Here is a 461,373-nt window from a genome sequence, read left to right on the forward strand (position 1 = left end):
CTGTTGACCCACTGACGGGTATTACGAACCGACGTACAATGGATTCAATGCTTGCTGAGTGGTTAGCAAATAAGATACCTCATGCCATTATTTTGCTAGATTTAGATCACTTTAAAAGTGTGAATGATACATATGGACATGCAATAGGCGATAAAGTTCTACAATTTTTAGCTAGACAAATGGAATCAGTAGCTCGTGAAGGCGATGTCTGTTGCCGTTACGGTGGCGAGGAATTTGTCATACTTCTGCCGAACACGACGATAGAGGAAGCCACACTAGTCGCAGAACAATTACGAAAAACTTTGGCCGATACGGTCAGTCCATGTGGTAGACCAATAACATTATCTGCAGGAATAGCTGCCTATCCAGCAATGGCACATACAACTGAAGCGCTAATTGAAGCGGCTGATGACGCACTTTACCTAGCGAAACAAGAAGGGCGCAATCAAGTAAAAGTTGCAGTCTCAAAAAAGGATTAAAAAAAATATAATAAAAGAGCTTACAACGCAAATTTTTGGGGTAATGATTAATGCAAACATCATTTGGGCAAGCTATGTATAAGTCATCCGCCACATGACTTTTAAACCATGTTCAAATGATATGTAACTCGGGCCACATCTCTTGATCGACTTGACAAGACGTAAGGTTATCCCCCTTTCCCTTATGACACCCAAGTACGACTAGATGCATGCCTATATATCGTCAAAAGCCAAGCGAGCACCGATGCTCCTTGGCTTTTTTTGTTGAGTGCTTTAGTGAAGTTCATTTGATATTTGGTGGGGAATACAAATAGGGTGGAATCCTTATGAAATGCTTGGGAATAATTAGGTTGTTCTAATGAGGAGTGTGGGAGTGATCACAAAAGTGAGGAATCCGCTCAAAGAGGGTGGAGAAGTGATCACAAAAGAGTTGCCCCCGCTCATAAGGAGTAAGAAAGTGATCCATAAAGAGTTGCCCCCGCTCATAAGAAGTGTAAAAGTAATCCCTAGAAATCAATCCTACCTGGGTTACTAAGGGGAATTGAAACTATTTTTCGACAAAGAAATTAGCATAGTCTGAAACTATTATAAGTATTAAGAATTTTACCTGACTATTTTAAACTTATCTATGAAGGTTCACTAGCCTTTGGTCGATATAAAGGATATGAGCAAAATGATATTTGTACGTATCAAAATACATAAGCGAAAGGAAGAGTGGAATGGATAAATCTAAAATCCAAAAAGTAAATAAGGCCTTGATTGCAACAGTATTTGCTTCAAGTGGGATTGCTGTAGTAGTACCACCACCAAAAGCAGCAGCGGCTACTTCTCCCTTTACGGATATTAACCAATACTCGGATAATTATAATGAAATATTAAAACTATATTCTCAGGGTGTTATGAGCGGTTTTGCGGATAATACTTTCCGTCCTGATGTCAGTGTAACTCGTGGAGAGGCAGCGAAAATGCTGGCAACAGCGTTAAAACTGGATACAAAAAATATCCAAGATCCTTACTATAAGGATGTTCCAAAGGGCAATCAGTATTATAAATACGTGGCGGCCTTGCAAAATGCAGGCATTATGTCTGGCTATTCAAACGGCACGTTTATGCCAAATGAAGTGCTGACAAGAGGCGAACTAGCCAAAATGGTTGTAGTTGGATTCCATCTAGAGGTCTCCCCTACGTACAATAATATTTTTAAAGATGTGAATAGCAAAACAAATAATGCCATTTATATTCAAACTTTAATCGATTTGAATATTACTAAAGGCACAACACCTGTTACATTTTCTCCATTTGATCCTGTAACTCGTGGACAGTTTGCTTCTTTTGTTGTAGGGTCTCAAGAGAAGAAAAATAATGAAACATCTTACAAAATTACAAGTGTGGATGATGACGCAGTATATATAAATGGTCAGTCTTATACAATTCCAGAGAGTCTTGCTCATATTTTTAACGAATATAATGCTCCGGTGTTAAAAGGTGCATTCATTGAGGGAGATTTATCGAGTAAGGGAATTCGCTCCATTTCAAAATTGACCCTTAATGCAAGTGGGACAAGCACACGTTCTCTAGATTTTGATGGAAATTACGGTTCTTTTGGTGCAACGATTGTAGTAAATGGTAATTATATCGAATTCTCGAATATGAAGCTAACAGGCACAATGTTTGTCAACGAAACCGTTCGCCCACCATTGCATTTAGGTGCAACTTACAATCAACCATTAACTCTTGGTCGTGTGGCAAGTAACAATATTTCATTTATCAATTGGTCGAATCCAGACAACAATAAAGGAGAAGATTCGTCAAATAACAATTCAAACGATCTTCAAAATTGGACAAAACCAAATAATGAAAATGACAAGCCGTTCGTCAACTGGTCTAAAGAAAAAGAGGAAATGAAAAATGTTGAGAAGTATTTAGAATTCTATAACAGCAGTGTTTCTCGACTAGTAGTTTCTCAAACGGGTACAAAAATTGAAACGAATACAAAACTACCGCGTGTAGACATCATTGGAAATGTGCGAGAGTTTGAAATTCAGGGCGATATTGGCACGTTAAATTTAAATACTGAAACAAAGCTGACGATTTATGGTTCAGGAAATATCGATTGGATCAATTACAATAGCTACACAGATCTAGAGCTGTATATTGATGGTCGAATTGGCACATTATTTGTTGATAATGCATATGGCAAGATTGATATTGGAGATTATACGTATATTGATAAAGTTATTTTACCTAAGGACGTGTCACCGAATGATATCTTCGATGACTTCTTAGATGATAAAGATAATGTTGGGGAAATTACTGATCCAGATGGCAAACCAATCGATAAAGACGATAATGAGAACCAAAATCCTGATGATAAAACAAAACCTCTTGTTAGTATTACGGAACTCCAATTACTAAATGGTAGTGAGATACAAGTAGATTTCACTTCAGATGAAGTCGGTACCTACTACTACATTGTGCGTGAAAAGGATGTAGAGGCACCAAATAAAAGTGAAATGGTCAACCGTCTTTCAAACAAGAATGTAGCACATGGAACTGGTGCAGCCATTAAAGGTAAGAATACTATTAAGGTTTCTAATTTAGGTGAGAAAAAAGAATATGTTATCTACATTATGGTAGTAGATGGATCGAAAAATGCATCAGATATTGTATCTCAATCCTTCCAAATGAAAGATGCATCACCACCAGTAGTAAAATCTTTACAAGTTACGCCTTTACATGGTGGAACAAGAGCTGAATTCAAGTTTACTGCAAGTGAACCTGGAGACTATTATTATTATTTACGCCCAAAAACGACAGCACCTGACCCAACAACAGCAGATATTGTTGCCAATCCAACGGGTAAAGGGAAAGCAAAGGCTGGCGCATTAGGCATAACAGAAATTTTAACAGGCTTACAGGCTGAAACAGGCTATCAGCTTTATGTAGTAATGAAAGATGAATCAGGCAACTTTTCAGTAGACCCTGCTGTAGCTAAGGATTTTACAACGAAAGAGCTTGATAATATTCATCCGTTTGTAGACAATGTGAAGCTTGAACCTGCAGGTAAAGTAAACCAATTTTATGTTTATTTTAATGAGGCTTTAGATCCTGAAAGTGCGCGAGATGTAAATAATTATGATTTATCCGGAACAGTTATTGTTAATACAACAGGTCAGAAAAAAATTAAACCTTCTTCTGTGGAATACAAAGACGGTGACAAAAAAGTATTATTTACCATCCCTTCAGGAACCGGATTTGTTTACAAGGATACATTACGCGTAACGATTTTACCTGGTGTCAAGGATTTAGCAGGGAATGATTTTGAGAATTCGAATACAGTACAACCCGGTGGAAATATCCGTAACTTTGCGGAATACGTCCATGAAAAATTTGAAATGCCTGTCATTAACATAGAGAATATTGTAAATAAACCGGATGAATCGGATAATTTCAAACGAGTAGAAGTTGAGTTTAAACCAAGTAAGGCTGGTACGTACTATTATATGATGCTACCTGATACTGTTGTTGATAATGGTGAAACTAAAACATTTAAACAATATTTAACGGACAAAGGAATTACAGAGCGTGATTTTGTAAATGAATTTGCTGCAGATTCATCATCAAAATCCGGATATTTCCAAATAGATGGTAAAGATATTTATGTTGAAATGGGTTCTGGACCAGCTGATTTAGAAGAAAAAACCAAAAAATTCCCAATTACTATTTCGAAAGACAAACTTAACCCATTCTTAAGCTATTCTGTTTATATGGTTTTAAAAGATCGTGGTGGAGAAATATCTAAAATCACATCGAGAGAAATGATTGGAGATTCTAAGGCGCCTTTAATTTCTGATTTAGTGTTAAAATCAGGTACTATAAAAGGACCCGATGATAAACAAGCTACTATTAGCTTTAATACTGATGAGACAACAGAACTTCATTATTGGTTTGTACCAAAGAAAAATGCTGATGGTAGTGAAAATCCAGATGCAAAACTTACAATAAACACAGCTGCAGAAAGAAAACAATTAGAAGATAAACTAAAATCCAGTCCTTCTATTAAAAAGAGTGGTAAAGGTGCCTCAGGTATATTAGATATGAGTGGAATTTCCTTAACCCCTCATACAGAATATGTTGTCTACTTTGGTGCACAAGATACGTACGGTAATTTTACTGTTTACACAGCTGATTCAAGCGGTAATAATCATGATGAAACAGAAAATGGCTGGATGAAACAAAACTTTTATTCAGATGGTACACCACCACGGTTCGAAAAAATTGTCGATGGGAAAAAGAAACAGAACATAGTTTATCGTAATCCTAATGAAACATTTACAATCACTTTTAGTGAAGCTATTATGCGTGATTCGAATGGCAAATCTACTATAAATGATTTAAGCTTGTTAAGTATTGAAAATGAAAATGGTGATGACATAACATCAGAATACCAATTTGTTTCTTACACAAGAGGTACAAAAACCACAGATGAAAGTTATTTAATTATAAAACCATCTTCGTCTGGTACAATGGACAAAACGTTTACAGTGAAAATGAAGGATGATGCAGTAGACTATCAAATTACAGGATTTACTGGTAATAAATTTGATGTCAATGACTTTGGTAAATATGTACATCAAGGTGCAGTTACAAATAGCATTGAGGATGCAGTAGTGACAGGTACAAATATAGGTACAAGCAATGTTCCAGCTTCAAAAACAATGCGCGCTATTGTAAACATTGATGCCGATTTATCATACGAACAAAGATATTATTATGCAGTTACGGGCTCAGCAACTAAAATTGATCCACAGCTAGTAATTGATTTGGTTAAAGACCCTAACACACCTAACAATTCTATACTAGTGTATGGAACTGGTGTATTATCAGCAACAAACCCTGCAGGAAAGCAATTCACATTGGATTTAACTGCTCCTGTATCGACTACTCCTGGATATAACCCTATCTTTAGAAAAGGCAATAATTTCTTTATATTCACTTTAGATAAATTCGGTAATATTGTATTAGCCAAAAATCAAAATAATATGAATAATAGTTACTTTGAAATTGGCTCTGATATTAAACCATAATAGTCACCAACACCCTTCAGCGTATATACTGAGGGGTGTTTTTTTGGTCAATTAAATTTCACAGTGTCAATCGTTGGTCAAATTGTGAACATTCGCAGTCTTTTATTCGAGAATCATTTTCAATTATAGTAGTAATTGCAAGAAGGTAGATAGGAGGAGTTAGGTGCATTATGTGGACTCTTGCTGCTATCAAAGTGCTTTATGTTAGGACAATCAAATTGAGTATATTCAGCAATTTCAAGTCATACATGGTAGCAAAGGAACGCTCTTAGATATTTTTCTAAAAGAGGATGAGCTAGAGTATTATTTGATTTTTATAAAGTGATCTTGCCTGTCCTACACATTAAGAAATAGTAGAACTCATGAAGTAATCCATTTCAGTTGCATTATCGTTTTATATCAAATTACACGAAATTGTGGATCTCCTTACCTGCTGTGAAGGAAAGGGAAGGTTAGACATTAGTTTTTCCTGAAAACAGTAAAGTTACAACAAAGAGGCTGGGGCAAAAGAAGAAATGTTAGACCATTTACAAGTTTGGTCTAACATTTTTTTGCGTTATTAGAATACATATACTTTAATAAACCACAAAACTAACACTTATTTTTTACTTTTTCTCAATAAAATGAATTATATCCACCCTCTTTTCAGCTAGGGAGAAAAACTACTTAATTAAAATTTGCTATATCTTTTTTATGAAAGAATAATATTTATAAATGTTATTATTTTACAATAAATACCTATTTTAATAAAACGTAGTTATAAATCTTTTTTATGGTAAATTAGTAAAATTAATAGATAAGATGCATTACAAGGAGGAAAAGATATGAGTAATATTTTAACATTGTCGAACGTCACAAAGAGTTATCGAAATAATAAAGTAATTAATAATGTTTCCTTCTCAGTTCCGAAAGGTGAAGTAATAGGGTTAGTTGGACCAAATGGTGCAGGAAAGACAACACTTATGCGAATAATTATGGGATTAATAACAAAGTTTGAGGGAGAGGTTCGGTTTGATAATTGCTTGGCATGTCCGATACGTAGCGCCGTTAAATAATCTGTTGCACTTTGATCAAATGCCTTTTTAAATGCCTCTCCAAAGTAGCTGGAACTCAGACCCGAAATGAGTGCTAGATGCTCAATCGTGAGAGGTTGATGATGGTTTTTAGCAATATAATCTCGAATATCCTTTAGTGATATTTGAGTTGTCGTATCTGTTCTACTTTCCGTTTTCATATATGAATGTCACCCCTTATTATAAGTATGAGAATTACCTGGCAGTAACCAATAGCTTTGGCAATGCACCGAGTAACTTCTCTCTTGTAAAGGCATCTCCGTAATTCCACTTTGTTGCATCCACTAAATAAGCATGGTTAGTTTGTACAGCAGGGAGTCCTTTCCAAATATCGCTATTAATCAATTCAATCGTAGCCATTTGCGATTCGGGTTTATCAGATAACAACATAAAGATGCGGTCACCAGCATACTGAGGTAAGTGATCTATTGGTATTTCTCTATACCCCTCGCCTGCTTGAAGTAGTTTTTTGACTTGTGGGTGAGGCTGAAATCCATCTGGATGGAAAAGGGCAGTGGATAGACCTGTACAGCCCATAATAAAAAGGCGTTTGCCATGATCAAAAGTCAAAACTGATGCCGATTCACCAGGCTCTACAACTGTTTGAAGCTGCTGCCACATCGTTTTTTCTTGGGTTTTAAAGTGTTCTAGCCAATCTTCTGCACGCTGTTGTTGGCTAAGCCACTGCCCTAATAAAAGAACGCGTTCCTCCAATGAATCCCAGGAATTTAGGGTAACTGTTGGTGCAATAGAAGATAGTGCTTGATATTGCTGCTCGTCATTATTTGTAAAGATAATTAAATCAGGGTTCAGCTTCGAAGATTTTTCAAGATTGATTGGAAAGGCAACATCTTGAATATAAGGAACATGGTTTTTATAGAAGGATTTACTAATAGAGTTTTTGTCACCACCTATTGGTTGCACATCAAAAATCAACATATCCCCAAACGTTTCTCCATGATAAATAACACGATGTGGTGAGCGAGGAATGGCTACCTCGTGTCCTGTCCAATCTTTTACAACAGTTTTTTGTTTAGATTGTCGTGCAAACTGTTTTGGAGGAATTCCAAATACCTGTCGGAAGCGGCGATTAAAATAATATTCATCATCAAATCCTACTTGCTGCGCAATATCTTTTAATGGCTCATCTGTTTGTAGCAATAATTTCTTGGCATTTGTAAGACGTAAGTCTGTAATATAATCTAGCGGTTTCTTCCCAGTTAAGGTTTGGAAGATCGTACTATATTGCCATTGAGCTATACGAGCGAGTTCCGCTAGCTTTTTCACTGTTAAAGGCTGTCGAAAATAGTTATGTATATAGTCAATGGTTTCTTCAACTGCTTTTGTCATTGTCATCTGGTAGTTCTTATGAAGCTGATGTTCAAATAATAAATTTAATAGTTCATACAAGAGTCCTTGTTGTTTAAGAAAATCCAATTTAGGATTTATATTATACAGATCTTCGGTAAGACGAATTAATCGTGTATAAGGATAAATTGTATATTCCACTTCATCAGAAAAAATAGATCCTAGATGTGGAGAAGGGTGCTTATGTTTTAGCTGAAAGGCTGAAAAGGCAATTTTATAGAAACAGTAACCATTATTTATATCCGATATATCAATCATAGTTTGTGGCTGTACAAGAAAAATCTTTCCTTTCGTCACCAAATAGGGAATATCATCAATCGTCAATGTCCCGCAGCCATTTGTAAAAAGTATCAATGTATGATGAGAAGTCAAGATAAACGGATAGCTCTGCGAAATACAGTCAATATTTTCTAAATGAAATAGTAAATCATTATTAATAGAAGCTGATTTGTTGTCTTCCATCTGTTCACTTCCTTAATAAATGAAAATGATTATCAATTAAATGTATTGTATAAAAAGTAAAGAGACATTTCAACTAAGATGAAATGTCTCTTGTTAGCTATTTTTTTAACATATTAGGTAATTGTGATAACAGCCATTCTCTTGTTGAGGCATCACTATCACTTTTTTCAATATCAATCGTGTAGACATGACCGTTCTTCACTGCCGGTAGGTTCTTCCAAATTGGACTTTCCATCATTTCCTTTGTCGATTGTTTTGCTTCATCATCGGCTGGTGTTAGGATGAAAATTCGATCACCAGCATATTCAGGAAGAAGTTCTGTAGAGATTTCAGCAAAGCCTGTACCATCATCAAGAATTTTTTGTATTTTGTCACCAGGCTTAAGCACATTTGAATCGTATAAAACTTGAGAAAGTCCAGCACGTGCCATGACAAATAATCGATCTCCTGGATAATATGTTAAAACCGATGCCGTTTCATCTGGTTTAATGATGTCATCAGCTACAAGGGACTCCCACATTTTATCCGCTTTTTCTGTATAAGCATCCATCCATTGAGCTGCTTCTTCTTTTTTATTAAGTATATCGCCCAGCTCGGTTAAACGTTGGTTTAATGGCGCAAAAGTATCAAACACGATAGTTGGAGCGATTTTAGAAAGCTGTGAATATGTCTTATCATCAGAAGTACCAATAATAATAAGGTCAGGCTTTAATGACAATGTTTTTTCCACATTAATAGGAAAACCAACGTCCTCCAAATCTTTTACGCGATCTTCCCAAGCGTAATTTGTAATCCAAGAGAAGCCAGCACCTACTGTTTTGATTTTCAATGCAAGTATATCACCGTATCCTTCTCCATGATAAACCACCCTCTCAGGATCTACAGGAATTTCAACCTCATGACCTAAATAATCCTTATAAACACGAGTTGTTGATTCTGATGTTGTTTTCTCTTCTTTTTTTGTCTCTTCATTGGTAGAACTACAAGCAGCTAGTATGATACTAACCAGTAATAATAGGCTACAGATGAGCATATATCGCTTAAATTTTTTCATGTCTTTTCCTCCGCAAATGATAATCATTATCGATATAGGCTAGCATAAATTAGTCCTTGGCCTAGGACAATGGACAAAATGAAAAAGAGCCATTAAGGTTTATCCAAAAATCTAACTGCAACTTTAAAATAAAATTCGTTTTACCGTATAAGTATCCTTCCATTGGTGGAGAATGGACCTTTCATAGGACTAAGATTCGATTAATGAAAGGGGTTTAAAGATGAAAAATTATTGGGTGTTTGTCATAACAGGAATGCTATTAATTGTTACAACTACGGGTTTTGGTCGTATGGCATTATGGCGTTATATTGCCGTTTATGCAGGAGGGATTGAGTCTCACAACCATTCAATCTGGTTACTTAGGAACAATGCTGTTTTTAGGTTATGTACTAACAGTAGGTCTTTCTGGAGCTTTACAACACACATTGGTGCAAAAAATGTTCTGTTAGTAGGGGGAGCCTGTGTCATTTTAGGGTTAATAGGATTGGTGTTTGTTGCAAATTTCTGGTGGGCTGCCATCACACTGTTCCTTGCAGTGTTGGGAGTGCCCCTAAGAAACGAGGTCGGTCATGGGACTGTTAATGAGTGGAGCTGGGATAGGGATGCTTTTTGTTAGTGTTTTGTGCAATAACAACCCAGTTCTATACAGAAGGAAACCATGCATGAAAAAACAACAACATGGCGTAACAAGCAGCTAATATCATAGCAGGTATTTACTTCTTAGTAGGGATTGTCTTAATCTATGCCAAATAAGCTGTATGATAATACTTGAATTATCTAATGGGCTAGCAGGCTCCATATATACTATTGCGAGGTTTATATCTAGTAGAGGTGCACCGTTTTGGGAGATGCTAGCAGAAGATATAATTGGTGTGAATAAGGCATTAACAACAGCCTTACTATTAGCGACTGTTGGCGATATACTGCCAATCATGCAAGAGACCATGAGTGGATATATATTATCTACTATTCTTTGGGGTTCTTCACTCGGTGGTGTTCTAGTATTGACTTTCAAACTCATTCTAAATTGAACGGAGAAAGGGTAGCACTAAAGAAACCAACATCGTTTCTCATTGGTATTTCTTTAGTGCTTTATATTTTAATTGTTTAGGATTTGGAATGTGTCAGATGTAGTTGTTTGGATAATATGACGATTTCCACTGATGATGAAATCGGCAGGTACTCGCTTACCCACATCGTTTGAGCGAACGATGGATGAATTTGCTGATAAACCTTCAATTATGATTTCCATATTGGCATCAAAGGTTACTGGTTTTTTATTCAATGTAGCTTGAAGTGTAATTCGGTTTGCCTTTTTTGTAACTTGAATATCCATTACCCCTTCATCTTCATTGACAAGTGTATAAAGTGGTGGAATGATGATGGTCATTTTGTCTTTTGTTGTTAGAATATAACGTTCCGTGTCAATTTCTGATGTGGCTACATTTATTTTGGCTCTATAAGTATTTTTATTTTTTGTCATTGCAGTTGTTTTCCCAGGAATAGCTGCTGTATCTGATAAATCAGGTTTTTTAGGTATGTTATCTTTTGTAGGAAGTGTGTGTTTTCCTTGTACAAAATCCACTAAAGTCCAAACGTTTGGCACGAGCTGCTGTTGGACAGGTGTTAATGCTTCAAAAGATGTTTTGACTGCCTGCACATCCTGAGCTGTAGACGTTTTTGGTGATAAAGCTGCAATTGCGTTTTCCACTTCTTTAGCTGCCGCTTTATCCTTCACAACAAGCTGTTCAGCATCAAGTAACAACTGTTCAATACCTACAGGTAAAGAAGCATTAGAAAACTTACGCAGTATATTAAGCTCTGCGCGGGCATCGGCTACATCCTTATGGAATGAGAGACGAGATGAGTTAATCAATTGAATTTTATTGACTACCTTTTCAACAGATGTATTTGGTGCAATATAGGAAGTTAATATTTTTTGCGCAGATGCGCTTACAAAGGTTTTTTGTGCTGCATTCAAGGTATTATACCAATCTCTTGTTTCAATAACATTTTGATAATAATTAGCAGATGTAGAATCCACAGAATTTAATTTCTCTTCAATTTGTGCTGCAAGCTTTCGATAAGCAATTCTTGTCTGCTGATGTGATGACAATGTGGAATAGTTCGTGACATACTGTTTTTCTGATCCCGTTAAAGCATTATAAGCCTTTAAAGCGGCCTCTAAATTTGTTTGGAAGGTAGCTGTTGTATTGTTAATATTGTTAATTAGTTGTACAACATTCGCCACATTAGCATTGTAGTTAGCAAGTATGTAGGCTGGCTTTGATATCTCAGTAGCCGATGCTGGCGTGCTGTAAAGAAGGGAGGGAACGGCCACTAAAGACAGTAATACTAATTTTTTTTTGTTTTTCATCTTGGAGAAGCCTCCTATTTTAATAGTTAATGTATATAGAACTGTAACCCAACTAATATTTGGTAGTATATTAATTCTATCATAGCCTAGGATTTTTTTATGCCCTTTTTGGGTGAATAGGTATAGTGGTTATAAAATTTATAGTAGAATGGCATAATTTTAGGAATCATATTGATAAAGATAATAGAATAATAGTGAGAAAACAGGTGATGTGAGGTTAATACATTGCCTGTTTTTTTATATTGTAGAGGTATTTTATCTTGTGTATATGGTTTAACACCTTCTGAAGCAAGGAGTAGGTTAGGGTATAGTTCCTATTCCTTTTGTAGCTTAATTTTAAAATCATGGTTAGTATCAAGTCCTCTTAAATCAATAGTCCCTTGTGTAGCAGCTACTCCTTTTGCAGTATTGGTGAAATCCATCCAAATAAAACGTAGAAGTGTAAGAAAGCAAAAAAACAATCCGGCAACGAGAATTACGGTAATTTTTTTAGAGAAAATTTTCTTTTTTATCATAAACAATAAATTTCGACAAATAGGCTCTATTCTCCTTCAATAGTAACAGTTCCCTATCAATTCTTTCAAAAAATGAACGATAATAATACAAGGAATAGTTTTTAAGGAGGGGAATAGATGAGAATCGTGCTAGTGGATGATGAATATTTACCATTAACGAGACTAAAAACCTTGCTTGAAAAAAGTAATGTCTCGGGGATTGAAATAGTTGGAGAATACACAAATTCTTTCGAATTACTTAAAGATATAGAGATCCTACAACCAAATGTTGTATTTTTAGATATTGTCATGCCTGATATGGACGGTTTAGCATTGGGTGAAAAAATTCAAGAAATAGTACCTAATGTTGAGATTGTGTTTACTACAGGTTTTGATCAGTATGCTATTGATGCATTTAATCTACATGCTATCGACTATCTATTAAAACCTGTACAAATTTCACGTTTAGAAAAAACTTTAGAACGGCTAGACCAAATCAATAACAAAGTAAAAGAAATTAAACCTAGACTAACAGTAATAAAGCTTTTTGGTGGCCTTCATGTTGTTTTACCAGATGGTCGGACACAACCAATTAAATGGCGAACTTCCAAAGCTAAAGAACTATTTGCTTACATGCTAGAGCATAAAAATGAAATGATTTTCCGTGATACGATTCTAGAGTTATTTTGGCCAGAGTCTGATATTGATAAAGCATCAAAACAACTCTATACCGCCATTTATACAATAAGGAAAACATTAAAAAACTATGGGGTGGAGGGCGTGAAAATTTCAAGTCCTTTGCTAAGTTCGGGCTACAAACTAGTAGTTGAAAATATTGTGGTGGATGTAGAACAATGGCTATCTCGCTTAAAATTGCTACCTCCAATACAACAGACAACAGTCGATGAACATGAACAAGTATTCCAGATGTATACAGGTGATTATTTAGGAGATTGTGATTATTTATGGGCGGAAAGTGAAAGAGAACGTTTAAGAAGACTATGGTTGTACCATGCTCAGCAATTAAGCGAATTTTACATAAAAAATGAAAGTTATATTGCCGCCATAAAGGTGCAGGAAAAAGTCCAAGCACTATTCGCTGATGCCGAGGATAACTATTTTACTTTAATGAAACTTTACGATCTGCTTAATAATACAGCCGCAGTTGAGGAGCAATACTGGCTGTTAAAAAAGACGCTTCAAGAGCATTTGGCAGTGGAACCGAGTGAGGAGATTGAGGATTGGTATAGAAGCTGGAAACAGATAAATATCATGTCTTAAATAGATGCCTTTAATTAGTCAAAATTTTAAGGACTCTGCATAAAGCAGAGTCCTTCTTTTAGTGTAATAAACCATCACGTTTAGCAGAGTTGTAATAGCTCAATGCGCTGTTTAAATTATTATAAGCACTTACGACTTCAAGCTGAGTTGCGTAATAATTGTTTACAATAGATTTAGCTTGTTCAATATAGTTATTTAGATAGATCCAATCATTTTGGGAAGTCCATTTTGAGTAATAAGGTACATCACTGCCATCTCCATTGTACGATATTGAAACAAGGTCATTATAGGCTGAAGTGATAAGGGACTCTAAATAAGATTTTTCGACATTATAACCACCATTTGTGCCATACTTATAAGCATTTTTATAAGTTCGTATAGCATTGTTTAAATTATTGATCGCGTTGGCAATATCGGTTTGAGTCGCATAATAATTATTGACAATTAACTGTGCAGACGAAACAGCAGCTTCGATTGCGTTTCTTTCCGTCTGAGTAGTCCAAGGCGAATTATAAGGTACATTTGATCCGTCCCAAGAAACCGTAACATATTGAACAGAATTAATTAAAGACTGTAGTGAAGCTTTATCGCCATAACCATATTTTGTACCACTCTTTTGAGCAGCTTGGTAGACTGCTAGTGCATTTTTGTACTGATTGATGGCATTTTTCACCTGTTCTTGTGAGGCATTTGAATTATTTGCTACAGCCTTCGCACTTGCTACAGCAGAATCAAACACTGTGCGGTCTGCTTGTGTCGTCCATTTGTCCGTATTTAAAATATCATAGCCGTTTACAGATACTTGTACATATGGTGGGGATGCGATAAGTGTATTAAGTTCCTTTTTATCAATAACAGGTAGTGTCACGGAGACATTTTTATTGTCTACTTGTACATTGTTTACCAGATGTCCTGAATCTAAAGCTACTTTAGTACCGCCCTTTACAACGATTTGCTCTATTTTACCCTCACCATAAAGATTGAAATCTTTCGCAACATCAATTGTAAGCTTTTCTATATTAGACATAGCTTCAAAAGATGTAACTTTACCTACTACATCTACTTTGGAAAGAGTTTGGTCAGAAGATATATTGACTTTAGTACGTTCCAAATTGATGTTTGATGATTTCATATCGATTAAAGTAACGTATAGCCAACTTACATTTTTCGTGACAATTGGTTTTAATGTAATTGTTTCATCTACTACTACATCATCAAGTGTAAGGGCTTTTTTTACTCTGTTTGTAATGAAAAGCTGACCATCCACACTAACATCTTGAATCTTTAGATAGTCTGCATTTACAGTAAGATCTCCAGAGATTTGTGCATCACCTCCATCAAAATAGACAGATTTTTTGCTTGTACCTGCTTTGTTTAATATTAATGAGGTAACGTCCGTAATTTGACCATTTTTCACTACAATGGTAGCCCGGGCATTTGTTAATGCAGTTTTATTTGAAGTATCAAATAGGGGCTTTAATGCCGATTGAACTCTAAATGTACCATTAGATGTTATCACAGTATCTTTTGTTATGTTTTTGATCGTTACGGATTCACCAATCACCTTTTTTGCTGCTGCTACCTGTGTCTCATATAAATTTGATTGAATTTGAGATGATGCGGCATTCGCAGTAGACATTGGTAATACTAGTGTCGCTGTAATAGCCGTGGCCATTAATGTTGATAGCGCTTTATTTTTCATGTGAGTCACTCCAATCATTCTATTTAATAGTTAATATATCATATTCTTCTATAATTTAGAATTCGAAGAGAATGTTTTACTATGAATCTCAATTCAAATAAGTCATTAGTCCTTTGTATTGAAAAATGATGATTGGCAATGTATCGGTATTTTTCTCTATAATTTTGTAAGTTTTCTACTTTATTTGCTAAATAATTTATTGTGATACAATCATCCATCCATTATTATTAGTATAAAAGTGGGGGTGTTAGTAATGAAAAAATCAAGAGGAATTGCCTTAAAACTTTCTTCCCTTATAATAGGATTATTTCTCATTTTATTTTTATCCTATACTGTCATAACGGGGATTATTATAAAAAAGCAAAGTGTTGAAGACGCAGAGCATGGAACATTGCAAACAGCTGAATCCTCTGCAGCTATTATGAGTGAACGCTTTAAGAAAGCCAATACGACATTACAAACAACAAAGCGTATCATAGAAAGCATGGAGAAGAATAATTCGTTGTCTACCAAAGGTGTTATAGACATAATGGAAAATAATTTAGCTAACAATAATGACATTCTTGGGGTAGGAGCAATCTTTGAGCAGAATTCTATTATTCTTGAACCAACTGAGGCTGCTTTAATAGATACTAACAAGCGTTTTATACCTTATTTAAGTAAGAACGGAAATGATATCACGACTGCTCAAATCGAAGGTATTGATGATAAGAGTGTTTCTGAGTGGTATTGGGTACCAAAAGAAGACAGACGTGCAGTTTTGACGGAGCCCTATGATTATAATGTAAATGGGCAATCTGTATTAATGACAACGATTTCGGTGCCATTAATCAATGCTTCTGGAGCATTTTTCGGTGTATTGACAGCGGATGTATCAATAGACTTTTTAAATGATTTAACAAAATCGAACGCCCCAGCAGGCGGTTACGCAGCAATTATTACGAATAAAGGTGTGCTAACAGCTAACAGTTTTGGTGAAGAGCTTGTTGGGCGCAATATGCAAGAGGATCCTACTTGGACAAGTATTAGTAAGACAATGGAAAATGGTGAACTAACAAGTATGTACGCTGATTCTAATCAGCTGAAGGAAAAGGCATATAATGTTTTTGCTCCAATGATTTTAGAGGGCATTGACGAAACTTGGACTGTTCAAGTCGTGTTAGCTGAATCAAAGATCCTAGAGACATATAATCATGTATTTGTATTTACGATTATTGCTTCTATTATTATGGTCATTTTGATGACAGTTGCAAGTGTGTTATTCATCTTTAAACAGTTAAAGCCACTTAAATTTTTACGTGCATCGATTGAAACGGCAGCCGAAGGGGATTTAACACAAAAGGTAGAGGAGAAATATATTAAGCCTGATGAAATTGGAGCAGTGGCTGTGGCCTATAATAATATGTTGGATAAAACCAATAGTGCAATTCAAACCGTTCTAAATTCTACGAGGTTATTGAACCAATCTTCTAATCAGGTAAATGAGGCATTTAATGAGGTAGTTGCTTCTAGTCAGGAGGTTTCGGTAGCTATCAACGAAATTGCACAGGGAGCTTCGAAGCAATCAGAGGATACAGAAGAAACAAATTATCGGATGATGGATTTATCTGATCAGATTGATGCCATTACGTCCCTTTCCAATGAAATGGATGAGCTATCTCATAAAACAGGTGTAACAACGGAAAAAGGATTGCATGAGGTTGAAAGTTTAAGAGTGCGTAATATGGAGACAAATGAGATGAATGGGCGTATCCAGCAGCAAATAGAATCATTAGCTTCTAATATTGCCAATATTAATCAGATCATTGCTTCGATCCAAAGCATTACCGAGCAGACTAATCTGCTAGCTTTAAATGCAAGTATTGAGGCAGCACGTGCTGGTGAACATGGTAAAGGATTTGCTGTAGTAGCAGAGGAAGTTAGAAAGCTAGCAGAACAATCTAAGAATGAAACAGAAATTATTAAGAGTACGGTAGAAAGCATTCTTGAAAATTCTCAGCAAACGGTTGCTGTTATTGCATCTAATGCAGATTTAATGCAATCACAAAATGAGTCAGTACAAAGCACGCAACTAGCATTTAAAGATAGCAGTGACTTGTCAGGTTCAATTGCCAATTCTATTAGTGAATTAATGAATAAATTATCTAGTATGTTAGAGCATAAAAATCAGGCAATCATGGCTATCCAAAGCATTTCGGCTATTTCAGAGCAAACAGCAGCCTCTGCGGAACAAGTAAGTGCTTCCGCAATGGATCAACAAGCAGAATTACAAAAAGTAGCAGAGTCTATTCAAAATATGAACGATATTTCAAACGAGCTACAAGAGGTTGTAAATCGATTTAAGCTTGCTTAAAGGGAAAGGCTGCCTTCGTTATAGAGGCAGTCTTCTTTTATTGTGTGCTTTGAAAACCCCCTGCTATGCAGGGGGTTCCGGAAAGCTTTTAGCTATGGACAATAAAAAAACTCCAAACGTACAATAAAGTCAGGTCTAGTCAACCGACTTCGTACGAAAGGAGCCCCCATAAATGGATAATAAAAGTTTAGCACATACAACGTGGAATTGTAAGTATCATATCGTCTTTGCGCCAAAGTATAGAAGGCAGATTATTTATGGTCAAATTAAAGCGGATGTTGGAAGAATATTGCGCCAATTATGTGAAAGAAAAGATGTAGAAATCATAGAGGCAACAGCCTGTCCTGACCATATTCATATGTTGGTAAGTATTCCACCGAAATTGAGTGTATCTGCGTTCATGGGTTATTTAAAAGGGAAGAGTAGTCTAATGATTTTCGACCGACATGCAAATTTAAAGTATAAATACGGTAATCGTCAATTCTGGTGTCGAGGATACTATGTGGACACAGTCGGCCGAAATAAGAAAAAGATACAGGAGTATATAAAAAATCAATTACAAGAAGATATCCTGCAAGATCAAATGACGATGAAAGAATTCATTGACCCATTCACAGGAGAAGAAATCAAGAGAAAGAAAAAATAAGTAAGCCGCTTTAGCGGTTTGTGTGAAAACGGAGTGCGGTTGGCGGACCATTCAGAATGTCTTTAGACATGGGCCAGTACCCCAGCGTTTCACGCGCAGAGCAAACCACCAGTTATACTGGTGGTTCTGATTGTGAAAGTCAGAGAAATTGACCTAGAAGGAATTCGGCACTACTATTAACACTGGAAGGGGGACATTGATATGATGTATCTCGGAATGATTTTCTTTCAAATTGTTGTACCTATTTTAGTGTTACTTGTAATAGGCGCTATACTACAAAAGAAATTTCGCTTTAATTTAAAAGCATTATCTCAGCTTATTACATATTGCTTTATGCCAGCAGCTGTTTTTGTAAATTTATATGAAACGCATGTAGAGTTATCTGTACTGGGAGAGGTCGGATTATTTATTGTACTCTTTATCGGTAGTCAAATGATACTCAGTCATTTTATGGCGAAAGGGCTCGGTTTAGCTAGAACAGAGGCAGCTGTCTTTAAAAATAGTGTGGTGCTTATTAACTCAGGTAATTATGGTATTCCGGTGGCTCAAATGATTTTTGCCACGCAACCTATTGGAGTAGCCATTCAGGTCATGCTCGTAATCTTTCAAAATATGACTACGTATACATATGGTTTATACAATTTAATTTCTTCTACAAAATCGGGTATGACAATCATTAAGGATTTCTTTAAAATGCCCATTATTCATGCGCTGATTATAGGTGTCGCTATGAACTATTTTGATATCGGTATACCACAATTTATCAAAATACCTGTAGAACATGTGGCAGATGGATTTATTGCTGTGGCATTAATTACATTAGGTGCGCAATTATCACAACTAGAGATGAAATCAATGTTTAATAAAACTGTCTTTATCAGTTGTTTTACGCGATTAATTATTGGACCATCAGTTGCATTAGCCATTATTTATGTATTGGGATTAGATGGAGTCGTCGCACAATCACTGTTTATAGCTAGTGCCTTTCCAACATCTCGTAATAGTTCTAGTCTAGCATTAGAATATGATGTAGAATCTGCAACAGCAGCGCAAGCAGTTTTATTTTCAACAATTGTAAGCTGTATAACTGTAACCATTGTGATATATTTTGCGGAAGTATTATTTACCTAGAAAGATAAAAAATAACTTCCATCTCTTAGTATTATCTGCTACACTAGCATCAAACTAAATAGTATTAACTAGGGGAGTCTGATGAGTCAGGCTGAGAGGGAAACGCTACGAAGTTTCTTGACCCTTTGGACCTGATCTGGCTCATACCAGCGTGGGAAAGTTAAGAAGCTATTGCAGAGTATGCAATCAATAGACCTTTACATTCGTGGCCGGATCCAAATAATTATTTTGGATTCGGCCTTTATTTTTTAGATTGTTGGGGTGAGCTAGAATCGGTCCTTATATCAAAATAAATTTAAGGGAGAGAAGTAGCTCATGTCAGCAATTAGTGAAAAGAATATGACCATTATGTCCAGCTTTGAGGGAAGCAAAAAAGTATATGTGGAAGGATCACGCCCAGATATTCTAGTACCTATGCGAGAAATTGCATTAAGTCCGACAACAGGCAGTTTTGGAAATGAAGAAAATCCTCCTATTCGAGTATATGATACGAGTGGACCCTATACAGATCCAGCCTACCAAGTAGATATTACGAAAGGTTTACCTGCCTTACGAAATACATGGATTCAAGAGCGAGGGGATGTAGAAGTATATGAGGGACGCGCCGTTAAACCAGAGGATAATGGCTTTCGTCGTGCAGATGACCCACGTAATCATGAAAATATCTTTCCTGGATTAGCAAGAAAGCCTTTACGTGCTAAAAAGGGTAAAAATGTGACACAGCTTCATTATGCACGAAATGGGATTATAACGCCTGAAATGGAGTTTGTAGCGATTCGCGAAAATGTGGAACCTGAATTTGTCCGTTCAGAAATTGCAGCGGGGCGTGCTATAATGCCTTCTAATATTAATCACCCTGAGGCAGAGCCGATGATTATTGGACGTAATTTCCATGTGAAGATCAATGCTAATATTGGGAATTCTGCTGTAACTTCTTCCATTGCGGAAGAAGTTGAGAAAATGACCTGGGCAACACGATGGGGTGCAGATAATATTATGGATTTATCGACTGGTAAACATATTCATACAACAAGAGAATGGATTATTCGAAATGCTGCGGTGCCAGTGGGAACAGTGCCAATTTATCAGGCTTTAGAAAAGGTAAATGGTGTAGCAGAGGATTTAACGTGGGAGGTTTATCGTGATACCCTCATTGAACAAGCTGAGCAGGGTGTGGATTACTTCACCATTCATGCAGGCGTCCTTTTACGCTATGTACCACTTACAGCAAATCGTGTAACAGGCATTGTATCTCGTGGGGGCTCTATCATGGCACAGTGGTGTTTATATCATCATCAAGAGAATTTCCTGTATACACACTTTGAGGAAATCTGTGAAATTATGAAAGCCTATGATGTTGCTTTTTCCTTAGGTGATGGTTTACGCCCAGGCTCAATTGCAGATGCCAATGATGAGGCACAATTTGCAGAGCTTGAAACATTAGGTGAGCTAACGCAAATTGCTTGGAAGCATGATGTTCAGGTGATGGTTGAAGGGCCGGGTCATGTACCAATGCATCTGATTAAAGAAAATATGGACAAACAATTAGAGGTTTGTAAGGAAGCGCCCTTCTATACATTGGGACCACTCACAACAGATATTGCTCCAGGTTATGACCACATTACCTCAGCCATTGGAGCAGCGATGATCGGATGGTTTGGTACAGCGATGCTTTGTTATGTGACACCGAAAGAGCATCTTGGTTTACCGAATCGTGAGGACGTTCGTGTGGGCGTTATCACTTATAAAATTGCTGCACATGCTGCTGATTTAGCAAAAGGCCATCCAGGTGCACAACAACGAGACGATGCACTGTCTAAAGCGCGCTTTGAGTTCCGTTGGCGTGATCAATTCAATTTGTCACTAGATCCCGAGCGTGCAGTGGAATATCATGATGAGACACTCCCAGCGGAGGGAGCAAAAACAGCACACTTTTGTTCTATGTGTGGGCCTAAATTCTGTAGTATGAGAATTTCACAGGATATTCGTAATTATGCTAAAGATAAGGATTTAAATACGACTGAAGCGATCCATCAAGGTATGAAGGAAAAGGCTGAGGAGTTTAAAAAAGCAGGCAGCCAAATTTACCAATAATGAAAGAAAAGGCTTATGTCAAAATGAACTGAACCCCGAATAGTGGACACTTAAAAAAAGTGGACCTATTCGGGGTTTTTCTATTTTCATCACCGAAAAATCCCGTTATACTGACCATACGATTGAAGAACAGGAGAACATCATGAGTAAAATTATTTTTAATGACCATCAACGTAGACAAATTGAAGAGAATCCAAACGTGGCGTCTGTTTCGGATCGCTCTATTCAATATACAGCGGACTTTAAATTAAAGGCTGTTCAAGAAAATCTAGCTGGAAAAGGTCCTGTCCAAATTTTTCAGGAGGCGGGTTTTGATTTAGAAATGATCGGAATTAAAAAAGCTCAAAGTTCATTGGGGCGTTGGAAGGCTACCTATAAAACACAAGGTGAACAAGGATTTCTAGAAGAGCGTCGAGGGAAAGGCAGCACAGGTCGCCCTCGTGCCGAAAAATTAGCAGCGGACAAAAAATTAGAGAAAGCCGAAGCACGTATTCGACTACTAGAAGCAGAATTAACGCTCCTAAAAAAGCTCGACGAAATGGAAAGGCAGGCGAAGAAGAAACGTTTCTAAAACCTCGAGAAAAATACCAAGCAATCAACGAAACGATTCGTATGTATCAACTCAAAAACATGACACGCTATTTATGTCAAGTAGCGAATGTCAGCCCAAGTGGTTACTATAAATGGCTTCAAAATACGCAAAAGGATGCACTACGTGAAGAATCGGATTATCAAGATTACTTACTATTAAAATCGATTTATGATCAAGCGAAAGGAAAGATTGGCTATCGTGGATTTTATATGGCGTTAGTGGATATATTAGACCAACCAATAAATCACAAAAAGATTCTTCGTCTGATGCGTAAATTCAATTTATACGCTAAAATTCGCCGTGCGAACCCATATCGCCACTTAGAAAAAGCAACAGAGGCACACCGCCGTATTCCGAATCATTTAAACCGTGAGTTCAACCAAGATGAGCCAGGAAAAGTATTCTTAACCGATATTACGTACTTACAATATAGAGGTGGTCAAACGGCCTATTTATCCTGTGTAAAAGATGTCGCGACACGAGAAATCGTTGCCTATGTGTTATCAACAACCCTTAAGATGTCCATTGTTTATGAGACGCTTGAACAATTAAACATTCATTTAGATGGAAACCTCCATCCAGAAGCCATCATTCATTCAGATCAAGGTTTCCATTATACACATCCGGAATTTCAGCAACTTGTGAAAGAAATGGGGCTGAAACAGTCGATGTCACGTCGTGGGAACTGCCTCGATAATGCGCCAATGGAATCGTTCTTTGGGCATTTTAAGGATGAGGTAGATTACAAGGAGGCAGAAAGTTTTGCGGAATTACATACACTTGTCGTAGACTATATGAATCATTACAACCATACAAGAAAGCAATGGACATTAAAAAAGATGACTCCGGCAAATTACCGAAGTCATCTGATCGCAGCTTAAGAACAACTAAATCCCTTTTTATTAAACTGTCTACAAAATAGGGTTCAGTTCAAAATATAGACATAGGCCTTTTCTTTATCAAAAAACTCCATGTGAATAGTGGATTCACATGGAGTATAAGTTGGATTTGGATATCAATAATTAAGTGGATATTAAACGTTTGTTGGTTGTTTTACATATGGGTTTGTAAGGTCCATACCTTCTAATGAAAGACCCATCGCTTTTGCTACACCTTCACCATATGCTGGGTCGGCTAGATAGCAGTGAAGGATGTGACGGCGTTTGATAAATTCTTCAACAGAAGCCATATCATTCGCTGTATTTTCAAATAAGCGTTGTTGCTCTTCCGCAGTCAATAGACGGAATAGTTTACCTGGTTGCTCAAAGTAATTATTATCGTCTTCACGGAAATCATGAATACCTGCATGACCATCAATGCGTAATTCAGGCTCTTTATGATCTAAATTATGCTCCCACTCGCCATAGCTATTTGGTTCATAGCTTAATGTCGAACCAAGATTGCCATCAAAGCGCATTGCTCCATCGCGGTGGAAAGTACGGAATGGACATTTTGGTGCGTTGACAGGAAGCATATAGTGGTTTACACCAAGACGATAGCGTTGTGCATCCGCATATGCAAAGATACGACCTTGTAGCATTTTATCTGGTGAGAAGCTGATGCCAGGAACAATGTTAGATGGTGCAAATGCAGCTTGTTCAACTTCTGCAAAGTAGTTGTCCGGGTTTTTGTTTAACTCGAACTCACCTACAGGAATTAATGGGAAGTCTTTTTTATACCATACCTTTGTTAAATCAAATGGGTTGTATGGTAGCTCACGCGCTTGCTCCTCTGTCATTACCTGAATGTACATTTTCCATTTAGGGAAATCGCCTTTTTCAATGGCTTCATATAAATCACGTTGTGAAGATTCACGGTCTTGACCAATAATCTCATTAGCCTCAGCACCAGTTAGGTTCTTAATGCCTTGCTCTGTACGGAAGTGGAATTTAACCCACACACGCTCATTATTAGCATTGATAAAGCTATACGTATGAGAACCAAATCCGTGCATATTGCGGTAACCAGCTGGAATACCACGGTCAGACATAACAATTGTCACTTGATGAAGTGCTTCAGGTAATGAAGTCCAGAAATCCCAGTTAGAGTTGGCATTTTTCATATTTGTACGTGGGTCACGTTTTACCACGTGGTTTAAATCTGTAAAGTGTAATGGGTCGCGGAAGAAGAATACAGGTGTATTGTTCCCTACTAAATCCCAGTTTCCATCTTCTGTATAGAATTTAAGGGCAAAGCCACGAATATCTCGCTCTGCATCTGCTGCACCACGCTCACCAGCTACTGTAGAGAAACGTGCGAACATTTCAGTTTTCTTGCCGATCTCTGAGAAGATTTTCGCTTTTGTATATTGTGAAATATCATGCGTTACAGTAAAAGTACCAAATGCACCAGAGCCTTTTGCGTGCATACGACGTTCTGGAATTACTTCACGATTGAAATTTGCTAATTTTTCAACTAACCATACATCTTGAAGTAAAAGAGGGCCACGTGGACCTGCTGACATAGAGTCATGGTTACTTACTACTGGAGCACCACCTGCTGTTGTAAATCGACGGCTACGATCATTTGCGTTTGTCATATTAGTTTACCTCCTGAAAAAAATGTGAGTCAAACTCTTCGTCTATAACTATAACAAATATAAAATAGAATTGCTAGTACATTATAATAATTATCGTTAAAGAATTTTTATATTTAAGTACAAACTATAAATATATGCGCTAGACATGCGAATTATACATAGTTTTTAGCTTTAATTTATTTTATTTAATCTCAATTTTATAGATAATTGTCACATTAAGATCAAGATAATGACAGTATGATAAAAATCTTTATTGAAAATAAAATGAACTAATTGAAAATTATTTTAATCAAGCTTTTAATTTTTTCTATATCGGTTAGGCGTAATACCAATTTGTTGCTTAAATAATTTTATGAAATAATTTGGGTCATCAAAACCGTTTAAATGAGCGATTTCACTAATAGCAAAATCTGTTTCTAGCAGCATTTTTGTGGCGTGATGAATTCTTACTTGCTGTAAATAGCGCTTAAATGGCAAGCCTTGTTTTTTTGAGAAAATCGTACTTAAATAATTGGGGCTTATTCCAAGCTTATGAGCGACAAAGGGAAGAGACAGTGCGCTATCTTTAAATTGTTGATCAATTACTTCTATAGCTAGTTCAACATAGTCAGCTCGTTTCTCTATTCTAGCTTCCCTTGCTAACTCAATTAATGTCTGCGTGAAAGAAATAATCCCATTGAGTATCGTATAAAATATAGGATGCTCAATGATTAAGTGAAATAGCTGACGGTAGTTTTGTTCGATAACCGCTTTTTCATGTAATTTATATTTCAGCATAAAGCGTCTAATTTGTGCTAAGACACTCGTCAGATGAATGCGTAAATCATCTTGCTCATAATATATGCCTTCATTAGAAAGCCGATATAAAAATGTTTTAACGGCCTCTAGGTTTCCATCTTCCAAACTACTTATTAGTAATTGTTGTTCTTCTGGTGTTAGTAAGGGGTCAAAGGGCTGAGTTTCATATTGTTTGCTCGCATAAAAAATATGGCCAAAGCCTTCGTAAAAACTTTGATGTAGTGCACGCTTTGTTAATGTATACATATTTTTAATGGTTGTAGGTGTTCCATCATATATCCCAATATTTAAAGAACTATTACTAATCACACGCCATTCCTTCATAAGTGTACGTACATCTTTTTCTACAATCCTTATATCATTTGTTTGAAAAAGACATACGATGCTATTAGATAGAGGATATGTTTTCATATGGAAGTGAATCGGTGTTTGTTGAAGCCAATAGTAAAGCTTATTGAAGGTTTCTGTATGCTCGGGTTCAATCATTGTGAAATGTATCGTTGTCTCAATTGAACTAGATTTATTATCTAAAAATAATTGATTATAAAAGGAATCGTTTGTAGTCTCTTGAGCATCTTCTGTAATCTGTGGTGTGCGAAGAGAAATGGTTGTGAGTTTTTTCTTTAGTAGCTCTAAATCAATAGGCTTCACAAAAAGATGAGCAACTTGTAAATCAATTGCCTTCAAAGCATTTTTAAATAATGGCTCAGTTGTCATTGCTAAAATGGCACCAGAAAGCTTTTGTATATCGCGATAAAGAGCTGCTAAGCGATTATTAGGGAATAATATCGATATTTAACAGTATGGCATCAGGTTCAAATTGTTTAATGCTATGAGACACCTCTGAAATACTTGTGCACATTTCAATAAAAACATCCCCTGGGAAATATGTATGTAAAAACCATTTTATTCCTGCTAGGTCGGTTGGATCGCGATCAATTAATAACAGCTTCATACCATCAGCCTTTCTTAAAATATTCTAGTTTCATATAAAAGTACGATTATATTAATAAAAATAACATAGTAATCTGAAAAAAGTCTTGTTTTCTCTATTAAAATTCTCTATATTCTGAAAAAGGTAGTTAGTACAATGTAAATAGAGTAATTGATCATCAGCAGAAGCCAACTTTTGTTATGAAAACGCTTAATAAGTTTGATACTGATGTTTTTATATTACGAAAATTTGAATGAAGAGAATTTATTTACATAGCCATATAGGGAATAGGGGGATGTCATGTGAAGTCAATCATCGAACTTGATGGCAATACATTAACAAGACAACAAATTGAGGAAATCGTGAAGGGGCAAGCAACAGTTGCACTTGCTACAGAGAGTTTAGAACGTATTCGTTTAAGTAGAGAGCGTATCGAAAAGCGTTTAGCTGAAGGACAAACAATTTATGGTGTGAATACAGGGTTTGGTAAACTCAGCAATATAAAAATTGAAGAAGAAGACATTGAGCTATTGCAGTTAAATTTATTACGGTCAGATGCAACAGGTGTTGGTGAACCATTCCCAACAGATGTTGTACGTGCAATGATGGTGTTACGTGCCAATGCTTTAGCCAGAGGATTTTCTGGCATTCGTGAGGAAACTGTCCAACTACTATTGAATTTTATTAATAAAGGTGTTCACCCAATTGTTCCGTCACAAGGTTCGGTTGGAGCAAGTGGTGATTTAGCGCCTTTATCACATTTGGCATTAGTGTTAGTGGGTGAAGGAAAGGCTGAGTTTAACGGAGAAATCATGAGTGGTAGTGAGGCGCTAAAACAAGCTGGATTAACCCCTGTTAGACTTCAAGCTAAAGAGGGGCTAGCATTAGTTAACGGTACACAAGCTATGACGGGTATAGGTGTATTAACGGTCAATGAAGCTGAACGAATTGGTCTTGCAGCGGATATGGCTGCTAGCTTAACACTGGAAGCTTTAAAGGGTATTACCTCAGCATTTGATCCAGCACTTTTAGCAGTAAGACCACATCCAGAGTTAGAACTTGTGGGAGGGCGTATTCGTAAGTGGCTCGATGGCAGTAAACGTTTGACAAAGCAGGGTGAAATTCGCATGCAGGATGCTTATTCATTACGTTGTATACCGCAAGTACATGGAGCTTCTTGGCAGTCATTTTTCTATGCACAGGATCGTGTTCAAACTGAAATGAATGCAACAACTGATAACCCAATCGTTTTAGAAAGCGGGGAGGTATTATCGGGTGGGCATTTCCATGGACAGCCAATAGCCTTAGCAATGGACTTTTTGAAAATAGGTGTATGTGAATGGGCCAATATTTCAGAACGCCGTACAGAACGTATGGTAAACCCTCAACTTAATGAAGGGCTGCCACCATTCCTAGCAACAAACCCTGGGATTGAATGTGGACTTATGATTGCTCAATATACAGCAGCCTCTATTGTCTCAGAAAATAAAGTTTTAGCACATCCTTCTAGTGTGGATTCTATTCCTACATCAGGAAACCAAGAGGATCATGTAAGTATGGGAACAACTTCGGCACGTCAAGTACGTCAAATTGTTCACAACGCTGCTCGCGTTCTAGCAATCGAATTAATTTGTGCATCACAGGCTATTCATTTAGACAAGGCAGAAGAGCAATTGTCTCCTACTACAAGTAAATTCTTAAAGAAAGTGCGTGAATTTTGTCCACCATTACTAGCCGATCAACCAATTGGCGATGAAATTGAAGCATTGGCGAAATATTTACTATCAAGTAATGATTTAGTAAATGAGTATGTGTAAATTGGTTTAAGTTTTGATATGAAAGAGCAAAGGCGTCGCTCGGTTTATACACCGAGTAGCCTCTGCTTTGAAAATATTTATATGTATTTAAGTCTGAATATTCAGTTATTAATAGCTTTAGACAGCAACATTCACATTTTTTTAATAGGAAAAGGAGCGTGTTTTTAATGGTATTTAAGACAGATATTCGTGCACCACGTGGAAATGAACTAACATGTAAGGGATGGACACAGGAAGCAGCAATGCGTATGTTAATGAACAATCTTGATCCAGAGGTGGCAGAGAATCCAGATGAACTGATTGTTTATGGGGGGATTGGCAAGGCTGCTCGTAACTGGGAAAGCTATGAACAAATCATTGCATCTTTGAAAGAATTAGAGAATGATGAGACTCTTTTAATCCAATCTGGAAAGCCAGTAGCCGTATTCCGTACACATGAGCATTCCCCTCGAGTGCTGATTGCCAATTCAAACCTTGTACCAGCATGGGCAAATTGGGATCACTTTTATGAATTAGAAGAAAGGGATTTAATGATGTATGGTCAAATGACTGCTGGGAGCTGGATTTATATTGGCGCTCAAGGTATTTTACAAGGCACTTATCTGTCCTTTGTAGAAGCAGGCAAAAAGGTATTTGGCACTGCTGATTTACGTGGTAAATTCATTCTTACAGGTGGTATGGGCGGAATGAGTGGTGCACAGCCATTAGCAGGGAAAATGGCAGGTGCTGTAATCTTAGTTGTTGAAGTGGATCGTGCTCGCATTGAACGTAAAATCAAAGAAGGCTACTGTGATTATATTGTAGAAACTGTAGATGAAGCGATTGCATTAGTTAATAAATTACGTGACCAAAATGAGCCAGCATCCATTGGTCTTGTTGGTAACTGTGCTGATGTTAATCGTGAGCTGTTGAATCGTGGAATTATTCCAGATTTTGTGACAGACCAAACATCTGCACATGATCCGATTAATGGCTATGTACCAAATGGCATGACCTTTGAAGAAGCGCTAAAACTTCGCAAAGAGGATGTAAAAACATATGAGCGTAAAGCAAAAGAAACAATGGCAGAGCATGTTCGTACAATGCTAGAGTTCCAAGAGGCAGGCGCAGAAGTATTTGATTATGGGAATAACATTCGCGCCTATGCCAAAGAGATGGGTGTGACAAATGCCTTTGATTTCCCAGGCTTTGTACCAGCGTATATTCGTCCGTTATTCTGTGAAGGAAAGGGCCCATTCCGTTGGGCAGCGCTTTCAGGAAATCCTGAGGACATTTATAAAACAGATGCACTGGCGAAAGAGATGTTCGCTGAAGATGAGGGTCTTGTCAATTGGATTGATATGGCACAAAAAATGGTGAAATGGCAAGGGTTACCTGCACGCATTTGCTGGTTAGGCTATGGTGATCGTCATCGTTTTGCATTAAAGGTAAATGAAATGGTTGCAAGTGGTGAATTATCAGCACCGATTGTCTTTGGTCGTGATCACTTAGATTCAGGTTCTGTAGCATCACCAAATCGTGAAACAGAAGGGATGCTAGATGGTTCAGATGCGGTATCGGATTGGCCGATTTTAAATGCTCTTGTTAATACTGCTAGTGGTGCAAGCTGGGTAAGCGTACACCATGGTGGTGGTGTAGGAATGGGTTATTCACAGCATGCAGGTCAAGTCTTAGTAGCAGATGGATCAGAGCTTGCTGCTGAAAAAATTGCACGTGTATTAGTTTCAGACCCTGGAATGGGTGTTGCTCGTCATGCTGATGCAGGCTACGATATTGCTATCAATACAGCAAAAAACAAAGGTGTCCATATACCAATGTTAAAGGGTGATGCGAAGTGACCATTCTAATAAAAAATGCAAATGAAGTAATTACCTTGAAAAGTAATGCACAAGGACCACGTACAAAAGAACAAATGCAGGAAATTGCAGTAATAGAAAATGGCAGTGTTCTAATTGAGGAAGAGCGTATTGTAGCAGTAGGAGCTTATGAGCAACTAAAAGCCGACTTCCCAGAAATAATAAAGAAAGCAGAAACGATTGATGCTACTGGTAAGATTGTTATGCCTGGCTTAGTGGATTGTCATACACATTTAGTGCATGGTGGAACACGCGAGCATGAGTTTAATATGAGACTAAATGGTTCTACCTATATGGAAATCATGAATGCAGGAGGTGGCATTCATGCTACAACAAAGCGTACACGAGAAACAAGCTTTAACGAATTATATGAAAAGACGATGCAGCATTTAGATGTATTTTTAAAGCATGGTGTAACAACAGTTGAAGCAAAATCAGGCTATGGCTTAGACTGGGAAACGGAAAAGAAACAGCTAGAGGTCGCAAAAGAATTACAAGCTGCACATCATATTGATGTCATCAGCACGTTTATGGGAGCCCATGCAGTTCCTCGTGATTATAAGGGGCGTGAGGATGAATTTGTGGAAGTTGTGGTCCAAGAGATGCTGCCAAAAGTAGCGGAACTAGAGTTGGCTGAATTTAATGATGTATTTTGTGAAAAAGGCGTCTTTACACCCGAACAATCCCGACGCATTTTAGAGGCTGGAAAAGCACTTGGCTTAACACCGAAAATACATGCGGATGAAATCGAGCCGTATCAAGGCGCCGAGCTTGCTGCCGAAGTAGGGGCCATTTCGGCAGAGCATTTGTTAGTTGCTTCTGATGAGGGAATTCGAAAAATGGCTGAAGCGGGTACGATTGCTGTATTGCTGCCAGGTACCGCATTCTTTTTACGTGCACCTTACGCAAGAGGGCGGCTTATGATTGACGAGGGAGTACCTGTAGCGATATCAACAGACTTTAATCCTGGATCATCCCCGACAATGAGTCTACCTTTTATTATGAATTTAGCTTGTATGCATATGGGTATGACATTGGAGGAAGTATTAACGGCAACAACAATTAATGCGGCATATGCACTGAATCGAGGAGAGCAAGTTGGTTCCCTTGAAGCACATAAAAAAGCGGATGTACTGATCCTTGATGTAGAGAACTACAAGCAGCTGCAATACTTCTACGGTATGAACCATACACATACGGTAATCAAAAATGGGCAAGTTGTTGTACAAAACGGAATTTTGCTGAAAGATCAATAATAAGAATGGGCATAAATAAGGCAGAGTTGCTTTATTTATGCTTTTTTTATAAATCAGTTGCAAAAGCTTTGAAGAAAGATTATAATTTTAATAAATAGTAATTAGTGAATTACAAATTACTAGAACCTTGGAATTATAGAAGGGGTTATACAATGACAAAATTCCGTACTGAAGAAGAAGTGCTTGCACATTATGATTCTTCAAAATATCAAACACCTGATGGATATACCGCAGATATTGCCATTTTTACAATTACCTCAGAGAAAACAGAGGATAAGGCACCGCCAAACATGACGCTAAAGATTATGTTGATTAAGCGTGCTATTAAGGATGCTGAAGGTAATCCCAATATTGAAGGAGGGAAATGGGCACTTCCAGGAGGCTTTGTAGATGCCAATCAAAAAGAAACGGCCTTCATGGCAGCAAAGAGAGAATTAAAAGAAGAGACAAATGTAGAAGGTTTACATGTTCAACATTTTGGTGTTTATGATGAGATCGATCGAGATCCACGTGGTTGGATGATTTCGAATGCATTTTATGCCATTGTTCCTGAGACATATATTGAGCAACGTCAAGCGAATGATGATGCAGACGATGTAGAACTGTTTGATATAGAAAGTGTATTTACGCTTCCATTAGCTTTCGATCACCGAAAAATCATTTCCGATGCGTTGCATTTTATTAAAAGGGATATGATACAGACAACTGTTGCTAAAAACTTTTTACCACAAGAGTTTACATTGTCAGAGTTGCAACGAGTACTTCTAACAGTTGGAGAAGATCCACGAATCTCTAATGATTCTGTATTCTTTACAAAAGCACCGAAATTACCCTTTATCGAAAAAGCATTGGATGAAGAAGGTAAACCAAAGAAAACGAAACGAAATTCATTTAGGCCTTCACAACTTTATACATTCAATGATTTTGAAATCGTGGAGTCCATTTATCATTAGGAAAGAGCTTTCTTTCCTGATTATTTTAAAGAATGTAATTTGTAATTTAAAAATTACTAATTAAAAAATAGGAGTGATGAAATGATGAAAAAGCGTGCATTAATTAATATTGATTATACAGTGGATTTTGTTGCGACGGATGGGGCTCTTACTTGTGGAGAACCTGGGCAGCTGCTCGAACATGCAAATGTTGATTTAACAAAGGAGTTTATTAAGAGTGGTGATTTTACTGTATTTGCGGTAGATGTTCATGAAAAGGGAGATGTTTATCATCCAGAAACTAAGCTATTCCCACCTCATAATATTCGTCATACAGAAGGTAGAGAGTTATATGGTGCATTAAACTCATTATATGAAGAAAATAAAGACCAAGATCACGTCTATTACATTGATAAAACGCGTTATTCTTCTTTTGCAGGAACAGATTTAGAATTGAAATTGCGTGAAAGAGGAATTACTGAGCTACATTTAATCGGCGTTTGTACAGATATCTGTGTTCTTCATACAGCAGTAGATGCTTATAATAAAGGGTTCGATATCGTCATTCATAAAAATGCTGTCGCATCCTTTAATCAAGCTGGACATGAGTGGGCATTAAATCATTTCGAGCATACTCTAGGTGCCACTATTATTTGACATGAATGGAGGAGGAAATATGAAATATGTAGATGATAGTTTCATGTTACACACAGACCTATACCAAATTAATATGGTTCAAACGTATTGGCAAGATGGTGTTCATCAACGTAAAGCTGTTTTCGAACTATATTTTAGAAAGCTTCCATTTGGCAATGGCTATGGAGTTTTCGCTGGATTGAAAAAAGTGATTGAGTTTATTAATAACTTTGGTTTCTCTCAAAGTGATATTCAATATTTACGAGAAGAGGGGAAGTATCCTGAGGAATTTCTTGAATACCTAAAAGAACTTAAATTTACAGGGACAATTAAAGGGATGAGAGAGGGAGAACTTGTCTTTGCTAACGAGCCTATCCTGCGAATTGAGGCACCATTAGCCGAAGCCCAATTAATTGAAACGCCGTTGTTAAATATCGTTAATTACCAAACCCTGATTGCGACAAAAGCTTCACGTATCAAGCAAGTGACGGGTGAGGATGTTGTAATGGAATTTGGAACCCGCCGTGCACATGAATTTGATGCTGCTATTTGGGGAACGCGTGCTGCTTATATAGGTGGATTCTCTGCAACAAGCAATGTAAGAGCAGGAAAATTATTCGGTATTCCTGTGTCAGGAACACATGCCCATGCGATGATTCAAACCTATCGAGATGAATATACTGCGTTTAAAAAATACGCAGCAGCACATAAAGACTGTGTTTTTCTAGTAGATACTTATGACACACTACGTTCTGGTGTTCCTAATGCTATCCGCGTAGCGAAGGAGCTAGGGAATCAAATTAATTTTATTGGTATCCGTTTAGACAGTGGAGATTTAGCCTATCTCTCAAAACAAGCAAGGAAAATGCTAGATGAAGCAGGATTTACAGCAGCTAAAATAATGGCTTCGAATGACTTGGATGAATATACAATCATGCATTTAAAGTCGCAAGGAGCGCAAATTGATGCTTGGGGAATCGGAACTAAGCTGATTACAGCCTATGATCAAGCAGCTCTTGGTGGAGTATATAAATTAGTTGCGATAGAAAACGAAAGTGGAGAACTGGTTGATACCATTAAAATTTCAGCAAATCCTGAGAAAGTGACTACACCTGGACGTAAACGCGTTTACCGTATTATTAATGCAGAGAATGGTCATGCTGAAGGAGATTATATTGCGTTAGATAATGAAAACATACAGCAAGAAGAAAGATTGAAAATGTTCCACCCTATTCATACGTATATTAGTAAATTTGTTACAAATTTTACGGCAAAAGAGTTACATGAAAGTATCGTAGAAAACGGAAATATTGTTTATAAGGAGCCAACTATTCAAGAAACACAAAAATATGTAAAGGAAAACTTACATTTATTGTGGTGCGAATATAAGCGAACAATGAATCCTGAAGAATATCCAGTCGATTTAAGTCAAGCATGTTGGGACAATAAAATGGCATGCATACAGGCGATAAAAGAAAAGGTCTCACAACGTATTTAAAAGAAAATTGTAGGAGGTAGAGACGATGGCGAGAATAGGCATTTATGGTTCATCATTTGATCCTATTACCAATGTCCATCTTTGGACAGCAAGCACTGTCGCACATCGGTGTAAGTTAGATAAGGTTATTTTTTTGCCTTGTTCAAATAAACGCAAAGATAAAACCATCAAAACAGCTGATACACATCGTTGGAATATGCTTCAGTTAGCCATAGCTAAGGACGATCGTTTTATTGCAGATTCCTATGAGATGGATCAAGAAGGCTGGAATATTTACACATATGACACCATGAAATACTTTAGAGAGAAGAACCCAGAGGATGAGATACATTTTATTATGGGTGCTGATTTATTAGTGGATATTGGTGCAGGGTTATGGAAAAAGGGTGACGCATTAGTAGCGGAGAATAAATTTATTGTAATGGCACGACATGGCATCGATATGCTATCAACCATTAGTCGTTCCCCCATTTTAAGAAATAATGATGATGGAAGATTTCACCTTATCGATAAAGGGCTAGCGATGGAAATTAGCTCTACCTATATTCGAGAAGAATTTGCAATGGGGGGAGAACCAAGATACCTCTTGCCTACTGCTTGTTACAACTATATTAAAGAACATCATCTTTATCAAAAATAAAATAGTGAAGCTACAATTATAAGTGTGGATGACTACCACACTTATTTTAATTTTGAAAAGATGGTGAATTTTATCATATAGGCCTCAGCGTAAGCTATAATAAAAATAGCAATGGTATACAATTTTTTTGCTGTCAATAATTAAGGTTCTATAATAAATGTTGGGGTTTTTAAACAATTTCTAAAATAAAAATGCACAACATCACCTATTTTACTATACTTGAATTGTTGAGAAACAAGTTAGTAAAGGGGAGTTGTGCTGTATGAATTTTAACATGGAATTACCAGGATTTAAAGGAGTAAAGATTGAGGAAATTATCGAACAAGAGAATCGCATTTTGCTGTATATTTCAATGCCTATAAAGGAACATATTTGTCCCGAATGTGGTAAAAACACAACGAAAATTCATGATTATCGAATGCGTAAGATTGGACATCTTCCAATGTGGGGACGTTTAACGATATTGATGTATAAAGGTCGTCGCTATCGTTGTACTTGCGGAAAGCGTTTTTCCGAAAAAGCTCCATTTATCGAGCGTTATCAACGTTTTTCTAAAGAGGCAAATCAAGCTATGATCCTTCAATCTGTTAAAGCGAAAACATTTAAGGAAGCTGCAATCACACTTGGTACATCTATTTCTACAATACTTCGGAGATTCTACAAACAAACCAAAGTAGCGTTACCTGAAGGTTTTCGTTTACCAAAAGCCATTGCCATTGATGAGTATAAAGCGGATACGGATTCGGGAAAATATCAGCTGATTATAGCGAATGCGGAGACACATGAACCGATTGATATTTTACCGAATCGTCGACTACAAACAATAAAAGCTTACTTACAAAAATACGGTCAAGATGTGGAAGTTGTCGTTATGGATATGAATGGAAGCTTTAAAGCGGCTGTCTATCAAGCTTTAGCGAAACCGATTATTGTAGCAGATCGGTTCCATTATTGTCGGTATATTCACTGGGCTTTGGATGATGTCAGAAGAAAAGTTCAAAAAGAATGGCACGCCTATGATCGCAAAAAGTGTAAGAAAATGCGATTTGTTTTACATAAAAATTCAGCGAAATTAACTGAGGAAGAGCGTTGGTATTTAAATTATTATCTTGGTTTATCACCTGAATTGAAAAAAGCATATGAGTTAAAAGAAGATTATAAACATTGGTTTACACAGGCCAAAGAAGAAAAGGATATTCAAAAGATTAAAAATGGATTAGAAGCATTTTACCGTAAGGTAGAAGAGGCAACTATTCCTGCATTTAGAAAGCGAATACAAACGTTAAAAAACTGGCAGGTAGAAATCTTAAATAGCTTTGTATTCAACTATTCAAATGGTTTTTTAGAAGGTATTAATAATAAATCAAAAGTGCTCAAACGAAATGCTTATGGCTTCCGCAAATATGAGCACTTTAAAGCGAAAATATTATTAGGACACATGTATAGAAAAATAGGATTATATGTTGGGTGAGAAAATGAAACGAGCCGACCTGCCCCATCCATTGCTTCCTCGCTACGCTTCGTAAGCAATGGATGGGGCAGGAAAAGTGATTCTTGTAAACTAAAAAATTTACTTCTCTCGTTTGTCACCCCAACAATTGACAAAGGACCATAATTAATAATGATTAATGTTAGAAAGGAATTCATGAATGTGCAGCTTACATTAACATTTCTTATTTTAGGAGCAACAATTTTCGCATTTGTGACCAATAAAATACGAGCAGATCTTGTAGCAATTGTGTCACTATTAGCATTTGTCATTATGGATATTTTGACGCCCGCGGAGGCATTAGCTGGTTTTTCAAACTCTGTAGTTTTAATGATTGCAGGGTTATTTGTCGTGGGTGCAGGGATTTTACGTACGGGCCTGGCAGGCATGGCGGGGCAACTCTTACTAAAATGGTCAGGCAATAGTGAGCTGAAGTTATTTGTGCTACTGCTTATTATTGTAGGATCGGTTGGTGCATTTATGAGTAATACGGGTACTGTCGCCTTAATGATGCCAATCGTTGTAAGTATAGCAATAAGTATGAAAGTCAGCCCTTCTAAATTTCTACTACCACTCTCCTATGTAGCAAGTCTTTCTGGTCTGATGACACTGATTGCGTCACCAACCAATTTAATTGTCAGTCAGTTATTAGTTGATCGAGGCTATAATAAACTTGGCTTTTTTGAAGTGACTCCTATTGGCATCGTGGGGATGATTGCTGGCATTACTTATTTAGTACTTGTAAGAAATATTTTATTACCAAATGATCAAAACCGCACACAAAGCAATGAAGGCTATAAACTTTCGCCCAAAAAAATTATTAAACAATATGATTTAAATAATCGTCTATTTAAAATCTCTGTTCCTGAGGAGTCGCCTATTATTGAAACATCGTTAGCGGAATTAAAACTACCAGCTAAGTATATGCTCTGTATGATGAAAATTCATCGTAAATCTCAGGAGGGTATTAATTTATTACCGATGACTTATCAAGAAATGGCAGGACCAACTAGTGTCATTCATGCCAAGGATGAGTTATACGTTCAAGGAGAAATAGAAGATATTCATCGTTTTGTTGAGGATTATCATCTTGAGATGCAAGGATTAGTAGAAGGGGAAGCCGATGAGTTAGTATCGAAGCATCTGGGTATTGCTGAGGTATTGCTTACCCCTAATTCGAGCTTTATCAATGAAACGGTTAGCTCCCTCGGTTTCAGAGAAAAATACAATCTAAATATCATTGGTATTAATCGCAAGGGTGGTTATAAACTTCAGGATATGGTATCTCACAAATTAAAATTTGGAGACGCAATATTAGTACAGGGAGCATGGGATGAAATTCTTTTGTTAGCAAGAGAAACACAGGATGTCGTGGTTGTCGGCCAGCCGAAAGAACACGCAAGTGTGGCAGCGGCTACAGGCAAAGCTGGAATTGCGGGGATTATTATGTTATTCATGATTATTTTGATGGCATTTGAAATTTTTCCTGCTGTAATCTCTGTGATGATTGGTGCCGTACTGATGATTTTAACAGGTTGCTTGAGAAACATGGAAGATGCCTATAGCAATATGAATTTTGAAAGTATTGTGTTAGTGGCTGCTATGTTACCAATGGCGACAGCGTTAGAAAAAACAGGAGGCATGACCATTTTATCTGATGGTATTATTAATGCTTTAGGTGGTTTCGGACCATATGGTGTACTCATAGGGATTTACATTTTGACAGCCATTTTTGGTCAATTCATTAGTAATACGGCAACTGCTGTATTGTTTGCCCCCATTGCCATGAGTGCTGCCATTGCCATTGAGGTTAGTCCCACAACATTTATGATTGCAGTCGCAGTCGCAGCAAGTATGGCGTTTGCTACGCCAATTGCTTCCCCCACGAATGCACTGGTAATGACGGCAGGGGGCTATAAATTTATGGATTTTGTAAGAATAGGGATACCGTTACAAATTATTATGTTTATTGTGATGATGATAGCCATCCCGTTCTTTTTCCCATTTTAAAAACTCGGTTTCTCTACCGAGTTTTTTGTTTTTTTTAAAGATCTATTATTTTTTTGTAGGAAATTATGATAAAATTATTTTCTAGTTCATGGTCTAACATTGAACTAGCTTGTGATTAGATTTTATAGTTATTAATATAGGAAGTTTTCCGTTGATAATAAAAAAAATAAAGTTTTTTATTAAAAAGTGTTGACCTTTTAAAAATAAGGGTGTAGTATTATACAAGTCGCCAGGGTGACACGCTAAAACAAAACAAAACATGAACCTTGAAAACTGAACAAGCAAAACGTAATCAATAAAGTTTTAAGTAGCTAGCTTTGCTAGTAAACAAAACACAATTTTGGACATCAAACATGATGCCAGCAAAACAATTTGAGCTAATCAAATTTCTTTTATGGAGAGTTTGATCCTGGCTCAGGACGAACGCTGGCGGCGTGCCTAATACATGCAAGTCGAGCGAACAGAAAAGGAGCTTGCTCCTTTGACGTTAGCGGCGGACGGGTGAGTAACACGTGGGCAACCTACCCTATAGTTTGGGATAACTCCGGGAAACCGGGGCTAATACCGAATAATCTCTTTTGCTTCATGGTGAAAGACTGAAAGACGGTTTCGGCTGTCGCTATAGGATGGGCCCGCGGCGCATTAGCTAGTTGGTGAGGTAACGGCTCACCAAGGCGACGATGCGTAGCCGACCTGAGAGGGTGATCGGCCACACTGGGACTGAGACACGGCCCAGACTCCTACGGGAGGCAGCAGTAGGGAATCTTCCACAATGGGCGAAAGCCTGATGGAGCAACGCCGCGTGAGTGAAGAAGGTTTTCGGATCGTAAAACTCTGTTGTAAGGGAAGAACAAGTACAGTAGTAACTGGCTGTACCTTGACGGTACCTTATTAGAAAGCCACGGCTAACTACGTGCCAGCAGCCGCGGTAATACGTAGGTGGCAAGCGTTGTCCGGAATTATTGGGCGTAAAGCGCGCGCAGGCGGTCCTTTAAGTCTGATGTGAAAGCCCACGGCTCAACCGTGGAGGGTCATTGGAAACTGGGGGACTTGAGTGCAGAAGAGGAAAGTGGAATTCCAAGTGTAGCGGTGAAATGCGTAGAGATTTGGAGGAACACCAGTGGCGAAGGCGACTTTCTGGTCTGTAACTGACGCTGAGGCGCGAAAGCGTGGGGAGCAAACAGGATTAGATACCCTGGTAGTCCACGCCGTAAACGATGAGTGCTAAGTGTTAGGGGGTTTCCGCCCCTTAGTGCTGCAGCTAACGCATTAAGCACTCCGCCTGGGGAGTACGGTCGCAAGACTGAAACTCAAAGGAATTGACGGGGGCCCGCACAAGCGGTGGAGCATGTGGTTTAATTCGAAGCAACGCGAAGAACCTTACCAGGTCTTGACATCCCGTTGACCACTGTAGAGATATAGTTTCCCCTTCGGGGGCAACGGTGACAGGTGGTGCATGGTTGTCGTCAGCTCGTGTCGTGAGATGTTGGGTTAAGTCCCGCAACGAGCGCAACCCTTGATCTTAGTTGCCATCATTTAGTTGGGCACTCTAAGGTGACTGCCGGTGACAAACCGGAGGAAGGTGGGGATGACGTCAAATCATCATGCCCCTTATGACCTGGGCTACACACGTGCTACAATGGACGATACAAACGGTTGCCAACTCGCGAGAGGGAGCTAATCCGATAAAGTCGTTCTCAGTTCGGATTGTAGGCTGCAACTCGCCTACATGAAGCCGGAATCGCTAGTAATCGCGGATCAGCATGCCGCGGTGAATACGTTCCCGGGCCTTGTACACACCGCCCGTCACACCACGAGAGTTTGTAACACCCGAAGTCGGTGAGGTAACCTTTTGGAGCCAGCCGCCGAAGGTGGGATAGATGATTGGGGTGAAGTCGTAACAAGGTAGCCGTATCGGAAGGTGCGGCTGGATCACCTCCTTTCTAAGGATTATTTCGGAATACAAACCTTGGGTTTGTAAGATTACGTTTTGCGTTCAGTTTTGAAGGTTCATTCTTTCTGAATGAAATACTTCAAAACTTGTTCTTTGAAAACTGGATAAAACGACATTGAAATTGTAACAAACACATTTATTTTTTAAGTTTTTTTATAGGCTTAATAACTTGGTTAAGTTATTAAGGGCGCACGGCGAATGCCTTGGCACTAGGAGCCGAAGAAGGACGGCACTAACACCGATATGCTTCGGGGAGCTGTAAGTGAGCTTTGATCCGGAGATTTCCGAATGGGGGAACCCACTACGTTTAATCGCGTAGTATCTTGACGTGAATACATAGCGTCTTGAAGGCAGACCCAGGGAACTGAAACATCTAAGTACCTGGAGGAAGAGAAAGAAAAATCGATTCCCTGAGTAGCGGCGAGCGAAACGGGAAGAGCCCAAACCAAGAGGCTTGCCTCTTGGGGTTGTAGGACACTCTATACGGAGTTACAAAAGAGCGAGTTAGATGAAGCGACTTGGAAAGGTCCGCCAGAGCAGGTAAAAGCCCTGTAGTCGAAAGTTCGTTCTCTCCTGAGTGGATCCTGAGTACGGCGGAACACGTGAAATTCCGTCGGAATCCGGGAGGACCATCTCCCAAGGCTAAATACTACCTAGTGACCGATAGTGAACCAGTACCGTGAGGGAAAGGTGAAAAGCACCCCGGAAGGGGAGTGAAAGAGATCCTGAAACCGTGTGCCTACAAGTAGTTAGAGCCCGTTAATGGGTGATAGCGTGCCTTTTGTAGAATGAACCGGCGAGTTACGATTACGTGCAAGGTTAAGCTTTAGAAGGCGGAGCCGCAGCGAAAGCGAGTCTGAATAGGGCGATGTAGTACGTGGTCGTAGACCCGAAACCAGGTGATCTACCCATGTCCAGGGTGAAGGTGAGGTAACACTTACTGGAGGCCCGAACCCACGCACGTTGAAAAGTGCGGGGATGAGGTGTGGGTAGCGGAGAAATTCCAATCGAACTTGGAGATAGCTGGTTCTCTCCGAAATAGCTTTAGGGCTAGCCTCGTGATGAGAATACTGGAGGTAGAGCACTGTTTGGACTAGGGGGCCATCCCGGTTTACCGAATTCAGACAAACTCCGAATGCCAGATATTTATACACGGGAGTCAGACTGCGAGTGATAAGATCCGTAGTCAAAAGGGAAACAGCCCAGACCACCAGCTAAGGTCCCAAAGTAATCGTTAAGTGGAAAAGGATGTGGCGTTGCACAGACAACCAGGATGTTGGCTTAGAAGCAGCCATCATTTAAAGAGTGCGTAATAGCTCACTGGTCGAGTGACGCTGCGCCGAAAATGTATCGGGGCTAAACGATTCACCGAAGCTGTGGATTGACATCTACGATGTCAGTGGTAGGAGAGCGTTCTAAGTGCGTTGAAGTCAGACCGGAAGGACTGGTGGAGCGCTTAGAAGTGAGAATGCCGGTATGAGTAGCGAAAGACGGGTGAGAATCCCGTCCACCGTATGACTAAGGTTTCCTGAGGAAGGCTCGTCCGCTCAGGGTTAGTCGGGACCTAAGCCGAGGCCGATAGGCGTAGGCGATGGACAACAGGTTGATATTCCTGTACCACCTCCTCACCGTTTGAGAAATGGGGGGACGCAGTAGGATAGGGTAAGCGCGCCGTTGGTTGTGCGCGTCCAAGCAGTAAGGCGTGTGTGTAGGCAAATCCGCACACTGTAACGTTGAGCTGTGATGGCGAGTCCGTATGGACGAAGTTCCTGATTTCACACTGCCAAGAAAAGCCTCTATCGAGGTGAGAGGTGCCCGTACCGCAAACCGACACAGGTAGTCGAGGAGAGAATCCTAAGGTGTGCGAGAGAACTCTCGTTAAGGAACTCGGCAAAATGACCCCGTAACTTCGGGAGAAGGGGTGCTCTTGAGCGTGCAAGCGCATGAGAGCCGCAGTGAATAGGCCCAGGCGACTGTTTAGCAAAAACACAGGTCTCTGCAAAACCGTAAGGTGACGTATAGGGGCTGACGCCTGCCCGGTGCTGGAAGGTTAAGAGGAGTGGTTAGCGCAAGCGAAGCTGCGAATTGAAGCCCCAGTAAACGGCGGCCGTAACTATAACGGTCCTAAGGTAGCGAAATTCCTTGTCGGGTAAGTTCCGACCCGCACGAAAGGCGTAACGATCTGGGCACTGTCTCAACGAGAGACTCGGTGAAATTATAGTACCTGTGAAGATGCAGGTTACCCGCGACAGGACGGAAAGACCCCGTGGAGCTTTACTGTAGCCTGATATTGAATTTTGGTACAACTTGTACAGGATAGGTAGGAGCCAGAGATCTCGGAGCGCCAGCTTCGAAGGAGGCGTCGGTGGGATACTACCCTGGTTGTATTGAAATTCTAACCCATGCCCCTTAGCGGGGCAGGAGACAGTGTCAGGCGGACAGTTTGACTGGGGCGGTCGCCTCCTAAAAGGTAACGGAGGCGCCCAAAGGTTCCCTCAGAATGGTTGGAAATCATTCGTAGAGTGTAAAGGCACAAGGGAGCTTGACTGCGAGACCTACAAGTCGAGCAGGGTCGAAAGACGGGCTTAGTGATCCGGTGGTTCCGCATGGAAGGGCCATCGCTCAACGGATAAAAGCTACCCCGGGGATAACAGGCTTATCTCCCCCAAGAGTCCACATCGACGGGGAGGTTTGGCACCTCGATGTCGGCTCATCGCATCCTGGGGCTGTAGTCGGTCCCAAGGGTTGGGCTGTTCGCCCATTAAAGCGGTACGCGAGCTGGGTTCAGAACGTCGTGAGACAGTTCGGTCCCTATCCGTCGTGGGCGTAGGAAATTTGAGAGGAGCTGTCCTTAGTACGAGAGGACCGGGATGGACACACCGCTGGTGTACCAGTTGTCTTGCCAAAGGCATCGCTGGGTAGCTATGTGTGGACGGGATAAGTGCTGAAAGCATCTAAGCATGAAGCCCCCCTCAAGATGAGATTTCCCATTACGCAAGTAAGTAAGATCCCTCAAAGACGATGAGGTAGATAGGTTCGAGGTGGAAGTGTGGTGACACATGGAGCTGACGAATACTAATCGATCGAGGACTTAACCAATATGTTTGAAGCATTCAATGTATCGTTTATCTAGTTTTGAAAGAATAAGTCTTTCAGCTGAATAAGTGAAGTGATGATGGCAAAGAGGTCACACCCGTTCCCATACCGAACACGGAAGTTAAGCTCTTTAGCGCCGATGGTAGTTGGGGGCTTCCCCCTGTGAGAGTAGGACGTCGCTTCGCTTATTTTTTGTGGAGGATTAGCTCAGCTGGGAGAGCACCTGCCTTACAAGCAGGGGGTCGGCGGTTCGAGCCCGTCATCCTCCACCATTTTGGTCCCGTGGTGTAGCGGTTAACATGCCTGCCTGTCACGCAGGAGATCGCCGGTTCGATCCCGGTCGGGACCGCCATTATTATTGCCGGTGTAGCTCAGTTGGTAGAGCAACTGACTTGTAATCAGTAGGTCGTGGGTTCGACTCCTATCGCCGGCACCATTCCCTTGGAGGGGTAGCGAAGTGGCTAAACGCGGCGGACTGTAAATCCGCTCCTTAGGGTTCGGCGGTTCGAATCCGTCCCCCTCCACCATTTTAGGGGCATAGTTCAACGGTAGAATAGAGGTCTCCAAAACCTTTGGTGTGGGTTCGATTCCTACTGCCCCTGCCAGGTATTGAGGTACTCGTTCATATACAGCTATTATAAATTTATATAGTGGCGATTGTGGCGAAGTGGTTAACGCATCGGATTGTGGTTCCGACATTCGTGGGTTCGATTCCCATCAGTCGCCCCATTTTAACATTGGGGTATAGCCAAGCGGTAAGGCAACGGATTTTGATTCCGTCATGCCTAGGTTCGAATCCTAGTACCCCAGCCATTTTTTCTTTTTTTATGAGCCATTAGCTCAGTTGGTAGAGCATCTGACTTTTAATCAGAGGGTCGAAGGTTCGAGTCCTTCATGGCTCATCATTTTTTAATTAATATGCGCCCGTAGCTCAATTGGATAGAGCGTCTGACTACGGATCAGAAGGTTATGGGTTCGACTCCTGTCGGGCGCGCCAATAAATTCATGTTTACGGAATGTAGCTCAGCTTGGTAGAGCACTTGGTTTGGGACCAAGGGGTCGTAGGTTCGAATCCTGTCATTCCGACCATCTTTCATGATTAATGGGGCCTTAGCTCAGCTGGGAGAGCGCCTGCCTTGCACGCAGGAGGTCAGCGGTTCGATCCCGCTAGGCTCCACCATTTTAATATTTTTGGAGGTATACCCAAGTCTGGCTGAAGGGATCGGTCTTGAAAACCGACAGGCGGGTAACACCGCGCGGGGGTTCGAATCCCTCTACCTCCTCCATTTTCGGGTCAGTAGCTCAGTTGGTAGAGCATTAGATTGAAGCTCTAAGTGTCGGCGGTTCGATTCCGTCCTGACCCACCATTATTGCGGGTGTAGTTTAATGGTAAAACCTCAGCCTTCCAAGCTGATGTCGTGAGTTCGATTCTCATCACCCGCTCCAAAATGGGCCTATAGCTCAGCTGGTTAGAGCGCACGCCTGATAAGCGTGAGGTCGATGGTTCGAGTCCATTTAGGCCCATCATTATTCCGAAGTAGCTCAGTTGGTAGTAGCACCTGACTGTTAATCAGGTTGTCGCAGGTTCGAGTCCTGCCTTCGGAGCCACGGCCCGTTGGTCAAGTGGTTAAGACACCGCCCTTTCACGGCGGTAACACGGGTTCGAATCCCGTACGGGTCATCAAGCATGTAGCACAGATGTGTGTTACATGCTTTTTTCTATTCTCCTTTAATTCTATTCTCCTTTTTCATGTTGTTGAAAAAAGATCACTAGCAGAAAAAGACCTTTTAGCAAGGTAGAGGTAGATTTCCGTTCTGCCAGCTTCCTTTCCAGGCGGCGTCCGATGAGCCGCTTCACTCACTTACGTTCGCTCCAGGGTACATCTGTGACGCTAAATCCCCCTCGGCGTGACGCTGGCTCCTCTCCAATCAACCATTCTGCAAAGTGTCTTTCCTTTTTTCAAAGTAGCATAGCGATCAAAAAGCCCATTATCTGTATTCTCAGAGAGGATAAGCCCTTATCTTCAATGTGGAGAAGGGAATGAGTTACAACAGCCATCCATAAGTGAATACCTACAATTTATTTGTGTGGATAAATGAGGAAGACTACTTATTGCCGGGGTTAGTCAGACAGAGACTAGCCCCAGCGCGAAAGTAAAGCGTCAGCAGCATGTAAGTAGCCTAAAATGGAAAGACTTTTATCTTTCACAAAATTCTATTGATTGCTTTGCTGCAACACTATGAAGATTACATGATTAATGTAGTCTTTTTATAATAATTAGGATCTCTCTTACATTCTCTTACGAAAGTGAGTCTATAGAGTAAATTTGAACAAACTATTTCATATATAAAATATGTATGTTTTTTTAATTACTATTTTCATGGTGCTTGTTGTTTTGTTCCTCTAATATGAGGATAAGTGGAGGAATCGATATGAATATACAGGAGATACAGCAGTTTTTAAGTCTATACCAGACAGAACAAAATGAATCAGAACTTTGGTTAAAGAATAGATTACAGGCAGTTAAGGATGCAGGTGAATATCACCCAACAACAGAAGAGTTAGTTTTTGGTGCACGAGTGGCATGGCGTAATAGCAATAAATGTATCGGACGTCTGTTTTGGCAGTCACTCCACGTGGTAGATGCACGCGATGTTTTAGATGAAAAGGCTATTTTCCGAAAATTACTAGAACATATTGATTATGCGACAAATCATGGGAAAATCCGTCCAACAATAACAGTGTTTGCTTCAGATAGAGTACGGATTTGGAATCATCAACTAATTCGCTATGCAGGCTATGAAACAGAGGCAGGCGTTATTGGAGATTCGCAGTCCATTGAGTTTACAAAAGTATGTGAATCTCTAGGGTGGAAAGGCAAAGGAACAGCTTTTGATGTGCTACCACTCGTTATACAGGTAGATAGCCGGGCTCCCCAAGTGTTTGTAATTCCTGAAGAAAATATAGTAGAGGTTCCAATCCGCCATCCAGAGTCAATCGATGTGGAGAAATTAGGAATGAAGTGGTATGCTGTACCCATTATTTCGAGTATGCGTTTTCAAATGGCAGGAATTGACTTTCAAGCAGCCCCATTTAACGGATGGTATATGGGAACAGAAATCGGTGCACGCAATTTAGCAGATCATGAGCGCTATAACATGCTACCTGCTATTGCAGAAATTTTTAATCTAGATACAACTAAACAAGCATCACTTTGGCGTGATCGTGCATTAGTCGAACTTAATATTGCTGTTCTTCATTCATTTAAAGAAGATGGTGTGAGCATTGTTGATCATCATACAGCGGCTCAGCAGTTTAAATTGTTTGAGGAAGCAGAAAAAACAGCAGGAAGAGAAGTTACAGGCAACTGGACATGGTTAATCCCGCCACTTTCGCCTGCAACGACTCATATATTTCATAAACCCTATGTAAATATATATCATACACCAAATTATTTTTATCAAAAACCATGCTATTAGAGTAAAGGAACTGTTTACTTTCAATAGTTAATTATCCATTCGTTATACTTTCGATGAGAGAGGGCTTACTATGTTAGATCAGCAAATTCCCAATATCCCATGGAGACAATTGACAACACCTTATGGTAGAGGTACAGCTATTCCTCAGCTGATTGAACAGGAGCAATACACACAGCTAGCTGATTTAATTGAACATCAAGGTACATTGTGGCAGGTGACACCATGGGTTTTGCTTATTCTTTTAAAAAAGCTTAAAAGTAAAAAAATAGAGGATGTCTCCTTACAAGAATTACAGTTATATTTAGCTGTGGCACATGCTATTACGAAGGATTATCTAGACCCAACCAATACTGTTGAAAATATGCAGGAGCTATTAAAAGTCAACTATTTATGGAGAGAACATGAGGACAATGATGAGCAGGAGTGGGAGGAAGAAACGCCAAAGGGCTATGAGCAGCAAGCTTTTATAGGCTATTACTATTATAGTTATAAGCTCTTACAAGAAGCTGTTCCTATTTTTTCTGCTATAACAGCTCGTAATAATGAAGAATCAGATTACCTTGCTGAATTGCTAACATTACTCCAGCAACTCGACAATTAAGTAATGTGGAAACACTATATAGAAATAGAGCAGATGGAGGAAGTCGATCCACCTGCTTTATTTAATTTTAATGCACATATTCATCCTTAGAGGCTCTCATTGAGCAAAAGAAGAGTAACATTGCCACAACGACAAAGAGCCATCCCGCAATATTCCAGCCACCAAATAAATCATGCAAGTAGCCAAAAAGAATAGGACCGATTGCGGCAAATAAATAACCCAAAGATTGTGCAAAGCCTGATAAATCTGCTGCTTCAAATGCAGTACGAGTGCGGAGAGTGAAGAACATCATTGCTAGAGCGAATGAAGAACCACCTGCTAACCCTAGAAGAACCATCCATAGTACTCCAAGACTTGTCCATTCCATGACAACCCCAACAAAGCCTACTAAATAGAAGGAAGTAAACATCAATACAAGTGGGCGTTGAGAAGTCATTTTACCTGCAATAATAGGCACTGCCAAGGCCATTGGTACTTGTGAGAATTGCATGATTGAAAACATCCAGCCAGCTTTATCAGGCGCTAAACCTTGAGCAATATAGATTTCAGGTATCCAAGCTGCTGTTGTGTAGAATAATAAAGACTGTAAACCCATTGCCCCTGTGACAGCCCAAGTAACAGGTGATTTCCATAGAGGTGTACTGGTCTTTTTAGATGTAGTAACTGGTTCCGGTTTATTTGACTTTAGTTGAGGTATCCAAATTAAGATTGTAACTAGAACAAGTATGAGTGCAATGGATAGCGCCCCTTGCCAGCCTAACGATGAATTAGCTATAGGATAGCTAATACCAGCACCAAGACCAGCAGTAAAATTCATGGACATGGTGAAAAAGGCCATCAATAAACCAACATGATATGGAAATTTCAATTTTAATAATCCAGGAATTAATACATTTCCAAAAGAAATGGCTACGCCAATTAACACAGTACCCAATAGAAGTAATTCTGTTGTACCAAGTGAACGTAGGACAATCCCTAAGGCCAAGAGTAAAGTGGATAAAAATAATGTTAGCTCAAGCCCTAGTTTGCGTGCTACAACTGGCGCAAATGGAGATATAATAGCAAAAGCCAGCAATGGAATAGTTGTTAGAAAGCCTGCCAATACATTAGATATCCCTAGATCTTCACGGATAAAGGATATAATTGGGCCAACAACAGTTAGTGGCATTCGTAATGTAGAGGCTATAAAGATAACGCCAAAGACTAAAAGTAAGGTTGTTCCTTTCCAGCTAATTTTTTTACTTGGAAAACTAGTGGAATGATCATTTGTAGTCAAAATAAAATCCCCCCTAATAATAACCATTCTAATTGAACTACTATAACACTTTATCACACTATTAAAAATAGTAGAAGATTCATAAAATACAGAACATTTCCCGTTGTATTGAAATGTCTATGGTCTTATGTTAGTATAATAAACATCATAAATTTAATAATTATATGCCTCATGTTTGTATTGAGGTAGAGGTCGCGATATTTATAAGTATGCTAATTGAAATGACAAGCATTGATGAAATTAGCTGAAAGGAAATATTGCCGAAGTGTGAGGGGACTTGAAAACCTCATGCTGGGGCTGTCTCCGAAAGGAACAGAACTGTCACGTTTGCACAACGTGTTGAGCTATCATGTAAGAAAAACTGAGGATTAACGTAGCCATCACAGTGTATATGTGATGGCATTTTTTTGCCTCATAAATAGGAAGGAAGCTATATCGTGAGTGAAATAAAAGTAAATCAGCTCGGACATAAAGCACCGAAGCTGAAAAAAGAATTAAAAAGTCGTCATATCACAATGATTTCTTTAGGCGGTACAATTGGTACGGGGCTATTTTTAGCCAGTGGTGGTGCTATTGCTCAGGCAGGACCTGGAGGAGCATTGCTTGCCTATGCTTTAATCGGTATTATGGTGTATTTTTTAATGACAAGCTTAGGGGAAATGGCTGCTTATATGCCATCATCAGGTTCATTTAGTACGTATGCAACCAAATTTGTAGATCCCGCTTTGGGCTTTGCATTAGGCTGGAACTACTGGTATAACTGGGCAATCACCATTGCTGCAGAAATTGCTGCTGTATCATTAATTATGAAATATTGGTTTCCAGATAGCTCATCAGCACTTTGGACAGTATTATTTATTGCTGTTGTACTGACGTTTAATTTACTATCCGTAAAAAGTTATGGTGAAAGTGAATATTGGTTTGCCATGATTAAAGTAGCAACGGTCATTGTTTTTATTATCATTAGCTTACTAATGATTTTTGGTATTTTAGGAGGGCAGGCTCCTGTAGGTTTCACTAATCTCTTTATTAGTGATGGGCCATTCCATGGTGGCTTCCTTGCCACATTTGGTATTTTCCTAGCAGCTGGATTTTCATTCCAAGGAACAGAATTACTTGGAATTACAGCAGGTGAAACAGATGATCCTGGTAAAAATATTCCAAAGGCTGTTAAATCTGTATTTTGGCGTATTATTTTGTTTTATATTTTAGCGATTGGTGCAATTGGGATGTTGATTCCATTCACAGATGAACGTTTATTATCAGAAGATATCGCAGTCTCACCGTTTACACTAGTGTTTGACCGCCTAGGTATTGCCTTTGCTGCTTCATTAATGAATGCCATTATTTTAACGGCTATGCTGTCAGCAGGAAATTCAGGACTATACGCATCTTCTCGTATGCTATGGCAATTAGCAGTGGATGGACATGCACCTAAATTTTTCTCAAAGCTAAGTCGTCGAGGTATTCCGATTTATGCACTTATGGCAACATTAGCTGTAGGCTGTTTAGCATTTTTGGCATCCTTCTTTGGTGATGGAGTGGTTTATATCTGGCTATTAAATGCTTCTGGAATGTCTGGCTTTATTGCATGGCTAGGTATTGCATTTAGTCATTATCGTTTCCGCCGAGCGTTTGATGCACAGGGCTTAGATCCAAAGTTATTACCTTATAAAGCTAAATTATATCCATTTGGACCATTATTTGCTTTTACTGTTTGTATGATCGTAGTCATTGGACAAAATTACACAGCCTTTACAGGTGAAAAAATAGATTGGTACGGTATCCTTGTTTCGTATATTGGGATTCCACTATTTTTAGCATTATGGTTGGGCTATAAAATAAAGCACAAAACAAAAATGCTTCCACTTAAAGATTGTGATTTAAAAGTTGAAGATTAATTAATAGAGCTGTTCTGTAAACCAAAAAGTGATGGTTTATAGGGCAGCTTTTTTTTAACACTCATGAACAAAATCTCTCCAATTAAACATCATAAATATGGTAATGTAATATACATATGGAAATTGGGTTTTAGTAGGAGAGGTGCATGATAATGCAAAAGCATATTTTACTGGTAGAAGACGATGAAGCCATTCGTGAAATGGTTGAAAATTATTTAACTATGGAAGGTTTCAATGTCACAACCGCGATCAATGGTGAAGAGGCATTACAAAATTGTTTGCAAAATACCTTTGATTTGGTCATCTTAGATATTATGATTCCTAAACTAAATGGATTGGAAGTATTAAAGATTATTCGAGAGCAGGCAGCACTTCCTATCATTATTATGTCTGCCAAAGACAGTGATGTTGATAAAGCACTAGGCTTAGGATTAGGGGCAGATGATTATATTGCTAAACCTTTTTCTATGCTAGAATTTTCAGCCCGTGTAAAGGCTGTTATCAGAAGAGCTACGAAATACTCCAGTCAAGCTGAACAAAAGCAAGAGGTCCTAAAAATCGATAATTTAAAGATAGATATCGTTAATTTCTCAATAGCAAAGAGTGGACAAGAGATAAAGCTAACATCAAAGGAATTTTCCATTTTAAAATTGTTTGTGACAAATCGTCACAGGGTTTTTACCAAAGAGCAAATTTATCAGATGATATGGAAAGATGCCTATTATGGAGATGAAAATATTATAAATGTACATATCAGAAGACTACGTGAAAAAATAGAAGATGATCCATCAAATCCTCAATATATTAAAACTCTATGGGGAATTGGCTATAAGTTTGAGGGATAAAAATATGATGATATTTCTATTATTAATAATTGTATTGCTAATCGGGATTCTCACTTTTCAATGGAAAGTCAAGAAGGAACAAGATCGCGCTATCCAATACATTCATAGTAAACTACACGTAATTGTAAATGAACAGACGTATGAAAAGATTCTAGTTACAACTACAAATTCAGAAATTCAACAGTTACTTGTTACAATGAATGCTTTGCTAGATCAGCATCAAAAAATCCAGGCTACGCATCGTAAAATGGAAAATTCCATGAAAAAGATGTTGGCCAATATTTCGCATGATCTTAAAACACCTTTAACAGTTGTACTTGGCTATATTGAAATGCTTCAACTTCAAAATGCGATGAGTGACGAGGAACGCCAACGATTACTTACAGGTGTACATGCTAAAACATTAGAAGTGTTAAAAATTATCCATACATTTTTTGACTTGGCGAAATTAGAGGCTGGAGATACAGATTACCCAATCACTAAAATCAATGTCAGTGAAATATGCCGTAAAAATATTTTGTCTTTTTACGATCTGGTTACTTCAATGGGATTAGCTATTAATATTGATATTCCTGCAAGCCCCATGTATGCACTTGGTAATGAAGAAGCATTAAATAGGGTGCTAAACAATCTACTGTCTAATGCTATTGCATATGGAGCAGACGGCAATGTAATTGGAATTACCGTAAGAAATGAAGAAGCCAATATTGATATTGATGTGTGGGATTGTGGCAAGGGTATTGATGAATATCATATCGATAGCGTATTTGAAAGGATGTATACACTTGAGGATTCTCGCAATAAATCTTTTCAAGGCAGTGGTTTGGGACTAACGATTACAAAGCGACTAGTAGAAATAATGAATGGCTCCATCCGGTTATCGAGTATTCCTAATGAAAAAACTACTTTTACCATTTCGCTAAAACGAATGATGTATTGAATCCATTGTGCTTGTAGAGCTTTAATGCTTTGCAGGCTTTTTTACTTAAGAAATTTGTAAGAATGCAGTAATAAAATAGAGAGTTTCATTTTTTATAATGAATCTAGTCACAATTGAGGGAGAGAATTACATGACATACATTGTAAAAACAAATCAGCTTACGAAAGTTTACGATGGAAAAGAAGTTGTTTCAGCTGTCAATATGAACGTTAAGAAGGGGGAGATTTATGGATTTTTAGGACCCAATGGTGCAGGTAAAACCACTGTTATGAAGATGCTAACTAATCTAACGAAGCCTACTAGTGGGGATGTAGAAATTTTAGGGGAGAAATTGACAGACAAATCCTATGAATTACTAAAAAGAATGGGGACAATTATTGAATATCCTATTTTCTATGAAAAATTAACGGCTAGTGAGACCCTGGAATTACATTGTGAATACATGGGTTATTATGATAAGAAAGAAATTGCACATGTTCTTAATTTAGTAAAGTTAACGAATACAGAGAATAAGCAGGTTAAAGATTTTTCTCTTGGGATGAAACAGAGATTAGGCATCGCAAGAGCCATCATTACAAAGCCAGAGTTACTTATATTAGATGAACCAATTAATGGATTGGACCCAGTTGGGATAAAGGAGTTAAGAGAGCTTTTCAAGATGCTTTGTAAGGAGTATGGCATAACAATTATTATTTCAAGTCATATTCTGGCTGAAATAGAACAATTAGTCGATACAATAGGAGTTATTAAGAATGGAAGACTTATCACAGAGGTAGCGATGGACACTATAAACCGTGATCAGGTCAATTATACAGAAGTAATCGTAAGTGACGGAAAAAAGGCAGCATTTATTATTGAAAGTGAATTAAAAATTACCAATTTTAAGCTAATGGATGATAACTCTATACGTATATACGACTCAACCGTATCTCAGCAAAATCTATCGAGAGCATTAATTGAACATGACGTTGAGATTGAGGAAATTAGCAAAAAAACAAGTTCATTAGAGGATTATTTCTTAAAGCTAATTAATGGAGGCGTTGTTCATGCTTAATTTAATGCGTTTAGAAATGAAAAAGTTTCATTTAGGATCATATGTTAGAGGAGCTATCATTGCTAATTTAGTCATTCTCGGGTTTCTGTTTATGATTTTATTTATTTCTAAAGTAGAAGGGGATCCAGGGCTAGAAAATTACGAGGTTGCTTTAAGTGTCATTGATTCATTTGTAAGAGCAGTTTTTATTATTTTTGCTTCTACGTTAATAGCTAAGTTAATCATCGGAGAATATAAATTTAAAACCATTACATTAGCCTTTATGTATCCGATAAGTAGAAAGAAATTAATGGTCGCAAAGTTAGCCATTGTCATGCTATTTACTTTCAGTATGATCATTATCTCCAATGCTCTTATTACAACCATTTTTTGTGTCATAAGCGATCAATATGAACTAATTCCAGATGTACTATCAAGTTCTTTAATTATCCAGCATATACCCTCTGTATTGATGAACGCGATAGCTGCCTCAGGCATAGCTTTAATCCCATTGTATTTTGGGATGAGAAAATACTCTATACCGACAACTATCATTTCATCTATTATAATTGTGTCTGTAACTTCGTCCAATTCAGGTAACTTTACTTTAAACGATATTATTATTATTCCAATTACTTTAGCCATCGTGGGTCTGGGTATTGCTTATTTAGCTATACGGAATGTTGAGAAGGTAGATGTTTAAAAAATACCAGGTACTCATGCTTAAGAGTACCTGGCTTTATTATTAGGAAAATATTGTTTCCCACAGTAAGTAGATATTCAATGCCACAACGATGACGACTACAAACCAACCTAAAACCGTTGTAATCCGATGATTGACTAAACTGCCCATGATGTCCCGTTTGCTTGTAAACATGACAAGTGGAACAAGGGCAAATGCAATACCAAAAGATAACACAACCTGACTTAGAACGAGAGCATAGGTTGCGTTTACCCCTGATGCAATAATGACTAGTGGAGGCACCATAGTAATCGCCCTACGTAAATATAGTGGTATTTTTCTTTGAATAAATCCTTGCATGACTACATCACCTGCTAAAGTTCCCACAGAGGAGCTAGCTAGCCCTGCAATGAGTAAACCTAAGCCAAAGGAAATAGCTGCCATTGGGCCAAGTGCCTCTTTTAAGCCATTATAGGCTACATCTAAATCTTCTACTACCAAGCCTTGGGTATGGAATACTGCTGCGGCAATTATAAGCATGCTCATATTGATGGCACCAGCAATAATCATAGCAATGATTATATCGATAAATTCAAAACGGAAAATACGTTTTTTTTCAGCCTCATTACGACCAATAATACGACTTTGTGTTAAAGAAGAATGTAAGTAAATAGCATGAGGCATAACGGTTGCTCCTAAAATACCTGTTGCTAATAATAGTGAATCTACCCCTTCAAAGTGTGGCGTGAACATGCCAATCGCTACATCGCCCCATGCGGGCTGTGCTAAAAATGTTTGGAAGGCAAATGCCAATACAACAATTAAAACCATGCCAGAAATACCAGCTTCAAAGGCTCTAAATCCTCTTCTTTGTAACTCTAAAATAGCGAACGAGCCCACTGCTGTAATTAATGCGGCGGGAAGCATTGGGATATTGAATAGTAAATAAAGCCCTAATGCTGCTCCGATAAATTCCGCCAGATCAGTGGCAATGATGACCAATTCTGCCTGTATCCATAAAAAGATAGATGTTTTTTTAGAAAAATGCTCGCGAGCGACTTCAGGTAAATTTTTTCCTGTTGCAATCCCAAGCTTGGCAGATAGGGATTGAATTAATACGGCCATTAAATTAGAAAAGGCTATAACCCAAAGTAGCAGGTAGCCGTATTGAGAGCCTGCTGTAATATTTGTAGCAAAATTGCCAGGATCGATGTAGGCGACTGCTGCAATGAAAGCAGGTCCTAAAAATGGCAAAAATCTTCGCCAACCTTTTATATCTCCATCTAAAACCGCCTCTGCAGACGATTTTGTGACTCGTTTGTAAACCATATTGTTCCCTCGTTTCAAAAAGTATCATTAATGAAATAAAGTTTCCTATAGGAAAATAAGATATTAGTATTCTAACGCTAGGAATAAAAAAAGTGAAGTGGTTTGCTTTATCTTTCTAAAATAAGTATGCTCTTTTGGATGATGTGAATGAGTAGAAAAATCAAATTGCAGGAAAAATTAAAAATATATAGAACTAATGAATGGAGAAAGGAGACAAGATGATGGACATGGTATGGGTAAAATCAAAAGTAACAATTCCACGTACAGTGCCAGATGCATTAGAGAGGAAGAAATTATTTTCTATTTTATCTAACAATAGAATGAAGAAATTAACCATAATAAAGGCACCAGCAGGATATGGCAAAACGACACTCTTAAGCCTATGGTTGAAGCATATTGATGAATCGGTAGCATGGTTTACAATCGATCAGAATGACAATGATCCTGTGCGGTTTTTAAGGTACTTAATACATACATTATCTTTTAGCATATTGAATGTAGAGCAAAAGTTAAACAATATACTAGATGAAATAACCTCTTTTGACACAATTGTAGATACACTGTTAAACGATTTGGATACATATAAAGGAAATATTCATATTGTTTTTGATAATTTTCAAGAAATCCACACCCCTCAAATTTATCAAATTTTAAACCGACTTATTGAATATTTACCAGCCAATGTACGGATATATATAATAACCCGAACTAATTTAGAACTTCCACTAGCAAAATGGCGTGTTAAAGGTTGGATACTAGAAGTGGGGGTGGGTCAATTATCTTTTGATTTAGAAGAGCTACAATCTTTCTTCTCACCTGTTACAAATGATGAACAGAAGGATGTGCTGAAGCCTTTACTAAAGACAACAGAGGGCTGGATAGCAGGTATCCAACTGATAAAGCTATCAACAGGTGGAATGATAGATAATCTAAGTAGTGAAGAAATTTTAGCCAAAGCTAGTTCATATATTCATGAGTACTTCATGCAAGAAATTCTCTTAATATTACCTCAAGAATTGCAGGATTTTCTACTACGAACTTCCATTTTAAACTACCTAGAGCCGAGTGTTTGTACATCTGTAACAAACGAATTAAATAGTTTAACTATATTCTCAGAGCTGGAGAAAAATTGTTTGTTTATTGAACAAGTACAAGCACATCCGCCTGTTTATCGTTACCATACTTTATTTAGGCATGCCCTACAGGTAGAATTTCACAGGCAACAATCCTATGAAATGATTGCCTCTATATATTACGAGGTAGCCACTAATTTATGCCAAAGAGAAGACTATGTTGCAGCAATTGAGCTTGCCCTAAATGGCGAATTATATGAGCTTGCACATGAATGGATACAAAAATATTTAGTTGAAATATTTGCCGAGGGACATACTCTATTATTTGGGCAGTGGATACAAAAATTAAGGAATGCTCAGTTTCCAGTAGATATTAATTTGCTTGTCTTATATATTACTACACTGTTTTCAACTCATGAAATGGATCAGGCGAAGAAAATTATAGAGGAACTACTTTTTAAACAAAATAAATTGAAATGGATGGATGGTTTTCAATTTATTGCTGTATCAAAAATCTTCGAAATTATGAATGCTTATATAGGTTATATGGAAGATGGAGATCTTGAAAAAGCAAAAGTAGGTTTACAAACACGCGTAAATGTAAGAAAAAATAAGTCATCTTTATATCATATTTCTTTAAAATATAATCAATTTGAGCCTAGAATTTTACGTACCTTTGTGGGAGCGCGAGGAAAATTCTTACCAGTGGGAAAAATGGAAGAACTGATTCACGTGTTGAATGAAAGTGAAATAAAGGAGCGAAATATTACAGGAGTTACCTATGGATTACTAGCTGAAATATTGTATGAGATAAATGATTTAGATAGGGCAGGTAAAGAGTTAGAAATCGGTTTAAAATATGGTTTACGTTTTCAAGATCCAGGATTATTTATACCAATGTACTTGTTAAAGGCTCGTATTTATATGACTAAAAAACAATTTGAAGAAGCACATATGGTATTGATTGAAGCTATGAAGGAAACCGATAAACCTTATTGGGTCGGTATGCTCTATATTATGAAAGCACAATCTTATTTATTGGAAGGTAATATTTCATATGCGCAACAGGAGTTTTTTAGAGTGACAGATTTTATCAATTATAGAATTGCATCAAGAAATCCCTTTTATTTATTAGTTCAAGGTAAAATCCTATATGCCAACAATCAACTAGAGGAAGCATTGCAAATTGCTATTCGTTTAAAAGAAGGGGCAATTCAGGAGAAGCAAATCGTTACGCTTATTGAAGCGGGTCTGCTAGAAGCCATTTGTCATTTTTCACTTGGGAAAGAGGATTTCGCTTTAACAGGATTACACGCTGCCCTTGAACATGGAGTTTTATATGGTTATTACCGTACATTTATAGAAGAGGATTCTATCTGGCCATTACTAAATAAATACTGGCGTATACGTCAGCATAGTAAGGGAGATACATTTAAGTCAGTGCCATTAGCATATGTAAATAAACTATTACAGAATGATAGCTCAGAAGATGAGTTTTTCGCTAACTTTACTGCAAGAGAAAAAGATGTTCTACAATTACTCGCAGAAGGTGCTTCTAATAATGAGATTGCTCATCAATTACAGCTGACAGAGGGAACTATTCGCGTTTATTTGACGGAAATTTACAGTAAAATAGGTGTGAGATCCCGTACAAAGGCCATTTTATGGGCGAAAGAATGGCTAGGCTTTTAAAGTTGTTAAAGAGAAAGGAGGTTTATATGATGCCAAATATTTTATTAGCCTCAAAAACAACCGTACCCCAAACGGGCAAGCAAATTATTGAAAGAGAACGGTTAAATGCCATTCTACATCAGTCAACAGCGAAACTTATAGTAGTGCAAGCGCCAGCAGGGTATGGTAAAACCACTTTGTTAAGTAGTTGGTTTCAGCAACTTGAAACGACAGTTGCATGGTATACAGTGGACCAAACAGATAATGATCCAATTCGTTATTGGAAGTATTTAATTCATGCTATTGGTCACTCCTTGCAGCAAGAAGCTTCCTCACGTATTGATTCTATACTCCATGCTCAACCACAGTTGCCTTTAGAATATTTAGTGGACGCTCTATTAAACGAATTATCGCTATCTACTGAAAAGGTTCATATTATGATTGATGATTATCATCATATTTTTAATGTTACCATCCATCAAACGATGACTCGCCTCATTGATTTCTTACCTGAACACTGCTTTATTTATTTGACTAGTAGATCAACTATTTCATTACCTATTGCAAAGTGGAGATTAAACCATTGCTTGCTTGAAATTGGCATGGAGCATCTACTTTTTACGTATGAAGAGGCGAAAGAATTTTATGAAAATTTAAATAAACAGCTAAAGGCAAAGGAGCTTCAAAAGGTTTTTGAGATAACAGAGGGTTGGGCTACAGGGTTACAATTAACCAATTTAGCAGGTTTCCACAATGTAGATGACAAAGAGTTTGGAGAAAGTAATTCAAATGTGATTCACTATTTAATGAATGAGGTATTTTCAAAACTAGCAACACCTCTCCAAACCTTTCTACTTTATACTTCGCTTTTGGAACAATTAACCGCAGATACATGTAATGTCCTAACAAACCGTACTGATGCTCAACTAGTATTATTAGAGCTTGATCAACAAGGACTATTTATTAGCAGAGTAGAAGCAAAAGAGCAGGTTTTTCGATATCATAATTTATTTAGAGAAGCATTGCGTCAAGAATTGAGCAATCGTTTTACCCAGCATGATATTTTAAATTTATATGAAAAAGCAGCTGTTGCTTTATATAATAATGGGAGTTTTTTATCTGCAATAGAGCTTGCTTTAAGCGGCAACGTGTTTATTTATGCTGAACAATGGATTCAGGAGCATCTTGTAACATTCCTTTCCTGTGGTCATTCCACATCCTATGTAAATTGGATTGATACTTTTTTGACGAATGGTTATGAGGTACACCCAGAATTGATGGTAATGTATGCCTATACACTCGCAGCATTACACAATTTAGAAGATGCTTATCAGACGATACTAGACCTAGAACAAAAGCATAGGTCCAATCAATGGATGAATAAAAGTGAATATGCATCCGCTGTCGATGATTTTCTAGGTGTGAAAGCCTATGTCTTTGTCATGAAAAATGGAGATCTTTCACAAGCTGGGGAATATATTCGACAAAGGCTGGAGAGAAATCCTGTCGGGTCCAAATGGGACGCAATTTTTATACAATATAATCAAACAGAGCCTATGTTGTTTAGAACAAATATTGGCTCTCGAGGAAAATTACTTTCAGATGAACAGGCTATGTCTTTTTTCGCTAAGTTTAGAACAGGGGAATTCAAAAACTTAAGTATGACGGGCTATAGTTATGGCATGCGTGCAGAAAAATTATATGAGTGGAACCAATTTGATGAGCTACCAATAGAATTAGAGGAAGCTTTACGTTCTGGACATCAATTTCAAGATGCAGGATTGTTAGTACCGATGTACATTCTGAAAAGCAAAATAGCTGTGTTAGAAGAGCAGTATATTGTTGCTCAAGGTGTTTTAGATCATGCAATTGAAACGGTCAACGAACGTTATTGGATTGATAGTATAAGAGTAATGAAGGCACTTTTATTTTTACGTGAAGACAATATTGTCCAAGCAAAACAGGAGTTAGCCAAGATCGAAGAAAATGTGTATAAGGATTCTCCATTTTATTTGCTAGTAAAAGCACGCTATTTACTCATGAAAGGGCATCTACTAGAAGCACAGCAATTGATTATACAGGTGCAATTACAGGCACAACAACAAGAACAGCTATCTACTCGTATAGAAGCTACAATTTTATTAGCCATATGTTTGGCGGAGCAAGAACAAGCAGAAGAGGCGTTGAGGACGTTACATCAAGCATTGAAATTAGCTGAACCTTATAACTATATAAGAACCTTTTTAGATGAGAATAAAATTATTCCCCTTATAAGGGACTATATTGATTTTCGCCGGAAGCGTGCTAAAGATGACTGGGATGAGGTAACCCTTGGCTATGCTTATCGATTGCTAGATTATGTTCAAGAACTAACACCAGTATTAGAAGCTCTTTCTGCTCGTGAACAAGAAATATTTTCACTACTTTCAGAAGGCGCTTCTAATAAGGAAATAGCAGAGCAACTATTTTTGTCTGAAGGGACCATACGCGTGTATCTTTCGGGAATTTACAATAAACTAGGAGTAAAAAATCGAGCCCAAGCATTATTATTAAAACAATCTAAATAAAACAAACCGCTATCAATTTTTTGATAGCGGTTTATTTATAGTTAGTGAAAAATTAACATTCCTCAATAGTAGAAGTAAATTGATTTTTTTAAGATAAAGAAGAGTGTTTTTCTTTATAAGGATAAATGTATGGAACTTCTTTATCGAGGATTCATAAAGGAAGGGGGCTATTTGAAGCTGAAAATTTACAAAAGGAGAGAGGATGAATGAAGAAAAACATTACCATTATGCTTATTGTATTACTGCTCTTTTTCCAATGGGGACAATCCCTGACCTATGCGAATGAACAAAATGACATAGAAGAAAAGGCTAAAGAAGCAGGTGGAAATGAAGTAGATAATAAGATTGAGGTTGATGATCATGAGCAAATAGATAATGATCGTAATTTAACCAATTTCAATACAAGCGAATTTGAGATACAACCAAATAGCACTGGTGTAACGATTGCTAAATATTTAGGTGCGGGGGGATCTGTTGTTATTCCTGAAACTATTGAAGGAAAACCCGTAACAATAATAGGAAATCTTGCGTTTTATGAATCTAACCTAACAGAAATAGTGATTCCTGAAAGTGTAATAACGATAGGTGATTGGGCTTTTGCCAAAACTCAACTAAGCACGATTGTGATTCCCGATAGTGTGGCGGATATAGGACGTTGGACATTCCAAAATAGTAAATTAACAAGCGTAACCATTTCAAAAAACCTAACTACCATAGGAGATCAAGCATTTTATGGTAATCAATTAGTACATGTGGACATCCCTGATGGTGTTACGGATATAGGTTATCAGGCTTTCTTTGGAAATCGATTAACAACTGTAAATATTCCTGATAGTGTAACAAAAATAGGAACCCAAGCATTTACAAACAATCGGATAACGAATCTTAAGATTCCAAATAGTGTAACAAGCATAGGAGATGAGGCTTTTGGCTATAATCAGTTAATTAATGTCGAACTTCCAAACAGTATAACAAGTATAGGAAATTATGTATTTGATAGTAATAGGTTAACAACTGTAAATATTCCAAATAGTGTTACCAGTATAGGGAAAGGGGCATTCCAAGCTAATTACTTAACGAATGTAGAACTTCCAACTAGTCTTCTTAGTATAGGGAATCTAGCGTTTTTTGGTAATAAGTTAAAAAGTATAGTCGTTCCTAATAATGTTATAAGTATAGGTGATTGGGGATTTGGTCAAAATCAACTAACATCTATACAACTTCCTAATAGTCTTCTTAGGATAGGAAATCTGGCATTTTATGATAATCAATTATCGACTGTATCGTTCCCAAACAGTTTAACGAGCATTGGGGATAGGGCATTTGAATATAATCGGTTACAATGGGTTCAATTTAATAGCCCATTAATGTTGGGAGTAAATGCATTTAACAGCCAAGGTAGTACTTTTGACGGTTGGTACCAAGATTTATCATGGGTAACAAAATGGGATGGAAATGTAACACAACCCTTGAGAATTTATGCCAAGGGAAATGTCCAACAGTACACAGTTACATTTGAAACAAATAGTGATAGTACTACCATAGAAGAACAGAAAGTATTGTCTGGGGAAAAGGTGGTAGAACCCGATGTTCCAGTGAAAGCAGGTTTTACATTTGGTGGTTGGTATAAGGATGAGGAATTGAATAAACCCTGGAATTTTAATACAGATGTGATAACAGAAAATAAAATCTTGTATGCAAAATGGTTAAAGAATTTGCATACTGTCACATTTCATTTTGATACCTACATTACAACTGTCGAAGTACCGGATGGAGCGCTACTCAACAAACCGAGTATTCCAATAAAAGAAGGACATAAATTTTTTGGTTGGTTTAACAAAGAGCGCACGGCAGAATGGGATTTTGAAAGATCTAGGGTAACATTTGATATAGATTTATATGCTGTGTGGTTGAAAAATGTATACGGTGTCAGATTTGAAGCAGGAAATAGTACTCCCCCTATAATAATTGTCGCAGAATATGGTGATAAGTTGGAAGAGCCAGAACCGCCTATCTTAGCAGGACAAATATTTGCTGGCTGGTATAAAAACCCTGCTTTAACTAAACTATGGAACTTTGCAACGGATGTGGTCACAGAGCACACAACTTTATATGCAAAATGGGATATAGTGCAACAACAGTATGTGGTTCAATTTGAGTCAAATGGTGGAAGTCTGGTCCCAAGCCAAACTATTAATTCTTATATGACGGCTACTAAACCAGAAAACCCAATAAAAGAAGGATATACATTTGCAGGCTGGTATAAGGATAAAAAATTCACAACCCTATGGGAATTTGAGATAGATAAAGTGACAGAAAATATAACCTTATATGCGAAATGGGATTTAGTACAGCAATATGAGCTTAAATTTGAGTCAAATGGTGGAAGTTCAGTTCCAAGTCAAACTTTTACTTCTCCTATGAAGGCTACTAAACCAATTAATCCTACAAAAACAGGGCATCTATTTGTAGATTGGTATAAAGATGCAGAACTCAATAGTTTATGGAATTTTGAGACAGATAGGGTGACGGAGGATACAACCTTATATGCCAAATGGGAAAAGGTAGCCGTACAATATACGCTGGATTTTGAAACAAATGGGGGAAGTGCAGTAGCCTCACAGAAGGTAACTGAAGACAACTTCGCAATAAAGCCAGCAGACCCAACAAAAGCTGGATATGAGTTTGCAGGTTGGTATACAGATGCTGTATTCAGTACACCATGGAATTTTACAACGGATAAGGTAACCGAAAATACAATCTTGTATGCCAAATGGGAAAAGGTAGCCGTACAATATACGCTGGATTTCGAAACAAATGGAGGTAGCGCAGTAGTATCACAGAAGGTAACTGAAGACAACTTCGCAATAAAGCCAGCAGACCCAACAAAAGCTGGATATGAGTTTGCAGGTTGGTATACAGATGCTGTATTCAGTACACCATGGAATTTTACAACGGATAAGGTAACCGAAAATACAATCTTGTATGCCAAATGGGAAAAGGTAGCCGTACAATATACGCTGGATTTTGAAACAAATGGGGGAAGTGCAGTAGCCTCACAGAAGGTAACTGAAGACACCTTCGCAATAAAGCCAGCAGACCCAACAAAAGCTGGATATGAGTTTGTAGGTTGGTATACAGATGCTGTATTCAGTACACCATGGAATTTTACAACGGATAAGGTAACCGAAAATACAATCTTGTATGCCAAATGGGAAAAGGTAGCCGTACAATATACGCTGGATTTCGAAACAAATGGAGGTAGCGCAGTAGTATCACAGAAGGTAACTAAAGATACCTTAGCAATAAAGCCAGCAAACCCAACAAAGGTAGGCTATGAATTTGCAGATTGGTATATGGATCCCGCATTCAGTAAACCATGGAATTTTACAACGGATAAGGTAACTAAAAATACAATCTTGTATGCCAAATGGGAAAAGGTAGTCGCACAGTATACGGTGAATTTTGAAACGAATGGAGGTAGCACAGTAACATCACAGAAGGTAACTAATGATACCTTGGCAACAAGGCCAGTAGATCCAACAAAGGCAGGTTATATATTTACAGGCTGGTATAAGGATATTGCACTGACGATACCATGGGATTTTTCTAAGGATGTAGTGAAGTCCAATATCACCTTATATGCCCATTGGGTAACAGACGGTTCATCGGGTGATGGAGGAAGTATATCTCCGAATCCATCACCAATACCAGAGCCAAACATACCTGAAAAACAAGAGCCTAAACCTGAAGAACCAATTGATCCGCAACCAACAGAGCCAACACCCCAACAAGAGCCAGATATCATCTTTTCAGATATTTCTCAAGGACATTGGGGCTGGGCGATGATTCAGGAGATGGCAAAGCAGGGCATTATTACAGGCTATCAAGATGGCACCTTCAAGCCAAATGCACCAATTCAGCGCCAGCATGCTGCCCTGATATTGACAAGAGCATTAGAGCTAGAACCGAAACAAGATACGCGAGAATTTAACGATATACCTAAAAGCCATCTCTATTTTGGGATAATCGATCAGGTGCAACAAGCAGGTCTGTTTGAAGGCATAGATGGGAACTTCCAGCCAACTACGAATATGACACGCGCTCAAATGGCAAAAGTATTAGTTCTTGCCTTTAATTTAACTTCATCGAATAAAGATACTTTCAAGGATGTGCCAAAAACACACTGGGCACACAACTTTATCGCTATACTCGCAGGAAATGGGATCACAATTGGAGATAATGGCAACTTTAGACCAAATGATCCTGTAACACGTGCGGAGTTTGTAGCATTTTTGTATAGAGCATTGCATCAATAATAAAAAACTCACCAATGGCTATCCATAAAGCTTTTGGTGAGTTTTTTTTGTTCAAATTATTAACATTACTCAATAGTGCGTAAGGATGTAAATTATTATGCTAATAGAAAAGGAAGTGTTTCTATTGAAAATCGTTCGTCTTACCTTCTTCATACTATTCTTAAGTTTAGCTTTTGTATCGATTAAACTTTCAATTAAAACAGATGAAAGGAATTATGATTGGCGTAATAACTCTGATGGTACAGTGACAATTATTCATTACAATGGTCCACATCTGGAGTTTCCCTTTCCAAGCCGTTTAAATGGCAAAAAAGTTGCTAAGGTAAGCTCAGGAATTTTTGAGAAAAGAGATATTTACAGCTTTTTACCGAAAGTTTATTAGTTAAAGAAATACCCTGTGTCAAAAAAGAAATGTATTGTCTTTCTCATCATTTTCTAATTAGACTTTCACCACTTGTATCGTATACGATGAAAAGAAAAGGCGAAGGACGGATTCGACATGACACATCGAATTTTAATTATAGAAGATGAAGAAAATATTGCGAGAGTACTACAACTGGAGCTTCAATTTGAAGGATATGAGGCAACAATGGCTCATACAGGAGCAGAAGGCTTACTACAATACCGTGAGCAGCAATGGGATTTAATTTTACTTGATATCATGCTACCTGAGATGAGCGGTATTGATGTGCTAAAGCGTATTCGTGCAACAGAATCCCAAACGCCTGTTATCATGCTAACTGCCAAAAGTGAGGTAGAGGATAAGGTAAAGGGCTTGGATTTAGGAGCCAATGATTATGTGACAAAGCCTTTTGAAATTGAGGAGCTGCTGGCACGTATACGCAATGCTTTACGATTTTCGCAGAAGGTCAGCCCAAAGCAAGTTGCTCTTACATTTGGCCATTTATCGATAAACGAGCAAACAAGGGAAGTTGTATATTTCGATAAGGAAATTCAGCTGACACCTCGTGAATTCGATTTGTTGTTCTATTTACTGAAGCATCCTAAACAAGTACTGACAAGGGAGCAAATATTAGAGGCTGTGTGGGGCTATGATTATTATGGGGATACAAATGTTGTGGATGTTTATATACGTTATGTACGACAAAAGCTTGAAGCTGCTAATCCAATACCTCTTATCCAAACAGTTCGAGGTGTGGGGTATGTGCTAAAGGAACATAGTTATGAGACTTAAAACAAAAATTCATCTACTAACAACATTGCTTATGCTAGTTATAGTAGTGGCAACAAATAGTGGAATTTATTTGTTGTATGAGAAATTTGCCTATGATACGGAGTATAATCAGCTCCAGTCACGGGCAAATGAGTTAAGCTCCACACTGAGTCAGTTAAATGCACAAACCAACCTACAGCAAGTTTTAAGAGCATATATGCCAACAGATGGTGCTGTTTATATTTATGATGGTGAACGTTTGAAAACGAAGGTTCAGGCTACACTTAAAATGCAAAAGGCGCCTTCCATTACCTACACAATGCCTGCTATTTGGATAGACGGAACGGTAGTGGACATTACATTACAGCAATCTATGGAAGAAGTAGAGCGGACTTTAGATTTGTTAAAGGTCATCTTAGTTGTTGTATCTTTCGTGGCAACGATTCCAATTTTCCTAGCGAGCTTGGTACTTGGGCGACTTATTTTATTACCGCTAGAACGTTTAAATGAGACCATGCGCAAAAGTGCATCTACTGGGAAATATGAAAAAATAGATACCACAGAAAAAGGTGGGGACGAGTTAACAAACATTAACCGCACTTTTAATATGATGATGGAGAAGCTTGAACAGCATTATCAAAAGCAACAAGAATTTGTATCAAATGCCTCCCATGAGTTAAAAACGCCTATAACTGTTATTGAAAGTTATGCAAAACTTCTCCAAAGAAGAGGTTTTGATAATCGGGAGGTTGCTCAGGAATCCTTACAAGCCATTGCCAATGAATCATCTCGTATGCATGAAATGGTGTTGCAATTGCTAGAACTAGCTAAAAACAAAGAGCAATTGGACGTTCATTTCGAACAACTAGAGCTTGTCCCATTCTTAAAAAAAGTAGCTTCACAAATGGAACAGGCTTATCATCGAACATTTAGAATTGATGCGCAGATTCCAAAATTTATTTATAGTGATGAAAAAATATTGAAGCAGCTCCTCTTTATTTTGCTTGATAATGCTAGGAAGTATAGTGAGGATGAAGTCCATATTCTAGCCACAGAAACAACTAATCAAGTACGTATTACCATCCAAGATTTTGGTATGGGTATTCCTGCAGAGCATATTCCTCATTTGTTTGAGCGTTTTTATCGTGTAACAGAGGATCGTAATCGTAAAACAGGTGGTTCAGGCCTTGGGCTAGCAATAGCACATGAGCTGGCACAACAATTAGGTATAACGATAGATGTGAAAAGTAAGCTAGGGGAAGGCTCAAGCTTTACTTTATGTATTCCAAAGGAGGGGCAGCAATGAAAAAGTGGATGTTGATAATTGTTGTTATTATCCTTCTTTGTAGTGGAGTAATTTGGTTTGTTCAAAATCGTTATTTTTACGTTCAACCTCTTAGTGAAGCGGAGGCTATTCGCTATATTGAGACTATCTATAATGGTCATGTTACACATGTGGAAAAACAAGGAGATGCCTTTGAAATGCTTTTTACGCGAGAGGATGTTAAGTATGCAGCTATACTGGATGTTACGACACAACAGGTGACTGATCTAATCATGAAAGAAGGACAAAGTAAATTACTGTTAACCGAAAAGCAGATTAGACAAATGGTTAAAAAGGAATATGGAGATGTAGAAAGCGTTATGCTTACAGACTCCATTTACACTGTCCGTGTTGAAAATGAGAAGATTCAGAAGGATTTAACACTTGATGGTTATACTGGCGAACTACTGGCAGAGAAAAAGGTTGAACCGCAAGAACAACCTATCGAAGAGCCTATTATTACTGGGCAACAGGCCATTCAAATAGCTCTCAAGCAATTAAAGGGTGAAGTGGATTCAGTTGATTTTGAAGAAACCTCAGAGGGTGGTTACTATTTAGTCGAGATTGAAACGCAGGAGGACGAAGCTACATTTCAAATTCATGCTGTTTCAGGAAAAGTACTGTCTGTGACATGGGATGACGATCATTAAATCATTCTCATGAAATTCTAATGTTCCTCTTATAGTTCTATCATCTTCACTTGGTAAGCTAAGTTTAGATAAAACAAAGGAGAGATGAACATGAAAAACATGAAAAAAATGATAATGATTCCAGCACTAGTAATTACTCTTGGAGTGGGAGTAGCGATTGGCTCGACGACTTTATTATCAGGAAATGCCCAAGAAAAAAAGATCTTATCCATGCAGGAAATTGAGAAGAAAGCGCTCGCGGTAGTGGATGGAACAGTTGCAAAGATCGAATTTGATCAAAATCAGTTTAGCTCTATTTATGAAGTAGAGGTGCATACAGATACAGAAGAATATGATTTGAAATTTGATGCTTATAGTGGAAAATTACTCAAGCAGAAAAAGGAACCTCTTGATGGAGATGATTGGGATGATCATATTCCTGCTACAACAAAAATAATTACAAAAGAGCAGGCTATCAAGACAGCCCAAACAAAAGCAAACGGTAAAGTGACAAAAATTAAGCTCGATGATGGTGTATATGAGATTGAATTGAAAGACGGTCAAAATGAATACGAAGTAGACGTGGATGCAGTCTCTGGGAGCATAATAGACTTTGAACAAGGCTACGATGACTAATTTAATGAGCTGTCTTAAAGGTAGAACATCCCTTTAAGGCAGTTTTTATTGTTTGTATTGTGGGTATATACTAGGTATTCAGGAAATTTTATTTAAGAGGTAGTTATTTAAATGTTCAAAAAAGCCTATGTTTTTACTCAAAAAAAAAGAAAAATTTTCTTCTTTACTTTTTCAATTAGCAGGCGTAATATGACATCATTATAAAAGTTTCAAATTTCTAAATCGCTGAAGCAACTAGACGCGGGGGAACCAATTTTGACGGATGGCATAGCCATTCTTGGGGTGAATCTCTTCCTTTCGGAGGAGTAGGGCAACTCAGGCCCGAATCCGACAGCTAACCTCGTAAGCGTTAAGAGCAGAAAAGTGGAGCTTGGCAGACGGATGAGCGTCTACAAGTCTTATTTAGTGATGACTTGTAGACGTTTTTTGATGTTATTTAGAAAGGCGAAACACATTCTATGAAACCAGAAGGTGTTTATCAATGAAATCCTCATTCAAACGTTATGTAATCGGCAAACCATTAAGATCCGATGCGTTAGGGGAACAAAAGCTAAGTAAAACAAAGGCATTGGCCATATTATCGTCCGATGCGTTGTCGTCAGTAGCCTATGGACCAGAACAAATTTTAATTGTCCTGATGACGGTAGGTACAATGGCGTTTTGGTATTCCTTACCTATTGCCACTGGAGTGGTTATTCTACTCGTGGCACTGATTTTATCCTATCGTCAAGTTATCTTCGCCTATCCACATGGGGGAGGCGCCTATGTCGTATCACGAGAAAATTTAGGCGTGAATGCAGGTCTTGTGGCTGGGGGTTCTTTGCTTGTTGATTATATTTTAACGGTAGCAGTAAGTGTGTCAGCTGGGACAGATGCCATTACATCTGCATTTCCAAGTCTTCACCCTTACAATGTACCCATTGCTATTATATTTGTGATTTTCTTAACGATTTTAAACCTGCGAGGTGTAACAGAGTCGGCATCTATCTTGGCGTATCCAGTTTATCTATTTGTAGGCGTTATGCTATTGCTAATCGGGGTTGGGCTCTATAATGTAGCAACTGGACAGGTGCCTGCAGAATTGCATCCAAAGATTGGTACACCAGTGGCAGGGATTAGCCTATTTATTTTATTAAAGGCATTTGCATCAGGAAGCTCAGCGTTAACAGGGGTAGAGGCTATTTCTAACGCCATACCTAATTTTAGAAATCCTGCTCCTAATAATGCTGCTAAAACGCTTTTAGCAATGGGCGGCATTTTAGCCGTTTTATTCATCGGGATTGTTAGTCTAGCTTATTTTTATGGGGTTGCACCAACAGCAGAAGCAACAGTTGTTTCCCAACTTGCAGAAGCTAGTGTTGGTCGGAATTTCCTTTATTATATTGTACAGGGGACTACGGCAATGATTTTAGTACTTGCCGCAAACACAGGATACTCAGCATTTCCATTGCTTGCTGTGAATTTATCGAAGGATGGTTTTATTCCGAGAATCTTCCAAATTCGAGGGGACCGACTTGGCTATTCAAATGGCATTTTAATGCTAGGTGTTGCAGCCATTGTTTTAATTATCTTATTTGACGGGGCCACAGAGCATTTAATTCCGCTCTATGCAGTAGGTGTATTTATTCCCTTTACATTAGCGCAAACAGGAATGATGCGAAAATGGTGGCGCGAAAAACCTAAAGGTTGGGTAGCGAGATTTACGATCAATACAATTGGGGCAGCTATCTCTTTCATCGTAGCAATGATGTTTTTTGTGACAAAAATGCCTCAAGTTTGGCCAGTGTTTATCTTTTTACCAATTATTATTTTTGTATTCCATCGCATTAAGCACCATTATCAAGCTGTTGGAGAACAGTTAAGATTAAATCATGAGGAACTGGCTACTATTGAGGGGAATGTTTTCATTGTGCCAGTAGCTGGTATAACAAAGGTGGTCGAAAACTCCCTACATTATGCTAAATCGCTCAAGGTTGATAAAGTAATCGCCTTTTATGTAGCTTTCGATCAAGCAGAAGCAAAAGCTTTTGAAGAGAAATGGAATTCATGGCAACCTGATGTACGATTAGTTACTTACTATTCACCATATCGAAGCATTACACAGCCATTAATTAAATTTATTGATAAAGTAGAACATCAATGTACAAAGACAGGTCATAAAGTAACGGTTGTTATCCCTCAATTCTTACCGAAAAAAGGGTGGCATCATATGCTACACAACCAATCGAGTCTTCTCATTCGTACATCACTGTTATTTCACAGAAATGTCGTCATTATGACTGTACCGTTCCATTTATCAAAATAATGCTAGCAAGCTAGAAAATAGTCTGTTATAATCAGTACGTTGATTGAAAACACGAACGTTTACAATTAAAAAGTTCTAGAATACCATTAAATTCCGAAAAATCAAACTTTTTTTGGTGAGAGATAGTAGCCCTTACCGAATAAAGTGATAAATTGTTTATTCTGATAGTTTCATACAAATCCACTCATATAATAGCGAGAATAGGGCTCGCAAGTTTCTACCGATTTACCGTAAATGAATCGACTATGGGTAGCAATGCTTTTAGAGAACCTCAATTTTAATGTTGTTTTCTATTCATTTCGACGTTTTTGCGCTGAATGCTTTGCTCCACTCGTAGCAGAATGGAATCAAAGTATTCGGCTTTTTTTATAATTTTTTACGAAAGAAGGATATGAAAGAAATGAAGTTATTACAAGACAAAATCATGCAAGAGGGTAAAGTATTATCTTCATCCGTATTAAAAGTTGATTCATTTTTAAACCATCAAATTGATCCGATGCTAATGAAGGAAATTGGTCATGAATTCGCAAATCGCTTCTCGGATCAAGTGATTACAAAGATTTTAACAATAGAATCTTCAGGTATCGCTCCTTCTGTCATGTTAGGACTAGAAATCGGTGCACCGGTAGTGTTCGCTCGTAAACGTAAATCATTAACACTTTCAGATAACCTTTACACATCAAAAGTACATTCATTTACAAAAAATGAAACAAATGATATTTCTGTATCACGTAATTTTTTAAGTGAAGACGACAATATTTTAATTGTAGATGATTTCTTAGCAAATGGTGAAGCTGTCAAAGGCTTACTTGATATAGCTGCACAAGCGGGTGCGAATGTTGTGGGGGTTGGAATTGTTATTGAAAAGGGCTTCCAAGATGGCGGAAAATTATTACGTGAGCAAGGTGTTCGCGTTGAGTCATTAGCGATTGTAGATTCTCTTGAAGATGGCAAAGTAACATTTGCTACGGAGGCTCGCGCGTAATGAATACCTTTAAATCGACTGCGCTAGCGATTCAACATTTACTTGCAATGTATGCTGGAGCCATCTTAGTGCCACTGATTATTGGTGGGGCAATTGGCTTCGATTCAACACAAATGACGTATTTAGTAGCGATTGATATTATGATGTGCGGGATCGCTACACTTTTACAAGTTTATTCAGGTAAATTCATTGGTATCGGCTTGCCTGTAGTACTTGGCTGTACATTCACAGCGGTAAGTCCAATTATTGCAATTGGTACAAACCCAGAACAGGGTATTACGGACATTTATGGTTCTATTATTGCCTCTGGTGTAATTGTAATGATAATTGCGGGCTTCTTCGGAAAGCTTGTAAAATTCTTCCCACCAGTCGTAACAGGGTCAGTTGTTTCAATTATCGGTATTTCCTTATTACCAGTAGCATTAAACAATATGGCGGGTGGACAAGGTGCTGAGGATTTTGCCTCTGCTTCTAATGTAGCTTTAGCCTTTATTACATTGGTTATCATTTTAGTCGTTTATCGCTTTTCTACAGGCTTTGTTCGTGCTATTTCTATTCTGATTGGATTAGTAGTAGGTACCGTTTTAGGTGCCTTCATGGACAAGGTGGATTTCACGCCAGTAGCAGATGCTAATGTATTTCACATGGTACAACCTTTCTACTTTGGCATGCCAACATTTGATGTAACGGCAATTATTACTATGACACTTGTAGCAATGGTATCTTTAGTAGAATCATCTGGTGTCTATTTTGCGCTAAGTGATATTTGTAATAAAAAATTAGATTCAAAAGATTTAGCTCGTGGCTACCGTTCAGAAGGTCTAGCTTCAGTAATCGGTGGTATTTTCAATGCCTTCCCATACACAACATTCTCACAAAACGTGGGACTAACGCGTATGTCAGGCGTAAAAGACCGAAAAGTCATTTACATCACAGGTGGTCTACTTGTAGCACTTGGCTTCCTGCCAAAAATCGCAGCATTAACAACGATTATTCCAACGTCTGTACTAGGTGCGGCAATGCTAGCGATGTTCGGTATGGTAATTACACAAGGTATGGGGATGCTAGTACCTGTTATGAATGAATCAGCGGAAAACGCCATGATTGCTGCGATTGCAGTAAGTTTAGGTGTCGGTGTATCAGTGGTTCCTGGTATTTTTGATGCTCTGCCAACAAGCGTTTCAATCTTAACGTCAAATGGTATTGTTTGTGGTTCAGTCACAGCGATAATCCTTAATATTTTATTCAACATGATTGGGCCAAAGCATAAAAAAGACCCGATGCATGGGGAGATATAATAAAGTTTCATCATAAAATGCCACCTGCTTCTTACTATTTTATATAGTAGCAGGTGGCATTTTATATTAATTATTCAGAAACGTTACTAGCATCAGTTAAAGATAGTGCCTTAGTTTCTGGAGCCCAAGCAATCGAAACAAGAGTACCAATGACTAAAATACCTGTTAAACAGAGCATCGTGTTTTGTACACCAAGGTTAGCCATACTCATTGGAAGCAGGAATGTACTAGCAGCAGAACCTAACCGGCTAATAGCTGTGGCAAAGCCTACCCCTGAGGAACGAATGTCTGTTGGAAAGCTTTCAGCAGGGAAAACACCTACTAGATTACTTACGGCAGATAAAATTAATGTAAATACAGAGAAAGCAATGATCATAAGCACCGTTAAACTACTTGGTAATATACTTAATAGTCCCAAAGAAATAACCAAAACAATGAAGGACGAAATTAAGAAACCACGTCTAGAATACTTAACTGTAAACCAAATTCCTAATAATGCTCCTATAATTAGAAGACCATTTAGTAAGAAATCTGTAGTATGTCCCGCTCTTAACCCGATTTCATCTAGAATGATTGGTAAAAACGTATAAATAGCGAAATAAGGCATTACTAAACATACAAAGAAAATACAGTTAAAGGCAGTACGCTTAATCATATCCTTATGGAATAAAGAGACAAAGCTACTTTTCTTAGCTTGTGCTACTTCATCATCTAAAATAATATTTGGTCCTATATATTTTTGCACAATTTGAAGAGCTTCTTTATGTCGGCCCTTACTTACTAACCATCTTGGCGATTCGGGTGTACCCATGCGAATAATTAAAATAATAAATGCTGGGATGGCAGAAGAGGCTAGCATCCACTTCCATGCATCAGGAGAAGCACCTGTTGCGAAAATTCCGACAATATTGGCTGCAACATATCCAATTGTCCAAATCACGCTAAAGGAACCAAGTAAAACCCCGCGATGTTTACGAGGTGAGAATTCAGCAAGCATAGTATGCCCAACACTATAATCTCCACCAAGACCAATCCCGATTAATATTCTATAAAAAACTAATTCAGTTGGTGAATCAGCAAAAAATTGAAGAATAGAAGCAAGTGTTATAATCGTAAAACTGAGAACGAATATTTTTTGTCTGCCAATGTAATCAGAAATCCAGCCTAAAATCAAGCTACCTAAAAATAAGCCTATTAAGGCAGAGCTTCCAATCAACCCCACCCAAAATGAAGACAAACCCATTTGTGGAGTAAGTAATGTAAGGGCAAACCCTACAATCCCTAAAATATATCCATCAGTGAAATGTGCTCCAAAAGTTAAACCTGCAATTTTAATATGAAACTTATTAAGTGGTGCATCATCTAGCTTGATCTTTAGTGAGTTATCCATTGTCATTGTGTTACTACTCATATCAAATTCCTCCCATCGCCCTTTAGTAAACATATTCTTGTTTGAAGTAATATGCATAAATCTTTTGTAGAGGAAATTGTTCTTAAAAAAAGTTCGTAATATGAACCGTATGATCGTAATGCGAATATTTTAATTATATGTCTATGGCTAATATGTTGTCAATTTCTTTTTGAAAGCGAATTCAATACGAAATTTTCTCTTATATAGCAATATTCCCTTTAATATTTGAAAATTAAATCAATTGTTCATAAAAAAAACAAAGCCGTAAAATCGACTTTGTCTCTAATTTCTAAATAATTTATTTTAACTGTCTTTCAATATCCTTTGCTGCATTTAATACCGTATCTTTAAGATTCAATAAATCTTCTTTAGAAAGTCTAAAGCTGGGGCCACCTACTGTTATAAATGCAACTAGGTTCCTGTTATCAAATACAGGTACAGAAATAGCATTTTCATTTTCATCAAATTCACCAATTGATAATCCCACCTGATGAGAACGTACCCATTCTAGTTCTTCTTGCAATAGCTTAGGATCTGTAATGGTATATTTCGATGTTGCAATAAGCTCTTTTTCTAAAAACTGTTCGAGTTCTTTTTTAGAAAGTAAGCTTAATAGGACTTTTCCATTAGAGGTACAATGTAATGGTGTAACAGTATTTGTATAATCAACTAATCTTACACTATGGTTCGTATCAATTTGATCAATTGTTAAAATACCGTTATGCTTTGGAACGCTTAATAATACTGTTTCACCTACCTTTTCCCTTAATTCCTCTAATGTATTTCGAGATCTGCGAATTAACGAAGTATATGGATTATTTTGTAAAGCTAATCGATAGAATGTAAATCCTAGCTGATAGCTATTCGTTGCGATGTCTTTTTCAACAAAACCTTCATTTTCTAAACTTCCTATTAACCGCCAAACAGTTGTCCTATTTAAACCACTTTTGAGAGATAAATCTTTTACAGAAATAGGTGAGCTGTTTTCTCCTATAAGCTTTAGTAGGAGTAAAGCTCTATCTACAGCTTGAACTGTAGTGCCGTCTTTACTATTTTTATTTGCTATAAGTTTATTCGTTTCCATATTTTTAATTATACATAGTTAATTTTGAAAATCAAAGCTGTCCGTATTACAGGTAATTTTATTGAATGAAGGTTCATAAATAATCTAAATGAAATCTAAAAATCTACGCTTTTTTTCGTGTTGACTTTCGTAATTTTCAGACATATAATAGCCTAAAGTTCTTAATGCGAATAAAAAGTTCATAATATGAACAATTAATGGTGTAGAGGTCATTAATTGTTGTAGAGGGAGCCATTCAAATTATGCGAATAGAAACTGATTTCTTGGGAACTGTGGAAATTCCTAATGATGCTTTATATGGTATTCAATCTGTTCGAACGAAAGAAAATCTATCTTTTTCGAAAAACATACTAAAAGATTATCCAGATTATATTCAATCATTAGCGATGGTAAAAAAAGCCGCTGCTATGGCAAACTATGAAGCCAAGGTAATTTCATTACCAATTAAAGAAAAGATTATTGTAGCGTGTAATGACTTGATTGATGGTAAGTATACAGAACATTTTATTGTTGATGTATACCACGGTGGGGGCGGTATTGGCATTAATATGAATATGAATGAGGTAGTAGCTAATCTATCTAATGAAATCAAAGGTACTTATGCTCCTGTCCATCCCATCGAACATGTAAACGCTTCACAATCAACAGCAGATGCTTGCCATACTGCTATTCGATTAGCGCTAATGAGTGGTTACAAGCGTTTAGATGTAGAGTTACAATATTTATCGCAAATTTTAAAACGGAAAACAATCCAGTTTATGCCCATTACAACTATTTCACGAACATGCTTGCAGGATGCTTCACGTATTCAGCTCGGGCAAAAGTTTAGTGGCTTTGAGGCAGTTATAAAAAGAAGACATCAAAAATTACAAGCATCCATAAACGATTTAATGATGATCAATCTTGGAGGAACTGTTATAGGTAAAGGTGATGGTGCTAGTGAGGACTATAAACAAACTGTTATTAAAAAATTACAAGAAGTGACACAATTGCCTATAAGACGACGGGAGAATTTATTTGATGCTGCCCAAAATATCGATGATTTAGCTGAGGTGTCCAAGCAGTTGAGTTTGTTTGCTACGGCATTATTAAAAATGGCTAAAGACCTTCGATTGTTATCTTCAGGGCCAGAAGCAGGTTTTGCTGAAATATCATTGCCAGCTATACAGGCGGGGTCATCTTTTTTCCCAGGAAAAATAAATCCCGTAATGCCTGAAACAATAATTCAATGCTGCAGTGAAATTATTGGCATTGAGCGAGTAGTTCAGACGGCATTTGAGCATGGAGAACTGGACTTAAATGTATTTGAAAACTTTGCAGGTGTGCATATATTAGATGGCTTTTATATGCTTACTAATTGCTTAAAAAGCTTCATAAATCTTTGTCTTGTTGACATTCAAGCCAATGAACAAAGATGTCTAGAACTATCTAATACGCGTATACCCAAAATTTGTGATTTAAAAGACAAAGTAGGATACAGCGAGGCTACAAAATTGTTGAAACAGCAATCTTTAGAGAAATAGGAGGACTAAAAATTATGAATCAGAAAATTTTTGATGGTATTGAACAACCAAAACTAGAGTGGGCTCATGATTGGTTATCTTCAACCAAAAAAAGTTATATCAATGGACAGTGGATAAATAGTAGTAGTCCTACAATCGATTCTATTAATCCAGCCAATGGGAAGGTTATTGGCAAATTCCATTGTGCTACTAAAGAGGATGTAGATTCGGCAGTTCAAGCGGCGAGAGAAGGGCTTTATAGTCCTGAATGGAAAAATATGAGCAGAAAACAACGCGGTAGAGTATTACGTGAAATTAGTAAGCTTATTATTGAGCACCACGCAGAGCTAGCAACTTTAGAGGCACTTGATAATGGAAAATTATATACAGAAGCTTACAATGATGATGTGCAAGAGGCACACGATTTATTTGAATATTATGCTGGGTGGACTGACAAATTCTATGGTGAAAATAATCCAGTAGAAGGAGATTTCTTAAGTGTAACGACGCGTGATCCAATCGGGGTTTGTGGTCAAATTGTACCCTTTAATTTTCCGATTCAAATGGCAGTTTTAAAAATGGCTCCAGCTCTAGCAATGGGAAATACCGTTATTTTAAAGCCTGCTGATAAAACTTCTTTCTCCGCTATACGACTGTTTGAAATTATTGATGAAGCTAAGGTATTACCAAAAGGTGTCATTAATTTAATTTTGGGGGATGGTCAAGTAGGGGCTTATATTAGCCAGCATATGGATATAGATAAACTATCATTTACAGGTAGTACTAAAATTGGTAAACAATTATTACGTGATTCCGCTGATAGCAACTTGAAACCAGTTACATTAGAATTGGGCGGTAAATCGCCGAACATCATCTTTGAGGACGTAACAAATTTAGAGGGCGCGATTGAACGATCCTTTTATGGTTTGTTTACACATAAAGGTGAAAAGTGCTCTTCACCAACAAGATTATTTGTTCAGTATGCTATTTATGACACTGTTGTTGAGAAGATTGCTGAATACGCCAAAAATTACCAATGCGGAGACCCATTTGATCCAAACAGCAAGCAAGGTGCTCAAATATCAAAAGAGCATATGGAATCAATTTTAGGTTATATCAAAAGCGGTAAAGAGCAGGGGGCAAGAATTGTCGCTGGTGGAGAGCGTGATCTAACGGGTACAAATGCGGAAGGCTATTTTGTACAACCAACCATTTTTGCAGATGTAGATAACAATATGAAAATCGCGCAAGAAGAAATTTTTGGCCCTGTACTTTGCATTATTCCATTTGATACGGAAGAAAACGTTATTAAAATGGCAAACGACACGATTTATGGCTTAGCTGCCGGTCTATGGACAGGTGACCCATCACGTGCCCACCGCGTAGCCAATCAATTAGATGCGGGTATGGTATTTGTTAACAAATACGGATGTTATGATTTTGCTAGTCCATTTGGAGGGGTTAAGCAAAGTGGATGGGGTAAAGAATATGCCATCCATTCCTTATCTGCTTTCACTAAAACAAGAGCAATTTGGTTTGCATATTAATTTGATATTTTAAGGGGAAATCACTATGAAAATGAAAGCTGCTGTTATGACAGAAATAAATAAACCATTAGCAATTTTAGAAGTAGAGCTTGCAGAACCAAAACATAATGAAGTGTTAGTAAAAATCGCAGCTACAGGCGTTTGCCATAGCGATTTAAATGCATTGGGTGATGGCACAACACCAACTCCAACCATTCTAGGTCATGAGGGTGCAGGAATTGTAGAGGCTGTTGGTTCAAGTGTAACGAATGTTAAAATTGGCGATAAGGTGGCGTTGAGTTGGGTTCCTTACTGCGGTACTTGTGAATTCTGTGTAACAGGAAAGGTCCATCTTTGTGAATCTGCGTTTGGACCAATGTTTGATGGTACATTATTGGATGGCACTACTCGATTAAGCATAAACAATGAGAAAGTGTACCACAATTCATTGCTTTCAACATTTGCTGAATATGCAGTTGTACCAGAGATGTCATGTATTAAAATACCTGATGAAATGCCACTTGCCCAAGCATCACTTATTGGCTGTGGTGTAGCTACTGGCTATGGTGCTGCAGTCAATGCGGCGGGTGTAAAACCAGGCTCCACTGTTGCGATTTTCGGCATTGGTGGTGTTGGTGTTAATGCAATACAAGGAGCTGCCATAGCAGGTGCAGCTAAAATAATTGCCTGTGATGTAAAAGATGCTAATCTTGAAATTGCTAAGGAATTTGGTGCAACACACATTATTAACACAAAAGATCAAGATGTTGAAGCAATTGTCAAAGAAATTACAAACGGTATAGGCGTTCATTATGCAATTGATTGTTCAGGTCATACGATTGCTACTGAAAATGCATGGAAAATAACTCGTAAAGGTGGAACAGTGGTTGTAGTTGGTGCCTTTAATCCAGAGCAAAAAATAAATTTACCTGCAGGTGGATTCCATCGTGTTGGCAAGGTGTTAAAAGGTAGCTTCTATGGAGATACACAGCCATTCCGCGATTTCCCTATGATCGCCCAATTATATTTAGATGGGAAGTTTAAGTTAGACGAGCTAGTTTTAGAGCGCATCAAGCTAGAAGATATTAATAATGCATTTGATTCCTTCCATGATTGTAGCTGTGTCAATGTTGGTCGAGCTGTCATAGAGTTTTAAAGCAATTCATAATAGAAGCAAAGGAATTAAAGGATGCGTATAGAAAAAGATTTCTTAGGTGAAATGCAGATTAGTTCTGATATTTATTATGGTATCCAAACAATGCGCTCCTTAGAGAATTTTCCTATCTCAGGGAGATCCATTGAAAGTTACCCTTACCTCATAGAGTCAATGGCCTATATAAAAAAAGCAGCAGCACTTTCAAATCATAGTGTTGGAGCACTTGATGGCCATATTAAAACAGCCATTGTGAATGCGACAGATGAAATCTTAGCAGGAAAATTTGAAAATCAATTTCCTGTAGATATTTATCAGGGAGGTGGAGGCCTTTCAACAAACATGAATTTTAACGAGGTCATTGCCAATCGAGCAAATGAACTTATTACTGGTGAAAAAGGCTATACATGTGTACATCCAAATGAGCATGTAAATATGTCACAGTCCACAAATGATGTATTGCCAAGTGCAATGAAAATGGCATGTTATCTTTATATTGATGAATTAATGAAACACTTAGAACTATTAGAAAAGACGATGGAAAATAAAGTAAATGAGTTTCGATCAGCCATTAAAATATCTCGAACATGCTTACAGGATGCTCTTCCTATAACTTTTGGTCAACAATTTAATGGATATTTATCATTTATTAAGAGACAAAAGAAGGAGTTATTAAAACTCCAACAAGACTGTTTGATGCTAGTTATCGGTGCTACCGCAGTTGGTACAAGCTTGGGTGTAGCGAAAGGCTATATTAAAGCAATGTATCAATATTTACCAATAGTTTCTGGAATACCAGTAACCAAAGTAGAAGATTTTTTTGATGGTTTACAGCATGCAGATATTTATATAAAAATCTCAGGCTGCTTAAAAGGGGTGTGTAGTGGGTTATCTAAAATGGCAAGCGATATTAGGATACTAGCTTCAGGACCTAAAGCAGGGTTAGCTGAAATCACTATTCCTTCTGTGCAACCAGGTTCATCTATTATGCCCGGGAAAATCAATCCCTGTATTCCAGAAATGATGCTACATGTTTGTTTTGATATTTATGGGATGGATCAGACAATTACAATTGCTGCTGATCGAGGAGAGCTAGAGTTAAATATATGGGAATCGATTATTATGAAAAATTTATTTGATGCATTTTCACTTTTAATATCAAGCATTCCTATCTTTAATCAAAAGTGTGTTGAGGGAATTCAAATAAATAAGGAAACAAATCAGCGGAATTCTGAAAGATCTTATTCAATTTCTATTGTCATTTCTAAATTATTTGGCTATGATATCGCAAACAAAGTAGTTACTGAAGCTGTTGAAACCAATGCTACAGTTAAAGAAATTGTCATTAAGAATGGTTTACTCAGTAAAGAAGAAGCTGATAAATTACTAAATCCCATGAATTTAGTTTATGTAGATGTTTAAAATAAAATAATCAGGGAAACGTTATAAAAACTAGATTTTATAGAATGTGACAACTTTTTAGGACATACAATATAGGGAATATATTCATTACTTTTTGAAAGGATCTAGCACAAATGCAAAGTATCGTTTTAATTTTAATCCTACAATTAGTATATGTACCTTTTTTAACATTACGAACAATATTTTTAGTAAAGAATATCACGTTCCTTGCTGCGATATTTGGGATGCTGGAGATGTTAGTATATGTATTTGGCCTTTCACTTGTTTTCAGCGGGAAGCAAAGTATGTTATCTATGGTTGTCTATGCTGTTGGGTTTGGCTTGGGTATATTTTTAGGAGCAAAAATAGAACGAAAGCTAGCGATAGGCTATGTTTATACAACCATTAATACGCAAAATAAGAATGAGGAGCTTGTGAAATTTCTTCGTAACGAAGGGTTTGCGGTCACGATTTATATCGGAGAAGGGCGAGATAGTAACCGCTATAAATATGAGATCTTAACGAAGAGGAATCGTGAAGGAGAGCTCTTTCAAATAGTAGAGCAATTTGAGCCGAATGCGTTTATTATCTCGTATGAGCCTAAATCATTCAAGGGCGGCTTTTTACTTGCTCGTATGAAGGCTAAGCAGAAATAATATTCAATATGAGAGGACCCTCGCTAAAAGCGAAGGTCCCTTTTTTACATATTACATAAATTTTGTTTCAACCCAGTTTTTGAATAAGGCATAATCTGTATAGACGGTTTCTTTGTAGCTCATTGCTTGTAAAATTGTATGTTCTATAAATACATTCTGTTCTTTACCGATTGCTTTTAAAATCTCCTCCTCGCTGTGATAGGTAAAAACATGAGAATAATCGATGTCAGCTCGTGCATGTATTTTAGCGGCAATTTTCCCCATAAGTGATGTTGTTGTAAAGTAATCCTCTACATCCTTATAGTTTTTAGGCTTAATCTTCTTTTTATAAGGAGAACGTTCTCGAATATAAAATTCCTGACCATTCATTGTAATAAAGGCTAAATGTGGATCCTCTAAGTGGTGCATGGCTTTTTGAGTTCCAACTACTCGTGCTCCTTGGTGCTCATAATGAGCCCAAAATAGATCCTGATAGGGAAGAAAGTAGGCAGGAATGGCTGTGCGTACTTCTTTCATTTCTAACACTAAATTTTCAACCCATGATGCACCCTTTTCATCTTCCACTAAAATATAGTAACGTTTTAAACCGATTGAAGCTGTACCAGATCCATATTTATAAGCTATGTCCCTAATTTTATAAGTGGAAAGTGCGTTTGAAATGGAATTGTATTCTTCAGCAGTGACGGGTTGAATTTCTTCATTCCATAAGAAAGATCGTTCTCCATCTTCATTCAGATACGTAATATCCTGTAAAAAGTAAGATCTTGGGCGTTTCTCAAGCTTTTTTAATAACCTCTTTGCAGGTCCCTTTGTATTATCTTTTGTGAATATGAGTGTTAGAGGATCATCCTGTTTACGCTCAAATCGTTTTAGCTGATCGATATAACTGTTAAGGAAATGTTGAATAGCTGTTTCTTGAGTTGTTTTATGTAAGCCCTGCTCCCCTAAATAAAGTGCAATACTAACACTCATTCGAACAATATCGTATAAATAAGAGCCTACATAGCCCTCATCGAAATCATTGACATCAAAAACAATGGAGCCAGCTTCATTTTGAAAAGCACCGAAGTTATCCATATGCATGTCACCTTGAATCCAAGTCGGTTTTCTATCAGGAGTATGGAAGATTGAGGCGGATTTTGTCATATCAAAATAAAAGAGATAGGCACTTCCACGGAAAAAGCGAAAAGGACTTTCAAGCATTTTACGGTATTTCTCCAAGCGCTGTACCTCTGTTAAGCGCATTCGTTGACCATCAAACTCTTCAAAGATTGTTTCCAATTGTTCTTGTCTTAAAAAAGTTCTAGTATGTTTAACTTGTTCCAATAAAGCATGCTCCATATCATAATCCCCTTTGTTAATTTAAAATTTATCTGTATATACGGAAATAAATTGAATAAGTTTCGAAGAAATTTAGCAAATGCACTCGATAAAAATGGCTAATCATCTAAGGTTATTTCATAACATGTTCAATAACCTATTTTCATACTATAAGACATGCATAGACACGGAGGGGGGGGGGGTTGTATGTATTTCTTTACAAAAAGTCTAGTCATTATAATAGGAAGTATTTCATTGTCGTTAGGAATAAACTTATTTTTAACGCCCTATGAAATTTTAGATGGGGGAGTAGTAGGGTTAGCGCTAATATTACATTATTTATATAAGCTCCAAATTGGTTTAATGATTATTATCATTAGTATTCCAATTTTTATTATTGCGTGGTTTAAATATAAAACCTATTTTTACAATAGTATACATGGCTTACTAACGTCTTCCTTCATTATCGATTTTTTAAAGCCTGTCCGCAATCTTGTGCAAATTGATGCGCTCTATAGTGCCATTCTTGGAGGAATACTTGTAGGCTTTGGTATTGGTCTAATGCTGCGATTTCAGACAAGCACAGGGGGGACTGACTTGATAGCACAATTTATCTGTGATAAAACGGGTATCAATGTTGGGATATTAATATTTTTTATTGATTCCATCGTGATTGTTATAGGTGGCTTTCTCCTATCAACCTCGACCTTGCTATTATCTATAATTACAGTGCTAGTTGTGGGGATTACGACAAGCATTATTACTAGTCGAGTTTAATAAACATAAAAAAAGTTCCAGTATAAACTGAAACTATTTGGGGGTCTGATTATCGAGTGCTTTCATTAGCTTCTTTTTTGGATGTGCGGGTTTCACTTCGGCAATTAGTATAGCTAGTAAAATAAGGACGGCACCAACGACCATACGGCTTGTTAGCATTTCATGCAAGAAGATAACGGATAAAACCATGCCGAAAAAAGATTCCGTTGATAGTATAATCGCAGCCTTTGTGGCAGTTGTATATTGATTGGCCACATTCTGGAAAAGATAAGCTATTGTCGTAGAAAAAATCCCTAAATAAACAAGCGAGTAAATTGCCTCTTTTTCAAGCGACGTAGGAATTTCACCTTGACTAATGACAACGAGAACACCTATAAAGGATGCTGTGAGAAACTGAATAATAGTTAGAGCAATGGCATCTTCTTTTTGAACAAAAAGGTTTGTACAAAAGATATCAAAGGCAAAAGCAACAGCACAAGCTAATGATAGGGCATCACCTATATTCATTGTCAATGAGCCTTGTAATGATAAAAAGCCAATGCCCACAATTGCCATTATCGAACCAATGATTTCGTAGCCATCGATACGCCGTTTATAAACGGCATATGCTATTAAAGGAACAATAATGACATTAACTGCGGTTAAAAAGGCATTTTTAGAGGGTGTTGTATATTGCAGTCCGACTGTTTGAAGGGCAAACGCTATATACAAAATCGTACCTAATAAAGCTCCCTTCCAAATTACTGATCTCGAAGCCTTTTTTAAGCGGGCGCCAAATAAAACGGTTAATATGATTGAAGCTAATAAAAATCTACCAGCCATTACTTGATATGCTGTTAAATATTCTAGAGCAATGGCCGTTACAACAAATCCACTACCCCACACGATTGCAGTAACTAATAACATGCCATCAGCTATGTAAGTTTTCATGTGTTCTTCCTCCTAACTTCAATAGAATAGCATAAGAGAGAAGAAAAGAATTTGATTTTATTTCTAAATATTCAGGCGTTTTTTTGTACTTATTCCAAAGCGATTAGTCACTGGTCATTTTGCTATGTAATAAGTACAATTTAACGGCTGTAGCTAGGCGTTCATAAAAAACATAATCATTATCTATGGGTGCTACTAGCTGACGTATTTTAGCCATACGATAGCGAATTGTATTTGGATGACAGAATTGTGCTACAGCAACTTCCTTAATATTTCCTTTTTTAATGATATAAGTTATGGCGGTCTCCATTAAGTCTGGATCAGCCTTTTTATCAAGTAAAGGGGCTAAAAAAGAGGTAACATAGTCCATTGCGAATACTGAATCTTTACGGTACAACTCGATTAATAAACAATCGGACGCGAGATTCTTATAATGACAGCTAGGGAGCATATCGATTTCAGCGAAAATATTAGCAAAAAAAGCTTCGCGTAATGCAATGGGAAATCCTGTCTGGGTATCATAGCAACTGCTATAGCCGAAAGTGATTGTATCAGTGGGTATGGCATATAATGCTAGCCATTCACGTAACACCCTTTCAAATTGGAACTGCTGAGATGAATGTGTCATGATAATAAATAGACTTTTTTTATAAGAACAAATCAAACCCGATTTTAATAGTGGCTCCAACGAGTGAAAGGACTGCATCCAGCTCTGGTGGATTGGATCACTTGCTCGTAAATTTGCTATAAATACATATTTTTCAAAGGGTTTATTGAGCTGTTGTAAAATGGATTTTATTTGCTCCTGTGTTACATCTTCCTCCATTAACCTTCGTAAAATCGTCTCTAAAAAGTAGGAATAATCCTGTGTCTTAGCATAAGCCATCGTTTCTAAAATGATTTTTTCAAAAAACTCATCTCCACCAAAGCGCAATATAGGGAAATTATGCTGCTCTGCATACGACAAAACTTCTTCAGGTAATTCCTTAAAAATAACAGGCTTATAGGCTAAAGCACTCGCCCCAAGCTCAATTAGATTTTTAACAGCATTGAATAAATACTCAGGCTTTTGCTTTGCAAATAATAAACTACTTAACACAACACTGTTGGGGGTAAAGATAGTATCCCTGACATGGTGGATATCAGGTGAAAATTCAAAGTCTAATATTTCTACATTTTGAACAGCTTTATTTAAGCCCTTGTGACCAGCAATAACAGTGAAGTCTTTTGTAATAGGTAGTTGTAAAAATTTTTCTACATTCATGAATGGATCATTGCCTTTCCTGTAGTAAGCTTCTAGCTTCTATTATAAAATTACTTGTTCATAAAAAACCATTAGTATGAATCCACCAAAAAAATCTGCTCATTCAGCGGTATACCGCGAAGTGAGCAGATTTCCAACACTTATCGTTTAGATATTAGCAAAAATATTTGGCTTTCTAGTTCTCTGCGGATTTGCTTGCTCAACTGCATGGCCAACATTTAAAATGCGTCCTTCTTTAAAGGCTGGACCAATAATTTGTAGACCTATTGGTAAGTTTCCTTTAAAGCCACAAGGAACTGAAAGGGCAGGTAAGCCTGTTAGGTTACTAGGGCCTGTAAAGCGGATAATATTATCGATTAAATCTACTTTTTGACCGTTTAACTCTGCGAAATAATCCCCAATTGTACTAGCTACAACAGGTAGGGTTGGGGTAATGAGCACATCTACCTCATTAAAAATCTCTGTAAACTCCTGCTTGATTTGACGACGTACCTGCTGAGCCTGTAAGTAATCGACTGCAGAAGGCAATTCACCAAGCTCAAATAGCAGACGAATATCGTCACCAAAATCTTGTGGTCTCTTTTGTAAATCTGAATGGTGTATAGCTGCTGCCTCTGAAAGGGATGTCACAAGCTCTGCCCATTCTGCATATTGTAGGGATGGAATACGCACTACTTCTACTTTAGCGCCTTGATCCACTAAGCTTTGAATACTCGCTCTAACAGCCTTCTCTACATCAGCATCAACATTTTTAAAGAAATATTCTTCATTGATACCAATTACTAGATCCTTGATATTGCCAGTAATCTGCTTCTTATAGTTGTCTATTGGAATATCAATGCAAGTAGGGTCTCGATGATCAAAACCAGCAATGATTTCGAGCAAGCCCGCTGCATCCTTAACGGTCTTTGTCATCGGGCCAATATGGTCTAAGCTCCATGCAAGCGGGTAGCAGCCATATTTACTTACACGACCGTGTGTAGGTTTTAAACCAACAATGCCGCAAGCAGAGGATGGGATTCGAATAGAGCCTGCTGTATCTGTACCTAGTGAAGCAACACTTGCTCCAGCTGCAACAGCCGCACCAGAGCCGCCACTTGAACCACCAGGAATTTTATCTAAATCCCATGGGTTACAAACAGGACCGTAATGAGGGTTGTTATTGGTAATTCCCCAAGCATATTCATGCATGCTTAACTTGCCAGTGAAAATAACACCAGCGTCACGAAGCTTTTCAACTACTGTCGCATCATAATCAGAAACGAAGTCCTTATGAATTTTTGAGGACATCGTTGTTATTTTATCTTTAAAATACAAGTTGTCCTTTAAGGCCATAGGTATCCCATGATACATACCCTTGTAATGACCTTGGAGAATCTCCTGTTCAACTTCTTTTGCCCTTGCTAAGGCTTCTTCCCGATAAAAAGCCATATAGGAATTAATTTTAGGCTGACTTTCCTCAGCAAAATCTAAAATAGCTTTCGTTAATTCCACGGGAGATAGCGTCTTTGATGCAAGTAAAGGTGCCAACTCTTCAACAGATTTTAAATGTAAATCAGTTGTCAATGTGATCACCTCCAGGAATACTACGTACTGCGATGTCTGCATCATCAATCGCAATACCTTCTAAATTGCTACGAAGGGACTGCATACCTTCCCAGCGTGTTTTTAATAGTTCAAGGTGTTCAGGTTTCGGTGTAATTCCTTTGTTCTCCAGTAATTGTTGAATAGACAAGCTCATTAACAGGATCCTCCCTTGAATAATTTTTATCTAAATAGGTTTCCCTATTAAGATCGATACAGTAAAAACACAAAAAAATATAATAGGTAATATAAACCTATTATTACAATCATACACTATTATTAGTTTATATCAAATAAATTATTTGAAATAGTTTTAATATTATGAAATATTTACTAGTCAAATGTTTTGTTAAATCGTATGTAGGAACTCGCTCTTTTTACATTCGATTCACAGTCTATTTACAATCAAAGCGTACAATGAACCATAATAACCAAATGAAGAGGTGCAAGAATGGAGTCTGCAGTGGGACAAAGGATAAAAACAAATAATTTATTTTCTTTTTTAAAATATTTATATAGTCAACATCAAAGCAGTTCGTTATATATGAAGCGTTTAAAAGCATTGAAACAAATTATTCAGCATAACGATTTACATACATACTTTCAACCTATTGTAGATTTACAGTCAAAGCAAACAATAGGATTTGAAGCATTAAATCGACCTATACCTTCAACATTATTTAATAGTGTGGATCAGTTTTATGAGTTTGTAGGGCAAACAGATTGCGTTTTTTTATTTGAATGTTTTTGTAGAAATCTTTCCTTGCAACGTTTTAAGGAACGTTTACACAAAGACTTGGCGAATAAAAATTTTTTAGTGTTTCTTAATATACATCCGAATGTTTTATTAGATAAAAAATATCATAGTGGAGAAACACTACAATTACTGAAGGAGCTTGGAATTAAACCTCAGCAAGTCGTTTTTGAACTAACTGAACGGAGTGCTGTAATAGATTTTGTGGAGTTTGAACGAGTATTATCGCATTATCGATCACAGGGCTATCGCATTGCCGTAGATGATGTAGGATCAGGCTATAATAGTTTGAAAACGCTGATCTATTTAAAGCCAGAATTTATTAAACTAGACCGATCATTAATTCAATTCATTGACAAAAATAGTGAACAACAGCAGCTTGTTACATTGTTAATGAAATATGCCGAACAAGCCAATACAAAAATCATCGCTGAAGGGATTGAACGACAAGAGGAGCTTGATTATCTGCATCGTATCGGCATTCATTATGCACAGGGTTATGCCATAGGAAAGCCTGCAAAGGAAATATATATGGGGAAAATAAGGGTGGGTGACCATGAAGATAGGGGAAGTCATTGAGAAAGTTCCGTGTATTGATGAATTTGTGAAAAATAAAGAAGTAGATGTACTTTTTACAAGTAATCCATCGTTGCGTAGCGTTGTTGTTGTGCGTGATGAAAAACCAATTGGACATATTACACGCACACATTTCTATCAAAAAATCGGTACTCGGTATGGCTATCATTTATTAATGGAACGTCAAAATCAGCTGATGATAAAGAAAAATCCTTTAATCGTTGATCGTAATACACCAATCACAGAGGTCAGTACATTAGCTATGGCCAGACCTCCTGAGGATTTATATGATGATGTCATCGTCACGAAAAACAAGCTTTATTATGGCATGGTTAGTATTCGAGAGTTATTGTTAAAGCTTGTTGATACACAAGTAGCCATTGCAAGCTTCCTGAATCCATTAAGTAGTCTTCCTGGCAATAAATTAATCGATGAAAAATTAGAGGAAGCATTACAGCTATCGCAATATAGTTTAATCTATTTTGATTTAGATCACTTTAAATCCTACAATGACACATATGGCTTTAATAAAGGCGATAAAATTTTACGGTATTTAACAGAAATACTAAAAAGACATATCTGCGGCGTAGAGGAATTTTTAGGACATATTGGTGGAGATGATTTTGTAGCTATTCTACCTTATTACGAGGTAGAAAAGATGTGTCAAAAAATTATTGATGACTTTGATGCCAACATACTTAGTTTTTATGAGTTGGGGGATTTAGCATATGTTCAGGTAGCTAATAGATCTGGCGAACTGGAGCCTTTAACATGTACATCCTTATCCATTGCCATAATTACGAATGAATATCAGTATTTTGACTCCGTCGAACAATTATCTAATGCGGTAACACATGTAAAAAAGCAGTGTAAAAAAATAGCTGGTAGTTGTTACCTCATTAATAAACAACACAATTATTTTGTTCATTAGCAAACTATGTTAGAATTGCGGAACTAATATGTAAAATATATGAAAATTTAAATAAAATTGATATATATTTTGGTTACAGGAGGTGTTTAGATGGATTCAAGAAGAATGCACATTTGGCAACCCGTCACTTGCTTAGAAAGAGCCCAAATCGTTAATGCCACATTGAATTATACAGATCGAGGGCTATGCTTAACATTAATAGATCGAAACAATACAGAAGTTGATATTATCTATGATAAGATGTCTCCTATTCAAGATTATGTTTGGTCTTTTCGCTATACTGGAGAAATCCCACGATCTGATTTAGTAGACATGGTCACTGAAGCCATGACCCAAGAACAATCTAAAAATTCTTCAGCAGAATGGTTTTATAAAATGAGCAATTCAGATTATATAGAATGGTTTGATCAACTCCCGTGGATTGGAAGCAAAGAAATTCCTACCGTAGAACATCATATCTACTGCTATAATGACGGTGTGTTTGACATCATTAGTGACTACGAACCAAGATTTGTAATTAGAAATAATGCTTAAAAGGCTGCCCCTGCACTGTTAAAAACTAACAGTATAGGGGCAGTTACTCATTTGTCACCAAATGTAGTGGCATTGATTAAACTAGCTATACATTTACAAACATTTTTTATGAGCTTTTCCATGATTAATCCTTTGCCAGAGGATGATTGTTACGCCATTTTTCGGGGTATAATCCTTAGCAAGAAAGCATTCTGTTATAGGAATTTATTAATCTTAATAAAACATACTTGAATTATAGGGATTATGGGTATATAATTCGATTACATTATTATAAAACATCTTAGGAGGCATTCCATTGTCGAATTTACAAATCATTCTTAACGTAGCAGTGTTGCTTGTGTTCGTTGGAATTTTATATGTTATGAATAAAAAGCACGTTAAGTTTTCTAATCGTGTTTTCGCCGGTTTAGGCTTAGGGATTGTACTTGGTCTTGGACTTCATTTTATTTATGGTCTCGATTCTGAAGTATTAGCCAAAACAACATCTTGGTACAATATTATCGGTACTGGGTATGTGAAACTGCTCCAAATGGTAGCAATGCCTTTGGTATTTATATCCATTTTAATTGCATTTACTAAAATGAAGATTGGAAAAAATTTCGGAAAAATGGCAGCACTTATTTTAGCCATTTTAATCGGTACAACAGCCGTTTCGGCAGCTGTAGGGATTCTTTCTGCAACAGTCTTTGATTTAGATGCAACACAAATTTTACAAGGTGATGCAGAAGCTGCACGTGGTCAATACCTTGAAGAAAAAACAACGGGCTTAGCAGCTCCTGATCTACCAACACAAATTATTGAGTTATTCCCAGCAAATCCATTCCTTGATTTAACGGGTGCTCGTTCTACGTCAACAATTGCGGTTGTAATTTTCTCTGCATTCCTTGGTTTTGCTTATTTACGTGTGGCACGTAAGGATGAGGGAACAGCAGCAACAATTAAAAAAGGCTTAGATGCTATCTATGCTCTTGTAATGGGCGTTGTAACAATTGTATTACGCTTAACGCCATACGGAATTCTAGCGATTATGGCTCGTACTGTCGCAACATCTGATTTTGGAGCGATCTACAATTTAGGTAAATTTGTGATTGCTTCTTATGTAGCATTATTTATTGTTTTAATCGTACATTTATTAATTCTTACATTAAGTGGTTTAAATCCATTTACGTATTTAAAAAAATCAGCAGAAACATTATTATTCGCCTTTACATCACGTTCTAGTGCGGGTACTTTACCGATGAATATTAAAACGCAAACAGGTCGTCTTGGTGTATCTGAGGGGATTGCAAACTTCTCAGGCTCATTTGGATTATCAATCGGTCAAAATGGTTGTGCAGGTGTATATCCAGCAATGTTAGCCATTATGATTGCACCAACAGTCGGCATTAATCCACTTGACCCTGTGTTTATTATTACAGTTATTGCAGTAGTAGCTGTAAGCTCGTTTGGTGTGGCAGGTGTTGGTGGTGGTGCAACATTTGCAGCTATCCTTGTATTATCAGCACTTGATTTACCAATTGCTCTAGCAGGTGTATTAATCTCTGTTGAGCCTTTAATTGATATGGGTCGTACAGCGTTAAATGTAAGTGGATCAATGACAGCAGGTGTTACAACAGCACGTATTACAAAAGAATTAGATACAGAAATGTATAATAATAAAGAATTAGGTGCTCAGGTAGCAGACCTATAAGATCAAAAAAGCCCCTTTAAAGGTAAAACTTTAAAGGGGCTTCTGCTTTATACGATTTTTACATAAAAATCCTTACCGTTGATTAATTCGGATAGCTCAATTTGATAATTTTGTTTATAGTAATCATAAATATTGTAGGCTAAACCGGAGTGTCCATTCAAATAGGTTCCCTTTTTAATCTCTTTACGTGGATTATGGAAATCAAAATATAAGCGTGAATCATGACTCATTGTATTTAAAATAGCAAGAAATTCTTGTTCTTCAATATGAATTCCCCGTGTATACCGACATTCTCTACGATACGTATCATGTGACACATTTACGGGAGAAGCTTCAAGAATCATTTCAATATGTTTATTCAAATGATGACAGCTCCTTTCAAATTATAGGTAAAAACCATAAGAACAATCAGCTTTTATTACTTCTAGTATATAATTGTCAGAAAATTATATCAATATTTTTCTACCAGTTTTGCTGTTGAATTTCTTCAGCTATTAATTGTAAGTCATAGGCAGTTACTGTTAAAAGATTATAATCATGGGACTCCATATATTTTTCTGCAAGCCGTTTGATATATTTGGGTGAACCCTCATTTTCTTCATCATAAATTAATAAAAGTCCATCTGTATTTTGGATAATAAATTTGTCCTTCTCAATAAATTGCCAAGGAGCTTCATAGGGTTTTTTGGTCACGCTTGTGACAAAATCAGCTTGGGCAATTAATGCTTGATACTTTTCTTTTTTATGATCTTGCCAATTTTTCTCTTGCTCTAAAAAAGGTGTGATCACGGCGTATTTTAAAAGTGGGAATTCTTTTTTTAACATTAAAACAACTTCAGCACTCCAAGTTTCTACGCCCTGCTGACCGCTGATAATAACCCATTCGAGTCCTTCATCAAGCAGTGTACGTAGATGAGCTTCCAGTGCTTTCTTTATGATGACAATACCAGGATGTTTGTCATTAAAGATACCAAGCTCATGTGGTTTATAGCCAGTAATCATAATACGATGTAACAACAAAATACCCCCTAGGCTGTATAGTTGTAATACTAGTATACAGCAAGGAGGCAAATGAAATCGATATTGTCTATGAAAAGGCAAATAGTGTTAAAATTACTGCTACAGCTGCACAAATGCCTAAAAACCACCATGAGTCTGTAAAGTCTTCTTTTGTGTCACTATTCATAAAAAATATTCCTTTCTAATTTGCTTGTTTGAGGGGTTTTATTTTACTTGACCAGTCCAAGACCAATTTGTCCATATTCGTAAAATTGTTTCAAATGGACCACGTTTAAATTTCTTTAAATAGGCAAGGCTGAAAACACATTGCAGGCTATAAACAACGATTCCGAAAAGGATTCCGCCAAAGACCCCTAATTTGCCATATAAGCCAAGGCCATAGCCATAAAAAACAGTTGTACAAATGATGGTTTGTAGTAAATAATTGGTTAGTGATAGTTTGCCAACGCTCTCAAATGCAGGAGCCAGTAGTTGAACTGGACGGGTGTTATAAATGTATGCTGCGAGGCAAACATAGCCAATCGCTAATAACTGGGAGCCGCCCATTAATAAAATAGAAGAAAATGCACTTTTACTTTCTATAAAACTTACACTTTTACATACGAGTCCTATAGGTACAAGGAGAGCACCAAGCTTATACCATTTCATTTCCTTATTCATCTCCACGAAGGCTTGCTTCTTAGCAAGTGCCATCCCAAACAGGAATAGTGGTGCGTAGAACATAGGTGCAAAAATTAATATAATGAAAATAAATGAAGAATCATCCATTCCTGGTACTTCGGCATTAGCTCTAAAATCAAAAATTTCTAAGTAGCTGCCGTTAGCGTAAACATCATCCGCTTGCTCGATGTATGTGTCTATCTCTTTTTGTTCTTTTTTAGACGTTTCCATAGAGCCGTATGTTAACGCCGTAGTTAGTACAAATAGGATACCAGCCCAAATAAATAAAGTTTTTGGTTTACGATTAATAAATGGGATTAAAAATAACATCATACAGCCATAAGAAAATAGAATATCGCCTTCCCACAATAAAATAGAATGTAATAAGCCAAGGGCAATTAATCCTGTTGCACGACGTAAAATAGACCAACGGCTTTTATTCTTTTTTCTGCGGATGGATTCAATTAATTTAATAAGTGAGAAGCCGAATAAAATAGTGAAGATGGGCATGAACGAGCCTTCAATCACAACTTTTACAAAATATAAAGCCCCGTTATCTAAGGTAGAAAGATTATTTAATTCATCTTTGCCATACATCCCGAATTGGAAGATTAGCAAATTTGCCATTAAGATGCCAAATAAACTAAATCCACGCATTGTATCAATGAAAGTAACACGATTAGTTGTCATTGCGTTTTATCTCCTTAATTGGTTATCTTATACATATAATAAATAAGGAAGCTTATGGTGAAATAATGACTACCTTAAAGTAATCTTAAAAGTAGGTGAGGAAATGCAGGAAGCATCAATTTTAGTGTTAGAGGATGAACGTGCCATTGCTGAAATGATTGAAATCATTTTAAGAAAAGAAGGAATTACCAATATTACCTTATGTAATACAATTGACGAAGCAAAAGATGAAATGAATACTAAAACATTTGACTTTTATCTATTAGATATCATGCTACCAGATGGAAGTGGGTTGGATATTGCGAATAATATTCGAGAAAAAAGTGACGCCCCTATTTTTTATTTAACCGCAAAAAGTAGTGATGCAGATAAGCTTCGTGGTTTTATGAATGGTGCAGATGATTATATTACAAAACCATTTAACCCCTTAGAGCTTGTAGCACGAGTAAAGGTGCAGCTAGTCCGTTATATGAAGAAAAAAAGTGTACCAGAAAATCACATATTTAGTTGTAGCCGTTTTACATTTGACATTGATGCAGCAGAAATCGAGGTAGACGGTGTAAAGGAAATAATCAGTGGTCGCTTGTTTCATTTATTAAAATATTTATGTGACAATGTAGGGCAAGTGTTATCAAAAGAGCAAATATATGAGCGCGTATGGGGTGATTGCTTATTTGATGATAATACAGTGATGGTACATATAAGAAAGCTGCGAGAAAAAATAGAAAAAAATCCTGGAAAGCCGACATGCATTATCACTGTAAGAGGCATTGGTTATAAGCTTGTTGGGGATATTTCTGCATGAAGCCTGCTGGAAAATTAACTCTTCGTTTTGTTTCGTATTTCATCATATTCTACCTCTTAATTATTTCAGGTTTTATTATAAGCTTGGTGTTTTTTGCTATCTTTATCAACGATCGTGTTGGTGACAATATTCATGTGATGAGCTCCTTTGAAATTGAAGATGATGCAGTTGTAGAGAAAGGGAAGACGGCTAAAATTGCTGATTATTTAGTGGAGAGAGCTGAGGAAAATGTAGGACAGCTCTATTTATTTGATCCATCCATGACGATTGTTGACTATACTGGAGATACATGTGGTCTATGTGGAAAGTCAGATAATGAAATATTGGCATTGCGGCAACCAGGCATGCATACATGGGAACTGCCGAATTACTACTTATTATTTCTTCCGAATACTCCTGTGCAACCACTCTTTGAGGAGGCACTTGAAAACTGGACAGCAACAGGGGACATTTCTGCTGTAACAAAGCAACGTCTAAAAGAAAATAAAGCTAGTGTTGAAATTTATGATGAGCAATGGAATCGGATTGAGGTCATAGGCGAACGCTATGAGAAGCTAAATAAGCCACAATTACTAGAGGAAAAATACGATATTTTCGAGCATGCGGAGCTGAATCAAAGTGCAGCGTTATCCAACGATAAGACATTTGTTGTAAGAATGCCTAACCCATCGTATAAGCCATTTGAAGAGCCTTTTAATAAGGCGATGGTATTGTTTGTTTCTATCTTTTTTGGGGGGCATATTATTTTGCTGTTGGGCGTTCTTTTCTTGTCTATTAGTATTTCACGTCAATTCGTGCGTCCGCTCGTCTATGTTATTTCGCGTATTGAGCGACTTACCCAATTTGATTACAGTGAGATTAGCGACAAAAAAATCCATCATAAAAAGACAGGAAAGCTGAAAAGGAAATTTAAACTGTTCCAACCTGTAGAGGAGTCACTCAACCACTTATCGGAGCGACTTAATTCAAATGAAAGGCAAATCAAGCATGCAGAGCAACTACGTGAGGAGTGGATAACAGGTTTATCGCATGATTTAAAGACCCCGTTAAGCTCAATTTACGGTTATTCAACAATGCTGGCATCGGAGGATTATGAGTGGACAAAGGATGAGATGCGTATTTTTGCACAGACCATGCAGGAAAAGGCAACCTATATGGATGCACTTATTCAGGATTTGACGTATACGTATCAATTAAAAAATAAAGCCATACAGCTCGATAAAGTGGTACTGCCGCTAGCAACATGGCTGCCACAATTTGCAGACGAACAGGTGTGTGTGAAGGTGTATGGTGATGTGTTGTTACAAGCAGATGAGCTTTTACTCAAGCGAATAATGGATAATTTAATTACCAATGCGAAAAAATATACCCCTGAAGGCACGAAGGTAATTGTAGAAGCACAACATACTGGTAAGGAAGTGATGCTTACCATTGCTGATCAAGGACCTGGCATTCCTCAGGAGGTGCTCGATAATCTATTCGAACGCTATTATCGAGGTACGAATACAACAGACGATATAACAGGAACAGGGCTAGGACTAGCCATTACGAAGCAGCTCATTGATTTACACAATGGCACAATTAGTGTTCGTTCAGGTCAAGATGGAACAATCTTTGTGCTAAAATTTCAATGTCATTAGGGTGAATCTCTGTACTTTCTTAAGATTGTACAAAGGTCTGTCATAGAACTTAGTTTCATTCAACATAGTAAAGAGGTATCAAGGTGTTCATTTGATACCTCTTTTTTTTATTTCTTACAGCGTTCAGCGGGCTGTTCAATTTTTACGTAACGCCATAAGTTATTGGCGATGTCACGGGCTTCTGCGATATGTTCTGTGCCGACGAAGGCCTTACGGAAAGGTGTAAGAAGTGATTCGATGATAAAAAGCTTTGGTTTTTCTTTCTGCAATTCTTCTAATAAGAATTGTGCATACTCCAAACCTTCCATTGTTTCGTTATTTGATAATCCCTTTGTAAAGCCTTGAAGTTGTTCAATAACCATTTCTTTAGTAACAGTTTTATAGTTCACGACATTTTGAATGGTATTGATCATTTCAACACTTACGATAATTTCTTTCGACTCAAGCATAGTGGGTATAATTACGCTAATATTGCGCAATGCTACACGTACAATAGCTTCTCGATTGATATATTTATAATCGGCAATAAAGACAGCACGTAGAGTGAGGTTAATCATTCCGAGTGTTTGAACAGCACATTCATAGCTAATAGGGCTAATCTCTTCTCCAAAGACTTGTACTAGACGATTGGCGAGCCATTCTAGTTCTTGTAAATGGTAATTAATAATAATTTTTTTTAGTTCTTTATCTCTTGATTGGAAGATGGATTCGAATATCTGTACTAAATTATGTTCACGATTGACATACATGAGAACAGCGACTTGCTGCGTCAATACCTCTAAATCTGTAGGGTCCTTGCCATAAATGAGCTCATGGCGACGATTACTAGCTTCTTCGCGACCTTCATCTAAGATGGCGATTAAACATTCATTTTTCGAAGTAAAATGATTATAAAATGTACCTTTAGAGATTTTAGCCGCATTGATGATGTCATTAATCGATGTATCTAGAAAGCCTTTTTCAATAAAAAGTTCACGTGCTGCTGTTATAATTTGTCTTTTTCTTTTGTTCATAACCTCACCTTTTTTATAATATTATACTCTTATTCTACACTTGGAATGCTTTTATATCAACGTTTATAAAAAATATAAACTTATTTGTTGAAAAAAGTAGACTACGAGTATAAAATAAGTTTTATCGTAAAACACAAGAAAGAATTGAGGGATATAAATGAATAGTGAGCAAACAATGAAAAAGCCCCCTTATGGCATGATAGCTATTCTATTTGTGGGTGCTTTTGTTGCTTTTCTAAATAACACATTGTTGAATGTGGCATTACCAACAATCATGAAAGATTTTGGGATCACCTATTCAAAAGTACAATGGTTAGCAACTGGGTATATGCTTGTGAGTGGTATTTTAGTGCCTGCTTCAGCATTCTTTGTGACACGCTTTAAAAATAGACATTTATTTATTACAGCGATGTCTATCTTTACAATTGGTACAATTATGGCAGGTTTCGCTCCTAATTTTGGCGTGCTGCTAGCAGGTCGTATGGTGCAAGCAGCCGGAGCTTCTAGTATGTCACCACTTTTAATGAACGTTATGCTAACAAGCTTCCCGAAAGAAAAGCGTGGGGCAGCAATGGGGATCTTTGGTTTAGTTATGATTATGGCGCCAGCAATTGGTCCTACATTATCAGGGTATATTGTGGAACATCATGATTGGCGTATGCTTTTCCAAATGATTATTCCATTTGCTTTAATTAGTTTATTATTTGGTGTTTGGAAATTAAGAAACGTGATGGAGACACGTGAAGTTCACTTAGATTTCCCTTCAGTACTTTTATCAACAGTTGCATTTGGTGGTATTTTATACGGCTTTAGTACAGCAGGAGATAAAGGTTGGTCAAGTCCATGGGTATATGGCACAATTACGATTGGCTTCATCGCTTTAATTATTTTCGTTGTTAAACAGCTGAAAATGGATGAGCCATTACTGGAATTACGTATTTATAAGTATCCAATGTTTGCTTTAGGGTCAGTTATCTCTGTTATTGTCTCTATGGCAATGTTCTCAGGGATGATTTTGACACCAGCATATGTACAGTCTATCCGTGGTATCGAACCATTTGAAGCAGGCTTGATGATGCTTCCAGGTGCACTTGTCATGGGGATTATGTCACCAATCACTGGTAAGCTTTTCGATAAGTTTGGTCCCCGCGTGTTGGCCATTATTGGATTAACGATTACAACTATTGCAACTTTCGGTTTAACAAAGTTAGAAATTGATTCAAGCTACACATATATCGTATCCATGTATACGATTCGTATGTTCGGTATGTCGATGGTCATGATGCCTATTATGACAAATGGTTTAAATCAACTACCGCAAATGATGAATCCACATGGTACAGCGATTAACAATACATTACAGCAGGTATCAGGAGCAATCGGTAGTGCGATCCTTGTAACATTTATGAATAATCGTACAAAAGTTAAAGCGGAAGAATTAATTGCAGAAGCCAAAGCGAATGCTGCACAATCAGGAGCAGCGCCTACAGCAGAGCAAATGCAACAAATGCAAGATCAGATTATGCAAACCGCCTTATTAGATGGTATTACGCATTCCTTCTTAATTGCAGCTGGTATAACAGTGATTGCAGTGGTACTTGCATTCTTCTTGAAACGCGTAAAAGTTGAAAGCGCAGCAGCGTCAATGGATTTAAAAAAACCAACTAAATAATCAAAGTAGCCCTAGCCAGTAAATATTTACTGGCTAGGGCTTTTTTTATTGAGTACACATGAAAAAAAATTTTAGGATTGGTGTTATTTTTCATCATTTTATTTTATATGATAATACTAATTTACAGAAAATTTAGATATTTAATAGTGGGGTGCTTCCTTGGTAGATGCATATATAACTGGCTTAGTGAAAGAACAGAAAATTCCAGGTGCTGTATTAATTGTTCAGCAGCAAGAAAGAAGGCTATTTTCATGCAATTATGGAGCCTATACTGCTGAGGATGGCAGCGAGCAAGCTATTCTAAGTAATACGTTGTTTGATTTAGCCTCCTTAACAAAAGTTGTCGCAACACTCCCAGCTATTTTACTCCTGATGAGTCGAAATCAAGTTTATATAACAGATCCAGTCCAAACCTATTTGCCTGATTTTAATTATCCTCTTATTACAATCCAGCATTTATTGCAGCATTGCTCAGGATTGCCAGCAGATTTAACACCTGTAGTTAAAAGACATCATAAGCGTGACATCCTGCAGGAGGTACTGGCAAGTGATGTAGTATGGCAGCCAAATGAACAAGTGCAATATAGTGATTTAGGTATGATTATTATAGGAAAGGTGATTGAGGAAGTTACTGGCATTTCATTAAAAAGTTTTGTAGAGCAAGAGGTTTTTAAGCCATGGGGCATGCATCATACATGTTTTCAACTGCCTGTGCATACAAGAAGGCTTGCAGCATCTACAGAAATGGTGGCAGGTCAATTTGTACAGGGAATAGTCCATGATGAGAAAGCTTTATTACTAGATGGTATTGCTGGTAGTGCAGGTTTATTTTCATGTGTAGAGGATTTAGCAAAGTATGCGGAAATTTGGTTGGGGATCAAGCAACAAAGTGTAATTCCATATGAATGGTTAGAGCTTGCCTATACGAAAACTTTTAAAACGAGGGGACTTGGATTTGAAGTATGGGGAGGAGATGAAGCATCATTTTGTTTTGGTAGGAGGTGGAGCAAGGGCTCATTTGGTCATACAGGATTTACAGGCACGAGTATTTGGATGGACCCTGTAAAAAAGGCATTTGTCATTTTACTAACGAATGCTGTGCATTATGGGAGAAATACAAACATGGGAAGGATTAGAGAGAAGCTTCATACGATGATTTATGAAAAATTACTGATATGAAGGGTGGATCTGCTGGTATGAGACAAAAGAGTAAATGGTTATTGTTGCTTCTTTTATTACTCGTTGTGGGTTTAGTAGGCTGTAACACGAACGAGAAAATAACGACCTCAACAACACCTGATAATGAAGAGAAATCGAAAACTGAAGAGGTTTCGCTAACAATAGGGAGTTGGCGCACAGAAGATGTTGCCAAGTATGAAAAAGTGATTGCTTTATTTAATGAACAACATCCTGATATACATGTTTCATTTAACCCAACTAAAAATACTGAATATAATACAGTCCTCAATACGGCATTACAGGCTGGAGAGGGTCCAGATATTTTCCATTTGCGTCCTTATGCAGCTGGATTGAAGCTTGCGGAGGCAGGTTATGTTGAGAAAATAAACGGCTTAAATGGATTGAGTGTATTTCCTGAAGAAGCTTTAAAGGCTTCTCGCGATGACCAAGGGAATCAGTACGGTGTACCAATTAACTTAAGCTCTACACAATTTTTCTATAATAAAAAGATCTTTAAAGATAATAATCTTGAAATTCCTACTACATGGGATGAATTCATGGCATTAAATGACCAATTATTAGAAAAGGGCATTACGCCAATTGCAATGGGTACAAAAGAAGGCTGGTTGTTATCGTTGCTACATGGGATTGTCGGTCCTGCTGTTTATGGGGGCAATGATTTTTATCAAGCAGTGCTCGGAGGAGAAAAGGATTTTACAGATGCGAAGTTTATTGAATCAATACAAGTGATGAATGACTTGAAAAAGTATTTTCCAGCCAACTCTGAAGGCTTAGGAATGGATGATATTCGTACTTTGTTTGCGCTAGAAGACGCAGCTATGTTCCCGTTAGGTAGCTGGGAAATTCCTGTTGTATTAGAAATGAATCCAGATATAGATTTAGGTTATTTCCCTATTCCATCTAAAGAGGGGAATAAAACAGTAACGACCTGGGTTGATGGCTCATTTGCGATCAATGCTAATTCGAAAAATAAAGAAGCGGCTAAAGTGTTTTTAGAGTTTTTAACAACAAAGGAGTTTGGTGAGTTGTTTGTGAAGGAGTTTTCCATGATCAGCGCCATTCCTGGTATAACTTCTGACGATGTATTGTTAAATGATATCAGTCATTCGACTGCAAATGAAGCAACGCCATATATGTGGGTAACTAATTTTACTGGTGGGGACCCAACAACAAAGAGCTTGCTTGAAAGTGAGCTACAAGGCATGTATTTAGGTCAAGTAACGCCTGAAGAGGTGGCCGCAAAAATACAGGAAAACGCAAAGACTTGGTTTACGCCATTTCAAAAATAATGAAAGCATCTAATCAGTAGACCCCTGAAGTGCTATACAGGAGTTTAGGGGTCTTGTTGTCTCAGGATTAGTAAAAGGAGGCTGCTGATGATGAGAGAATATACAGCTTCATCAGTAAGAAAACGGAAATCAAGAGCAGGGTGGACTATCCATCTTTTCCCTATCCCTGCACTGATAGTATATGGGTTGTTTGTGCTTTATCCGATAATAGCGGCATTATCCTATAGTTTTTTTGAATGGAAAGGGATGGCTCGTGGCGATTTTATCGGTTTCCAAAATTTTGTGACGCTTTTTACGACAGAACCCTATGGCTCCATGTTTTGGAATGCCTTTAAACATAATGTCCTCTATTTTGTTGTGCAAATGATTGTTATGAATGGATTAGCCTTCTTTCTTGCCTTTATTATTTATCAAAAAGTTAAAGGAGCGGAGTTTTTTAAGGCTGCCTTCTTTTTACCGCGATTATTATCAGTTATTGTTGTAGGATTCTTATGGAAACTCATTCTAAATCCTAATTTTGGTACTTTAAATGTTATTTTGGAGAAATTAGGTCTTGAAACTTTACAAAAGGCTTGGCTTGGTGATCCCAAAACGGCGTTAATTGCCATTATTTTAGTCAATTGTTGGTTTGGATTAGGTTTTGGTGTCTTAATTTTTCTTGCTGGCTTTCAAGGGATTCCAAGTGAGTTAGTCGAAGCTGCAAAGTTAGATGGCGCTAAGGGCTTTACTTTATTGCGTACGATTTACTTGCCTTTAATGGTGCCATCAATTATGATCATGGGCATTTTAACATTTATCCAGTCGTTTGAGGCATTTGAATTAGTATATGCAATGCAGGGTTCTATGGGAGAGCCGTACTATTCTACAGATACGTTAGCCGTATTTTTCTATCGCTTAGCATTTGGTAGCTCTACCGCTTCTGGCACAACAGCTATTGGATTGGGTTCGGCATTGGCTACGGTACTATTCTTATTTATATTAGTTTGTACCACACTATTTTTACGTTTTGCCAATAAAAAGAATGTTCAAATGTAAGAGGTGAGTATAGTGAAGCAAGGCGCTATTTGGGTTCGACCATTTTATTATCTTGTGGTGTTTACGGTGGCGACCATTAGTTTATATCCGGTTTTGTTAATGATTTTATCTTCATTTAAAAAGAGCGTGGACATCTATAAAAATCCATTGGGTTTACCGACTAGCTTTAGCTTAGATACTTACCGTACATTATTATCAAAAATTCCATTTACAACGTACTTTCTAAACAGTCTATTTGTCAGTATTGTATCTGTTGTACTAATAGTGGTTGTTTGTTCACTTGCTTCATTTTATATTGCCCGCTTTAAATTCTCCTGGAATCATGCATTGTTCTTTATTTTTTTATTAGGCATGATGATTCCTATAAAATTGGGGATTGTCCCGCTCTTTATATTAATGCGTGATTTAGGGCTGATAAATTCCTTATGGTCTTTAATTTTGATGAACATGGCGACAGGTATTCCATTATCCATGCTGATCTTAACAGGCTTTTTTAAAACAATGCCTTATGAGCTAGAGGAAGCGGCCCGGATAGATGGGGCGGGGAACTTAAGGGTTCTTTGGCATGTGATGTTACCGTTAATGAGACCTGCACTTGGCACAGTGGTAATTATAAACTTTATTGCTGCATGGAATGATTTCTTCTTCCCACTTATTTTTATTACAGAAAAAATGAAACGGACGATACCTGTTGGAATGATGTCGCTTTTTGGGGAGCATTCGGCAGATTGGGGCTCTCTTTTTGCAGGTTTAACATTAGCTTCATTACCAATGATCCTATTATTCTTGATTGCGTCAAAGCAATTTATGGAGGGGCTGACGGCTGGTGCCATTAAATAGACAATACATTATTGGGGTCGATGGTGGCGGGACGAGAACCCGTGCAGTGATTGGGACCAGAAAAGGTGAGGTGCTGGCTTTTGTTGAAGGAGCTGGAACGAATATAAAATCAATGCCACCAGAAAAGGTAAGGCTTCACATTATCCAGCTCCTTGCCAAGTTACTACAAAAGATAGATGCGACAAAGAATGATATTTCTACAGTGTTCTTCTGCGTGGCAGGAGGCGATCGCCAGGTAGATAAAGAACGCTGGGAGCAATGGATGAGCTTCCTTTTCCCTGATAGCTTCTGTAAGATAACCATCACCAATGATGCAATAGCGGCACTTACTAGCGGTACATTTACACAGCAAGGGCTCGTTGTGATAGCTGGAACGGGTTCTATCGTATATGGTGTTGGAAAAAATCATCAAATTAGTCGTGTGGGAGGATGGGGTTATTTATTAGGAGATGAGGGCAGTGGATACTATATTGGGCAAGAGGCATTGCGTTATATTGCACGACATTATGATGCATTTGGTGTAAATGAGAATCTATTTACTGAGACTATTTTGGAGCATCTGGCCTTAAAAAATCCTACTGAAATTATTACGTATGTTTATGAGCATCCACAGCCCCGAGTAATCATAGCCTCCATAGCTCGAGCGGTGTTACGTTTAGCAGAACAAAATAATGATAGGGCAATGAAAATTATTGAACAGGCTACTCATCATTTAGTTCAATTCATCCAGACAATGTTCAAAAAAGAGCCGCAGCTACAAGTTTATCCTATTGTCCTATGTGGAGGTTTATTCGGAAATTCATATTTTGTTCAATGCTTTCGAGAGAAATTACAGCTTGCTAAAATACCTAATCGACTATTACAGCCAGAAGTGCCTCCTGTTATAGGAGCCTTCGTTAATGGACTTCTCAGTGAAGGAATATCAATGACGGAGGCTTTACAACGAACGATAAAAGAAACTTGGGTGAGCATCCATGAAAAATAGCGTAGGAGGGATTTGATTTCAATGGAACGAATGACAAAACTGACGACTGAAGGCTATCATCCAGATACGACAAATTTAGATTTAATGTCCACTATTGAAATTATAAAGCTGATGAATGAAGAGGATAAAAAAATACCATTAGCCATAGCAAAGGTTTTACCTGAAATCGAACAAGCTATTACAGCTGTTGTACATGCATTAAAGAGTGGCGGTAGATTATTTTATGTAGGCGCAGGAACAAGTGGGCGAATTGGTTTGCTAGATGCAGTAGAATGTCCACCTACATTTAGTACGTCACCAAAGCTTGTGCAGGCAATATTGGCTGGCGGAGCAAATGCAGTAATGATTGCCATAGAAGGTGCAGAAGATGATCTTTCATTAGGAGCGGTTGAACTACAGAAACAACAGCTAACAAACCGTGATGTAGTGATAGGGATTGCAGCAAGTGGTCGAACACCTTTTGTGAAAGGGGCATTAATTTATGCACAACAACTAGGGGCAAAAACAATCAGCCTAGTCAGTAACGCTCATTCTGTTATTAGTGAGCATGCAGATATTGCAATAGAGGTGATTACAGGACCAGAAATTTTAACAGGTTCTACAAGACTAAAGGCTGCAACAGCTCATAAACAAATATTAAATATGATTACAACGACAACCATGATTAAGCTTGGAAAGGTCTATAAAAATTTAATGGTGGACGTTCATGCTAGTAATTTTAAATTGCGAGAGCGAGCCAAACATATCGTCTGTGAGGTAACGGGTGCTTCTTATAGTCAGGCTGAAAGTGTTCTTGAGCAAAACAATTATCAAGTAAAGCTCGCAATTGTGGTGCTACTGACGAATACAACGATTGAAGAGGCGACGGAATTACTTGCTCAATCAGAAGGGCATGTGCGGAGAGCGGTGGCACTAAAGAAATATTGATGAAGGAGGTACATGGATAACTTCCTTTTATCTAGAGATGGAGCTGGAAAAATGGAAAAAATAAATGCGGGTTTAATTATGCTTGCTGAAATGTGCGAAAAGCTTCCACTCTCCGAAAAAAAGGTGGCAAGCTATATATTAGCACACCCAACACAGGCTATAAAAATGACAGCGGTTGAACTAGGAGAGGCAAGTCAAACAAGTAGTGCCGCAGTTATTCGTCTATGTAAATCGTTAAATATTAGTGGTGTTCAAGAGCTGAAATTGCGCATTGCTGGTGATTTACAACATGCTAAAATTGAAGATCGAGATATTGAGGCGAATGAAGCGTTGCCATCGATTGTAGAGAAGGTAACGACGCAAAGTAGTGAAATTTTGACACAAACAGCTAATTTAATAAATATTGCTGAATTAGAGCGTGCCATAACGGCCTTATCACAAGCTGATAAAATTATATTTTTTGGTGTGGGTGCATCAGGTATAGCAGCAATGGATGCAGACCAAAAATTTTTACGAATCAATAAAAATAGTAGGGCATTTGTGGATTTGCATTTAGGCGCTACAGCCGTTGTTAATACACAGAAGGGGGATGTAGTAGTAGGTATCTCCTTCTCCGGAGAAACGCACGAAGTGGCTAAAATCCTTGAAATAGCTAGCCAAACACCAGCCACTACAATCAGTTTAACGCGCTACGGTAGTTCACTAGTGTCTAGCCTAGCAGACATTTGTTTATATGTCTCTCCAAATGTTGAAGCAACTTTTAGAAGTGGTGCCACTTCCTCACGTCTAGCGCAGTTACTTGTCGTTGATATTTTATTTATGGGGGTAGTGACGAGTGCCTATGAGCAGACAGTGGATTATTTAGATGAAACACGTTCTGTTATTCAAGGGTTGCATAAAAAAGTGGCTAAACGAAAAAATAAAATAAAAACATATTAATATTAGTATGTTCAGCCTGTAGACAAAAGCAAACGAGACGTTTTCTCTCGATAGCTTTTGTCATTTTTCTTTTTCTCCCATATTAAAAATCAGTAAATAGGAACGCCTAGTTCATGACTAATTTATTATTAATTTAAATTTCCATTTTCTCTGTTGCAATGAAGGGAAATTATCCGAAATCATCTACTCTTATTTAGTGTCTTAGTAAGGTAAAAATAACGTTACAGGTAATCGTATTTCTAAGATCTTTTTGCATGAGTGATACCCGAAATAAAAATGAATTCTGTTTTAAGGTATATAGTTAAATATTATTATAAATTTCTCTCTTAAAAATTTCTTATAAGCAACAACAATGTATTGATATTTTGGATAGGTGAGTTAGTCCATTTTGGAAAAAATATATTCTTTAACCCAATTTTAACCTTGCTATTGTAATGTGCTAGGTAAAGCAATATTTTGTAAGGAGGTTTTAAGAATGGATCAATATGTCGGAGAAATTCGATTATTTGCTGGTGATTATGCCCCAGATGGCTGGGCTCTTTGTAATGGTCAACTATTATCTATTTCCGAAAATGAAATACTTTTTTCTTTGATTGGCACAACCTATGGGGGAGATGGTCAATCAACCTTTGCATTACCAAATTTTCAAGGCAGGGTTGTAGTACATCAAGGACAAAATCCAATGACTGGCACTACCTTTGTCAATGGTCAAATGGGAGGGGTGGAAACCGTCACTTTAAATTCATCACAGCTTCCTGCACATACACATCAGGTAAGGGCATCTTCTCTTGATGGCACAACACCAAGTCCAGAAAATGCTGTTTGGGCAAAAAATATACAATATTCGACACAACCACCAAATAGCACAATGAATGCCGCCATTGTTTCAAGTGTGGGAGGAAACGCTCCTCATAACAATGTAATGCCGTTCTTAACAATTAGTTACATTATTGCCCTTTACGGTATTTATCCAACAGAATAGGAGGTATGAAGGATGAGTGAACCATATGTAGGTGAAATACGATTATTTGGCTTTGGGACAGTTCCGAGGGGATGGGCACGATGCGATGGGCAAATATTGCAAATTAATACAAACCAAGCGCTGTATTCAATTTTAGGAGCAACTTATGGTGGTAATGGCTCCTCAACGTTTGCATTACCTGATTTAAGGGGAAGAGTTCCAGTTCATGTAAGTAGTAGTATCACACGTGGACAAAAAGCAGGAGAAGAGGTACATGTATTAACAATTAATGAGATGCCGACTCATTCACATATTGTTAATGGTAGTTCAGAAAGTGCTACGTTGAAAGTGGCTTCTGGAAACGTATGGGGTTCTTCTTTTAAAAACATCTATGAAACAGCACAACTTAATACACAAATGAGCATACAAGCTTTATCATCTGCAGGAAACTCACAACCACATCAAAATATGCAACCTTACAGTGTAGCGAATTACTGCATAGCTCTAGTAGGAATTTATCCATCAAGAGACTAGGGAAGGAGGAAGACGAAAGTGTCAGAAGCATATATTGGAGAAATTAGAATATTTGGCGGTAATTTTGCGCCAAAAGACTGGGCTTTATGCGATGGCAAGATAATAAACATTGCCTCGAATAGTGCATTATATGCTATTTTGGGTAACAGATATGGAGGAGATGGAAAAACAACGTTTGCATTACCCAATTTAAATGGTAGAGCAGCTATTCATCAAGGAACAGGTGTAGGATTAACGCCTAGAATTATAGGGAGTAGTGGCGGTGCACCCTCTGTAACGCTGTTGGAAAATGAGATACCTAGCCATAACCATCTAGCAAATTGTAACAATCTTCAAACCACTAATAATGATCCAACGGGTGCAATATGGACAGATCAGCAAGGGAAAGGAACTGTCCCAGTTTATACGCCACAAGTAAATAAACAAATGAATCTAATGACTGTTAATGTTGTTGGAGGAGGTCAACCACATAACAATATGCAGCCATACTTAGGACTGAACTTTATTATTTGTTTATATGGGGAATGGCCTCCTAAGAGTTAACGATTCATTAAATGAAGGGTGTGAAACCAAGAAGGAGAATATAGAATGGGAAAAAAGATATTAACCATAACCTTGTGTTTGCTGTTAGTCGCTTATAGTCAAATGGCAGGAATAGGGTTCGTGTCACCTTTAAAAGTGGAGGCGGCTGCATGCGATTCGCCAGATTTTCCAAGTTGTATACAGGATTTAAGTCAAGCTTCGTGGAAAGATGACACAAATAATGGCTTTGTAGTAAGCGGTATTCCTGGTGATAATGGTATTGATCTATTCACGTATAGCAATGGATCACAATTTCCAGCTGGTTATTATTTCGATGCAGATGAATATTCACCACCAAAATCAATTAGAATTTCTGCTGGGGAAAGCTTTGCAGGCGGGATCTTCGATTTAAAATCAATAAAAATTAATACGACTAATAAACATCTTGAAAACGATGCATTGTCCATAACAATTCAAGGGTATGATGAGACCGGAAACCCGAAAGGAAATCCTGTAACTTTTAAGACAGTTGCAAATCATGAGCCTATTTATGATATTCCTATTAATATAGAAGGAATCAACTCATTTGTCATTACTGCGAGTGTACAATATATACTTACTGTACAGGCGGGACTATGGGATTTAACGTTTACCCAATTTACGATTGATATCCCAAATAATAGTCCACCAACAATTACAAATGGTGCTATAACTTCTTCAAATATTACTACCTCAGGCGTACAGTTGGACTGGGCTAAAGCATCTGATGATATAACAGCTCAAGAGGATTTAGAATATCAAGTCTATCAATCTAGTAGTAACAATATTGATACGGTTAGTACCATAGAATTGAATGGGACACCGTTAGGCGGTTATACCAAAGATAGTAACTCCTTTAATGTTACAGGTCTTGTAGCCAATACTACCTATTATTTTAATATCATTGTCAAAGATACCAATGGCAATAAGAGTGCATATTTAATGCAGGAGGTAACAACCCTTGCCTTAAATAAACCACCGACATCCAGTAATGGAAGCATAGATGTAAACGAGGGTCAAGTGTATACATTTACTAGTACTTCTTTTGCTTTTTCAGATGAAGATGCTGGAGATACTTTGCAACAGATTCAAATCTCTACTATCCCAAATAGCGGACAGCTCTTTCTTGATAGCAACAATAATCAGCAATTTGATGGTGGGGAAGCTATTACAAATGGTATGACAATTAGTAAGGCTAATTTAGATGCAGGTAATTTAAGATATATTACGGAAAATGGCACATCTTCATCTTTTACATTTAAGGTAAGTGATGGTATCGATTTTAGTACTGACTATACAATGGAGCTAGTCGTCAATGCACGTCCAGCAGTGATAATTATACCAAATGATTCTAGTCCAACAAATAGCAATTCAATTCTTATAACTTTGGTATTCAGTGAGTCAGTGACAGGCTTTATGATTGGGGATATCGAAGTTACAAATGGAAATGTGGCAATTCTGTCAGGGAGTGGTACCACATATACAGCTCTTATATCACCTATTGCTGATGGAGCTGTGAAAATCAAAATTCCTGAAAAGGTAGTTGCAAATAGTGGAGGTGCATTGAATAAAGCATCAAATGAATTACAAATATTCTATGATAGTACACCACCTACTGATATTGAGCTCAATAATACTACTGTACAAGAAAAGAAACCCATTGGTACAACAGTTGGAACATTGGCGGCAGTGGATACAGGAAGCTCGCAAACATTCACGTATTCATTACAGTCTGGGGATACAAGCTTCTTTACGATTGATGGAAATGTATTAAAGACAAATATGTCGTTTGAATATGATACGAAAAATAGTTATAAGATTACGATAAGAGTAACAGATGAGGCTGGCAATACGTTTGATAAGGAGTTTACAATCCAGATTACTAAAAATCATGCACCATCAGGTTCTATCCTTGTTAACGGCGGACAAATCTCGACAAGTTCTATAAATGTTACCTTAACTTTGACGGCAACAGATTTAGAAGGAGAAGCGATAGAAATGCGCTTTTCAAATGATGGTATTACTTGGTCCAGTTGGGAGTCAAAAGTATCTACGAAAAGTTGGACTTTGTCCCATGGAGAAGGTAGTAAAACAGTTTATATGCAACTAAGGGATACTGCTGGCAATATATCAAATACATTCTCAGATACAATTGTTCTAGATACAACACCTCCAGTCATAACAGGGGTTACAAAATTTACAACACCAACGTAACCATTAGCTTTAATGAAGGAACGGCAACCTTGAATGAAGCTATTTTCACAAGTGGATCCACTGTGAGTACCTCCGGAAATTATACATTGGTAGTAACGGATAGTGCAGGTAATACGGCAACCATTACATTTGTGATTGATAAAGCTCTGCCAAAAGCTGTAGAGGTGAAGATCAAATCGAATAATCTGGATCCTACAAAGGCTAAGGTAGGAGATACGATTACCTTAACAATGAAAACAGATAAAAATATACAAGCACCTATAATTACCATTTCGGGGAAAGCTGCTATTGTAACAGGAGCATCCACGAACTGGCAGGCAACATATGTTATAGCCAATGATGATTTAGAGGGAACAGCACCTTTTACCATTAACTTTAAAGATCTGCTAGGTAATTCAGCAATAGAGGTAACGGACGTAACTGATGGAAGCTATGTCATTGTCGATAGCGTAAAGCCAACTGTAAAAAGGGTGACAATGGCTTCAAACAATGCTAATCAAACAGTTGCTAAGGTAGACGATGTAATCACAATCGACTTTGAGACAAGTGAGGACATTCAATCACCGAATGTATCTATCCTAGGACAAACAGCAAATGTAAATGATAAAGGTGATGGGGATGCTAAAACATGGCAAGCAAGCTATACGCTGAAGCCCGGAGACACAGAGGGACCAATTAGCTTTACAATTGATTATCAAGATTTAGCAGGGAATAACGGCTTACAGGTAACAGAGATTTCATCAGGAACAATTGTGATGTTTGATAAAAAGGCTCCTGAAATAACAACCTATTTCCCAGCGCATCAGGCAACTAATGTACAGCCTGCAGATAATCTTATATTAACATTTGATGAAAAGGTCTTACCTGTAACTAGTAAAAATATTGTCATAAGAAATGCTACAGATAACCAAATTGTCGAAACAATTGCTGTTACACAAGCAAATGTTTCTATCACTAATGAAACTGTGACAGTAAATCCTACGTTGGATTTAGCCCATAACACCACTTACAGCATTCAAATTGACGCAGGTGCATTTACTGATGTAGCAGGTAATGCGTATAAAGGTATTACTAATAATACATCCTGGAATTTTACGACTAGTGCACTGCAAACATATACGGTTACGTATGACAGTAACGGGGCTGATGGGGGGATAGTACCAACAGATTCAAAGGAGTATAAACATCAGGACCCTATCACAATACTGGGTAATACAGGTAATTTAATAAAAGCAGGCTATACATTTGTCGGATGGAATACGAAGGCTGATGGAAAAGGTGTTACTTATAAAATGGGGCAAACGATTCAAATGGGCAAAGGGAATTTGATCTTGTATGCTTTGTGGTCTAAAAACAATGTACCAGGAGATGGAGGACCATCAACACCTGATCCTGTTGCAACGGTTACGTATGACAGTAACGGGGCTGATGGGGGGATAGTACCAACAGATTCAAAGGAGTATAAACATCAGGACCCTATCACAATACTGGGTAATACAGGTAATTTAATAAAAGCAGGCTATACATTTGTCGGATGGAATACGAAGGCTGATGGAAAAGGTGTTACTTATAAAATGGGGCAAACGATTCAAATGGGGAAAGAGAATTTGATCCTGTATGCTTTGTGGTCTAAAAACAACGTACCAGGAGATGGAGGATCATCAACACCTGATCCTGTTGCAACGGTTACGTATGACAGTAACGGGGCTGATGGAGGGATAGTACCAACAGATTCAAAGCAGTATAAACATCAGGACCCTATCACAATACTGGGCAATACAGGTAATTTAATAAAAGCAGGCTATACATTTGTAGGATGGAATACGAAGGCTGATGGAAAAGGTGTTACTTATAAAATGGGGCAAACGATTCAAATGGGGAAAGAGAATTTGATCTTGTATGCTTTGTGGTCTAAAAACAATGTACCAGAAGATGGAGGATCATCAACGCCGAGTCCTACACCAACACCTGATCCTGCTGCACCAAGTAATCAGCTAAAGATAAATGTTGTAGATCAAAATATGCCAGATGATGTGGTCCTCCAAACCGTGTTAACACGTGTATTTAGTAACGGTAGCTTTCAAGATACAGTAAACTTTACGGTTGCAAATGCAAACGAGTTTCTTCGGATATTAGGAAATAAGGAAGATAAAAGATCTCGACTTGTGATCCCTAATATAGAACCACCAGCAAGTGCAACAAAGGTGATACTTGATAGAGGGGCTGCGAAACGATTAATAGAGGGCAAATCACATTTTAGTATAGCTATGGGAATGGTCGAAATAGATGTTCCTTTTGCTTCAATGAATGATTTTAATGAAGATATTTTCTTCCAAATTGTGCCGATTAAGGATGCATTGCAGCAAAAAGCTATCGAGGATCGGGCTAAAAAAGCTGAAATAGTTTTACAACTGGGTGATGGCGCTAATGTAAAACTCGTTGGTCAGCCAGTATCTATCGACACAAATCTCCAAAATCGCCAAGTAACATTGCTACTACCATTACCAGGGAATCTCACATCAGCTCAACGAGAAAATATGATGGTCTATGTAGAGCATAGTAATGGAACAGCTGAAATAATACATGGGCGTTTTGCAGAATTTACGAGAGGACAAACAAGTATAGCCTTTGATGTAGAGCACTTTTCTACATTTTCTCTACTTTATGTAGAACAAGAGCAGGAAGAAGGGCAACCAGAGAAAGAACCAATAGAGGTAGACAACACATTTGCTTCCTATATTCATGGTTATACAGATGGCACTTTCCGTCCAAATGCAAATGTCACTCGTGCCCAAATGGCAGCGATGTTGGCAAGAAACCTAAGTGACAATCATGTACCAGAAGCCTCTAATCTATTTTATGCGGATACAGCTACTTCATGGGCAAAAAATGATATTGAATATATTCGTACAGAAGGAATTATGCAAGGACGTCATGATCGATCATTCGGACCGAATGATATGATTACTAGAGCCCAAATGGCGGTTATTGCTATGAGATGGATTGATAAGCAATGTGTAGAAGGGTCTACAGATACCTCGTATTGCGAAATAACGACAAGTGGAGAAACATATAGTGATGTGACGTTCACACATTGGGCAGCAAAAGAAATCAATCGCCTAAGTGCGATAGGTATAATGGTTGGCTCAGGCAATGGTGAATTTAGACCTGAAGAAAAACTAACACGTGCACAGGCAGTAAAGGTACTGAATCGAATCTTTAATCGTCCAATACCAACTGAGGACACAGAACAAATCTTCAAGGATATACCAAAAGAGCATTGGGCTTACTTTGAGATTCAAGCCGCTGCAAAAAAAGATCAATAGAATAAGCACGCTAGGTGGATAATGCCTAGCGTGCTTTTAATTCGATATAGTAGTTTGAATAAATTCGATTGCCATCAATGGTATATACAGCTGGCTTTCTCTTCCCGAACTCATGGATTCGAAGCATGCATGCTTTAAAGACGTTCTTCTGTTTGAGGATCAAAGAAATGGATCTTTTCTTCTTTCATAAATAGGAAAACCTTGTCGGATGGATGAAAATTGTTATCAGCCTGTACTCGAGCAATAAAATTCTGATTTACTAAAGAACAATAGAGATAAGTTTCTGCTCCTAGTAATTCTGCAACATCAATCGTTGCAGTGAAAGTGTAAGGGGAAATAACATCTGTCATTTGTAAATCCTCAGGTCGTATACCCATAATAATCTCTTTCCCTAAATAATTTTTTTCCTTTAACAATGGTAAATGCATGGATGGGATAGGGAAGCTTTGCTCGCCTAAAAGGATCTCGGTATCTGTTAGACGACAGTGGAAGAGGTTCATGGATGGTGAACCAATAAAGCCTGCCACAAACATGTTAAGTGGTGTATTATATACTTCTTTAGGTGTCCCAATTTGTTGTATAAGGCCATCCTTCATCACTACCAGACGGGTAGCCATCGTCATAGCCTCTGTTTGGTCATGTGTGACATAGATCGTTGTCGTTTGAATTCGTTGATGGAGCTTCTGGATTTCTGCTCGCATTTGTACACGTAATTTGGCATCCAAATTAGAAAGAGGTTCATCCATTAAAAATACCTTAGCATCTCTGACAATTGCTCTTCCCAGTGCTACACGCTGACGTTGTCCACCAGATAGAGCTTTTGGTTTTCTTTTTAAATAATCCTCTAATCCTAAAATCTTAGCAGCTTCTTTAACACGACGATCTATTTCCTTTTTATCAACCTTTCGTAGCTTTAAGCTAAATGCCATATTATCATAGACTGTCATATGTGGATATAAAGCATAGCTTTGAAATACCATTGCAATGCTACGATCTTTTGATTCCACATCATTCATGAAAACATCGTCAATGTATAGTTCTCCCTTTGATATATCCTCTAAGCCAGCAATCATACGTAAAGTTGTGGTCTTACCACAGCCAGAAGGGCCTACAAACACAATGAATTCTTTATCATGGATATGCAAATTAAAATCAGTTACGGCCTGGATATTTTTATCGTAAATCTTATAGATATGCTCTAACCGTAATTCCGCCATACATACTGCACCCCTTTACTAGTCATATTTTCATTGTAAATGACTTTAGAATAGAGTGATATGGAAAGCTTGCACAGTGTTGAAGGCATAATTTGTGCAGTTGGTCTTAAAGTGATTCTAAGAAAATAATTGCGAGATAAACTTCTAGCCGATGGGAAAATTGCCGAATATCCTTTTGCGTCATTTGTTGAAATTTTTCTAAGCGATTTTGTAAGGTATTGCGGTGCATATACATTTTTTTAGAGGCTAATGTAATGTTTCCATCGCATTCAATCAATTTCTTAATTGTATGGAGTAATTCTGGCTGAGAAGTGGCTCTTTTTAGGATAGAGGAGATAAAACTTTCTTTCGCTTGATAGGCTAGATGCTGCGTTATATAAGGCACTAAAAGCTCTTGCTGTGTGAGTACATGCTTTGGTGTATAAGTCCAAATGGATGGTAGAAGGTGAACATACCAGTTAAATCGTTCCTTGGTTGTGGTGATGTTGTGTATAATATCAGAAACAAAAATTTTAAAATGAGTCTCTAAGTCTGCCATTATGGGATTAGCATAATGAGTCAAATCTAAAAACTCCTCATTGTAGTCGATACATTCGATTATGACAAATAATTGTGGCTGAAGCGATAGCAGTATAATATCCTTCCCAAGTAAAGCTTCGAAGACTGAACGCAATAATGTAGGTGTTGAAAAGTCTTTATCAAAGTGAAGAAATAACAAACGATGCATAGGAAGATTAGTTGGAGCAATATCTGTTTTATCTGTAAAATAATCAAGCCAAATCATATCATAGTTATCGTATAAAACAGTGGGGCCTGAGAATATTCGCAATAGCTCATATTCATTTTGTGTCATTGTGTGTATGGGAATTTCGTAAAGCTGATTGTCAAAATTAAATACATAATTTCCATCAGTTTTACCTGAGAAGGGGCTTAATAATGGGAAACGTTTCTGTAATTTTTGAAGATCCATGCATGCCACTCCTTATTTAAATAGAATGTAATAAGGTCAATTTACTATAATTATATGATGAAATGCTTATAGTATTAATATAAAAAACACGGACATGAGCAAGTATGACAATCATACCTAGCTAATGTCCGTGTTATCTATTTAGGCATCTTTTTTAAATAACTTACCTGGCCAGAAAGCATATTTACCTAGTACTGTTGTGATGGCTGGTACAAGTAATGGTCTTACAATAAATGTATCGAGCAATACACCAATGGCTGTCACAACACCAAATTGAACAAGCACTTGAATCGGTAATGTTGCTAGCACCGCAAATGTACCTGCTAGGATGAGTCCAGCAGATGTAATAACGCTTCCTGTTCGGACAACACCTTCTTCTACAGCTGTTAAATGGTCAGTGGTTTTGCGCTTTTTCCAAATCTCTGAAATCATAAAGATATTATAATCCTCTCCGAGAGCAACTAAGAACACAAAAGCATACAATGGAATAGCTCCAGAAATTGCCTCGGCCCCCATGATATGATGTAAGATTAACCATCCAGCGCCTAATGCCCCAAAATAAGAAATAATAACAGTCGCTAATAGATAAACAGTTGCTGTAATAGAACGTAAATAGACAAATAATAATAATGCGATTAAGGCAATCATGGTTGGCATGATTACTGTTTCATCTCGCTTAGTTATTTGTTGTGTATCATATTGACTAGCTGTTTCTCCACCAAGCCAAACATGTTTATCAGCGTTGTTGAGACCTTGTGCCTCTAGTATTTTAATAACCTCTTTTTGTAGTTCAGGAATATGAGCTAATGACTCCTGTGCATAAGGGTTGGCATCGAAATTGAGTTCATACAAGTGTATATTCTTATTTTTTTCGCCAATTTGTACATCTGCCACACTATCAATATACGAGATAGCTTCAAGTTGTTGCTGGATATTGATATCAGTACCTTCTGTGTCAATTACTAATTGAACAGGTGCTAGTTCTCCAGGCGAAAAATTCTCTTCTATTAATGTAAATCCTTCTCTAGACGGCATATCTTTTGGGAAGGATGAAAGCAAATCAAATGTATATTGAATTCGCGGAACAAATGCCGCCAACCCTCCAAGTAAGATTACAGTTACAGCGATAACGACCCAAGGTTTATGGGTAACAAAATGACCAATTTTATGACTAATCTTATGTGAAGGCTTATGCTGTTTCTTGCCCTTTTTCTTGGCCATTTCCTCCGTTCGAGGAGTGAAGGGGAAGAACGCTACTCTCCCAATAAGGACAAGAATTGCTGGTAGGACAACAAGTGCTGCGACCCCCATGACAAGCACACCAAAACTAAATGGTACAGCAAAGCGTTGAAATGCGCCATAATGGGCAAGACTAAGGGTCGCTAAACCTATAACTACTGTTAGGGCACTCATTAAAATAGCACCACCCGATTCTTTAACAGCTAGCTTCATTGCGACCGTCTTATCCTCAACATCAAAGAGTATTTCTCTATATTTTGAAATTAAAAATAAACAATAGTCAGTACCTGCACCAAATAGTAAAACAGTCATAATGGAGACTGCCTGTGAATCTTTATCTATCCATCCCTGTTCAGCAAAAAAACCAAGTGTCGGGCTAATCACACCATAGGCAAGCCCTACAACAATTAAAGGAATAATAGCTAGCAATGGAGAACGATAAATAATAATAAGTAATACTAAAACGAGTAATACAGTTGCGATCAATAGCTTCACATCTGCTTGTGAAAATAAACTAACAGCATCAGTGGCAATTCCCACTGGTCCAGAATAGCGCACATGGAGTGCATCGCTTGATAATTTATCATCTAATTGGACTTGATAGCCTTCCATTATTTTTGTCAGCTTATCTAAACTATCCTGTAGCATATCTGTTGCGACACCTTTTTCAAAAAACACAGGTGTAACAATTGTTGTACCATTTTCAGAAGCGGAAGCCATTAAAGCCTGAGGTGGCATTTGATCAAATGGTGGAACCATTGTTTGATGGGCTAAGGGCTTTGCTTGCAGCTCGTTGTATACACCTTGTATAGCCGAAAAATCATCAGGTGTTAAGCCATTTTCACGATGCCACACCAACAATAGAGGTGTTCCAGCATCATTAGGAAATTGCTCTGCAATAATGGACGCAGCTTGCTCAGACATTTCGGTATTAGGTAAGTTTTTGCCTGACTCACTTTCTATACTATTGATTTGTGGCCAAGCAAATGAGAATACAACTACTAATAGCACCCAAAAAGCTAGTGCTAATAATCTTCCCTTTTTACTTGCAACCATTGAGCCCCATTGCTCAAGTGGATGTTTTTTCATCAAAAGACCTCCATTTCATGTAAGTGATTTAATTATATATACTAGAAGGTTAATTAATCAATCCATAAATATTAATATGTTATAATATGCGTAAAAAGAATGCTTAATTAAGGAGGCGAACTTGTTGAAACAATCACCGCGTGTTCTCGGGAGACCTCGCCATGATGAAAATGCGAAACCTACAAAAGATATTGTCCTTGAAACGGCCACAAGACTTTTTATTAAAGAGGGCTACAAAAATATTTCAATGGATGATGTAGCAAAGGCTTGTAACGTAACAAAGGCGACTGTCTATTACTACTACCCAACTAAAGGGGATTTATATACATCTGCTTTAATCGCTATGATGGATCGTATCAAGCTATCTATTCTACAAATTTTAGAGCAGCCTAAACCATTTAAAGAACGACTCGAACAGCTCGTTGAGGTTCATTTATCAGCCACTATCGATATTGATATGAAAAATTTTATGAAAGAGGCTACCATTAATTTATCGGAATCGCAGCTGAGACAAGTTCAAGCATCCGAAAATGGTATGTATCAAACAATAGAGCATGCTATGCAAAAAGAGATGGAAAAGGGCACAATTCGAAAAGGAAATGCAAAGTTTTTCGCTCATAACTTTATGGCATTGATGACTGTAGGGTATTTTAAAGATGGGGATGGTAAAACTTTGCTAGGCTCAGTAGATGTGACGGCAAAGGAAGTAACAAATTTCTTCTGGCTTTCTGTTGAAAAACGTTAACACAAAATAGGTTTGTAAAAGGAGTTATCTCATTCATTTGGGATACTTCTTTTTTAGTGATGTAAGTCACAGACAATCAGAGTGATTCTTCATTTTAGTGGGGGTGTGGCCTAAAAAGTAGTGGAACATCGTAAATCAAAAGAACCTATAATAGCATAAAAACAGTGTAATGGAGGAATGACAATGACAATTATACCAATCCAAGCAATGCTAGAAGAAAAGACAAAACATATTGGTAAATTAGGGAGTATCGCTGGTGCAGATATTTTGAACATTCAATTGCGTGCAGGTGAAAAAATCCCTGAGCATCGTGCGGACAATGAAGTGCTAATTATTGTTCAATTTGGTGAAGTTCGCTTTATTGTTGAGGGTGTGGAAGAAATTTTAACACAAGATACAATTTTAACTTTAAAACCATCTGAAAAGCACAGCTTAGAAGCAGTTACAGACGTTCGTGTTATTGTCATTAAATTAAAATAAAAAAAGCTCCTATATTCTACAATCTACTTTGTTAGCCAAGAGGGACACATTTCTATTGCACTAACAAAAAAGATATAGCGTCCTTATTGAATATTACTAGAGAAACCTAAAGCTGTCGTTTATCTGCTTTCCAAAGAGAAGGGGATATAGAGATGACAGGAAAAGGAATTATCAATAAAAATTATGATGCGCTGGAAAATTTATTATAGCAAGACAGTTAATAGTTGATGAAATCAATGAATTTTGAAAAGATTGTCGAAATTGTGATATAGCTCATTGAAATAATGTACAAACAGTCTTATAATGAAGGTTGTAATGTCACCAAGACAAGATAAGGATGGTATTATGATGCGCTTTTTGCGATTTAAAGTAAACATTGTAATAACAAGTCATACGAATCGCTATCCAGCCCTTGTGACTGGTGATTGTGTAAGATATACGCTGTAACGACTGTTAAGTTTTACCTTAATGGTCTTTTTTACATGTAAGCAATAAAAAATAGTACTAGTGATGGCAAAGGAGAGTTCAAAATGTCAGAAACGAATAACCAAACACAGGCTGAACAAGTAACTGTGAGTAAAGAGCAATTAGATGTACTAGATCAATTATTAAAGCCTGAAGTTCAAGAATCACTAACAACTTTAGTTGAGCAATTACCAAAGTTAACTGAAATGATGACATTATTAACGAAATCATATGAGTTTGCTCAAGCTGTTGCAACAGACGAAGTGCTTAAAAACGATACTGTTGGAGCAGTAACAGAAATCGCTGGTCCTGTAGTGGGCTCTGCGAAAAACCTTGCAGCAACTGCAATTGAAGCGAAAGACCGTGCATCTGAAAGCCATGAAGTAATTGGTTTATTCGGTCTTGTGAAAATGTTAAAAGACCCTCAAGTTCAAAATGTTTTCCGTTTTGTTAATGCTTTCTTACAAGTAAGCTCAGAACGCAAAGCCAAATAAGACTCAAGGTAAATTCAATTCGTAAGGACGGAGGATTAATTAATCATGTCAAAAGAAATCGTCATCTTAGGTGCAGGTTACGCTGGCGTTTTAACTGCATTAACAGCACGTAAGTATCTATCAGCTGATGAAGCTAAAATTACTGTAGTAAACCAATTCCCAACACACCAAATTATCACTGAGCTTCACCGTTTAGCTGGTGGTACAATTGCAGAAGGTGCTGTTGCATTACCACTTAAAAAAATCTTTAAAGGTTTAGATATCGACCTACACATTGCGAAAGTATCAAAATTTAATGTAGATACTAAAAAAGTTGATTTAGATAATGGTTATACATTAACTTATGACACACTTGTAGTATCTTTAGGTAGCCAAACTGGATTCTTTGGTATCCCAGGATTAGAAGAAAACTCTATGGTTCTGAAATCAGTAAATGATGCCAATAAAATCAACAAACATATTGAAGACCGCATTAAAGCATATGCACAATCTAAAGATGAAGCAGATGCAACAATCGTTATTGGTGGTGGCGGTTTAACAGGTGTTGAGCTTGTTGGTGAAATCGTGGACAACTTCCCGAAAATCGCTGCAAAACATGGTGTTAATTTTGCTGACCTTAAAATTAAACTTGTTGAAGCTGGTCCGAAAATCTTGCCAGTTCTTCCAGATACACTTATCCAACGCGCTACTGAAAGCTTAACTAAACGTGGCGTAGAATTTATTACAGGTACACCAGTAACAGGTGTTGACGGCAACGTTATTTCTTTAAAAGACCGTGAACCAATTGTTGCAAATACACTTGTTTGGACAGGTGGGGTAGCTCCACTTCCAATCGTAGGCGAATCAGGTCTAGCTGCTGATCGTGGAAAAGCAACTATTAATGAATTCTTACAATCTACGTCACACGAAGATGTCTTTGTTATTGGTGATGCATCTGTTGCACTACCAGCTGATGGAGGTCGTCCACTATACGCTCCAACAGCACAAGTTGCATGGCAAATGGGTGAATGTGCTGGTTATAATGTATTTGCACAATACAAAAACCAAGACATGAAAGCATTCTCAGCTGTAAACTCTGGCACACTTGCAAGCTTAGGTCGTAAAGATGCTGTTGCTACAATTGGTGCGAGCAACACAGAGCTTAAAGGCCTTCCTGCAACATTAATGAAAGAAGCTTCTAATATTCGTTACTTAACACATATTAAAGCTTTATTTGGTTTAGCCTATTAAAAAACAAAACACTCACTACTATCACGCTATGTCGTTGTTAGTAGTGAGTGTTTGTTTTTTTCTAAAGATGTATATTAATTACTTTAAATCCAGTAAAATAAATACATATTCAATATTCTATTTTCTGAGGTGATGGCTGTGTTAACAATGTTCCAAACAAAAAAAGTAGATATAGAGCAATTTAAGGCTAAAATTGATGAACTGAATGCAAAGCTGGATAAGAAAGATCATGAATTTCAAATTTTTTTAAATGAGTTACATAAGGAAATCATTGAAACTATTGAACAACATAACAAGGTAAATGACCAGCATACTATTTTAGGAGAAATGGTCGCAGATATTGTAGGAGAGTTTAATAAAGTTGAGGATAGCACAATTCACTCCAATAAAATTTCTGAAAATGCCCTAGATAAAGGCAATTTATTAATCTCTTCCTCGGATCAAATGATGACATTATCGGTTGAAAGCAAGCAGGCTGTTCAGGAAGTAGAGCATTTGATTGATGCGTTGGGAGAGCAGTCTCAAAAAACGTCTTTAAGCATGAGTAATTTAAGTGAGCGCTCAAAGCAAATAGCTGAAATTGTAAATGTAATTGGAGAAATATCAAATCAAACCAATTTACTAGCTTTGAATGCATCTATTGAGGCAGCAAGAGCAGGGGAGCATGGTAAAGGCTTTTCGGTTGTTGCCGAGGAAGTTCGCAAATTAGCTGAAAATACGAAAACAAGCACAGAAGATATTGCTAATTTAACAAAGAAAATCGAAGAACAAATTGGACTTGCTTACGAGGATAATAAAAATAACATGCAGCTAGTAACGGAAGGCATTGATAAAAGTGCTAAAACATCAGTAAAAATTGATCAATTACTGCACATTATGACAAATGTTCAAACGGGAATAAATGAGCTATTAGCTTCAATTAAAGATCAGAAGCTATCAAACGAAGATGTTATACATAAATTTAATAGGACGACAGCTTTATTTGATGAAACAAATCGCGTTCTAACAAGCCATATTGATGAATCAGAAATTGTAACAAAAAAATTATTAGAGGCAGTTGATCAAGTAAAGCATTTCCCAACTGAAAGATAGAGATTTTAACTTCATTCTATGGAAATTTAAAAAGCAAGAACCCTGCATAGCAGCAACTTTTCAACTTCTTAGTGACTACTACAGGGTTCATTTAATTATTACAAAAAGTCAACTTCAGTCATTTCATTCATCAATTTTCCATCTCTCATACCGCATCTTTCCATGATTTGAACACCTTGAGCGGTCCTCCACTGTGCTAACGCTGACTCGATATAGGCAGCATCAGTCCTATACAAAGATATACTCCACATAACAACATTTTCTATTTGTCATCCCAGATTAATAGGTAACAAATAGGAGGATGAGAAAATCAGTTATAGAATAAAGCTCCTTTTTACTTAAAATAAACTTTTAATCAATGTATCAATCATAACAGGCATCTCTTTAAACGCACTATCCACATGCAATCGTTCTGTTTTTTGGTGGGCATCCTTCCCAAATGGACCGACATTTAAGACAGGACCTTGTAATGCCGTCATTTCTTTGAATGGAATATGATACGTATCGCCCCATACTGGTGTGTTTCGTTCAAATGCTAGCCACTCATTGGATGCATCTGAATAGTTGACATAGCTTAAATCACAAATTCCGTTAAAGTAATGGATCTGCTCCACCTCAATATCAAAGGTTTGAGCTGTTTGCTTCATTAATTCAATCGACTGTTTCACTAATGGATGATTGGATGAATTAATGGCTGGATAGTAAGGTGGTGCATATAACAGGACGGTAGCAGGCGCTAATTCCTGACAGCGAATCATGAGCTGATCCACAATACGAATGGATTTTTCACGATCATCCCATGCACGATGCTGCTGCACCTGCTGCTTAATCGCTTGAACTTCTTCAGCCCCTAGCTTATGGATGGCATGCTCCAATAAGGCCTCGTAACGTAAAACCTTTACCTTGCCCACCCCCTGCACATTTTCTCGTGTACAAATGGCCTGATAGTGTGCATTGCAAGCAGCCATAGCCTGTAACGCAACTTCCTCAAAAATAGCCATCACCTCTGCCGCTGTCCGTTTTAATAAAAAGACATTGTAAAGTGCCGCCGCACGGTATGGTGTTTGTGTAGAATACTCCATTTTTAAATCTTTTAATTGTAGAGAGACAGGTAGTGGTGTGCTTTCACCTAAATCTGTTTCACGGAAAAGGGGGTTCCACTCCATATGCTGTGTCATATAGGAGGCGATAAAGGTAGCCGTCATTCCTTTTAATGGCTCACCAACATGTGTCTCTTTTCCATAGAACAGCGCAGCAGGCATGATTTTACCAATTGTACCTGAATAAATATATTCATTCGTATCTGACGGCCCTTGTGAAAACGATGGCTCACTATTTAAAAATAATTTATAGGATAAACCATACTGCTCACGTAGTCTCACCAGTTCCACAACAGCCGCTCTCATACCAGCAGAGTTGACTTCCTCATCAGGAACCGTCGTTAAAATCAAATTAATCGGCCATTGCTCAAAGCTTGCCTTTTCGATCAGCTGGATGTGTAAGGCAAGGCCCATTTTCATATCCATTGTGCCGCGTCCAAATAAGTAATTCCCTGACTCCAGGTCAATGCGGGCTGCCTCTGGTAAGTCTTTTAGGTATTTAGGTTCTAGGAGCTTTTTCGTTAGTTCTTCTGGAGAAAAGGCTAACGGCTCTAGTTCACCATATTCCTCCGTATGCACCGTATCAAAGTGACTGATTAATACAACGGTTTCTGTTGCCGTTGGATGCTTATAGAAGGCTGTCACCGCATTTCTGCCAAGTCCTGCATCATGTAATTCAATCAACTCCGGGTGTTTTTCAAAATATGGAAGCGTTAACAATTTATCTTTTAACTGATAGGCAAATTTATTTTCGCCCTCCGTTAATGTTCGGCTTTCCCAGCTCACAAGTTCACATAATAGGGCACGTAGTTTTTCAGGTGTATCCCACATAAAAGCATTCATGATTTTTTCTCCTTTTATAGTAATATGTTTTATTTTCATGATGATATAAATAGATAATTAGAAGAGAAATACATATTTTTACTGTCATTTATTTTTCACTATACGAAATTAAATCTATATAGTGGAATATAAATTCATCGTAAATGGAAAACAGCAAATTGTCAATTTTAATTTTTGTGAATACTCGTAATTTTCCGCACTAATTGAGTGGAACTATGTATATATTTCATGTAGCATCTATTTATATGCATAAAAATTAGTTAAAATAAAATGAAACTACATTCAAAAGTAGGGCTACATGTAAAAAATTGAAGGTACATAAAAATTTGATAATTTGCATGAATTTTAATTTCATAATGATCCCAGTTAAAGCTAACTGGATCTATAAAAACCTTAAGATAGTGATCATATGGGGAAATGAAAGGGAGTAATTGTAATGATTCAATCAATCGAAAGAGCTATGTTAGTTATAAATATACTGGCGAAGCATCCGAAGCGTTTTTTTACTGTGCAAGAAATTTTTAATGAAACAGACTTGCCTACTAGCACAATATACAGATTATTATATACATTAGAAAGTTTTGATTTAGTAGAGAGAAATGAGAATAAAAAAGAATTTCGATTAGGGTATACATGGTTGCAACTGGGTATGAAAATGTATCATGAGACGGATATTAGAGAAAAAGCGCATCCTCTATTAGAAAACCTTGCATATAATGTTCGCGAAACAATCTATTTAAGTATTGCTAAACAGTTTGCATCCATTATTATTGATCGAATTGATAGTCCTAAAAATGTCCGTATTATTGATATGATTGGTGAAAAAATCCCATATCCTATAGGGGCTCCAAATAAAGTATTGCTTGCGTTTTCTAAAAGCGATGTACAGCAACAATTTTTCCAACAACTTGAGGAGCCTGAAAAAGAAAAATTGATAGAGAGCCTCAATGATGTAAGAGAAAAAGGCTTTGCCATAAGCGTTGGAGAAAAAACAAAGGGGACAGTATCCATAGCAGCACCTATATTTGATTCAAATAAACAAACAATTGCAGCCATTAGTGCAGAGTGCTTTGAATATGATACAGATGCTGAAAAATTAGAAAGTATAACACAGGAAGTCATTAAAACTGCACAGCAGCTATCCTATGAATTAGGGTATATATAAGATTGCTTATTTCGATAAAAAACCATCTAGTGTCAGTAATTAGTAGACATTAGATGGTTTTTATATGAAAAGTGAGATTATTGTTGCTTGCTACTTATCAACCTTTTATAATAGTGGCTTTTCGAAGGTTTTATATTTAGCCATAGTAGAATGACAGCTACAAATGCCATCATAAAGGATGCACTAATGACAACTGAGCGTATGGTAATCCATTCAGCGAAAATCCCAAAAATAGTAGTAAACATAATAATAAAAAGAGCTTCAAAAAATCCATAAATACTTCCTATACGACCCATGCTCTCAGAGGGAATATTATTTTGATAAAATGTATAAAATCCTGTATTCGCAAAGGCAGTTGCAAAGGATAATACAAAGCAACCTATAGCAGCTATAAGAAAGGAAAAGGATGAGGTAAATATTAAATAGCCCAATGCTGTTACGAGAGACCCCATACCTATTAACCAAGAAGTTGGTATTTTTTCGACAGTAACAGAGTTAGTTAGCGAGCCAATTAAAACACCTACCCCCGCGATACTGACTAAAATACCATATTCCCCTTCAGATAAAGCTAATATTTGTGTTGCAAAGGCAGCCTCCAAAGAATCAGTAGCTGTCATCAAGATGATGATAGCACTAAACAATAAATAGACTACCATCACGTAGGAATTTTTTAAGCTAAAGCGTATGACCATTTGCCAGTCCTGAAGCAATACGCGATAAAGGGATGTTCTTTCTGTATGTCCAACAAATTTTTCAAAGGCTTCAATATTCGGCATTTTGAACGTTATACAGGCTGATAGAAATAACGCAATCGCATTTAAATATATAGCCATATGTGGTGTTCCAACTGTGAACAAGAAACCTGCGATTGCTGGCCCAGTTAGAAATGCACCAGAGTCGAGCAAGCTGCGTAATGAATTAAAGCGTTTCCTTTGTTCGATAGGAATTAACTTAGTGATATAAGTCATAGATGTCGGCTGATACATAGAGCTAGCTACTGTAATGATAAAGACAAAGACATACATCCACACTAGGCTTGAAAAGCAGGGGAGTATGACAATGAGTATAGATTGAATCATATTTAGAATAATCATTAGCTTTTTCTTATTAAAACGATCGATGAGGCTTCCTGACCAAAAATTAGTGAACAAGGAAGAAATCGCTCTTACAATATACAATCCAGAGACAGCCAAAGCAGATTCTGTGAGGTTTAACACAATTAAATTTAAGGCGATAAAATAAATCCATTCGCCAACACTGGAAACACCAATACTACATAATAGGATGGCAGGATAGCGCCAGCTTTCTAAAGCTTTTCTCATATAAATTCCTCCTTAAGCAAAGTGACGATTTGCAAAATAAAAAACCCCACCCCCAAGACGATTAGTCTTAGGGACGAGGTTGTAGAATTTATATACTCACGTGGTGCCACCCTAGTTCACTATTATGTCACCATAATAGCCTTTTCAGTACGGCATAGTGCCTATGCTTATACTGTAACTCTATAACGGGAGTTCCCGTCGCACCATCATTCAAACAAAATCCAATGCGCTACTCCGAGGCTTGTTTCAATAATTCGTTCTTACTCGTTTTCAGCAATCCGAGCTCTCTGGGAAGAACAGCCTTATTTACTCTTCTCTTCAATGTATTTTCGCTAGTGTAACATATGTACATGATTTTGGTAAATAGTCCTATAAAAAGAATACTAATTATTTTGTAGAAAGATTTTTAATTGTGATATCAGCGATTGGCAGTGCTGTATGGATAAATCAACATTCAAGGGAATTTCAAGTGAATGATTAAGGTCCTCCAAAACAGCAAGCTGAAGGGTAGCAAGTTGCGCTAGCTTCTCCTGTGAATAATGAGGGTCCGCTGTACCAATTGCCAAAAATGCATGTTTGTCTAATAGATTTGCCATTGTATGTTGAAGAGAAAGTAATGGGGTGAAAAGTACATAACGAGCAGGGATAGAAGGAGTCTGCTGCATATAATAATCGACAATTGGCATAGTACCTAAAGATTTTCCTAGATAGACGACTTCTCTATAAGGCTTTGATTGCAAGCATTTCTCTACAATAGGATTGGCAACACGATAGACCATTTTTGATATGGCTTGGGAGTCCTGTTCAAAGTGCTGCTGCTCAAATGTATAATTGATTTGGATGACATCATAGCCAAGTTCTAGCAGTAATGCCGTAGAATAATAAAGTATAGGTTTATCATAGGTATAGCCTGTGCCAGAGAGCATAAAACATACCTTATCGCTTTTTCTATCAAAAAAGCTGTAAGATATACCATTGTACATGGCGTGCTTAGGTTTGATTTTCATGAATATTCCTCCATCATTTCTATATATAGTATATAATTTTACTATAGCAAGGAGGGAGAAATTTATGAAGGCTATTATTATCAATGAATTTGGCACATCTGAGGTTTTAACATCTATTGATTGTCCAAAACCGACTATTTGTGAGGGTGAAGTCTTAATACGGACAACCAATACAAAAGTAAATTTTGCAGATATTAAAAATCGCACAGGTAATAAAGCTAAAGCAAATTTTCCGATGGTTCTTGGTTTGGATGTTGCAGGGGTAATTGAAGAAGTTTTTAATGATAGCAGTGGTTTTCAAAAGGGTGACCAAGTTATCGCATTCCCGAAAAACGGCGCTTATGCAGAATTTGTTGTAGCAAAGGAACAACTAGTCTTTAAAATACCTAGTGGTGTACCAATCGAGAAGGTAGCAGCTGTACCGACTGTTTTATTTTTATCATATATGTTAACACATCAAATAGCAGCCATTGGTCAGCAGGATGCCGTCCTAATTCATGCTGCTTCTGGTGGGGTAGGGACAATGCTTGTTCAAATGGCAAAAAGGCTGGGAGCTAAACAGATTATAGGTACAGTGAGTAATTTAGAAAAAGCCCCAATCGTTTATCAGCTTGGTGCGGATCATGTACTAACATATGATCAATTTAGTACAAATGTCAATGAACTTACAAAGGGTCAGGGTGTTGATATTGTGTACGATTCCATTGCAGGAGCTATCACCGAGGAGAGTTTAACTTGCTTAGCGCCTTATGGCACGCTTGTCCAATTTGGGAATAGTGGAGGCAGAGCAGGTAATATTAAAACAGCAGATTTACACAATAGTTGCCGCAATATAAAAGGATTTAGCTTAGGTACGACAAGGGCTTTGAAGCCAGAACTGTTACAACAGGTGGCACAGGATATTTTCTCTTTAGTAAAAGAAGACAGTTTTCAGGTGCCGATTGCTAAAATATTTACCTTAGAGGAAATGAAAAAGGCTCACGAATTTATGGAAAGTCGTCAGCATCAAGGAAAAATACTTATTAAAATATAAAAGCACAAAAAAATGACACTCCAAATATGGGTGTCATATTTTGTCAATCAACCATCTAATTCAGTAAGTTTTTCATAAATACGTCTTTTACGATACAGCATCATACCCGTTTCGGCTACATCCTGAATCATGCCCTTATTGGCATAGGCTCCAAAAACCATCCCTGCAATAGGGATCATTTGAAACAGCTTTTTCCAACCTAGCTGATCACGATATGTGTAAAATACTTCCTGCCATCCTTGAAGCTGAGAAATCATGTTATCGGAAGCCTTTTTTGAGCTATTCATAGCAGAAAGCTCCTGTAAGATTGCTTCTTTACCAACAATATCAGCAGAGGTAAATTGTAGACATTTTACAATAAAAATACGTTCCATTTTATCGTTCGGATCATAGCCATGTATAATTGCTATTTCTTGCAAAGTTTTTAGTGCAGTCCCTAAAATCATTGGAATATCAATAGCTAAAGTAAAGATGCCACCAAAGCCAGTAGAGGCTCCTTGTACAGTAGCAAATTTCACACGTTCATTTTGTAATTTATCACTGAGGGAGATCATGTCCTCTAAAGGAATCTGACCAATATCAGAAATCGTTATAATATGCTGTGTGGAAGAATGGTCACGAATTTTTTGTATCATGGCTTGTTCATTGATTAAATACTTTCCACCTGACTGAATATAATTGCCTAGTTCATCTACCAATAAAGCAATTTTATTTTGGAGAAAGGCAGGTGTCATTTTATCTAATAATTTAAATGGTATTCTCCCTAATTTCTCCCAAAACCATAAATCTTTTTGATCTTTTTCCCACACTTGAATCTCTTGTAAATGCTGCTCTAATAACTCTCGATTCTCCATTATTGTCTTATCCCCTTATGTGTCCATTTAACTTTAAATACGAAAAAAACTATATAAAGTTTCGCTTTATTTAAATGAGATTTCGACAAACTAATGAATCACATACTATTGCCAAACGGACGCAAGGAGTGCAATTCCTTCATCTATTTGCTGAAGTGTCAGTCCACCATACCCTATAATGATCATTGTTTCATTTGCTCCATTTTGATAGGAGGTAGAGCATGGGTAGACTTGAACCCCTACCTCTTGAGCAAGCTGGATTGCTCTACTCTCGGTGAGATGTTGGGGTAGCTTGATGACTATATGAAGTCCAGACTTTTCACCGATTACTTGAAATTCATTTGAAAAATGTGTAGAGATGGCGGTCAATAATGCTTGCTGCTTTTTACGGTAGATTGTTCGCATTTTTGCCAAATGCTTATCAAATAGACCTTGTGCAAGAAAGTCTGCTAAGACAAGCTGGTCTACTTTCGAGACAACCGATTTTTGCTCAAGATGAAAAGTCATAAACGGCACTACTAGAGACTTTGGAAGGATCATATAACTAATGCGTAAGGATGGAAGCAATGTTTTCGAAAATGTTCCGAAATAAATGACACGCTGAAGCTGATCCATTTTTGCTAAAGATGGGATTGGTAGCCCCTTATAACGAAATTCGGAATCATAATCATCTTCAATAATAAGCCCCTTGTTCGAGTTAGCCCATTGTAACAATGCCACTCTTCTTTTTATGGTCATAATCATGCCTAATGGAAATTGATGAGCAGGTGTTGTGTATAACATGTGAATTGGTGTTGCAGGGAGTGTAACCCCTGAATAGTCCACAGGAATCGCCTCTGTGGACAATCCACATTGCTGTAAAACGGCACGCACTCTTTTAAATCCTGGCTCCTCTAACCCAACGCGTATCGCAGACCCAAGAAAATGACAAAGAGCCTGAAGCTGGCTTTGTGTACCACTGTATATAAATACCTGTGAAGCATCACAGCTAACCCCACGAGAACGCTCTACATAGCGGGCAATCTCTGTGCGTAAAGTTGTCTCTCCCTCCCAAGGGCTTGTTGATAAGTTGTTACTATTAAAATGCTTTTTTATAAGCTTGTGCCAAGCAGCATAGGGAAAAGCCTCGTTATCCACATGTCCATTTGTAAAATCAAATTGTATATTGTTAGGGATATTGTTACTTGGAACAGATACATGCCGGGGTACTTGCTGTAGCCAATCAAATTCAAAGGGCGCAATAAAATAACCAGAACGCTCTTTACTATAAATATAGCCTTCTGCAAGTAACTGCTCATAGGCTTCCTTTATGGTGTGTACACTCACATTCAATGTTAGGGCGAGAGCTCGTTTAGAAGGCAGTTGTTCATGAGCAAGTAATTTTTTAGTAATAATCTTATGCTTTATTTCTTCATAGATTTGAATGTATTTCGCTAGATTGCCTGTAAATATAATGGAGAGCTCCAGATAATTTCCTCCTCCTCTGGTATGGTTGATTTTTTAGTAATTGGTTATATATATCATATCAATTTTACCGTTAAATAAGTAAAAAGGAGTGAAGTGTAATGGAATTTATAACATTAGAAAATGAAGTGGTTAAACTAAAGCCTTTAGAATTGAGCGATTTACCAGGAATTTTAGAGACAGGAAGTTATCCAGAAATTTGGTCACATATGTCCACAACCATAGAAAAAAAGGAAGATGTGAATAAATTTGTGGAAAACGCATTAAAGGCAAAAAACGAAAAAACAGAATTTCCATTTGTGATTGTGGATAAACAATCAGGGGACATTATCGGGTCTACACGTTTTATGGATATTGATGACAAGCATCAGCGATTAGAAATTGGCTATACATGGCTAACACCCGCATACTGGCGTACAGCTATTAATACTAATTGTAAGTATTTGCTATTACGATACTCTTTTGAGCATCTTCATTTACAACGTGTACAAATAAAAACGGATCATGAAAATATTCGTTCTCAACAGGCAATTGAGCGAATTGGTGCTACAAAAGAGGGAATATTGCGTAACCATATGATTCGCAAAGATGGGACAACTAGGCATACCGTTATGTATAGCATTACAATAGAAGAATGGCCACAGGTGAAAAAGCATTTAGAAAGTCTACTAGTGCAATTGGGATGTTAATAGGTATAAAAAGGGATTTATATAACCCGTAAAACCCTTTTTTCTTATAAAAAGTGTCAAAAAATAAAGGGGAGGGTAGAGTAGAGTACCGAAAAATTGAAAGAGGGTAATCTACTTGAAACCTAAATACACGTTAAGACAAATTTATGGTGATAATGCTGTGTATACACCAAGAACACCGTATAGCGATAATCCGTGGATGATGGATGATCCTCATAAGCTAGATGCTTTAACCTCAAGAGAAGTTGCTATTGCTGATATCCCCGTGCTAGTACATCGAGCAACACAAACAGAAAAGGCGCAAGAGCTTCATCAATTAGCAGGATTACCATGGGTAGAACAGCCTTATAGCTATGAGACTCAAGAGGAATATCTGGCACAGATCCAAACTTGGTGTAAGGAAGGGAAGACCATTGTATGTCAATATATACACGACCTGGAGCATATGGATCGTCAATGTTATTGGATGGATGCGGAGAAATTTAATGAGTTGAATACAAAAGCTTATATTGATCATTTAATCGATAGTAAATATGTGCCAAGTCGTCTAAATGTGGAGACGTATAGACTTTCAGATGCCATTAAAAATTGGCAGCCCCCTGTAGTATTAAAGCCTGGTGATGATTCGCCAACCTCGGGAGGATATGGCGTTACCATTTGTCATAATAAAGATGAATTGACGGAAGGTTTACGACAATTTCGCATGACAGGAACTGAAAGTATAATTATTGAGGAGCTTTTACAGACAAAGGACAACTATAGCTGTCAATTTGTTTACTCAGAGGAGCTAGGGATTCAATACTTAGGAGCTTCCCAGCAAATTACGGATGATAACGGCATTTACGAAGGGAATATCATTGTAGATAAAGTACCCGAAAAAGTAATTGAAGTAGGAAAGCATATTATGGAACGTGGCGTTGAGGAAGGCTTTGTAGGTGTGGCAGGCTTTGATTTAATTGTCACGGAAGCTGGTGATGTTCAAGCAATAGACTTAAATTTCCGCCAAAATGGTTCAACCTCAATGCTGATGTTTCATGATGCTTTAGGAAAGCCCATCAATAAATTTAGCTCCTATTCAGCACAAAGCCCACAACAGAATGATCATTTCTATCAAACAATTAAGAAATATATAGAAAAGGGTATGTTATTTCCTTTATCTTTCTATGATGGTGATTATTTTGAGGAGTCCGTCCCTTCAAGATTTGTCGGTGTATGGTATGCAGATACGTTAGAGGAAATTGAAAAACGGGAGAAGGAATTATTACCTGAAGAAAAGAATGGTCTTTAATCGACCATTCTTTTTTTATAGATAATTGCTGCGAAAATCCAAGAAAGAAGAGACCATACAATTATCGTAATCATAGGAATAAGAACATCTGCCATCGAATACTTACCTTCTAACGCCTCTGCTAAAAGTAATAACTGTGAGCTTGGTAGCCATTCAGCTAATTTTAAGATTGGGTATGCCGAAGATAGAGCTAAGGCCAGAGGACCAAATGAGAAGATAACCATTACAGGCAACACAATAATAGATGCTTCCATAATAGATTTAGCAAATAAACCACATATTGTACCTAGAGCAATATAAAACACAGCAGAAAGCAATAATGCAATTGCTAAGATAAAAAGGTTTGCAGGTTCGTAGCCAACTAGAAAAATAGCCATTGTTACAGATACAATTGTAACAATTAGAACAAACAGGCTTTTACCAATTAAAATATCTCCAAGTGAGGCAGGGGAGAGCATAAGACTGCGAAGAGTGTTTTTTTCCTTTTCTTCTGCAATTAAACTACATTGTACGTAAGTAGTCACTATGGAAAATGTCATGTTAATTGGTAGAAAATACATGCTAATAGTATTTGCACCTAATTGATTATATAAAAACGCCATTATAAGTGGTAGTAATACCATAGTTGATACGGCATAGTTACGTGAGAATTCCTTATAATCCTTCATCAATATAGCTTGAATACGTGTCATTGAAATATTCATACTAAATCACTCCCTGTTATTTGCATAAAAATGTCACCTAGTGTTGGCTCGTTTGTATAGATACGTGTAACTTGATCGGATTGCATCCATTGAAATAACTTCTCTGCATCTTGAGAACCATTTTCTATAATTTCCTGTTCACCATTTTTAAGCTCTACTGTAATAGTGTCAGAGCCAAATTCTTTTTTTAGATCTTTTGGAGCGCCGATTGCTCGGATTTTCCCTTTATGCAGGAAAGCAACACGATCACAAAGTATTTCTGCTTCGCTCATATCGTGTGTTGTTAAAAAAATTGTTGTACCCATAGCATTTAATTTTCGTAAGCCATTATATATATGTTGTGTATTTACTGGGTCCAAAGCAGAAGTAGGCTCATCTAAAAATAATAATTCGGGCTTGTGCATAATTGCACGAGCAAGTGTAACACGTTGAATCATTCCTTTGGAAAGCTGACTGATCTTTTTCTTACGTTCTGCATATAAATTGACAAAGTCCAAAGCTTCTTTTACAGCGGATTGAGATAGCTGATATAAATTACTATAAAGTATTAAATTTTCTTCAATTGATAGTCTCGTATACAAGCCACTATTATCTGTTAAAATACCAAAACGTTTACGATTTTGACTTTGCTTCATTTCAGATGCATGTTGCCCAAATAATAGAACATTACCTGCCGATTTATCTGTTTGTGCGGTTAATATTTTAATTGTAGTAGTTTTACCAGAACCACTTGGGCCAAGAAAGCCGAATATTTCCCCTTTTTTAATGGTAAAGGAAACATCCTGTAATGCTGTTTCATTATTAAAAATTTTTTTCAAATGTTGCACATCAATCACTGCGTTCATGTGTAACCTCCTGTTTGTTGTTGATGTCTACACTATAAACAACAAGGGTAAGGCTCACAGTAAAAATCATGTGAAAGGCAGAAAAAGAACCTTCAATGGAATTTTATTAAAGGTGACAGGAGTCGATTATTTCCTGGGAAATCTACTAAATTCCGAGTATTTCCTTTAAAGTTGCCAATTTATTTTTCGACAGTGGAACAACTGTCTTTTCTGTACTGTTGAGTGCTAAGCTATAGCTATTGCGTGTCCAAGTAATAATCTCTCGAACCTTTTGTAGGTTCACAATATAAGAACGATGGCTTCTAAAAAAGCCGAATGGTGTCAATTTTTGCTCTAACTCATTTAGCGATAGAGTACATGGATAAGCTTCACCTGCTACATAAATAGATACTTCTCCTTCAACACTTTCAATATAATCAATTTCGGGTGGATTAAATAAAATAATCTTTTCATTTTTCTTTGTTGGGATTTTATCTAGTCGAATTGGTGCATCTTCAAGAGGCTTTGGAGCTTGCTCAAGGCTACCCTCTTTTACGTCTAAAGGATGTAAGTCTGCACCATCTAATCGATGTATAGTTGTACTTGCAACCATTAAGTCTTCTAGATTATTTGATAACAAAATGATAATTTTATGCTCTTTTGCGAGATTTTTTAATAACTGTTGGATAGTTTGCTTTGAAAATTCATCTATATTTTGAAAGGGTTCTTCTAAAATTTGAATAGATGCCGGATGTAGGTACATATTCAATAGTTTTAATCGCTGTTTTTCACTATTAGAAAGCTTACTAATTCTATTGTTTTTTTGTTCAGTAAGTTTAAAAAGCTTCAATATGTTCTCTGTTTCATTAGTTGGGCGGTTAAAAAGCTTTAAAATGAACTGGATATACTCGCGCGCTGTGAGTCGCTCATATAACGAGCTTTCACGAAAAGAAGTATACGTATCATCTCGTTTCATAAACCATTGCATTAATGTATGTATTTTGGAAACATCTGTATAGATGCCTATAATCGTGCCAGGTTGTAGAGAAAGATGGAAGCTTGGATAAATAACATTGCCTGCTTCAATATATGGATCAACCTGAATATCAATATTTTGTTCCACGTTTATTCCTCCTATAGCTTGCTAGCTTGTAAAAAGTATTGAATGTCGTTGAGTGCTTGCGAGTGGCTCAACTGACAGTAGTTTGAGTTAGAGGCATCCATAAAGCCATGTAAGCCTTGAAATTGTTTGATTTGAACATTCGGTATGTTTACAAGAGTATCCTTCAATGATTGAATATCAAAGCTATCTTCATGGCTAGGTAAAACAACCAAAGTTGGACAAGATGGAATGTTATCAAGGTATTGGCGGATCCGTGAGCCATATACACAAATGACACGGTGTAGGGGGAGTGTAGTTAATCTCCAGGCTAAAGTTGCACCTACACTATATCCAATTAATATTACCTCGTTGTAGTTTTCACAAGCCTCCAATATTTTTGGGGAAAGCAACTCAAGAGGAGCATCAAAGCCAACTGTCTGTAAGAAAAAGTCATAGGCTTGTTTTTCCTGGTCATATGGAAAGGAAAGCCCTTCTGGATAAAGTGAAATAAGGGAAACGGCAGTGTCCTCATCGCTGTATATTTGTATTTGTTCTTCAATAAAATGATTAACTCCATAGATTTCATGTAATATAAAGATTTTTCTTTTCATTGTGCCCTCGATCTTTTTTCCAATAGTGTATCAAAAAGTAAGTAAAACGTATAATCTGCTTTTAGAATGAATAGTGCAAAAGCATAATGATGAAAATTTTTAGGGACAAATACATAAATTTATTTTTTTACTAATTACATAAATGAAAATATTAATAAAAGGTGACCACATCTGTTATTAATATCATGATTTGTTATAATTTTATTTGATAATGATTATCATTATCGTATAATGGAGTTAAGGAGGATTTTCCAAAGCAATATTTACATTTAGACATTTACGATTGAGCTGTTATGCAGTACGAGCTAGTCCAATTGTTGAGATAGTAATGACCAAATGAAAGGTGTGTTAGGAATTGTTAGAACAAGAATTGTATGATGTAACCATTATTGGTGGTGGGCCAGCGGGTTTATATTCAAGCTTTTATTGTGGTTTACGTGAAATGAAAACCAAGCTAATTGAATCACAACCACAGCTAGGCGGTAAAATTCATGTTTATCCAGAGAAAATGATTTGGGATGTGGGAGGTGTAACGCCTATATCAGGGGGGCAACTAATTAAACAATTAGTTGAGCAAGCCTTAACCTTTAATCCTTCTATTTATACAAATGAAAAAGTGCTGTCCATTGCTAAAAATGAAGATGGTATATTTGTCATCGCAGCAGAGTCAGGGAATATTCATTATTCCAAAACAGTTATCGTTGCTATTGGTGGTGGCATCCTAAATCCTCAAAAAATTGAAATTGAGGGGGCTGAACGCTTTGAAGTATCTAATTTAAATTACACAATTAAATCCTATGAAAAATTTAAAGATAAGGCAGTTATTATTTCTGGTGGTGGTAACACAGCGGTAGACTGGGCATTAGAATTAACGGAGGTAGCATCCAAGGTCTATTTAACTTATCGAAAAGATACATTGTCTGCACATGAGGCTCAAATTACAGAGCTTGCAAATAGTTCGATCGAATGCCATTTCAATTCTGAAATTACTAAGCTGATTGCAGACGATCAAGCAGGAATGATTAAAGCTATTGCTTTAACAAATCATGAAACTGGGACTGTAACAGAAATTCCTGTTGATGAAGTTGTTATTAGTCATGGGTATGTGCGTGATAAAGAATTGTTAGATAATAGTCCATTAGCCATTGAGCGCAAAAATGATTATTTTATCGCTGGTACGATTAATAGTGAATCATCGATCCCAGGCCTTTATGCTGCGGGTGATATTTTGAGCCATGATGGTAAAATTCATTTAATTGCAGCAGCCTTTCATGATGCACTTCATGCAGTGAATAGTGCGAAGAAGTATATTCAACCTGATGCTTCTGAGGGAGGTATCGTTTCCTCACATAATGATATTTTCAAACAACGTAATCGTAAGCTATTACAGGAAAGTTTAAAATAATCGATTTTAGGAGCACTGAAGTATTCATGGTGTTCCTTTCTTTTATCTTGATGTCTATTTTAGAAGAAACACTTCTGAGGGACTATCAATATAATAAACAAAATATAAAGCTGATTATGGAGTATATAGAAGAAAATTATACAGAGAATATGATTGTCATGGTATCGCGAAATATTTGAGAAAAAAATGGGTGTTAGTCCAAATGCTTATCTCACTGATGTGTGGTATTCAAAAATCTAAAATGTACTTGAGAACATCTCATTTATCCATTAAAGAATTTGCTGAAAAATCGCCTAGCCAATTCCGTAAATATATGAATTAACAAACACCTAATGAAAAAATAACTTTCATTAGGTGTTTTTCCTCTAGAAAGAACATAGCTTTTCCTTTTTTGGACACCCTAAACTAGAAAAAATGACATGGGGTGATGATCATGAAAATAGAAAGGTCGTCCGAGTGGGAAGAAGGCTTTATCGATCGATTAAATCATCTTGAAAAATGGGATAGCTGGACATTGTACAAGATGAACTATGATATTGTGAAAATGAAACTAATTCCTGATTTTACAGGATTGCAGGCTACAAAGTATTTACCTAATCTACAACCTTTGAAACACCAGCTAGAGGCAGCCGAAACAGTTATTGAACGTATGAATGGGAAAGCTATTTTAGCTGATGAGGTGGGGCTAGGGAAAACAATTGAAGCTGGCTTAATCTTAAAGGAATACCTTATTCGAGGTCTTGTGAAAAGAGCATTGATTTTGGCTCCTGCTTCTTTAATTAATCAGTGGATTGAAGAGTTAAATATAAAATTTCATATTCCTGCCGTTGCCTATAAAAAAAATTGCCCAATAGAGCGCTATGATGTCCTTATTATGAGTATGGATACGGCAAAAAAGAGTCCACATAGAGAGCGCATTTATGAGCAGGATTATGACATGATAATTATTGATGAGGCACATAAATTAAAAAATAATAAAACACAAATTTACGAGTTTGTACAAGGCTTAAAGAAAAAATTCTGCCTATTATTAACAGCCACACCTATTCAAAATGATATTTTTGAATTGTATTATTTAATCTCCTTATTAAAGCCTGGACATCTGGGTAACTATGACACGTTCCAATCTGCCTTCTCTGCTAGTAAGCATGATTTAGAACATGATGATTATTTAAAAGAGTTGGTTAATCAGGTAATGGTAAGAAATCGAAGGGAAGATACGGGGATTGATTGGACAAATCGTCGTGTACAAATTGTACCGATTACATTTACGGACGAAGAAAGAGAAGTTTACGAAATGCTTGGCAACCTTCAAAACACAGGGTCATTTTCATTAATAACGTTGCAAAAAGAAATGTGTAGTAGCAAGGAAGCTACAGCATTAACATTAACGAATATGCTGGATGATCATGTACAACCACAAGAAATTGAAGCGATTATAACTAAATTAATGACCTTGGAAGTGAATTCAAAGGCAGAAAAGGCATTGGAAATTGTTAAACAAGCAAATGACAAGGTTATTATTTTTACAGAATATCGTGCTACGCAAATTTATTTACAATGGTACTTACATTCTAATGGCATATCAAGTGTGCTGTTTAATGGTAAGTTTAATAAAAGTAAACGAGATTATATGAAGCACCTATTTAAAGAGCGAGCCCAGGTGCTCATCGCTACTGAGGCAGGAGGAGAGGGGATAAACCTTCAATTTTGTCATCATGTAATCAACTATGATCTACCTTGGAATCCAATGAAGCTAGAGCAACGTATTGGCCGTGTCCATCGTTTGGGACAGGAGCATGATGTTCATATCTATAATCTTGCTATAGAAAATACGATTGAAGAAAAAATTCTGCAATTGCTTCATACGAAGATTGATGTGTTCGAGAAGGTGGTTGGAGATTTAGATGCCATTTTAACAAACTTTAAAGAATCAGTATAAGGTAGGGAGATGCAGCTATGTATCCGCAGCAAGTTCACCACTATTTAAAGGAATTTTTTATGGAGAATGACTGTGCAATTTTAGGAGAAGAGGATCATTATCTAACCGTTCAATTAACAGTAGACATAGATAAAAGAATTATGAATAGGCCATTTTATTGGCAATACGTTGAAGCAACAAATAGTGAGCCAAACCCCGCTCAAGTAACCTTCATTACAAACCAAACAGCAATGGCTGGTAACATTTTTGGGGAAGCTATTCATTACGGCTCTCCACGTTTAAATCAAGTATTTTTAGCTACAAGAGAACTAGGGGCCTATGTTCAATTGTTTGAAAAGGTTGATCGTGATATGGGGCAGGTTATTTTAACGCCCTGGTTAGGTGTTAACTTTAAAGTTTCGTATTGCTGTGATCGTACAAAAGAAATGCTTTACTCATTTGGCATTAATTTATTGACTGGTGTTATTAAGGAGGATTTTCATGAAATGATTTGTTCTTCGGACTTTAACACAAAACCCGAAGAAAATGTATTTCATGTGCAATATATTATTAAGCCTGCCCGAGCACTTGAAAGATTGAAAGCTACAATTGAGTCAATTATTGAGCAGGATGATCATTCTTGGGCAATGGAAGCACAAAAACGATGGCAACGTGATCAACGTGTATTAGATTATTTTTATGAAGATGTAGAGGATAAACCGGAATGCTATGAAATTGAAAGAAAAGCATTAGAGGAGCAATATGAAGCAAAAATTAAGATAGAAGTCATTAATGGGGGATTATTTTATCTCTTTTAAATAAATAAGGAGCTGTCTAAAAATAAACTGTACCCTTTGTAAAGGACATTTTAAAAAAAGCTAGGTAACTTGTTGAAGCTGCTGTCTGTATTTTGCAGGCGGCAGCTTTTTCAAATGCCATTGCCCTCGATAATGGTTGTAATACATCATATAACTCTTAATTTCTCGTTTGACTTCTTCTAATGTTTCACATTTCTCGATAGTTGTTTCATCTTTAAAATGTCCAAAAAATGATTCTTGTGGCGCATTGTCCCAACAGTTTCCACGGCGAGACATGGATTGTCCTAACCCCATTTTCTTCACAAGTTTTTGGAATTGTGGATTGGTATAATGGAATCCTTGATCCGAATGAATAAAGGCATCTTCCGTTAAATGGCGGTGTTTCTTCAATTGATGAAGCGTATTGAGGGCAATATCTATACTTAATGAAGACGACACTTCATACGCTAAAATTTCATTCGTTTCAGCGTCTTTAATCGTTGATAAATAAGCGCGTTTACTGCTTCCATACGTTAAATAGGTGATATCTGTCAGTAACACTTTTCCGGCCATACCCTGTTTAAAGTTGCGTTGTAATTCATTTGGGCACGTACGATGTTCTTTCGTTGCTTTTGCCATACGTCGAGTTGGATTCGCTTTTCGAATCGGGCAGATAATCTGATATTTTTTCATCACACGGCGAATACGTTTCAGATTGTACGTAATTCCATATTGATTTTCTAACGTCATTTTAATTTGACGTGCTCCTTTTTTTCGCCCTCTGAAATGATACGCTTTTAAAATGATTTCCTTTACCACTTCATCTGCTTGTTCTTGCTCCACACGCTTCTGAGCTGATTTTTCTAAAAAATAATTGTAATAGCCAGACCGAGATATACCCATCACATCACATAAATAGCTGACTAAACGCTTTAATTTATACTTTTTCATCGTGTGATGGATGAGTTCAAATTTTAGTGTCGTAGCGATTTTTATTTCTTCTTCAACATCTGCCTTTCGAGTAGATCGAGCTTTTTTAACAATTCATTCTCTGCTTCAAGTAACCGATTTTTCGCCTCTAAACGCTTCAATTTTTCTTCTAATGTCAATTCGCGTTCGGAAGGTCTACCTGAATTTGTTTTACGTGTATCTTGTAAACCTCCGACACCTGCTTTACGATAAGAAGCTCGCCAGCGTTTGCCTGAAGATTCGATTCGTTTTATACCGATTAATTCAACATCTAAACCCGCATTTTCAAAAATTTCTCTTGGGAATTTACCTTTTTCATTTTCCGCAATAAAATGACGTTTAAATTCGTCAGTATATGTGATCGCTTTCTCGCTAACTGCTTGCACATTTGGATTACATTTTAGTTGTTCTTGTTCCATTTTCGTAAAATATCTTTTGGTCATTTCACTCTACCCCAACATCTTTTTTCTCATTATAAACAAAAGTACCCTATAGGATAGACTTTTTTCAAAGTGTCTATCTTATAGGGTACAGTTTAAAAATGGACAGCTCTTTTTTGCTTTTAATGATCCTCCACCATGCTTTGAAGCTGAGCCAATTTATTGTCCCAAAATAAATGGAAGTATTGGAGCCAATCTTCAATCTCCTTTAAGCGCTCACTATGCAACGTATAGATTTTTTCGCGCCCTTTTTTTTGAGCAGAAATTAGCTCCGCCTGTTCCAATATTTTCAAATGCTTCACGACAGCGGTTCGACTAATCGTAAAATGCTCAGTAATATTGGAAATAGGTCTGTCACTTGCTGCAAGGAGCTGTAAAACACTTCTTCTTGTTGGATCAGCGATTGCTTGAAAAACATCATACCTTATGGCTGCTTCAGTCATTAGGATTCAGCAGCCTCTTTTAATTTATGATTAATAATCATTGTCCAGCCACCATCCATATTAGTACGTATGGCTTCAGTGGCAGTGTTCGCTTTAGGAATAATATGTGATGCTTCCTTCCAGCCGCCATGTGTTAAAGTAAATTCAGTTTGCTTGCCTACTTCTTTTAGCTCAAAAGTGACGAACCAACCATCTTGATCCCAAGCAAATCGCAGAAAGTGCGGTGCATCAACACGTTCTACCTTGCAGGGTGAAGGGCCGAACGGTGATTGAATAGTAAATTCGTGACCTTCAATAGGTTGAAAATCATTTGGCATAAACCAGGAAGCAATTTTGTCAGCTGTTGCGACAGTCTCCCAAACTTTTTCGATAGGGGCATTTAATGTAATTGTTTTGACAATATCCTGCAATTTTTCAGTCATGTTCTATTACTCCTTTTGGTTGATGAATGATACCTTGGTGTAATGGCGTACAACGTTATTCGAGTCCACTAAAGCAGAGGAATCTGTATGACATATAACCATAAGGTGTTATGAATATATAACACCTTATGGTTATATGTCAACGAAAACATTTTGTATCTTTCTGTTGCTCTTGGCGTATGTTACAATTATTTTTATAATTTTCTGACAGAAAGGGTGGGCGTAATATGGTCAATATATCTGTGTTCTTAGTTATGTGCATTTTACTTATTATTTTACCTGGCCCTGATACAGCGATTGCAACAAAGAACACACTGACTGTGAGCAGAAAGGGCGGTTTACAAACAATCATAGGTTCTTGTTGCGGTTTATTAATTCATACTTGTGCGGCTGTTATTGGACTTTCAGCGATTATTGTAAAATCTGCCTATATATTCGCTGTTTTAAAATATGTTGGTGCGGTTTATTTATGTTATTTAGGAATCAAGACCTTATGGACACTTCGAACTATTCGCACACAATCCCCGGCTGTACAAGATGAAGCAAGTATTGAGCACAAGTATTCTCAACAATCTTGCTTTAAGCAAGGGTTTCTCACAAATGTGACAAATCCAAAGGTCGCAGTATTTTTCCTAACATTTCTTCCTCAATTCGTAGATGGTAACAGTGGAACATTCCTCCCATTTTTAATAATGGGTCTCATTTATACAGCATTAACAATGCTATGGTTTATCTTCTATGTGTACCTTTTAGATCGAATTAGCGCATTTATGAAAAAGCCATCAACTAAGGCAGTAATTGAAGGACTAACAGGTGCAATATTAATTGCATTTGGGATTAAGTTAGCATTAGAAAAAGCACACTAAGTAGAAAATACACCACTTTTTAAGGTGGTGTATTTTCATGTTGTTGAAAAAAGGCGAGGAGTTGATTTCCGTTCCGTCCTTTCCCAGGTGGCGTCCAATGAGTCTCTTCACTCCCTGCGTTCACTAGTAGTGACGCTAGCTCCAGTTTATAATTGATTGTAGGACATATAACTCTCAAAAACTCTCCATTATTAAAATATAGAAATCTAAAACTTTGATGATCAACTGATTGAAAAGGATTAAAAAGGAAGAGTGGAGAATTTATTACTAAAGGGAATTACTTATAGATACTTTATAAAAAATATGAATAAATGGAGACGATAGTGATGGAATTAAGAGATTTAAAAGCCTTTATGGCTGTTGTTGAACATAGGAGTTTTACAAAGGCTGCAAATGATTCCTTTGTATCTCAGCCTTCATTAAGCAAAAGTATCAAAAAATTAGAAGAATCATTACAAGTTGAATTGTTGAATAGGTCAACGCGTAATGTAGAACTAACAGATGCAGGTAGTATTGTGTATAATCAAGGACAAAAAATAATGCATGCTATCCAAGAACTACATATTTTACTAGATGATCTATTAAATATTAAAACAGGTGCTATCAAGTTAGGGATCCCACCTTTAATTGGAACATTATTTTTCCCTGAAATTGCTAGGGGATTTCATCAGCTATATCCTGAAGTGCATTTAGCGCTTGTCGAACGTGGTGCAAAAATGGTAGAAATGCTAGTAGAAAATGGTGATGTTGATATGGGCATTGTTGTATTACCAGTAGATGAAAGGAAGTTTGCTGTTCAATCCTTTATAGAAGACCAGTTTTATGTTTTTATGAATGAATCTCACCCCTATGCATGCCAGGAATCGATAGCTTTACAAGATTTAAAAAATGAAACATTCATTATCTTTGCGGAGGAGTTCACCCTTCACGACTATATAATTAAATCCTGTGAAAGCGTTGGTTTTACACCTACAATTGGCTATAAAAGTTCACAATGGGACTTGATTGTAGAATTAGTATCCTCTAATTTAGGGATTACATTGTTACCGCATTCCATAGCTGCTAAGCAAACAAATACAAATGTGAAAATAATTCCATTAGATAATTTTGAAATGCCATGGCGTTTAGGGATTATTACGAAAAAGAATGCCTATCAATCTTATGCATTAAAACAGTTACTTGAAATGATCTGTAGGAATAGCGAGAAGAGATTTATTCTAAATAGGAATAAGTAGTATTCTAATTAATTCCTTTACTTGTAAAATAGCAATGATGTAGAATTTTCCTTAACAAACGAGCAATTCAGGGAGGTTTCGAGATGGGGAATGGGAAGGTATGGAATTCATTTGAAGAGGCGATTGCGGATATTAAGGATGGCGACACATTAGCTGTAGGTGGCTTCGGGCTATGCGGTATACCCGAAAAATCTATCGCAGCATTAGTGCAACAGGGAACAAAGGATTTAACGGTTATCAGTAACAACTGTGGTGTAGATGACTGGGGGTTGGGTCTACTATTAGCAAACAAGCAAATTAAAAAAATGGTTGCTTCTTATGTAGGAGAAAATAAGATTTTTGAACAACAATTTTTAAGTGGTGAGCTAGAAGTAGAGTTGACACCGCAAGGAACTCTTGCAGAACGTTTGCGTGCAGGTGGAGCGGGAATTCCTGGGTTTTACACAGCTACAGGGGTTGGAACGCCGATTGCTGAAGGAAAAGAAGTGAAGGTTTTTGATGGCAAAGAATATATTTTGGAGGAAGGCATTGTTGCCGACTTTGCTCTGGTCAAAGCATGGAAAGCAGATAAGCTAGGAAATTTAGTTTACAGAAAAACATCACGCAATTTTAATCCATTAGCTGCTATGTCAGGAAAAATTACAATAGCTGAAGTGGAGGAAATTGTAGAAGTTGGAGAACTAGATCCTGATCATATCCATACACCAGGGGTTTTTGTACAACGTGTATTAGTAGGTGAAAATTATGAGAAGCGTATTGAACGTTTAACGGTGAAAAAGGGGGAAGCATAATGGATACAAGACAAAAAATTGTTAACCGAGCAGTAAAAGAAATAGCCAACGGTATGAATGTCAATTTAGGCATAGGTATTCCAACACTTGTTGCGAATGCAATCCCAGCCGATTATGACGTGCTTTTACAATCCGAAAACGGACTTCTCGGTATTGGTCCTTATCCAGTAGAAGATGCAGTAGATCCTGATCTAATCAATGCAGGTAAAGAAACGGTTACAACAGTTCCAGGGGCATCCTTCTTTGACAGTGCAGAATCATTCGCGATGATTCGAGGCGGACATATAGACCTTGCCATTTTAGGAGGTATGGAGGTATCTGAAACAGGAGATCTTGCTAATTGGATGATTCCAGGGAAAATGGTGAAGGGCATGGGTGGCGCAATGGATCTCGTAGTTGGTGCCAAGAGAGTGATTGTCGTCATGGAGCATGTGAATAAAAATGGTGAATCTAAAATTAAAAAACAATGTGAGCTTCCACTAACAGGTAAAGGTGTCGTACATCGATTAATTACAGATTTGGCTGTATTTGATTTTACGAAAGATGGTATGCAATTGATAGAATTAGCAGAAGGTGTTTCTTTAGAGGAAGTAAAAGAGAAAACAGCCGCTTCATTTACAGTTGCTCTTATACAATAACTTCAGACCTATGACTGTTTCCAGCGCTGTTGTCTCATTTTACAATAGTCTAAAAGGAGATACATAACGATGGAACAACAATGGACAAATGAATTAGCAGTCTCACAGGTAAGAGTGGCAAGACCAACCGCTCAGCTAAAGGAAATAGCACGGTTTTACTGTGAAGGCGTCGGATTAAAGAAAATAGGCTCTTTTGCAGGTCATCGGGGCTATGATGGTCTAATGATTGGTCTTCCAGATGCAAGTTATCATTTAGAATTTACAGAGCATATTGAAGGTAGCCCTTGTCCTGCACCAAGTAAGGACAATCTTCTCGTACTTTATATCCCAAACAGAGATACAATTCGCCATATTGTCGAACGTCTTGCACTTATGGGATATCCCGAAGTAGAGCCTGAAAATCTGTATTGGGCTGAAAAAGGGGTAACCATTGAAGATCCTGATGGCTGGCGTATAGTACTCATGAATACAGAAGGCATTTAAATAGAAAATTTTAAGCACGAGCTATGTCTGTAGTCTCGTGTTTTTCATGCGACCTAAAATACCCTGTGTAGTATATAATTTGTTTAGGAGGTTACTAAATGCAACGAATAACAACATTGAACACGTGGTACGAAGTTTTGGAGCAATCGAAGTTCAAACCTTGTCTTGTATTAAAAATTAGCATGACATGTATAAGTAGTATTTCAGCTTTAAAGGAATATAAAGTATTACAAACGAAATTGCCTAAATATATTGTGATTGTACAAATGGACCGAGTAGTTTCAAATGCTATTGCCTGTGATCTTCAAGTGAAGCACGAATCACCACAGCTAATAATTTTGCAGGGTGGGAAAGGAATTTGGCAAGCAACTCACTACAAAATAAAGCAATCTCTTTTAGTAAACGCTATAGAACAATATGTAAAAAAAGATACTCCACAATAGGGCGTGGGGTATCTGTATGTGCTTAATCTTCCAAGGCCTCATCTTCATGATAATTTGTGGCGCTAGACTCGATATCGACCTGTAGATAATTGGCCCAATCTACTTTGTGAAAATCCTCTTCACTAAAATAAATATTCAAAACCTCTGTCATCGTTTTGTCCCCATCAGGTTCAGTGAGCGGAGCATACCAAGTAATAGCTGGTGTCTTCACATTTTTTAATTTGGACAAATCAGCGAAAATTTTAGTAGAATCTCTTAGCATCTGGTTTTTCGATCCTTCTGTCACATCTGTATCTTGAATGGAAATTGTGACAACACCGTTTTTTGATTCATCCACAGAGAATTCATTTTTCACAATCGCGCCTACAATATCTTCAACATTCGTATTTTGATCGACTGCTACTTCCTTTGGCTCTGCGTTCTTTCCACAAGCTACTAATAGTAGTGAAGTAAAAACCAATAGATAAATTAATTTTTTCATTGTCATAACCTCCCTTGTTACTTCATCTATGTGCAAAATGGGAGGGAATTATACAAAATAAGAGCAAAATAAACAGAATAAAAAGAGGTGAGCCCATTATGTTACCTATTGATATGGAGATTGTAATGATAGTCTCAAATTTACATTTACCTAGTAAACTTAGTGAGCTGTCCAAAGTAGATCCTCATAAAGCAATTGAGTTAATGCAAGCTTGGGGATGGAAAAAAGGTGTTAAGACAATATGGAATGACGCAAACAATCATTTGAGTAAACATGTCTAGCAATAATAGTAAGGAAGAAATTTGTCATGTTTGAAAAGGACTTAGCAAGAATGTATGCGTATCTACCAGTAGTATTGAGTCAACTTGCTAAGGTAAATCCAGATGCAGCGCTTGAGATAATTCAAGATTGGGGAGATGGAAGAAAAGACATCCGAAAGCTATGGGAGACTACGATTAATGCTTTGGAGGATGCTGGTACTTATTCTGATAGAGTGAGCGACTTAGATGTAGGAGTAAGGGGGGGAAGGATGAATAGAGGCATAAACAATAGTAAAGGAGTAGGGCTATGCATAAAAAAGAATTGATTCAAATGTATGCTTTTCTTCCTGTTAAGCTGAGTGAGCTTTCTAAAGTAAATCCAGAAGCCACAATAGAAATATTACAAGATTGGGGCGCAGGGAGAAAGAGTATACGTAAACTATGGGGTGCTACAATCGACGCTTTAGTTGAGTCTGATACAAAATCAAATAGTGATCATGAATAAGGTAGAAATTAAAAGGAAGTATTTTAGCTAATTGAGGAATTAAACTAAAGGATGTGAGGAGTTTGCAATTTAAAGAATTAGTTCGCATATATGCTTACCTTCCTGTAAAGTTGAGTGAGCTTTCAAAAGTAGATCCTGAAGCAGCAATTAAATTTTTACAGGATTGGGGTGAAGGGAAGAAGACCATTCGTAAGCTTTGGAAGGAAACTAATGATGCATTAAAGGAAAATGATAAAGAGAATAGCTAAAAAAATAAAGAACACTGATGACTACTCGGTCAAAGAAACTGTGATGGATTATAGAAAGACATAAATGGGAAGTTGAATAAACATCTTTCAAATAAAGATTAATATGATGGATATAAGCTATAATGGGTTGCTCAACGAGACAACTTTTTTTGCATGGCAATGTTATTTATAGGTGTTCAAATTTTAGGTGCAGTTAATGCTTGAGAAAAAATATATTAATGGTTATATTTACTATTATGAAATATTAAAAATTGGGGATGATTAACATTTATAGAGCCTATCAATACGTTGATGATTTGAAAGCAAGTTTTGGGGATACAATAGATGATTATTTTGCAATTGGAGAGAAGCTTTATAATAATCAGAGGCAACAAATTGAAGATTCGCTAAAGGATTTTTATATGAACGAAAATACGCTTAATGGCAGAGATATAAAGGAAAAGTGGTTTCCAAAGATAGATGCAGATGTGTTTCTCTCACATTCACATAAAGATGAGAAAACAATTATTGCTCTGGCTGGATACTTATATAAAGAATTTCATATAACAAGTTTTATAGATTCTACTGTATGGGGGTATGCAAATGATTTGTTGAAAATGATTGACAATGCCCACTGTAAACTAGAAGGTACAACTAGCTATGATTACGACAAGAGAAATTATTCGACTAGCCATGTACACTTAATGTTAAATACAGCCCTTTTGGAAGTGCTAGATGAAACTGAATGTGTAATATTTGTAGAAACACCAAATTCTATTCAATCCGTAAAGGAAACGGTTAATAAGGGTACTTATTCTCCTTGGATTTATTCAGAACTTAATCTAATTAACTTTTTACGCGTAAGAACACCTAAAAGAGTACTGGAGAATTTCCAAAAGCATGCTAATAGTAAAGAAGAAAGAGAAATATTAGCAGAAGGCTGGCAAATTTGGCATGATGTTTCAACACCGCTAGAAGCTTTAATCCCTTTACATGCCAACCATTTAAATGCACTGGCAGCTTGTCGCATGCACAATAGACAGCGAGAAAAGAAATTGATAGCACAAGAAAACTTAGATCGATTATATAAAATGGTAAAGCGGGAGAAAGAAATTGCAAAATGATACTCAAGAAATAAGTTCAGAAGTAATTCATAAAGAATTAGATTTGATTCAAGCGTGCATTACAAGAATGGCACAAAACTCTTTTATTATAAAAGGTTGGTTTGTTTCACTTGTTGCAGTTTCGATAGCTTTGAAGATTAATAATACGTGGGTTTATGGCGGATTATTATTGGCTTTAGGTTTTTGTTTTTATTTTGTGAATTTACAATTTTATGTTTACGAACGGCAATATAGAGATCTGTATAGTGAAAGAATTAAATTAAGAGTAGAAGATCGGGTATTAACTGATTTATACAAACTCGCTATAGATGGTTTTAAATTAAAAAGTATTCCGATGTATGCTCCTAGAAATAAAATGCTTATGCTATTTTACCTTACAGTACCTTTAATTTTTTCTGTGATTAATTTTTTCATGAACCAAAGTGCAGATGGTGATAAATTGATTATAGAAATTCAAGGTTTAAAAGAGATACTAAAGTAAAAAGATTCCAACCACAAAAGCTACTCAATTTGAGAGCTTTTTTTGTTTATAAATTTTAGTAAAAAAAGAACCGTTATGAATTTCATAACGGCTATCAATGAGAGGGGTGCTAAATAGTGATTTCACTTTGTATCTTAGTATAGATAGGTGTGTATAAGTCGACATCTGCTTCTGTAGATAAAGATACAATTAAACTATACCGCATAGTGTTTTCTACTTTACCTAACCACTTTCTTTCTCTCCACCAACCAATAGCAGGGAATACACCAATTAAGTTGCTTGTAGCTAATTCAGCTGCAGTTCCTTCCCAAGTATCAGAGTGAATAGAACCTACATTTCTTTGTTGGCCTAATAACCAATTGACATTGCTGCTTGTTAATGTTTCTTCTTCATCTTCAGAAATTACAGCTTTATTAATACTTTTTAAAAACTCTTCTCTATTTCTAGAACCATTTAATTCGAAACGTAAGAGGCTAGAAGGATATCTATACTGATTCTTCCAACCCTTTTCACCAGGACCAGGTTCAATGAAATAAGATAAAGTCACCTTAAGCTTAACCTTAGTTTCACCTAAATCTAATAGTTGTTGTTTAGGCCAAGGAAGTTCATGAATATGCATTTCATTTGTTTTGGGTGGTTTACCTTTAACATTTATATAAGGCTGTAATTCAGTTTCAATTACCAAATTCACACTATTATCAACAGAATTTAAAGCCTGGCTTAAATTTGGTACCCCATAACCACAGCTTCTTAAGAGGTTTCCATAGTCTGTTTTATTGCCTGTGGTTAAAAACTGACTCTTCATTGCATCAGTCCACTCGGCAGAATGCACCATCAGAGCTCGTGCGGTTTCTGGCCATAACTGTGGGTATTTATTATAGATTTTAGCTGCCATCCAAGAGGCATGAGCCGTAGCTTCACTAGTTGCGTTTATATAGTGAAATTGTCGAGTAAAAATATCATGGTAAGTTGTTAAGGATGAAAAGTTTTCTTCTTCATAGAACTCTGTAGAATTTGTAATACCATTTCCACCTTCGAAAAGGATTTCAGGTTTGATTGGCCATTTTTTATCCCACATTAAAGATGTTTTAGAAGTAGGGGAAATCCCACCACTAGGTGCAATCGCTCTCATACCAGGTGCGCTTATTAATGATGGATCTGATTTAACGGTGTATGCCCCAATAGTTAGTGCGTTCCATGATTGCCCGGGATTTTCAACTGAAGATATTTTGTTCGAATCAATGTAACCACCCCAATCAGTAGTGGGAATATTTCCGGCCGATATTAACATTAATTTTTTTATACCATCTACAGCTCCAGATGTTATCTCATCTACAGCAGCAGACCAAGAAGATGGGCTGCCGTCATATGTATCTATTTCTGGAGAAGTAACAGCCATACAATTTACTCTAATTCTATTAGGGTGGTTGATAATTTGTTCGCTGATAACTTTACTAGTAATAGCACCATAAAGTTGAGGCTCATTTTCTCCTTCATCCGGAAGTATCTTAGATGATTCTAAAGTATGCGTAACAGAGTGAACATCTGAACTCTCCAATAACATTTTTACATCATCGTATAGCGCTATTCCGGCCATTAGTGTACCATGACCCATTTGATTGTTATCAAACTTGTCCCACTCCGGCTTGTAGGCCACCATGTCTACTTCTTCAATAAAGTCGGAGAGTAGATTATGTGTTCTACGTATTCCGGTATCTAGAATGTTAATTACAACTTGAGAATCAGTATCTTTTTGAATACGCTCTTTAGCATCATTTGTCCAATTAAGTTGATATGTATTTTCTAAATCAAGGAAGAAAGTATTAGCTTCAGCTGCTCTTCTCATTTCAGCTATATAGGGGCTATGATATATCAAATTACTCAGATCGTTTTTATCTGCGTATACTAGTAATATTGTCCGCTCAGGAAAACGTAAAAATTCTGGAGATACTTCAAGGTCTAATAAAGCGGCAGTCTTTCTAAATTGATTTTCGATTTCAACACTGTCGTCGCTAAGCCATATTTCATACCACTTTTTTTCTGATTCGCTTAGCCATTGGACATGGTTTATAGGGAAAAATGACTCTACTAGCGCCAACTGTACATTTTCAATACTATCAATTAAGTTTTGATTTAAAGGATTACTAGTTTTTTCGGATACTTTTTCTAAATAATCGTTAGCTTTTTTTATAAAATAATGCTCTTTACCTTTTGGAACAAAAACAGTGGCATACTCTATTTCTTTTCCATCTATATTTCTATTGCGAACATTTAGTAATTTGATTTTTTGTTGTTTGTTTTCAAGACTTTTGATGGTAAGTGAAAAATTTGGGGTACTTTGAAATTCTAAATAAGTCCCAGTATGTATTGAAAGCGATGCAGCAGCTCTTTTATCTTTTCTTGAACTCTCCACCGCTTTCCAAATTTCATTTAATTTATTTGTAATATATTGACCGTGAGTTTTACGATCCCTAGACGGTAGTTCAGGTTTGCCGCCCCCAGATTTTTTTGAAGTGAAATTTAAGTTACTTTGAGTATTAAATAAAAATAAATTGTCGTGAGTTTGAACCATTCTTATTTCTCCCAAGTATATGTTTTAATTTTCTTCTCTATATTTTTTCTGATGATATCTTCAGTTACTTTGTCTGAATCATTTAAGATTGTTTCTTTAATAGAATCTTTACATACATTTACTAGTTCTGCATGATTTAAACCTTCAGATAGTTTTCCGACTCTAACTAAATCTATTTCTGGATTAAAAAATTGACCAAGCGTATTCTTAATCAGCTTTTTTCGTTGCGTTGCATCAGGTAGTTTATATACAATTACGTCATCAAACCTTCTGAAAATAGCTGAGTCGAGTAGTTGAGGGTTATTTGTCGCCCCGATAATAAATCCATTGTCATTAGATTCAATGTACTGTAAAAAAGAGTTGATGATCCTTCTGATTTCCCCAACGTCATTTTCGAAGTTTCGTTCACTAGCTATTGAATCGAACTCATCGAATAAGTAAACCGCTTCGAAATTAGCCATATAATCAAAAATTTTACTTAATTTCTGACTTGTTTCCCCTAGATACTTTGTCATTATTTTATCTGTGTGAATAATACACAAGGGGAGTTGTAACTCTGTAGCTAAAACTGATGCTGTCAAAGTTTTACCAGTACCAGGTTTCCCTGCTAAAAGAATTTTTCTTCGATTCATTAATCCGAATTGAGCTAATTTTGATCTATTCTCGTATTCCTTGATAACATTTATTAAATTATCCTTAACTTCTTTAGATACAACTAAATCAGCCAACCTATAGGTGCTATTACGGACTGTAATTAATCCCTCAAGTTCAGGATCAATATATTGAATTTTAGAAGAATTTTTCTTCCCTTTATCAATTAGACTTTTTAAATCACGTGCTAATGCTACATGTCCTTTTTGTGCTTCAGAAGCAGCTACTTGGATGAGTAGGGTGTCAAACCTTGCATCATCATTTTCGTAATGTGCCTTTACTAGTAATTTAAGTTGTTCAGCAGTTGCCATGCTTTTCACCTCCTAAACAAAATTTGTTAGTTATATTTTACCTTTTTAATGGGGGATTTACACCATGGAAGAATAAGATTTTTTGTAAAGATACAAGTTCCTTTTATTAACAATATGCTACTCTTATAACAATTGCCACTAGTATGCTACAAAAACATATCTATATACTTAAAGTAGCATCACTATAATAAAAATAAACTTCACAACGTTTAATTTTAAATTTTTGCACACGAGGGGAAACTGCATAAAAAAATCACCCTCCAACAATAGAAGGGTGATACACTTCAAAGCCTTGTGGCTGTAAGATCAAATTAAAAAGCCGCGTATGCCGTAGTTATTATAGAAAGTTTTAAACCACCACTCCTCAAAGTGGGTGTTCGCAGAAGTTTTCCTGCTTATCCTCATGCACCGTAGTGTGAGGCCCGTCATTCCAACTCCAATAATAAAACTCCCTTTTACAGCTTAAAGGTTAAAACTTAATATTATACGAACAATGCAGCCTTTATGGATATAATAAAGCATGAACGATAAACATGCAAGTAAGATGATAATGGCAAATTAGTCAATGGGCAAGTGTTCCAAATAGCGTAATGAGCATCTTGAAATACCTTCAAAAAGGTACGGATGCTTCATATTTTTTTCACAAATGCGAACGGAAAATACGAACAACCTTTGCTAATTAAGGTCGACTATGTAAAGATAGGAGCATAAAGAGGATTTTCCTAGCAAATATGTAAAAGGGGGAAGCGGAAATGGCAGCTTATCCAAATTGTCCAAAATGTCATTCAGAATATACGTATGAGGACGGAGCCAACTATGTATGTCCAGAATGTGCGCATGAATGGAGTATGGAGGCAACTGAACAGGAATCAGATGCACTTATTGTAAAAGATGCAAATGGTAATTTGTTAGCTGACGGTGATTCAGTTACTGTTATTAAGGATTTAAAGGTGAAGGGCAGTTCTTCCACTTTAAAAATTGGTACAAAGGTAAAAAGTATCCGTCTAGTAGAAGGCGATCATAACATCGACTGCAAAATTGATGGCTTTGGTGCCATGAAATTAAAATCAGAATTTGTGAAAAAGGCCTAACAAGCAAAAAAGCACCTCAACTTTGGTAAAAAAGTTCAAGGTGCTTTTTTGTTTAGTGAAAAACCCTACGTAATAGAATGGCAAAAGCTGCGCCAATTAAGGCGAAAATGGTATGTAAAAGTGCAATGTAGCCAGCTCCAATCACAAGCGTTCCTATTTCTGTTAAGGAGAAGGTTGTAATATAGAGCTCATTATTAAGATTATTAATGATAGCCCAAACGAATACAGGCACAGAGCTTATGATAAAGACAATCCAGATGTTTTTATAGAAAAGGTAAGAAAGACAGCCGAAAAGTGCATATGAGATGACAAAGCCCTTTTGATTGCCGAGTAAGGACGAGTTAATGGCAAACATAAAGGATAATACAATAAATATGATATGAAAAAAGGATACTGTTCTTTTCATGGGTAAGTATGCGTTCTGAGTTGATGAATTGGCTACAAGCTTCTGACATTGCTGACAAGTTGTTAGATGCTGTTCAACAAATTCTATTGTTGATGCTTGAAGCATTTGTTTTTCATAAAGAGGTAATAAATCTTCTACAATTGAGCATTCCTGTGACAATACTTTCCCTCCATTCAATCTCTCCTCATTATACGACTTTTTGTGGAAAATAAAAAAAGCCTTCCGTGAATTTTTCAATCGGAAAACTTGTACATGCACCCTATTAGTTTGATGTTAATACTTCATTTGTTAATGCTTGAATATCGATATGTGTTTTTTCCTTTACTGCGTCCTTTAAAATTTCTGTGCGGAAATATTGGACGGTCGCTTCAAGTGGAATCGCCAACAGTTTTGAAAGGGCTGATTGATACATATAGACAAACTCTTTGTCAGTATTGCCGCGCTTTAATTCTGCGAAAGCTTCATAAAATTGATCTAGTTTATCTGCAAATTCAAGTAGCCGCCCCTCTAAAGTCTGATCCTTTCCTTCTTTCATCCGTTCAAAGAAAATAGCCTGAAATTCTTGTGGGATTTCATTGATAATAAATTTTTCCATCATCTTTTCTTCCACGTGTGCTAGCATTTGCTTTAACTCTGGACTAGCATGTTTTACAGGTGTCTTGATGTCGCCAATAAATACTTCAGCAAAGTCATGATTAATCGTTTTTTCATATAAAGATTTCCAATCAACTGTTGCACCGTGCATTTCTTCTAATGTTGCGAAAAACATCGCATATTGGGACACCTTCCAAGAATGGGCTGCCACGTTGTGCTCTTCAAATTTGAAGCGACCTGGGCAACGAATAATACGCTCTAAATCATTAAGGCTTGTAAAAAATTGGTGAATTCCTATAAAAATCACTCCTTTTTGTTCTATAAGTGCATGTTACTATAAACAATACCCTCTTTATACGGTTTTCAAACAATTTAACAATGATTCAGGCTGTGTTTACAAAGGATTCACAATTGCTGATAAAGTAGATTCAGCTTGAATGCTATAATGAAGGGGACTGATGAAAAGGGGAGTACACAGCATGTTTTCCATTTATACACTTCTTCTTTATATACATATTTTAAGTGCTATTCTTTCGATTGGGCCTTTGTTTGTTGTACTAACCATTGTAAAAAAAATGCGCACAGCTTCCACTGATGACATGTCACCATATATAGAAGCATTTAAGGGTGCCATTGCGCTCGTCAAACATTCAGGGCATGTACTAGTAGCATCGGGTATTTTGTTAATGTGGTATGCAGGCTATCATTGGAATACCTCATGGATTGTATTAACATTCCTCGTGATGTTTGCATCGATTGTATTTCTAGCGAGAGCGTTTAAACCGACGTTGCGCACATTTAACACGCCTGCATATAACCATCAACAATTTGTTTCACTGTTACATCGAAAAACATGGATGTATATTTTATTATTGCTTATTATGCTTTGGCTGATGGTAGCAAAGCCCGTTCTTTGGTAAAAAAAATACTGTCATCTGCAGAAAAAGACCTTTTCACAAGGCGAGAGATTGATTTCCGTTCCGCCAGCGTCCTTTCCAGGGGGCGTCCGATGAGCCACTTCACTCACTTACGTTGGCTCCACTCCAATCAACCATTCTGCAGAAGCGTCTTTTCCTTATCAGCAGCATCGATCAGATCAAATAACCCATTATTTGAATTAGGGCTTTTATTTTCAATGTGAGAAGTGATGACACTCCTCACTAAAATGAGTAGTTAACACCTTCAATTTATTTGAAACATTTTCACCTTTCATAAAGATTTTATTTATTGATTTGTTTTTCAACACTTTGAAAAAATCGCACCCCTTAAGGAGTGCGATTTTTTAGCTTACTAAGCGTTTAAAATAACTTTTTCGAATTAATACATAGCTAATGAGGAAAAGCACAAAGAAACAACAAGAGCTAGCTATGGAAACTTGTAAAAATGCTGTAGAAACCATTGTTTGTATAGCCAAAAGTGTAATTAGCAAGAGTGTAATAGCTATGGTGAATGGTACAAAAATAAGAATCGCCAATTCTTTAGTGATAATGGTAGCTAATTCATTTCTAGAAAGTCCTAACTTACGTATACCAATATACTTTTCCTTCTCTTGTTGTAATGTTGTTTGTAAATAGAAGTACAATATACTCATGGCTGCACTTAAGAAAATTAGACTTAACATGGAGCCGATAAAGAACATGACACTTTTAACAAACATCTCTGTGTTATATAAATCAATTTTGGATGTTACATAACGTTCTCCAGGTAAAGAGGGTAAGTCACTGGTAATAATTTTTGCCAAATCTGTGTGGGCTGTCCAATCTTCCAGTTCATAGATATACGTTTTATAAACAGGGTAGTCAATGGTTTTGTAAATGTCATCAGGTACAATGAAATAACTTTGTTGGAAGCCAGTAGATAGCAGATTTTGCTCATGGGTGCTGGCTAGTTTTAAAGATTTTATATACAGATCGCTGGCATTGTTTGTTGTAGGCGCTACATCTCGACTGCCAGCGACGGCAATAAATTCATCTTTACTTAGTTTGTTGTCCTGATGCTGGATCAGGTTATAATCCGATAACGCCATATAGCCAATGCGTTGATCTTCCTTTGATTTAAATTCAATAAAATACTTGTGGGCTTGAACCGTTGATAAAGTATCTTCAAGATAATCAAGATCAGCCTTTACCATGTTGTCATCAGCTTTTGGATCAGCAATATATTGAAAGCTATATGGATAATTTTCTTCACTAGTCTTTTTTACATTGTAATAAGAGCTAAATAAAATACTTGTACATAGAAAGACACCGCTTAATAGGATAGTAATTAGAAACAGCATATTTGCATGTGATTTCATTTTTGCATTTAAATTGGACGCCAAAAGCATATTTGTTTTTTGAAGATAGGCAGGAGACTTTTCATATATTTTTAAAAACAAACGAAATCCTTGTGTGATGACTAAATAAATCGTACTAAGAATGCTAATAAAAAATAACAGATAATAAAGGACACTTAAAGTGTCTACAATGGAATGCTCGATTTTTAGCAAGTAAGCTAAAGTGGCAGACATCAAAATACTTAGTATTAATAACACATAATGAGGCTTAATAGATTTCTCGATAACTGTATCGCTTTTTAAAAGTTGGATAGACGCTTCTTTATTAATGAACCTCGTAACAACTGTCGATATTACAACAAATAAAATCAGAAATAATCCTATGGTTATGCTGATTGCTTGAAGAGGGATGTACATACCAAATGTTTCTGCCTTTAAAATGACTTTTGCACCCATTAAGAAAAGAGGTGTAATAACAAGGCCGAGAACGATAGCCGCCAGAATAGCTAAAATGCCAATCAACAGATTTTCACGGAAGACCAGCTTACGAATCTGCTTCATGGAAGCCCCAGTAATCATAAATATTCCTAAGGTCTTGGTCTTCTTACGTAAAAATGCTGTGATTGAATAGGTAATGTAAATAAAAGAGAATAAATAAACGAGCATACTAGCTAGCATTAAAGAAATTCCAAGTGTAGAGTTTGGATCTAGGCTTTTCAGATTTGGATGAAAGACGATAACAGAAAATAGAAAGAAAATAATAATAGAAAACATACTACTCAAGAAGTAAGAAACATACGTCCATTTGTCACGTAAAATATTTTGAATCACAATATGATTAAAGCTCATGCTGTCCACCACCTAGAAAAGCAAGCGTGTCCATAATTTCCTGATAAAAATGCTTGCGGTTGTTGCCTCGATGTATTTCGTTATATAATTTCCCATCTTTAATAAAAATAATGCGATTGGCAAAGCTTGCTACATAAGGATCATGTGTCACCATGAGAATAGCCGTATCAAGCTCTTGATTAATTGAGGAAAATAAGTTCATGACATCATTGACAGCCTTTGAATCCAAGTTTCCAGTAGGCTCGTCTGCTAACAATAAACTTGGCCCATGTATAACGGCACGAGCGATAGCTACTCGTTGTTTTTGTCCACCTGAAATTTCATAAATACGTTTCGACAATAGTTCCTCGATACCAAGAAATTGAGCGACATCCTTTAAACGTTGAAGCATTTTTGAAGCAGGTATGCTATCTAATGTTAATGGCAATAAAATATTTTCTTTCACTGTTAATGTATGCACAAGATTAAAATCCTGAAATACAAAACCTAGTTCAGAGCGTCTAAATTTGGCGAGCTCCTCATCATTTAATGCGTAAGGATTATGATTGTTTATGAAGATATCGCCAGCGGTAGGACGATCAATAGTGGATACACTATTTAAAAATGTTGTTTTCCCACTACCTGAAGGTCCCATGACAGCTACAAATTCCTGTTGCTGTAGCTGAAAATCGATACCGTTTAACGCTTTATAGGTGATCTCACCGATGTATTCCTTGTGCAAATTGGTTACTTGAAGTATTGTGTTGCCCAAATTAAAACAACTCCTTTATGGTCATTAGATAACTTTAGTATAGAAAAGGAGCGGCATATAACCTATTTCTCTTGATGACATGAAGATGACAAAGTTGTCATCTCAGACTGTAGACAAACTCAATGAATTTTGAGTTTGCCTACAGTCTTTTTTCTTTTACAATAAAATAAAGTAAAGCCGTTGATTTCCACTACGGGCGGACGCTTTCCGCGGGCGGGGTCGAGCTGCTTCCCTCGCTTCGCTCAGTCCAGGATCTCGACTTTCCCGCTTTTCCCGCAGGAGTCGCCACCCTTCGTTCCAATCAACTTCTACATAAAGAATTCCTAATTCATCTATTGATAAAAAGTACACTTTCGAGGTGATTAACCATGATGACGAAAAATCAAATCAATGAACGTGAACAATTAGAAATGCTAACGATTGATCAATTAGTTCCCCAAGATCATTTAGTACGAAAACTAGAGGCGGCTATTGATTTTTCATTTATCTATCCTTTAGTAGAAAACCTCTACTCTGCTAAAGGACGCCCTAGTATTGATCCTGTTGTTCTCTTTAAAATGACGTTTATTCAGTACGTTTTTGGTATACGGTCCATGCGTCAAACCATCAAAGAAATTGAAACGAATATGGCGTATCGTTGGTTTTTAGGATTTGGCTTCCATACAGAAGTCCCGCATTTCTCTACCTTCGGTAAAAATTATGTCCGTCGCTTTCAAGACACTGATATATTTGAGCAGATATTCTATCGTATATTAAAGGAGATTATGCATCAAGGACTCCTCCATGCAGACCATTTATTTATCGATTCTACGCATGTGAAAGCGAGTGCGAATAAACGAAAGTATGATAAAAAAGTTGTGCGAAAAGAAACACGAGCTTATGAAGAGAAACTTCAATTAGAGTTAAATATGGATCGTGAGGAACACGGAAAAAAGCCCTTTCCCCCGGAGAAGTTTGAAAAGGAAGAATGGAAAGAAATAAAGGAAAGCACGACAGATCCTGAAAGTGGATATTACGTGAAGGATGAACGCACGAAACAGTTTGCGTATTCTTTTCATGCAGCGACAGATGAAAAAGGCTTTGTCTTGGGTGCCATTGTAACTCCGGGAAATGTGCACGATAGTCATGTATTACAGCCACTTGTGGAAAAAGTCATTGAAAACGTTCAAAAACCATTAGCTGTTGCGGCAGATGCAGCCTATAAAACACCCGCAATTACAAACTTTTTATTAGAGAATCAAATGTTGCCTGTTCTTCCTTATACACGTCCTAAAACGAAAGATGGATTCTTCCGAAAACATGAGTATATATATGATGAGCACTATAATTGTTATCTTTGTCCACAAGGACAGATATTGAAGTATACGACAACGACTAAAGAAGGGTATCGTCAATATAAATCGAATCCTTTGATTTGTGCGAAGTGTCCGAGCCTATCCCAATGTACAGAAAGTAAGCAACATCAAAAACTCATTCAACGTCATATTTGGGAATCGTATGTAGAGGAAGCAGAACATTTACGCCATTCCAATGACATCAAACAAATCTATGCAAAGCGCAAAGAAACGATTGAGCGTATCTTTGCAGATGCAAAAGAAAAGCATGGTATGCGATGGACAACCTTAAGAGGTCTAAAAAAATTGTCTATGCAGGCGATGCTTACTTTTGCTGCCATGAATTTAAAGAAACTGGCTACTTGGACGTGGCAGGCAGCTTAAGAAGGTAGCTATGCTCGAAGAGTATGTTGAATTTGGTAGTATATTACCAAATGTTAAAGATAAAATAGGAAGAAAAATGACAAAAGCCCATCGAGAGTGAACCTCTCGATGGCTTTTGTCTACAGTCTGAGATGACAAAGTTGTCATCTTCATTTTTTAAGACTATTTGAAAAACGAATGGAAAAAGTAGTGATATGCTCAGAAGATTGTAAAGTAAAGGGATGCTCTAACGTAGTTAAAATCTTTTTCACTAAATATAAGCCTATACCTGTTGCTTCGCCACTCGTTCGTCCCTTTATGCCTGTATAAAATAAATCAAAGACTCGTGCTATTTCGCTAGTAGGGATGGTCTCACCACGATTTGTTATGTGTAAAGCTTCGTTTTCATAATCAATATGGATGGTGTTTGCCATTTCACTATATTTAATGGCGTTATTTAATACTTGATAAAGTACAATTTTTAACCACTTTCGATCTGAATAAATGATTTGGTCTTCAGCAAACGTCAGCTTTGGAAAAACTTCACTTATGATAAAGAAATCCTTCAAATCATTGATGACTTCTTGCACGAGTCCCTTTAAAACAATAGGTTCAATTTTTAAATCACCTACTAAATGAGATGTGCGCTCATACGTTAATAACTGATTGAGGGTAAATGTCAATTTATTGCACTCTTTATTGATGGTATGCCATTGCTGCAATTCGTCAGTGGTCTTGTTGGACGTAGCTTGAACGATTAATTGAATAACAGATAAAGGTGTCTTCATTTGATGTGCAAAATGTGATAGAACTAGTTGCTTCTCATGTGCCTGTTCTTCCAATCTTTGCTGTTGGGTTAAAAATAAATACTGTATTTGTCTTAGCTTTTCACTATAGTATTGCTCAATAGCTGCACGTGGTTCAAATAAATGAAGATCATCCTGCGTTTTGATATTTTTTTGTAAATGATGATAAAACTTTCTTCTTCGATAATAACGACCAAGAAGCCATAGAATAAATAGAAAGCTGACAAGAAAAATAAAGTAGGCGTAGTGTGAGGATAGGTCATCTAATACATGAATAATCCAAGGAAGTAGAAGGAAGCTTATGCTATAGAGAATAATGATACTAAGATGATCTCGAAAGAATAGCTTCATTTACCTTCCTCCACCAATTGATAACCGAGACCACGAATTGTTTTAATCTCAAGTTGAGAGTGTACGGCTTCCAATTTTCTCCGTAACCGACCAATATTCACAGACAAAGTATTCTCCTCAACAAAGGTTTCATCATCCCAAATAGCACTTAAAAGCTTTTGACGAGGTACTACATTAGGGTAAGCTTCGAATAATAACTTACTTAGCTGCATTTCTTTTAGCGTTAACAGGCTCTCATTGCCTGTTGTTTGAAGACGAACTGTATCTGGATTTAATGTAGTATTCGCTATTGTTATAGTTGTTGTCTCGGTTAATGCGTATTCCCCATAGGTACGTCGAAGTAGTCCATTTACTTTTGCCATGAAGACATCCAATGAAAATGGCTTTGTGATAAAGTCATCGGCACCATTTTCAATTCCATATACTTGATCAATATCATTTACTCTGGCAGAGACAATGATGATGGGACATGTTGAGAGTTGACGGATTTTCCGTGACCAAAAATAGCCATCGTAAGTGGGGAGATTGATATCCATTATGACTAGGTGTGGTTGTATAATGTTAAATTCTTCAATAATGTGTGGGAATTGTTGTACAGTATAGCATTCAAACTGATATTTAGCTAAATGCTCTACAATCAGTGAAGCTATATTTGCATCATCTTCTATTATGTATATTTTGTACATACCTACCATCCTTCCTTTGTTTTATATGTATAATGTACCCTTGTTTCCAAAAATCTATAGAAGAATTGTAACTTGAAACTTTGGGAAGAGCCACCTCAAAACAAATAGAGATAGTATATTCCGTTTTTATTTGCAATATGGACAATCGGATGATTCTAAAACGTAAAAACAAAGATACAAATGAAGTAGTGAGCAAATGAATTTATGAACAAGGGTGAGGAGCAATAAATCACTAGTTTCCCTCTAAATTCAAATAAGAACTTTAAGACTAAAAAAATTGAACTTTATGGGTATTATAGTTCGATTTATTTTTTTACTGTATTGAGAATAGGGGAGAATTTATTAGTTTTTAAGTATTTTTTAAGAGACATGGCGTATGATGATTGAATAAATATATGAAGTTTGAGTTGAAACAAAGATAAAATTTAACGAAAAAATCATCTCAATGGGAGAAATGATCTATTGTGGGTAAATTCAAGTTAAAGTTATCGTTTCTTATAGTTAGTATGGTGATAATAGTTGTACTCGCGGCATCTAGTATTAGTATTTGGAGTAGCTATTTAAATTTTAATGAAATTTTGCAGGAAAATAAAAAGGATATGAAAGAAACCTATGTAAAGGAAGTTTCCACACTTACTACAGACTATTTACAAGGTTCTGTGAAAGATGATCGTTCATTAGAACCATATATGGAGCAAATAGTAGATACTTTACTTGATGAAAGAGCTATTTCTTTTAGTTTACTAATTAAGAAAACCATTATCCATATTATTATAGTAGTAGTTGTGGTATTAGGGTTAGCTATATGGTTAGCGAAAAAAATTACCCGACCACTTAAGGATCTTGCAACAAGAATAGAGATAGGGGAGACATTGCAAGGAACAGAGGATATTACTGATTGGTATTACGAAGTAAAATTATTGAAAAGTAATGTACAAAATATGATGATTTGTTCCGAAAGTAAAATTACAGATTTAACAGAGCAATTGAATCTAGACGCATTAACTGGAATTCCTAATCGAAGAAGAATGGATCAAACTTTACATGAGTTGATTGTTCAAAAAGTGCCACATGCGATCATCTTAATTGATTTAGATGATTTTAAAAGTATAAACGATACATATGGTCATACAGTTGGGGACGAGGTTCTAAAGGCTTTTGCTAATCATATGCAAAGCAGCATAAAGGATCAAGGCTTGTGCTTTAGATATGGCGGCGAAGAGTTTATGGTCATCTTACCTTCCATGAACATAGATGCTGCAGTCCAACTGGCAGAAAACTTACGAATTAAACAAGCTTTACAGGAAACTGCATGTGGTAGACCTGTAACCATGTCTGCTGGAATTACGGCTTTTACACCAAATGTCCAGAGTCCGAATCAATTGATAGAAATTGCAGATCATGCTTTATATAAGGCTAAACAATCAGGAAGAAACTGTTTATGTGTTGTTAGAAATATGAGACAAATGATTATTAAATGAATGTATGAAAGCATGCTAGTGTACGGTACTAGCATGCTTTTTCGTGTCTTCCAAATAATTCAATTAAAAGCTTGTTGGGTCTTAGAAAGAGCTCTTATTTCCATTGCTCGATTTATTTTTGTATCAGCTAAAAAATAGCAAACATCTAATATGATAAAGGTTAAACCGCCCTACTAAATTATAGATATATACGCAACAAATTGATTAATTTACTAAAAAATTAATTAAAATTGTATATTTTTCCGTTTTTATAGTAATAATTCCTAATATCAGGCAGCTAGTCCTGAGTTATTAATTTGCAAACTTATGGTTGCTTACATAATAGAGCTTTTAACTCTAGTGTGCTAGCAACAGATTTGCAACAAATAATAAAATGATGGAGGTATTACTAAACATGAAGAAAAGAGCATTAGCTTTAGCGGTAGTATTGACATTTGGTGTGAGTCTCTATGCTAGTCCTTCCTTTGCTAAGGACAAATCGCCAGGCAATATACTATGGGCACTCCCGCAAATTTATAATTTAACAGTAGGTGAGTTCCAGCAATTAAATGAAAAGGATTCATTATGGTTTTACCCAGAGCAAGACTTAGTGAAAGACACGTCAAAAGCAGAAGAACCATTGGGGGATGAATATGTCATCAAAGGTGGGGATACTTTATTTTCAATAGCTCGTATTAATAATGTAACTGTAGATGATTTGAAGAAATGGAATCACCTTGCGTCAGATTTGATTTTAGCTGGTGAATCGATAGCTATTAAAGCTTCAGCTGCAAAACCAAAACCAAAAACTTCCGGGGGGATTGCAACAGCTACTAAGCCTGCTGCACCTGCCAAAACAAAACCAGCAAGTGCTCCAGCAACTGTCTCTGGTAAAACATTAACAATGCGTGCGACTGCGTATACAGCCTATTGTGAAGGCTGTTCAGGAATTACAGCAAATGGAACAGATATAAGGTCTAATCCTAATTTAAAGGTAATCGCTGTAGATCCACGGGTTATTCCACTCGGTACGAAGGTTTGGGTGGAAGGTTATGGTGAAGCAATCGCTGCTGATACAGGGGGAGCTATTAAAGGAAATAAAATCGATGTATTTATTCCTACTGAAGGACAAGCACTTCAGTGGGGTGTCAAAACAGTAACGGTAAAAATCTTAAATTAATTATGAAAGGGGTTTCTCGAACTTTGGGAAATCCCTTTTATTTTGGTTGAGTTTCCTATTCAGGCTCAAATGATATAGGAGCCATTATAGAATCGTAAATGATTAATTGTGCATAAGTACTGAAGAAATTGGAAATCATCAGAAAGAGAGGAGGTATTTTTATGAAAAAAATAAGCTTAATGGGCCTTTCTTTACTAATTTTTGTTGCGGGTTGCAGTTTTTTTGATAAGAAAGAGGAAAAAGTAGCTGTCAATGCTTCTTCCCCTTTAACAGCTACTGCAAAAGTGATTGGTGCTAATAATGAAAGCTATGGTAATGCATATCTTCAAGAGGAAGATAACGGCGTTATGATGACGCTCGCGTTAACAGGCTTACCACCAGGCACACATGGTATCCATATTCATGAAGTAGGGAAGTGTGAACCACCTAAATTTGAATCAGCTGGTGCCCATTTTAATCCAACAAAAAAGGAACATGGTAAATTAAATCCTAATGGCTATCATTTAGGAGACTTACCAAATTTGGAAATTGGTGAAGACGGCAACGTGGATCTTAACTTTTTAGCTGAAGGGTTAACTTTACAAAAAGACCAACCTAATTCGCTATTAGATAGTGATGGAAGTGCTATTGTCATTCATGAATCAGCGGATGATTATAAAACAGATCCTGCTGGTAATTCTGGAGCAAGAATAGCCTGTGGAGTCATTCAATAGGATGAAAAATGAGACTGTATCTGAACGTTAAAAGATACAGTTTTTTTATTTTAGGAATAAATAGAAAAAATCTGTGATTTAATCTAAAAATGCGATAGGTTTTATAGTTATAATGCATAATGTATATAATTTATTGCAATTTACTAAAAACCTATTGTATAATCCTTTTATCAGAAAATTCAACTAATAAGGAGTGATACGATGGGGAAGTTGTTAAATTCAAAGTTTGAAACGTATTTAATGGATCAAGAATATGATTTACGTGACGAGGAAGAGAAAAATGAGGAGCAAATGGTGAACATTCAGTATGAAGAGTATCCAGAAGGGTTTTTTACAAGTTTATAATGAGAATTTGATGGGCTATGTTGAAAGTGTATTAACTTTTAGCATAGCCCATTGTATTTTATACCTCTATTGATAAAGGGTTTTTTCAGCGCATATGTATGTACTATATAATTTAAATAAGTGGGTTAGGTCTGAAGACATATGTACTTTTCTGAAAAAGATTCATGTATAATGGGAAACAAAAATGCGTATAGAGGTGTAATTATGTCAAAAGCTTTAACAGTAGAAGAAACGATTTATCAATGGTTTGATCATTTTCATAAATATCCTGAAGTAAGTTGGAAAGAGTTTGAGACTACTAAAAAAATTGCTTCCATACTGGATGAATTACATGTTAGTTATCGTTTATTAGGTGATATACCTGGATTAATAGCTGAAATTGGGACAGGTAATGAAATTGTTGCAGTACGTGCTGATATTGATGCTTTATGGCAGGAAGTTGATGGGAAATGGCAAGCCAATCATTCGTGTGGACATGATGCGAATATCTCAATGGTTCTTGGTGCATTATTACTACTGAAAGATCGCTCCTTACAACATCGTGTTCGTTTCATCTTCCAACCTGCTGAAGAACTAGGAAATGGCGCATGTGCAACGTTTGATAGAGGCGCAGTTGATGGAGTATCACATTTATTTGGTGTTCATTTAAGACCAATAGAAGAATTACCACTTGGCAAAGTTTCGCCTGCCATTCATCATGGCGCTGCTTATTTTTTAGAGGGATCTATTCAAGGTATTGATGCACATGGGGCTAGACCACATCAAGGTAAAAATGCCATTGATGTAATTATGGCCGTGCAACAAATGCTACACAGTATTCATTTATCACCATTTGAACCGCATTCTGCTAAGTTAACAAAAATTATTGCGGATGGTGGTAGTACAAATATTATTCCTGGAAATGCTTGTTTCTCGATGGATGTTCGCGCACAACATAATCAACAACTTGAATTGCTGCGCAGTAAAATTGAGTCTGGATTGAAATCGATACAGCAACAATTTGAAATTAATATGAGTTGGAATTGGATAGATTTCACACCAGGTGCTGAAGTTTCCTCGGTTGCTGCGAACATGGCGAAGACTGCCATCATTGAAGCTTTGGGGGAAGAGCATTTAGCGGATGAAATAACTACACCAGGTAGTGATGATTTCCATTTTTATACAGTTAAAAAGCCGGAGCTAAAAGCAGCAATGATTGGAATTGGTGCAAATTTAACCCCAGGATTACACCACCCTAAAATGACATTTGATCGTAGTGCCTTAATTGATGCTGCGAAAGTGCTTGCATGTGTATTAGAAAAAAAGCCTGAATAAAAAATTTTTTAAAAGCTAGATGAAAAAATGTAACTATTTTTTCATCTAGCTTTTTTTGCATGAACATTTTTAATAATGCATGGATATTCAAGGGTTTGCATTGTTTTTTATTGCTACTTGAAAGCGTTTTATTACGCTAAAATAAAGGGATTTGCTAGGGAAGCATAAATTTTTTGCGTTGACTTTTAATTTTTTGAATATTAAGCTAAAAAACGTAAAAAATTATTTGCGTCTTGAAAAAACCGAAATGGAATTTGGTGCAAAAAAAGGGGATGGAAAAATGAAAAAGGATATTAATGCGGGCTGGGCACTACTAACTTTTGCAATTATGATTATTACTATGTTGATTACAGTAGTTGTTTTAGAACAAAGTCCTCACGTACCTCTTCTTGTAGGCACAACTGTAGCAGCAATTGTGGCCAAAATGCATGGATATAAATGGGCAGAAATTGAAGAGATGATGTATAAAGGGATACGTCTGGCATTACCTGCCATTGTTATTATTATTTTAGTAGGTTTGACAATTGGAGCATGGATTGGCGGCGGTGTCGTAGCAACAATGATTTTCTACGGTCTAAAGTTAATTTCTCCAGCGTGGTTCCTAGTGACAATCATGCTGTTATGTTCAATCGTGTCATTAGCTATTGGTAGTTCATGGTCTACAATGGCGACAATTGGTGTCGCAGGTATGGGAATTGGTTTAAGTATGGGTATTCCAGCGGCTATGATTGCTGGTGCAGTTATTTCGGGTTCATACTTTGGAGATAAAATGTCACCATTATCAGATACAACGAATCTAGCAGCGGGTTTAACAGGTACAGACCTATTTGCTCATATTAAGCATATGCTTTATACAACGATTCCAGCGTTGATTATTTCACTTGTTGTTTTTGGATTCATGGGTAGAAAATTTGCAGAAGTTTCAATGCAATCTGAAGAAATTTTGACAACATTAAAAGTGATGGAAGAAAGCTTCGTTATTTCTCCTTTACTATTACTAGTTCCTGTTGGCGTTATTGTATTGGTGGCTAAGAAAGTGCCAGCAATTCCAGCTTTAATAATTGGAATTGTCTCAGGTTTCTTACTTCAGATTTTTGTACAAGGTGGTTCAGCTGCAAGTGCTGTACAAGCATTACAAGCAGGCTTTGAAATCTCAACAGGTAATCACATGGTGGATGATTTATTTAACCGCGGTGGTTTAGACTCTATGATGAATACGGTTTCAATGACAATCGTTGCGATGACATTTGGTGGTATTTTAGAGTATTCAGGAATGTTAAAGGCACTAATGAATGTAATTGTGAAGTTTGCTAAATCTACAGGAAGCCTTATTGCTTCAACGATAGCAGCTTGTGTAACAACTAACGCAACATGTTCTGAGCAATATATTTCAATTGTTGTACCTTCACGTATGTTTGCAGGTGTCTATCAACAACGTGGTTTACATTCTAAAAACCTATCTCGTGCATTAGAGGATGGGGGAACTTTAACATCTGTTTTCTTCCCTTGGAATACTTGTGGTGTGTTTATTTTAGCTACTTTAGGTGTAAGTGCAATGGAATATGCACCATATGCAATTCTTAACTTTACTGTACCGATTATTTCTATTATTTATGGATATATTGGATTTGCTATTGTTAAATTAACACCAGAAGAAATAGCAGAAGCTGAGAAGCATAAAAAGGCACAAGAGGCTGAAAATACGGATAATTTGGTAATGGCTGACTAAAATAAAAATTCTCGTAGATTCATGTGTATCTACGAGAATTCTTTTATGAGGTAGTTTAGTAAGTTGAAAAATTCAATTGATAAATTTTACGAGGACGTCCTTGCTGATGGGTCATTTCTTCACCAACAATCTTTACATAACCATTATCAACTAATTTTTTGATAATACGTTCGGTAGTACGTCGTGTTACTTGGAGGTATTCAGAAAGATTTTGAGATGTAAATTGAGCTGACTGTCGTTCATTACTGAAATTAATTAATTTAGAAATATTTAATGGACTTAAACTTGTAAGCTTAGCCATATGTAAAACATAAGGATCATCCGTTTTCAAAGAAACTTTACCTTCTGTATTAGGGAAAGGTCCTAATAAGTTTTTATGTTCATCAAGAATATAAATCTCAAAAGGTTTAGTAAATGTTAAAGCATGCTGTGCATTTTGTGTAGCTTCCAAAATGGAATAACCATAGCCGAATGCTAGCTTAAATGGTTGTTCAACTTGCTGTATGAGCTGTTCTAGGTTGTCCTTTTCTAGAGCATTTTGCAGATTGCCAGCAGTTGTGTATAGCTCAAAGGAATGTGTTGAAATTTGCTTAAAAGTTGAAAAGGTAGCTTTCGCAATTTGACTTAAAACAGTTGATTCAATGGAAGTATTTTTAGGGATTTCTAAGAGACCCACTACAGCCTTGAAAGCTTCTGACTTGGTTAATAGTGATTTTGATTTTGTTTCTTCAAGGCATTGAATAATAGATTTGGTAGCATCTAACATACGCATTGACGGTATTTGAAGTGCTTGTAATTCATCAAATACACTATGAATACTGGTAATGACAAAATCAATACTTTTTGAATTCCACAGGGCGATATGGCGTTTTAAAATATTCTCAGTTGGTTCAGTAATCGAAATATGCTGAACATATGGCTTTTGACCATGAAATTCTATTTCTGCTAAAACATTATCAACGAATGCAGGATTCATTACATCGATGGATATCCTGTCGATTGCCACTGCATGTTTGGCTACTAATGATAACAATGTTGTAGAAATGGTTGTTTCATCTTGCTTAATATAATTCCAAGGTATTGGTACTTCTGATAATAATGATTGAGTGTGTAAATAGGGTAACGTTCCTCCGAATAATATTGCATCACATGGTTTTATTTGCTTCATTAAAGTAGGTGCTTCAGAGGGGTGGCTGTAAAGATAAAATTCTAATTGAATATCGGTTATGTTTTGTGCGATACTAATAATACGCTTCATAAATGCTTTTGAACATATAATCGCTATTTTGGTAGACATGGGCATCCGTCCTTTTCTATTTTTTTAAACATTTAGCGACGTATTAGCGACAACTTTAACGACAAGGGAGACTGATTACGATGATAATTAAACAAGTAGAAATTTTTGCTATACATTTACCGCTAATTGATCCATTCATCATTAGTTATGCTACATATGATACAATGCCTTCCATTATTTTAAAAGTAACTACCGACACAGGTGTGGTAGGGTATGGTGAAGCAGTTCCTGATGAACATGTAACAGGTGAGTCATGGGAAAGCACATATGCTGTGCTGAAACATCAGCTTGTCCCGGCTATTATTGGGGAAAGTCCAATGGCCTTTGAAAAGCTACACGATAAAATGAATAAAGTTGTGAAAGATGTACCAGCAGCAAAAGCAGCTATTGATATTGCTTGCTTCGATATTGCTGGGAAAGCGCTAGGGGTACCTGTATACCAACTTCTAGGGGGGCGTTATCATGAAAAATTCCCAATCACACATGTACTAAGCATTGGAACACCTGAAGCAATGGCAGAAGAGGCAGCTAATCGAGTAGAAATGGGCTATCGCTCTTTTAAAATGAAGGTAGGTACAGAGGTACTTCGTGATGTAGCCCGTATAAAAGCGGTACGTGAGCGAGTAGGCGAAGACATTGCTATTCGAGTGGATGTAAATCAAGGATGGGGTAATGCAGCCATTACATTACAAGGTTTACGTGCTATGAAAGATTTAAATATCGATTGGTTAGAGCAACCTGTAGATAGTGAAGACATTGATGGAATGGTAGAAATTAAATCAAAGTCTGATGTGACATTAATGATTGACGAAGGACTACGAGGCGTACGCGAAATGCGTGAAATTATAGCCAAGCGTGCTGCAGATAAAGTAAATATAAAATTAATGAAATGTGGTGGCATCTACCCTGCTATGAAGCTTGCTGTAATGGCAGAAATGGCAGGTATTGAATGTCAAGTTGGTTCTATGGTAGAGTCGTCAGTTGGTTCTGCTGCAGGTTTCCATGTAGCATTCTCTAAGAAGATTATGACGAGTGTAGAACTCACGGGTCCATTAAAATTCTCAAAAGATGTTGGGAACTTACATTATGATGTACCATTTATTTGCTTAAATGAAAAACCAGGATTAGGTGTAGATGTGGATGAAGCTGTAATCCAAGAATTATGTAAGTTTTCAACTGTTGTCACAGCCTAAGGAGGCGTAATATGGAAATTATTTATGATGGTATGCTTGGTGAGACACCGTTTTTTGTTATAAAATTAACGCCCCAGCATTTACAACAAGTTGAAGAGCTACAAGTTGCGGTTTATGAAGCATTAGCAGACAAAAGTATACTACAACCCTTAAGCACAGAGGAATTTGAGTATATTTTAAATGGGCATGGAATGATGATAGGTGCTTATGTAGGGGAAGAATTGATTGCCTTTCGTGCGCTGTTAAATCCACCTATGGATGAAGAACACCTTGGCTATGATTGTGGAATTGCAGAAAACGAATTTCAACGTGTGTTATATCAGGAAATATCGAATGTTTCACCAAAATATCGAGGTTACGGATTACAGAAAACATTAGCCACTGTAGTGATGGAAAATATCGATTTAGAAAAATACGATTATATATGCTCCACTGTAAAGCCCTATAATATTCCGAGCTTAAAGGATAAATTCTCGCAAGATCTCGTTATTAAAGGATTGAAAATTAAATATGTAGATAAGCTTCGTTATATTTTTTTTAAAGACCTACGACAAGAGATATTCCCGACCTTCACTGAAAAACAAGTGATATCAATGGGAGACACGACTGCGCAACAGCAACTTTTAAAACAAGGTTTCCTTGGCACAACGATGTATGAAGAAAACAACGATTGGTTTGTTGTATACGAAAAATAAAGCACAAAGCCTTACCTTTCACATGAATTTGTGGGGGGTAAGGCTTTTTTATAGGGCTCTATTATTTCTTCATTGGACAAAAACCACAAGCCATTAAACCTGGGATATCTTTAGAAAAACAACATGACTTTCTTACAGGAACATTGACTAAATTAGTCGGGCTAAGGCCACCTGTATATTGAGCCCACCAAGATTTATTGGAGAAGCGTGCCCATGTTTTAGGGTCTTCTAAAGCCTCAATATCCTCCATGGCTTGGTCGGCTAAGCCAGGATTAGATAATAATATATGATAATGCCATAGCAAGTAGCCAAAGAAATTTTCCCAAATGGTAAGAGGGGAGATGGATGTTACTTTACGAAGCTGTTGGACAATGACGTGGCCATCGTAAAGAATTTTCTCAATAACAGCTTGACGTTCATCTTCATCAACGTAGCGCCAATCATTTGGATTAGCGAACATGGCAACAGTAAAGCTGTTAAATTCCTTTGCAGCATCAAAACGCAATTCAAGCGGCTTACCATCCCATACTTCATCATAAGCGGCAAGCATATAAAATTGCATCGCAAAAAACATTCCATAGCGGCGTGCAAAGTGTGAAATAGCGGCTGTTTCTGTTGCTGCATCTGTTATACCCATCATAAGGTTTAAAAAATCAGGATGGTAAAAGTCTTTATGTATATCAGCTAAAGTAAATAAAGTCCGCTTAGGTTCAGTTGTATAAATACTGTACGAGTTTAATTGTTGAACTTGATCCATTGTTAAAGCTGGCATGGTTATCCTCTTTTCCTTTGAACATCTGTTAACATCATTATAAAGTAATCATTTTTGCTTCACAAATGGAATATCATGTAGTAAAATACATTAAACATATAAGAAAGGTGGGTTTTAGAGTGTCGCAGCCTCAGACAATTCCAAGGCCACTAGTTAGACTGAACCAGTGGACTATTCTTTTGAGTGTCATTTTATCATGGGCAACAGGAATTACCTGGATATTAATAATTCCACTAGCTGCAAATTTACTAGGTATTTTATGTAACTATAATCCAGTACTTCGTGTAGGGAAGCTCTTTTTAACAAAGCCTCCATCTGTGTATATACCAGAGGATGCTCAGCAACAAAAATTTAATTCCAGTATTGCAAGCCTTTGTTTAGCAGTGGGTTTGTTAGGTTATCTATTACATTGGCAGGTTGTTGGTCATATCTTTACTAGCATGGTTGCTATCGCATCGTCCATCGCAATAGCAGGCTTTTGTATAGGCTGTTTTCTGCATTTTCAGTTGAAGCAATGGCAGTACCGACGCTCATTAAAAAAATCTTTTTAAAAAAGTAAAAAAATTATAAGATTATGATTGACATTTTAATTGATAATGATTATCATTATCGTATAAAGATTATTCCTCCTCTACAATACAGTGTAGAGAGGATGAACTTTAGCTACTTTTCTCCAGAAGTTTGCTAGTTCATGATTACGCTCCTAAAACCCCCCTCATTTTTTGGGAACGTGAAAATCTCAGACGACTTATTCTAAATTTAGAATAGAGTCGTCTTTTTTTGTCAAAGAAACAGCCCATAAAATGGACTGCTAGGAAGTTGTGTTTTGTTGCACAGCATTCTTTTTCCCAATAATCATTGTATAGTAGCTATGTAATAGCATACCAACAATGATGACACCGAGACCTGCAAGTGCAATAGGGCTAGGAAAGGCAATTCCTAATAGTAATACTTCACCCATAATAACAAAAAGAATTTCTGTTGACTGAGTTGCTTCCACAGCAGCTAGCTTGCCTTGATGGTCTCTTACGCGATCCGTTGCTATGAAAAATAAAACAGTTGCTATAACACCTGAGCTAATTCCGACAAGCAATGATTGGAACATTTGACTTGCTGAGGGAAGTCCTACTGTAAGAAGGGCATAAATAGCCATGATGATCCATGCTGGCAGCGAAGCAATTGTCATACCTAACACTCGCTGAAAAGTATCAATTCGCCCCCCGCAAACTTCCATCATTTTGCGATTGCCGAGAGGGTAAGCAAACGCTGCAACAATGACAGGTAAAATACCAAGCATTAAACTTCTAAACGATACTGATTGTGCATGAGGTATTTGTATAAGCAAAATACCTACTAAAATGACACATGAAATAAGCAAAGATATAAAAGGTATTTTTTGTCGCACTGTTTTACCAGCAATGACCGAAACAAAAAGAGGAGCTAATAATACACCAGCAACGATTGTAAACTGCCATGTACCAGAAACCAACCAACCTGGACCAAAAGCAGCAGCATATGTTAAGGGCGCATAAAATAAGACAAAACCAACAAAGCTCCAAAGTAGCCATGCTATAGGCTGTGCTTTTATTTCACCAGAAAGCTGAGAAAAGCCTTTACGATAAAAGACTATGATGAGCAAGAAGGGGAGCATAAAAAAATATCGTAATGATGCACTCCATAGCCAACTACCACCTTGCATTTCCATTGCGTGATTTAGAATAAATGTCACGGCAAAGAAAAGGGAAGCTAAAATACCTAATGCAATTTCTTTCATAAACATCACCTCAACCTGAGTTTATTGCCTCAAGCCCTTTATGTAATTTGAAAATTCAGTAATTATGGCTGAAAAAATTACGAAGAGAGGAAAAACCTCTCTTCGTAGCTATAAAAATTTTTCATGACTCCTTAGGTAAATGCGTATAGAAATAAGCTCACTCAAAACTATTATTTTGCTTGCTGTTCAAAAAGCTGAACGATTTCTATGATAACCTGAGTTGCTTTTTCCATTGTTTCAGCGGATACATACTCGAATTTACCATGCATGTTTTCGCCACCAGCGAAAATATTTGGTGTTGGTAGGCCCATATAGGATAATTGTGAGCCATCTGTACCACCACGAATTGGCAGGGTATTCGGTGTAATATCTAATTTTTCCATTGCAGTCCGTGCAATGTCAACAATTTCTTTAACAGGCTCAATTTTTTCACCCATATTGTAGTATTGATCTTCAATTGTAATGCTCAGTGCATGCTCACCAAATTGCGCTTGAATTTTAGCTGCAGCATCACGCATTAATTGTTTTTTCTCTTCAAACTTTTGGCGATCATGGTCACGCACGATATAAGATAGCTCAGTATGCTCAAGAGCCCCTTTAAAGCCCATTAAATGAATGAAACCTTCATAACCTTCTGTCTTTTCAGGAACTGCGTCAGCAGGCATTTCATTTTGGAAGGCGATGGCCATTGTAATAGCATTTACCATTTTATTTTTGGCAGAACCAGGATGCACGCTAGTGCCTTTGGTAACTACTTTTACGCCAGCGGCATTGAAGCTCTCGAATTGTAGCTCACCAAGAGGTCCACCATCCATAGTATAGGCATAGTCTGCACCAAAGGCAGCGACATCAAATTTATGTGGCCCACGACCAATTTCTTCATCTGGAGTGAAGGCTACACGGATTTTACCATGCTTAATAGTAGGGTTTTTAATGAGGTATTCCATTGCCGTCATAATTTCAGCAATGCCTGCCTTATCATCAGCGCCTAATAATGTAGTACCATCTGTTGTGATAAGTGTTTGACCTACATAGTTTTTAAGCTCAGGAAAGTCAGTTGGAGACATAACTAAGTTTTCATTTAACTGAATATCTCCACCATCATAATTATCTACGCGCTGTGGCTTCACATTTGTGCCTGTATAGTCAGTAGCTGTATCAACATGGGCTAAAAAGCCGATAGTTGGTACTTCTTTATCTGTATTAGCTTCTAATGACGCAAATAAATAGCCATTTTCATCTAATGTAATGTCTGTTAAACCAATTTCGGCAAGTTCGTCTTTTAAAACATGTAATAGGTCAAATTGTTTTTGGGTAGAAGGAGTTGTATCGCTTGTGAAGTCTGATTGTGTATCAATTTTTGCATAGCGTATTAATCGCTCAATTACTTGTTCTTTCATAAGTATGGCCCCCTAATGTGTATATGTTAAAATTCTTTGTGCATTTACAAAGCAGATTTCAGACGCAATTATGCCTTGGCATAATTGATATTATTGTAACACTTTACTTCGGATTTCGGAATATTGAAGGATACTTAAAGCAATAAGTAATTGGGCGCTATAATAAGTCAGCATGATAATTTCATGAGAAAAAGCTAGTGGCATGACAAATTTGTTAATAGCTAAATAAGAGTCAGATGCAATAAAAAATAATGCACCACTTGCTGCTAGCGTAGATCCAGTTTTAATAGCTGTCCATCCCATTGTAAGTATCACAGAAATATAGGCGATTACTGCGATACCAAGTATGGTTTCGCCTGTTTTAAAGACAGACCCCGCAATCCATATTGCCATACTTGCTCCGTAGAGTAATAAAAGTATTTTTGCCCATGTTGGTATATGCCGCTCATTTGCAGTAGAGAAAGCAAAAATATAAAAAATATGCCCGATAAGAAAGCTAGTTAGCCCAATTAAAAACCACTGCAATGTATAGTCTCCAATCATACAAAAAATAAGTCCCGCAATAATCAAAAGTTGGTATTTTTTAATATGTAATGGCTTCTGAATCGCAGCTAAAATAATGATGAGCAACATTGGAATTACTTTAAAGATGAGTTTTAAACTTTCCGCAATATGGGAAAAGAGAAAAATATAATAAAGACCCAATAAAATAATGACACCGATTAATAATTTTTTTAACAAATTTTTCAGCTCCTTTCCTTTTGAAATTCAATATTTATGGTAGAATTCCTTTCTGTACAACGTATGTATGAAACTTTTTTAGTATGTGACCGTAAAGTAAGTAGTGAGAAAGAAGAAGAGAGGATGAACCAAATGACTAAGCTACTGATAGCTTCTGCAGTCATTGCATTGATCGCAAGTGTGTTAGTGACACCGCTTATTACGAAGAAGCGAGAAGATGGACAATCGAAAAAGGTAATCGGATACTTTTTTATTGGAATCTTTGTATTAGGATTTTTAGCCACAGGCATTACTTTATATGTAACAAAAATTGATGTAAATTGGCTTGTTTTTTGGCCTGCTATTATTTTATTAACATTGGCGGGAGCTCTGCTAGCAAGTGGTATCGAACGGAAAATAAAAGGTCTTTTATTTTTAGCAAGTCTGGGTGTAGCTGTGTATGTATTATCAGCACCTTTATGGAATGCTAATGAAAAATTTAAGTCATCTGAAATGAAGGAAGAAGTAGAAATAAAACCATTCGATGAGACACAAACACCTGCAAGTGTACCACCGAAATTTGCTCGTAATAAAATGAAAAAGGCTTTTGGACAAGTGCCAAACACGAGTTACTATGAATTAGGACGCTTACAAATTCAAAAAGTGAAGGGCGAATATGTTTATATCGCGCCAGTTGAATTTTCGGGATTCTTTAAATGGATGAACGGTAGTACAACACCTGGTTACTTCATAATGAGTGCTACAGATTCTGCGGATAATCCTAAATTTATTAAAGAGGAAATGAAATACGTACCTTCTGCATATTTAAATGCTAATTTAGAGCGTCATATTCGTTTACAACATCCATTCCTTATTTTTTATGGTGACGTACAACTGGAAGTAGATGATGAAGGAAAGCCATACTACATTCGCTCATATGGTGAATTTATTTCCGCGCGTAATGGCTTTGATGTAAAAGGAATTGTCTTGGTTGATGCACTGACAGGGAAATCAGAAGTAATTAAACTGGATCAAGTACCTGAATTTATTGATGGTGCTGTATCACCAGAGACAGTAAGTTTACAAAACAGTTATTTTGGTAACTATGTACATGGTTTTTGGAATAGTATGTTTGGTAAAAAGGATGTAAAGATTCCTTCTGATGAAGGAACAGAATCGAATGTTAGCCCAATTTTCGACGAGAAGGGTGATATGTATTACTTTACAGATTTTACAAGTCCTAAAGAAGGTGTGGATTCAATGTTAGGCTATTCACTAACAAACGCACGAACAGGGCATGCAACATACTATACAGGGAATCAAGACTCAAGTTATATGGATTCACAAGGTAATTTACAAATAATCGAGAAGAAATTCATTGAGAAAAAGTGGAATGGTGAAATGCCAGTGTTGTATAACTTTTATGGAGAAGCGAGTTGGCTGACAGCTGTGCTAGATTCCAATGGTTTCTTACAAAACTATTTTATCGTGTCCGCAGCCAATCCTGAAATTTCCGTTTACGCTACTACTCCTAAGGAGGCATTGAAATTATATAAAACTGCCTTAAGTCGAGGAGGAAATACTGTAGATGGTAGCTCAAGTGCTGAGGAGAAACAAGTTAGCGGAAAGGTATTGCGTGTATATAAAGAACGTCTAGGCGATTTTACAACTGTATCTTTCTTATTAAACAATGGCGAAAATTATTTAGTGAGTGCTGAAACAGAACCTTTAGCAATTTATTTACAGGAGGGTGATGAGGTAATACTCACTTATGGTGATACAGGAGAGCAGTTCCTACCAGTGCGCTCTCTTATAATTAAAGGACTACAATAAAAGAACAAAAGACGATCTTGATATTACGAAGATCGTCTTTTTTATGTAGATTGTTCTTGAATATAGGTAAGCATTTTTTCTCTATGGTTCATAAATAGTCTTTCGGCATGATCATTTAGTGTAAAGATTTCTTGTATATACCCTTTTAATAATTTATCTTCATATTCAAAAGCATGGCCGTAAGTGTTTTCTAAAATATAGGATAATAAAAGAGCATGCAAGACAACGACTTCTAAATTCTGTGTATTCGTAACGAATTTTAAATTGAGAATAGTAGTATGAGAAACGAACTGATTGACATAATCAATGGGTTTTTTATATACATTCAAATCAATATGTGACTCTAGTCGTTTTCTTAATTGGGTGCATTCATTATTTAAGTCTTCAATTTTTAAAAATAAACCTCTTACACTTCTCTTATGCTGTTGTTCTAAGGTGCGAGCAAGATGTTTATTGATATTGGACATTATTGGTATAACTCCTTTCTTTGTTAGGTATCATTTATTAACTATGAATGGAATAGTTGGAAAAGGAAAGAGTCTTTTCGTTTAATTTATAGATATAGTTAAATTAAGAAGTGTGGCAATATACCTGTATCGGACATAAGTAGGTAATAATTTTATGTAAAAAATGGAATTATTATCATACGATAGTAACTCCATTTCTGTTATACTATTTCCAATTAAACCCTTTTGTTGCTAAAAATTCTTTAATATGCGGACGTCGTTGCTCGATTAAAAAATCAGCCATTTGTTTTGTCCAATTATCAATTTTTCTGTTTGATGAACGGCTGTTATAATATTTTTCCATTTCCTCGTTGTAGGCTGGTAAAAGCTCTTCATATTTTTCAACATTGTATTCATTTTCATGTAATACAGCAGATACAGGTAAACGAGGTTTTACCTCATTGCGACGTGCTGGAACGCCGATTGTTAGCCCAAATAATGGGAAAACGTGATCAGGTAGATTGAATAATTCGCTAATTTCAGAAGGTTTATTGCGTACCCCTCCAATATAGCAAATGCCATAACCCATTGATTCAGCTGCAATAACAAAATTCTGTGCAAACAATGATACATCAGCTACACCAACAAGGACATTTTCAGCAGAATCGGCTACAATATCTACTCCTTCTAGTTTCCCAGCCATTTGAAGTCGCTTGAAATCTACACAAAAAACAAATGCCCCACCTGAGGTTTCATATTGACGTGGATTACCAGATAGTAAGCCTAATTTTTCCTTTTTATCTGCATCTGTTACCCAGATTACACTATAGGCTTGCACAAAATGGGATGTTGCAGCCATTTGTGCTGTTCCAATTAAATCTTCAATGATTTCTTTTGAAATCGGTTCACCATCATAGATGCGTACCGAGGAATGGCTACGTAATAGTTCTTTAACCATTAAAAACTCTCTCCTTTGTGTCTGTTCTATACCTTGAGCATAGCACGCTTTTCTAGCAAAATCGAATAATGAGGGATAAAAAGTTATACATCAATAATTTATAAATGTAGAAATTATCTCGTAAAGTAAAATATTTCATTTGATATAGATTAAATATTCTAAATAGTATAAAATTATAGGTGCGACTGTTTATTTGGTTGTGCTACCAAAAATTACAAAATCTTTATTCTCAAATGTTTAGACAGCATTAGCTATTAGGTGATGAAATGCTCCTGGAATAAAGATATAGCCTCTGACGGATGTCACAGATTTACTGGAACCAAATATGCAAGTTGAACAAAAATAAAGTGGAATGGAGGAATAGGGAATGGAAGAAAAATTTGCAAAAAAGCTTCGTCATGAACAATTACGAAGTAAGGTTGTAACAGCCGAAGAAGCAGCATCTTGGATTAAGGATGGCATGGTATTAGGGATGAGTGGATTCACACGTGCTGGCGATGTAAAGGTTGTACCTCTTGCACTTGTAGAGAAAGCGAAAAAAGAGGATTTCCAAGTAGATGTCTTTACAGGTGCATCACTTGGCCCTGAGGTAGACCAATACTTAGCAGAAGCAGGGGTCATTCGTAAACGCGGTCCTTTCCAAGCAGATGCTGGCATTCGTAATAAAATCAATAGCGGTGATATCACATTTGTCGATGCCCATCTTTCCCATAATGCTGAGCTTGTTCGTCAAGGTATTATTGGACCAATCGATTTTGCGATCATTGAAGCGGCTGCAATTACAGAAGATGGCTTATTAATTCCTACAACTTCAGTTGGTAACTCTCCTATTTTTGTGCAAGAAGCAGACCAAGTCATCATTGAATTAAACGTAGCACAGCTTGATGCATTAGAAGGTATACATGATATTTACGTGCCTGCACCACAAGGAAAGCGTGATCCAATTCCTTTACAGAATGTTTCTGATCGTCTTGGTATAATTGGAATTCCACTAGATTTAGATAAAGTAAAAGGCATCGTCATTTCGGATATATTAGATGCGCCATCAACTATTGTCCCCGCGGATGAAGAGACAGATGTTATGGCTACTCACTTATTAAATTTCCTACGTGAAGAGATTAAAGTAGGTCGCTTAACAACAAGTTTGCGACCAATTCAATCTGGGGTAGGTTCAGTAGCCAATGCTGTATTGCTAGGCTTTAAAGATTCTGAGTTTGAGAACTTAGAAGTTTATTCAGAAGTTCTTCAGGATGCAGTGTTTGAATTGATTGATGCAGGGAAAGTGAATTTTGCTTCTGCAACTTCTATTACCCTTTCTGAGCAAGTAGGAAACCGTGTTTATGGGAATTTTGAAAAATATGCTGATAAATTAGTGTTGCGCCCTCAAGAAATTTCGAATCAGCCTGAAATTATTCGTCGACTCGGATTAATCTCAGTGAATACGGCATTGGAATTAGATATTTACGGTAATGTTAATTCGACACATGTTTCTGGTACAAAGATGATGAATGGTATCGGTGGGTCTGGAGACTTTGCTCGTAATGCACGATTAGGGATATTTGTGACAAAGTCTTATGCTAAAGGTGGAGATATTTCGAGTATTGTCCCAATGGTCTCGCATGTTGATCATACAGAGCATGATGTTGATGTCATAGTAACTGAACAGGGCGTAGCAGATTTACGAGGACTTGCTCCAAAAGAACGAGTTGGGCTTATCATTGATAACTGTGCACATCCTGATTATAGGGAACAGCTGTGGCAGTACTTTAATGATGCCAATGAGGCAACGGGCGGACATCATACACCACATGACCTAGAAAAAGCACTATCATGGCACGTTAATTATGCGAAAAATGGTACGATGAAGGACCCTGCTTTCACGAAACAATAATACTACTTTAAAAGCCTTGAAGGACAGTTAGTCTGTTTCTTCAAGGCTTTTACGTTTTATTTAATCAAAGTCTTATAATAATCCAATCCATTTCCAATAAGTTGCAGAGAACAAAAGTACGAGAAGGAAACCAATAATGGTTAATGGAATGCCTGATTTCAAGAAATCCTTTGTTGTAAAGGAACCTGTACCATAGGCAAGCATGTTTTGTGGTGCACTAATCGGTAATAGGAAGCCAAAGCTTATGACGAATTGTTGCACAATAACAAAACCAACTTGATCCACATTAGCCGTTAATGTGGAGGCTAAAACGATAAACACAGGTATAAGTGCTGAGGCTAAGCTAGTTGCGCTTGCAAAGCCTAAATGAATCAAAATGTTAAATAAAGTTACGAGTGCGATTGTTGCTAGTAAAGGCATTGCATCTAGCCCAAGTGAACCAAAAACTTTATCTGATAACCATGCAGCACCTTTCGTATTCAGTAAAATGGTTCCTAGCATAATGCCTACAGCAAAGACGATAATTGTCCCCCATGGAATATGAGGCTCAACTTCCTTCCATGAATACACACCAATTTTAGGCATTAATAGAATAGCGATAGCAACTATTGTGACTGTGGTCGTATCGAAGGGATGTAATTTACCTTCAGTTGCCCAGAAAAATAGTAAAACTAAGGAAGTAACGATTAAGCGAATTTCAGGAGCCTTTAATGGGCCAAGCTCTGCAAGCTGTTTTTTGATGACCTCTTTACCACCTTCGATATTGCTAGTCTCAGGTTTAATTAACGCAATCATAATGAAAAATAAAACGATCGACATAATAATCGAGAAGGGAGCAGCGTAAAGTAGCCAAGCACCCCAGGAAATATCCACATTAAATTGCTCTTGGATAAAGTTTAAAGCCACCATATTTTGAGCTGCTGCAGTTTTAATGCCGATATTCCAAATGGAAACGGCTTGTACCGAAGTAATAACTAGCAAAGCAGCAAGCCGACTATCACGTGGTAAACCAAATGCTGCCACCATTCCAAGCAATATCGGTACTACAGCGCCAGCTCGTGCTGTAGCAGAAGGAACAAAAAATGCGAGGACGATAGAAACTAAAATGGCGCCAAATACGATAGCCTTTGTTTTCGTTCCTACCAGTGAAAGAATCCACAGAGCAAGTCGTTTATGTAGATTAGTAATTTGCATTGCAGCCGCTAGAAAAAGAGCTGCTGCTACTAAAGCAACGGCAGAATTACTAAATCCACTTAAGGATAATTTTAATGCGCCAGCTGTTCCTAGCTCTGTAGATGGGTCATCCATTGACGGAGCGAGTCCTAGTAAAACAGTTACTAGTGCAATGATCATGGCCGAGCTAACAGGATATGAAACAGCCTCTGTTACCCAAAGGATGACTGCAAAAGCTAAGATGGCTAAAGCTCGTTGCCCAGCTATAGGTAAATCGCCGTTATTAGGTAAAAAAGTAATAATGATTAGTAAAGCGAATGCTAAGCCAATCCATAGAGGCTTTAAGTTACGTTTTGTAGCTGCTTGTTTTGGTGAAGACATAATTTCTCATCCTTTCTACGATAAAAATGACGATTATTATCCATAACATCGGACTCCGTAATGTTTTATTAAGATAAGAATATGTCTATTTTATTGTAGAAAAAAACCTGTGTAAAATAGATGTTTTTTACAGCAATATTAGTAGATAAAGAGAAAATATATGGTCACACAAAATACAAAAATATCCATAAAATATTATTTCTTTTTCTTAAAAGCAGTAGTTACTTTAGGCTCTGTCCCATTAACTAAACGTTTAATATTTTCTATATGCAGGATGATAGCTATGCCAAAAAGAAGGACAGCTATAATGGTTGGGCCAATGCCTGGAATCCATAAATAAGTTGCTGTACAAAAAACGAGATAAAATTCTAGAACACCTACAATTAAATAATTTGTTGCAAAGGATAAAATAACAAATAAAATAAGTGCAAATAAACCAATCTTCCAATCAACAGCAAGTAAAATACCAATGATGGAGGCCGTTCCTTTCCCGCCGTTGAAGCCCATATAGAATGGGAAATTATGACCTAAAATAACCCCAGCAGCCATAATGTAAGTAAGCAGCCATATTTGTTCTTGTGTCAAATGAGTGGCATCCGCTAGATAAAAATGTGCACCGATAATAGCGACAACGCCTTTGCCGATATCAATGAGGGCTACTAAAACGCCATATTTCCAGCCAAGGGAAAGAGTAGCATTCGAGGCACCCGCATTTCCGTGGCCAGCTTTTTTTAAATCAACCCCAGATAAAAATTGAGCCACTTTAGAGCCGTGAATACAGCCTATTAAATAGCCAATCATAAGAAAAATGATCACGGCCTTTACCATAAAAATACTCCTCTCAAAATTTTTTCTAAAATAGTGTATGCGTTCATATTACGTATAAGAGCAGACAGAAGTTTCGGAAAAAATAAAATTTACATGTTGACAGAAAAAAACTCTATGTTTATACTGTGTAACAACGATGGAAATTGAATCTCATACTCTTATCAAGAGCGGCGGAGGGATAGGCCCTATGATGCCCGGCAACCAGTAAGTAATGAGCTTACTAAGGTGCTAATTCCTACAGATTCTAACTTGGATCTGGCAGATAAGGGGAGGAAAACTTGCAACCGCAACCCTCTTCTTAGCTGAAGAGGGTTTTTTGTTTTCTACAGAAAAATCCTCCTCATCTCCGGTACCATCGTAAAAAAATAACCATTTGGAGGTACACAATGACAAATTTTAAACCAGAAACATTGCTGTTACATGGTGGTCAAGAGCCAGACCCAGTGACGGGTTCTCGGACAGTTCCAGTCTATCGCTCAACTGCTTTTGTATTTAAAGACACTGCTCATGCGCAACGTCTTTTTGCCCTAGAGGAAGCAGGGAATATTTACACACGAATTACCAATCCGACTGTTGATGTGTTTGAAAAACGTGTGGCTTTATTGGAAGGTGGAACAGCAGCAGTAGCACTTTCATCTGGTGCAGCGGCTATCGCATTTTCCATTTTAAATCTAGCTGGAGCTGGTGATGAGATAGTAGCAGCTAGTTCTTTATATGGCGGTACGTATAATTTATTTGCTAACACATTACCAAACTATGGTATTAAAACAATTTTTGTAGATGAAACAAACCCAGAGAATTTCAATGCGGTGATTACTGATAAAACAAAAGCTGTCTTTGCAGAAGTTTATGGTAATCCAAGCTTAAAGGTTTTAGATATTGAAGCAGTAGCTAAGATTGCACATGATAATGGGCTACCACTAATTATTGACAGCACGTTTGCTTCTCCTTATGGTTCTACACCTATTGAATATGGTGCAGATGTTGTTGTTCATTCAGCAACTAAATGGATAGGAGGCCATGGTACAACCTTAGGGGGCGTTGTTGTAGACGCTGGTAAGTTTGATTGGGCTAGTGGGCGATTCCCAGGTTTTACTGAACCAGATGCTTCTTACCATGGGTTACGCTATGGAATTGATACAGCTTCTGCTGCTTTTGCTACAAAGCTACGCGTACAATTATTACGTGATTTTGGTCCAACATTAAGTGCAGATGCTGCCTTTAATTTATTGCAAGGGTTAGAAACGCTTCATTTGCGTATCCCTAAACACAATGAGAATGCATTGGCAGTGGCTGAATATTTACAAAACCACCCATCTGTGGAGTATGTAAATTATAATGGCCTAGAAGATTTCCCGACACATGAGTTGGCAAAAAAATATTTAAGAAATGGCTTCGGTTCAGTGCTTACATTTGGCATCAAAGGTGGACGTGAAGCTGGGCGAAAGCTTATTGATAGCGTGAAGCTATTTTCACATGTAGCAAATGTAGGTGATGCTAAGTCATTAATTATACATCCTGCTTCCACTACCCATCAGCAGCTATCAGCAGACGAATTAGTTCAAGCTGGTGTAACCGAGTCGCTCATTCGCTTATCCATCGGTTTAGAGGCAGTAGAGGATATTATTGCTGATTTAGATCAAGCCATTACACAGGCAACAACAAGTGAACAAACTGTAGAAGCTTAAGATTTAGAACAGAGGGAAGAATGGTGTAGCGTTTACGTATTTTCTCATTCGATTTGCCTCATTTGGTAATGCGTTAAACGTTGCTACATCAACTATTTACAGCATCCGTTAATTATCAGAACCTTATAAAAAATAATACCAAGTAATTATATATGTATTATTGACTTAATTAAATCCATGCTATATACTAGGAAATAAGTTAAGAGTACGGAAATTATTGTTAAAAAGGAAAATGTTTTCATAAGTGCTCCCTCACTTTTGAATATATAGAAGAGTAGTTGCCTAGCCAGTAACTGCTCTTCCCAAAAAACTGATGATAAAGGAGTGTTTAAAATGGGTAACATCTATAGTGCGCAAAACATTGTATCCTATCTAATATATGAGCTAAATGAAGGACACGTTTTTGTCAACAATAAATCCATTCAACACCTTCTTACATCAGTCGAAAAGAAATGGCAACAAGTTTTTGGTCATACAGCATTTCAAGAACAAGTTTTTACTGAAAAAGAAGACTATACTGTTAAGGAAGTATTTGAGACATATGAACAGTACGGTGTGAGCCATATCTCACTTCCTGCCACAGAGATTTACTTAAAGTATGGTACATTTCAATTAGTGGAACGTACGTATGCAATACCAGATTTTACAGAAGAAGAAATTAGTCTTGTTCAACACGCTTTAGAACAATATCGCTATCAATTGCTTTCAAGAGCAAGTTAAAATCCCCTCATATTTTTATGCTCATTCTCTGCTGCTACAGGGAATGAGTTTTTTCTTTAAAGGGATTGTTATGAATGTCTGAGCATACATATATAATAGAAGAAAGACATTCATATATTGAAATGTAAAGAGTCAATATTTGTTCAAATCTTATAGAATGATTAATAAAACGTATAATAAAGGGAATGAAACCGATTTCTTTTGCACATCTAGAGAAAACAAATGTCCTTCCTAGAAAGATTTTTCTTGTGCAATGTATGTATTTGCGTTACAATTTTCTTTAAGTTAAATTTTGAATTATTTGAATTTGTATGTGTTCCAACACATATAGAAATAGCGAAACTCATACAAAGAAGAGTTGTTGGCTAAAGACTGCGGTGGGTGTCAAATAGTCATGACACAACCCCATGGAAAATTAGCATTAATGAAACTGCGGAATGTAAGTTGGAGGGAATAACAAGAATGGCAACTATAAAGGCAGCGATTTTAGGATTTGGAACGGTAGGTCAGGGGATCTATCATATTTTAAATGAAAAACGAGAAGAGCTAAAAAATAAATTAGGTATTGAATTAGAGGTAGCGAAGATTTTAGTGACAGATGCTAGTCGTGAACGTGTGCCTGGCACAGCACATTTAATGACAACAAGTATGGATGAAGTCTTAGCAGAGCCAGGTATGCAGGTTGTGTTTGAAGCAATTGTGAACGAAGAACCTGCATACAGTTATTTAAAGCGAGCTGTTGAACATAAATGTCATGTTATTACTGCTAATAAAGTGATGTTTGCCAAACGAGGTTTGGAGTTACAGGATCTTGCAAAAGCTAATGGCGTTTTTGTAGGCTATGAGGCTACCACTGCTGGTGGCGTACCTGTTATTAAAACAATGAAAAATATTTTACTTGTTAATGATGTAAGTCGTATACAAGGCGTCTTAAATGGCACATGTAATTACATATTAACAAAAATGCGTGCACAGGGCTGGTCGTTCGAAACAGCTCTAAAAGAGGCACAAGGCTTAGGCTATGCTGAAGCAGATCCGTATAATGATATATCTGGGCAGGATGCATTTAAAAAATTAATGATATTAAGTGCCTTAGCTTTTGGTGAGCAACCAGATTGGTCAGATGTAGAAGTAATTGGAATCGATAGTATCTCTGCTGAACAAGTTCATGAAGCGTGTGAAAAGGGTCTGCGTTACCGCCATGTTGCTGAAGTGGAGAAACGAGCTGACGGTAAAATTATTGCAAAAGTCGGTCCACAACTAGTTGATAAAGAGCATCCACTTTATCCAGTCGATGATGTGTTTAATGCAGTGGCATTAGAGACTAACTATATTGGTACATTAACATTAGTCGGTCCTGGAGCAGGGATGTATCCAACTGCGAGTGTCATGGTAGAGGATTATGCGGAAATCATTGGGAAAAGAGCAGGATTTGTTGTGACAATCTAATAAAAGCTTAAAAAAAGCCCGCCATTCAACAATGTTCATTGTATGAATGGTGGGCTTTTAGTCTTCATCTTTGACATCAATATCCTCTGGAATAGGGGTAGAACGCCAAATCTCAATTTCTTCTTTAATACGTTCCAATTGATTAAAATAAGTGCTGAATTGTCCACTATTGATTAAAATTTGTTGGCCATCGTAAACAGAACGGATGCGTCCTTCGTAAATTAGACGCATTACTTGATCCACAGGCATGCCAAGATCAATAGCTGTCTCTTCAATTGTTTTGTACATACGATTCGCTCCTTTTACTGTTTTTATTATAACGTCCATTAATGAGAATGCATACTGTGGTAATTAAAAGAAAAGTAAAAATGATAATTGTTTGATTTTGGATAAATATGTATGATTAGTATTAATAAAGTTGTGAAGCGGGGATGAGTTGAAAAATGTTAAATTCATTGTTTGTATTACTAGCAGCTATTCTATGGGGAATGACAGGAACTGCCCAAACATTTTTGGAACAAGGTGTCTCTCCTATAGCAGTGGCCACAATTCGTTCTGCAATTGGTGGCGGTTTATTATTAGCTATTACAATTATAATGGAGAAAATTAACTTTTTAAGATGGTCATGGAAATGGACAATTTTAGCTGCGGCTAGTATTGCCCTTTTCCAAGGACTTTTCTTCTCATCCATTCGTCTAACAGGTGTAGCCATTGGAACTGTTGCTACTATTGGTAGTGCACCAGTATTTTCTGGTGTATTAGAATGGCTAGTATGGAAAACACGTCCTACAGCAGTATGGGGACTTGCTACATTGATGGCGATTATCGGATGTCTTTTATTATTCATGAATAATGGAGAAGAGTCAGTACACGTTGGTGGATTCACATTAGCTCTTTGTGCAGGTTTATCCTTTGCATTTTACACAAACATAAGTAAAAAATTAATGGCACAGGAAGATGCATTACCCGCAGTTGCTATGACATTTTCCATTTGCACCTTGTTTTTACTGCCATTTTCATTAGAAGGTGGTTTTTCCTGGCTAGGAAACGTGGACAACTTATGGACAATGCTGTTTATGGGGATTATGTGTACAAGCGTAGCGTATTTACTGTTTTTAAGTGGATTACAAAAAATTAGTTCATCCTCAGCTGTAACACTTTCATTAGCAGAACCATTAACTGCTGCAATTCTTGGTGTGTTTTTAATAGGAGAACACTTAAGTATAGTATCCTGGCTTGGTGTAGCGATGCTTTTAGGAGGCATTGTTGTTTTAACTTTAGGTGGGAGAAAAAAGCTAAAACCTTAAGAAATTCTTCATTTTTATAATAGCTGGTTTTTAAGATTTAGAAGATACACTTATATTTGAGAGCGAGGTGTATATCATGACGAAATTAACAGTTCTTGTTACAGATGACGATCAAGATATTCGTGATGGTATTGAAATTTATTTGAAAAATGAAGGCTATCATGTCATTAAAGCAGCAGATGGCTTAGACGCATTAAAAAAGCTAGAGAATAATGAAGTACATTTAATCATTTTAGATATCATGATGCCAAACATGGATGGAATTACAGCAACATTTAAAATTAGGGAAGAGCGCAATATTCCCATTATCATGCTGAGTGCAAAGGCGGAGGATGGCGATAAGATTCATGGATTATCAGTTGGAGCAGATGATTATGTAACAAAGCCATTCCATCCATTAGAGCTATTGGCACGTGTAAAATCCCAGCTGCGTCGTTATGTTCAGCTAGGAACGTATAGTGAGGGTGCTACAAAAGTGGAAATAGACGGACTTGTTCTTGATGAAGAGGCAAAAGAGGTTGTATTAGAAGGAGAGCCTGTTCGACTAACACCGATAGAATATAAAATAACGGAATTATTAATGAAAAATGTAGGGCGTGTATTTTCGATTCGTGAAATTTATGAACGTGTTTGGAATGAGGAAGCTTATAATGCTGAAAATATTGTAGCTGTTCACATTCGGAAAATACGTGAAAAGATTGAAGCTGATCCGAAAAATCCGCGCTATCTAAAGGTGGTATGGGGCGTTGGCTATAAAATGGAAAAATAAACTAGAGAAGTATATGACAATTGCAGGATTTGTTGCAGGCGTTGTTGGACTCATTTATTTTGGTGTTTATGCCTATCAAATTGTCAATTCTCGCTCCTCAGAGGTTTTACAGTTACTAGAAAGAATTTTTTAGAGGAGTGTAAAGATTTATGGTAAAAAAATGGAAATCCCTTCTCGTATTAATGTGTTTAATCTGGACGATTTTCGGTATGTTTACTTTTTGGCATGTAGGTTATCAGTATATTGGTAAATCATATTTCGATTCAGAAAATTTTCAGCATGAAATCGATAATTTCACGGCAGAGCTAGGACCGTTAGTAATAAATGTACCGAATGCTGAAGATTTGAAAGATAAAATAGAGGTTACGCAATCGGAAATAGAAGAGCATCGTAATTACTACGGAACACTGGGACAGCAAATCGATAATATTAAAGCCCAATACGAACAGCGCATTCAGGAAGCTGTAGATGCCAATGCAACAGAACTAAAGGCAAAGCTAGAGACTGAACGCGATAATAAAATTAAAGATATTACGACAAATTTTGAAGATGATGAGCATGTACGAAAGAAGATTCTTGCTGGGGAAGAAGCACTTATCGATCAATATATCAAGGCAGCACAAGGAGAAGCTAAAAACTTTAAAAAGGCTTATGATTACTGGTCTTATGAGCTGACGAATAGTGAAACAGGCAAAACGTACCGTGCAGGTAATATTTCAGAAAGTAGTGCCTATAAAATCAAGTATACTGAGCGAAATCCATTATATGTAGGGAACATAAGTGAGAATTTAAGGGATACTTTTTACCGTACAGAAAATTATGTGAATGTAGATAATCTTTATGAAACTGCTGAATATACGGGTGTCTTAACCATCTCAAAAAAGGCAGTCCAATCATTAGGGGTTATGCAGGATTATAGCCGTTTTCATCGGAATCAATATACCTTTTTCTTTGTGTGGCTCACTAGTATTGTAACGGCAATCTTTGCTTGGAGAGGGCGTAAGGATTTAATACAAACTGTCAAAGGTATGAAGGAACAAGAGATTTTAAATAAAGCAAGATTCGACTTTCAAGTTATTCTAGTATTAATCACAGGGTTGATGTCTCTTATTGCTTCTCAAGTTGTTTTTGAATCGATTGAATACACTTACGACTACAATTATCAACATAATTATGTACGCTATATATTAGATGTTGCTTTTAAAATTGCTGTTTTAGTGATAATTGGCAGTGCTTTCTTCGTGCAATTAATATGGTTGTATACAAGAGTAGATACTTTGAAAAAGCTAGAGGAAAATGTGAAATCTAGCTATCTATGGTCACTAGGGGATTCAATAACTGATTTATTTATCAATCGTTCGATTGCATTGCATTCAATTGTAATGCTAGCTGCAGCCTTCTTTGGAGGAGGTAGCCTTGTCGCTACCATGATAGGAGCAGGAGTAGGGGGCTTCGCAGTCCTTGTGCTTGGTATTTGTATGTTTATAGGATTCCCTGCTATGATCGTTTTCCTATCTAGAATGGGTTACTTAAATCGTATTATGAAGGATACGAAGGATATGGCTGAAGGGCGATTGAATCGTGATGTGAAGGTGAAAGGGAAGTCTCCACTTGCAGGTCATGCGGAAAACCTTAACCATTTACGAGAAGGTGTTCGTACGTCCATGCATGAGCAGGCGAAAAGTGAGCGGTTAAAAACAGAGCTGATTACAAATGTGAGTCATGATTTACGTACTCCTTTAACCTCTATAATTACGTATACCGATTTACTGAAGAAGCCAAATATTACAGAGGAAGAACGGAAACAATACATCCATATATTGGATAAAAAGTCTGAACGTTTAAAAGTGCTGATTGAAGACCTTTTTGAAGTATCTAAAATGGCAAGCGGTAATATTGAACTTCACCGCAGTCGAGTAGATCTAACGCAGCTTATTCAACAAGCAGTAGGAGAGCATAAAGAAGATTTGACACAGTCCCAACTAGATTTACGAATGACCATGCCACATGATCCAATCTTTGCATATGTGGACGGTCAAAAGTGGTGGAGACTTATTGATAATTTAATTGTCAATGTTTTGAAGTATGCGCTAGAGGGAACGCGTGTTTATGTGACATTAAAGCGTACGGCAGATGGCGATGCTGAATTTACAGTGAAAAATGTAGCGAAGTATGAAATTAGTGAGGATGCTGAGGAATTATTTGAACGCTTTAAACGTGCAGATGCTTCACGTCATACAGAGGGCTCGGGGCTTGGATTAGCCATTGCACAATCCATTGTTGATTTACATGGAGCAAGAATGAGCATTGATGTAGATGGCGATTTATTTAAAGTAATTGTTAGAATTTCAGCAATTTAATGGTAAAAAGGCGGCAAACATTTGCCGCCTTTTTTATAAGCCTAAATTTTTGGCAATAATAACCTTCATGACTTCATTTGTACCCGCATAGATCGACATAACAGGTATATCTCTATACCTTCTAGCAATCTTATATTCCTCCATATAGCCATAGCCACCATGTAATTGCATACATTGGGTAGCAAGGTCACGTGCATTTTCAGTAATCCAGTATTTTGCCATAGATACTTTTGTCACAACATCATTTCCTGCAATATGCTCTTCAATCAAGGTTTCCAAAAATGATTTACCAAGCTCGATTTTAGTCGCCATTTCAGCTATTTTAAATTGTGTATTTTGGAAGTCACCAATTGTTTTGCCAAAAGCCTGACGTGATTTCACATAATCGAGCGTTAACGCAAGCATATCCTCAGCGGCTGTTTGTGCGGCAATCGCTACTGCTAATCGCTCTTGTTGTAGTTTTTCCATCATGTATTGAAAGCCCTTGCCTTCTTCTCCAAGTAGGTTTTGAACAGGCACTCGACAATCTTCAAAATAGAGTTCAGCTGTGTCTTGGGCATGCATACCAACTTTTTCGAGCTGTCTTCCTTTTGTAAAGCCAGGTGTACCTTCTTCAATAACAAGTAGGCTGATGCCACGATGCTTTTTCTCAGCCTGAGGATTTGTCTTTACTGCAACGACCGCTAAGTTTGTATGGATGCCATTTGTTATAAAGGTTTTTTGACCATTTACGATATAATGATCGCCATCGCGAATGGCTGACGTTTTTATATTCGCCAAATCTGAACCTGTACCAGGCTCAGTCATTGCAATAGCTGTTATATAGTCGCCTGTAACACATTTGGGTAGCCAACGAGATTTTTGTTCGTGTGTTCCATATGCTTCGATATAAGGGACGACAATATCATTATGCAGACCGATTCCGATAAGACTAGAGCCTATACGTTCAAGTTCCTCTTGAATAATGATGCCAAAGCTGAAATCCAGCCCTAGCCCACCATATTGTTCTTCTACTTGTGGACAAAGATAGCCCATATCACCAAGCTTACGCCAAAAAGAAAGCGGAATAAGATGATCCTTTTCCCATTGTGCATAATGCGGTTCAGCTTCTTCAGCTAAAAACTTACGAAAGGTTTTACGAAATAACTCATGCTCTGTTGTTTCAAATTTATAACGTGTCATTTGAAATAGCACCCCTTTTTCCTCGTAAATGCGTAAATTTGCTCGTTCATCTACTATGTTACTGGAAGATTTGTGAAAATTAAAGTGCATTTAGTGTGTAAATGACGAAAATGACATCTATATACAGTGAAATGTCATGTAAAACGAGAGTAACTAATGAAATGAAAAGGTAAAATTATATTTGTCATTGCATAAAGTGACAAGTTCCTATTTTCTTTAGAAGATTATTCAAGTGCTTTCAGCAATATGATTGCTAAGTGTAATGATATAATCAATTAAATTATAGAAAGAAAGTAGAGGACTTGGTTATGCCAAAAGTAATCGGCGGTGTTCTTTTAATTAGTATTTATAGTGCGTTGACTTTCTATTTAGGGTGGGGAGTAAAGCAGTGGCTTGTAGCAATGGGATGGTTCCGTTTTCCAGCTTTATTTTGGTTAGTGCTGTATTTTGTTGCTTTTAGTATTATAATCGGAAGATTACATGAGTCTTTACGAGTGTTTTCTGTAATCAGTAATTACTGGATGTTTATCTTTGAATATGGCTTATTGCTATGCTTAGTTGCACAAATCATTATTTGGTTCACACCTTTAAAAAATGTACAATTAATAGGTAGTATAGCAGTAGCAATCCTATTCTTGTTAAGTATCATTGGCTCTTATTTAGCCTACTCTCCAGTTGTTCGACATTTAGAAATAACAATTGATAAAAAAGATAGTGAGTTAAACACACTAAGAGCTGTTGTGGCATCTGATTTTCACTTAGGTGTTTTATCACATAAAAAACATTTACAACGTTTTGTAAGTTTAGCTAATGAAGCACAACCAGATATCGTGTTGTTAGCTGGGGATATCGTGGACGATGACCCGAAATGGTTTGTTCAAGAGGGTATGGCAGATGTCATGAAACAATTAACCTCTACATATGGAACATATGGTATATTAGGTAACCATGAATATTACGGGAAAAAAATTCCTGAATTTATTAAGGAAATGGAAAATGCCAATGTAAAAATGCTCCTAGATGAAACAATTGTTATAGAAGATGCGTTTATATTAACAGGGCAAGAAGACAAAACGAATAAAGAAAGAAAAACACTTGAAGTACTAAAGCCTTCTGCAAACTTACCATGGCTTGTGATGAATCATACACCTGACGACTTGATTACGCCTTCTAAAATGGGCGTTGATTTACATATGTCTGGTCATACACACAAGGGACAACTGTGGCCAAATCAGTATATAACAGCTCGTGTATTTGAACTAGATTATGGTTATAAGTTGAAGGAACAGATGCATACACTTGTTTCATCAGGCTATGGCTTCTGGGGCCCACCGATGCGAATTGGCAGTAGATCAGAGCTTTGGGTAGTAGATATAAAATTTCAATAGTATGTGATAATCTAACAATGGCTTGTTAGGTGAAATGGCAGTAGTATATGAAAACGGAGTATTCTATAATAAGTGAGTATTTGATTAAAAAAGGTAAGGTGACATGGTGGAAATTATAGAGTTATTAAAAGCATTAATATTGGGCTTTGTCGAAGGTATGACGGAATTTGCACCAGTATCTTCTACGGGTCATATGATTATCGTGGATGATATGTGGTTAAAGACAGAGGAGTTTTTAGGGAAATATCCTGCCAACACATTTAAAATTGTTGTACAACTTGGGTCCATATTAGCGGTTATCGTAGTTATGTGGAAACGTATATTAAGCTTAGTCGGTTTATATAATATTGAAGGTCAAGCTAAGTCCATAAATGGCCGCTTTAACTTATTGCATGTTATTGTTGGGATGCTACCGGCAGTTGTCTTAGGTTTTGCATTCAAGGATTTTATTGACGACCATCTTTTTAAAGTAGAGCATGTTGTTTATGCATTAGTGGCGGGAGCAATTCTAATGATTGCTGCAGATAAGTTAGCACCTAGAAAACCAAAAGTAGATTCTTTAGATAAGATTTCCTATGGTTTAGCATTTAAGGTAGGGCTAGTACAATGCCTATCTCTATGGCCAGGTTTTTCTCGTTCAGGCGCAACTATTTCGGGTGGGGTACTATTTGGTATGAGTCATCGTGTTGCAGCTGATTTTACATTCATTATGGCTGTGCCAATCATGGCAGGAGCTAGCCTCGTATCCGTTTTGAAAAACTGGGATACTTTATCAATGGACTATTTCGGTTTTTATGCTGTCGGATTTATTAGTTCGTTCGTCTTTGCATTACTGTCCATTAAGTTTTTCTTAGCACTTATTTCAAAGGTAAAATTAATGCCTTTTGCAATTTATCGTTTAGTTTTAGCCGCAGTTCTTTGCGTTATTATTTTCATGTAAACAATAAGCCACGCTTCTTCTTCTGATCTGACCCAAAAAAGTTAGACATATTTAGTTAAGCAACTTCTAAGACCTGAATTCGGTATTCCACCGGACTTAGGTCTTTTAATTTTGCCTTCATTCGTTTGTGATTGTAATAGTAAATATAGTCATGGAGTTCCTGTTCAAAATGTGCCATGGACTCAAATTCTTGTAGATACAGGAGTTCAGATTTTAATAAGCCAAAGAAATTTTCAATAACTGCGTTATCCAAACAATTGCCCTTACGGGACATACTCTGCGTAATCCCGTGTTGTTTTAATGTTTGTTGATACTTTTTCATTTGATAATGCCAACCTTGATCTGAATGAAGAATGACTTGATCACCTGATTCGAGGCGCTCCAATGCTTGTTCTAACATATTATGGACTAGTTTATACACTGGACGCTTCATTACCGTGTATGCAATGATTTCGCCATTACATAGATCAAGGACGGGTGATAAATAGCGTTTCTCACCAAATAGATGGAACTCTGTCACGTCTGTTACCCATTTCTCGTTCATTTTTTCCGCTGTAAAATCGCGTTGTAATATGTTTGGGGCAATTTTTCCGACGTTACCTTTATACGAACGATATTTCTTCATGCGGACTTCACACTTTATGCCAATGGCATTCATCAAGCAGTTAATCGTTTTTGGATCGTGATGAATACCGAATTTTTTTAGTTCTTTGGTGATCCGACGATAACCATAACGTCCCTTATGTTCATGATAAATGGACTGAATTGCGACTTTCACATCAGCGTATTTATCATGACGATTCAAACGCTTTTCCCAGTAATAATACGTACTACGTGGAATATCAGCGACTTTGATTAATTCCACTACTTCATAGATTTCCTTCAGTTCATAAATTACTTGCGCTTTGATTTGATTGGTAATTTTTCTTGCATTTGAACTAAAGTATTCAACTTTTTTAAGTACGCATTCTCCATTTCTAATTGTTTAATTCGTGCTTCTAACGCCTCAACAGATCCTTCAGCTGGTGTTGATTTCGTTGTTCTTTTTGTCTCTTTTTTCATAGATGGATGCCCCTTTTTCTTAGAAACAAGGGCATCATAACCACCAACTTCAAACTTCAACTTCCAATTCCGAATCATGCCAGGAGATGAAATATTGAATAGTGCAGCTGTGTCTCTCGAAGATGTACCTGTCTCGTTCATATAATTAAGTACATTCATTTTATAGTCAGCTGAATAGTTTGTATAGGACTTTAAGAAAGTCTCTACGCCATTTTTTTGATAACGGCGAACCCATTCACTGACGATCTGAGCTGTCACACCGATATCTTTCGCAATTTCGATCAAAGTTTCATTTCCATTTAAATATCGTTGAACTGCTTGAATACGTTGTTCAGCACTTACTTTTGCCATAAAAAAACCCCCGTAAAAGTTAGATTGGTGTCTAACTTTTACGGGGCAGTTCATTCAAGAAGCAGTGGCTTTTTTTGCGTTAAATTTATTGAATCCACCATCCATTTTTTCATTAAAGTGAAGGAAAGTGAGTATAAAGAATCATCTTTATACATAAAATAATAGCAAATTATAATAATATTAGACATCATTTACCTATATATTGTTCATTTATCTGTTTTGAGATTATAATTGATACATAAAGTGTCTAATTATATATTGTTTTATAATGAAAAATAGGAATATAGACTTAGTTAAATATATATGATTAAAATATGAGGTGGAGAAAATGTTTCAACTTATCAATAGATCTAAGAAAAATACAATTGAAATAAGCAATGAAACAACTATCGGTATTTTTATAGAAGATCCAGACCGTTTACTACAATTAAATCTTGTAGGGTTAAGTGTTCATGATCTTCAGCTGATTAGTAGTTTAAAACCATATGTAGAAAGAAATGTAGTAGAAGTGGTAGGGGCATTTTATCATGCAATAGAAAGTGTTCCTTCCTTACAAAAGGTTATTCAATCAAATAGCTCCAGCGAACGTCTACGTCAAACATTACGTCATCATATTATTGAAATGTTTGAGGGGCGAATAGATGAAGCCTTTTTAGAGAAGCGGAGACGTGTGGCAAAAATGCATGTAAAGATTAATTTATATCCGAAGTGGTATTTAGCTGCTTTTCAAATTCTTGAGAAATCACTTCGCAAAATAGTCTATGAGCTTCGATTACCAAAGGGTGAGGAAGAGAAGTTTTGTGATGCTATCAGTAAAATATGTAATTTTGAACAACAAATCGTTTTAGAAGAATACGATAACTATGCAAGCATACTAATTGAGGAACAACGCAATAATGTTAGGGATCATGTAAAGGATATTATAGGCGGAATTTCTACGCAATTAGAAGTTCAATCTCAAACTACGACTGAAACAGTAACAGAGCTTGTCTATAGCGAAAAGCGTGTCAACGCTTTCTTGAAGGAAAGTGTATATGAGGCTGAATCTATGCAAAAAGTGTCTAGTGAAGGTTATACTAAAATAATATCTATTGATGAGCAAACAGGGAAGATTCATCACAAGACCGTTGAAATGGCAAATATGGTAGAGCAATTAGATGCATCTTCTTCGAAAATAAATGCCGTTGTAGAAATTGTGAAAAGTATTTCTGGGCAAACAAATTTACTTGCGTTAAACTCTGCGATTGAGGCAGCACGTGCTGGTGAGCATGGTAAAGGCTTTGCAGTTGTTGCAAACGAAGTACGCAAGCTTGCGGATCAAACGAAAAGCTCTGTTGAACAGATTGCTGAGTTAATCATGACGTCAAATGGTATTACAACTCAAGTTGTACAAGCTATTCAGGACATACAGGAGCTTGTGAATAGCAGTATCGAACGTAATGCTGAATCTCTAAAAGCATTTGATGCGATTTCTGGCTCTGTAGAGGATTCGATCTCTAATTTTCAAAAGGTTGGTAATCAAGTATCTGAACTGGCTACTATTATTGAATCGATTGGTGAATCTTCGGAAGAATTAGAGAGAGTGGCGAATCGCTTAAATACAACAATTAGAGAGTTTTAAAAGAAATATAGCTATGCATTCTATTTATGCATAGTTCAGACTGTAGACAAACTCAATGAATTTTGAGTTTGCCTACAGTCTTTTTTCTTTTACAATAAAATAAAGTAAAGCCGTTGATTTCCACTACGGGCGGACGCTTTCCGCGGGCGGGGTCGAGCTGCTTCCCTCGCTTCGCTCAGTCCAGGATCTCGACTTTCCCGCTTTTCCCGCAGGAGTCGCCACCCTTCGTTCCAATCAACTTCTACATAAAGAATTATTGATAAAAAGTACACTTTCGAGGTGATCAACCATGATGACGAAAAATCAAATCAATGAACGTGAACAATTAGAAATGCTAACGATTGATCAATTAGTTCCCCAAGATCATTTAGTACGAAAACTAGAGGCGGCTATTGATTTTTCATTTATCTATCCTTTAGTAGAAAACCTCTACTCTGCTAAAGGACGCCCTAGTATTGATCCTGTTGTTCTCTTTAAAATGACGTTTATTCAGTACGTTTTTGGTATACGGTCCATGCGTCAAACCATCAAAGAAATTGAAACGAATATGGCGTATCGTTGGTTTTTAGGATTTGGCTTCCATACAGAAGTCCCGCATTTCTCTACCTTCGGTAAAAATTATGTCCGTCGCTTTCAAGACACTGATATATTTGAGCAGATATTCTATCGTATATTAAAAGAGATTATGCATCAAGGACTCCTCCATGCAGACCATTTATTTATCGATTCTACGCATGTGAAAGCGAGTGCGAATAAACGAAAGTATGATAAAAAAGTTGTGCGAAAAGAAACACGAGCTTATGAAGAGAAACTTCAATTAGAGTTAAATATGGATCGTGAGGAACACGGAAAAAAGCCCTTTCCCCCGGAGAAGTTTGAAAAGGAAGAATGGAAAGAAATAAAGGAAAGCACGACAGATCCTGAAAGTGGCTATTACGTGAAGGATGAACGTACGAAGCAGTTTGCGTATTCTTTTCATGCAGCGACAGATGAAAAGGGCTTTGTCTTGGGTGCCATTGTAACTCCGGGAAATGTGCACGATAGTCATGTATTACAGCCACTTGTGGAAAAAGTCATTGAAAACGTTCAAAAACCATTAGCTGTTGCGGCAGATGCAGCCTATAAAACACCAGCGATTACGAATTTTTTATTAGAGAATCAAATGTTGCCTGTTCTTCCTTATACACGTCCTAAAACGAAAGATGGATTCTTCCGAAAGCATGAGTATATATATGATGAGCACTATAATTGTTATCTTTGTCCACAAGGACAGATATTGAAGTATACGACAACGACTAAAGAAGGGTATCGTCAATATAAATCGAATCCTTTGATTTGTGCGAAGTGTCCAAGCCTTTCCCAATGTACAGAAAGTAAGCATCATCAAAAACTCATTCAACGCCATATTTGGGAGTCGTATGTGGAGGAAGCTGAACATTTACGCCATTCCTATGACATCAAACAGATTTATGCAAAGCGCAAAGAAACGATTGAGCGTGTATTTGCGGATGCAAAAGAAAAGCATGGTATGCGATGGACAACCTTAAGAGGTCTAAAAAAATTGTCCATGCAGGCGATGCTTACTTTTGCTGCCATGAATTTAAAGAAACTGGCTACTTGGACGTGGCAGGCAGCTTAAGAAGGTAGCTATGCTCGAAGAGTATGTTGAATTTGGTAGTATATTACCAAATGTTAAAGATAAAATAGGAAGAAAAATGACAAAAGCCCATCGAGAGTGAACCTCTCGATGGCTTTTGTCTACAGTCTGAGCTATGCATTCTATTTATGCATAGTTTTTTAGTATGTGAATTAGGATGAAAGGTCTTATTTTATGGATGAATCAACTAATAGGCTGATGAAATAGCTAATAACAAATTTTATAGAAAGAGGAAGACTACAAAACCCTAGAAAATGCTTGTTTTAAGTGTTACGCTATAGGCGAATTAGGGAATTGAGTAGAGGGGTGTTTGGAGCATGAAAAAGAAATTATTTATAGCACGTAAGTTTCCTGCACATATTGTTGAACTATTACAGGAGTTTTATGAAATCTCACAGTGGGATGAGGAAGAGATTGTGATCCCACGTGAAAAATTACTGGCAGCTGTCGCTGACTGTGAGGTACTGTGGGTAACGTTAGCCGACCAAGTAGATGAAGAATTACTTTCACATGCACCCAACTTAAAATTAGTGACGAATTTAGCAGTTGGATATAATAATATCGATGTGAAGGCTTTAAAAAAACGAGGCATTATGGCGACAAATACGCCGGGTGTTTTAACGAATACAACTGCAGATTTAGTATTTGGCTTACTGCTTGCAACTGCCCGTAGAATTCCAGAAAGTGAAAGATATTTACGTGAGGGCAAATGGAAAAGCTGGTATCCAATGCAATTGGTTGGCAAGGATGTTTCAGGAGCCACAATTGGCATTATTGGCATGGGGAGAATTGGCCAAGCCGTTGCTAGAAGAGCAAAAGGTTTTGATATGAAAATCTTGTATAATAATCGCAGACGTCGTCATGAAGCGGAAGAAATGTATGGCTTCCAGTATGTTTCACTGGAGGATCTATTAAAGCAATCCGATTTTGTTGTGATCATGACACCTTATAATAGTGATACGGAAGGACTTATTGGAGCGCGGGAACTTGCTTTGATGAAAGAAGATGCGGTATTAATTAATGCCTCAAGAGGTGGAATTATTGATGAGGATGCGCTATACGATGTTCTTAAAAATGGGAAGCTTTGGGCTGCAGGGCTAGATGTGTTTGAACAAGAGCCGATTGCAATGGATCATCCCTTATTAACACTTCCAAATGTAGTAGCTCTGCCGCATATCGGTAGCGCGTCATTAGAAACGAGAACAGCTATGCTAATGTTAAATGTAAAAGCTTTGACTGCTTATGGACAAGGCAAGGCAATATCCAATCGAATTGATTAAAAAGAGGAGCATATCGGTGAAAGATATGCTCCATTTTTTTATCTATTGAATAAATCGAATAAGCCGCCGATACCGCCTTCACCTTTAGATTGACCGCCTCCACCTTGCGAAATAGGGGCAGCTGCAAAGACACGACTGGCTAAACGGCTAAATGGTAATGATTGTACCCACACTGTTCCAGGACCACGTAATGTAGCAAAGAAGATTCCTTCGCCTCCAAACAGTGCTGTTTTTACACCTCCAACCATTTCAATATCGTAATCCACATTGGATGTCATTGCTACAAGACATCCTGTATCCACACGTAAAACTTCACCCGGTTGTAATGTTTTTTCATGAATGGCTCCTCCTGCATGCACAAACGCCATGCCGTCACCTTCTAGCTTTTGCATAATGAAACCTTCACCACCGAAGAAGCCTACTCCGATTTTTTTCTGAAATTCAACGCCAACAGAAACACCTTTAGCAGCAGCTAAGAATGCATCTTTTTGACAGATAATTTTACCGTTTAATTGGCTTAAATCCATTGGAATAATCTTCCCTGGGTATGGTGAAGCGAAATAAACATGTTTTTTACCTGAGCCAACGTTTGTAAATGTTGTCATGAATAAGCTTTCCCCTGTTATTAGCCGTTTCCCTGCACCTAATAATTTCCCCATTAGACCACTTTGTGAGCCACCTCGTGAGCCGTCACCAAAAATAGTTTCCATATGGATCGAATCATCCATCATCATTAACGCACCTGCTTCTGCAACAACTGTTTCCTGAGGGTCAAGCTCAACTTGCACATATTGCATGTCGTCACCAAATAACTTGTAGTCAATTTCATGATTATTCATAAAGGGATTCCTCCAAAAATAAATTTAATGATATTGTATACGATTATAAGCTGCATTGGTTTCAATAGAAAATTAAATATTTTAGAAAAAAAGGGAATTAGTTAGAAAATGTCGAATATAAAAAACTAGAATGTGTATTATTTATTTTCATTTAACTAAGGGTATTGTGAATATACATAACCCTAAGAGGCTTCTAAATTAAGAAGCCATCCTCTATATTGAGGTAAGGAAGTTAAGTGGAAATAAAGCCTCTGGCAGTTGTCACCGATTATTATTGAAATGCTAGTATTACAAGGTGTGGTGTATATTGAAAATTCGGAATTTTGACATATTTTATCTCCGCTCACTCCAAGATTCCTAATGAGACATTTTTTCTTTTGGTGGGGAGCAACTATTGATGTATGGAGATAAAGCCACTGGTAGCTGTCACGAATAGTGAAGCGTGCAAGCACATTCCACTGCTCGGACGCAATTTCCAAAGGCAAAATGGATTCTGGTTAAATTCATAGACTTATACCTATGGAATACGACTGGTACAACAGCTGAGGCATCATAGAGTATTTCAGGGGGTGTATGTAGTGGAGATTAAAAACTATATCGGTGGTAAATGGATCACACATTCACATTTACAAAGTATAGCAGTGACGAACCCTGCAAACGGTGAGCAGCTTGCTACCATTCCACGCTCTACTTCGAATGAGGTAGGCGAGGCTGTAGCTGCTGCTAAACAAGCACAAAAGAGCTGGGCACTTATACCAGCACCAAAACGTGCAGATTATTTATATGCCATCGGTCAAAAAATGAAAGAAAAAAAAGAACATTTGGCGACCGTTTTAACAAAAGAGATGGGCAAGGTCATTGAAGAGGCTAGAGGAGAAGTCCAAGAAGGAATTGATATGGCATACTATATGGCTGGTGAAGGACGTAGATTGTTTGGTGAAACAACACCGTCTGAGCTTGCCAATAAATTTGCTATGAGTGTAAGGGCACCTATAGGCGTAGTAGCACTCATTACACCTTGGAATTTTCCTGTTGCTATCGCCACGTGGAAGTCATTTCCTGCCATTGTTGCAGGGAATACATTCATTTGGAAACCGTCTAATGAGACTCCAATGATGGCCTATGAAATGGGTAAAATTTTTGAGGAAGTAGGCTTACCTGATGGTGTTGCTAATATCGTATTTGGTACAGGACCTACAGTAGGTACAGCATTAATTGAACATCCTGACGTCAAAGTTATTTCATTTACAGGTTCTACAACAACTGGCAGTAAAGTAGCTGAACTTGGCGGGAAACATTTGAAAAAGGTTTCTTTAGAGATGGGTGGAAAAAATGCTGTTATTGTCATGAATGATGCTGATTTACAGCTAGCTACAGAGGGGATTTTATGGAGCGCATTTGGTACTGCTGGGCAAAGGTGTACAGCATGTAGTCGAGTCATTGTGCATAAAGATGTAAAAGAACAATTAGAAAAACGTCTCTTAGATGAAATGCAAAAGCTCACAATTGGGGATGGTCTAGATGAGGGAGTTAAAATCGGGCCAGTGATTAATAAAGCAGCATTGGAAAAAATTAATCACTATGTACAAATAGGTAAACAAGAGGGTGCTACATTATTAGCAGGTGGCAGGATATTAAATGAACCACCTTATGATAAGGGGTTCTACTATGAGCCAACATTGTTTACGAATGTGAAGCCTGACATGATTATTGCCCAAGAAGAAATCTTTGGTCCAGTCGTATCTCTAATTGAAGTGGCAAGTTTGGAAGAAGCAATTGAAGTAAATAATGGTGTGAAATTTGGCTTATCTAGTTCAATATTCTCACAAGATGTCAATACAATTTTCCGCGCACAACGTGATTTAGACACAGGTATTGTTTATGTAAATGCCGGCACAACAGGTGCTGAAATCCATTTGCCATTTGGAGGTACTAAAGGGACAGGAAATGGTCACCGCGATTCAGGTGTAGCAGCCCTAGATGTATACACAGAGTGGAAAAGTATTTATGTAGACTACAGCGGTAAATTACAAAGAGCACAAATCGATACAGAGTAACAGATCAACGAAAGGGGATGTTCTTGATGAAAGTTGTTGTATTAGGTGCAGGTTTAATGGGGAAAGAGGTAGCTCGTGATTTAATAAAAAACGATAAAGTGGAGCGTGTATATTTAGGTGATATCGATGTAAAAGTTGCACAGGACTTTGTAGATACGCTAGATACGAATAAGGTAGAAGTGGTAGAACTACACGCAGAACGTGACGATTCATTAATGAACGTTATTTCGAAGGGGGATGTTGCCGTCAATGCATTGTTTTATTCGTTCAATGAGCGAGTAGCAAGAGCAGCTATTGAGGCAGGTGTCCATTCCGTCGATTTAGGTGGTCATATCGGTGGCGTTACAGAGAAGATACTAGATTTACATGAGGAAGCAAAGGCAAAGGGTGTTACAATTATCCCTGATTTAGGTGTTGCTCCCGGCATGGTCAATATTCTAGCGGGCTATGGTGCTTCAAAATTAGACGAAGTAGAATCTATTAAACTATTTGTTGGTGGTATTCCAACTGAACCAAAGCCTCCACTTCATTATACACGCGTATTTTCTTTAGATGGCGTATTCGATCATTATACTGAGCCTTCAAAAACGATTCAGAAGGGCAAGCTTGAAGAAGTTCCATCCCTATCAGGCGTTGAACCTATTTATTTTGATGATTTTGGTGTGCTTGAGGCATTTTATACATCTGGTGGTATCTCCACATTGTATAAGACATTCCCGAATGTCCGCACATTAGAATATAAAACCATTCGTTATAAAGGCCATGCTGAGAAATTTAAACTTTTAGCTGATTTAGGTTTCCTTGATTCTGCAAATAAGGTAGAAGTGGATAACCAAGAAGTACCTGTTCGTGCAGTCGTACGAGAGGCGCTCAAAAAGAAACTAGAATTAGGCACAAAACCTGATGCTGTATTGTTACGTGTTATTGTGGCTGGTGAAAAAGCCCAGCAGCAGGTGACATATGAATATGAAATGGTTGTACGTAAGGATATGACAATTAATGAAACAGCTATGGCGCGTGCTACCGCAAATACAATTTCAGTTGTAGCACAGATGATTGGTGCGGGTGCTATTACAGAGCATGGTGTATTCCCGCCTGAAGCAATCGTGCCAGGTGATACGTATATTGAAGAGATGGCAAAACGCGGCGTGGTGATTAAAGAGACCTCACATAAATCTGCTATGATTGTGAAATGGTAGGTGCTGACCATGAACTTTGAAATGTCCACTGAGCAAGAAATGCTACGAAAAACAGTAAGGCAGTTTGTTGATGATGAAATCATTCCCTATATTGCAAAGTGGGATGCTGAAGGTGGCTTTGATGCTAAAATTTGGTCAAGACTAGCTGAGCTTGGCTTAATGGGGGTTTGTGTTCCTGAGCAATACGGAGGTAGTGGCATGGATTATAATGCACTTGCTATCGTATGTGAGGAGCTTGAACGAGGAGATACAGCATTTCGCACAGCTGTATCTGTCCATACAGGTTTAAATAGCATGACCTTAATGCAGTGGGGGACTGAAGAGCAAAAGCAGCGATACCTTGTTCCGCAAGCTAAGGGTGTTCGGATTGGCGCTTTTGGTCTCACAGAGCCGGGCGCTGGATCTGATGTAGCTGCTATGTCAACAACTGCTGTTCGTGATGGAAATCATTATATCCTCAATGGGCAAAAAACGTGGATCTCCTTATGTGATATTGCAGATCATTTTATCGTATTTGCCTATACAGACAAATCGAAGAAACATCATGGGATTAGTGCGTTTATTGTAGAACGTTCCATGGCTGGCTTCACATCTAAAGCGATTAAAGGGAAATATGGTATTCGTGCTGGTAATACTGGTGAACTCTTTTTTGAAGATTTACGCGTGCCAATCGAAAACCGACTTGGTGAAGAGGGCGAGGGCTTCAAAATTGCCATGTCTGCTTTAGATAATGGTCGATTTACAGTAGCAGCAGGTGCTGTTGGTTTAATCCAAGCTTGCATAGAGGCTAGTGTGAAATACTGTCATGAACGAGAGACGTTTGGTAAGCCTATAGGTGAGCATCAGCTTGTTGGACGAATGATTGCTAATATGGAAGCAGGCTATCAAATGAGTCGTCTCCTTGTCTATCGTGTTGGAGAATTGAAAAACAAGGGTGTTCGAAATACTCGAGAGACATCATTGGCAAAATGGCAGTCTTGTGATTTTGCCAATAAGGCTGCTGATGATGCGGTACAGATTCATGGAGCATATGGCTATTCAGACGAATATCCAGTTGCCCGTTATTTAAGAAACTCCAAAGCTCCAGTCATTTATGAAGGAACTCGAGAAATTCATACTATTATGCAGGCTGATTATGTATTGGGAAGACGACAAGATAAGCCATTAAAAAATATGTTGCCTAAATGGCCATTTGAAGAATAAACGAGAGGGAAACATTTCCCTCTCGCTTTTTGTAGTGGTTTAACTTACTTAGAAAATTTCAGAAAAATGTAACTTTCCTCCTTTTTACTAGTCTAATTGATAAACAAGTATATGAAAGAGAGGGAAAATAATGAAAAGTAAATGGCTCGCAATTATGCTGATTATTGTTCTAGCTATCGTGCCTGGCATTTTTACATGGATAGTGAATACAGATGTGACGGCAAAGGCCGCTAGTGCAAGTATGGCAACACAAAACTGGCAAGCATCTTTTTCGGTTGCTTTAAAGAAAAACAAAATTACTGAAGAATATGTCTATATCACTACGGAAAAAGGACGCAAAGTACCTGCAACAATTGAATTGTTGGAAGATCAGAAAACGGTAGTGGTGAAAAAGTTAGCACCAGGTAGTTATCAATTGCATGTGAAAAAGGAAGCCTTTGCACAAGGCGGACTGAATGTAGCTTCACAAACAATCCCATTTACAATTATCGAGACTTTAACAGCCGTCAAATCTGAGAAAGAGTTACAGCAGTATTTTAAAAAGTTGTTAACAACTCAAAGAGTAGAAATTAGAGAAGAAGAGAGCGCCCAAAATGCAACAAGTGAAGATAAGGCAACTGCAAATAATGAGTCTACTACCAATAATCAAGTAGAAGGGGTAGAAGAGGGAGACATTGTTGTTGTAAAAGATGGCTTTATTTACACTGCAAAAGATCAGAGCATTACTGTTGTGAATGCTAAAGATCCTAAGAATTTAAAGATGGCTACAAGTATTAAATTAAAAGAGTCCCAATACATTTCTAAGCTTGCGCTATATGACAATCTATTAATTGCCATCGGGGATCAATATATTGAAAAAGCAGGCACTGCTATGGTAACAGCCTCATTTTATGATATTTCAAATCCGAGCAATCCAACGCATGTACGTGATGTGGGGCAAGAGGGCTTCTTACAGGATATTCGAATAACAAAGGACACATTATATTTAATTGGTAATATGTATCCAAATTATTGGATGCTACAAGAAAATAATAAAACGGATTTAAAGCCTAAAACGTTTGATAGTATGGCAGGATCCGAATACAAAAGTCTACCTTTAGAAAAAATCTCGATCTTACCAAATACGATGGATGGTACCTATAGTTTAATTACAGCTGTCGATTTAAAAAATGGAGCTAAGACAACGGCCAATACGAAAGGGTACTTAGGCGGAAGTAGTGGTCTTTATATGTCAGAGAATGCTCTATATTTAACGACACCAATATATGAAAGTAATATTGATGTTTCATCAGAAAAGCGCATCATGGATATGATTTGGTTACCGAGATCAGCTGACACTCAAATTTTCAAGTGGAATGTAGATGGAACGACTTTGAACTTTGTTGGAAGTACTGAAGTAAAGGGAACTGTGCTAAATCAGTATTCAATGGATGAATATAAGGGGAACTTCCGAATCTTTACAACAGAAGGTAATACGTGGAATGAAAAAAGTACTTCTTATAACCATCTCTTTATTTTGGATGAACATTTAAAAACGCTTGGTTCAGTAAAAGATATGGCGCCTGGAGAAAAGATATATTCAGCTAGATTTATGGGAGAAAAAGCATATGTGGTGACATTTAAACAAGTGGATCCACTGTTTGTCATTGATGTAGCGAATCCGAAAAAGCCTGCTGTACTAGGTGAATTGAAGATTCCTGGCTTCAGTAATTACCTCCATCCATTAGATGATACGCATTTAATTGGTATTGGTTATGATACGGAGCAACGCTATGATTCGTATACGAAACGTAATTTCACTGTGACAACCAATATGAAGATGTCCCTATTTGATGTATCAGACTTCCGAAATCCGAAAGAGCAATCGACCGTAAAAATCGGTGGGAAAGGTTCTTCCTCTGAAGTGCAATACAATCCTAAAGCGCTATTCCGCAATAAGGAATTCAACTATTTTGGCTTCCCTGTAGTACTGTATGAGGCAGGTAAGGGAGATGAAGTTGTCTATCAAGGTCAAGGTGCTCAAATTTATGAGATTACTGCTGAGAAAGGGATTGTATTGAAAGGAAATATAATCAATCGAAAGAATGGTGAGTCATATGAAAATTGGGAGCAGGTTGTACAACGTGTTGTCTATATAGATAATACGCTGTATACAATAGCGCGTAACGAAATAAAAAGCTATCAGTTAAATGACTTCAAGCCTTTAGATACATTAACAATAAAATAATAAGAAAAACAAAACAGTCAATTGAAAGGTATCAAGTAGCCTACTCTTTATGAAGAGGTGTTGTCACCCATCACTTCTCCGCATTGAAAATAAGAGTTTACTCTAAGTATACAGAAAAAGGGCTATTTGATCGCTAAACTACTATGAAAAAGTAAGACCTATGCAGAATGGTTGATTGGAGAGGAGACAGCGTCACTCCTAGGGGATTGAGCGGCTCAGCGGACGCCCCCTAGAAAGGAAGCTGGATCAACCTCTCACCTTGCAAAGTTGCTTTTTCTGCCGTTGACATCATCTTTTTTCAACAAAAAGGAAGGGGCTGGGACAAAACCCATCTCTAAACTAAAAAGCCGATGAAATTTTACGATCAGTAAAATTTCATCGGCTTTCAATTTTTTCATAAAAATAAGGACCACTTCTGATAAAATTAAGTCACCACAACCAAATTATACAGAAAGAAGGATCCTTATGTTTAAAGATTATAACATGAATCAATTAGTTTTGCCTTTAGATTTAGAAGTAAAATTACAAAAGAATGATATTGCCTTCCATGTCCATCATTTAGTCGAAAGTATCCCGCCTGAAGCGTTTGAACCATTCCTTCGAAATGAGGGCTGCCCTGCCTACCATCCACGCATGATGCTTAAAATTATCTTATGCGCCTACACGCAATCTGTCTTTTCTGGTCGTAAAATTGAAGCGCTTTTAAAAGACAGTATTCGGATGATGTGGCTAGCTCAAGGGCATGAACCAACCTACCGCACAATCAACCGATTCCGTGTCCAACCAGACGTAAAAGAGTTAATTCGTCAATGCTTCGTTCAATTCCGCTGCCAGTTGGTACAAGGGGGATTAATTAACCAGGAAGCTATTTTTATTGATGGAACAAAGATTGAAGCGAATGCGAACAAGTTTACATTCGTGTGGAAAAAGTCGATTGAAAAATATCATAACGGACTAATTGAAAAGTCAAACCAGCTTTACGATGAGCTGCTTGAAAAAGAAATCATGCCAGAAATTGAACGGGAAAATGAAAATGAATTAGCATTGGAAGACCTCGCTCGAATGGTTGAAAAAGTAGATGAAGTAATTTCTGAATATGATCGAAAAATTGAGGATTCATCAGATGTAGCAGAGCGAAAGGCTTTAAGAACGGAACGGAAATTCCCAAAGCAAGCTCGGAAAAAATTAATCGACTATATTGAACGCAAACTAAAATATCAAAGAGACTTCGAAATCTTTGACGAACGAAATAGTTATTCGAAAACAGACCCGGATGCGACATTTATGCGTATGAAAGATGACTATATGAAAAATGGTCAATTGAAGGCAGGTTATAACATACAAGTGGCAACAGAAGGTCAGTATGTGCTTGCCTACAGCATTTTTCCGAACCCAACAGATACACGTACATTAATCCCATTTTTAGATGAAATCGAACAACGTTATTTTAAGTTACCCAAACACATTGTCGCAGATGCCGGATATGGCAGTGAACAAAATTATGATGATATCCTTTCGAATCGTAAGAGAGAAGCCTTAATCACGTACAATATGTATTTAAAAGAACAGAAGAAAAAGCATAAGCAAAACGAATTCAATACAGCGAACTGGGATTATGATAAAGAACATGATCGATACACTTGCCCAAACCAACAACAGCTTGTATTTAAATATCGTACCACGAAAACGGATCAATATGATTTCAAGCGTGAGTTTAAGATATACGAATGTGAAGACTGTTCCGGATGCCCTCTCCGTTCATCGTGTACAAAAGCAAAAGAAGGAAATAATCGTAAGATAATGGTGAATGAGAAGTGGGAAGAACAAAAAGAATATGTGCGAGCAAAGCTTTCAGAAGAAAAAACAAGTACCATTTATCGTCAACGTAAAATTGACGTGGAACCAGTTTTTGGATTCTTGAAGGCTAATTTGCGTTTCACCCGATTTTCTGTACGAGGAAAATCGAAGGTTGAAAACGAGATGGGCCTCGCATTAATGGCCGTGAATTTAAGAAAATTCACAGCCATTAGCTAAGATCTATAGGGAGACTACATAAAAAATAGAGAAATCCGAATTTGAATTCATTCAAATTCGGATTTCTCACTAATTGAAGCTAGTTATGTCCCAGCCTCTTTCTTTGTTAATTACTATTGTCGATATGGCAGTATCTCGGATACAGTCACAAATTCATAACCCTGCTCTTGTAAATAGGCAAGAACAGCGTCAAGTCCGTCAGCAGTGGATTGATGAATATCATGCATTAAAACAATGGCATTATTGTGTAAATTATTTTTTACATGTGGTAAAAGCTGCTGTGCATTGCGGTGTTTCCAATCTAATGTATCAATCGTCCATAACACAACAGGAATAGGAATTTCAGCGTTAATTGTGTCATTAGTTGCGCCGTATGGCGGTCTAAAAACTGTGGCACCTTGATTGATTGCCTTCTCTATTTCAGTGGCAGTAGTGTTATACTCTTTCATCACTTGCTCTTGCGGAAGCTTTGTTAAGACAGGGTGGTTCCACGAATGGTTTCCAATTTCATGACCGCGTGCAAGAACATCTTTTACGATGTCAGGGTAATATTGTACACGACTACCGAGCATGAAGAAAGTAGCCTTTGCGTGATACTTATCGAGAATATTTAAAATTTGCTCTGTCACTTTTGGATGTGGACCATCATCAAACGTTAATGCAATACGTTTTTTATTTGGATCACCGGTTGGTGGTGGATTGATTGGTTTTACATTTTCCATTGCGATTTGAAACTCGGAGGCTAACAATGGATTAATAAGTGAAAGGGGTAGCTTCACTATTGGGGTACCTGCTGCTCCACTAGCAATCTCATATTCATCGAAATAGATTTGTAATGAATCGTCAACAATAGCAAAGCGACTGAAGTTAGACCATTTTGGTTCCGTAGCTTTTAATAATTCATCGTTGAAAAGCTCATCCTTTAATTGGAGGTTTTTTTGCAAATCTTTTCGGACGTTTACAGCTAACGTAGATAGATTATTCTCATCATTTTGTAAGAGTGTTTGGATCGTAATTTGTTCGCCAGTTTCGTTGTTAATAAAGAATGTTTTTGTTGAGACTTCGTGATTGGCACCACCTAGATATAGCATTTTTGTTAACACAAAGGAATAGTAATGCTCTCGGTATGGAAAAGTTTCAAGACTAATATTTAATTCACCCATTGCTTCTTTATCTTTATTTTTTTTCATCGATGTTAGATAGTTTTCTTTTGAATCCGATATGTATTGTAATACGGCATCATTAAGAACCTCGTTATCTGTTTGTGGGTAATGAATAGCAAATGGTGTTCGTTTGTCATTTGAAACGTCTGTAACAATACGTATGCCAGGAAACGCAGAACTTTCAGTCGATAAATGACTATTTACCGATTCTGTCTCGGATTCTTTTGAAGCACTAATCTTTTGAAACTTAAATTCATCCTTTGAAAGGATAATAAAAAGTATAACGGTCGTTAAGGTCACAATAAGGCTAAGTAATAAGAAATCAATTATTGGACCGCGTCTTTTTCTGCGTTCCTGCATGGTTTTGGATACGCTCCCCTCTTTTTTATTTTCTATACAATCAGACGTGTCAGTCATTAAAAAAGTTATACAAATCTATAATCTTTTTATGTTATTTTATGGAAAATTATTAACATCACTTTTCTTCTATAATTAGTGAATGAATTGTAGTTGTACTTCTATATAAGAGGTTGTAAAATACCTACTAAAATAGAAAAAATGCTCAATATTAGTTGAAAATAAATTGAACGATAATAACCCATTGCTTATGAAAAAATTTTCAGTTGAGTTTTTATTGGCAGTTCGTTAATATTGGCAAGGAACCTTTTGAAGGAGGCAGATAGCTGCAATGGTCTTACAAGATGTGGATAATGAACTTACGATTGACTGTTTGTTGCTTGCGGGACGTATTATGATCGAAAGTGGTGCAGAAACATATCGCGTAGAGGATACAATGCTGCGCATGGCACATTCTCAAAATATGCCAAATGCTCAATGTTATGCCACACCAACTGGCATCATTTTTTCGTTAGGCAAGACACAGCCAACAAGAATTACATCAATTCCCAGCAGGGTTACAGATTTACAAAAAATAGCCTTGGTAAATTCAGTATCTCGTAGACTCACATCTCAAATCATAACACTAGAAGAAGCTTATGACGAGCTAAAGTCGATACAAAAAACAAATTATTTTTTACCAACTTATTTACAAGTTTTGGCTGCTGCACTTGCTAGTGGTTGTTTCCTTATTATGTTTAAGGGTGGATGGTCTGATTTTCCTATCGCCTTTTTAGCAGGTGGGCTAGGTTTCCTAGTACTTGTAATAATCAATCATTTAACAAGGGTAAAGTTTTTTTCTGAATTTACAGCATCACTCGTCCTCGGCTTTGTTGCCTTCTTTGCAGTAAAGTATGGTTATGGTACTGAACTTGATAAAATTATTATTAGTTCCGTCATGCCACTCGTACCAGGTATTTTGATTACAAATGCAGTTCGTGATTTAATGGCAGGTCATTTTATGTCAGGGATGGCAAAGGGAGCAGAGGCCTTTTTAACAGCCTTTGCTATTGGTGCAGCAATCGCCGTCACACTAGGATTTTAGGAGGCGGACAATATGCAGATGATGGACATTATTATACAATTAATAGTTAGTTTTTTTGCAACGGCTGGGATTGCCATTATTTTTAATGTTCCTAGAAAAACACTACTTCATTGCGGACTCGTTGGGGTAATTGGCTGGATTATATACTATGTTCTAACAGAGCAAGGTATGGATGTTGTCAAAGCTTCTTTCTTTGGCTCATTTGTCATTGCAATTGTTGCTCATTTATATGCCCGACGTTTTAAAATACCCATGATTATTTTCATTGTTGGTGGAATTATACCGTTAGTGCCAGGGGGCATGGCCTATAATGCAATGAGAAATGTGGTAGAAGATGATTACTTACAAGGCTTGCAATATGGCTTGAAGGCATTTTTAATTACAGGTGCCATTGTTATTGGACTAGTTTTTGCAGAAGTAATTATTCAACTCATCTTCCGCTCAGTGCGTTCAAGTAAAGTAAAATTACAAAAGGTTTATAAAAAATAGAAGGAGGCTGCGTGCACAATAAACGCAGCCTCCTTATTTATTTATTGTTTTTTAGTCAGTACTAGTTCAATTTCTTCTGGTGTCACGGGTTTGCTAATATAATAGCCCTGAATGGCATCGCAGCCGTAAGTGATTAATAGATCTGCTTGTTCAGCTGTTTCTACACCTTCAGCAACAACTTTCAATTCCATGGATTTGCCTAGCTGTACCATACCATGCATAAGCTTTTGGCTCTTTTCGGATTTCAAGAGTGAATTTGTAAAGGTTTGATCGATTTTTAAAGTACTTATTGGTAAAATTTGCATATATCTAAATGAACCGTAGCCAGTACCGAAATCATCTAATACAAAAGCGATACCTTCGTTTTCAAGCTTACGCATTTGCTGTGCGATAGAAGATGCAGCTTCAGCTTCTAAAGCAAATTTTTCAGTAATCTCAATTTGTAATAGATTTGCTGGACAACCTGTTTTTGTAATCATTTCAAGTATGGATTTTGCCATATTCTTATCACGGAATTCACGTACAGAAGAGTTAATAGATACTTTTAAATCATAGCCAGCCTTTTTCCAAAGTAAGGCTTGTTCACAAGCCTTTTCCAGCATGAAGGACCCAATATTGTTAATCAGACCTGTTTCTTCCGCGATAGGAATTAACTCATCAGGCGTTACAACACCTATTACCTCATCTTCCCAACGTACAAGTGCTTCAACAGCAGTAACTTTCCCGGAATACACATCAATTTGTGGCTGATAGAGTACCTTCAAGTTTTTTTGGTCAAGTGCTTGGAGTAAGCGCTTTTCAATTAATGCTTTACGATTTAAAGCTTTATGTGTTGCTGTTGATAATGAAACAATTTTGTCTCCACCAGCCTCACGTACTGTGGAAATAGTAGCAATGGATGCCTTCATAAGCTGAGAGAATGTTGATTGATCCTCAGGATATCTAGTTATGCCGCCACTAATAGAAATTGGTACAGCAATATTGCCGCTATAAATCGGATGTTGTTGTAAGTAAGATAAGAAGCCTTGAATAAACCATTCACTTAAAGGCGTGATGACAACAAAATCATTTTCATTTATACGAGCCATCGTGCTATCTTGGAAATACATTTTTATACGATTTGTAAATTCAACAATTAGGCTTTGATCAATTTGTTGATCATGTAATTCTTTAAGTGTATAAAATTTATCAATACTTAGATAAACAAATGAAAAGTGTCTTTCATCGTCAATCATATTGGTAATTACTTTTTCAAGTCGATGTGCATTCATCAAACCAGTTTCTGTATCGATGTAAGCAATTTTTTCAAGTTGGTGTTGAATTGTTTTTGACTTTGTAACATCTTTTTCAATTAGGATAAACTGTTGTTCATTTGTTTCAAGATTAACGAGGGGAATAGCCGTTAGTAGTACCCAATAGGATTGCCCCGTTTTTGTAATTTTTTCAACTTCTCCCTGCCATGTATGACCGTTATTTAAATTACGCCAGATTGTATGTGTTATTTTTTCACTCGCTTCATTATCAGGGAACAGTTGCCAAAAGGTTTTGCCGATAACACGCTTTGGTGTCCATTGGCTTGTTTTTAAAAATTCATTATTACATTCTAAGATAAATCCATCGTGATCGAGTGTAACAGTCATGAAGGTCGCATCTAAACCTTGCTTAAGATTTACAAAGGTATTGCAATGAGAGATAGCTTGCGTCATTAATTCTGGTAGCATAAAAATCAATAGAATAAAACGTTCTCCCTCATTTGTAAAAGGTTTAGCAAGCAGAGCTGTTGTTATTTCTACATTTGAAGCTGTGTGTACTTGAATTTTTTCTAGATACGTACTGTCCTCTTTTTGTAAAATAGATTGAAGTGTTTCGACAGGAAGCTGACGCAGTAGATTTTCGTGTATAGATGGAGTAGTATTTCCTTTAATATCATTAGCTGATAAGCCAATCAGATGTTCAGCACTCTTTCCCCAAACCGTCGCTTGTCCATCTTGATTAATGATAATTGCAGGAAAAGGAAGTGAATTTAAATAATGTTCATCAATCGTAAATGATTTATGCATATGACTCATGATTATTCGATCTCCTTGGGTAATCAATATATACTAATATTATAGATAATAATCGGGAATTAGTCATTATGAATATATTTGTAAATATTTGATAGTGAAAAATAATAGGACTTTTCTAGTGAAGTTCAAGAAATGATTTGAAGAAAAGTAACAATTTTTAGTACGTATATAGGAAGCAGGATTGGTATGGAACGTTTAAAAGGAATAATATTTATCATCTCAGGTGCTATGTTATGGGGAGCAACTGGCCCTTTAATGGAGTGGTTGCTAAATCATACACCTTTGACTGTATCCTTTATGTTAACAATCCGTTTATCGGTTGCAGGTATATTACTACTTACATATTTATTGTTAACAGGAAAAAATATTTTTGGAATATGGCAGCACAAGCTATGGGGGAGGCAACTCATCGTTTTTGGTATTGCAGGTATGCTGGGTGTACAATTTGCCTTTGTTGCTGCAATTAATGAAAGTAACGCTGTGTTGGCTACCTTGCTTCAGTTTTTAGCGCCAATATTTGTTGTCGCATATGTCTCTCTTAGTTTAAAGAAGTGGCCACCAAAATATCAAGTATTAGGTATTATTGGTACCCTTATAGGGTTATTTCTATTACTAACGAATGCATCATTTGATAGTTTGCTTATTAGTCCAAAAGCCTTGATGTGGGGTATAGCAGTAGGCTTAACATTTGCATTTTACACCTTGTATCCTGCACGCTTAATGAAGGAGTGGAGTGTGCTTTTAGTAGTTGGCTGGGGGATGCTGGTGGGTGGCTTCACTTTAGGCTTAGTAAGCCGTGTTTGGCAGTCCACTCAATGGGGTGTTCTAGTAGACTTTAAAATTTTAATGTTATTAGTTGCTTTAATATTTTTTGGAACAGTAGCTTTTATATTGTTTTTAAGTAGTATGAAATACATTTCGGCAGTTGAAACGAGCATTCTTTCCAGTATTGAACCATTAACAGCAATGGTTATTTCAGTTATTATTTTCGGTACCTCTTTAGGTTTCTGGCAATTAATAGGAGTATTCGTTATGCTTGTTTGTGTAACTTGGCTTTCAATAGCAGGAGAAAAAGCATAAATATACTATAGTGTTAGTAGTTTTTGACTACCTGGAAATTTTATCTACCAACAAGGGGGAAAGAATATGAAAGAAGTTTTTTCCTATGTAAAGCCATATAAATGGACAGCTATTTTTGCTTTATGTTTAATGCTTTTAGAATTATTTGTGGAGCTAGTGCAGCCACTCATTATGGCCAAAATAATCGATGAAGGAGTAAGGGCTCAAAATCAAGGAATGGTTTTGCAATGGGGGGCTGTTTTACTTGCGCTATCTTTTGTTGCCTTTCTGGCGGGCATTATCAATTCTTATTTTTCTTCCCATACAGCTCAAAGCTTTTCGTATGATCTTCGAAATGCCATGTTTGATAGGATTCAATCCTTTACGCTAGCAACCTATCAAAAATTCTCCACAGCATCGCTTATTACGCGATTAACAAATGATGTCACACAAGTACAAACAGTGCTGTTTATGAGCTTACGTATTATGCTTCGAGCGCCACTTGCTGTTATAGGAAGTATTATTATGGCTTTTGTCGTAAATCCGAAATTGGCTTTATTTTTGGTGATCGGTGCACCGATCATTTTTATTTTTCTTATTTTTATGGTGGCAAAAGGTGTGACTTATTTTGGACGTGTACAAAAGAGGGTTGATCGTTTAAACAGGGTTTTACAGGAGAATTTACAGGCAATACGATTAGTGAAGGCTTACTTAAGAGGAGCATATGAGGCTACACGCTTTGATGAAGTTGCATCGCGGTTAAAAGTTGATACTGTGAAGGCTTTACGCATAATGGAATATATTATGCCGGTTCTTTTGTTAATTATGAATATGAGCCTGCTTGCAGTTTTATGGTTTGGTACAAAACAAATTGCGACAGGAACAACGCCGCTTGGAGATATTGTGGCTATTGTGAATTATGCAATGCGTATGACAGGCTCATTTTCAATGTTCGCGTTTATTATTATCTTCTACGCACGTGCCAAGGCATCTGCAGAACGTATGGCAGAAATCCTTTCGATTGAAAATGAGGTTGAAGATACGTCCCTTATAGAAGAAGTAGGCCATGCAACACAATATGGAGAATTAACGTTTGACCATGTTAGTTTTACTTATCCAGGAGGAGATGTTCCTGTTTTGTCAGATGTGAGCTTTCAAGTTAAATCTGGTGAGAAGCTTGCGATTATGGGGGCTACTGGTGCGGGAAAATCAACATTATTACAGCTCATTCCTCGTTTCTATGAAGTAACGCAAGGCAGAATACTTGTCGAGGGCCAGGATGTTCAACATTGGGACTTACAAGAGTTACGGGAAATAATTGGCTATGTCCCTCAGCAGTCATTGTTATTTACAGGAAGTATTGCAGATAATGTGCGTTGGGGAGATACACAGGCTGAAATGGATGCTGTACTACAGGCTACAATGCAGGCACAAATACATGCATCTGTTGAAGAATTTCCAAATGGTTATGATACCAAGGTTGGGCAAAAAGGTGTTAATTTATCGGGAGGGCAAAAACAGAGATTATCCATAGCTAGAGCTCTTTTGAGAAAAGGACATATTTTAATGCTTGATGATAGCACTAGTGCCTTAGATGTTAAAACAGAACAGTCTTTGTGGGAGGCATTGAGTGAAGAAAAGGCGACGATGCTTGTTGTGACGCAAAAAATACGTACAGCAAAAGGTGCGGATCGCATTTTACTGATTGATGCTGGAAAAGTTGTTGCTTATGGCACACATGAAGAGCTTTTACAGACTTCCTCGCTTTATAAAAAAATAGCTATCTCACAACAGGAGGTGGAGGAATAATGGGATTTTTCCAGAAACCTTTTGGTTATGAACCGATTTTGACAAAAGATGATCTGAAACAGGCTGTGAAGAAAAAGAAGGGGCCACGTGCAGCTGATTGGAGAAGTACATTGCTGCGGTTATGGAAAATTGTCGATGAACAACGTGCACTTCTCATTGTGGTGCTTTTATTAGTGATGATTAGCTCCATATTAGCTTTACTTGGCCCTTATCTAATTGGTCAAATGATTGATCACTATGTTATGCATGGCGAGCTTTTAGGCTTAGGTAAGGGGATTGGCGTATTAATTGCTATTTATGTTTTATTAGCCGTTTCACTTTTCCTACAAAACTATTGGATGATTGGCATCGCCCAGCAAACGATCTATAGATTAAGAACAAGTGTATTCGCTCATTTTCAACGACTGCCAGTGGCATTCTTTGATCGTCGTCAGCATGGTGAATTGATGAGTAGAATGACGAATGATATTGAAGCGGTCAGCTCAACATTGAACAGTTCTTTTATCCAGGTATTTTCAAGTGTACTTACGCTTGGAGGGACCGTCATTATTATGCTCAGTTTAAGCCCATTGTTGACAGTTTTGACGATGATTATTATTCCACTGATGTTTTGGGCGATGCGATGGATTACACGTCGTACAGCACCACTGTTTAAAGAACAGCAGGTAGCTATTGGTGCCTTAAACGGAATGATAGAAGAAACAATTTCAGGACAGCGGATTGTGAAGGCATTTTCACAAGAGGAGCGAATGAAAGCGGAGTTTCGTGAAAAAAGTTTGCGCTTAAAAAGGACTGGTTTTTGGGCACAGACTTACTCAGGTTATATTCCTAAGGTTATGAACTTCTTAAATAATATGAGCTTTACCATTGTTGCAGGTGTAGGAGGAGTTCTCGCATTATATGGACATGTAACGATAGGAGTAATTGTGATATTCACTGAATATGCACGACAGTTTACACGTCCTTTAAATGACTTAGCAAACCAGTTTAATACGGTATTGTCAGCTATTGCTGGTGCAGAACGTGTATTTGCCTTGCTCGATGAACAACCAGAAGCAGAAAACGTGTCAGCACAAAAGCATCAGCTATTGGGATATGTAGCGTTTAAGCAGGTGTTCTTTAAATATGTACAAGAAGAAGAAGGGTACACACTAAAAAATGTAGACTTTAAAGTGGAACCTGGTCAAACGGTAGCACTCGTTGGTGCAACTGGTGCTGGGAAAACGACAATCCTTCAACTTATTGCAAGATTTTATGAGGTCTCAAAGGGAGAGGTATTATTTGATGGTATAAATGTACAGCAAATTGATCGACAATCCCTTCGTTCACAGATGGCCTTTGTCTTACAGGATCCATTTTTGTTTGAGGCTTCTGTTCGCGAGAATATCCGATATGGTCGACTGGATGCGACTGATGCTGAGATTGAGGAAGCGGCCAAGCGAGCTAATGCACATGATTTCATTATGAAACTCAAGGATGGGTATGATACCATTCTTGCTGCGGATGGGCGCGAGATTTCACAGGGTCAAAAGCAATTACTATCTATAGCAAGGGCACTTATTGCTGATCCGAAAATTTTACTATTGGATGAAGCCACAAGCAGTATTGATACTGTGACAGAACTAGCGATACAAGAGGCTCTTGATACGTTAATGCAAGGGCGCACCAGCTTTGTGATTGCACATCGTTTAAATACTGTGCATAATGCCGATATGGTCTTAGTTATGCATAAAGGGGAATTAGTTGAGGCTGGACCACAGCAAAAACTAATCGAATCAGGTGGTCTTTATGCACAAATGTTACATTCATCCTCACACCATCTTGAGGAATAGATGGGAAAAGAGCAATTTCATTTGAAATTGCTCTTTTTTATTGAATTAAAAATGTTATTAATTTGAATAAATAGTATAATTATTATAAAACATTATTAAAACAGAAAGTAGTATATAGTTTAAAAGTAGCAGGTTGTAAAAGGATGAATATCTCTATTTTCGCAGAATTAGTATAATATTTTATAGCTATTATTTCTAGTAAATTTCAGTCACTTTTCTAAATTTTTATAGTAAAAATCCTTTTATTTTCCCATTATATGGAGTAAAATTCTGATTAATAGAGGGGATAAATATATTTTGTTGCCAGCTTATTTTCATTCTTGCTACAATAGGGCAATAGTCTGTTACAGGAACGGAGTAAATGATGAATATTTCAGTGATGACAGTGTCTTTTCCATTAGATGGAGAAACATTGAAAGAAGTAAAGTTTTTATGTGAAGAAGCAACAGTGCAAGATTATCGAGTATATGAAACCATTATGAATGTACCAATGGCTAGCTCTTTCGAGACTAAGGGCTTTATGGTACTAGCGTATGAGGATGATAAGGATTTATTAGTTGGTGCTGCTAGTGCAATTGACTTAATGGGGCTTCATACATATGAGTGGTCATTAGTGGTGACACCTGCATATCGACAAAAGGGTATTGGAACAGCGTTAGTTGAAGGTATACAAGTTGGGCTAGAAGAGAGAGGGGCAGAGGGGCAATTAGCTGTAATAATTGATGGCTCACCTTATGGGCACACATTTATTGAAAACAAAGGTTTTACCTACAGTTTTTCCGAAGCTACTCTAGAAACAAAAGCAGAGGCCGTTACATTACAAAAAGATATTAATATTCAACCCTATAATGGTGAACAAGCTGAACTGATTACTATTTATAGTGAAGCATTTGGAGATTTACCAGAAGAATCAGAAGAGCTTATTGCCTTTAATACATCAAAAAATGGACGAAAGCTTTGGATTGCTTATCGGGATGGCGCAGTTGTTGGAACAGTGACAACGGCTAAGGAAAATGAAATCCAGTGGGTAACAGCACTTGCTGTACATCCGAATTGTGAAGGACAAGGTATTGGGACAGCACTTCTTTCCTTCTCAAAGGATTATGCGAGTAAGGTTGGTGCAGCATTCGTCATGCTAGATGTAGAAGTAGACAATAAAAAAGCACTTTCTGTCTATGAAAAAGCGGGCTTTATGAAAGCGCAGCAAATTGATTATTATGTAAAACAATAGAAAAAAAGGGCTATGAGTGATATAAAATGTACCCTATAAGATAGACACTTTCAAAAAGGTCATCTTATAGGGTATTTTTATTTATAATGAAGAAAAAACGAGCGGTGGTAGATTGTATGACTAAAAAATTTTTTTCGGAACAACAACAGGCACAATTAAAATTAAATCCATACGTCAAAACAGTAAGCGCGAAAGCCATTACTTATACAGATGAATTTAAAGAATTTTTTATTGATGAATACGATAAAGGAAAATATCCAAGTGAAATCTTTTTTGAGGCGGGTTTTGACATTGAAGCCCTTGGTCCAGCTCGTATTCGGAGAGCTTCGAATCGTTGGCGTACAGCTTATAAAGAGCATGGGCTTACAGGCTTAGAAGATGCCAGAAAACATGCTTCAGGTCGCCCTTTAGAACGCGAATTAAGTATAGAAGAAAAATACGCCCGCTTAGAGGCGAAGATGAAATTGTTAGAAGCAGAAAACGAATTTTTAAAAAAGCTAGATCAACTCGAAAGGCAGCTGATAAGGAAGCAATCAAAATAAGTACTACACAAAAATTTGAGTTAATCCATCAAATTATTGAAAAATATCAATTAAAACGGATGGTACGATATCTTTGTGAAATGGCAAAGGTTTCACGCTCAGGCTACTATCGCTATTTTAGAGAAGAAGCTGTCTTAACTCGTCAAAAACAGAATGAAGAAGATGAAGTGGTGAAAGAAGTCATTTTAAAGGCCTTTCATTTCCGAGGACGAAAGAAAGGCGCACGTCAAATAAAAATGACACTAGAAAACCAATATGAAATTACGTACAACCTTAAGCGTATCCGTCGCATTATGAAAAAGTTTAATATTATCTGTCCCATTCGAAAAGCCAATCCAGCGCGTCGTATGGCAAAAGCAACGAAGGAACACCGTATATGCCCTAACAATTTACAGCGCAACTTCAAGCAAGGTGTGGCAGGAAAAGTATTACTAACCGACATCACATATTTAACATATGGAGGCGGTAAACGTGCTTATTTATCAACGATAAAAGACGCCGAAACAAATGAAATTTTAGCGTATGAAGTATCCTCTACATTGGGTATAGAAATTGCGCTCAATACGTTACATAAATTAAAGAAACATCGGCATTTAAGGGAGGATGCCTTTATCCATTCGGATCAAGGTTTCCACTATACGAATCCAAAATTCCGAGCCTTAGTGAAGAAAATTGGCTTAGGACAGTCCATGTCACGTCGAGGAAACTGTTGGGATAATGCGCCACAAGAATCGTTCTTTGGGCATTTTAAAGATGAAACAACTATTAGAGCATGTGAAACGTTAGAAGAAGTAAAGAAAGAAATTAAGAGTTATATGATTTACTACAATCATTATCGAGGGCAATGGAATTTAAAAAAGCTGCCGCCTGCAAAATACAGACAGCAGCTTCAAGAAGTTGCCTAACCTTTTTCAAAATGTCCTTTACAAAGGGTACATTTTAATATTTAATATCAACTCATTGCCCTTTTTTATCATAATCACCTACTATCTTCATATAATATTAATAAGCTTTAAGAAAGGAGCCGTGATCATGCGCATGCCAGCATTGCCAAAGAAAAAGTCTCCTCCGAAGGAAGCCCCTAGCTCATGGTGGAAAGTTGTGAAAGCTTATTTATCCAAAGGGAAGTTTTATAAATTACCACCAAGAAATTAATGATGCAAAGAAAAAAGTCGCCCATTAGCGACTTTTTAATTTTCTAATAAGAACGAACTTTTAGATGGACCGATTAAGTATAGCTCATGCATGGCTCGTGTAAGAGCTACATAAAGTAGCTTTCGGTCAATAGGCGTATCGTAAAAGGGTGTATCATAGGCAGCTACAATGACGGCATCGAATTCAAGTCCCTTAGCTAGGTGACTTGGCACAACAAGTAACATTTCTTGATTAATGGATTCATTTTCCGTTAGTAGTTGTGAAGCAATCTCATTGTCTTTTAATGTCTGTTGTATAGTAATGGCTTCTGCAGTAGTTTTGCAAATTAAAGCAATGGATCGATGGCCATTTTGACTTATGGCTTCAAAGATTTCTTTAATTTTTAAAGCATCAAATTGCTCTGCTTGAATAAAACTTGGTACGCTACCATGACGAACAACAGGTTCTACTAGAGGTAGCTGTTCATTCATTTGCGCTAGAATTTGATTCGCGACTTCCATAATTTCAATGGTTGTTCGATAGCTTTTTTGCAAAGTTCGGAAGGTTGCACGAGGAAATAAGCTTTGGACAGGCTCCCATGCTGTTAATGAGCGATAGCTATGAATACCTTGAGCTAAATCACCGACCATTGTGAACATATCCGTATCAAGACCTGCTTTTAAAGCAGCAAGCTGAAATAAACTATAATCTTGGACCTCATCGATAAAGACTACACGCATTTTCCATTCATCTGCAATGCCTTTTAAACGTGCATGTAAATAGTATAGTGCAGCTAAATCTTCGAGTACCCATTGTTCTTTACGATGTGCCTGCAAAAATTGTTGCTGTTCAAGATAATGCCATTCAGGAGCGAGTTCTGCTAATAGTTCTGCATCGGTGAGAAGGGTACGATAGAGTGTTTTAATATTATGTTTGGTAAAACGACGCATATAAGCTGATGCCGTTGATTTAGCTTCTTTCTCAATGGCGGGAATTCGCTCATCTCGCTCATCGATGAATTTTGTGACAACACGTCGCCGTTTTTCATCATCTCGTATTCCATTTAAGGCTTTACCCAATGCTTCATCGTACTTTTTATGGAGTGTAGCTAAAACAGCCTGTTTTTTTTGACGAACATGGCTTGCTAACACTTTTTTAATATGTTCAAGTCGCTTTTCGATAGGCATATATGAAAATTCATATAAAAATAGCTTCTTCAGGTGGGAGGCGCGCATGATACAGTATTTTTCAATATAGACATCTTCGAATTGTTCTGCGATCTTTTGTTCCAGCTTTTGTAAGTATCGTTCGATGACATCACGATAGTATAGAGAGCCTTTCATTTCAGCAATCCAGGCAGTAGGCTGATGACTACCTCCAGCAACGAGCGACTCTAATTGCTCATTCGGATTTTGAAGCTTAAGCTTTAACTTAGTGGCAGAAAGAACATAGTCTGTAAAAGTAGTTTGGCATATTTTATCGACGCCAAGCTCTGGTAAAACATCGCCTATATAATCAATAAATAACTTATTCGGTGCTAAAATCATGAGCTGCTCAGGATTAAAATGTTCACCCATTGTGTAAAGGAAATAGGATATTCTGTGTAGAGCAATGGTCGTTTTTCCACTGCCAGCAGCACCTTGCACAATGATTGGTTGACGAAGATGTGCTCGAATAATTTCATTTTGTTCCTTTTGAATGGTTGAAACAATTTCAGTTAGACGAACATCTGCTTTTCCAGCCAATGCTTCTTGTAGGAGTTCATCATTTGTTGTTAAGTCAATATCTCGTATTTCGAGTAATTCGCCATTTTCAATCTTGTATTGCCTTTTAGCAAAGAGATGCCCTTTATGAACTTCTCCACGGACATCGTACTCCATATCGCCAAGACGTCCATCATAATAAACATTCGCTACGGGTGAACGCCAGTCAACAATAATGGGCTCATGGGTTTCACGATGAAATAGAGACGTTTTCCCGATATAAAGAAATTCTTCCGGGTCACCTGTTTTTTGGAAATGGATTCTAGCGAAATAGGGCTTCTTGCGAACGGCCTCTAGACCTTCTTTTTGATTACGTGCCATTTCAAAGAATCTGGCATTTGTTAAGATATTTAAATAACTTAAACTTGAATCTAAGTAATCAAGATCGGCCATAGATTTGCGGATATTTTCTTGAGCAGATTGTAAATCTCGTTGTGATTCGTCTAATATTTGTTGCATATAGCCTTGGGTATACGCTAACCGTTCTACTTCAGCCTGAAAATCTGGATGTTGTACAGTCATTTTTTAGCACCTCCTAGGTACTTACAATTTCAAAGTAGATTATCATACTACTATATATAATATTTACCATCAAGTGAAAGCTAAAAAGTTAATTATGCTACTATTACAAGGGGATGAAAGGTTTTTCTTTAATAAAAAATAGAGGAGGTTAATGAATTTGGACATATTTGCACATAGAGGTGTTTCGATAAACTATCCAGAAAATACGATGGCAGCCTTTCAAGCAGCAGCAAAGCTCCCTATAGCAGGGGTAGAGCTAGATGTTCATTTAACTGCAGATAAAGAGGTAGTGGTGATTCATGATGAAACCATTGATCGTACCTCCAATGGCTCAGGCTATGTAAAAGATTTTACATTACAGCAATTGCGTACATTTGATTTCGGTTCGTGGTTTTCGCGGGAGTTCGGAGATGAAGTAATTCCAACGTTGGGGGAAGTGTTAGAGCTTTTTGCAGGTACCAATCATCGCATCAACATTGAACTGAAAACAGACATTATTGCATATGAAGGGATCGAAGCGCTCGTGCTCAAAGAAGTAGCAGCACAGCAAATGACAGAGCGGGTGATCATTTCCTCTTTCAATCATGAATCATTGCAAACAGTATCAAAAATAGCGCCTTATATAGAAAGTGCAGCATTGTTTGCAGAGGTGTTGGTGGATTTTCCTACTTACATTGCTCTTATTCCAGCTAAGGCGTTACATGTAAGTTTGCCAACTTCCTTTCGTAAATCAGTTAAGCTAGCCCTCACTGAAGGTGCAACTGTACGTGTATATACCGTAAATGAGCAACGTGATGCTCGAAGCTTACAGCAACTAGGTGTACAGGCGATATTTACAGATGATCCAGAAAAAATATTACGGGCCTTTAGTTAGAGCAAAGTAGTGACAGGTAGGAGACAAAAAAGCTTCCGTGGAATCATTTGCATTTTCAAAATACCCACGGAAAGCAACGTCTTCTAGAGGATTTGTGCTACCATTTTGCACGATGTTCTTCAATACATCCTAGCATTTGTTGAATAACAAGTGTTTCGCCATTGTCGAGTAAAATGGAACCGTCGTAATAGCCAAATAGTTGATGTACCTCTGATTTAACTAGTTTGGCATTCGTTAGAGCAGTACGCTCAAAAAAAGGTGAAAAGGTTAAGGAAACCTGATTGGAAAATTTTGTGTCCACTTTCCAACGCTGCATATAATCTTCAGAATCATATTGAAATAATAAATCCTCATGTATTTTTGTCATTTTACCATCTACAAAAACAGCATTTTCAGTCATGCCGGTGCCATCTGTCCACTTACCTCCTAAATTAAGTCCAATCCGTCGTCCACGTACTCGTTGAGAGGCCATTCCCCAATTCCATAATGCCTCACGTGGCCATACACCTCGTCCAAAATCTAACACAGCAAAATTCTCCTCAGCTGAGAAATTAAAACGTCGAGTACCAATTGTGACAACACCTGAGGTTGGCAGTATGTGATGCTTACCTGTAAACTGAAATGTTTTACGATTCCAAGGAATAACGACATTTAATGTTTCATCCGTTGGTGGGTGCTGAATGATAAGCTTTGCTCGTAAAACATCTCCATCAAAGTTTGGTATGGAAACAGATAGATGCGTCTCATTTTGTATATATACTAAATCAATCATCATTTCGCTATTTTTAAATGAAACAGATTCTAAAACCTGTGTAGGCATTTTTAATTTACCACCGAAGGGAATTGTGATCGTTTTTTCGAAATAGCGCTGTGTTTCATATTCAAGAAAATAAACGAAGCAGACTGCTGCGTAATCTAGATGACTGATTGTAGCTGAAAACAAGATTTCATCACCGTAGACACACCAATAGTTCCATTTCTTTTTGCGCATGAGATGGCCGCTTAAATTGCTGTTAATAAGTGGCTTGCGTGCAAATCCGATGGCTGCTGGATTTAAATTACCTTTTTTATCGCATAAAAGAGTTGGCTGTAAAATCTCTTTCTCAGCATGCTGCTTCACATTCAACATCCCTTCTGGTCATAAAATAAAATTGACATATCTTTAATCCTTATTGTAGCAAAAATGTTCTTGAAATTGGAAAGGAACATGCTGAATATAATGGATTTCAATAAGAATTATGAGGAAGGACCTAACTAATAGAAATACTTGAATAGACATATGATGGCATGAGGAGGGGATGTATGGCAAAAATGTATAATAGGCAGGCTGCAGTTCAATATGCTAATTTGTGGTGGAACAGACGTAATCCAGCTTTTCCAAACTTTGATGTAGATTGCACGAACTATATATCTCAGTGTTTACTTGCAGGGGGGGCACCAATGCGAGGTGCACCAAATAGAGATAAAGGCTGGTGGATTCAGCAAGGAAATTGGAGCTTTAGCTGGTCTGTTGCCCATTCATTACGATGGTATTTAGAAGGGTCTACGACTGGATTGAAGGGTAGACGTGTACAATATGCAGAAGAACTAGAGCTTGGAGATGTCATTTTTTATGATTTTCAAGGGAATGGAAGAATTGACCACTCTGTTATTGTTACAAGTATTCAAAATGGTATTCCATATGTGAATGCCCATACCTCAGATAGTATTAATCGACCTTATTTTTATGAGGATTCCACTGCCTATACGCCAAGCATGACCTACTTTTTCTATCATATAGATGACAGCTTTGCTTAAGGACAGGTAGTTTTAAAGCATACAAATTTATGATAATGTGAAAGATAGAAGAGATAAACTCTAATATGTTGTCTTATGGTAGAAGGAGAATTGATATGAGCGAACAAATTTTATCTGTTAGAGATGCAATTATTCAGCGTCGTTCCATTAAAAAGTTTAATGGTCAGCCTGTGGAGCGTGAGGATTTAATGGCTATTATTGACGATGCGGTATGGGCTCCAAACCATGGTAATCGTGAGCCGTGGCGATTAGTTGTTGCCTGTGGAAAGGAATTAGCAAACCTTCATCAGCTATTACGTGACCTGACAATTCCGAAATGGCAGGAGCTTTCAAGTGAAGATTTAGCGAAGCAGATGTTGAAATTTACATTACCAGGTGGCTATGCCTTTGTGATCGTGCCAGAGGATGTGCGTCAAAAAGAACGTTTAGAAGATTATGCAGCAGCAAGTACATTTATTCAAAATATCCAATTACTTGCATGGGATAGAGGCATAGGCTCTTGCTGGAAAACGCCAGGCTTCCTAGATAATCCTAAATTCCGTGAAGCATTAAAGGTGCAGCCAGGTGAGCGTGTCATTGCTATGCTACAAGTTGGTTATTTTGATGAAGTGCCAAAAGGCAAAGAACGCAAACAAGCAGCTGATATCGTTACGATTTTTGGTGAGTAATCAAACAAAAAAATCCCTTCACCTTAAAAGTGAGGGGATTTTCTAATTACTCGATATTTATTTTTGTAATGCTGAAACCTCATATAAATAATCACTAAGAACACGTAAGCCTTTATCAAAGTTTTCTAAATGGAAGTGTTCATTTGGTGCATGGAAGTTTTCACTTGATAGACCGAAGCCCATTAACACCACAGGTAATTCTAAAATTTCATCAAACGCAGCGACGATAGGGATGGATCCACCGCCACGTGTGTATGCTGTTGGTACATTATACACTTTTTCATAGGAGCGTCCAGCAGCCTGAATAAATGGATGATCGAAAGGCGTTAGAAATGGACGGCCTTTATCGAATTCAGAAATGTTGATCTCTACACCAGCAGGTTTGTGCTTTTCAACATGTGCTTTTAAAAGTGCCACGATTTCATCGGGCTCTTGATTTGGTACAAGACGGCATGTGATTTTAGCGCCAGCTTCAGCTGGTAGCACTGTTTTGATGCCTTCACCTGAGAAACCACCAAATACACCGTTAACCTCTAGTGTTGGGCGCGCCCAAGTTCGTTCTAAGTAAGAATAGCCTTGTTCACCGAATAATTCTTTTACGCCAACTTCCTGTTTAACAGATTCTTCATCAAAGCCAAGTGCTAGATAGGCTTCACGTTCCTCTTCAGTTAATGGCAACACTTTGTCATAGAAACCTTCAACTTGAATCGTACCATGCTCATCACGGAAAGATGCTAAAATTTCAGCCAATGCATGAATGGCATTTTGTACGCCACCACCATAAAGACCCGAGTGTAAATCTCCCTTAGCTCCACGAACATCAATTTGAATGCCTGTTAAGCCACGTAGTCCATAGCACACAGCAGGCTTACCAGGACCATAAAGTCCCGTATCGGAAATTAAAATTAAATCGGCTGCTAGTTTTTCTTTATATTGTTCAACATAGGCAGGGAGATGAGGGCTACCGATTTCTTCCTCACCTTCATAAATGAATTTAACATTGACTGGTAATGTCCCTGTTGTAGCAAACAATGCCTCGATCATTTTTAAGTGCATAAATACTTGCCCTTTATCATCACTAGCGCCACGAGCAAATAATTTATTGTCTCGAATCGTAGGATTAAACGGCTCACTATCCCATAAATTTAAAGGATCCACAGGTTGAACATCATAATGACCATAAAATAAAATAGTTGGTTTACCTTCAGCATGTAGCCAATCTGCATAAACAACAGGGTGTCCAGCTGTTTGTGTAATAGAGATATTTTCAAGATTTAGTTTTTCGAATGCACTGGCTAGCCATTGAGCTGCATGTTGAATATCTTCTTTATGTTCTGATAAAGAACTGATACTTGGAATTCGTAAAAATTCATTCAGTTCATTTAAATGTGCCTCACGATGTTCTGTAAAATAAGCATCTATTTGCTGTAAATTAGTCATCTAGTATCCCTCTTTCCAATATTTCGATAATAGAAATAGTATAGCACAATTTGCTTTTAGGAATCTTAAATTGTCTTGAAAGATTACACATAGCACCTACAAAATAAACCACAAGAGCTAAATAGCAATTGTGGTTGAGTCTTACTTGAGTAGTTTAAAGGGATCAGACACACCAGCCAGACGCTTCATACCATTAATGGCTAGAACTGCATGATTACATGTACTAGCTATCAGGCTATTCAAAGTCCCATTAGTGAGCAGTATAACCGCCATCAACAAGAAGGGTTGTCCCATTGACGAAGCTTGCGTCATCGCTAGCTAAGAAGAGAACGGCTTTAGCGATTTCCTCTGGTTTACCAAGACGACCTTGTGGATGAAGGGATGCTAAATATTCTTTCTTTTGAGCATCCACTTCAGCCAGTAGAGGGGTGTCGATATAGCCAGGACAAACCGCATTTACACGAATACCCTGTTTAGCGTAAGCAGTACATAGGTTTTGTGTTAATAACTTTACGCCACCTTTTGCAGATGAGTAGGCTGTAGGGTTTGGTAAGGCAACGAAGCTATGAATTGAACCAGCGTTAACAATGACGCCACCTGTTCCTTGAGCCAGGAATTGTTCAATGGCATATTTATCAGAAAGAAATACACCTGATAAATTAATATCAATTGTTCTTTTCCATTTTTCGAAAGAAAGCTCGTGTGCTGGTGCATCGTCAGCTACGCCAGCATTTGCATACATAATATCAAGTTTACCGTATTTAGTAACGGTTTCTTTTATCATGTTTTGAATGTCTGCTTCATTTGTTACGTCAGTTTTCACGAAGAGTGTATCAAAACCATTGTTATTTAATTCTTCAGAGACGCTTTGTCCACGATCAGAAAAATCGGCAATAACCACTTTAGCTCCTTCTTCTACAAAGAGACGAACTGTGGCTTCACCAATACCACTAGCCCCACCTGTAACAATTGCTACTTTATCTTTTAGTTTCATATTAATGACCACCTTTAATGTTATTTTGCTGTTGCTCCGCCATCAATGACGAATTCTGCACCTGTTGAGAAGGAAGACTCATCAGAAGCTAAAAACAATACAGTTTGCGCTACTTCCTTAACTGAGCCCAAACGTCCTAATGGGAATAAATTTTTGCCTAATTCATCTTTTGAGCTTCCTGTTGTTGCTGATGCATAGTCTGCCATACCTGTATCGATGTAGCCAGGATGAATAGAATTGACACGTACGCCATATGGAGCATATTCCATAGCAGCGTCTTTGGTCATAATGCGAACAGCTCCTTTGCTAGCTCCATATAAGACGTGACCAGCAGCACCTGTTAAGCCTGCAATAGAGGAGGCATTAATAACAGATCCATGATGTTGCTCAGCCATAAGTGGCATAATATGTTTCATACCTAGGAACACACCTGTCACATTAATGGACATTAAGCGGTTCCAGTCAGAAAGCTCGATTTCTGCAAGTGGTTTTATGATATAAATACCTGCATTATTGAAAAGAATATCGACTTTGTTAAATGTTTTTATTGATTCATCTGCAACCTTTTTCCAGTCTTCTTCATTACTAACATCGTGACGGATAAATAATGCCTCACCGCCAATAGCTTGAATATCACGGACTGCCTCGTTACCAGATTGCTCATTTATATCAGTAATAACTATTTTTGCTCCTTCTTTAGCAAATAATAGTGCAGTTTCTTTCCCGATTCCTGTACCTCCACCTGTAATAATGGCCACTTTATTTTCTAATCTCATTTCAAGCACGCACCTTTCATTATTTCTGGTTATATGGTTACCTTAGGATTCAAAAGTATTCGCATTATTTAGCGATACTTTCATCTTACTCCTTTCAATTTGAAATACTATCCTATAAGATGCTGTATAATATAGTGAGTGAATATCCTCTATTTATAGGGGTATTTTAGTGTGAAGGAGAAGAATTTCCTATGACGCATCCATTTCAGTCAATTGAAGAAGTTACACTTCAAGAGTTTGTGTTGTTTATTAAAATTCATCATAAGCAAATTGAAGAGAATACAAATATCTACCTTAATCTAGAACCTTCTATAACTGGGGCAGATCGAAAAAGAACAGCAATGCTATTAGATTCATTTTTGCGTTTAATGACACATGCAAATATCGAGGAATTAAATAATGATGATAAGTATTTTTTTAACACATGGCTTCAATCACAGTTGTCCATTATTGATAGGAAGAGCTTTAATTTATTCCAATTAATTTTCGAGAAAGCATTGATTACTTTTATGATTCAACAGAAGAGTAGTCGAACGAACGCCATCTTCATGTATGTATTATCGACATTTACGTTACTTGTAGAGCTTTATTATGACTGTGAGGGAGATAACCAAACTAGTAACATCGCTAGCGAAAATCAGAAAATTAGGCATCTACAGCTATTAGATAGGCTTGATAAATTGCTTATTAGTTCCTCAGGTTATCAGGATTTAGCGCTGATTTTAAAAAAATGTGAAGAGTATTTTAGTTATAAAAGATGTGTATTTTACGCATATGTCCCATGGTCCAATCATTTTTATGGAGTTATTGGCGCAGAGCTTCCTAAGGTGCAAAGCATGAAAGGGGAGTTGACTGGGGAAAACACAATACTTAGTTCAAGAAAACCCATTTATTTAAAAAATCCTAAAAATTACTTGAAAGAAGAGCATATCCAATTATTTAATTTATCCTCGATTATTTTTATTCCCATTTTGCGTCAAGATCAATTATTTGGGTGGTTAACATTTGATCAGCTAGGGGAGGAGTTTGATTGTACAAAGGAAGAATTAACACTCCTTGAGGAAGTAGGGAAGCGTTTAGGTTTATTTTTATCACGTAAGGGCGAGAAGGTAGAAAAGAATACAGTGCTTCATTTAACTGAAAGGGAATCGATGATACTTGGCCTGCTTGCCGAAGGATATGATAATAAAAAAATTGCTGGTTTATTATTTTTAAGTGAGCATACTGTCAGGGATTATGTAAGCAGTCTTATGACAAAGCTCAAAGCAAAGAATCGAACACAGGTCGTTGCCTCAGCCTTTCGTCTAGGACTGTTAAGCTAAAACACCCAATGCACTTCTATATAGGAGTGCATTTTTTGTTTCTTCAAATGCTAATTAATATTCTGACAATAAATACTATTGAAAATATAGTTTGATTAATAGGTAACTATTGTCATCAAAAGCTTTTTTGGAGGGAAAGCAGTATAGTAGTAAAACAATTTTTACGAATATTACAAGTGAAAGCGATTAAGCTTACACGATTGTAATGAAATTGAAAGCCAATGCGATAGAGTGTAATACATTATTTTGCGAGAATGTGTATAGAAGCAAGAACAAGAAGCGGAGGCATACACAATGAATGAAAAATTAGAAGGCGTATACGAGGAATACAATCGTTATATATATCATTTATGTTTAAAACTAACTCGCAATAATATAGAAGCTGAAGATTTAATGCAAGAAGTTTGGGTTAAGGTTGTACGCTATGAAGATAGCGTGGCCGAAGTAGAGCATATTAAAGCTTGGCTAACAACTATTACAATGAATACATTTAGAGATCGCTATCGTAAAAAAGTACGACGTAGCAAATATATGATGAACCAACCTGAAACATTAGACGTGCCGATTCTAGATTTGGTTCCCAATAACGATATTTCTACAGAAGAAAAAATTGAAAAGGACATTGTAACAAAACTAGTCCAGGATAAAATGGAGCAATTAGATGCTATTTATAGAAAGACTTTATGGTATTTCTACATAGACCAATACTCACTTGCAGAAATCTCTACAATTATGAAAGTTTCCATTGGTACTGTGAAATCTCGTTTATTCCGTGCAAAGGCTCGATTAAAAGAAATGCTCATGTCAGATACAGCTATTGTGGAATCTGTGCTACCAGCGTAATAAAGCAGATTGGTCGCACATCACAGTACTTAGACGGAAGTATTTGGTCGACTAATCAAAAAAGATGCATTCGCAAACAGTTGCAAATGCATCTTTTTATTGTGCTTTAATCTGGTCGATTTGTCTCCACATCCAATAAACATTTAGAGAAAATAGTTCGTAAGGTTTGCAGTTCCTCCGCTGTTAGCATACCAAACATATTATTAATGATTTCGCTCACTTGTTGACGAGATTCTTTTAATATGTTTTCACCGTCAGCCGTAATGACTAGTTGAGAAGCACGGCGGTCTGTGGCATGCTGTGTTTTTTCAATAAAGCCACCATTTATCAGCTTGGTTGTTAAAACAGTGACACCACCAGTAGTTACTTTTAACCGCTCAGCAATAGCAGAAGGGCGTTTTGGGCCCTCCTGCGATAAGTAGTCTAAAATTAAAATATGGGATTTTGAAAAGCCGAGTACATTATGATTATTCCACTCGTTTGCCCACTTACGCTCAATAGATGAAACGACTTCAAACAACGAGGTAATGGCTTTTTGTTTTTCTTGGTCCATAGAAGGTCATCTCCAAAACTGTTTTAACTTTCTTGTGCCAATCTTGTCATCGCATTTAATTCGTAAGCACGTACTTTACGTGGGATAAAACGACGGATGTCCATCTCATTGTAACCAACTTGAATACGTTTTTCATCTATTATAATAGGGCTACGCAACATTCTTGGGTGTGCCTGAATGATAGCAAATAGCTCTTGAATAGAAAGTTGGTCGATGTCGATATTTAAGTTTTTAAAGTCATTTGAGTTTGTTGCAATGATTTCATCTGTGCCATCTTCAGTCATACTTAGAATTTCTTTGAATTCTGCAAGTGTAAGTGGATGAGATGTAATACGTTTTTCTTTATATTCTATGTTGTGATCTTTTAACCATTTAAGTGCTTTTCTGGATGAAGAACAGCTCGCTTGTGAGTAAATTGTAACTGTCATTCTTCATTCCTCGCTTTCTTTTTTAGATTATATTTTACAAATAGCTTATTAGTAAGTTAATAGTTTATATATATATCTTACTAGTAAGCTATATATAAATCAATAGTTAATTGAAAAAATTTCTCAATCGAATTATTATTTTTTCAGTTATATTAAAATATACGAAGATAAGCGTAAAAAGTTTCGTTTATTCAGCTTACAATGATGTAAGTTATGTTAACTCTATAGAAAATGTCTTTTTAAGCTATAAAATCCATGTTGAATTAATAGGAACTACTAGAATTCTAAGTTGTCTCGTAGGAGAGAGTTAGTTGGAAGTAGGGGTAAAATTGTTAGTCCACTGATTATAGTATGTTTAAATGAGGCTATTTATACATAGAAGTTAAAAAAATTTAAAAGAGCAGCCCCATAACATGTTGGAGCTGCCCTTGAAATAATTAGTCTTGGCCTTGTTGTCCAGAAGTAAACCAATCTTGAACATTCCAGACTTTTGTTACGAGTCCTTCATAGAAATCAGGTTCGTGACTTACTAGCACAATGGTACCTTTAAATTCCTTCATGGCACGTTTTAATTCATTTTTTGCATCTACATCTAAATGGTTTGTCGGTTCGTCGAAGAGTAGCCAGTTAGCTTCCTCCATCATTAATTTACATAAACGAACTTTAGCTTGCTCGCCACCAGATAATGAATTAAGTGGACGTGTAATATGGTCGGTTTTTAGACCTGCTCTTGCTAAAGCTGCACGTACTTGGGCTTGTTCCATAGAAGGGAAGGCATTCCAAACATCATCTATCGGTGTGATTTTCTCTGCTTTTACTTCCTGTTCGAAGTAAGAAGGATACAGGTAGTCACCACGGACTACTTTCCCGCCAAGCGCATTAATTTTACCTAACATTGTTTTTAATAATGTGGATTTACCCACACCGTTCATACCGACTAAAGCAATTTTTTCCCCTCGTTCAATAGCAAAAGATAGTGGGGGAAGTAATGGCTTGTCTTTATCGTAACCAATAACTAAGTTCTCGGCCTCTACAACATAGCGGCTAGATGAACGGGCTTCTTTAAAACCGAATTCTGGTTTTACAGCTGTTTCTGGGCGATCTATTCGCTCTAAACGATCAAGTTGCTTAGCACGTGATTTTGCACGACCAGTAGTGGAGTAACGTGCCTTGTTTTTGGCTATAAAATCTTCTTGTTTTTTGATGAATTCCTGTTGCTTTTCATAGGCTTCAATATGCTGACGTTTATTAATTTCAGCAAGTTCAAGGAATTTTTCGTATGTTGCAGTATAACGAGTTAACTTTGAAAATTCTAGTTGGAAGATGACATCCACTGTTTCGTTCATAAACTCTGTATCATGTGAGATTAGAAGGAAGGCATATGGATAGTTCTTTAAATAAATTTTCAACCAAGTAATATGTTCTTCGTCAAGATAGTTCGTAGGCTCATCTAGTAAAAGTACTTTTGGTTTTTCTAATAAAAGCTTAGCAAGTAGTACCTTTGTGCGTTGTCCACCAGAAAGAGCAGCTACATCACGCTCTAAGCCAATGGCATCAAGTCCAAGTCCACGTGCCACCTCTTCAATTTTCATATCTAATGAATAAAAATCTCCTGCATCTAATGCATCTTGCACTTCTGCCATTTGTTCTAAAAGTACTTCTAATTCTTCAGGCGTTGCCTCTGCCATCTTGCCAGTAATTTCATTCAGTTCTTCTTCTTTTTTATATAATGGTAAAAAGGCATCGCGTAATACTTCACGCATGGTTCTACCAGCCGATAGGACGGTATGTTGGTCTAGATAACCATAGTGTGTACCAGGCAGCCACTCAACTTTTCCTGTATCGTGGATCGTTTGACCTGTAATGATGCCCATTAAAGTAGACTTACCGACACCATTCGCTCCTACAAGTCCAATATGATCACCTTCCACTAAGCGAAACGATACATCTTTAAAGAGTGTACGATCACCGAAAGAGTGACCTAAATTTTCTACTGTTAATATTGCCATATCTGTTCCTCCAACTATCTTTCTTGTTTACATTTTATAGTTCTGCAAGTTGCTTGTTAAGTTCGGCTAATTGTGCTTCCATATTCGCAAGACGTTGCTCTGCCTTAGCTACCTGATCATTGTGCCCAGTGGACTCCAACTTTTCTATATCACCTTGTAAATTGATATAGTCCATTTTTAACTCTCTAATTTGGTATTCAATATCACTTTTTGTTGGCATGATGACTACTCCTTTTGAGAATGTTTTTATAGTGAATGCGTGTAAAAGCGATGGAGGTTTTAAGAATCCCCCACCGCTTATTCTTTAAAATCAATCGGGTACTTGTTGAATATACTGATGTCCCAACTTCTATAAGAGGAGTTGGAGTGAAAAATTCTTATATATTGTATCATAATCATCTTGGAAGTAGCACTAAGTAGAAGCGATATTATGACGATCATAAGCAAAATCTAAGAGTAATGCTTGGAGTGTTTCATTATTACCAGCAAGATTGAGCTGTCGCTGTTTTCTCACTGCTCGTTCACTGCGGGCTTCGTGTAAAAGAAATTCCATGACAGCATTTTGTATTTGTGATTGCTTCATTTTACGACCAAGTCCTAGATGAATAAAGCCGTTGTGCTCGCGAGGGAAGGCGTGTAAAAGCTCAGCTTCAGTTTGCGCAAGTGTAATGCATGGTACACCATAAGAGGCAATTTTATAAGGTGTATAGTTAGCATTACAAATAATGACATCTGCTTTAGGTAGTAGTTTGAGGAGTGCATTTTTATCTCGAAGAATGGCAGTATTGCGACGACTAAGTACCATCATTTGCAAGTCATCCGTTGCATGGCGATAGCTGTCGTCAATCATAACTGTAATTTGTAGTGGTATTTGTAGTTGAGTTAGGTGTCGAAGTGTTCGATATGTTAAATTATGCTCGTCCCCATCCTCAAAAGCGACAACGATATGAGGCGGATTTTCAGGTGTTTTACTATCAGGTATATTATCGAAATGTTGATAGGCATCTGGAAGAGCAAAAACAAAGCTTCCACCAATATAATGCGATGGTAAATAATCTTTCACTTCTTGATAGAGTGCTAGTAGTACACAATCACAGGCTTGGCCACCTTCACCAAAATCGTCAAAATGAATAATTGTTTTGCAGAAAGGTCGTAATTCTTCTACTTGCCAACTTTCAGAATTTCGCCCATCTCTAACAATTAAATCAGGTTGAAGTCCTTTGATTTGCTTAGGTAATTCGTTAAAGTGATCAAATAGAATAGGAGAAACTCCTTCATTCATTAAAATTTGGATTCCGTCATTTGAAGGAGTCTTTACAAAGATAAAAACCTTCTCATTCGAAAGTAGTTTAGCTAATGTTGAAACCCGTTCAAAAGGATACAGCCCTTTATCAATACAGCTTTCAATAATGAAAACAATCGTTTTTTTTGGTTCAATTGCGTGTGTTTCGTTTTGCAAATGTATCCCATCCTTTCCTCTGTCTCTTTAAATTATGGCGAAGAAAGAGCAAGTATGTGTAAAATTTAGGATTTGATCATGAATGTCTCTAAAGGAATCCTCTAAAATAGCTATCTTTAATCTGTTTTAATCATTAAAGAAATGGTCGATATAGATAGTAAGGCCATTGGTAGGAATGATACATAACAACTGGAAGGTCTTTATCTTGATTTAGAAAAATCCCTCTGCACAAAGAGAGACGATAGCATGTTTTTGCTTAATTCCAATGTGTCAGGATAAAGCCTACGTAAGGTATTGCGGATTTGGAAGACGAGCTTGTAGTGCGGATTCGGAAAAATCTGGATGCTGTTAGCGTGAGGCGTCATTGATACACTATCAATATGTAGAAGGATGGGAGAAAAAATGAGTATGCGTGCAGCGATTGTTGTAGGGGCGACTGGTTTAACCGGCTCCGCTCTAGTTGAACAATTATGTGAAAATGATGAGTATATTTCAGTAACAGTTATTGCACGAAGAGGGCTAACTTTTACGCATCCGAAGTTAGAAGTGAAAATTCGTGATTTTGATAGAATAGAAGAAAACGATATAGGATTTGCTCACGAGTTGTATTGTTGCTTAGGTACAACCATTAAAAAGGCAGGCTCTCGTGAAATGTTTGAAAAGGTAGATTTTGAATACCCATTAGCAATTGCCTCTTTAGCAAAAAAACGGGGAATCCCTCATTTTCTTGTGATTACGGCAATGGGAGCTAATGAGAATTCTCCATTTTACTATAATCGAGTTAAAGGCAAACTTGAGCATGATTTACAGGAACTAGGCTTACAAAGACTTTCCATTATTCGTCCCTCACTCTTAGTAGGGAACCGAGGAGAATTTCGATTAGGAGAAAAGGCAGGAGAAAAATTATTAAAGCTTGCACAGCCTTTATTAATTGGACCTTTAAAGCGTTCTAGAGCAATCGAAGCTACACAAGTGGCAAAGGCTATGATTATCATTGCCCTATATGGTAAACAACAGCCAGTCACTATTTATCCATCAGATGAGTTAGCAACATTAGAGTATCCAGAAGTATCAGAAGAGGACATTTCAAGAGAGATATTATTTAATTGGGATAAGCTGAATGAAGGCGAGAAAGTAAATCGTGAGGTTGTTATTAATCGAGATAAATATAAGCTGGAGGAAACGGTCATTGATAAGGAAGTCCATTTCCGACATCATGATCAGGATAATTAATTTAGGGAATAATTTTGGCGTTCCGTCTAAAGGCTGAATTTATATCTAAAGTCATGACAATCCTTTCCGAGCCACTTTTCATTTGTTACAATATTATTGTAGAAGATGAATGTGGAGGCATAGTAATGATGAAAATTTTACTCGTAGATGGCACGATGTTTGGTCGTAAAACTGGTGCTATTTTAGAGCAAGTGGAGCAATATATTAAAGAATTAGATGCTAGTTTCGAGTTAGAAATGATGCATTTTAGTCAATATAAGCATCAAATTGTGGATGGTTCTCCATTAAATGATGATATGAAAAAAATGATTCAACAATTTGAGGAGGCAGACGCTTACATTATTGCAACGCCTATTTTCCAAGCGTCTATTCCAGGTGTTTTGAAAAATGCCTTTGACTTCTTACACCCTAAAACAATGCGCTATAAGCCTGTATCCATTGTTGCAAATGGAGGCACATACCAGCATCATCTTGTAGTCGAAAATCAATTAAAGCCTATTTTAGACTACTTCCGAGCGCTTGTTACACCAAATTATGTGTATACACATACATCACATTTTGATGCAAACAATAATATTGTAGATGCAGACGTTCATAGCCGTTTACGTGAATTAGCACGGGTATTTGTTCAATACTGTGAAATGAGCAAGAACTTGCCCAAAGAAACAATTGACCAACATTAAGATAGCCCTTGTACGGTGGTAAGAAATCACTGTGCAGGGGATTTTTCTTTGTAAGTATTGTTTTAGGATGTGATAAAATAAAACTTTAGTGACACAGGAAGGAGGGCTGCTCATGCAGGACATCGCTTTACTAGAAAAACAACGCTGTAATCTTATTTTGACCAATAAGGCGAAGGAAGCGGTAGAGGAATGCTCAGCAAACGAGCATGCCTTTTTTGCGTTACAAAGATCCTTTACTGTCTATATTGAAAAACGAAAAGCAAAAACAGTTGGTGAAACCTTTTTATCCATCTATTTTAATGCAGAGGACAACGAAAAATTATCCGATCTTCTTGCTAAGAAAACGGTCATTATGGATTGTGTGCTAAAGGTGGAAGGTTTGCTGGCAACCAATATACGATTTGTCCATATGCGTGGACCTATTAACACAAACCGTCGCCTAGCAGCCGCATTACAATTTGTGACGAAGCCTAATAATGGAGCAGGTATTCCACTTGAGCTGCACAGCAAAATAAGACAGCTACCGATTGCAGAAGAACGTACAGAGTATGTAAAAAAACGTATAGCCAGCTGGGAAGGCTATCTAAAGATACAAGAACAAGACGCGACAATTGATGATATTCATACAGAATTTAAGCAAAGCTATTTCAATGAAGACTTTACACGCTTAACCATTGTATGCCCCTACATAAAAAGTAAAGAGTGGAAAAAGCTAGAGGGTTTAAGTGTTAGCATTCAAGGAGTTCGTGGCGAAATTGGGCAGGTTTTAAAGGCGAATGCAGGAAAGCAAACGGTTGAAATTGATTTAAAACCTTTCGTACAGGATTTAGCTCGCAGAGATCAGCTGAATCTTCGTACAAAACAAGCGAGCTTCAGTAATTTTGCAACATTAAGCCAAATTCGACGACTACGTAATGGTTTTACAAAGTTAGAAAAGGGTGAGGCAGTAAACCCTAATTTAGAAACAATACTGTTTGAGCGGCGTCCTACAGTTCGCGCATCCAAGCTACGCGAAGATATTGAGTTTCATAATAATTTAAATGAATATCAACGACGAGCCGTTTTAGGTGCATTATCCGTTGAGGATTTGTATGTCATTCAGGGTCCACCTGGTACGGGGAAAACAACTGTCATTTCAGAGATTTGTCAGCAAAATGTTAAAGCAGGCTTAAAAACACTTGTTGCCTCACAGTCTAATTTAGCTGTAGATAATGCATTAGGACGCTTACTGTCCAATCAAGAAATTCGAATTTTACGCTATGGTAGAACGGAGAGTATTGAGGAAGAGGGTAAAAAATTTATAGAGGAAAATGTTGCACTGCAGTGGCGTGAGCAGACACTTGCTGCGATTGAAGAAGCAATTACAATATTTCCAGACCGTCAGAAAGAGCTAGAAGCAAATCTTGTAAAAGCAAAGGATGAGCAAGAGAAATTAGAGCAATGGCTAGAGCAATTAACACAGGAAATTGCTGCAAAAGAGCAGGCAGCTATTGAAGAACCCATTCTACAGCAGGAGATTCAAGCATTAAAAAAAGAATTGAAGGCTGCTAAAACAGAGCAACAAACATGTGAAGCTCAAAAAGAGCATTATATAAAACAGCTCGCACAAATTGAGCCAATTGTACAGCAGCTTGAACAGACACTTGCTGATTACCCTTCAGTTGAGCAATTACAAAGTACGATTCAGGAAACTGCTGAAAAAGTAAAACATCTAGAGGCTGCTGCTCAATATAAAGAACTACAAGAGCAAAAGCACCAGTTAACACAGCAATTTGAAGAGATACAGCAGAAATATGAAATCGAAAGCAATCGTCTCGTTATCATGAAGGAAGCGCAAAAATATATATATACCTTAACCTCATTTGAGCTTATCCAGCGTTTTTTACAACATTATCAAATTCGTCCTTCTCATGTACTTTCGCAGCAAATTGATCGCTTGCAGCATTTAGAAGATGCTAAGGATTTAGAGGCATGGTCAACAATTAATGCTCGTTTACAAAAAGCAATTGTGAAGCTTGAGGCTTTGGTTACGCATGAAGTCAAGGAGCGTGCCCTTGCTAAAAGTAGACTACAACCAGTACAATCGTTTTCTTTGCAAAACCTTACTGGTGTATTCGCACAGTTAAACACGGCTTTTCAAGATGGTCAAGCACCAGCAAGTGATGTTATTGAAAGTTATTTGCTCGGGCTATATATGCGTCGTGATTTTGTTTGGCAAAAGGGAATAGCACTAAAGCAACAGCAAGACCATAAAGATCAGGAATACGAAACTTTTCGTAAAAACCTAGTAACTTTAATTCATCAGGAGTGTGCAATAACTAGCTTTGATGTGCAAAGTTACCAGCGGCAGCTCCAACCATTTATACAACATACTGAACGGTTACAACAACTGGCAAACGCCTTTCAGATTACTGAAGAACCAGAAGAATCTGTAGAATATTTAAAAATTCTTGCCTCACAAGCTAGAGAGTCTCTTCAACAAGCAAAGCAGCAGCTTGAGGCAGTGGAACAGGCTAAAGTACAACTTGTTCCTAAACAAGCCTCTTTACAGACTATCCAAACAAACTTGCAGGAAGTAGAGCAGCAGCTAACGCAGATGGAAGAACAGATAAAAGGCATTAATATAGCTGGATTGAAGAAAGAAAAGCAATTAGCTTCCTATACAAAGCTTTTACAATCTACGCCAGAACGAACGGCAGAAGAGGTGAAGGAAGCTATACAAACTGCAAACCAAGCAATTAAAGCATTACAACGTCAGGAAAAACAGCTACCACTTCGTAAAAAACTACAAGAACAATGGCGTGAAAAACTACAAAACGCAACAGAGTATGATTTAGATGAAATTCGAAAATTATATGTGCGTCATGCGAACGTTATTGGAACAACATGCGTAGCCTCTGCTAGTAAGGAGTTTATGGAAAATTATCCAACCTTTGATGTGGTTATTATTGATGAAGTTTCAAAGGCAACACCCCCAGAATTACTTTTACCAATGCTGAAGGGGAAGAAAGTTATATTAGTAGGTGATCATCATCAGCTACCACCATTGCTTGGAGATGATACACTAGAGGAAACATTAAAGGCAATGCTTGAAGAAGATCCAAACTTTGAGGGTGCACAGGAATTAAAAAATCTGTTGCGTGAATCTCTATTTGAGCGCTTATTTAATAATTTGCCACCAACACATAAGCAAATGCTAGCACTGCAATACCGCATGCATGAGAAGATTATGCAAAGTATCACACCATTTTATGCGAAAGAGGAAAATGGCTTGCAATGTGGCTTACCAGATTCGGATGCAGCAAGAGATCATGGCTTAGAGGGGCAATTTATAAAACGTGATGACCATTTACTATGGATTGATATTCCAACAGAAAAACCTTATTTAGAGGAGCAAGTAAAAGGTGGAACGAGTCGTTATAATGAAGGTGAATTACTAACAATTAGACGTATTTTGCTGGATCTCAATGAAGCGGTGAAGGCGGCAAAAGAAGCAGGGCGTATGCCACAGGATGCTCAAAAAAGCGTTGGTGTCATCAGTTTCTACGGTGAGCAGGTAAAGAAAATTAATCGCCTTCTTCAGCAGGAATTACAGCTACCACACCTGCAATTTAGAACAGGGACTGTTGATAAATTCCAAGGAATGGAAATGGATGTCGTTTTAGTGAGTATGGTTCGTAATACACCTAAAGGCGGGGATATTGGTTTTGCCAGAGATTATCGTCGTTTAAATGTCGCGCTATCTCGTGCTCGTGAGTTACTACTGCTTGTTGGAAGTGCAGAAATGTTTGCAAAACGTGCAAAACATCAAGATACAAGAGAGATGTATGCAAATTTATTAAAGACAGTAAAATCCTACGATGGCTTGCGTAATCATGAAGGATTGGTGATATAGATTGTCAAAATTACAGCAACGGCTTATGCGTGAGCTTCAGCAGAATCGTAATATTAAGATTGTCAAAACGGCTGAATGGTGTATTCCCATTCGGACAGTTGATGTGACCTATAAGCCAGTTCGCCGTTCAACAATGGATGTCTTAATGACAATGCTTCTGCTTAGTATTCAAGAGGCCGATTTTGGAAACACACAGGAATTGAGTGAGCTATTGCTTGTAGATCCATTATTTATCGAGGACTTGATTTCTTTAATGATTCGAGTAAATCTTGTGAGGAATGAAGATGATTTCTATAGACTAACTGAGAAAGGGCAGCAACAGCTAGAACGAGGTATTTTTGAAGAAGAACTAGAAGAAGAAACCTCCACGCTTTACTTTAGTCCTTGCCATCAATCATTTCTCACAGTCGATACGAATAATGATGAATATGATGAATTGCCAGAGCTCTATCGTTATATTGACAAAGAAGCAGAGCAACAGGAACAGTTTGAGGAGTCCATGGTGATCGCAGCTTTACAGGAAGTGGATGAAGAGGAGGAAGGGAACTCTCAGAAAGTCATCGCAAATATTGTTCAAACAGAAGCTCAACAAATTAATGATAGCCCGTGTTTAGAGTTTGTTCTTTATGATAAGGAGCAGGATATAGTATTTGTACGAGTGTGGAATACATTACTCAATCAATGGGATCACCATTTAGAGCAACAGCTTACAGACAAAGAACAATTATCATGGCGCGAGCAATATTTATCTTGATTCAGCAGGATATCAATTGCTAGAAAAAAACGAACGTGAGACGCGTTCGTTTTTTTTGATTTACATGATTAATTTACAAAGTTAGGTGATAATCGGAAAATTTTTTCGATAAAATACTACATTAGCATATAGTAAAACCTTGTTAAGGAGGGGACAGATGTTATCAATTAGTTTATGTATGATTGTGAGAAATGCACAATGTACGATTGAAAGATGCTTAGATTCGGTTCAGCACCTAGTGGATGAGATCAACATCATTGATACAGGCTCAACTGATCGAACAAAGGAGATTGTCCAAAATTTTACCTCTCGAATTTACGATTTTTCCTGGTGTGATCATTTTGCTAAAGCACGAAATTTTTCCTTTCAGCAAGCAACAAAAGACTATATTTTATGGCTCGATGCTGATGATGTTATGACAAAGGAAAATCAGTACAAGTTCAGCCAACTAAAGCAATCCTTATTTCCCTCTATTGATGCTGTAACAATGGATTATTATTTGACGCTTGACTGTGACGGAGAAGTGGAGTGTAGTGAACGAAAATATCGTCTAGTAAAAAGGGCGAATCATTTTCAATGGGAAGGTGCTGTCCATGAGAATTTAAGGGTGTCTGGGCAGCTCTACCATAGTGATATCGCTGTTACACATTTACCGTTAACAAAAGATATCCATCGTAATATACGTATTTATGAGGGATTAATAAAGGATGGACATTCTCTTTCAGCAATTGAGACATTTCATTATGGGAATGAATTAAAATTACATCAACGTTACCTAGAAGCTATTAATCAATACAATCTATTTTTGGATAGTAACTTAGGCACAACAGATGATTGCATTGAAGCTTGCTTACATGTAGGGGAATGCTATCGACGTTTACATGATGATCAACAAGCACAGCAAGCTATTTTGCAATCTTTCTTATATGATCGACCAAAGCCAGAAGCATGTTGCCGAATGGGCCAATTTTTTATGGAGCAACTAAAACATAAAGAGGCTATTTACTGGTACTCTCAAGCCTTGCAACAAGCTCCTGTCGATACAATGACTGTCCAAAAACGGGCATATTCAACATGGATTCCTCATCTACAATTAAGCCTTTTATACAGGGAGTTACGGTTATTTGAAAATGCCTATCAGCATAATTTAGAGGCGCAAAAATGGAAACCGCATCATCAGGAAATAATTAATAATAGAAAATATTTACTTAGTCAATTAAGGATATAAATCTTTTTTATGGGAAAGGCACATCAATAAACAAGACATAAATAGCTTGGCCAATTAACACAGAGACACCTACCACAACCGTCATAAAAATCACATTGCGTGGCCTAAAATTTTTTGCTTCCATTCAAAACCTCCTTTGATATAGAATATTCAGTCAATTCAAGATATGTTTTGAAGGGATGAGTATGCATAATAAAAGAGCAAATTCACATATAGAGTGAATTTGCCCTTTTAATTAATCGAACTTTAATCCCTTCAATGCTTCAGCAAGTGCATTGTTCACAGGCTCCTCGTTGTTTTGCTGCTTTAAGTACTTTTGTACGGAGCGCTTGTCGACCTTGCCTCCGCCTTCTTTTTTACGTCTTGCTTCAAAGGCGGATAATTTTTCACGATAGCCACATTTACAAACGAAAATTTGACCATCACCTTCTCCGCGAAGCTCTAATTTTTTATGACATTGTGGACAACGTGCATTTGTGGTACGTGAGACATTTTTCCGATGACCACATTCGCGATCTTGGCAGACAAGCATTTTTCCTTTCTTGCCATTCACTTCAAGCATTGGTTTACCGCAATCAGGACATGATTTGGTAGAGATATTATCATGCTTATACTTTTTGTCACTACCCTTAATCTCTGTAACAATTTCCTTTGTGTAATTTTTCATCTCGCTAATAAATACATCTTTTTTTAGCTTGCCCTTTGCAATAAGTTCAAGCTTTTGCTCCCAATCTGCTGTCAGGGCAGGGGATTTTAATTCCTCTGGCACTAGGTCGAGTAGTTGACGACCTTTAGAGGTAATATAAATATCTTTGCCACCACGCTTTTCTATTAAGAAGGAATTGAAAAGCTTTTCAATAATATCTGCACGTGTAGCGACTGTGCCAAGACCGCCTGTAGATTTTAATGTATCGGCTAATTTTTTATCATTCGTTGCCATATATTTTGTTGGGTTTTCCATGGCTGATAAAAGAGTAGCTTCATTAAATCGAGCAGGTGGCTTTGTTTGACCAGAAGTTTGGGCAATAAGCTTTACTTTTAATATATCGCCCTTATCAATGCGTGGTAGTATTTGTTCCTTTACGTCATCTGTTGTGTCCTCATCATCAAAGCGATGCTCATAAACTTCCTTCCAGCCAGATGATAAAATCGTTTTTCCACGAGCAATAAAGCTTTCATCGCCAATTTTTGCACGCAGTGTTAGTTGTTCATATTCAAAAGCAGGCAGTAGAACAGCTAGGAAACGCCTTACAACAAGATCATAAATTTTACGTTCCTTATCTGTGAAAGCTGAATAATTTACATAGCCCTCTGTTGGAATAATCGCATGATGATCTGATACTTTACTATCATCGACAAAGGCCTTTGTTGGCTTGATTGGTTTAGTAAGCAGTTTATTGGCGATGGAGCGATATTCACCAATACCACAGGCCTTTAAGCGTTCTGGTAGTGTAGCAACGATATCCTGTGAAATAAAGCGAGAATCCGTACGTGGATAAGTTAACACTTTATGTTGCTCATAGAGTTTTTGCATGATATTCAATGTTTCTTTCGCTGAGTAGCCGAAGATTTTATTGGCATCTCGCTGCAATTCAGTTAAATCATAAAGACCAGGTGCAAATGATTTTTTAGGTTTCTTTTCAATGTCCGCAACGATGGCATTGCTATTTCCAATTTTTTTGACCAGCGTATCGATTTTATCTTTATCGAAGCTACGACTATTTCCATTTTGGTCTTGCCATGTGAGCTTCAAGTTGTCAGTTGTTTGCGCTTCAATACCATAATAAGTTTGTGCCTTAAAGTTTTTAATTTCATCTTCACGTGCAGCAATTATTGCTACTGTTGGTGTTTGTACACGTCCGCAATTCAACTGTGCGTTAAAGCGGGTAGTTAAAGCACGAGTAGCATTAAGCCCGATATACCAATCTGCCTCTGAGCGAGCTACAGCAGAGGCATAGAGATTATCATATGCATTGCCTGGCTTTAGATTAGCAAACCCATCTTTTATTGCCTTATCGGTAACAGAGGAAATCCATAAGCGTTTCAAAGGCTTTTTAATTTTCACTTTATCAAGTATCCAGCGTGCTACTAATTCACCTTCACGTCCAGCATCTGTAGCAATGATGATTTCATTAACATCATTACGTGTAAGCTGACTTTTGACCGCATTAAATTGCTTTCCAGTTTGCTTTATAACCGTTAATTTTAAGCGTTCAGGTAACATGGGGAGATCTTCAAGATTCCATGTTTTATATTTCACATCATAGCTTTCTGGGTCAGCCAGTGTTACAAGATGTCCAAGCGCCCAAGTCACAATATATTTATCTCCTTCAAGGAAGCCATTTCCTTTTTTATTACACTTCAGCACACGTGCAATATCACGTGCTACAGAAGGTTTTTCAGCAATTACTACGCTCTTTGCCATTGTTAACACCCTTTCATAGTTCCATGGTTTTAAATATAGCATAGGTTGAGTGGGTTCGCAGTTTAACTGAAGCGAAATTTATTAAATGTCGGAGGATAGATTTAGGCAGGTAACAGTAAGGAAACATAAATTTCAGAAAAAATATTGAATTCTGAAAATTATTATGTTAGTCTAGTGTACATGAAAATGAAGTAACGACTTCATAGTATAGATAAAAAAAGGATGAGCTTCTTTTATGAGAGATCAAACAATTCAGCAAATGATTCAAGAGAAATATCAAGAGTTGTCTAAAAGTCAACAAAAGGTAGCTACATTCATATTAAAAAATTTACAGACAGTAGGAATCCACTCTGCTTCATATGTAGGGGAAAAGGCCGGAGTAAGTGAAACGACAGTTATCCGTTTTTGTTACGCATTAGGCTTATCTGGTTATGCACAATTGCAACGTCAGGTAACCATGCATTTATTTAATGAAGGGAATGCAAGTAGTTTGCAGAATTATTTGCAATCGAAGCAAGCTCTTTTTGAAAATCCACGTTTTTATGTAAAGACGATGGAAAAGGATGCATCTCGCATTTTAAATATGGCTAAAAACATTAACGAGGAAGATTTTAATCGAGCTTCAGTATTGCTCCATGAGAAGAAAAAAATATATATTGCAGGGAATGGCTCTTCCCATTTAGCTGCACAGTGGCTTCATTTTACATTAAATCTTTTGCGACCGAATGTTGTTTTATTAAATTTTGAAACAAGTGAGGTCATACGTGCTATTCAAGAGATTGATGAAAATAGTGTAGTAATTATTTTATCATTCCACCGTTACTTTAAAGAGCCGATCCAATTTGCAGCCGAATTACAAGAAAAAAAATGTGAGATTATTGGCATAACCGATTCTCAGATTGCACCTATAACTCAATATGCAACTATCACCTTTGTGAATGAACAACAACAAGAAGTTTCAACAATTGATGCTATGCCAGCACTCATAGCATTTTTAAATACACTAATAGCAGGAATGACTGCTCAAGATCATGACTATTATGAAAATCAGCGCGTAAAATATGACGATTTTCAAAATAGCTTTTTAGCAAACCGATGGAGTTGACTAATATGAATCAAATTTTACAAGAGTTACAGCCACTTCTTACAGATATTTTTAAACATTTACATGAACATCCAGAAGTTAGTTGGCAAGAGCACAATACAACTCAATATATAGCAAATTTATTAAGAGAGGCCCAAATGGAGCCACACCTTTTTGAAGATATGACAGGACTTTATGTTGATATAGGGGAGGGAACACCTAGAGTAGGGTTCCGCACTGATATAGATGCACTTTGGCAGGAGGTTAATGGTGTCTTTCAAGCTAACCATTCTTGTGGACATGATGGTCATATGACGATGGCTATTGGAACTGCATTGCTGTTAAAGGACATGGAGCATTTACTGTCAGGTGCTGTACGCATACTATTTCAGCCTGCTGAGGAAAAGGCCCAAGGAGCACGCGCATTTGTCGAAAAAGGTATTATAGATGATTTAGATTATTTATTTGGTGTCCATGTTCGACCATTAAAGGAATTACAGGATGGTTCGTATGCACCAGCATTATACCATGGAGCAGCAAAGCTTTTTACAGGGACCATTATTGGGGAAGAGGCACATGGCGCACGACCAGAACTCGGCATTAATGTAATTGAGGTTGGAGCAGCTATAGTCGAAGGTCTTCAAAAAATTTGGACGGATCCAACTATCTCTGCCTCTGTCAAAATGACACAGTTTAATGCGGGAGGCACCTCTACAAATATTATTCCTGGTAAAGCAACCTTTAGCATTGATGCAAGGGCCCAAACAAATGAAGTGATGCAGGTAATCACAGAGGGGGTGGAGCGTGTAAAAGCCTCTGTTGAAGCGATGTATGGTGCCAAGATTACCTTACAGGTAGATGCTCATATAGTGGCAGCATTGGTGAATGATGAAGCCTTACAACATATGAAGGCAGCTATTATTGATGTAGTTGGGGAAAAGGCTTGCGCTCCATCAGTTGTTACACCAGGAGGGGAGGATTTTCATTTTTATACCTATGAACGTCCGAAGCTTAAAGCTACAATGCTTGGATTAGGCTGTGGGGTTACTCCTGGCTTACATCATCCGCAAATGACCTTTAATCAAGACCGGCTGTTAGTAGGAGTAAATATTATTACAAGGGCTATTTTGAGAGCATTATAAAGATATAGAAAGAAGAGATAGCTATGATAGAGATAAGAGAAATCAAAACAATAGAACAACTTGAGCAGGTTCAGCAATTAGAGTTGAATGTATGGGGAATGTCTGCTATTCCTCTCCATCAAACGCTGACAGCAGTGAAAAATGGGGGCATCGTTGTAGGTGCCTATCAAGAAGATAAATTAGTCGGATTTAGTTATGGTTTTGCGGGTTTTCGAGAAGGAAAAAGCTATCTATGCTCTCATATGCTAGGGATTGATGAAAAATATCGATCACTAGGCATAGGAGAAAAGTTAAAGTACGAACAGCGAGCTATTGCTATTGAACGTGGCTATGACTTAATGGTATGGACATTTGACCCTCTTGAAACCCGAAATGCTTATCTTAATTTATCTAAATTAAAGGGTATTTGCTATACCTATATAGAAAATTGCTACGGTGAAATGCAGGATGGTTTCAATAAAGGGCTACCCTCTGATCGATTTGAGGTGAGCTGGCATTTAACTTCAGATTATGTGGTGAACGACATTACAATAGAAGTAGCGGATGCAAAACCAGTGGCAAGCTGTGAACTTACAAAGCAGGGCTTATTATGCTTAAAAATGACTGAAAATTTTGAATTTGTAGAAGAGTTGTATACGCTACCTGTTCCTAAGGACTTTCAAGCCTTAAAAGCACAAAATCCTAGCTTAGCATTGGATTGGCGTTTCAAAACAAGAACTATACTAAAGCAACTATTTTCAGCAGGGTATGCAGCAATTTCACTGCAACAACGAGAATGCTATAACGAATATGTTTTAGTGAAAAAAGCAGCTTTAAATTTGGAAGGGGCATTTTAATATGAAAATTACAGAAATCACAATACGACAATTGAAGATGAAATTAAAAGCACCGTTTACAACAAGCTTTGGCACGTTTGATGAGAGGAACTTTTTAGTCCTCGAGGCAAAAGATGAGACAGGCTTAATCGGTTGGGGAGAATCAGTTGCCTTTCATTCACCTTGGTACAATGAAGAAACACTTCAAACAAACTGGCATATGCTTGAAGACTTCCTCATTCCTCTTGTTTTAAATAAAGAGATTCATCACCCAGCTGAAGTGAGTCAATTATTTGAGCCGATTCGCAAAAATAATATGGCGAAATCGACAATAGAAGGAGCTATTTGGGATATATATGCACAGCAAACTGGTCAATCCCTAGCAACAGCACTTGGTGGTAAAAAGGATAAAATTGAAGTAGGTATTAGTATCGGCATACAAAATTCAATCGAGGAGTTAGTTACATTAGTTGACGGCTATGTAAAGGAAGGCTATAAGCGCATGAAAATCAAAATAAAACCGGGCTGGGATATAGAGGTTATGCGTACATTAAGGGAAACATTTCCTGATGTAGCCTTTATGGCTGATGCCAATTCAGCCTATCGTCTAGAGGATACTGAAACATTGAAACAACTTGATGCATTTAACTTAACAATGATTGAGCAACCATTGGCTTCAGATGACATTATCGACCATGCTTCATTACAAAAATTAATGGAAACACCAATTTGTTTGGACGAAAGTATCCATTCGTTAGAAGATGCACGAAAGGCTATAGAACTAGGGAGCACCAAAATTATAAACATAAAAATTGGTCGTGTTGGTGGCCTAACAGAGGCAAAAAAAATACATGATTATTGTGAGACACATAACATCCCAGTATGGTGTGGCGGCATGTTGGAATCTGGTATTGGTCGTGCGCACAATGTAGCCTTAACAACGTTGTCAAATTTTATATTACCGGGAGATACTGCTGGCTCTAATCGATATTGGGAAAAGGATATTATCGAACCAGAAGTAGTTGTAAAAGATGGTTATATTGAAGTACCACAACAAGTAGGAATTGGTTATGAAATAAATAGGGAAACGGTTAATTCCTTCACAGTCGCACAGAAAACATATCAATAAATAGACTTAAATTTCTTATATTAGAATAGTAGGTGGGCTATGAAAAAAAGTTGGCAGATAGGTGGAGCATTTGTAGGCTTAATTGTTGGAGCAGGGTTTGCATCGGGTCAGGAAATAATGCAGTACTTTACTAGCTTTGGCTTGTACAGTATGGTAGGTGCCATTGTTGCTACCCTTGCCTTCGCATTTTTAGGAATGAGTTTAGCTCAATTAGGAACAGATTTACAAACAACATCACATAAAGAGGTGATCTATCATATAGGAGGGCGATATGTTGGCATTATTTTAGATATCGTTATCACGTTTTTCTTATTTGGCGTTGCTGTTGTCATGTTTGCTGGATCAGGCTCAACATTTCATCAGATGTTTGGCATCAATCCAGTAGTTGGTAGTATTTTTATGGTTGTTATAACTATACTAACCTTACTATTAAATGTTAATAATATTATTAATTTAATAGCATTGGTTACCCCTTATTTAATGGGTATCATTTTTATTATTTTGATTTATTCTATCTTTACGATGGATATATCTATTGCAGAGCAAAATACTTTAGCGAAAGCACAATCATCTGCAGCATCTAATTGGTTAATGGGAGCGTTACTTTATGTTTCCTATAATATCGCTGCTGGTGCAGCAATGTTAATTGTAATGGGTGGAACAGTAAAGGACCGCAAAGTTGCTGGCAGAGGTGGACTACTTGGCGGTTTAATGCTTGGTATCTTAATTGTATTAATCAATATAGCCATGTTTGCTAAAATAAATGTTATTGATGGAGTAGCAATGCCAACATTAGAATTAGCAAAACAAATTCACCCTATAGTAGGTGTCTTAATGTCTATTGCTTTATTAGGCATGATGTACAATACTGCGGTGGGGATGTTCTATTCATTTACAGTTCGATTTATTGCGCCAGACCATCAATATTTTAAAGTAGCTATTGTAGTTATAGGATTAATAGGTTTTGCTGCAAGCCTAGTAGGATTTACTACATTAGTTGGTAAAGTCTATTCAACAATGGGCTACTTAGGTTTCGCCTTAATTGTTGCTGTTATTATTTCGTGGCTACGTAAACTACCAAAAACTTTATAAAGTAAAAATTTCCCTTTTGTGAACGTAAGGGAAATTTTTTTGTTTTTTGTGATGAAAGCAAGATATATATCATACAGTTAATTTGTGTTTGCGAAATCTGTCCATGCTGTTTTAAGTAAAAATTATGCTCGAAACTATAGAAAAAAGCTATTCGGTGCTAGACACCAAATTTTGAAAATGCTATATTTATGTTGTCATAGTATTTTTATAATTAGGAAAAAAAAGAATACTTTATGGGTTTAATGGTTTTTCCTGATTATAAGGAGTGATGAAGTATAGAGCTAGATGAAGGATGATAGGGCCTATGGTAAAGAAAACGTTAAAACAAAGAATTGTAGACGCTTCAGTTGAATTATTTCAACAAGATGGTTATCACAATGTAACCGTGGATCGTATTGTGGAATATATTGGGGCATCAAAGGGTGGATTTTATCATAATTTTAAATCAAAAGATGAACTGTTGTATGAAATTCATGATGTCTTTATTTCATATGTCATTCAACAATCGCAAGCTGCATATGACAAATTCGATACACCTATCACACGTTTGTGTGCCATGCTGCAAACACTGACACAAGTATTTGATATGTATCAAGCACATATTACGATTTTTTATGAAGAAAGTCGTTCACTCTCAGATGAATATAGTGACATCATCCATAAAAAGCGAGATCACTATCGTGATATTTTACAAAGAGTGATAGCAGAGGGTCAGGAAGCAAAGGTTTTTCGTACCGAATTACCTTGTACAATTGTAACAATGGCAATTGTCGGGATGATTAATTGGACGTACAAATGGTTTAAGCAATCAGGACCATTAACGATGGAGCAAATCACAGATGTTTTTACCGATATGGTATTACGGGCAATTGTGACAGAGCAAGCCATGGGAGAAGCGAAGCAATTTATAATAAAGGGGTAGCCAGTAGGAAACACTGGTTTTATTATTTGTTTTTACAAACCGACTAGTCGGTATTTCACTGTAAGCAATTGTTCTTGAGCTACATCTACTATGGCAAATTCAACAATAGGGGGATTAGGGATGAATTTTGAATTAACAAAAGAGCAAGAAATGATTCGAGACATGGTGCGTGATTTTGCTGAGAAGGAGATTAAACCGTATGCTCGTGAGGTTGATGAGACATCAACAATGAGAATAGAGAGCTTTAAGAAAATGGCAGAACTAGGCTTATTGGGTATCCCGTTTCCTGAGGAATATGGTGGATCAGGTGGTGATACGGTGTCCTACGCTTTAGCTGTAGAGGAAATTGGTCGAGCATGTGGGGGCACAGGGTTAAGCTATGCAGCTGCTGTTAGCTTAGGAGCCTCACCAATTTACAACTTCGGTACAGAAGAACAAAAGCAAGAGTGGCTAGTTCCATTAGCTAAGGGTGAGACATTAGGATCATTCGGTTTAACAGAGCCAAATGCAGGTTCAGATGCTGGTGGCACACGTACTACAGCTGTTATTGATGGTGATGACTACATCATTAACGGAGAGAAATGCTGGATTACCAATGCAGGATATGCTCGACAAATTATTGTAACTGCGGTAACGGGTAAACGTGAAGATGGTAAAAAAATTATTTCTTCTATTATTGTGCCAACAAACACACCAGGTGTAACAATCAACTGTAACTATGACAAAATGGGTGTACGTGGCTCCAATACATGTGAGATTGTGTTAGAAAATGTTCGTGTCCCAAGAACAAATCTATTAGGGGATGAAAAACGTGGCTTTAGCCAGTTTTTAAATACACTTGATGGTGGTCGAATTTCCATCGCTGCTCTTTCTGTTGGAATTGCCCAGGCTGCTTATGAAAAGGCACTAAAATTCGCGAAGGAACGTGAGCAATTTGGTGCACCTATTTCGAAGCTACAGGCGATCCAATTTAAATTAGCTGATATGGCGATGGAAATAGAGCTTGCTCGTACGCTAGTACATAAAGCAGCATGGTTAAAAGATCAAAAGAAGCCATTTGGCAAAGAAGCTGCGATGGCTAAACTATTTGCCTCTGAAATGGGCTTCCGTACATGTAATCAGGCAATCCAAATTCATGGCGGTTCTGGATATATGAAAGAATACGATGTAGAACGTCATTTACGTGACATTAAATTAATGGAAATCGGTGAAGGAACATCTGAAATTCAACGTCTCGTTATTTCTCGTCTAATTGGCTGTTAATCATCATCAGTTAAGTTAAATAGCATAAATAAGGGGGATCTTCATGGCAGAACTTGTGTATCAAACAATTGGTCAATTGCTAGATGAACAATCAAAAAAGTACCCGCAGAATGAAGCATTGGTCTATGCTGATAGAAATTTACGTATGACTTATGAGCAGCTAAACCGTCAAGCACGTTACGTAGCGAGAGGTTTAATGGCGCTTGGAATTGAAAAGGGAGACCATATCGCAGTATGGACGACGAATGTTCCTGAGTGGGTACAGCTTCAATTTGGTACAGGGAAGATGGGTGCTCCAATTGTAACGGTAAATACGAATTACCGTGCGAGTGAGTTGGAGTATTTATTGAAGCAATCTGATGCTAAAACGATTTTTCTAATTGAAAATTATCGGGACCATTCTTTTATCAATACACTGCAAGAGTTATGTCCAGAGCTTGAACATTGTGAACCAGGTAATTTGCAATCAAAGCGACTACCTTTATTAAAAAATGTTATTTTAATCGGTGAAAATAAATACCCTGGTGTACTTAATTGGTCAGACGTTTTAACTGCTGCCGAGCAAGTAACCGAGGAACAGTTAGATCAGAGAGAGCAATCTCTCCATTATGATGATGTCATTAATATTCAATATACATCTGGTACGACAGGCTTTCCTAAGGGAGTCATGCTAACGCATTTTAACTTAGTCAACAATGCTGTTAACATTGCAGAATGTATGCGTTTAACGGCGGAGGATCGTCTATGTATCCCAGTTCCATTCTTCCATTGCTTTGGTTGTGTCATAGGAACATTAGCTATTACAACGAGTGGTGGAACGATGGTACCAGTACAGGAATTCTCACCTGAAGAGGTACTAAGAACCGTTCAACAAGAGAAATGTACTGCATTACATGGCGTGCCAACAATGTTCATTAGTGAACTGAATTTATCGAATTTTGCATCTTTCGATCTTTCAACTTTACGTACAGGGGTCATGGCAGGATCAAACTGTCCAATTGAAGTTATGAAAGCGGTCATTGAGAAGATGGGCATGAAAGATATAACAATATGCTACGGTCAAACAGAATCATCACCTGTTATTACGCAGACAAGAACGGATGACCCGTTAGTGTTAAAGGTGGAGACAGTTGGCCGCGCTCTACCTAACCTAGAAGTAAAGATTGTTGTTCCTGGAACTACCGAGGAAGCTCCGACAAATGAACAGGGAGAGCTATGTACGAGGGGCTATCATGTGATGAAGGGCTATTATAAAAACCAGGAGGAAACAGATCTGGCGATTGACGAGGATGGTTGGTTGCATACAGGTGATTTAGCAACAATGGATGAAGCCGGTTATGTCCGTGTAACAGGTCGCTTGAAGGATATGATTATCCGTGGGGGTGAAAACCTATACCCTCGTGAAATTGAGGAGTTCCTTTATACACATCCGAAAATTTCAGATGTTCAGGTTGCAGGTGTTCCTGACCCTGTTTATGGGGAGGAAGCGGCGGCTTGGATTGTTTTAAAAGAAGGAGAGCAGGCAACAGCGGAAGAAATCCGAGATTATTGTCGGGATAAAATTTCAAGACATAAAATTCCACGACATATTTTCTTTATTGATAACTATCCAATGACTGCATCTGGAAAAGTTCAAAAATATAAATTACGAGAAGATTTCGTTATGACCGTAAAGTAAGGAGGGGCAGTGGATATGTTCAACAAGGTATTAATTGCAAATCGTGGGGAAATTGCTAGACGTGTGATCAGAACATGCAAGCGCCTAAATATTCATACGGTTGCTATCTATTCAGAGGCAGATGCTGAAAGCTTACATGTGAAAGATGCAGATGAGGCTTTCTGTGTAGGGAAGCCACCTGTTGCACAAAGCTATTTAAACATCGACCGCATTCTAGAAATTGCACTAGAAAGTGGCGCAGAGGCTGTTCATCCTGGCTATGGTTTACTATCAGAGAATGCAAATTTTGCAAAACGGTGTACAGAGGCAGGTTTAGTGTTTATCGGTCCAAGTGCTGATGTGATCGCTTCAATGGGCAGTAAATTAGAGGCTCGTAAGACAATGAAAGCTGCTGGTGTACCGATTGTAGAGGGTGTAGAAGCGCCTGTGAAGGATGTAGAAGAAGCCACTGACATAGCGGAGCGTTTAGGCTATCCGATTATGTTAAAGGCATCGGCAGGCGGTGGCGGTATCGGTATGCAGCTAGTTGAAAATGCTGAGGAACTAGCCAAAGCTTTTGAGGGCAATCAAAAGCGTGCACAATCATTCTTTGGTGATGGCACGATGTATATGGAGCGCTTCATTGCTAACCCTCACCATGTTGAAGTGCAAATTATTGCTGATCATCAAGGCAATGTCGTTCCATTATTTGAACGAGAATGCTCTATTCAACGAAGAAATCAAAAAGTAGTAGAAGAAGCACCATCACCGTTTATCTCACAAGAGACAAGAGAAAAAATGCTAGAAGCGTCAGTTAAGGCGGCGAAGCATATTGGTTATGTCAATGCTGGAACAATCGAATACTTGGTTGATGAAAATCAAAACTTTTATTTCTTAGAAATGAATACAAGACTACAGGTAGAGCATCCCGTAACAGAGGAAATTACGAAGCTTGATTTGGTTGAAGAGCAATTGAAAATTGCGGCAAAACAACCTCTTGCATTTACAAGAGAAAGTCTTACTAAAGAAGGGCATGCGATTGAAGTGCGCATATATGCTGAAAATCCTTCGACATTTTTCCCGTCTCCAGGTACCATTACGACCCTTGAATTACCGACAGGTGAAGGCGTTCGACATGAATGTGGTGTTGAATCAGGTTCAGTGGTAACACCATTCTATGATCCAATGATTAGTAAATTGGTGGTGTGGGGGGAAACAAGAGAAATTGCCTGTGAAAGATTAGCACAAGCGCTAAAGGCGTACAAAGTGGAGGGGATTCAAACGAATATCCCAATGCTGTTAAAAACCGTCACACATGAGCAATTTTTAAAAGGCTATACGACGACAAAATTTGTTGAGCAATATTATTTACCGCAATTAGCAGAAACAAAATAACAATTTTCATGTATTCGTGCTTCCATAGAGGGACGAATACATGATTAAAAAATTAGGAGTGAATGAATATGGCAACAGTAAAAGCAAGCATGGCAGGAACAGTATGGAAAATCGTCGTAACAGAGGGGGAGAAAGTGGCAGCAGGTCAAGATGTAGCCATTTTAGAATCGATGAAAATGGAAATTCCAATTGCAGCAGAAGAGGATGGCGTAGTGACAAAAATCATTGCCAATGAGGGCGACTTCATTAACGTTGATGATGATATTTTAGAAATTGAGTAAGAGGAGGCTTGTTTATGCAGCTACCTAAGCAAGTCATAATCAAAGAAGTTGGTCCACGTGATGGCTTACAAAATGAAAAAAAGCATATTACAACAGCTGATAAAGTGCAATTAGTTAATTTATTAAGTCAAACAGGATTAAATTATATTGAAGTGACATCGTTTGTGCATCCTAAATGGATTCCTCAATTAGCAGATGCAGTCGAGGTTCTGCAAGCCATTAAAAGACATAAGGATATTACCTATGCGGCACTTGTACCCAATATGCGTGGCTTAGAACGTGCATTGCAGGCTGAAGTAGATGAAGTAAGTATTTTTATGTCTGCTAGTGAAAGTCATAACCAAAGTAATATTAATAAAACCATAGCAGATACATTTCCCATATTAGAAGAAGTTGTAGTAGGAGCTAAGGCTGCAAAGAAACATGTTCGAGGCTATATCTCAACGGTTATTGGTTGTCCCTATGAGGGGTATATACACCCTGACAAGGTATTACGAGTAACGGAAAAGTTATTGGAGATGGGTGTGACTGAAATATCGCTTGGCGACACAATTGGTGTGGGTGTACCGACACAGGTTGAGTTTCTTTTAGAAGAATTACTAAAAAGGTATCCTGCTGAGAAATTTGCCATGCACTTTCATGATACACGTGGTACAGCACTAGCCAATATTATGAAATCTATAGAAATGGGTATTACCAAGTTTGATAGCGCGCTTGGTGGGCTAGGGGGCTGCCCATATGCAAAAGGTGCCTCAGGCAATGTAGCCACAGAAGATTTATTGTATTTATTCGATGAGATGGGCATTGAAACAGGGGTAGATCGACAAAAGGTGCTTGAGGCAGCACTCTTTATTGAAGAGAAGTTAGGCAAAGCTGTTGCATCAAAGCAAATGGCTATTGTCCGCAATGAAAGGAGTGCAAATCAACTATGACACAACTCGTTCGTTTTGAATTACTAGAAGGTAGTATTGGACTTATTACTCTTTCAAGACCAGAAGCTGCTAACGCTATGTCGGTTCAATTACTTCATGAGCTATCTGACACGCTTGATCAAATCAATGGAGATCCAGCAGTGCGCGTAGTCCTTCTAACAGGTGCAGGCGAAAAGGCATTTTGTGCAGGTGCTGATTTAAAGGAACGTAAAGGCATGTCTGATCGACAAGTGAAGCAGATTGTGCAGCTGATTGGTGCCACTGTGGCAAAAGTTGAAACGCTTGCACAGCCTGTCATTGCTGTCCTAAATGGCGTAGCCTTTGGCGGAGGCTTGGAGTTGGCACTAGCTTGTGATTTACGAATTGCGGCTACACATGTAAAGCTGGGCTTAACCGAAACATCGCTCGGTATTATTCCAGGAGCTGGGGGAACACAACGACTTCCACGTCTAATTGGTCTTGGTAAAGCAAAGGAATTAATTTATACAGCGCGTAGGCTGAATGCCGAAGAAGCTAAAAATTATGGCATTATCGAGTATGTTTATGAAGGACATGAGGTATTAAATAAAGCACAACAGCTTGCACTGGAAATGGCAAAAAATGCACCACTTTCTTTAGTACAAGCCAAAGTTGCGATCAATCAAGGTGTTGAGGTAGATTTAGCTACCGGATTAAAAATTGAATCACTTGCATATAGTGCACTGATCCCAACAGAAGACCGATTAGAGGGCTTACTTGCCTTCCAAGAGAAGCGAGCGCCACAATATTCAGGGAAATAAAACGCCAAGAAATCATTTTGGTGTAATCGATTGGGCAAAGGGAGGAAATTAACATGAGCAATATCTCGACAGAAAATACACCACCTACAATGAAAGATAAAATTTTAGCAGGTGGATTACCAAAATATCATGACAAAAATGCACAACAAGGCAAGCTATTTGTACGTGAGCGTCTTGAACTGTTACTTGATGATGGTCTTCAATCAGAGGATGGGCTCTATGCGAACTGTTTAGCAGGAGATTTACCAGCAGATGGTGTTGTCACTGGTATTGGTAAAATCCATGGTCGTACAGTTTGTGTGCTAGCGAACGATTCAACGATTAAAGCAGGTTCTTGGGGAAAACGCACAGTTGAAAAAATGATTCGCATTCAAGAAACCGCTGAAAAGTTGAATTGTCCATTACTCTATTTAGTGGATTCGGCAGGTGCGCGTATTACAGATCAGCTTGAAATGTTCCCAGGACGCAGAGGCGCAGGTCGCATTTTCTACAATCAAGTCAAGCTGTCAGGAAAAGTTCCGCAGATTTGCTTATTATTTGGTCCTTCGGCTGCAGGTGGTGCCTATATTCCTGCATTTTGCGATATCGTGGTTATGGTAGAAGGGAATGCTTCTATGTATTTAGGTTCTCCTCGTATGGCCGAAATGGTTATCGGTGAGAAAGTAGATTTAGAAACAATGGGTGGCGCAAAAATGCACTGTTCTGTTTCAGGTTGTGGAGATGTGCTTGTTAAATCCGAACAAGAGGCTATTACTTATGCGCGCAAATATTTAGGATACTTCCCTAATAACTATGCAGAGCGTAGCAAGGTAGAGACACCCAAACCGCCGGCTTCATTTGATAAATCTATTGAAGAATTAATACCTCAAAACCAAAATGTTCCATTTGATATGTATAAGCTAATTGATCGTATTATCGATGAAGATTCGTTTTGTGAGGTTAAGAAATTATTTGCACCAGAATTAATTACAGGGCTTGCGCGAATTAATGGACAATCAGTTGGGATCATCGCTAACCAACCTCGCGTCAAGGGAGGCGTGCTATTCCATGATTCTGCTGATAAAGCGGCGAAGTTTATTTCACTTTGTGATGCTTTCAATATCCCGCTGTTATTCCTAGCAGACGTTCCAGGATTTATGATTGGTACTCAGGTTGAAAAAGCAGGAATTATCCGTCATGGTGCTAAAATGATTTTTGCCATGAGTGAGGCAACTGTTCCTAAGCTAACGGTCATTGTGCGTAAAGCGTATGGTGCAGGATTATATGCAATGGCTGGTCCTGCGTTTGAACCAGACTGCTGTATTGCCTTATCAAATGCACAAATTGCCGTAATGGGACCAGAAGCTGCTGTCAACGCCGTCTATGCCAATAAAATTGCAGAACTTCCAAAAGAAGAGCAAGCAAGCTTCATTGCCGAGAAACGTAAAGAATATCAAGAGGAAATTGATGTGTATCGCTTAGCTTCAGAGCTTATCATTGATGATGTGATTGAGCCTAATGAGCTGCGTAAGGTACTAGAAAATCGCTTAGAACTTTATATGTCAAAATACTTATTATTCTCACAACGTAAGCATGGGGTAAACCCAGTTTAAACATACTTATTAAAAGGCTGTCTCTGCTGGTAAACTGTACCCTTTGTAAAGGACATTTTAAAAAAAGCTAGGTAACTTTAAACTGTACCCTTTGTAAAGGACATTTTAAAAAAAGCTAGGTAACTTGTTGAAGCTGCTGTCTGTATTTTGCAGGCGGCAGCTTTTTCAAATGCCATTGCCCTCGATAATGGTTGTAATACATCATATAACTCTTAATTTCTCGTTTGACTTCTTCTAATGTTTCACATTTCTCGATAGTTGTTTCATCTTTAAAATGTCCAAAAAATGATTCTTGTGGCGCATTGTCCCAACAGTTTCCACGGCGAGACATGGATTGTCCTAACCCCATTTTCTTCACAAGTTTTTGGAATTGTGGATTGGTATAATGGAATCCTTGATCCGAATGAATAAAGGCATCTTCCGTTAAATGGCGGTGTTTCTTCAATTGATGAAGCGTATTGAGGGCAATATCAATACTTAATGAAGACGACACTTCATACGCTAAAATTTCATTCGTTTCAGCGTCTTTAATCGTTGATAAATAAGCGCGTTTACTGCTTCCATACGTTAAATAGGTGATATCTGTCAGTAACACTTTTCCGGCCATACCCTGTTTAAAGTTGCGTTGTAATTCATTTGGGCACGTACGATGTTCTTTCGTTGCTTTTGCCATACGTCGAGTTGGATTCGCTTTTCGAATCGGGCAGATAATCTGATATTTTTTCATCACACGGCGAATACGTTTCAGATTGTACGTAATTCCATATTGATTTTCTAACGTCATTTTAATTTGACGTGCTCCTTTTTTTCGCCCTCTGAAATGATACGCTTTTAAAATGATTTCCTTTACCACTTCATCTGCTTGTTCTTGCTCCACACGCTTCTGAGCTGATTTTTCTAAAAAATAATTGTAATAGCCAGACCGAGATATACCCATCACATCACATAAATAGCTGACTAAACGCTTTAATTTATACTTTTTCATCGTGTGATGGATGAGTTCAAATTTTAGTGTCGTAGCGATTTTTATTTCTTCTTCAACATCTGCCTTTCGAGTAGATCGAGCTTTTTTAACAATTCATTCTCTGCTTCAAGTAACCGATTTTTCGCCTCTAAACGCTTCAATTTTTCTTCTAATGTCAATTCGCGTTCGGAAGGTCTACCTGAATTTGTTTTACGTGTATCTTGTAAACCTCCGACACCTGCTTTACGATAAGAAGCTCGCCAGCGTTTGCCTGAAGATTCGATTCGTTTTATACCGATTAATTCAACATCTAAACCCGCATTTTCAAAAATTTCTCTTGGGAATTTACCTTTTTCATTTTCCGCAATAAAATGACGTTTAAATTCGTCAGTATATGTGATCGCTTTCTCGCTAACTGCTTGCACATTTGGATTACATTTTAGTTGTTCTTGTTCCATTTTCGTAAAATATCTTTTGGTCATTTCACTCTACCCCAACATCTTTTTTCTCATTATAAACAAAAGTACCCTATAGGATAGACTTTTTTCAAAGTGTCTATCTTATAGGGTACAGTTTATGGTAGGAGACAGCCTTTTTGGATGATAATTTTTTTCAGCTACTTGCAAGCTATAGTTGAGCATATTAAAATATGGGAAGGAATAAAAGGGAAGTGGGTGTTAAGCTTGTCTAAAAACAACATAGCGGATGTTCAGAATAATGCCAAGCTCCCATTACCATATCGGGATGTCATTGATACATATTATTTGCCGCTAAAGGTAGCAGGTTGGATTTTATTTAGTATCTATTCATTTATGGCTTTTTATAAATTGGTTATTGATCGCCTAGTAGATGTAGTCGTCATTTTATTTAAAGGAGATTACTCTATAGGTGACTTAGGATTGTTTGATTATAGTAGTTGGCGTTTAACTACAAATTTTATTCCCTTCGAAACGATTCTCCGTTATATAAACTACTCTCAATATTTTAATTGGGAAATTATAATCGTTAACTTACTTGGCAACTTGTTAATTTTTACTCCAATGGGCTTTTTACTGCCATTACTATCGAAGAAATTCCGAAAAGCATGGATTATTATTTGTTTGGGCTTTTTTGCTAGTCTTGCTGTCGAAACCGTTCAATTTATTTTTACCGTTGGCTCTGCGGATATTGATGATTTAATTTTAAATACAATGGGGGCATGGCTTGGTTACTTAGCTTATAAAGGTATATTGATTAAACCCAAAAAATGAGAAAAGCAGTCCAGAATGTGAGGACTGTTTTTTTATGTTGATTAACACTATTTGTTTAGTGTATATGTAATAAATTTTATTGAAAATAGTAGAGAGCTAATAAATGAATATGAAAAGTATTAGTCGGATGAGGTTCTTTATACCTATTTTTGAAAATGATTAGTATCTCTTTAGGAGGTTAGTAGTAATTAGTGCTTGAATTTAATAGTGAAAATTCCGATAATGAGTGTACAGAAACTATTCAAATGGTATAGATAGAGTGTGAGAAAGAAAGTTCATATCTGTTAACTTATTAGCATATGAAGATAAAAGGGCGAGGTGAAAACTATGAAAATAACAAATTTAATGGAACAAGAAAGAATTTCATCCCAGCATAATCGTAAAAAAATACTGCAGCGTAAAGAGGCAGGAGATGCCTATAGAAAAAATGCGATGTATTTTCAGCCAAAGAAAAACCCATTATTGATTGAACTTGAAAATTTACTGTTAGGGCGTACTGACCAAGATTTATATGAGCAACAGCAAGAAGAGTCAAAAGAAGTAACTCCTCAGCAGCAAGCCATTATGGAAGATTTACAGCAAACAGAAAAGAATGTACGGGCCCATGAGCAAACCTATAAGGTAGGAATGAATGATAACGCTGATTCCTCGCATATATCCGATTCAGAACTAGGTGACACACTACTGCCCATTTTAGAGCAGGTACGTAATGCAGCATTGTCATCAGCAGAGCCTTCTCCTCAAGATTTACGTGTGGCGCAAAGCGTTGATGCTCACATACAGCATATGTTAAATAATTCAAATGGTGACGAGGTTTCCACAAATGAAAGCGAACCATCTTTTGTACGTGACATCATCGAAGTGAAGGTTCCTGAACGTTACGCGAAGGAATTGAAATTGGACCCATTTGCAGATACAATTTTCGGTAAGAATTATGAGACTGCATTCAAGTTAAGAGCATTCAAACAGGCATCGGAAAGATATGCGGCTCACGTTCAAATGACAAAAAATGGCTATCGTCCAGACAAGGATTCTATGTTCTCTTTGATAGCCTGATGCTGTAGATAGGAGATTGTTGACATGGCAAAGGCAAAGCATGCGAAAACGAATGCGATTCGTTTATTAGAACAACAAAAAATGCATTTTGATGTGATGGAATATGAAACAGGGGACGGTCAAGTTGATGGTGTTTCTGTAGCTGAGAAAATAGGACAGCCTGTTGCTCGGGTATTTAAAACATTAGTAGCAAAAGCAAGTGCACAAAAGCTATTTGTATTTGTTATTCCAGTAGCTGAGGAGCTGGACTTAAAAGCAGCGGCAAAGGTGGTTGGGGAAAAGAAAATCGAAATGTTAGCGGTAAAAGATCTACTTAGCCATACTGGTTATGTTCGTGGTGGATGTTCACCAGTAGGGATGAAGAAGTTATATCCAACGGTCATTGATGCATCTGCTCAAGAACAAGGTAGTATAATTGTTAGCGCTGGGAAAATTGGTATGCAAATTCATGTTCAAGTAGATGATCTGAAAACTATAACAAAGGCACAACTTGCCTCAATTACAGCTACCCATGAGTGAGAGAATGGGTAGTTTTTTTATGTGTTAAGATGAAAGGTTTAGATCAAGCACAATAGCTTAATTTTGGTTGAAAGTATGATAAAGTAATAGCAATATTATTCATAGAGAGAAGGATAAGGAATGCGTAGAATAATGGGGTGGCGTTGGACCTTTTTTATTGGTGGCTTAATTGTGATGTCACTTGGAATCACGATGTCGATAAAGGGGAAAATCGTTGGCACAAGCCCATGGGATGTTTTACATGTAGGTCTCTTTCAAAATTTTGGGTTAAGTATCGGCACATGGTCTATTGTAACAGGACTCTTTATAGTTGCTTCAACATCCATTGTATTACGTCAATGGCCAAAGATAGGTACTTGGCTCAATATGCTGCTAATCGGCTCGTTCATTGATGTATTTAACTGGCTGTTGCCCTCAACGGATGTATATGGCTTACAAATTACATATTTTATTATTGGTTTATTTGTTTTGAGCTTTGGCTGTGGGATGTATATTGCACCGAATATGGGCGCAGGACCAAGGGATACCTTAATGATGATACTTGTTGAAAAATTTGGTGGATCTATTAAGACAGCAAGAATGGGAATTGAAGTACTTGTAACAATTGTTGGCTGGCTTCTAGGTGGGCCAGTTGGCGTGGGGACGGTATTGATCGCCTTAACCTCAGGCTATATTGTGCAATATTCATTACCATATTGTCGTAAAATATTAATGAAATGTATTGGAAATATGGAGGGCATGAAGCCTTTCTATTAATTCATGAAGCTACTTTTATCTGTCATAGATAGAAGTGGCTTTTCATCTTTTTTGGTGTTCCTTCATATAATGCAGGGCGGAAGCTAAAGGAGGAACGACATTTGAACGGAAATGTAACGTATTATTTTGGACACGCATTGACTGGTCAAGGTGTGAAGCATTTATATAAAGAAATGATGGAAGAAGCGGCGCTTGTTTATTTTTTGCAAGGGCCTGCCACATTTAAAGGTTCAGAACTGTTAAAAGAACTAGGATACTTCTATGTGAAACAGGGCTTTGCCGTCGAGTGGTTTAAGCATGCTTTATTAGAGGAAGTTGTTGAGGCCGTTTATGTAAAAGGCTGTAACAGACTTTTTGTATGGGCATCTGAGTGGAATATCGAGCCAACTTTACTCGGTACAAAGCATCGTGTCATGTCTTTCTATGACTGCTTAGAGGATATACAGCTTAAAAAGGTTGGAGAACAACTTGCTGAGGCGATGCAGGAGCGTGCAACGTGGCGTGAAAAATGCATAGCAAAACTGGATCAAGCAATCAAGCTACATGATGACTGGGAGGTTGTCACACAAAGTTGTATGAACTGGCAGGCATTAAATGAACAGGTAGAAAATTTAAAGAATGAAGTGTTTCAATCCATTGTTTTGAATAAATCAGGTATCCGAACACATCGTTTACTTGGAACGTTAACTCCTAGAGGTGCGGAAAATACAGTGGAAAGTATCACCAAGAGTATCACGACTCGCTTCATGATTAAAGGCAAGCCAGGTACAGGTAAATCTTCATTAATGAAAAGTTTAGCGGATGAGGCAAATGCAAGAGGGCTTGATGCACAAATTGTTTGGTGTGGCTTAGATGCGGAATCTGTGGATATGGTCATTATCCCAGAGCTAAATTTCTGTATCTTTGATAGTACAGAGCCACATATCTTTTATCCAGAGGATGGTAGATTAGGGGATAAGATATTTGATATTGGGCAACATTGTGCGCTTTCAGAGGAAGCAGAAACTGCGATTGAAGCAGTGCGAGCGCAATACAAAGAAGCTATACAGGATGCGATGGGCCATTCCAAACGATATGCAGAAGCAGAATATACTGTTCGTCGCCTATTAGATAATTGTCTATCCGCTTCTTTATGGCGTGAAAAAACAGCGCCACTATTCGAAAGATTAACAAAGTAATGTAGCTAATGGCTTGCATGTGCTAAACTAGGAGCGAGAACAGTTTTCCTAGGAAAGGATGATACGCTTGTCAAAAGTATTGAATGCATTTTTAGATGAAAACCTACAAGCCCTACATGAACAAGGCTTATACAATGAAATCGATCCAGTAGAGGGAGCAAACGGCCCGATTATTCAGGTCCGTGGAAAAAATCTTGTTAACTTATCCTCTAACAACTATCTTGGTTTAGCAACAAATGAAGAATTAAAGCGTATTGCCAAAGAGACAATTGATAAATACGGTGTTGGAGCAGGTGCTGTTCGTACAATCAACGGGACACTCGACTTGCACGTAAAATTAGAAGAAAAGCTTGCGGAATTTAAAGGAACAGAAGCGGCTATTTCTTATCAATCTGGATTTAATTGTAATATGGCAGCTATTTCGGCTGTAATGGATAAAAATGATGCCATTCTATCTGATCAATTAAACCATGCCTCTATTATTGATGGATGTCGCTTATCAAAGGCAAAAATCATCGCGTTTAATCACTCTGATATGGAGGATTTACGTGCAAAGGCAAAGGCAGCAAAGGAATCAGGTTTATACAATAAAATCATGGTTATCACAGATGGTGTCTTCTCAATGGATGGTGATATTGCTAAATTACCTGAAATTGTGGAAATTGCGAAAGAGTTTGATTTGATTACGTATGTGGATGATGCACATGGTTCAGGTGTAACAGGTAAAGGAAAAGGAACTGTGAAGCATTTTGGATTAGAAAAAGAAATTGATTTCCAAATTGGTACATTATCAAAAGCCATTGGTGTAGTAGGTGGCTATGTAGCAGGTAAGAAAAATTTAATTGATTGGCTAAAAGTTCGCTCACGCCCATTCCTATTCTCAACAGCATTACCACCAGGTGATGTAGCCGCTATTACAGCAGCCGTGCAAATGCTGATTGATTCAACAGAGCTACACGATAAGCTGTGGGATAATGGCAACTATTTAAAAGCGGGGCTTGAGAAGCTTGGCTTTAATATTGGCGCGTCTGAGACACCAATTACACCATGTATCATTGGGGATGAAAAGTTGACACAGGAATTTTCAAAACGTTTATTTGAAGAAGGCGTTTATGCAAAATCGATTGTCTTCCCAACAGTTCCAAAAGGTACAGGACGCGTTCGGAATATGCCAACAGCGGCACATACAAAAGAAATGCTTGATGATGCAATTGCGATTTACGAGAAGGTTGGTCGTGAATTAGGCGTTATTCAATAAGAAAAAGGCTTCCTCATGAATGGGGAAGCCTTTTTGCATGATAGAAATGAAAAAGTGTAGGATAGAATCAAAAAAGTGACCGATAGAAGCTTAAATCTAATTGGTAGCGATCTAAAAATAGACAATCACTTTATTTTGACCCAATTATTTTGGCTGCCTTGAGCTGTTGAATAGCTTGATCAGAAATATTTAATGCCTGTAAAATTTCTTCATTATGTTGCCCTAAAGTAGGGGCTGCATTTGTTAGCTGTCCAGGTGTTTGTGAAAACTTAGCTGGGAAGCCCAATGTTCTCATTGGTCCAGCAGTAGGGTGCTCATAGGACAGTACCATGCCACGCTCTAGTATATGAGGGTCATTTAATGTTTGATCATAAGAATAGATTGGACTAGATGGTACACCGTGCTTATCCAATAGTTCGAGCCAGTAGATAGCCTTATGCTTGATTAGCTCGCTTTCAATTTCTGCTTCCAGCTCCTTCACATGTTGGGCACGTGAATAGTTGGTAGCAAAGAGAGGATTGTCTAACCAATCAGGTCGATTGACAACCTTTACAGCAAAAATCTCCCATAGCTTTTGATTGCCAGCACCTACTAGAATATAGTCATCCTGTGTTTTGAAACCTTGATAGGGCGCTGACACACGATGGGCGGTTCCTGTTCGCTCAGGTAACTCACCTTGTCCGAAGTAAGCAGCGGCTTCCCAAACAGTCCACGCAAGACCTGACTCCACTAAGGACACATCAATATATTGACCTTCACCACTACGAAGCTTATAGATATAGGCCATTAAAATGGATTGTAAGGCTGTTTGTGCAGCGGCAATATCATTCACCGCAAAGCCAACTTTTACAGGTCGGCCATCTGCTTCACCTGTCATATGCATTAAGCCACTCAGACCCTGAGCCATAATGTCATAGCCACCCTTTTGACTATAAGGACCTGTTTGACCATAACCGGAAATAGAGCAGTAAATTAGGCCCGGATTGATGGCTTTTAATGTGTCATAATCAATCCCAAGCTTTTTCGTGACACCTGGTCGATAATTTTCCACAAGTACATCAACAGATTGAATCAATTCTTTAAATAAAGCCAGTCCCTCAGTAGTTTTTAAATTGATGCAGACACCTTTTTTATTACGATTAACCATCATATACATATGACTTTCTTCATTAACGAATGGACCCATTGTACGGGTATCGTCTCCATTTGGATATTTTTCAATTTTGATAACTTCTGCACCCATATCTGCTAACACCATCGTGCAATAAGGACCCGCTAAGACTTGTGATAAATCGACAACCTTTAATCCTTGTAATGCTTGTTTCATTTAACCTCAGTCCCATCCTGTTTGACTAATGTGATGTTACGTAATCCCTTGACAGAGGTGGCGCCTGCTAATGCGATGGAAACCTTTAATTCATCATAAAGATTGGTCATCACCTTTTCGACGCCTTGTTGTCCTTCAAGGGCTAGCCCATAGACGAAAGGACGCCCAATTGCAACGGCATCCGCTCCTAAAGCAAGTGCTTTTAAGGCATCCATGCCACGATATACACCACTATCTAATATAATAGGAATTTGTCCATGCACAACTTTCGCAATAGCAGGAAGGGCATCAAGTGAACCAATCACGCCATCTAATTGACGGCCGCCATGGTTTGATACAATAATGCCATCAATACCATTGTCGATAGCTAGCTTTGCATCTTCAGGATGTAAAATTCCCTTCAATAATATAGGAAGATTTGTACGTTTTTTTAACTCTCGAACATGCGCCCAATTAAGTGTTGGGTGGAAGACATTTTGCAAGACACCTTGTACATAGGACTCGAATGAATCATCAGGTAAAGTGGCTGTAAAAACGGGGTCATTCATATAATTTCCTCTTGCATAGCCTAGCTTCAATGGTGAAAATTGATTGCGTACATCTTCTTCACGCCAGCCAAGCATTACGGTATCGACAGTTAAAACGATCGCTTCAAATCCAGCTTCCTCTGCACGTGCAGCCATACTAAAAGCAATTTCTTCATTAGTAGACCAATATAATTGAAACCATTTTGTTGCAGAAGGGGCAGCTAGAGCAACTTCTTCAAGAGCAAAAGTGGAAACGGTGCTTTGTATATAAGGAATATTTAAAAACTGGGCGGCACGTGCAACGGCAAGCTCACCTTCATCGTGAACCATTCCGTTCATGCCTACAGGAGCAAAAAGCAAGGGAGTTGGATATGTTTTACCAAACAAATGAACCGATGTATCAACTTTTGACACATCATTTAAAAATCGGGGAACAATGGAATACTTCTCAAAAGCTGCACGATTATTGCGCAGTGTTTGTTCACCGCCAGCACCTGAGCGGATGTAGCCAAAAGGTCCAGCTTCGATTTTTTCCGCTACGGCCTTTTCTAAATCTGCAAAGCAAATGGGGAAGGGGGCTTGTGCAGTTATATTTTTTAAGAGTAGATCGCCATCAGTTATGTTTGTCATCGTTACTACCTCACTTATTGATTGAAAATAGGCTTTCTTTTATTTAAAAAGGCTTGAATACCTTCGTTATAATCATCTGAACTAAATGAATCCAAAACTAACTGTGCCAGCTCATCGTTTTCTTCATTTTCACCATCTACAATTGCTTGGATAATTTTTTTGATGCCTGCGTTTGCAATGGATGATTTACTTAATAAATGTTCAGCGAATTGCACTGTGGCCTTTTCAATATCCTCTGGTTCATGTAGGGCCGTGATTAAACCAATATTTTTTCCTTCTTCAGCTGTAAAAATAGTAGCTGTGTACAAAATTTCCTTTGCCTTAGCGACACCAACAATATTGATGAGACGTTTCGTGCTTTCTAAATTATAGACAATGCCTATGTTTGCAGCGGTGATACCTAGCTTACTCTTAGGTGTTGCTATTCTAAAATCACAAGCGTTTGCTAACTCTAAGCCACCACCAATTGCTAAGCCCTGAATCATAGCAATTGTCGGGTGCGGAAATTTATAAAGAGCATCGATCGCCTTTAAAGCCAATTCATTATAGGCTTTGGCATTGTCTGTAGCATAACGAACATCTAAAAACTCGCTAATATCTGCACCAGATGAGAAGGCTACTTCATTGACACCGCGAACAATTAAGAGCTTGATAGTAGAATCTACACGTAGTTGCTCAAGGTGGTCTGCTATAGCTTGAAACATTGCCCTTGATAAAGAATTTCGTTTTTCTGGGCGGTTTAATACTAACGTTGCAATATAGCCATTTTTCTCTACATAAATTTCCTTTGTCATCTTCATTCTCCTCTTAATCTTTTTTCAACTTCGCAGCGAAGCGGTTACCGATGGATTGAATGCTCTGTACAAGGATGATTAAAATAAAGACAGTTGCATACATCACATCAACCTCATAACGTAAATGACCATAGCGATAGGCAAGGTCACCTAAACCGCCAGCACCAACCATTCCTGCCATTGCTGTTGCACCAATTAATCCTATTGTGGCAATCGTTAAGCCTAAAATAATAGATGGTCGAGCTTCACGTAATAATACATGCCAAATTATATGGCGACGTTTAATACCCATAGCTGTGTAGGCTTCTACCACTCCTGAATCCACTTCTAAAAGGGCAGATTCCATCAGTCGTGCTATATAAGGAGCCGTGTAAACAACTAATGGAACGATTACACCTTTAACACCAATTGTTGTACCAACAATTAGCTTGGTAAAAGGTAAGATGAAGAATAATAAAATGATAAATGGAACAGAGCGAACAATATTGATGAATAGATTAAAAAACTGATAGAAAAATTTATTTTCAAAGGATTGTCCTGGTCGAGTTAAAACGATTAATAGCCCTAATGGAATACCAATTAGAATGGAGAACAACAATGAAATTCCGACCATTTGAAATGTTTCGATAATTGCTTTGCCAATAACATCTGACCAATCTGTAAAGAAGCTTTGGATACTACTCATTGAACGCACCTCCTAATTCTTCCACTGCTACGCCATTCTCTGAAAAATACGTTAGCGCCTTTTGGACAATATGCGTCTCCCCATGTAGATGCACCACAATATTGCCGACAATACCGTTTTTTAATTCAATAATATTAGCTGTTAAAATATTTGGTTGCACATCGTATATCTTAGTGACTTCTGCTAATAATGGCTTACCAGTACTTTCACCAAGAAATGTTAAACGGATTACACTTCCTGAAACATTTAATTGCTCAATAAGAGAAGGGGATAAATTACGTTGTGAAATTGTATTCAAAAACTTTCGCGTTGTAGGGTGCTTCGGTTTTGCAAAAAGTTCAATCGCTGTGCCAAATTCCACAACTTTCCCTGACTCTAGAACAGAAACCTCATCGCAAATTTTTTGAATTACATTCATTTCATGGGTGATGAGCAGAATCGTAATGCCTAATTCCCGATTAATTTTTAACAACAATTCAAGAATGGCTTCCGTTGTTTCAGGATCAAGTGCACTTGTTGCTTCGTCACTAAGTAAAATCTCTGGTTCCTGTGCTAAGGCACGTGCAATAGCCACACGCTGTTTTTGACCACCTGAAAGTTGATTTGGGTAACTATCTAGTTTATCTGTTAAGCCGACAATTTCGGCATACTTAGCTACTCGGTTTTTTACTTCCGCCTCTTTATAGCCTAGCAGCTTTAAGGGAACAGCAATATTATTGTAAACCGTTGCTGTTTTTAGTAGATTGAAGTGCTGAAAGATCATCCCGATTTTTTGGCGTGTTTGACGTAATTCATGAAGAGAAAGGGTCGTAATGTCTACATTGTCTATCACTACTTTTCCCGCTGTAGGACGTTCTAGTAGATTAACGCAACGAATGAGTGTACTTTTCCCAGCACCACTATAGCCGATTACTCCATGAATTTGTCCCTTTTTTACATGAAGATTGATGCCATCCACAGCTTTTATGATGCCTTTTTTCGATTTAAATTCTTTTGAGATATTTTGTAATTGAATCATACGATTATTTGCTCCTTTCTCAACCTTCTAAAAAGCAAGAATCTGCTCGTTTTCCTATAGAGGAATTTCGGCAGATTCTTCGGCTTATAGAAGCTTTCTGAATGTATTACCAACTAGGGATTACAGAACCTTTAAACTCTTCTTCGATGAATTGACGTACCTCATCAGACTGATAAGCCTCAACGAACTTTTTAATTGTTGGATCATTTTCATTTTCAGCACGCACAACAATATAGTTCACGTATGGAGAATCAGTAGATTCCAATAAAATAGAGTCATCTTTAGGATTAATGCCAGCTTCTAATGCAAAGTTTGTATTAATAGCTGCTACATCTACTTCACTAAGTTGTTTAGGAATTTGAGCTGCCTCTAATTCAATGAATTTTAAATTCTTTTTGTTTTCTTCTACATCACGGATCGAGGCTGTTAAGTCTGCGCCATCTTTTAACTTAATATAGCCAGCTTCCTGTAAAACAAAGAGGGCACGCGCTCCATTCGTTGGGTCATTTGGTAAGCCAAACGTTGCACCGTCAGGAATGTCATCAAAGGATTTATATTTTTCCGAGTAGATACCCATTGGATTTAAAATCGTTTTGCCCACTGGTACTAAATCTGTATCATGATCTTTATTAAATGTATCCAGGAAAGGCTCGTGTTGATAGCTGTTCGCATCAAGATCACCTTCAGCTAAGGATGTATTAGGTAAAACATAGTCAGAAAATGATTTTAGCTCTACTTCCAGCCCGTTTTCTTTTGCTACTTTAGCTGCTACTTCTGCAATTTGCTCGTGAGGACCAGAAGTGACACCTACGACGATTTTCTTTTCATTAATTGCCTCAGCTTGGCCTTTACTATCTTCTTTAGAGCCACAGCCTGCTAAAGCTGCTACTAATGTTAGACTTGCTAAACCTACTAAAAATTTATTTTTCTTTTTCATGAAAATACCTCCAAGATTGTTTTTATCGGTTTCTTGAAAATAAAAAAACTCTCTTACAAATTAAGAGAGGCTCATGAAAAGATGTCCTCTCTTATCTATCAAACGAAGATCGTTTGCAGGATTTAGCACCTTCCTTTAAAAAAGGAGGTTGCCGAGCTTCATAGGGCCAGTCCCTCAGCTACTCTTGATAAGAGATTTATAATATTTTTTTGTAATTCCGATAGAACTAATATAATTTATAGGGTATAGTAAGTCAATAAATAATTTTTAAATTTTTTATATAATTATAATATTTCGACACAAAAGAGGGATAACAATGTCTGTAAGAGTTAATTATGGTATAGGTTCATTTGGTAAGGTTATTAGTGCTCGTTTTCTAACGGGAACAGATATCATTGAAGGGATTGAAGCGCTTTGCGAAGAGAATAGTATAGAGTCAGCCACAATTGTAAGCTGTATTGGCAGCTTTCAAAAAAGTAGCTTTGTTTATTTAGTGCCAGATGCAACAGCTCCAATTCAAGTTCGTTTTAGTGATGTGATTGAAAAAGAGGGACCATTAGAATTTATTCAAGGTTCAGGTGTGGTGTGTAAGCGAGATGGTGGATATGAGACACATTTCCATGGCTCTATGAGCGATCAATGGGGTGTTGTATCAGGTGGGCATTTAATAAAAGGGGGCAACCCTGTTATTACTGCTGACATCGTGTTGGCAGAGGTACAAGGGATTCAACATATTCGAAAATGGGATGATGAAACAGGTCATGTTCAATTTTATCCATTAGAAAATGGTTTAGGGCAACCAAGGAAAATTGAAAAATAGTAATAATCCTGTAGCTAGGGATAGCTACAGGATACGGCATCCTTATCTATTAAATAATTGTAATTGCTCGATTCTATGGATTGCTTCACGTAAGCGCTCCTCACTAACCAGCAACCCTACGCGCACATAGCCCTCACCATATTGACCGAAGCCATTACCTGCTGCTACAGCGATATCAGCTTTTTCGAGCAAAAGATCAGCAAACTGTTCACTTGTATAGCCTAGTGGTACAGGGAGCCATGCGAAGAAGGAGCCTTTTGGAGCCGTAACATGCCAGCCAATTCTTCGAGCTTCTTCAATGAGTACATTGCGGCGACGCTCATAAGTAGCTCGTAATTCATCCGCACATTGTTGGGAAGCCGTCAGTGCTACTGCTGCGGCTTGTTGAATGGCAGGGAATTGACTACAAAACAGATGATCCTGAATTAGATTAATAGCAGCAATAATCTCGGCATTCCCTACAGCGAAGCCTATACGCCAGCCAGCCATATTATAGGTTTTCGATAATGTATACATTTCAACTCCTACTTCTTTTGCACCCTTTGCTTGAAGGAAGCTAACTGGTTTATTACCGTCAAATCCTATTGCCCCATAAGCAAAATCATGTGATACGATAATATTGTGCTCCTTCGCAAAGCGAACGGTCTCTTCAAAAAACGCAAGTGATGCTGTACCACCTGTAGGGTTGTTCGGGTAATTTAAGTAAAGAAGCTTTGCCTTTTCTTTCACTTCATCAGGTAATGCATGATAATCAGGTAAGAAATCATTTTCAGCAAAAAGTGGCATCACTTCAAAATTGACGTCCCCTAGTACGACACCTGATAAGTAATCTGGATAGCCAGGGTCTGGTAAGAGCATCGTGTCACCAGGGTTTAACACAGCTAAAGGTAGCTCAACTAGACCAATTTTTGTTCCACCAAGAATCGCTACCTCTGTATCAGGATTTAGTTCTACCTGATATTCACGTTGATAAAAGTCGGCAGCAGCTTGGCGTAATTCAGCGAGACCTCTAAATGGTGAATATTTGTGGTTTTGAGGATTTTCAGCTGCTTCCTGTAATGCTTGAATGATGTGAGTAGGCGTTGGCTGATCAGGATTTCCTTGCCCAAGGTTAATGACATCACGCCCTTCTTCTAGGGCCAAGTTTACTTTTTGAACGAGTGCTGCAAAAAATTGAGTGGGTAGTTGCTGTAGTTTTTTAGAGAATTCCATGCATGATCACCTTTTTCAGAATATAATAATTATTATTGAAGAATATGAAGCAAATAGTATTACTTTTTCTGTTAATTGTCTAGAGGAGGAATGGATATGAAAATCGGATGTATTCAATTAAATGTTGGCTTTGGCAAGGTTGAAGAAAATTTTGAACGTGCCGAGGATAAGATTCGTGAAGCTGCAAAAAATGGGGCAGAAATCATCGTGTTACCTGAAATGTGGAATACAGGCTATGCTTTAGAGAAACTACCTGAGCTAGCAGATATCAATGGTGAGCGGACAAAGGCCTTTTTGGCTAAACTTGCAAAGGAACTTGATGTACATATTGTAGGGGGCTCTGTTTCAACAAAGAAAGGCGACAAATTTTATAATACGATGTATACCTTTAATCGTAATGGAGAACTTGTTGGAGAATACAGCAAGGCACATCTTTTCCGTTTAATGGACGAGCATCTTTACTTGGAAGCAGGGGATGAAATGAATCGTTTTGCTTTAGATGATATTGAAGCTGCGGGTGTCATTTGCTACGATATTCGCTTCCCAGAATGGTTACGTGCACATGCATTACAAGGAGCAAAGGTATTATTTGTACCAGCGCAGTGGCCAACTCCAAGGATTGACCATTGGAAAACATTGCTGCAGGCTCGTGCAATTGAAAATCAATGCTTTGTCATTGCAGTAAATCGTATTTCGAAAAAGGTAGAAAATTTTAATGGGCAATCTATGATTATTCAGCCTTGGGGAGAAGTACTTTGGGTTGGTGCTGAGGATGAGGAAGTAGCGGTGATTGATGTAGACTTTTCTATCGTCGATGAGGTACGTGGAAGAATCCCTGTTTACGATGATCGTAGACCTGGACTGTATCAGGATGTAGTTGTGAAAGGGTAAAAAAGAGGCACGCTTAGAAGGGAGATTCCCTTTTGGGCGTGCCTACTTTTTTCTAGCTCTTATCCTCAATCAATGAATTGGCTAGTAGCATAAATTCAAGTGTAATGCGGTTATGCCCGTTCATGAAATTTTTCCCTAGTAAACTTTCAAGCTTTTTTAAGCGGTGATAGAGTGTTTGACGAACAATAAACAATTGATTCGCTGTTTGCTGTTTAGAGCCATTTGTTTGTAAATATACCTGCAATGTTTCGAGAAGCTTGCTATTATATTTTTCATCGTATTCAATAACGGGCTGTAAATAGTCATAAATCACTTCCTGTAAATCCACCTGCATTTGTAATTTATAAATTAAATGATATAAATGCAGATCATCATAAAAGAACGAGGACGTTTGTACTTTTCGACAAATATATAAGGTTTCTAGTGCAGTTTGATAGCTTTTAGGAATTTCATCTACATCACAAACGACCTTTCCAATGGCTATCTGATAACCTTGAGCTTGCTGCTTTTTATAGAATTCCGTTTTGGCCAAGGAGGAAAACATGTTGTTTAACATATCACGAACGGCTTTACTATCTTTTGTATGCAATAAAATAAAAATAACATAGCTTTTTCTTTCAAATAAAAATGGAATAAAGCCATGTTGCTCAAATAGATTACGATAATAAAGCTTACTATAGACAACATCCTCCTGAGCCTTTGTCAACGTATTAGGAGAGGCCAAAATAAAGACAGCTCCACTAGATTGTGTATAGTTAGCATAATGTGTAACGATAAATTTGTAGATTTCCTCCTTAGACAGTTTTTGATCAATCCAATCAGCTAAAATCGAAGCATCCTCAATATTCTTTTTTTCCTCAATATAAAACTCTCGCATTAAAAGCTGTGCCAACGCTGTTGCCGTGCGATCTAATATTAATAATTCAAATTCGGAGAAAAGCCCATCTTCTCGATAAATTGATAAATCGGCATAATGTTGATCAAATAGAAAAATAGGCTCATGTTTAAATTGCTGAGTCGATGTATTCAATGTTAGGAATTGTTGCCGCTTTTTATGCGCCATATTCGGGAAAAAGACAGGCTCTCTTCCCTTAATGGAAAACATAATTTGTATTTTTAATTCATTATACATATTTTGTAAAATATCGTCCGTGTTTTGTCCCAATACTGCATTTTTGTTCAATGTTTGTGAGTAAGCTTCTAGTGAAGAAATCAGTAGATACTGCTGATTGATAATTTGGCTATGTAAATCCTGTGTAATACGAACAAAAGGAACTGCTTCATGGAAAACAATAATAGGAAACTGGTGGCGGTTGGCAAGTGTTAAAATCGCTTCAGGTACTGCTTGAATAGAGGTTCCATATTCAATACAAAGGGCAGCACAATTTTTTTGAATGATGGCTTCAATAAAGGATACAAAGTCCTCAATACTATGTTGGAGACTAAGCCCTGTAGTTAATACTAACTCTTCACCAACTAAAAAATTATCAACATGTATGATTTCTAGTACATGTACCCATTTCACGTTCCTTGTTAATCCCTCATGACCTGCAACTACCTCCGCATTTTGAAAATATTTATTCTGTAAAACGTCTAGTACTTTTAGTTGAAATGGGCTCAATTTTGCCCCTCCTTTTGACATGCATCCATTTGGTTTGATTTCAATAATTTCTACTTAATGCTGAAAATTATCTCATAAAATCATTTTTAATTTATTTTAAGAATATTTAGTCTATTTTACATTATGTATAAAACAAAAGTATAGAATTTTACAGTTTGTCTATTACTTCAACGTTATGAAAGATGTAAGATTTTTGTAAGCGATCAAGCAATCTACTAAAAGAGGTGACAGATATGGGGCAACAAACGCATTTACAAAGAGGATTAAAGAAGCGGCATATGACGATGATTGCGATTGCCGGTGTAATCGGTGCCGGACTATTTATGGGGAGTGGCTCGGTCATTAACTTAGCTGGTCCAGGGGCAATTTTATCGTATATATTTGCAGGAATTATCGTTGTATTAGTTATGCGTATGCTAGGTGAGATGGCGGCAGTCAATCCAACGAGTGGATCGTTTGCTCACTATGCACATGAAGCCATTGGTCCGTGGGCAGGTTTTATGATTGGATGGTTGTATTGGTTTTTCTGGGTAATCGCCATTGCTTTAGAGGCAACAGCAGCAGCTGCCATTATTCAATATTGGTATGATGGGATTCCTTTATGGCTATTAAGTCTGTTCTTAACTGTAGCACTTACATTAACAAATGTTCTTTCTGTCAAAGCTTTTGGTGAGTTTGAGTATTGGTTCTCTCTTATTAAGGTTGCAAGTATAGTCGTTTTTCTAGGTCTGGGTGCCTTTATTATCTTTGGTATCGCTCCAAACTTTACTGCTGTTGGTATGACCAACTTAGTTGGGCAGGGTGGTTTTTTACCAAATGGTTTTGGCGCTGTTCTAATGGGTGTCGTTATCGTTATTTTTTCATTTATGGGGACAGAAATCGTTGCGATTGCTGCTGGTGAATCGGATGAACCGTTAGCTGCTGTCACAAAAGCTACCAATTCTATTACTTGGCGTATTTTAATTTTCTATGTGGGCTCTATTGCAGTTGTAGTGACGCTATTACCTTGGCATTCCTCAGATATTTTAACAAGTCCTTATGTAGCGGTACTTGATTATATTGGTATTCCTGCAGCCGCACAAATTATGAATTTTGTTGTTTTAACTGCTGTATTATCATGTCTAAATTCAGCACTTTATGCTACATCACGAATGGTATTTTCTTTAGCGGAAAAAGGAGAAGCGCCAAAAGCATTTTTAAAATTAAACAAAAATGGTGCACCTGTCAATGCCATACTTGCCGCAACATTTTTCTCGTATATTGCGGTCATTATGAATTACGTTTCGCCAGATAAAGTATTTATGTTTTTATTAAGTTCCTGCAGTGCCATTACGTTGATTCTTTATTTAATCATTGCCTTTTCACAATTAAGAATGCGACGGAAGATTGAACAAGAAAATCCAGAGCTATTAAAGGTGAAAATGTGGCTATTTCCATATTTAACGTATTTCACAATAATAGCAACAACAGCATTACTCATTGCCATGTTCTTTATAGAGTCAATGCGTTCACAAATTTTATTTACATGCGTTATTGTGGCCATTGTAATGATTTTCTATATGCTTACTCAAAAGAAAAAGGTGATTAAACAAGCCGATGAATCAAGTTCCCTTTTCACAAAAGACAAGTTTGATTTTGAACAATAAGACGATGAAGGAGTGGTCCTATATGACAGTTCAGCAAGAAATGAAAACGCTAACACATTTTATCAAAGGAGAAGAGGTAGCAGGAACAAGTAACAGATTCTCTGAAGTATATAATCCGTCAACAGGTGAGGTCATTGCAAGAGTACCCCTTGCTTCAAGAGATGAGGTAAAGCATGCTATTCAGCTTGCAAAGGAAGCCTTTCCAGCATGGAAAAAAACATCAATTGGGAAGCGGGTAGAAGTATTACATCGATTCCGTCAGCTGTTAGTAGAAAGACAGGAAGAGCTTATCAATGTGATTTGCCAGGAAAGTGGAAAAACTAAGGAAGATGCGAAAGGTGAAATTGTTCGTGGTATTGAATCTGTAGATATGGCAATCAGTGCCCCACAAATGCTAAAAGGAGAGTACTCGGTCAATGTAGGTGGAAATATTAATGCTTTTTCTGCCAAATCGCCACTTGGTGTAGTAGCAACCATTGCACCATTTAATTTTCCTGTTATGGTACCACTGGCTATTACAAGTATGGCTGTTGCGGTAGGAAATGCCGTTATTCTAAAGCCATCTGAACGTGTACCTATTTCAGCATTATATTTGAGCCAATTATGGAAAGAGGCAGGTCTACCAGACGGTATTTGGACAGTGGTTAATGGAGATAAAGAGGCAGTCGATGAACTATTAGAAAACAAAGAGATTCAAGCAATTTCATTTGTTGGCTCAACGCCTGTTGCTGAATATATCTATCAAACTGGGACAAAGCACAATAAACGTGTTGCGGCATTTGGTGGTGGAAAGAACTTTATGATTGTAATGCCTGATGCCAATTTAGAACAGACAGCAAATGCCTTTTTAGGAGCAGCATATGGTGCAGCATCTCAGCGTTGCATGGCTATTTCTGGTGCACTCGTTGTAGGGAAGGATACGGAGCAACGATTTACAGAAATATTGAAAAATAAAATATCCCAACTAAAGGTAGGGCCTTATACAGAGCAAGACGTCGATTTCGGTCCTGTCATCACTAAACAATCAAAGGAAACGATTATACGTTATATCGATGGGGCGGTCAGTGAAGGAGCGAATCTTGTCATCGATGGAAGACATCCAAAAGTATGTGAATCGTCAAATGGTTTTTATCTTGGTCCTACTCTACTTAATCATGTAAAACCAGAAATGACGATCTTCAAAGAGGAGGTCTTTGGTCCAGCACGTATTGTAGTGGGGGTTGACTCTCTACAAGAGGCTATCGACTTAATAAATGATCATGAGCTTGGCAATGGTGTCACAATGTTTACAAGCAGCGGCGCAGCGGCGCGTAAATTCCAAGAAGAAATAGAAGTGGGCATGGTAGGAGTAAATGTACCAATACCAATTCCAGTTGGCTATCACAACTTTGGTGGATGGAAACGCTCTAAGTTCGGTGAAGGGCATATGTTTGGCCCAGATCAGGCGAGATTCTTTACAAAGGCAAAAACGATTTCTGAGCGCTGGCCAGATGAAACAGAAGATACAACAAGCTCCTTTGCGTTCCCGAGTAATAACGATGTGAAAAACTAATGTAAGGAAAATAATAATGAGGGGTGTTTGGCGATGACGCAGATCAATCTTAAAAGTGATGTATTAGCAAAGGATGAGCAATATGTATGGCATTCAATGAAACCCTATAATCCGCAAGCCACGTATGTAGTAGAGAAATCTGATGGTGCAAAAATCACAGATACAGATGGTGCGGAATATATTGATGCGATGGCTGGGCTATGGTGTGTCAATGTTGGCTATGGTCGTAAAGAATTAGCGGATGCAGCACATGAGCAAATGATGAAAAATGCTTATGCACCTTTATCTCAGGGACATTTACCAGCAGTCGAACTAGCCGAAAAACTTAATGAAATGCTTGGTGGAGATTATGTTATTTTCTTCTCTAACAGTGGTTCAGAGGCGAATGAAACAGCTTTTAAAATAGCACGCCAATACCACCAGCAAAAAGGACAAAGCTCGCGCTATAAAATTGTCTCTCGCTACCGTGCTTATCATGGGAACTCCTTTGGGGCTTTAGCGGCAACAGGGCAGGCGGAGCGTAAATATAAATATGAGCCTCTATCACCTGGCTTTATCCATGTTGCACCACCTGATCAATACCGTGAGCATGAAAGTGATACTATTGCGCCATTAGATTTAGCGAGTGTAAAGGCCGTAGACAAAACGATGACATGGGAGCTGGGCGACACAATTGCAGCGATGATCTTAGAGCCTATTATTACAGGTGGTGGTGTCATTATGCCTCCAGAAAACTATTTAAAAGGTATTGAAGAAGTATGTAAAAAACACGGCGCTTTAATGATTGTGGATGAGGTTATTTGTGGCTTTGGTCGTACAGGAGAGCCATTTGGATTTATGAATTATGGTGTACAGCCTGATATTATTACCATGGCTAAAGGAATTACAAGTGCCTATTTACCATTATCAGCTACAGCAGTAAAGCGTGAAATATATGAGGCGTTTACTGGATCAGATGCATACGGCTATTTCCGCCATGTAAATACATTTGGTGGCTCACCGGTGGCATGTGCAGTCGCATTAAAAAATATTGAGATTCTTGAGCAAGAGGCATTATTTGACCGTTCCAAGGAAGTTGGTGCAGCAACACTAAAAACATTGCAGCAAGAATTGCAGCAACACCCAAATGTGGGGGATGTACGAGGTAAGGGCTTATTGATTGGGATTGAATTAGTTGTAGATAAAATCTCGAAAGAACCTTTACCTGTGGAGAAAGTGAATGCAGTCATTGCAGCATGTAAAGGGCAAGGTGTCATCATTGGGAAAAATGGAGCTACTGTAGCAGGATTTAATAACGTCTTAACGTTATCGCCACCACTTAATATTGCACAAGAAGATCTTGACCGCATACTAAGTGTGGTTGTGAATAGTATAAATACGCTATAGTAACTATTCATGTAGGTTCTAAAAGCCATATCATAAGGGCTTTTAGAACTTTTATTAATGGGCTTTGGAGCAACAATCAGCTGTAGGGAGCATTATTATAGCTCAATAAAAATAAATATAAAATTCTGAAATTTATTAAAAAAATACTGGAAATATTAGATTTCATCGTTTATAGTTGTTAAAAATAATGAAATTTTCTGATAATAAAACAATGTTCTGAGAGGGAATATTTTTTTAATCACTTATTTTCAGCAGTGGAATAAATATACCTTGTATTTTGAACTATACTTTCTGAGTTAAAAGCAATTGTGATAGTTGAGGAAGCAATATCTTTCCTGAATTGAATTGTCTAATCTTAAGAAAATATAGTTTATTTTTTGCCTATTTATTTTCATCAGTGGAGAAAATAAATTCATTTTGGTAATTATATTTCTTAATCTAAGTTATAAGAAATATTTTTATATATTTTTACAAAGGGAGTAGATGAGATGAATTATGTTAAAAAATTGGTTTTTGTAATTCTATGTACATTGCTTTTAGCGGCATGCTCAGAGAAAGACAATTCTAACGCATCAAATACTGGGGACAAGTCTACTACAGAATCAGGTACAGCTAGTTCAAAAAATGAACTTGTTATCGCTGTAAATGAAAACTTTATTTCAATGGATCCGCATAACACTGGGGATACAAATTCGAGTTCTGTACAGGAGACAATGCTAGAAGGATTGTTAGGCTTCGATGCAGATGGTCAAATTATTAAGGTTTTAGCAGATGATTATTCAATTAGTGAAGACGCTCTTGTCTATACGTTCAAACTTAAAGAAGGGGTTACTTTCCATGACGGGGAACAGTTTAATGCTGAGGCTGTAAAGGCCAACATTGAGCGAATCATGAATGATGAAAGCTTACGTTTATATTCTCGTGGTTTTAGCTTAATCAGCAATGTTGAAATTCTAGGCGACTATGAAATTAAAGTTACTTTAAAAGAACCATATGGACCAATGATTACACGTTTCGGAGTTGCCAAAATGATTAGTCCAAAAATGATTAAAGAAAATTCAGCAGATATACCTAAAAAACCTGTTGGTACAGGTCCTTATAAATTTGTTGAATGGGTACAAGGAGATCATTTAACAATTGAAAACTTTGACGGCTACTGGGATGGAGGAGAACGTGTTGCTAAAATCACCTATAAACCAGTGCCAGAAAATGGCTCACGCGTAGCGATGCTAAAAGCGGGTGATGCACAGGTTATCTATCCAGTGCCAGCTCAAAATATTGATGAGCTTTCTAATAGTAAAGGTGTAGAGGTAAATAAAGTCCCTTCTACAATTGCACACTACGTTTCATTAAATACCTATAAAAAACCTTTGGATGATATTAAAGTTCGACAAGCCTTTAACTATGCGGTGGACAAGGATGCTTATTTAAAAGTGGTGAATGCTGGACTAGGTTTACCATTAGACTCCATTATTCCTTCCAAAACCGTTTATTATAAGCAGCAAAAAATGTATGAACACAATATTGAAAAGGCAAAAGCATTATTGGCTGAGGCAGGCTATCCTGATGGCTTCGATATTGAAATTTGGGGGAACACAAACTCAGATACGATGAAGGGTATGCAGTTTATTCAACAACAGTTAGGTCAAATCGGTGTAAAAGTAGAAATTAAATCAATGGAAGAAGGTACTTTATCAGACGAAATCTATGGTGCACAAACACCAGAGGATGCGAAATTACAAATGTGGTATGTGAGCTGGTCAGCCTATGCTTCGGATATAACGAATGCGACAAAGCCTCTTTTCCATAGCGTATCATTCCCACCGAATGGTGCAAATACAGCTTACTATCATAATACAGAGGCAGATCAATTAATGGATGAAGCTAACTCCATTTCAGATGTAGATCGCCAAGCTGAATTATATGAAAAGTTACAGGAAATTGTTTATCAAGATACACCTTGGATTTTCTTAGGGGTAGATGAGGTTGTATATGGTGTACGTTCAAATGTCAGCGGTGTGCAAGTAAACCCTACAGGTGGACTTGATGTGAAGAATGCCAAAGTCGAGTAATGAACAATAAAAGGAATTGATGCTCGTCAATTCCTTTTCTACAAAAATAGAAAGGAGGAAGGCAGCATGTGGAAGTATATAGCAAGAAGAACTGTTGAAATGATACCAATATTAATCGTCATTTCCATATTAACATTCTTATTTATTCATTTCATACCAGGTGACCCTGCAAGGTTAGTAGCTGGGAAGGATGCCACGCTAGAAGATGTTGAAAACGTACGCCATGAGTTAGGTTTAGATAAACCCATTCTTAAACAATACGTGGATTATATGAAAAATCTTGTGACGGGTGAGCTTGGAACATCTTTAACAACAGGACTACCTGTCATAGATATGTTTAAAACAAGGTTTATGCCTTCTCTTCATCTTACTTTTCTTTCCATGTTTTGGGCTACATTAATGGGTTTGGTAATTGGTGTTGTTTCAGCCATCAATAAAAACAAATGGCCTGATTATTTTGGAATGGTAACGGCTGTTTCTGGTATTTCAATTCCAGGATTTTGGCTGGGCTTATTATTGATTCAATTATTTTCAGTGCAGCTAGGGTTATTTCCAACAGGTGGATTAGATGGCTTTTCTAGTTATATTTTGCCCTCCTTGACCTTAGGGGCTGGCATTATGTCAATGATTGCTCGATTTACTCGCTCTTCTATGCTGGAAACGTTACAAGCAGATTTTATAAGAACAGGGAGAGCAAAAGGACTGAAAGAACACTCTGTTATTGTGACCCATGCTTTAAGAAATTCCCTAATTTCTGTGGTAACAGTAGCCGGCCTACAATTCGGATTTCTATTAGGAGGATCGGTGGTAGTGGAGACAGTCTTTAGTTTTCCAGGGATGGGACGACTTCTAATCGATTCGATTGCCTTTCGAGATTATCCCGTCATTCAATCTGCACTGCTGTTATTTGCATTTGAATTTATTTTAGTCAATTTAATAGTTGATGTGCTTTATACCGTGTTAAATCCAAAAATCCAATTAAATTCTTAAGGGAGGGAACAAAATGACTTCACCAACTACTATGCAAAATAGCCAAGTGCAAAATACACAAAAAAAATACTCTCCTCTTAAAGAATTTTGGAAGTCTTTTAAAAAACAAAAGGCTGCTTTGGTAGCAAGTATCTTTATAGTGTTGTTAATTGTAGTCGCTTTTATTGGTCCTTATATCGCACCGTACGACCCTTTTGAACCGAATTATGATGCTTTATTAGAGGGACCAAGTGCAAGTCATTTGGCAGGAACTGACGAGTATGGTCGAGATATTTTTAGTCGTTTGATAGTAGGTGCAAAAATATCCTTGATGGTGAGTTTTAGTGCCGTATTTTTAGGCTTAATACTAGGAACTATTTTAGGTTTAATTAGCGGTTACTTTGGTGGGTGGATTGACAAAATCATCATGCGTAGCTGTGATGTATTGTTTTCATTCCCAGATTTATTATTAGCAATTGCCATTGTAGCCTTATTGGGTCCTGGTATTAATAATGTCATCATTGCTGTGATGATCTTTAGTGTGCCATCTTTTGCACGTTTAGTCAGAGGTGCTACATTGAATGCGAAAGAGAATGTTTACGTAGAAGCAGCACAATCAATGGGAGCTTCACATGTTCGAGTGCTGTGGAAACATATTTTCCCTGAAACCATTAGTGAGTTAATCATTTTTGTCACAATGCGTATAGGAACAGCCATTTTAGCAGCTTCTGGTTTAAGTTTTTTAGGCTTAGGTGCAAGCCCTGAGATGCCTGAGTGGGGAGTAATGCTAAGTAGTGGGCGCGACTATTTAGGGACATCTTCGCACGTAGTCATCATGCCAGGCATTGCCATATTTTTAACCGTACTAGCATTTAACTTAATAGGTGATGGATTACGAGATGTCTTAGATCCAAAAATAAAAAATAATTAAGGAGAATGCCTATGCCAGAACATGTATTGCGAGTAAGTGACTTAGAAACGTCCTTTACGCGTGATAAAAGGGAAATCAAGATTTTAAGAGGTGTCAATTTTTCCATCCGTAAAGGAGAGATATTAGGCTTAGTGGGAGAATCGGGTAGTGGAAAAAGCTTAACATCGTTATCCATCATGCAATTATTTCAAGGTACTACAGGCAAAATCGTCAATGGCTCTATACATTTCAATGGACATGACTTGACGAAAATGTCCGAATCAGAAATTCGGAAGATTCGTGGCAAGCAAATGGCCATGATTTTTCAAGAGCCCATGACCTCTTTAAATCCTGTCTTAAAAATAGGCAAGCAGTTAATGGAAGCAATTGAGATGCATTTAAAGCTGCCGAAGAACGAAAGTAAGCATCATGCAATCCAAATGCTAAAAAGCGTTGGTATAGGAAGAGCTGAGGAAATCATTTATGAATATCCACATCAGCTATCAGGAGGAATGCGCCAGCGAGTTATGATTGCAATGGCTATGGCCTGCCATCCTAATTTACTTATTGCTGACGAACCAACCACTGCGCTTGATGTCACGATACAAGCTCAAATTTTAGAGCTAATGAAAAAGCTAAAGGAAGAAAATGAAACAGCTATTTTATTAATCACACATGATTTAGGTGTTGTTGCGGAAATGTGCGATAGGGTAGTCGTAATGTATGCAGGGCAGGTTGTAGAGGAAGCAGATGTCTTTGAGTTATTTGCTAGCCCCAAGCATCCCTATACAAAAGGTTTAATTGCATCCGTACCGAAAATTGGTGATAACAAAGAAGTATTAGAATCTATTAATGGTCAAGTACCATCCCCACAAAATATGCCGAATGGTTGTAAATTTGCTCCACGATGTAATCAAGCGATGTCTATATGCCATCAGGAGAGTCCACCGACAGTAAAAATTTCAGCTACTCGCCAATGTAGCTGCTGGCTATATGTGAAAAAGGATGTGGAAGTAAATGCCTAACAGTATATTAAAAGTGGAGAATTTAAAAAAGAGCTTTCAAATAGCAGGAGGGCTATTTCAAAAAAAGCAGTATGTTAACGCGGTCATAGATGTTTCCTTTGAAATAGAAGAAGGTACGACGTTTAGTTTAGTTGGGGAAAGTGGTTGTGGTAAATCTACTACAGGTAGATTAATCACTAGATTAATAGCACCAACGAATGGAAGTATCATTGTGGACGGGAAAGAAGTAGCAACTGCAAAGCAATCTGAATTAAAGCATTTAAGGCAAACTGTTCAAATGATTTTTCAAGACCCATATGCCTCTTTAAATCCAAGAATGAAGGTCAAGGAGCTTATTGGGGAGCCTTTAGAAATTCATACAAAACTTTCAAAAGCAGAGCGTGAAAAACTAGTGCTTGAAATGCTGGAAGTCGTTGGATTAAATGCTGAACATGCTGATCGCTATGCGCATGAGTTCAGTGGAGGACAAAGGCAGCGTTTAGGTATTGCACGCGCATTAATAACAAAGCCAAAATTAATTATTGCTGATGAGCCCGTTTCTGCGTTGGATGTATCTATACAATCGCAAATATTGAATCTATTAAAGCAATTGCAGCAAGAATATAAAATATCTTATCTCTTTATTTCTCACGATTTAAGTGTTGTAGAACATATTAGCCATTATATAGGGGTCATGTATTTAGGGTCTATTGTAGAAATCGGGCGTAAAGAAACCATATTTAATGAACCAAAGCATCCCTATACAAAAGCGCTCATTGCATCCGTACCGATCGCAGACCCAACATTACGAAAAAAGAAGATCGTTTTAACTGGTGATATTCCAAATCCTAAAAATCCGCCAAGTGGTTGTACCTTCCACACAAGGTGCCCCTTTGCATCAGATATATGTAAGCAAGCTATTCCGGAAATGAAAAAAATTAACGAAGAGCAAAGTGTCGCATGTCACTTTGTCAACTAATCGAAAGGGTGTATAGAAATGAAAATAGGGTTAAGCACATATAGTATGGTCAAAAAAATGAGACAGGGGGAAATGAATGTACTGGATGTCTTACAATGGGTAGCAGACAACGGTGGACAGCATGTAGAATTAGTACCCTATGAATTTACCGTTGTAGATAACTATGAACTTGCAACTCAAATAAAAGATAAAGCAGCAGAGCTAGGATTAGAGCTATCCGCCTATTCGTTACCAGCTAACTTTATTCAGGATACGGAGGAAGCTTTTTTAGAAGAGGTTGAACGTTTAAAGAAGCATGTTGATGTCGTACATCATATGGGCATTCACATTATGCGCCATGACGTTACTCTCTTTACTTTACCAAAGGAGCAAACGTCCATTCATTATTACAACGAGCACTTCGAAGAGATGGTTAGAGGCTGTCAGTTAATTGCAGATTACGCGAAACAATTTAATATTACGACAACGATTGAAAATCACGGCTTTAATGTTCAAACAAGTGATCGTGTACAACAATTAATTCATGCGGTAAACAGAGACAACTTTAAAACAACTTTAGATATCGGTAATTTTTTATGTATTGATGAAGAACCTCTAATTGGTGTTATGAAAAACGTCCCTTATGCTGCTACGGTGCATTTTAAAGATTTTTATATTCGTCCTTATTATGAAAATCCAGGTGAGGGCGAATGGTTCCGTACAGTTCATAACAACTACATCAGAGGTGCTATTGTGGGACATGGCGATATAAATATTCGAGAAATTATTAAACTCGTAAAAGGCAGTGGATATGATGGCTATCTTACTATTGAGTTTGAAGGGATGGAAGATTGCCAAGTTGGTTCAAAAATAGGGATGGATAATGTACGTCGTTTATGGGACGAATGCAAGCTCTAAAGGAGGAAAGAACATGGACAAATTAAAAGTTTGTGTCATTGGCACAGGTTCTATTTCAGATTTTCACTTAGGTTCCTATTCGAATAATCCATTCGTTGAGTTATATGGCGTGTATGATGCTTCTCTTGAACGAGGCAAAGCAAAAGCAGTTCAATTTGGAGCAACACATGTTTTTTCTTCAAAAGAAGAGCTATTCGCAGATAAAAATGTGGATGCTGTAAGTATTTGTACATGGAATAATACACATGCCGAATTGGCGATTCTTGCTTTGGAAAATGACTTACATGTTCTAATAGAAAAGCCGCTATCTATGACTTATGCAGAGGCTCTAAATATCCAAAAGGTTGCAGAAAAGCATCAGAAAGTATTTCAAGTGGGCTATGTAAGACGGTTTGCCACAAATACCAAAGTACTGAAAAGCTTCATCGACGATAACAAATTGGGCGATATTTATTATGCTAAGGCTTCCTGCCTAAGAAGATTAGGTAATCCAGGAGGCTGGTTTGCTGAAATTGATAAGTCTGGCGGCGGACCTTTAATTGATCTAGGGGTACATGTAATTGATATATGCTGGTACTTAATGGGGAGACCAAAGGTGAAACGTATAACAGGTCATACTTACAATCAGTTAGGAAACCGAAATCATATAGAAAATTTATCCTTCTACAAGGCTGCAGACTATGATGCAACTAAAAACACAGTAGAAGACTTAGCAAATGCCCTCATTACATTTGAGAATGGAGCGTCACTAATGGTAGACGTTTCCTATACACTACATGCTTTAAAAGATGAAATAAGTATTAAGCTATATGGCACGAACGGTGGTGCAGAGCTAGAGCCAGAATTAAAAATTGTAAGTGAAGAGCATAATACGATTTTAAATATTCATCCTCAAATTAACGATTTAACATTTGATTTTGCGACAGCCTTTCAAAATGAAATCAATTCATTTGTTGATTGTTGCCTTCATCATTATGATTCAGTTGCACCTGTAGAGGATGGAGTAGAAATTATGAAAATCTTAGAAGGTATTTATATTTCTGCAACTGAAGGAAAGGAAGTTGTTTATTAAAATGGTGAAATTGGATAATAAAATCGGTGTGATAGTAGACAGCTTTCGTTTACCTATTCGTGAAGGTTTGTTAAAGGCGAAAGAAGTTGGTGCACAGGGGGTACAAATGTATGCCGTTTCAGGTGAGTTGGACCCCGATAACCTAAATGCTGAACAAAGAGCAGAATTGAAGGCGTATATCTTAGGGCTAGGTCTAGAAATCTCCGCATTATGTGGAGATTTAGGTGGTCATGGCTTCCAAGACAAAGCAGAAAATGCCAGAAAAATAAAAAAATCAAAAGAAATACTGCAATTAGCCAAAGACCTAGGAACATCCATTGTTACAACTCATATTGGTATTATTCCTGAAGATGAAAATGATCCAATTTATCAAACAATGCTGGAAGCCTGCGAAGAATTAGGACAATATGCTACATCATTAGATGCTTATTTTGCGATTGAAACAGGGCCAGAAACGAGTAAAACATTAAAAGGGTTTTTAGATAAGCTATCAACGAACGGTGTATCGGTTAATTTTGATCCTGCCAATATGGTGATGGTAACAAAAGATGATCCTGTAGCTGGAGTCAAACTATTAAAGAAATATATTGTACATACACATGTAAAGGATGGTATTCAACTGCAACCAACGAATCCTAAAGATGTGTACGGGTACTTAGGATACGATTCTGGAACATCTCATGATAAAATAGAAGAAATGGTGGAAAATGGAGAGTTTTTCAGAGAACTTCCATTAGGTCATGGAGATGTCAATTTCGAGCTTTATTTTTCAGCTTTACAAGAAATCGGATACAATGGCTATTTAACTATTGAACGAGAAGTGAGATCAAATCCCGAAAAAGACATCAAAGAAGCTGTACAATTCATAGAAAAGTTTAAATAGGGGTTGAATCTAATTTGAAAAAGCAAGATCAAGTACAAATGCGAAGACAAAATAAATATATTGTGCTTGACGCAATAAGGCAGATGGCGCCAATTTCAAGAATTCAATTATCAAAATATACAAAAATGAGCCCTACAACCATTACGCGTATTGTGCAAGAACTAGAAGCGGAAGGCTTTATTCTTGAAGGGGTATCGGAAGAAACAGCTATTGGTAGACGTCCTACGTTAATTCATATGCGCGAAGATGCTTTATATACGATTGGTATAGAAATTGACTGTTTTACTATTCGAATAGGTATATTAGATTTCTTAGGGAAGCTTATTGCCTTTCAGGAAATCAAATGTAACATCAAGCATCAATACGAAGAAGCTATACATCTACTAAAACGATCTATAGAAAATATCATGACAGAATATCAGATTGCTCACGATAAATTACTAGGCATTGGGATAGGAATTCCAGGAGTAATCAATAACGAGGAAGGGATAATCGTTTCCTCTGAGCAATTGAAGTGGGAAAACTGCCATATAAGAGAAGATTTAAATGGAGTTTTTGGTTGTGAAGTCATCGTAGATAATGAATTAAAAATGCAAATTATTGCTGAAATTGGTGATATCTATACACCACTGTATTCAAATTGTATTTTAGTCGGAATCGGAACAGGAATAGGAGCATCTATATTATTAAATGGAGAAGTGTATCGTGGCATTCAAAATAAAGCTGGAGAAATAAGCCATATAACGATTAATCCCTTTGGTGAGATGTGTCACTGTGGTAAAAGAGGGTGCTTATCCATGTATGTTTCTGAAGTTACGCTGTTAAAAAGAACACCTAAAAATCTTAATATTCAATCAATAGAAGAGATTTTGCATTGTGTTGATCAAGGCGAGCAATGGGCGGTTGATATTCAGCAAGATGTAGCTACTTTTCTAGCTATTGCCATCAATAATCTAGTTTGTTTATACGAACCAGAGGCTGTCATCGTCAGTGGAGAAATTATTGAGCACAATGTGACATTTCAAAAACTGCTTAGTGATAAGTGTAAACAGTATATATGGAAGGAATTACAACCCTACTTTGATTTACAGTTTTCCAATCAATTAAAAGAAGGGGTTGTTAAAGGAGCGGCATTACAAGCACAAAAGCAGTTGCTGTCTGTTTAAAGAAAGGTTGGTTGATTCGTGGCTTACGCAGAATTTTTAAAGGAGTATCGTTCAGGATTAATGGAAAATGTGCATTATGGACAAATAAGTGCTGTGAATCTAACGAAGGAAGAATTCGTCTCTGTAGGTCAAGATTATGAGCCTGTGTATTTTCGTTCTGCAGCAAAACCATTTCAAGCCATTCCCATTTTTATGACTGATTTTATAGAAAAGTACGGGATTACTTCAAAAGAAAGTGCATTATTTCTAGCTTCACAAAGAGGCGAAATATATCATCAAGAGGCATTAGTCTCTTTGCTGGAAAAACTTCCTATTAATGAAAATGAGTTAATTTGTGCAGCATCCTATCCATTAAATGAGGAACCTAAAACAAAGTATATTCAACAGGGGTTTGAAAAGAGGAAACTATTTCATAATTGCGCTGGCAAGCATTTAGGATTTTTAACTGCATGTCTAGCGAATGGCTATGATGTCAAGCAATATTGTCATCCAGAACATCCACTGCAACAGATGATAAAAAAATATATTGCTTATTTAAGTGAATATGAGGTAGAGAAAATTCGTACAGGGATTGATGGCTGTGGTGCGCCCGTCTTTGCGATTCCGTTAAAAAACATGGCCATCGCTTATTTAAAGTTAGCACGACCAGAATTAATTGATGATCGACTGATTCGTGAAGCAGTAATAAAGCTTACGACAGTAATGAATCAAGAGAATCATATCATTGCAGCACAAAATTTTATTTGTACGGCATTATTAAAGGACCCCAATATTGTGGCAAAGGGCGGGGCACAGGGCGTATACTGTTTTGCTCTTAGAAACGAAGGATTAAGTTTTGCCTTGAAAATTATGAATGGTTCAGAAAGTCCATGGCCGAATGTAATTGCTTCTGTATTGGAACAAATTCAGTATACAAATCAAGAAACAATTGACCGTATTAAAGCATTGTCTCCTGCATTTGTGCGTAATGATGCAGGGGTTGAGGTAGGAGAAATTGTTTCTACAATTAAAATCGTATAGAGGTGAAGGCACTTGTATGTTTTGGCAATTGATGGTGGTGGAACAAAAACACTTGCGACAATCTCAACGTGTCGTGGGCAAATTATGGCGCTAGCAGAAACAGGAAAAAGTAATCCCACATCCATGAGCTTCGAGCAATTTACTGAGACGATAACAGAATTAATAAATGATTTAAAAAGACAACAACCTCACGAATTTCAACACATTACAAAGTGCCATGCGGGCCTGTCTGGTGTAACAGAAAATAATAATGAAGAAATTACCCATGCATTACTAACCTCGCTTTTACCGAAAGACTGTCAACTATCACTATCGAATGATGGGTTGAACGCGCTGTATGCGGGAACATTGGGTCAGCCTGGCATTGTACAGATTTCTGGTACGGGTGCGATTACACTCAGTATTGATTCTTCGGGAAGAATTGAGCGTACAGCAGGATGGGGTTATATTTTTGATGATGAGGGCAGTGGCTATGATATTGGCATTCGTACATTAAAAGCGGTATTTAAAGCATTTGATAAAAGAGGTCCTGAAACGCTTCTAACAGCAGCAGTATTAGAATATTTTCAATTACAATCCGTTCCGCAGATAATTGAAGTGGTCTATGGTGAAGCACATCCGCGTGATACCATATCTCCTTTAAGTAAGATAGCAATTGAATGTGCTAAACGTGGTGATGGAGAAGCCAATACAATTATTGATCAAGTGTGCTATGTTTTTTATCAAAGTATAGATGCTTGTTACAAAAAAAATCCATTCACAGATAAGCGAGTCAAAGTAGTCTTAGCTGGTGGCGTTTTTAATGAATTGGAGCTATTTATTAAAAAGTTAATCACTATTGATAAAAAGAATAGTAATCAGTATGACTTCGTGGGTGCTTATAGCTTACCTGTAGGTGGTGCCGCTTTAGCTGCATTAAAATTACCAAGTAAGGAAGCCCAGCTATTTATCGATCAATATAATGCGAGTATGAAGGAGTTTTTAACGAATTAATCCCCCTTTAATCTAGCAAGTAGAGAATGCATGAATTTTTCTCTACTTGCACTTTTGTTAGTCCCCTACTTTAAACATATAACCCTTATATGAATTATGAATAATCATGACGATTCCAATAAGCATAAAATTGGATAGTAACGAGCTTCCACCATAGCTTAAAAAAGGTAGGGTGACACCTGTGACAGGTAAAAGCCCAATGGTCATGCCGATATTTTGAGTAATTTGAAAGGCTAGTAAGCTTGAAATACCTGCACCCATTAAGGTCATGAAGGGGTCTCGCGCTACTACCGTAATAACAACAATACGATAGATAACAAAAAATAGAAGAGCTATTACAAATGCTCCTCCAACAAAACCCAGCTCTTCTGCAATAGCGGAGAATATAAAATCGGTATGTTTTTCTGGTACATAGACATTGTTATGTAGATAGCCCTTGCCCACAAATTCCCCTGATCCGATGGCCATAAAGCCTTGGCGTACTTGAAAAGAAGAATCAGTATATTCATAAGGCTGAAGCCATCCATAAATTCTTGAAATCTGATGTCCTGATAGGGCACCTAAAACCTTCTCTGTAAAAAATTCATTAAATCGGACATAGAGCACTACTAGCGTACTGATAATAACTAGAGGAACAGCCGTAAATACGACTAGAAGCTTTCTATGAATACCTGAAAAGAAAATCATTGGTAAAATCATCGCCATATACAACATAACCATACCTGTATCGGGTTGCCTATAAACAAGTAGGGTAGGAGGAAGGACAATTAGCCCGATTTTTACAAGTAGCCAAAAATCTGCTAGATAAGAGGGGCGGACATTTTTTTCTTGATGAGCAATAATGACCTTACTTACAACTATTAAAAAAGCGAATTTTAAAAACTCTGATGGTTGGAGAGAACCTAAAAACGGGATTTGATACCATGATTTTGCCTGATTGATCGTCCGAGCAATGCTCTCAGGTGCAACAATAAGCCCAGCCGTTAAAGCAACTATTAGGAAGTAAAAGGGCCATCCAATCTTCTTTAGCTGTTCAATATCAAGTAAGGATATTCCAAACATGATGGTTAATCCGATGAGATAAAATAAGAATTGCTTGATAATAAAGGAGCTTGCATACTGTTCAAAATTTACACTACTAGAATGGACAAAAAGGCAACTAATAGCGCCGAGTATTAGAAGACTTATTACTAAACTCCAATCTAACTTCTTCAATTGCGTCAAATGTAACACCTCCATTCTCTATTATCAACGCTGACAATGTATGGAAGGTTGCGGATGTTTTTTCAAATAATAGTATGAATAAGAAGCTATAGTATGGCTAATATAGTGATTTAAATTACCTAAAAAGAACTAAATGATGGGTATAAATTCTTAATATTTCGATCAAAATTTACAAAAACATAACACTGGCTTTATATCTCTATACTATCATTATTGGTAAGAGTTGGAGGAGGAGCCAAGGACCATGCATTTTTTCCGTTTCATTAAGGTGAAGGACAAGTTACTTGTACTCATGATTGTTTGTGTATTATCGAATGTATTGCTAGGTGTATTCAGTGTAGATTATTTAAGGAAAATGTCGTGGCATGCAAGTGAGAGTTACACACAGGGACTTGTCCCAATTGGATGGCTAAATGAGCTTGAAGAATCACAGCGCCGACTAGATTTTATAGTAGATTCGAAAGGTGACGATAAAGAAATGACAGCCATTTTACAAAACATGGCACAGCCTTTAGAGCAACTAGATAGCCATGAAATTGATAAAAAGATGAGTCATCAAATTAAGAAGTATAAGTCATTGCTTAAGAAGCAGGAAGAAGCCATTGAGGATTTTAAACAATTGAAACATGATGAGCTAGATCCATTTTATTTGCAAATATTCTTACCAATTAGTCAGGAGAGTCATGCATTATTAGAAGATACGCAAAATTATTTGGTTCAAAGAGCAAAAGACCAACAGCAGGCTTATCAAAAAGATGTGCAATTCGGTTATTGGTTATTAGGTGGTGTATGCTTAGCGGTTGTCTTGCTTGTTATCCTTATAGGCTTTATCGCAACGAAGGCAGTTAATGTACCAACACGTCAGCTAAAATCATTATTAAAACGTGCAGAACAAGGTGATTTCACTGCCAATGCAAGTTATGTGGCTCATGATGAGCTTGGTGAAGTAGTTCTGTCTTACAATCAAATGGTAACAGAGGTGAAACGACTACTCCATACTGTGACAGACAGTGCCTATGAAGTAGAAGAAATGACAGGGAAATTGCAGAAATCCTCTGAGCAATCATCAACAACGACATTAAAAATAGCGAAGGATGTACAATCAATTTCAGAATCAACGTCTGCATCTTCTAGTAAACTAGCTTCAAATACGACTTCCTTAGAGGAAGTTTTAAATGATGTACAGGTTATTTTAGAAAAGGTTCAGGTAGTAGAAAGTTTTGCCAAAAAAACGGCCAGAGATGCAGAAAGTGGAACTGAAATTGTACAGGCTAATTTAACGCAAATGCAAGCTATTAAGCAGGCGGTTGAAAAATCTAATACAGCTATCTTTAATCTAGTAGAGCGTGCTGCATCGATTGACCAAATGATTGAAGTAATAGAAAGAATAACAGCACAAACAAATTTACTAGCGTTAAACGCATCTATTGAGGCTGCTAGGGCAGGAGAGCATGGCAAAGGTTTTGCAGTAGTGGCTAATGAGGTTCGTAAGCTTGCAGAGCAAACTGTTCAATCGACACAAACGATTACATCCATTGTACAGAACATCCATTTAGATTCGAGTTATGCGGTACAAATGATGGAAGGCGTTTTAGTAGCGACTGAAAAAGGTGTAGCTGTCACAGGACAAACTGCGTCAAGTTTTGATCAAATTTTAGAAAAAGTACATACGATTAAGCCTTATATTATGGAAGTATCTGCTACAGTTCAAGAGATTGCCAATCACACGAAGAAGGTAAGTGAGGATGCAAGTATGCTGACAGCTTTATCCGATACGAATGCCGTGTCTACTAAACATGTTGCTGCATTAACAGCTGATCAATTAACAGCTCAACAACAGTTCCATAATTATATTAAGGAATTGCGCAAAGTATCAAAAGTTTTGCAAATAGCTGTCAAACGTTTTTCGATATAATTTAATAGTAAAGAATAATATTGAAAAGGGGTCTTCTTTGCAAAAAATAGCAAAGAAGATTCTTTTTTGCATGGCTACAAAACTAGCTTATGAAAGCGTAAATGTTGTGTATTTTTGAGGTGTACAATTGTGTTTTGTATATTTTTGTAGCACAATATTTTTTATGTCCTCATATACTGTGGATAAGGGATTGTATGTTCTTTGTAAGGAATATTATTAATATAATTGTTGTATTTTCAAAACGAACACATTATAATGAATTTCATTGAAAGTGTTATTAAATCAATGTTTATCAATACATTTTTGTACTTTCTGGAAGTACAATTGTTCACATGTGGAGGTTTTGGGAAATGAAAAAGATTATTGTTACTGGAGCACTTGGTCAAATTGGTTCTGAGCTTGTAGAAAAACTTCGTGGTATTTATGGAGAGGACAATATACTTGCTACAGACATTAGAAAGCTTGAACATACTAAGGGCCCATTTGAAATATTGGACGTGACAGATGGACAAAGAATGCATGATTTAGCAAAGGACTTCGGTGCAGATACGATGATGCATTTAGCTGCGCTATTATCAGCTACAGCAGAAAGAAATCCATTGTTAGCTTGGAATTTAAATATGGGCGGGTTAATGAATGCGTTGGAGGTTTCACGTGAGCTAAATATGCAATTTTTCACGCCAAGCTCAATTGGTGCGTTTGGTCCGTCTACACCTAAGGAAGATACACCACAGGATACTTTGCAAAGACCAACAACCATGTATGGTGTAAATAAAGTAGCGGGTGAGTTATTATGCGATTATTATTTCAATCGTTTTGGTGTTGATACACGTGGAGTACGCTTCCCAGGATTAATTTCTTATGTAACGCCTCCAGGTGGTGGTACAACAGATTATGCAGTAGAAATTTTCTATGAAGCAATCGAACAAGGCAAGTATACATCGTATATTCAAGAAGGTACGTTCATGGATATGATGTACATGCCAGATGCTCTACAAGCTATCGTAGATTTAATGGAGGCAGACGGTAGTAAGCTCGTTCATCGCAATGCTTTTAATATTACAGCTATGAGCTTTGAACCTTCGCAAATCGCGGCAGAAATTAAGAAGCACTTACCGAATTTCACAATGAGCTATCAGGTAGATCCAGTTCGTCAGGCCATTGCAGATAGCTGGCCAAACTCTTTAAATATTGAAGCGGCTCAAAAAGAGTGGGGCTTCAAAGCTGAGTATGATTTAGCTAAAATGACGGTAGATATGTTAGAGAAATTAAAAATTAAACTGCATAAAAAAGCAATTTCATAATAAATGGACAACGGGTGAAGAACTAGACTTCATCCGTTTTTTATATGTATATAAAAGAAAATTATTGGAATATATAGATTAAATTATGAAATTAAAATATAATAATATTCCGAATATTAATAGTATTCAGTTAAATTGATGCTATGAAGATTTCACAAGGGGAAATTCACAAATGAAGGGATGATGTGTTTTATGATGCAAGCACCATTAGTTTTAACTAGTTTTTTCAAACGAGCAGAGAGCTATTTTGCAAGAAAATCAATTATTTCACGGACAAGCCCACACAAAATACACCGTTTAACATATGGACAGTGGGCGAAAAGAACGCGTTGTTTAGCAGATGCCCTTACGAAGCTTGGGATGACAAGAGGAACAAAAGTCGGCTCCTTTGCGTGGAACCAGCATCGGCATTTAGAAGCCTACTTTGCTGTACCTTGCTCAGGGGCAATCTTACACATGGTAAATATTCGTTTATCAGAAGAGCATTTGATCTATATTATTAATCATGCAGAAGATGAGATTTTAATGGTCGATGTTGATTTATTACCGATCATTGAAAATATTGCGCCAAAACTTAAGACAGTGAAGCACTATATTATTATGACGGATGAACCAGCTTTACCCAAGACTACACTACAAAATGTTTTATCCTATGAGGACTTATTAGCTACCGCTGATGAAGAATTTCAATTTCCAGAGGATATTGACGAAGAAGCACCTGCCGGTATGTGCTATACAAGTGCCACGACAGGGAATCCAAAGGGAGTTGTCTATTCCCATCGGGGTCTAGTATTACACAGTATCATGCTGAGTATGTCTGACTCTATGGGGATTGCGGAAAGAGATGTTGTGATGCCAATTGTACCAATGTTTCATGCAAATGCATGGGGCTTACCTTTTGCTAGTGTTAATGTTGGTGCTACACAAGTTTTGCCAGGTCCACAATTTACATCAGCATTAATAATGGATTTAATCGAACAAGAAAAGGTTACATTAACTGCTGGTGTACCAACCATTTGGATAGGCGCCTTACAGGAGCAGGAAAAGAAAGAACGAGATATTAGTTCTTTAAGAGCGATCTGCTGTGGAGGATCGGCTTCACCAACTCGACTCATTCGGACATTTGAGGAAAAATACGGAATTCCTTATATTGTTGTCTACGGCATGACGGAAACTACACCAATCGTGGCATTGTCCAATTATATGTCGTGGATGGATGATTGGCCGATTGAAAAACGTATTGAAGCTCGAGCGATGCAAGGGATGACAATGGCAGGTATCGAATCTAGTATTATTAATGAGGCGGGTGAGGTTCCTTGGGATGGCGAAACGATGGGGGAATTACGTTTAAAAGGCCCATGGATTTCCGACGAATACTATCGTGATGAACGAACAGCAGATGCCTATCGAGATGGTTGGTTATATACTGGTGATATTGCAGTACGAACAGAGGATGGCTTTATTAAAATCACGGACCGTACAAAGGATCTTATAAAATCAGGTGGGGAATGGATTTCCTCTGTTGATTTGGAAAATGCACTAATGACGCATGATGCAGTTTTTGAAGCAGCTGTCATTGCCATGCCTCATGCTAAATGGCAGGAGCGTCCATTAGCTTGTGTTGTATTGAAAGAGGGACAATCAGTAACTGAACAAGAGCTTCTTGCCTTTTTAGAAAATCAATTTGCCAAGTGGTGGGTACCAGATGCAGTCGTATTTCTAGAAGAAATTCCAAAGACATCTGTCGGGAAATTCCTGAAAGCGAAGCTGCGAGATAATGTAGCTGAAATTTATCCTAAATCATTGGTATAGGTGAAAGAGCGATTTCCATAAATGGAAGTCGCTCTTTTTTTATTATTTAGCTAACATGTGGAAAACTTGTTCAACGTCTTTATCGCCACGACCAGAGATATTAATAATAATGCTTTCCTCAGGTGATAAAGTTGGTGCTAATTTTAGAGCATGGGCAACTGCATGTGAGCTTTCAAGAGCAGGAATAATACCTTCTACCTTAGAAAGTACTTGGAAGGCTTCTAAAACTTCTTCATTTGTCACGGTCACATACTCAGCACGGCCAATTGTTTTCAAATGGCTATGCTCAGGCCCAGCACCTGGATAATCTAAACCAGCTGCTATTGAATAGGTAGGAAGTGGATTACCTTCTGCGTCCTGAAGAACTAAACATTTGAAGCCGTGTAGCTCTCCTGGTGTTCCTTCGTTTAAGGTAGCAGCTTGATCCGGCTCTATTCCAATCAGACGAACATCTTCGTCTGCAATATAGTCAGCAAATGCCCCAATTGCATTACTACCGCCTCCTACACAGGCAAGAACAGCTGTTGGCAGCTTTCCTTCCTTTTCTAAAATCTGTTCACGACTTTCGCGGCTAATCACTGATTGAAAATGTTTAACCATTGATGGGAAGGGATGTGGTCCAACTGCCGAACCTAATAAATAGAATGTTGTTTCATAGTTTTCTACCAAGTCAGCAAATGCTTCATCTACTGCATCCTTTAAGCGGCCTTGCCCTTTATCAACCGCTACAACTTTTGCGCCGAGAAGTTCCATGCGAAATACGTTCAATGCCTGACGTTTTGTATCCTCCAAGCCCATATAAATCGTGCAATCCATTCCAAACATGGCACACGCTGTAGCTGTTGCTACACCATGTTGACCTGCACCAGTTTCTGCAATTACACGGTTTGCGCCCATACGTTTGGCTAGTAAAATTTGTCCTAATACATTATTGATTTTATGGGAGCCTGTGTGGTTAAGGTCTTCCCGTTTTAAATAAATTTTTGCGCCACCTAATTGCTTTGTTAAATTTTCTGCAAAATAAAGAGGGGATTTACGACCGACATATTCACGGAAATAGTAATCTAATTCTTGTTTAAAGTCATCATCTTCTTTATACTTTTGAAAATTCTCATCTAGTATATTTAAAACATTTTGAAGCTCCTTTGGAACAAAGCTTCCACCAAATTCACCGAAATATCCCTTTTTCTCTACTACTGTACTCATCTTTCCTCGACTCCTCTATGCTAATTTTTCCAAAAAAAAAGCCACTCCAATCCCTTATAAAAAGGACGAGTAACCGTGGTGCCACCTTCATTCGCAATTTTTGCGCGCTTTCCTGCTCCGGTAACGGGGAGCGAAACGGCCTTACATTTGATAAGGCTGCTCTGAAGTCCATTCACAAGTTTGTACTACTGGTTTGCACCAACCACCAGCTCTCTTGAAGTAACAATGCTTGCTACTACTCTTCTTCCTTGCATTTATTAGAAAGAATTGTAGAGTATTTTCAGAATAGTGTCAAGAAAAAAGACGAATCTAAAAAGACCCGTCAGTTAAATCAAACTTTTAAAGTGAAGGCGTTTGTTTAATACATACATAATCGGTGCACCTACAGCTAATACAACAAATTCACCCGCCGCGACTGTTAGCCAAGTCCAAAAGAATGGTAGCTCTAAAGCCAAGTTCAGCTCAAAGGCAATAATAAACATAGTACATGTAAAGAGCAATGTATTAATAATTAAACGTGCCCAAATATTTTTGACAAATTTGCAGATTAAAATAAACAGACCGAGTGTAATCATTGAATGACCTACACCAAACACTAAATCGTAAATGCCAAGTGGTGAAAATAGGTTAGAGATCAATACTCCAATAATAATCCCTACGGCAAAGCGTGGATTAAAGGCCACTAAATGGTTAAACATCTCAGAAACTCGGAACTGAACCTCTGTAAAACCAAATGGTGCAACAAGCATGGTTACAGCTATATAGAGAGCCGCAATGATACCACTTGCTGCTAAAAATTTTATCTTCATATTCATTTCTCCTTAGTTTTTTTTCGTGGGATGGTTACGAACCACGGTGCTTTCACACAAGTAAATATTTTATTATAGATATCTAGTAGAAGTCAAATGTCAGACTTTGTCTATAATGTCCTATCGTCGCAAAATTGTCATAAATATTTTTTACTATGTTGAAAAAAGAAATCGAATAACTAAAACAGCGTAGTTTAGCGGTTTAAAGCGCCAAATTAAATGAAAAACTAAAATATTTTGTCACTTTTAAAAGTCAGAACATTCATAATGTTGTTGACGGAGCTCGATAATAACGATAATATAGCGATACATTCACACTTTGTTTGGATAAAGTGCGATAGATATTCGAGAATATAATCGGGGGGATTATTTGTGAAAAGCAATGTAAAGAAGTTGTCATTCCTTCTTTTTGGATTAGTGTTGCTTCTTGCTGCTTGTGGTAGCAGTGGCTCAGGTACAACAGATTCAAAAGGAAATGAATCAAACAATGCAAGTGAGAGCGGAAATGCAGATGATAAAACATATAAAATCGGGATTACTCAAATTGTTGAGCATCCATCGTTAAACGCAGCAACGGAAGGCTTTAAAAAAGCAATTGAAGATGCAGGCTTAAAAGTTGACTACGATCCACAAATTGCACAGGGGGATAATAGCCTTAACACAACAATTGCTAACAATCTAGTAAGTGCAAACGTAGATTTAATTTTTGCAAACTCTACACCTTCTGCACAAGCCGCTGCAACAGCAACAAGTGATATTCCAATTATTTTTACATCGGTTACAGATGCTGTTGGTGCACAGTTAATTGACTCAATGGAAAAGCCAGGGAAAAATATTACAGGCACAATCGATTTACATCCTGAAACGATTTCTAAAACAGTAGCATTCCTAAAAGAACTTGGTGCGAAAAAGGTAGGGATGGTCTACAATGCAGGTGAGCAAAACTCAGTTGCACAAGTTTCAGAAGTGAAAAAGGTTATGGATGAACAAGGTTTAACGGTGGTAGAAGCATCAGCATCCACTTCCGCAGATGTAAAACAAGCGACAGAATCTCTAATTGGTAAGGTAGATGCTTTCTATATTATTACTGATAACACAGTAGTTTCTGCATTAGAATCGGTAATTGATGTTGCCAATACGAATAAACTACCATTAATCGTAGGAGAACTGGATTCTGTGGCACGTGGCGGTTTAGCCGCTTATGGTTTTGAATATTTCGATATCGGCTATGAAGCGGGTCAAATGGCTGTGAAAATTTTAAAAGGTGAAGCTACACCTGCCGATACACCCGCACAATACCCACAAAATCTGAAACTATTAATCAATAAAAAAGTTGCAGATGATTTAGGAATCGAAATTAAAGATTCTTGGGGTGCCGAAATTCTAGAACAGTAAAACGAAGCGGGGGAGAACTATCCCCGCTTTATCTTCATTTTACAAGCGATATAAATAATAAAGAGATTTAGGAGATGATTCAACGATGTTTTTAGCATTATTTGGCGCAGTGGAGCAAGGAATCATCTATGCAATTATGGCACTTGGTGTATATTTAACATTTCGGGTGTTAGATTTTCCGGATTTAACGGTTGATGGAAGCTTTGTAACAGGGGCGGCAACGGCAGCAACAATGGTTTTGCTTGGCTACCACCCAATCTTAGCGACTTTAGTGGCAATTGTTGCTGGATTTATTGCTGGATGTATGACAGGAATTCTTCACACGAAGGGAAAGATTAATCCGTTATTATCAGGGATTTTAATGATGATTGCTTTATACTCGATTAATCTACGTATCATGGGGTTAACTGCAGAAAATACGATAGGTCGCCCGAATATTCCACTATTAAACTCTGAAACCATCTTTTCGAAGTTTCAAGCTTTTTGGAGCAATTTAGGGGTCGATGCTGCTCTTAATAACCTATTAAAAGGCATAGGCTTTCAGCATGTACCAGGTACATGGAGTGTGCTGATTGTTGTATTAATCATCACGATTTTAATTAAGTTAATAGCAGACTGGTTCTTAAAGACAGAGGTCGGGCTAGCTATCCGAGCAACTGGTGATAATAAACGAATGATTCGCAGCTTCTCAGCAAATACAGATACACTTATCATTTTGGGGCTAGGACTTTCCAATGCACTTGTCGCATTTTCTGGAGCTTTAATCGCACAATACTCGAAATTCTCCGATGTTAGCATGGGGATTGGTATGATTGTGATTGGTCTCGCATCCGTTATTATTGGTGAAGCAATTTTTGGGACAAAAACTATTATCCGTACAACTTTTGCAGTCATTGCAGGAGCTATCATTTATCGTATTATATTAGCATTAGCATTACGTGTAGATTTCCTTGATTCAGGAGACATGAAATTAATTACGGCGATCATTGTTATTTTGGCGCTGATCTTACCGCAATTTATCAATAAGAATAAAGAACGTAAACGTAAAGCCAAACGAGCTGCAGAACTTTCGTAAGTAAAAACAGTAGAGAAGGGAGGAAAAGGCATTGCTTAAATTACATGGTATTAATAAGGTATTTAATGAAGGAACACCAGATGAGAAGATTGCACTTGCAGAGATAAACCTACATTTAAAGCCAGGTGATTTTGTGACAATCATTGGTAGTAATGGTGCAGGTAAATCAACGATGATGAACATGATTTCAGGTGCCTTAACACCCGATTTTGGGACAGTGTTAATTGATGGTAATAATGTGACAAGTTTGCCTGAATATAAACGCTCTCAATACATTGGTCGTGTCTTTCAGGATCCAATGGCGGGAACCGCGCCTACGATGACAATTGAAGAAAATCTAGCACTAGCATACTCTCGCAATAAGCATAGAGGGCTACGTAATGGTGTGGATAAAAAGCGTCGGGAATTTTTTAAAGAATCACTAGAGATGCTAGGTTTAAATCTTGAGAATCGCCTTTCTGCTAAGGTAGGCTTACTTTCAGGTGGGGAACGTCAAGCTTTGTCGCTTTTAATGGCTACCTTTACAAAGCCATCTATTTTATTGCTGGATGAGCATACGGCTGCACTTGATCCATCACGTGCAGAGTTAATTACTCGTATTACGAAGTATTTAGTGGAAAAAGATAATTTAACGACATTAATGGTAACGCACAATATGCAGCAAGCATTAGATTTAGGCAATCGTCTTATTATGATGGACAAAGGCCAAATCATTTTAGAAGTCGGTGAAGATCGCAAACATGAATTAACAATCCCTGATTTAATGGCTGAGTTTGAACGTATTCGTGGTGAAAAAATGAATTCAGACCGTGCTCTATTAGGCTAATAACGAAACGCTCATACAATAGTATGGGCGTTTTTTAGGGTAATAAAATGAAAGATAAACATAAAAAAGCCTCACTTGCAGTGAAGTGAGACTCTTCATTTTAAACGAGTAAGCCAAATAGTTGAATGTCGTTGTTTACTTCCTTGTATTTAAAGCCGAATTCATCCATTCGGGCAAGTAGTCCTTCATATTCAGCACGATCACCTAGCTCAATACCGACTAGTGCAGGGCCACTTTCTTTATTGTTTTTCTTCGTATATTCAAAGGTAGTAATGTCATCGTTTGGTCCTAGTACGCTAGTGAGGAATTGACGTAATGCTCCGGCACGCTGAGGGAAGCTGACGATAAAATAGTAAAGTAAGCCTTCATGAATAAGTGACTTTTCTTTAATCTCCTGCATCCGTCCAATGTCATTATTACCACCACTGATGATGACAACAACTGACTTACCTTTAATTTCTTCTTTATAAAAATCAAGAGCTGCCACTGATAATGCTCCAGCTGGCTCAGCGATAATCGCGTGTTTATTATATAGATCTAGAATGGTCGTACATACTTTGCCTTCAGGTACAAGAACTATATCATCTAAATAGCGACGACAAACATCATAAGTGTGGTGACCGACGCATTTTACAGCAGCACCATCCACGAATTTATCAATCCAATCAAGGGCAACTGCGCCACCTTCAGCAAAGGCAGCCTTCATACTACCAGCACCAGCGGGTTCCACACCAATAATTTTGCTAGAAGGAGAGAGATTTTTAATGTAGGCAGACACGCCTGACATTAAGCCACCACCACCAATACTACCGAATACGTAGTCGATAGGCTCCTCCATATCATTCATAATTTCTACGGCTACCGTCCCTTGACCAGCAATGACATCGAAATCATCAAATGGGTGAATGAAAATCTTACCATGCTCTTCACAATAGCTTAACGCGCTTTCAGCAGAATCATCGAATGTATCTCCCGCCAAAATAATTTCTACATATTCGCGTCCAAACATACGCACTTGGTCTATTTTTTGCTTCGGCGTTGTTTGAGGCATAAAAATGCTTGCTTGAATTTTTAATTGGGCACAGGCATAAGCTACTCCTTGTGCATGATTGCCTGCACTTGCACAGACAACTCCAGCATTGCGTGCTTCATCCTCGATTTTTTTAATTTTATAATAGGCACCACGAAGCTTGAATGAGCGTACATGCTGTAGATCTTCGCGTTTAATATAAATATTAGCTCCGTATTTCTCGGATAAATAGTCGTTTTTTTGTAGTGGTGTATGCACAACTACATCTTTTAAAAAATGATGTGCAATCAAGACATTCTCCACTTGCACGGTTCTAGTATCAGCAACTTCCATAGTATTCATCCTCCGTTATACGTTTAAAACATTTATCTATGATAGCACACTTTATTTGCTTTTTGTGATTAATTTTTAGTAAATTCTAAATTTTCCGTGTCTATTTTATGATGTAAGCGTTTTATCTTGATATAGCTAATTATTTTATAAAGAAGCAATGTCTCAGACCTAGAATTAGCTCAATTTAAGGGGAGAAAATCTGTTGTTTCAAATCTAAAAAATACAACTCTCATAACAAAAATGGTCAAGCATATACTAGATTAGCTTAGGCCAAGTAGGAGGGTATGTAGTGGAAATCATTCAAGGAATTTTATCAACATATTGGAAATTTTTTGATTTTGCGATGTGGCAAGAAGTATTAATGGACCCTGTCTCCTGGGGACTAATATCCTCATTAATTATTATAGAAGGTTTGCTGTCAGCAGATAATGCATTGGTATTAGCGGTACTAGTGAAACATTTACCAGATAAACAGCGAAAACGGGCATTAATGTATGGTATGTTAGGTGCCTATTTTTTTAGATTTTTATTTATTGGTATAGGAGTTTATCTCGTAGAATTTTGGTTTATTAAAGTATTAGGTGCTTTATATTTAGGCTGGCTTTGTATAGCTCATTTCCTTCATATAGGGAATGAGGATAGTGTGAAAGAGGTAAAGAGGTCAGGGTGGATGGTACGTCTTTTTGGCACGTTTTGGGCAACTGTCATTTCGGTTGAGCTAATGGATATTGCCTTTTCAATTGACTCAATTTTCGCTGCCTTTGCGATATCAGATCAAGTTTGGGTACTTTTAATAGGAGGGATGTTAGGGATATTAATGATGAGGACCATTGCAGGTGTTTTTTTAATCATTATCGAAAAAATTCCAGAGCTTGAAGCAACGGCCTTCATTATTATAGGTGTCATCGGCTTAAAAATGTTAGTGAGTGTCTTCAATGTCCATATACCTCATTATTTATTCTTCCTTTTCTTAGTGATTGCTTTTTCCATTACAATCATTGTGCATATGATGAAGAGAGTAAGAGCTGCCTAATTAAAAGTACTGTTCTCCAAAAATGAGAACAGTACTTTTTTTATTTTACATATTTATCTGGGTCAACAATATAGAACTTTTCAACATTTAGCCAGCTCTCACTCATTGGTTCGCCGTCATCAATACGTTTTTCAGTTTCCTGCATCATCCAACCAGTCTGAGATGCATGGGCTTGTAATGCTTTTAATTTGTCCATTCGCATTTCACGAATATCGTAAACAACATGTGGTTCTCCATTTTTTTCAATCGTATCATTGGCGAAGGCACAGCCGAATACTTGTGGACGAGCAGCCTTTGGCATACGACGTACAGCTTCAACTACCGCACGTGCTGTTGCTTCATGGTCTGGGTGGACAGCAAAGCCAGGTAAGAAAGTGAAAATTAAAGAGGGCATTAGTTCTTCGATTAGCCCTTCCATTAGCTTTACCATCTTCTCATCATCTTCAAATTCAATTGTTTTATCACGTAGACCAAGCATACGTAAATCTTGAATACCCATTGCCTCTGCTGCTGCAACTAATTCCTTACGGCGGATTTCAGGTAAAGACTCGCGCGTTGCAAAGGGTGGATTACCTAAATTACGTCCCATTTCGCCTAATGTTAAACAGGCATATGTAACAGGTGTATTCATTTTCTTTGTATAGTAGGCGATGGTCCCAGCAACTGAAAAAGCCTCGTCATCTGGGTGAGGGTACACAATTAAAATATGACGTTGTGGTTGTAAATTCAAATAGTCGTCCCCCTTAGTAAGTAAATGGCGTTTCACTAATTTCAAGTGCAATCGCCAATTTTCCAGAGTAGTCTAGTCCAGCCATTAATAAACGGCCTAAATCATCTAATTCGAAATGTGTAATGCCCTGAGCATAAACCCAGCCATGAGGTAATTTTAAACCAACACGATGAGGTGCATGATCTACAACCTTAGCAAGCTCATAATTAATTTTAGCATTACGAATAAAAGCACCTGCATTAAAAAACTGTTCATCATAGTGTGCTGCATAAGATCCGTTTGTCGTCTCAAGATGAATATAAACGTCTTTGTTGGCGAAAGAATTCAGCAATGTTTGCAACGTCTCTACTTGTACTTCTTGCATCTTAACACTCCTCTCGATCATTTCTCCTTTAAGTATAGTAAAAAAAATTCGCAAAGGGAAATTGATTGCTTTGATATGAAAAATTGATGATATGCATTTATATACCTCAGCGCCATGGGGGTCGGAATTTTTTGAGCGTGTGAAATTTGATCCTAGCATCGAGGGAAATAAATCATCATCTCTAAATCTATGACAAGTTCCTAAGCAATATTCTTGAAAAAATTATTGTAATGTATCAATATAGGGAATGTGGAAATAAATATGTACAAAATGTGTCGTTTCGTATTGTATCCGTTTTCACATCTGAAAAGATATTGCAACCATGATTTCTTCCTAATTCGTGTGTGTAGACAGCTCCAATTGTTGAAGGGAGTATTATTTCAGAAATAACGAATTCTATCTTGGTACAATAGATGACGTTCCTTGAACAGGCTATAATTGGTAGCTGTGAAAAAGGGAAGAAAGATGAAGCTCATTATCATAGTATAATAAAAACCGCGACTCTCTTTTATGACGGAGAGTCGCGGTTTTTTATTAAAAATTAGTGTAGGCTATGTATTTGTTAGTATCGATTAAGCTTTCGTTCTATTGTATCTAAACGATTATTAACATTTTGTAATTGTTTAAACATTTGCTTCATATAAAGATTTTGATCCTGTTTTTCATTATTTTTGGCATGTGCCAATTCTTCCTCCTCCTGCAGAGCTAATATTGTGGCAAGGGTGGATAAAGAGTAACCGAGTGTTAATACGATGGAAGCAATTACTTCAACTTTTGAAGAGGTGATTTCGCCAGCTAGTAAACCTGATTCTTCCGTTAAGTCCTCTACCTTATTTTTTTTCATTTTTTCCCCTCCCATACAGCTAATATATGGGGTGGGAAGCATTAACGTATCTTGTCCTATTTTAATCTTTATCTGATAGATGCTAATCATTAACGGATTGTTTAATGTTTGTAATTTTCTAATAATTACATTGATTTTTCCATTTAAATATAGCATTATAGTAGGAATAAACAAACGTTTAGAGGGGGAATTGATGTGAATAAGGACTTTAAATATTGTAAGGAATCAAGAGTGATGCGTACAAGTCGTGTGTTTCCAAACGATGTAAATAATCATAATACATTATTTGGTGGACGGTTGATGAGCGATATTGATCAGGTTGCTTCCATTTCGGCTGCAAAGCACAGCAGGAAAGATTGTGTCACAGCTTCAACTGATTCTGTTGATTTTCTACATCCCATTCGCCCTACAGATTCGGTTTATTTCGAATCCTATGTAACATGGACTGGAAGATCTTCCATGGAGGTTTTTGTCAAAGTTATTTCTGAAAACTTGAAAACTGGAGAGAGAAAGGTGGCAGCGACTGCATTATTAACATTTGTGGCATTGGATGAAAATAATAAACCAGCGCTGGTCCCACGAGTAATTCCTGAAACAGTAGAAGAGACAAAATTGCATGAAACAGCTTCAGAACGAGCGAAGGCACGTGCTGAACGTAAAAAGGAAAGTAAAGCGTTAGCGCAATTTATATCTATGAATGATCCATGGGATTATCGGCTAGAAATGATGGAGAATTATATGTAAAAAGAGGGATGTCTCAAATGACTTTGAGACATCCCTTTCATTTTTATATTTCTGTTACTGTTACGTGTGGAGCGCCGAAGCGAGATTTCGCTCCATGCATGACAGGTCCTACATAATCATTTAACGCCCAACCATGTGCAATAGCAGCAGATACAAACTCTTTTGCTTCAATGACTGAATCTTTAATAGTAAGACCGTTAGCAAGATTGGCTGTTACAGATGCAGCAAATGTACAGCCTGCACCATGGTTATTTGTAGATGCAACTTTTTCAGATTCTAATAAGTAGAATGCTTCACCATCAAAGAATAAGTCTGTTGCTTTTTCTGTAGCTAGGGCCTTTCCACCTTTAATGACAACAGCTCTAGCCCCTAGCTCATGGATTTTGCGAGCGGCCATCTTCATGTCGTCAATGTTTTTAGGTGTACCTATGCCAGCTAATTGTCCAGCTTCAAAAAGGTTTGGTGTTGTTACCGTTGCTAATGGTAAAAGATGCTGAATCATGGCATCTGTATTACCGGGATTCAGTACTTCATCGTCCCCTTTACATACCATAACAGGATCGATGACAACATTTGTAGTGCCTGAATTTGCGATAGCCTCTCCAGCAATACGGATAATTTCCTCTGTTGAGAGCATCCCTGTCTTAATGGCATCAATTCCTGTTGAAAGAGCTGTGTCAATTTGCTTTTGTAGTAAATCAGTTGGCAAAGGTGTGACGTTGTGTGTCCAGCCATTCGGTTCCATTGTTACGACAACTGTTAATGCCACCATCCCATATGTACCATGCTCCTGAAATGTTTTAAGGTCGGCTTGCATCCCTGCACCGCCTGATGTATCTGAACCAGCAATTGTTAATGTTTTTTTTAGAGTCATTTTTAAAGATCTCCTTTATTGTCTAGAGTTATAAAATTACCATCTAGTATAGTCTGATTCTGATTCTATAAAAATAGCCAGAATACTATATTTTTATATGGTCAGTTTCAACTGATGCTTGAATTCATCGTTAATTTTTTGTACCGTTGTAAGAAGAGAAAGGGGCTTAAAGAGCGATGAAACAAGTATTCCCGAATGATTGGCAAGAAGTACTCAAAGATGAATTAGAAAAACCTTACTATCAAAAACTACGTCAATTTGTCGCAAATGAATATTCGACACAAACCATTTATCCACCTATGAATGATGTAATGAACGCATTTTATACAACAGCATATCATGATGTGAAAGTTATTATTTTAGGACAAGATCCTTATCATGGACCTAATCAAGCTCATGGGCTAAGCTTTTCTGTTAAACCAGGTATTCCACATCCTCCTAGCTTACGGAACATGTTGCAAGAGCTACAGGATGATTTAGGCTGTCCAATTCCTCAAAATGGAACACTAACAAAGTGGGCTGAACAGGGTGTTATGCTATTAAATACGGTGCTTACAGTTCGAGCAGGACAAGCGAATTCCCATAAAGAACAAGGGTGGGAGCAATTTACCGATGCTGTTATCGATCTATTAGCTGCAAGGGAAGAACCACTAATTTTTGTATTGTGGGGTAAACCAGCACAACGCAAAAAGCAATTAATCCGAAAATATAAAACACCTCATGTCATACTCGAAGCGCCACACCCAAGTCCATTAAGTGCTTATCGAGGATTCTTTGGCAGTAAACCTTATTCAAAGATTAATCAGCAATTAGTAGAGTGGGGCAAGCAGCCAATTGATTGGTGTTTAGCATAGATTGGCACAAATCGTTTGCTTTATACGCTTTAGCAATCATGTTACATTTAATATAGAAGAAAGTGAGGGACATTGATGAAGGTGAATTGTTTTAAGTGTCAATTTTTTAAAGTAACCTGGGACCCTCAAACCCCACGCGCATGTTCAGCTTATGGCTTTAAAACAAAGCAAATACCATCCGTTGTTGTGAAGCAATCATCGGGTGTAGATTGTTTAAAATTCGTACCAAAAGTAGAAAGTGGGAGAATGTAATGATTTCTTATCAAGCTGTTATACAGCAACTTGAAAAACAATTATCTAACGCCAAAAATGCGGGAAATGATCAGCAAATTCGTGAGGCGCTTACAGCCATTCGAGCATTATGTGATGTGGTGTTAGATTCTTCAGGTGATGCACCATCTATCACTCCCCATAAGCACGTACCGCAGATGCTTGTGTCAGAGACAAAACCATCCTCTTTATATACAGCAAAGATCGAAGAAGATGGAGCAAATGGCGATTCGATTTTTGATTTTTAATCCATTTTAAAGGCAGGGTAACGAAAAATGAAAAGATTTATCGTGACAGGTGCTCTTCATGGCCTATTAGCAGTAGCATTCGGTGCATTTGGTGCACATGCTTTAAAGGAAGTTTTAGATGAATATAGTCGAGGTATTTGGGAAACGGCTGTGCAATATCAAATGTTTCACGCTACAGGATTATTAGTTATCGGTCTGTTAATGAGCTCTAAACTATTAGGTGAAGTGAAACAATTAAATCTAGCAGGTATTTTCTTTAACCTTGGGATTGTTTTCTTTTCGGGGAGCTTATATGTTCTGGCGATAAGTGGAATAAAAGTATTGGGAGCTATTACACCAATCGGTGGTGTACTATTTTTAGCTGGATGGCTACTTATTATTTTTACTGCTCTCAAGCATGCACGTTAATTTTAAGTTGACTCTCTTACATTATTTGTAGGAGAGTTTTTCTTTGTGATCAGTCATAATTTTAAGATAGGGATTTAAATCCTATCCATTTTGTAAGAATTTATAGTACACTACTACTATTACTTGCAATATTTCGAAAATACCAAAAGTGAGGTTATGTAGTATGGAAAAACTATTTACATTACTAGATGCTAACTATGATGAGATGGTAGGGATTCGCCGCCATTTACATGAATACCCTGAATTGTCCTTTGAAGAAGTGGAAACGCCATCCTATATAGCTACTTTTCATAGAGAATTAGGTCATGAGGTTCGAGAAGGAGTGGGAGGGCGCGGTGTCGTAGCGATATTACGTGGCAAAAAGCCTGGTAAAACGGTGGCATTGCGAGCGGACTTTGATGCATTAGCGATACAAGAAGAAAATGATGTACCTTACAAATCTAAAATAGCTGGGAAAATGCATGCATGTGGACATGATGGACATACAGCTACATTGCTTGGGCTAGCTAAGGCATTAAATGCGATGAGGGACGAAATTGAAGGCAATGTCGTATTTATTCATCAGCATGCAGAGGAAGTGGCACCAGGTGGAGCTAAGCCGATGATTGAGGATGGTTGTTTAGAAGGAGTAGATGTTATTTTTGGAACGCATTTATGGGCACCTACACCATTAGGAGAAATTTTAGTGAAAGATGGAGCCATCATGGCTGCCGCGGATAAAGTAGAAATAACGGTTCAAGGAAAAGGTGGACATGGCGCAGAGCCGCATCATTCCATTGATGCTGTTACCCTTTCCTCCCAATTCGTCGTCAATGCTCAACAGCTTGTCTCAAGACGTATTGACCCATTGAAATCAGCTGTTTTAACAATCGGTCATTTTGAGGCGATTAATCCGTTTAACGTTATTGCTGATCGGGTAGTATTGGCGGGGACAATTCGTACTTTTGAAGAAGAAGTACGCACACAAATGGAACAAGAGTTAGAAGCAGTATTAAATGCGACCTGTCTGGCATTTGGGGCAAGTTACGAATATCGTTACACAAGAGGTTATCCACCCGTTTATAACCATCAGAGCGAAACCGAGTTTGTGGCACAGATCGCGTCGACTATACCAGGGGTAGATCAAGTAATAACATGTCCTCCGTTTATGATTGGGGAAGACTTTGCGTATTATTTAGAAAAAGTACCTGGCACATTTTTCTTCACAGGTGCTAAAAAGTCTGAATGGGAAAAGGCCTATCCGCATCATCATGCACGCTTTGATTTTGATGAACGTGCAATGCTCATTGCAGCGAAAACCTTAGGTAAGGCAACTTTAACGTATTTAAAAGAAAAATGAGCATAGTGAATGATAAAAATCCGCATACGCCCATCGACTTTTGGTCAGTGAGTGTATTGCGGATTTTTACTCTAGAAGATAGAATTATGGATTTTGATTAAAGTAAGCCATTTCTTCATCATACTCAGCAAAATCGAAATAAATCATAGGGAAAAGAAAACGATGATTAGACTTAAGCTCACGAATAATGACATGATCTCGACCAGCAGCTTCTACCACACCACGAACAGTTTTTGTGTTTTTTCCCTGCTCTACTGCGTGCTCAAAAGAAAAATGGAAGGTAGCTGGTTTTCCACGATTCAAACGCAAAATATTTTCTATATAGGACTCCTCACGGCCTGGTGGTCGTCCGCTCGGGAGTGTGACTGGAGGAGGAGTCATTTGTTGTTGCGTTGTTGGTGTCCAATAATAAGGCATCATCAATTATCAACCTACTTTCTTTTTAAATTTGAGGACAATCTTGTTCAGTTGGCGAGAAAAAACAATGGGATTTGAATCTGCCAGTATTCCATTGGCCATACCATTGGGCAGGACAATCACCTGCTGGCATGAAAAACCACAAAGAGCGGGTAGCTGGATGAAATCTTTCACCCTGAATCACCCTTTTAGCTAACCGAATATCTTGATCACGTGCTCGTTGATAAAAATAACCCTTTTGTGTTGCCTCAAAGCCTCCCGGACGCTGATAAACCATTTGTTCAATTGTTCGAATATCACCAAAATCTAAACAATCACCTCTTACACGATTAACGCCAACATTCCCAACCATCAGCATGCCTAATTCTCCTTCACCTTCTGCTTCGGCACGCATTAGTCTTGCGAGTAGGGCTGTCTGTGCATCATTCGTCTTAATAACAGCGATTTTCATACCTCCTCGCAGACAGTATATGCATGAAGGTATTGTAGACATGTTCAATTTTGTTAAGAAAGACATTCACACATTAAAGTTACTATGCATATAGTAGTAATAACGACAAGTACGTAGAAATTACTTCGAAACCCTGCAAGATCCGATAGTTTTTTTATCAAAAAGGGTAAATAGAAAAAAATAGAATTAGGGGAACGTGAGATCAATGAATTGCATGTGTATCTAATACATGTGAGGTGATGGCTTATGGAAATTGGCGTTTGGTTTGGGATTCTATTAAGTGCAGTACTGGCTTTTCTATTAGGGGAGTTTTATGGACAGCCACTCCATTGGTATCTCTTTATTGTCATTATAGTGATTGGGTTTTTTATTCAAACGGTAATCTTAATTTTAAAAGTAAAGGACGAAGGCTCTTAATGAAGTGTACAAAAGAAAGTGTTGGGGTTAAGAAAGTGTCATCGCTGAAGGATGGCACTTTTTTATAGTGAGTATAAATGTTCTAGTGTGGAAAGCAAAGCATCAGGAAAAATGACTTTTCCTTAATAGGCGATGAATGCTTGTTTTAGCTGCTATTTCAATGAGACGTAATTATTCTTACCTTGCAAGTATATTAAAAATATACCGAGACATACTAAAAATGACTTAATTTTTGCTTTTATGAAGGAGCGTTTTCATGCGTATTTTTAGTATGTTTGTAGCGATCATCATCAGCGCTTTTCTGGCAGTTGGAATAGCAGAATATTATCATCAACCATATAATTGGTATTTAGTTTTTCTTATGATGCTAACTGGATTTTTTATTCACATTATTATTTTAATCTTCGAATCCGAAAATGCAGAAGAAAACGAAATTTAAAAATGCGAGTCCGCCAATATGGACTCGCATTTTTAATTAGATATTAAACAGTTAGGAATTTAACCAATTTTTCTTTATCAAGTAGGTTGCCGACGAAGAATTCCCCGAACTCGCCATAGCGTGCCGACACTTCGTCAAAGCGCATTTCGTATACTAGTTTTTTGAATTGTAGTACGTCATCAGCAAATAAAGTTACGCCCCATTCGTGATCATCGAAGCCTACAGAGCCAGTGATAATTTGTTTTACTTTACCAGCATAGCCGCGACCAATCATCCCGTGAGAACGCATTAATGATTTACGCTCATCCATTGATAGCATGTACCAGTTATCGTTCCCTTGACGGCGTTTATCCATTGGATAGAAGCATACATATTTAGCACGTGGAAGTTCAGGATATAGACGCGCACGTACATGTGGATTTTGGTAAGGATCTTCATTTGATTCGCCAGCTAAATAGTTTGAAAGCTCTACAACAGATACATAAGAGTATGTAGGAATTGTAAAATCTGCAATAGCTAATTTATTGAATTCCGCTTCAAGCTCTTGTAACTCATCCATCGTTTCACGCAATGTCATAATCATAAAGTCTGCTTTTTGACCAACGATTGCATAAAAAGCATGAGCACCTGTTTTAGCTACGTCTGCTTCGTTCAGTTTTTCTAAATAAGTAATAAACTCCTCTACTGCTGCTTGACGTTCCTCTGCAGAAACAAGTTTCCAAGATGCCCAGTCGATTGAGCGGAAATCATGTAAAGCGTACCAACCATCTAACGTAATTGCTGCTTCATTCATTATTGAAAACACTCCTTTATAAGTGAATACCATTCAAAAATTAGTTTATCATAGTTTGTACAAAATCCCTAAGTTCATGATAGTTATTCACGAATTTGACACCAACTAAAGATAATGTATTCTAAAGAGAAGAGATGTAATTAGAGGAGTACCAATATGAAACATATTTTACAACAGCCAATTTGGCGTTATTATGATCAATCCATTAGTGCGAAGCAAAGGTCACCGCTTGAATCTTTTGCGACGGACGATACGTTGTGCCAATTAGTTGGCCAATCGTTGTCTCCGCCAACAATTCGTACATGGGTGCATGAGGCATCTGTTGTACTAGGTATCCAAGACCACCGTTTACCTTATGTTCAGCAAGGTATGGAATTACTAGAATCTAGAGGCTATCATCCTATTGTTCGTAATTCTGGTGGATTAGCGGTTGTGCTAGATGAGGGAATTCTCAATATTTCCATTGTATTGTCTGAACAAAAAGAGTCACTCAGTATAAACGATGGCTATGATGTGATGGTTGAACTTGTGAAGGGATTGTTCCCAGAGGTAGCAGAAAAAATTGAGGCTTATGAAATTGTGGGCTCTTATTGCCCAGGTTCTTATGATTTAAGTATTGAAGGGAAAAAATTTGCTGGCATTTCACAAAGACGCTTACGACAAGGGGTGTCAGTGCAAATTTATTTATGTATTGAGGGAAGTGGCTCGCAACGTGCGGCCCTTATCCGTGATTTTTATGAACATAGCTTACAACAAGAGGAAACAAAATTCACTTACCCTCAAATCATGCCCGAAGTGATGGCTTCGCTATCAGAGCTTGTAGACCCAAATTTAACTGTAGAAGCTGTTGTTATTCGTCTACAACAACTACTTAATTATTGGGCCGAGGAAGTACGTCCACAGTCCTTCTACGATGAAGAATTAGCGTTGTATGGTTTTTATTTACAGCGTGTTTTTGAACGCAACACCAAAATGCTTGAACGAAAGTAAATGGGTTGATTATATGAAACAGAAAAAGCGATGCGGCTAATTTAGCGCATCGCCATTTTCTGGTTGATAAATAGAACTGCTAGTTACAAGATTTCCGTTCTTCTCCATTTTAAAAACGGGTGCAATTCGCTCTTCCTCTTCATCAAGCGTAACAAGACGTCTAGCACGGTTCATAATTTGAACAAATTGCTCGTAATCTTTGCGAATCGCTCGATTTTCTTCTTCTAGTTTTGTAATGGTTTTCTCTAGTTTTTTATTTTTCTCAGATGTTACATGGACAAGTTGTCGCCATTTTGAAGATTCATTTCCTACTTCACCAGAATGCTGTAAACGTAGTAAATAAGCTATGACAATATCAAGAGAAAGGGCAGATAGCGGAATTGATTTTCCTTCTGCGGCACTATTATTGACAGTAAACATACTAGAAGCACGGCGTCTTGCTGGTGCTCCCAACACTCGCATTCTCTCTTTTCTTTCCTTTTTAGCTTCTGCTAGTTGCTCCTCGTATTCTTTACGAACAACAGCATTCCAACGAAAACCACAGGCTGCAGCAGTACGATTTAATGCATCGCCTGCTTCTTCAAAGGCATTAAGCTGTGTACTACCTTCTGTTACATGACGGATTACAGCCTCTGCTAGTAATTCATCGTTTTCTTTTAACCAAGCATCTTGTCTTACTTTACTCATATTAAAATCCTCCCACCTTTATCTGGAACTTGTTATTTAAGACTAGCATGACCAATCTTTTAACCTTTTATTCATCTATGTAGAAGGAATTATGCTTGAATAGAAGGGGAAAAGTACGATACAATACCCGATGTAGGTTTGTACACATGCTGCATACTTAAATATGTGAAGGTCATGTGTTCAATAGAGCGATTATGTTTTGAAAAATACTATATAGAAAGGGTTGTTGACAAAATGGCAAACGAATTTAAAGTTTGCGATGAATGTCAGGCCGTTAACTTAAAGACGTTAATTCCAAAATTAAAGGAAATCGATCCTGATGCAACCATCGAAATTGGCTGTCATTCTTACTGTGGGCCAGGACGTAAAAAGACATTTACCTTTGTAAATAGCCGACCTGTTGCTGCATTAACAGAAGATGAACTAATGGAAAAGGTTTTAGCAAAATTAAAAAAGTAAAACTAAAAGCTATCTCTACTTGGGGGATAGTTTTTGTTTTGCTCATTTTTATATGTTGAGAAATTAGACCAATGTAGACTTAAAAATAATGATGAAAGTAATTGAAATAGGTTGTTAATATCTATAGAAAAATGGCAATAAGTATGCTAGTCCTAGATTTATCGCATATAATAGAACTATAACAAAATGGGGGTGCTATCCAAATGACATATGCAAACGCTAAATTAGAAGAAGAAAAGGTATTTAAAGACCCTGTACACCGTTATGTACATGTTCGAGATCAAGTGATATGGGATTTAGTGGGTACAAGAGAATTTCAGCGTTTACGTAGAATTCGTCAGCTAGGTACCACATTTTTAGTTTTTCATGGAGCAGAACACAGTCGCTTTAGTCATTCTCTAGGGGTTTATGAAATTGTACGCCGCATAGTAGATGATATCTTTGTAGGTCGTCCAGATTGGGATGAAAGCGAAAGATTATTAGTATTATGTGCAGCCCTTTTACATGATTTAGGTCATGGACCATTTTCCCATGCTTTTGAAAATGTATTTGAGCTTGATCATGAAGATTATACAAGGCAAATTTTGCTGGGGGATACAGAAGTAAATGCGATTTTAAAAAAAGTGGCAGATGATTTTCCAGAAAAGGTGTCCCAAGTAATTGAAAAGACATATCCAAATAAGCAAGTAATTAGTTTAATTTCGAGTCAAATTGATGCAGATCGTATGGATTACTTACAACGGGATGCTTATTTTACAGGAGTTAGCTACGGTCACTTTGATATGGAACGGATTTTAAGAGTGATGCGTCCACGAAAAAACCAAGTAGTGATCAAAGCAACAGGCATGCATGCGGTGGAAGACTATATAATGAGTCGTTATCAAATGTACTTACAAATTTACTTTCATCCTGTTTCACGAAGTGCAGAGGTAATTTTAAATAATATATTAAAAAGAGTAAAACAATTAAGCTTAGAGGGCTATACATTTAAGCATGAGCCTACTCATTTCCTGGCATTCTTCCGAAATACTATTACATTAGAGGATTATCTTGCGTTAGACGAGAGTATACTTTTTACATATTTTCAGTTATGGATGCAAGAAGAGGATGCAATTCTAAGTGATTTAAGTCGCCGCTTTGTCAATCGTAAGCTATTTCAATACATTGATTTAGATCCGGGGGTGGAGCTCAATAAATATCAAAAACTCCAAGAGCTTTTTAAAAAAGCAGGATTAAATCCCGATTATTACCTTGTACATGATACAACGGCAGATCTGCCATATGATTTTTACAGACCTGGAGAGGAAGAAGTGCGTGTACCGATTTTTTTAGAAATGAAAAATGGTGAGCTACGGGAGCTTTCACGTGAATCAATTATTGTTGATGCCATCTCAGGGCGAATGAAACGAGATCATAAAATCTATTTTCCATTAGATTTCTTAGAGGACGACTCTTCACATCCAACGATCAAACAACAAATACTAACATTGTTAAGAAGAGACGGAAAGTAAGTTGTTTCTGACAACATGATTTCCATGAAATCTTATAAAAAGGGTAGGGCACTCTAATGTGCTCTACCCATCTTACTATTATTTGTCGCTAAAACGAACGCCTGCAACGCCGTAATGGTTTTTAGACATTTCTTCAATAAAAACTGTTACATTTTCTGCAGGTGCATTAACTGTGCGAGATACTGCTTCCGTTACTTCTTTTACAAGAGCACGTTTTTGTTCCTCTGTACGACCTTCTAGCATTTTCACTGTTACGTATGGCATAATATTGCCTCCTTTATAGAATAATGTTGTATAGTTAGTTTATAAGAAAGTATAAACTTCTTACTTGCGTTGAGGCATATGCGCAATGGCGAAAATAGTGATTGTTTCGATAAAATATGCGTTGATATGCTTTCCTTTATAATAGCAGAATGGAGGATATTTAAGTATGACAAATGAAGAAAAACCAAAACAAAAAATGGGTTTTACCATTATAAAAAATGATCCAACAGATGGACATAAAGGGTTTGGTATCGGTTCACTTTCATTAGAGAATGTATCGCCCGTCATTATTGATGTAGAAGAGGGAACGGCTTCTGTTGAAATTGGTGCCATGCATGCACGAAGTGATGTAGAGCGTGGGATAAAATTTACAATGGACCGTGCTGATTCAGAGGGCGGAAAACCTTATTGGCTCGTGTGGGTGACGATAGACCATAAAGAAAATGGGCCATATTATGCGGGGGTTACAGCCTGTGAGATGGTTGTAAATCGGGAAAAAAGACGTGGCTATAAAATTCTAGCTGATCATGTGAATAAAATGGATAAATCCATGAAACGTCATATTATTGTTGAGCATATGGATGCATCATCTAAAAAAGTGTTAGCTACTTTCCTTGAACAACTTAATCCTGAAATGTGGGAACGTAGTGAGGAGCAATTGCGTCAAGACTTATTTGTCGAATAGACTCGTAATGATTGAACAATCTGTGACATTTTGCAATCGCTTTCGATATTAGGTTGAAAGTGGGTTTGAAACAAAGTACACTTGAGGCAGAGCTTACATTTTAGTAAGCTAGGACACTTGGTATCGCGAATGTGATGAGCGCTATGCGGCATTTGAATAACCCAAACCCAAGCCAAATGCCCCATGATGCTCATACTTCGCGGACCATAAAAAAGAAAAGCTTTCTGTTCCCACGGACACGTCTCCGGGGAAGAGAAAGCTTTTCTTTTTTCGTTATCAGTTACTTTGTCGAGAGCCTTCATAGCTTAAAACGTATTAGGTTTAAAAAGGTTTCCGAAATTATTTTGTTTTTAGTCCTTAAATATAGAGAAGGGTAGCATATTCCAAAATTCTCCCCATGTATTACTGTCGAGAATATCGAAATTTGTACATTTTTCGGTTGGCACATCCTTGGACTCTACATAGACAAGACGTTGTTTAGGACATGCGTCAGTCGCTAATTTACCTGTTTCAATATCAATGACAACGCCCTCTACACCTTTAGGTTTTTTGAAATCCTCATTTTTTGTACCTTTGTTGACCGTTTCCATAAAGTCAATCCAGATTTGCTTTGTTGCAGCAGTATCTTCTTTTGTCGTAAGATTTTTACCCTGATCATAGCCATTCCATACACCAGCAGTAAGTCTTGGTGTAAAACCGATTAACCATTGATCACTATTGGTAGAACCTGATTTAGCAGCATATGTGTGTGTCATACGTGATCGAATACTGATTCCTGTAGCAGGTGAATAGTCACTGAAAACCGGATCAAAAATACCTGTCATCATTTCTGTTAAGATATATGCATTTTCTTTAGAAATGGCTGTTTCAGCTTTGCTTGCAACATTTTTGTTTTCATAAATAACATCACCATGTGCATTTTTAATAGAGACAATGGTTGTTGGTGTTGTTTGCTGACCTTGCGACGCCAAAATATTATATGCATTTGTCATTTCATATAATGTCGTTTCAATCGTTCCTAGTGCAATGGATAAATTATCCTTCGCGCCAATCCCTACATTAAAACGGTTTGCCATATCATGAAACGCTTTAAAGCCAATATCCTCTAGGGTTTTTACTGCGTAAATATTATCTGAGATAGCAATAGCTTGTGCCATCGTCATATCATGATCTGCAAATTGACCATTAACGTTTTTAGGTGCATAAGTGCCACGCCCATTATCATAAGTAAATGTTGTTTCCCCAACATCTAAAAAAGTTAGTGGAGTGTAACCATTTTCAAGCGCAGCTGCATATAAGATCGGCTTAATAGTAGAACCTGGTTGACGTTTAGCTTGAGTAACTCGGTTAAATGAGCTTACTGAATAATCACGACCACCGACTAATGCAGTGACAGCTCCAGTTTTAGATTCCATACTCACGAACGCAGATTGCAAATCGTTGGCAGGCATGTTTTTGGCTACCGCTTCTTCAGCCGCTTTTTGATGCTCCAGATTAAGCGTTGTTTGAATCGTCCAGCCACCTTCACTAATATCAAGGTTTTTTGATTTTAAGATTTCACTGGCTTCTTGCCAAGCTACATCCAGGAAATAAGGGGCAACAGATTTGGTTGCAACCCAGCTATCATTTTTTAAAACAAGCTGTTCATTTTCAGCCCGCGTTTTTTCTTCTTGTGTAATGGCGCCTTGGTCTGCCATAAGTTTCAAAATAACGTGTTGACGATTGGTAGCCTTATCTAAATTGGCAATTGGTGAGTAAATACTAGGTCCTTTTGGTACGCCTGTTAGCATTGCTGCTTCGGCAAGCGTTAAATCACGGGCAGATTTTCCGAAATAAAAACGACTGGCAGCTTCTACGCCATACATACCATGGCCATAATATACCGTATTTAAATAGCCCTCTAGTATTTCGTCCTTGTCATAAAAAACTTCTAATCTATAAGCATACAGGGCTTCGTTTAATTTACGTGTCCAAGATTTTTCATGGGAAAGGTAAAGGTTACGAGCATATTGTTGCGTAATGGTACTCGCTCCTTGAACCTTACCACCAGCCTTAATGTCCACTAAAATGGCACCAGCAATACGTGAATAGTCGAAACCGCCGTGCTGATAAAAGTCTTTATCTTCTACAGCAACTACTGCTTCCTTTAAATAAGGTGACATCTCATCGAGGCCAACCCAATAACGTCGTTGATTTGTAAAGTGATCTCCAATTTGGTTCTCATTTTCATCTAAGAAAATAGAAGCCTTTGGTACGGTTAAAGGCGGTGCACCAGCCACTTGAACATAGATGCGGAGTGCGACAAATGCTACGACAATTGCAGATGTAAAGGCCACAAATAGCGTAAGGCCTTTGCGAGTGCGCTTTACACGCTGTTGCTTTCGATGATAGCTTTTTCGTTTCATCCGACTTCACCTCGTTTTCTCACAACTTCGAACTTAGCTTTAGTATGTGTTCGAACATTCATCTTTAATCGAAATTCTACCTAAAAACTATTGCACTTTATTCAAAAACATCTATACTTTTTTTGTACTACTTGAAATGCTGGCATTCGACAAAAAAATCGCACCTTGTAGATTTTAATCGAATTTTGCTAGGCGTTCCAATAATGTATACGAGGTTAAAAGGATACAGGTTTCATTACAATCCTGTAAGCCATAATAGAAGAAGATGAAAAATGATGATCAACACAATATTTTAATTATACGGAGGACTAGCAATGAGATTTGATGAAGCTTATTCAGGAAATGTTTTTATAAAAAGTCATCCTACATATGACGATGCACAGGCAGTAATTTATGGCATGCCAATGGATTGGACAGTAAGTTATCGTCCAGGATCACGTTTCGGTCCACAGCGTATCCGTGAGGTATCCATTGGTCTTGAAGAGTACAGTCCATATTTAGATCGTGAGCTTGAGGAAGTAAAGTACTTTGACGCAGGTGATATTCCACTACCATTTGGAAATGCACAACGCTCATTAGATGAAATTGAGAAATTTATTGAAAAATTATTAGCGGATGGCAAGATTCCTGTTGGCATGGGTGGGGAGCATCTAGTGTCTTGGCCAGTAATGAAGGCTGTATCAGCTAAATATGATGATCTTGCTATTATTCACTTTGATGCACATACGGATTTACGTGTGGAATATGAGGGAGAGCCTCTTTCACACTCTACACCAATCCGTAAAATTGCAGAACATATTGGACCAAAAAATGTCTATTCATTTGGTATCCGTTCAGGTATGAAAGAGGAATTTGAATGGGCAAAGGAAAACGGCATGCACATTTCAAAATTTGAAGTGCTTGAACCATTAAAAGAGGTCCTACCAACGCTAGCTGGACGCAATGTGTATGTAACAATTGATATCGATGTGTTAGATCCAGCACATGCACCAGGCACTGGCACAGTGGACTGCGGTGGTATTACTTCCAAAGAATTGCTAGCTTCCATCCATGCTATTGCAGCAAGTGGTGTAAATGTAGTAGGCTTCGACCTAGTTGAAGTAGCACCAATCTACGATTCTTCAGAAATGACAGCAAACACAGCTTCAAAATTATTACGAGAAATGATCTTAGGCTGGGTAAAATAAATAAGATTGGTTGAATGGGGTTTAGCTATGAGCTAGCCCCACTTTTAGCCCCAATTGCCTTTAAACTTTCACTAAATACGGATACTGTTTGTGCCTCCATCTCTTGGAGAACGTGACCATAAACGGTGTGGATCATCTCTGGCGTATTTCCTAATCGTTCGGCAATCGCCTTGACAGGAATACTGTTATTCATAAGTATGGTGGCATGTGTATGCCTTAATCCATGTATCGTTGTTGCTGGTAGTCCAGCTGCTTCTACAAATCGGTTAAAAATTGCGTTTAACCCTGTGGAAACAAAAGGCTCTGCTGTGTGAGGCGATAAAAAGATAAATGAATCATCTTTGGTTAAATCACTATGCAGTCTACGACCATGTGAAAGTAACAACGCTTTAACAGCCGTTTGATAGCTCTGTAGCTGTTGCAACACTATATCATCTACTTTTATGGTACGCTCACTGTTTTTTGTTTTAGTGGAGCCTACACCGTTATTTCCTCTAGTTCGCTCAATAGTTATTGTTTGACTGGCAAAGTCGATATTTCGCCATTGAAGCCCCAATGCCTCGCCTTTACGCATACCTGTATAAGCAATCGTTAAAAATAAGCTGTAGTAGGCAATATCCCCATGCTGCTTAATATGATTCAGTAATATACTAAGTTGGCCAGGTGTGAGATAGTTCTTTTCTGTTTCCTTATCTCTTAGAGAGGGAAGGGCGGCTCCATGTAGCTTATTGCGAATTATGATTTCTTCCGCAACAGCCGCATTCATTGCAATCCTAAAAATCGAATGCAAAGCACGGATCGTAGAGGGCTTTAACTTGTCCTCTAACACGTTGATAAACGACATTTGATAAATAACCTTATCCAGCTTCTGCAACTTGTAGGAGCCAAGAAGGGGCTTAAAATAAAGCTTTATAAAGCCCTCACGCTGAGTAACAGTAGAAGGTTTCCATTTACCTTTATTCATGTCAAACCACATATCTAGCCATTGAGAGACGGTTAGGTTATCATGTTCCAAATGTTTTGTTTCACCACGCAGCGTTGCAGCCTTTACTTCCAAAAGGGCTTTCAATGCTGCTTTTTCTGTTTTAAAGCCACTTTTCTTCTTCTCACGACGCTTTCCAGCAGCATCATAATACTTATGTCGAAACATCCATAATTTTTCTTTATTCGCATTGAAATAGTGATATATTTCAGGTTCTTTTGCTGATTTATATAGTTTCACCTTGTCCATTCCTTTCATGCTTGGCGGCGTGTGTACAGGAATAGGTGAGTAAGTTATTTTTTAATCTTCATAATCAAATGTATCTTCCATTTTTTCGATTGCTAAAAGTATTTTTTTTATATCATTTGGTGAGAGTTTACGCCCTTTGTAGTTTACCCCTTCTAAGTTAAGTAAATTACTTACATCATAAAACGATTTTTCCGCTTCTTCTCTAGGGATTGGAACCAAATGTTTTTTTGCGTTAATAGCAACTTCCTTCATTGCAGGTGTAGTAAATGAAAAAGTAAATTCATGATTTTCTTTTTTAGTTTCTTTTTCTTTTAAAAGTGCACGCATTGGAGCAAAAAATTCTTCAACACTAATGTTTTCTTCTAATAAAAAATCTTTATAGCCGTTTCTAATTCCATCTGAAACTGGTCTTTCTTTTGCATATTCAATGTGATAATTAAGTACACTTTTTATCTGTTCTTTACTGAGTTTCCTGTATAAGTTAAAACCTTTCTTGATACTATATTTTTCTAATTTATCTAGTGAATCCTTATTTTCAAATTTGAACATGGGCGAATTAACATATTCGTATAAAAAATCATCAAGTTCTGTCCTCTCTTCAGAGCTTAATATACGAGTTGATTGAGTACTTATCATCAGTAGATTAGAGAGTTTTTCAAAACTATTTCTTCCTTCGATAGATTTTACAATAGCTTCTAACTTTTTAATAATCACACTTTGGTCATTTTGGGGATTTGAATAATCTTCAATTTGGTTGTTTAAATCACCCAGTATTTTCTCCCGATAAATTAATGAGTGTTTTAATTTAACTACTCTCTTTTTAACAACTTCTTCAATAGCTGGATCTATTTTTTTCTTGGGATCAATTTCTTGGGAATTTCTTTCTCGATTTTCATTCCACCAACTCAACTCCATTTCATTCATGGAAATTTGAGTTTTAATATCTCTAATTTCTTTTATTAACCATGCTTGAGCGTCTATGGCCTTCTCTAATATGGTTTTTTCATCAATATATCCTGCTTTTTCCATTAATTCCGTATAGTTAATATCTAACGTTTCTGAAAGTTTTTTTAAAATCTCAGGTGTAGGTTTTCTTTCCTTACCACTTCTTGGGTCGATTCCTTTTTCTAACGTACTCAAATAAGTGTGACTTAAACCAGTAATCCGTTCCATTTCACGAAGCGATTTATTACCCCGTATTTCTTTAAGGTACTTTCCAAAGTCATTCATAGGATACCCTCCAAAAAAATTCTTTATCTATATTGTAAACCATGACTTGCAATATTAAAACATGCAATTTATACTAGAGATCAAGGAGGTGTAATTCATGATTAGCAACAAGGTGAAAGAAGTTCGACGGAAAAGAGGTATGTCTATTTCTGAACTTGCGAGAAGAACAAACTTAAGTAGGGTAACGATTATGAATGTAGAAAATAAAGAAGTTATACCTAATTTAGAAACAGCGATATTAATTTCGAGGGAACTAGATCGAGAAATTGGTGATATTTTTTTTGAAGTTAGTGTAAACCATGAATTGCAACGGAGTGAGGTTGTTAAATAATGATTCCTACAGAAATCAGTGTTCAAATTGATAAACAAGCAATCAAGCAATACGTTGAAAAGAAACTTGATGAAGCTATCCAAGCGCAACTATGGATGGTGGATGTAAATAAACTTTCAGAATTAACTTGCATTTCTAAAAGATATTTAGAACAAGAAATTTTGTCGGATGTTCGTTTCAGGGCCATAGAGAGAAAGAAAAGTTCAAAGCGTTGGTATATGGCACACGAAGCTTTTGCTTTAGTTGAAGAAATAACGAGTGAGTGGTAGATCAAAAACAAATACGTTTGGCGGCGTTGTACAGGAATATGTGAAAGAATGGGGGCAAAGAGAATGTATGAAAATTTAACAAATGATGAATTACGTGTATATCGCATTCTAGAGGGATTGGGAGATTCAGAGAGTTTAACAGGTTCACAAATTATGGAGCGATTAATGATTAAAGATCGCCGTTATTTTCACCAGCTAATTTTTGAATTACGGTTGAAAGGAGTACCTATTGTAAGTATTAAGAGCGGCAGTCATTCAGGCTACTGGTTAGCACGAAATAAGGACGAGCTTGCATCCTATTTACATGACAAGGAACTATATATAGCCACTCATAAGAAAATCATTGAAGCCATGAGGGGAGCTGCAGAAGCAATTTTTTAACCATAATAATAACGAAGGTAGGAGGTGTGTTTTATGACAGCTTCTAAGAATCGAGGTGAATAGTTTTGAAAATTGAAGAACGGCTAGTAGAAGGGGCATTTTTAGGTTTTTCACCTGTTTTAGCTAAAATAATCGGTTTGAATGAAGCCGTCTTTTTGAATCAACTTCACTATTGGAAACAAAGGTCAAAGAATGAACGTGACGGTTTTGTGTGGGTATATAAGACGTATTTAGAGTGGCAACATGAGTTGCCATTTTGGTCTAATGCTACTATTCGCAGAGTAATTAGTAGTTTGGAAAAACAAGATTTATTAGTCAGTACGAGTAAATATAACAAAATGGGTATTGATAAAACAAAATGGTATCGGATTAATTACGAAAATCTAACAAATATCATGACTGCTCAAAATGAGCAATCGACTTGCTCAAATTGCACAGACGATTTGCTCAAAATGAGCAATCCATGTATTCAAGATGAGCAAACCAGTTGTTCAGAACGAGCAGACGAGTTGCTAATAATGAGCAATCAGACTGTTCAAATTGAGCACACCAATAACCATAGATTACTACAAGATACTACTTCAGATAATACTACAGAGATTACTTCAAAAGGTTTTAGAACAGAAAAGACAGACAGACAATCTTTTCCCGCCTCTAGTATTACTAATAGCGTAAATAGAGAGGCGGTAGAAGAGACAAAAGAAAAAACAGTCGTCGGTCGGTCTGTTCCTTCTTCTGATACTTCAGATCAATTAAAACAAGTTATCAAAGCCTGTGAGTTTACTTTCGGGTCTGTAAATCAGAATGATATTGATACACTTAAGCGGTTGATTGGAATGTATAAGGACCACAGACTAATTTCGGCAGCTTTAAACGAAATGGCGCAACATGAGGATATTAGTGCTAAGTCAGTTAATGACATACCAGCACATATTGCTAAATGGCGTAGTCAAGGCATACACAGCTATGAGCAGTTAATAGAAAAGCAGGAACAAACAGCCTGATTCGTCATGGAGGTTAAAAAAGAATAGTAGAGGGGTTGAAGAAATGCCGATAGTGAGAGACGAGCATAAGTACAGCTTATATATAAATGCTTATATCCGCACATTAGAAGCATTACCGGTATATGAAGGAACTGACCAGACTTCATACCTTCAAAAGATGGTGTACTACGGTGTGAAGGCAATAGCCACGCATCCCAAATTGAAGAATTATCAAGAAGCAATTGCATGTTTTGAATTCATATCCAGTTTAAAAACAATTATGAGCATTTTAACGCTCAATGAGTTCATGAACATATTCCCGATTGAGAAAGTGTTTGACGGCGATAAATACGAAATGAAGGATTACTATTCTACACTAGAAGCCATCAATGAATTAGAGCTAGAGCCACATAAGCAAATAGGTGAAAGTATTTTAGAGTTAATCATGGAGTACATGAATGATGACATTATGAATTTCGCTGTTCAAGGTATGGTAGCCATGAGTGCTATGAGACGTTTTAATGGTCACCTAGACTTGATGGAAGAGTTTATGGCATCAGAAGGGCATAAAACACCTAACACCTTTAAAAATGATAAAGGACAAGTTTATTATGTGCGACATGGAAAGCCACAAAAAATAAAAACGAGCAAGTCGAACCACTTGCGTCTAGTAAAGGGATGATAAGTTGTTAGCAACATTCAAATATACCGATACGGAATTGAAAAAGCTATTAGCTTCTATGATCGTGCTGGTAGACACAAGAGAACAGGTCAACCAGCACATTACAAACTATTTTGAGCTTCATAATATCCCATATACAGCTATAAAGCTAGATACAGGGGATTACAGAGCAATGCTTCCTCAGAATTTTGAGCTAGGTATATACAGAGACACTTACTTTCCGTTCACTGTGGAACGTAAGAACAGCATTGATGAATTAGCTAGTAGTATCAAAGAGGAGCGGTTTGAACATGAATTGATCAGATCGCAGAAATCACACTTTACTTTATTAATAGAAGGTAGTTACTCAGACTTGGTACATGGTAACTACAGAAGCCAATACAATCCTAAAGCATTACTAGCACGAATCAAAACGTTTGAAGCACGCTACCGCTTCTCTACAACCTTTTTGAATGATATGCAATTAAGCGGTAACTGGATATACAACCATCTTTATTATCATGTTCGAGCCGCATTGAAAGGGTAGCTAGTATATACGAACACATCGAAAGAATAGTAACGACGCATTACTTACTAAAAGGAACTTGATAAAACTTGAACTTATTACATTAATGATGTTGACATTTGTTAACGTATTTTTGCTTGTAGGTACAAAATATTGAATCTGTATGAAGAAAAAAGTAATCAAATGAATAAGAATGATAGCAAATGATAGCATTCCGCTTCGTATAAAAGGTGGCAATTGTCGGCAGTAAAACTATAAAAGGGGATGGACCATGGAACACGTGAAAAAATTACACCATAAATTCATTAAAGAAATACGCCCTATATTAAAAGCAAATGGACGTAATAATATGGCAAAAGTTTCTCAATATTTCAATCGCAACGTAAGACGTGGGATTGACGAAAGGATGTTAGCGGAGCGGTTATTATTCAACGCTCGACGTAGTAGAAAGGATAAAGCACTTGTTATCTGGGCCAGCGACCTAAAGGTGATCCATAAGGAACAAGCTATAGAACAGGTTGTAAAGCTTATTCAGTTTTATAAAAAACGATCCGCATTGAATGAACGTGAACGAGCTTATTATGAGGAGCTTCGAAAAGTAGAAGTAACAGAGACATTCGGTGGAGATATAGCTTAGAACGTACAAGAATCTACAGGAACGTTTCAAATCTAGTTTATGAGAAAAAGTACAAAGATGAAACGAATGTTCTTAAAAAGGCTTTGGGATGTGTTTAAGGGGGGATGGCATTTTAAACAGTAAATATGATTGGGATTGGATGCGGGAATATTACGCACGCTCTCAAAAAAATAGCCGTACATCGTTAAAGGACGTTTCTAAACTCTTTGGCGTACCATATCAAACTGTTAGAAGAATAGCAGCAAAGGAAAACTGGGTAGGCGGTGTAGCTGTATGTAGATGCGCTGAATTGATTGTGTATTTTCCGAGTACTGAATACCAAGAACAATATTTGAAATTGGCTGTTCCACTAGCACATCGAGATTATGAGAAGTTGGAAGAAATGCAACGGTTCGATGAATGGTAACGTTTCGAAACAAACAACGTTCCTTTTAAAAAGCTACAAAACACAGGATTAAATACAAATTTCAATGTACTGGGACATGTTAAGCAATGTTAAGGTTGCAACGTTTCCAAAACGGAACTCAATTCACTTCCCAAACGGAACAGGGCAGTAATAAACAGTAGAAATTGTGAGGTGTTTGTGAGGTATTTATCGATGATAAGTCCTAACATTTAACGGAGTACTCCATTGCAGTACTCCAATCAACTACGACAATTTTTCGTAGTACTACCATGCTGCAGAACAGAAAAAGTATGCATCTAAAAGTGTGCGTACCAAACGAAAAAGGATGCAACCTTTTCAATTGATGGTTGCAATGTTTGAAAAATGAGAGGAGGAAAACATAGTGGACATTAAAACAGAGAAATGGCTCGATTATGAAATTCGTTTCGTGGAAATTGAAGGTGAGTGGTGGGGGATTGCTAAAGATGTAGCAGATGCTCTTTGTTACAGTAGTACAGCTGCTATGACAAGACACTTAAAAAGTAAATTTCTTACACATGTCAAATTGGCAGGTATGAATCAGAAGTTTACAGCAATATCTGAACAGGGGATCTACAAAGCAATAACTCGTTCACAAAGACCGGAAGCAGAAGAATTTGAAGATTGGCTATTTGAAGTAGTTAAAACACTCCGTCAGTCTAGTGGATTAGAAGGTTTTCAAATATTTAGAATGCTAGATAAAGAGCATCAAAAGGAAACAATGGCTAAGTTACATCAATCATTGCTTGAACCAACAAGGGTGAACTTTATAAAAGCAAACACAATTGCTAACAAAGCTGTATCCAGTCGTTATGGGCATAAAAATATGTTAAAGAAGAATCAAATGACGCCAGAAATGTTGATTGAACGAGAGCCAATCTTAGCTGATACAGTTGATTTAATGATTGCAAAAGAAAAATTCAGGCTTGATTTGTCTGTCAGTAAGAAAGTGTATGAAGCTTAAAAATTTCAAAACAAACAAATACATGAATTCAAACAAAAATAGTGTGTATCTAGAATGCAACCATGCTAACTTTTGCTAACATTTTTTACGTATTAGGGATGCTGAGAAATGCTAAGGTATGTCGCTTGTAGGAGGCTAATAACCGCTTCGAAGATGTTGGCTTTTGTCGGCAACCCACTAAAATGTTGGGAAATGTAGGTGTACTGTATATACAGGATGGTGAAAGATATTGACCCTAGATGAACTAAAACGACTTTTCAAAAAGCAAATACCTGCAGCATACGAATCATTAAAAGAAGCGGAAGCCATGCCAGAAGGTGAGGTAAAGCGTTATAAAATATCGGCTGCTATCGAGGTGATTGAAAAGGCTCAAGATATTCTCTCAAGTTGCTGGGATGAATTGAAATTTAAGGACGAGCTTATTTTAGCCCATAGACTTGATAATGTGCCGAGAGAACGTACAGCCATGGTTTTCTATGATTATGTTCAAACCGAGCCTACAAGGGCTATAAATAATTTAAAAGCATTAGAGGATTTAGCATACAAGAAACTGCATAAACTTCTAAACTCTCAGGAAGTCCATTCAGAAGATTTATCAAACACTACACAACAAAGTATGGTTGACCGCTTAAAAGCAAGAGAACAACGAATGAAAGGGTGATAGCATGCTAACAGACAGCCAGTTTTGGGCGTACTTACATGCACAACAAGAATTAGAAGAAATCGAACGAGTATATCAAGCGGAGCGACAGGAAGCTTATGAAGGTATTGCTCCAACGATAACAGGTTTCGATTATGGTAGCGGACGCATTTACAAATTGGCTTGTCATGTTGAAGATTATGCAATTTACCTGGTAGAACTTCATGAATCACGAAATCAACGCATGAAACAAGTAAAACAGCGTGTTGAAGTATTAGAAGAAGCAGTTTCCCTTCTCTATGATGACGAGCGAGCGCAGTATGAGGCTTGGAAAGTAAACCCCGTTGGTTTATACCCTAATGTGTTAAAGGCGCTAAAAGAGTGTTTGAGCTATGTTTTAGAACGTGACCAAATAAAAGAGGATGGCTTTGAAGTATCAGTGACTGAATGGGATGCACAGATAGATACAATGGAAGATGATGAGTTGCTTACAGATTACTGGGATCGTGATGGTTCATTTGACGAGCAGATTAAAAAGCGGCGAGAAAAAGAAAAACAGTATGGCCGGGTTGATTTATCTGAAAGCGCGTTACAGAACTATGCTGAAAAGTTTACGATAAAAAACCGCTTCCGTAAGACAATAGCGTGTTCCTAGTACTGTAGGTACTACGTATGTTTCTGTAAGTAACTACATAGAAAGGAGTATCATACATGTTTTGTGTCATTCAGAAAATACAAAAGAAGAAGCCTGATGAATATGGAGCCGCCAAGGAATTGTTAGTTGATACGGATGTTTATACAGTCGATGGGGAAGAAATAACGGAATATACTTACCATTACAGTGAGGATCGCTTTGAACGCCCTATACTGGATGCATACAAGATTAGTATTCATCATTCGTATAGAGAAAATGGTAAGGTTAAAAAGAAACAATGGGCAATCTGTACAATGAGTTATTATGATATTGTTGAATATGGCTTTGATGATAAGGTTGTAAAGTCTGTACTTGATGCAAAGATAGCGGAAATGGGTATTAAAAGAGGTCAGTTTTATAGAATGGTTTATGATAAGTTAAATCCGTTGGAAGATGCAATAAAAGCCGAGTTTGAGCAAACAGAGGAATATAAAACCCATAAAGAACACCAGGCTATTTTAACAACACATAGGAATACCAAGAGAGAATTTGAAAAACTATATGGTAAAGACACCTACAACCGTATTTATGATGTGTATGGCATAGTTAGAAATAAGGAATACTTAGAACGGTTGATAGCCGCTAAAGGTACGGCAGAAGAAGCGCAAAAGGCGCAAAAAGAATATAAAAGACGTAGCGAGCAAGAACAGTGGAAACGATTCGAGGAACACTTTGGAACAGGCGGTGGTAGTTACCCGTCAACTTCAAATAGTAACTACAACGAAAATGAAAAAACTATGTTAAAAGAAATCTATCGCATGGCATCAAAGAAGTTCCATCCGGATGCTTGTGGCGATGATGGCAGCAAGATGAAATTCCTCACCAAGCTAAAGGATCAGTGGGGATTATAAACAAAATGGCAGTAAAGAAGCATCTACAATCAGTGTACGGTAGGTGTTTTTTAATTTGTCACAAGTGGCAGAAAGTTTTTTGTCTAACGAGATGAATTCCTCTTCCCAACTTTTCGGGAAACTTTGCGAAGTGTTTCGAAAATGCAACCACTTGAAAGGACAAGGGATATTCCCCCAGACCTTTGAGGTGTCGCCAAAGTTGGCGACACTTGACTTTGTATCAAAATGTTATTACATATTTTCAACCTCATGGTTTATGATTAGCGTGGAGGGGTTTTTATGAATAAAAATATAATAATTTTATACGCTTCACTACTTTTAGTGCCAGTAATAATTAACTACGGATTATTATCTTGGACAGCTCCTGGAGTTTCAATGGAAGCTAATCCTTGGTTGGGGTTTTTAGGTAGTTTTTTAGGGTTAATTGGAGCGATATCAATAGCGTTACTGAACAATCACAATCAGAAAAAAAGTGATTATGAGAAAGAAATGAAGAATAACAGATCATTTATTGTTCTTAATGATTTCCAAGGACCCATAGGATTAAAGAATGTAAAAACTCATGAAAATAGTAGATTGATTAGAACAGTGGGCTATGAAGAATTATTAAAAATAGTACCGAAAGATGATTATGTTTATACTTCAACTTCTTATATGAAAATTTCGCACTATGGAAATTCGGATGTAATATTAGACTGTAATATCTGCATTAGTTCTGAAGATAACGAAGGTAGTCAATTACCGGACATAGTAGTTAATACGGGAGTGTTGGAAAAACAAATTGAACTCTTTATTCCTATTGCACAACCATCAATTGGGATGGGCAATATAATAAACTTAAATAAAGTTGTTGTTGAATATTCGACACTTATGAACGAAAGATTAGAATACATAATGGATTTTGGAAATTTAAAAGAGTGTCATTATGTGATAAATGATAAAAAGGAAAAAGAAATTTTATTTGAGTTTGATGTTAAAGGCTCAAAGTGGACATATCCAAATAAAAGAAAAGATTAAGAACATCCTGTGGGATGTTTTTATTTTTGCCCAAAAAAGTGAGTATCGGGCACTTCCGCCCCTTTACAGCTAGGGCAACGGTACTTACTTTTGAGAGTGAAAAATTATTACATATATTTCTTATTATAGATTATTATTGGTTAGAGGTGATAAATTATGACAAATGATTTAGAAAAGATTATTGAAGAAATTGGCGAGAAGATAGAAAAAGTATCTGACTTTCTTACAACTGTAACTGATAACGAAATAGTGAAATCCAGTGGGGAAATATTTAAATTTGTAGATTTAGGAATTAAAGCAAACAATTGGATTAGTCAAAAAAGATTTGAACAATGCTTGAAAGGTTTTACAATGGACGAGCCTACTGAACAGCAACTAAATAAACTAAAAAAGTTTATTGATTCCCCTGAGAAAGCTGAATTCGTAGCAAATACATTTCGACAAGTTTTGCTAAGTAATTCTTCGAAAGCATCATTAATAATGGGAACTATTTTGAATTCTGTTGTAGATGATGAAAAGGAAGTATCACATGAAACGCTGATTTGTTTGAATGCGTTATCACATTTTTATGATATTGACATAAAAAACTTAAAATTATTAGATCAATACATTGATTATGTTGGACCAAATGAGTTGAGAACTCCTAAGTTAAAAAGAAATAAGACCGAGTACTTTTATGTTAGCGGAAGGTTAAATTACTTTGCTAAAGAGAAGGATGTAACTAGAAATAGTTTATTAATAACTCTTGAGAAAAGTGTGGGATTACAACTGATTACAAAAGAATTGGAACCAGATATTGGCGTGGATATTGATACAGATATGGAAATGGCCGACGTAACGCAAGATATAGATGAAAAATACTATTTTAATAGTGTTGGAAAAATTATGCTCTCACTCATCCAACGTATTGAAGATTAAGCACTCTTGAGAGTGCTTTTTTATTTTACAAAGCAACTAGCATAATGGGGTGATGCCATTGATTGAGAAGAAATTAACACCGAAAAAACTAGCATTTGCTGATTACTATATTGAGTTAGGAAATGCAGTAGATGCAGCTATAAAAGCTGGATACAGTAAGAATTATGCCAATACGCAGAGTTATAAATTGTTGGAGAATGCTAGAGTAAATACATACATGCTCTCGTAGAATTTGAACACAAAGTCATTTAAATGTACAAGATGAGTATTTTATAAGGCTGATTATTAGTTGTTTCTGAGAGGTTCTCATAATCTTCTTAGCTATTAATTAACAAAGTAAGAATATGACAATTTATAAAGTTCGTATTATGATTAGTAGAGAAAGGGAGGTTAGGTATGATATCTAAAAATGAATCAAGTTATGATGACTTTAAAAAGTTAAGGGAAAAAGAACTCGAATGTTATGCTGTTAACGATGAAACTAAATTAATTAGATACATGGGTTTACCAAAGTTTTTAAGTCTAATCGAAAGGGAAGAATTATTTTTAAATAGAGCAGATAAATTCGAGGATTTATTTGAAGGAGATGCCCCATTTAAAAATGTTATTGCTTATTCAAAAGGGCTTCAAAGTTTAGCTTGGTTAACTAAAAAGAGCGAAGAAGATGAACTAGCAGAAGACAAAATCCAAGAAGTACAAGGCGGATATATTGAAAAAACAATTGAGATTAAAAAAAGTGCATTTGTAAGTTGTTGGAATGAAATGAATAATGAATCTTATGCGTTATGGCAAATCTACGCAAAAGATTATGGAATAGCTATTCAAACTAGTGCAAAAAAACTTAAAAACTTACTAGAGCAAGAAAAAGGATGCCTCTACAAAGTAAGATACATTAGAGAAGATGAAGAAAAGCAAATAGAGGTTCCTCGCTATATCGAACGAGAAGGACCTAAAGTAATTGAGAATTTTTTAGTATTAAAAAAATCTTATTATGATTATGAAAAAGAGGTAAGAGGTATTGTTTTTAAGGAAAATGCAGAATCAATGTCATTAAAAATCGATGATTTGAATGATTTTATAGAGAAAATTTATATAAGTCCTTTTGCAGAAAATGGTATGTTGAGTTAATAGCAAACATCGCAAAAAATAAATATGGATTAAATGCAGAAGTAGTAAATTCAGATATTAAATTTAATGTGTAATACCTGTCAAAAAAGGAATGTATTCTCGACTGTTAAGCAAAGAGTGTTTTAATGGATATTCTGTCTCATACCACTGTTCTCAATATTCCAATCCACATTCTCATATAGAAAAAAAGCATCCGCTCCAGGAGAGTAGATGCTTTTTGTGCTGCCATTAGATTTTGTCACCATTTTTTAAGAAGAAAAAGCCTTCAAATTCAACCTCTAATACAGTAGCAATTTTTCGTAAGTCTTGTTCGTTGAAATTATCCTTCTTCAATTTCGTATTGATATTCTGTCTTGATTGCCCCAGTAGTTCGGCTAAATCTTGAACAGACATATCTTTTCGATTCAAAAGAACTTTAATTTTTTCTCCCATCGTTAAAGACATTCTAACACCTCCTACAATATTATTATACCATATATTATATTGCTTTTGACAACTAAAACATTGCTATTAGCAATGTTTATTTTTACAAAATGCTTGATTTATGCAATCAAATGATTTACAGTGGAAATATAAAATTTTACAAGTTGACTATCAACAGTCAGTCGGTGAATGGACTAGAAATAGCCGACATGCAACATAAAGGTAGGTGAATGTATGATGGTACTAACAACGCAAGAACGCCAGAAAATAACACGAGCCATGCTAAAAGGCTATATGAAGTTGCTTACACAGCAAATTAAAAAGTGACTAAGTGGGGAGGAGAAGCGATATGCGTTTACAAAACACACTTGATTATCTAAAAGAACAATTCTATACAGCTGGAGCTGAATGGAAAGAAACGAAGGATAGTAAATTGCTGACAGAGTTGAATGCGTTAGTAGCGGCTATCAATGCAATTGAGGTTTATTTGTATGACCGGCGTATTACTGTAATAACAGATTGCGTATAAAAAGCATGTTAGAAAGTAAATTTGGATGGAAAAAAGAATGGCTTGTTATGTCGGACCTCAAAAAGAAGTTACCCATGAAAATCAAGCGAGGCATGTATAAGAAATATATTTTAATCTCATGTAATAGATTCTTAGTTTTTTGATCATAATGGTGAAAAGATAGATTTTAACTTTAGTAAATTTGAACTTAAGTAAAGCTGCTTTAAAAAATAAATACAGAGGTCGGTGAGAGGCATGAAAAGTAAAATATATAGCGATAGATTTTTGATTTGTAGCGATAACACAGCAGGTATTTTATCTTTGAAACTTATACACAAAGTAGAAGGTATTGTTCTACATGAATGGAAAGAAAAAGTTAAGAGTGAACGTGAAGCTATTATATCATTAGAGGCCTATAAACGCTGTATGTTCGAAGAGGATGGTGCTCTGGTATTTATGGCTAAATATGTGGCAAGTCTTTTTGACATAGACTACAAAGGGAAAGGTTTAATCGAGGTTACAGAGTTGATAAAACAAAAAGCAAAAGAGTTGGAAGAGAAGGGGGAAATAATATGTATTCAGTAACAAATCATCCTAGATTCGCTGAATTGTGGGATGCTAAAGCAGCTGCTTATAACGCTTTAACAGAGGTGCTAGTTAATAAAGGTTTAGAAGAAGAAATTAGCAAAGTGATAGCTTTTCAACTTGCACAAAAAGAGCTTTATGGAATGTATGAGGAAGTTGCTTTTGACAATGGTGTCCTGAATACGATTAATCATATTAAAGGAATTCTAAGGGAGAAAAATACTCTTAAGATGGAGGAAGCAAAATGAATGGATTCAAATTAGAAATAACAAACGACAACGAGTTTCTAGGGCTATTAGAAGGTGATGAGGTATTAGTCTCAACAGTTGAACAGCCTCGAAGCAACGGAAAGGATTTAGCGGTATTTGAAGCGGCAGGGGAGTGTTTTATTAGTCCTTTCACTCGCTTTGGGAATCAAATTATGTTACTCGGTGAACGTATTCAGGTGGTACGAGAACATCAGGTGAAGATTATTGGTAAGGTGATTGATTACAGTTTTGAGGCCAAAGAAAAAGCTGCAGCGTTTGCAGACGTTACAGCCGAATTGATTCATGCCCTTTGATGTGCAGAAACAGTTTATCATGCAGCTTTAATATCTAGCAATCAGAAGAGCCTTACAATATAATGTAAGGCTTTTTATTTTGCTTGAAAACTGCAACAACAAGGATAAAATTCAAAAAAGGATTTTTATTTTATATTCACTGGTTTATTTGATTTACCAAGTACTGAAGAATTATTAGAGCGGATAGGGGAAGTTCTTTTGCTTGGTTCATTGCTAGTGCTACTATTTAACTGTCTTATGACTTTTTCGACTTGTTCTTTTGCATCTTGGCTTATTTGCTTGTTATTTGTCTTATCAGAGCGCATTTTCTTCATCTCCCTCTATGTCATCATTATACTCTTTTTCAAATGCAGAGTGAAGCATCTCCTCAAATTCCTCTATATACCCTCGTAATTGAAGATTTTTTTCTACTTCATCTTCTTCCAACAAATCTGGATCTAGGGTAATCAAGCTAATATACTTTACATTACTTATTGTAATTGGATTTGTGATATACTGTCTACCTTCTTTTGTACCTTTTCCATCATAAAAAAATGTGTAAAATCCTCCAAGTAATATCCCTCTGTAAATTCCGTTTCTTTGGACCTTTAACAAATCCTCTAACTTTTTGGCTTTTCTAGAATTAATAGATATTGTGTTGATTCCTGGGAAATATGGAGACAAAGTATCAATACTATCCATAAGAAGTGCATATATCATTACATCTTTATTTTTTAAATTGTTAAGGGGTTTGCTCTCTATACCCATTACTTGTTTTGAAATGAATTCCAGTAGCGGGTTTACATTATTTACATCGTTAAAGAATTTATTAACAGATCGTGTATATTCTTTATATATTTTTTTATCTAAATAATAATTTTGTTGAATCATCCCATTTAAATCCGTTTTATCTTTAACATATCCATCTAAATGCTTTATTTTACATCGCATAGTTTTGTTTTCTGGTATATTTTGATAGCTATATATTTGTACAGCTTGAATAAGATCATGTTTTAGACAGAAATTTCTCATAACAATTGATAATGTTTTTTTCTGGTCAAATTCTTTAAGTTCTTGGTACTTTCTTAGAAGAGTTCTGCTTGTTTCACGTTTATCCTTCTCAAATTGTTCATTAGCTTGTAAATATTTAGTGAAAACCCAGTATACAAATGTAGAAACAAATGATATACAAAGTAAAATATATATAGTAGAAATCTTCTGGTCATATATTATTTTTGCTAATTCATAAAGTGTTCCAGAATCATTTTCAACCCATATATCAATAAATAACGGGTAAAATACTAGAACAACCATTAAAAAGAAAGAACCTATAACAATTCCTGAAAATTTAAATGTTAATTTCAAATTTTTTTTCACTATTTTTCCACCCTAAAATTTATTATCTTTAACTTAAAAATGATAAAAAATAGTTAACTAATTAATAGTTAACTATTCTCCATTAATTTGAATTTGCGTTCTAGGTCTTAATGGTATAAGAATATTTGAATAAGTTCTAACAACTTTGTTATAAAAATCTTTTACTCTTGGAGCTTTCATACTGATAACTAAAGCATAGGGAATTGGTTTTGGATCCTTGAGAGCTTGACCTTTGTCTCTATGGTGATAATAAATATCAAAAAATGGGTCAACTAAGGTGGAAGATCTAAAAGTCCATTTTGCTTTTAAACAAGGTTCCCATTTATGACCATCTTCTCTAAGATCTAATTCAGCTGAACCGAATATTCCTTTACGATTAAAAAAAGACTTTGACTCTGGGTGTTCAGAGAAACGGCCATTCTCATTCAATTTATGTTTTTGAGAATTAGGTCTAAAAGTTATTTCTAACCCAGCTCTAGTATAAGTGTTTGGGTAACTAGGATCTATTTCTGGTGAAATTACTAAAGTAGCACTTACAGTTATCATGCCACTTAATTCTCCATCTGGCATTGGAATTGGTGCCCTTAAATGTTCCCCTACAGGAAGCTCACCTTGAAAAATTACAATAGCCTCATCATCTTCGCAAGTTATGAGTTTATTAAAATTGGTTTCAAATCTTCCCCAACCAACTTCTTCTATTTTGTGAGATTTAGGATCACGTTCCGCTTTATGAATAAATAAAGCCCTGTTAGCTAACGAACTAAAATCATTCCCAAGTTGTGCACGAACAGCAACTGCAGATCTCAGTAGGGAAGGGGCAGCAAAACTTGTACCATCAGTCCCTACAAGTGTAGGTTCGTCGCTTGGAGCTAAAACAATAAAAGGCTTTTTGGAACTCCCTCCAAAAACTAAACCATCAGGTTTAATTATACCAGGGCATCGACCAGGTCCGATGCTGCTGTATCCAGCTCTTTCCCATTTTACTCCATCTGTATCACAAGAACCTACAGTAATAACATTTACAGCATCAGAGGGAGGTTGTATTCTATTAAGTCCTAAAACAGGGTCACCTTCACCAGAATTCCCAGCTGCAACAGTTACAAAACTTTCATTTCCAACCAATCTTTCATCAAGACTAGCGGTCCAAATATTTATTTCATCATCTTCAACAGGTATATTCGGTCCTAAGCTCAAATTAATAAAGTCGTAAGGAGTATTTAGTCTTTTTGCTTCATCTAAGGTAGAGAGAATTCTTTCTAAAACATCATATAATTCAAAATCTCCATTAGTTCCTGTGTTTTGATCAAGTACCCTAATATGATCTACTTTGCATATAGGGCGAGAGACTACTTCCGTTTTCGGGTCTATAGAACCGAAAAGTACTGCTGAAGTTACACCCAACCCATGCTCTAAAAATTCCTCATCTTCTGGTCCAATACCGTCGGGTTCGATTAAATTTACCCATTGCATAATTGGAGAATTTTTCGGTATTCCTCCGTCAAAAACAGCAACCTTCATATTTGGTTCGATTTCTTCTTCTTCTGGTAAAGAAATTTTATTTTCTCCAAATTTTCTTTGAGAGTCAGGGTTGAAGGTTCTAAGTTGTGGCATAGATCTAAGTACACGGACATAAGTAAATTGAGCAAGTTGTTTAGCGCATGTTGGAGTTGCATATACCGGAATAAATGCTAAGTTCCCAACAATTTTTATTTTTTCTAATACTACATTTGCCTTGTTTTTCTTAGCATAATGTTCAAATTGTTTTATTATTTTTTCGTCATTACCTTCATGTAAAACAAATTCAAATAATCTAACATTCAAATCGTCATTTGTGAATTTTATTTTATCCTCTACTTTAAAAGCCTGTATATTTTCCAAATGTGTAAGTTCAATACTGCCTTTAAAATCCTCTGCCCAATTACTGACATTAGAAACCCAATTATTAAAATCTTGTCTTGAGCCGATTACGAAGATTTCGTCAGTAATTGCGTCTTCAGGATGATTTTCTATTCCCCATGACTTAGGAACTATTTTTTTTGAACGCCCACCTACAGCTCTAACTCCAACAGTTTCAAATAGATGATTTGGAAAGTCACTCTTTGAGGTATATCTAGGATGCAATGTTATCACAGCGCTTACTTTACCTTCAGGGCTAGCATCTTCCGGGATTTTATCAAATTCATCAACAGTTTCAGTAAGCCACTTTTTAACTTGTTTTTTTGCTGTACTCCATTCATAGGGAGGGCTCTTATCTCCACCGCTTTTTTTTATCTTTACACCTTCAGTCAGTCGTTCTCCATTACCTAATAGAAAATTATTTTCATTTGCCACAACTATCCCTCCAAAACCTATACTTTATTGGAATATTTTCGAATGGTATCTCTGGATAAACCAAGAATTTCTGCAGTTCTACGTTGGGAGTATCCTACTTCTAAAAATTTTAAAGCAATTGTGATTTTTTCTGTCTTTTCGATATTGGTAGATAATTTGTTGATTAAATCTTCTAATATTATCAATAAAGATTGATTTTGTATTATGCTTTCTTTTCTTGCGTTGTTTATTTCTTTGGTAATGTCTGCATAAGATTTTCCGTCTGATAAAATAGATAATATATTGACTATTACATCTTTCTTATCGAAATAGTCATTTTGTAACAAATCATTAATAGTATAACTTATTTCTATAGTAGTTGGTTTAGGAAATTCAATAATTCTTTCGAACCTTCTCCATACGGCAGGGTCCAATAGCTCTTCATGATTAGTTGCAGCTACTAACAAACCTGTTTCAGGCCATTCATCTATCTCTTGTAGAAGAACTGTTACAAGCCTTTTAAGTTCACCTACTTCTGAATCGTCTCCTCTTTTTTTAGCTATGGCATCAAACTCATCTAACAATAAAATACAATGATTTTTTTTGGCGTAATCAAGAACCGCACGTATGTTATTTCCTGTTTTACCAAGATAACTACTCATTACCGCCGCTAAGTCTAAAGTCAAAATTGGAATATCCAATTTTGATGCAAGCCATTTAGCAGCCATAGTTTTTCCAACCCCTGGTTCACCAACAAATAATGTTGTACGAGTTGGAGTCAAACCTTGTTTAATTAATTCCGTTTGATATTTTCTTTCTTGAATTATTTTTAATAATTCTTCTCCGACATCTTTTGGCCATACAAGTTCTTTTTCAAAAGAAACAAATTCTTTTTTTACAAGTTCTAGTTTACTATCTAAATCAATTGGGAGTGGGGTTCCGATATTCTTTCGAACTACAGTTGATTTTTCTTGAAATGATACAAGTTCATTTTTTAAATTGATAGACAATTCAGGATGAATATTTTGAAATTGTTTTATGTTTTTTTTTACTAATGTCAGGATATCTTGTTGTCTTCCTTCTAATGCAAGTCTAACTAAATGGACATAAGAATCGCTTATTCCAATCATTTAGTCCACCACCTATTCTTTTGATATAAACTATTTTATAACACAATGGACTAAATTATTCAATTGTAACGCGGATTAGTCCGCATGAATCCATGGGGAAAGGAATTTTGAAACAATCTTCAACTTTTCGGCTACAGAGCACAATATATACAAGTGTTGAACACTGATTTTGGTAGATGTTTTTGTTTTAATTGAAAGTATTACTATGTATCTCTATCTTTTTGTATATATCGGGTATTTGTTGTTGGAGTATATTTCCTAAATATTAAGATGGTTTTTGGAGGAGATGAACGAATTAAGAACAGTTACCTCCCTCAATAAATATTGATATAGTAGTTAACTGTCTAAGGTATATTATTTTTGATACCATCATAAATAAAAAAGATTGAAGCGGGTAGCCCCGATCTAAATAACCCACATATTCCTGTACACACGCTGCCTAGTTTTAAAGTCCCCAAATCTCGCCCCACTTAGCCCCAGAATAAGGCTTTTATATGCAGTGATTTGCATTATAAAAAATGGAGTGGGGGTTTCTAAAACATTGATACATCAACGTTTCAGCGGTCTATCTTATTCATCTTGCTTCTCTACCATATTAGGCTGGGTAAAATAAATAAGACATTGTAAATATGATTGGTTGAATGGGGTTAGCTATGAGCTAGCCCCATTTTATATTTTGAAATGAAGAATGAGCCTTAGCATAAAATTGAAACTTATTTTATTTTGTTGCGTAGATAAAATAGGTAATAGTTTATATATTACAAAAGAGAGAAAGATTGATGAAAATAAAATGTATGTTTCTTCAATTTAAATAAAGGAAGGAGGAGTATTATGATTTGGTCACTTCTCATTAATGATTTATTCATTTTTGTCAGTTCAATGGAATACTTTTGGCTATTAGCATCTTTGGTTTTAACTGTACTAAGTGTTCATTTGCATCTGTATCTTGTTCATGAAATAACCGTTCAAGAAGTGAAGGACGAAGAGTTTGAAGTTGACTATAATATCACTAATACTTGGACTCCACCTATGCTAACGTGGTTTGTATTGTGTATTAGAATGTCAGAAAACAATGAGGAAGAAAGTGTATCTCCTAGTTTGAATTAAACTATAAACTAGGAGGAAAACCATTGTTAACATTTTTAGCACAACCTATTATTAGTCTCATTCATTTCATCCATTCTTTTACAGGGAGCTATGCAGTGAGTGTCATTGGCATAACGATTGCAGTCAGATTAATTCTTATGCCCTTATTTATTCAATCGGCAAAACACCAAAAACACTCAAAAGAATTAATGACTACCATTAAGCCTGAATTAGATGCGCTTACAGACAAATATAAGAATAGTCAAAGCGAATCTGAAAAAAGAATGGTACAACATAAAATCCAAGAGCTAACTTCAGATTCATTGAAAAGTTCTTTATTAGGATGTTTACCAATTATCATTCAATTGCCGATATTATTTTCACTGTACTACGCAATTAAGCTAGATTCAGTGATAGCCAGTGAAAATTTCCTTTGGATGAATTTAGGTACGATTGATATGGGGATTTCGATGATTGCTTGTTTGATTTATTTCATTCAAAGCTGTATAGCCCTAGAGAAAAGTCAACCATTAAATATGAAGATAATGGTATTTATTAATCCAATCATGATCCTCATTTTTAGTCTGTTCAACCCAGCGATTATCCCCATCTATTGGACTGTTAGTGCTTTATTGTTAATAGTTCAACAATTGATTATAAAAAAATGGTATAGATAAAATGAAATCCTCTCTCTCCGTTATTGGAAGGAGAGGGTTTTTATTTTCTCTAATAAACTTGTTATGGAGCTTTACATCACTTCTATCTTGAAAAACCATAAGTATTCATCCTATAATAAAAAGGTTATAGTAAAAGACTAAAAAGGGGCATCCGTTATGACGAACGAAGTAAGATCGCAGGTGAACATTAAGCTCATTTCTACCATTCGTCCAAATGATGGGGAGTCCGAAAGTTATGAAATGTGGCTCAAAGGGCAACTACTTGAAAAAGCGGGAAGCTTGTATTTGAAATATGATGAGGTGCAGGAGGATAAAACCATCCGCACAACGATGAAGTTAGGTCATGAGAAGGCACTCATTATGCGTGCTGGAGCGGTTAATATGCGGTTACCACTGAACATAATCGAACACCAAAAGGGGCATTATGAAAGTGAGTTTGGTTCTATGCCACTTGTGATTGATACGAAAAATATGATGTTTACAAAACAGGCAACAAGCGGAGATTTCCATGTACAGTACGATTTACTAATGGGTGGGCAATCCGTTGGCAATTATACATTAGATATTACATTTACGGAGGTACAATGATGAACGCAGTAGAACAAGTACAACAGGCTATTAAAGCAGCGATCGTGCAGGCTGTTGAAAAAGCTGGCTTAGTTGAGTCTGGCACAGAATTATCGATTCACTTAGAAACACCAAAGGATAAAGCAAATGGTGACTATGCAACAAACATTGCGATGCAATTAACGAAGTTAGCTAAAAAACCACCTCGTGCTATCGCGGAAGCTATTTTAGAAAACCTTGATACAACAGGCACAGATATTGAAAAGATTGATATTGCTGGTCCTGGCTTCATGAATATCACAGTGCGTAAAGATTTCCTAACAGAGGTAGTGACACAGGTGCTTGAGCAAGCTACTGACTATGGCCGCTCAAATGCTGGCGCTGGGGAAAAGATTCAAGTGGAGTTCGTTTCAGCAAATCCTACTGGAGATCTTCACCTAGGACATGCTCGTGGCGCTTCTGTTGGTGATTCCTTATGTAATGTGTTAGATATGGCTGGTTACAGTGTCTCTCGTGAATACTATATTAATGATGCAGGTAATCAAATTAATAACTTAGCTTACTCATTAGAAGCTCGTTATAAACAAGCATTAGGAATGGCAGCTGAGATGCCTGAAGATGGCTATCATGGGCAAGATATTATTGAGATTGCGGGTAAATTAGCTGAGGAGCATGGTGAAGCTATTCTAGCAAAATCAGATGAAGAACGTTTTGCCTTCTTCCGCCAGCATGGTTTAGCTTTAGAATTAGATAAATTAAAAACAGACCTAGCAAACTTCCGTGTAAATTTTGATGTCTGGTATTCTGAAACATCTCTATATGAAAACGGGAAAATCGAAGTAGCATTAGATAAATTAAAAGCTAATGGACATGTGTTTGAAGAGGATGGTGCCACTTGGTTCCGCTCTACAACATTTGGTGATGATAAAGATCGTGTACTAATTAAAAATGATGGGTCATTCACCTATTTAACGCCAGATATTGCTTACCATGAAGATAAAATTGTCCGTGGCTTCGATAAATTAATCAATATTTGGGGAGCGGACCATCACGGTTATATTCCACGTATGAAAGCAGCGATTCAAGCACTTGGCTATGATCGTGATACGTTAGAAGTGGAAGTTATTCAAATGGTTCAGCTTTATAAAAACGGTGAAAAATTCAAAATGTCTAAGCGTACAGGGAATGCAGTAACAATGCGTGAGCTTGTAGAAGAGGTTGGCCTTGACGCAGTTCGTTACTTCTTTGTCAAAACAGCTGGCGATTCTCATATGGACTTTGATCTTGATCTTGCAGTATCACAATCTAATGAAAATCCTGTGTACTATGCACAATATGCGCATGCACGTATTTCGTCTATTTTACGTTCAGCAAATGAACAAGGCTTTGCTGCTACAACAGAACACCTCAATTTGTTAACAGCAGAAAAAGAAATTGATTTACTGAAAAAGATTGGCGATTTCCCAAAAGTGGTAGCGGAAGCAGCGAAACACCGCACACCACATCGTATCGCAAACTATATTCAAGAGACAGCAGCTGCATTCCACAGCTTCTATAATGCAGAAAAAGTATTAGATGCTTCAAACAAAGAGTTAACAGAGGCTCGTTTAGCATTAATCACGGCAGTCCGCACAACAATTGCGAACGCACTACGTTTAATCGGGGTATCTGCACCTGAAAAAATGTAATTAGATTTTAAGCTCCTAACATTTAAAAGTGTTAGGGGCTTTTTTCTTGGATAAAGTGCTAAAAGTGGCGGATATAACGGTAAAAGTGACGAATAGAGTGTCAAAAGTATGGGATAGACCGTGGGAAATTAGCTGTCTCAAACTTTATTTTTCTGTTAATTTTGAAAATTTTGTTGAAGTTTACGTTAACGTCAATGGTATACTGTTGCCAATTAGGAAAGGGGAGATGGTTTTGAAGACGATTCAGGAGGTAGCAAAGGAGTTTAATGTGTCTACGCGGACAATTCGTTATTATGAGGAACTTGGACTTCTTTGTCCCCATCGCTCATCTACCAATCAACGAACCTTTTCCAAAAAAGAATTGGCGAAGCTCAAGCTTATTTTCAGAGGTAAGCGTTACGGATTTTCGTTGGAGGAAATCAAAGAGATGGTTTTACTATTTGATTTTGATCGCTCGGGGATTCAGCAACTAGAGCGAACGGTTGAATACGGAGAACAAAAAATTCAAGAGATTGAGAGTAAAATAGCTGAGCTGACGCAGATGAAACATGAATTACAACAAATGCATGGCATGTTTAGTGAAAAATTAGCGACTTTTAAGGGAGAGATGCAAGATGAATAGTTCCAATTTGTTAGCACGTAATGCCCGTAAATATCCGAAAAATGAAGCCGTTATTTGTCATGGCAGAAGAGTAACCTATCAAGATTTAGATCAGCAGGTGACATGCTTCAGTCATGCTTTACTAGAGCAGGGAGTAAGGCAGGGGGATAAGGTTTTAATTTTTATGCCAAACGTTTTAGAGTTTGTTGTTAGCTACTTTGCTATTCAGCGTATCGGAGCGATCGTTGTGCCAGTCAATGCAAAGTTTACATTACTGGAAGTAGAGTACGTGGCGCAGCATGCCGAAGCGAAGGCCATTGTCGTACATGAGGCTATTTTTGCAGCAGTTGAACAGCTAGCTGGTATTCCGATAAAAATTAAAACAGGTCAAGAAAAAGCAGGATGGTATCAGTATGAAACAATGCTACAAAATGCTAGTACACAAACGATTGATTGTCAGTTGCAGGAGGATGATCCTTCCACGATTTTATATACATCTGGTACGACAGGAAAACCAAAGGGTGTGTTATTTAGCTACCGTAATATTTTAACAGTGGCGCAAATGATTGCTGTTGAAATGGAGGTAAAACCTGAGAGCCGTATTTTGCTCATGATGCCATTAACACACTCTGCACCATTACATTTATTTTTAATGGCGGGTGTATTGGTAGGCTCAACAAATGTATTAACACCAACTTTTACACCCGATTTATTCATTGATTCCATTGAAAAGGAGAAAACAACACATTTCTTTGGTGCACCTGTTGCTTATTTATTAACGGCACAGCTGCCAAGACTCCATTCGGCAGATTTGTCTTCTATGAAATGGTGGGTCTATGGTGGGGCACCGTTATCTCAAAGTGAGGTTCGATTCATTCAGCAGGCATTCCGCACAAATAATTTGACTTGTGTATATGGATTAACAGAGGCAGGTCCAAGTGGTTCATTATTATTTGGCAAGGAGCATGAAGCAAAGGCAGGAAGTATTGGTCAGCGGGCGCCACTTGGTACAGAGTTGCGTATTGTGAATGACAGTGGAGAAGATGTAAATGTAGGCGAAGTGGGGGAAATTGTTTTGCTGGGTGAGGGCAACATGCTTGGCTACTATAAGGATGAAGTAGCTACTAATGAAGCCTTTATTGACGGTTGGTTAAAAACAGGAGATCTAGCTCGCAAAGATGAAGATGGTTTTATTTGGATCGTAGATCGTAAAAAGGATGTCATTATTTCGGGTGGTGTCAATATTTATCCGAAAGAAATTGAAGATTGTTTATTGAGCTTTGAAGGGATATTCGAGGCTGCGGTAATTGGTGTACCACATCCACAATGGGGGGAAACTGTAAAGGCGGTGTATTCTGCTAAACAAGACATCGATGAGGAAGCTTTGAAAGCTTATTTAGAAGAACATCTTGCAAAGTTTAAAATACCACGTATTTTTGAAAAAGTAGAAGCGCTACCACGTAATGCATCAGGCAAAATATTAAAACAATCTTTGAAGGGGCAAGAGGTGAGCTAGCATGAAAGTATTACAACAAAAAGAACTGCGTACTACGAACTTTTTTACCGAGGATGAAACGCTTCAAAAAATATTAGAAATGATGCTAGATAAAGAGTTTTTATCCTATGCACATCGAGAGTTAACAGATTTTGGTGAGCTATGTGCAGGTGATATTGATACGAGGGCAAAGTATACAGATCGACAGGGAGAGCCTCGCCTTCAAAGATATGATGCCTACGGTGAAGAGATATCAGAGGTTTGGGTTAATGATGGCTATAAAAAGACGATTGAAGAGACATATAATACAGGGATTGTCGGCTATGTACACAAGGATATTCCGCAGCTAGGTCACAAGGGTAATTATGTTTATAGCTTTGCGCAAGGTTATATGCTATCACATGCAGAGCCCGGTTTTTACTGTCCCGTAACATTGACGATGGCTACTGCCTATCTATTAGACCATTATGCGGATGAAGAGGTAAAGCAGCGTTTTTTACCACATGTTTGTGCAACAGGAGACACAGATTTATATGAAGGTGCGACATTTTTAACAGAACGTCAAGGAGGCTCTGACGTTGGTGCAAATGTGGTGGAGGCTAGAAAGGATGGCACTGCGTATCGCCTATATGGTGAAAAATACTTTGCATCCAATGCAGGCATGTGTGGTGTAGCGATGGTATTGGCGCGACTAGAAGATGCGCCAGCAGGTTCCAAAGGCTTAACGTTGTTTGCAGTTCCATGGCGCAAAGAAGATGGAACAGCGAATCATCTACGTATTCGCCGACTGAAAGATAAGCTAGGGGTTCGGGCTGTTCCCTCTGGTGAGGTAGAATTTGAAGGTGCACTTGCCTATGTTGTAGGAGAGCAAAATAAAGGGATTTATTACATGCTAGAAGCACTAAATCTATCAAGAATTTGTAATGCAGTCGCTTCAATTGGTATTATGCGTCGCGGCTTCTTAGAGGCAAAACATTATGTAACCAATCGACATGCATTTGGCAAGCCCTTAACACAATACCCTATGATTCAGGATACTTTAGGTAAATTTGCAGCTAAGTTGCACGTGGAGGTAGCGACAGTTTTTGATCTTATTCAGTTATACGATAAAGTGACGAGTGGACAGGGAACACAGCAAGACCTTATTATGAATCGTTTATATATTGCCATTATGAAAAAGGAAACGGCAGAGCAAGCCGTTCATTATGCTAGTGAGGCAATTGAATTACACGGAGGTAATGGCTATATCGAAGACTTTGTAACGCCACGCTTATTAAGAGACGCGCAAGTGTTGACGGTGTGGGAGGGGACGGCTAATATTTTGGCCTTAGAACTCATTCGTTTGGTAGTTAAGTTCCATGCCCATGAATTGTTTGTACATGAGATGAAGGAACGATTAGACAAATTAGCTGACAGCTCATTGGTACAAATCGTTAAAGAAAAATTGGAGGATATGTCTGCGAAACTACAACTCTTTAGCGCTTTAGACGAAGCGACGAAAACTTTTGAAGCAAAAGATATGGCGAAAAAGATGGCTCATCTTTATGAAAGTGTTGTAGCGGTTGAATGGGCACATAAATTTGGTGGGAAATATGAAAAACTTGCGGACGTTTATTTAGAGCAGACATGGTCATTAAGAGAAATGGGTGCTCAAATGAAAACAGTCCAATACTTTTCTGAAATTGTATAATAGCTTGGAAGTCGTCTTGAATGGAGGCGACTTCTTTCATTTTCATGTATAATGAAATCAACTGAATATTATAAAGGTTCTTTACTTAAGTAAAGTGAAAAGGGAAATCGGTGTAATTCCGATGCGGTCCCGCCACTGTAAGTGTGAGTTTTTTCAAATGATGCCACTGAATATTTCGGGAAGGCTTGAAAATCGCAAGCAGCACTAGCCAGGAGACCTGCCTTTATAACGACATACAACCTACGAGGATAGGGTGGTGGATTTTGTATCAGTTTTTTTGGTGCGATTTTGACCCCTCATCTTTCAAAGATGAGGGGTATTATTTTGATTAGAATAAGAAATATCGCACGGATCAACCAAGGAGGATTCACATGAAGAAATTTTGGAAAATAGGATTATCAGCATTTTTAGCAGTCGGCTTGCTAGCTGCTTGTGGACAGGAAGCAAAGGATAACAAGCCAGCTAATGAGCAGCAAACACAGCAAGAAAAGGCACAGGTGGAGGAAGCAACATTCCCAATGACAATAACAGATGCCCTTGGTAAGGACATTACACTCGAAGCACCTCCTGAGAAAATTGTTTCACTTATTCCAAGTAACACTGAAATTCTTTTTGGGCTCGGTTTAAATGATGAAATAGTTGGTGTTACTGACAACGACGATTATCCACCAGAGGCAGCTGAGAAAGATAAGGTTGGCGGCATGGAATACGATATTGAAAAAATTATTGCCTTAAAACCAGATATCGTTTTTTCTCACGAATCTAGCATGTCTCTGTCAGAAGAGGCTATTGCACAGCTTGAATCGGCAGGTTTAAAAGTATTTGTAGTGAAAAATGCACAAGACTTTAATGAAACATATACGACAATTGAGCAGCTTGGACGTGCTACAGGAAAATTACCAGAGGCAGAAAAAATTGTTGCTAATATGAAGGCTAAAGTAGAAGGAATTTTGACTAAAGTCAAGGACGTTGAACCAAAAAAAGTGTTAGTTGAAGCATCGGATGAGCCAGATATTTATACAGCTGGTAATGGCACATTTATGAATGCAATGCTTGAAATGCTCAATGCAGAGAATGTAGCTGTAGATGGCGATAATTGGTATAAAATTGATGCAGAGCAAATTATCGCGAAAAACCCAGATGTCATCGTGGTGACATATCATTATGTACCAGATATTTTGACGAAGATACCAAAACGTGCGGGCTTTGATACGATTAATGCCGTAAAAAATAATGCGATTGTGCAGGTAGATGAAAGCACAACAAGTCGTCAAGGACCACGTTTAGCAGAAGGTCTAGAAGAATTAGCAAAAGCGATCTATCCTGAGGTATTTAAGTGAAAAAAATAGCACTAGCCTATACACTAACATGTACGCTTCTTCTTATTAGCATCTGGTGTGGCGTAGCGATAGGCTCAGTTCATATTCCACTAGAAGTATTGTGGAATAAGGCGGTTGATGAAACAGCCGCCAATATCTTTTGGAAAATTCGTTTGCCTCGCGTGTTATTAGCGGGACTAGTAGGCGCATCTCTAGCTATTGCTGGAGCAGCATTCCAAGGTTTATTAAAAAATCCATTAGCAGATCCATATACACTAGGGGTTTCATCAGGGGCTTCTGTTGGTGCTGTTTTAACGATCTTTTTTAGTATTTCTATACCTGTTGTCGGTTTGTATGCGCTGCCAACCTTCAGTATGATTGGTGCTATCATCACGATGGTAGTTGTTATGAGCTTTGCTAGACTCGTAGACCGCTCATTGAAAATGGAAACGTTGATATTAACAGGTGTTATTTTTAGTTCATTTTTAGGTTCCCTTATTTCATTAATGATTGCCTTATCTGGTGAAGAATTACGTCAGGTAATAGGCTGGCTACTTGGTTCTGTTTCGATGCGTGGTTGGCCATATGTCCAAATGATCATTCCATTTGTGATTGTAGGTTCAATTATGCTATGGACGCAAAGACGAGAACTAAATGTTTTGTTGTATGGTGAAGAGCGAGCAAAACATTTAGGTGTTAATGTAAAGCGCAGTAAATATTTGATATTAGCAGGTGGCTCCATGTTAACTGGAGCGGCTGTAGCGGTTTCTGGCACAATTGGCTTTGTAGGATTAGTGGTGCCGCATATGACAAGGATGATTTGGGGTTCTGATCATCGCCACTTATTGCCATTATCTTTTTTTAATGGTGCAACATTACTTATTATTTGCGACTTAGTAGCACGAACAATCATTGTGCCAAGAGAGCTACCAATTGGTGTAATTACGGCATTTATTGGAGCACCTGTTTTCTCCTATATTTTTTATAAGCAGCGAAGAAGCAAGGGGGTACGGGCATGATTGTTGTTGAACATCTATCAGGTGGCTATGAAGATATACCAATCGTCAAGGACATTAGTTTTACCGTTGAAAAAGGGAAAATTCTTGGCATTCTAGGGCCGAATGGTAGCGGGAAATCTACATTATTAAAAGTAATGAGTGGTATTTTACCTGCTACTGCTGGAACCATTTCGATTGATGGACAAAATATTCTTTCTTATAATGCTCGTGCTTTGGCGAAAAAAATGGCTGTATTACCACAGCTTCATGCAAATGCTTTCTCGAACAGTGTGAGAGAGGCAGTTTCACTAGGGCGCTATCCGCATCAAACAGGTTTTTTCTCAAGTTGGTCTACACAAGATGAGCAGGCTGTTCAACATGCTATGCTTCAAACAGGTGTAAAGCGATATGAGCATACACCGATGGAATTTTTATCTGGCGGTGAACAACAAAGGGTATTTGTAGCACAGGCCTTAGCTCAAGCTGCAGAAATCCTATTACTGGATGAACCAACTAATCATTTAGATATTGCACACCAACGTCAAATTTTAGATATGGTTCGGAAGGAAGCTTTGGAATGTGGTTTAACGGTTGTTATGGTACTACATGATATGAATCTAGCGTCGCTTTATTGTGATGAATTGTTACTTATGGAGAGTGGGCAAGTGAGAGCAATGGGGGTACCCCATGAAGTATTAATTGCCTCTCAAATTGAAGATGTTTACCAAGCACGGGTGACTACGTATGCACATCCTGAAATACCAAAACCACAAATTACCATGATGCCCGCAGCTATTAACTACCAGCAGCGAGCTGTCATTACAAAAGAGCACTTTACGATAACCGAGCAATATATCAAACTTCAAGCAGAGCTTCCTTTGAAGACCGTATCCTCTGCAGTTCATAACCCAGGTATTGGCTGGCATAATTGCTTATTAAATCGCTCAGTTCCTGGTGATTATGTTATCAGCGATGTAAAAAGCGAAGTTAGTGATTTTTTAAAAAGGGAAAATTTTTCACCTACAAATACTGTTGTTATGCTAACAGCAGTACCAACAGCTCTAGTGGCCATTAATGAATTTTCAGCTCCTTTTGGCAGTTTAATCGTAGCTGTAACAGCTGGCGTAGGCAATGCAGTTGATGTATCTCGGGTGCATGAAAGACAAGATGAGCCATATATTGGTACTATTAATACATGGGTTATCATTAATGGTTGTTTATCGGAAGAGGCATTTTTTCAGGCATTAATGACAGCAACTGAGGCAAAAACAAAGGCGTTGCAATCAGAAAATATTCGTGATGAGCGCAGTGGAACCATTGCAACAGGTACTGCTACAGATAGTCTGTTAATTGCTGCAACTCAAAAAGGGGAAGAAATGCTGTATGGTGGCCCAATTACGGAAGTTGGTAAAATGATTGCAAAGGGTGTCTATGAAACAACAGTTCAGGCGATTAGGAATTATAAAAACCAGTTTTAGGAGATGAGAGAAATGAAGCTTTACACGAAAACAGGCGATACGGGGAAAACAAGTCTTATTGGAGGACGTGTTGATAAAGATAGTTTACGTGTGGAAACATATGGAGCAATTGATGAATTAAACTCCTTTATTGGGAAAGCAGTAAGTGAATTAGATCAAGCGCTTTTCAAAGATATTTTAACAGACCTAGAAACAATTCAGCATGAGCTGTTCGATGCTGGTGGAGACCTTGCTAATGTGATGAAAGAACGCCATTATAAATTAACAGAGCAACCGATTGAAGTACTAGAAGCTCGTATAGATGCTTTATCAGACGAAGCGCCACCTTTACAACGTTTTATTTTACCAGGAGGCGCACCAGCAGCGGCAACTTTACACATTGCCCGCACGGTTGCACGTCGAGCAGAGCGTGAAATGGTGACGCTTATGAAAGAAGTTGAAGATGTGCCAAAGGTTGTACAAAAATATTTAAATCGATTATCAGATTATTTATTTGCAGCTGCACGTGTTGTAAATGCGCGCTTAAACGTAGCGGATGTTGAATATATTCGCAGCGGAAATGTTTTTAAAAAATAAAAGTTTGATTTAGTAAATGTTTTTGTAGTCATATTAAAAGGTCAGATAATAAAGCCTCCTTTCCCCTATGAGGGATAGAGGCTTGTTTGCTTTTTTAGCAAATGTTCAGGCGTGTACTGAATCTATGATATTCAGTAAGTATAAATTGATAAGGAAAGTAAAAAAATGCTACCTTGGAAAAATTCAGGGTGGCTTTTTTTCTTGTAAAATGTAAGAATATAAAATTATCAGAAATATTTCCGTTTTATGTTGACTGAATGCTCACTCATTTATTAGAATAGGAATATAATGATAAAGTGAAGTACATTTCTGTATGAACTAGCAAATTCGTCACAAAGAGAGAAAATTACGACAAACTAAAGGGGGGACCAACCATGAGTCCATTATTAATTGCTAACATTGTCTTAACAGTCGTGGTTGTGCTTTATGCAGTAGGATTGTTCTTCTACCTGTTGAAAACACGCTATAAGTATGTGCAATTGGGGAAAAAGGTTGAGTTTGATGAAAGTGTTAAAGAACGACTTCGTTATATTATGGTCAATGTATTTGGTCAAAATAAGCTATTAAAGGATCCAAAGAGTGGTTTAATCCACGTTATGTTTTTCTATGGATTTTTGATGGTACAGTTAGGGGCCATTGATTTAATTTGGAAAGGACTAGCACCAGAATCACATCTGCCACTAGGCATTTTTTATGGTGTCTTTACATTCTTCCAAGAGCTTGTAGTTTTAATGATTTTAATCGCGGTAGTATGGGCATTTTACCGCCGCTATGTTGAAAAGCTGGTGCGGCTAAAACGAGGATGGAAAAATGGTCTTGTATTAATTTTCATTGGGGGATTAATGGTATCTACATTATTCGCTAATGGTATGGGATTAATTTGGCATGGTGAGGGATTAACTTATACGGAACCAGTTGCTTCAAGTATTGCTGCTATTTTTGGCTTCCTACCTACATCAGTTGCCGCTGGCGTGTTTTATGTAATGTGGTGGGCACACCTTTTAATTCTATTAACGTTCCTTGTGTACGTACCGCAGTCTAAACATTTCCACTTAATTGTCAGTCCACTTAATGTTTACATGAATCGTTTAGATCGTACGGGCACATTAACACCAATTGATTTTGAGGCTTTAGAAGAAGCAGGAGAAAATGCTGAAAGCGAAGAGGATATGCCTTCTATTGGGGTAGGACGCATACAGGACTTCACGCAAAAGCAAATGCTCGATCTATACTCTTGTGTAGAATGTGGACGTTGTACAAACATGTGTCCAGCAACAGGAACAGGAAAAATGCTGTCTCCTATGGATTTAATCGTGAAATTGCGTGATCATTTAACATTTACGGGCGCTGTTGTAACAAAACAAAAACCATGGGTGCCTTATCAATTCTTTGCCAATACAAAGGGTAATCAACTTGCAATGGCAGCTGGTGCTGAAGGTGCTGTAATTGAGGATATTTACAGTCCATCTTTAATTGGCGATGTCATTACAGAAGAGGAAATTTGGGCTTGTACGACATGTCGTAACTGTGAAGATCAATGCCCAGTAATGAATGAGCATGTTGATAAAATCATTGATCTACGTCGTTATCTAACAATGACTGAAGGAAAAGTAAATCCTGATGCTCAACGTGCAATGACGAATATCGAACGACAAGGTAATCCTTGGGGCTTAAACCGTAAGGAAAAAGAAAATTGGCGTGATCTAGATCCAACAATCCAAATCCCAACTGTAAAAGAGCTAAAAAAATCTGGTGAGGAAATGGAATATTTATTCTGGGTTGGTTCGATGGGAGCTTTCGATAACCGCTCTCAAAAAATTGCTTTAGCTTTCTGTCGCCTATTAAACGAAGCTGGTGTGAAGTTTGCAATCTTAGGTAATAAAGAGAAAAACTCTGGGGATACACCTCGCCGTTTAGGGAATGAATTCTTATTCCAAGAGCTGGCTACAGCGAATATTGATGAGTTTGAGAAAAATGACGTGAAGAAAATTGTAACAATCGATCCTCATGCTTACAATATCTTTAAAAATGAATATCAAGACTTTGGCTGGAAAGGCGAAGTGTATCATCATACTGAGTTATTAAATCAGCTAATTGAGGAAAATCGTCTAGCGCTAAACTATGAGGTTCATGAAACGATTGTTTTCCATGATTCCTGTTATTTAGGTCGCTACAATGATGTGTACGATGCCCCACGTGAAATTCTTCGAGGTATCCCTGGCGTGAAGCTTGTTGAAATGGAACGTAATCGCGAAACAGCGATGTGCTGTGGTGCTGGTGGTGGCTTAATGTGGATGGAAGAGCATGTAGGAAATCGCATTAACGTAGCGCGAACTGAGCAGGCTCTTGCAACAAATGCATCAGTTATTTCATCGGGCTGTCCGTACTGCCTAACAATGCTAGAGGATGGTACAAAGGCTAAAGAGGTTGAAGACTCTATTGGAACATTTGATGTTGCAGAATTACTAGAGCGTTCCGTGTTCGGTGAAAAAGTAAAGGTAGTTAATCCTTCTTCAGAAGAAACAGAAGAAACATACGAAGAAGTGGTAGCATCTATAGAAAATGCTCAACAAGACGAGAATATGGAAGCGAACGCAGAAAAATGATTGCTATTGCAGAAATATTTTAGTTATCTGAAAAATATAAATTGCACAATAAAAAATTGTTTTGTAGAATAAGATTAAATGGGAATGGGAGTTGAGATAATAAACTCCCATTTTTCCTCGATAGAAGTCGAGCGAGCGTTCAGTCAATGATGCTTTGCAGCTTCATCGAGAACGTAAAACAAAAGGGGTGTTTTACTTGAATAGAGCTGTAATTTTAGCAGGAGCAAGAACTGCATTTGGTAAATTTGGAGGTTCATTATCAGCATTACATGCAAGTGATTTAGGTGCGATTGCAATCAAAGGGGCATTAGAGAAAGCAAATCTTGCACCTGAGGAAGTGGATGAGGTAATTTTAGGTTCTGTTTTACAAGGGGGACAGGGTCAAATTCCTTCTCGACAGGCTGCACTGAAGGCCAATTTACCAACAGCAGTAAAAACAGAAACAATCAATAAAGTTTGTGCTTCAGGGATGCGTGCGGTGACATTAGCAGATCAATTGATTCGTTTAGGGGACGAAGAAGTGATTATTGCGGGTGGCATGGAATCTATGTCCAATGCACCATATTATCTTCTGAATGGTCGAAACGGTTTGCGTATGGGAGATTCTACAATGGTAGATGGCATGCTATATGACGGCTTAACATGTGCTTTCGATAAAGCAAGACCGCATATGGGTAGCTATGGTAATGCAACAGCTAAAGAATTCTCGCTAAGTCGAGAAGAACAGGATACTTGGTCAGTACGCAGTCATGAACGCGCGCTAGCGGCAATTGAAAAAGGTTACTTTGCTGAAGAAATCGTACCAGTAGAGATTCCTCAACGAAAAGGTGAACCACTTATTGTTGATATAGACGAGGCGCCAAGAGCAGGAACGTCTTTGGAAATACTGGCGAAGTTAAAACCAGCCTTTGACAAGGATGGCACGATTACAGCAGGTAATGCACCTGGGGTTAACGACGGTGCATGTGCACTTGTCGTCATGAGTGAGGAACGTGCAAAACGTGAAGGTAGAGAACCATTGGCAGTAATTATTGGTCATGAAGAGCTTGCGCTTGAGCCTGAAAACTTCCCACAAACACCAGGTCTTGTTATTAATAAATTACTGAAAAAGACCAATAAATCATTAGCAGATATTGATTTAATTGAAATCAATGAAGCCTTTGCGGCGGTCGCTTTAGTTAGCAAGCAGTTGGCAGATTTAGATGCAGAAAAAGTGAATGTTAATGGTGGTGCAGTTGCTTTAGGTCATCCTATTGGGGCATCTGGTGCACGTATAATATTAACACTTGCACAGGAATTGAAGCGTCGTGGCGGTGGCATCGGCATTGCTGCAATCTGTTCAGGCGGCGGTCAAGGTGATGCAATTATGATTGAAGTACCAAAAACAGGGGGACTGAACTAATGGGAATTCAAAAGGTAATGGTCATTGGTGCGGGGCAAATGGGCTCTGGCATTGCCCAAGTTTGTGCACAAGCAGGCTTTGATGTGAAATTGAACGATATCAAACAAGAATTTTTCGAGCGTGGATTAGGGGTTATTACGAAAAATTTATCACGTGATGTAGAAAAAGGTCGTAAAACAGAAGATGAGAAGACTGCTGTTCTAGGTCGAATTAGTATGTCACTAGATTTACAGGATGCTAGTGATGTAGATATTATCATTGAAGCAGCTGTAGAAAATATGGAAATTAAGCAATCTATCTTTAAGCAACTTGATGGCATTGCACCAGCACATGCTATTTTAGCTACGAATACATCTTCACTGCCTATTACGGAAATTGCAGCAGTAACAAAACGTCCAGAGCAAGTAATTGGTATGCATTTTATGAATCCTGTACCAGTTATGAAACTTGTCGAAATCATTCGAGGCTTAGCAACAACAGATGAAGTGTACAAAGCTGTTGAAGAGATGACGGTTAAATTATCGAAAACACCTGTAGAAGTGAATGATTTCCCAGGGTTTATTTCAAACCGAATCCTACTACCAATGATTAATGAAGCGATTTACGCACTTTACGAAGGTGTAGCGACGAAAGAAGCAATTGATGATGTGATGAAGCTTGGTATGAACCATCCGATGGGGCCATTAACATTGGCAGACTTCATTGGTTTGGATACTTGTCTTTACATCATGGAAATTTTACATGAGGGTCTTGGAGACAGTAAATATCGCCCTTGTCCACTGCTACGTAAATACGTTGCGGCTGGATGGCTAGGTAAGAAATCAGGAAGAGGCTTTTACGTTTACGAATAATCCTATGGGGATGGGGTTATTTAGATGTTTCGGGACAACTTAGAGGGGTGACATTATAGATGCATTTGCAATTTACAGATGAGCAAATTATGATGCGCGATATGGTTCGTCAATTTGCTCAGGAAAAAATTCAACCATGGGTGGAGCGAATGGAAGCGGGAGAATTTCCACGTGAGCTTCTACAGCAAATGGGTGAACTTGGCTTAATGGGGATTACGACTCCAGAAGACTTAGGTGGCTCTGGTATGGATTTTACATCTTATATTATTGCGATTAATGAACTATCAAAAATAAGCGCTGTAATGGGTGTTATTTTATCCGTCCATACTTCAGTTGGAACGAATCCAATTATTTACTTTGGGAATGACGAACAAAAGAAACGTTATGTACCAAAGCTTGCAACAGGCGAATATTTAGGAGCATTTTGTTTAACAGAACCAAGTGCAGGCTCAGATGCTGGCTCTTTACAGTCAAAGGCAGTGCGTGATGGCGATGAATATGTGATTAACGGCTCCAAAGTATTTATTACAAATGGTGGAGAAGCTGATGTGTATATTGTATTCGCCTCTACTAACCCAGTTGAAAAAACAAAGGGTATCTCGGCATTTATCGTTGAAAAGGGAACACCTGGTTTAATCATCGGAAAAGATGAGCATAAGATGGGCTTACACGGCTCACGTACAGTTCAGCTGACATTCGATAATTGTCGCATTCCAGCCGACAACCTACTTGGGGAAGAGGGAGAAGGCTTTAAAATCGCGATGGCTAATTTAGATGTTGGACGAATCGGCATTGCGGCACAGGCTTTAGGAATTGCTGAGGCGGCACTAGAGGCGTCTACTACTTATGCTAAAGAACGCATTCAATTTGGCAAGCCGATTGCCGCACAACAAGGTGTTGGCTTTAAGCTTGCGGATATGGCAACGGCTGTTGAATCTGCAAAACTGTTAGTCTATCGTGCAGCTGATTTACGTGCAAAAGGTTTACCATGTGGAGCAGAAGCTTCAATGGCTAAACTTTTCTCATCACGAACAGCGGTACAAACGGCAATAGAAGCTGTTCAAATATTTGGCGGCTACGGCTATACGGAAGATTATCCAGTAGAGCGCTATTTCCGCGATGCAAAGGTGACAGAAATCTATGAAGGTACAAGTGAAATTCAACGACTAGTCATTAGTAAACATTTACTGAAATAAAGCCTGATATTAGGAATGGTACAAAGTGATGGAAACATTCCAGAGTGAGGGAGACACGCTCATAAAGCGTGTAGGTCTGCTCTAAAAAGTGAGAGAAGCGCTCAATCCAACCTAACAATAATCAGGTAACACAAAACAGAGTCTAACTAAAAAGGGGAAATGGACAATGAACTTTCAGTTAACAGAAGAGCATGAACAATTACGTGAAATGATTCGTGATTTTGCTATAAATGAAGTGGCGCCAACAGCTGCTGAACGTGACGAAAATGAAGAATTTGACCGTGCGATTTTCGACAAAATGGCGGAGCTTGGGCTTACTGGTATTCCATGGCCTGAGGAATATGGTGGTGCAGGATTTGATTACCTTGCATATGTCATTGCTGTTGAGGAATTATCACGTGTTTGTGCTTCGACTGGGGTAACTTTATCTGCACATACTTCACTGGCAGGTTGGCCTCTTTACAAGTTCGGTACAGAAGAACAAAAACAAAAATATCTTCGCCCAATGGCTGAAGGTAAACATATTGGTGCCTATGGTTTGACAGAACCTGGCTCTGGCTCTGATGCGGGCGGCATGAAAACTTATGCAAAACGTGATGGCGATGATTATATTTTAAATGGCTCAAAAATCTTTATTACGAACGGTGGAGTAGCAGATACATATATTGTATTTGCAGTAACAGATCCAGAAGCAAAACATGGCACATCCGCATTTATCGTGGAAGCTGGATTTGAAGGTTTCTCTGTAGGGAAGAAAGAAAAGAAATTAGGAATTCGTTCATCTCCAACAACAGAGATTATTTTTGATAACTGTCGTGTTCCAAAGGAAAATCTATTAGGAGCTGAAGGGGAAGGCTTTAAGATTGCGATGACGACATTGGATGGTGGACGTAATGGTATTGCGGCTCAAGCAGTAGGAATTGCACAAGGAGCTTTAGATGCAGCAGTTGACTACGCCAAAGAACGTGTGCAATTTGGTAAACCGATCACTGCAAATCAAGGTATTTCCTTCAAATTAGCAGATATGGCAACTCAAATAGAGGCTTCTCGACTTCTTACATACCAGGCGGCATGGTTAGAATCTAATAACCTACCATATGGTAAGGCATCTGCAATGGCGAAATTAATGGCTGGCGATACAGCAATGAGTGTAACGACAGAGGCGGTTCAAGTATTTGGTGGCTATGGTTATACAAAAGATTACCCAGTAGAGCGCTTTATGCGTGATGCTAAAATTACACAAATTTACGAAGGTACGCAGGAGATTCAACGTCTTGTAATCTCGCGTATGCTAACGAAATAATTGATGACTGAAAAAGATAAAAGGCCCCAAGTCCAGTCAACCGTAAAAGATGAAAATCTAATCGCCATTCGTCGTGAACAAATGATTCAAGGAGCTATTAAGTTATTTAAAGAAAAAGGCTTTCACCGTGCCACGACGAGAGAGATTGCAAAAGCTGCTGGCTTTAGTATCGGTACTTTGTATGAATATATTCGAACGAAAGAAGATGTTCTATACCTTGTTTGTGACAGTATCTATCACCATGCAATGGAGCGTCTTTCAAGTTATGAGATTAAAGCAGGAACAATTGATGAGCTAAAAGAAATGATCCGGGAATACTTCCTGCAAATCGATAGTATGGTTGATGAGCTAACAATCATGTATCAAGAAACAAAATCATTGTCAAAAGAAGCACAACGCTATGTCTTTAGTAAAGAATTTGAAATGGTTGCCACATTTGAACGCTTATTACAGCGATGTGTACAGTCTGGCGAACTAACAATGACAGACAAGCAAATCCATTTAGCAGCCAATAACTTAGTTGTTTCAGGACAAAGTTGGGCGTTCCGCAAATGGGCTTTACATCGTCAGCACTCTATAGACGAATTCATTGACATGCAAATCACCTTGTTCATTTCAGGCATAAAGGGGTTCTAATATTTTGTAAGGGGTTTGTCAGCAATTGCATATCGCGATATTGCAATTGCTGGCTTTTTTTATTCAATAAGGGGAGAAAGTGGGGATTTCATATGACAAAGGTAGAAGTATATCGTCCAAAAAATCACGTACGTTTTGTGACAGCATCGAGTCTTTTTGATGGACATGATGCTTCAGTCAATATTATGCGACGCATTTTACAATCGAGCGGTGTAGAAGTAATCCATTTAGGTCATAACCGTTCTGTTGAAGAAGTCGTGAATGCTGCGATACAGGAAGATGCACAAGGGATAGCTGTTTCTTCTTATCAAGGCGGACATATGGAATACTTTAAATATATGTATGATTTACTGCGTGAAAAAGGAGCACCACATATTAAAATTTATGGCGGTGGTGGAGGAGTTATTTTACCTCGTGAAATTAAAGAGCTTCATACGTATGGCATTGCAGGAATATTCTCACCAGAGGATGGCCGTGTTTTAGGGCTACAGGGAATGATTAATGAACAAATTAAAGGAACAGATTTTCCGACTGCAACAGGTAATTACTTAGAAAAATTAAAGGCTTTAACGACAGAGACGCCTGAAATTTTAGCCAATCTAATAACAGCAGCTGAGTCAAATGACGATGAAGCTACGAAAGAAATGCTAGCAGAGGCAAGAAAGCTTTCAAAGGGTACGCCTGTAATGGGGATTACGGGAACAGGTGGTGCAGGGAAATCATCCTTAACGGATGAACTGATTCGCCGCTTCCTAAAAGAATTCCCAGATAAACGTGTAGCCATCCTATCCGTTGATCCAACAAAGCAAAAAACGGGTGGAGCATTGCTTGGGGATCGTATTCGTATGAATGCTATTTTTAATAACCGTGTTTATATGCGTAGTTTAGCAACACGTGGCTCACGTACTGAATTATCTGCATCAATTGGTGATGTGCTAGATGTAGTACGTGTAGCAGGTTATGACTTAATCATCGTAGAAACAAGTGGAATTGGTCAAGGTGATGCCGAAATTACTAAATATACGGATCTATCCATGTATGTCATGACAAGCGAATTTGGTGCACCTACACAACTTGAGAAGATCGATATGATTGACTTTGCAGATGTTATTGCGATCAATAAATTTGAGCGAAAAGGCTCAGAGGATGCCCTTCGACAAGTACAAAAACAATATCAACGTTCACGTGAGCTTTGGGATGAATCACTTGATAGCATGCCAGTCTACGGTACAATAGCTAGCCAATTTAATGACAAAGGTACAAATGCATTATTTGCCGCCCTCGTTAAAATAATTAACGAAAAAACAGGCTTTAATTGGGAAACAAGCTATGAGCAATTTGCGAAAACGCAAAAGCAAGATGTTATCATTCCAAACGATCGCCGTTATTATTTACGTGAGATTACGGACACTGTCCGTGGCTATCATAAAAAAACAGAGCAGCAGGTGGGATTTGCTCGACGACTATTCCAATTAGAAGGTGCTATTGCCGCCGTTCAAGAAAAAGCGCCAGATGATGCGCTTGTGGCATCGCTTACTTCTTTAGCAGAAGGTGTTAGAGATGAATTAACAGCAGAATCCAAGCGTATATTGGATAATTGGCAGGCATTAAAAGAAGCTTATGCTGGTGATGAGTTTGTGACTAAAGTTCGCGATAAAGAAATTCGTACCATCTTAAAAACAACTAGTCTTTCTGGCACGAAAATTCCAAAAGTAGCATTACCGAAGTTTGAAGACTATGGTGAAATCTTGCGTTGGGTTTATAAAGAAAATGTTCCTGGAGAATTCCCATATACGGCAGGTGTTTTCCAATTCAAACGTGAGGGTGAAGATCCGAAGCGTCAATTTGCTGGCGAGGGAACACCAGAACGTACAAATAAACGCTTCCACTATTTATCGAAGGATGATGATGCAAAACGATTATCTACAGCCTTTGACTCCGTGACATTGTATGGGGAGGACCCAGATTACCGACCAGATATTTACGGTAAAGTCGGTGAATCAGGTGTATCGATCTGTACACTAGAAGATATGAAAAAGCTTTACGCTGGGTTTGATTTATGTGCACCGTCTACATCTGTATCAATGACTATTAATGGACCAGCACCTATTATTTTAGCAATGTTTATGAATACAGCAATCGATCAACAAGTTCAATTACGTGAGCAAGAGCTAGGACGAACTTTGACAGTTGAAGAGTTTACCGAGACACGTGAAAAAACATTGCAGGTTGTACGTGGAACAGTGCAAGCAGATATTCTAAAGGAAGATCAAGGACAGAATACATGTATTTTCTCAACAGAGTTTGCTTTACGTATGATGGGCGATATTCAGCAATACTTTATAGACCATAAAGTACGTAACTATTATTCTGTTTCCATTTCGGGTTATCATATTGCGGAAGCTGGAGCAAACCCTATTTCTCAATTAGCCTTCACCTTAGCTAATGGCTTTACGTATGTAGAGTATTATTTAAGTCGTGGCATGAATATCAATGACTTTGCACCAAATTTATCATTCTTCTTCTCAAATGGACTAGATCCAGAGTATACAGTAATCGGTCGTGTCGCACGACGTATTTGGGCGATTGTAATGCGTGATAAATACGGTGCGAATGAGCGCGCTCAAAAGCTAAAGTATCATATTCAAACGTCTGGGCGTAGTTTACACGCACAAGAGATTGATTTCAATGATATTCGTACTACATTACAGGCTTTAATGGCATTACAAGATAACTGTAACTCATTGCATACAAACGCCTACGATGAGGCCATTACTACACCTACGGAGGAATCTGTAAGACGTGCTATGGCAATTCAAATGATTATTACAAAAGAGCATGGTCTAGCAAAAAATGAAAACCCACTACAAGGCGCGTTTATTGTTGAAGAATTAACAGATCTTGTGGAAGAAGCGGTTCTTGAAGAGTTTGATCGTATCAATGATCGTGGCGGTGTGTTAGGTGCTATGGAAACACAATACCAACGTGGTAAAATTCAAGAAGAATCTATGTACTACGAAATGTTAAAACATTCAGGAGAGTTACCAATCATTGGTGTTAATACTTACTTGAACCCAAATCCACCTTCAGATGCTGATATAGATAATATGGAAATTGCTCGTGCATCGACAGAAGAAAAAGAGACGCAAATTCGTAATTTACAAGCCTTTTGGAAAGCACATGAAGAGGAAAGTGAAGCTGCGATTGCACGTCTACAAGAAGTGGCTGTCAATAATGGTAACATTTTTGCTGAGCTGATGGAGTCAGTAAAGGTAGCAAGTTTAGGGCAAATTACAAAAGCTTTATATGAAGTTGGCGGACAATATCGTCGTAATATGTAAGCAAGGTTGATCAAAACTTCTTGTATTCTACTTCAAGCATCATGCTTCTCTAATTTCTAGTGTCTAGTCTTAAGATTAGGCACTTCTTTTTATTTTCGTTATAATAGAAATGTAAAAAAAGGGGAGGCGCAGTAGAGGATGAAATCAGCTATTCACTACATAATTATATTAGCTTTAGTATTGGGAGCCTTTTTCCTGTATAATAAGCAAATTGGCGCTATTCCTTTACTACTATTATCTGTCTATTTGTTTTATCTTGGAATAAAAAAAATGCGTAATATAAAAAACAGTAATTGAAGCTAGCAAAGGGGCTAAAACTTTGTATATAATGGGTATTATGCTTATTGTATGGAAAGTACCTTTTGCGTGGCCTTTTTTGCTGCGCTTGGAGAATAAAGCACCATGTAATTTTAAAACGTCCATTGTGACGAGGGAAAGGAAGTGCACGAATTGAATTTTCGTGAAATGACAAAGGAACAATTAACAGAAGAATCGTTAATTAACTTAGCTTATGCAATTTTAAATGAAAAACGTGCCTCAGTGTCTTTTAATGATTTATTAAAATTAATTCAAGAGCTTGTGGGCTACAGTGATGCAGAAATGAAATCCCGTCTGTTACAATTTTATACAGATATCAATATTGATGGTCGCTTCTTATATAATCAAGAAGCAGGCTGGGGCTTACGTGAATGGTTTAAAGTAGAGCAAATCGAAGAAGAAACAGCACCTTCTGTTAAAACTCAAAAGAAAAAATCTAAAGCTGCCTTTGATGATGAAGATCTTGATGAAGATGTAGACTTAGATGAAGAAGATATCGACTTTGATGAAGACTTTGAAGAGTTCATTGATGAAGAGGATCTTGAGGAAGAAGATGACGATAAAGAAGATATCGACTTTGACGATGAAGAACTAGAAGAAATTGATGAAGAAATCGATGAAGAGTTTATTGATGAAGAGGAAGAAGAATTTGAAGAAGAAGAGGAAGAGATCTAATACAGTACTCTTAGAATTTTCTTTCTTTTAAGCTAGAAGCAAAAAATCTTGACTTCTATCGCGGTTACGTTTAATCTTTTACTTGGGCTCCTTAAAAGAAGGAGAAAGACCGTGTATATAATACGCTCCCCCTGCAAACCTATGCAGGAGGAGCGTTTTTTTGTTTTTAACTTTAATCATTTTAGTTCTCCTATACTTTTAATACCGATATGAATATAAATGTTTTTAATTATTCATGATGTATAGTAAACGGTGACTGAAAAGTTATTAGAGTTTTATGGTTTAAAGGAAAGTGGAAAAGAGATAGAACCGATTACAGCTTCGAATCGACTACATTTTGTAGACATTCTCGGCTTTTCTTTTTTTAGGGTATTAGAATGTAAATGGTTCTGATCCCCCCTAAACGCACTAATATTTTAGAACATCATAAGGAGGAATTTATTCATGACGAAGTATATTTTTGTAACAGGTGGGGTTGTATCATCACTTGGAAAAGGGATTGTTGCAGCATCTTTGGGCCGTTTATTAAAAAATCGTGGGTTAGAAGTTACGATTCAAAAATTTGACCCATATATCAATATTGACCCAGGTACGATGAGTCCTTATCAACATGGTGAGGTTTTTGTAACAGATGATGGTGCTGAGGCTGATTTAGACTTAGGACACTATGAACGTTTTATTGATATTAACCTAGGGAAACATTCTACAGTAACTTCAGGTCGTGTTTACCAATCTGTATTACAGAAAGAACGTCGTGGAGATTATAACGGTGGAACTGTCCAAGTAATTCCTCATATTACAAACGAAATCAAAGATCGTATTCAACGTGCTGGTCGTGAAACAAATGCAGACGTTGTCATTACAGAGGTTGGTGGAACAGTAGGTGATATTGAATCATTACCATTCCTAGAAGCCATTCGCCAAATGAAAACAAATTTAGGGCATAACAATGTAATGTATATACACTGTACGCTTATTCCTTATATTAAAGCAGCTGGTGAACTTAAAACAAAACCTACACAGCATTCTGTTAAAGAATTACGCTCTTTAGGTATTCAGCCAAATATTATCGTAGTCCGTACAGAGCAAGAAGTACCACAAGATATGAAAGAGAAATTAGCATTATTCTGTGATGTTCAACCACATGAAATTATTGAGTCTCGTGATGCTGAGCATTTATATGAAGTACCATTAAACCTGCATGCGCAAGATATAGATGATATTGTTTTAGATCATTTTGGCATTGAAGCACCAGAGGCAGACATGGAAGAATGGCGTGACCTTGTAGAAAAAGTGAAAAACTTACCAAATAAAAGAAAGATAGCATTAGTAGGGAAATATGTAGAACTACAAGATGCTTACATTTCTGTAGTTGAGGCATTAAAGCATGCAGGATATGCATTTAATTCTGATATTGAAATTGACTGGATTAATGCAGAACACGTTGATGCTGACAATGTTGCCACGCTATTAAAAGGTGCTGACGCTATTTTAGTACCAGGCGGCTTTGGTGATCGTGGTGTTGAAGGTAAAATTTTAGCGACGCAATATGCACGTGAAAATAATGTTCCTTTCCTAGGCATTTGTTTAGGTATGCAATTAGCAACAGTAGAATTTGCACGTAATGTTCTTGGTCTAAAAGGTGCTCATTCTACAGAGCTTGATGCAAATACAGAGTATCCAATTATCGACTTCCTACCAGATCAAAATGATACTGTGGATATCGGTGGTACTTTACGTTTAGGCTTATATCCATGTAAATTAAAAGATGGTTCGAAAGCAAGCAAAGCTTATGGGAAAGAGCTTGTTTATGAGCGTCATCGTCACCGTTATGAATTTAACAATGAATATCGTGAGGCAATGGAAGCAGCTGGCCTTGTCTTCTCAGGTACAAGCCCTGATGGCAAATTGGTTGAAATTATTGAGCTACCAGAAAACAATTTCTTTGTAGCATGTCAATTCCACCCAGAGCTAGTGTCACGTCCAAATCGTCCACAACCATTGTTCCGTGACTTTATCGGCGCAACATTTAAATAATCAAAAAAGTTGTCTCGTGTATAACGAGACAACTCCATTCTGTTGATAAACTATTTAGTCAATGAAATTTTTTTGAAAAATCGGGTAAAGTCCTTTCAATTCTATGAAATGAATTGGAGGGATTTTTATGTTCTTTACTACTTCAAGACAGACCATCGAAAAAAATCGGGAGGCTTATTTAGCTATGTATGATAAGAGCCACCTGTTAGTGCAATTGGATCAATTAATTGATTGGCAATCGATTTTAAAAAAGTTGATGCGCTATTATTCAAATACACCTACCGGGCGTCCGTCTAAAGATCCGATTATGTTGGTGAAGATATTATTGATTCAAAGTCTAGAAGGGTTTCGATCTGTCCGTTTGACGTGTAAACAAGTTCAATCAAATGCCACGTATCGTTGGTTTCTAGGGATTCATCTATTTGAAAAAGTACCTCATCATAGTACAATTTCTCGTTTTTTATGGGAACGTCTGAAAGGACCTCCATTTTGGTTAGCGTTGTTTAATGAACAAGTGTGGGCCATTCATCAGGAAGGATTTATTGCGAATAAAACGTGGGCTGCAGATGAAACGGAGTTAAAGGCCAATGCCAATAAACGTTTTCGTCAACGGCTCCTTGTGAAAAAAATGGTTGAAGAGAATGAGAACGATTTAAAACGAATCAATCAATTCCGCGAAAAACAAGGAAAAAAACCATTAAAGCCGGCCCTATCTAAAGTGATATTTCATCCAACGAATTTTAGTCCTGTCGATGAAGATGCGCGCCTATCCGTTAAACATGTGGAGAGAGGGCAATTTGCGTATTATGAACATCGTATTGTCGATACATTACATGGATTTATTATTGCCTCTGAAATCACAGCAGCAAATAGACCTGGACATCAAATTTTACCTCAGCAGCTGAATCAATTGCATGAACTATTTCAGCAGTATGCGAAAGAAATTACATTAGATGCTGGCTATTATAATGCACAATGTGCGAATGAGCTCTTTAAACGAGGCTTTTTTGTCTCCATACCTTATAAAAGAAGCCAGACAAAAGAACATCCAAGCTGTCGGCGTCATCAATTCAAAAAGTTAAACGAAACGACGTATGCTTGTCCAATGGGCGTACCGTTTCGTTATACAACATCAACGCGCAAAGGCTATCACGAATTTAAAGCATCAAAAGGAAGCTGCAAAAACTGCCCGTACGCTTTAAACGAAAAAGACCGTATTTTAAGGCTTTCTATTCATCAAAAAACCTATGATCGTCTAAGAGAAATGAGATTATCATGGAAAGGGAAAATTTTAAAAACTGTCCGACCACAAACGATTGAACTAAGCTTTGCCCATAGCAAAGAATACCACGGTCTCCGTTATGCCAGATACCGTGGTATACCCAAAGTAAAAACACAAGTTTTGATGATCGCACTCATTCAAAACTTTAAGAAATGGACCAAGCTCCGTTCACTAAAACAAGTTGGACTCCATCTCACATATAAAATTATAGAAGATTCTTTTGAATAATTCAAAAAATCCCTGTGGAAATTCACAGGGATTTCATTGACAGGGTTGTTTTTCAACAACGTGAAGTTGTCTCGTGTATAACGAGACAACTCTTTTTAAATTGATCACTACAATTCTTCTTCATCTAACCCAAGCATTTCATCATAAGCCATTTTGACAGCTTCATAAACAAAGAGTCCTGCTAGTGCATGTGGTATAACAATACGTTGACCTAGATCATTGGGTATTAAACCGCCTTTAACGCGTGTAGAAACATACGTATAGGCTAAATCTGCAAGAGGGTTTTCTACACTAGCTGCTTCACTAGCTACAGCAGCAAAGGGAATAAATTGTGTATTTAATTTTTGAGCTAAGACGAGTGCTTCTTCATCATTTGCACTACGAGTAAAAATGCAAACACGATCAGCTTCTGTTAAGCTTGTGTCTGAAGTCCATGGTGCTAACTTGCTAAACGGTTCAACTGCTTGAAGTGCATTTAATTCCACAATCTGCATTTCTCCAAAGCAAGCAAAATAGACATTTCCTTCGCCAATTGCGGCTTGTGCTAATAACCTTGCTGTCTCTTCGATAGCATCTTCTTCATTTTGAGTAATTCTTTGTAATAATCCACTTAATTGTGTTGTTAGAATTTTTGACATGTTCCCACCTCTATTCATATTATAGGGGGTAAAAGGTAGAAAGCAAAAGCAGATAATTTATAATACTAGGAGGTATTAAGCTGAAAAAGGAGAATTATACATAATAAAGAAAGTTTTTGTGTAAGAATAAAACTAAAAAGGGCGGAATGTGATGTGAAACGATTACTAATTGTCGATGATCAGCAAGGAATTCGTTTACTTTTAAATGAAGTGCTGAAAAAGGAAGGGTATATTACATATTTAGCAGCTAATGGTTCAGAGGCATTAAAGTATGCAGACGAACAAGAGATGGATTGTGTTTTGCTGGACATGAAAATTCCTGGAATGGATGGTATTGAAATTTTGAGACGTTTAAAAGAGAAGTTTCCGAAGCTGCCTGTTTTTATGATGACAGCATACGGAGAGCTGGATGTTGTGCAAGAAGCGTTAGAATTAGGAGCCATTCGTTACTTTACAAAACCATTTGATATTTTCGAAGTGCGTGATGAAGTAAATAAAGCTTTACAAGCTTAAAAAGCAGGCGGTGGACACACGGCCTGTTTTTTTATGTTGATTAATAGCCCCTGCTTTTCAGGTGCGAGGACTTCGTTGCGTTCCACTACACTGTGTTGACCCTGCCGCTTCATTACATTCCGCTATCGGGTAGAAAATAATAGCCCCTGCTTTTCAGGTGCGAGGACTTCGTTGCGTTCCACTACACTGCGTCACCCCTGCCGCTACGTTCCACTTCGCTATCGGGTAGAAAATAATAGCCCCTGCTTTTCAGGTGCGAGGACTTCGTTGCGTTCCACTACACTGCGTCACCCCTGCCGCTACGTTCCACTTCGCTTTCGGGTAGAAAATAATAGCCCCTGCTTTTCAGGGGCTAGGACTTCGTTACGTTCCACTACACTGCGTCACCCCTGCCGCTACGTTCCACTTCGCTTTCGGGTAGAAAATAATAGCCCCTGCTTTTCAGGGGCTAGGACTTCGTTACGTTCCACTACACTTCGTCAACCCTGCCGCTACGTTCCACTTCGCTTTCGGGTAGAAAATAATAGCCCCTGCTTTTCAGGGGCTATTATTTTTGCTATGATTGAGGAGCATGTTTATGTAGAAAGAATAGTCCTATGAGGAGGATTTTTAGTATGGCATTAGTATCTATGAAAGAGATGTTAATTAAAGCAAAAGCAGAAGGTTATGCTGTTGGTCAATTCAACATTAATAACCTTGAATGGACTCAAGCAATTTTACAAGCAGCTGAAGAAGAAAAATCTCCAGTGATTCTTGGTGTTTCTGAAGGCGCAGGTAAATATATGGGCGGATTTATTTCTGTTGTTCATATGGTAAAAGGTTTAATGGAATCTTACGGTACTACAGTTCCTGTAGCGATTCACCTTGACCATGGTTCTAGCTTTGCAAAATGTAAAGAAGCAATTGATGCAGGCTTTACTTCCGTGATGATTGATGCATCACATCACCCATTTGAGGAAAATGTGAAAATTACTTCAGAAGTAGTAGAATACGCACATGCTAAAGGCGTTTCTGTGGAAGCAGAATTAGGGACAGTTGGTGGAGATGAAGATGGCGTAATCGGTGGTATTATTTACGCTGATCCAGAGGAATGCCGCAAAATGGTTGAACTAACAGACATCGATTGCCTAGCGCCAGCTCTTGGTTCTGTACATGGTCCTTACAAAGGAGAACCAAACTTAGGCTTTAAAGAAATGGAGGAAATCTCTAAATTGGCAGATCTTCCACTTGTTTTACATGGTGGTACAGGTATCCCAACAAAAGATATTCAACGTTCTATTTCATTAGGTACGGCTAAAATCAACGTCAATACTGAAAATCAAATTGAAGCAACAAAAGTAATTCGTGAAATTCTTGACAACGACAAAGTTGTTTACGACCCTCGTAAATTCCTTGGTCCAGCACGTGAAGCCATCAAAGCTACGGTTATTGGTAAAATTCGTGAATTTGGAAGTGCACAAAAAGCATAATTTTTGCATTTAATATGTTACAAAAGCATAGATAAATACACATAATAAGAGAAGTGTTGATGCTTTCAATCGACCTTCTCTTGTTTTTGAAATAAAGAAATTTTGGAAAATATTTAATAATATAAGAAAAATGATCAGGAGGAAATAATATGAAATTTTTCATTGATACAGCAAACTTTGAAGAGATTAAAGAGGCACATGCATGGGGTATTTTATCAGGAGTGACAACAAACCCATCGTTAGTGGCTAAAGAAGAAAATGTTTCTTTCCATGATCGTCTTCGTGAAATCGCAGAGCTTGTTGATGGCTCTGTAAGTGGGGAAGTTATTGCACTTGATGCAGAAGGTATGATTAAAGAAGGTTTAGAATTAGCTGCGATTGCGCCAAACATTACTGTAAAGCTTCCAATGACTCCTGCTGGATTAGAGGCATGTCGTTTCTTTGCAAACAAAGGCATTAAAACAAATGTGACATTAATCTTTAGTGCTAACCAAGCATTAATGGCTGCGCGTGCAGGTGCTACATACGTATCACCATTTATCGGCCGTTTAGATGACATTGGTCAAAATGGTGTTGAGTTAATTGAAACAATTGCAGATATTTTTACAATTCATAATATCGATACACAAATTATAGCTGCCTCTGTACGTCACCCACAACACGTTACAGCAGCAGCTTTAGCAGGTGCACATATTTCAACTACTCCGTTTAAAGTATTAAAGCAGCTTTTCCACCATCCATTAACTGAAAAAGGAATTGAAGGATTTTTAGCGGATTGGAATAAGAGAAAAGGCGAATAATAAGATTATAAAGTATGCAAATTGCAAAAATACTACTTTCCAATCATGAGGGAGAACGCAAAATGGATGTTTATAAAATTACTGGCGAAAATCGTCTACAAGGTACAATTAAAGTTAGTGGTGCAAAAAATAGTGCAGTCGCCTTAATTCCTGCATCAATTTTGGCGAACTCTCCAGTGACTATTGGAGGGATACCCGAAATTTCAGATGCTTGGACGTTAAAGGCTCTATTAGAGGAGATTGGTGGAGAAGTTTCATTTGAGGATGGGAAAATGACAATCGATCCGACAGAGATGATTGCATTGCCTTTACCAAATGGCAACGTTAAAAAATTACGCGCTTCTTATTATTTAATGGGCGCTATGCTTGGACGTTTTAAAAAAGCAGTCATTGGTTTACCTGGAGGCTGTTTTTTAGGACCTCGACCTATTGATCAACATATAAAGGGCTTTGAGGCTTTAGGAGCTAAAATTACTAATGAACATGGAGCCATTTATTTACGAGCAGATGAGTTAATAGGGGCAAAGATTTATTTAGATGTGGCAAGTGTCGGGGCTACTATTAATATCATGCTGGCTGCTGTCCTTGCTAAGGGACGTACTGTCATTGAAAATGCTGCAAAAGAACCTGAAATAATTGATGTTGCGACACTTCTAACAAATATGGGTGCCAATATTAAAGGTGCAGGTACAAGTGTTATTCGTATCGAAGGCGTAGAAGAGTTACATGGTACTGAGCATACAATTATACCTGATCGCATTGAGGCCTCCACATTTTTGATTATGGCTGCAGCAGTCGGTGATGGAATAACGATCGATAACGTTATTCCACTGCATTTAGAAGCAATTATTGCCAAGCTTCGTGAAATGGGTGTAAAAATTGAGATTGGTGAAGAAAGCATTTATGTACCAAAAACAGACCTCTCAACATTACAGGCAGTGGATGTCAAAACATTGGTATACCCTGGATTCCCAACGGATATTCAGCAACCGCTTGCCGTGCTAATGTCACAAGCATTCGGTTCCTCAAAAGTAACAGATACTATTTACACAGCTCGTTTTAAGCATATTGATGAGCTTCGTCGTATGAATGCAGATGCTCGTGTAGAAGGAAACACAGCAATTATTAAAGGGCCGAGTAGATTACATGGCTCCACTGTAACAGCTACAGATCTTCGTGCTGGAGCAGCTTTAGTGTTAGCTGGACTCTTAGCAGAAGGAGAAACTGAGATTCAGGATATCTATCATATCGAACGTGGCTATAGCTCACTTATTGAGAAATTACGTGATTTAGGCGCTGATATTCGACGTGAAACAATTGTGGCACGTGTAGCTGAGACAAAGGAATAATGAGAGCTAAAAGTTTTCAACCAATTATGTTACAATAGAGGTAATTTGAATGTTTTGGCACGAAAAGATGCCGATAACGGGAGGCAAAGCAACAATGGAACGTAGTTTATCGATGGAAGTAGTACGAGTAACAGAAGCAGCAGCAATCGCATCCGGGAAATGGATGGGGCGCGGTTTGAAAATTGAGGCAGATGATGCAGCAACAACAGCGATGCGCAAAATGTTCGATACAATTCCAATGCATGCTACAGTAGTAATTGGTGAAGGTGAAATGGATGAAGCACCGATGCTTTATATTGGTGAAGAACTTGGTTTACGAAATGGTGGTCCTAAAGTAGATATCGCTGTGGATCCTTTAGAAGGTACAAATATTGTAGCAAAAGGTACAAATGGTGCGATGACAGTTCTCGCTATTGCAGATAAAGGGAATCTGCTAAATGCACCAGATATGTACATGGAGAAAATTGCTGTAGGACCAGAAGCGGCGGGCAAAGTGGATATCAATGCTTCCGTTACTTATAACTTATTACAAGTTGCAAAAGCTAAAAATAAAGATATTTCTGATGTTGTAGCTACTCTTTTAGATCGACCACGTCACCAAGCGATTGTTGATGAAATTCGTGAGGCTGGTGCACGTATTAAATTTATCCAAGATGGTGATGTAGGCGCTGCAATCAATACAGCCTTTGACGAAACAGGTATTGATATAATGTTTGGAACAGGCGGCGCACCTGAGGGTGTTATTGCGGCAGTAGCTTTAAAATGCCTTGGTGGAGATTTCCAAGCAAAACTAGTACCAGAAGATGAAGAGCAATTAGAACGCTGCACGAAAATGGGTGTGGATGTTGAAAAAGTTCTTTATTTAGATGACCTAGTAAAAGGTGACGATGCTATTTTTGCAGCGACAGCTGTAACAGATTGCGAGCTTTTAAAGGGTGTTCAATATAAAGGTGCTTATGCCTTAACTCATTCAGTAGTTATGCGTGCTAAATCTGGTACGGTTCGCTTTGTTGAAGGCCGTCACGCTCTTGAGAAAAAACCTAGATATTAATGTTATTTTCTTCTAAAATATACCTAGTACATCTATTGTGCTAGGTACCTTCTTCTTTAAATAACCATCCCATATTTTTAAGGCAATGTTTAGTTATATGGTGGAACAATAGATAATATTTAAGGCAACCATATAAGCGTTAGCAGAGCCAATCGTAAACTTCAATGATAACCCCATTAAATTGAATTATATTTTGAAAAAGACTGGAGTTGTGCATATGTCTGCATTGACAATCGCTCAATTAGAAAACATGACGTTAAAAGAGCTTTACGCCCTTGCACGTCAATATAAAATTTCTTATTATAGCAAGCTAACGAAAAAAGAATTGATATTTGCTATTTTGAAAACGCGTTCAGAGCAAGAGGGCTATTTCTTTATGGAAGGCGTATTAGAAATTGTTTCGCAAGAGGGCTTCGGCTTCCTTCGACCAATCAACTACTCACCAAGTAAAGAAGATATTTATATTTCTGCATCCCAAATCCGTCGCTTTGATTTGCGTAATGGGGACAAGGTGTCAGGAAAGGTGCGTCCACCGAAGGAAAATGAACGCTATTATGGCCTATTACAAGTAGATGCTGTCAATGGCGAGGATCCTGAAGTAGCGAAAGAACGAGTTCATTTCCCAGCACTAACACCTTTATATCCAAATCGACAAATTAAGCTAGAAACAACACAACGCAATTTATCCACTCGTATAATGGATTTAGTGGCACCAGTAGGCTTTGGACAACGCGGATTAATTGTAGCCCCACCAAAGGCAGGGAAAACGTCTTTATTAAAAGAGATTGCAAACGCTATTACAACCAATCATCCACAAGCGGAGTTAATTGTCCTACTGATTGATGAACGACCTGAGGAAGTGACAGATATTGAACGTTCTGTCAATGCAGATGTTGTCAGCTCAACATTTGATGAAGTACCTGAGAATCACGTAAAAGTGGCTGAAATAGTATTAGAACGTGCACGACGTTTAGTGGAACATAAGCGTGATGTAATTATTTTAATGGACTCCATTACACGTTTAGCTCGTGCTTATAACTTAGTAATTCCGCCAAGTGGACGTACACTTTCTGGTGGTATTGATCCTGCAGCATTCCATAGACCGAAACGTTTCTTTGGTTCGGCTCGTAATATTGAAGAAGGCGGTAGTTTAACAATTTTAGCGACGGCATTAGTAGATACAGGTTCTCGTATGGATGAAGTTATCTATGAAGAATTTAAGGGAACAGGGAACTTAGAGCTTCATCTTGATCGTCAGTTAGCAGAACGCCGTATATTCCCTGCACTTGATATTCGTCGTTCGGGTACACGTAAAGAAGAGCTTCTTCTGGAGCCAGAACAACTTGAAAAGCTATGGGCAATTCGTAAAACGTTTTCTGATGCACCTGATTTTGCAGAGCGCTTCCTGAAAAAAATCCGTACAACAAAATCAAATGAAGAATTTTTTGAAAAGCTAAACGAAGATATGAAAAAGGCAACAAAGGGAAAAGGACTTTTATAAATGGCATCACCATTGACAAGGAAATTGTCAATGGTGATTTTTTTTTGTATATGTTTTATATTATAAATGTATATTGAAATTGAGAATCATTATCAATATAATGGTGAGTAAATATGTGTTCTGAAGGAGACGAAGATGAATTATGATGCCTATATGCTTCTTTGGCAAAATGCATTTATCCAGTTGAAGCAAATCGATTACATAAATAAATCAGATGTTCATGTGTCAAAGGTTTTAACATATAGCTCGTTTCTTATTGTTACAGAAGGTGGTGCACAGATTGTCATTGATGATCAATCTTATCATGTGCAGCGCTTCAGTATTTTTCATCTAGGTAAATCTCAATGTCTTCACATTAGGGCGCAGCAGAGTGTTAGCTATTTTCTCATTAGCTATAAGGGAGATGTCATGTACAAGGATGCCTTTATGCAGCATTTGTACATGCACTATCAACCATTCCAAACACATTTCTCTTGTGTACCCGCAAATCCGATAGTCATTCACAACATCCTTCAAGATATGTATAGCAAATGGCAATCTGGCTCTATACAGGAGCATTTATCTGTAAGGGCATCCTTCTATGAGCTTATCTATCATGTCTTTCGAGAATTAGCAGAAGGACAGGGGAAACCACATGAAATTGATAAGGCAGAAGCCGCACGATTATTTATAAAGCAACACATTCATCAACCATTATCTATCCAGACAGTAGCAGATATGCTTCAGATTAGTACACGACATTTATTACGCATTTTTAAAGCTCGTTATAAAATAGGTCCACAAATATATTTACAACAATTGAGAATAGAGCAGGCTAAGCAGTATTTATTAACCAATCAATATGGCATAAAAGAAATTGCCATATCTCTTGGATTTGAAGATGAATATTATTTTAGCCGTGCTTTTAAAAAAGCAACAAAACTGGCTCCAAGTAGCTTTAGGCTGAAATATGCATCTAATATGTCCGAAATTACCATTACAAATGAGAATCATTTTCAATACAATAATAATCAGCTCGCGCAAGCAAAACGATTTGAGAATGGAGAAAATGAAATCATGATGACGAAGATGATTCACCATATAAAGCTACCTTTTTTATTAAGCCTGTTCGTTTTACTGGCAGCGTGTAATGAAGAGACAAGCCAATCTAAGGTTGATGAACCAACTTCGCCCGAGAAGGCAGAGACTAGAACCGTAACAGATGATAGTGGACGCGAAGTAGAAATTCCAATGCAGGCAGAGAGAGTCGTAACTGATTGGTATCTGGGGCAAATTTTAGCGTTAGATGTTGTACCTGTTGGAGGCGTAACGGCTAACCTTGATTATGCTGCTTTCTTAAAGCAACACTATAAGGATGGAGAAATTACGAATATTGGTACGGATGGTAAGGTGTCATTAGAAAAAGTTTTAGAGTTAAAGCCAGACTTGATTATTACTTGGAATGTGGAAGATGTAGCAAAGTATGAAAAAATTGCCCCAACAATTGTCTTTGCTGAAGATGCCCATCAATCAGTGACTGAGGAGATTAAGGCAATGGGGAATTACTTAGGTAGACAAGCAGAGGCTGAAGCCTTTACAAAGGAATTTGAAAATCGGATAGCAAAAGCTAAGGAAAAGATCATGAATATAATTCCGAAATATTCCACATTTACTACTTATGAAATGTTTGAAAAAAATGCAACGATTGTAGGGAAGTCAAGTGTATCGGGTGGTAGAGCACTCTATCAAATTTTGGGCATGAAGCCACAGGGAAAAGTGCAGGAGCTATTTGATACAAAGGAAGCAAGTAATGGACGGTATGAGGTTTCCTATGAGGTAGTCGGTGATTATGTAGGTGACTATAACTTCATGATTAATTTCTTTAACAAAGAAGGCCAGTTGCCAGCAACATGGACAAATTTAGATGTCGTTAAAAATAATCAAGTATTAGAGCTTCCTTCTGAATACTATTTTGCTTCCGATCCACTCTCAGGCTTACACCAAGCTGAAGAACTAGCTGACAAAATAGTTAAATTTACAAAGGCTCAACAACAATAACTGAGATAACAGGAGAGCTATTGTAGATAGCTCATTTATAGAGACGTAAAACGAGATCACAATAGGAGGCTACACCATGTTATTACAGCGCTTTTTTTCATATTATAGGCCCTATAAAGGTTTATTTATTTTAGATTTTAGCTGTGCCATATTAGTGGCGCTAATTGAGCTAGCGTTTCCAATTGTTTTAAATAAGGTAATTGATGATATTTTGCCAGATGGGGAATTAAAGTGGATCATTATGGCAAGTTTATTGCTGTTTGCATTATATATTTTTAACTCCATTCTTCATTTTATTGTTTCGTATTGGGGACATATGCTGGGCATTAATATTGAGACAGATATGAGAAAAGAATCCTTCAGCCATGTACAAAAGCTATCCTTTAGATATTTTGATAACAACAAAACAGGGCATCTTGTGTCTCGTTTAACGAATGATTTAATGGATATTGGCGAACTTGCTCACCATGGTCCAGAGGATATCTTTATAGCAGCAATGACGATTGTTGGAACATTTGGTGTTATGTACTATATTGATCCAACCTTTACGATTCTTATTTTCTTACTTGTACCGATTATCTTAATCTTAACCATTATTTTCGGAAAATTAATGTCCAAGGCATTCCGTCAAATGTTTGGAGATATTGCAGATTTCAATGCACGTGTTGAAAACAATGTAAGTGGTATTCGTGTTGTACAGGCTTTTACAAATGAAGATCATGAGATTAAACGCTTTAAAGTAAATAATGAAAGATTCCGTATGACAAAGCTGTTTTCCTATAAAGTAATGGCTTGGAATGAAGCTATTTCAGGCATACTCACGAAGGTGTTATCACTCTTTACTTTATTTGTGGGGGCTTACTTTGTATTAAATGGGCATTTAACAAATGGCGATTTTATCGCATTTATTTTACTTTCAGGTATTCTCTTAGGCCCAATTAACAAAATCAATATGTTTATAGAAAGCTATCCAAAGGGCATGGCAGGATTTAGACGCTATATCGAATTTCTCGAAACGGAGCCCGAAATTGCGGACCGTCCAGAAGCGAAAATAATTGAGGAAATTGATGGTGAAATTACTTTTTCTAATGTATCGTTTGGCTACGCTGCCAATAATCGTGCCTTACATCAAATTAATTTAAAGGTACGTCCTGGTGAAACGGTTGCCTTAGTAGGACCTTCTGGTGCAGGGAAATCTACGATCTGTAGCCTATTGCCCCGTTTTTATGAAGTGAATGAAGGCTCCATTAAAATTGATGGCGTTGATATACGAGATTTTAAACTGCAATCTTTACGTTCGCATATCGGGATTGTCCAGCAAGATGTCTTTTTATTCGATGGTACCATTCGTGAAAACATAGCCTATGGTGATTTAAATGCCAGTGAAGAAGATATTTGGTATGCCGCACAACGAGCACAACTGACGGATGTCATCAATGCTTTACCAGAGGGCATGGATACACTCATTGGTGAACGTGGTGTCAAATTATCAGGTGGACAAAAACAAAGATTATCAATTGCACGTATTTTCTTGAAAAATCCAAAAATCTTAATACTAGATGAAGCAACATCTGCATTGGATACAGAAACAGAACAAGCGATCCAGCAAGCCTTAAACGAGCTTTCTATCGGTCGTACTACATTAGTGATTGCCCACCGTTTAGCAACGATTAAGGATGCAGACAGAATTGTTGTGGTATCGAAAAAGGGCATTAGTGAAGAAGGTACACATGAGCAATTAATGGAACGCCAAAATGCTTACTATGGCTTGTATACAGCCCAATTTGGTTTACAAATTTAAAAGTAATAGCATTCTCAAAAGTGAAAGGAAGTTAAAGATGTCAGTACTTGAAATAGATCATGTTGCGATTGGTTATTCCTCAGCGCTCATCGTCAATGATTTAAGTGTGGAGATTCCGAAAGGCCAGATCTCCACGATTATTGGTCCAAATGGTTGTGGCAAATCTACTTTATTAAAGGCTGTTGCACGTGTATTACGCACGCAAAATGGAGCTGTCTATTTAGATGGCAAAGCTATACATCAATTAAAAACAAAAGAAGTGGCCAAAAGAATGGCTATTTTACCTCAGACAGCAACAGCACCAGGAGGATTAACGGTTTTTGAACTAGTATCCTATGGTCGTTTTCCTCATCAAGTAGGGTTTGGTACATTGCAAAAGGAAGACTATAAATATATTCATTGGGCTATTGATGTTACGGGGCTAAGAGAACTTAGTGATCGACCAATCGAAGCATTATCAGGTGGTCAGCGTCAGAGAGTATGGATTGCCATGGCGTTGGCGCAAGGCACGGATATTTTAGTACTGGATGAGCCAACAACTTATTTAGATTTAGCACATCAGCTCGATATTTTATTGTTGCTACAAAAGCTGAATAAGGAAGAAGGACGAACAATTATCATGGTTTTACATGATTTAAATCATGCATCACGCTTCTCTCATTTTATAATGGCCATGAGAGACGGCAATTTAATGGTGAATGGCAGTCCAAAAGAAGTGATGACAAAAGAAAATTTACAAAAGGTATTTAATATCGATGCAGAAATGGCTGTATGTCCCTATAGTGAAAATCCAATTTGCCTATCTTATCAGTTGTACGATATGAAAAAATAAAAGCTTGTTGGAAGCTATGGGGAGGAAATAAAATGACTACGTCGACAGGAGTAGGAGAGCTCAACGATTTAGAAGAGCTACAGAAGCGATCTCATCCGATACGTGGAGTAGTGACTTTAATCGTAGGAGTAATTGGATTAATAATTGCCATTGGTTTATCAATTTCTTTTGGTGCTGCAGATATTTCATTGGGTACTGTTTGGACAGCAGTTACCCATTTTTCGCCAGAATTAACAACACATCAAATTATTCATGATATTCGCTTACCACGGGTACTAGGAGCAGCATTAGTCGGTGCAAGCTTTGCGGTAGCGGGTGCAATCATGCAGGGGATGACACGTAACCCTTTAGCTGACTCCGGATTATTAGGGTTGAACTCAGGAGCTGCCTTTATGTTGGCTGTGTGTTTTGCCTTTTTCCCTGGTCTACCTTATATGTATTTAATTTTATGGTCCTTTGTAGGTGCAGGTCTTGGTGTTGCCATCGTGTATGGTATTGGCTCACTTTCTAAAGGTGGCTTAACACCTATGCGACTAGTTTTAGCTGGTGCTGCTGTTAGTGCATTACTTGGAGCGCTAGGAGAAGGGGTTGCTCTTTATTTTCGTATTGGACAAGACCTCGCATTTTGGTATGCGGGCGGAGTTTCGGGCACAAAATGGAGTCATCTACAAATTTTATCTCCATGGATACTTGTTGCGATGATAGGAGCGCTTATCCTATCGCGTTCCATCACGGTGCTGAGCTTAGGTGAAGAAATTGCAGTCGGTCTTGGGCAACGTACGGCGGTAGTAAAAATTTGGGGAATGATCATTGTTTTAGTTTTAGCAGGTGCAGCAGTATCTGTTGTCGGTGCGGTTGGTTTTGTAGGGTTAATTATCCCTCATTTAACGAGATACATAGTTGGTCATGATTATCGCTGGATCATCGCCTGTTCCTTGGTATATGGAGCATTGCTTGTTGTGTTAGCAGATTTAGTAGCACGTGTTATCAATCCACCTTATGAAACACCAATTGGTGCGCTCATAGCCTTTATCGGTGTCCCATTCTTCCTTTATTTAGCTCGTAAAGGAGGAAAAGAACTATGAATAACAGCTATTTAACACCAAGTCAACTGAAGGCGAAAAGGAAAAATTTCTCCATCCTTGCGACGCTCATTGTGTTAATCGTCATTACCTTTGTTATAAGTATGAATACAGGGGTTATTAAACTGACACCAATGGAAGTTCTTCGGACTCTTTTTGGTCAAGGTGACGCACAACAGCAACTTATCTTATATGAATTCAGACTTCCAAGAATAGTGATTGCTGTATTAGTAGGTATGGGGTTAGCTATTTCAGGCGCTATTTTACAGGGCATATCTAAAAATGCTTTAGCAGACCCAGGAATCTTAGGGATTAATGCTGGAGCAGGTCTTGCTGTCATGCTCTATGTGTCGTTTTTCCCCACTACGAAAGCAGCACCTGTTTATTTACTGCCGATACTGGCTTTTGTGGGGGCAGGTTTGACAGCTGTACTGATTTATTCACTTTCTTACCGACGTCATGAGGGTATTACACCCATGCGTTTAATTTTAACAGGGGTAGCTGTAGCAGCAGGGATTAGCTCGGCTATGATTGTGCTAACACTACGTCTATCACCAGAGAATTATCAATTTGTAGCAACATGGCTAGCAGGCAGCATTTGGGGCTCAAATTGGAGATTTGTTCTGTCGTTATTACCATGGTTAGTGATCTTATTGCCATTCGTCTATTCAAAATCACGGGTATTAAACGTATTGAATTTAGGTGAATTAACAGCAGTAGGACTAGGTGCCTCGATTGAAAAAGAGAGACGCTGGTTGTTGGCTGCTGCTGTTGGTTTGGCTGGAGCTAGTGTTTCTGTAAGTGGTGGTATTGGTTTCGTAGGACTTGTTGCGCCACACTTAGCTCGACAGCTTGTTGGGGCCAAACACCAGTTTTTATTGCCAACTGCAGCATTATTAGGAGGTTTTTTAGTGTTAATGGCTGATACAATCGGTCGTTCCATTTTAGAACCTTCAGAAATTCCAGCAGGGATTGTTGTAGCAGTTTTAGGAGCACCTTATTTCTTATATTTAATAGCACGATTAAAAGAATAAATGACGCTTTTTCCTTTGTGTATGAATAGTATTGCCATCAGGGGAAAGAATAGACGGTTATTAATACATCAGATTAGAAAGGAAATATCAGAAGAACTATATGATGTAACGATTGTTGTTGGTGGCCCAGCAGGGCAGTTAGATTAATAGCTGGCGCATTTACCGATGGATACTAGCGTTAAATAGTGGAAAACTATACACTTGGAGCAAGATGCATCGAAAGTAGCCTATGTATCAACACATAATATTCGCATCAAAGAACGAACTGAGTAAATGGGGATAGTAATATTTTTTACTTGAAAATGATAAAATGTCTATGCTATACTTCAAAAGTATGCAACGTGTACATATGTAGCTGACGTTCCACTTCGACACATATTTTGTAGTCGACATATTCGGGCTATGTAAGGTACAGTTCGATAATACTCTGTTCCAGATGGTTCAGGGCGAGAGGAGAAAACGAATATGAAACAAGGAATTCATCCAGACTACAAAGAAGCAACAGTAACTTGCTCTTGTGGGAACACTTTCAAAACTGGTTCAGTAAAAGAAAACATCGTTGTCGAGTTCTGCAACGAATGTCACCCATTCTACACTGGCCGTCAAAAATTCGCGTCTGCTGATGGTCGCGTGGATCGTTTCAACAAAAAATACGGTCTTAAAAACTAATGTTAGTTTAATACCTGCCAAGCATGCGCTTGGCAGGTATTTTTTTCAGTAAATAATACACGTTGATGCAAGTCTTTTCAAAATCCAGATAGACACAAAGAAAGGGAGAAGACAAAATGGCACAGCTATATTTTAAACATGGTGCAATGAATAGTGGGAAATCAATAGAAATTCTAAAAGTTGCCCATAATTATGAAGAACAACAGAAGCCTGTAATGATGTTTACTTCAGGTCTAGATACGCGTGATGAGGTGGGCTTTGTTTCCAGCCGAGTAGGTTTAAGACAACAAGCCATTCCTGTTTATGAAGATACAAATATTTATGAATTAGTGGAAAATAATGCTGTCAAACCGTACTGTGTGCTTGTGGATGAAGTTCAATTTTTAAAAAAGGCACATGTTTTACAGCTAGCTAACATTGTGGATCAATTGGACATTCCCGTTATGGGCTTTGGCTTAAAAAATGATTTTCAAAATGAGCTATTTGAAGGCAGCCAGTACATGCTTACATATGCAGATAAAATTGAAGAAATGAAAACAATTTGCTGGTTCTGTCATAAAAAAGCAACAATGAATTTGCGAGTAGATGAAAGTGGAAAGCCAGTTTACACAGGTGATCAAATTCAAATCGGTGGTAATGATTCGTATTACCCTGTTTGCCGAAAATGTCATGCACATCCACCACTTTAACGCTAAATAGCATGACATAGTGCTAAGAAAAAGTAGCATACATGTGAAAATTTCCTTATACTAAGTAGTGGAAATAAGAAATGAAAAAGCCATTACGCCTAAGCGTAATTTTGATGGAAGCGGCTTCTCTGTAAAAAGGAGCATCTTAAAAAACTAAATAGAGGTGAAATCCATGTTTGATCGATTACAGGCAGTGGAAGATCGTTATGAAAGGCTTACTGAGCTTTTGAGCGATCCGGATATTGTTAATGATAATAAGAAATTACGCGAATATTCTAAGGAACAATCAGATATCCAAGAGACCGTAGATACTTATCGTGAATATAAAAGTGTTAAAGAGCAGCTAGTAGATACGCGTGAAATGTTAGATAGCGAAAAAGATCCTGATATGCACGAAATGGTAAAGGAAGAATTTAACCTATTAAAAGCACAACAGGAAGAGCTAGAAGAGCGTTTACGTATTTTATTGATTCCGAAAGATCCGAATGATAATAAGAACGTTATTATGGAAATCCGTGGCGCAGCTGGCGGTGACGAGGCTAATATTTTTGCGGGTGACTTGTTCCGTATGTATTCTCGCTATGCAGAAACACAAGGCTGGAAAATTGATATTATGGAAGCTACACCAAACCCAATGGGCGGCTATAAAGAGGTAATCTTTATGATTAATGGACAAGGGGCTTATTCAAAATTCAAATTTGAAAATGGCGCACACCGTGTTCAACGTGTCCCTGCTACAGAATCACAAGGCCGAATTCATACATCAACAGCAACAGTTGCTTGCTTACCTGAGGTTGAGGAAGTAGATGTTGAAATCCATGAAAAGGATATCCGTGTAGATACATTTGCGTCTTCTGGTGCAGGTGGTCAATCTGTAAATACAACGATGTCTGCTGTTCGTATGACCCATTTACCAACAGGTGTTGTGGTTTCGATGCAGGATGAACGTTCACAAATTAAAAACCGTGAAAAAGCAATGAAAATTCTTCGTGCTCGTGTAGCAGATATGTATATGCAGGAAGCGCAAAAAGAGATTGATGCTACACGTAAATCAGCTGTGGGATCTGGTGACCGATCAGAGCGAATTCGCACATACAATTATCCACAAAACCGTGTAACTGACCATCGTATCGGCTTAACGATTCAAAAGCTAGATCAAATCGTAGAAGGCAGACTAGATGAGATTATCGATGCTCTTATTTTAGAAGAACAAGCATCGAAGTTAGAGCGATTAAATGATGATTTATAAAAATGTGATGGAGGCCCTTGAGTGGGCTTCTTCTTTTTTAGTGGATAATGGTCGTGAACAAACAGCAGCGCGGATTGTTATGCAACATGTGCTTGGTACTAGTTATGGAGAGGTCATGTTGCATTTGCAGGAGGAATTAACACCAGCACAGCAAAGGCAATTTAATGAGCTTATAAAAGAACATGCCAGTGGACGCCCTGTCCAATATTGTGTTGGGTGTGAGGAGTTTTATGGCCGTTCATTTTTAGTCGATGAATCTGTCTTAATACCGCGACCTGAAACAGAGGAATTGGTACTTGGAACAATTAATCGATTACCGAAACTATTCACAACGCAAACATTGAGGCTGGCTGATATCGGTACAGGTAGTGGGGCCATTGCTATTTCAATGAAGCTGGAATGTCCGCCATTAACAGTCATAGCTACCGATTTATCAGAAGCAGCATTAGTGACTGCCCAAAAAAATGCAAAGCAATTAGAGGCAGATATTGATTTTAGATTGGGAGATTTAGCCACTCCACTTGCAGGAGAGAAATTTGATATTGTTTTATCGAACCCACCATATATCGCATTGGATGAGGCACAAGAAATGTCAAGCGTTGTGCTAGAGCATGAGCCGCATAGTGCCCTCTTTGCAGAGGAAGATGGTCTTATTTTATATAGAAAATTAGCTGAACAATTACCAGCTTATATGAATAGACCAGGGTTAATTGGATTAGAAATCGGTTATACACAAGGGGAGAAAGTAGCCAAATTCTTTCAAGATAGTTTTCCACAGGCGACAGTTTCAGTAGAAAAAGATATTAATGGTAAACCTCGAATGATTTTTTGTGAAATACATGTATAAAGTTTCTGGATCTTGCCAACAATGTTGAGCAAGGAGGGATTTTTATGTTAAACGAATACAAGATTATTAGATTACCTAAACAAAATATCTTTCTAGCTTTTGCTAGACTAGTATTAATTGCGATTGTTTTACAGTTATGTGTTTTATATATTCCATCATTAGTAGGTTTGGCGAAGGAATCTTCCGATGATGTGCAAGAAAAAGATTTTCGTATACGTGTTATTGCAAACAGTAATACTGCACAGGATCAGCTAGAGAAACAGCAGCTTGTCCAAGATTTAAAGCCGTACTTTCTACAAGTGAGTACCGCTGGATTTGCAGGGAATGAGCAAATTCTTTCGTTAAAACAACAAATTGAAGCTGAACTGAGCGAAAATTATCCACAATTGGATACACAGGTTGTTGTTGGGGATAACTTATTCCCGCCAAAAAGACAAGGTGCTGTACTTTATCCACAAAATGTCTATCAATCAATTGTTGTAAAGATCGGTGATGCACGTGGAGATAACTGGTGGTGCAGTATCTTCCCATCTATCTGTGAGCCTGATAAAGAAGAGGTAAAAGAAGAAGTAGAAGAAGAAAAAGAACAAGTTACATTTTTTATATGGGAATGGATTAAAGGACTTTTTGAATAAATTGTGCACAAATTCAGACAACTTATACACATTTTTTAATAAGTTATAAACAATATGTGGATAATTACGTTAAAACGAATAATGAAGGTAGGTATTAATCATGGAAACCGTTTGTAAGGTTGTGGACAGTAATGTGAATAGTCAGATTAATTATACACAAGCTGTGGATATCTTAAATGCAGGAGAGGTAGTCGCATTTCCGACAGAAACGGTTTATGGCTTAGGAGCAATTGCCACAAATGATCTGGCAGTTAAAAAGATATTTAAAGCAAAAGGTCGACCTTCAGATAATCCTTTAATTGTCCACGTTGGTACAAAAGAGGAAGTAGCAATCTATATCGACCATATTTCTGACATAGCTAAACAATGCATGGATTTATTTTGGCCAGGACCATTAACACTGGTGATGCCAGCGAAGCCAAATGTATTAGCGAAAAGTGTCACTGCTGGATTATCAACAGTTGGCATTCGAATGCCTGATCATCCAGTAGCGCTTGCTTTACTACAACAGCTCCAAAAACCGCTTGCTGCACCGAGCGCTAATCGTAGTGGAAAGCCAAGCCCTACAGAAGCTGTTCATGTTTTAGATGATTTAGAAGGGTACATACCTTATATTTTAGATGGAGGTTCTACAGGCATAGGGCTTGAATCCACTGTACTAGATGTAACACATGAACCTCCAGTAATTTTACGTCCAGGTGGTATTACGAAGGAAATGCTTGAGGCTAAGATTGGCCCTGTTATTCAACCAACTACAATAGAGCAGAAGCTAGACACAACGCCTAAGGCACCAGGAATGAAATATACGCATTATGCACCAAATGCTCCAGTGTATTTAATAGACTGTGATGTTGAGAAAGTCAACGAAGCTGTTCTACATTTAAAGAGACAAGGACATAGTGTAGCACTACTTGCACCTGAGAACTTTGAAGAAATTAAAGTGGATTTTTACTTCTCTATTGGTGAAGCAGGAAGTAAAGAAGAAATGGGTGGGGCCTTATATAATGCACTTAGAGCATGTGATAAAACTACCGCTACCGTAATATTAGCAACAACTACTTCAATAGAAGGAGTAGGTGCAGCTATTATGAATAGACTTGAAAAAGCCTCTGGAGGTAAATGGTATTCATTGTAAATAATAATAGAACAATTATAGGCAAAAGACATTGAAAAACCACATGTTTTTTGTCTTTTTTTGTCCAATTATTATATGTTAAAAATGAAAAACAATAGTAAACAGTTATGATAATAATGTATTTTCGAGCATAAAATGATAAAATATTAGGGAGCGAAGGAGTGCGTTCTTGCAGGGAATTCTTGCAGGTATATTAACGTCTGTTGATGTGATTGGTCTATATGTTTTGCTGCCAAATGTTAGATATCGATTATTTTTATCATTATGGACGGCTGCATTACATATGCTTTTCCCTTTATTAGGATTTGAATTAGGAAACTATTTAATTCGATTTCTATTAGAATGGGGACAATGGATTTCAAGTATTTTATTATTTTGTATCGGTATGCATTTACTCTTATTTTCTCACAGAGATGAAAAAGTAACGATTTCACCTGTACTTTTAGCAGTGACTGCAAGCCTAGATACCTTTTCAGTTAGTGTTTCTTTTGGTATGCTTAACTTAGAAAAAACAATTTTTATTATGAGTGCAGGCTTAAGTGCATTAATTTGTGCTTATGGGTCATTAGTCATTGCGAGTAGAAGCCAAGTCTTTTTTGGCAGTAAAATTCAAGTAGTTGCTGGCATTATATTTATTATCATGAGTATTCTAGCTATTCAACAATAGATCAAATTGGAGAGTGATAAGTGTGAAGATATTATTTGTTTGTACAGGCAATACTTGTCGCAGTCCGATGGCAGAAGCTATTTTAAAACATAAACAAATAAACAATGTAGAAGTGCGCTCAGCGGGTATTTATGCGATGCCTAATGCACAAATGTCAGCACATGCACAACAAGTGTTAAATGAAGCCCAAATGTCCCATCAACATTTTGCGACGCAATTATCACAAGCTGAAATGGTATGGGCAGATTTAGTTTTAACGATGACGAATGCGCACAAAGATACCGTCATTTCCAATTATCCAGAAGCTGAGCATAAAGTATTTACATTGAAAGAATATACAAATGAGGGCAGTTTGGAAAATGTAGGGGATCCTTATGGTGGTAATAGAGCAATTTATGAAGCAACATTTGCAGAATTAAAAAAACTGGTCGATCAATTAATACAAAAACTAGAAAAGAATTGAGGGGTCCTATGAAAAAACAATTTGGTTTACGACTAAAATTGGTGTTATTTGTTAGTATTCTTGCACTAATCACCTACAGTGTCAGTTTTATATTCATTGAGTTTTTACAACCTACTTTCTTCCCTGACACAAATAGAAAAGTTTTTGAAGTGATTACGTATGCGTTAGGCATCACTTGGTCAGGGATATTAGCTGCCTTTTTAAGTGTAATCCTCATCAAGCCCTTACAGCAGCTTGAGCATTCAGCAACACTTGTGGCTGAAGGGAAAATAGGGCAGGATGTACAAATGCCTAACACCAATGATGAGATTCGATCCGTTGCAGAGGCGTTCCAACAAATGGTCTTAAACTTGCGTCAAATGGTGGAAAGTATTGATCAAAACTTCCAACAAACAAATCAATCGATTATTCAGCTATCCGATGAAGCAGGAGTGGCGACAAGAAAGGCAGAAGGCATTGCGTCTACCGTAAAGCATATTTCTACAGGAGCAGAAGCATCTGCAACAGCTGTACAAGATACTGCTGAAGCAATTGAAGATGTAAGAACGCTTGCAACAGAGGTAAATAGTAGGGCAGAGGCATCAGCATCACAAACTAAAGAGATTCTACATAATTTATCGACAACAACAAAAGCCATCGAAACATTAGTGAATAGTATTCAACAAATTGCGACAGGCAATAATGAGGCATTAAAAAGCATTCATGCGCTAGAAGAGAACGCGGGACAGGTAGAACGTATAATTAGCTTAGTTGGTGACATTGCAGCACAAACCAATCTGTTGGCACTAAACGCCTCTATAGAAGCTGCCCGTGCTGGAGAGCATGGAAAGGGCTTTGCGGTAGTGGCTGAGGAAGTCCGTGGTTTGGCTGATGAAAGTGCAAAAGCAGTACAAGGGATTACAGCTTTAATTCAAACCATGCAGCAAAACGTAGAAGTAGTTGTGAAACAAATGAATGAACAAGTAGCCTTTGCTACAAAGGAAGCTGATCGAGTTTCTGAAACAACGACAGCAGTAGAAAATATGGCTTCTAATGTACATGAAATGGCATCATCAATTGTTGAGATTTCTTCTTTAATCGAACAGCAAATGCATAATATTGAAACGACAGCTCGACAATCCCAGGAAGTTGCTGCCATTGCAGAACAAACGTCAGCGGGTGCACAGGAAGTTCGTAGTGCTGCTGAAGAGCAAGCCTATGCAATTGAGCAAGTCGAGCATCTGGCTCAAAGTTTGAAAAAGCAATCGGAAGCATTGCATAAAATGATTCAACAATTTGATAGACAAGCATAGTCCTAAAGGTTATACATAAATCCATGAAAAATCGGATTTATGTATAACCTTTTTTATTAGAGGACAATTTATGTCCACTGTAAGTAAAAAGCTAAAAAAACTTCAGAAGATGGAATATTACAACAAAAGACCATTATCCGAACTTATTAACATGATATTCACATTATCCACAAAAATATAGGTTTAAAAGTGAATATTTTTATGTTAATATACAATTAATGTTCGTCTTTCGGGAAAAATCAGCGTAAAAATACAAGAAAAATCGTGTTATTCTTCAGAAAGAAGTGGTACACTAAGGTTGACTATAATTCGAAAAGAGGGAACCCAGTGAGAATAGCAATTTCTTCTGATCACGGAGGCAATAACTTACGTCGTGAGATTATGCAGCTATTAGATGAACTTCAAATTAGCTACGAAGATTTTGGTCCACAATCTGCGGATTCAGTAGACTATCCAGACTATGCAAAACCTGTATCTGAAGGTGTTGCGAACGGAGAATTTGATAAAGGCATTTTAATTTGTGGCACAGGAATTGGTATGTCCATAGCCGCTAATAAGGTCAAGGGCATACGCTGTGCATTAGTACACGATGTATTTAGTGCCAAGGCAACGCGTTGCCATAATGATTCGAATGTTTTAGCAATGGGTGAGCGTGTTATTGGCCCTGGTCTTGCACGTGAAATTGTACAAGCATGGCTAGAAACTGATTTTGAAGGTGGCCGCCATGCGCGCCGAATTGAAAAAATTACTGAACTAGAGCAATAGTAGTTTTGTTATTCCATCTATGGCATTCGTATAGGATGTCATAGATGGCGTGATTTTAATGGATATAGATGAAGGAGCTGAGCTTAATGGTTGTAAAACAAATACGAACACATTTGACTCAGTTACTCAGTGAATTTGAAGAGCAGGTAACGTTACGACCCCATACAATTTTTGTAGTAGGGTGCTCTACATCTGAAGTGATTGGTCAGAAAATTGGCACAGCGGGAGCGTTGGAGATAGCAGAAGCTATTTTTGAGCCGTTACAAGAATTTGCAGCAAAGCATCAATTGCTTTTAGCATTCCAAGGTTGTGAGCATATAAATCGCGCCATTACTATGGAAGCATCAACAGCTGAAAAATTTGGCTATGATCCAGTAGCAGTTGTCCCAGTACGCACGGCAGGCGGCTCAATGTCAGCATATGCCTATACGCAATTTGATAACCCAGTGATTGTTGAAACAATACAGGCACATGCAGGTATTGATATTGGACAAACATTAATCGGTATGCATTTGAAAGCAGTAGCTGTACCTGTTCGAACATCAGTAAAAATGGTAGGAGAAGCTGTTGTGACGATTGCAACAACACGTCCTAAGCTAATTGGCGGAGAACGTGCAGTATATAAATAATTATCACCCTATTTAGTGGTAAAGATGAATAACGATACTTTAGGAGGCTTTTTCAAACATGGCATATGAAAAATTAGCAGTACAAGACAAAGCAGTATTAGATGGAATTCTTGCAGAAAAAACACGTCAGCAAGCAAATATTGAATTGATTGCATCAGAAAACTTTGTATCCGAAGCAGTGATGGAAGCGCAAGGATCTGTACTGACAAATAAATACGCTGAAGGTTATCCTGGTAAACGCTATTATGGTGGCTGTGAGCATGTAGACGTAGTAGAAGATATTGCACGTGATCGTGTAAAAGAACTCTTCGGAGCAGAATATGCAAATGTACAACCTCACTCAGGTGCACAGGCAAACATGGCTGTTTACCATACGATTCTAGAACCAGGTGACACAGTTCTTGGTATGAACCTTTCACATGGTGGTCACTTAACACATGGTTCTCCAGTAAACTTCTCTGGAATTCTATATAATTTTGTAGAGTATGGAGTAACTCAAGATACACAAGTGATTGATTATGAAGATGTACGACAAAAGGCTTTAGAGCATAAACCGAAACTTATTGTTGCAGGTGCATCTGCTTATCCACGTGAAATTGACTTCTCTAAATTCCGTGAAATTGCAGATGAAGTGGGTGCCTATTTCATGGTGGATATGGCACACATTGCTGGACTTGTTGCTGCTGGCGAACATCAATCACCAGTGCCATATGCTGATTTTGTTACATCAACTACACATAAAACATTACGTGGACCACGTGGTGGATTAATTCTTGCTTCAAAAGAATGGGAGCAAAAATTAAATAAATCTGTATTCCCAGGAATTCAAGGTGGCCCATTAATGCATGTTATCGCTGCAAAAGCTGTAGCATTTGGAGAAGCTTTACAACCAGAATTTAAAGACTATGCAAAACAAATTAAAGCCAATGCAAAGGCTTTAGCAGAAGTATTAATTGCTGAGGGTGTTGAAATTGTTTCTGGTGGTACAGATAACCATTTATTATTGCTAAATGTTAAATCTCTTGGTTTAACAGGTAAAGTAGCAGAGCACGCACTAGATGAAGTGGGTATTACAACAAATAAAAATACAATCCCTTACGATACTGAATCTCCATTTGTCACTTCTGGAATTCGTATTGGTACACCAGCTGTCACTTCTCGTGGCTTTAAAGAGGAAGATATGAAAGAAGTAGGAGCAATTATAGCAGCTGTTCTTAAAAACCCTGAAGATGAGGCAGTTAAAGCAGATGCAAAAGATCGTGTGAAGGCATTAACTGATAAGCATCCATTATATGTATAATCAATAGAATAATAGCTGTGTTTAAAGTACAAAATTTACTTTAAATACAGCTTTTTATTTTGGAAATGAAAGATTAAACTGTAAAAAACATCTTTTTTCTAATAAAGTAGAATAATCCTCTTATTTTTGAATAAATTTACATAAAAACGGTATAAAGGGATATATTATAGTAGGCAGAGGACAGATAGTGTCCTAGAAAAGAAGTTTTTTTTAATAAAAGTGAAAATTTAATTAAATTTTATGTACAATGGAAATGAGATGAAGTGATAGAAAAGGAGGGGTTGGATGGTCACTAAATCGTTAAACACAGATTATGATGTATTATTAAACAGCATTCGCAAATTAGGGAATAATTCTAAAGAAAGCTACGTTATTTTTGATGCGACAAAGCATCATTGCATATTGGAGTGTAATGATTCTTTTTGTATGCTTACGAATGCTGCACGTTCACAAGTTCTCAATACTGATTATTTTTCATGGCTATCTATGGACGAAAAAAAGACAACCATTGAAATGATTAAAGAAAAAATACATAACGGAATAATGGTGCAGGCGAAGCTATATCATAACGGCATCAATAAACCTCCCTTCTGGGCAGAAATACAAGCATTACCATTTTGCAATGATGCAAATATAACGCAATTTGTTTTAGTATTTGTGAAGGATGTTACATATTATCATACGGAAGACTTCTTAATGCGTTTAGAAAATGATATGTACAGGGCAATTGAGAAGGAGTTTACTTTCGAACAAAAGATGAAGATTATTTGTCACGGTCTCGATGAATTTTTTATGCCAAATATTGCGAGTATGGTGCTTATAAAAACAGAAGTAAACCAATTACAAGTTTTCATAGGAGATAATCAAACAGAGAGCGTACCAAGATGTTGTGCAAACAATGATTTCTTTAATAAGGTCATGCAATCAGAAACATCTACTTTCATAGAGAACTTAGATGAAGTGAATATTCCTGAAGAACATAAGCAATATGCTTCGCTAGCGAAAAAGCCGCATGGATGGTTTATACCTATACGCAATCAACAGCGGCAAGTAATAGGTGTTTTTTCGATCTTTAGCCAAAAAACACAAAGTGACCAAATGTTTAAAAATATGTTTCGAAAAATAGGTGCTCTTGTTGCATTGGCTTATTCGTATGCAAGGACGCAGAAAAAAATTTGGGATTTAGCCTATACAGACATTACAACAGGTTTACCTAATCGTCACAGCTTTGTTAATACGATTGAAAGAGAAGTTCAACAGGGTCAAAGCGGCTTTATTAAAATATTAAAACCTAGTGAATTTCATCAAGTAGTTGAACTGTATGGCCGTGAAATTGGTGATGAACTATTAAGACAACTTGCCAAACGTCTTGAGCAAGACAAATCGGAAAATAATGAGTATGTTGCTAGATTTACAAGCTCTAGTTTGATTATGACTACAATGTCACTTCATGAAAATTTGCATGATTATGAGATGAGAATAAAAGAAACGATTCGCCAGCCTTTTATTATAGGAGGAAAGCAAATCTATATTACATTAAAAACAGGAATTGCTTCCTATAATGATGACATAAATATTAATGATGCGATCCGTTTTGCAGATAATGCGTTATCCTTTGCAATTGATCGACCAGGCACACATACAGAAATATTTACAACAGAGAAAAATGATGTGCTTGTACAGAAGATGACGGTCTTGAATCATTTATCAGAAGCCATCAAAAATAAAGAAATTACAGTCCATTTACAACCTAAAGTAGATTTACGCAATGGAGAAATTCAAAGTATTGAAGCGCTTGCAAGGTGGATTTCTCCAAAATTAGGTTTTGTTTCACCAGCAGTCTTTATTCCAGTAGCAGAGAGTGCTGGTAAGGTTCGAGAAATTGATGTGCTGATTTTAGAGACGGTACTCTCATGGCTTTCAGAACGACAACGCTTGGGAAAGAAATTAGTGAAAATAGCTGTCAATATTTCACCTGATCATTTTTACTACACACACTTTGTTCAGGACACGCTGAAACTTGTGCAGAAATATAAAATTGACCCTAGCTACATTATCTTAGAAGTGACAGAAAATATTGGTTTAGTAGATTTTCAATCAGCCTATAAGATCATTCAAGAGCTAAAGAGCTATGGCTTTAAAACATCCGTAGATGATTTTGGAACAGGCTTTTCTTCATTAAGCTATTTGCAACAACTGCCATTTGCTGAATTAAAGATTGATCGTAGCTTTATTAATGCTATTGAAGATCCTGCAACACTTGCTATTGTTCGCTCTATCATTCAGTTAGCATTAAATTTAGGAATGATTTCAGTGGCAGAGGGCATAGAGACAGAGGAACAGGTTGAGATTCTACGTGCGCTAGGTTGCACTGTAGGACAAGGTTATTTCTATTTTAAGCCGATGCCAATTGAACAATTAGATATAATCCTTGATCAATAATTTAGTTTTGACAAAAGAATAGATGATAAATGGAGTTGTCCTAAATTTATTTTTGAGGCGACTCCTTTTTTCTGTTATACTAGTTGAGATAAAAATGAATCCGAACGGTGAGGAGAGAATCCCTTTGAGCAAAGTCTATGTATTTGATCATCCACTAATCCAACACAAATTAACTTATATTCGCGACAAGAATACAGGAACAAAAGAATTTCGTGAGCTAGTAGACGAAGTGGCAACACTAATGGCATTTGAAATTACACGTGATATGCCAGTAGAGGAAATTGAAATTGAAACACCTGTAACAATTGCAAAAACAAAAGTACTTTCTGGTAAAAAACTTGCAATCGTACCGATTCTACGTGCAGGTATCGGCATGGTGGATGGCGTATTAAAGCTTATCCCAGCTGCAAAAGTTGGTCATATTGGTCTTTATCGTGATCCAGAAACATTAAAACCAGTTGAATATTATGCAAAACTTCCTGCAGATGTTGAAGAACGTGATTTCATCATTGTAGATCCAATGCTTGCAACTGGTGGTTCTGCAGTGGAGGCAATTCATTCATTGAAAAAGCGTGGAGCTAAAAACATTAAATTCATGTGCTTAATCGCTGCTCCAGAGGGTGTAAAAGCTATTCAAGAAGAACATTCGGATGTAGATATTTACATTGCTGCACTTGATGAAAAATTAAATGACCATGGCTATATTGTACCTGGCTTAGGTGATGCGGGAGACCGCCTATTCGGTACAAAATAAAAATCAATACATGATATTTCCTCATTTAGGAAACTAATAACTTGTGAAAGCGTCCTTCAAATTGAAGGGCGTTTCATAGTATGTGTAGGTAAGTAAACCCTCATCAACGGGTAGATTGACCTTACATACAATAACAAAAAGGACGGTGCAGATCGTTTTGACAAAGAAATGGAAAGTAATGACGATTTTTGGTACAAGACCAGAAGCAATTAAAATGGCTCCTCTTGTTTTGGAGTTACAAAAGTATCCTAAGCAAATAGAATCTATTGTAACGGTAACAGCACAGCATCGCCAAATGCTCGATCAAGTATTAGAGACATTTAGTATTACACCAAACTATGACTTAAATATTATGAAGGATCGCCAAACATTAATTGATGTAACGACAAACGCCTTACAGGGTTTAGATAAAGTAATGAAAGAAGCACAACCAGATATCGTTTTAGTACATGGTGATACAGCCACGACTTTCATTGCGAGTCTTGCTGCGTTCTATAACCAAATTGCTATAGGGCATGTAGAAGCGGGACTTCGAACATGGAACAAATATTCACCATATCCAGAGGAAATGAATCGCCAACTAACAGGCGTGATGGCAGATTTACATTTTGCGCCAACTGAAGTATCTAAAAAGAATCTTTTAGATGAGAACAAAAATCCAGCGACGATTTTTGTTACAGGTAATACAGCAATAGACGCATTAGCAACAACAGTCAGTGAACACTACACTCATCCTGTATTAGATAAAATTGGCGAGGATCGCATGATTTTATTAACGGCACATCGTCGCGAAAATCTTGGTGAACCAATGCGCCATATGTTTAAAGCGATCACCAGAATACTCGCAGAACATGAGGATGTTCAAGTTGTTTATCCAGTTCATATGAATCCGGCTGTAAGAGAAATTGCTAATGAAATTTTAGGGAATAATAAACGAGTGCATTTAATTGAGCCTCTTGAAGTATTTGATTTCCATAACTTTGCGGCTAATTCATATATGATCTTAACGGATTCAGGCGGTGTACAAGAAGAGGCACCTTCATTAGGGAAGCCAGTGCTTGTTCTTAGAGATACGACAGAACGTCCAGAGGGGATTGCAGCAGGAACATTAAAGCTAGCAGGAACAGAAGAGGAAACAATTTACGCCTTAGCAAAGGAATTACTAACAGATAATAATGCCTATGAAGCAATGGCTAAAGCATCAAATCCATATGGGGATGGACATGCATCTAAGCGTATTGTTGAAGCATTGCTAGGATTTTTACAAAAAACTAATTAATATACTATATTTTATATTAAAAATAAGTCTAATGTACCTGTTGAAATGGGTAAGCTAATTTACGAGCATAATCTTGTCGTAAATTAGCTTTTTTTATGCGTGAGAAGGTTGAGAAATTTTGAAACTATGAAATTTCATACACAAATTTGTCAACAATTTGACAAGAGTATAGAGGCTGTGAAGTTTTTCTCCTTTACCAATTGACTTCAAATATCACCTATTGTATGCTTACAAAGGGTAAGAATGATAAGGGTTTCTGTTCATAAATAGGACGTTGAAACACTTGTTATATCAACTTTCTACTAAATTGACAGTTCAAAATAAGACTGTCGATTTGCAACGTTTTGTGCGTTTCGGTTTTTACCGAGTCGGTAAGGGGTGTAAGTTATTTTTTTGGGCATTTACACCTGTAATTGAAATGACTCTCCCATTACTATTCCGCTGTGAGTAGTGCTTTTCACTGCTCTTTTCTGATTTCACATAGTGGTCAGCAAACGTTTTCATTACTCGAAAAAACGATTCAGGAGATTACAACCAATGCTAGATTTGCATCACATTTTTGCTGTGCAGAAGAGGGCGTTATTTTTTTTGCTTGCACTCTGCGCATTAGGCTGGGGATTTACCCCCTATCAAACTGTTTTTGCGGGCATCGCAGTCGGTGCATTCTTTGGTACGTATAATTTTTGGATTCTAGTTCGGCGTATGGAGAAGTTTGACAGATCCATTAGTGAAGGGAAGAAAATAGGCTCACTTGGTACAGCGCTTCGCTTTGGATCAGGTGTTGCGGCAGTCGCAATAGCCATTTCGTTGCCAAACTATTTTCACTTAATTAGCACGGTTATAGGGCTAATGATTCCGTACGTTTTTCTCTTTGTCGAGAGAATTGTGTCACATGTAAGGAACCGCTAATGTGCTTTAAATTAGAAAGAGAGGTGAAAAATAACAATGAATCATGAAGCTCCGTTACTAGAAGTCGGTTTTTTAACATTTAACTTATCGACAGTTATGATGTTACTAGTTGCAGCAATTATCGTATTTTTAATTGCCTTTATTTCAACTAGAAGCCTAAAGTTAAAACCTACTGGTATGCAAAACTTTATGGAATGGATTATGGATTTCGTTAAGAATATCATTAAAAGCAACATGGATTGGAAAACTGGTGGTCGATTCCACGTTCTAGGTATCACACTAATTATGTTTATCGCAGTATCTAACTTACTAGGTCTTCCTTTCTCAATTGTCTATGGGCATGAGCTATGGTGGAAATCACCAACAGCTGACCCTACAGTAACGATGACGTTAGCAGCAATGATATTAGTCTTAACGCATTTCTATGGTGTAAAAATGAAGGGTACAGGTCATTATGTAGGTACATTCTTCAAACCAATGTCATTCATGTTCCCACTTAAATTAGTAGAAGAATTTGCAAACACATTAACATTAGGTTTACGTCTTTACGGTAACATTTACGCGGGTGAGATTTTACTTGGCTTACTTGCAGGTTTAGCATCATCAGGTGCTGTGGGATTCATCGGGGCAATCGTTCCTATGATGGCATGGCAAGGTTTCTCAATTTTCATCGGCTTTATCCAAGCCTTTATCTTTACAATGTTAACAATGGTTTACATGGCTCATAAAGTGAGCGATGACCATTAATATAAAGCATATACCCTATGCTTGAACAACAAAAACAAACAATTCCAAGGAGGAAATTTTCAAATGACAGGTTCATTAGGTTTATTAGCAGCAGCAATCGCAATCGGTTTAGGTGCACTTGGTGCAGGTATTGGTAACGGTCTTATCGTATCAAAAACAGTAGAAGGTATCGCTCGCCAACCAGAAGCTCGTGGCGTTCTTCAAACTACAATGTTCATCGGGGTTGCATTAGTTGAGGCCCTACCGATCATCGCAGTAGTAGTAGCATTCATCGTAATGAACAAATAATTCAGTTGAACACTGAATTTTACTAGTGGCGAAGCAGGATTCTCCAGATGAAACTTCGCCCTTCATTTTGGAACGGATAAAAGCTATGTGTAAATATAGCTTTTTAAAATAGGTAGTTTTTTAGTCACTATATTATGTTGAAGTTAAAGCTCTTGAAGGGAGTGAAACAATCGTGTTTTTAGATAATCTTGTACTAGGTGCAGGCGGTGCTTCGTTAAATAGTGGAGATATCATCGCAACATTAGTTATTTTCATCGTATTAATGTTACTACTAAAGAAATTCGCTTGGGGTCCACTTATGGGCATTATGCAACAACGTGAAGAATTAGTAGCGAGTGAAATCGAAGCAGCTGAAAAAGCGCGCAAAGAATCGCACCAATTTTTAGAAGAACAAAAGAGCCTTCTTAAGGAAGCTCGTACAGAAGCACAATCGATTGTTGAGGGCGCTAAGAAGCAAGGCGAATTACAAAAAGAAGAAATTCTTACTGTAGCTCGTAATGAAGCAAACCGCTTAAAAGAATCGGCTTTACGTGAAATCGAGTCTGAAAAAGAAAAAGCTATTGCAGCTGTACGTGATGAAGTCGTTTCATTATCTGTACTTGCAGCATCTAAAGTCCTTAGCAAAGAGATTTCTGAGGCAGACAACCGTGCTCTAATTGAAGAGACGATTGCGAAGGCAGGGGAAGCTCGATGAGTAATTCAACTGTAGCAAAACGTTACGCTCAAGCGCTTTTTGAATTGGCGCAACAAAAAAATATTCTTACTGAAGTAGGAGCAGACTTAAGTGAACTAACAAAAGTAGTAAAAGAATCTCCTGATTTTTTAACGCTTTTAAATGCACCTAAGTTCTCCGTCGAACGAAAAAAACAAATGGTAGCTGACATCTTTAATGGTGCAACACCAGAAGTTTTACACACTGTTCAACTTCTAGTTGAGAAAAAACGTGTAAACGAGATGACACAAATTGCTAAGGCATATGCTGAACTTGCTGCGCAAGCACAAGGCACTGCAGATGCAACAGTATTTTCAACACGTGCACTTTCTGCAGAAGAAAGCGCTAATATTTCAGCAGCGTTCGCGAAACTTGTTGGAAAACAATCATTAAATATTACAAACGAAGTTGATCCATCTTTACTTGGTGGTATTCGTGTTCAAATCGGTAACCATATTTATGATAGCTCAGTAGCAAACAAACTAGAGCGTCTAAAACGTGAATTAATCGGTTAATAATTTAGAAATGTGAGAGGTGACATACATGGGCATCAAGGCTGAAGAAATCAGCAGTCTGATTAAACAACAGATTGAGAATTATGAATCTGAACTTAAAGTAAGCGAAGTTGGTACAGTTATCCGTATTGGTGACGGTATTGCTCTTGCTCATGGCCTCGACAACGCCATGGCTGGAGAACTACTAGAGTTCTCTAATGGTGTTATGGGTATGGCTCAAAACCTAGAAGAAGGTAACGTTGGTATCGTAATCTTAGGTCCATACACTGACATCAAAGAAGGCGATGAAGTTCGTCGTACAGGTCGTATCATGGAAGTACCAGTTGGTGAAGAACTAATTGGTCGTGTTGTAAACCCACTTGGACAACCAGTGGATGGACAAGGTCCTATCAACACTACAAAATCTCGTCCAATCGAAAGTCCTGCTTTCGGTGTAATGGCTCGTAAATCAGTACACGAACCACTACAAACTGGTATTAAAGCGATTGACGCATTAGTACCAATCGGTCGTGGTCAACGTGAGTTAATCATCGGTGACCGTCAAACTGGTAAAACATCTGTAGCTATCGATACAATTCTTAACCAAAATGACCAAAACATGATTTGTATCTACGTAGCAATCGGTCAAAAAGAATCTACTGTACGTGGTGTTGTAGAAACTCTTCGTAAACATGGCGCTTTAGATTACACAATCGTTGTGACAGCTTCTGCTTCTCAACCAGCTCCATTGTTATTCTTAGCACCATTTGCTGGTGTATCTATGGCTGAAGAATTCATGTTACAAGGTAAACACGTATTAATCGTGTATGATGATCTTTCTAAACAAGCATCAGCTTACCGTGAACTTTCACTTCTTCTTCGCCGTCCTCCAGGTCGTGAAGCATATCCTGGTGACGTTTTCTACTTACACAGCCGCTTACTTGAACGTGCTGCGAAGTTAAATGAAACATATCAAAATGGTTCAATTACAGCTCTTCCATTCGTTGAGACACAAGCTGGGGATATCTCTGCATACATCCCAACTAACGTAATCTCAATCACTGATGGACAAATCTTCTTACAATCTGACTTATTCAACTCAGGTGTACGTCCAGCGATTAACGCCGGTCTTTCTGTATCACGTGTAGGTGGATCTGCTCAAATTAAAGCGATGAAAAAAGTTGCGGGTACACTACGTCTTGACTTAGCTGCATTCCGTGAGCTTGAATCATTTGCTCAATTTGGTTCAGATTTAGATAAAGTAACACTTGCTAAACTTGAGCGTGGTAAACGTACGGTTGAAGTTCTTAAACAAGACCTTAACAAACCACTAAAAGTTGAAAAACAAGTTGCGATCCTTTACGCATTAACTAAAGGTCATTTAGATGATATTCCAGTACAAGATATCGTTCGCTTCGAATCAGAATTCTTAAGCTGGTTAGATTCAAACCACACAAACGTTTTAGATCATGTTCGTACTACTAAAGAGCTTGCTCCTGATGCGGATTATGAAGCAGCAATCAATGCATTCAAAAAAACTTTCGCTAAATCAGAATAAGTTCTAGCTAGTCACTTGATTAAAAAACAGAAGGTGGTGAAATACCAGTGGTAAACTTACGCGAAATTAAAGGTCGTATTACTTCAACAAAGAGTACGAAGCAAATTACAAAAGCAATGCAGATGGTTTCTTCTTCTAAGTTACGTCGTGCAGAGCAAAATGCTAAAGCTTACGTTCCTTACATGGAAAAAATTCAGGACGTAGTAGGCGCGATCGCTTCAGGCACAAAAGACAGCGGACATCCAATGTTAACTGCTCGTCCTGTTAAGAAAACGGCTTACTTAGTCATTGGTTCTGACCGTGGTCTTGCAGGTGCTTACAACTCAAGTATCCTACGTCAAGTACAACGTACAATTAACGAGCGTCATAAATCAAAAGACGAATACGTTATTTTAGCAGTAGGTCGTGTTGTTCGTGACTACTTTGTGAAACGTGATCATAATGTCATCAGTAATGTTGTCGGTCTACCTGACCAACCGACATTTGCTGATATAAAAGAAATCGCTCGTAATGCTGTTGGTATGTTCATTGATGGTACGTATGACGAACTTTATATGTACTATAATCACTTTGTCAGCGCTATTGCTAGCGAAGTGACAGAGAAAAAACTTCTTCCATTAACAGATATTGCCCCTGCAAGCGGTACTGCTTCTTATGAATTCGAGCCATCTGGTGAAGCAATTCTAGAAGTTTTACTTCCACAATATGCGGAAAGCTTAGTTTATGGCGCATTATTAGATGGAAAAGCAAGTGAACATGCTTCTCGTATGACGGCTATGAAAAATGCAACAGATAATGCAACTGATCTTATTTCAGACCTTTCTTTGCAATATAACCGTGCACGTCAAGCGGCGATTACACAAGAAATTACAGAAATCGTTGGTGGAGCTGCAGCCTTAGAATAGGCAAGCAGCTTCCCAATGTCGTATAAGAATACGATAGGAGGGTACACAGTAATGAATAAAGGACATGTTATTCAAGTAATGGGTCCAGTTGTTGACGTTAAATTCGACAATGGCCAATTACCAGCAATCTATAACGCTTTAACTGTTAAGATTGAACGTCCTAATGAAGAACCAACAATTCTTGCATTAGAAGTTGCGCTTCATTTAGGTGATGATTCTGTTCGTACAATTGCGATGTCATCTACTGATGGCTTACAACGTGGAGCAGAAGTAACAGACTTAGGAAAAGCTATCTCAGTACCAGTTGGTGAAGTTACACTAGGTCGTGTATTCAACGTACTTGGAGAAGTAATTGACTTAGGTGAAGAGATTCCAGCAGACGCACGTCGTGATTCAATTCACCGTGAAGCACCAACTTTCGAGAATCTTTCAACTACAGTTGAAATTCTTGAAACAGGTATCAAAGTAGTAGACTTACTTGCACCATATATCAAAGGTGGTAAAATCGGTCTATTCGGTGGTGCCGGTGTAGGTAAAACTGTATTAATCCAAGAATTAATCAACAATATCGCACAAGAGCACTCTGGTATCTCTGTATTCGCTGGTGTAGGTGAGCGTACTCGTGAAGGGAACGACTTATTCTTCGAAATGAGCGATTCAGGCGTTATCAAGCAAACAGCGATGGTATTCGGTCAAATGAACGAGCCACCTGGTGCACGTATGCGTGTAGCTTTAACTGGTCTTACAATGGCGGAATACTTCCGTGATGAGCAAGGCCAAGACGTACTTTTATTCATCGACAATATCTTCCGTTTCACACAAGCAGGTTCTGAGGTTTCTGCCCTATTAGGTCGTATGCCTTCTGCGGTAGGTTACCAACCAACACTTGCTACTGAAATGGGTAAACTACAAGAGCGTATCACATCTACGAACAAAGGATCTGTAACTTCTATTCAAGCGATTTATGTACCAGCCGATGACTATACTGACCCGGCTCCAGCTACAACTTTCGCCCACTTAGATGCAACAACTAACCTTGAGCGTAAATTATCTGAAATGGGTATCTATCCAGCGGTTGACCCATTAGCTTCGACTTCTCGTGCATTATCACCTGAAATCGTAGGCGCTGAGCACTACGCAATTGCTACTGGTGTGCAACGTACAATCCAACGTTACCGTGAATTACAAGATATCATTGCAATCTTAGGTATGGATGAATTATCTGATGAAGATAAACAAACAGTAGAACGTGCTCGTCGTATTCAATTCTTCTTATCACAAAACTTCCACGTTGCGGAACAATTCACTGGTCAAAAAGGTTCTTATGTACCTGTAAAAGAAACTGTTCGTTCATTCAAGGAAATCCTTGATGGCAAATGGGATCACCTACCAGAAGATGCTTTCCGTCTAGTTGGTTCAATTGATGAAGTAGTTGAAAAAGCGAAAAGCATGGGCGTAGAGGTTTAATACTAGGGACGAGGAGGAAAAAATATGAAGACAGTTCTAGTCAATATTGTCACTCCCGACGGCCCAGTATACGATTCTGAAGTATCAATGGTAATCGCTAAAACAACTTCAGGAGAAATCGGTGTTCTTGCAGGCCATATTCCAATGGTTGCTCCACTTGCAATTGGTGCAGTGAAGCTTAAAAAAGAAAACGGTTCGACTGATATTGTTGCTGTAAGCGGTGGTTTCATTGAAGTTCGTCCAGAAAAAATCTCAATTTTAGCGCCGTCTGCTGAAATTGCTGAAAACATCGATGTTCAACGTGCTAAAGAAGCCGTTAAACGTGCTGAAGGACGTCTTCAAAGTAAACAAGACAACATTGATTTCAAACGTGCTGACCTAGCATTAAAACGTGCGTTGAATCGTATCAACGTTCATGAGGGTAATATCTAATTCATTTTTAACGGGCAGATATCGCATCTGCCCGTTTTTTAAGGTGAATAAACAGATTGTGATTGTAGGAGAAACGGAGGATGCCGCATGGAAATATATGAAGCGATAGGGCAAGAAGCTTTATTGGGAATTTTTTCTCATCTATTTTTTATTGCTATTACTTTTTACGCATTACAAGCTTTTATGATCGAAAAACTATTTAAAAAGAATCGAGTTTTTCAAATTCAGCTCATTTATATATTACTTAGTATTGCGATAGGCTCAGCAGTATCTAATTTCTTTCTTCAAATCTCTAGCTGGTCAGGCAAACTTCCTTATTTATTTTAAAGAATTCGTTTCTCTTTTAAATAAATTCATATGTCTACATGCTTCAAAGGACTTTATAATACCCTTTGTGTGGCCCTTTGAACTATGTAAAAAGACTGATCAACACTGGATACGCAATCTAATGACGCCAACACATTAGATTATTATAAGCTTTACGCTATTAGCTACCAAGATAGCCATTGATAAATGTACGATAATAGGTGCCCACCACTTTTTTTATAGAAATTAAGTGAAAAGTTGTTTTTTATTCATATATCTTTGGGTATGTATTAGAAGCGAACGGGTTATTGGTCATTCACAAAAAAAAATTGGCAGCGTACAATAAATAAATAGCAAAATATCTAATAATGGCTTAAAATAGTGATTTGGACGCTTGAACGAGCGTTGGAAAAGTTGTACTATAGAGTTGTTTGTTTACTGATTATGACATTATACTTCTTTATTAAAATAAAAATTCGATAGGTTAATAGATTGAATTCGGAGGGACATAGGGTGGATAAAATAATAGTGACTGGCGGCCAAAAACTACAGGGAAAAGTACGTGTAGAGGGCGCAAAAAATGCAGTGTTACCAATCCTTGCAGCAGCTTTACTTGCTTCAAAAGGAGAAAATGTAATTAAAGAAGTCCCTAATTTAGCAGACGTCTTTACAATAAATGAAGTACTTAAAAGTTTAAACGCAGCAGTTACATATATACCTGAAGATAATGCCGTATATATAGATGCAACAAAAGAACTTTCAAGTGAAGCTCAATTTGAATTTGTTAGTAAAATGCGTGCATCTATTTTAGTAATGGGATCTCTACTTGCTCGTAATGGCTATGCTCGTGTGGCACTTCCTGGAGGCTGTGCAATTGGATCACGTCCGATTGAATTACACTTAAAAGGCTTTGAAGCAATGGGTGCAAAAATTTCATTTGGCCATGGCTATGTTGAGGCGAAGACAGAGGGTCGCTTAAAAGGGGCGAATGTGTATTTGGATTTCCCAAGTGTTGGGGCAACTGAAAATATTATGACAGCTGCATCTTTAGCTGAAGGGACAACTGTAATTGAAAATGCAGCGAAAGAGCCTGAAATCGTGGATCTTGCAAACTTTATTAATAGTATGGGTGGCCGTGTAATCGGAGCGGGGACAAATACGATTCGTATCGAAGGAGTCGATACATTATATGGAGTAGAGCATCATATTATTCCTGACCGTATTGAAGCTGGTACATTTATGGTGGCAGCAGCTATTACGAGAGGAGATGTGGTGATTGAAAACGCAGTTCCTGAGCATATGACTGCTTTAATAGCTAAAATGCGTGAGATGGGTGTAGAAATTACTGAGTTGGATGAAGGAATCCGTGTACGAGTTCCCAAAACACTAAAAGCAGTTGATATCAAAACAATGCCACATCCTGGTTTCCCAACAGATATGCAATCACAAATGATGGCGTTAATGCTTACTGCTGAAGGTACGAGTATTATTACAGAAACGGTATTCGAAAATCGTTTTATGCATGTTGAGGAATTCCGTCGCATGAATGCTGGTGCTAAAATAGAGGGACGTTCTGTGTTTATCGAGGGGCCTGTGGATCTTCAGGGAGCTGAGGTAATGGCAACGGATTTACGAGCTGCGGCTGCATTAATTTTAGCGGGTCTTGTATCAGAAGGAATGACACGTGTCACAAAACTTCATCATTTAGATCGTGGTTATGTTGATTTCCATGGAAAATTAGCATCTCTTGGTGCTAATATTGAACGTATTACAGAAGAGGTAGTGACAATTGAAGATGTAACAGTTGAATTGCCTACAAACTAAATAGATTTTAAAACCCTTTGCTTTTTATGCAGAGGGTTTTTGTTTTCTCATAACTACAAGAAATCTAGCATATTATTCCTTATGAAAAAATGGATGATTAGTATAGGTGTCATTTGCTTGATTGGGGCATTATATATGCTTCCTATAGTAGGGTTTAGTGAAAGACAAGAGGCTATCATACCTCAAACTAGTGATAAGAATGCTTGTGAAATATTTATAGAAGTGGAGGGGCAAGAAGAAAAAATCCCTTTGGAAACGTATATTACAGGAGTAGTTGCTGCAGAAATGCCCGTTTCTTTTAAAAAAGAGGCATTGAAGGCACAAGCTATTGCAGCACGCACATATGCGTTGAAAACGACAAATTACGGAAAAATTGCGATCTCCCCAACTGTGGCAAAGCAAGTCTTCTATGATGAAGAACAAAGAAAGGCGAATTGGGCTAGCAATTTCCTGGGAAATGAAAAGAAAATTGTCGAAGCTATCAATGAAACACAAGGACAAGTTATTCTTTATAATAATGAATTGATTACAGCCATGTTTCATTCAACAAGCAATGGTAAAACAGAAAGTGCTTATGGATATGGTGGAAATGATATTCCATATTTGCAAAGTGTTGCAAGTATATCTGATCAAACATCTCCTAAGTTTGAGGCTGAGCAAGAATGGACTTTAGCTCAATGGAATAAGCTCTGGCCTATACAATGGCAACCTAGTGATTTTAATCGTATCCAGTTATTTTATAATGATTCTGGACGAGTAGAACGTTTACAGCTAGGGAATAACGTCTGGACAGGGAGAGAGGTAAGAACGCTCCTTGGTATACCATCAACTGATTTCACAATCATCTTTAATGCCAATAAAAGAAAAGTTCAAGTGAAAACTCAAGGTTATGGGCATGGAGTGGGCATGAGTCAATATGGAGCTGAGGCAATGGCAAATGAAGGGAAAACAGCTGCCGAAATTTTACACTATTATTATCAAGATATTGAAATAAAAAAAATAGATGCATGTTTAAAATAACTTCTAGTTGTTCACACTGCAACTAGAGGTGATGAAAATGAGAGAGGATAAAAATAACAAAGCTTCTCAAAACCAAGATCCAAATCAAAAGGAAAATGGCCAATTACAAAAGAAACCGTGGTTTTGGCCAGTAGTTTACACAGGTGGTGCACTTGTTCTAGCAGGATTGTTATTTGGTTACAATAGTCTCGTATCAAAAGTAGAAGAGGCTCCTTTACCAGATTTAGCTGAAGTAGATCCAGGTCCTGTAGTGGAAACTAATGCACGAACTGAAAACATGAAGTATCCATTCAAAGAAGAGAATTTTAGTAAAGTACAAGTCTTACAAGAATTTTACGAGTTAGAGGCAAATGAAGAGTCTCGTGAAAATGCACTAATGGTATTTAATCAAACATTTACTACATCTTCAGGAATCTCTATTGCTATGAATGGTGAAGAGTTTGAAGTACTAGCTGCTATGAGTGGTAAAGTACTAGAGGTAAAACTAGACGCATTTACAGGCAATAAGATCGTGATCGAGCATCCAAATGGTATGCAGACACATTATAGCTCTGTGAAGGATATCGCTGTTAAAGAAGGCGATGAGGTTACACAAGGTCAAGCATTAGGAAAAGCGACTGACAACGAGTGGAATCAAGCGGCTGGCGTCCACATGCATTTCGAAATTCTTGAAAACGGAAAATATATCAATCCGAAAAAATTACTAGCTTTTTAATGAGAAAAGCTAGTAACGCATAAAAAGTCAGCATTTTATCAAGAAAATGCAAAACGTGTTCTGAATAGCTTTGTCCTCACATAAGGTGAAGAAATGCGCAAATGTGCATCTGATTGCCAAAGCATTTTGTGAAATTGTGTGGAAAGGACGAAGAACGTGCATGAGCACATTCGGAAGCGCTGCATACGCCTCGGTGAATTACTGATTGAGACGCGTGAGACTGTGCGTGTCCTCGCGAAAATGACTGGTTATTCAAAAAGTACGGTGCACAAGGATTTAACAGAGCGATTACCAACAATTCATGAAGGATTAGCTGACCAAGTGAAAGAAATACTCGCCTACCATAAGGCCGTACGTCATATTCGCGGAGGAGAAGCAACGAAAAACAAGTGGAAAGAAAGAGCGAGTCAAGAATGATTCGTTCTTTTTTGCTGTGTTGGACAAGCATAAGTAATGATTTTCTAAGAATAGTAATTCTATATTATAGCCGTTCACTGCCTAAAAAGAAAACAGTCTTATTCACTAAATTTAGGTGAAATTACCAATAGAATATGATAAAATATTCTAGATAAAGAGATAAAATGAACGTTATGTAGTTGGAACTGGCGGGAAGGAGAAATTATAAAATGTTTTCGAAAGATATTGGCATTGACTTAGGGACTGCGAACGTATTAATCCACGTTAAGGGGAAAGGGATCGTCCTCAATGAACCATCTGTTGTGGCGATCGATAAAAAGACAAATAAAGTATTAGCGGTTGGGGAAGAAGCCCGCCAAATGGTAGGGAGAACGCCAGGTAATATCACAGCTATTCGTCCACTAAGAGACGGAGTCATTGCAGATTTTGATGTGACAGAGGCGATGTTAAGACATTTCATCAATAAATTAAACGTAAAAGGATTTTTGGCGAAGCCACGCATATTAATTTGTTGTCCAACGAATATTACAAGTGTTGAACAAAAGGCAATTCGTGAAGCTGCTGAAAAATCTGGTGGTAAAAAAGTATATTTAGAGGAAGAGCCAAAAGTAGCAGCAATAGGTGCTGGAATGGATATTTTCCAACCAAGTGGAAATATGGTAGTCGATATCGGGGGCGGAACAACAGATATCGCAGTTCTATCAATGGGTGATATCGTAACAAGTGAATCCATTAAAGTAGCAGGCGATGTGTTTGATAACGATATTTTGCAATATATTAAAAAAGAATATAAATTGCTAATTGGTGAACGTACTGCAGAGGCAATCAAAATGACAATTGGTACAGTTTTCAAAGGTAGTCGCAATGATACGATGGATATTCGTGGCCGTGATATGGTAACGGGTTTACCACGTACAATTACAATTGAGTCTGAAGAAATTGAACGTGCACTACATGAATCAGTAGCCATGATTGTCCAGTCAGCTAAAAATGTCTTAGAAAAAACACCACCTGAACTATCAGCCGATATCATTGATCGTGGAGTGATTATAACTGGTGGTGGTGCATTATTACATGGAATGGACCAGCTATTAATAGAAGAGCTAAAGGTACCTGTTTTCATTGCAGAGAGACCTATGGATTGTGTAGCCATTGGTACAGGTATTATGCTTGAAAATATTGATCGTGTGCCAGCATCCTTATAAAATTAAAATGAGGTGATTTCTTTGTTTAAAGGATTTTATACAGTTGCAACAGGTATGATCACGCAACAAAGAAGAACAGAATTACTTACCAATAATTTATCAAATGCGAATACACCAGGATTTAAGGCAGATCAATCTACGATTCGCTCATTCCCAGATATGCTAATGTCTAGCATTGGTAAAACAAATGCTCCTGCTCACCAACAAGCCGGCGCTGAATATATGAGTCAAGTAGGAGCTTTAAATACAGGGACATATTTACAAGAAACATTGCCAAATTACATACAAGGCCAAATCTATAACACTGATTTTACAACAGATATGGCATTGATTAATGGAAACTTACCACAAAATGAAGATGGTGTTACAGGTTCAATTTTCTTCCGACTAGAACATCCTGCTGGTGGTGAGGCTTACACACGTAATGGTAATTTCACATTAGATGGGCAAGGCTATTTAGTTAACGGTCAAGGATTATATGTACTAAATGATGCTGGGCAACGTATCCAGCTACCAAATGATGATTTCCGATTAGATGAAAGTGGCGCTATCTTTGTAAATAATCAACAAGTGGCTCGTGTTGGTGTATCATTTGCTGCTAACCCGAACATGCTACAAAAACAAGATAATGGCCTTATTCGTACAGAAAATGGTGAGAACTTGCCAACAGCTTATGGAGCGAATGGTGTTTCCTTTACACTACGTCAAAACTTTTTAGAAGGTTCGAACGTAGATTCTGGTCGCACAATGACAGATTTAATGACTGCCTACCGTGCATTTGAAGCAAATCAAAAAGTATTACAAGCTTATGATCGTAGCATGGAGAAGGCTGTGAATGAAATCGGAAAAATTTAATGGGCGAACAGGAGGCTTTTATCAATGCTACGTACAATGATTACAGCTACAAACACAATGGGGCAATTACAAAACAAACTGGATACAATTAGTAATAACATTGCTAACAGTAATACAACGGGTTATAAAACAAAGGAAGCATCCTTTAATGAATTACTTTATCAGCAATTTAATAATGATAAGCAGGATCGCGCAGAACGACAAACACCTGTTGGTATTCGCTATGGATCTGGTGCAATGGTTGGCCAAATTAAATCCAATGAAAAGCAAGGTTCATTACAAACAACTAATCGTGATTTAGACTTAGCTTTCACAAAAGCGAAACAATATTTCAATATTTTGATGCCAGATGGTGAAAATGGAACTGAAACAGTGTATACTCGACAAGGTGACTTTTATTTATCTCCATTGAATAATGGAACAGTTATGCTTGTAACAGCAGAGGGTTATCCAGTAGCTAATGCTGCAGGACAAGCTATTACATTACCCGACACGGTTCAAAAGTTTGCTGTTCGAGATGGTGGTGTATTAGAAGCATCTTATCCAAATGGAGATATAATTCGTACGAATTTAGCTGTAACAGAATTCCAAAAGCCGCAATTAATGGAGCATGTTGCCGGTTCTTATATGGGATTACCTAATAATTTAGCTGAACTTGGTTATACGCAGGCGGAAGTTTTGACAGAGCTTGTGGGAGCCAACCGTCAGCAAATTGGCATGCAAAGTGGTACACTAGAAATGTCCAATGTTAACCTCTCGAAAGAAATGACAGAACTTATTCAAACACAACGTTCTTATCAATTCAACGCAAGAGCGGTGACATTAGCAGATCAAATGCTTGGACTAATTAATGGCATTCGATAGGAAGTTATCCAAAAGCGCATAGTAAGGAATGAAGAGGAGTACAATCTATGACAAACGATTCACGTCGACGTTCTGTGCCGACACAAGAAACCGATACGCAACCGCAACCAGAAAAGAAAGAACGCCGCTCGACTGGAGAGCAACGCGAGGTTCGATGGGTGCAAATCCGACTGATTCCGATTTGGTTACGCATTGTAATTGTTCTCATTTTAGTCGTTGTTGCCGCAGCATTAGGCGCAATGTTTGGCTTTAGCGTTATTGGAGAAGGCAATGCTATGGATATTTTTAAACGAGAAACATGGCAGCATATATTTGATATTATGAATGGTAAAGAATAACATTATTCTTTACCTTACTTTGTGTATACATACTTAATTTTTGAGGGGGAATTGACATGTTATCTGCAGAACAAATTCAAGCAATTTTACCACACCGCTATCCTTTTTTATTCGTAGATCGCATCATTGAATTAGAAGAAGGGAAGCGTGCAGTAGGATTAAAAAATGTTTCAATCAACGAAGATTTTTTTAATGGGCACTTCCCAGGTTATCCAGTTATGCCAGGCGTGTTAATTGTGGAAGCTTTAGCTCAAGTAGGTGGAGTGGCTTTATTAAATGCTGAAGAATTTAAGGGTCGTTTAGCATTTTTAACGGGTGTTGATAATTGTCGTTTCAAGCGTCAAGTTGTACCTGGCGACCAACTTAAATTGGAAGTAGAATTTGTAAAACTTCGTGGCGCAATGGGGAAAGGTCATGGTGTAGCTACTGTTGATGGAGAACTTGTATGTGAAGCCGACATTCTATTTGCAATTGGGCCTGAACAGCCTAAACAAGCTTAATTTGCATTTGTAGACCAAAAGATATAAAATAGATAAAGTCAAGTCAAAAATTGATTAGTAGGTTCTTAAATTGCGATGGTAAATAAGCTATTGTGAATTGAAATAGATGTAATTTTTAGGTTTTACAAACGTAGGAGGATTATTAAGATGTATAAGGAATTGTCTTCAGGTATTAAAATTAGCATTACTCGTTCGATTTCAACATCTTTTGAAACATACTTAGCAAGTATTGGTTGGGATGAAGAGCGCTTTTCCATGGAAGACTTCATTGCAAGCTGGCAGACTTATTTTCAGGAGAATGCCGCATGGATCGAAAAAATCCCTGCTGATACATTGATGAGTGCACAGTTTCATGAAGAAATGGCACAAAAAATCGATGAGGTTATTGCCAAAATTTTAAATGAAGAACCAACAGCACAGCAAGTCGAAACAATCGAGGCATTGCAAAAAGAGCTAGGTACAAACTATAGCTACGACTGTAAAGCAGAGGCAGCATATATTGAACAGTTATTAAAAGAAAAACAAAAATAGTTTGTACAAAAATCGGATAGTTCCCTCCTTTCTCGGGCAATCTATGTAAGATCACAAATACAGAAGATGTATTTGATGACATAGTACCCAAGAAAGGAGGTTTTTTACTATGTGGAAAATGTCATTTTTAACCATCATTCTTGCAACTGCATTCCTTGGAGGTTGTAACTGGGGAAATAATGCAGTAGAAGATCACCCTGTTCGAGAAGCCGAGAATGACGTACGTCGTGGTGTTGACAACGTCGAGGATGCATTAGATCCGAATAGACGAGATAATGCATACGATCGCAATAATGTAAATGGGAATGGTGTTGATCGAGGTACTGTAAACGATAATACAACATTACCTGAAGCAACAACACCTGGTTCTAATGCTGATATCAACAGCACAAACGGCTATGACAACACACCAAATGCAAACGGTGTAAACGGTGTTGAACGTAATGACAACATAAACAGCAATAACAATAATAATGTTGTCGACGATAAAGTTAACAACACTGAAAAATACCGTGATGGTATGAACAACCGATAACATAAAAAAGAGTGTTTCCTTTATGGAAAACACTCTTTTTTCAATTTAGAGGGAAGCGAAGCGAATATCCGCGGGAGGAGAGTGAATACCCGCGGAAGGAGAGCGAATACCCGCGGGAGGAGAAAGAATACCCGCGGAAGGAGAGAGAATACCCGCGGAAGGAGAGAGAATACCCGCGGAAAGAGAGTGAATACCCGCGGAAGGAGGGTGAATACCCGCGGGAGGAGAGAGAATACCCGCGGGAGGAGAGAGAATACCCGCGGAAAGAGAGTGAATACCCGCGGAAGGAGAGTGAATACCCGCAGAAGGAGAGCGAATACCCGCGGAAGGAGAGCGAATACCCGTGAAAGAGAAGCGAATACCCGCGGAAGGAGAGTGAATACCTGCGAAGCTAAGCAAAACCTCCATCAAAAATAATTTTTCATATGTTCCAGTAAATTTTCTGGTAAATGGTAAACACGATTCTTATAGGTACCGGTATATGGAAACTTAAACTTCCGTAGCAATCGAGTAGCTGCATCGTTAGAATTAATTCTAAAAAACGCTCGTAACTGTTTATTGGTAATAGAATGACTAATCAATAACCGATAATCAAGCAAAGCCTCTGCGAAAATTTCTATACTTCTATAATGACAAAATGAACATTTCCAAATGCCACGATGGAAGTACATATTATTTTGATAGGTACATTTTGGACAAAGAACACCGTGTCGAAATCGTGATGGGGCAATTGATGTATGAATCTGAGGAATAATTTGTTTAGAAAGTAGTAGGTGCACTAATTGGGTTAATTGATTATCTATTAATTTTTTAGGGTGCTTTTTAAAAAGCGACTGGAGATACTTATGAAGTCCGGACGCATGAAAAATGGGAAGAGTACTAGTTGAATTGACGATGATTGTGGAAGGATTTGCTATAACAACAGCCCCTTCAACAGGAAGGGAATAACTTGTAATCAGATTTTTAAGAAATTCCATATGACGCTCAGTTTGAGTAAGAGCATTTGGAAATCCTTCAACAGTACCATCAACCCTTGTGCGTGTGCATTGATGTGTGTGTTGATCAAATTCAAGACGACCATGTATGTTTTTGATTTCTACAACCAACATAAAATGTGGACAAATAAAAAGCGTATCAATCTGATGCAGATGTTGAGCCGTGTTCATAAGACATAAATTATGTAAGACAAAAAAGGTATTTGGATATATTAATTCATGCCATACGCGATCAACCTTTTGCTCGCCAGCAAACCCTGCATCTAGTCGACGATACTGCTCTTGATAATAATGATATTCTACATCATCCTTTAAAAGACGCCTCATCAAAGCCTCAAGCCATAATAATTTTAAAGGCTTCTTCCTTATAGCAACCACCAAATGTAACCCTCCTTTTTTAAATTGTATTGTACAAAAAAATTACTGCTTGTCCAATAAAAAAACGATGCAAAAATTCGCATCGTCAGTCATTTTTTAATTTTGGTCGCTTTTTCATATCTTGTGTAAAGCGATCCAGTAAATCCTCTAAAGAAACACCCTCAGCAAGTAGCTCGGAAAGTAATTGTTCTGCATATTTTGATCGTTTAATTTTAAGCGTACCTTTTAATAGGACTGAAACATGATTACCGATTTCTTCAACAGTATGTACGATCACCTGAAAAGGAGCGGGTTCATTATCTGGAAATGAAATAACTGCACGTACATTGAAGACTGTAGCATTTGCTAAGAGCTCATCAAAGGTTGAGCGATATTGTTTTTCCATAAACAATTCAAGTACCCAAGATTGATGGCTATTTTCCTGATTAATAATGATGCCATCGATTAAAGGGAATGGTTGCACGCCATCTTCTGTGACAAGGTCAAAGGAAAGCATTTTAAAGGTTTTCAATATGTATATTCCTCCTAAGTCTGTCATTCTTTTAGTATAACACATGAGGTAGCAGTTGTTTGTGATGCGCACCTGTGACGATTTTTCAAAAACTGCGAAATTGCAGATTTCATGAAATAGCATTTGCCATTACAGCTTAAAGCATTCAGTTAAAAAATTAATAAAAAATAGAAAATTAAAATTGCTAATTTACCCAATTTATGCTCAATAACTGAAGGAAATTAACAATATTGATTTTTGCGAATGCTGGAATCATTTTGTAAGATGAGAGCAATCAAAAACAAAGGAGGTGAACGAATGAATCAAGTCGGATTGGTTGGAAGGTTTACAAAAGACCCAGTGTTACGTTACTTATCTGGAAATCGTGTGCAGACTCATTTCTCACTAGCCATTAATCGTAATTTTAAAAACAATCAAGGGGAAGTAGATACAGATTTTGTTTTCTGTACAGCTTGGGGAAGGCTTGCAGAGAATATCGTTAAATATTGCGGTAAAGGTTCGTTAATCGGTGCCAATGGCCGTATTCAAACAAGGTCATTTGTAAATGAGGAAAGCACAAAGATTTTTATGACAGAGGTAGTGGTTGAGGATGTTAGATTTTATCAACTTAAACAAAGAGATAGTGACGAAGCAGTTACTGTACCGTCACAGCCACCGAATGAACAAGAGCACTTAAAGGATTTTGTATTACCTTAGCAAGAAAGTTTACATACGGGGCAAGAGAATATTCATTGTCTGATCCGCCATTCTCCTTATAATTCTTGCACCGTAACGACAGAAAGGAATGTGATGTGTACCCCTAATAATAAACATTGCTGAAGACCGCACAGCAATGGGATTTTCAACACAACTAAATATGAATGATGAAGTAAGTAGGGAAAAGAAGTAGCAAGTTCCACTAAAAGAGCGCCAAGAATTTGCTCTTGGCGCATCTTCATTATTATATATCTAATGTTATTAAATCACGGAGTTCTTGATCTTCTAACTCGGTCAACCATTGGCTTGACTGAATAAGCTCTTCGGATAATGCAGATTTCTGCACCAGCATCTTATCAATTTTTTCCTCGATCGTGCCAATTGTCACAAATTTATGGACCTGCACAAATTGTGTCTGTCCGATGCGATAAGCACGATCTGTTGCTTGATTTTCAACAGCAGGATTCCACCAGCGATCTGCATGTAAAACATGATTGGCTGCTGTTAGATTAAGTCCTGTTCCACCAGCTTTCAAAGAAAGGATAAATATAGGGAAATCTCCTGCCTGGAAAGCCTCTACTAAGCGGTCTCGCTGCTGCTTAGGCATAGCACCAGTTAAAAACGGTGCATCTACATTATATAATTCACTAAAGCAATGCTGTAGTAATTGTCCCATTCCAATATATTGTGTAAAGATGAGACATTGCTCTCCATTGTCCACAATCTCTGCTGCCATTTGTACAATGCGCTCTAGCTTAGTTGAACGTGCAAGCATTGTTTTGGCATCCTCGAAAGGTTCCTTTAAATATAAGGCAGGATGATTACATAATTGCTTTAATTTACTGAGCATCTTTAAGACGCGCCCCTTTTTTTGAAAGCCTGTTAACTGCTCTAGCTGATCAAGCGTCTCTAAAATATACCCCTCATAGAGTGAAGCCTGCTCTGTTGTTAATGGACAATATTCATTCGATTCTAGCTTATCTGGTAAGTTAAGCTGTAAATGTGGGTCACGCTTTGTACGACGTAACAAGAACGGCTGAATTTTTGCTCGAAGCTTCTGTTTATGCGACTCTGATTCGTCCCGTTCAATAGGCAAAATAAATTCTTCATTGAAGCGGCCAAAGCTACCTAGATAACCCTTATGAATAAAATCAAAAATAGCCCATAACTCAGATAAACGATTTTCTACAGGTGTCCCAGTGAGAGCAATGTGATGGTCACCTAGCAATTTACGAATGGCTTTTGATTGTAATGTTTGCATATTTTTTATATTTTGAGCCTCATCAAGTACAACTGCTGCCCAATCGATATTCTGTAAAAATTCAGTATCCTGTGACACAGTACCATAGGTTGATAAAATGACATGTGGTCTTTCTGCTGTCACTAGCTGTTTAAACTCTTCATCCTTTGCTCGATTTGTTTGATAATGTGTATGCACAATTAGAGACGGGGCAAATCGAGCAAGTTCTTTTTGCCAGTTCCCAAGCACTGAAGTAGGACAAATAATGATGGATGGCTTTGTATAATCAGTTGATGACTCATAAATATGAAGTAAATAGGTAATCAATTGAACCGTTTTTCCAAGGCCCATATCATCAGCTAGACATGCACCGAAACCTTGTTGGCGCATAAAGACTAACCATTCATAGCCCTCTAATTGATAGGGACGTAATTCGGTTTGTAAGGACAATGGAATTGAAACGGCAGGCAAGCCTTTCTTCTCTAGAAGCTGCTCCATGTATGCTTTTAATGATTGTTGTATTTCTAGTGCAAAGACTGGATCATCTCTCAGTGCATCATCTGCATCCTCTTCCTCAAGAGGGGCAGACAAGTCTTCTGGTAATTCTCTAAATAATAATTCTCGAACAGTCCAACTTTCATCTTCTGCCTGCTGCATTAATTCACGCATTTCTTGCATCCAATTGGCATCTACTCGGAACCATTCAGTACCAATACGAATAAATTCACGTTTCTCATCCACGAGCTTTTTAAATTGCTCAGCCGAAATCGTTTGTCCGTTCATAGAAAATTGCCATTTAAACGTTAAAATATCATCTAAACCTGCTACCTTCCTTGTAGAGACATTGCTAGTTGTGACGCGTACTCGAATTTTAGATTGTTTTAAATCCTTTAGCCATGCTGGGAGTACAACATCGAAACCAAGAGCCTGTAATCTAGCGAGATCCTCACGTAGGAATGAGCGAACTTCTAAATCTTCCAGTGTCACACGAATAAAGATATCACTATTGATCGTATCAGTGGATAGAAGTTCTACAATTTGTTGTTGTTGCTGCGCAATTTCAGTTGCAAACATTCGCCATTTTGCAGGTAGTGCCTCTTCTATAAGTAAAGATTGTTTACGAATAGCAGGTGTCCAATAGTTTTTGGTTGTAGCGGTGCTTAGGACCGTTTCTAATAACCATACATCTGTCTCTTCCTCGGGCTCACTTAACCGTAAAGAAACGGAAACGGCTCCAGCCTGACGCGCTTGATCTAATGGCCAGCCACCTCGTAGGAAAAAAGGTAGTAACTTTGGTAAATCAGCTAGTATTAGACCAACCTGAGAAAGCTTCTGCTGTACAGCTGTTTCCAATAATGCTGAATCTATATGATCAATAGGGAAACTTAATGATAAAAAATCCTCTGCAATCACAGCATGTGACCAAAGGGACGGCTCTTGCCAGTATTCCTGTAATGCGAATACCTTTTTCAGCCATTCCATACTTTCTTCATTTGCACCAATCCAATTGATGAAAGGGTGCTGGAAGCTTGTTGAAAAAATATCTAGTAACTCAGCTGTAGAAACCTCAATTGTATAATCAGTCCGATTTGTTAATAATCCATAAACATTTGCCTCATAAGTAAAGAATAGCGAAGAAATTAGTGTATCAACATCAATTGTTGCACCATTTGCAGTAAAACCCTGCAACGTAAAATATCCTTCCCGAGCTACTTCAATACGGAGCTGTTGTGTTTTGGAAAAAGGGGAAGGAGCATTTATTGTCATCATACTAAGTTTCCTTTCTCAATTTCTTCTTGTAACGCACGTAGTCGTTTATATTCTGCACGAATGGTTTGCATATATGTTTCAAAATAAGCTGCTTTGCCAGCTCGCTTTGCAGCACTCCGCATACTTTTCCAAATACGCACAGCCTGTTTATAATTTAAGCGTGATTTTTGAGCAATTTCAGCCATTGCATAGACATGATATAAAGGTAAAACAGTTGCAGGTTCAATCTGCAATACATCCTTTAATCCACACATTTCTAAATAGGATAGAGAGGATGGGTTTAATTGATGTAGGGCTGCCCATTCCCGATAGCGACCTTTTTTAATTAAAAAACTGGAGAACGGCTGTAGTCCATACACACCAAAGGCACTGTATAGCATTGCTTCCTCTTCCTCCGTAAGCTGGATCTCATCAAATAGAAGTTGGAATTGCCTTACGTATTGGGCACGTTGAACGACCGGAACGACCTCCTGTAGAAATACTTCAGTCAAAGGTAAAATTGCTCGTAAAATGACTGCTAATGAATAGGACTCTCCTGCACGTTGAGCAAAAGTAGCCAGTTCAAACAAGTCCTGCATTTGTGGTAAATCAATTTGTGCCAAACTTTCAAGCAGCAAATTCTCTTTCTGTAATAGCACATAAAATAATAATTTTAGCGATTGTAGAGAAATTTCTGCTGAAGGGTGATCAAGATTATTTATATATGCCAATTCCTTTTCACGTCGAGGCTTCTCATAAAAAAGCACTGCCCATAGCAGCATGTATAGACGAAGTCGGTTGGCGAAAAGCCCTTGCCGTTCTAATAAAAATTCTCTTACTAGCTCTTGGATGGCGTCATAAAATGGGTCAGTCGCAAACAGACGTGACCGATTAGAAAGCTCTGTGAGAATGCTCTCAAAAGATTGAGTGCTTTGATCGATAAAATATTTCATATAAGATGAATCTAAAGAATGACCAGGTGTTTCATTTAAATGCCGCCATATCGAATTTAAAATGGCTAGTTCCATATAGAGCTTATAAAGGGGTTGCCATTCACGCTCAAAGGGCATATGCCGACGAAGACGCTCTAAAGCATCGGTTCTTACAGCGGAAAGCCCATAGCCCTCTAGTACACGCCCAGACGGTAATAAATGTTTCATCACCTCATCCACCATCATCGACCAGCTTTGTGGGCTGCGTTCATCTGCTAAAGATTTTAACTGAACTGATTTTTGAGCACGCCAAGCACTCGACCAATTTTGAACAGAATCAAAATATTGGTAGAGAGCGAGTAAAGCACCTATTTGATGTCGACACCATTTTGCTTGAGGACAGCTACAATGTAGCTCTTCCTTGGAAAAATCAATTTCAACAGAAGCGGGTCTGACATCTTGAACACTTGCATATAATATAGAACTTGCTCCATTAAATCGTTCAAAAACAATGGACTTATTCCTTACTGAAAAGACAGCACGGCGCACTAGTTCCTCATCTTCGGTAGAGGAAGGATGTAACCCTTGTTCAGCTTCTTTTAATTTAGTCAGCACAAATGCTTGATGTTCCTTAGCTAATTGCGATATAGACAATGCCATAACCTCACTCCTTTCATCATGTATGGCTATAGTTAACATTGTTAATTGTAAAAAGGAAAAAAAGACTGTCCTTCCATTATACGATTAAAATGCAGTAATGATAAGCTGAATGATCAGAAAGAAAAAAATGAGTTAAAGATAGTTAACAAGGCTTTAGATTTATGTTAAAATCTGAATAATCAGATAACTAAGGAGGGATGAAGGATGATGCAAGTTCAATACATGAAGCCGTTTTACACAAAAGTTACTGGAGATAAATTACGTCTCGTATTTGCTTATCAATATTTCTCTATTTTAAAAGAGAATGAGATTTTCCATTTCATTCCCATAGAAGGTAAAGAGATGATTATCAACATGAAGACACAGCAGATTGAAAATTTATCTGAGGTTTTTGTTTTCCAAAAAGGAAATCGCTTTATTCGGTTACCACTTTATCAACTATTGCTTATTACCAATGTCCATGAGCATTTAGCACCAATACTTGAAAGCGCTACACCAAAGCAACAAATTCCAATGGTTTCTACTGTGACGGTTGGCGAAATCGATCAGCTTATTGCAGAGCTAGAGGAGAAAAATTTGGATCATTTGATTGATCAGGCATTACTAGAGAATGATAAAGAACTCTTTTTCGAATTGCTACAGCAAAAGAGCCATCAACTTGGGGGTTTCAAAATTGAATAGATGGAATGTCCAGTAAGCACCTACTTATCATAAATGACAAGCAGGTGCTTTTATTATGTAGTTAATCAACTATAAAATGTTAAAAACGCATAAAAAATTAGAAACAATTTCCAGTATAAAGGTCAATAGATGAGATGTTGAACCGATATAAAAACAAGAAGGTGGTGAAATCATGCTTGGTAAGTGGTCAGCAACGGGGATGGCAATCCTGAATAATATGAATCATCATTATGGGGCGATGAGTAAAGCTATGCTGCGAATTTCTTCGGGTTATCGCATTAATAGTGCGGCTGACGATCCAGCTGGACTGGCGATTTCTGAAAAAATGCGTGCACAAATTCGTGGCTTGAATATGGCAGCTAAAAATATACAGGATGGTATTTCTCTTGTGCAGACGGCAGAGGGGGCACTGAATGAAACACATGCCATGATTCAGCGTATGCGTGAGTTAGCAGTGGAAGCAGCCAATGATACATTAACGGATGATGATCGTAAAAAATTAGATTTGGAATTTCAGGAATTAAAAAAGGAAATTCAGCGCACATCGACCGATACAGAATTTAATACGAAGACATTACTCAATGGGGATTATGAAACAAATGGCCTTAAGATTCAAGCAGGTGCAAATGCAGGGCAAAGTATAGAATTATTTATCAATGGAATGGGGTCCGAGGCACTTGGATTGAAGGATGCTTCCATTGCTACTCGTGAGGAAGCGGAAAAAGCCATGTCTTCAATGGATGAAGCCTTAAAACGTGTTTCCAACGAACGTTCACGACTTGGTGCCTATCAGAACCGCTTGGAACATGCCTATAATGCTAATGTGAACACGGCAGAGAATTTACAAGCAGCAGAGTCTCGTATTCGAGATGCAGATATCGCAAAAGAGATGATGAATATGGTGAAGGCGCAAATTTTAATGCAAGCAGGTCAATATGTTTTAGCCATGCATATGCAACAGGCCCAATCCATTTTAAAATTATTAGAAGTAGGAAAAAAATGATGAATTTCAATTAACATTGAAATTCATCATTTTTTAATGTTTATTTTGACAAAGCATCAATTGCTAATTTAGCTGTTGCTGTTGCTTCATCTTGTAATGGGATGACAGCCTGGCGCATTTTTTCTTGAACCGTTGTATAGGATTCGAGGATTGCCACAGCTTGTTCAAACAATGTCACACCATTCCAATCATCAACCTCAACATGACCGATGACGGGCTGATCAACGATATCAGCAAACGCATCAATTTTCGGGTCATAGGAAATCGCAATAAATGGTGTTGCATAGATTGCCGAGAAAATTAAGGAGTGTAGTCGCATACCTATTAATAGTTGCGATTGACCAATCACTGCGATTTTTTCCTCAATGGATAAATCAGCAGGAGCAATTAAGCTCTTTTCCTTCATAAGTGCTGCTACTTCCTGTGAAGTGATAAAATCATGCTCACCATGCATAGGGAGGAAGACGATTTGCTCACCCTGACGCACTAATTCATCTAGGCTATGTGCAATTTTCTCTTTGTAGGCAACAGCGGAAGGCCAATCACGAACACTTACAGAGATATAGCTATCGGCTGATAAAGAAACACTTTCTAGCCAATCACAATGAAAGTTATTACCGTTTAATCCCATCACAGGATCTGGTACGATCTTTGTTTCTTTTCGTACACCGATCTCTGTTAAAAGAGCTAGAGAGGCTCTATCTCTAACCGTTATTTGCTCAACCTTATTAAAGACTGTACGAACAATGAATTTACTAAGTGGATGATTAATCGGACCCATACCTTGGGCGTAAACAAATACTGGCTTCTTCAACCATTTTGCAATTTGAATAACGCCCGCATAGTAAGGAATAGTTTTCATGCCTGTTTGATCCTGCATAAGACTACCGCCACCACTAATCAGTCCATCCGCTGTTTTAAGTAATTGGCGAATTTCTTTCATTTTCCAACGATTAACGGCTTTGACACCATATGTTTGCTCAGTAGCTGCTGGATTATTAGATAATACCGTGATCTCTATATCACTTTGCCACTTTTTTAATGATTGGATAATGGACAGTAGAATGGCATCATCTCCGACATTATCAAATCCATAATAGCCAGATAAAACAACGTGCATTATGACCACCTCGCGATTGCCTTAGAAACCCAACGATAACCGATTTTGAAGATTAGGATAAACACTAGTCCTACTACAAGACCTAGAGATACGCTGTATAGTGTACGTAACACAGAAACAGCTACTGGGATGTGTAGGTGAGTAAATGTATTCATGATGGATAGGAAACCGATAACACCTGGTACAAGGAGAATACTACCCCATTTACGATTAATACCCATTACATATAACGCTAAAATGAAGAATGGGAAACCAATTAAAAATTCCTTCGTTCTTGGTCGAACATACAATGTATTTTCTAGCCATTGTCTAAAGGCTAATTCCATATCACTTACAGAACCAGAGTTTCCTGTTCGGCTAATGTAAAATAATCCGACACCAGCCAATACAATGAGTAGTAGCACATGCCAATATTTTAATTCTTTATTTAACAATGTTACCGTATTGGATAAAGAGTTCTTAATGTTTTGATCAGCTAGTCGGTTCATCTCAATTACTGTAAATAATAAGACACCCATAATTGGAATAAGATAAACAAGCTTAACCCCTTTAAATACAGCAAAGCCTGTTATAAAAGCATTACCATTCAATAAGCCAATGACAATAACGATCCCAATAACGCTAATTGCTACTGCCTTTAAATATTGGACAATTATGTTAGATAGCTTTGTAGAACCTTGCGCTGATTTGATGACTGCATAGGTTGGTGCAAGGACAGCAATAATGAGTGCAAATGCTTGTAAGAATAGAGTACTTTTCAGGATAAAGTACGCAATCGCAAGTACAGCCATAAAGCCAGCTGCCGCGATACGAAGAGGCATCCATTTTACTAATTCTGAAATGATAAAGGTAAATAAAATACCTGCTACTAATACGGCTGCTTTGACCCAAGCTGGCACTGCAACTTTATCAAATAGCTTTGGTTCACCTGCTTTGAAATGATCTGGCATTGTGTCATGCACACCATTTAAGTAATCAATCGTTTCTTCAACATTTTCTTTGGCATTGCCTGTTGTTTTAATATGATAGAAGATAGAGCGAATATTACGCTCTTTGACAGCTCGTGTTGTACGATCAATACTTGCATTTAGCTTTAATTTAGTCTCTCTGTTCACATTGATGCTATGCAAACGAATCATATTGTAATCCGTCATTTGAGCGATTTTACTTTCGCCTTTAAGTGGGTTACTTTCAATTGTGTAGAAGTAATAGCCAGCATCATTTAATTTTTCAACTAATTGATTGCCGTTTTCTTGTCCAAATCCAATGGCTTCATCACCTTGGCCAAGTAAGCGGCCTGCTGAAGCCTCTTTTAAAGCGACTAATTGATTAACCAACTTTTCATTAGCTACTTCATTATCTGCATTTTCCACCTTAAAGATATGAGCCAGTCCATGCTTACTAATCATGTCAATCGCAGGCTGATCGTAGCCAATCGGTGTTTTTAAATCAAAATTGTGGTTAGAAGCAGGAAGGAAATAAAAAGCTTCTTCACCTATTTGTACTTCCTCTGGTGTAACGCTCTCCATGATCAGCTTTTGGTAGCTTTCATTTTCAGGTACTCGAATATAATAGCCGCTATTAGAGATATCAACAGCATCTTTATAGGGTGTAAACAATAATTGTGCTGCTAACTCACTTTCCTTATAAACGGTAATTAAGTTTTGTTTATCCATTTCCTTTAATGTTAAGGGCTCTAGACTCACAGTATTCAGCCCAGCATCCTTTAAGGAGGAAAGGATTTCATCCATTGTTAGATCGCTATTTTTTTCTGCGGTTTGTATTTCATCATAGGGAATAACAATCTCATAAGCATCATTCGATTGCTCTGCATTCCACCTCATCATGATACCTGTAGAGGAAACGACGAGTAAAAGAACAATGATCCCCCAAAGCCATTTCTGTTTTGACATAAGTGTCCTACCTCTCTTATTTATGAAAATCTTTTTCCGATAACAGGGATTTTCTTTAAATCTTGTTTATGAATAGCTTTCATTAGCCATAGTAGAAGGAAGTAAAGTGCCCCTCCAACTACGATTGCGACAGTTAGATAGCCCATAGCTAACATTCTTGACCAATGTGTAAAGTCAAGCCAAAGTGTTGGTAATCCAACTGCGGCTCCCATTACAATTGAAGACACAATCATTTTCACCGTATCTTTTCCAAGGACAGTAAAGCGAATCGTACGATAAATAAAGACAGAATTCACAATAAATAACACAAAATACACTAGCAAAGTTGCATAGGCAGCACCATCTAAACCGAATGCCTGAATAAGGAAGATGTTAGAAAACACCTTAAGGACAACACCACTCAAAATAATGAGGGCTCCTGTTTTGGCAGCATTCATACCCTGTAGAATACCTGTTCCAAGCAAAGTCAGAGATGTAAAGACAGAGCTAAGGTTGATGATGGCTAACATTAAGCTTCCCTCTAAGTCTTTAAAAAGAGCTAGATTTAAAGGCAAGGTTAAGGCTAGTAGCCCAATCGCAGCTGGCCATGAAATAAGGTGTGTCATACGATGAGTTTGCTCAATAATAGTGCGTGTTTCATCCAATTTACGTTCAGCTAGCTTCGTTGTAATCAAAGGTACAAGCGGCAAGATAATCGAAGAAGCAAAAACAGTCGTAATTTGAACTAATGTTAGTCCTCGACCATAAATACCATAAAGATAGCTAATTTCACTCGCATCTGCACCAGCACTTCTTAAGCCATATGTAACCGTAAAGGAATCAACAAAGTTAAAGAGTGCCATTGTGACAGAACCAATCGCAATTGGAATAGAAATTTTTAAAATGGTTTTACTGTATTTAGAGAAATCCTTACCAGAATATTTCTCCTTACTCGTCACTTTTACCGAAGAACGGAAATATTTAAAGAGTAAATAGAAAAGTGACCCTAGAGCTCCTAATACAGAGCCTGCCATAATTCCACCAGCTACGATGTCATTTGAATAATCCATTGCTACTAGGAAATAAGCAACGATTAAAATTAACGCAACACGTACTAACTGCTCAATCACTTGCGAGATGGCAGTAGGTCGCATATCCCCAAAGCCTTGGAAAAATCCTCTATAGACAGCCATATAAGGAGCTACCAGTAATGTAAGGGCAACAATAATTAAGGCGATCTCTGTTGATGGCCCACCAAGTGCATTTGCTATCTGCTCTGAAAAGCCGTAAATGATTGTAAAACTAATGACGCCAAAGGATAATGCAAGGATTCTTGCAGTCACATAAATTTTCTTAATTTTGGCAGTATCCTGACTCGTCTTGGCTTCCGCAATTAGCTTAGAAATAGCGATAGGGATACCTGCAACGGATAAATAAAGGGCTACCATATAAACAGGATAGACAAGACTAAAAATACCGAGTACTTCATCACCAGCAATATTTTGAAGTGGTATACGGAAGATACTACCGATTACTTTAGAAAGTAAGGTTGCTATCGTTAGGATAAGTGTGCTTTTAACAAATGTTGACTGACTCATTTTGTTTTGCCCTGACCTTTAAGCTTTAATGCAAATACCTTTAAAGCAAAGCGTGGGAGTACAAGCATTCTGCCAAATCGACTTGGCTGGCGTAACAGTCGATAGAGCCATTCAAGATTTAACTTTTGCCAAAGTACTGGAGCACGTTTTACAGTGCCTGCGATGACATCGAAGGAGCCACCTACACCGATAAATACACCCTTTGAAAATTTCTCAAGGTTTTCCGTTATCCATTTTTCCTGTCTTGGTACACCTAATGCCACAAATACAAGATCAGGCTGTAAAGTTGCAATTTCTTTTGCAAAATCATTATTATTCCAGTCGAAGTAGCCATCATGATAGCCAACGACATCAACGTTTGGATAGTTCTTATGAATATTGGCAACCGTCTTTTCGATGGTTTCCTTTTGAGCACCTAATAAATAGATTTTAAAACGTTTTTGCTGACCAACTTCCAACAGACGTACCATCGTATCATAGCCAGTTACACGCTCTGGAAGTGAATCACCAAGGATTTGTGCAGCCTTAACGACACCAATGCCATCCGCACAAATGTAAGTTGCCTGCTTTAAGTAATTCATGACAGTTGGATTTTCATTTGCCTGCATGACAACTTCAGGATTGGCTGTCACAACGAAAGTTTTTTCTTGCTGTTCAATACGATTAACGAGTAAATCAACAAACCCTTGCTGACCAATATGTAAAAAGGGTATGCCCATAATCGTTACATGCCTCATATAGTGTTCAAACCTTTCTGTAATTCCATTTTCACTGCAATCTATCATACCATAAAAGCAATATTGACAGGAAATTTTCGATAATGGGTTTAACGGGGACTAACTAGGGTATAGCGCTAATAACTGAACGAATGTTAAAGGAAATAGCACTCGTCCTATTAAGCTTTTTTAGGACACTATTTTGACGTAGATAACTACTAAATTTTAGGAGGATAGTTTGAAAATTATATCCTAAAATTTCGAGTTTCTTCTATTATATAGCGCTTTCATCTAGGTGCTAAAAAATGACTAACAAAAAGAGTGCGAATCATCATCGCACTCTTCTTTTGCGCATCCTATTAAAATCATTTTTTTACAATATAATCGCCATGTACCCAGCCTGTTTTTCCGTTGTAAAGCACCTGATACCAGGCACCATTTTTTATAAATTCACCTTTATCGTCTACAACGCCGATAATAAAGCCATTCGGTTTAACAGTACCTAAAATAGCACTTGTAGTAGATGGTTCGCTTCGAACATTGAGTGTAATGTTCATATTGACAATTTGTAAGCCATTTTCAAGACTCACATAATCATCAAGCACCCAGCCCTCTTGTTCATTGACACTTACTTTCAACCAACCACCATTTTCACCAAGAACTTTAAAGGAGGTATCCTTTGGCAAATTCGTAATAATCGAAGCATTATCTGCTGTATTCGGATACGTTCTCATATTGAGATTAATCGTCGTTTTACCTGCTGCTCCAGCTAACCCTAAATCCAATGCGTATTGCTTCGATGGATTCGGTAATAAAGGAGCGGAAGATTGACTTTGATATGCAGGCACATCAAACACTAGGTTAGTTGTCGTATGAGCACCAATTAATTCATAAATATCATAGATCTTCTTCGCTTGAATGACAGCCCACATCACATGTGTTGCATACTGGTGGACTGTCGGATTATCAGGATTCCAACGCATTTTATAAAGCGTATCCTGACCCTTGCTAATATACTGATCCTTTACAAATTGGGCACCTCCGATAATAGCATCCTGAACAGTAAACCATCCATTTGTATAAGCACGCTCCGCACCATACTTATTAGCATCAGCATCAATAGCGCCAATACCGTAAGCATTGTAGGTTGTCTTAATAGCAGTTAATTTATCGCGATTTTCTGGTGTCGCCATCATCGGTTTGCCATTTGTATCTAAGCCAACCTCGATCCCTTTAATAAGTGCAGAAGCCCCATTGGCTGTTTCATGCAAGGCATGGGAGACTAAATAAATAGCATTAATCTTATTGTCTACACCAGCCTGAATAAAGGCATCCGCTGTACCTGCTAAGCTACCTTTATTCGCAAGTACTTTATCATTCAGCTCTTTTGCACTCAGGTTATTAACGACAGTAGATAATTTTAGGAATTGATAATAAGATGGGCTATCCTGCATAAAGCTTTTTGGGTGTACATAGTATGACACTAGTGCCTCGCTAGCCGTGAAAATGCCAGCACCATCGACCTTTGGATTATTCATTGTTTGTTTACTCACTACAGAAGAGTAATCATGTGAGTAATTCGTCGTCATGTATTGCTTACCACCTGCCCCAGGCGCCTCTAGATGGATTAAACGATAGAGCACGGTAGCTGCCTCAGCACGAGTTGTTTGAGCAAGAGGTGCAAATTGATTATTTGGCTTCCCAACAAGTAGTCCTGTTGTGACGACAGCTTGTACATCTGCATAGGCCCATTTGGCAATGCGCGCATTATCACTAAAAGCAATAGGGGAGGAAGAAGTATTGATGTTTTGATAAGTAAGAGCTCTTTTTAACATAGCCGCCATTTCCTGACGATTAATGTGATTATTCGGATGGAATTTGCCTTGCTCATCACCTTTAATTAGCCCGTGATAGCTTGCTTGTTCGACTACTCCGTAATACCAGTCACCTTTTTTAACATCTGTAAAGGTTGCCTGACTAGAAGCCGCTGGCAAGTTCAGTGTTCTAACAAGAAAGGCTGCAAATTCAGCTCGAGTGACAGCATCATTCGGACGATAATTGCCGAATTCATCACCCTTCATTAAATCGTTGGTAATAAGATAGTTCATTTCATGGTAGGCCCAGTGCTTCGAAATATCTTCTGCAGAAGCGGAAGTTGGCGCAAGATATAACATGCCTGCCAGTACGGCCCCATAAAGAGGAAATTTACGTTTCATTTTTTAAGCTCCCTTCAATAGCTGATATGTTCTATCAAACTATCAAAAGTGTAGCATAAAAAGTGGCAATCTATTATTACAACATGGGGACAGATAGATTTAACCATTTACTTAATAAAGAAGAAACTCATAAAGTTGGTGGGGAAGAGGCAGAATTCGCTAAGAAACGCCTTCTATATTTCTGTTTCTTTACAATTATAACTAAAATATTACGGGAGTCTTTAATTTTTGACAATTTAGTAACCATTCCAGAAAATGCTTGGTTATTATTGAGAGTAAGGTATAATAGGTAACGGAACTATATGTTACCAATCCAAATGAGGATATAATTAGTTGTAATTTTAATGGGTTTTACTAAATACCATATTAGGTATGGTAAAAAAATCTTCTATAACTAAATTTATGTCCCAATGCTTGAATTTCGGAAAAGATAGTGTTATATTATTGTAGAAAGTGAATAAACTTACTAGAATGGTATTCTACTACGCTTTTTCTAGTAAATTTACTAACAAATTTGCTTTAGTTTTGTATTATTCAAGAAAGCTATAATACATACATTTAGGTAACTAGGCGGTACTATAGTTTTCGTTGGATTAATATCAATTTAAGGAATTTTAGGGAGGAATACATTAATGGCAAAGCAAAACAAAGGCCGTAAGTTCTTCGCGGCATCAGCAACAGCTGCATTAGTTGCATCGGCAATCGTACCTGTAGCATCTGCTGCGCAAGTAAACGACTATAACAAAATCTCTGGATACGCTAAAGAAGCAGTTCAATCTTTAGTTGACGCTGGTGTAATCCAAGGTGACACTAACGGGAACTTCAACCCACTTAACACAGTAACTCGTGCACAAGCTGCAGAAATCTTCACGAAAGCTCTAGAATTAGAAGCTGACGGCGATGTAAACTTCTCAGACGTTAAAAAAGGTGCTTGGTACTACAACTCAATCGCAGCAGTAGTAGCAAACGGCATTTTTGAAGGCGTAAGTGCAAACGAATTCGCTCCAAACAAATCTTTAACTCGTTCTGAAGCAGCTAAAGTTCTTGTAGATGCTTTCGGTTTAGAAGGTAGCGAAAGCCTAAGCCAATTCGCTGACGCTTCTCAAGTTAAACCATGGGCTAAAGATGCTCTAGAAACTGCTGTAGCAAACGGAATCTTCACTGGTTCTGAAGAAAACGGCAAATTAAACCTTAAACCAAACGCAGCAATTACTCGCCAAGACTTCGCAGTAGTATTCGCTCGTACGCTTGATCTAGCTGTTGAAACAGTTGACGCTTCAATCAAAGCTATCAACGCTACAACTGTTGAAGTAACATTTGATGAAGAAGTTGATGTTGATAATGTAAAAGCTGAAAACTTCAAAATCGACGGTTTAGAAGTGAAAAGCGCAGCTATTAAACAAACAAACAAAAAAGTTGTTGTTTTAACTACTGCTGCTCAAACTGCTGATAAAGAATACGTTCTTTCTTACAAAGACGAAGAAATCGGTAAATTTAAAGGTGTTGCTGCTGTAATCCCAACAAAAATTGATGTTACAACAGCTTCATTACAAGGTGTTATTGGTAACGAAGTTACTCTTAAAGCACAAGTAACAGTTCCAGAAGGTCAAGATAAATCTGGTATTCCAGTTACTTTCAACATCGTAAACAATAAAACTACAAATGAAAAAATTGAGAAAGTAGCTTATACAAATGCTGAAGGCGTTGCTACTTATTCTTATACTCGTTACTATGGATCAGAAGATTCAGTTGCTGCTTACGCAACAGATAAAGCTTCTGTAGTATCTAACGCAAAAGTATACTGGGCTGATAAAATCCAATTAGCAGTTTCAGAAATTACTACAGGTAATGATCTTACTAATAACACTAAAAAATCATACAAAGTAAAAGGTGCTAAAAACACAACTTACTATGTAACAGTAAAAGAAAATATCGGTGTTACACCTGATAAAGTTACTAAATTAAATGTTCAAAATGCAGGTTCAAGCCTATTTGTAGTTCCAACTGAGTTATCAACAGGCGGAAACAACGTAGTTGCAACAGTGGTAACTGATGCTGATGGTGAAGCAACATTTACTGTATACGGAGAAAACTTAACAGCTACTCCAATCGTATACGATGCTAAAACAGTATCCGGTAATCTTAACTCTGCTGGTACTCTTGTAGATGATGAGTACTCTAAAACAGCATTACAAGCTGAAGCTCCAGCAGTTAAATACTCAAAAATTGATGCATTGAAATTATCTGTAGTAGCAGAAGGTGTTGCAGAAGCTGCTCAATATGATACAACTCCAGGTGCATATAACCAAAATTCTGTAGGTGGTCGTACTTATACAGTTACAGTAACTGATAAAGATGGAAAATTAGCACCAGCAGGTTCAACTGCTTATGTGACATTTGAGGAAAACAACTTCGCAGATAGCGTATACTTCTCAACTGGTAAAAACAACTTCCAAAAAGTTACTAAAAATGCTGTGTTTGCAATCACAGTTGGTAAAGAAGGAAAAGCAACATTCCGTGTAGCTGGTCATGGTTCAACTGCTTTCGTAAAACCAACAGTATTCTTAAATACAGCAGGTAGTACTTCTACTCCAGCATTAGATAAAACAGATGTGCAAACTGTTGCAGATGTAACTTACTTCAAATCTGCAGTTGTTAAAAATGCAGTATTAAAAGTTACTGATGCAAATGGTAACACAATTACTTCTACAACTGTAGGAACTGATGCGTATATAAAATATCAATCTGTTGACCAAAATGGATTTGCGTATAAACCAACTGTAAGTAACTATCAATTAGCATTTGACGTAACTTCTACATTTGGTAATACAATTGTTAAAGATGAAAATGGTACTGTATTAAATGCTCACCACAACCAAGGTAATACAAAAACTTACCAAGTGTTCTCTAACTCAGTAGGTGAAGCAGTTATCCGTGTATCTACAACTAGCGCTGATACAGTGAAAGTAAATGTTACTGGTGCAAACGGAATTCTTCCGACTCAAGATGCTACAGTATCATTCACAACTGCATCTACTGCTGATGTAGCTACTGGAGAAGTAATTTCTATTAACAAACCAGATCAAAAATTTGTAATCCAAAATGCAACAGGTGCATCATATACTCTTTCTTATGATGAAGACGATGTAGCTCAATATCAAATTGCTGGTGTTCGTGTAGAATACGATGTGTTCGAAGCAGCGTTAACTACAACGGATAGTGTTTCTGCAACTAAAACTGCAGATGGCAAATATATCCTGAACATTACAAATGACAGAGTGGCAGGTCCTGTTACAATTAATTCACAAACAGCATTTAATCAAGCTCTTGCAAACGGAGAAACTTCATTTAACTTAAACATCACTAGTGGTGGTTTAACAATTAACACTATTGCGACAACTACACTTAACTTAACAGGTTCTGTAGTTGGTGATGTAACTGTAAATGCTCCAAATGCACATATTAACAACACAGCAACAATTACTGGTAATGTAAACATTATCGATGTTGCAGGTTCATCATTTGTAAATGCTGGCTCTATTACTGGTAACGTAGTTATCTCTGATAGCAACGCTAAATTTGATACAACAACTGGTACATTTGCTGGTAAAATCATCATCAACGGTACAGGTTCACAAACAATTACTTTATTAGGTACTGCTAACAATAACATTGTTGTAGGAGCTAATGTTACACAATTAACATTAACTTCACCTAATGCAAATAACACAATTTCTGCTGAAAGTGCTACTACAGTTGTTTCTAACAATGGTACAACATTCACTCCTGGAGTAGTTGGCGGAAAAGGTACTACTGGTGTGATTGAACTTGATGCAGCTGATTATGTTGTAGGTGCAAAAGCACTTGTAACATTAACTGATGCAGATTTAGATACTAACCCAGCAGTTCAAGACAAAGTAAAAGTAAAACTAACTTATGGCACTGCTACTGCAACAGAATTAGAACTTACTGAAACATCTGCAAACTCTGGTGAGTTCGTAGCGTATGTAGCTGCTGATAAAGCTGGATCATTGAAAGTTTCCTACACTGATGTTAAAACTGCTTCAGGTACTGTTGAAGAAAAACTAGCTACAGCTGTTGTTTATGCAACGGATGCTGAACAAGCTAAACCTGTAGTGGAAAAGTTTAAATTGGATCATAAAGTAATTTTAGCTAAAACAGTTGAGACTGTTGCAATTACTGACAAAGCTGCTGTAACTGCTGCTAAAACGGATTTAGATAAATTATCTGCTGCTGCTAAAGCTCAATTAACTAAAGAAGCAACTTTATTAACTGACCTGGCTACTAAAATTGCTGATTTAGAAGCAACTCCTGAATAAAAATAAACGAAACGTTGCTTTATAAACTAGTTCAGTACTAGTGAAATAAGCGGAAATACACCCTATAAGTATGTATAAATTTTAATGAAATTTGACTATTACTTATTAGTGTGTTATTTCTAACTGTTAACTTCCATTTGATAGGTGAATTTCCTATCCTTGCTAAACAGTCTATCAGGCAAGTGCCTAATCCTCCTGGATCCAGTGATGTGCTGATACACAAAAGGGATTAAGTCAGGTGAAGTCGTACTCAAGCGAATCTGAGGCGGGGCTCTTTAAAAGATAGCTATGGTCAGGAAGACGAATCCATGTAGGCAGGGTGAGGTAGTACATGTCGCGAAATAAGCTAGGAGTTCGGCATGTATCCTACCTTCTGCAATGTTGGTATGGCGATTAGTAAAATTGACTGTTAAACTAGTCGTTCTCACTCCTGGATAGTGGAGACCTAAGGTTATCAAAATAAGGGATGGATGTAACGGAACGTTTGAAGTCTTTATAGAGTAGATGTATCAGCATCAGTGAGACTATAAAGATGGCAGCGGGTTCATAGTAGTGTTGATGGCTAGCCGTTTGGACTTGTATGGTAACATATGAGAAGGGTAAAACTAGCAGGAGCGAAGGAACCCAGTCAGTAGTAGAATTCTATAAAAGCTTATTTCCCCAAATTTAAGCTTACAATTTCATAGGGCCAATCATTCTATAATGATTGGTTTCTATTTTCACCTAATTGATAGGTATATTTTCGTGTGAAACATTACTTATGAATTTGGGTATAAAAAGTATTACTTACTATTGATGGAACGCCGTGTGCGATGAAAGTCGCTTGCATGGTGTAGGCTCACTATAAGACATAAGGTGAGAATAGCAAATCTGAAATTGATAATGTATTAACTGCTTATAACATTAATAAAGATACAGCATTTGGTGGATATATTTTAGGTTTCAATAAGACTGACTTAGTATCACAACCTACAGCAGGTAAAACAGTAACAAATGATTATGTATTTGTAATTGGTAATAGTGAATATTCGATTTATCCTCACGCTTCAATTGCAGACCGTTATTACGTGCGTATTGCAAATGTAACAAGTGAAGATGCAGTAAAAGCAGGTACAATTAAAGCTAAGTAATTTGGTAATTCTTAAGAGGTAATATTCGTATAACGAAATTAAAGAGAATACACATTATGAGTCTTCAAAATGCTGTATTCTCTTTTTTAAAATTGAATATCTGGTATAGAAAGAAAAATTATGAGGTGAATAAGTTGAGCAAAAATTTTTTAAATCGTACTACTAAAGCAACACTAGCCACATTATTGGCAACATCAGCAATTGTACCAGCTGCAATTGTAAATGCTGAAGAAACTTCAGCTTTTGACCAAGCACTTTCTGCATTAAATAAACGTTTAAAAAGTGATACGAATTTTAATTTAAATAATGAAGAAGAAGTTCAGGGTGAATTATCAGCTCAAGAAATTACTTTAACAGTAAAAGTTAGTGTAGATTCGAATAATAATTTCACTTCATTAAAATTGTTAGATGTGGAAAATGGGATTGAAAAGATCTTAAAATTAAGTGACAACAGTAATGAATTAATTATGGCAGATGCACCAACAGATGCACCAACAGATGCACCAACAGATGCACCAACAGATGCACCAACAGATGCACCAACAGATGCACCAACAGATGCACCAACAGATGCACCAACAGATGCACCAACAGATGCACCAACAGATGCACCAACAGATGCGCCAACAGATGCGCCAACAGATGCACCAACAGATGCACCAACAGATGCGCCAACAGATGCACCAACAGATGCGCCAACAGATGCACCAACAGATGCACCAACAGATGCACCAACAGATGCGCCAACAGATGCGCCAACAGATGCGCCAACAGATGCACCAACAGATGCACCAACAGATGCGCCAACAGATGCACCAACAGATGCACCAACAGATGCACCAACAGATGCACCAACAGATGCGCCAACAGATGCACCAACAGATGCGCCAACAGATGCACCAACAGATGCACCAACAGATGCACCAACAGATGCACCAACAGATGCACCAACAGATGCACCAACAGATGCACCAACAGATGCACCAACAGATGCACCAACAGATGCACCAACAGATGCACCAACAGATGCACCAACAGATGCACCAACAGATGCACCAACAGATGCGCCAACAGATGCGCCAACAGATGCACCAACAGATGCACCAACAGATGCGCCAACAGATGCACCAACAGATGCACCAACAGATGCACCAACAGATGCGCCAACAGATGCACCAACAGAAGAAGATGCTCAAGAGGTTTTAAATAATTATGTATCTAAAATTGTTGTAACAGACGCAGAAGGAAATGAACAAGAACTTTCAATATCAGAGTATACTTCAAATGTAAGTAGCGGTATTATTTATGATATTAATCCAACGAATGCTCTAGCATTAAAGGATGCAAGTGGTATTGTGATTAATGCTACATTTAATGATTATTGGAGTGAAATTGCTGATTTAGAAGGATATACTTCATTAACTCAAATTTTTGAAAGTATTATTACTAAGAAGAAGGCTGAATAATTAAGTATAAGTAATTTAGTTTTTAATTTGAAGAGTGTCTAATCTGTTATATACAGTTAGATACTCTTTTGTGTGTAAGTTGTGAGTAATGTGTTATGTAATTAAGTACCAAATGAAAGTGAAGCTATAAATTATAAAAATTTTAAGTAAAACTTTAATAAAAAAGCAGAGGTGGTATACGTAATGGAGGATTTAATATCGATTATTTTCCCAGTGAAGAATGAAGGGAATAATGTTCTAAATACTTTGAATTCGCTAATTAGTACTAAGACAAATAGAAGTTATGAAGTAATAATTGTTGATGATAATAGTGAAGATGGTTGCTGTGATTTTTTAAAAGATTTTAAATCAACAGTTCCGATTAAGTATATTAAGGCCAATGGTATTGGATCTTCACAAGCTAGAAATGTAGGTGCAGAGGCTACTAAAGGGAAATACCTCATTTTTTGTGATGCACATTTATTTTTTGAGGATTATTGGTTAGATAAAATGATAAAGCCGTTAGAAAATAATTTAACTAATGCAGTTACACCTATTATTTCACCACATGATAATCCTAAAGTTAAAGGATATGGACAAACGCTCAATATGACAAATTTTAGAGCCAAGTGGAATGGAGTTAGAACTGAGCTGTCTGATACAGCAATATTATCTGGTGGATGTTTTGCTATTAGTAGAGAGATTTTCTTTGCTGTAGGAGGATTTGAAAAGCGTTTTAGGGTATGGGGATTTGAAGATATTGAGTTTTCGATTCGTATGTGGTTATTTGGATACAAATGTTCGGTGGAACCGAGCGTTCAAATATTACACATTTTTAGGAAAGTATTCCCTTATCAAATGAACGCTAACTTTTCAGATTACAACATGATTAGATTAGCATATAGTCACTTTAGTGAAGAGCGTATTGAAAAATGTAAGAAATTTGTTAGAAGTCAACAATTAACGAATCAATTTGTAGAAGACAATATTAAAGATAGTGTATTAGAACAAAGAGCATTGTATTTTAGCAAGCGAAAATACGATGATGATTGGTTCTTAAACAAATTCAATATCGAGTTTTAATTCTCAATGACAAATTGTATCACACTTTAAAATGGTTCATAGCCGTAAATTCGCCAAGTTCTTTTTCTATGAAATTTGCTATAAATTTATATTTGGGGTTTATTCCTGTTTTTTTACTTTATGATCGGTGTATTTCCATTTGATTTCACAATCAGATATTGGGCAACCAACTCTAAGATTTGAGGTAGAATCAGAAAAAATAATAAATTATTTATATCTTATGATATGTAATGAAAGAAGGAATAATTTGATCAAGGAATGGAATTTATTAAGAGCAGTAGCTTGTCTGAGTATAGTATTTCTTCATAGTACGACTAGAATAGGTGCAGTTGTAGGAATGCCAGAACTAAATAGTTCTTATCAATTTTTTAGAATATTGTTATGTTACGCTACTCCAACATTTATAATTATCTCTATTTTAATTTTGGTATATAAATATCCAGATGGATTAAGAAAAGGTTTTTGGAGTAAGCGTTTTAAATATATATTCGTACCATTTCTAGTATTTGGTGTGATTGATGCATTTGTATCTTGGGATTTATATTCAAATGTAGTGCTTGAGGAAAAACTATATAAAAATTTAATTTTTGGAGACTATGAAGGTTACTTTATTTTAATTATTTTTCAGTTTTACTTTTTATTTTATTTAACAACGAGGTTTCAAGTCTCTAATTTAATATTTTTACCTCTTAGTATAGTCATTATGTATGTCTATCTGTATTGGTTAGATTTAAATACTCCTTGGATAAATGAAAGATTATATTTCTTAAAATTACCTTTTCTAGCTTGGGTAGCTTATTTTGCTATAGCATATTATATAGGAAAGAACTATGAAGTTATTGCAAATCAACTAGTGAAATATAAATGGTGGACAGTAGCTTTATTGTTTAGTGCTATATTATTGGTTTGGCTTTCATTTGAGCATGGGAATAATTGGCCATCATCAAGAGAGTTACATATTTTACCTTTAAGTATTGCAGTAACAGCCTTTATTTTAGCATTTGGTTATTATATCCCAAATAATGGAATAATTAACTTGATAAGTAGATATTCATTGGGAATTTATTTATTACATTGGCAAGTACAAAGATATCTAGCGCCTTATGTAGTTGATTTATTTAATACTCTGCCACTTCGAGTCGCTATGTTGTTTATTATTAGTTTATGTATAAGCATTATCATTATAAAATTAATATCGTTGTTGCCATTTGGTGAGTATATTATTGGAAAAGTGAGGAAAATTTAATTTGCAATACTTTTCTAATAGGGTATCAACCACATACCATTACCCACGATTAGTTACTGAATTTTTTTACTTGAAATTTATGCCAAAATTAGGAAAAAGCTCTTCAAATCTTTTAAGTAGTATTAGCTATTGTTAGACGAAATTATTTTGATAATTAATAAGTACAAATGAGTAGTTGTGCTAAAAAAATTATTTTACTTTCCGGGAACTATTACACCTTGGTGAATTATTATTTCAATCAGTAATGATTCTTTAAATTGCTCTGAGTTGATTTTTACTTGATGAAGGACAATTAGAGGTGTATTGTATTACTTAATTACCACCCAAGTAAGTTTGAAAAAAATACTAGAACCGAATAAATGAACTCTTAACTATATATCCTAATAATCAGTAGTACCATTCATCCCATCATAGAGTAAATTGCATTTTTAATTTTTGAAGGAAAAAATTGTGTATCCGCAAAGCGTATAGACATTGCGTAAGTAAATTCTAATGAAAAAAATGTATTTTATAGAATAAATTTAATTGGGGAAATAGGTAAGATATTTTACCGCTGAAGGATTGCTGTGTGCGATGAAAGTCACATGCATGGTGAAGGCTCATTATAAGACATAAGGTGAGAATAGCAATAATATTTTCAATATACCAACTGGCTGTCTTTATTGGATTGGCTCGGCAGATACTTACAAGAATATTCCTCTTGAGGACCACCTAAATGCTTTTACTATCAATTTTAGGGATAAAACAGAAGCTCGCTTTGTTTCTAAATATTCTGTATTATATTCATATGAATTAGAAGGAATTACTACACCATGGGTAGATATAGAAATTACTGCTCCGGAAAATGCATCAAAGGCAGTATTAAATGTTACAGGAACAAATCCGAAAAGTAATAAGGAAGTAAAATTGAAATCTGACGGGAAGAAAAAGTACTTTTTATATTTATTTCCGGCTGGATTTGATGAAAAATTAGCACCTATCAATAATCAAAGTATATTACCTACTGAAGATACATTTAGGTGCATTACACAGAGCGGATCAGGGTACTACTGTTAAAAAGATTACGTTTGATGGTAAGGATTATGTATGGAACGGAAATGCTAAAGGTAGCAATTGGAAAACTGAAGGTGAGACATCTGTTACCTTAGTTTCAGATGTAGTAAAAAATAAAAATAGTTCTATTAAAACAGTAAACCTAACAATAAATGGTATTGAAGTAAGCTTTATTGCTTAAGATGTCCCAACAAAAGAAAGCATCTGGACAAAATAAGAGGGAGAGTCCTATGCGAGAGAAATCTTAGTATGGCTTTTCTTTTTAGTGTTTAGTTCTTGTATTAATAAATTTACGTAACAACTCACTTTTGAAATTTAATCTTATTAAGAAGTAACAGAATGACGCCTTTCATTCCAGCAGGAGTGAAGGGCTTTTTATAATATAAGCATGAGTTCATATGGAAGAGAAACAAAAGAAAATATCTGAAAAGAGGATTCAGATAGTGGATGGGGTGCTGGAAAAATCCATGCTGTATCAAAATCACCATATTCGTTCCTCACACAAAATGCTTATGAAATTAAGCATCGTTTTTTTGTAGATATGGATCGTGAGCATTTTAGACACAATCAATTAAGCTCGTGTGGTTTGATTGTGTCCACTTCTCGGTACTATTTTAGGTGATTTGAAAAATAGGTAAATAAAGTTCAGGTAATATAATAAATATATATAAATAAAATGGTCTATACAAGAATTAGTCGTTTAATAGTATTTTGTTAAATTAGGTATAAAGTTGTGTTGAAATGTCTGAATATTGGGATTTAAAAAACCTCCAAAATATTATATAATTGAAATGGGGAAATAAGTTAAAATGCTGACGGCACGCCGTATGCGGTGAAAGTCGCTTGTACGGTGTAGGCTCGGATCAAAAGTCATTTGGGAACGAATGGTATAAGACGAGAATAGCGTTTCGCAAGTGGATATTGATGGTGCATCATTTTCTTATGCTTTAGAAACATATTTTGACTATAATTCTCCAGTGTTTAAAGATAATACATTTACAATATATGTAGATGCCAATCACTCATTAGATGAAGATGGTTTTTTCGTGAATAATGAGGGGAATAGTGCAGGTGAGGGACTCTATACACTATCCCTATCATTAAAGGGTGATATGGATATAAGTAAACTATATGAGGAAATAAAATTCTTAAAGCCAAAATCTGACAAAATAAAAAATGCAACAAAGGTTGATATCTATATTGATGGTGCTCTAGTGTTAAAGGATGCTGATACAAAAAATATTCCTGGAGTTTACTTCCCAGTTGCAAGTACTTATGTTGGGGAAGAGAGTTTAAAAAGTAGTATTATACCAAAGTACGTACGTGGCTACGATTTATGGAAGTCAACTTTTAGTATCTCTGATGATATTATGGAGCCCCATAGTAATAGAAATGAGTTGTCTGACGAAAAGCTTATTGGTGGGAAGCAAGTGCTTAAAACAAATTATATTAAATTCAAAGCATTAACAGGTGAATATCAGTTTAAATTAATCTGGAAAGACGATAATAATATTGTTCATGGTCAAAGTGATGTTAGTATAAAGGTTGTTAAACAGTTAGAAATTCCCTTTGCTTATCATCGATGAATACAGTGTATCGGGTGCACAAACAATTCTGATAATACAATACAATACAATACAATACAATTTATAAAGATACAATGAGTGAGGTTAGAGAGGGAGAGTCCTATGTGAGAGAAATGAACTGACCCCTTCGGGTTACACAAAACAAAAAAGCATCTTCAATTGAATTTAGGGTAATGTATCCTAATATCTATTGGAGGTGCTTATTTTTATGGGAACGAGAGTGAGTTATCCGCAAGAAGTAAAATTAAAAGCAGTTGAAATGAAGTTACAGGGTATTCCTACAAAGGTGATATTAGCAGAATTAAATATTCGTAATGACACTCAAATAGAAACATGGACACGTTGGTATAAGAATGGTGAAATACATCGTTTCAAACAACCTGTGGGAAAGCAATATACTTTTGGGAAAGGTCCAGATGATCTTTCAGCTATCGAACAGTTGGAGATAGAAATAAATTTTTAAAGCAACGAATTGAAGTTTTAAAAAAGTACGCCGAATTGGAAAGGAAGTGGTTGGACAAGTAATTGTGGAGATAATTGAAAAATTAAAAGAACAAGTAACTGTTCAAGAACTATGTGCAATATTGAATGTCCCTCGATCTACGTATTATAGATGGCGTCAAGAATCCAAACGGATTCAAGGGGCGTACCAATTAGAGAAAAGCGTTGGGGAACTTTGTAAAGCAAATAAATATCGTTATGGTTATCGAAAAATCACAGCTATCTTAAGACAAGATCGGGTTGTGAACCATAAGGCTGTGCAACGTATAATGCAAAAGTATGGTTGGCAATGTCGTGTGAAAGTTAAAAAACGTAAACAAACAGGACAACCACCTTACGGGCTAATAATCTGATGAATCGTGAATTTACATCACAAAAGCGCTTTGAGAAACTCGTTACAGATATTACCTACTTACCTTTTGGCGGGAAAACGTTATATCTATCTAGTATACTCGATTTATTTAATGGTGAAATTATTGCTTATACGATTTCTGATACTCAAAATGTAAATCTTGTGTTAGATACACTTCAGCAATTACCTGTTTTACCGCAAGGTTGTCTTTTACACAGCGATCAGGGGTCAGTTTATACTTCAGCAGCGTATCAAAAAGCAATCAAAGCAAAGGGCATTATCATGAGCATGTCCCGTAAAGGAACGCCCGCTGATAATGCCCCAATTGAATCGTTTCATGCGACACTCAAAGCAGAAACGTTTTATCTCGACGGATTAACTCGAACTACAATGGCCATTGTAGATCAAACCGTAAGAGATTATATAAATTATTATAACAATACTCGTATTCAATTGAAATTAAACAACCAGTCTCCAATTAATTATCGGAAACTGGTTGGGTGATGCTTTTTTGAGACTGTCTCACTAATGGGGTTCAGTCCCAAATCTTGCGTGGGGCTTTTCTTTATGTGCATTTAGCTTATGTAGATATTGTATTGGGTCGTTGCGGTTGGCTAAAAAGTAAGTCAATTAATAAATCAAACAAATCAAAAAGGAATAAAAAGAAAATTATTATACTTTATGTAATAACTAGATTATAATTTAAATGGGGAAATAAGTAAGAAATTTAGTGGCTGACGGAACGCCGTATGCAGTGAAAGCTGCCTGTATGGTGTAGGCTCGATTGAAAGCATAAAAGTGTATAAGACGAGAATAGCACGATTGAACAAGTATTAAATGAGTTAGTGAATAAGAAAATCATATCTCCAATGAATATTTATGGTGTTGCAAAAATATTAACTATTGAGCAACTTAACGGTGTCTATCATATAACTTATGATTTAGAACATAATGGGGTTTCTACAACATTATGTAAAGGCGAAGTTATTACTATCGTAAATAATGTAGCTAATTATAAATATTTCTTTACAAATAAAATAGATACAATTTATACAGATGGTTCTATAAAGGTTGATAATAATACGCTTGTTGTGACATACACTGAAAACAGTGAAAATCCTAATAGTAGCAGTATTAAAATATCTTTTAATCTAGATACTGATACAATCATTGATATAAATAATTAGGGAGTGTTGCTAGTATAGAACTATTGGTTGTACATCTAGAAGAGTTCATCTTTAAAAGATTTCCTGTTCATGAGTTTTACTTTTGTGGCCGAAGAAGTCAAAGATAAATATAGATTATATTATTAGAATAAGTCCTAACATCTTTGGAGGTGTTAGGACTTTTTGTTGTTTTTCAGGAGGAGATGTCATGAAAGAGGAACGTCTAAAAGAAGTACCAGAAAAACGAGTTGATATTGTTCAGGTAAAGGTGAAGTTAATTCGAGAGAAAACGATGCTATATAACATTCATGTACTTAATCAACTGTTTTCATTGTCCAAAGTAATATATTGAATGCTATAGTGCAAGCACTAAGTCAACTGTTTAATATGAACACACTTTTTTGGGTACGAAAAATATGATTTGATTATAAAGATATATGTATGTAATATTTTGGTGTTGTGATTGGCTAAAGGGGGTAAACCTAATATGCAGATAAATCGTAATTTTTAAAAAATAGCAGAAGGAATATTGTATTTTCGAAAGTGAATAAACTATAATTTAAATGGGGAAATGAGTAAGGAATGTTACCGTTGACGGATCGCCGTATGCGGTGAAAGCTCGTTATAAAAACAAGAGATAAAGAGGGATAAGGCGAGAAAAGCATTGATGTAACAGCATTGAAAAATGCACTTGTAAATGCAAATAAACTCTACACACAAGGAGTAGAAGGAATTGAAGTGGGACAATATGAAACGGGTTCAAGATCGATCTTAAAAAACGCTATTGATATTGCCCAGATAGTAGTTGATAATGCTGCAAATTAAACAGCTCAACAATTAGTAGATGCGGAAGATAACCTAAATCAAGCAATATTGGCTTTTGAGAATGGTAAAGTGAAAGCTGGCGATACTACAGCATTAATTTCAGCCATTGAAAAAGCAACAATACTTCATGTGAATACAATGGAAGGTACAGGGATTGGTCAATATGCAGTCGGTAGCAAAGCCGTACTAAAAAATGCTATTGATGCAGCCCAATTAAAGGTTGATAACGTTGCAAGTAAAACAGCACAACAATTAGCCGATGCAGAAGCAACATTCAAGATTTTAGTAGATACTTTTGAAAATAGTAAGGTTGTAGCACTAACAGGATTAGTGAATGTAACAATTGAAGATACTGCAACAGATTCAAGTAATCGTCTAACATTGGAAAATGGTGAGACACTGGTTCTTATATCTAGTGATATAACGAACGCTGTAGTTACTGTAACAAATGATTCAAATGGAACAATAAAAGTAACAGGCGTTGCAGCTGGGGGAACGATTACAGTTACAGTTCAAGTGCAAAAAGATGGACAAATGACAAAAACAGGTATATTTACAGTAACAACAATTGCTTCAGCACTTCCTGTAAGTATGACGAGTAAACCGATAACGAATCTTGATTTTCCAACTGTGCAGGCAACACAAGCGAAACTTGTTAGTAAACCTGTTACAGTAAATGATTTTAATGGAAATCGAAAAGAGTTTACAATTAAGATTAACGGAGATAGCTTCCAATTTATGTTGATTGGAAGCTATCAACTGAATTCCCGAAAGGTGCAGCGATGGGTAGTGTTGTAGAGAGTCATATTCAACAATACTATGTTGACAAAGGTGGATCTACAGCACTGATGAATCGTCCAATTGCAGCATTTGGATTCGATGATACATTCCAAATCAGTGCATTCCAGCCAGGTGCTGCTTCATCATTTGAGTTAGTAGGGCGAGATTGGTCATACTTTTTTGAACAATCCTCGGCACAAAGTATAGATTCGGATACATCTAAAAACAAATCATTCACAATTAGTGATGGAACAGCAACTGCAACGATTCAATTGACTTCCAACTTTGCTACAATGGATGCCATTGTTAATACCATTAATAATCGTTTAACAAACGCTGGAGTAAAGGCAAAAGCAGAAAAAGTAAATGCAACGCAATTTAATATAACATCAACGACACCTATAGGAAACATAATAATTGATGGTGTGAATAAAGCCGACTTTTTTGAATGATTTGAGATGTCAAGGTTTTAAGTAACCAGTCCACTGATGGGACGCCAAAGTAGCTCTATGGAGAGAAATCTCTGTAGGGCTTTTTTTATTGAAACAATAAATAGGTTAATTTACAACTGAAATGTATGGAAATCAAATGTACATTATATCCTTGAATAAGTTCAAATGACTAAACTGTAGTCATTTGAACTTATTCATTTCTGAAAGTATTCCTAAGAGGCAATCCGTGGGAAAAAGAACATGTAATCACAATCGTCCATCATATGACATTCAAATACCTTCACCTGAATATTTAACTAGTATGGAAAGCCGTGTAGAGGAATAGGTATTGATGATTTGGATCATTTGATTTGTACATACATCAAAGAATGGGTGAAAGTTATAGGTGGTTTAGAGGATGAAAGAATTACAACTTTTTATGGAAGGCATGAGTAGATTGATAGGTAAGAAAATATTACTATGCGGAGTATGAATAGCTATTTTTTGGAAAGGAAGAAATCAATGCAACACTATTGATTTTTTTATATTTTATTTAGGCAAAAATATAAATTAAATTGATATTTTTGTTTGCTTTTACTTATTAAATTTACATTAAGAAAATATTATTTGGTTACCAATATGATAAAAAACCAAACGAGTAAATAGAAAAATAGCTCAACAACAATAGTTATAGTGCATACAACCTATTATTTACTCTTATGTAATAATAATTATATGATTTACATTGATTTACATATAAATAAATTACCACTAATATAGCATTAATATATATATGGTTTCATATTATATATGGGGAAGTAAGTTTTAAGAATATTATTGACGGCACGCCGTATGCGATGAAAGTCGCCTGTACGGTGTAGGCCCGAACCGAAAGCTGCAGAGAAGCAGTATAAGACGGGAATAGCGATAAGAATTTTAAGTTGTCATTGATGCATATGAATGACACACATGCAAGTCTAGCAAATGCTGCAAAAACAGTAACAGCTGTAAAGCAAGTAAGAGATGAAAAACCAGAGGCCTTATTATTACATGCGGGTGATGTATTCTCTGGTACATTGTATTTCAATGAATTTAAGGGACAAGCTGATTTAGCAATAATGAATTTAATGAAATATGATGCGATGACGTTTGGTAACCATGAGTTTGATTTAGGTTCAACACCAGAAGGCCATCAGGCATTAGTTGATTTCATTAAAGGAGCGAATTTCCCGTTTATTAGCTCAAATGTTGATTTTTCAGGAGATGAAAAGTTTACAGGCTTATTCTCGGATTTAATTTCAAGTGAACCTGAAAAGGGGAAAATTTATAACGGCGTTATTAAAGAGGTAAACGGTGAAAAAATCGGTATTTTCGGTTTAACAACTGCAGAAACAATTGATATTTCGAGCCCTGGTAATGTTAAATTTGACAATTATATAGCTGAAGCTAAAAAAGCGGTTGAAGCTTTTGAAGGACAAGGAGTCGACAAAATCATTGCCCTCACACATATTGGCTATGATGATAATGCGGCAATTGATAATGATTTAACTTTAGCTAAAGAGGTAGAAGGCATTGATATTATTGTTGGTGGTCACTCACATACAGAGTTAAAAGCTCCAGTGGTGGTAAATAATCAAACACCGACAGTTATAGTACAAGCAAAAGCGAATAACGAATTTGTAGGAACAATAGATGTAGAGTTCGATAAAAATGGAGTAGTGGTAAAAAATGAAGGTAAGCTGATTCCGATTGGTAAATTAGCAGAAGATGAAGATGCAAAAAATGTTTTAGCGCCATTTAAAGAAAAAGTGGATCTAGTAGCTACAGAAGAAATTGGTGTTTCGGCAAATGTAGTTTTAGATAACCCTCGTACTGATGGTGATGATACGAAACCAAGTGTACGTAAAAATGAAACCTTACTAGGTAATTTGATTACAGATGGGATGCTTGAAAAGGCAAAATCATTTACTGGTAAAGATGTTGTGATGGCACTTCAAAATGGTGGAGGTATTCGAGCAGCTATTAATGATGGACCGATTACTGTAGGTGAAGTAATTGAAGTATTACCGTTTGGTAACACATTAGCAGTGATGGATGTTACGGGTGCAGAATTAAAAGCCGCATTTGAGCACAGCTTCAGTCTGTATCCAAAAGAAAATGGAGGATTCTTGCATGTAGCTGGAGCGAAAGTGGAATTTGATTCCTCTAAACCGGCAAATCAACGTGTTGTATCCATTAAGTATAAAGATGAGTCAGGCAACTATGTTGAAATTAATGATACTAAGACTTACACAGTTGCAACAAATGCGTTTACAGCTCAAGGTGGAGACGGCTTTGATATGTTCAGAAAGGCCTATGATGAAGGTCGCGCAACAGATCTTGGATTATTAGATTGGGAAAACTTTAGAGATCATCTAAAAGCGTTACAAACTTTACCAAGTTCTATTGAAGGACGTGTTATAGATGTAGCGTCTAGTCAAACAGAAGAAGTTGCACCTGAAGATTTCAATGGTACAGAAGAGGCACCAAAAGTTTTTGATGGAAATATTCGTGTAGATATTTCAGATGTCTCCGAATTAAAAAACGCAGAAATTAAAGGTGACTTAGTGTTATCTGGAACAGCTGGAGAAGAACTAACTCTTTCTAATATAAAAGTGTCGGGGAATTTAATATTAACTGATCTAGAAGGTGATATTGTCAACTTCGACGGCATTGAAGTAGCAGGAGAAACGGTTCTTTAATAAAAGAGACCTTCTTCGTATAAGGAGAAGGTCTTTTCTATAGCAAATAATTAAAAAGGGGAAAAAAGAGAATGTCGAATAGGAAATGGAAAAAATCATTAAATGCCATGCTAGCAACAAGTTTAGTAGCAAGTATAGCAGTGCCGGCAAATGCAAATGCTGCTGGGTTGGCAACGGATTTGATTATTTCAGAGTATATTGAAGGATCAGGGCTTAATAAAGCGATTGAGCTTTATAATGGTACAGGCGAAACAATTGATTTGAGTCATTATACTTTGGAGTTATATTCAAATGGAAGTACTACTGCAGGGAATACACAAAAATTAACAGGTAGTTTAGCACACGGTGAAACAATTATTATTTATAATAGTGGTGCTGATGACAGCATAAAATCAAAAGGTGGTATATCATCGTCAAGTGTAACCAATTTTAATGGAGATGATGCTATAGTACTGAAAAAATCAGAAAATATAATTGATTCTATTGGACAAGTTGGTCACAATATAAAAACTATGGAGAATATTACTCTTGTTAGAAAAAGTAACATTC

Annotated in this window: 408 protein-coding genes, 17 tRNA genes, 3 rRNA genes, 1 other RNA gene, 2 pseudogenes, 8 riboswitches and 2 other annotated features (2 of these 441 running past the window's edge); of the genes and pseudogenes, 317 read left to right on the plus strand and 114 right to left on the minus strand. The window is 37.4% G+C overall.

The window, feature by feature from the left end:
* The 3 genes from MHB39_RS01185 to MHB39_RS01195 form a co-directional block, all read left to right on the plus strand.
* Positions 1 to 479: the 3' portion of a sensor domain-containing diguanylate cyclase gene (locus MHB39_RS01185; RefSeq protein WP_342545633.1), read on the plus strand. 1,090 nt of this gene lie to the left of the window's left edge; 479 of the gene's 1,569 nt are visible here — the last part of the coding sequence; its start codon lies beyond the left edge, outside the window; it ends in the stop codon at positions 477 to 479.
* Between the two features lie 719 nt (positions 480 to 1,198).
* Positions 1,199 to 5,566: an S-layer homology domain-containing protein gene (locus MHB39_RS01190; RefSeq protein ID WP_342545635.1), complete on the plus strand. Its 4,368-nt coding sequence runs from the start codon at positions 1,199 to 1,201 to the stop codon at positions 5,564 to 5,566.
* A gap of 824 nt (positions 5,567 to 6,390) precedes the next feature.
* The gene (locus MHB39_RS01195; RefSeq protein ID WP_342545637.1) at positions 6,391 to 6,621 is read left to right on the plus strand and encodes an ATP-binding cassette domain-containing protein; all 231 of its coding nucleotides are present in this window, start codon (positions 6,391 to 6,393) and stop codon (positions 6,619 to 6,621) included.
* Positions 6,622 to 6,623: 2 nt separating this feature from the next.
* On the opposite strand, the pseudogene MHB39_RS01200 reads toward MHB39_RS01195, so the two are convergent.
* The 3 genes and pseudogenes from MHB39_RS01200 to MHB39_RS01210 all read right to left on the minus strand — a co-directional run.
* Positions 6,624 to 6,800, minus strand: a pseudogene (locus MHB39_RS01200) (Fe3+-hydroxamate ABC transporter substrate-binding protein); the annotation flags it as partial.
* 34 nt (positions 6,801 to 6,834) lie between these two features.
* Positions 6,835 to 8,469 carry an AraC family transcriptional regulator gene (locus tag MHB39_RS01205; RefSeq protein WP_342545639.1) on the minus strand — a complete coding sequence of 545 codons (1,635 nt, stop codon included), beginning with the start codon at positions 8,467 to 8,469 and terminating at the stop codon, positions 6,835 to 6,837.
* Between the two features lie 97 nt (positions 8,470 to 8,566).
* Positions 8,567 to 9,523: an ABC transporter substrate-binding protein gene (locus MHB39_RS01210; protein ID WP_342545640.1), complete on the minus strand. Its 957-nt coding sequence runs from the start codon at positions 9,521 to 9,523 to the stop codon at positions 8,567 to 8,569.
* A 220-nt stretch (positions 9,524 to 9,743) separates the two neighbouring features.
* Between MHB39_RS01210 and MHB39_RS01215 the strand changes: the two genes are divergently transcribed.
* Positions 9,744 to 10,139, plus strand: coding sequence for a hypothetical protein (locus MHB39_RS01215; RefSeq protein WP_339280580.1), 396 nt, complete (start codon positions 9,744 to 9,746; stop codon positions 10,137 to 10,139).
* Between the two features lie 142 nt (positions 10,140 to 10,281).
* Complete coding sequence (locus MHB39_RS01220) at positions 10,282 to 10,554, plus strand: hypothetical protein (RefSeq protein WP_342545642.1); 273 nt, start codon at positions 10,282 to 10,284, stop codon at positions 10,552 to 10,554.
* 68 nt (positions 10,555 to 10,622) lie between these two features.
* On the opposite strand, the gene MHB39_RS01225 is transcribed toward MHB39_RS01220, so the two are convergent.
* The gene (locus MHB39_RS01225) at positions 10,623 to 11,900 is read right to left on the minus strand and encodes a hypothetical protein (protein WP_258859419.1); all 1,278 of its coding nucleotides are present in this window, start codon (positions 11,898 to 11,900) and stop codon (positions 10,623 to 10,625) included.
* Between the two features lie 632 nt (positions 11,901 to 12,532).
* Here MHB39_RS01225 and MHB39_RS01230 point away from each other — a divergent pair.
* Entirely contained in the window at positions 12,533 to 13,675 is a 1,143-nt protein-coding gene (locus MHB39_RS01230; protein ID WP_342545643.1) for a response regulator, read from the plus strand.
* Positions 13,676 to 13,733: 58 nt separating this feature from the next.
* On the opposite strand, the gene MHB39_RS01235 is transcribed toward MHB39_RS01230, so the two are convergent.
* On the minus strand, positions 13,734 to 15,377 hold the full coding sequence (locus MHB39_RS01235) for a hypothetical protein (protein ID WP_036075963.1): 1,644 nt from the start codon (positions 15,375 to 15,377) through the stop codon (positions 13,734 to 13,736).
* Between the two features lie 253 nt (positions 15,378 to 15,630).
* Here MHB39_RS01235 and MHB39_RS01240 point away from each other — a divergent pair, with 253 nt between their 5' ends.
* The 6 genes from MHB39_RS01240 (at position 15,631) to MHB39_RS01265 (ending at position 23,074) form a co-directional block, all read left to right on the plus strand.
* Positions 15,631 to 17,730 carry a methyl-accepting chemotaxis protein gene (locus MHB39_RS01240; RefSeq protein WP_342545644.1) on the plus strand — a complete coding sequence of 700 codons (2,100 nt, stop codon included), beginning with the start codon at positions 15,631 to 15,633 and terminating at the stop codon, positions 17,728 to 17,730.
* A gap of 172 nt (positions 17,731 to 17,902) precedes the next feature.
* Complete coding sequence (tnpA, locus tag MHB39_RS01245) at positions 17,903 to 18,376, plus strand: IS200/IS605 family transposase (protein WP_036129052.1); 474 nt, start codon at positions 17,903 to 17,905, stop codon at positions 18,374 to 18,376.
* A gap of 201 nt (positions 18,377 to 18,577) precedes the next feature.
* Positions 18,578 to 19,507, plus strand: coding sequence for an AEC family transporter (locus MHB39_RS01250; RefSeq protein ID WP_036075967.1), 930 nt, complete (start codon positions 18,578 to 18,580; stop codon positions 19,505 to 19,507).
* A 60-nt stretch (positions 19,508 to 19,567) separates the two neighbouring features.
* Positions 19,568 to 19,682, plus strand: a riboswitch (TPP riboswitch).
* Between the two features lie 140 nt (positions 19,683 to 19,822).
* Positions 19,823 to 21,601, plus strand: a complete 1,779-nt coding sequence (gene thiC / locus MHB39_RS01255; RefSeq protein WP_036075969.1) for a phosphomethylpyrimidine synthase ThiC — start codon at positions 19,823 to 19,825, stop codon at positions 21,599 to 21,601.
* A gap of 142 nt (positions 21,602 to 21,743) precedes the next feature.
* Positions 21,744 to 22,172, plus strand: a complete 429-nt coding sequence (locus tag MHB39_RS01260; protein ID WP_333007006.1) for a hypothetical protein — start codon at positions 21,744 to 21,746, stop codon at positions 22,170 to 22,172.
* A complete protein-coding gene (locus tag MHB39_RS01265) occupies positions 22,112 to 23,074 on the plus strand; it encodes an IS3 family transposase (protein WP_339281000.1) in 963 nt (320 codons plus the stop codon). The genes MHB39_RS01260 and MHB39_RS01265 overlap by 61 nt, the downstream gene beginning before the upstream one ends.
* A gap of 152 nt (positions 23,075 to 23,226) precedes the next feature.
* On the opposite strand, the gene MHB39_RS01270 is transcribed toward MHB39_RS01265, so the two are convergent.
* From MHB39_RS01270 to MHB39_RS01280, 3 genes are all read right to left on the minus strand, one after another.
* Entirely contained in the window at positions 23,227 to 24,732 is a 1,506-nt protein-coding gene (locus MHB39_RS01270) for a catalase (protein WP_016993654.1), read from the minus strand.
* Between the two features lie 297 nt (positions 24,733 to 25,029).
* On the minus strand, positions 25,030 to 26,247 hold the full coding sequence (locus tag MHB39_RS01275) for a helix-turn-helix transcriptional regulator (RefSeq protein ID WP_342545645.1): 1,218 nt from the start codon (positions 26,245 to 26,247) through the stop codon (positions 25,030 to 25,032).
* A gap of 58 nt (positions 26,248 to 26,305) precedes the next feature.
* A complete protein-coding gene (locus MHB39_RS01280) occupies positions 26,306 to 26,485 on the minus strand; it encodes a hypothetical protein (protein ID WP_342545646.1) in 180 nt (59 codons plus the stop codon).
* Positions 26,486 to 26,775: 290 nt separating this feature from the next.
* On the opposite strand from MHB39_RS01280, the gene hutH reads away from it, so the two are divergent.
* The 31 genes from hutH (at position 26,776) to MHB39_RS01435 (ending at position 47,729) form a co-directional block, all read left to right on the plus strand.
* On the plus strand, positions 26,776 to 28,281 hold the full coding sequence (gene hutH, locus MHB39_RS01285) for a histidine ammonia-lyase (protein ID WP_342546877.1): 1,506 nt from the start codon (positions 26,776 to 26,778) through the stop codon (positions 28,279 to 28,281).
* 167 nt (positions 28,282 to 28,448) lie between these two features.
* The gene (hutU, locus tag MHB39_RS01290) at positions 28,449 to 30,119 is read left to right on the plus strand and encodes a urocanate hydratase (RefSeq protein ID WP_016993652.1); all 1,671 of its coding nucleotides are present in this window, start codon (positions 28,449 to 28,451) and stop codon (positions 30,117 to 30,119) included.
* A complete protein-coding gene (hutI, locus tag MHB39_RS01295; RefSeq protein WP_312126619.1) occupies positions 30,116 to 31,393 on the plus strand; it encodes an imidazolonepropionase in 1,278 nt (425 codons plus the stop codon). The genes hutU and hutI overlap by 4 nt, the downstream gene beginning before the upstream one ends.
* A gap of 152 nt (positions 31,394 to 31,545) precedes the next feature.
* Entirely contained in the window at positions 31,546 to 32,346 is an 801-nt protein-coding gene (locus tag MHB39_RS01300) for an NUDIX domain-containing protein (protein WP_036075977.1), read from the plus strand.
* Positions 32,347 to 32,427: 81 nt separating this feature from the next.
* The gene (locus tag MHB39_RS01305) at positions 32,428 to 32,982 is read left to right on the plus strand and encodes an isochorismatase family cysteine hydrolase (protein ID WP_312126621.1); all 555 of its coding nucleotides are present in this window, start codon (positions 32,428 to 32,430) and stop codon (positions 32,980 to 32,982) included.
* A gap of 19 nt (positions 32,983 to 33,001) precedes the next feature.
* Positions 33,002 to 34,459 (plus strand): nicotinate phosphoribosyltransferase, encoded by a 1,458-nt coding sequence (locus tag MHB39_RS01310; RefSeq protein WP_258859412.1) that lies wholly within the window; start codon positions 33,002 to 33,004, stop codon positions 34,457 to 34,459.
* Positions 34,460 to 34,484: 25 nt separating this feature from the next.
* Complete coding sequence (gene nadD, locus MHB39_RS01315; protein ID WP_036075981.1) at positions 34,485 to 35,099, plus strand: nicotinate-nucleotide adenylyltransferase; 615 nt, start codon at positions 34,485 to 34,487, stop codon at positions 35,097 to 35,099.
* A 262-nt stretch (positions 35,100 to 35,361) separates the two neighbouring features.
* Positions 35,362 to 36,570, plus strand: coding sequence for an ISL3 family transposase (locus MHB39_RS01320; protein WP_342545650.1), 1,209 nt, complete (start codon positions 35,362 to 35,364; stop codon positions 36,568 to 36,570).
* Between the two features lie 174 nt (positions 36,571 to 36,744).
* Positions 36,745 to 38,598, plus strand: coding sequence for an SLC13 family permease (locus MHB39_RS01325; RefSeq protein ID WP_342546879.1), 1,854 nt, complete (start codon positions 36,745 to 36,747; stop codon positions 38,596 to 38,598).
* Positions 38,599 to 38,989: 391 nt separating this feature from the next.
* Positions 38,990 to 40,541: ribosomal RNA gene (locus MHB39_RS01330) — 16S ribosomal RNA — on the plus strand.
* Between the two features lie 182 nt (positions 40,542 to 40,723).
* Positions 40,724 to 43,651 (plus strand): 23S ribosomal RNA (locus MHB39_RS01335).
* Between the two features lie 66 nt (positions 43,652 to 43,717).
* Positions 43,718 to 43,833, plus strand: a 5S ribosomal RNA gene (gene rrf / locus MHB39_RS01340).
* Together the 16S, 23S and 5S rRNA genes with 17 tRNA genes alongside form the textbook arrangement of a ribosomal RNA operon.
* Positions 43,834 to 43,844: 11 nt before the next feature.
* Positions 43,845 to 43,920, plus strand: a tRNA-Val gene (locus MHB39_RS01345).
* A 4-nt stretch (positions 43,921 to 43,924) separates the two neighbouring features.
* A tRNA-Asp gene (locus tag MHB39_RS01350) sits at positions 43,925 to 44,000 on the plus strand.
* Between the two features lie 8 nt (positions 44,001 to 44,008).
* A tRNA-Thr gene (locus tag MHB39_RS01355) sits at positions 44,009 to 44,084 on the plus strand.
* A gap of 7 nt (positions 44,085 to 44,091) precedes the next feature.
* A tRNA-Tyr gene (locus tag MHB39_RS01360) sits at positions 44,092 to 44,175 on the plus strand.
* Positions 44,176 to 44,179: 4 nt separating this feature from the next.
* Positions 44,180 to 44,253, plus strand: a tRNA-Trp gene (locus MHB39_RS01365).
* Positions 44,254 to 44,301: 48 nt separating this feature from the next.
* A tRNA-His gene (locus MHB39_RS01370) sits at positions 44,302 to 44,377 on the plus strand.
* A gap of 9 nt (positions 44,378 to 44,386) precedes the next feature.
* Positions 44,387 to 44,461 (plus strand) — tRNA-Gln (locus MHB39_RS01375).
* Between the two features lie 16 nt (positions 44,462 to 44,477).
* Positions 44,478 to 44,550 (plus strand) — tRNA-Lys (locus MHB39_RS01380).
* A gap of 18 nt (positions 44,551 to 44,568) precedes the next feature.
* Positions 44,569 to 44,645 (plus strand) — tRNA-Arg (locus MHB39_RS01385).
* A gap of 15 nt (positions 44,646 to 44,660) precedes the next feature.
* Positions 44,661 to 44,737, plus strand: a tRNA-Pro gene (locus MHB39_RS01390).
* A gap of 15 nt (positions 44,738 to 44,752) precedes the next feature.
* Positions 44,753 to 44,828, plus strand: a tRNA-Ala gene (locus MHB39_RS01395).
* Positions 44,829 to 44,841: 13 nt separating this feature from the next.
* Positions 44,842 to 44,934, plus strand: a tRNA-Ser gene (locus tag MHB39_RS01400).
* Between the two features lie 5 nt (positions 44,935 to 44,939).
* A tRNA-Phe gene (locus MHB39_RS01405) sits at positions 44,940 to 45,015 on the plus strand.
* Positions 45,016 to 45,020: 5 nt separating this feature from the next.
* Positions 45,021 to 45,094 (plus strand) — tRNA-Gly (locus MHB39_RS01410).
* Between the two features lie 4 nt (positions 45,095 to 45,098).
* Positions 45,099 to 45,172: transfer RNA gene (locus MHB39_RS01415), tRNA-Ile, on the plus strand.
* A 7-nt stretch (positions 45,173 to 45,179) separates the two neighbouring features.
* Positions 45,180 to 45,256: transfer RNA gene (locus tag MHB39_RS01420), tRNA-Asn, on the plus strand.
* 1 nt (position 45,257) lies between these two features.
* Positions 45,258 to 45,329, plus strand: a tRNA-Glu gene (locus MHB39_RS01425).
* Between the two features lie 752 nt (positions 45,330 to 46,081).
* A complete protein-coding gene (locus MHB39_RS01430) occupies positions 46,082 to 47,128 on the plus strand; it encodes a nitric oxide synthase oxygenase (protein WP_036075000.1) in 1,047 nt (348 codons plus the stop codon).
* 70 nt (positions 47,129 to 47,198) lie between these two features.
* The gene (locus MHB39_RS01435) at positions 47,199 to 47,729 is read left to right on the plus strand and encodes a hypothetical protein (protein ID WP_339280585.1); all 531 of its coding nucleotides are present in this window, start codon (positions 47,199 to 47,201) and stop codon (positions 47,727 to 47,729) included.
* Positions 47,730 to 47,796: 67 nt separating this feature from the next.
* Here the strand turns inward: MHB39_RS01435 and MHB39_RS01440 are convergent, their stop codons facing one another.
* Entirely contained in the window at positions 47,797 to 49,005 is a 1,209-nt protein-coding gene (locus tag MHB39_RS01440; protein ID WP_036074997.1) for an MFS transporter, read from the minus strand.
* Between the two features lie 178 nt (positions 49,006 to 49,183).
* Positions 49,184 to 49,360: riboswitch (Lysine riboswitch) on the plus strand.
* 82 nt (positions 49,361 to 49,442) lie between these two features.
* On the opposite strand from MHB39_RS01440, the gene MHB39_RS01445 reads away from it, so the two are divergent.
* The 5 genes from MHB39_RS01445 to MHB39_RS01465 all read left to right on the plus strand — a co-directional run bounded on the left by MHB39_RS01445 (position 49,443) and on the right by MHB39_RS01465 (position 54,427).
* Positions 49,443 to 50,906, plus strand: coding sequence for an amino acid permease (locus tag MHB39_RS01445; RefSeq protein WP_342545651.1), 1,464 nt, complete (start codon positions 49,443 to 49,445; stop codon positions 50,904 to 50,906).
* A 152-nt stretch (positions 50,907 to 51,058) separates the two neighbouring features.
* A complete protein-coding gene (locus MHB39_RS01450) occupies positions 51,059 to 51,751 on the plus strand; it encodes a response regulator transcription factor (protein ID WP_342545652.1) in 693 nt (230 codons plus the stop codon).
* Between the two features lie 4 nt (positions 51,752 to 51,755).
* Positions 51,756 to 52,691 (plus strand): sensor histidine kinase, encoded by a 936-nt coding sequence (locus MHB39_RS01455; protein ID WP_036074991.1) that lies wholly within the window; start codon positions 51,756 to 51,758, stop codon positions 52,689 to 52,691.
* A gap of 130 nt (positions 52,692 to 52,821) precedes the next feature.
* Entirely contained in the window at positions 52,822 to 53,745 is a 924-nt protein-coding gene (locus MHB39_RS01460; protein ID WP_036074989.1) for an ABC transporter ATP-binding protein, read from the plus strand.
* The gene (locus tag MHB39_RS01465) at positions 53,738 to 54,427 is read left to right on the plus strand and encodes an ABC transporter permease (RefSeq protein ID WP_036074987.1); all 690 of its coding nucleotides are present in this window, start codon (positions 53,738 to 53,740) and stop codon (positions 54,425 to 54,427) included. Before MHB39_RS01460 ends, MHB39_RS01465 begins: the two co-directional genes overlap by 8 nt.
* A 42-nt stretch (positions 54,428 to 54,469) precedes the next feature.
* Here the strand turns inward: MHB39_RS01465 and MHB39_RS01470 are convergent, their stop codons facing one another.
* Positions 54,470 to 55,735, minus strand: a complete 1,266-nt coding sequence (locus MHB39_RS01470; protein ID WP_342545654.1) for an Nramp family divalent metal transporter — start codon at positions 55,733 to 55,735, stop codon at positions 54,470 to 54,472.
* A 221-nt stretch (positions 55,736 to 55,956) separates the two neighbouring features.
* Here MHB39_RS01470 and MHB39_RS01475 point away from each other — a divergent pair, with 221 nt between their 5' ends.
* The 11 genes from MHB39_RS01475 (at position 55,957) to MHB39_RS01525 (ending at position 73,716) form a co-directional block, all read left to right on the plus strand.
* Positions 55,957 to 58,500, plus strand: a complete 2,544-nt coding sequence (locus MHB39_RS01475; RefSeq protein WP_342545655.1) for a LuxR C-terminal-related transcriptional regulator — start codon at positions 55,957 to 55,959, stop codon at positions 58,498 to 58,500.
* A gap of 26 nt (positions 58,501 to 58,526) precedes the next feature.
* A complete protein-coding gene (locus tag MHB39_RS01480) occupies positions 58,527 to 61,046 on the plus strand; it encodes a LuxR C-terminal-related transcriptional regulator (protein WP_342545656.1) in 2,520 nt (839 codons plus the stop codon).
* A 206-nt stretch (positions 61,047 to 61,252) separates the two neighbouring features.
* Entirely contained in the window at positions 61,253 to 65,365 is a 4,113-nt protein-coding gene (locus MHB39_RS01485; protein ID WP_342545657.1) for an InlB B-repeat-containing protein, read from the plus strand.
* A gap of 124 nt (positions 65,366 to 65,489) precedes the next feature.
* Entirely contained in the window at positions 65,490 to 65,747 is a 258-nt protein-coding gene (locus tag MHB39_RS01490; RefSeq protein WP_128568303.1) for a hypothetical protein, read from the plus strand.
* A 117-nt stretch (positions 65,748 to 65,864) separates the two neighbouring features.
* The gene (locus MHB39_RS01495; protein ID WP_342545658.1) at positions 65,865 to 66,560 is read left to right on the plus strand and encodes a response regulator transcription factor; all 696 of its coding nucleotides are present in this window, start codon (positions 65,865 to 65,867) and stop codon (positions 66,558 to 66,560) included.
* Positions 66,550 to 67,845 carry a HAMP domain-containing sensor histidine kinase gene (locus tag MHB39_RS01500; RefSeq protein ID WP_342545659.1) on the plus strand — a complete coding sequence of 432 codons (1,296 nt, stop codon included), beginning with the start codon at positions 66,550 to 66,552 and terminating at the stop codon, positions 67,843 to 67,845. The genes MHB39_RS01495 and MHB39_RS01500 overlap by 11 nt, the downstream gene beginning before the upstream one ends.
* Positions 67,842 to 68,513 (plus strand): PepSY domain-containing protein, encoded by a 672-nt coding sequence (locus MHB39_RS01505; protein WP_342545661.1) that lies wholly within the window; start codon positions 67,842 to 67,844, stop codon positions 68,511 to 68,513. Before MHB39_RS01500 ends, MHB39_RS01505 begins: the two co-directional genes overlap by 4 nt.
* Positions 68,514 to 68,603: 90 nt before the next feature.
* Complete coding sequence (locus tag MHB39_RS01510) at positions 68,604 to 69,128, plus strand: PepSY domain-containing protein (protein ID WP_342545662.1); 525 nt, start codon at positions 68,604 to 68,606, stop codon at positions 69,126 to 69,128.
* A 213-nt stretch (positions 69,129 to 69,341) separates the two neighbouring features.
* Positions 69,342 to 69,491: riboswitch (cyclic di-AMP (ydaO/yuaA leader) on the plus strand.
* Positions 69,492 to 69,609: 118 nt separating this feature from the next.
* Positions 69,610 to 71,433 carry an APC family permease gene (locus MHB39_RS01515; RefSeq protein ID WP_342545665.1) on the plus strand — a complete coding sequence of 608 codons (1,824 nt, stop codon included), beginning with the start codon at positions 69,610 to 69,612 and terminating at the stop codon, positions 71,431 to 71,433.
* Between the two features lie 164 nt (positions 71,434 to 71,597).
* Positions 71,598 to 71,699: riboswitch (purine riboswitch) on the plus strand.
* Positions 71,700 to 71,833: 134 nt separating this feature from the next.
* Positions 71,834 to 72,418: a xanthine phosphoribosyltransferase gene (locus tag MHB39_RS01520; RefSeq protein WP_026023439.1), complete on the plus strand. Its 585-nt coding sequence runs from the start codon at positions 71,834 to 71,836 to the stop codon at positions 72,416 to 72,418.
* The gene (locus MHB39_RS01525; RefSeq protein WP_312125635.1) at positions 72,418 to 73,716 is read left to right on the plus strand and encodes a nucleobase:cation symporter-2 family protein; all 1,299 of its coding nucleotides are present in this window, start codon (positions 72,418 to 72,420) and stop codon (positions 73,714 to 73,716) included. The genes MHB39_RS01520 and MHB39_RS01525 overlap by 1 nt, the downstream gene beginning before the upstream one ends.
* A 70-nt stretch (positions 73,717 to 73,786) precedes the next feature.
* Here the strand turns inward: MHB39_RS01525 and MHB39_RS01530 are convergent, their stop codons facing one another.
* Positions 73,787 to 75,127, minus strand: coding sequence for an MFS transporter (locus tag MHB39_RS01530; RefSeq protein ID WP_312125633.1), 1,341 nt, complete (start codon positions 75,125 to 75,127; stop codon positions 73,787 to 73,789).
* Positions 75,128 to 75,425: 298 nt separating this feature from the next.
* On the minus strand, positions 75,426 to 76,211 hold the full coding sequence (locus tag MHB39_RS01535) for an IclR family transcriptional regulator (protein WP_312125632.1): 786 nt from the start codon (positions 76,209 to 76,211) through the stop codon (positions 75,426 to 75,428).
* 242 nt (positions 76,212 to 76,453) lie between these two features.
* Between MHB39_RS01535 and MHB39_RS01540 the strand changes: the two genes are divergently transcribed.
* The 5 genes from MHB39_RS01540 (at position 76,454) to MHB39_RS01560 (ending at position 82,449) form a co-directional block, all read left to right on the plus strand.
* Positions 76,454 to 77,734, plus strand: a complete 1,281-nt coding sequence (locus MHB39_RS01540; RefSeq protein ID WP_312125631.1) for a lyase family protein — start codon at positions 76,454 to 76,456, stop codon at positions 77,732 to 77,734.
* 14 nt (positions 77,735 to 77,748) lie between these two features.
* Positions 77,749 to 79,260 (plus strand): aldehyde dehydrogenase family protein, encoded by a 1,512-nt coding sequence (locus MHB39_RS01545; RefSeq protein ID WP_312125629.1) that lies wholly within the window; start codon positions 77,749 to 77,751, stop codon positions 79,258 to 79,260.
* 25 nt (positions 79,261 to 79,285) lie between these two features.
* Entirely contained in the window at positions 79,286 to 80,395 is a 1,110-nt protein-coding gene (locus MHB39_RS01550; protein ID WP_312125627.1) for a Zn-dependent alcohol dehydrogenase, read from the plus strand.
* A gap of 33 nt (positions 80,396 to 80,428) precedes the next feature.
* Positions 80,429 to 81,814 carry an aspartate ammonia-lyase gene (locus MHB39_RS01555; protein WP_312125625.1) on the plus strand — a complete coding sequence of 462 codons (1,386 nt, stop codon included), beginning with the start codon at positions 80,429 to 80,431 and terminating at the stop codon, positions 81,812 to 81,814.
* A 113-nt stretch (positions 81,815 to 81,927) separates the two neighbouring features.
* Positions 81,928 to 82,449 (plus strand): DUF2179 domain-containing protein, encoded by a 522-nt coding sequence (locus MHB39_RS01560; RefSeq protein WP_004227692.1) that lies wholly within the window; start codon positions 81,928 to 81,930, stop codon positions 82,447 to 82,449.
* A 51-nt stretch (positions 82,450 to 82,500) separates the two neighbouring features.
* Here the strand turns inward: MHB39_RS01560 and MHB39_RS01565 are convergent, their stop codons facing one another.
* Complete coding sequence (locus MHB39_RS01565) at positions 82,501 to 83,790, minus strand: DUF2252 family protein (protein ID WP_342545667.1); 1,290 nt, start codon at positions 83,788 to 83,790, stop codon at positions 82,501 to 82,503.
* A gap of 186 nt (positions 83,791 to 83,976) precedes the next feature.
* On the opposite strand from MHB39_RS01565, the gene MHB39_RS01570 reads away from it, so the two are divergent.
* A complete protein-coding gene (locus MHB39_RS01570) occupies positions 83,977 to 84,546 on the plus strand; it encodes a YitT family protein (protein ID WP_048391911.1) in 570 nt (189 codons plus the stop codon).
* A 33-nt stretch (positions 84,547 to 84,579) separates the two neighbouring features.
* Here the strand turns inward: MHB39_RS01570 and MHB39_RS01575 are convergent, their stop codons facing one another.
* The 4 genes from MHB39_RS01575 to MHB39_RS01590 form a co-directional block, all read right to left on the minus strand.
* Positions 84,580 to 85,476, minus strand: a complete 897-nt coding sequence (locus MHB39_RS01575; RefSeq protein WP_066038376.1) for a DMT family transporter — start codon at positions 85,474 to 85,476, stop codon at positions 84,580 to 84,582.
* Positions 85,477 to 85,579: 103 nt separating this feature from the next.
* Positions 85,580 to 86,740, minus strand: coding sequence for a PucR family transcriptional regulator (locus MHB39_RS01580; RefSeq protein WP_342545669.1), 1,161 nt, complete (start codon positions 86,738 to 86,740; stop codon positions 85,580 to 85,582).
* A 147-nt stretch (positions 86,741 to 86,887) separates the two neighbouring features.
* Entirely contained in the window at positions 86,888 to 88,306 is a 1,419-nt protein-coding gene (locus MHB39_RS01585; protein WP_312125616.1) for an amidase, read from the minus strand.
* Complete coding sequence (locus MHB39_RS01590; RefSeq protein ID WP_009373346.1) at positions 88,296 to 88,481, minus strand: hypothetical protein; 186 nt, start codon at positions 88,479 to 88,481, stop codon at positions 88,296 to 88,298. The genes MHB39_RS01585 and MHB39_RS01590 overlap by 11 nt, the downstream gene beginning before the upstream one ends.
* A gap of 294 nt (positions 88,482 to 88,775) precedes the next feature.
* On the opposite strand from MHB39_RS01590, the gene MHB39_RS01595 reads away from it, so the two are divergent.
* The 4 genes from MHB39_RS01595 (at position 88,776) to MHB39_RS01610 (ending at position 92,809) form a co-directional block, all read left to right on the plus strand.
* On the plus strand, positions 88,776 to 89,657 hold the full coding sequence (locus MHB39_RS01595) for an EAL domain-containing protein (RefSeq protein ID WP_312125614.1): 882 nt from the start codon (positions 88,776 to 88,778) through the stop codon (positions 89,655 to 89,657).
* A complete protein-coding gene (locus MHB39_RS01600) occupies positions 89,635 to 90,585 on the plus strand; it encodes a GGDEF domain-containing protein (RefSeq protein WP_312125612.1) in 951 nt (316 codons plus the stop codon). Before MHB39_RS01595 ends, MHB39_RS01600 begins: the two co-directional genes overlap by 23 nt.
* 90 nt (positions 90,586 to 90,675) lie before the next feature.
* On the plus strand, positions 90,676 to 91,119 hold the full coding sequence (locus MHB39_RS01605) for a hypothetical protein (protein WP_312125610.1): 444 nt from the start codon (positions 90,676 to 90,678) through the stop codon (positions 91,117 to 91,119).
* A 295-nt stretch (positions 91,120 to 91,414) separates the two neighbouring features.
* The gene (locus tag MHB39_RS01610; protein ID WP_016991756.1) at positions 91,415 to 92,809 is read left to right on the plus strand and encodes an L-cystine transporter; all 1,395 of its coding nucleotides are present in this window, start codon (positions 91,415 to 91,417) and stop codon (positions 92,807 to 92,809) included.
* A 47-nt stretch (positions 92,810 to 92,856) separates the two neighbouring features.
* Here the strand turns inward: MHB39_RS01610 and MHB39_RS01615 are convergent, their stop codons facing one another.
* From MHB39_RS01615 to MHB39_RS01625, 3 genes are all read right to left on the minus strand, one after another.
* Entirely contained in the window at positions 92,857 to 93,171 is a 315-nt protein-coding gene (locus tag MHB39_RS01615; RefSeq protein ID WP_036075397.1) for a hypothetical protein, read from the minus strand.
* A 100-nt stretch (positions 93,172 to 93,271) separates the two neighbouring features.
* Positions 93,272 to 93,826: a DUF1273 domain-containing protein gene (locus MHB39_RS01620; RefSeq protein WP_066038383.1), complete on the minus strand. Its 555-nt coding sequence runs from the start codon at positions 93,824 to 93,826 to the stop codon at positions 93,272 to 93,274.
* 207 nt (positions 93,827 to 94,033) lie between these two features.
* The gene (locus tag MHB39_RS01625; RefSeq protein ID WP_342545675.1) at positions 94,034 to 95,179 is read right to left on the minus strand and encodes a DUF418 domain-containing protein; all 1,146 of its coding nucleotides are present in this window, start codon (positions 95,177 to 95,179) and stop codon (positions 94,034 to 94,036) included.
* Positions 95,180 to 95,282: 103 nt separating this feature from the next.
* On the opposite strand from MHB39_RS01625, the gene MHB39_RS01630 reads away from it, so the two are divergent.
* Complete coding sequence (locus MHB39_RS01630) at positions 95,283 to 95,984, plus strand: response regulator transcription factor (protein WP_342545677.1); 702 nt, start codon at positions 95,283 to 95,285, stop codon at positions 95,982 to 95,984.
* Positions 95,981 to 97,624, plus strand: a complete 1,644-nt coding sequence (locus MHB39_RS01635) for a HAMP domain-containing sensor histidine kinase (RefSeq protein ID WP_036075408.1) — start codon at positions 95,981 to 95,983, stop codon at positions 97,622 to 97,624. Before MHB39_RS01630 ends, MHB39_RS01635 begins: the two co-directional genes overlap by 4 nt.
* Positions 97,625 to 97,731: 107 nt before the next feature.
* Here the strand turns inward: MHB39_RS01635 and MHB39_RS01640 are convergent, their stop codons facing one another.
* Positions 97,732 to 98,637 (minus strand): TetR/AcrR family transcriptional regulator, encoded by a 906-nt coding sequence (locus MHB39_RS01640; RefSeq protein WP_036075411.1) that lies wholly within the window; start codon positions 98,635 to 98,637, stop codon positions 97,732 to 97,734.
* Between the two features lie 157 nt (positions 98,638 to 98,794).
* Here MHB39_RS01640 and MHB39_RS01645 point away from each other — a divergent pair, with 157 nt between their 5' ends.
* The 13 genes from MHB39_RS01645 (at position 98,795) to MHB39_RS01705 (ending at position 115,120) form a co-directional block, all read left to right on the plus strand.
* Positions 98,795 to 100,309 carry a DHA2 family efflux MFS transporter permease subunit gene (locus MHB39_RS01645; protein ID WP_066038386.1) on the plus strand — a complete coding sequence of 505 codons (1,515 nt, stop codon included), beginning with the start codon at positions 98,795 to 98,797 and terminating at the stop codon, positions 100,307 to 100,309.
* Between the two features lie 159 nt (positions 100,310 to 100,468).
* Positions 100,469 to 101,488 (plus strand): serine hydrolase domain-containing protein, encoded by a 1,020-nt coding sequence (locus MHB39_RS01650; RefSeq protein WP_048391885.1) that lies wholly within the window; start codon positions 100,469 to 100,471, stop codon positions 101,486 to 101,488.
* A gap of 17 nt (positions 101,489 to 101,505) precedes the next feature.
* Positions 101,506 to 102,798 carry an extracellular solute-binding protein gene (locus MHB39_RS01655; RefSeq protein ID WP_342545679.1) on the plus strand — a complete coding sequence of 431 codons (1,293 nt, stop codon included), beginning with the start codon at positions 101,506 to 101,508 and terminating at the stop codon, positions 102,796 to 102,798.
* Between the two features lie 87 nt (positions 102,799 to 102,885).
* Positions 102,886 to 103,833 carry a sugar ABC transporter permease gene (locus tag MHB39_RS01660; protein ID WP_312125597.1) on the plus strand — a complete coding sequence of 316 codons (948 nt, stop codon included), beginning with the start codon at positions 102,886 to 102,888 and terminating at the stop codon, positions 103,831 to 103,833.
* A gap of 12 nt (positions 103,834 to 103,845) precedes the next feature.
* Positions 103,846 to 104,673, plus strand: coding sequence for a carbohydrate ABC transporter permease (locus MHB39_RS01665; protein ID WP_342545680.1), 828 nt, complete (start codon positions 103,846 to 103,848; stop codon positions 104,671 to 104,673).
* The gene (locus MHB39_RS01670; RefSeq protein ID WP_128568191.1) at positions 104,660 to 105,658 is read left to right on the plus strand and encodes a BadF/BadG/BcrA/BcrD ATPase family protein; all 999 of its coding nucleotides are present in this window, start codon (positions 104,660 to 104,662) and stop codon (positions 105,656 to 105,658) included. Before MHB39_RS01665 ends, MHB39_RS01670 begins: the two co-directional genes overlap by 14 nt.
* 21 nt (positions 105,659 to 105,679) lie before the next feature.
* The gene (gene murQ / locus MHB39_RS01675; RefSeq protein ID WP_342545681.1) at positions 105,680 to 106,585 is read left to right on the plus strand and encodes an N-acetylmuramic acid 6-phosphate etherase; all 906 of its coding nucleotides are present in this window, start codon (positions 105,680 to 105,682) and stop codon (positions 106,583 to 106,585) included.
* A 51-nt stretch (positions 106,586 to 106,636) separates the two neighbouring features.
* Positions 106,637 to 107,524: a MurR/RpiR family transcriptional regulator gene (locus MHB39_RS01680; protein ID WP_342545682.1), complete on the plus strand. Its 888-nt coding sequence runs from the start codon at positions 106,637 to 106,639 to the stop codon at positions 107,522 to 107,524.
* Between the two features lie 475 nt (positions 107,525 to 107,999).
* Positions 108,000 to 108,506, plus strand: a complete 507-nt coding sequence (locus MHB39_RS01685; RefSeq protein WP_016991770.1) for a tail fiber protein — start codon at positions 108,000 to 108,002, stop codon at positions 108,504 to 108,506.
* A gap of 12 nt (positions 108,507 to 108,518) precedes the next feature.
* Positions 108,519 to 109,019, plus strand: coding sequence for a tail fiber protein (locus tag MHB39_RS01690; RefSeq protein WP_036075422.1), 501 nt, complete (start codon positions 108,519 to 108,521; stop codon positions 109,017 to 109,019).
* A gap of 18 nt (positions 109,020 to 109,037) precedes the next feature.
* Positions 109,038 to 109,562 (plus strand): tail fiber protein, encoded by a 525-nt coding sequence (locus MHB39_RS01695; RefSeq protein WP_342545684.1) that lies wholly within the window; start codon positions 109,038 to 109,040, stop codon positions 109,560 to 109,562.
* Between the two features lie 45 nt (positions 109,563 to 109,607).
* Positions 109,608 to 111,794, plus strand: coding sequence for an Ig-like domain-containing protein (locus tag MHB39_RS01700; protein WP_342545685.1), 2,187 nt, complete (start codon positions 109,608 to 109,610; stop codon positions 111,792 to 111,794).
* Positions 111,795 to 111,856: 62 nt separating this feature from the next.
* A complete protein-coding gene (locus MHB39_RS01705) occupies positions 111,857 to 115,120 on the plus strand; it encodes an InlB B-repeat-containing protein (RefSeq protein ID WP_342545686.1) in 3,264 nt (1,087 codons plus the stop codon).
* Positions 115,121 to 115,254: 134 nt separating this feature from the next.
* Here MHB39_RS01705 and ugpC read toward each other — a convergent pair whose 3' ends face one another.
* The 3 genes from ugpC to MHB39_RS01720 form a co-directional block, all read right to left on the minus strand.
* Complete coding sequence (ugpC, locus tag MHB39_RS01710) at positions 115,255 to 116,337, minus strand: sn-glycerol-3-phosphate ABC transporter ATP-binding protein UgpC (RefSeq protein ID WP_066038392.1); 1,083 nt, start codon at positions 116,335 to 116,337, stop codon at positions 115,255 to 115,257.
* Positions 116,338 to 116,443: 106 nt separating this feature from the next.
* Complete coding sequence (locus MHB39_RS01715; protein WP_279493727.1) at positions 116,444 to 117,307, minus strand: helix-turn-helix domain-containing protein; 864 nt, start codon at positions 117,305 to 117,307, stop codon at positions 116,444 to 116,446.
* Positions 117,308 to 117,448: 141 nt separating this feature from the next.
* Positions 117,449 to 119,635 carry an MMPL family transporter gene (locus MHB39_RS01720; RefSeq protein WP_342545687.1) on the minus strand — a complete coding sequence of 729 codons (2,187 nt, stop codon included), beginning with the start codon at positions 119,633 to 119,635 and terminating at the stop codon, positions 117,449 to 117,451.
* A gap of 124 nt (positions 119,636 to 119,759) precedes the next feature.
* Between MHB39_RS01720 and MHB39_RS01725 the strand changes: the two genes are divergently transcribed.
* The 6 genes from MHB39_RS01725 (at position 119,760) to MHB39_RS01750 (ending at position 124,141) form a co-directional block, all read left to right on the plus strand.
* A complete protein-coding gene (locus MHB39_RS01725; RefSeq protein WP_048391860.1) occupies positions 119,760 to 120,380 on the plus strand; it encodes a TetR/AcrR family transcriptional regulator in 621 nt (206 codons plus the stop codon).
* Between the two features lie 183 nt (positions 120,381 to 120,563).
* Positions 120,564 to 120,860 carry a cupin domain-containing protein gene (locus MHB39_RS01730; protein ID WP_048391859.1) on the plus strand — a complete coding sequence of 99 codons (297 nt, stop codon included), beginning with the start codon at positions 120,564 to 120,566 and terminating at the stop codon, positions 120,858 to 120,860.
* 315 nt (positions 120,861 to 121,175) lie between these two features.
* A complete protein-coding gene (locus tag MHB39_RS01735; protein ID WP_255349861.1) occupies positions 121,176 to 121,307 on the plus strand; it encodes a hypothetical protein in 132 nt (43 codons plus the stop codon).
* Between the two features lie 83 nt (positions 121,308 to 121,390).
* Positions 121,391 to 121,819 (plus strand): DUF1641 domain-containing protein, encoded by a 429-nt coding sequence (locus tag MHB39_RS01740; RefSeq protein ID WP_004227758.1) that lies wholly within the window; start codon positions 121,391 to 121,393, stop codon positions 121,817 to 121,819.
* Between the two features lie 45 nt (positions 121,820 to 121,864).
* The gene (locus MHB39_RS01745; protein WP_004227760.1) at positions 121,865 to 123,049 is read left to right on the plus strand and encodes an NAD(P)/FAD-dependent oxidoreductase; all 1,185 of its coding nucleotides are present in this window, start codon (positions 121,865 to 121,867) and stop codon (positions 123,047 to 123,049) included.
* 147 nt (positions 123,050 to 123,196) lie between these two features.
* A complete protein-coding gene (locus tag MHB39_RS01750) occupies positions 123,197 to 124,141 on the plus strand; it encodes a methyl-accepting chemotaxis protein (protein WP_333881155.1) in 945 nt (314 codons plus the stop codon).
* 98 nt (positions 124,142 to 124,239) lie between these two features.
* Here the strand turns inward: MHB39_RS01750 and MHB39_RS01755 are convergent, their stop codons facing one another.
* Positions 124,240 to 124,377, minus strand: a complete 138-nt coding sequence (locus tag MHB39_RS01755; protein ID WP_333006343.1) for a hypothetical protein — start codon at positions 124,375 to 124,377, stop codon at positions 124,240 to 124,242.
* Between the two features lie 102 nt (positions 124,378 to 124,479).
* Positions 124,480 to 126,084 (minus strand): M20/M25/M40 family metallo-hydrolase, encoded by a 1,605-nt coding sequence (locus MHB39_RS01760; RefSeq protein WP_342545689.1) that lies wholly within the window; start codon positions 126,082 to 126,084, stop codon positions 124,480 to 124,482.
* A gap of 436 nt (positions 126,085 to 126,520) precedes the next feature.
* Here MHB39_RS01760 and MHB39_RS01765 point away from each other — a divergent pair, with 436 nt between their 5' ends.
* Entirely contained in the window at positions 126,521 to 127,249 is a 729-nt protein-coding gene (locus MHB39_RS01765) for an IclR family transcriptional regulator (protein ID WP_036077981.1), read from the plus strand.
* A 77-nt stretch (positions 127,250 to 127,326) separates the two neighbouring features.
* On the opposite strand, the gene MHB39_RS01770 is transcribed toward MHB39_RS01765, so the two are convergent.
* Both MHB39_RS01770 and MHB39_RS01775 read right to left on the minus strand, forming a co-directional pair.
* Entirely contained in the window at positions 127,327 to 128,571 is a 1,245-nt protein-coding gene (locus MHB39_RS01770) for an MFS transporter (protein ID WP_036077983.1), read from the minus strand.
* Between the two features lie 66 nt (positions 128,572 to 128,637).
* Positions 128,638 to 128,902: a binding site (T-box leader), on the minus strand.
* 52 nt (positions 128,903 to 128,954) lie between these two features.
* Complete coding sequence (locus MHB39_RS01775; RefSeq protein ID WP_342545690.1) at positions 128,955 to 129,578, minus strand: hypothetical protein; 624 nt, start codon at positions 129,576 to 129,578, stop codon at positions 128,955 to 128,957.
* Between the two features lie 64 nt (positions 129,579 to 129,642).
* On the opposite strand from MHB39_RS01775, the gene MHB39_RS01780 reads away from it, so the two are divergent.
* Positions 129,643 to 130,611, plus strand: a complete 969-nt coding sequence (locus MHB39_RS01780) for a zinc-binding dehydrogenase (RefSeq protein WP_342545692.1) — start codon at positions 129,643 to 129,645, stop codon at positions 130,609 to 130,611.
* A gap of 47 nt (positions 130,612 to 130,658) precedes the next feature.
* On the opposite strand, the gene MHB39_RS01785 is transcribed toward MHB39_RS01780, so the two are convergent.
* Positions 130,659 to 131,465, minus strand: a complete 807-nt coding sequence (locus MHB39_RS01785) for an EcsC family protein (protein WP_312124695.1) — start codon at positions 131,463 to 131,465, stop codon at positions 130,659 to 130,661.
* 105 nt (positions 131,466 to 131,570) lie between these two features.
* Positions 131,571 to 132,932, minus strand: coding sequence for a PLP-dependent aminotransferase family protein (locus MHB39_RS01790; protein ID WP_342546880.1), 1,362 nt, complete (start codon positions 132,930 to 132,932; stop codon positions 131,571 to 131,573).
* 98 nt (positions 132,933 to 133,030) lie between these two features.
* On the opposite strand from MHB39_RS01790, the gene MHB39_RS01795 reads away from it, so the two are divergent.
* Positions 133,031 to 133,618, plus strand: coding sequence for a GNAT family protein (locus MHB39_RS01795; protein ID WP_066038404.1), 588 nt, complete (start codon positions 133,031 to 133,033; stop codon positions 133,616 to 133,618).
* A gap of 115 nt (positions 133,619 to 133,733) precedes the next feature.
* Positions 133,734 to 134,906: an ATP-grasp domain-containing protein gene (locus MHB39_RS01800; protein ID WP_066038405.1), complete on the plus strand. Its 1,173-nt coding sequence runs from the start codon at positions 133,734 to 133,736 to the stop codon at positions 134,904 to 134,906.
* Here MHB39_RS01800 and MHB39_RS01805 read toward each other — a convergent pair.
* From MHB39_RS01805 to MHB39_RS01820, 4 genes are all read right to left on the minus strand, one after another.
* Complete coding sequence (locus MHB39_RS01805; protein WP_048393188.1) at positions 134,903 to 135,610, minus strand: ABC transporter permease; 708 nt, start codon at positions 135,608 to 135,610, stop codon at positions 134,903 to 134,905. The two genes, MHB39_RS01800 and MHB39_RS01805, sit on opposite strands and share 4 nt — an antisense overlap.
* Positions 135,607 to 136,455, minus strand: coding sequence for an ABC transporter ATP-binding protein (locus MHB39_RS01810; RefSeq protein WP_269897440.1), 849 nt, complete (start codon positions 136,453 to 136,455; stop codon positions 135,607 to 135,609). Before MHB39_RS01810 ends, MHB39_RS01805 begins: the two co-directional genes overlap by 4 nt.
* A 145-nt stretch (positions 136,456 to 136,600) precedes the next feature.
* Positions 136,601 to 137,557, minus strand: a complete 957-nt coding sequence (locus tag MHB39_RS01815) for a LytTR family transcriptional regulator DNA-binding domain-containing protein (RefSeq protein ID WP_066038407.1) — start codon at positions 137,555 to 137,557, stop codon at positions 136,601 to 136,603.
* An 11-nt stretch (positions 137,558 to 137,568) separates the two neighbouring features.
* Positions 137,569 to 138,147, minus strand: coding sequence for a dienelactone hydrolase family protein (locus MHB39_RS01820; RefSeq protein WP_054549041.1), 579 nt, complete (start codon positions 138,145 to 138,147; stop codon positions 137,569 to 137,571).
* Positions 138,148 to 138,502: 355 nt separating this feature from the next.
* On the opposite strand from MHB39_RS01820, the gene MHB39_RS01825 reads away from it, so the two are divergent.
* The 3 genes from MHB39_RS01825 to MHB39_RS01835 all read left to right on the plus strand — a co-directional run bounded on the left by MHB39_RS01825 (position 138,503) and on the right by MHB39_RS01835 (position 142,291).
* Positions 138,503 to 139,552 (plus strand): NAD(P)/FAD-dependent oxidoreductase, encoded by a 1,050-nt coding sequence (locus MHB39_RS01825; RefSeq protein ID WP_066038409.1) that lies wholly within the window; start codon positions 138,503 to 138,505, stop codon positions 139,550 to 139,552.
* A 427-nt stretch (positions 139,553 to 139,979) separates the two neighbouring features.
* On the plus strand, positions 139,980 to 141,494 hold the full coding sequence (locus MHB39_RS01830) for an SNF2-related protein (protein WP_258859020.1): 1,515 nt from the start codon (positions 139,980 to 139,982) through the stop codon (positions 141,492 to 141,494).
* Positions 141,495 to 141,511: 17 nt separating this feature from the next.
* A complete protein-coding gene (locus MHB39_RS01835) occupies positions 141,512 to 142,291 on the plus strand; it encodes a YqhG family protein (RefSeq protein WP_036078017.1) in 780 nt (259 codons plus the stop codon).
* A gap of 60 nt (positions 142,292 to 142,351) precedes the next feature.
* On the opposite strand, the gene MHB39_RS01840 is transcribed toward MHB39_RS01835, so the two are convergent.
* From MHB39_RS01840 to MHB39_RS01850, 3 genes are all read right to left on the minus strand, one after another.
* Positions 142,352 to 143,682, minus strand: a protein-coding gene (locus MHB39_RS01840; protein ID WP_339280167.1) for an IS3 family transposase whose coding sequence is annotated in 2 segments (ribosomal slippage) — positions 142,352 to 143,301 and positions 143,301 to 143,682 — 1,332 coding nt in all. Because the reading frame shifts where the segments join, the coding sequence is not laid out codon by codon here.
* Positions 143,683 to 143,801: 119 nt separating this feature from the next.
* A complete protein-coding gene (locus MHB39_RS01845; protein ID WP_036078020.1) occupies positions 143,802 to 144,122 on the minus strand; it encodes a metalloregulator ArsR/SmtB family transcription factor in 321 nt (106 codons plus the stop codon).
* A complete protein-coding gene (locus tag MHB39_RS01850; protein WP_342545696.1) occupies positions 144,122 to 144,544 on the minus strand; it encodes an SRPBCC domain-containing protein in 423 nt (140 codons plus the stop codon). The genes MHB39_RS01845 and MHB39_RS01850 overlap by 1 nt, the downstream gene beginning before the upstream one ends.
* 227 nt (positions 144,545 to 144,771) lie before the next feature.
* On the opposite strand from MHB39_RS01850, the gene MHB39_RS01855 reads away from it, so the two are divergent.
* From MHB39_RS01855 to ytxJ, 6 genes are all read left to right on the plus strand, one after another.
* Complete coding sequence (locus tag MHB39_RS01855; RefSeq protein ID WP_016992167.1) at positions 144,772 to 145,410, plus strand: LysE family translocator; 639 nt, start codon at positions 144,772 to 144,774, stop codon at positions 145,408 to 145,410.
* A 326-nt stretch (positions 145,411 to 145,736) separates the two neighbouring features.
* A complete protein-coding gene (locus tag MHB39_RS01860) occupies positions 145,737 to 146,645 on the plus strand; it encodes a LysR family transcriptional regulator (protein ID WP_342545698.1) in 909 nt (302 codons plus the stop codon).
* An 83-nt stretch (positions 146,646 to 146,728) separates the two neighbouring features.
* Positions 146,729 to 147,436 carry a CoA transferase subunit A gene (locus MHB39_RS01865; RefSeq protein WP_258859018.1) on the plus strand — a complete coding sequence of 236 codons (708 nt, stop codon included), beginning with the start codon at positions 146,729 to 146,731 and terminating at the stop codon, positions 147,434 to 147,436.
* A complete protein-coding gene (locus MHB39_RS01870; RefSeq protein WP_016992169.1) occupies positions 147,436 to 148,074 on the plus strand; it encodes a 3-oxoacid CoA-transferase subunit B in 639 nt (212 codons plus the stop codon). The genes MHB39_RS01865 and MHB39_RS01870 overlap by 1 nt, the downstream gene beginning before the upstream one ends.
* A gap of 69 nt (positions 148,075 to 148,143) precedes the next feature.
* Positions 148,144 to 148,557 (plus strand): VOC family protein, encoded by a 414-nt coding sequence (locus tag MHB39_RS01875; RefSeq protein WP_016992170.1) that lies wholly within the window; start codon positions 148,144 to 148,146, stop codon positions 148,555 to 148,557.
* 98 nt (positions 148,558 to 148,655) lie between these two features.
* A complete protein-coding gene (ytxJ, locus tag MHB39_RS01880; RefSeq protein WP_036078031.1) occupies positions 148,656 to 149,000 on the plus strand; it encodes a bacillithiol system redox-active protein YtxJ in 345 nt (114 codons plus the stop codon).
* 22 nt (positions 149,001 to 149,022) lie between these two features.
* Here ytxJ and MHB39_RS01885 read toward each other — a convergent pair whose 3' ends face one another.
* Positions 149,023 to 149,481 (minus strand): hypothetical protein, encoded by a 459-nt coding sequence (locus MHB39_RS01885; protein WP_016992172.1) that lies wholly within the window; start codon positions 149,479 to 149,481, stop codon positions 149,023 to 149,025.
* A 98-nt stretch (positions 149,482 to 149,579) separates the two neighbouring features.
* Between MHB39_RS01885 and MHB39_RS01890 the strand changes: the two genes are divergently transcribed.
* From MHB39_RS01890 to MHB39_RS01915, 6 genes are all read left to right on the plus strand, one after another.
* Positions 149,580 to 149,762: a hypothetical protein gene (locus MHB39_RS01890; protein WP_342545701.1), complete on the plus strand. Its 183-nt coding sequence runs from the start codon at positions 149,580 to 149,582 to the stop codon at positions 149,760 to 149,762.
* A gap of 26 nt (positions 149,763 to 149,788) precedes the next feature.
* On the plus strand, positions 149,789 to 150,067 hold the full coding sequence (locus MHB39_RS01895; RefSeq protein WP_342545702.1) for a hypothetical protein: 279 nt from the start codon (positions 149,789 to 149,791) through the stop codon (positions 150,065 to 150,067).
* Complete coding sequence (locus MHB39_RS01900) at positions 150,049 to 150,246, plus strand: hypothetical protein (protein WP_342545704.1); 198 nt, start codon at positions 150,049 to 150,051, stop codon at positions 150,244 to 150,246. The genes MHB39_RS01895 and MHB39_RS01900 overlap by 19 nt, the downstream gene beginning before the upstream one ends.
* Positions 150,247 to 150,308: 62 nt before the next feature.
* Positions 150,309 to 150,494, plus strand: a complete 186-nt coding sequence (locus MHB39_RS01905; RefSeq protein ID WP_342545706.1) for a hypothetical protein — start codon at positions 150,309 to 150,311, stop codon at positions 150,492 to 150,494.
* A 251-nt stretch (positions 150,495 to 150,745) separates the two neighbouring features.
* Positions 150,746 to 151,597 (plus strand): hypothetical protein, encoded by an 852-nt coding sequence (locus MHB39_RS01910; RefSeq protein ID WP_342545707.1) that lies wholly within the window; start codon positions 150,746 to 150,748, stop codon positions 151,595 to 151,597.
* Positions 151,587 to 152,078, plus strand: coding sequence for a hypothetical protein (locus MHB39_RS01915; RefSeq protein WP_342545709.1), 492 nt, complete (start codon positions 151,587 to 151,589; stop codon positions 152,076 to 152,078). Before MHB39_RS01910 ends, MHB39_RS01915 begins: the two co-directional genes overlap by 11 nt.
* A 109-nt stretch (positions 152,079 to 152,187) precedes the next feature.
* Here MHB39_RS01915 and MHB39_RS01920 read toward each other — a convergent pair whose 3' ends face one another.
* The 3 genes from MHB39_RS01920 to ssrS form a co-directional block, all read right to left on the minus strand.
* Positions 152,188 to 154,650 (minus strand): S8 family peptidase, encoded by a 2,463-nt coding sequence (locus MHB39_RS01920; RefSeq protein WP_342545710.1) that lies wholly within the window; start codon positions 154,648 to 154,650, stop codon positions 152,188 to 152,190.
* A 2-nt stretch (positions 154,651 to 154,652) separates the two neighbouring features.
* On the minus strand, positions 154,653 to 155,612 hold the full coding sequence (locus MHB39_RS01925) for an ATP-binding protein (RefSeq protein WP_341301405.1): 960 nt from the start codon (positions 155,610 to 155,612) through the stop codon (positions 154,653 to 154,655).
* 312 nt (positions 155,613 to 155,924) lie between these two features.
* A non-coding RNA gene (gene ssrS / locus MHB39_RS01930) (6S RNA) lies at positions 155,925 to 156,117 on the minus strand.
* Positions 156,118 to 156,364: 247 nt separating this feature from the next.
* Between ssrS and MHB39_RS01935 the strand changes: the two genes are divergently transcribed.
* A complete protein-coding gene (locus tag MHB39_RS01935) occupies positions 156,365 to 156,703 on the plus strand; it encodes a zinc ribbon domain-containing protein YjdM (protein ID WP_016992173.1) in 339 nt (112 codons plus the stop codon).
* Positions 156,704 to 156,755: 52 nt separating this feature from the next.
* Here the strand turns inward: MHB39_RS01935 and MHB39_RS01940 are convergent, their stop codons facing one another.
* Together MHB39_RS01940 and MHB39_RS01945 are read right to left on the minus strand one after the other, a co-directional pair.
* Positions 156,756 to 157,268, minus strand: a complete 513-nt coding sequence (locus MHB39_RS01940) for a zf-HC2 domain-containing protein (protein ID WP_342545714.1) — start codon at positions 157,266 to 157,268, stop codon at positions 156,756 to 156,758.
* Between the two features lie 103 nt (positions 157,269 to 157,371).
* Positions 157,372 to 158,010: a YfbR-like 5'-deoxynucleotidase gene (locus tag MHB39_RS01945; protein ID WP_016992175.1), complete on the minus strand. Its 639-nt coding sequence runs from the start codon at positions 158,008 to 158,010 to the stop codon at positions 157,372 to 157,374.
* Positions 158,011 to 158,182: 172 nt separating this feature from the next.
* Here MHB39_RS01945 and MHB39_RS01950 point away from each other — a divergent pair, with 172 nt between their 5' ends.
* Positions 158,183 to 158,623, plus strand: a complete 441-nt coding sequence (locus MHB39_RS01950) for a DUF2269 family protein (RefSeq protein ID WP_016992176.1) — start codon at positions 158,183 to 158,185, stop codon at positions 158,621 to 158,623.
* Positions 158,624 to 158,985: 362 nt separating this feature from the next.
* Here MHB39_RS01950 and MHB39_RS01955 read toward each other — a convergent pair whose 3' ends face one another.
* Positions 158,986 to 160,827: an ABC transporter permease gene (locus tag MHB39_RS01955; RefSeq protein ID WP_259949238.1), complete on the minus strand. Its 1,842-nt coding sequence runs from the start codon at positions 160,825 to 160,827 to the stop codon at positions 158,986 to 158,988.
* Positions 160,817 to 161,578 (minus strand): ABC transporter ATP-binding protein, encoded by a 762-nt coding sequence (locus MHB39_RS01960; RefSeq protein ID WP_054549053.1) that lies wholly within the window; start codon positions 161,576 to 161,578, stop codon positions 160,817 to 160,819. Before MHB39_RS01960 ends, MHB39_RS01955 begins: the two co-directional genes overlap by 11 nt.
* Before the next feature lie 368 nt (positions 161,579 to 161,946).
* Here MHB39_RS01960 and MHB39_RS01965 point away from each other — a divergent pair, with 368 nt between their 5' ends.
* On the plus strand, positions 161,947 to 163,296 hold the full coding sequence (locus MHB39_RS01965) for an IS1182 family transposase (RefSeq protein WP_342545717.1): 1,350 nt from the start codon (positions 161,947 to 161,949) through the stop codon (positions 163,294 to 163,296).
* 149 nt (positions 163,297 to 163,445) lie between these two features.
* On the opposite strand, the gene MHB39_RS01970 is transcribed toward MHB39_RS01965, so the two are convergent.
* Positions 163,446 to 164,432, minus strand: coding sequence for a HAMP domain-containing sensor histidine kinase (locus MHB39_RS01970; protein ID WP_342545719.1), 987 nt, complete (start codon positions 164,430 to 164,432; stop codon positions 163,446 to 163,448).
* A complete protein-coding gene (locus MHB39_RS01975) occupies positions 164,429 to 165,118 on the minus strand; it encodes a response regulator transcription factor (protein ID WP_333005610.1) in 690 nt (229 codons plus the stop codon). Before MHB39_RS01975 ends, MHB39_RS01970 begins: the two co-directional genes overlap by 4 nt.
* Before the next feature lie 464 nt (positions 165,119 to 165,582).
* Between MHB39_RS01975 and MHB39_RS01980 the strand changes: the two genes are divergently transcribed.
* The 6 genes from MHB39_RS01980 to nhaC all read left to right on the plus strand — a co-directional run bounded on the left by MHB39_RS01980 (position 165,583) and on the right by nhaC (position 171,859).
* Positions 165,583 to 166,599: a GGDEF domain-containing protein gene (locus MHB39_RS01980; RefSeq protein ID WP_342545721.1), complete on the plus strand. Its 1,017-nt coding sequence runs from the start codon at positions 165,583 to 165,585 to the stop codon at positions 166,597 to 166,599.
* Between the two features lie 394 nt (positions 166,600 to 166,993).
* Positions 166,994 to 167,758 (plus strand): 3D domain-containing protein, encoded by a 765-nt coding sequence (locus MHB39_RS01985; RefSeq protein WP_103117358.1) that lies wholly within the window; start codon positions 166,994 to 166,996, stop codon positions 167,756 to 167,758.
* Positions 167,759 to 167,919: 161 nt separating this feature from the next.
* The gene (locus tag MHB39_RS01990; protein WP_016994420.1) at positions 167,920 to 168,471 is read left to right on the plus strand and encodes a superoxide dismutase family protein; all 552 of its coding nucleotides are present in this window, start codon (positions 167,920 to 167,922) and stop codon (positions 168,469 to 168,471) included.
* A gap of 201 nt (positions 168,472 to 168,672) precedes the next feature.
* Positions 168,673 to 168,816 carry a hypothetical protein gene (locus MHB39_RS01995; RefSeq protein WP_016994421.1) on the plus strand — a complete coding sequence of 48 codons (144 nt, stop codon included), beginning with the start codon at positions 168,673 to 168,675 and terminating at the stop codon, positions 168,814 to 168,816.
* A 204-nt stretch (positions 168,817 to 169,020) separates the two neighbouring features.
* The gene (locus MHB39_RS02000) at positions 169,021 to 170,130 is read left to right on the plus strand and encodes an amidohydrolase (RefSeq protein WP_036078042.1); all 1,110 of its coding nucleotides are present in this window, start codon (positions 169,021 to 169,023) and stop codon (positions 170,128 to 170,130) included.
* A 280-nt stretch (positions 170,131 to 170,410) separates the two neighbouring features.
* Positions 170,411 to 171,859: a Na+/H+ antiporter NhaC gene (gene nhaC, locus MHB39_RS02005; protein ID WP_026023485.1), complete on the plus strand. Its 1,449-nt coding sequence runs from the start codon at positions 170,411 to 170,413 to the stop codon at positions 171,857 to 171,859.
* A 55-nt stretch (positions 171,860 to 171,914) separates the two neighbouring features.
* Here nhaC and MHB39_RS02010 read toward each other — a convergent pair whose 3' ends face one another.
* Complete coding sequence (locus tag MHB39_RS02010) at positions 171,915 to 173,156, minus strand: hypothetical protein (protein WP_342545722.1); 1,242 nt, start codon at positions 173,154 to 173,156, stop codon at positions 171,915 to 171,917.
* Between the two features lie 80 nt (positions 173,157 to 173,236).
* Between MHB39_RS02010 and MHB39_RS02015 the strand changes: the two genes are divergently transcribed.
* Positions 173,237 to 174,349, plus strand: a complete 1,113-nt coding sequence (locus MHB39_RS02015; RefSeq protein WP_036078045.1) for a dipeptide epimerase — start codon at positions 173,237 to 173,239, stop codon at positions 174,347 to 174,349.
* 11 nt (positions 174,350 to 174,360) lie between these two features.
* On the plus strand, positions 174,361 to 175,044 hold the full coding sequence (locus MHB39_RS02020) for a GNAT family N-acetyltransferase (protein ID WP_342545723.1): 684 nt from the start codon (positions 174,361 to 174,363) through the stop codon (positions 175,042 to 175,044).
* Positions 175,045 to 175,105: 61 nt separating this feature from the next.
* Here MHB39_RS02020 and MHB39_RS02025 read toward each other — a convergent pair whose 3' ends face one another.
* On the minus strand, positions 175,106 to 175,816 hold the full coding sequence (locus tag MHB39_RS02025; protein ID WP_036078049.1) for a hypothetical protein: 711 nt from the start codon (positions 175,814 to 175,816) through the stop codon (positions 175,106 to 175,108).
* A gap of 119 nt (positions 175,817 to 175,935) precedes the next feature.
* Between MHB39_RS02025 and MHB39_RS02030 the strand changes: the two genes are divergently transcribed.
* On the plus strand, positions 175,936 to 176,367 hold the full coding sequence (locus tag MHB39_RS02030) for a DUF4395 domain-containing protein (RefSeq protein ID WP_312124658.1): 432 nt from the start codon (positions 175,936 to 175,938) through the stop codon (positions 176,365 to 176,367).
* A gap of 260 nt (positions 176,368 to 176,627) precedes the next feature.
* On the opposite strand, the gene MHB39_RS02035 is transcribed toward MHB39_RS02030, so the two are convergent.
* From MHB39_RS02035 to MHB39_RS02045, 3 genes are all read right to left on the minus strand, one after another.
* Entirely contained in the window at positions 176,628 to 177,590 is a 963-nt protein-coding gene (locus MHB39_RS02035) for a multidrug resistance efflux transporter family protein (protein ID WP_036078053.1), read from the minus strand.
* Between the two features lie 170 nt (positions 177,591 to 177,760).
* A complete protein-coding gene (gene pepT / locus MHB39_RS02040; protein WP_016994434.1) occupies positions 177,761 to 178,990 on the minus strand; it encodes a peptidase T in 1,230 nt (409 codons plus the stop codon).
* Between the two features lie 90 nt (positions 178,991 to 179,080).
* Entirely contained in the window at positions 179,081 to 179,731 is a 651-nt protein-coding gene (locus tag MHB39_RS02045; RefSeq protein ID WP_339280592.1) for a lysoplasmalogenase, read from the minus strand.
* 132 nt (positions 179,732 to 179,863) lie between these two features.
* Here MHB39_RS02045 and MHB39_RS02050 point away from each other — a divergent pair, with 132 nt between their 5' ends.
* Entirely contained in the window at positions 179,864 to 181,543 is a 1,680-nt protein-coding gene (locus MHB39_RS02050) for a hypothetical protein (protein WP_016994436.1), read from the plus strand.
* 41 nt (positions 181,544 to 181,584) lie between these two features.
* Here the strand turns inward: MHB39_RS02050 and MHB39_RS02055 are convergent, their stop codons facing one another.
* Together MHB39_RS02055 and chrR are read right to left on the minus strand one after the other, a co-directional pair.
* On the minus strand, positions 181,585 to 182,010 hold the full coding sequence (locus tag MHB39_RS02055; protein ID WP_258860732.1) for a hypothetical protein: 426 nt from the start codon (positions 182,008 to 182,010) through the stop codon (positions 181,585 to 181,587).
* A 205-nt stretch (positions 182,011 to 182,215) separates the two neighbouring features.
* Positions 182,216 to 182,947, minus strand: a complete 732-nt coding sequence (gene chrR / locus MHB39_RS02060; RefSeq protein ID WP_016994441.1) for a class II chromate reductase ChrR — start codon at positions 182,945 to 182,947, stop codon at positions 182,216 to 182,218.
* Between the two features lie 367 nt (positions 182,948 to 183,314).
* Between chrR and MHB39_RS02065 the strand changes: the two genes are divergently transcribed.
* The gene (locus MHB39_RS02065) at positions 183,315 to 184,838 is read left to right on the plus strand and encodes a succinate CoA transferase (protein WP_339280593.1); all 1,524 of its coding nucleotides are present in this window, start codon (positions 183,315 to 183,317) and stop codon (positions 184,836 to 184,838) included.
* 72 nt (positions 184,839 to 184,910) lie between these two features.
* On the opposite strand, the gene MHB39_RS02070 is transcribed toward MHB39_RS02065, so the two are convergent.
* Both MHB39_RS02070 and MHB39_RS02075 read right to left on the minus strand, forming a co-directional pair.
* The gene (locus tag MHB39_RS02070; protein ID WP_339280594.1) at positions 184,911 to 186,392 is read right to left on the minus strand and encodes a DASS family sodium-coupled anion symporter; all 1,482 of its coding nucleotides are present in this window, start codon (positions 186,390 to 186,392) and stop codon (positions 184,911 to 184,913) included.
* A 195-nt stretch (positions 186,393 to 186,587) separates the two neighbouring features.
* Entirely contained in the window at positions 186,588 to 187,220 is a 633-nt protein-coding gene (locus tag MHB39_RS02075) for a glycerol-3-phosphate acyltransferase (RefSeq protein WP_339280595.1), read from the minus strand.
* A gap of 155 nt (positions 187,221 to 187,375) precedes the next feature.
* Positions 187,376 to 187,489, plus strand: a riboswitch (SAM riboswitch).
* 117 nt (positions 187,490 to 187,606) lie between these two features.
* Here MHB39_RS02075 and MHB39_RS02080 point away from each other — a divergent pair.
* The 3 genes from MHB39_RS02080 to MHB39_RS02090 all read left to right on the plus strand — a co-directional run bounded on the left by MHB39_RS02080 (position 187,607) and on the right by MHB39_RS02090 (position 191,077).
* The gene (locus tag MHB39_RS02080) at positions 187,607 to 188,908 is read left to right on the plus strand and encodes an O-acetylhomoserine aminocarboxypropyltransferase/cysteine synthase family protein (protein ID WP_339280596.1); all 1,302 of its coding nucleotides are present in this window, start codon (positions 187,607 to 187,609) and stop codon (positions 188,906 to 188,908) included.
* 333 nt (positions 188,909 to 189,241) lie between these two features.
* Complete coding sequence (locus tag MHB39_RS02085; RefSeq protein WP_016994449.1) at positions 189,242 to 189,628, plus strand: hypothetical protein; 387 nt, start codon at positions 189,242 to 189,244, stop codon at positions 189,626 to 189,628.
* 462 nt (positions 189,629 to 190,090) lie between these two features.
* The gene (locus MHB39_RS02090) at positions 190,091 to 191,077 is read left to right on the plus strand and encodes a homoserine dehydrogenase (protein ID WP_036078069.1); all 987 of its coding nucleotides are present in this window, start codon (positions 190,091 to 190,093) and stop codon (positions 191,075 to 191,077) included.
* A gap of 57 nt (positions 191,078 to 191,134) precedes the next feature.
* On the opposite strand, the gene MHB39_RS02095 is transcribed toward MHB39_RS02090, so the two are convergent.
* Positions 191,135 to 191,365, minus strand: a complete 231-nt coding sequence (locus MHB39_RS02095; RefSeq protein ID WP_016994454.1) for a hypothetical protein — start codon at positions 191,363 to 191,365, stop codon at positions 191,135 to 191,137.
* 155 nt (positions 191,366 to 191,520) lie between these two features.
* On the opposite strand from MHB39_RS02095, the gene MHB39_RS02100 reads away from it, so the two are divergent.
* The 4 genes from MHB39_RS02100 (at position 191,521) to MHB39_RS02115 (ending at position 195,513) form a co-directional block, all read left to right on the plus strand.
* A complete protein-coding gene (locus MHB39_RS02100) occupies positions 191,521 to 192,384 on the plus strand; it encodes an EamA family transporter (protein WP_342545726.1) in 864 nt (287 codons plus the stop codon).
* 76 nt (positions 192,385 to 192,460) lie between these two features.
* Positions 192,461 to 193,153: a response regulator transcription factor gene (locus tag MHB39_RS02105; RefSeq protein WP_016994456.1), complete on the plus strand. Its 693-nt coding sequence runs from the start codon at positions 192,461 to 192,463 to the stop codon at positions 193,151 to 193,153.
* Positions 193,131 to 193,286: a hypothetical protein gene (locus tag MHB39_RS02110; RefSeq protein WP_016994457.1), complete on the plus strand. Its 156-nt coding sequence runs from the start codon at positions 193,131 to 193,133 to the stop codon at positions 193,284 to 193,286. The genes MHB39_RS02105 and MHB39_RS02110 overlap by 23 nt, the downstream gene beginning before the upstream one ends.
* Before the next feature lie 16 nt (positions 193,287 to 193,302).
* Positions 193,303 to 195,513, plus strand: coding sequence for a histidine kinase dimerization/phospho-acceptor domain-containing protein (locus tag MHB39_RS02115; RefSeq protein ID WP_342545728.1), 2,211 nt, complete (start codon positions 193,303 to 193,305; stop codon positions 195,511 to 195,513).
* A gap of 33 nt (positions 195,514 to 195,546) precedes the next feature.
* Here MHB39_RS02115 and MHB39_RS02120 read toward each other — a convergent pair whose 3' ends face one another.
* Complete coding sequence (locus MHB39_RS02120) at positions 195,547 to 196,695, minus strand: acyl-CoA dehydrogenase family protein (protein WP_342545729.1); 1,149 nt, start codon at positions 196,693 to 196,695, stop codon at positions 195,547 to 195,549.
* Positions 196,696 to 197,003: 308 nt separating this feature from the next.
* Here MHB39_RS02120 and MHB39_RS02125 point away from each other — a divergent pair, with 308 nt between their 5' ends.
* Together MHB39_RS02125 and MHB39_RS02130 are read left to right on the plus strand one after the other, a co-directional pair.
* Complete coding sequence (locus tag MHB39_RS02125; RefSeq protein ID WP_036078076.1) at positions 197,004 to 198,083, plus strand: metallophosphoesterase; 1,080 nt, start codon at positions 197,004 to 197,006, stop codon at positions 198,081 to 198,083.
* A gap of 106 nt (positions 198,084 to 198,189) precedes the next feature.
* On the plus strand, positions 198,190 to 199,023 hold the full coding sequence (locus MHB39_RS02130; protein WP_342546881.1) for an undecaprenyl-diphosphate phosphatase: 834 nt from the start codon (positions 198,190 to 198,192) through the stop codon (positions 199,021 to 199,023).
* A 55-nt stretch (positions 199,024 to 199,078) separates the two neighbouring features.
* On the opposite strand, the gene MHB39_RS02135 is transcribed toward MHB39_RS02130, so the two are convergent.
* Positions 199,079 to 200,436, minus strand: a protein-coding gene (locus MHB39_RS02135; protein WP_342545375.1) for an IS3 family transposase whose coding sequence is annotated in 2 segments (ribosomal slippage) — positions 199,079 to 199,983 and positions 199,983 to 200,436 — 1,359 coding nt in all. Because the reading frame shifts where the segments join, the coding sequence is not laid out codon by codon here.
* A gap of 328 nt (positions 200,437 to 200,764) precedes the next feature.
* Between MHB39_RS02135 and MHB39_RS02140 the strand changes: the two genes are divergently transcribed.
* The 3 genes from MHB39_RS02140 (at position 200,765) to MHB39_RS02150 (ending at position 204,994) form a co-directional block, all read left to right on the plus strand.
* The gene (locus MHB39_RS02140; protein ID WP_342545730.1) at positions 200,765 to 202,057 is read left to right on the plus strand and encodes a globin-coupled sensor protein; all 1,293 of its coding nucleotides are present in this window, start codon (positions 200,765 to 200,767) and stop codon (positions 202,055 to 202,057) included.
* 289 nt (positions 202,058 to 202,346) lie between these two features.
* Positions 202,347 to 203,696: an IS1182 family transposase gene (locus MHB39_RS02145; RefSeq protein WP_339280244.1), complete on the plus strand. Its 1,350-nt coding sequence runs from the start codon at positions 202,347 to 202,349 to the stop codon at positions 203,694 to 203,696.
* A gap of 335 nt (positions 203,697 to 204,031) precedes the next feature.
* On the plus strand, positions 204,032 to 204,994 hold the full coding sequence (locus MHB39_RS02150; RefSeq protein WP_342545731.1) for a D-glycerate dehydrogenase: 963 nt from the start codon (positions 204,032 to 204,034) through the stop codon (positions 204,992 to 204,994).
* Positions 204,995 to 205,032: 38 nt separating this feature from the next.
* Here the strand turns inward: MHB39_RS02150 and MHB39_RS02155 are convergent, their stop codons facing one another.
* On the minus strand, positions 205,033 to 205,833 hold the full coding sequence (locus MHB39_RS02155) for a TIGR00266 family protein (RefSeq protein WP_004229711.1): 801 nt from the start codon (positions 205,831 to 205,833) through the stop codon (positions 205,033 to 205,035).
* 578 nt (positions 205,834 to 206,411) lie between these two features.
* On the opposite strand from MHB39_RS02155, the gene MHB39_RS02160 reads away from it, so the two are divergent.
* From MHB39_RS02160 to MHB39_RS02180, 5 genes are all read left to right on the plus strand, one after another.
* Complete coding sequence (locus MHB39_RS02160) at positions 206,412 to 207,890, plus strand: aldehyde dehydrogenase family protein (RefSeq protein WP_036078085.1); 1,479 nt, start codon at positions 206,412 to 206,414, stop codon at positions 207,888 to 207,890.
* Between the two features lie 26 nt (positions 207,891 to 207,916).
* Positions 207,917 to 209,089 carry a saccharopine dehydrogenase C-terminal domain-containing protein gene (locus MHB39_RS02165; protein ID WP_004229703.1) on the plus strand — a complete coding sequence of 391 codons (1,173 nt, stop codon included), beginning with the start codon at positions 207,917 to 207,919 and terminating at the stop codon, positions 209,087 to 209,089.
* Positions 209,090 to 209,098: 9 nt separating this feature from the next.
* Positions 209,099 to 210,292, plus strand: a complete 1,194-nt coding sequence (locus MHB39_RS02170) for an acyl-CoA dehydrogenase family protein (RefSeq protein ID WP_342545733.1) — start codon at positions 209,099 to 209,101, stop codon at positions 210,290 to 210,292.
* 130 nt (positions 210,293 to 210,422) lie between these two features.
* Positions 210,423 to 212,519 (plus strand): beta-propeller domain-containing protein, encoded by a 2,097-nt coding sequence (locus MHB39_RS02175; protein ID WP_342545734.1) that lies wholly within the window; start codon positions 210,423 to 210,425, stop codon positions 212,517 to 212,519.
* 465 nt (positions 212,520 to 212,984) lie between these two features.
* A complete protein-coding gene (locus MHB39_RS02180; protein ID WP_342544841.1) occupies positions 212,985 to 214,553 on the plus strand; it encodes an IS1182 family transposase in 1,569 nt (522 codons plus the stop codon).
* Between the two features lie 113 nt (positions 214,554 to 214,666).
* On the opposite strand, the gene MHB39_RS02185 is transcribed toward MHB39_RS02180, so the two are convergent.
* Positions 214,667 to 216,076 carry a polysaccharide deacetylase family protein gene (locus MHB39_RS02185; RefSeq protein ID WP_258859159.1) on the minus strand — a complete coding sequence of 470 codons (1,410 nt, stop codon included), beginning with the start codon at positions 216,074 to 216,076 and terminating at the stop codon, positions 214,667 to 214,669.
* A gap of 328 nt (positions 216,077 to 216,404) precedes the next feature.
* Between MHB39_RS02185 and MHB39_RS02190 the strand changes: the two genes are divergently transcribed.
* Positions 216,405 to 217,157 (plus strand): threonine/serine exporter family protein, encoded by a 753-nt coding sequence (locus tag MHB39_RS02190; protein WP_016994658.1) that lies wholly within the window; start codon positions 216,405 to 216,407, stop codon positions 217,155 to 217,157.
* A gap of 21 nt (positions 217,158 to 217,178) precedes the next feature.
* On the plus strand, positions 217,179 to 217,646 hold the full coding sequence (locus tag MHB39_RS02195) for a threonine/serine exporter family protein (RefSeq protein ID WP_175400783.1): 468 nt from the start codon (positions 217,179 to 217,181) through the stop codon (positions 217,644 to 217,646).
* A 41-nt stretch (positions 217,647 to 217,687) separates the two neighbouring features.
* Here MHB39_RS02195 and MHB39_RS02200 read toward each other — a convergent pair whose 3' ends face one another.
* Positions 217,688 to 219,715 (minus strand): EAL domain-containing protein, encoded by a 2,028-nt coding sequence (locus MHB39_RS02200; RefSeq protein ID WP_258859158.1) that lies wholly within the window; start codon positions 219,713 to 219,715, stop codon positions 217,688 to 217,690.
* A 186-nt stretch (positions 219,716 to 219,901) separates the two neighbouring features.
* Between MHB39_RS02200 and MHB39_RS02205 the strand changes: the two genes are divergently transcribed.
* The 7 genes from MHB39_RS02205 to MHB39_RS02235 all read left to right on the plus strand — a co-directional run bounded on the left by MHB39_RS02205 (position 219,902) and on the right by MHB39_RS02235 (position 227,343).
* Positions 219,902 to 220,795 carry an EamA family transporter gene (locus tag MHB39_RS02205; protein ID WP_312127263.1) on the plus strand — a complete coding sequence of 298 codons (894 nt, stop codon included), beginning with the start codon at positions 219,902 to 219,904 and terminating at the stop codon, positions 220,793 to 220,795.
* A 66-nt stretch (positions 220,796 to 220,861) separates the two neighbouring features.
* On the plus strand, positions 220,862 to 222,583 hold the full coding sequence (locus MHB39_RS02210; protein ID WP_342545736.1) for an ABC transporter ATP-binding protein: 1,722 nt from the start codon (positions 220,862 to 220,864) through the stop codon (positions 222,581 to 222,583).
* A complete protein-coding gene (locus tag MHB39_RS02215) occupies positions 222,583 to 224,415 on the plus strand; it encodes an ABC transporter ATP-binding protein (protein ID WP_342545737.1) in 1,833 nt (610 codons plus the stop codon). Before MHB39_RS02210 ends, MHB39_RS02215 begins: the two co-directional genes overlap by 1 nt.
* 361 nt (positions 224,416 to 224,776) lie before the next feature.
* The gene (locus tag MHB39_RS02220) at positions 224,777 to 225,646 is read left to right on the plus strand and encodes a GNAT family N-acetyltransferase (protein WP_244905043.1); all 870 of its coding nucleotides are present in this window, start codon (positions 224,777 to 224,779) and stop codon (positions 225,644 to 225,646) included.
* A gap of 116 nt (positions 225,647 to 225,762) precedes the next feature.
* The gene (locus MHB39_RS02225) at positions 225,763 to 226,188 is read left to right on the plus strand and encodes an HTH domain-containing protein (protein WP_058844812.1); all 426 of its coding nucleotides are present in this window, start codon (positions 225,763 to 225,765) and stop codon (positions 226,186 to 226,188) included.
* Positions 226,131 to 227,093, plus strand: a complete 963-nt coding sequence (locus MHB39_RS02230; RefSeq protein WP_231745103.1) for an IS3 family transposase — start codon at positions 226,131 to 226,133, stop codon at positions 227,091 to 227,093. The genes MHB39_RS02225 and MHB39_RS02230 overlap by 58 nt, the downstream gene beginning before the upstream one ends.
* Before the next feature lie 127 nt (positions 227,094 to 227,220).
* The gene (locus tag MHB39_RS02235) at positions 227,221 to 227,343 is read left to right on the plus strand and encodes a hypothetical protein (RefSeq protein ID WP_004229664.1); all 123 of its coding nucleotides are present in this window, start codon (positions 227,221 to 227,223) and stop codon (positions 227,341 to 227,343) included.
* Positions 227,344 to 227,378: 35 nt separating this feature from the next.
* On the opposite strand, the gene helD is transcribed toward MHB39_RS02235, so the two are convergent.
* The gene (gene helD / locus MHB39_RS02240; RefSeq protein ID WP_342545738.1) at positions 227,379 to 229,607 is read right to left on the minus strand and encodes an RNA polymerase recycling motor HelD; all 2,229 of its coding nucleotides are present in this window, start codon (positions 229,605 to 229,607) and stop codon (positions 227,379 to 227,381) included.
* Between the two features lie 157 nt (positions 229,608 to 229,764).
* Between helD and MHB39_RS02245 the strand changes: the two genes are divergently transcribed.
* Positions 229,765 to 230,481, plus strand: a complete 717-nt coding sequence (locus MHB39_RS02245) for a glycerophosphodiester phosphodiesterase (RefSeq protein ID WP_342545739.1) — start codon at positions 229,765 to 229,767, stop codon at positions 230,479 to 230,481.
* Positions 230,482 to 230,578: 97 nt separating this feature from the next.
* On the opposite strand, the gene MHB39_RS02250 is transcribed toward MHB39_RS02245, so the two are convergent.
* A complete protein-coding gene (locus tag MHB39_RS02250) occupies positions 230,579 to 231,601 on the minus strand; it encodes a DUF2804 domain-containing protein (RefSeq protein WP_333006206.1) in 1,023 nt (340 codons plus the stop codon).
* A 182-nt stretch (positions 231,602 to 231,783) separates the two neighbouring features.
* Here MHB39_RS02250 and MHB39_RS02255 point away from each other — a divergent pair, with 182 nt between their 5' ends.
* Both MHB39_RS02255 and MHB39_RS02260 read left to right on the plus strand, forming a co-directional pair.
* Positions 231,784 to 232,278 (plus strand): amidase domain-containing protein, encoded by a 495-nt coding sequence (locus MHB39_RS02255; RefSeq protein WP_036078108.1) that lies wholly within the window; start codon positions 231,784 to 231,786, stop codon positions 232,276 to 232,278.
* A 95-nt stretch (positions 232,279 to 232,373) separates the two neighbouring features.
* Entirely contained in the window at positions 232,374 to 232,946 is a 573-nt protein-coding gene (locus tag MHB39_RS02260; protein WP_016992008.1) for a nitroreductase, read from the plus strand.
* A 57-nt stretch (positions 232,947 to 233,003) separates the two neighbouring features.
* Here MHB39_RS02260 and MHB39_RS02265 read toward each other — a convergent pair whose 3' ends face one another.
* The 3 genes from MHB39_RS02265 to MHB39_RS02275 form a co-directional block, all read right to left on the minus strand.
* Positions 233,004 to 234,386, minus strand: coding sequence for a dipeptidase (locus MHB39_RS02265; protein ID WP_036078110.1), 1,383 nt, complete (start codon positions 234,384 to 234,386; stop codon positions 233,004 to 233,006).
* Positions 234,387 to 234,636: 250 nt separating this feature from the next.
* Complete coding sequence (locus tag MHB39_RS02270) at positions 234,637 to 235,380, minus strand: glucose 1-dehydrogenase (RefSeq protein ID WP_048393318.1); 744 nt, start codon at positions 235,378 to 235,380, stop codon at positions 234,637 to 234,639.
* A 20-nt stretch (positions 235,381 to 235,400) separates the two neighbouring features.
* Positions 235,401 to 236,156, minus strand: coding sequence for a glucose 1-dehydrogenase (locus MHB39_RS02275; RefSeq protein WP_342545740.1), 756 nt, complete (start codon positions 236,154 to 236,156; stop codon positions 235,401 to 235,403).
* A 191-nt stretch (positions 236,157 to 236,347) separates the two neighbouring features.
* Between MHB39_RS02275 and MHB39_RS02280 the strand changes: the two genes are divergently transcribed.
* Together MHB39_RS02280 and MHB39_RS02285 are read left to right on the plus strand one after the other, a co-directional pair.
* Positions 236,348 to 237,478 (plus strand): LuxR C-terminal-related transcriptional regulator, encoded by a 1,131-nt coding sequence (locus tag MHB39_RS02280; protein ID WP_342545741.1) that lies wholly within the window; start codon positions 236,348 to 236,350, stop codon positions 237,476 to 237,478.
* 294 nt (positions 237,479 to 237,772) lie between these two features.
* Positions 237,773 to 238,321: an RNA polymerase sigma factor gene (locus tag MHB39_RS02285; protein ID WP_036078118.1), complete on the plus strand. Its 549-nt coding sequence runs from the start codon at positions 237,773 to 237,775 to the stop codon at positions 238,319 to 238,321.
* 106 nt (positions 238,322 to 238,427) lie between these two features.
* Here the strand turns inward: MHB39_RS02285 and MHB39_RS02290 are convergent, their stop codons facing one another.
* The 5 genes from MHB39_RS02290 to MHB39_RS02310 form a co-directional block, all read right to left on the minus strand.
* Positions 238,428 to 238,874: a MarR family transcriptional regulator gene (locus tag MHB39_RS02290; RefSeq protein WP_009371643.1), complete on the minus strand. Its 447-nt coding sequence runs from the start codon at positions 238,872 to 238,874 to the stop codon at positions 238,428 to 238,430.
* A gap of 23 nt (positions 238,875 to 238,897) precedes the next feature.
* A complete protein-coding gene (spx, locus tag MHB39_RS02295; RefSeq protein WP_004225558.1) occupies positions 238,898 to 239,302 on the minus strand; it encodes a transcriptional regulator Spx in 405 nt (134 codons plus the stop codon).
* 437 nt (positions 239,303 to 239,739) lie between these two features.
* Complete coding sequence (locus MHB39_RS02300) at positions 239,740 to 241,311, minus strand: ABC-F family ATP-binding cassette domain-containing protein (protein ID WP_342545742.1); 1,572 nt, start codon at positions 241,309 to 241,311, stop codon at positions 239,740 to 239,742.
* Between the two features lie 34 nt (positions 241,312 to 241,345).
* Positions 241,346 to 241,531, minus strand: coding sequence for an SE1832 family protein (locus MHB39_RS02305; RefSeq protein ID WP_016992348.1), 186 nt, complete (start codon positions 241,529 to 241,531; stop codon positions 241,346 to 241,348).
* Between the two features lie 192 nt (positions 241,532 to 241,723).
* Positions 241,724 to 242,770, minus strand: a complete 1,047-nt coding sequence (locus tag MHB39_RS02310; protein ID WP_016992350.1) for a hypothetical protein — start codon at positions 242,768 to 242,770, stop codon at positions 241,724 to 241,726.
* Between the two features lie 402 nt (positions 242,771 to 243,172).
* Here MHB39_RS02310 and MHB39_RS02315 point away from each other — a divergent pair, with 402 nt between their 5' ends.
* The 5 genes from MHB39_RS02315 (at position 243,173) to MHB39_RS02335 (ending at position 250,563) form a co-directional block, all read left to right on the plus strand.
* Positions 243,173 to 244,003 (plus strand): oxidoreductase, encoded by an 831-nt coding sequence (locus MHB39_RS02315; protein WP_258859150.1) that lies wholly within the window; start codon positions 243,173 to 243,175, stop codon positions 244,001 to 244,003.
* A 128-nt stretch (positions 244,004 to 244,131) separates the two neighbouring features.
* Complete coding sequence (locus MHB39_RS02320) at positions 244,132 to 244,686, plus strand: NADPH-dependent FMN reductase (protein WP_026023374.1); 555 nt, start codon at positions 244,132 to 244,134, stop codon at positions 244,684 to 244,686.
* Positions 244,687 to 244,798: 112 nt separating this feature from the next.
* A complete protein-coding gene (locus MHB39_RS02325) occupies positions 244,799 to 248,581 on the plus strand; it encodes an AAA domain-containing protein (RefSeq protein ID WP_342545743.1) in 3,783 nt (1,260 codons plus the stop codon).
* A 1-nt stretch (position 248,582) separates the two neighbouring features.
* Entirely contained in the window at positions 248,583 to 249,335 is a 753-nt protein-coding gene (locus tag MHB39_RS02330) for a hypothetical protein (protein WP_036078124.1), read from the plus strand.
* A gap of 157 nt (positions 249,336 to 249,492) precedes the next feature.
* On the plus strand, positions 249,493 to 250,563 hold the full coding sequence (locus MHB39_RS02335) for a glycosyltransferase family 2 protein (protein WP_342545744.1): 1,071 nt from the start codon (positions 249,493 to 249,495) through the stop codon (positions 250,561 to 250,563).
* Positions 250,564 to 250,798: 235 nt separating this feature from the next.
* Here the strand turns inward: MHB39_RS02335 and MHB39_RS02340 are convergent, their stop codons facing one another.
* Positions 250,799 to 252,988 carry a DNA topoisomerase III gene (locus MHB39_RS02340; protein WP_342545745.1) on the minus strand — a complete coding sequence of 730 codons (2,190 nt, stop codon included), beginning with the start codon at positions 252,986 to 252,988 and terminating at the stop codon, positions 250,799 to 250,801.
* Positions 252,989 to 253,223: 235 nt separating this feature from the next.
* Between MHB39_RS02340 and MHB39_RS02345 the strand changes: the two genes are divergently transcribed.
* The 13 genes from MHB39_RS02345 (at position 253,224) to MHB39_RS02405 (ending at position 267,071) form a co-directional block, all read left to right on the plus strand.
* Positions 253,224 to 254,093 (plus strand): MurR/RpiR family transcriptional regulator, encoded by an 870-nt coding sequence (locus MHB39_RS02345; protein ID WP_004225544.1) that lies wholly within the window; start codon positions 253,224 to 253,226, stop codon positions 254,091 to 254,093.
* Between the two features lie 5 nt (positions 254,094 to 254,098).
* On the plus strand, positions 254,099 to 255,214 hold the full coding sequence (locus tag MHB39_RS02350; RefSeq protein WP_342545746.1) for a M20 peptidase aminoacylase family protein: 1,116 nt from the start codon (positions 254,099 to 254,101) through the stop codon (positions 255,212 to 255,214).
* 23 nt (positions 255,215 to 255,237) lie between these two features.
* On the plus strand, positions 255,238 to 256,050 hold the full coding sequence (locus MHB39_RS02355) for a GNAT family N-acetyltransferase (protein ID WP_048393343.1): 813 nt from the start codon (positions 255,238 to 255,240) through the stop codon (positions 256,048 to 256,050).
* A gap of 1 nt (position 256,051) precedes the next feature.
* Positions 256,052 to 257,158 carry an o-succinylbenzoate synthase gene (gene menC / locus MHB39_RS02360; RefSeq protein WP_326141429.1) on the plus strand — a complete coding sequence of 369 codons (1,107 nt, stop codon included), beginning with the start codon at positions 256,052 to 256,054 and terminating at the stop codon, positions 257,156 to 257,158.
* A 39-nt stretch (positions 257,159 to 257,197) separates the two neighbouring features.
* On the plus strand, positions 257,198 to 258,250 hold the full coding sequence (locus tag MHB39_RS02365) for a membrane protein (RefSeq protein WP_004225538.1): 1,053 nt from the start codon (positions 257,198 to 257,200) through the stop codon (positions 258,248 to 258,250).
* Between the two features lie 304 nt (positions 258,251 to 258,554).
* Entirely contained in the window at positions 258,555 to 259,172 is a 618-nt protein-coding gene (locus tag MHB39_RS02370; protein WP_036078131.1) for a TetR/AcrR family transcriptional regulator, read from the plus strand.
* 120 nt (positions 259,173 to 259,292) lie between these two features.
* The gene (locus tag MHB39_RS02375) at positions 259,293 to 260,435 is read left to right on the plus strand and encodes an acyl-CoA dehydrogenase (protein WP_036078132.1); all 1,143 of its coding nucleotides are present in this window, start codon (positions 259,293 to 259,295) and stop codon (positions 260,433 to 260,435) included.
* A 43-nt stretch (positions 260,436 to 260,478) separates the two neighbouring features.
* On the plus strand, positions 260,479 to 262,113 hold the full coding sequence (locus MHB39_RS02380) for an AMP-binding protein (protein WP_342545747.1): 1,635 nt from the start codon (positions 260,479 to 260,481) through the stop codon (positions 262,111 to 262,113).
* A 15-nt stretch (positions 262,114 to 262,128) separates the two neighbouring features.
* Entirely contained in the window at positions 262,129 to 263,487 is a 1,359-nt protein-coding gene (locus MHB39_RS02385; protein ID WP_016992213.1) for an acetyl-CoA carboxylase biotin carboxylase subunit, read from the plus strand.
* A 68-nt stretch (positions 263,488 to 263,555) separates the two neighbouring features.
* On the plus strand, positions 263,556 to 263,768 hold the full coding sequence (locus MHB39_RS02390; protein WP_016992214.1) for an acetyl-CoA carboxylase biotin carboxyl carrier protein subunit: 213 nt from the start codon (positions 263,556 to 263,558) through the stop codon (positions 263,766 to 263,768).
* 14 nt (positions 263,769 to 263,782) lie between these two features.
* The gene (locus MHB39_RS02395; RefSeq protein ID WP_342545748.1) at positions 263,783 to 264,700 is read left to right on the plus strand and encodes a hydroxymethylglutaryl-CoA lyase; all 918 of its coding nucleotides are present in this window, start codon (positions 263,783 to 263,785) and stop codon (positions 264,698 to 264,700) included.
* Positions 264,697 to 265,479 (plus strand): enoyl-CoA hydratase, encoded by a 783-nt coding sequence (locus MHB39_RS02400; protein WP_016992216.1) that lies wholly within the window; start codon positions 264,697 to 264,699, stop codon positions 265,477 to 265,479. The genes MHB39_RS02395 and MHB39_RS02400 overlap by 4 nt, the downstream gene beginning before the upstream one ends.
* A gap of 53 nt (positions 265,480 to 265,532) precedes the next feature.
* A complete protein-coding gene (locus tag MHB39_RS02405; RefSeq protein ID WP_342545749.1) occupies positions 265,533 to 267,071 on the plus strand; it encodes an acyl-CoA carboxylase subunit beta in 1,539 nt (512 codons plus the stop codon).
* Positions 267,072 to 267,186: 115 nt separating this feature from the next.
* Here MHB39_RS02405 and MHB39_RS02410 read toward each other — a convergent pair.
* A protein-coding gene (locus MHB39_RS02410) for an IS3 family transposase (protein WP_339280167.1) occupies positions 267,187 to 268,517 on the minus strand; the annotation gives its coding sequence in 2 pieces (ribosomal slippage) (positions 267,187 to 268,136 and positions 268,136 to 268,517; 1,332 coding nt in all).
* 192 nt (positions 268,518 to 268,709) lie between these two features.
* Here MHB39_RS02410 and MHB39_RS02415 point away from each other — a divergent pair.
* The 6 genes from MHB39_RS02415 to MHB39_RS02440 all read left to right on the plus strand — a co-directional run bounded on the left by MHB39_RS02415 (position 268,710) and on the right by MHB39_RS02440 (position 274,052).
* Positions 268,710 to 269,285 (plus strand): VanZ family protein, encoded by a 576-nt coding sequence (locus MHB39_RS02415; RefSeq protein ID WP_238542710.1) that lies wholly within the window; start codon positions 268,710 to 268,712, stop codon positions 269,283 to 269,285.
* Between the two features lie 327 nt (positions 269,286 to 269,612).
* Complete coding sequence (locus tag MHB39_RS02420; RefSeq protein WP_016992219.1) at positions 269,613 to 270,341, plus strand: hypothetical protein; 729 nt, start codon at positions 269,613 to 269,615, stop codon at positions 270,339 to 270,341.
* 24 nt (positions 270,342 to 270,365) lie between these two features.
* On the plus strand, positions 270,366 to 270,860 hold the full coding sequence (gene ybaK, locus MHB39_RS02425) for a Cys-tRNA(Pro) deacylase (protein ID WP_036078139.1): 495 nt from the start codon (positions 270,366 to 270,368) through the stop codon (positions 270,858 to 270,860).
* A 120-nt stretch (positions 270,861 to 270,980) separates the two neighbouring features.
* The gene (locus tag MHB39_RS02430; protein ID WP_016992221.1) at positions 270,981 to 271,616 is read left to right on the plus strand and encodes a YitT family protein; all 636 of its coding nucleotides are present in this window, start codon (positions 270,981 to 270,983) and stop codon (positions 271,614 to 271,616) included.
* Positions 271,617 to 271,717: 101 nt separating this feature from the next.
* The gene (locus MHB39_RS02435) at positions 271,718 to 272,794 is read left to right on the plus strand and encodes a nucleotide kinase (protein WP_342545750.1); all 1,077 of its coding nucleotides are present in this window, start codon (positions 271,718 to 271,720) and stop codon (positions 272,792 to 272,794) included.
* A 58-nt stretch (positions 272,795 to 272,852) separates the two neighbouring features.
* A complete protein-coding gene (locus MHB39_RS02440; RefSeq protein ID WP_016992223.1) occupies positions 272,853 to 274,052 on the plus strand; it encodes a glycine C-acetyltransferase in 1,200 nt (399 codons plus the stop codon).
* Between the two features lie 130 nt (positions 274,053 to 274,182).
* Here MHB39_RS02440 and MHB39_RS02445 read toward each other — a convergent pair whose 3' ends face one another.
* The 6 genes from MHB39_RS02445 to MHB39_RS02470 all read right to left on the minus strand — a co-directional run bounded on the left by MHB39_RS02445 (position 274,183) and on the right by MHB39_RS02470 (position 279,970).
* Entirely contained in the window at positions 274,183 to 275,379 is a 1,197-nt protein-coding gene (locus MHB39_RS02445; RefSeq protein WP_312124018.1) for a CoA transferase, read from the minus strand.
* Positions 275,376 to 276,536, minus strand: a complete 1,161-nt coding sequence (locus tag MHB39_RS02450; protein WP_342545752.1) for an alpha-hydroxy acid oxidase — start codon at positions 276,534 to 276,536, stop codon at positions 275,376 to 275,378. Before MHB39_RS02450 ends, MHB39_RS02445 begins: the two co-directional genes overlap by 4 nt.
* A 14-nt stretch (positions 276,537 to 276,550) precedes the next feature.
* On the minus strand, positions 276,551 to 277,330 hold the full coding sequence (locus MHB39_RS02455; protein WP_016992226.1) for an enoyl-CoA hydratase-related protein: 780 nt from the start codon (positions 277,328 to 277,330) through the stop codon (positions 276,551 to 276,553).
* A 13-nt stretch (positions 277,331 to 277,343) separates the two neighbouring features.
* On the minus strand, positions 277,344 to 278,015 hold the full coding sequence (locus MHB39_RS02460; protein ID WP_004225517.1) for a methionine ABC transporter permease: 672 nt from the start codon (positions 278,013 to 278,015) through the stop codon (positions 277,344 to 277,346).
* A complete protein-coding gene (locus MHB39_RS02465) occupies positions 278,008 to 279,033 on the minus strand; it encodes an ATP-binding cassette domain-containing protein (protein ID WP_036078150.1) in 1,026 nt (341 codons plus the stop codon). Before MHB39_RS02465 ends, MHB39_RS02460 begins: the two co-directional genes overlap by 8 nt.
* 106 nt (positions 279,034 to 279,139) lie before the next feature.
* Positions 279,140 to 279,970: a MetQ/NlpA family ABC transporter substrate-binding protein gene (locus tag MHB39_RS02470; protein WP_036078152.1), complete on the minus strand. Its 831-nt coding sequence runs from the start codon at positions 279,968 to 279,970 to the stop codon at positions 279,140 to 279,142.
* 88 nt (positions 279,971 to 280,058) lie between these two features.
* A riboswitch (SAM riboswitch) is annotated at positions 280,059 to 280,164 on the minus strand.
* Between the two features lie 122 nt (positions 280,165 to 280,286).
* Here MHB39_RS02470 and MHB39_RS02475 point away from each other — a divergent pair.
* Positions 280,287 to 280,790 carry a PPC domain-containing DNA-binding protein gene (locus tag MHB39_RS02475; protein ID WP_342545753.1) on the plus strand — a complete coding sequence of 168 codons (504 nt, stop codon included), beginning with the start codon at positions 280,287 to 280,289 and terminating at the stop codon, positions 280,788 to 280,790.
* 42 nt (positions 280,791 to 280,832) lie between these two features.
* Here MHB39_RS02475 and MHB39_RS02480 read toward each other — a convergent pair whose 3' ends face one another.
* Complete coding sequence (locus MHB39_RS02480) at positions 280,833 to 282,002, minus strand: pyridoxal phosphate-dependent aminotransferase (protein ID WP_312124025.1); 1,170 nt, start codon at positions 282,000 to 282,002, stop codon at positions 280,833 to 280,835.
* Between the two features lie 96 nt (positions 282,003 to 282,098).
* On the opposite strand from MHB39_RS02480, the gene MHB39_RS02485 reads away from it, so the two are divergent.
* A complete protein-coding gene (locus MHB39_RS02485; RefSeq protein ID WP_342545755.1) occupies positions 282,099 to 282,893 on the plus strand; it encodes a carbon-nitrogen family hydrolase in 795 nt (264 codons plus the stop codon).
* Positions 282,894 to 282,945: 52 nt separating this feature from the next.
* Here the strand turns inward: MHB39_RS02485 and MHB39_RS02490 are convergent, their stop codons facing one another.
* Entirely contained in the window at positions 282,946 to 284,514 is a 1,569-nt protein-coding gene (locus MHB39_RS02490; protein ID WP_342545756.1) for a PucR family transcriptional regulator ligand-binding domain-containing protein, read from the minus strand.
* Positions 284,515 to 284,747: 233 nt separating this feature from the next.
* On the opposite strand from MHB39_RS02490, the gene MHB39_RS02495 reads away from it, so the two are divergent.
* The 14 genes from MHB39_RS02495 to MHB39_RS02560 all read left to right on the plus strand — a co-directional run bounded on the left by MHB39_RS02495 (position 284,748) and on the right by MHB39_RS02560 (position 301,063).
* Positions 284,748 to 286,160, plus strand: coding sequence for an amino acid permease (locus MHB39_RS02495; RefSeq protein WP_342545757.1), 1,413 nt, complete (start codon positions 284,748 to 284,750; stop codon positions 286,158 to 286,160).
* A gap of 22 nt (positions 286,161 to 286,182) precedes the next feature.
* Positions 286,183 to 287,712, plus strand: a complete 1,530-nt coding sequence (locus tag MHB39_RS02500; RefSeq protein WP_342545758.1) for a CoA-acylating methylmalonate-semialdehyde dehydrogenase — start codon at positions 286,183 to 286,185, stop codon at positions 287,710 to 287,712.
* Between the two features lie 33 nt (positions 287,713 to 287,745).
* Positions 287,746 to 289,098 carry an aspartate aminotransferase family protein gene (locus tag MHB39_RS02505; protein WP_342545759.1) on the plus strand — a complete coding sequence of 451 codons (1,353 nt, stop codon included), beginning with the start codon at positions 287,746 to 287,748 and terminating at the stop codon, positions 289,096 to 289,098.
* Positions 289,099 to 289,586: 488 nt separating this feature from the next.
* The gene (locus tag MHB39_RS02510) at positions 289,587 to 291,170 is read left to right on the plus strand and encodes a glutathione ABC transporter substrate-binding protein (RefSeq protein ID WP_036078168.1); all 1,584 of its coding nucleotides are present in this window, start codon (positions 289,587 to 289,589) and stop codon (positions 291,168 to 291,170) included.
* A gap of 66 nt (positions 291,171 to 291,236) precedes the next feature.
* Entirely contained in the window at positions 291,237 to 292,160 is a 924-nt protein-coding gene (locus MHB39_RS02515) for an ABC transporter permease subunit (protein WP_016993406.1), read from the plus strand.
* A 13-nt stretch (positions 292,161 to 292,173) separates the two neighbouring features.
* The gene (locus MHB39_RS02520; RefSeq protein WP_052125378.1) at positions 292,174 to 293,070 is read left to right on the plus strand and encodes an ABC transporter permease subunit; all 897 of its coding nucleotides are present in this window, start codon (positions 292,174 to 292,176) and stop codon (positions 293,068 to 293,070) included.
* Positions 293,071 to 293,081: 11 nt separating this feature from the next.
* Positions 293,082 to 294,074 (plus strand): ABC transporter ATP-binding protein, encoded by a 993-nt coding sequence (locus tag MHB39_RS02525; RefSeq protein WP_342545760.1) that lies wholly within the window; start codon positions 293,082 to 293,084, stop codon positions 294,072 to 294,074.
* Complete coding sequence (locus tag MHB39_RS02530; RefSeq protein ID WP_036078174.1) at positions 294,067 to 295,032, plus strand: dipeptide ABC transporter ATP-binding protein; 966 nt, start codon at positions 294,067 to 294,069, stop codon at positions 295,030 to 295,032. The genes MHB39_RS02525 and MHB39_RS02530 overlap by 8 nt, the downstream gene beginning before the upstream one ends.
* An 18-nt stretch (positions 295,033 to 295,050) precedes the next feature.
* A complete protein-coding gene (locus tag MHB39_RS02535) occupies positions 295,051 to 295,929 on the plus strand; it encodes a sugar phosphate isomerase/epimerase (protein ID WP_036078176.1) in 879 nt (292 codons plus the stop codon).
* Positions 295,930 to 295,942: 13 nt separating this feature from the next.
* Entirely contained in the window at positions 295,943 to 297,001 is a 1,059-nt protein-coding gene (locus MHB39_RS02540) for a Gfo/Idh/MocA family oxidoreductase (protein ID WP_016993402.1), read from the plus strand.
* 1 nt (position 297,002) lies between these two features.
* Positions 297,003 to 297,884, plus strand: a complete 882-nt coding sequence (locus tag MHB39_RS02545; protein ID WP_026023428.1) for a sugar phosphate isomerase/epimerase family protein — start codon at positions 297,003 to 297,005, stop codon at positions 297,882 to 297,884.
* Between the two features lie 14 nt (positions 297,885 to 297,898).
* Positions 297,899 to 299,050 carry an ROK family transcriptional regulator gene (locus tag MHB39_RS02550; RefSeq protein ID WP_016993400.1) on the plus strand — a complete coding sequence of 384 codons (1,152 nt, stop codon included), beginning with the start codon at positions 297,899 to 297,901 and terminating at the stop codon, positions 299,048 to 299,050.
* An 18-nt stretch (positions 299,051 to 299,068) separates the two neighbouring features.
* Entirely contained in the window at positions 299,069 to 300,070 is a 1,002-nt protein-coding gene (locus tag MHB39_RS02555; RefSeq protein WP_342545761.1) for an asparaginase, read from the plus strand.
* A gap of 12 nt (positions 300,071 to 300,082) precedes the next feature.
* Entirely contained in the window at positions 300,083 to 301,063 is a 981-nt protein-coding gene (locus tag MHB39_RS02560) for a BadF/BadG/BcrA/BcrD ATPase family protein (protein WP_342545763.1), read from the plus strand.
* 57 nt (positions 301,064 to 301,120) lie between these two features.
* Here MHB39_RS02560 and MHB39_RS02565 read toward each other — a convergent pair whose 3' ends face one another.
* Entirely contained in the window at positions 301,121 to 302,287 is a 1,167-nt protein-coding gene (locus MHB39_RS02565) for an FtsW/RodA/SpoVE family cell cycle protein (protein ID WP_052125379.1), read from the minus strand.
* Positions 302,288 to 302,531: 244 nt separating this feature from the next.
* On the opposite strand from MHB39_RS02565, the gene MHB39_RS02570 reads away from it, so the two are divergent.
* The 3 genes from MHB39_RS02570 to MHB39_RS02580 all read left to right on the plus strand — a co-directional run bounded on the left by MHB39_RS02570 (position 302,532) and on the right by MHB39_RS02580 (position 307,318).
* The gene (locus MHB39_RS02570) at positions 302,532 to 304,202 is read left to right on the plus strand and encodes a methyl-accepting chemotaxis protein (protein ID WP_342545765.1); all 1,671 of its coding nucleotides are present in this window, start codon (positions 302,532 to 302,534) and stop codon (positions 304,200 to 304,202) included.
* A 350-nt stretch (positions 304,203 to 304,552) separates the two neighbouring features.
* Positions 304,553 to 305,506 (plus strand): L-threonine 3-dehydrogenase, encoded by a 954-nt coding sequence (locus MHB39_RS02575; RefSeq protein WP_004225462.1) that lies wholly within the window; start codon positions 304,553 to 304,555, stop codon positions 305,504 to 305,506.
* Between the two features lie 192 nt (positions 305,507 to 305,698).
* Positions 305,699 to 307,318, plus strand: coding sequence for a long-chain fatty acid--CoA ligase (locus MHB39_RS02580; protein ID WP_036078187.1), 1,620 nt, complete (start codon positions 305,699 to 305,701; stop codon positions 307,316 to 307,318).
* A 42-nt stretch (positions 307,319 to 307,360) separates the two neighbouring features.
* Here MHB39_RS02580 and trpB read toward each other — a convergent pair whose 3' ends face one another.
* Positions 307,361 to 308,524 (minus strand): tryptophan synthase subunit beta, encoded by a 1,164-nt coding sequence (gene trpB, locus MHB39_RS02585; protein ID WP_016993395.1) that lies wholly within the window; start codon positions 308,522 to 308,524, stop codon positions 307,361 to 307,363.
* Between the two features lie 58 nt (positions 308,525 to 308,582).
* Positions 308,583 to 308,782 (minus strand) — a binding site (T-box leader).
* Positions 308,783 to 308,850: 68 nt separating this feature from the next.
* Positions 308,851 to 309,333, minus strand: coding sequence for a QueT transporter family protein (locus MHB39_RS02590; protein ID WP_016993393.1), 483 nt, complete (start codon positions 309,331 to 309,333; stop codon positions 308,851 to 308,853).
* A gap of 6 nt (positions 309,334 to 309,339) precedes the next feature.
* Positions 309,340 to 309,384: riboswitch (PreQ1 riboswitch) on the minus strand.
* Between the two features lie 321 nt (positions 309,385 to 309,705).
* Between MHB39_RS02590 and MHB39_RS02595 the strand changes: the two genes are divergently transcribed.
* The 3 genes from MHB39_RS02595 to MHB39_RS02605 all read left to right on the plus strand — a co-directional run bounded on the left by MHB39_RS02595 (position 309,706) and on the right by MHB39_RS02605 (position 312,629).
* Positions 309,706 to 310,728 (plus strand): ABC transporter substrate-binding protein, encoded by a 1,023-nt coding sequence (locus MHB39_RS02595; protein WP_016993392.1) that lies wholly within the window; start codon positions 309,706 to 309,708, stop codon positions 310,726 to 310,728.
* Positions 310,729 to 310,813: 85 nt separating this feature from the next.
* Positions 310,814 to 311,803 (plus strand): ABC transporter permease, encoded by a 990-nt coding sequence (locus MHB39_RS02600; protein WP_342545766.1) that lies wholly within the window; start codon positions 310,814 to 310,816, stop codon positions 311,801 to 311,803.
* 31 nt (positions 311,804 to 311,834) lie between these two features.
* Entirely contained in the window at positions 311,835 to 312,629 is a 795-nt protein-coding gene (locus MHB39_RS02605) for an ABC transporter ATP-binding protein (RefSeq protein ID WP_036078189.1), read from the plus strand.
* A gap of 100 nt (positions 312,630 to 312,729) precedes the next feature.
* Here MHB39_RS02605 and ilvA read toward each other — a convergent pair whose 3' ends face one another.
* Entirely contained in the window at positions 312,730 to 313,992 is a 1,263-nt protein-coding gene (gene ilvA, locus MHB39_RS02610; RefSeq protein WP_036078191.1) for a threonine ammonia-lyase IlvA, read from the minus strand.
* A gap of 289 nt (positions 313,993 to 314,281) precedes the next feature.
* On the opposite strand from ilvA, the gene MHB39_RS02615 reads away from it, so the two are divergent.
* On the plus strand, positions 314,282 to 315,025 hold the full coding sequence (locus tag MHB39_RS02615; protein ID WP_016993388.1) for a TerC family protein: 744 nt from the start codon (positions 314,282 to 314,284) through the stop codon (positions 315,023 to 315,025).
* A 40-nt stretch (positions 315,026 to 315,065) separates the two neighbouring features.
* Here MHB39_RS02615 and bshB2 read toward each other — a convergent pair whose 3' ends face one another.
* The 3 genes from bshB2 to MHB39_RS02630 form a co-directional block, all read right to left on the minus strand.
* Positions 315,066 to 315,755: a bacillithiol biosynthesis deacetylase BshB2 gene (gene bshB2 / locus MHB39_RS02620; protein WP_016993387.1), complete on the minus strand. Its 690-nt coding sequence runs from the start codon at positions 315,753 to 315,755 to the stop codon at positions 315,066 to 315,068.
* A 13-nt stretch (positions 315,756 to 315,768) separates the two neighbouring features.
* Positions 315,769 to 316,119 (minus strand): YojF family protein, encoded by a 351-nt coding sequence (locus MHB39_RS02625; protein WP_016993386.1) that lies wholly within the window; start codon positions 316,117 to 316,119, stop codon positions 315,769 to 315,771.
* A gap of 562 nt (positions 316,120 to 316,681) precedes the next feature.
* The gene (locus tag MHB39_RS02630) at positions 316,682 to 316,963 is read right to left on the minus strand and encodes a hypothetical protein (protein ID WP_016993385.1); all 282 of its coding nucleotides are present in this window, start codon (positions 316,961 to 316,963) and stop codon (positions 316,682 to 316,684) included.
* A gap of 195 nt (positions 316,964 to 317,158) precedes the next feature.
* On the opposite strand from MHB39_RS02630, the gene MHB39_RS02635 reads away from it, so the two are divergent.
* Complete coding sequence (locus tag MHB39_RS02635) at positions 317,159 to 317,707, plus strand: acyl-CoA thioesterase (RefSeq protein WP_016993384.1); 549 nt, start codon at positions 317,159 to 317,161, stop codon at positions 317,705 to 317,707.
* 43 nt (positions 317,708 to 317,750) lie between these two features.
* Here the strand turns inward: MHB39_RS02635 and thiD are convergent, their stop codons facing one another.
* On the minus strand, positions 317,751 to 318,581 hold the full coding sequence (thiD, locus tag MHB39_RS02640; RefSeq protein WP_342545767.1) for a bifunctional hydroxymethylpyrimidine kinase/phosphomethylpyrimidine kinase: 831 nt from the start codon (positions 318,579 to 318,581) through the stop codon (positions 317,751 to 317,753).
* A gap of 176 nt (positions 318,582 to 318,757) precedes the next feature.
* On the opposite strand from thiD, the gene MHB39_RS02645 reads away from it, so the two are divergent.
* From MHB39_RS02645 to MHB39_RS02665, 5 genes are all read left to right on the plus strand, one after another.
* Positions 318,758 to 319,435, plus strand: coding sequence for a uracil-DNA glycosylase (locus MHB39_RS02645; protein ID WP_342545768.1), 678 nt, complete (start codon positions 318,758 to 318,760; stop codon positions 319,433 to 319,435).
* Positions 319,436 to 319,510: 75 nt separating this feature from the next.
* A complete protein-coding gene (locus MHB39_RS02650) occupies positions 319,511 to 319,687 on the plus strand; it encodes a hypothetical protein (protein ID WP_016993381.1) in 177 nt (58 codons plus the stop codon).
* Complete coding sequence (locus tag MHB39_RS02655) at positions 319,687 to 319,953, plus strand: YwdI family protein (protein ID WP_016993380.1); 267 nt, start codon at positions 319,687 to 319,689, stop codon at positions 319,951 to 319,953. The genes MHB39_RS02650 and MHB39_RS02655 overlap by 1 nt, the downstream gene beginning before the upstream one ends.
* A gap of 27 nt (positions 319,954 to 319,980) precedes the next feature.
* A complete protein-coding gene (locus tag MHB39_RS02660; RefSeq protein ID WP_016993379.1) occupies positions 319,981 to 320,361 on the plus strand; it encodes a DUF423 domain-containing protein in 381 nt (126 codons plus the stop codon).
* A gap of 163 nt (positions 320,362 to 320,524) precedes the next feature.
* Entirely contained in the window at positions 320,525 to 321,700 is a 1,176-nt protein-coding gene (locus MHB39_RS02665) for a M20 family metallopeptidase (RefSeq protein WP_342545769.1), read from the plus strand.
* Positions 321,701 to 321,784: 84 nt separating this feature from the next.
* Here the strand turns inward: MHB39_RS02665 and gerQ are convergent, their stop codons facing one another.
* Together gerQ and MHB39_RS02675 are read right to left on the minus strand one after the other, a co-directional pair.
* Complete coding sequence (gerQ, locus tag MHB39_RS02670; RefSeq protein WP_004227629.1) at positions 321,785 to 322,120, minus strand: spore coat protein GerQ; 336 nt, start codon at positions 322,118 to 322,120, stop codon at positions 321,785 to 321,787.
* Positions 322,121 to 322,142: 22 nt separating this feature from the next.
* Positions 322,143 to 322,568: a cell wall hydrolase gene (locus MHB39_RS02675; RefSeq protein WP_004227631.1), complete on the minus strand. Its 426-nt coding sequence runs from the start codon at positions 322,566 to 322,568 to the stop codon at positions 322,143 to 322,145.
* Positions 322,569 to 322,814: 246 nt separating this feature from the next.
* Between MHB39_RS02675 and MHB39_RS02680 the strand changes: the two genes are divergently transcribed.
* Together MHB39_RS02680 and MHB39_RS02685 are read left to right on the plus strand one after the other, a co-directional pair.
* Entirely contained in the window at positions 322,815 to 322,985 is a 171-nt protein-coding gene (locus tag MHB39_RS02680; RefSeq protein ID WP_342545771.1) for a hypothetical protein, read from the plus strand.
* Positions 322,986 to 323,241: 256 nt separating this feature from the next.
* On the plus strand, positions 323,242 to 323,424 hold the full coding sequence (locus tag MHB39_RS02685; RefSeq protein WP_016993376.1) for a hypothetical protein: 183 nt from the start codon (positions 323,242 to 323,244) through the stop codon (positions 323,422 to 323,424).
* Positions 323,425 to 323,467: 43 nt separating this feature from the next.
* Here the strand turns inward: MHB39_RS02685 and hemQ are convergent, their stop codons facing one another.
* Positions 323,468 to 324,217 (minus strand): hydrogen peroxide-dependent heme synthase, encoded by a 750-nt coding sequence (hemQ, locus tag MHB39_RS02690; protein WP_016993375.1) that lies wholly within the window; start codon positions 324,215 to 324,217, stop codon positions 323,468 to 323,470.
* Between the two features lie 156 nt (positions 324,218 to 324,373).
* On the opposite strand from hemQ, the gene MHB39_RS02695 reads away from it, so the two are divergent.
* On the plus strand, positions 324,374 to 325,207 hold the full coding sequence (locus tag MHB39_RS02695; protein ID WP_342545773.1) for a lipoate--protein ligase family protein: 834 nt from the start codon (positions 324,374 to 324,376) through the stop codon (positions 325,205 to 325,207).
* 36 nt (positions 325,208 to 325,243) lie between these two features.
* Here the strand turns inward: MHB39_RS02695 and MHB39_RS02700 are convergent, their stop codons facing one another.
* Complete coding sequence (locus tag MHB39_RS02700; RefSeq protein WP_004227650.1) at positions 325,244 to 325,894, minus strand: RsfA family transcriptional regulator; 651 nt, start codon at positions 325,892 to 325,894, stop codon at positions 325,244 to 325,246.
* A 234-nt stretch (positions 325,895 to 326,128) separates the two neighbouring features.
* Here MHB39_RS02700 and MHB39_RS02705 point away from each other — a divergent pair, with 234 nt between their 5' ends.
* Positions 326,129 to 326,353, plus strand: a complete 225-nt coding sequence (locus tag MHB39_RS02705) for a DUF1450 domain-containing protein (RefSeq protein WP_004227652.1) — start codon at positions 326,129 to 326,131, stop codon at positions 326,351 to 326,353.
* Between the two features lie 203 nt (positions 326,354 to 326,556).
* On the plus strand, positions 326,557 to 327,864 hold the full coding sequence (locus MHB39_RS02710; protein ID WP_036078208.1) for an HD domain-containing protein: 1,308 nt from the start codon (positions 326,557 to 326,559) through the stop codon (positions 327,862 to 327,864).
* A gap of 78 nt (positions 327,865 to 327,942) precedes the next feature.
* Here MHB39_RS02710 and MHB39_RS02715 read toward each other — a convergent pair whose 3' ends face one another.
* Positions 327,943 to 328,128: a 2-hydroxymuconate tautomerase gene (locus tag MHB39_RS02715; RefSeq protein WP_004231516.1), complete on the minus strand. Its 186-nt coding sequence runs from the start codon at positions 328,126 to 328,128 to the stop codon at positions 327,943 to 327,945.
* Positions 328,129 to 328,294: 166 nt separating this feature from the next.
* On the opposite strand from MHB39_RS02715, the gene MHB39_RS02720 reads away from it, so the two are divergent.
* Complete coding sequence (locus MHB39_RS02720; RefSeq protein ID WP_016994179.1) at positions 328,295 to 328,813, plus strand: YwhD family protein; 519 nt, start codon at positions 328,295 to 328,297, stop codon at positions 328,811 to 328,813.
* 350 nt (positions 328,814 to 329,163) lie between these two features.
* Here the strand turns inward: MHB39_RS02720 and MHB39_RS02725 are convergent, their stop codons facing one another.
* Positions 329,164 to 331,218: a PBP1A family penicillin-binding protein gene (locus tag MHB39_RS02725; protein WP_342545774.1), complete on the minus strand. Its 2,055-nt coding sequence runs from the start codon at positions 331,216 to 331,218 to the stop codon at positions 329,164 to 329,166.
* Positions 331,219 to 331,532: 314 nt separating this feature from the next.
* Here MHB39_RS02725 and speB point away from each other — a divergent pair, with 314 nt between their 5' ends.
* Positions 331,533 to 332,405, plus strand: coding sequence for an agmatinase (gene speB, locus MHB39_RS02730; protein WP_004231519.1), 873 nt, complete (start codon positions 331,533 to 331,535; stop codon positions 332,403 to 332,405).
* Between the two features lie 25 nt (positions 332,406 to 332,430).
* On the opposite strand, the gene MHB39_RS02735 is transcribed toward speB, so the two are convergent.
* Both MHB39_RS02735 and MHB39_RS02740 read right to left on the minus strand, forming a co-directional pair.
* Positions 332,431 to 333,636, minus strand: coding sequence for a site-specific integrase (locus MHB39_RS02735; protein ID WP_342545775.1), 1,206 nt, complete (start codon positions 333,634 to 333,636; stop codon positions 332,431 to 332,433).
* A 51-nt stretch (positions 333,637 to 333,687) separates the two neighbouring features.
* Positions 333,688 to 334,866, minus strand: a complete 1,179-nt coding sequence (locus MHB39_RS02740) for a helix-turn-helix transcriptional regulator (RefSeq protein ID WP_342545776.1) — start codon at positions 334,864 to 334,866, stop codon at positions 333,688 to 333,690.
* A gap of 97 nt (positions 334,867 to 334,963) precedes the next feature.
* Between MHB39_RS02740 and MHB39_RS02745 the strand changes: the two genes are divergently transcribed.
* The 16 genes from MHB39_RS02745 to MHB39_RS02820 all read left to right on the plus strand — a co-directional run bounded on the left by MHB39_RS02745 (position 334,964) and on the right by MHB39_RS02820 (position 345,290).
* The gene (locus MHB39_RS02745; protein ID WP_342545777.1) at positions 334,964 to 335,197 is read left to right on the plus strand and encodes a helix-turn-helix domain-containing protein; all 234 of its coding nucleotides are present in this window, start codon (positions 334,964 to 334,966) and stop codon (positions 335,195 to 335,197) included.
* Positions 335,197 to 335,466 (plus strand): hypothetical protein, encoded by a 270-nt coding sequence (locus MHB39_RS02750; RefSeq protein ID WP_342545778.1) that lies wholly within the window; start codon positions 335,197 to 335,199, stop codon positions 335,464 to 335,466. Before MHB39_RS02745 ends, MHB39_RS02750 begins: the two co-directional genes overlap by 1 nt.
* A gap of 63 nt (positions 335,467 to 335,529) precedes the next feature.
* Positions 335,530 to 335,847: a hypothetical protein gene (locus MHB39_RS02755; RefSeq protein WP_342545779.1), complete on the plus strand. Its 318-nt coding sequence runs from the start codon at positions 335,530 to 335,532 to the stop codon at positions 335,845 to 335,847.
* A 65-nt stretch (positions 335,848 to 335,912) separates the two neighbouring features.
* Entirely contained in the window at positions 335,913 to 336,851 is a 939-nt protein-coding gene (locus MHB39_RS02760; protein WP_342545780.1) for a hypothetical protein, read from the plus strand.
* Positions 336,852 to 336,894: 43 nt separating this feature from the next.
* On the plus strand, positions 336,895 to 337,512 hold the full coding sequence (locus MHB39_RS02765; RefSeq protein WP_342545781.1) for a hypothetical protein: 618 nt from the start codon (positions 336,895 to 336,897) through the stop codon (positions 337,510 to 337,512).
* A 58-nt stretch (positions 337,513 to 337,570) separates the two neighbouring features.
* Entirely contained in the window at positions 337,571 to 338,038 is a 468-nt protein-coding gene (locus MHB39_RS02770; RefSeq protein ID WP_342546882.1) for an ERCC4 domain-containing protein, read from the plus strand.
* 250 nt (positions 338,039 to 338,288) lie between these two features.
* The gene (locus tag MHB39_RS02775) at positions 338,289 to 338,654 is read left to right on the plus strand and encodes a hypothetical protein (protein ID WP_342545783.1); all 366 of its coding nucleotides are present in this window, start codon (positions 338,289 to 338,291) and stop codon (positions 338,652 to 338,654) included.
* An 88-nt stretch (positions 338,655 to 338,742) separates the two neighbouring features.
* Positions 338,743 to 339,060 carry a hypothetical protein gene (locus MHB39_RS02780; RefSeq protein WP_342545784.1) on the plus strand — a complete coding sequence of 106 codons (318 nt, stop codon included), beginning with the start codon at positions 338,743 to 338,745 and terminating at the stop codon, positions 339,058 to 339,060.
* A gap of 382 nt (positions 339,061 to 339,442) precedes the next feature.
* Positions 339,443 to 340,042 (plus strand): BRO family protein, encoded by a 600-nt coding sequence (locus tag MHB39_RS02785; protein WP_342545785.1) that lies wholly within the window; start codon positions 339,443 to 339,445, stop codon positions 340,040 to 340,042.
* Between the two features lie 229 nt (positions 340,043 to 340,271).
* Positions 340,272 to 340,703: a hypothetical protein gene (locus MHB39_RS02790; RefSeq protein ID WP_342545786.1), complete on the plus strand. Its 432-nt coding sequence runs from the start codon at positions 340,272 to 340,274 to the stop codon at positions 340,701 to 340,703.
* 4 nt (positions 340,704 to 340,707) lie between these two features.
* The gene (locus tag MHB39_RS02795; RefSeq protein ID WP_342545787.1) at positions 340,708 to 341,337 is read left to right on the plus strand and encodes a hypothetical protein; all 630 of its coding nucleotides are present in this window, start codon (positions 340,708 to 340,710) and stop codon (positions 341,335 to 341,337) included.
* A gap of 56 nt (positions 341,338 to 341,393) precedes the next feature.
* A complete protein-coding gene (locus MHB39_RS02800; protein WP_342545788.1) occupies positions 341,394 to 342,227 on the plus strand; it encodes a hypothetical protein in 834 nt (277 codons plus the stop codon).
* A 279-nt stretch (positions 342,228 to 342,506) separates the two neighbouring features.
* The gene (locus MHB39_RS02805; protein ID WP_342545790.1) at positions 342,507 to 343,244 is read left to right on the plus strand and encodes a hypothetical protein; all 738 of its coding nucleotides are present in this window, start codon (positions 342,507 to 342,509) and stop codon (positions 343,242 to 343,244) included.
* A 156-nt stretch (positions 343,245 to 343,400) separates the two neighbouring features.
* Complete coding sequence (locus MHB39_RS02810) at positions 343,401 to 344,162, plus strand: hypothetical protein (protein ID WP_342545791.1); 762 nt, start codon at positions 343,401 to 343,403, stop codon at positions 344,160 to 344,162.
* 52 nt (positions 344,163 to 344,214) lie between these two features.
* Positions 344,215 to 344,391, plus strand: a complete 177-nt coding sequence (locus MHB39_RS02815; protein WP_342545792.1) for a terminase small subunit — start codon at positions 344,215 to 344,217, stop codon at positions 344,389 to 344,391.
* 167 nt (positions 344,392 to 344,558) lie between these two features.
* The gene (locus tag MHB39_RS02820) at positions 344,559 to 345,290 is read left to right on the plus strand and encodes a DUF2971 domain-containing protein (RefSeq protein WP_342545793.1); all 732 of its coding nucleotides are present in this window, start codon (positions 344,559 to 344,561) and stop codon (positions 345,288 to 345,290) included.
* Positions 345,291 to 345,518: 228 nt separating this feature from the next.
* On the opposite strand, the gene MHB39_RS02825 is transcribed toward MHB39_RS02820, so the two are convergent.
* Positions 345,519 to 345,734, minus strand: a complete 216-nt coding sequence (locus MHB39_RS02825; protein ID WP_342545794.1) for a helix-turn-helix transcriptional regulator — start codon at positions 345,732 to 345,734, stop codon at positions 345,519 to 345,521.
* Between the two features lie 328 nt (positions 345,735 to 346,062).
* Here MHB39_RS02825 and MHB39_RS02830 point away from each other — a divergent pair, with 328 nt between their 5' ends.
* The 4 genes from MHB39_RS02830 to MHB39_RS02845 all read left to right on the plus strand — a co-directional run bounded on the left by MHB39_RS02830 (position 346,063) and on the right by MHB39_RS02845 (position 347,368).
* The gene (locus MHB39_RS02830) at positions 346,063 to 346,242 is read left to right on the plus strand and encodes a hypothetical protein (protein ID WP_342545795.1); all 180 of its coding nucleotides are present in this window, start codon (positions 346,063 to 346,065) and stop codon (positions 346,240 to 346,242) included.
* A 234-nt stretch (positions 346,243 to 346,476) separates the two neighbouring features.
* Positions 346,477 to 346,806 carry a hypothetical protein gene (locus MHB39_RS02835; protein WP_342545796.1) on the plus strand — a complete coding sequence of 110 codons (330 nt, stop codon included), beginning with the start codon at positions 346,477 to 346,479 and terminating at the stop codon, positions 346,804 to 346,806.
* Entirely contained in the window at positions 346,794 to 347,054 is a 261-nt protein-coding gene (locus MHB39_RS02840) for a hypothetical protein (RefSeq protein WP_342545797.1), read from the plus strand. Before MHB39_RS02835 ends, MHB39_RS02840 begins: the two co-directional genes overlap by 13 nt.
* Positions 347,051 to 347,368, plus strand: coding sequence for a hypothetical protein (locus MHB39_RS02845; RefSeq protein ID WP_342545798.1), 318 nt, complete (start codon positions 347,051 to 347,053; stop codon positions 347,366 to 347,368). The genes MHB39_RS02840 and MHB39_RS02845 overlap by 4 nt, the downstream gene beginning before the upstream one ends.
* A 125-nt stretch (positions 347,369 to 347,493) precedes the next feature.
* On the opposite strand, the gene MHB39_RS02850 is transcribed toward MHB39_RS02845, so the two are convergent.
* The 4 genes from MHB39_RS02850 to MHB39_RS02865 all read right to left on the minus strand — a co-directional run bounded on the left by MHB39_RS02850 (position 347,494) and on the right by MHB39_RS02865 (position 352,164).
* The gene (locus tag MHB39_RS02850) at positions 347,494 to 347,673 is read right to left on the minus strand and encodes a hypothetical protein (protein ID WP_342545799.1); all 180 of its coding nucleotides are present in this window, start codon (positions 347,671 to 347,673) and stop codon (positions 347,494 to 347,496) included.
* Complete coding sequence (locus tag MHB39_RS02855) at positions 347,663 to 348,724, minus strand: hypothetical protein (RefSeq protein ID WP_342545800.1); 1,062 nt, start codon at positions 348,722 to 348,724, stop codon at positions 347,663 to 347,665. The genes MHB39_RS02850 and MHB39_RS02855 overlap by 11 nt, the downstream gene beginning before the upstream one ends.
* A gap of 72 nt (positions 348,725 to 348,796) precedes the next feature.
* Positions 348,797 to 351,055 carry a S8 family peptidase gene (locus MHB39_RS02860; protein WP_342545801.1) on the minus strand — a complete coding sequence of 753 codons (2,259 nt, stop codon included), beginning with the start codon at positions 351,053 to 351,055 and terminating at the stop codon, positions 348,797 to 348,799.
* A 17-nt stretch (positions 351,056 to 351,072) separates the two neighbouring features.
* On the minus strand, positions 351,073 to 352,164 hold the full coding sequence (locus tag MHB39_RS02865) for an AAA family ATPase (protein ID WP_342545802.1): 1,092 nt from the start codon (positions 352,162 to 352,164) through the stop codon (positions 351,073 to 351,075).
* An 831-nt stretch (positions 352,165 to 352,995) separates the two neighbouring features.
* Between MHB39_RS02865 and MHB39_RS02870 the strand changes: the two genes are divergently transcribed.
* From MHB39_RS02870 to MHB39_RS02970, 21 genes are all read left to right on the plus strand, one after another.
* Positions 352,996 to 353,271 (plus strand): hypothetical protein, encoded by a 276-nt coding sequence (locus MHB39_RS02870; protein ID WP_016994177.1) that lies wholly within the window; start codon positions 352,996 to 352,998, stop codon positions 353,269 to 353,271.
* Between the two features lie 23 nt (positions 353,272 to 353,294).
* Entirely contained in the window at positions 353,295 to 353,927 is a 633-nt protein-coding gene (gene yidC / locus MHB39_RS02875) for a membrane protein insertase YidC (protein ID WP_016994176.1), read from the plus strand.
* A gap of 156 nt (positions 353,928 to 354,083) precedes the next feature.
* Entirely contained in the window at positions 354,084 to 354,515 is a 432-nt protein-coding gene (locus tag MHB39_RS02880; protein WP_016994175.1) for a DUF1934 domain-containing protein, read from the plus strand.
* The gene (argS, locus tag MHB39_RS02885) at positions 354,515 to 356,182 is read left to right on the plus strand and encodes an arginine--tRNA ligase (RefSeq protein WP_342546884.1); all 1,668 of its coding nucleotides are present in this window, start codon (positions 354,515 to 354,517) and stop codon (positions 356,180 to 356,182) included. Before MHB39_RS02880 ends, argS begins: the two co-directional genes overlap by 1 nt.
* A 232-nt stretch (positions 356,183 to 356,414) precedes the next feature.
* Positions 356,415 to 356,804 carry a MerR family DNA-binding transcriptional regulator gene (locus tag MHB39_RS02890; RefSeq protein ID WP_244905044.1) on the plus strand — a complete coding sequence of 130 codons (390 nt, stop codon included), beginning with the start codon at positions 356,415 to 356,417 and terminating at the stop codon, positions 356,802 to 356,804.
* Entirely contained in the window at positions 356,797 to 358,299 is a 1,503-nt protein-coding gene (locus MHB39_RS02895) for a long-chain-fatty-acid--CoA ligase (RefSeq protein ID WP_036078222.1), read from the plus strand. The genes MHB39_RS02890 and MHB39_RS02895 overlap by 8 nt, the downstream gene beginning before the upstream one ends.
* A 1-nt stretch (position 358,300) precedes the next feature.
* On the plus strand, positions 358,301 to 359,968 hold the full coding sequence (locus MHB39_RS02900; protein ID WP_342545803.1) for an acyl-CoA dehydrogenase family protein: 1,668 nt from the start codon (positions 358,301 to 358,303) through the stop codon (positions 359,966 to 359,968).
* 57 nt (positions 359,969 to 360,025) lie between these two features.
* Positions 360,026 to 360,208, plus strand: a riboswitch (cobalamin riboswitch).
* Between the two features lie 131 nt (positions 360,209 to 360,339).
* On the plus strand, positions 360,340 to 361,308 hold the full coding sequence (locus MHB39_RS02905) for an ABC transporter substrate-binding protein (RefSeq protein ID WP_342545805.1): 969 nt from the start codon (positions 360,340 to 360,342) through the stop codon (positions 361,306 to 361,308).
* Positions 361,305 to 362,306, plus strand: a complete 1,002-nt coding sequence (locus MHB39_RS02910) for an iron ABC transporter permease (RefSeq protein WP_004231533.1) — start codon at positions 361,305 to 361,307, stop codon at positions 362,304 to 362,306. Before MHB39_RS02905 ends, MHB39_RS02910 begins: the two co-directional genes overlap by 4 nt.
* On the plus strand, positions 362,303 to 363,763 hold the full coding sequence (locus MHB39_RS02915; protein ID WP_312124041.1) for an adenosylcobinamide amidohydrolase: 1,461 nt from the start codon (positions 362,303 to 362,305) through the stop codon (positions 363,761 to 363,763). The genes MHB39_RS02910 and MHB39_RS02915 overlap by 4 nt, the downstream gene beginning before the upstream one ends.
* Before the next feature lie 12 nt (positions 363,764 to 363,775).
* On the plus strand, positions 363,776 to 364,339 hold the full coding sequence (locus MHB39_RS02920) for a cob(I)yrinic acid a,c-diamide adenosyltransferase (RefSeq protein WP_004231536.1): 564 nt from the start codon (positions 363,776 to 363,778) through the stop codon (positions 364,337 to 364,339).
* Between the two features lie 374 nt (positions 364,340 to 364,713).
* Positions 364,714 to 366,945: a heterodisulfide reductase-related iron-sulfur binding cluster gene (locus tag MHB39_RS02925; protein WP_258859102.1), complete on the plus strand. Its 2,232-nt coding sequence runs from the start codon at positions 364,714 to 364,716 to the stop codon at positions 366,943 to 366,945.
* A gap of 196 nt (positions 366,946 to 367,141) precedes the next feature.
* A complete protein-coding gene (locus MHB39_RS02930) occupies positions 367,142 to 368,347 on the plus strand; it encodes an acetyl-CoA C-acetyltransferase (RefSeq protein ID WP_016993591.1) in 1,206 nt (401 codons plus the stop codon).
* Positions 368,347 to 369,198 (plus strand): 3-hydroxybutyryl-CoA dehydrogenase, encoded by an 852-nt coding sequence (locus tag MHB39_RS02935; protein ID WP_016993590.1) that lies wholly within the window; start codon positions 368,347 to 368,349, stop codon positions 369,196 to 369,198. Before MHB39_RS02930 ends, MHB39_RS02935 begins: the two co-directional genes overlap by 1 nt.
* Before the next feature lie 59 nt (positions 369,199 to 369,257).
* Positions 369,258 to 370,394 (plus strand): acyl-CoA dehydrogenase, encoded by a 1,137-nt coding sequence (locus MHB39_RS02940; RefSeq protein ID WP_342545807.1) that lies wholly within the window; start codon positions 369,258 to 369,260, stop codon positions 370,392 to 370,394.
* Positions 370,395 to 370,560: 166 nt separating this feature from the next.
* On the plus strand, positions 370,561 to 371,697 hold the full coding sequence (locus MHB39_RS02945; protein ID WP_016993589.1) for an acyl-CoA dehydrogenase: 1,137 nt from the start codon (positions 370,561 to 370,563) through the stop codon (positions 371,695 to 371,697).
* Positions 371,698 to 371,700: 3 nt separating this feature from the next.
* A complete protein-coding gene (locus tag MHB39_RS02950) occupies positions 371,701 to 372,333 on the plus strand; it encodes a TetR/AcrR family transcriptional regulator (protein ID WP_016993588.1) in 633 nt (210 codons plus the stop codon).
* A 92-nt stretch (positions 372,334 to 372,425) separates the two neighbouring features.
* Positions 372,426 to 375,674, plus strand: coding sequence for a fused isobutyryl-CoA mutase/GTPase IcmF (icmF, locus tag MHB39_RS02955; protein WP_016993587.1), 3,249 nt, complete (start codon positions 372,426 to 372,428; stop codon positions 375,672 to 375,674).
* A 450-nt stretch (positions 375,675 to 376,124) separates the two neighbouring features.
* On the plus strand, positions 376,125 to 376,667 hold the full coding sequence (gene rpoE, locus MHB39_RS02960; RefSeq protein WP_088364077.1) for a DNA-directed RNA polymerase subunit delta: 543 nt from the start codon (positions 376,125 to 376,127) through the stop codon (positions 376,665 to 376,667).
* A gap of 444 nt (positions 376,668 to 377,111) precedes the next feature.
* A complete protein-coding gene (locus MHB39_RS02965; RefSeq protein ID WP_036078236.1) occupies positions 377,112 to 378,704 on the plus strand; it encodes a CTP synthase in 1,593 nt (530 codons plus the stop codon).
* Between the two features lie 127 nt (positions 378,705 to 378,831).
* A complete protein-coding gene (locus tag MHB39_RS02970) occupies positions 378,832 to 380,214 on the plus strand; it encodes an IS1182 family transposase (protein ID WP_263082633.1) in 1,383 nt (460 codons plus the stop codon).
* 107 nt (positions 380,215 to 380,321) lie between these two features.
* On the opposite strand, the gene MHB39_RS02975 is transcribed toward MHB39_RS02970, so the two are convergent.
* On the minus strand, positions 380,322 to 380,852 hold the full coding sequence (locus MHB39_RS02975) for a DUF2529 family protein (RefSeq protein ID WP_036078238.1): 531 nt from the start codon (positions 380,850 to 380,852) through the stop codon (positions 380,322 to 380,324).
* 153 nt (positions 380,853 to 381,005) lie between these two features.
* Here MHB39_RS02975 and MHB39_RS02980 point away from each other — a divergent pair, with 153 nt between their 5' ends.
* The 47 genes from MHB39_RS02980 (at position 381,006) to MHB39_RS03210 (ending at position 425,758) form a co-directional block, all read left to right on the plus strand.
* Positions 381,006 to 381,365, plus strand: coding sequence for a response regulator (locus tag MHB39_RS02980; protein ID WP_016995617.1), 360 nt, complete (start codon positions 381,006 to 381,008; stop codon positions 381,363 to 381,365).
* 614 nt (positions 381,366 to 381,979) lie between these two features.
* The gene (locus tag MHB39_RS02985; RefSeq protein WP_004269446.1) at positions 381,980 to 382,834 is read left to right on the plus strand and encodes a class II fructose-bisphosphate aldolase; all 855 of its coding nucleotides are present in this window, start codon (positions 381,980 to 381,982) and stop codon (positions 382,832 to 382,834) included.
* Between the two features lie 149 nt (positions 382,835 to 382,983).
* The gene (gene fsa / locus MHB39_RS02990; protein ID WP_004269447.1) at positions 382,984 to 383,634 is read left to right on the plus strand and encodes a fructose-6-phosphate aldolase; all 651 of its coding nucleotides are present in this window, start codon (positions 382,984 to 382,986) and stop codon (positions 383,632 to 383,634) included.
* A 62-nt stretch (positions 383,635 to 383,696) separates the two neighbouring features.
* On the plus strand, positions 383,697 to 384,983 hold the full coding sequence (locus tag MHB39_RS02995) for a UDP-N-acetylglucosamine 1-carboxyvinyltransferase (protein WP_016992737.1): 1,287 nt from the start codon (positions 383,697 to 383,699) through the stop codon (positions 384,981 to 384,983).
* A 94-nt stretch (positions 384,984 to 385,077) separates the two neighbouring features.
* The gene (gene glpX, locus MHB39_RS03000) at positions 385,078 to 386,034 is read left to right on the plus strand and encodes a class II fructose-bisphosphatase (protein WP_004269449.1); all 957 of its coding nucleotides are present in this window, start codon (positions 385,078 to 385,080) and stop codon (positions 386,032 to 386,034) included.
* Positions 386,035 to 386,251: 217 nt separating this feature from the next.
* On the plus strand, positions 386,252 to 387,535 hold the full coding sequence (rho, locus tag MHB39_RS03005; protein ID WP_016992739.1) for a transcription termination factor Rho: 1,284 nt from the start codon (positions 386,252 to 386,254) through the stop codon (positions 387,533 to 387,535).
* Positions 387,536 to 387,670: 135 nt separating this feature from the next.
* Positions 387,671 to 389,572, plus strand: a complete 1,902-nt coding sequence (locus MHB39_RS03010) for a helix-turn-helix domain-containing protein (RefSeq protein ID WP_342545808.1) — start codon at positions 387,671 to 387,673, stop codon at positions 389,570 to 389,572.
* Between the two features lie 76 nt (positions 389,573 to 389,648).
* Positions 389,649 to 391,373 (plus strand): ABC transporter ATP-binding protein, encoded by a 1,725-nt coding sequence (locus tag MHB39_RS03015; protein WP_342545809.1) that lies wholly within the window; start codon positions 389,649 to 389,651, stop codon positions 391,371 to 391,373.
* 37 nt (positions 391,374 to 391,410) lie between these two features.
* Positions 391,411 to 392,205 (plus strand): ABC transporter ATP-binding protein, encoded by a 795-nt coding sequence (locus MHB39_RS03020; RefSeq protein WP_342545810.1) that lies wholly within the window; start codon positions 391,411 to 391,413, stop codon positions 392,203 to 392,205.
* A gap of 32 nt (positions 392,206 to 392,237) precedes the next feature.
* Positions 392,238 to 393,290, plus strand: a complete 1,053-nt coding sequence (locus MHB39_RS03025) for an iron ABC transporter permease (RefSeq protein ID WP_342545811.1) — start codon at positions 392,238 to 392,240, stop codon at positions 393,288 to 393,290.
* Positions 393,287 to 394,321 (plus strand): iron ABC transporter permease, encoded by a 1,035-nt coding sequence (locus MHB39_RS03030; RefSeq protein ID WP_342545812.1) that lies wholly within the window; start codon positions 393,287 to 393,289, stop codon positions 394,319 to 394,321. Before MHB39_RS03025 ends, MHB39_RS03030 begins: the two co-directional genes overlap by 4 nt.
* 465 nt (positions 394,322 to 394,786) lie before the next feature.
* On the plus strand, positions 394,787 to 394,990 hold the full coding sequence (gene rpmE, locus MHB39_RS03035) for a 50S ribosomal protein L31 (RefSeq protein ID WP_004269457.1): 204 nt from the start codon (positions 394,787 to 394,789) through the stop codon (positions 394,988 to 394,990).
* Positions 394,991 to 395,106: 116 nt separating this feature from the next.
* On the plus strand, positions 395,107 to 395,679 hold the full coding sequence (locus MHB39_RS03040; RefSeq protein ID WP_016992744.1) for a thymidine kinase: 573 nt from the start codon (positions 395,107 to 395,109) through the stop codon (positions 395,677 to 395,679).
* A 172-nt stretch (positions 395,680 to 395,851) separates the two neighbouring features.
* Positions 395,852 to 396,928: a peptide chain release factor 1 gene (gene prfA, locus MHB39_RS03045; protein WP_016992745.1), complete on the plus strand. Its 1,077-nt coding sequence runs from the start codon at positions 395,852 to 395,854 to the stop codon at positions 396,926 to 396,928.
* Complete coding sequence (gene prmC / locus MHB39_RS03050; protein WP_342545813.1) at positions 396,915 to 397,775, plus strand: peptide chain release factor N(5)-glutamine methyltransferase; 861 nt, start codon at positions 396,915 to 396,917, stop codon at positions 397,773 to 397,775. The genes prfA and prmC overlap by 14 nt, the downstream gene beginning before the upstream one ends.
* A 44-nt stretch (positions 397,776 to 397,819) precedes the next feature.
* Positions 397,820 to 398,410: a stage II sporulation protein R gene (locus tag MHB39_RS03055; RefSeq protein WP_016992747.1), complete on the plus strand. Its 591-nt coding sequence runs from the start codon at positions 397,820 to 397,822 to the stop codon at positions 398,408 to 398,410.
* A 100-nt stretch (positions 398,411 to 398,510) separates the two neighbouring features.
* Positions 398,511 to 399,545 carry an L-threonylcarbamoyladenylate synthase gene (locus tag MHB39_RS03060; RefSeq protein ID WP_342545814.1) on the plus strand — a complete coding sequence of 345 codons (1,035 nt, stop codon included), beginning with the start codon at positions 398,511 to 398,513 and terminating at the stop codon, positions 399,543 to 399,545.
* Positions 399,546 to 399,714: 169 nt separating this feature from the next.
* On the plus strand, positions 399,715 to 400,212 hold the full coding sequence (locus MHB39_RS03065; protein ID WP_342545815.1) for a manganese efflux pump: 498 nt from the start codon (positions 399,715 to 399,717) through the stop codon (positions 400,210 to 400,212).
* A gap of 22 nt (positions 400,213 to 400,234) precedes the next feature.
* Positions 400,235 to 400,675: a low molecular weight protein arginine phosphatase gene (locus tag MHB39_RS03070; protein ID WP_342545816.1), complete on the plus strand. Its 441-nt coding sequence runs from the start codon at positions 400,235 to 400,237 to the stop codon at positions 400,673 to 400,675.
* An 8-nt stretch (positions 400,676 to 400,683) separates the two neighbouring features.
* A complete protein-coding gene (locus MHB39_RS03075) occupies positions 400,684 to 401,967 on the plus strand; it encodes a HAMP domain-containing methyl-accepting chemotaxis protein (protein WP_016992751.1) in 1,284 nt (427 codons plus the stop codon).
* 327 nt (positions 401,968 to 402,294) lie between these two features.
* Complete coding sequence (rpiB, locus tag MHB39_RS03080) at positions 402,295 to 402,732, plus strand: ribose 5-phosphate isomerase B (RefSeq protein WP_036076084.1); 438 nt, start codon at positions 402,295 to 402,297, stop codon at positions 402,730 to 402,732.
* A gap of 86 nt (positions 402,733 to 402,818) precedes the next feature.
* Positions 402,819 to 403,361 carry a TIGR01440 family protein gene (locus MHB39_RS03085; protein WP_016992753.1) on the plus strand — a complete coding sequence of 181 codons (543 nt, stop codon included), beginning with the start codon at positions 402,819 to 402,821 and terminating at the stop codon, positions 403,359 to 403,361.
* Positions 403,362 to 403,419: 58 nt separating this feature from the next.
* Positions 403,420 to 404,661, plus strand: coding sequence for a serine hydroxymethyltransferase (glyA, locus tag MHB39_RS03090; RefSeq protein WP_036076085.1), 1,242 nt, complete (start codon positions 403,420 to 403,422; stop codon positions 404,659 to 404,661).
* A gap of 285 nt (positions 404,662 to 404,946) precedes the next feature.
* A complete protein-coding gene (locus tag MHB39_RS03095) occupies positions 404,947 to 407,103 on the plus strand; it encodes an EAL domain-containing protein (RefSeq protein WP_036076086.1) in 2,157 nt (718 codons plus the stop codon).
* A gap of 124 nt (positions 407,104 to 407,227) precedes the next feature.
* Positions 407,228 to 407,857 carry a uracil phosphoribosyltransferase gene (gene upp / locus MHB39_RS03100; RefSeq protein ID WP_004269470.1) on the plus strand — a complete coding sequence of 210 codons (630 nt, stop codon included), beginning with the start codon at positions 407,228 to 407,230 and terminating at the stop codon, positions 407,855 to 407,857.
* 157 nt (positions 407,858 to 408,014) lie between these two features.
* The gene (gene wecB / locus MHB39_RS03105) at positions 408,015 to 409,136 is read left to right on the plus strand and encodes a UDP-N-acetylglucosamine 2-epimerase (non-hydrolyzing) (protein ID WP_004269471.1); all 1,122 of its coding nucleotides are present in this window, start codon (positions 408,015 to 408,017) and stop codon (positions 409,134 to 409,136) included.
* Between the two features lie 537 nt (positions 409,137 to 409,673).
* On the plus strand, positions 409,674 to 410,045 hold the full coding sequence (locus MHB39_RS03110) for an ATP synthase subunit I (RefSeq protein WP_004269472.1): 372 nt from the start codon (positions 409,674 to 409,676) through the stop codon (positions 410,043 to 410,045).
* Between the two features lie 36 nt (positions 410,046 to 410,081).
* A complete protein-coding gene (gene atpB, locus MHB39_RS03115; protein WP_016992758.1) occupies positions 410,082 to 410,792 on the plus strand; it encodes a F0F1 ATP synthase subunit A in 711 nt (236 codons plus the stop codon).
* A gap of 63 nt (positions 410,793 to 410,855) precedes the next feature.
* The gene (atpE, locus tag MHB39_RS03120; protein ID WP_004269474.1) at positions 410,856 to 411,080 is read left to right on the plus strand and encodes a F0F1 ATP synthase subunit C; all 225 of its coding nucleotides are present in this window, start codon (positions 410,856 to 410,858) and stop codon (positions 411,078 to 411,080) included.
* 172 nt (positions 411,081 to 411,252) lie between these two features.
* Complete coding sequence (gene atpF, locus MHB39_RS03125) at positions 411,253 to 411,774, plus strand: F0F1 ATP synthase subunit B (RefSeq protein ID WP_016992759.1); 522 nt, start codon at positions 411,253 to 411,255, stop codon at positions 411,772 to 411,774.
* Positions 411,771 to 412,307: a F0F1 ATP synthase subunit delta gene (locus MHB39_RS03130; protein ID WP_036076089.1), complete on the plus strand. Its 537-nt coding sequence runs from the start codon at positions 411,771 to 411,773 to the stop codon at positions 412,305 to 412,307. The genes atpF and MHB39_RS03130 overlap by 4 nt, the downstream gene beginning before the upstream one ends.
* A 28-nt stretch (positions 412,308 to 412,335) precedes the next feature.
* Complete coding sequence (gene atpA / locus MHB39_RS03135; protein WP_004269477.1) at positions 412,336 to 413,844, plus strand: F0F1 ATP synthase subunit alpha; 1,509 nt, start codon at positions 412,336 to 412,338, stop codon at positions 413,842 to 413,844.
* Between the two features lie 47 nt (positions 413,845 to 413,891).
* Positions 413,892 to 414,749: an ATP synthase F1 subunit gamma gene (atpG, locus tag MHB39_RS03140; protein ID WP_004269478.1), complete on the plus strand. Its 858-nt coding sequence runs from the start codon at positions 413,892 to 413,894 to the stop codon at positions 414,747 to 414,749.
* A gap of 51 nt (positions 414,750 to 414,800) precedes the next feature.
* The gene (gene atpD, locus MHB39_RS03145) at positions 414,801 to 416,216 is read left to right on the plus strand and encodes a F0F1 ATP synthase subunit beta (RefSeq protein WP_004269479.1); all 1,416 of its coding nucleotides are present in this window, start codon (positions 414,801 to 414,803) and stop codon (positions 416,214 to 416,216) included.
* Positions 416,217 to 416,240: 24 nt separating this feature from the next.
* Positions 416,241 to 416,648 carry a F0F1 ATP synthase subunit epsilon gene (locus MHB39_RS03150; protein ID WP_016992762.1) on the plus strand — a complete coding sequence of 136 codons (408 nt, stop codon included), beginning with the start codon at positions 416,241 to 416,243 and terminating at the stop codon, positions 416,646 to 416,648.
* Between the two features lie 87 nt (positions 416,649 to 416,735).
* Positions 416,736 to 416,975 (plus strand): DUF1146 family protein, encoded by a 240-nt coding sequence (locus MHB39_RS03155; protein WP_342545819.1) that lies wholly within the window; start codon positions 416,736 to 416,738, stop codon positions 416,973 to 416,975.
* Positions 416,976 to 417,467: 492 nt separating this feature from the next.
* On the plus strand, positions 417,468 to 418,778 hold the full coding sequence (gene murA / locus MHB39_RS03160) for a UDP-N-acetylglucosamine 1-carboxyvinyltransferase (RefSeq protein WP_048395622.1): 1,311 nt from the start codon (positions 417,468 to 417,470) through the stop codon (positions 418,776 to 418,778).
* Positions 418,779 to 418,859: 81 nt separating this feature from the next.
* Positions 418,860 to 419,798, plus strand: a complete 939-nt coding sequence (spoIID, locus tag MHB39_RS03165; RefSeq protein WP_342545821.1) for a stage II sporulation protein D — start codon at positions 418,860 to 418,862, stop codon at positions 419,796 to 419,798.
* Positions 419,799 to 419,835: 37 nt separating this feature from the next.
* Positions 419,836 to 420,513: a M23 family metallopeptidase gene (locus MHB39_RS03170; protein WP_048395635.1), complete on the plus strand. Its 678-nt coding sequence runs from the start codon at positions 419,836 to 419,838 to the stop codon at positions 420,511 to 420,513.
* 156 nt (positions 420,514 to 420,669) lie between these two features.
* A complete protein-coding gene (locus MHB39_RS03175; RefSeq protein ID WP_004269485.1) occupies positions 420,670 to 420,930 on the plus strand; it encodes a sporulation transcriptional regulator SpoIIID in 261 nt (86 codons plus the stop codon).
* A 209-nt stretch (positions 420,931 to 421,139) separates the two neighbouring features.
* Positions 421,140 to 422,135, plus strand: coding sequence for a rod shape-determining protein (locus tag MHB39_RS03180; protein WP_004269486.1), 996 nt, complete (start codon positions 421,140 to 421,142; stop codon positions 422,133 to 422,135).
* 21 nt (positions 422,136 to 422,156) lie between these two features.
* Entirely contained in the window at positions 422,157 to 422,990 is an 834-nt protein-coding gene (locus tag MHB39_RS03185) for a flagellar hook-basal body protein (RefSeq protein WP_257961613.1), read from the plus strand.
* 24 nt (positions 422,991 to 423,014) lie between these two features.
* On the plus strand, positions 423,015 to 423,854 hold the full coding sequence (locus MHB39_RS03190; RefSeq protein ID WP_342545822.1) for a flagellar hook-basal body protein: 840 nt from the start codon (positions 423,015 to 423,017) through the stop codon (positions 423,852 to 423,854).
* 47 nt (positions 423,855 to 423,901) lie between these two features.
* Positions 423,902 to 424,192: a DNA-directed RNA polymerase subunit beta gene (locus tag MHB39_RS03195; RefSeq protein ID WP_004269489.1), complete on the plus strand. Its 291-nt coding sequence runs from the start codon at positions 423,902 to 423,904 to the stop codon at positions 424,190 to 424,192.
* A 56-nt stretch (positions 424,193 to 424,248) separates the two neighbouring features.
* Positions 424,249 to 424,692, plus strand: coding sequence for a 3-hydroxyacyl-ACP dehydratase FabZ (fabZ, locus tag MHB39_RS03200; RefSeq protein WP_009371926.1), 444 nt, complete (start codon positions 424,249 to 424,251; stop codon positions 424,690 to 424,692).
* A 147-nt stretch (positions 424,693 to 424,839) separates the two neighbouring features.
* Positions 424,840 to 425,223 (plus strand): hypothetical protein, encoded by a 384-nt coding sequence (locus MHB39_RS03205; protein ID WP_004269491.1) that lies wholly within the window; start codon positions 424,840 to 424,842, stop codon positions 425,221 to 425,223.
* 109 nt (positions 425,224 to 425,332) lie between these two features.
* On the plus strand, positions 425,333 to 425,758 hold the full coding sequence (locus MHB39_RS03210) for a hypothetical protein (protein ID WP_036076101.1): 426 nt from the start codon (positions 425,333 to 425,335) through the stop codon (positions 425,756 to 425,758).
* A gap of 407 nt (positions 425,759 to 426,165) precedes the next feature.
* Here MHB39_RS03210 and MHB39_RS03215 read toward each other — a convergent pair whose 3' ends face one another.
* Complete coding sequence (locus MHB39_RS03215; protein ID WP_339281001.1) at positions 426,166 to 427,131, minus strand: nuclease-related domain-containing protein; 966 nt, start codon at positions 427,129 to 427,131, stop codon at positions 426,166 to 426,168.
* An 85-nt stretch (positions 427,132 to 427,216) separates the two neighbouring features.
* The gene (locus tag MHB39_RS03220; RefSeq protein WP_016991810.1) at positions 427,217 to 427,642 is read right to left on the minus strand and encodes a YwpF family protein; all 426 of its coding nucleotides are present in this window, start codon (positions 427,640 to 427,642) and stop codon (positions 427,217 to 427,219) included.
* Positions 427,643 to 427,939: 297 nt separating this feature from the next.
* Here MHB39_RS03220 and ssb point away from each other — a divergent pair, with 297 nt between their 5' ends.
* Positions 427,940 to 428,338, plus strand: a complete 399-nt coding sequence (gene ssb, locus MHB39_RS03225; RefSeq protein WP_016991811.1) for a single-stranded DNA-binding protein — start codon at positions 427,940 to 427,942, stop codon at positions 428,336 to 428,338.
* A 56-nt stretch (positions 428,339 to 428,394) separates the two neighbouring features.
* Here ssb and MHB39_RS03230 read toward each other — a convergent pair whose 3' ends face one another.
* The 3 genes from MHB39_RS03230 to MHB39_RS03240 are packed head-to-tail and all read right to left on the minus strand — an operon-like array spanning position 428,395 to position 432,919.
* Positions 428,395 to 428,580: a hypothetical protein gene (locus MHB39_RS03230; protein ID WP_128568197.1), complete on the minus strand. Its 186-nt coding sequence runs from the start codon at positions 428,578 to 428,580 to the stop codon at positions 428,395 to 428,397.
* Positions 428,581 to 428,582: 2 nt separating this feature from the next.
* Positions 428,583 to 431,348, minus strand: a complete 2,766-nt coding sequence (locus MHB39_RS03235; protein WP_342545823.1) for a DEAD/DEAH box helicase — start codon at positions 431,346 to 431,348, stop codon at positions 428,583 to 428,585.
* On the minus strand, positions 431,345 to 432,919 hold the full coding sequence (locus MHB39_RS03240) for a hypothetical protein (protein ID WP_342545824.1): 1,575 nt from the start codon (positions 432,917 to 432,919) through the stop codon (positions 431,345 to 431,347). The genes MHB39_RS03235 and MHB39_RS03240 overlap by 4 nt, the downstream gene beginning before the upstream one ends.
* A gap of 204 nt (positions 432,920 to 433,123) precedes the next feature.
* Between MHB39_RS03240 and MHB39_RS03245 the strand changes: the two genes are divergently transcribed.
* Together MHB39_RS03245 and MHB39_RS03250 are read left to right on the plus strand one after the other, a co-directional pair.
* Complete coding sequence (locus tag MHB39_RS03245) at positions 433,124 to 433,600, plus strand: IDEAL domain-containing protein (RefSeq protein ID WP_004269498.1); 477 nt, start codon at positions 433,124 to 433,126, stop codon at positions 433,598 to 433,600.
* A 172-nt stretch (positions 433,601 to 433,772) separates the two neighbouring features.
* Positions 433,773 to 434,603, plus strand: a complete 831-nt coding sequence (locus MHB39_RS03250) for a flagellin (RefSeq protein WP_342545825.1) — start codon at positions 433,773 to 433,775, stop codon at positions 434,601 to 434,603.
* 40 nt (positions 434,604 to 434,643) lie between these two features.
* On the opposite strand, the gene csaB is transcribed toward MHB39_RS03250, so the two are convergent.
* From csaB to MHB39_RS03275, 5 genes are all read right to left on the minus strand, one after another.
* Complete coding sequence (csaB, locus tag MHB39_RS03255) at positions 434,644 to 435,723, minus strand: polysaccharide pyruvyl transferase CsaB (protein ID WP_342545826.1); 1,080 nt, start codon at positions 435,721 to 435,723, stop codon at positions 434,644 to 434,646.
* Entirely contained in the window at positions 435,723 to 437,636 is a 1,914-nt protein-coding gene (locus tag MHB39_RS03260; protein ID WP_339280608.1) for a DUF5693 family protein, read from the minus strand. Before MHB39_RS03260 ends, csaB begins: the two co-directional genes overlap by 1 nt.
* A 20-nt stretch (positions 437,637 to 437,656) precedes the next feature.
* Entirely contained in the window at positions 437,657 to 439,213 is a 1,557-nt protein-coding gene (locus tag MHB39_RS03265; RefSeq protein ID WP_333006216.1) for a polysaccharide biosynthesis protein, read from the minus strand.
* Positions 439,210 to 439,950 (minus strand): WecB/TagA/CpsF family glycosyltransferase, encoded by a 741-nt coding sequence (locus MHB39_RS03270; RefSeq protein ID WP_026023336.1) that lies wholly within the window; start codon positions 439,948 to 439,950, stop codon positions 439,210 to 439,212. Before MHB39_RS03270 ends, MHB39_RS03265 begins: the two co-directional genes overlap by 4 nt.
* A 344-nt stretch (positions 439,951 to 440,294) precedes the next feature.
* Positions 440,295 to 442,145, minus strand: a complete 1,851-nt coding sequence (locus MHB39_RS03275) for an S-layer homology domain-containing protein (protein ID WP_342545827.1) — start codon at positions 442,143 to 442,145, stop codon at positions 440,295 to 440,297.
* A gap of 632 nt (positions 442,146 to 442,777) precedes the next feature.
* Between MHB39_RS03275 and MHB39_RS03280 the strand changes: the two genes are divergently transcribed.
* The 12 genes and pseudogenes from MHB39_RS03280 to MHB39_RS03335 form a co-directional block, all read left to right on the plus strand.
* The gene (locus MHB39_RS03280; RefSeq protein WP_342545829.1) at positions 442,778 to 446,485 is read left to right on the plus strand and encodes an S-layer homology domain-containing protein; all 3,708 of its coding nucleotides are present in this window, start codon (positions 442,778 to 442,780) and stop codon (positions 446,483 to 446,485) included.
* 1,264 nt (positions 446,486 to 447,749) lie between these two features.
* Positions 447,750 to 449,081 carry a hypothetical protein gene (locus tag MHB39_RS03285; protein ID WP_342545830.1) on the plus strand — a complete coding sequence of 444 codons (1,332 nt, stop codon included), beginning with the start codon at positions 447,750 to 447,752 and terminating at the stop codon, positions 449,079 to 449,081.
* A gap of 183 nt (positions 449,082 to 449,264) precedes the next feature.
* Complete coding sequence (locus MHB39_RS03290) at positions 449,265 to 450,143, plus strand: glycosyltransferase (RefSeq protein WP_342545831.1); 879 nt, start codon at positions 449,265 to 449,267, stop codon at positions 450,141 to 450,143.
* A gap of 139 nt (positions 450,144 to 450,282) precedes the next feature.
* Positions 450,283 to 451,389 (plus strand): acyltransferase family protein, encoded by a 1,107-nt coding sequence (locus MHB39_RS03295; RefSeq protein ID WP_342545832.1) that lies wholly within the window; start codon positions 450,283 to 450,285, stop codon positions 451,387 to 451,389.
* A gap of 1,967 nt (positions 451,390 to 453,356) precedes the next feature.
* Entirely contained in the window at positions 453,357 to 454,028 is a 672-nt protein-coding gene (locus tag MHB39_RS03300) for a hypothetical protein (protein ID WP_342545833.1), read from the plus strand.
* 208 nt (positions 454,029 to 454,236) lie between these two features.
* A pseudogene (locus MHB39_RS03305) lies at positions 454,237 to 455,385 on the plus strand (IS3 family transposase).
* A gap of 341 nt (positions 455,386 to 455,726) precedes the next feature.
* A complete protein-coding gene (locus tag MHB39_RS03310; RefSeq protein ID WP_342545834.1) occupies positions 455,727 to 456,068 on the plus strand; it encodes a hypothetical protein in 342 nt (113 codons plus the stop codon).
* Positions 456,069 to 456,255: 187 nt separating this feature from the next.
* On the plus strand, positions 456,256 to 456,399 hold the full coding sequence (locus tag MHB39_RS03315; RefSeq protein WP_342545836.1) for a hypothetical protein: 144 nt from the start codon (positions 456,256 to 456,258) through the stop codon (positions 456,397 to 456,399).
* Positions 456,400 to 456,941: 542 nt separating this feature from the next.
* Positions 456,942 to 457,670 (plus strand): hypothetical protein, encoded by a 729-nt coding sequence (locus MHB39_RS03320; protein WP_342545837.1) that lies wholly within the window; start codon positions 456,942 to 456,944, stop codon positions 457,668 to 457,670.
* The gene (locus MHB39_RS03325) at positions 457,655 to 458,104 is read left to right on the plus strand and encodes a hypothetical protein (RefSeq protein WP_342545838.1); all 450 of its coding nucleotides are present in this window, start codon (positions 457,655 to 457,657) and stop codon (positions 458,102 to 458,104) included. The genes MHB39_RS03320 and MHB39_RS03325 overlap by 16 nt, the downstream gene beginning before the upstream one ends.
* Positions 458,105 to 459,033: 929 nt before the next feature.
* The gene (locus MHB39_RS03330; RefSeq protein ID WP_342545839.1) at positions 459,034 to 460,824 is read left to right on the plus strand and encodes a 5'-nucleotidase C-terminal domain-containing protein; all 1,791 of its coding nucleotides are present in this window, start codon (positions 459,034 to 459,036) and stop codon (positions 460,822 to 460,824) included.
* Positions 460,825 to 460,895: 71 nt separating this feature from the next.
* Positions 460,896 to 461,373, plus strand: partial view of an endonuclease gene (locus tag MHB39_RS03335; RefSeq protein ID WP_342545840.1) — the beginning only. 4,253 nt of this gene lie beyond the right edge of the window; 478 of the gene's 4,731 nt are visible here — the first part of the coding sequence; the start codon lies at positions 460,896 to 460,898; its stop codon lies beyond the right edge, outside the window.

The organism is Lysinibacillus sp. FSL K6-4013 (assembly GCF_038630435.1).
GTDB lineage: Bacteria > Bacillota > Bacilli > Bacillales_A > Planococcaceae > Lysinibacillus > Lysinibacillus boronitolerans.

What these genes read in the sequence shown, in the direction of transcription:
- MHB39_RS02120 (WP_342545729.1), bottom strand. Translation starts at nt 196,695, where the DNA reads ATGACACGTTATAAATTTGAAACAACAGAGCATGAGTTATTTCGTAAA.
- MHB39_RS02795 (WP_342545787.1), top strand. Translation starts at nt 340,708, where the DNA reads ATGCTAACAGACAGCCAGTTTTGGGCGTACTTACATGCACAACAAGAA.
- MHB39_RS03265 (WP_333006216.1), bottom strand. Translation starts at nt 439,213, where the DNA reads ATGAGTCAGTCAACATTTGTTAAAAGCACACTTATCCTAACGATAGCA.
- MHB39_RS01690 (WP_036075422.1), top strand. Translation starts at nt 108,519, where the DNA reads ATGAGTGAACCATATGTAGGTGAAATACGATTATTTGGCTTTGGGACA.
- MHB39_RS02815 (WP_342545792.1), top strand. Translation starts at nt 344,215, where the DNA reads ATGCCATTGATTGAGAAGAAATTAACACCGAAAAAACTAGCATTTGCT.
- MHB39_RS01535 (WP_312125632.1), bottom strand. Translation starts at nt 76,211, where the DNA reads ATGGAAACGAATAAACTTATAGCAAATAAAAATAGTAAAGACGGCACT.
- MHB39_RS03290 (WP_342545831.1), top strand. Translation starts at nt 449,265, where the DNA reads ATGGAGGATTTAATATCGATTATTTTCCCAGTGAAGAATGAAGGGAAT.
- tnpA (WP_036129052.1), top strand. Translation starts at nt 17,903, where the DNA reads ATGGATAATAAAAGTTTAGCACATACAACGTGGAATTGTAAGTATCAT.
- nadD (WP_036075981.1), top strand. Translation starts at nt 34,485, where the DNA reads ATGGCGAGAATAGGCATTTATGGTTCATCATTTGATCCTATTACCAAT.
- murQ (WP_342545681.1), top strand. Translation starts at nt 105,680, where the DNA reads ATGGAACGAATGACAAAACTGACGACTGAAGGCTATCATCCAGATACG.
- MHB39_RS01435 (WP_339280585.1), top strand. Translation starts at nt 47,199, where the DNA reads ATGTTAGATCAGCAAATTCCCAATATCCCATGGAGACAATTGACAACA.
- MHB39_RS02145 (WP_339280244.1), top strand. Translation starts at nt 202,347, where the DNA reads ATGATGACGAAAAATCAAATCAATGAACGTGAACAATTAGAAATGCTA.
- spoIID (WP_342545821.1), top strand. Translation starts at nt 418,860, where the DNA reads ATGAAAAAATGGATGATTAGTATAGGTGTCATTTGCTTGATTGGGGCA.
- MHB39_RS01270 (WP_016993654.1), bottom strand. Translation starts at nt 24,732, where the DNA reads ATGACAAACGCAAATGATCGTAGCCGTCGATTTACAACAGCAGGTGGT.
- ssb (WP_016991811.1), top strand. Translation starts at nt 427,940, where the DNA reads ATGAATCAAGTCGGATTGGTTGGAAGGTTTACAAAAGACCCAGTGTTA.
- MHB39_RS02025 (WP_036078049.1), bottom strand. Translation starts at nt 175,816, where the DNA reads ATGCCAGCTTTAACAATGGATCAAGTTCAACAATTAAACTCGTACAGT.
- MHB39_RS02650 (WP_016993381.1), top strand. Translation starts at nt 319,511, where the DNA reads ATGAAGGTGAATTGTTTTAAGTGTCAATTTTTTAAAGTAACCTGGGAC.
- MHB39_RS03205 (WP_004269491.1), top strand. Translation starts at nt 424,840, where the DNA reads ATGTATAAGGAATTGTCTTCAGGTATTAAAATTAGCATTACTCGTTCG.
- MHB39_RS02420 (WP_016992219.1), top strand. Translation starts at nt 269,613, where the DNA reads ATGAAAATAACAAATTTAATGGAACAAGAAAGAATTTCATCCCAGCAT.
- MHB39_RS01630 (WP_342545677.1), top strand. Translation starts at nt 95,283, where the DNA reads ATGCAGGAAGCATCAATTTTAGTGTTAGAGGATGAACGTGCCATTGCT.
- MHB39_RS03195 (WP_004269489.1), top strand. Translation starts at nt 423,902, where the DNA reads ATGACAAACGATTCACGTCGACGTTCTGTGCCGACACAAGAAACCGAT.
- hemQ (WP_016993375.1), bottom strand. Translation starts at nt 324,217, where the DNA reads ATGAATGAAGCAGCAATTACGTTAGATGGTTGGTACGCTTTACATGAT.
- MHB39_RS01810 (WP_269897440.1), bottom strand. Translation starts at nt 136,455, where the DNA reads ATGAACGCAGTGATTGATGTGCAACATTTGAAAAAAATTTTTAATAAT.
- MHB39_RS01680 (WP_342545682.1), top strand. Translation starts at nt 106,637, where the DNA reads ATGGAAAAAATAAATGCGGGTTTAATTATGCTTGCTGAAATGTGCGAA.
- speB (WP_004231519.1), top strand. Translation starts at nt 331,533, where the DNA reads ATGAGATTTGATGAAGCTTATTCAGGAAATGTTTTTATAAAAAGTCAT.
- MHB39_RS01560 (WP_004227692.1), top strand. Translation starts at nt 81,928, where the DNA reads ATGCAAAGTATCGTTTTAATTTTAATCCTACAATTAGTATATGTACCT.
- thiD (WP_342545767.1), bottom strand. Translation starts at nt 318,581, where the DNA reads ATGACTCTAAAAAAAACATTAACAATTGCTGGTTCAGATACATCAGGC.
- MHB39_RS01780 (WP_342545692.1), top strand. Translation starts at nt 129,643, where the DNA reads ATGAAGGCTATTATTATCAATGAATTTGGCACATCTGAGGTTTTAACA.
- MHB39_RS01480 (WP_342545656.1), top strand. Translation starts at nt 58,527, where the DNA reads ATGATGCCAAATATTTTATTAGCCTCAAAAACAACCGTACCCCAAACG.
- pepT (WP_016994434.1), bottom strand. Translation starts at nt 178,990, where the DNA reads ATGAAAGAACAAGTAATTGAGCGATTAATACGCTATGCAAAAATTGAT.
- MHB39_RS01230 (WP_342545643.1), top strand. Translation starts at nt 12,533, where the DNA reads ATGAGAATCGTGCTAGTGGATGATGAATATTTACCATTAACGAGACTA.
- glyA (WP_036076085.1), top strand. Translation starts at nt 403,420, where the DNA reads ATGGCATATGAAAAATTAGCAGTACAAGACAAAGCAGTATTAGATGGA.
- glpX (WP_004269449.1), top strand. Translation starts at nt 385,078, where the DNA reads ATGGAACGTAGTTTATCGATGGAAGTAGTACGAGTAACAGAAGCAGCA.
- MHB39_RS01475 (WP_342545655.1), top strand. Translation starts at nt 55,957, where the DNA reads ATGGACATGGTATGGGTAAAATCAAAAGTAACAATTCCACGTACAGTG.
- MHB39_RS02645 (WP_342545768.1), top strand. Translation starts at nt 318,758, where the DNA reads ATGAAACAAGTATTCCCGAATGATTGGCAAGAAGTACTCAAAGATGAA.
- MHB39_RS02370 (WP_036078131.1), top strand. Translation starts at nt 258,555, where the DNA reads ATGGTAAAGAAAACGTTAAAACAAAGAATTGTAGACGCTTCAGTTGAA.
- MHB39_RS01590 (WP_009373346.1), bottom strand. Translation starts at nt 88,481, where the DNA reads ATGAGCTTGTCTATTCAACAATTACTGGAGAACAAAGGAATTACACCG.
- atpB (WP_016992758.1), top strand. Translation starts at nt 410,082, where the DNA reads ATGAATCATGAAGCTCCGTTACTAGAAGTCGGTTTTTTAACATTTAAC.
- MHB39_RS02220 (WP_244905043.1), top strand. Translation starts at nt 224,777, where the DNA reads ATGATGAATATTTCAGTGATGACAGTGTCTTTTCCATTAGATGGAGAA.
- MHB39_RS02195 (WP_175400783.1), top strand. Translation starts at nt 217,179, where the DNA reads ATGGACATTATTATACAATTAATAGTTAGTTTTTTTGCAACGGCTGGG.
- MHB39_RS02020 (WP_342545723.1), top strand. Translation starts at nt 174,361, where the DNA reads ATGGAAATTATTTATGATGGTATGCTTGGTGAGACACCGTTTTTTGTT.
- MHB39_RS02915 (WP_312124041.1), top strand. Translation starts at nt 362,303, where the DNA reads ATGATTGTTGTTGAACATCTATCAGGTGGCTATGAAGATATACCAATC.
- MHB39_RS02300 (WP_342545742.1), bottom strand. Translation starts at nt 241,311, where the DNA reads ATGGCAATATTAACAGTAGAAAATTTAGGTCACTCTTTCGGTGATCGT.
- nhaC (WP_026023485.1), top strand. Translation starts at nt 170,411, where the DNA reads ATGAAAAAGGATATTAATGCGGGCTGGGCACTACTAACTTTTGCAATT.
- MHB39_RS01975 (WP_333005610.1), bottom strand. Translation starts at nt 165,118, where the DNA reads ATGTACAAAATATACATAATAGAAGATGATGCAAATATAGCTTCACTG.
- MHB39_RS01510 (WP_342545662.1), top strand. Translation starts at nt 68,604, where the DNA reads ATGAAAAACATGAAAAAAATGATAATGATTCCAGCACTAGTAATTACT.
- MHB39_RS02365 (WP_004225538.1), top strand. Translation starts at nt 257,198, where the DNA reads ATGAAAAAAAGTTGGCAGATAGGTGGAGCATTTGTAGGCTTAATTGTT.
- MHB39_RS02320 (WP_026023374.1), top strand. Translation starts at nt 244,132, where the DNA reads ATGAAAATTTTACTCGTAGATGGCACGATGTTTGGTCGTAAAACTGGT.
- MHB39_RS02350 (WP_342545746.1), top strand. Translation starts at nt 254,099, where the DNA reads ATGAATCAAATTTTACAAGAGTTACAGCCACTTCTTACAGATATTTTT.
- gerQ (WP_004227629.1), bottom strand. Translation starts at nt 322,120, where the DNA reads ATGATGCCTTATTATTGGACACCAACAACGCAACAACAAATGACTCCT.
- rho (WP_016992739.1), top strand. Translation starts at nt 386,252, where the DNA reads ATGTCTGCATTGACAATCGCTCAATTAGAAAACATGACGTTAAAAGAG.
- MHB39_RS02825 (WP_342545794.1), bottom strand. Translation starts at nt 345,734, where the DNA reads ATGTCTTTAACGATGGGAGAAAAAATTAAAGTTCTTTTGAATCGAAAA.
- MHB39_RS03230 (WP_128568197.1), bottom strand. Translation starts at nt 428,580, where the DNA reads ATGAAGATGCGCCAAGAGCAAATTCTTGGCGCTCTTTTAGTGGAACTT.
- MHB39_RS01525 (WP_312125635.1), top strand. Translation starts at nt 72,418, where the DNA reads ATGAATACCTTTAAATCGACTGCGCTAGCGATTCAACATTTACTTGCA.
- MHB39_RS01545 (WP_312125629.1), top strand. Translation starts at nt 77,749, where the DNA reads ATGAATCAGAAAATTTTTGATGGTATTGAACAACCAAAACTAGAGTGG.
- MHB39_RS02625 (WP_016993386.1), bottom strand. Translation starts at nt 316,119, where the DNA reads ATGCAAGAAGTACAAGTAGAGACGTTGCAAACATTGCTGAATTCTTTC.
- MHB39_RS02165 (WP_004229703.1), top strand. Translation starts at nt 207,917, where the DNA reads ATGAAAGTTGTTGTATTAGGTGCAGGTTTAATGGGGAAAGAGGTAGCT.
- MHB39_RS01925 (WP_341301405.1), bottom strand. Translation starts at nt 155,612, where the DNA reads ATGGCAACTGCTGAACAACTTAAATTACTAGTAAAGGCACATTACGAA.
- MHB39_RS03180 (WP_004269486.1), top strand. Translation starts at nt 421,140, where the DNA reads ATGTTTTCGAAAGATATTGGCATTGACTTAGGGACTGCGAACGTATTA.
- MHB39_RS02215 (WP_342545737.1), top strand. Translation starts at nt 222,583, where the DNA reads ATGGGATTTTTCCAGAAACCTTTTGGTTATGAACCGATTTTGACAAAA.
- MHB39_RS01505 (WP_342545661.1), top strand. Translation starts at nt 67,842, where the DNA reads ATGAAAAAGTGGATGTTGATAATTGTTGTTATTATCCTTCTTTGTAGT.
- MHB39_RS02055 (WP_258860732.1), bottom strand. Translation starts at nt 182,010, where the DNA reads ATGTCCAATATCAATAAACATCTTGCTCGCACCTTAGAACAACAGCAT.
- MHB39_RS01955 (WP_259949238.1), bottom strand. Translation starts at nt 160,827, where the DNA reads ATGAGCTTTAATCATATTGTGATTCAAAATATTTTACGTGACAAATGG.
- MHB39_RS01875 (WP_016992170.1), top strand. Translation starts at nt 148,144, where the DNA reads ATGGAACAACAATGGACAAATGAATTAGCAGTCTCACAGGTAAGAGTG.
- MHB39_RS02345 (WP_004225544.1), top strand. Translation starts at nt 253,224, where the DNA reads ATGAGAGATCAAACAATTCAGCAAATGATTCAAGAGAAATATCAAGAG.
- helD (WP_342545738.1), bottom strand. Translation starts at nt 229,607, where the DNA reads ATGACTGTACAACATCCAGATTTTCAGGCTGAAGTAGAACGGTTAGCG.
- MHB39_RS01795 (WP_066038404.1), top strand. Translation starts at nt 133,031, where the DNA reads ATGGAATTTATAACATTAGAAAATGAAGTGGTTAAACTAAAGCCTTTA.
- MHB39_RS03060 (WP_342545814.1), top strand. Translation starts at nt 398,511, where the DNA reads ATGGAAACCGTTTGTAAGGTTGTGGACAGTAATGTGAATAGTCAGATT.
- ugpC (WP_066038392.1), bottom strand. Translation starts at nt 116,337, where the DNA reads ATGGCGGAATTACGGTTAGAGCATATCTATAAGATTTACGATAAAAAT.
- MHB39_RS01700 (WP_342545685.1), top strand. Translation starts at nt 109,608, where the DNA reads ATGGGAAAAAAGATATTAACCATAACCTTGTGTTTGCTGTTAGTCGCT.
- MHB39_RS02460 (WP_004225517.1), bottom strand. Translation starts at nt 278,015, where the DNA reads ATGAGTAGTATCCAAAGCTTCTTTACAGATTGGTCAGATGTTATTGGC.
- MHB39_RS02405 (WP_342545749.1), top strand. Translation starts at nt 265,533, where the DNA reads ATGAGCAATATCTCGACAGAAAATACACCACCTACAATGAAAGATAAA.
- MHB39_RS02175 (WP_342545734.1), top strand. Translation starts at nt 210,423, where the DNA reads ATGAAAAGTAAATGGCTCGCAATTATGCTGATTATTGTTCTAGCTATC.
- MHB39_RS01260 (WP_333007006.1), top strand. Translation starts at nt 21,744, where the DNA reads ATGAGTAAAATTATTTTTAATGACCATCAACGTAGACAAATTGAAGAG.
- MHB39_RS01740 (WP_004227758.1), top strand. Translation starts at nt 121,391, where the DNA reads ATGTCAGAAACGAATAACCAAACACAGGCTGAACAAGTAACTGTGAGT.
- MHB39_RS01310 (WP_258859412.1), top strand. Translation starts at nt 33,002, where the DNA reads ATGAAATATGTAGATGATAGTTTCATGTTACACACAGACCTATACCAA.
- MHB39_RS03170 (WP_048395635.1), top strand. Translation starts at nt 419,836, where the DNA reads ATGAGAGAGGATAAAAATAACAAAGCTTCTCAAAACCAAGATCCAAAT.
- MHB39_RS02185 (WP_258859159.1), bottom strand. Translation starts at nt 216,076, where the DNA reads ATGCAGGAACGCAGAAAAAGACGCGGTCCAATAATTGATTTCTTATTA.
- csaB (WP_342545826.1), bottom strand. Translation starts at nt 435,723, where the DNA reads ATGCACGTTGTTTTATCTGGCTATTATGGATTTGATAATGTCGGAGAT.
- MHB39_RS01470 (WP_342545654.1), bottom strand. Translation starts at nt 55,735, where the DNA reads ATGGTTTACAAACGAGTCACAAAATCGTCTGCAGAGGCGGTTTTAGAT.
- MHB39_RS03315 (WP_342545836.1), top strand. Translation starts at nt 456,256, where the DNA reads ATGAAAGAGGAACGTCTAAAAGAAGTACCAGAAAAACGAGTTGATATT.
- MHB39_RS02580 (WP_036078187.1), top strand. Translation starts at nt 305,699, where the DNA reads ATGATGCAAGCACCATTAGTTTTAACTAGTTTTTTCAAACGAGCAGAG.
- MHB39_RS02340 (WP_342545745.1), bottom strand. Translation starts at nt 252,988, where the DNA reads ATGGCAAAGAGCGTAGTAATTGCTGAAAAACCTTCTGTAGCACGTGAT.
- MHB39_RS01965 (WP_342545717.1), top strand. Translation starts at nt 161,947, where the DNA reads ATGATGACGAAAAATCAAATCAATGAACGTGAACAATTAGAAATGCTA.
- MHB39_RS01320 (WP_342545650.1), top strand. Translation starts at nt 35,362, where the DNA reads ATGAATTTTAACATGGAATTACCAGGATTTAAAGGAGTAAAGATTGAG.
- MHB39_RS02325 (WP_342545743.1), top strand. Translation starts at nt 244,799, where the DNA reads ATGCAGGACATCGCTTTACTAGAAAAACAACGCTGTAATCTTATTTTG.
- MHB39_RS01950 (WP_016992176.1), top strand. Translation starts at nt 158,183, where the DNA reads ATGTTTTCCATTTATACACTTCTTCTTTATATACATATTTTAAGTGCT.
- MHB39_RS01970 (WP_342545719.1), bottom strand. Translation starts at nt 164,432, where the DNA reads ATGAAGCTATTCTTTCGAGATCATCTTAGTATCATTATTCTCTATAGC.
- MHB39_RS02685 (WP_016993376.1), top strand. Translation starts at nt 323,242, where the DNA reads ATGCGTATTTTTAGTATGTTTGTAGCGATCATCATCAGCGCTTTTCTG.
- MHB39_RS01770 (WP_036077983.1), bottom strand. Translation starts at nt 128,571, where the DNA reads ATGAGAAAAGCTTTAGAAAGCTGGCGCTATCCTGCCATCCTATTATGT.
- ybaK (WP_036078139.1), top strand. Translation starts at nt 270,366, where the DNA reads ATGGCAAAGGCAAAGCATGCGAAAACGAATGCGATTCGTTTATTAGAA.
- MHB39_RS01455 (WP_036074991.1), top strand. Translation starts at nt 51,756, where the DNA reads ATGATGATATTTCTATTATTAATAATTGTATTGCTAATCGGGATTCTC.
- MHB39_RS02845 (WP_342545798.1), top strand. Translation starts at nt 347,051, where the DNA reads ATGAATGGATTCAAATTAGAAATAACAAACGACAACGAGTTTCTAGGG.
- MHB39_RS02515 (WP_016993406.1), top strand. Translation starts at nt 291,237, where the DNA reads ATGTGGAAGTATATAGCAAGAAGAACTGTTGAAATGATACCAATATTA.
- MHB39_RS02265 (WP_036078110.1), bottom strand. Translation starts at nt 234,386, where the DNA reads ATGACTAATTTACAGCAAATAGATGCTTATTTTACAGAACATCGTGAG.
- MHB39_RS02205 (WP_312127263.1), top strand. Translation starts at nt 219,902, where the DNA reads ATGGAACGTTTAAAAGGAATAATATTTATCATCTCAGGTGCTATGTTA.
- MHB39_RS02965 (WP_036078236.1), top strand. Translation starts at nt 377,112, where the DNA reads ATGACGAAGTATATTTTTGTAACAGGTGGGGTTGTATCATCACTTGGA.
- MHB39_RS02085 (WP_016994449.1), top strand. Translation starts at nt 189,242, where the DNA reads ATGGGTAACATCTATAGTGCGCAAAACATTGTATCCTATCTAATATAT.
- MHB39_RS02720 (WP_016994179.1), top strand. Translation starts at nt 328,295, where the DNA reads ATGACAAATGAAGAAAAACCAAAACAAAAAATGGGTTTTACCATTATA.
- MHB39_RS02925 (WP_258859102.1), top strand. Translation starts at nt 364,714, where the DNA reads ATGAGTCCATTATTAATTGCTAACATTGTCTTAACAGTCGTGGTTGTG.
- MHB39_RS01735 (WP_255349861.1), top strand. Translation starts at nt 121,176, where the DNA reads ATGTCACCAAGACAAGATAAGGATGGTATTATGATGCGCTTTTTGCGA.
- MHB39_RS02840 (WP_342545797.1), top strand. Translation starts at nt 346,794, where the DNA reads ATGTATTCAGTAACAAATCATCCTAGATTCGCTGAATTGTGGGATGCT.
- MHB39_RS02800 (WP_342545788.1), top strand. Translation starts at nt 341,394, where the DNA reads ATGTTTTGTGTCATTCAGAAAATACAAAAGAAGAAGCCTGATGAATAT.
- MHB39_RS03130 (WP_036076089.1), top strand. Translation starts at nt 411,771, where the DNA reads ATGAGTAATTCAACTGTAGCAAAACGTTACGCTCAAGCGCTTTTTGAA.
- MHB39_RS02535 (WP_036078176.1), top strand. Translation starts at nt 295,051, where the DNA reads ATGAAAATAGGGTTAAGCACATATAGTATGGTCAAAAAAATGAGACAG.
- fsa (WP_004269447.1), top strand. Translation starts at nt 382,984, where the DNA reads ATGAAATTTTTCATTGATACAGCAAACTTTGAAGAGATTAAAGAGGCA.
- MHB39_RS02375 (WP_036078132.1), top strand. Translation starts at nt 259,293, where the DNA reads ATGAATTTTGAATTAACAAAAGAGCAAGAAATGATTCGAGACATGGTG.
- MHB39_RS02775 (WP_342545783.1), top strand. Translation starts at nt 338,289, where the DNA reads ATGGAACACGTGAAAAAATTACACCATAAATTCATTAAAGAAATACGC.
- MHB39_RS03260 (WP_339280608.1), bottom strand. Translation starts at nt 437,636, where the DNA reads ATGTCAAAACAGAAATGGCTTTGGGGGATCATTGTTCTTTTACTCGTC.
- MHB39_RS03020 (WP_342545810.1), top strand. Translation starts at nt 391,411, where the DNA reads ATGTCAGTACTTGAAATAGATCATGTTGCGATTGGTTATTCCTCAGCG.
- MHB39_RS03155 (WP_342545819.1), top strand. Translation starts at nt 416,736, where the DNA reads ATGGAAATATATGAAGCGATAGGGCAAGAAGCTTTATTGGGAATTTTT.
- MHB39_RS01235 (WP_036075963.1), bottom strand. Translation starts at nt 15,377, where the DNA reads ATGAAAAATAAAGCGCTATCAACATTAATGGCCACGGCTATTACAGCG.
- MHB39_RS02465 (WP_036078150.1), bottom strand. Translation starts at nt 279,033, where the DNA reads ATGATTCAATTACAAAATATCTCAAAAGAATTTAAATCGAAAAAAGGC.
- MHB39_RS01935 (WP_016992173.1), top strand. Translation starts at nt 156,365, where the DNA reads ATGGCAGCTTATCCAAATTGTCCAAAATGTCATTCAGAATATACGTAT.
- MHB39_RS01720 (WP_342545687.1), bottom strand. Translation starts at nt 119,635, where the DNA reads ATGAAAAAACATCCACTTGAGCAATGGGGCTCAATGGTTGCAAGTAAA.
- MHB39_RS02510 (WP_036078168.1), top strand. Translation starts at nt 289,587, where the DNA reads ATGAATTATGTTAAAAAATTGGTTTTTGTAATTCTATGTACATTGCTT.
- MHB39_RS02150 (WP_342545731.1), top strand. Translation starts at nt 204,032, where the DNA reads ATGAAAAAGAAATTATTTATAGCACGTAAGTTTCCTGCACATATTGTT.
- MHB39_RS01515 (WP_342545665.1), top strand. Translation starts at nt 69,610, where the DNA reads ATGAAATCCTCATTCAAACGTTATGTAATCGGCAAACCATTAAGATCC.
- MHB39_RS01715 (WP_279493727.1), bottom strand. Translation starts at nt 117,307, where the DNA reads ATGGATCTTCAAAAATTACAGAAACGTTTCCCATTATTAAGCCCCTTC.
- MHB39_RS01635 (WP_036075408.1), top strand. Translation starts at nt 95,981, where the DNA reads ATGAAGCCTGCTGGAAAATTAACTCTTCGTTTTGTTTCGTATTTCATC.
- MHB39_RS03015 (WP_342545809.1), top strand. Translation starts at nt 389,649, where the DNA reads ATGTTATTACAGCGCTTTTTTTCATATTATAGGCCCTATAAAGGTTTA.
- MHB39_RS02255 (WP_036078108.1), top strand. Translation starts at nt 231,784, where the DNA reads ATGGCAAAAATGTATAATAGGCAGGCTGCAGTTCAATATGCTAATTTG.
- MHB39_RS03275 (WP_342545827.1), bottom strand. Translation starts at nt 442,145, where the DNA reads ATGAAACGTAAATTTCCTCTTTATGGGGCCGTACTGGCAGGCATGTTA.
- MHB39_RS02935 (WP_016993590.1), top strand. Translation starts at nt 368,347, where the DNA reads ATGGGAATTCAAAAGGTAATGGTCATTGGTGCGGGGCAAATGGGCTCT.
- MHB39_RS01660 (WP_312125597.1), top strand. Translation starts at nt 102,886, where the DNA reads ATGATGAGAGAATATACAGCTTCATCAGTAAGAAAACGGAAATCAAGA.
- MHB39_RS02780 (WP_342545784.1), top strand. Translation starts at nt 338,743, where the DNA reads ATGTGTTTAAGGGGGGATGGCATTTTAAACAGTAAATATGATTGGGAT.
- argS (WP_342546884.1), top strand. Translation starts at nt 354,515, where the DNA reads ATGAACGCAGTAGAACAAGTACAACAGGCTATTAAAGCAGCGATCGTG.
- atpD (WP_004269479.1), top strand. Translation starts at nt 414,801, where the DNA reads ATGAATAAAGGACATGTTATTCAAGTAATGGGTCCAGTTGTTGACGTT.
- MHB39_RS02280 (WP_342545741.1), top strand. Translation starts at nt 236,348, where the DNA reads ATGACGCATCCATTTCAGTCAATTGAAGAAGTTACACTTCAAGAGTTT.
- MHB39_RS03250 (WP_342545825.1), top strand. Translation starts at nt 433,773, where the DNA reads ATGCTTGGTAAGTGGTCAGCAACGGGGATGGCAATCCTGAATAATATG.
- MHB39_RS01640 (WP_036075411.1), bottom strand. Translation starts at nt 98,637, where the DNA reads ATGAACAAAAGAAAAAGACAAATTATAACAGCAGCACGTGAACTTTTT.
- MHB39_RS02260 (WP_016992008.1), top strand. Translation starts at nt 232,374, where the DNA reads ATGAGCGAACAAATTTTATCTGTTAGAGATGCAATTATTCAGCGTCGT.
- MHB39_RS01565 (WP_342545667.1), bottom strand. Translation starts at nt 83,790, where the DNA reads ATGGAGCATGCTTTATTGGAACAAGTTAAACATACTAGAACTTTTTTA.
- MHB39_RS01220 (WP_342545642.1), top strand. Translation starts at nt 10,282, where the DNA reads ATGATAATACTTGAATTATCTAATGGGCTAGCAGGCTCCATATATACT.
- MHB39_RS02600 (WP_342545766.1), top strand. Translation starts at nt 310,814, where the DNA reads ATGTTTTTAGCATTATTTGGCGCAGTGGAGCAAGGAATCATCTATGCA.
- MHB39_RS02830 (WP_342545795.1), top strand. Translation starts at nt 346,063, where the DNA reads ATGCGTTTACAAAACACACTTGATTATCTAAAAGAACAATTCTATACA.
- MHB39_RS02315 (WP_258859150.1), top strand. Translation starts at nt 243,173, where the DNA reads ATGAGTATGCGTGCAGCGATTGTTGTAGGGGCGACTGGTTTAACCGGC.
- MHB39_RS02270 (WP_048393318.1), bottom strand. Translation starts at nt 235,380, where the DNA reads ATGAAACTAAAAGATAAAGTAGCAATTGTTACAGGTGGGGCTAGTGGT.
- MHB39_RS02695 (WP_342545773.1), top strand. Translation starts at nt 324,374, where the DNA reads ATGAAACATATTTTACAACAGCCAATTTGGCGTTATTATGATCAATCC.
- MHB39_RS02400 (WP_016992216.1), top strand. Translation starts at nt 264,697, where the DNA reads ATGACACAACTCGTTCGTTTTGAATTACTAGAAGGTAGTATTGGACTT.
- MHB39_RS03055 (WP_016992747.1), top strand. Translation starts at nt 397,820, where the DNA reads ATGTTAAACGAATACAAGATTATTAGATTACCTAAACAAAATATCTTT.
- ytxJ (WP_036078031.1), top strand. Translation starts at nt 148,656, where the DNA reads ATGCAACGAATAACAACATTGAACACGTGGTACGAAGTTTTGGAGCAA.
- MHB39_RS01920 (WP_342545710.1), bottom strand. Translation starts at nt 154,650, where the DNA reads ATGGTTCAAACTCACGACAATTTATTTTTATTTAATACTCAAAGTAAC.
- MHB39_RS02750 (WP_342545778.1), top strand. Translation starts at nt 335,197, where the DNA reads ATGATTCCTACAGAAATCAGTGTTCAAATTGATAAACAAGCAATCAAG.
- MHB39_RS02880 (WP_016994175.1), top strand. Translation starts at nt 354,084, where the DNA reads ATGACGAACGAAGTAAGATCGCAGGTGAACATTAAGCTCATTTCTACC.
- MHB39_RS01765 (WP_036077981.1), top strand. Translation starts at nt 126,521, where the DNA reads ATGATTCAATCAATCGAAAGAGCTATGTTAGTTATAAATATACTGGCG.
- MHB39_RS02305 (WP_016992348.1), bottom strand. Translation starts at nt 241,531, where the DNA reads ATGCCAACAAAAAGTGATATTGAATACCAAATTAGAGAGTTAAAAATG.
- MHB39_RS03150 (WP_016992762.1), top strand. Translation starts at nt 416,241, where the DNA reads ATGAAGACAGTTCTAGTCAATATTGTCACTCCCGACGGCCCAGTATAC.
- MHB39_RS02745 (WP_342545777.1), top strand. Translation starts at nt 334,964, where the DNA reads ATGATTAGCAACAAGGTGAAAGAAGTTCGACGGAAAAGAGGTATGTCT.
- MHB39_RS03030 (WP_342545812.1), top strand. Translation starts at nt 393,287, where the DNA reads ATGAATAACAGCTATTTAACACCAAGTCAACTGAAGGCGAAAAGGAAA.
- MHB39_RS02805 (WP_342545790.1), top strand. Translation starts at nt 342,507, where the DNA reads ATGAATAAAAATATAATAATTTTATACGCTTCACTACTTTTAGTGCCA.
- MHB39_RS01300 (WP_036075977.1), top strand. Translation starts at nt 31,546, where the DNA reads ATGACAAAATTCCGTACTGAAGAAGAAGTGCTTGCACATTATGATTCT.
- MHB39_RS02065 (WP_339280593.1), top strand. Translation starts at nt 183,315, where the DNA reads ATGGAAGAAAAATTTGCAAAAAAGCTTCGTCATGAACAATTACGAAGT.
- rpmE (WP_004269457.1), top strand. Translation starts at nt 394,787, where the DNA reads ATGAAACAAGGAATTCATCCAGACTACAAAGAAGCAACAGTAACTTGC.
- MHB39_RS02900 (WP_342545803.1), top strand. Translation starts at nt 358,301, where the DNA reads ATGAAAGTATTACAACAAAAAGAACTGCGTACTACGAACTTTTTTACC.
- MHB39_RS02715 (WP_004231516.1), bottom strand. Translation starts at nt 328,128, where the DNA reads ATGCCATACGTAACAGTGAAAATGCTAGAAGGTCGTACAGAGGAACAA.
- MHB39_RS02000 (WP_036078042.1), top strand. Translation starts at nt 169,021, where the DNA reads ATGTCAAAAGCTTTAACAGTAGAAGAAACGATTTATCAATGGTTTGAT.
- MHB39_RS01625 (WP_342545675.1), bottom strand. Translation starts at nt 95,179, where the DNA reads ATGACAACTAATCGTGTTACTTTCATTGATACAATGCGTGGATTTAGT.
- MHB39_RS02700 (WP_004227650.1), bottom strand. Translation starts at nt 325,894, where the DNA reads ATGAGTAAAGTAAGACAAGATGCTTGGTTAAAAGAAAACGATGAATTA.
- MHB39_RS02010 (WP_342545722.1), bottom strand. Translation starts at nt 173,156, where the DNA reads ATGTCTACCAAAATAGCGATTATATGTTCAAAAGCATTTATGAAGCGT.
- MHB39_RS02630 (WP_016993385.1), bottom strand. Translation starts at nt 316,963, where the DNA reads ATGAAAAAAAATAAGGTAGAGGACTTAACGGAAGAATCAGGTTTACTA.
- MHB39_RS01540 (WP_312125631.1), top strand. Translation starts at nt 76,454, where the DNA reads ATGCGAATAGAAACTGATTTCTTGGGAACTGTGGAAATTCCTAATGAT.
- MHB39_RS02390 (WP_016992214.1), top strand. Translation starts at nt 263,556, where the DNA reads ATGGCAACAGTAAAAGCAAGCATGGCAGGAACAGTATGGAAAATCGTC.
- MHB39_RS02080 (WP_339280596.1), top strand. Translation starts at nt 187,607, where the DNA reads ATGACAAATTTTAAACCAGAAACATTGCTGTTACATGGTGGTCAAGAG.
- menC (WP_326141429.1), top strand. Translation starts at nt 256,052, where the DNA reads ATGAAAATTACAGAAATCACAATACGACAATTGAAGATGAAATTAAAA.
- MHB39_RS02035 (WP_036078053.1), bottom strand. Translation starts at nt 177,590, where the DNA reads ATGAAAGAAATTGCATTAGGTATTTTAGCTTCCCTTTTCTTTGCCGTG.
- MHB39_RS01460 (WP_036074989.1), top strand. Translation starts at nt 52,822, where the DNA reads ATGACATACATTGTAAAAACAAATCAGCTTACGAAAGTTTACGATGGA.
- MHB39_RS01785 (WP_312124695.1), bottom strand. Translation starts at nt 131,465, where the DNA reads ATGGAGAATCGAGAGTTATTAGAGCAGCATTTACAAGAGATTCAAGTG.
- MHB39_RS02015 (WP_036078045.1), top strand. Translation starts at nt 173,237, where the DNA reads ATGATAATTAAACAAGTAGAAATTTTTGCTATACATTTACCGCTAATT.
- MHB39_RS01190 (WP_342545635.1), top strand. Translation starts at nt 1,199, where the DNA reads ATGGATAAATCTAAAATCCAAAAAGTAAATAAGGCCTTGATTGCAACA.
- MHB39_RS01805 (WP_048393188.1), bottom strand. Translation starts at nt 135,610, where the DNA reads ATGAATATTTCAATGACACGTATTCAAGCTATATTGATGAAGGATTAT.
- MHB39_RS02870 (WP_016994177.1), top strand. Translation starts at nt 352,996, where the DNA reads ATGATTTGGTCACTTCTCATTAATGATTTATTCATTTTTGTCAGTTCA.
- MHB39_RS01570 (WP_048391911.1), top strand. Translation starts at nt 83,977, where the DNA reads ATGTATTTCTTTACAAAAAGTCTAGTCATTATAATAGGAAGTATTTCA.
- MHB39_RS02210 (WP_342545736.1), top strand. Translation starts at nt 220,862, where the DNA reads ATGAAAGAAGTTTTTTCCTATGTAAAGCCATATAAATGGACAGCTATT.
- MHB39_RS02285 (WP_036078118.1), top strand. Translation starts at nt 237,773, where the DNA reads ATGAATGAAAAATTAGAAGGCGTATACGAGGAATACAATCGTTATATA.
- MHB39_RS01250 (WP_036075967.1), top strand. Translation starts at nt 18,578, where the DNA reads ATGATGTATCTCGGAATGATTTTCTTTCAAATTGTTGTACCTATTTTA.
- MHB39_RS02660 (WP_016993379.1), top strand. Translation starts at nt 319,981, where the DNA reads ATGAAAAGATTTATCGTGACAGGTGCTCTTCATGGCCTATTAGCAGTA.
- MHB39_RS02525 (WP_342545760.1), top strand. Translation starts at nt 293,082, where the DNA reads ATGCCAGAACATGTATTGCGAGTAAGTGACTTAGAAACGTCCTTTACG.
- MHB39_RS02975 (WP_036078238.1), bottom strand. Translation starts at nt 380,852, where the DNA reads ATGTCAAAAATTCTAACAACACAATTAAGTGGATTATTACAAAGAATT.
- MHB39_RS02950 (WP_016993588.1), top strand. Translation starts at nt 371,701, where the DNA reads ATGACTGAAAAAGATAAAAGGCCCCAAGTCCAGTCAACCGTAAAAGAT.
- MHB39_RS02680 (WP_342545771.1), top strand. Translation starts at nt 322,815, where the DNA reads ATGGAAATTGGCGTTTGGTTTGGGATTCTATTAAGTGCAGTACTGGCT.
- MHB39_RS02450 (WP_342545752.1), bottom strand. Translation starts at nt 276,536, where the DNA reads ATGACAAACATAACTGATGGCGATCTACTCTTAAAAAATATAACTGCA.
- MHB39_RS01830 (WP_258859020.1), top strand. Translation starts at nt 139,980, where the DNA reads ATGATCATGAAAATAGAAAGGTCGTCCGAGTGGGAAGAAGGCTTTATC.
- MHB39_RS01530 (WP_312125633.1), bottom strand. Translation starts at nt 75,127, where the DNA reads ATGAGTAGTAACACAATGACAATGGATAACTCACTAAAGATCAAGCTA.
- fabZ (WP_009371926.1), top strand. Translation starts at nt 424,249, where the DNA reads ATGTTATCTGCAGAACAAATTCAAGCAATTTTACCACACCGCTATCCT.
- MHB39_RS02380 (WP_342545747.1), top strand. Translation starts at nt 260,479, where the DNA reads ATGGCAGAACTTGTGTATCAAACAATTGGTCAATTGCTAGATGAACAA.
- MHB39_RS02485 (WP_342545755.1), top strand. Translation starts at nt 282,099, where the DNA reads ATGAAAATCGGATGTATTCAATTAAATGTTGGCTTTGGCAAGGTTGAA.
- MHB39_RS03330 (WP_342545839.1), top strand. Translation starts at nt 459,034, where the DNA reads ATGCATATGAATGACACACATGCAAGTCTAGCAAATGCTGCAAAAACA.
- MHB39_RS01240 (WP_342545644.1), top strand. Translation starts at nt 15,631, where the DNA reads ATGAAAAAATCAAGAGGAATTGCCTTAAAACTTTCTTCCCTTATAATA.
- MHB39_RS02440 (WP_016992223.1), top strand. Translation starts at nt 272,853, where the DNA reads ATGATACGCTTGTCAAAAGTATTGAATGCATTTTTAGATGAAAACCTA.
- prmC (WP_342545813.1), top strand. Translation starts at nt 396,915, where the DNA reads ATGATGATTTATAAAAATGTGATGGAGGCCCTTGAGTGGGCTTCTTCT.
- spx (WP_004225558.1), bottom strand. Translation starts at nt 239,302, where the DNA reads ATGACAGTTACAATTTACTCACAAGCGAGCTGTTCTTCATCCAGAAAA.
- MHB39_RS01305 (WP_312126621.1), top strand. Translation starts at nt 32,428, where the DNA reads ATGATGAAAAAGCGTGCATTAATTAATATTGATTATACAGTGGATTTT.
- MHB39_RS03095 (WP_036076086.1), top strand. Translation starts at nt 404,947, where the DNA reads ATGGTCACTAAATCGTTAAACACAGATTATGATGTATTATTAAACAGC.
- MHB39_RS02765 (WP_342545781.1), top strand. Translation starts at nt 336,895, where the DNA reads ATGCCGATAGTGAGAGACGAGCATAAGTACAGCTTATATATAAATGCT.
- MHB39_RS02665 (WP_342545769.1), top strand. Translation starts at nt 320,525, where the DNA reads ATGGAAAAACTATTTACATTACTAGATGCTAACTATGATGAGATGGTA.
- MHB39_RS03210 (WP_036076101.1), top strand. Translation starts at nt 425,333, where the DNA reads ATGTGGAAAATGTCATTTTTAACCATCATTCTTGCAACTGCATTCCTT.
- MHB39_RS02905 (WP_342545805.1), top strand. Translation starts at nt 360,340, where the DNA reads ATGAAGAAATTTTGGAAAATAGGATTATCAGCATTTTTAGCAGTCGGC.
- MHB39_RS01520 (WP_026023439.1), top strand. Translation starts at nt 71,834, where the DNA reads ATGAAGTTATTACAAGACAAAATCATGCAAGAGGGTAAAGTATTATCT.
- MHB39_RS02705 (WP_004227652.1), top strand. Translation starts at nt 326,129, where the DNA reads ATGGCAAACGAATTTAAAGTTTGCGATGAATGTCAGGCCGTTAACTTA.
- MHB39_RS02590 (WP_016993393.1), bottom strand. Translation starts at nt 309,333, where the DNA reads ATGAAGATAAAATTTTTAGCAGCAAGTGGTATCATTGCGGCTCTCTAT.
- MHB39_RS02895 (WP_036078222.1), top strand. Translation starts at nt 356,797, where the DNA reads ATGAATAGTTCCAATTTGTTAGCACGTAATGCCCGTAAATATCCGAAA.
- MHB39_RS02475 (WP_342545753.1), top strand. Translation starts at nt 280,287, where the DNA reads ATGTCTGTAAGAGTTAATTATGGTATAGGTTCATTTGGTAAGGTTATT.
- MHB39_RS03085 (WP_016992753.1), top strand. Translation starts at nt 402,819, where the DNA reads ATGGTTGTAAAACAAATACGAACACATTTGACTCAGTTACTCAGTGAA.
- MHB39_RS01555 (WP_312125625.1), top strand. Translation starts at nt 80,429, where the DNA reads ATGCGTATAGAAAAAGATTTCTTAGGTGAAATGCAGATTAGTTCTGAT.
- MHB39_RS01860 (WP_342545698.1), top strand. Translation starts at nt 145,737, where the DNA reads ATGGAATTAAGAGATTTAAAAGCCTTTATGGCTGTTGTTGAACATAGG.
- MHB39_RS02940 (WP_342545807.1), top strand. Translation starts at nt 369,258, where the DNA reads ATGCATTTGCAATTTACAGATGAGCAAATTATGATGCGCGATATGGTT.
- MHB39_RS02470 (WP_036078152.1), bottom strand. Translation starts at nt 279,970, where the DNA reads ATGAAAAAGAAAAATAAATTTTTAGTAGGTTTAGCAAGTCTAACATTA.
- MHB39_RS02570 (WP_342545765.1), top strand. Translation starts at nt 302,532, where the DNA reads ATGCATTTTTTCCGTTTCATTAAGGTGAAGGACAAGTTACTTGTACTC.
- MHB39_RS02530 (WP_036078174.1), top strand. Translation starts at nt 294,067, where the DNA reads ATGCCTAACAGTATATTAAAAGTGGAGAATTTAAAAAAGAGCTTTCAA.
- MHB39_RS01575 (WP_066038376.1), bottom strand. Translation starts at nt 85,476, where the DNA reads ATGAAAACTTACATAGCTGATGGCATGTTATTAGTTACTGCAATCGTG.
- MHB39_RS02125 (WP_036078076.1), top strand. Translation starts at nt 197,004, where the DNA reads ATGCCAAAAGTAATCGGCGGTGTTCTTTTAATTAGTATTTATAGTGCG.
- MHB39_RS02740 (WP_342545776.1), bottom strand. Translation starts at nt 334,866, where the DNA reads ATGAATGACTTTGGAAAGTACCTTAAAGAAATACGGGGTAATAAATCG.
- MHB39_RS02140 (WP_342545730.1), top strand. Translation starts at nt 200,765, where the DNA reads ATGTTTCAACTTATCAATAGATCTAAGAAAAATACAATTGAAATAAGC.
- MHB39_RS01885 (WP_016992172.1), bottom strand. Translation starts at nt 149,481, where the DNA reads ATGAAAAAATTAATTTATCTATTGGTTTTTACTTCACTACTATTAGTA.
- MHB39_RS03025 (WP_342545811.1), top strand. Translation starts at nt 392,238, where the DNA reads ATGACTACGTCGACAGGAGTAGGAGAGCTCAACGATTTAGAAGAGCTA.
- MHB39_RS01500 (WP_342545659.1), top strand. Translation starts at nt 66,550, where the DNA reads ATGAGACTTAAAACAAAAATTCATCTACTAACAACATTGCTTATGCTA.
- MHB39_RS01870 (WP_016992169.1), top strand. Translation starts at nt 147,436, where the DNA reads ATGGATACAAGACAAAAAATTGTTAACCGAGCAGTAAAAGAAATAGCC.
- MHB39_RS01580 (WP_342545669.1), bottom strand. Translation starts at nt 86,740, where the DNA reads ATGAATGTAGAAAAATTTTTACAACTACCTATTACAAAAGACTTCACT.
- MHB39_RS02505 (WP_342545759.1), top strand. Translation starts at nt 287,746, where the DNA reads ATGACGCAGATCAATCTTAAAAGTGATGTATTAGCAAAGGATGAGCAA.
- MHB39_RS03040 (WP_016992744.1), top strand. Translation starts at nt 395,107, where the DNA reads ATGGCACAGCTATATTTTAAACATGGTGCAATGAATAGTGGGAAATCA.
- MHB39_RS03240 (WP_342545824.1), bottom strand. Translation starts at nt 432,919, where the DNA reads ATGGCATTGTCTATATCGCAATTAGCTAAGGAACATCAAGCATTTGTG.
- prfA (WP_016992745.1), top strand. Translation starts at nt 395,852, where the DNA reads ATGTTTGATCGATTACAGGCAGTGGAAGATCGTTATGAAAGGCTTACT.
- MHB39_RS02105 (WP_016994456.1), top strand. Translation starts at nt 192,461, where the DNA reads ATGACGAAATTAACAGTTCTTGTTACAGATGACGATCAAGATATTCGT.
- ilvA (WP_036078191.1), bottom strand. Translation starts at nt 313,992, where the DNA reads ATGGAAGTTGCTGATACTAGAACCGTGCAAGTGGAGAATGTCTTGATT.
- MHB39_RS02290 (WP_009371643.1), bottom strand. Translation starts at nt 238,874, where the DNA reads ATGGACCAAGAAAAACAAAAAGCCATTACCTCGTTGTTTGAAGTCGTT.
- MHB39_RS02170 (WP_342545733.1), top strand. Translation starts at nt 209,099, where the DNA reads ATGAACTTTGAAATGTCCACTGAGCAAGAAATGCTACGAAAAACAGTA.
- MHB39_RS02180 (WP_342544841.1), top strand. Translation starts at nt 212,985, where the DNA reads ATGTTTAAAGATTATAACATGAATCAATTAGTTTTGCCTTTAGATTTA.
- MHB39_RS02115 (WP_342545728.1), top strand. Translation starts at nt 193,303, where the DNA reads ATGGTAAAAAAATGGAAATCCCTTCTCGTATTAATGTGTTTAATCTGG.
- MHB39_RS02985 (WP_004269446.1), top strand. Translation starts at nt 381,980, where the DNA reads ATGGCATTAGTATCTATGAAAGAGATGTTAATTAAAGCAAAAGCAGAA.
- MHB39_RS02480 (WP_312124025.1), bottom strand. Translation starts at nt 282,002, where the DNA reads ATGGAATTCTCTAAAAAACTACAGCAACTACCCACTCAATTTTTTGCA.
- MHB39_RS02235 (WP_004229664.1), top strand. Translation starts at nt 227,221, where the DNA reads ATGCGCATGCCAGCATTGCCAAAGAAAAAGTCTCCTCCGAAGGAAGCC.
- MHB39_RS02455 (WP_016992226.1), bottom strand. Translation starts at nt 277,330, where the DNA reads ATGACAAAGGAAATTTATGTAGAGAAAAATGGCTATATTGCAACGTTA.
- MHB39_RS01275 (WP_342545645.1), bottom strand. Translation starts at nt 26,247, where the DNA reads ATGACAACTGAGCCATTATTTAAAAATGCTTTGAAGGCAATTGATTTA.
- thiC (WP_036075969.1), top strand. Translation starts at nt 19,823, where the DNA reads ATGTCAGCAATTAGTGAAAAGAATATGACCATTATGTCCAGCTTTGAG.
- MHB39_RS01450 (WP_342545652.1), top strand. Translation starts at nt 51,059, where the DNA reads ATGCAAAAGCATATTTTACTGGTAGAAGACGATGAAGCCATTCGTGAA.
- MHB39_RS03235 (WP_342545823.1), bottom strand. Translation starts at nt 431,348, where the DNA reads ATGATGACAATAAATGCTCCTTCCCCTTTTTCCAAAACACAACAGCTC.
- MHB39_RS01430 (WP_036075000.1), top strand. Translation starts at nt 46,082, where the DNA reads ATGAATATACAGGAGATACAGCAGTTTTTAAGTCTATACCAGACAGAA.
- MHB39_RS02850 (WP_342545799.1), bottom strand. Translation starts at nt 347,673, where the DNA reads ATGCGCTCTGATAAGACAAATAACAAGCAAATAAGCCAAGATGCAAAA.
- MHB39_RS02655 (WP_016993380.1), top strand. Translation starts at nt 319,687, where the DNA reads ATGATTTCTTATCAAGCTGTTATACAGCAACTTGAAAAACAATTATCT.
- MHB39_RS02075 (WP_339280595.1), bottom strand. Translation starts at nt 187,220, where the DNA reads ATGGTAAAGGCCGTGATCATTTTTCTTATGATTGGCTATTTAATAGGC.
- MHB39_RS01845 (WP_036078020.1), bottom strand. Translation starts at nt 144,122, where the DNA reads ATGACTGAAGCAGCCATAAGGTATGATGTTTTTCAAGCAATCGCTGAT.
- MHB39_RS01495 (WP_342545658.1), top strand. Translation starts at nt 65,865, where the DNA reads ATGACACATCGAATTTTAATTATAGAAGATGAAGAAAATATTGCGAGA.
- MHB39_RS02545 (WP_026023428.1), top strand. Translation starts at nt 297,003, where the DNA reads ATGGTGAAATTGGATAATAAAATCGGTGTGATAGTAGACAGCTTTCGT.
- MHB39_RS01835 (WP_036078017.1), top strand. Translation starts at nt 141,512, where the DNA reads ATGTATCCGCAGCAAGTTCACCACTATTTAAAGGAATTTTTTATGGAG.
- MHB39_RS02945 (WP_016993589.1), top strand. Translation starts at nt 370,561, where the DNA reads ATGAACTTTCAGTTAACAGAAGAGCATGAACAATTACGTGAAATGATT.
- MHB39_RS01225 (WP_258859419.1), bottom strand. Translation starts at nt 11,900, where the DNA reads ATGAAAAACAAAAAAAAATTAGTATTACTGTCTTTAGTGGCCGTTCCC.
- MHB39_RS01550 (WP_312125627.1), top strand. Translation starts at nt 79,286, where the DNA reads ATGAAAATGAAAGCTGCTGTTATGACAGAAATAAATAAACCATTAGCA.
- MHB39_RS02920 (WP_004231536.1), top strand. Translation starts at nt 363,776, where the DNA reads ATGAAGCTTTACACGAAAACAGGCGATACGGGGAAAACAAGTCTTATT.
- MHB39_RS01855 (WP_016992167.1), top strand. Translation starts at nt 144,772, where the DNA reads ATGGTCAATATATCTGTGTTCTTAGTTATGTGCATTTTACTTATTATT.
- MHB39_RS02725 (WP_342545774.1), bottom strand. Translation starts at nt 331,218, where the DNA reads ATGAAACGAAAAAGCTATCATCGAAAGCAACAGCGTGTAAAGCGCACT.
- MHB39_RS02090 (WP_036078069.1), top strand. Translation starts at nt 190,091, where the DNA reads ATGGCAACTATAAAGGCAGCGATTTTAGGATTTGGAACGGTAGGTCAG.
- MHB39_RS02540 (WP_016993402.1), top strand. Translation starts at nt 295,943, where the DNA reads ATGGACAAATTAAAAGTTTGTGTCATTGGCACAGGTTCTATTTCAGAT.
- MHB39_RS01865 (WP_258859018.1), top strand. Translation starts at nt 146,729, where the DNA reads ATGGGGAATGGGAAGGTATGGAATTCATTTGAAGAGGCGATTGCGGAT.
- MHB39_RS01645 (WP_066038386.1), top strand. Translation starts at nt 98,795, where the DNA reads ATGAATAGTGAGCAAACAATGAAAAAGCCCCCTTATGGCATGATAGCT.
- MHB39_RS01775 (WP_342545690.1), bottom strand. Translation starts at nt 129,578, where the DNA reads ATGAAAATCAAACCTAAGCACGCCATGTACAATGGTATATCTTACAGC.
- MHB39_RS02430 (WP_016992221.1), top strand. Translation starts at nt 270,981, where the DNA reads ATGCGTAGAATAATGGGGTGGCGTTGGACCTTTTTTATTGGTGGCTTA.
- MHB39_RS02995 (WP_016992737.1), top strand. Translation starts at nt 383,697, where the DNA reads ATGGATGTTTATAAAATTACTGGCGAAAATCGTCTACAAGGTACAATT.
- MHB39_RS01215 (WP_339280580.1), top strand. Translation starts at nt 9,744, where the DNA reads ATGAAAAATTATTGGGTGTTTGTCATAACAGGAATGCTATTAATTGTT.
- MHB39_RS01600 (WP_312125612.1), top strand. Translation starts at nt 89,635, where the DNA reads ATGAAGATAGGGGAAGTCATTGAGAAAGTTCCGTGTATTGATGAATTT.
- MHB39_RS03190 (WP_342545822.1), top strand. Translation starts at nt 423,015, where the DNA reads ATGCTACGTACAATGATTACAGCTACAAACACAATGGGGCAATTACAA.
- MHB39_RS02225 (WP_058844812.1), top strand. Translation starts at nt 225,763, where the DNA reads ATGACTAAAAAATTTTTTTCGGAACAACAACAGGCACAATTAAAATTA.
- MHB39_RS02865 (WP_342545802.1), bottom strand. Translation starts at nt 352,164, where the DNA reads ATGATTGGAATAAGCGATTCTTATGTCCATTTAGTTAGACTTGCATTA.
- MHB39_RS02190 (WP_016994658.1), top strand. Translation starts at nt 216,405, where the DNA reads ATGGTCTTACAAGATGTGGATAATGAACTTACGATTGACTGTTTGTTG.
- atpE (WP_004269474.1), top strand. Translation starts at nt 410,856, where the DNA reads ATGACAGGTTCATTAGGTTTATTAGCAGCAGCAATCGCAATCGGTTTA.
- MHB39_RS02200 (WP_258859158.1), bottom strand. Translation starts at nt 219,715, where the DNA reads ATGAGTCATATGCATAAATCATTTACGATTGATGAACATTATTTAAAT.
- MHB39_RS01990 (WP_016994420.1), top strand. Translation starts at nt 167,920, where the DNA reads ATGAAAAAAATAAGCTTAATGGGCCTTTCTTTACTAATTTTTGTTGCG.
- MHB39_RS02335 (WP_342545744.1), top strand. Translation starts at nt 249,493, where the DNA reads ATGTTATCAATTAGTTTATGTATGATTGTGAGAAATGCACAATGTACG.
- MHB39_RS01325 (WP_342546879.1), top strand. Translation starts at nt 36,745, where the DNA reads ATGAATGTGCAGCTTACATTAACATTTCTTATTTTAGGAGCAACAATT.
- MHB39_RS02820 (WP_342545793.1), top strand. Translation starts at nt 344,559, where the DNA reads ATGATATCTAAAAATGAATCAAGTTATGATGACTTTAAAAAGTTAAGG.
- MHB39_RS01895 (WP_342545702.1), top strand. Translation starts at nt 149,789, where the DNA reads ATGTTTGAAAAGGACTTAGCAAGAATGTATGCGTATCTACCAGTAGTA.
- MHB39_RS01485 (WP_342545657.1), top strand. Translation starts at nt 61,253, where the DNA reads ATGAAGAAAAACATTACCATTATGCTTATTGTATTACTGCTCTTTTTC.
- MHB39_RS02155 (WP_004229711.1), bottom strand. Translation starts at nt 205,833, where the DNA reads ATGAATAATCATGAAATTGACTACAAGTTATTTGGTGACGACATGCAA.
- MHB39_RS01210 (WP_342545640.1), bottom strand. Translation starts at nt 9,523, where the DNA reads ATGAAAAAATTTAAGCGATATATGCTCATCTGTAGCCTATTATTACTG.
- MHB39_RS01605 (WP_312125610.1), top strand. Translation starts at nt 90,676, where the DNA reads ATGGATTCAAGAAGAATGCACATTTGGCAACCCGTCACTTGCTTAGAA.
- MHB39_RS01985 (WP_103117358.1), top strand. Translation starts at nt 166,994, where the DNA reads ATGAAGAAAAGAGCATTAGCTTTAGCGGTAGTATTGACATTTGGTGTG.
- MHB39_RS01750 (WP_333881155.1), top strand. Translation starts at nt 123,197, where the DNA reads ATGTTCCAAACAAAAAAAGTAGATATAGAGCAATTTAAGGCTAAAATT.
- MHB39_RS02495 (WP_342545757.1), top strand. Translation starts at nt 284,748, where the DNA reads ATGGGGCAACAAACGCATTTACAAAGAGGATTAAAGAAGCGGCATATG.
- MHB39_RS02100 (WP_342545726.1), top strand. Translation starts at nt 191,521, where the DNA reads ATGTTAAATTCATTGTTTGTATTACTAGCAGCTATTCTATGGGGAATG.
- trpB (WP_016993395.1), bottom strand. Translation starts at nt 308,524, where the DNA reads ATGAGTACAGTAGTAGAGAAAAAGGGATATTTCGGTGAATTTGGTGGA.
- MHB39_RS01205 (WP_342545639.1), bottom strand. Translation starts at nt 8,469, where the DNA reads ATGGAAGACAACAAATCAGCTTCTATTAATAATGATTTACTATTTCAT.
- MHB39_RS02500 (WP_342545758.1), top strand. Translation starts at nt 286,183, where the DNA reads ATGACAGTTCAGCAAGAAATGAAAACGCTAACACATTTTATCAAAGGA.
- MHB39_RS02675 (WP_004227631.1), bottom strand. Translation starts at nt 322,568, where the DNA reads ATGAAAATCGCTGTTATTAAGACGAATGATGCACAGACAGCCCTACTC.
- MHB39_RS02735 (WP_342545775.1), bottom strand. Translation starts at nt 333,636, where the DNA reads ATGGACAAGGTGAAACTATATAAATCAGCAAAAGAACCTGAAATATAT.
- MHB39_RS01820 (WP_054549041.1), bottom strand. Translation starts at nt 138,147, where the DNA reads ATGAAAAGAAAAATCTTTATATTACATGAAATCTATGGAGTTAATCAT.
- MHB39_RS02355 (WP_048393343.1), top strand. Translation starts at nt 255,238, where the DNA reads ATGATAGAGATAAGAGAAATCAAAACAATAGAACAACTTGAGCAGGTT.
- chrR (WP_016994441.1), bottom strand. Translation starts at nt 182,947, where the DNA reads ATGGTTAAAGAACTATTACGTAGCCATTCCTCGGTACGCATCTATGAT.
- MHB39_RS01760 (WP_342545689.1), bottom strand. Translation starts at nt 126,084, where the DNA reads ATGAATGCTTTTATGTGGGATACACCTGAAAAACTACGTGCCCTATTA.
- MHB39_RS02520 (WP_052125378.1), top strand. Translation starts at nt 292,174, where the DNA reads ATGACTTCACCAACTACTATGCAAAATAGCCAAGTGCAAAATACACAA.
- MHB39_RS01745 (WP_004227760.1), top strand. Translation starts at nt 121,865, where the DNA reads ATGTCAAAAGAAATCGTCATCTTAGGTGCAGGTTACGCTGGCGTTTTA.
- MHB39_RS01995 (WP_016994421.1), top strand. Translation starts at nt 168,673, where the DNA reads ATGGGGAAGTTGTTAAATTCAAAGTTTGAAACGTATTTAATGGATCAA.
- MHB39_RS01195 (WP_342545637.1), top strand. Translation starts at nt 6,391, where the DNA reads ATGAGTAATATTTTAACATTGTCGAACGTCACAAAGAGTTATCGAAAT.
- MHB39_RS02835 (WP_342545796.1), top strand. Translation starts at nt 346,477, where the DNA reads ATGAAAAGTAAAATATATAGCGATAGATTTTTGATTTGTAGCGATAAC.
- MHB39_RS03245 (WP_004269498.1), top strand. Translation starts at nt 433,124, where the DNA reads ATGATGCAAGTTCAATACATGAAGCCGTTTTACACAAAAGTTACTGGA.
- MHB39_RS02275 (WP_342545740.1), bottom strand. Translation starts at nt 236,156, where the DNA reads ATGAGATTAGAAAATAAAGTGGCCATTATTACAGGTGGAGGTACAGGA.
- MHB39_RS03075 (WP_016992751.1), top strand. Translation starts at nt 400,684, where the DNA reads ATGAAAAAACAATTTGGTTTACGACTAAAATTGGTGTTATTTGTTAGT.
- MHB39_RS03010 (WP_342545808.1), top strand. Translation starts at nt 387,671, where the DNA reads ATGAATTATGATGCCTATATGCTTCTTTGGCAAAATGCATTTATCCAG.
- MHB39_RS02385 (WP_016992213.1), top strand. Translation starts at nt 262,129, where the DNA reads ATGTTCAACAAGGTATTAATTGCAAATCGTGGGGAAATTGCTAGACGT.
- hutU (WP_016993652.1), top strand. Translation starts at nt 28,449, where the DNA reads ATGGTATTTAAGACAGATATTCGTGCACCACGTGGAAATGAACTAACA.
- MHB39_RS01900 (WP_342545704.1), top strand. Translation starts at nt 150,049, where the DNA reads ATGCATAAAAAAGAATTGATTCAAATGTATGCTTTTCTTCCTGTTAAG.
- MHB39_RS03280 (WP_342545829.1), top strand. Translation starts at nt 442,778, where the DNA reads ATGGCAAAGCAAAACAAAGGCCGTAAGTTCTTCGCGGCATCAGCAACA.
- MHB39_RS01850 (WP_342545696.1), bottom strand. Translation starts at nt 144,544, where the DNA reads ATGACTGAAAAATTGCAGGATATTGTCAAAACAATTACATTAAATGCC.
- MHB39_RS02710 (WP_036078208.1), top strand. Translation starts at nt 326,557, where the DNA reads ATGACATATGCAAACGCTAAATTAGAAGAAGAAAAGGTATTTAAAGAC.
- MHB39_RS01655 (WP_342545679.1), top strand. Translation starts at nt 101,506, where the DNA reads ATGAGACAAAAGAGTAAATGGTTATTGTTGCTTCTTTTATTACTCGTT.
- MHB39_RS02575 (WP_004225462.1), top strand. Translation starts at nt 304,553, where the DNA reads ATGAAAAAGATTATTGTTACTGGAGCACTTGGTCAAATTGGTTCTGAG.
- MHB39_RS02095 (WP_016994454.1), bottom strand. Translation starts at nt 191,365, where the DNA reads ATGTACAAAACAATTGAAGAGACAGCTATTGATCTTGGCATGCCTGTG.
- MHB39_RS01730 (WP_048391859.1), top strand. Translation starts at nt 120,564, where the DNA reads ATGACAATTATACCAATCCAAGCAATGCTAGAAGAAAAGACAAAACAT.
- MHB39_RS01280 (WP_342545646.1), bottom strand. Translation starts at nt 26,485, where the DNA reads ATGAAGCTGTTATTAATTGATCGCGATCCAACCGACCTAGCAGGAATA.
- MHB39_RS03325 (WP_342545838.1), top strand. Translation starts at nt 457,655, where the DNA reads ATGGGTAGTGTTGTAGAGAGTCATATTCAACAATACTATGTTGACAAA.
- MHB39_RS02395 (WP_342545748.1), top strand. Translation starts at nt 263,783, where the DNA reads ATGCAGCTACCTAAGCAAGTCATAATCAAAGAAGTTGGTCCACGTGAT.
- MHB39_RS01890 (WP_342545701.1), top strand. Translation starts at nt 149,580, where the DNA reads ATGTTACCTATTGATATGGAGATTGTAATGATAGTCTCAAATTTACAT.
- MHB39_RS01465 (WP_036074987.1), top strand. Translation starts at nt 53,738, where the DNA reads ATGCTTAATTTAATGCGTTTAGAAATGAAAAAGTTTCATTTAGGATCA.
- MHB39_RS02050 (WP_016994436.1), top strand. Translation starts at nt 179,864, where the DNA reads ATGACTAAGCTACTGATAGCTTCTGCAGTCATTGCATTGATCGCAAGT.
- MHB39_RS02970 (WP_263082633.1), top strand. Translation starts at nt 378,832, where the DNA reads ATGTTCTTTACTACTTCAAGACAGACCATCGAAAAAAATCGGGAGGCT.
- MHB39_RS02755 (WP_342545779.1), top strand. Translation starts at nt 335,530, where the DNA reads ATGTATGAAAATTTAACAAATGATGAATTACGTGTATATCGCATTCTA.
- MHB39_RS01595 (WP_312125614.1), top strand. Translation starts at nt 88,776, where the DNA reads ATGGAGTCTGCAGTGGGACAAAGGATAAAAACAAATAATTTATTTTCT.
- MHB39_RS01685 (WP_016991770.1), top strand. Translation starts at nt 108,000, where the DNA reads ATGGATCAATATGTCGGAGAAATTCGATTATTTGCTGGTGATTATGCC.
- MHB39_RS02770 (WP_342546882.1), top strand. Translation starts at nt 337,571, where the DNA reads ATGATCGTGCTGGTAGACACAAGAGAACAGGTCAACCAGCACATTACA.
- MHB39_RS03110 (WP_004269472.1), top strand. Translation starts at nt 409,674, where the DNA reads ATGCTAGATTTGCATCACATTTTTGCTGTGCAGAAGAGGGCGTTATTT.
- MHB39_RS02070 (WP_339280594.1), bottom strand. Translation starts at nt 186,392, where the DNA reads ATGTCTTCACCAAAACAAGCAGCTACAAAACGTAACTTAAAGCCTCTA.
- MHB39_RS02445 (WP_312124018.1), bottom strand. Translation starts at nt 275,379, where the DNA reads ATGAAACAAGCATTACAAGGATTAAAGGTTGTCGATTTATCACAAGTC.
- icmF (WP_016993587.1), top strand. Translation starts at nt 372,426, where the DNA reads ATGACAAAGGTAGAAGTATATCGTCCAAAAAATCACGTACGTTTTGTG.
- MHB39_RS02810 (WP_342545791.1), top strand. Translation starts at nt 343,401, where the DNA reads ATGACAAATGATTTAGAAAAGATTATTGAAGAAATTGGCGAGAAGATA.
- atpA (WP_004269477.1), top strand. Translation starts at nt 412,336, where the DNA reads ATGGGCATCAAGGCTGAAGAAATCAGCAGTCTGATTAAACAACAGATT.
- MHB39_RS03270 (WP_026023336.1), bottom strand. Translation starts at nt 439,950, where the DNA reads ATGAGGCATGTAACGATTATGGGCATACCCTTTTTACATATTGGTCAG.